We start from the raw sequence: 448,767 nt of genomic DNA, 5'->3' as shown, positions 1-448,767 counted from the left end.
TTTAACCTCCAATATTAATATTATTATATTTTGTGCTTTTTGGGGTAAATACAAAAAAATATCAAAAATACATATTTATTTTGTAAAAAAAACACTTTTTTGCAAAATTAAAATTGTGAATAACTTTTATTTAGTTGTGTATATCTCGCTTTTTATTTGGTTTAACACAAGTTTAATGGAAGAATATATTTCTTCATTTTTCTTTTTTTTCAAAGCATTCAAAATTGTAGTATGATCTTTATTTAAGTAGCGTCCAATTTCAGTTGAAGACATATTCAATATATCATCCATTAAAATAATAGCAATATGCCTGGCAATAACGATCTCTTTCTTTCTAGTTTTCCCCATAATTTCTTTAACACTGATCTTATAGTATGCTGAAACTTTCTTGATAATCACATCGGGTGTTAGTTCCGCTATTTCCTTAAACCTTTCTTTAAAGATTTTTTTAATAACGCTAAATACATAATCAGTTTTTATAAGATCATCATTGTAATATTTTATCTTTGTTATAGCGCCCAACAAAGATCTTATTGAACCCCCGAATTCTTTAACAACAAATAATTTAGACTCTTTGTCAATTATTTTTGGATCAATGTTGTTTTTTTCTAATAAAAAATTTAATATATTATCAATTTCATTTTCGGCGGGCTTGCTGATTTTACTTATAAAACCTGATTCAAGTCTAGTATACAAGCGATCTTCAAACTGAAGCTTCAATTCTTTTAATTCTTTTTCTGATGAAATAATTGTAGGAACATCTTTTTGCATACGGGCTTCGATTATTTGGTAAATAAAATTCTTGGTTTGTTTTTTTTGACCTTCGCCAAAGATATGAAAATCATCAAAAAGAACAATGTCAGCATTAGTTATATAGTTAATTAATTTAGTTATATTATTCGTTTTATTATCCTGGATAGCCGTAAGTATTTTTTTATTAAAAATTAAAGGAGTTATATATATTGATTTTTTACCACTTTCTTCTATTTTTTTGCCGATAGCTTGTAATAAATGGGTTTTTCCACCACCTGAAGGTCCAGATAAAAAAAAGATATTAAAATCTACACTAAGTTTTGATATGCTTGTTCCAATATCAACAGCTTCTTTATTAAATCCGCCCTTTAAATAATTCTCGAACGTTGATTTATCTGAATAATCATTTTGAAAATAGTTTTTAGTTTGCTTTGGTTGCTCAATTATTTGGTCTAATGATTGTTCAGTTTTTTTATGGTCTTTTTCTATAACAATTTTATATTTTATAAATTTGCCAAATACTTGCTCTACTGACTTATCAAGACTTTCTTTATAAAGATTCAAATAAATTTGCTCTGAATTTTTATTGTAATTTTTAAAACTTAGTAAAACTTCTTGCGATTGTATATCTAAAATTTCTACATCATTAAAAAAAGTTTTATAAATCATATTGTCTTTTACTTCGTTTGACAAAAATTCTCTTAATTGTTTCGTCCTAATATTTTTATCAACATCTCAGTTTGTTTCATTAACTCCTATCATATTTTTAAATTTTATAATATTTTTTATTTTATAAATAAAATATTTAAAAATAACTTGTTAATAAGTAATTTTAATTCACATCTTTACTAACAAGTTATTAAAATGTGGATAACTCTGTGAAATATTTGTGAATTTCTAATTATTAAAAATTATTTTATAATTTATTAAATATATGAGTAATTACCAACTAAAGACCAATGAAGAACACTATGTTGCTACACCTATTAAAGTATTAAAAAGTAGTCCTGGCCAATTATGAGCCCTGTTAATGTGTGAAACAGATAAAAAAGAAAAAATAGTCGTTTATGCTTCAAAAAATATACCAAAACTTTTTGAAAGTTACGATTTTATTGTTACAAAATCGATTAAAAGCCAAAATAATAATTATGTTTTGGTTAATTTTTATACTAGACCTAAAACAGTTGATCGCGAAACAGAGTTATACAGATACTTAAAACAAACCCCAAAAGTGGGGTTTGTTGCAATCGACAAAATTAAAACTTATATTGGTTTTATAGATTTTTATAGAAACGTAAAGAATGGTGATTTAACCAACGAAGATTTTGCTAGTTTTTTGTCAACTAAACAAAAAGAAATGATAAAAAATATTTATGAGGAACATAAAGATAAAATAAATCAATTAATTGATGTAAATAATGTCGTTGATGAAGAGTTGTTCTTTTTTGAATTAAATAAAATTCAAAATTTATATGAAAAAATTAAGTATTTAAATTCTAATGTTAAAGATTTATTAACTCATTACAAAGTTAATAATCCTTATAATTTGTTTTTAATTAATAAATTAAATTTACATGATGTAGATACTTTTGCTTTAGCATTAGGATATCAGACTAATTCATACGAAAGATTGGAAGCATATTTAAACTACTCAATGGCCTTTTTGGAAGAAAATAATTCAACTTTTTTATTTTCAAGCGAAGTTATTGAGTTATTACAAAAAACTTCTAATTTATATGATCATATAGTTATTGAAGAATTTTTAAAGGATATGATTAATAAAGGGGTAATTTTATCTGTTGATAATTTGATTTGCCGAAAAACTATTTATGATAAAGAGAATATGGTGACCTTCTGGATTAATAAAATAAAAGATGTAGAACCACTCAAATTAAAAATTTTGCCAAAAAAAGATTTAAATTATTTATCCGACAAACAAAAAGAAGCTTATTACGAATCTTTAAACAATAATATTAGTATCATAACAGGTGCCCCAGGTACCGGGAAAAGCAATATCATTAAACATTTGCATGATACTTTAAAAAAATCTAAATTTAAACTTGGAAAAGATTTTATGATACTTGGACCCACCGGGAGAGTTTGTGCTAATTTATCGAAAAAACATGGGTTTGTTACAAAAACAATACATAGTTTTTTAAGTATTCCAACTGATGATGAAAAAGTTACAAAAAGTATTGAAGATTTTAATGATATAAAATGTTTAATAATTGATGAATTTAGTATGGTTAACTTAAATATTTTTTATTTACTTTTATCAGTATGTCAAAACTTGCAAAAACTAATCTTACTTGGAGATGTTAACCAATTGCCTGCAATTGGTCCAGGCAACATACTACATGATTTAATTGATTCGCAGAAAATTTCAGCAACTTATTTAGAAGAGAATTTTAGGGCTGAAAGTCAAGAAATCATTGATTATACAAACTTTATTAATTCTCTTGGCGATTTTGAAAAGTTAAATTCTGATACTAGTTTTAAAGATTACTTAAAAAATAATTTGAGTGTAAAAATTACTGAATTAAATCAAAAAACAAAAGAAATTATATATACAGATTTTTGTAATTATCAAGGAACTAAATTAACTAAAAATAGTGTTTCATTAAATGTATATAACGATTACCTAAATGATTTAAGTGGTTTATTTGTAGAAAAAGTAAATAAATATGATTTAAATAATGTGATTATCATTTGTCCAATGTATAAAGGTTTTTTTGGTATTGATAAAATTAATGAACAAATTCAAAATGTGTATAATAGAGATTCAGAAGTAATATATAAATATAAAATAAATGAATTAGAATATAAATTTAAATTAAATGATAAAGTAATTCAATTAGTCAATAGATATGATGAAGGTATTTCAAATGGCGATATTGGATATATTGAAAAATTTATAAAAAATTCCGCAAACAACAAAGAAGAGATTCATGTTAGATATGATGAAAAAATAATTATTTATTCTAAAGATGAATTTAAAAATGAAGTTAAATTAGCTTATGCGGTTACTGCACACAAATTTCAAGGAAGTGAAATTAATTGCTGTATTTTTGTTGTGCACCCAGCTCACCAAAAAATGCTATATAAAAAACTTGTCTATACGGCTACTTCTAGGGCTATAAAAGAATTAGTTATCTTTGCACATACAAATAAAATTTATTCAACAATTTTTTTAAAAGAATTTTTAAAGCCAAGAAATATTATTACAAACTTAAGTTGGATGTTAAAGGAGTAAGATGAAATTAATAGTTGGATTAGGAAACCCCGGAATTGAATATAAATACACAAGACATAATGCTGGATTTTTAGCAATTGATCGAATATGTGAAAAATTAGGGATTACCTTAGATATAAATAGATTTAAAGGTGAATATAAAAAAGTTGAGGATTTAATTATCGCAAGGCCTTTAACTTACATGAATTTATCAGGAGAATTTGTTCGAGACCTGGCAAATTTCTACAAAATAAATTCTGATGATATTATGGTAATTCACGATGAAAAAGATATTGAAATTGGTAAAGCAACTATAAAAGTTGGAGGAAGTGGAGGAAGTCATAACGGTGTTAAAAATATCATTCAACATCTCAATAAAGAAGATTTCAAACGCCTTAAAATTGGAATAAGTTCACCTTTTGAAGGTGAACTAAAACATTTTGTTTTAGGAAAATTTACCGAGCATGAAATAAAGGAATTAAATATTGTTTTAGAAAAAAGTGCAGATGCTGCTATATTATTTGGTTTCAATGATATTTATACTGTAATGAATAAATTTAATGCTAAAAACAAAACTAAACCTAAAAAATAATAAAATTCTTATTGCTGTAAGCGGAGGCCCTGATAGTATGTTTTTATTAAATAAATTTAAAAATTATAAAAACATACTAGTAGCTTGTGTTAATTATAATCAACGTTTTGATAGCAATGTTGATTATAATATTGTTAATATTTTTTGTCAAAAATATGATATTCCTTTTTTTGGTTTATCACTAAATAAACTAGATTATAAAAAAGGAAATTTTCAAACTTGGGCACGGGACCAAAGATATGCATTTTTTGAAAAAATATATAAAGAAAAAAATTGTAATATTTTATTAACTGGGCACAATCTTGACGATTTTTTAGAAACTGCAATTTTTCAACTTTCTTCAAACCGTGATGTTGAATATTATGGAATTCGTAAGATTAACCATTATAAAGGTATGAATATCTTTAGGCCCTTGCTCTTTAAATATTTTAAAAACACTATTCTTAAAAAAGTAATTAAAAATAAGATACCATTTCAAAAAGATTATACAAATGATGTTCCAAAATACACCAGGAATAAAATAAGAATTGAAAATAACAAAAAAAGTAAGTTAAAAAAAATATGTTTTTTATCACAAATATTAATCAAAAACTTATTTTTGAGTTTTAAAAATAAAAAAATATTAAACGAATATAAATGTTGAGAAAATAAAAAATTCTCCCAAGATATATTTTTACATTTGAAAAACAAAAAAGACTTGGTTTATAAGTTTATAAATAGTAATTATGAAAATATAAAATTATCTAATGATAAAATAGAAAACATTGTTAGTTTTATTTTAAGTAAAAAAAGAACAAATTCATATAAATTGAATGATAATTTTTATCTGAAAAAACAAAAAGGGAATTTATTAAAAATAAAACAATAACTTTTAAATTTATTTTATAATATACTTAATATATTTGTTACAGAAAGGAAGGTATGAAAAATAAAAAAATAATAATCTGAATAACTATATTAATTTTATTAGTTCTAGGTATTGTTCTTTATTATGTATTAACTAGAAGAACAACTGGAAATGAATTAAGTATAAGTCAATTAATTCTTAGATTAGAAGCAGCTGCTAGCGACACTGAAGACAAGAACTATTTTGTATCAATTGTCTATGATCCATTTAAAAACACAATTAACACTGTTTTAACTAATGGTGATAAAACTGAAAGTGCTGTTACATATGGGAAAATAAATGAAGTTTATACTTTAATAAATAATTACCAAGATGTAATGAGAAAAGCAGTTTTATTCACTAATAATGCAAATAATTCAACGCAACTTGGGCAAGTTTGGTCAGTTAAAACTCCAGAACAAAGTATTTTTACATCAATACTTATATCATTAATTCCTACAGCATTATTTTTATTTGTTATTTACTTTGTTTACAGAGGACAAAGCAAAATGATGAATGGACAAGGCGGAATGTTTGGCGAAAAATCACCGGCACAAATCATTAAATCCGATAAGAAATTTAAAGATGTTGCTGGCAATAAGGAATCAATTGAAGAAATTAAAGAAATTGTTGATTATCTTAAAAATCCAAAAAGATATGAAGAAGCAGGAGCAAGGATGCCAAGAGGTATTTTGCTTGGTGGTCCTCCTGGAACTGGTAAAACTTTATTAGCTAAAGCTACTGCGGGTGAAGCTAATGTACCATTTTACTTTGTATCAGCATCTAACTTTGTTGAGTTGTTTGTTGGTATGGGTGCAAGAAGAGTTAGAAGTGTAATTTCTGAAGCTAGAAAGAATGCACCAGCAATTGTGTTTATTGATGAGCTTGATGCAATTGGTAGAACAAGAGGTAGCGGTATTGGAGGTGGGCATGATGAAAGAGAGCAAACTTTAAACCAACTATTGGTTGAAATGGATGGTATTAAAGAAAATTCAGGTCTTTTGTTCGTTGCTGCAACTAACCGTACAGATGTCTTAGACCCCGCTTTAACAAGACCAGGTCGTTTTGATCGTGTTATTACGGTTGGATTACCAGATGTTAAAGAAAGAGAAGAAATCTTAAAATTACATGCAAAAGGAAAAAGATTTTCAAGCGATGTTCAATTCTCTAATGTTGCAAAAAGAACACCTGGTTTCTCAGGTGCTCAATTAGAAAACGTTATTAATGAATCTGTTTTATTAGGTGTTCGTGAAAGATCTGATGTTATAACATTAGAAATTATTGATGAAGCGATTGACCGTGTAATGTCAGGTCCAGCTAAAAAATCAAGAACTATTACAAAACGTGAATTAACAATGGTTGCTTATCATGAAGCAGGTCATGCAGTAGTTGGAATTAGAATTCCAGGCGGAAACAAGGTTCAAAAAATTACTATTATCCCTCGTGGTCAAGCTGGTGGATACAACTTAATGATGCCTGAAGAAGAAAAGTACAACTATTCTAAGAAAGAATTGTTAGCATCTATTGCTAGTTTCATGGGTGGTAGAGCTGCTGAAGAAATTATTTATGGTGCCGATAATGTTTCTACTGGAGCATCTGACGACATAAATAAAGCTACCTCTATTGCACGCAGAATGGTTACTGAATTTGGTATGAGTGACTTAGGACCTATTAAATATCAAGAAGAATCTGGGTCTCCATTTTTAGGTAAAACTTTAGCTACTAGTTCATCAATTTCTAACCAAATTAGTCACGAAATTGAATTAGAAGTTCGTAAAATTATTTTAGAAGCTAAAGAAATTGCCCTTAAAGTAATTAACGAAAATAAAGAATTACTTGAATTAATTAAGACATTACTTTTAGAAAAAGAAACAATTATTTCTGAGGAAATCGAATACATTGCTAAAAACTTAAAACTTCCACCTAAACAAGAAGAAGTTAAAAAAGAAAATAAACCAATTGATTTAGATTCTTTAATTTCTCTAACTGAAGACAAACCAAAAGAAGAAATTCAAGCAGAATCGGTTGAAGAACCTAACACACAAGAACAATAAAATACTTGATAAAATCTTTTATAAACAAAAAAAACTAACATTTGTGTTAGTTTTTTTGTTTTTCTTTATTACTATTTCTAGCGGTATAAAGAGTACTCAATAACTATTAATTACGCAAGTGAACCCACAACTTTGCAAGATGTTTTATTTAGTTATTAAAAACTAAAAATCATTTCATTATCAAAAATTATAAATATTATTTTATTTTAATTATTTTATATAATATAAATAAAATTTTTATATTCAATTTATAAAGGAGGCAAGATATGCGAAATTTATTTAAAGAAGTATGAAGATCATTATTTAAAAATAAAATAATAGTTGGAGGACTGACTATTTTAATATTCCTTACATCTGGAATTTTCACATTTCTACATGGTAGTACAAAAACTATGCAGATCCAATATGAAAAATATCAAAATCAATCTAAAGCCCATGATATAACAGTAGATTTAAATTTACCTATTAATGGTAATACTTATAATAATGGATATTTTATTAATGGTTTAAGCAGGGAAGACGATTCTCCTGATTACAATAAACCAATTAAATATTTAACTAAAAATTACTTAGAAACAAGTAATATTTTAAACTTCAATAAAATAACCGAACAATACTTGCCCTTAAGTTATTTTATTGACCAACAGGAATATCAAAACAGATATATTAGTCGTTCAGATTTTCTTGATTTATATAATAGTTCAAATGGTGATAATCAACAAGGTGAATTGTTTGCACTTGATTATTCGCAAAATCAAAAATATTTTAAGTTAAAAAGACCAATTACTTTTCAAACATACGTAAAAGAAGGAGATAATTATAAACAAGAAATAGCTAAAACATCTGTTGCTAAAGAAAATCGTTTTAGATTTGATAAAGTATATAAATTTAAGGATATTGCATATATTTATAATAGTGAAAAGAATGATATTTATGTTTCACAATTAAGTACTTTATATATAAATCCTGAAAACAACTTAATGACTTTTGACATATTACAAGGTAGAGATTGGGAAGCTAACAAAGGTGTTGTTAAAATCTCAGGCGATCAATTAGCAAAATTATTAGGATTAACTCCATTAAATAATAATAACAATTATGTTTATGTAATTAATAAAGAAATTAAACCAGTCTTAATTAATTACACTGATGGTGATGATTTTACTGATTTATATTCAAAAGAATTATTAAGAAGTTTTGCATATGACAATTTATTTAATAATAAAGATATCGAAGTTGAATATAATGGGAAAATAACTTTTGAAAATGATAAGTTATATAATATTCCACTTAACTGGGCTTACCAAAGAAATAAAATAACTTATTTTGAACGTAAGTTATATGAAACAACTTATGTTGGGGAAACCAAAAACAAATGAAGCGGAACATATAAAAGCTTCATGGATAATTTGATTACGCAATTTGGAAATATACCCCAAGACTATGCAAAATTCTCATTTTGAGAAAAAACCATAGTTAACGAATATATTCCGTATATAAATCAAAATAACCTTTCTATTCTCGGAGAAATAGAAACTAAAAACGAAGAGAAAAATTTACTATCTTATGAAGAAGTTCAAAATACTTTGTTAAAATTAGGTGAAAATCAAATTCAACCAAGAGGCATTGATTATAGTAAATTTGCATATGATGGATATCAAGGTATAGCACAAATAGAAGGATATACCTTGATAGATAATAAAAATTATTTAAATTTAACTAACCGTAATATAGCTAGTGATACTTTGCTTAAAATCAGGTCTGGTGCACTTGAAATCACAAAACAAAATATTTACAGATATTTAGAAAGAAAAGTATCAAAAGAAAATATTGGTATTAGGCAATCTATAACTGTTGATTCATTTAATGATGGAGAGGGTAAAAAAGTTTATCATTTTGTTAATGTAGGTGATCAAAATAAAACAATTTACGGAATACAAAACAATATTAATAAATTGATTAATGAAGATTTATACCCAACTTTAAATAAAGAATCAAGTGATTTAACCAATTACTTTGTGGCTAAAGAACTTAACCCATATGTTTCTAGTGCTATATTAACCCAAGCCTTATCAAATATTATACCTTCAGAAGAATATATTAAATTAGATTATGAATATAATAGAGTTCAATTTACTGATTCACAATCAGGTCAGGTAACTGATATACCAAGGACAAAAATCTATAAGTTAACAAATTATAAAAATAATAAAACATTACCAGATAACGAATACAATGTTTTTGCTGATCTTGGTGTTATGTTACTATCAAACGATAGTAAATTTGTAATTTTAAAACCCTTTTATAATGAACAAAACCAAATAGTTTCATGAAAAAATGTTGAATTAAATATTGATCGGAACGGAATAGTACCAAATGGGCAAATGTATAATTGACTTAGTTCTAATAAATTAACATTAAAATCATATTTACCTAAAAATACTTTTGTTATGGAGGTTCCTGATTTTAATCATACAGTATTTGTTCCTTTTGAATTTAGAGGACCTGATGTTGAAGTAGTTAACCAGGCTTTAAATGAAAATTCCTTAGATTATGGTATTAATAAACTATGAAAAAGCATTATTAATACCGATTTATATAAAAAAGGGTTTATCAACGAAGAACAGTTATTGGTTTTAATGAGTTCATTAAAGAAATCATTTGATAAAAATAACTTTGCACAAATTTTTTCTTCAGGATCAATAAACTATAGCGTTTTACCTAAGATTATTTTAGATGGATTATATGAAGTTTCTAACCACCCGCAAGGTGATTATATAAAGATAATAATTAACAATGTTTTTAATAAAGTATTAGGTTTATTGTCTAATTTTAATACACAAGAAGAAAAGAACAATTATTTAGCAAAAAATATTGATAACTTATTTTCGTTTATTGCTTTATTATCTGGTGATAAGATTGTTAATTATGACACTTTAAGTTCGATGATGAAAGCATCTAAGAACTTAGATGAATTCTTAATTATTTTAAGAGATATATTTTCTGCAATAAACTTTAAAAAGATTTTCGGATATACAAATCATTTCTTTAATACTGATTATAATAAAGAACATAAATTAAATGGTCAAATTTATAAACGTGGTTTAAGTATTTATGATATTCTTTTAGCCGTTTTAAATGGAATTGAATATCCAATTTTAAAAGATGCTCTTATTAGGTTACTTGATAACCTGGATATAAATTATTTAACAGACTGAGATAATCCAAATAATCCATTACAAGGTATTTTAGATATTTTGCCATTTGGAGTTAAAGAATTATTGCCACAAATTAATGCTAAAGAAAATGACACCAATAAAAAATATCAAAACCTAATTAACGGCATTAAGTTTTTAATAAATAACTTTGATCATAAAATCTTTTTAAATACTTTAAAAGAGGAAATAGAATTAGAGGCTACAACAGTTACACAAGTTTTATTTAATAAACTTTTGGGTACTGATGTTGAATCAAAGAAAAATATTTTGATAACTAATTTAGATTCTAAAAAAATAACTTATGCAATAATTAAAAGCATGTTCAGTATCCCTGGATCAGATCGACGAGTCAAGGATGAAATTATTAAGATGCTTAATTTATCATCAAAAGGAACAAATATAAAAATTTCTGATGGTCAATATTTATCAATACCTGACAAAGATCCTGATAAATTGGATTTCTTTGATTTAATTGGGTTATTAGCACCCATTGATACAGCAAGTTCAAGACTTTCTTCAAATACAAATTCAAAGAATCAACTAAATGCTAGTTTGACCACTTTGCAATTGGTCAAACGCCTTGTAGATCAAATAACTGCGAATAAAGATTTATTAACAAAAGAACTTTTACAAAATGTACATAAAAATGTTTTAAAAGAATTTTTTGAATTAAATAACCTTAATGATTTAAATAATCAAAAAGAACAAGTTTTACAAAAAGCAAAAGAATGAAAAATAATCCTTGATTCAATGGAAATAACTAATGAACCAAGTGATAGCAAAGTGCGTGAATCATTTGGAAATTTAACATCATGGTTTATCAATTTACAACCTAAAAGTAGTTCAAATTTCTTTAATATTATCATTACTAGAATATTATCACAGCTAACACCTGCTAAATATAGTGAATTTAACTATCTTACAGATGTATTGCCTTTAATTAGACTATGGTTAGAAATTTTCAATAATACTGAAGATCATGCCCGTAATTTATCTTTTGCAAATGCATTATTAGAAATTGGAAATAAACAAGAAATAATTGATTCATTTAATTCATTTGATTTATTCCAATCAGGTGTATTAAATATTGCAGGATATCAAGAAACTGGTTTTGGTGTTACCAGATCATTAGCAAACACTACTTCCATGAACGAATATTTCTTTAGAAAAGAAAATTCAGGATATGCGAATACATATTTACGAAAATTAGTAAATGATTATCCTGATTTTGAAAAATTTATTGAACAAAACAGTTATTTAATAACACAAAACTTTTCATATATAGCAGCAACTAATAAAGATTTTGTGATACAAACTGGGGGAGTTTTCGAACATTCCAATCCTTTATCATCATATATTAGTATTTTTATAAATACATTTTTAAATAACCCAGCATTTAAAAATAACTTAAAAACATTAACTAAAACATTAATTACTGATTATAAAAGATTTTCATTAGATGCTTTAGGTATCTCAGATGTATTATTAAACAATATTTTAAGAAGAATGTTTCCACAATTACTAGTTTGAACATTTACTAATTCGGTTGCTTCAAATGAAGATGCAACTGTTGATTCAAATATTGCATCGTTTATTTATAATAAATTAGTTAACTTTGAAAACTTGGTTAAAAATCGTGATAATTTTATATCGTTTTTAAGTAAATTTGATTCATCGGGACGTATTTCACCATATTTAGAAAGTGACTATACTTTAAAAATAGCAATTGACAATAATATTTTCACTAAGTTATCTGATTTAGTTGCAGAGGATCCAGAAAAATATTCATTCTTTGGAATGGATTTAAGTAGTATTTTATTTGCGTCCATTAATTCAATTACTGGATTAACGCCAGTTAACAATGTACTAACTTTTAATAGGCCTGAATCGTACATTGCAAAAGTTAATTATGCTTTCTTAAATCAAAATAACAAAGAGATTTATAGCGGAAAAATTCCTGACGATGCTATAGAAGCAGAAGCTTTATTAAAAACTCTAGATGAAAGATATTTAATTAATATTAACGGAACTAAATTCATTATTATTGGAGAAGATATCACATTTGATTATTTTTATCCTGTTTTAGATGAAAATAATCTACAAGTTAACACAAAAGATCAAGCTGTTGTATATGTAAATAATAGTGGGTTTGATCGTATTAGACAGTCGTACCGCGGAACCGTTGTTAAAGAATATTTAACTTTAAAACAAAATCCGACCCTTAATTCATCATCATTAAATGAATTAAAATTAGAAATTGAAAAATATGTTCAAAACCAAATAAATGATGTTGCTAGTTTACAAAGAACTTTCTTATATAATGAACTAGATCCAATTAATCCTGAACGTAGTTTAAGAATTGGAACTATAGAAAAATTAATCAACTCAGTTTCGACCACTTCAAACTTTATTTTAATTATATTAATTACTCTAGTTTCAATATCAACCACATTTATTATTAAAAGGTATATTTCTAATAAAAATAAAGTTATTGGTATTTTAATTGCACAAGGATATACACCACTGCAAATCTCGCTTTCATTATGTATTTTTGCAATCTTTACAATATTTACAGGTGGGCTACTTGGATATATTACAGGATTTTTATTAACAGGATATGGATTGCAAATTTTAAGTAATTATTGAGTTATACCAATTGAAACACTGACCTTTGAACCTGTATCATTAATCACAAGTTTAGCTTTACCACTTTTTGGAATGAGTTTATTAATCGTTTTAGTTGCACTTCGTTCTTTAAGATATAAAGCTATTGATTTAATGTCAGGAATTACAAGCTTAAGTATTAGTGAGTTTTACAATAAACTATTGCATAAAACTCGAAATAAGAAAGTAACAACAAAATTTGGTATTTCTTTAATTTATAATAGTTTTTGAAAACTCTTTTCATTTGGTATTACAGTTGTTTTATCTAGTATTACCACAATAATTGGTATTTCAACATTTGGTACTTTTGAAACAGCAGTTGAGAAAACTTATAGTAACCGAAAATATAATTACAAACTTGATTTAGTTACCCCTACAACCCAAGGAGGGTTATATAACCCTGCTTTAGCAAAGGATTTAGAAAATACATTATATGTGCCTGTAGGTGATATAAGAGAACTAAACCAATATCAACCTGATTATTTTAAACCTGGTGCGTCCAGTGCGGTAAATTTAAATGATCCAGACACTGGAAAAGCAAAAAATGGAAATCCTAGTGACTTCCATCCTCATGTAATTACTCAATTTTCTGTTAATATAAAAATTGAGTCAAGTGTTTCAATTGATCCATTCCAAGTTATTTATAATTCCTTACCTGATAGTCAAAAATCACGTATTTTACAATTGAGAGATAATGTTGGATTTAATTTAATGAAACACCAAGAAGGTGTTGCGTTTGTAATGGAAACCGATAAAAACGGCAAACAAGTAAATACAAATACTATTGATATTAATAAAACCTTAGAAAATGGAGTAAGGGCATTCTTCCAATATATACCTAATAAAGACAATATTATTGATGGTAAGTTTTATTATGTTGCTTATAATGATGTTGAAAAACAATGAGAACATAAAAATATTACAACTACTGCATATAGAGATCAATACCGTCAATTTCTAGTTAATGGATATAAATGAATGGATATAAATACTGAAGTCAGAGATTACTTTGTGTTATTTAACGGAATAGTCTTTAATAACACAACAAATGAAACATACACATATTTAGAATCAAACTATAAAGAAAATGATATAAAGATTTATGGTTACCAAAGTAATTCAAATCAAATAAACATATATTCTGAAAGTGGAGAAAATTTGCTTAGCGCAATTGATAATCAATATAAATCTGAAGGATCAGATAGCTCAAAAGCAATACCTTTAATTATTAATAATGTGGTTAAAAGTAAATATAATTTAAGTAAGGGTGATATATTAGAATTAACTATTAAAAATAAGGTTAATCGACTAACTAAAAATATTGAAGAAAAATTGGGAAGAGATTCATATTTAAATACTGAGAAAGATCTAAATAAGACTTATAAGTTTTATGTTTATGGAATTAATCCAACTTTTATTAACAATGAATTTATAATTCCAAAAGCTGCTGCTGATCAAATTATAGGTTTTGATGCTTTATATAAAGATAAATTATCTAAAACAGAGGACTCACTGCCTGAAGGGCTTAATGAACATCACTACAAGTTTAATGGTATCTTATCTAAAGATCAACTACCAATTCAATTAATGTTATCAACTGGATTATACTCACCTTCTGGGTTTTTCGGTGCTATTGAAAGTTTTAATATTGATAACACTGGTATTAGAGAGAAAAAAGATTTCTTTGATGCTATATTTGGAAACTTTACCGTTAATCCTAATTTACCTGTTGAGGGAGTTATGAAACAACTTGGGGCAAGTAATGATGAAATAGTTAAATTTTTAAATCCTAATTACAACCCAGAAAGAGATAACTTTATAACTGTTTATAATGAAGCAAAAGAAGCACCAGATTTACATATTAAAGAATTTGCTAAATTATTCAATGAACAATTAGCAATACCAAGCTCATACACTGTTGAATCTAAAACAATTGAGATTAGTTTTGCTTTATCAATCGGAAAAACAGTTCAGATTATTCTAACGATTATTTCAGCATTTAGTTTTATATTATCAATCATTATCTTAATTATTGTTTCAACAATTTTAATTAATGAAAATGAACGAAATATAGCAATTTGAAGTATCTTAGGGTATTCTAATAAAGAAAAAATTAAAATGTTTTTTGGTATATATGTACCATTTATAATTATTTCATTAATTTTGGCCTTTCCAATTGCTTATGGTATTATTTCAATTTTTGGAATCTTTTTAGCAACTAGTGTATCCTTATCAATCCCGTTAACTATATCTTGATTTAATCTGCTTCTAACAATTACAGTTGTTTCTGGGGTATTTGGGTTAACTTCAGCTGCAGCATGAATTAATTTAAACAAAATTAAAGCTATAGATCTATTAAAGGAGAAGTAAAATGGCATTTTTTAAGAAAAAAGAACCACAAATTAATAACGATCAAACAAATGATGAACAAATTGCTATTTTAAGTAAAAACAGTGATGTAAAGATAACATATAAAAATATCTTTGATATTTTAGATGTAGATCAAGGTAGCAAAAGAGTTATTGTTGATCGTTATATAGCTAAAAAATTGTTTAAAGCAGCGAAAAATAAGCGTTTAACTGACGAAAACAAAGACCTAAAAAATAGTGAGAATGCAATAATTGAGGTTAAAGACGTAAGTAAATATTATTTATCAGGAAATATCGTTACCAGGGTTTTAAAGAATATTTCTTTAACAATTAATAGAGGTGACTTTGTTATGATTTATGGTAAATCAGGTAGTGGTAAAAGCACTTTGCTAAACTTAATTTCAGCTTTAGATAGGCCATCAAAAGGGAACGTTATCGTTTGTGATACAAACTTACCTTATTTAAGTGACCTTAAATTAACTTTATTTAGGCGCGAAAATGTTAGTTTTATCTTCCAAAACTACAATTTACTACAAAATTTATCTGGTTATGATAATGTTGAAACTGGTGGATATTTACAAAAAAATAAAGAAAAAAAACTTGATTTACATGCCTTATTCACTGAGTTTGATATGGATGATGTTAAATACAAATATCCAGCACAAATGTCAGGTGGACAGCAGCAAAGAATTTCTATTTTGAGAGCAATTGCAAAAAATTCTCCTATTATCTTTGCTGACGAACCAACAGGTGCCCTTGACGAAAAAACTACTCAATTAGTTTTAAGTTATTTATATGATATTAACAAAAAATATGGCACCACCATTGTTATGGTTACCCATAACCCAAAAATTGATAAAATAGCTTCTAAAATTATTACAGTCAAGGACGGAAAAATTCAAAACGAAAGAAATAACCCAAACCCAATTCATCCTAAAAACATAAACTGGGAAAATTAATTCAAAGCACCACAAAATATTTTGTGGTGCTTTTTACTGTAAATTATATTTTAATTTCCTTCTTTTAATTCTTTTAAAAACCATGGCATATCATAAGTGTTAGGATTATATAAATAAGCCTTGAAGAGTTGTGAGGCTAATGATCGATAATTTTGTAATGAAAGAGGATGCTCACGGTCATAATTAACACCAAAAAAATTGTAATCTCTTAAATCATAACTATAAGCTATAGAAAAAGTTGAATCACCATAATATTCACTACTTCCAGCAGTTAAAAGACCAAAATAATTAAAACTACCATTTTTAGAAATGTATAAAGCTGATCCTGAAGAACCTTGACCTCTATAAATATGTGAATAATAATTTCTTCATCCAACTGCAAATTGGTTGTCTTTAATTCACTTTGGTCTTCGCGTAATGGAAGCAGAAAATTTATTAAAAGGAAAACCAATATTCGCAGCATCCCAAATCATAGGCACAGAAGGAATTCTAAATTTAGAAGGAATATCAATTTCTAAATTTGCTTGTTTTATAAGTCTTTCAAATCGTAATACCTGGTCCATTAACCCTTTACTTCTAGCAATTTTTATTTTTTCTAATACATCTATTGAATAAACAATAATATCATGTGGTTGCCTAATGGTTTTACCATCTTTTGATGCTTGTTCGTCAGTTACTCATATTATAGATGGATTATTATAGGTAAACCCATGTGTTGCTCAAATATTTTGGCTACGTTCTAAGTCATTACCATTTAGTAAATAACTAAAATGATAATGACGATTTTTTGCTTCCTTTAGGAAGTTTTGATCGATAATATCACTTCATGACTTTGCAGCAGCAGCCTCAGGGATTATATTTTCAACATGTGAATTTGTGGCAAATAAAAAAGTAAAGTCATCAGGATCCTTATTGGCCTTAGCTAATAAGGAGACCCCCCCTGTTCTATTAAATACATTAACTTTTACTGACCTCAAATATGCATTTTCCACAACATCTCAGTTAAGCCACTCTTCAAGGCGCATGTATTCCGCATCCATTTTGTATCCTTCATGTAATTTGAAGGATACATTTTGGTTTGGTTGATAGACATCACGGTTGGCTAAATATTCTCAATCTGAGAAAATGGTAATAGGTTGGTTGAATTGATTATATTCCATATGATTATAATCAAAGCGGTTTTGATATGTTCCAAAATCTTCTAATTCTTCATCATTTGTATATTGAATGCTTGCGCTTACGGCAGCAGGTAATATTAAAAATGCCCGGTGTTTTTCAAATGTTTCTTTGAAATTAATTTGAGATTCAGGTTCATCAATAATGATTTTATATGAATTATCTTCGATATAGATTTTGAATTCAATGCCAGTTGTTTCATTTCAGGTGAGACTTACTATATATTTAAAGGTATCTTCTGTATTAGTTTTAGCTTCTTTAAGATATTTAATAGTTTTAGAAGCAATTAAATTATCTAAATTAATGTTAATGGCAATGGCATTTTCTGTATTACGAATCCGCTGATTTCTTTGATCATCATTAATTAAAGAATTAGCATGTATAATAAATTTAATATTTCTATTTCTAGCATTTAGTTTAAGTAGGGTTTGCTCGAGATACTTACGTTTAAAGGTTCATGATGCAATATTAGTACGAGTATTAATATCTCATAATAAATCATCTCACATTGGTTCAATTACTCGATCTCGAGTAATTGAAGTAAGTGAGTCTTGGATTTGTTTTAAGTTAGTATTTTTTCATGTAAAACTTTCGTATAAATTATTTGTTTGACTTAAAGCAAATCCTTTTATTTTGTATCACGTATTACCTTGAATTCATTTATTGCTTTTATCTTGCACTTTAAAACTAATGTATGCTTGGTCACCAGAAATACGTTTTATAGAATTTATTTTAAATATTGAAGCTGGTAAAGAGAAGTTTTTGTATTGAATTTCATTATTTTCATTAACTTTCAATTTGATTACTTGTTCAAGGCCATTTAAATCTCTTGCTCATTCATCTGCTGTTTTAGTTTTTAAGGTTTCATAGTTAATATCTAAATCACTTAATTTAATATTGTTAACCATGATTTCTGGGTAGTGGTGTTGTTGATAGTCATTTACTAAGTTTATTAAGGTATATTCTTGCTCGTTAGTGTATCTAATTGATTGATCAGTTTTCTTAATTCATCCAAGTTTAAATGACATACCACGCTTACCAACACGTTTTACATCATATCAAACTGGGAAATAATCCCCCCGCAATGTGCTTATATTTGTTGCATTAACCTCTATATCTTTATCATAATATTTGTTATCTAATGGAACATATGCTTTATCATCGTGATTTACGCCTTTATTATCTGTGCCTGTATTATTAATCAACATTAAATATTCCATGTGTACAAATGCTTTTTGGTCAATTAAATCTTGAACATTGATAAGTCTAAAATCAGGTTCCACTTTAGTTGATGAAGTAAGCCTTGGAGTAAAGTTCGATTCATTAACTGTGTTAATTAAATTAATAATATTTTGATCTGGTATTGTTGCATCTTTAAAGTCTTCTGCAGTAAAGATTTCACCTTTAGGTTTTAAGTCAAAGAAGTTAAGTAATTTGAAATTGTTAATTTTAATAGGGTTTTTATAAATATCTTGATTATCATCAATCGGCACTTCAACTCCATCTTTTTTGTATCAGAGAATTAATTGTGCTGTTCCGTTTCAATCATTAATATTAATAACATCTTTAATAAATAATTCATATTTACCAAATTTAGGCAAAATATATGAATCATTCAATGCTTTAATTGCATCAGAAGCAAGGTATATTTCATGAGTGGTTTTGATATTTGGTTTAAATTTTAATGAATTAAAAAATGTTGCTGAAGTTGCTTCAAGGATTTCAAAGATCTTTGCTTTATGTATTTCATCAAGATAATTTTGGTATGCTCCTTGATTATTTCAAAAGTCTACTTTATGCAGTGTTGGCCGTTTTATTTCTCTTATTATTTGGTTATTAAATAAAACTCTTAATGTTACATATAATTGTCCATTTCTATATTCAAAATCATCAAGAAATTGATAAGTAAAAAATTTTGAAATTCTTCTTGATTTAGGTTTAAAGTATGAAAGTTTATTTTGAAAACTTAAGCTTAGAAAATCACTTTCTTTTAATTCTTTTAAATTATCATAATTTACATTAAAATTCTCATCAATGTGTCAAAGGTTAATTTTGTCAATGTATTGAGTAACATCTCTAGCGAATGTTTTGGAGAACTTATAAGTGTAGTTTATGCCTGGATTAGGTTTTAATATTACTTTAACTTGCACATTTAAAGTATTTCAATTTCTTGGGTCTAATTCTAGGTTTGTAATTTGATAATCAATATATTCATTATCATGCACATCAAAGAATAACTTTGTATTTTCAAAAGTATATGATGCTGAATATGAATATTTTTCAAGGTCGTATTTTTTACCCAATTCATCATATTCAAATTTTAGTTTTTCACCTGCATCATCTTTGAAGTAGTCTAGTAGTGTTTTCGAATCTTGCTCCTCGTTTTGTTTTAGATTAGTATAAAGAGTTTGATAAGTTTGTAATAAAGTTTCAAAAGATTTAATATTTGATTGCATTGAAACTAGCGAGATTTTATCTAATAAGTCACCTATAAATAATTTATTATATTTTGCTTTTTCTTTGTAATAATCTAAAACTAGTTTTTGTGAACCTTGATATTCATTTTTAATATATGTTTCAATGCTCGTTAGTTTATTATTAACTTGTGCAAATATTTGGAGGAATTTAGTAAATTCTTTGTTAAAGGTATTTAATGATTTAAAACTATAAGTATTAAGTAAATCTTTTAAATTATCTTTATTGTTTTTTGTTAACTGCGTTTCTTCTATTGCTTGAATTAAAGAATTTCTTAGTTCAACAACTTGGTTTGTTTCAAGGTGATTTAGTTTTGCCTGGAATTGATAAATACCCTCTAAGTTATAAATATTTTGAATCTTATATATTAAGGATTGTTTATCCAGAGTTGAAATATTTGAAGATTCAACAGTTTTAAATAACTCATCTTTAGCATTCTTTACATCATGTGCTATTAGATTATTTTCAATAATGTAATTAGTTAATGAAGTAAAGTTATTTTCCAATCCTTTATTATAGGAAGATAGATTATTTATTGACAGGTTTTCCTCAAGAAATATTTTTGCTTTATTTAATTGTGTAATTAAAGGTTCGTTATTTAAACTAAATGCAAATGTAAATAACTTATTTAGTTTTGTAATATTATTATCAATTTGTTTAATCAACTCCAAAGGATTCTTAATTTCTTTATTTAAATTAAATAATTTATAAATTGCAGAATTTAAAAAGTCTTTAACAACTTTATTACTAAGATTAAGTTTCTTCGCTTCGTTTACGAACTTATCTAATTCTTTGTTTTTCTCAATCACTAATTCATTGTATGCTTGAATATCAGAATGAGTTTGTTTAATTTCTTCTAGTAATTCATGAGTTAAATTATTTAAGTTTAATGAGGTTGTATTAATAATCTTGTCATATTTTTGGAGTTTTGTTTTAATTGAATTAAAGTTTTCATTGTTAAGATCAATATCTGAATAAAGGCTTTCAATTTTAGTATCTCAGATATTGAGATACTCAGTTGCAAAATTTATTAGAATATCAGCTTTATTAGCTTAAATAGGTTCTTTTGTTTGTGTAATATTATTTTGTAATATATTTAACTGTTTTCTATTTTGATTATTGAAAAAACTAATTATCTTTTGATAATTAGGATCTTTTTCTTTATCTTCTTTTTCAAGTATTTGAGCACTACTACAACTCATTACTATAACTGGTAGCAATGTTACTAAAGGGCCCATTAAAACTAGCTGTTTCTTTTTATGCATAAAACCTCACATTTATTTATTGTAATTATTTTACAATAAATAAAGAAAAACCTGTATTTTATACAGGTAAGTAAAATATTATATGTAGTTTATTTTAAATAGTTTTCCTCTAAATACTTCGCTAACCCAGATTCAGCACAAGTTAGCGGTAATACTTGATCTGCTATTTCTTTTAATTCATCTGTTGAATTAGCCATAGCAATTAATTTACCAACTTTGTTTTTGGTTGAAGCATCATTTCCGCTATCACCAAAGTGGATGGCGTTTTGAGGATCTATTCCCTTTAGTTTGCAATATGCTACTTCTGCATCACCTTTTGAAACATTGATTTTGGTAATTTCTAAAATATTATTTGAACCACTAAGAGTAACTTCTAATTTTCCTTTATATTTTTGGCCTCATTCAAGAGCAAGTTTTCTGATTTTTGATTTTGAAATTGACCAAACGAGTGCCTTGAAGATCTCAAAATCATTTTTATATTCTGAATATTGTTTAGCTTGTTCCTTGCCAAAGCCCATTCAAAATTTATAAAAATTATTTTTAACAAATGCATGTTCTTTTGAAGAATTAAAAACAACAAAATATTTGTTCTTTTTAATATCATCAAAGAGTTCTTGGGCTACTTCTTGTTCGACCGGAAAACTAGCAATAACCTTACCATCTTCAACAATTTTTGCCCCATTTCAAGCTATATAACTATTATTACCAAGCAGTGATACAATGCTTTGTGTCTTTTGATTTACACCTCTTCCAGTTGAAACAACAACTGGGAGTTGTTTTTGCAATTTATTTATTACATTAATTGTATATTCAGTAGGCATTCGTTCTCAGAATTTAACACCTGGTCCGTCTAATGTTGTTCCGTCTAAATCAATAAAAATTATTTCAGGTTTGTTCATGTTAATATTATATATTAAAAAAGATCTTTAAAAGTTGTTTAAAGATCTTTTTGTAAATATTTTTTGATAAATTGTCCTATGGCACCGGTATTATGATCACCAATTACTTCTTTAGCGACTGCTTTAGCATCTAAAGTAGCATTACCCATTGCAAGCCCATAACCTACGTTTTGGATCATTGATACATCATTTCCGCTATCTCCAAATGCTACAATATTTTGAATATCCACATTTAATGAATTTGCTAAATATTTTAAGGTATTTCATTTTGACACATTAATTCCGTTGATATCTGAATAAATTGAATTTGTTAAATATACTTCACAACCACTTTCTTTTAAAGCGGCGGTTAATTGATTAGTAACATCTGCTGCTTTATGAATATCGTTACGCAAAGCAATTTGCGTAATTATTGTACCTGGTTTATAAATATTGTCTCAAACTTCTTGTTTTGTTGAAGGAGCATAATATGTATCACTTTGTACGTGAGTTTTTGTTGCTCATTCACTCATATATTCATCATGAATTAAAGTTTGATTTTTATCTATTGTATCAACACGCAATAAGATTGATTTAGTTTCAATAAAAATATTATAAATAATTTCCATAACTTCCGGTTTAATACTTTGAATTATTTCGTTTTTTCCGGTTTTTGGGTCATGAATCATCGCACCATTTGAGCAAATCAAAAAATCAATCGGAGACAAATCATTATTTTTAAAAAGTGGCATTATATTTGACAAGCCACGCCCAGTAGCCACAACATTATAGTGACCTTGTTCTTTAACTAACTTTAAAGCTTCAATAGTTTCTGGGTGAACATAATTTTGTTTTGTTAATAATGTCCCATCTAAATCAAATGCAAATATTTTTTTCATTATTTAATTACCTCTAAGCCATTCATATATGGTACTAAAACTTTAGGAATTGTAATAGAACCATCGTAGTTTTGATAGATTTCTAAAATAGCTGCAATAAGACGGTCAACAGCCATGGCTGAACCATTCATTGTGTGAGCATATTCATTTTGCCCCTGATTATTTTTAAAACGAATCATAGCACGGCGAGCCTGAAAATCTCCCATATAGCTCACACTCGAAACCTCACGGTATTTTTGTTCAGAAGGCAATCATAGTTCTAAATCAATTGTTTTTCTTGCTGAAAAACCAAGATCGCCAGTACATAATTGTAATAAACGGTGTGGTATTTCTAGTTTTGTTAATACATCTTGTGCATCTAAGACCATTTGCTCAAACTCACTAGTCGCAGTTTGTGAATTAGTTACTTTAACTAATTCAACTTTTTTAAATTGGTGTTGGCGTAAAATTCCTTTGGTATCTCGTCCTGAACTTCCTGCTTCTGATCTAAAACATTCAGTATAAGCTGTTGCTTTAAATGGTTTTGATAAATCTATTACCTCATTGTTATAAATGTTTGTTAAAGTTGCTTCTGCTGTTGGTATTAAATATTGTGAATTGTCTAATTTATATAAATCTTCTTCAAATTTGGGTAATTGACCAGTACCAAATAAAATATTATGATTAACTATAACGGGTGTTGTAAATTCTTGGTACCCTTTAGTTTCGTGTAAATCTAGCATAAAATTAATTAATGCGCGCACTAATTTAGCCCCTTGATTTTTGTAAATAACATACCTTGAACCTGATAATTTTACAGCTCTTTCAATATCAATGATATCAAGTTTTTTAGCAATTTCGTAGTGTGGCAATGTACCAGCAACTAATCCCCTCCCTAATGTTGAATATTCTTTTAAAACTATATTGTTTGTTTCGTCTTCACCAACAGGCACAGATTCCAAAGGGAGATTTGGAATCTGTGCTAAAAGAGATTGTATCTCATTATTTAAATCATCAGATTTTTTAGTTAAGGCTACTTCTTGAATTTTTACATCATCAATTTGCTTTTTTAATTCAGATAGTTTATCAGGTTGATTTTTATATTGTCCAAATAACTTTGATAATTTAGTTAATTCACTTTTTTTATTTTGCGCTTGGAACATAAGATTTCCACGGCCTTGTGCTTTATTTAGTAAATCATCAAATATTGCAAGGTCAAAGTTTCTGCTTTGCAAACTTGCTTTAACTTTCTCAGAATTTTTTAAAATATTTTTTAAATCTAGCATTTTTCTCGCTTTCTCTTTTAATTATAATAAATAATGTATAATTTAGTTACAAAATTTCAACGAAGGAGAAAAAATGCTAAAAATTTTATTATTAGATGGTGCACTTAATACAAGTGAAACATCATATTCAACTGCAACAATGAATCATATTGAATCATTATTTGCAAATGAAAAATATTCTGTCAAAAGAATTGATTTAAATCAAACTGAATTTGCTAAGACAATGTTAACTGAACAAAACTTTAAAACATATTGAAATGATATAGAAAGCGATAAATGGATTAAAGAACTTAAGGAAACTGACTTATTAGTTATCTCAATGTCTATGATTAATTTTGCACCAACTAACACAGTTAAAAACTTTATTGATGCTATTGCAGTTGCTGGTAAAACATTTACTTATGAAGGTGCAACATCAGCAATGCCAATTGGATTATTAAACAAACTTAATGTATTAGTAGTTGCTTCACAGGGCGCAGGCTATGGAACATATACATGAGGTGATCATATTAAATGATTAAAAGGAACTTTTGGATTTTTAGGAGCAAAAAGTGTTAATTCATTTGATATCTTAGGAACCAAAGTTACAAGTATTGCTAGTCAAAGTCCACAAGAATATGTTGAATCAGTTAAAGGACAACTTGAAGATTTAGTTACAGAAATTAAAAGTAAATTATAAAAATCAAAAAACAAACCACCAGGTTTGTTTTTTATCTAAAAAGGGTTAAAATGTCGTCTTTTATAGTCGTAAAAAATACTTGACATAAAAAATATTTTTATTGTATAATATAAACACGCTTATATTACGTATATATCAATTTATTTTAATTTATAAGGAGGCAAAATGAGCAAAAGAACTTACCAACCTAATAAACGTAAACATGCAAAAGTTCATGGATTTAGAGCTAGAATGAAGTCTGTTAATGGTAGAAAAGTATTAGCTAGTCGTAGAGCTAAAGGTAGAAAAAGACTTACAGTTTCAGATAACAAATAATATTGTTAAATTATGAAAAAGAAATTCCGACTCAGCAAAAATTGAGATTTTGAAAAAATAATTAATTCTAAAAAATATATTTCTAATGATACATTAATTATTTATTATCAAAAATCAACTGAATGTAAAATTGGTATTACCATCCCAAAAAAATTTGAGGGTTCTGTTGGTCGTAATTTTTATAAACGGCAATTAAAGTCGATCTTAAGAGAACTAAACGTTTTTGACCTTAAGTATCATATAATAATTATTGCTCGTAAAAAGTTTTGTGAAATTAGCTACAATGATAAAAAGTTAGCTACACAAATACTTTTTAAAAAATTAAGGAATTATGAAAAAAACACCGCAATTTAGTTATTTTTCTAATTTAGAAAATGATCCACAAAAAAGAAGAAGTGAATTAACAAAGAAAATTTGAAAAATTGTCAAAATCATTCTTTACTTATTTGCTTTTTCTATTACTATAACAGGCTGCGTGCAGTCCTTTGTTTTAAAAACTTCATCAAATGTAGGTAATAGTATCGAGTTTTACCGCCGTCCTGAAGATATTGCACCAAAACTTAATACTTTTAAACCTAAAAATGTAACTAACACTTCAACTTACATCGATGCTAATGGTGAAACTGTTAAAGATAAAAGTATAAACTTAAGTTTGGATGTCTTACAACAAGATGCTGATGTCAACGTATTGGTTGATAATAAAGATACTTTAAAAAACCTTAGTAAACAAACTACTGACAACAAAGGTGTTTATGGAAAACACGGAATTTTCATGACTAGTATTGGAGCTGAAGGTATTAAAAGTGAAGATTTAACAAAACTAGGTTATTTAAAAATAGATAATGAATCTAATATTATTCAGAAAGATAATAAGAGTTTATTCAGAAGTGAAAGCGAACTTAAATATCAATATTTACATGATCCTAGTTTAGATGAAAATCAAATTTTAATTTTTAGTTACCTTCCTGATCAAAATTCCCCATTTTTAGCCTTAAAGCAAAAAGAAATTAAAACTACAAATTCTGCTGGTTCTGAAATAACTAGAAGATATAATGAAGTAGATGAAAATGGGAAAGTTGCAGTTTCATTTATTTCAGGATTACAGAAAGTAGATTATGTTTCAAAAGAAGCATTAGACTCTATTACTGGCGCAACTGATCAAACAAGGAGTTTACTTAACCGTGCATTTGCAAGAGATGTTTTACAATTCTTCTATGCATATACATTTGGGAAAGATAGTAAATTATTACAAAGATTAAACACTGTAGCTCAACAAGAATATAAACAAACCTTTAATTCATTTAATGACTATTATAGATTCTTAGTATCTAGAATTGAAAATAAAGATACAAAAATACAAAATAATAATGAAGAGTTATTTAAAATAACCCAAGAAGAGTATGCAATTATAAATGCTTACCATGAAATAATTTATGCTTGATTAATGCAATTTGGTATTGTTCCAACACGTGTTTCAGGGAATGCATATAAAGCAAGAGTTTCTGAATTAATTACTTCATCTACTAATAAATATGACGAAAATAAATATACGATAGAAGAATTCATTGCAGAATATAATAAGAATGCTCCGCAAGGCGAAGCTAAATTGCAAACTAATATTTTATTAGGCGGTGATTATGCTGTTCAGCCGATTTATACATGAGGCCAAGCATGAACATATGGTCCATTTTATGGTTTATTAGTCTATCCTTTATCTGTTGTTGTTCAATCATTAAGACAAGCAATGCCGGATATGGATGGTTGGTCATCAATCATTGCTATTTTAATTGCAGTTATCTTTACTCGTTTACTTGTGCTAGCTCTTTCATTTAAATCCACAATTATGCAATCAGTACAAGAAGGGTTAAGAAATAAAAAAGCAGCTATTGAAGCTAAATACATGGGGTTTGAAAATAATAAGGCCATGAAGATGAAAAAAAGTCAAGAGCTTCAAGCTTTATATAGCAAATATAATATTAATCCACTTGATCAATTTGCTAACATCTTCCTGTCAATGCCAGTATTCCTCGCGATGTGGCGGGTAATTCAAGCTATTCCAGAACTTAAAGAAACATTCTGGCTTGGAATTAACTTCTCATCTGTATCATGACAAAAAGTAACTAGTGGTAACTTTGTATATATATGGATTTTAGTTGCTGCAATTGTGGTACAATTAATTTCACAACTTATACCTCAATGGTTGAACCGGAAGAAAAATAACATTTCTATGACTATTACGGAAAAACAAGCCTTGAAAAAATCAGAAAAAACCCAAAAGTATATGATGATTATTTTTACGGGTATTACAGTCTTGTTTAGTGCCGGAGTTCAAGTTTACTGATTATTTGGTGGTTTATGACAAATAGGACAAGCATTAACACTTCATAAACTAAAGCAAACCAAATGATTTAAACAAAAGTATAGCAAAAAATTAGCCAAGTAGCAACCAAAAATATAAACTAAAAGTATTCAGTTTTGAATACTTTTTTTGTTTTTCAATTAAAAACACAACAATATTTTTACTGGAAATAACAGTATAAAGGGCTCAAGGGTTAAATTATTTTTCTTGTATATTTAGTATAATTACTTTGGTAAAGCTTCAATTTAACTTTACCAAAAGGAGCTAAAATTATGAAAAAAAGTTTTAAAAAGGCTTTTGCTTTGTTATCTACTTCATTAGTAGCACTGCCTATTATTGGATTAAGTGCTAATACAAATAAAAGTAATGATACTGCATATTTTGATAAAACTGTTACAGAAAATGGTAAAAAATACCATGTAGTAAATGTTAGTTTTGCATTAAAAGATAATGAAATAAATGACCTTACATCAATGTATTCATTTATTAGTTTTACATTAGAGCACCCTAATATAAGTGGTGGAGATAATGTAATGTATTTAGGATACACAAATAAAGTTGAAGAAGTTACAACTAGTTTTAAAGCAACTGGTGCTAGGCTTGAAAATGGAAAATTTAATGAAGCTACAAAGACATATTCACTAGATGTTAAATTTTCTGGTGAATATGCTTGAACAGCAGCAAATTTTAAATTTGAAATTGGTCTTGGTGGTAGAGAAATTACCATTAAACCAACAAGCCGCAACGTTGTAAAACAAACTGCTTTAGACAAAATGAGCCACGAAGAATTATTAAAATTAGCAGCTAGTGTAGAAACTTATAAACCAAAAGTTAAAAAACCTTTTGAATCTGCCGTAAAAGATTTTGCTTTTATCCCATTAGATGAGAAAAAAGTAAATACTAGAAATGCTTCATCAAATATACATATTAATGCTGTAACTGGTAAACCTTTTGTAACATTACAAGCTACAAAAGAATACTTAGATATTCTTCCTCATTCACAACACTTAGGATTAGTTCCTAATTTACCTTTATACCAGGTAGTTATACCAAATAACCATAAGTTTTCAGAAAATCTAAGTAGAAAACTTTACTTAAATATGACAATTCAACAAGAAGGGCAAAGTACTGGAAATGTTTCATATGTAATTGAAAAAAATAAAGCAAGTCTTATTTCAAACCTTGGATCAAATAAGAGTGATATAAGTTTATATACTAGCACATATAAATCAGATGATGAATTAGGTTACATAACTTTCCAACTATTATTAGGAAAAAGATGAGACCCTTCAAAAACAAGAATTGTTATGTCATTTACAGGGTATAGAAATGGATCATATTTTGATGTTGCTGGTAAAAATAGAAAAACTGGTGATGTTACACTTACCAAATGACAAGAAAATGAAATTTGGAGAAGAGGAACTTGAAATAAATATGTTTCATTTGACAAAAGTGTTGTAAGTAGTACAGGTAGATCAACCAATCAAAATGATCATAATGGCAAAGAGGTAACAATCGAACTATCACACCCAGATACCCCAAAAACTACTATGAAATATAAAATCAATAATGATAAATTAGAACCAGTTAATGGAGTCGCAAACCAAGTTAAATTTAAGGCTTATGTTAAAAATGGTATGAAATTAGTTAATGGTGATAAACTAGGATTTTACGTTGAATTTAGTAGTCTATTTGATCCTACTAAAGCAATCATTAAAGTAACTTATAATAATAAAACACAAGAAGTTAAAATGCCAAATTTCTGGGGTTGATTTGGAGATGGCCCTAGGGACACTAAATAAATTAAAATATTCGCATTAATTGCGAATATTTTTGCTTTTATAATATCTTTTATTTCGGCTAAAAATCATAAAACAGCTTTCAAAAAATAATGTATAATATTTTGAGAAAACTGATATTCAACTATCAATAATTTAGGAATATTATTAATATTTATTTTACAAATTAGTTTTCTTAATAATTATAAATATAAGAAAGGATGTGTTATGAAACTAAAAAAATTAATTTTATCATCCATTTTATTAGTACCTTTATTAGTATTTTCTTGTTCACAGAAAAAAATTGATTACCCACCTAATTATATTTTAGATCCTAAAGAAGATGAAAAACCTTGGAACGAAAAACCTTGGACACTTAACGAGAATGATGTTGACAGTATAGTTACTAAAAAAATAAACGAAGAAGAACACAAAAAAATATCCAAAGAACTAGCCAAGGAAGAAGCAAACTATGTAACTGAAAGTGCTTTTCTGCCCCCAAAAACAACTAGAATTAATAGTAATAGTGAAAAATCTTCATCAGCACGTATTGAGAATAAAATAAATAGCAAATTTTTTATAGACAATGATTTTGTTAGCCCGTAATTTATAAAAATAAGCACGAAAGAAAATTTTAACAACTATATTATTAGCAATGCTAAAAAAGTACCAAGTTTTGAAAATTTCCAAGATGAACTTGAGATAAAAGAACTTTTTGAGAAACTTTATTTAAAAAACAAAGATGTTTTTAATATTCTTCAAAAATTTGATATTTATATTTTTCCATATACTGAAGAACATAACTTAATAAAAATGGAATTGAACAACATGTTTTTTGTATTTCAAATTCGTGATATTAATAAAGAACCAGTATGGACTAGTGGATGAGGTGGGCCTGTTGTTTGAAAAGTAATTTTACTACCAAAGGATATAACTGTAACAAAGCGAATATATAATAGCTTTGAGGATATAAAAAAGTGATACAATGATGTATATCTCCCTAATAAGAAAACATAATATTTTAAAACCTAATCTATTTAAATCAGATTAGGTTTTTTTGATTTTGTAGTTTGATTATTCCTCTACAGGTTTAAAAAATTTTTTTATTGTTTAGAATTATGATAAGCAGTTAAACTAGATAAAGTGGTGCTTCTCTTTTACTAGTTACAAAATGATTTACTATTTCCTGTTTAACACCATTTTCATTAACTAAAGTATTTTTTGAGTATTTGATATTTAATTATTGTGAAAAAGATAGGTTCGTATATTTACCAACATTAATTAACACTTTAAATTATGTTATAATTTATATATAGAATTTTTAATGTTATTTAAACAATTAAATATATTTTTAGATAAATTTAATAAGGAGATTTTTATGCTAAAGAATTTAAAATCATTCTTTCGACTTTTTATAAGTTTTTCTGGGTTATCTGCTTTCTTTGTTCCTAAAACTTTAAAACAAATTGTTATAAAAGGGATTATAGTGAACCCATAAAATTGGACTAAAATTAATTTAAGGATTGATGCCTATATCCTAAAGGTGTCAGTCCTTTTAATTTTGTAATAATTCGTTTTTTGTTGTAATAATTTATATACTTGCGCATTGCTTTTTCTAAGTCTTCTAGAGTTTTGAATTCTTTTTCATGACCATAAAACATTTCGTTTTTCATGGTTCCAAAAAATATTTCAATAACACAATTATCATAGCAATTTCCCTTTCGCGACATACTTTGTTTAATACCTCTTTTACTTAATTTGTCACGATATTGTTTCATTTGATATTGCCATCCCTGGTCAGAATGTAAAATTAATCCATTAAGATTTTTATACTTTTTAAAAGCTTTATTTAGCATTTGATTCACTTGTTGAAAATTAGGACTTTTTGAAATTGTGTATGAAACAACTTCGCGGTTATGTACATCTATAATTGGTGATAAATATAGTTTTCCACTTGCTATTTTGAATTCAGAAACATCAGTGCTTCAAGTTTGATTCAATTTTGTAGTTTTGAAATTTCGCTCATAATAAGTGTTATGATTCTTTTTGTCAACAATCCTTGTAAGGAGTAAGTTATTACAAATTTTTCCAATTTCACCTTTATATGATTTATATTTTGATTTTGGCTGTAAACCAAATAAATTAAGTAATTTCATCAATCTTTTAACCCTTTTATGGTTAATAATATAACCTCTATTTCTTAGTTCTAAACAAATTCTTCGATATCCATAACGGGATTTATTCTCATTAAAAATATTCGTTATTACTTGTTTTAAATCAAAATCTTTATCATTTTTTGAAAAACTTTGAACAATATAAAAGTATGTTGATTTTGCTAATTGGAAAAATTCTAGCATTAATCTTAATTTATATTTATGCCTTGATTCAAATATTACTTTTGCTTTTTCTTGTTTGGTTGCTCTGTCCTTTGTTGAACCAAGGCTCTCAATTTTTTTAAGAGGTCCACCTCCATTTCAAGCTGGGCATTTCTTTCTTCGAGTTCTTTAATTCTAGATAATGTTTTATCTTGTTTTGGATTATTATTCTTTGGCATGGTCATTGGTATTTTACCTTTCTTTTTATTTATAAGACCATTATACCCAAATAATTTAAATTTTTTCACTCATGAATTAATTATTCCAGTATTAATTAATAGTTCTGCTTCCAAAGAGCGGATGGGTTTACCATTTAATACTTGCTTAATAATTTGTAATTTAAAACTAGGACTGAAGTTTCGTCGTTTATTTCTTTCTGTAAATATTTCTAATCCGTTGAGGTTGTACAAACGCTTTATAAACTGAATTGTACGCATATTAACATTAAAAATTTCGGCAATTTGTTTGCTACTCTTACCAGTTTTATATAGTTTTATAATCTTTAGTTTATCTTCTAATTTTAACTTCATAATAAAAACCCCCTAAGTTTTACCAATTGATTTGGTCCAACTTGTGGGGTTCACTATAGATTGATATGATAATTTAAGTACTAATAAGTTTGAGATTCGTGGACAAGGTATAGCAGCTGCTTTATCTGAAAATAATCAAGTAGTAAATATACCAGTTAATAATGATTATGAACTTAAATTATTATTAAATCCTGGTTTTGAAACTCAAAATGAAGATTATTAAGAAAATTTTGTTATGTAGCTCAATTTTAACACCTTTATTCACCTTTGCATGTAATGCAAAGGAACAAGGTAGAACTAAAGAACCTACTAAACCAATAGAAATAAAGCAAGACAAAGATGAACCAGTAGCTACACAAGAACCAAATTTAAAGCAAAATATTGTGGCAGATAAAGAAAATAAAAATTCAAATCAAAATATTGCTAAACCAACATCAAATGATAAGATAGAAAAACTAAAACAATGAACTGAAGAAGAATTAATTAGTCAAATAAAAGAAATATACAAAATTATTTATCCAGTATATAAAAAGTTTACTAAAATTGCAGTCTTTGCCCCTAAAGAATGATTAAAAGAAGATCAATATACACTAAAAATAGAATATAAACAAAAAGATTTAGATACTTTCAATGAGAATTTTTTAGATAAATCATTGCAACCAAAAAATCCTGAAAATTATTTAGCTAAAGATTCATATATGATAACTTCAAAAGATGATTTTAATATGTATATAATAAATAGATTTAAAGAGTTAAACCAATTTAGTGATTATAATGATGCTGAAAAGATTAAAAAACTTTTTGAAGAATTATATTTAGATAATAAAGATGTTTATAATATTTTAGATAACTATAATGTAGTTATAACTACTGTACGTAGGGATAGGTTTTCTGATGGAGCTGGTTATATAATCCCAATATATGATAATAATAGAACTAACATAACATTAATAACAGGTCATCATGAAACTTTTATACATTATCACCAAACTGATGTATATGATCCTGCTCCTTCTGTAAAATGAGAAGTTTACTTAGTAAAAAAGAAACATGCTGTAAAATACAGCATAATATTACGAAAAGAAAATGAAACACTTCTTTCATTTAGAGATAAGTTTGTTAAATGATATAAAGAAGTATTTAAAAAGCAATATCAATAATTTATAATTTAAGGAAAAAATGTTTGGAACTACCCAAATATTTTTTATATGGATTATGCTCAGCGCTAGGACTAAAGAATTTAACTTCGACAAATGCATGGTCTAAATCACCTGTTACTTTTGATTTTTTCTCTTCTGGTGCATTTGATTTAAAGTATGATTGTCATTCAGTTGAACCAACTTGCAGATTATCATTATTTTTAAAATATCTACCATTTGCATGTCGATTTTGACTAACATTTTCTTTGGTTAATTCATTTCTTGCACTAACTCATTCAACTTTCATATATTTAGCTTTAACTGGTTTAAATTCAATGGCAAAAGCTGAAACATTGTTTGCAATATGAATAAAAAATTTATCTTTATCATTATTAGTAAAGGTTCTTGAACCACTTGGTATAGAATTATCTTCTATATTTAGATAACCGCTAGGTAAATCAAATGAATTAATTTGGACAAAGTCATAGTAATGTTGATGTGATTGATTTGATACTGGGGTTCATTGTTCTCCATCTTGAGAATAAAAAAGTTTAAATTGTTTAGGAATTGTATGATTATAATTTAATCCAAAATTCTTTTGTGACCCAGATGTTCTTAAATAAACTTCTACTTTTGATCATTCTGCTTCAACTGCTTCTGTGTTGTTGGTAGAATCACTTTGTGATTGTGTTGAATTATTAGTTTTATAAAAGACTAATTTATTATCAAGATCTAAGCCAACATGTTCTCATTGTTCGATTCTCTTAGCTTCACCTATATCACCATCTGTCAAATATGTTCCAAGTTTTTATTTATCAAAATTTTTACCTGATCTTTCTTTATCTACTTTAAGGTTTTGAATCGTTTCAGGATTTTGATCAACATGGTTTGAACCACTAGTGCTAGTAGAATCAGCATCAATTAAAGTCATTGTAGCAACAGCTTTAATGCGCGATTGTTCATAAGTAGCATTTGAAGCAGTTTCATTTGAATTTCTTTCAACTAAATGATAGGTAACAGTATTAGCGTTACTACTGTTATCATTCTTACTATTACCATTAATTTTAGTACTAGTACCAACTTTTCACCAATCTTGTTTAGAATTATCATAAGCAAGTAAACTAGATAAAGTGGTGCCCCCTTTTTTACCAGTTACAAAATGACGCACTATTTCTTGTTTAACATCATTTTCTTTAACTAAAGTATTTTTTGAGTATTTGGTGTTTATTTATTGTGAAAAAGATAGGTCATAATTTGACCACATTAATTAACACTTTTTTAAATTATGTTATAATTTATATATAGAATTTTTAATGCTATTTAAACAATTAAATATATTTTTAGATAAATTTAATAAGGAGATTTTTATGCTAAAGAATTTAAAATCATTCTTTTGACTTTTTATAAGTTTTTCTGGGTTATCTGCTTTTTTGTTCCTAAAACTTTAAAACAAATTGTTATAAAAGATTGATATGATAATTTAAGTACTAATAATTATGAGCTTAAATTATTATTAAATCCTGGTTTTGAAACAGAAAATGAAGATTATTAAGAAAATTTTGTTATTTAGCCTAATTTTAACACCTTTATTTACATATGCATGCAATACAAAGGAACAAGGTACAATTAAAGAAACTACTAAACCAATAGAAATAAAGGAAGACAAAGATGAACCAGTACCTAAACAAGATCCAAATTTAAATCAAAATCTTGTGGGAGATAAAAAAAAGAATAATACAAAGCGAAATATTGATAAACCAACATTAAATGATAAGATAGAAAAACCAAAAGAACCAACCGAAGAAGAACTCATTAACGAAATAAAAGAAATATACAAAGTTATTTATCCTACATATCAAAAGTTTACCAACATTGCAGTCTTTGCCCCTAAAGAATGATTACGAGAAGACGAATCATATTTAAAAAATGAATACCATTTAAAATATTTAGATACTTTTAATGAGAATTTTTTAGATAAATCATTGCAACCAAAAAGCCCTCAGAATTTTTTAGCTCAAGATTCATATATAATAACTTCGAAAGAGGAATTTGACACTTATATTATCAACAGATTTAAAGAATTAAATCCTTTTAATGAGTTTTTTGATGATCAAAAAATTAAAAAACTTTTTGAAGAATTATATTTAGAAAATAAAGATGCTTATAATATTTTAGATAACTATAATATAGTTATAACTACTGTAAGCCCTTATAAATATTTACAAGGTGCTGGCTATATAATACCAATATACCAAAATAATAAAACATATATAACTTCAATTAGTGGTCATGAACTAATCCCTGAATCAGTTTGACATATGGACGCACTTGAAATGGAACCGATAAAGTGGGAAGTTTTCTTAGTTAATAAAAATCATGTTATAGAATATAAAACAATATGAAGAAAAGAAGATGAAACACTTCTTTCATTTAAGGATAAATTTGTTAAATGATATAAAGAAGTATTTAAAAAACAACATCCATAATTTATATTTTAAGTAAAAATGCTTGGAACTACCCAAGCATTTTTTATATGAATTATTCTCTGCACTAGAGCTAAAGAATTTGACTTCGACAAAGGTATGGACTAAATTACCTGTTGCTTTTATTTTTTCTCTTTTTAGGCATCTGATTTAAAGTATGATTTTCATTAGACTGTTCCCGTTGTAAGAATATCATTTCCTTAAATGTAATATAAATTTTAGGGCTATTTGAGCTAACTTTATCCCTTGTTAACTCATCTAATTTTATATTTAGCTTCAACTGGTTTAAATTCAATGGAAAAGCTGTAATGCTGCTTGTGACCATAATTATATTTCGATCTTTTGAATTTTAAAATGTAATTAAAGTTTATAGTGAACCCCTAAGTTTTGCCAATTAATTTGGTCTAACTTACGGGGTTCACTATAAAAAAAACTGTCGCGTTTTCTGTTTTTTTCATATATTTTTTATGTAAAAATTATGTTAAAATTAAAAGACGTTTATTTTGTTAATATCTCGCATGTGACTTTTCCAAAAAACACATTCCAAAAAAAATAAAAAATATTTTGACTTTTATTTTTTTGTGTTATACTATTATCAGTGGTTAAAGCAAGAGGGATCACCTGATACCATTCCGAACTCAGTAGTTAAGCCTCTTTACGCCGACGATAGCCTAAAGGTGAAAATAGGAAGCCGCTGTTTTTTTTATATTTTTTTTCATTCTTCAATGTATGGAAATTGCTTTCCAGCAACTTCGATAACTGAATAATAATCTGGATTAACATTTATAACTTTTTTTATTTTTGTTAATCCTTCATTTGAATCAAAATATAAAAGAATTAATAAATCAGGATTTGGTGAATATAACTTATTAATTAATTTAAATAAGTTACATTCAATTTTTTTGTTATACTTTGTGTTAACAACCAAGTTATAATTAGATTTGGTTGTTTTTATTAATAAATTTAAATAAATTTTTTCATTATTTAAGGCAATATACGGCATGGTGTTTTCTGCCGCATAACTGCGGTTTCCAATTAAAACATTATTTTCTAGAAATAATAGTGTAGTTAAGGTTTCTAGATTTATGACTACTTCATATGGCTGTGAAGTATTTTGGTTTAAGGCCAAACTATTAATTGTTTTAGAAAAAAGCGAGTAAACAAATTTATGTTTTTTAGATAATAAATCAAAGGCACTAAGAGTGTCTAAAAAAATCCTTGTTTTCATGTTTATAATTATAATTATAAACGTGCACTTTTATAATTATTTTTTGTTATAATTTATAAAAAAAGTGGCTTAATAATAAAATGCCAAATTTTAAGATAGGAGAACAAATGGCAAAAAGACAAAGATCATTTTTTGAACGTTTATCAGAGTTAAATGATAATTTTGATGAAAAAAATAAAAAATTAAGCAGAAAGACAAAACGTAATTGAATCAATTATACAATTTTGGGTTCTTTAGCAACTATGATTATAACTGGTATTACAGTTCCCTTAGTTATCAATACTACAAAAGTAAATTATATTGAACCAAAAAAAGATAGCGAGAATGCTTTTGTTTTTAATAATAATTTAAATATTTCAATTGGTGATTTAACAAAAAAATTACAAACAAACGACACAGACTATTCAAAACAATTTGATGATACTTATAAAAAAGTTATTTTCTACATGTATGAAAAGGAAGTTTTAGCTTCAAAACAATACCAAGAAATTGTTAATAGTTCACTTAGCAATAATGAAAATGCAAATTTATCAATTGAACTTAGTTCACTAGACAAAATTAAAGAAAATCAGAAAAAGAAAATTAACGATCTTAAAAATAATTTAAAAACAACGTATGGATATTCAACATGAGAAAATGTTTATAAAGAAAGATTATTAACTGATGAGTATGGAAAGAGTACTAGTGAAGAAGATGCAATTGAATATTTAACATTTAAAGAAATTGAATCAACTGCGCTTAGATATTCCGAAGTAGAAGTAAAAACCGTAAGCTTAGATTTTATTAATAAAACAGCTAAGAAAACAATTTATAAAATTGATGCTAATGGAAATCCTGTAAAAGACGCAAATAACCAAGCAGTTGTTTTATTTAACCAAGGTGATAAAGTATTTCCACACTTTAAAGAAGGTGTAAATTACTTTATTCAACCCAGCAATCCAACTCAAGCGACACTTTTTCAAACTAAATCATATATTACTGATTTAATCCCTGCTGATAATGTAATTAGAAATTACTTTAATAATAACAATGTTTTAATTCCAACTTCAGTTTTATTACCTGGCGTTGTTAATTCTGATTCTAGATTTGGTTTTAGTTTAACAGATACAACTGCTCGTCAAAAATATATTAATAATCTGAAATATTCAGTTTTAAAGGACGGAAATTCTAATATAAAAGTAAGTCAAAATATTGATTTATTACTTAATTTTAAAAAACCAAGTGAATATGGACTTTATACCAATAAAGACCAAACATTAGATGCCTTTAAAGAAGAAACTTCAAGATATAAAACATATTTAAGTGCATTAACGCTAACTTCAGATAGTTCTTTAGGTTTCTTAGGAACTTCAAGTATGAGCGACTTAATCAATAATAATATTGATCTTTCATTTGGGACAATTGCAAATAATTTACTTAAAAACTCAAATAATTTTAAAGAAATTGATTTAAAACAAGTATTTAGTATGCCTAGTGGTTTTAACCCTAATGTTGAACAAGAAATTGCTAATTTGATTAAAGAAGCACAGGATTTAGCAACAAATGCAAGTGAAGGTAATCAAAATGATAGGTTCAACTTAATTTCTAATAAATTGGAAGAAGCAAACTTATTAATTGATCGTTACTTTGCACAATTAACTAGTGAACAATTTAATGATGTTATTAAAACAAAATATAGTGATGTTTTTGCTATTAAAGTTAATAGCAATACATATAATTCTTTAGTTTATAAAATTAAAGATAAACAAGAACAATCTTTAATTTTAACTCCTGGTGGAATAGCAATCTTTGCAAATGAGCATCTTGATAAAATTGGGAAGTTTAAAGAATATATTACTAATGATTTAGTTAATATTGCTGGTGGAAATGCTTCATACTTCAAATTTGATGAAAAATTAAATGCATACAAATCAAAAGAATTATTAGTATTGGATAAATTAAATGACCTTGAATTTGTAAGTTGGTTATTAACACAGAAAAATCATGATAATAACATATATACCAATGAATTGATTAGTAAATTGAAAGATGAAGTATCATCAGTTAGAAATGGTCTTAAATTAAAAAATGAATTAACTTTATATGAAAAAATTGATACATATATTAAAGACAAAGTTAATTCACTCACAAATCTTAACTTTAAAAATGTAGATGGAGTAGTTAGAGTTGCTTATTTAGGATCTGACAAAGCATCAGTAGAACTAAATAACTCTAAAAATGCTTTTGAGTTAGCTGAACAAGAATTTCAAAAGTATTTTGAGAAAGGAAATAACTAATGAAAGCACTTAAAAAATTATTAACTTTTTCAACTCTTGGATTTATTCCTGTTGTAGCTGTAGCTTGTGGGCGGGATGTTAATACTGATAAAAAAATAGCTCAAGATAAATTATTTTCAGGTCAGAATGTTAAAGATGTTGTGCAATCTTTATGGCTAGATAACACCTTAAAATCTTTATATAGTGTTTCAGAATCTGAAAATATTAATAATCCTAAATATAAAGAAGATGCCTTCCAAGCTTATAAAACATTTTTAAAAAATCAATTCCAAAAAGATACTAAATATCTTCCAAAACAAATTAGTGATTTATTATCTAAAGGTTTAATTAATCAAACTCAATATAATGATTTAAAAAGTTTGCTTAATTCATATTATCCAAATATAACAATGGAACAATTCTTGATTCTTTATAATATTAAAGAATCAAAGGTTAAATTAACTGTTGAACAAAATTTATTAGTTAATAAATATCTAACAATTTCTAAAAAAGAAGATTTAGAAAAAGTGTATGCAAGCCAGTATCAATCAAGAAAAGATGATTATGATCTAAATAACTTCATTTTAATTGATTATTTAGTAAATAAAAGACTTACCCAAACTTGAACACATTCAAGTACTAGTGAAAATGATTTATTTACTTCATCTGTAAAAACAATCAATAAAATTGCCGATTATACTGCTATATCTCTTAAATCATTTGATGCAAAAGAAGTAGCTAATGATGATGTTTTATTTTCTAATAGGGAATATGAACGTAAAATTGGCGGTTATAAAGGCTTAGAGGCTTCTTCATTAAATTTTAATTTTGAATTAAATGCATTAAAGAATAATACAACTGAAACACTAGCTAACGGATTTTATGATTATTCTAAAAAAACCTTAATTAAAGTTAATGACGATGAAACATTAGTTGAAGCTTTACCAATTACAAGTGGGAGCAACTCTATTTTAGTAACCTATGTTAGTTGGTTATTGCCTCTAGGCAAGGATTATGAAATTGAAAATCCTAAGCAAGAAGAACGTAGTGAAAAACCAACGATTAATGTTAAAAAATTAACCTTAGAAGGCACCTATTTAATTAAAGATTTAATTAAATTAACTACCGCATTATATGATTATGATAATAATTTATTTGAACAAGCTGTAGACGCTTTTGTTAAGCTTGGAAATAAAATTAAATTAACAGTTGAAGATGAAAATCTTAAAAAAGCTATTCAAGGATTAAAATATGCAGAATAAGAGTATTTTTACTCAAATTATCGAAAGAAAAATACCTGCGAATATTGTTTATGAGGATGAAAGAATAATTGCTTTTTATGATATTAATCCTGTGCAACCAGGTCACTTTCTAGTTGTTCCTAAAGTAACTGATGAGAATATTTTAAAAAATAATGAAGAAGATTATGTATATCTAATGTTAATGGCTCGTAAATTAGCTAATAACTATATTCAAGAATACAATTGTTCAGGCTTTAAATTACAAGTAAATACTGGAAAAAGTGCTGGGCAAGTAGTTTTCCATACCCATGTGCATATTATTCCCTATAAATAACAAAACCAGCTTTTAATAAGCTGGATTTGTTAAAAAGTATATTGTACTAAATTAAAGAAATAAGTTAATATTTTCATGTGAACTTTACTACTTTGCTAAAAATATTATTTATGTATTAAATATTCAAATTTAAATTAAAATAATTCAAACAAAATATAAGAATTAATTAAAATAGCAACAACAATTAGTTTGTTGCTATTTTGCTTCTTTAAAACCTAACAATCTATCTCTATAATATTCATATTGTTTTTGTCTTAAAGCTATTTCAGCTGGTAAGCCTTTAGTCAAATCATTTGTTAAGTCCGAGAAATTATCTAATATTTCAACTATTTTGTTTTGGAGTTGAAGGGGTGGGATAGGAATAATAAGATTATTGACAACTTCCATCGATAAGGATGGAATAGTTGTACCATATTTTGCTTCCATTAACTTATCTTGATTATTCTTAATTACATAATATAAATATTTATAATTAAGAATATCACTACATTCTTGGATTACGTATAAATGTGCACCTGCTCAAAACTTTGAGTTTTGTCATTGAACAAACCCTGCTGATCCACCTTGAGCTATAGTGATTTTATTTTTATTAAAATTATATTCATGTCAATAACCAGTAGGATTTACACCACCATTTATAACTGGATATCCGCTTGTACTTAATAAAGTTTTATTAAGCTGCTTTCCTTTTGATACTTTTGCAACATCACTAAGTTTTTGGTATTTAACCCCATACCCAAAACTAACGAGTTCAAAACCAAAGACATATTCAAATAATTTGGTTAATCCTGAATTATCTTCTCTCTCTCTCTCAATATCATTAATATTAAATGATAATAAGAGATCTCTATAATATTTATATTGTTTTTGTCTTAAAGATATTTCAGAAGGCAATCCAATTTTGAGATCATGACAAATTTGCTCAAAGTTGTCTAAGACTTCTGCAATGCGGTTTTGGACTGGAAGAGGCGGAAGGGGAATTTGAATACCGGCCATGACATTACTCATTAGTTTGGGATTACCCATTCCGATATTTACATGTTCTTTTGTACGGATGGATAATGCATAATATAGGTATTTTATATTATCATTTGTTTTAAGATCTAATAATCCACAAATATTAGTAATATTAAATTTCCCATTACGATAAAATACAGTTCCAGCATGTGCTCCGTCTGTAGTCCATGTAATATACTGCCCATCGTATTGGTACGTATTAATTTTACCAAGTTCACCATTATTTTCAGTTTGTGATGAATATACTGGATATTCTCCTGGGTTATCTCTAATATAATTCTTAGAGATAACAATTCCCCTGCTTAATTTGAATAATTCATCAATTCTTTTATACTCAACGTTAACTTTTGAATCATCAAAAGTTAATAATTTATCGCGATAATACTCATATTGTTGCTTACGGTATTTGAGTTCTGTGGTAAGTTCTGTGGTAAGTTCTGTGGTAAGTTCTGTGAAATTATCAAGAATTTTAACAATTTCATCTTGGATCGCGCGGGGCGGTGTTGGTATTTCAAAGTTTCATAATATAGGTAATGTTATATATGGTATTGCAGAATTTTTTATCTGTTTATTTGAAATGTATTGTTTAAAGTAAGTTAATAAGTAATACTTTATAAATTTAGGAGATATTTCATTAAAATTAAATAAAACATATGTTCTTTGTTCGGCGTTAAACTTACCGTCATAATATTTTATATTTCCAACATTTACACCATTACCACTAATGATAATTGCCTCAGTATCAAAAGCATATTTATCAATTTTAAACGTTTGCATGTTACATGTAAAAAATGGATATTGGCCATTTTCATTTTTCTGCCCAGTTTTCAATTTACCTGTTGTTATTGAACACAACTCTTTTAGCAGTCTATTTTCAACACCACCTGGACATAATTCTTTAATTAACTTCTCAATTTTATTCATAATGTTTCCTTTAATATATAATAAACCAATTTTAACAGAAAAATCTTTATATCTAATATACTTAAAAAGATTAAGAATATGCAAAAAACTTATATATTATAAATCTTCACTAATAATCTTATATATTTTAAATGCTTAATATTAGGGCTTAAAAACCCCAAACTAAAAATAAAGCTCATTCATATTTATGAGCTTTATTTTTTAGGCATTAAGCTGATGTTTCAGCGTTTCTTTGTTGTCTTCTTACGTCTCTAGCGTGTTCTTTAGCTAATTTTTGTCTTCTTTTTTCAAGACGTAATTTATTTTTTAATCTTACGATTTTACGCATAATATGCTCCTTGTTCTATCTACATTTTTTATTATTTTATAATATTTTTAAAATTTACTTAAAAATATTTTTTATTTATTCGATTCCATTCTTATTTTTGAAATTTAATTTAATTGGACAACCATCAAAATTAAATGATTGTCTAAGTTGATTTTCTAGAAATCTTTCATAAGAAAAATGAACAAACTTATTATTATTTACAAAAAAGGTAAAGGTTGGAATTTTGGCAAGTTCTTTACGGGCGTAATATATATTTAAGCGTCCACCATTAAAGGGCTGTGCTGGTTGAATGCTTTGGGTTTCTAAAATAAGAGTGGATAATAATGAAGGTTTAATATCTCTTTCTAGGTTTGCCCTAACTTCGGTTAGTTTATCAGCAAGCTTATTTATTCTTTGGTTGTATTTAGCGGAAATAAATATAATTGGTACTCAAGGGACGAAATGAAATTTTTCACGCAGTTTTTTTTCGTATTGAGCCATTGTATTAGTTTCTTTTTTAATTAAGTCTCATTTATTAATTACAATAATAATTGGTTTATTATGATCTAAAGCATAACCAATTATTCTTGAGTCAAAATGAGAGATTTCAGGCTGAGTTGCATCAATTGCTACAAGTGAAAGATCTGATTCCATTAAAGAGTTCATAGCCCTTAATAAAGCATAGTGATCAACACTTTCGACTAATTTAGATTTCTTTGTAATTCCAGCTGTATCAATAACCCTATAGCTTGTGCCATTGATATCTACAATTGATTTAACACTATCTCTTGTAGTTCCGGGTATTTCGGACACAATTGAACGGTTTTCATTTGTTAAATTATTAAGAAGTGAACTTTTGCCAGCATTTGGTTTACCAATAATTGCTAGACTAAATAATTCTTGATCATCAGGTTCAGAAAAATCTAAATACTTCATACAAGCATCTAAAACTGAACCGACACCTTCACCATGTAATGCAGAAATAGGAAAGATTTCATCAACACCTAGTGCATATCAACCATAATCAAAATCTTGATTTGCTTCTAATTTATTGGCAACGGCAATTATGGGTTTGTTACTTTTTCTTAAAGTATTCATGATGAAAAGTTCATCATTTGAAATTTCAGTTCTTCCATCAAAAATAAATAAAATTACATCAGCTTCTTCAATTGCAATTTTAGCTTGAATTTGAATTTGTTGTTGAAATGGTTTGTTTTCAATTTCAATTCCACCAGTATCAATTAATTTTATTTGTTCACCAGATCATGAAATTGTTTCGTATAAGCGATCCCTGGTTACACCTGGTTCATCGTAGACAATTGAAATCTTTTTACCTATAATACGGTTAAATAAAGTGCTTTTACCAACATTTGGTTTTCCAATTATTGCTACTGTATTTTTCATTAGTTAATTGTTTTACTTTCTACAATTTTTAAAATTACATTAAGTAATTCTTCGAGTGTTAAATTTGTACAATCTATAAAGGTAGAATCATGAGTTTTATGCAAAGGATCTATTTCACGATTCATATCTTGTTCATCACGTTTTTGAATATCTAACAAGATTTCATTAAAATTAACATTATACATGAGCTCTCGGTTTTGTTCTATGCGACGGTGAGCTCTTTCTTCGGCGGAAGCTCATAGAAAAATTTTAACTTCGGCATGAGGCATAATTTTAAAGGTAGTATCCCTACCATCAATAATATAACCTTTATTTTGATTTGTAATGGTTTTTATTTGATTCACTACATAATTACGAACTTCTGGTATTTTAGCTATATTTGGTGTTACTTGCGAAATATAATCTGCTCTTAGTTTAGTTGAAACATCAACTCCATATAGCTGTACTTTATCATTTTCTAGTAATTTAATCATTCCGTTTTCTAAGGTTTTGATTACATTTTGTGCATCACGAGTATCAATACCCTTATCAATAACATTTTTAGTAATTGCCCTATAGATGCTTCCGCTGTTTATAAAAGTATAGCCCAAGATTTTTGCTAATTCCTTTGCTACTGTGGATTTGCCTACACCACTAGGGCCATCAATTGCAATATTTACTTTCATCTATTCTCCTATTTCTTGTTTATATTATATATAACTTTTTTTAGTTTGGCAAAATATAAAAAATAAAAAGTTATAAATTATAACTTTTTTAAAATGTTAACCCCTTTAAATGATCAGCAAGATCCTTTACGGTTATTTGGATTTTATTGGTTTTATTAATTACTTTTACTGAAGAGATTAAATAAACCATAATTATGTTTTTAGGCGTTTGGGGCTGATCAAAGGTTGGTATTTTACTTGGTAATGATAAACCAAAATAAATTGTTCTTTTGATAAGGGTTTTGAAAAATAATTTCTTGCCAAAACTAAGCATAAATGTACTATTTGAAATATAATTGTCAAAATTAATGATTTTATCAGGTCCATATCGTCTAAGGGATTGCTTTAAGACATAATAACTTTTTTCGGCTTGATCAAAATCAATAACTGCTTGTTGTGCAAATTCTATTAATTCTTCTGGTCGAATTTCATCTTTTGCTTTAATTTGAGTTAAATAATAAATTATTAAACCAATTGTTATTAAACACGCAACAACTAGTATATAACTAGTAATCGATTCACTACTTGTTATTACCTTATATTCACTGCCGGAACTGTCAATTCTAATTCCTTTATCGTTTGTTAAATATTCGCCTACTGTAATTATTTCTAGTTGGATTAAAATAGTGTAAGCAAGAGCAATTAGCAGTAAAATAGTGGCAAAAGCCAATGTTTTTAACATATTTTTTTGGTTTGCTTTATAAACACTTTCGTTAAAAGTCCAAAGACGATATTTAGTAACTGAAATACCTAATGATGTTGTTAATGCTATAAAAAACATAGCGAAAGCTAAATGTCCTGTATTACTAAGATTCATAATACATTAATTATAACAAAAGAAACTAAGATATTTAAACATGTAATTTTTAAATTTTAAAAAACAAGTTAAAATATATAAAGTATTTTATATGGAGTATAAATGAGTATAACAAATGACAAAATAATAATTGCTGGTGCTAGAGAAAATAATTTAAAAAATATTTCTTTAGAAATTCCAAAAAACAAACTAGTGGTATTCACTGGTTTAAGTGGTAGTGGCAAAAGTTCATTAGCTTTTAACACAATTTATGAAGAAGGTAAGCGCAGATATGTTGATTCTCTAAGTTCGTATTCGAGAACTTTTTTAGGCGGAACCAAGAAACCAAATGTTGAAAAAATTGATGGATTAAATCCATCAATTGCTATCGAACAAAAAACTGTTCATAATAATCCTCGTTCAACAGTTGGTACTGTTACAGAAATTTATGATTACTTTAGACTTTTATATGCACGCATTGGGAAAGCATATTGCCCTAAACATAATTTAGAAATTACATCCCAGACTACTAAAGATATTTTAAATTCAATTTATAAATTAGGAGAAGGAACTAAGTTAATTATTTATGCTCCTTTAGTGGATCGCGATAAAGGAACTCATATTAATTTACTTGAAAAATTAAAAAATGAAGGTTATTTACGGGCAAAGATTAATGGAGAAATTTTAAGTTTACGGGATAAAATTGAACTTGATAAAAACCATAAACATACAATCGACTTAGTTATTGATCGGGTAGTTTTAAATGAAGCAAATTACAACCGTATTTCAGAAGCTATAAATATAGCAACTGAAAAAAGTGAGGGTATTATAAAAATTGAAAATGTTGAAACTAAAGAAATTTTCAATTTTTCTAAATTACATTCATGTATTCACAAAGATTTCTCAATTTCTAAAATTGATACAAGATTATTTTCATTTAATGCACCTTTTGGGATGTGTGATAATTGTAAGGGTCTTGGTTTTGAAACAAGAGCATCTGTTGATGCTTTAATTCCTGAATCATGAAAAACTATTGGCAATGGAGCTATTAAATATTTTGAAAACTTTATCAATACTCCTAATTTAGAATGACAAGAATTTAAAGCTTTATTAGACCATTATGAAATTTCACTAGATACACCAATTGATGAAATTCCACAAGGTAAACTAAGATATATTCTTTATGGTTCAGATGTAGAAATCGAATATATGTTAGTTTCTTCATCTAATAATAAATACCGTAAAAAGCAATTTATCGAAGGAATATTAACTAAAATTGAAAGATTGTATTTTGAAACTGCTTCTGAACACCGCCGTGACTATCTTAAAAAATATATGAGTTCAGTTACTTGCAATGTATGTAAAGGAGCAAGGTTAAATCAAGCTGCTTTAAGCGTTAAAGTTGATAATAAAAATATTTATCAAATGACTAAATTATCAATTTCAGATGCTTTAATTACTTTTGAAAATTTAGTTAATAATCTTGATGAATATAGTAAAACAATCTCAAATATCATTACAACTGAAATTATTAATCGTCTAACTTTTTTAAACAATGTTGGTTTGGATTATTTAAGTTTAAATCGAAGTGCTGAAACTTTATCAGGTGGAGAAGCACAACGCATTAGATTAGCAACCCAAATTGGTGCAAATTTAAGTGGTGTTTTATATGTGCTTGATGAACCTTCGATTGGCTTGCACCAGCGCGATAATTTGCGATTAATTGAAACTATGAAAAAGATGGTTGATTTAGGAAATACTTTAATTGTAGTTGAACATGATGAAGATACTATTTTTGCCGCAGATCATATTATTGATATAGGACCTCATGCTGGCGAATCAGGAGGTGAAGTAGTTGGTCAAGGAAGTATTGAAGATATTATTTCTAGCGAAAGATCAATTACAGGGAAATATTTATCTGGTGAATGAGAAATACCAATTCCTGTTTCAAGACGTTCTGGTAATGGTAAAACAATTACTATTAAAGGAGCTAAAGAAAATAATTTAAAAAACATTGATATTACAATACCTTTAGGAAAATTAGTTGGTGTAACTGGTGTGTCTGGAAGTGGCAAAAGCACATTAATTAATGATATTTTAGTTAATGGATATAAACAAATGCAAGGTATTGCTGAAGGATTAAGCCATAAAAAGGCTGATTTCAAAAACATTGATGGATTAATCAATGTTGATAAAATTGTGCAAGTAAACCAAAGCCCAATCGGAAGAACTCCGCGCAGTAATCCAGCAACATATACTGGTGTTTTTGATGATATTCGTGAAATTTTTGCTAATGTTGAAGAATCACGAATAAGAGGCTACACAAAAGGGAGATTTAGTTTCAATACTCCAGGTGGACGATGTGAAAAATGTAGTGGTGATGGTTTTTTAGTAATTGAAATGCATTTTTTACCTAACGTATATATTACATGTGATCAATGTGATAGTAAACGTTACGATAAAGAAACCTTAGAAATTAAATATCAAGAAAAGAATATTAATGATGTTTTAGAAATGAGCGTGGATGAAGCAATCGTTTTCTTTGATTCTAAAATTAAAATTATTGAAAAATTAATGTTTTTACAAAATGTTGGTTTAGGATATATTAAATTAGGGCAAATCTCAACAACATTATCTGGAGGCGAAGCGCAAAGGGTTAAATTAGCAACTCATTTACAACGTAAACCTACTGGAAAAACAATTTATGTTTTAGATGAACCAACTACTGGATTACATAGTCATGATATTAAAAAATTAATCGAAATTTTCAATCATATTGTGGATAACGGAGACACAGTAGTTGTTATTGAACATAATTTAGATGTGATTAAATCTTGCGATCATTTAATTGATTTAGGCCCCGGTGGTGGAATTCATGGTGGTAAAATAGTTGCTACAGGAACTCCTGAACAGGTGGCCAAAAATATTCATAGTTTTACCGGTCAATTCCTTGAAAAAATATTTTCACGAAATCAAAAATAAATATTAATAACTTGTATAATAATAACATATTGTAAAAATCGAGGTCATATGAATAAGAAAAAGAAAGTGAGCGTTGCTGAATTAATTAAATTTTTTGGTTGAAAGGTTTTAAATGATCCTGCAACTAAAATTAATTATAATTATATTTATCAACCAGCTATTAAACGTGTTGGTTTGGAATTAGCTGCATTTTTAGCTTATGATCGCTTGAAAAATAATGTTATTTCTTGGGGGACTAGCGAATCTTTATGATTTCAAAAAATAGGAAAAAATGCATCAATTAGAGCTATTGATCACGTTTTTAAATTACAACCACCTTTGGTAATTTTATCAAGAGGTGTGGCCAAACCAGCTTTAAATTGAATTATTGAATCTGCCAGTAGATATGGAGTACCAGTATGTCAAGTTAAAATGAGTTCTTCATTACTAACTTCAAATGTAGGGTCATATCTTAATAACCACTTTTTAGATGAAACACAAGTGCATGCTTGTTTAGTCTTAATTGGGGGAACTGGTGTTTTAATTATTGGTAATAGCGGGGTTGGTAAATCAGAAGCGGTATTAGAACTTATTCAACGAGGACATGTGTTTATTAGTGATGATTCTGTTTTAATTGGTGATGGAGGTAATATCTTTATAGGTCGCTCCCCCAGAATCACTGAACATTTACTTGAAGTACGCGGAATTGGGATGATTAATGTAAAACATATTTATGGAGTTAAATCTGTTGCCAAATCATCTGTAATTGATTTAGTTGTTGAATTAGTTAAAACTGATAAACAATACGAATTTGACCGCTTAGGTTTAGATTTTTTAAAATATCCAATCTTTGGAAGATATATCCATAAAATTCAAATTCCAATTAAAGAAGGCGGTTCAGCTGCATCTTTAATTGAAACTGCTGTTGGATTTTATCTTTCAAAGCGGGATGGTTTAAATGTAATTAAAGAAATAGAAAATAGGAGGTTAAAAGAAAATGAATAATTTAAATGGACCTAGTTATGTTCCTGAAGTAGCATTTCGGGAAGGGACCCCAAGTATCTTATTTACCATTGGTTCTTTTCAATTCTATACATATTCATTAATGATTATGTTAGGATATTTAACTGCTATCTTAACCATTTTTTACTTCTGAAGAAGGGAAAAAATGAATATTGAGGTTTTATACGGGCTTATCTTGATCACCATACCAATGGGGATTATTGGTTCACGTCTTGGGTTTGTATTTGAGGAACTTATATATGATAGTGAACCTTTTAAAGGGTCCGCTTGGTATGCCATATGAGATGGAGGTCTTAGTATCCAAGGTGGAGTTTTCTTCACCATTATAGCCGATATGACTTATGCTTATACTAAGAGGCATCTTGTTGATATACGTAAAGCAACTTCTATTATTATTCCAACTATTTTAGTTGGGCAGTTTGTTGGGCGGTTTGGGAACTATGGAAACCATGAGGTTTATGGAAAAATTGACTGAACTGGAGCTAGCTCTATAATTTTTGGTAAAAGTTTTGCGGATAATATGTATATTGCCGATGCTTATACCGATTCTTTAGGATTAGAAGGGGCTTATAGATATCCATTATTCTTATATGAAGGTTTAGCAAACTTAGTTGGGTATTTAATCATCGTATGAATTTTTAATTTATTTTGAACATTTAAACCAGGCGCAACAGCCGGATTATATTTATTATGATACGGTGTTGTGCGGCTTGCCTTAGAACCACTAAGACAAGAATCATATTTATTCTATTCTATTGTGGCACTATTATTCGCATTATCAGGAAGTTTTATCTTCATTTACTTTGCTTTCTGATCACGTGTAAAATACGTCACAAATGTTAAATATAAAATTTTTAAACATTATGAATATAAAAATCCTGAATATTACTATGCATATGTAAACATTAGTTCATTTAGTAATATTTTCAAAAAAGTATTAACATATACAGTATTTAAGTAGGTATTAATGGAAACAAAAACAACATTTGATTTAGTGATTATTGGTGGTGGACCTGCAGGTTTAAATGCGGCTTTATACGCTTCAAGAGCAAATTTAAAAGTAGCATTTATTGAAAAAGGTGCTCCAGGAGGTAAACTATCACAAACCAATAAAGTAGAAAATTGAATTGGTACAGAAATTATTGATGGTTGGGAATTAGCAACTCAATTTATGGATCATGCTACTAGTTTTGGTGCCCAATATAAATACGGGGAAGTTGTTGAAATTGTAAATCACGGTGATTTTGACAAGGAAGTTAAATTAGCGGATGGTTCTTCAGTATATGGAAAAACTATTTTAATTTCAACTGGAATGAAAAACAGAGAGCCAAGTTTTATAAATGGGTATCATGAATTTTTACACCGTGGAATTAGTTTTTGCGCAATTTGCGATGGTCCTTTATTTAAAGGTTCTCCGGCATTAGTTTTAGGTGGAGGAAATTCAGCTGTGGAAGAAGGAACCTATTTAACAAAAATAGCTTCACATGTTTATTTTGTAATACGTGAAAAAGATTTTACAGCTGAAAAAAAACTCGTTGAAGATCTATATAAAACTTCAAATATAACTATTTTTAAGGAATCACAAATTTCTTTATTAACTGGTACTAATTCCTTAGAAAAAGCAGTTATTAAAAGCTTGATTGACGGAGCTGAGCAAACTATTGAAATTGCATCATTTTTCCCTTATATTGGAATGGAAGCAACAACAACCTTTGTTAAAGATTTAGATATTTTAGATGAGCGTGGTTTTATTATTACAGATGAGAACATGCAAACTAAAGTTAAAGGAATTTTTGCAGCCGGAGACATTCGTCAAAAAGAAATTCGCCAAATTGTTACTGCCGCTTCTGACGGAGCAATTGCGGCTAAAAAAATCTCAGATTTACTTAATTCACTATAATCAAAAATATGCGAAATTTATCGCATATTTTTTTATAATCAGTTTGGTTCCAGTAAAAAAGTAACTAAAAAGATATTTATAAAGCCTTAGATGTTTGTAATTAAAAAACCAAAAATCTGTAATTTATAATATAATTATATTATATTTGATTTATAAATAAGTAATAAAGGAGAAATAATGTTAAAACGTAAACAAAAATTATTCTTATTGATTGGTTCAAGTGGACTTGTGTTTACTGGTGTTACCACAACACTTATTGCACAAACACAAACTACAACAGAGCCATTTAAATTTAGAATTGATACGGAGGCTACTCCAAATTTTCAAGCTGAAAAAGTTGATCAAACTAATTCAAAAACTAGTGCAACTGATTATAACTTACCTAAAGCCAAACAAGAAGAAAAAATAGTGGCCCCACCTGTCGAAGAGACACCACCACAAACTATTTTTAATCCAATTATTAAAGATCCAGAAAAAGAAAAAGAAAAGGAGCAAGAAGTTTTACCACCTTCAGCATCTGATCCAATTGAAGATGCACCAAAGAAAGATGTGGAAATACCTCCAACAGTAGTTCCTGAACCAGAACCTGAAAAACCTATTAGAGAAACTCGCAAAATCAAAATTGAAGATATTGAATTTGAAGCAGATATTCAAACAATTCCAAAACGTCAATATGAACAATCGGACGTAGAAAAAGGAATAACTAATCGGATTCCATATTATGCTGAAATTACTTTTGATGTTATTAATGTAAAAAATGCCTTAACTGCTGAAAATATTGCAAAGAGTACAGGTGCTGCACAAAGCAAGGCTACAAAAATAGGAGCATATACAACTCCATATATTAGTTCATTGCAAGACGATAGAGATATCGAAGCAAAACAAGCCCAAATTGCGAAGGATGGCAATGTATCTGAACACTTTGGTAATTTATGGTTTAGATACCATATGCTTTTAACTTCGAAAGAAAATGTTAAACAATATCTTTTAGATTCAGTTACAGATGAACAATTAGATAAGTGATGAAATATGAAAGAGACATTAACATGACCTAGAAGCATCGGCACTGAAACCAGAGAACTAGGTAAGATGTTAATCTTAATGCATATTGATCCTAAAAAAATTACTAAACTATCTCAAACTGAAAAAGATAGTTTAGCAAATGGTTATATTATTCCTGAATATGGTGGTGATGTTTATGTTAATGCAAATGGTGAATGAACATCATCAACTCATGAACCAGTTGTTAATACTGTTCAAGCTGAATATAAACGTAACAACCAAGTTTACCGTGTTATGGGTAATAACACATGGTATTGAAGAAGTTCTGAAGATGTGCTGTTAGGTAAATACCATAACTGAAACAAACGTGATATTACAGAACAATTTAAATCTGAAGGTTTAGATATTCCTGATCGTGGTATATCAATTAATGAATATACTAGAATTGAAAAAGTTGAAGGTTCTGACCGTGAAAAAACAGTTGTGGTTACAATTGATGTTGTACAACCAGATGCATACAAAAAAGCCGAAAAATTAATCGCTGATTTACAAGCCAAAGGTAAAGAAATCACCGGATATAGAATTATGAATATTGGTAAATCAGGGGCTGATCAAAACATGGATAAAATCTTTGCGGCCTTACCTAAAAAACTTCCATTATTAGAACTATTCTTTGAGTCTAAGAATACATCTGCTTTAAAATACCTTAAAGATAAGGAAATTGATGAACTTTCATTATTATCAAATAATAGATTAAATGTTAATGCTGACGATTGATCAATTAACCCATGAGCTTTAAATAAAGTTGCATGAGTTAATATGGCTGATTATAACACAACATTCTCAACTGATCCAAACCAACCTCCATTTTACTCACGGATTACCTTTGATAATTTAGCATTTGACGCAGAAGATTACAAAACACTTGGTGATTGAACAATTATCAATAATGGACTAAGAATGGCTTATTGAACAAGAAATAATGAAAGAATTTTCCAAGGAGCTTGAGGACCAGGATTAAAACCTGATCGTAGCAGTGATGGAAATTCATACCCTATGGGTGTTGATTTTTCACGGATTCCAACTATAAAAACTTTAAGAGGTATGGAATTTCATGATATTACTAACAAACAAAAATCGACACGTAAACTAAACAAAATTAAACTATTCAATGATGGTGCTGTATGAGAAGTTAATACAACTGATTTAAATGAAGCACAATTTGATGATATCTTAGCAAAACCAGTTGTACCTATGGAACCAAGACCTAAAATTACCTTTAGCAATGGTAAAAATACAAAAAGCATTAGAATTCGTCCAACACAAAACGTTCAAAACTTAAATAGTGACGGATTAAGACACTTAGCAACTTTAATTGAATATTCAGATGGTACATTTAACAGACAAACTCAAATCATTGTTACCGATGGGGCCGTTGCCCTTTACAACACCTTGAAAAATGCAGGTTATAACGTAAGATACACCAGCACTGAAGATGAATTTGAAATTGTATAATTAAAGGAGAAAAACAAATGAAAAAAAGATTGATACTAAGCTTAGCAAGTGGTGGAATTTTATTTCCAGTAGTTGCTATAAGTTGTGGGCAAGAATCAAAACCCACCCCTTCTGATCCAGTTGCTGCTTATAAACAAAGCCATGCTGACATTTTAAGCAAAACTCAAGAAACAGTTGTTGTGGCTGATGAACCAAAAGTTACAACAGCATTAACTGCTTATAATACTTTAGATGCAAATATTAAAACATCTTTAACAAGTGAAAAAACATTACTAGATCAACTTAATTCTAAAATTGTAGAACTAAAACAACAAAACCCTACCCCTCCTGTTCAACAACCTCCATTATCGAGAGAAGAAATTACCCAACAAGTAAATTCTAAATCATTAAATGATTTAGGAACACTATATTTTGAAGTTGAACAGCAAACTTCAAATGGGTTTACCTTTAGCCAACGAATAACAGATTTTTCTCAACTTTCTATGTCGCAAGCTTTAAATGCTCGTTCTGGGTTTGCTCCAAAAGATGAAAGAATTCTTTCAACTTTACTAAATGTTCGACTAGCTGATGATAGAAGTGGATTAATTGCTTTTATACAATTCGGCAATGGAGAAACTAAACAATATAAATTAACTGGATTTGCAGAAGAAAATGGTTATAATAGCCAAGGTAGATTAGAAACTGAAGAAGAGAAAAAAGCTCGTGAAACAACTCAAACTCAATATGCAGTTGAATATAATAATGTTCAAAAGTATGATTATGATTTAAATAATATTCAAAGAGCACTTGATTCTAATGCTTACCAAAGAAATTTTACAACTAATAATGAAGCAAAAGAAAAATATAATAAAGTAGCAAAAGAATTAAATATGCTTGATTATGATACTGCATCCAAATTTGGGTTTGTTATTCCTAAATATGATGCTTCAGGAAATGTATCTGGTCTAGATGTTCCGACCAGGGGACCACGAAGCACCATACATTGATATGACCACTATAAGACTTCTGCTCCAAGTCCACAAAGAAATACAGGTTTACCGAGAAAATTAGTTAATGATAATTATGCTGAAGCAGCACTACAGTCATATTTACTAAGTTTTAGAGCACCAATATTTACTAATGATGAAGCAATTCAAATTAAACTTGAACAAGCTCTAGAAGCAGTAGAATTTGATATTTATAAAATGGCAGATTTATTAGATGATAAAACTGCAGTTGCTGAAATTAAAAAGCGTTTAGATGATGATAAGGTTTCAAATAGAACAGGTAAGAATACTGAAGCTGTGATTGCTGCAGTATTTAAAGATATTATTACAAAGTTGGAAGCAGAAGGCGGGGGTGATCCTGCTAAAACTGAGGAAATGTATAAAACTAAATATACTCCATTTATTAAAGAACATTGGCAGAAACTTTATGATGCTGTAGATTCTAAAAAAACTTTTTCACAAGATATCTTAACTCGTTTAAAGAATGATATTAATGAAAGAACAGTTCGTGATTATGAATCATTTAAAAATTACAAAAATAGAGCTAAATCTAAAGTTGGTAATGCCGGAACAGCATGAATTTTAGACTATGAGAAAAAAGATGATAATTCATATCCAACTAAATGGTATTTTGCAACTAATTACCATGTTATAAATGGGTGAAATGAAAAAACACTTGATAGCATCCGTATGGATATACTTGGGCGAACTGACCAAAAACACATCTTTAATGCTATAAAAGTTTTAAGCATTGAAGATAAATTCAATAAAATAGATGTTAACAAAAAAGCCTTTAAAAATATCTTTGATGGCCGTAATGTTTTAAATACTAGTCCATATACTCTTTCAAAAGATGATACTGTTAAAGATAAAGAGGAGTTTATTGATTTTGCAGTTTTTGAAATCGACTTTACTAAATTTGAAGATAAGGATCGTAAAATTGGTGAAGAAATAAAATCCCCACAAGATTTTGCTAAATTCTTTACTAATGATTATGCTAATTTAGATGATAAATTAAAACTTAAAGTTCCTAAATACGATTACGTAAATGATTTTGATAAAATTAACCAACCATTACTTGCCAAACCTGGATCACCTGAAGCAACTAAAGCATATGATAATTTATACGTTGTTTCATATCCAAAGGCTCGTCAACAAGGTTTTGAAGACTTTTATTTAAATGAATATACTGATGCAGATCAAAAAGCCGTTTTAGCATCAACTCATACTATGTGAACTAATGCTTCATCTACTTGATATGATGTATCTTCACCTAATAAATCAGATGAAAGAACCGTTAAACGTCTTGAAAAAGGTGGAACGTTATCTCATATGCTTAACTTAAGACAATTCAAAGATAAACCTGGTGTATATGATAACTTCATCGTTGCTCCACGTTCATCGGGAGATAAATATTTAGAATCACATGATGATAAAAAAGAATATGTAAGCAGCGGTATTGGTATGCTACTTAAAAACTTTGAAGTTGGTGGTGGAGCCAGTGGTTCAGCAATTAGAAATCAAAATAATGAAATCATGGGTATTTTAACTACAGTATTCCAATTTTCAACTACTTCAGCAGGGGTTGCAATTCGTTCAAATGGATTTGACTATAAAGGTCTTTATGGAACCTACAACTTACCACAATATGATTTAGTTTATGGTGGCGGGAAAGATCAAAGTAATTCATACCGAGAAGCCTTAGTTAAACTATATCCAAATTCAAATATGAAAACAAACTTAATGCCTGAATCTATTAATAAAGTTCCAACAGGCTACGAATTTAATAAATAATATAAAAACTATATGCAATTTACATGCATATAGTTTTATTTTAAAAACTTTTATGATAGGTATTAGAATTTTGAATGTACATATAGAAATCATTATTAGGATTATGTGATTCATAGATATTCAATACTTATATGATATTAGTAGATATAAATAAATATTTAGCGGAAATAATTTTTGAATATCTTGTTATTTTCTGTATAGTATGAAACTGAAAATTATAAAACACAAGTAGTTTTACTTGTGTTTATGTATATTCACGATATTATTTAATAGAGTGTCTAATAATAATTATACTATATAAAAACTATTAGCAAAATTTAATTTTTTTGTATTAAATGGAAATGTCACATGCAAGTTTTTTGCATGTGACATTGTTTTTGTCTGCCTTGTAATAAAATAGTTGTATTAATAATTTTTCAAAAAATAAAGGAGACCTTAAAATTATATGAAAAATTTAGAAAAATATATTTGTGTTTTTGATAAATATCGAAAAGAAAATAAATATCAACATTTTAAAATTGAAGAGAATTACAACACTATCTTGAAAATGCAAGGAGCTCTTGGGGCACAACGAAAATTACGATCAGATCAAATCGATCTAGAACAACTTTATAATATTTTACAAGAACTTGCTGAAGGCTTCTCAATCCAAGAAGTAGCCAAGATTTTTGATAGAGACATTCGAAGTATAAAAAGCAAAATTAAAATTATTATAAATCGCAGACCACTTAGCTTAGATAAACAAAATCGCTATGTTTGCCCTAAGTGTTCAAAAAGAGTAATGCGGGTTAAAACCCTTAATTTTACTAAGCTATACGAACATTTATTAGGTTATTCATTTTCGCGACTCTTTTTTGTAAGTGATGCAATTAAAGAGAAATGAAAGGCCTACAGAAAATATTGGTATAGTGAGCTTAATACATACAATAAAAATAGAAATAAAAAGAATTTGCAGCAAAAAGAAGTTAAGAAATCAGTTACCTATCTTGTGAATTCTTTTAAAAAATTATCTCCTGATGAATTTGCTCCTTCGCCTAGTACAATTTATAAAATAATTAAAAAATACCCTTATTTCCTTGATTTTGACCATATTGTTAAAAAATCTGAAGGCAAATATGGCATAAGGAAGAAAAAACAAACCAAACCTAAAACATTAAAATATGCTACAGAAATTTCAAAACGTCCAGCTTATATTAATGATCGCTCTGAACACGGCCATTTTGAATTAGACACCGTTATTGGTAAAATCAATGATACATATTGTATTGTGACCATAATTGAACGGCAAACCAGAATGTCTTATGCTATGCTTTCAAAACGTAACTCCAAAGCTATCAAACAAACTCTTCTAAAACTAATCAAGAAACATAACTTAGACATTAAAACTTTAACAGTTGATAATGGTAGTGAAAATGTCTTATTGCACCAGGTAATTCCAACTGAAAGATTATTTAAATGCCAACCATATAGTTCATGACAAAAAGGTTCAATAGAAAATATGCACCGCTTAATTAGGTATTACATTCCCAAAGGAAAAAGCTTAGATAAATACTCTCAGCAAGAAATTGATTATATGATGGAAAAAATAAATAACTATCGACAAGTTGTCCGGCAATATAAGATAACCTAAAATTTTTTTTAATCCCCCGCCTTTGATTGCAATCAAAGGGGCCTTACTTTTGCCAAAAGTAAGCAAAACCGACGAGAAAACACTGCTGTGTTTTCTGTTTTCTCATACATTTTTTTATGTAAAATTTATGTTAAAATTAAATGACAATTATTTTGTTAATATCTCGCAAGTGACTTTTCCAAAAAACATTTAATTTTTTTGCTAACGTATAAATAAATTTATGTTAATATTATTACGGGAAGTAATTCCCAAATTATTATGTAAATTTATCGTATTAAAAATTAAGGAGGCTTATGAAGCCAAAAAAAATTAAATATTTATTCTTTTCTATTTTAGCCATGAGTTCTGCTACAACTATGGTTATTATGGGACAGAATAACAAAACTCTAATAAACAATTTAAATACTTATGAAAATTCAAAATTTTACGAAATTACCAATAGTTCAATAATTAGTAATTCTCAAGATGCAATGAGTATTCAAAAAGCTGTAGGAGTTAAGCGCTTTGATATTATTTATAAAGGTACTACAGATTCAGATCTCAAAGACAAGATTAAAATTATAGCAGAAAAATATTTAAAAACCAAGAAAGAAAATTTAGTTTATATTATTGGTGATTTTTTAAAAACTATTTCTATAGCTATAACTAGCTCGCAAGACTATGATAAGTTTAAAGAAGCAATAAATAAATATGGAACTGAAGACGAAGATGTCTCAAGTGTTTTTGGTTTTAAAACCAATTATACTCATCAAGATTTTATTAATAAACGTAAAAATGAAAGTGTAGTTACAACCACATCTATAAACACTGATAACAATCCAAGATTTAATTTAGGAGTTGCTTTTGATTACAGGGGTTCTGACAACTACCATTTGTATAATTTAGTCGGACTTTCAAAAGACACAATTTTTTCACATTTCAAAGAATACGTAAATAAGAACCCAATTAAAGTTGGTATTTTAGAGGCTGAAGGTGTAATTAATAATGATTTATCACCTTTTTACTGAAACAAAAAATATGGAAATGGAGCTCACTGGAGAAATGAATTTTTCTATACAGAATCATATAGCAATCATGCTAATAATGTGGGTGAAATTTTAGTTGGACAAAAGGGGATAAATCCCACTGCTACTTTATGGAGTGTTGAATTAAACACACGTTGAAATGGACTAGCTGGAGAAATGAATTTCTTCCTAGGACAAGGTGTAAAAATAGTAAACAACAGTTGAGGTGTATTTGATCCAAAAAATAATGAGGAAAGTCAAGTATATAATAATGATTCACATTATTTTGATGAATTAATTAAGTCAAACCCAGAACTTGTTAATTTCATATCAGCTGGTAATAATTTTGAAGATTGGAAAAAAGATGGAAAACTTATAGAGGCTTATGAACCATTAGCAGGCATTGCTTTATCTAAAAATAGTATAGTTATTGGTGCTATTAATAATGACTATTTACAAACTAAAACAAATTATAGTCAAATAGGTAGCGATAAAAACTATATAACCGCCGTTACATCTGGTGGATCTTATAATTTTTCAATTAGAACTGACGATCATTTCTTTTCTGGAAGCGGTACAAGTTTTTCAACTCCGGTCATTACTGCTTTAACATCAATGGTCATTCAAAGAAATCCATATTGATTTAACTTAGCACATGATTCAATAATTGCTAAATCTGCAATAATTTCAGGATCTGTAAAACCAAGATACACAAATGCTGTTTATACTAATGAAACAGGGTTTGGAATACCTCAGTTTGAATTTGTGGATCAAGCTGTTAAAAATCTTAAATACCATAAAAAAACTGGACCTAAATTCACTGCAAACCATAGCATTTATTTAAATAAAGGAGATACAATTAGAGCAAATATTTCATGATTAGCAGAAGTAAGGAATAAGCAAAATATAGTTGATTTTGATTTGAAAGTTTTCGATCCAAGTAACAATTTATTAACATCTTCTATTTTAGGTGAGAGAAACACAGAAACAGTAGAATTTACAGCTCAAAAAAGTGGATATTATAATTTCAATCTTTTAAGATATGATAACAATGATATAAAAAGGGATTTAGCATTTACTTATGCAATTAAAAGATCAAAAAACTAAATTTAAAAGATTATTTTATTCTTTAATTATTCCTTCTTTAACTCTCATTCCACTATCTGCTATTTCATGTTCTAATTTAACAAGTGATCCTTACTCCTCTGAATCCAAAACTGATGATGGACAAAGACTTGTGAGATTTCATTATCCTAACAGGTCTGTGCATATAGATAATGCTTTATGGTCTAGTGTTGATTATAATAGATTAATTCAAAGCTCTTCTTTTGATGATGCTTTTAAAAATGAACATGCCGAAGTTATAAAAAAGCATAATGATGCTTATAATGAATATCATAAACCTATAACGAATTATGATGAAAAAGATAGAGCTGAAAAGAGTGCAAAGCTATCAGACGCCAGAAAAGAGGTTATTGATAAATGACAAGAAAAAAATATAAAATTAAATAAAAATAAGATTTTTAGTTTAATTAATTCGAATGATGACTTAGCTTCCGATAAATACAAAGATATTAAAGATATTTTTAAAAATACAGATTTTAGTAAAAATACTATTTTAGTTGTTAACGGCTTGAACTATCACACTGGAAGCATTAATGAGGTTGTAAAAGGTTCTGGATATTGAATTAAAAAAGTTAATATCCTTGATAAAAACATAAACCTTGAATATAAATTAGTAGAAATTCAAGCAAAAGGGTCAGGTAGGGGTGTAGCTAGTCAAGCGTTAAGCACAACATCAACAATACATTATATAGTTATTAATAAGTTAGATTCTTTAGATAATTATAACTTTACTTTTAATATCCCCAAAGATAGCAATATCTAATATTTTATAATACTAAAAAGTTAACACTACTACATGTTAACTTTTTATTTGCATTTAAAAAAATGAATAATAAAATTTAATTTCCTAATATACTTTAGTAATAAATTTAATATTTATGTTAATTTTTGTTTAGTTTTAATGTAAAAATATTAACACTTAATAACTTTTATGTATATTATGCAGCCCTAAAAAAATTTTTTTATGATACACTAGGATCAGTTGTTATGGTATAATAAAATCATAATTTTATCTTTGTAAAATTATATTTATTTATATTGACAACATTAACAAATTAAAATATATAAAGAAAGGAATCACAATGTCAACGACAAATCAGTTAGTTAATCATGGCCGTGTTTCTAAAACTAAGAAGCAAAATGCGCCTGCCTTATCATTAACATATAACTCATTAATTAAAAAAGCTAAAAAAATGGCTTCACCATTTAAGCGTGGTGTATGTACCCGTGTTGCAACAATGACACCTAAAAAACCTAACTCAGCTTTACGTAAATATGCTCGTGTTAGATTATCAAACCAAATGGAAGTTACAGCTTACATTCCAGGAGAAGGACACAACTTACAAGAACACTCTGTTGTGCTTATTCGTGGTGGTCGTGTTAAAGACTTACCTGGGGTTAGATACCATATCGTACGTGGAACCCAAGATGCAGCTGGTGTTGCAAAACGTAACCAAGGTCGTAGTTTATACGGTACTAAAAAAGCAAAATAATATAAGTGTAATTATTAATTAATTTAATATAAAATTAAGGAGGACAAAATGTCAAGAAAAAAATCAGCACCAATCCGTGAAGTACTTGCAGATCCAGTTTTTAACTCAGTAGTAGTTACAAAATTAATTAACCAAATTATGCTTGACGGAAAAAAATCAATTGCTCAAGATATTTTATATTCAGCATTTGAATTAATTAAAGAAAAAACAAGTAGAGAACCAATGGAAGTGTTTTTAGAAGCAGTTGAAAACATTACTCCACAACTAGAAATTCGTACCAGAAGAATCGGTGGAACAAACTATCAAGTGCCTACCGAAGTTCCTGCTCGTAGAAAACAAACATTAGCACTTAGATGATTAGTGCAATATGCAAGATTAAGAAACGAAAAAACAATGGATATTCGTTTAGCAAATGAAATCATCGATGCATCAAAGAAAACTGGTGGAGCAATTAAAAAACGTGAAGACACCCATAAAATGGCTGAAGCTAACCGTGCATTTGCACACTTCAGATGATAGTCTTTTAGTTAATATTAATTTATATTATGGCTAGAGATTATGATTTAAAAGATTACCGTAATATCGGTATTATGGCCCACATTGATGCAGGTAAAACTACCACAACAGAAAGAATTTTATTTCATACAGGTAAAATACATAAAATTGGTGAAACACATGATGGTGTTTCACAAATGGACTGAATGGAACAAGAAAAAGAAAGAGGTATTACTATTACCTCAGCAGCAACCACTGCTTTTTGAAAAGGTAAAAGAATTAATATTATCGATACCCCTGGACACGTTGATTTCACAGTTGAAGTTGAACGTTCATTACGTGTTTTAGATGGGGCAGTTGCTGTTTTAGATGCTCAATCAGGTGTTGAGCCTCAAACTGAAACAGTTTGAAGACAAGCGACTAATTATAAAGTTCCACGTATAGTATACGTAAATAAAATGGATAAAGCAGGAGCTGATTTTGCTGCTTCTGTTGCATCCGTAAAACAAAGATTAGGTGGAAATGCAGTAGCAATTCAATGACCTATTGGAGCTGAATCAGACTTTAAAGGGGTTATTGATTTAGTTACAAGACAAGCTTATACATATAATGGGGAGCCTCAAGAAGAAGAATTCCCAACAGCAATTCCTGCTGACTTAGAAGAAATTGTTGAAATTAAACGTCAAGAATTATTAGAAGCAGTTGCCGCTTTTGATGAAGAATTAATGATGGCTGTTTTAGAAGGACAAGAAGTAGAACTTGATGCTTTTAAAGCTGCAATTAGAAAAGCAACTTTAACTTCTGAATTTTTCCCAGTAGTTTGTGGAACTTCATTTAAAAACAAAGGTGTTAAGAAAATGATCGATGCGGTTGTTGATTATTTACCTTCACCTTTAGATATTCCTGCTATTAAAGCACATGAAGGAGAAAATGAAGTCAGTGTTGAAGCTAGCGATGAAGGAAACTTTGCTGCTTTAGCATTTAAAGTTATGAACGACCCTTTTGTTGGTTCATTAACTTTCTTCCGTGTATACCGTGGGGTATTAAACAAAGGAAGCTACGTATTTAACTCAACTAAGGGTGAAAAAGAACGTATTGGACGTGTATTACAAATGCATGCTAACAGCCGTGTTGAAATTGATGAATGTCGTGCTGGAGATATTGCAGCAGCGGTTGGACTTAAATACACAACAACTGGTGATACTTTAATTGATGAAAAATCACCAAAACTTGTACTAGAAAAAATGGTTTTCCCGGAGCCAGTTATTTCACAAGCTTTAGAACCAGAATCAAAAGCTGCTACTGAAAAACTTTCATTAGGGTTACAAAAATTAGCAGCAGAAGATCCAACATTTAGAACTTATACAGACGATGAAACAGGTCAAACAATTATTGCGGGTATGGGCGAATTACACCTTTACATTATTGTCGACCGTCTAAAACGTGAATTTGGTGTTCAAGCTAAAGTTGGAGCTCCACAAGTTTCATATCGTGAGACTATCACCAAAACAGCTGATGTTGAAGGAAAACACATTAAACAATCTGGTGGTAAAGGTCAATATGGTCACGTATGAATTAAGTTTGAACCTAACCCAGATGGTGGGTTTGAATTCGTTGATAAAATTGTTGGTGGTAAAATTCCAAAAGAGTACATTAAATCAATTCAGAAAGGTCTTGAAGAAAAAATGGCTGTTGGTATTTTAGCTGGATATCAAATGATTGATATTAAAGCTACCTTATTTGATGGTTCATACCACGACGTTGACTCTTCAGAGATGGCTTATAAAATAGCAGCTTCTAAAGCTTTAACTAAAGCTAAAGACCAAATTGGAACAGTATTACTTGAACCAATTATGGATGTTTCAGTTGTTGTTCCATCAGATCACATGGGAGATGTAATTGGTGATTTATCACGTCGTAGAGGGCTTGTTAATGACCAAGAACAAAGAAATGATGGAGCCGTTGTTGTTAGAGCACAGGTTCCACTTTCAGAAATGTTTGGTTATTCAACAGAACTTAGATCAATGACTTCAGGTCGTGGAACATACCAAATGCAATTTGATCACTACGAAAAAACACCTAAAAACATTTCTGATGAAATTATTAAGAGAAGAAACTTACAATCTAAAGACGAGGATTAATTCTTTGAATCAAAATATCTTGCTTTGCAAGATATTTTTTATTAATTAGTTAGACAACATAAAGTTTTCTTAGAAAAATATATTAAATTCTAAACATGGACAGCAAAATTTAACATTTTAGTTATTTATAATTCCATAGCAAATTGCTGTGGAGTTTTTCAGTTTAAGTTTGATTGAATTCGGTCATTATTGTACCAAATTACATATTCTTGTATCATATCATTAAGTTCATTAAATGTTATTTTTGAATAATCTAAATCATTTAATAATTCAGTTTTAATGATTCCAAACCAATATTCAATTTCTCGATTATCAAGAGAATTTCCGACTCTTGATAACGAAATAATACCACCAAGATTTTTAACTTCTTTAATATATTGATGATGTGTATATTGAAATCCATGATCTGAGTGAATGATAAAATTTTTGAATTTGTATTGCTTTAATGAATTTAAATTGTCTAAAACTAGTTCTAGATTATTACTTTTTGATAATTTAAAACCAATAATTTGTTTAGTTTTATGAGACAAAATTGCAGACAAATAAACGTGTGATTCTAACACATCTTTTGGCGCTTTTATATATGAAACATCAGTTGCATAAATATTTCGATTGTTTTGATCGTTATAATCACGATTTACGAAGTTATCAATTTGTGAAGATACATTTTTAATTTCTTTTCGTTTTGATTTTTGTCTAAGCTTACATTTTAGGCCTAAAAGGTTCATATATCTCCCTAATGAACGTTCGTTTATATCTATTTTGTATTTTTGAGATATGTAAACACTTAGTTTTAACCTTCCATATCTTGACTTTGTTTCTGCGAACGATTTTTCGATTACATCACTATATTTAGGGAGTTTTTGTGCAATTTTAATATTTTGAGTTTTAGAAATTGTTTGTCTAGAAATGCCAAAAACTTCTGCAAGCTTAACATAACTTATACTAAAACTTTTAGATTCAATAACTTTCTTACTTTTTGGTAATTCGTTGGTAATTTCATAATATCTTTTAGCTATTTGTAACAAATCATCACGATCAAAAATATCTCAATTTGGTTCTCTTTTCGTCTTAGGTTTGCCGCTTCCTTTTTTGCGGCTTTCACCTTTCTTTGTCTGCAATAAGTCTTCCATACCTAAATTATAATACTTAATTATTTTATTAATTCTAACTTTTACACTATTTCTTTGTAAGTTTTTTGTTTCTGGTGATATTTGGTAAATAGCTTGGAAAGCACCTGGGAAACCTGATTTTTGATATTCTTCATATATTTTTGCAAATTCTTCTTTCTTTAAATGTCTTGACATAATTTATCCTTTCAAAAAAATTCTTCGTTGGTACCAACGAATGGTAACAGAAAAGCTAACATTTACATGTTAACTTTTCTGTCCGGCTTTATTCCTTTATTAATATCTATTTAATCTATATAATTAATATATAAAATTTAATAAAGGAATAATAAATGAAACGAAGTAAATTTTTACTTATATCTACAAATTTAGTAGCAATTTCATCATTTGCAATTGTATCATGTGCGAGTGTTGAAAAACCGCAAAAACCAGACCAACCAGCTCCACAGCCACAGCCTGATCCATCCGAAATTGCAGTAAATAATTTTAAAACCGCTTATGCAGTAGTTTTAAGCAAAAATAAAGATAATATTACCCTAGAAGATGAAAATAGCATAAATGTTGCTTTAAGTACTTTTGCCTCATTAGAGGATAATGTTAAACATTTACTTACTGCAGAAATAAGTTTATTAGATGATTTGCTTGCTAAAATAGCAGAAATTAAGCAATCTCAAGCTAATGAAACTAATTTACCAGGTGAAAATCTTGGAAGCCAAAAGCCGCCAGGCAACAAAGACACTAGTACAACTGATCCAGACTTGGGCAATGATAAAGATAAGCAAAATAATAGTGGCCAAATATCTGGCGGAAAAGACCAAGAAAAAACACCGGTTGAAGATCCAGGAACAACCCAACCAGAAAAACCACTTGAACAAGAAAAAGTAGTAATAAATAAATTTCTTCCAATAGGTGAAGGGGAAAGATATTTTTCTTCTTTAAACTCGCAAGAAAAGCAAAAAGAGTTAAATGAATTAAACTATATCTTATATGAAGATCTAAATAAAGTTGAACAAAAATCCTATAATGGTTTATCTTATTTAGAATATAAAGATAAAATAACCGGAATTATCTTTAAAGAATATAGTTATGGTTATAACCAAAGTGGCCCTTTATACTTACTTAATAAAGAAGGTCTTTTACTTATAGCCCACGAATTTAAGCGTAAAATACCATATGGTCAGGAAGTAAGGGATTTGGATTCTATTACTATTAATAACGTATCTGAAATAACTAGTCAATCTCTTGGTTTATATCGTCCACTTGAAAAAAGGATTTATGTTAACGGAACTAACCTAAATAATAAGGGCTTTTCATTATATGAAATAGTTGGCAGTTTAATGCAAACAATCTTCCATGAATATATGCACCATTGAACCATGTCTTATGCTGAAACAGGTTTAATTGAAGGCAATAAATTAAATGTTACAGACCAAGAAGCAAAAGATATTAACCAAATGAAAACTACTGAACTTTATTATAATCCTGCAGCTAATTTTGGTCATCAAGGTCATTCGCATGGCCAAAGGCAATTTTGAAATTCTTATTTTGTAAGTAATTTTTACAATTTATTAAATTATGATGTATCGCAAAAAGGGTATCTAAGTGATGAAGTTTTAGATAAATTAAATATTAAAAATAAAGAGAATTTATTGTACAACAACTTATCAATAAATGATATGTGACGTTTAGCCAATGAATTAAATACACCAGAACATTTAAAAAATAAATCTCAAAGTCAAACTTTAAGTGTATCACCTAGTGGGGTGTATACTACAAGTATTAACAGGTTAAAATATACTTTTAGCATGACTGAATTAGTTCCTAGAGAATATACTAAGTATGCTTATGAATCATACTTTTCAATTAATGATCTTAATAAATCAGAACAAAGGCACGATGCAAGGCAAAGCACGGTTAATTGATTTGGACTTAGATACTATACTCAAAATCAAAATAATCAATGAATGATGTTTTTTTATCCAAGTCATAATACGGAGGATTGGTCACATACATATTTAAATAATTTTGATTCTTTAACTGCGAGATATTGGTTTGATAAATTGGGTAATGGTTTAGATGATCCACCCAAACATAATGTTGCAATTATGCCTAATTCTGTATTTGAAATAAATGAATTTAGATTTAAAAAGGAAGGATCTGAAAGCGAAATAGGTGAATTAACACCAGAAAAAACTAGATCTCGATCAAAAGAATTTTATAAATTATTTTTAGATACTATGGGCTATGGTAAAACTATTAGCCAAGTATTTTATCGTTCAGATGTAACAGATGGTCAACCTGGATATGGTGCAGGTGTTGTAGGTTGACCAGATAGGCTTAAATTCTCTGGCTTTATCGATGCAAATCATAAAGTTGATGGTTTAGTTATAAAGGATGCAAATGGTGAATATAAACATAGTTTATTGGAATATTCTAATAGTTTTAACTTCTTTGGTCTTCAAAACTTTGATCAAGGTGCTAGTTTATATTCTGAAGATGATAAGGGTGAAAAATTAATTACTCAGGACCGTCAAAAACAAATTAGCAATAGATTATATCCAAATAATATCGGATATAATAATTATTTAAGTTATATTACTAAGGATTTTTTAGAAGTGAAAGAAAACTCAGAAGTATACCTTTGAACAGATCTAAATAAAGATGGCAAGGTTACAGAAAATGAGTTAAATTCATCACAAATAACCTTGCCAACTCAACGTCCTGTAACAAACCAAAGAAACACAAATCATAATGTTTCTAACTTTGATAAATTTATAATAAAAAATATTGATGGTAAAACAGTTATTAAAAAACTATAATTATATTTATCTTTAAAAGATATTTATATAGTATAATAAAGGAAATTTTCAATATCAAGAAAGGGAAATATGAATTTTTGACATTATCGTAGAAATATAGCAGATTTTAGCAGTTCAAGGCCATTATTTTTATCATTTTTTGTATTCAGTTTATTTGTAATCTTATTTTTATACATTTACCGCAAAAGGGTATATAACTATTTCAATCAAGAAGGCAAAAAATTTATTTTCAAAACACTATCACTTGAAAATTTATTTGTGGCAATTGGTATTTTTACCACAATATATAATTTAATTCGCTTAGGTTTTTTAATTGGAATCGATTATCCTTATAAATGAGAATTGTTCCCATTGCATTTATGTAGGTTTTTTAGTTTTACAATCCCTCTTTTATATATATTTAAAAAAGGTCCTAAAATTAATATGGTAAGTATTTTAGCTGTCTTTGGAGCGATATTTGGATTTTTATTTGCTGATTTAGGAGCAGATCCAGTTGCAACCCAAATTGACAGAGAATATAACAATCTTAAAGAAGGAACTAGAGAGTGAAATAATGCTGGTTTTAACTTAGGATATGACAACGTTCTATTTTGAGATTTTATTTTTGCTCACTCATTTGTTTTAATTATGCCAGTATTTACCCATATTGTATATGGTCCAAAAGCAAAAATAAAATTAAGAAATTTTGTACAAGGGTCAACCTTAATGCTTGGTATGTTAGTTTTAGTATTAATTGGTAATATCGTGTTGTTCCATGGAATTAAGAATTCTAATAATAGAGTTCAGATCCAATGAACATCTAATTGATTCTATTTAGGTGCTAAAGGAATTAATACTTTAGGTAAACTATCTAAATGACCATTTTCTCCAATCATCTTTGGGCTTGCTGGTGTATTAGTCAATATCCTTGGTTATATCTTTTATATGTTTATGTGAAGTATTGACTTTGAATTTAATAAATACTATATGCCTAATAAAACATCACGTAGAAGATTTAAGGATGTTTGAAATGAACTAAAAACTCCTTGGAAAGAAGTTTTAAATTTTAGAATTAAGGAATAGGCAACAAGAACAATAAATATGCAGGCAAAGAATATTCGGACATTTACGAATATTCTTTTTATATAATGAAAGAGGTTTATAACAAAAGTTAAGCTCAAAATGACCAAATATTAATTTAAAAAATTAACATATAAAAAATGAATGGATTAAATAATCCATTCATTTTTTATAGCCTTTAGGTTTAGTGTATTTAATTTGATTTTTATTTAAAATTAAAACTACTGCATAAAGTGTAGTGGACTTCTTGATAAGTAGCATGATCGTTTTGTTCAACTTATTATTGCACATAAAAATTATTATGAGAAGGTAAAGATTGATTATCCTTCTCAATGGTTAATTGGCAACCTAAAATCATTTTTACTTCCTATGGAATCAACAAAAATTAAAACAAATTATTTTGATTACATTGACATTGATGCAATAGACAATGTTAATAACGTTATCTCAAATCCAAAGCATCTTTCAAAAGAGAGTGCGCGAAGCAGAGCTAGTAGAAAACTTCATAATGGCGATGTTCTTTTTTCTATAGTTAGACCATATTTAAAAAATATTGCTCTGGTAACTAGTGAATATAAAAACTGTATTGCTTCAACAGGATTTTATGTTTGTACACCGATATCTGCTTTATGCTCGGAATATTTATTCTATCTATTAATTTCACCTTATTGCATAGAAAGTGTAATGCCTTATATGAAAGGTGATAATTCGCCATCAATAAGAGGAAACGATTTAGAAAATCTTATTATAGGAGTTCCTTCTTTAAATGAACAGAGAAGGATTGTAACTAAAATACATACTATTAATTTAATAATTGAATAATTAGGTTGTATTTATTACTAATTCTAATTTGCTCATTAAATGGTGGAAAAGGCAAAATAAAAGAATTAAAAGCTTTTTGTGTTAATTGATTTATTGTTGTAGTTCCGCTAGTTTCGGATAGTTGCTTAAAAAATAAAGGCGATTGCAAAAACACATAAATATACTTATAGTATAAAGTTTTACAAATAGCCATAAATGCACCAAAGGTCATATTCTCCTTTTTAATATCTATAAGTGCTGATTTCCCAACTAATTTTTTACTGCCATTTCTTGCACAAATAATGATATCATTTAAATTTACATATAATTTAGGATTAATATGACATGAAACTCTTACAATATCATCTAAATTTAATTTACCATTATTAATATTAGAGGATCTTAATACAATAGTTCCGTTACTTGAGACGTCTGATGGCTTATAAGTTAAACCTATATAAGAATCAGTAACAATACTAATTGATGTCCAACACCAATTTTGTGGTATTTCAAATGGTAAATTCTCATAATAATTTTTATCATCACCTTGATATATGTATGATTCTTTCTTATCACGCTTAATTTTACCTTCTTTAATAAGCTTTTCTTTTTCAGCTTTTATATGCTCTAAAAGAACAGAAGCCGGCTCATCATTAGGATCTTGTTTAACTAGTTTTCCTTCTATAGCATATTGAAGAATTGATTTCTTTAACTTCTCTGCAAAAGTAGATTCAAGCTCAGTCAATTTCTTTTCATAACGATCGTATTCTTGAAGTAATGGTTCAAATGAATTGATTTTATTTACTATACGTTGTTGTTCTGCAAGAGGAGGTAAAGGGATAATAAACTCTTTTAAAGTGTTTATGCTTACTCCTCCAATAATACCTGTTAAAGAAGATTTAAAAATAGATGTGAACTCAGTTGATTGAAATATATTAAATAAATAAAAATCATCCACAATGATAGAACCAAAACAAGCTAGTTTATTGCCAAAACATACCTCTCTATCAGTAATTGCAATCTTTCGACCGGCAGATCCACCTTCAATGCACATTAGTATTTTGTTTGCAGGAGCAATTTTAAATGTATCTAATTCATAGGGGATATTTACTCCATTATTATAGGCTATAGTTCTATCAAAACCAACATCCTTTGTCGCAATAAAATCTCTACCGATAACATTCGTGTATTTTTTCTTTTTTTCATCCTCGTTAATGCTGTTTCCATTATAAATATTTGCCAAAGATTTAAGTCTTATCCAAGTCCAATTATCTGGAATATCAAATGGCAAGTCCTCTAATTTGACGGGTTCGATTTTACCAATCTTCTCATAATAGCAATTATCGTCACCTTTAAAAATATAAGATTCATTCTTATCTTTCTTTATTTTGCCTTCTGCTATTAATTTCTTCTTTTCTTCATAAATCTTTTTAACAAGCTCACTGGCTGGCTCATCATTAGGATTTTGCTTTACAAGTTTTCCTTGTATTGCTAGTTGAAGAATAGATTTTCTTAATTCATCAGCAGTTAAATTTTTAATTGTCTTCATCTAATATCTCCAATATTTTAGCCAGTGTTCTTTCCATTTCAGCATTATAGGATTCTCTTTTTTCTCTAAATTGTTGAATCAACTCTTTTGGTTCTAAGATTTCATCTTCAATATGAGGATAACCACATAAATCTAAATTATAATGTAGTTCCTCGATTTCCTTCTTAGAATACTTTTTAGCTTTAGGGAATTCATTGATAGTAATTTCTTCCCTATTATTCCACCATTCAACAACTGGTTTGAAATGATCTAATAGAATAGGTTTTGTCTTTGAGAAGTTTTTATATCCATCAGGCATATCCATTCTGTAGACCCATGTTTCTTCAGTTGGATGAGTATTATCAAAGAATAAAATATTAGTTGTAATTGAAGTATATGGCGCAAAAACACTATGAGGCATTCTTACAATTGTATGTAAATTAAACTCATTCATTAATTTAGTTTTAATTGCAACTTTAGCATTATCCTCACCAAATAGGAAACCATCTGGAATAATTACAGCGCATCTTCCGTTTTTCTTTAATCTAAACATAATAACATCCATGAAAAGATCAGCTGTTTCACTACTTCTAAGTTCAGCCGGGAAGTTGTTTTTTACTGCATCTTTTTCAGAACCACCATATGGAGGATTCATTAAGATTACATCAAATTTATCATTTTCCTTATAATCTCTTACATTTTTTTCTAATGAATTGGCATGATAAATCTTAGGTTCATCAACATCATGTAATAGCATGTTTGTAATACACAATAGATAAGGCATTGGTTTCTTTTCAATACCATAAATAGTAGTATTATACTTATCTACATCTTCTTCATTTTTCTTTTGTGGTTCTAAATATTTAAGGGTTGATGTTAAAAATCCACCTGTACCACAAGCGAAGTCAGCTACCTTTTCACCAAGTTGTGGCTTAATCATTTGAACCATAAAATCAGTTACAGCACGTGGTGTATAGAACTCACCTGCATTACCTGCGCTTTGAAGACTCTTTAATATTGTTTCGTAGATTTCACCAAATTCATGTCTTTCTTTATATTCAGAAAAATCTATTTCATTAATAACATTAATTACTTGTCTTAAAAGAACGCCATCTTTCATGTAGTTTTGGGCGTCTTCAAAAACATATCTAACTATTCTTTGTTTTAAAGGAGTGTCCTCATTAATATCTAGATTCTTTAATGTTGGGAACACCTTATTATTAACTAAATCTAATAATTTTTCACCAGTGATAACATTATTACTTTTATCATCAATGGCCCAATTACGCCATTTTAATTCTTCAGGTATTAAACTCTTATAATTTTCATCAAAGAATTCCCATTCCTCTTCTTTTGCATCATACACCTTTAAAAAGAACATCCAAGTCATTTGGCTAATTCTTTGAGCATCACCGTCAACTCCGGCATCATTTCTCATAATATCTTGGATTCTTTTTACTAAATTACTTACCGCCATGATTTCACTCCTCTATAATATTACGCTGCATATAAAGCTGTTTGAACTGAATGGACCGCAGCTAAATATCCATTAAGTCCACCAAACAACTTAGCAATTTTAATAGGACTACCGTATTCATTAAATTCAGGTAGTTTTAAAACTCTTTGATCAGTTAAGTCATCAATTTCATCGTTAGAATATTTATCTAATAATATAGATAATACTTCTTTACATTTATCAGAATAACTACTCAATACATCATTGACCTTGCTGCTCTTAGCTCTTTCACTCTTTGTTAACGGTTTGATTCCATATGCAATATCACATATTAAATCAAAGTCATCTACATCAGCTGGATAGAACTTCCTTAATTCTTCAATAAAAATTCCTTTATCATATAATTCTTCGATAATTGCAGTTCTCTTTTCATCACTAGTCCAGAATTGAAGGAATTCATCAAGTGATGCGTAATCTTGTAATACATTTCTTCTTGTAAAGTCTTTTAAGCTTTCTGTTACAAGTTTTCCATCTTTATCATAATATTGAACTCTTTCAGATATTAATTCTACAGCAACGTCGTTGATATATATCTTTTTCTTTTTAGTGTTATCGCCATCATCTCCACCAGGTTTTACTGGATCAACTATAGGAGATACAGGTTGTTTACCTTTATAATGTTCTGGATCATAATCTTCACTTTGAACATCCGGTCCATTAAATTTTGGATCCGCAAATAATCTTGTTGCATTTCTAAAATCAAGAATTGTGAAATACATTTTTCCATAATCCTCAACAATTCTTGTACCACGACCTATTATTTGCTTAAATTCAGACATTCCATTTTCACCAAATATATTATCAAGAACTATATTCTTACATGTTTGGCAGTTTACACCTGTTGTCATAAGTTTAGATGTTGTGACAATTGTAGGATATACACTGTCTTTATCAATGAAGTTATCTAATTGTTTTTTGCCTTCATCATTATCACCTGTAATTCTCATAACATATTTATGATTATCAGCGCATAAGTCAGAATTTAAATTAACAAGAGCTTGTCTCATTCTTTCTGCATGGTCAATATCTACACAGAAAATAATAGTTTTAGCAAACCTATCAGTGCTTTTTAAATATTCTGTTACTTTTTCTGCAACTAGTTGTGTTCTTTCATCTATAACAAGATTCTTATCGAAATCCTTAACGCCGTATTCTCTATCTTCAACTAGCTCTCCTTCTTTATCAGTTTTACCTTTTGAAGGTCTATAGCCATAAACATCAGTATCAATGGCATATCTAACAACTTTATATGGAGCTAAGAATCCATCTTCAATTCCATCTTTTAATGAGTATGTATAGACAGGTTCACCAAAATAATCTATGTTAGAAATTTCCTTTGTTTCTTTTGGAGTAGCAGTCATACCAATCTTACTAGCAGAGCCAAAATAATCTAATATCTTACGCCAGTTAGAATCTTCTCTAGCACTTCCTCTGTGGCACTCATCAACAATAACTAAATCAAAGAAATCTGGTTTGAAACTTTCTTTTAATAAAGCCAAAGAATCATCAGAATCATTTTCAGATAATTGTTGATATAAAGATAAATAGATTTCATAAGAAGTATCCATTTTCTTATGATATATTTTTGTCATTGAATTTTTAAATGGTTTAAAATCACCTATTATAGTTTGATCCACTAAAATATTTCTATCAGCTAAATACAATATTTTTTTCTTTAGTCCAGATTTCCATAGTCTCCATATTATTTGAAATGCCATATATGTTTTTCCAGTACCTGTAGCCATAACTAAAAGAACTCTATCTTGTTTTTTAGCGATAGCTTCAACAGTTTTATTAATAGCAATTCGTTGATAATATCTTGGAGCAAAAGTTTCTTCACCAAAATAATAAGGAGTATTAATAATAGCTTCAAAATCTTTTGAATTATCAATATCTTCTTTATATTGCTCATCAAACAATTCTTGAGGAGTAGGAAATTGATCCAAATCTAGTTTAATTTCAGTTCCTTTCTTTCTATCGTGAAATAAAAAGCCATCACCATTTAGACAGGGAAAAAATATTCGGACAAAATCCGAATATTTTTAATATAAAGAAAAAGAGGTAGTTATGAGACATTTAAAGACTAAAGAATGAATCAAAATTTTTGACTTATACGATAAATATTTGAACCTGGGAATAACCAAGTCAGAATTTGAAAATTTATGTTTTGATATCAGAAAAGTATACTGAAATAAAGAATCAATGAGAAATATGTTAAAGAAAAGAAAACTGTATAATTTAAATATGAACATAGAATCACAAAGCGGTAAATCACCTAAGAAAGATAAAGGTGTTGGGAGAAAGAAAAAGAAAGTTCTCGATTATACATGAATTGATACTCTTAAAGATGATGAAAAAGATGCAGTTATAAAATACTACTATCGAATTTTTAATGAAAATAATATTGATGCAGATATCTCAAAGATAAAGAAAATCAAGAATCTTTCACATACTAAAAAATCTAAAATGATATGTGTTTCAAGATCTACATATTACGAGAAATTGAAAGATAACAACAAGACTAAAGAACTAAAGGTTAAACACAAAGAAATAATTTTTCAAAGTTTTGTCGAAAATAAAGAAAGGTATGGACGAAGGAGACTTGCTAAATATATTTTCCAAGAATATAATATTCAAATAAATCCTAGAACCCTAGGAAATTATATGAAAAAGCTTAATTTGAAAACATTTGTTAGACAAAAACGTAAAACCAAGGAATCTAAAAATACTAGTATTAAAATACCTGATTTAGTAAAAAGAGATTATAATTCAAGCAACAATAATATATATGCAACAGACGTGACCTATATACCAGCACCAAAAGATATTGAACAGAATCATATTTATTTATCTGCAATTATTGATCATAAAACTAAGTTTGTGACCTATGAATTATCACTTAGAAATGATACTGAACTAATTTTGAATAATATCACCAATACAAAATTCAAAAATAATTTTATTTTACATTCTGACCATGGATCTGCTTATTCTTCGCTTGAATATACTAAGAAAATAAAATCACTAAAAGGTAAAATATCAATGTCAAGAATTGGTAATAGTCTTGACAATCGTGAAATTGAGTATTTCTTCTCAATTCTTAAAAGTGAAATTTTCCCAAATTTTGATCAAACCTGTAAAAGACTTACTTTTATTGAATTATCACAAAAAATCAAAGAATTTATAAACTGATATAATTATAAAAGAATAAGATAAAAAAACCTTCCCAAAGCATTCCGTTTGGCTTAGCCAAATGGTATGGTTGGGGAAGGTAAAACCGTCCGAAAAAAATTTCCCAGTTTAATTTGAAGTAAATACAAATCTTAAATCAAGTTTTTCAGCATAATCAAGTGCTTGTTGCATTCCATCTCCAACTAAATGATTATTATCTTTAGCCTCCACAACAGCAAGAGGTAAATTATCTTTATAGAATAAAACATAATCAGCCTTCTTTTTAGGAAGACGTTTTGCAACATTTCCTCTTACTACAATTTTACCTGCAGTAATAGAGTACTCCATTCGTATTTGCTTTTTTGACCATCCTGCTTCTTCAATTGCGGGTGTTATATAATTAAGTTTAACTTCTTCTTCAGTCATTATTTATTCACCTCATTTTCTCATAATAATTTATTATTAGAACTTGAATCACAAAAAATTATTCAGACAGAATTCCATATTCTTTTATAGTGAACCCCACAAGTTGGACCAAATCAATTGGTAAAACTTAGGGGGTTTTTATTATGAAGTTAAAATTAGAAGATAAACTAAAGATTATAAAACTATATAAAGCTGGTAAGAGTAGCAAACAAATTGCAGAAATTTTTAATGTAAATATGCGTACAATTCAGTTTATAAAGCGTTTGTACAACCTCCACGGATTACACATATTTACAGAAAGAAATAAACGTCGAAACTTCAGTCCTAACTTTAAATTAGAAATTGTTAAGCAAGTATTAAATGGTAAACCTATCCGCTCTTTGGAAGCAGAACTATTAATTAATACTGGAATAATTAATTCATGAATGAAAAAATTTAAATTATTTGGGTATAATGGTCTTATAAATAAAAAGAAAGGTAAAATACCAATGACCATGCCAAAGAATAATAACCCAAAACAAGATAAAACATTATCTAGAATTAAAGAACTTGAAGAAAGAAATGCCCAGCTTGAAATGGAGGTAGACCTCTTAAAAAAATTGAGAGCCTTGGTTCAACAAAGGACAGAGCAACCAAACAAGAAAAAGCAAAAGTAATATTTGAATCAAGGCATAAATATAAATTAAGATTAATGCTAGAATTTTTCCAATTAGCAAAATCAACATACTTTTATATTGTTCAATGTTTTTCAAAAAATGATAAAGATTTTGATTTAAAACAAGTAATAACGAATATTTTTAATGAGAATAAATCCCGTTATGGATATCGAAGAATTTGTTTAGAACTAAGAAATAGAGGTTATATTATTAACCATAAAAGGGTTAAAAGATTGATGAAATTACTTAATTTATTTGGTTTACAGCCAAAATCAAAATATAAATCATATAAAGGTGAAATTGGGAAGATTTGTAATAACTTACTCCTTACAAGGATTGTTGACAAAAAGAATCATAATACTTATTACGAGCGAAATTTCAAAACTACAAAATTGAATCAAACTTGAAGTACTGATGTATCTGAATTCAAAATAGCAAGTGGAAAACTATATTTATCACCAATTATAGATGTGCATAACCGTGAAGTAGTTTCATACACAATTTCAAAAAGTCCTAATTTTGAACAAGTGAATCAAATGCTAAATAAAGCTTTTAAAAAGTATAAAAATCTTAATGGATTAATTTTACATTCTGACCAGGGATGGCAATATCAAATGAAACAATATCGTGACAAATTAAGCAAAAGAGGTATTAAACAAAGTATGTCGCGAAAGGGAAATTGCTATGATAATTGTGTTATTGAAATATTTTTTGGAACCATGAAAAACGAAATGTTTTATGGTCATGAAAAAGAATTCAAAACTCTAGAAGACTTAGAAAAAGCGATGCGCAAGTATATAAATTATTACAACAAAAAACGAATTATCACAAAATTAAAAGGACTGACACCTTTAGGATATAGGCATCAATCCTTAAATTAATTTTAGTCCAATTTTATGGGTTCACTATATTTAAAAAGGGCCTTTAATTTTCTCTTGATTTTAATTGTAGGTTCATGTTTGCCATTTTCCCATCTATTAATGGATGCAAACGACACACCTAAAACTTTCGCAAATTCCTCTTGCGATAAAAGCATTTTATCTCTTAGTTGTTTTATTGCAGTTGCATAATCTATCAACATAAAATCGTCCTCTTTTTTTCATAGTTACATAAATTATACACTAATATAACACTTTTTGCTATATTTTTGAGAAAAAACATGCTGTAATTGACTATAAAACGCTACTTTATTGATATTTCTAGAAAAACATATGAATCAATACACAAAATATTATAACTGTGTAGTTGTTTCTTAACTATTTACTTATTTATCTAAAAATCTTCTACTATTTCTTCAAAGAACCTAGTTTTCAATATATATTCTTTGAATCCTGATATAGAAAATTTCAGACTATCATTAGCGGTTGCTTTAATCAACTTAGGATATTCTGATGGATTTCTTTCCATTTCAGCAATAAAACTTGATGTATCTCCCATACCTTCAACTTTATGAGGAATTGGTCCACAAATAATATCTGAATATTCACAAGAATATCTTAGTCTTTCTGCACTCAAATGCTTAGCACCATCATAATCAACGAATTCTAAATTATCTTCCCTAACACCAAGCTTCTTTGCAGCCAATTGATAATCTTTTACTTTTCCAGATAATTGTCCTAAAACTAAAATCTTACTTCTTCTAGTAACACCTGATTGATATGATATTTCTTCTAGCTCAACACCATATTTTTCGAGTAATTCATCAATTGCGTCGTTTTTTACAGCCAGTGCAATTTCTGCATTAATTTTTCTGATTATTTTTGTTCTTAAATCAGTAATTTGACTTTGTGAATATACCACAGTATTAATCCTCCTCTTCTTCAAATAAATTCTTAAGAGAATTTTCAATACGTTCTATCTCTTTTTTATATGCCGCTAGAGTAGAAAGCTTTTCATTATACCTTTCTGCTTTTTCTTGTTGTTTATTAATATCAATCATAGAGATTTCAATCGTAGATAATCCACTTGCAGTTACAGTAACAATAACGGTACCTTTTTGAATACTCTTTAAAGCTGCTTGTCCTAAATCAGAATCCAAGAACATTTTTAAATATGTCGGATTTAATTTATCTAGCTGTGGTCTAACAATAAGCATTCCACCTGTCACCAATATTTTTTCTTTTGGTTCAATATTAACAACTACGGTTTTAACTTTAGAAGATTTGCTTGTGACAACAACATCGCCATATTGAACTGCAAACTTATCAAATTTATTATCTTTCATATCAATCGAACGTAGTGATTCCCAGCGAACCATTCCGTTTTCAATATCGCTTGAAGTTAAGATTCTATAGCCAGTCTTTTTATCGCTAATTAGTCCTTTGCTTTCAAATACACCTAAAGTATATTGGTTACCAATAAATACATCAGCTAATTCTTTTAATTCTACTCCATTTTCCAATTTCTTTACATCAAGCATAATTGTAGATGGGCATAAATTAGAAACATCAATTAATTCTTCAATCGGTTTAGTCTTAACGTCTTTAGAGTAATACATATCTTCAATCGTCTTAATTGGAAGTTCTAAATTGACATATCGTTTATTTTCAACACCAATAACATTTGACGCATCAACAAACTTTACTTTCTTGTTATTTTTACTAAATACAAGCATATATACTTTTACTCCTGTAAAGGATAATGAACCTGCAGGAAGTTCTATAATACCTTCTAACCAACCAGATGATACAAGCTTATTTCTGTATTCAATATCTGTATTGCTGAACAAAGCCTTTCCTGTAACTAAAGCTACCGCCCTATCGCCTAGAAGACCACTCAACATATTATCAATAAATAACCATTCCGCAGTATTTCTATTAGATAAATACATATCCTGGAATAGAAAGCTTCTTCTAAAATCATCATTTAATAGTTTTCTCATTCCTAAAGGAGGAAAAACATATGCTTTTGTATATGGATAATTAATTTTTTCTAAAGCATTTCCAATAACAATTTGAGGATTAACTGATCCATCACTCAAAATTGATAGAGCCATTTGAGATATATGTGCTTGTTCCACATTAATCTCAATACCAATTAAATCTTTTAGAACAAACTTATTATCATGTGCTTTTTTATAGACATTAGCTAAAAAATTACCAGTTCCTGAACCAAAGTCCATAACAATGTGACCTGCACCATCAACTTCAAGCAAATCATTTGCTAGTTCACTTATATAATTATTTGAGCTCTCAATAAATGTTCTAGGACCGTTGTTTTTTCCAGAAAGTAAATCATATAATAAAGTTCTTATACCTTCTATTCCCAATTCATCATATAAGTCATTTAATTTATCGACAACTTCTGAGATACATGTTCATTCATTTCACGAGCGATTTCTAATAATTCTTCATTCTTATAATAAATAAGATTATTATTACAAGCATATTGATAAGCATTGCTAATCACCATGTATGATGATCTTTCTCCTAAAGTTTCACCTCTGATAATTGATTCAATTTTGAATAAAATTTCATTTGTTTTAGCCACGATGAGCACCTCCATATTTTTATTACACTTTAAGTTTATCAAAACTCAAATAAATTGTCAATAGATATTTTTAAGTTTTTAAAAACTCAATAATTATCTTGAAATAAAAAAGAGCAACTTTTACATTGCTCCTTATGAAGTATATTTTGCCATTATTAATTTGTTTTTTCTCTTTTCCTCAATTGAAAATCTTTTTGTTTTCTTCTATTTCTATCTCTTTGACAATCATCTCTTTTACAGTATAGTTGTCTATTAGATTTCATTTCCATGTATCTACCACAACTTCTACAAACACCAATATGTGTTGACCTAAAATCTTCAGTATTAATACTTAAGTCTAAATCTAATGAACCTGAATTCGTTGCTATAAATCTAGATAACGTATACCAACAAATATCAAATACAGAATTAATGTTTGCTGTAAAGACTGCTTTTGAATTTTTATAAATCAAGCACATTTTTAAATCTGGAATCATAGATGATAAAAAAGTCAATATTTCATCTTTATCTTTTATAATTGCTTTTCTAAATTCATCAATTGAATTTTGTCTTGTATGCTCATGCTTATTAGCTTCTTGCATAGCTTTAACTATATCCCATGATGGATCTTCTTCATATTCATCATAAGTGGTTGTGGTTTTATACTTTTCAAAAATATCTAAAGTATCGAAATAAATACCTTCTTCATATAAATTATAAGCAGTTGCTGGATTACCATTAATAGCATCTATAAAAGCATAATAAGCAGTAAATACAGCATACACATAACTTAGTTCTTTCATAAAGTCTGATAACTTGAAAGTTCCATCATAGCCATCATTATAAATAATTGGTTTTTCTTCTTTCTTTTCAATATGATATTTTTCAAATAAATCTTCAATATCATAAGGATGCATATTGTTTTTGCACCAATCGATTATTGAATCAACACATCCTTTTCTTTGAGCATCTCTGATGCTTTTTTTATTTTCAGCAGGAAGTGTGTTATCAACATCATATTTATTAATATCTCTTGCTAGATTACATAATTCAACTAGCAATGCTTCGCCTTTTAAATCATAGTCTTCTTGTGGATTGATTACTGGTTCACTTTCAGTTGGACGAATGATTGCACCTTCATCAGTTAAGGCATACTCATAATTAGAATAAACAACTTTTTTATATGTAATATTACCAATTCCTCCAATGTCTGCCATTTGGAGTTTTTCTTTATAAATCTTAGGAAATTTGACTTTCCATTTGTTGTCCATGTACTTACCATCTCTTGCCAAAAGTAACACCTCCATTTATAACCAATCAACTAACCTTTAGAACGGATTTAGTTTGGTTATATTATATGCTAAAATGCAATCGAAAACAAGAGATTTAACGGATTTTAGTTTCATCTAATTGATAGCCGTTTAATCAGGTTTCACCCAATTGCTTGTTTAACGATTAGAAATTATTTTGATTCTAAATTGGGTAAGTCCTTAAGTCTCTTGAATTCAAATCTAAATTATGGAGGAAAACAAAATGGAAAAACAAACTATTAGTGTTCAAGAACTAGCAAGTGAACTTGGCATCTCAGTTCCTAAAGCATATGAGCTAACTAAGACTCCTGGATTCCCTTCAATAAGAATTGGGACAAGAATCATCATTCCAATTGAGGAGTTCAAGAGATGGTTAAAAGAAAATAGTTCTAATAAAGAAGGTGTGAAGTAATGAATATGCCATTTAAAATCTATTATTCTAACTGCATTCAACAATATAATAACTGTCTTTATCCTAATGAGGTTGTTGTTACTGATATCGAATCATTAAAGAAGGCTGTATCACATGATTACGTGTGCGCGAAATATAAGGATAATTATAGATCAATCGATAATTTCATTTCTTCTAACTGTGTTGGTGTTGATTTTGATAATGACCATTCAAATAATCCAGATGACTGGGTTACATCTACTTCTATTAAAGAAATGTTTAGTGGTGTTCCTTATTTAGTTCATTATTCTAAATCGCATATGAAACCTAAAATAGGAAAAGGTAAGACCGAATATGGTCCTCGTCCTAGATTTCATGTCATCTTCTTAATTGATGAAATAACTAATGCTGATGAATATAAAGCAATAAAGGAAAGATTATATGACTATTGTCCTTTAATTGATCCTAACGCCAAAGATTCAGCAAGATTTCTAGCAGGTACAACTGAGCCTCTAGTTGAATATCATGAAGGTACTATTACATTAAATCAGTTTTTAGATGATGTAATAAGTGAAAAAGCATTTAGTGAACTTGGTGAAGTTATACCAGAAGGCTCAAGAAATGCAACGATGCATAAGATTGCTTGTTCTTTACTAGTGAAATATGGAATTAGTGATGAATCTAAATCCAAATATAGAGAGGCAGCTAATAAATGTAATCCACCATTAGAGAAGGATGAACTAAATCTTATTTGGAAGAGTGCTGCTAAATTCTATAAGAATAAAGTTGTAACTAATCCAAGTTATACGAAGCCTGAAGAATATAATAAGCCCGTTGAAATCAAATGGGATACACCTATTCCTTTTGAAAAGCCTAGGCTACCTACATTTCCTGTAGATGCATTACCTAAAATCATAAAAGATTATGTAGTTGCCGTAGCAGAGACTACACAAACACCAGTCGATATGGCTGCTACTGCTTCTTTAGCTATTATGTCTTTATGTATGCAAGGTAGATATCGTATTGACGGTAAAGCAGACTGGAATGAGCCTGTTAATCTTTACACATTAATTATTGCTGAACCTAGTGAAAGAAAATCAGCAATTATTAGCTTTATGACAAGGCCAGTTAACGAATATGAGCTTAATTACAACAATACAAATGCAGGAAGATTTGAGGCATCTCGTATGCGTAAATCCGCTCTAGAAAGCAAAAAGAAAACTATTGAAACTCAATATGCTAAAGGCAAAGCATCAGAAACTGATCTAACTGAAATAGCCGAAAAGGTAGCTAACTTTAAAGAGGAAAAGCCTAAGAAGCTATATGTTGATGATATTACAACTGAAAAACTAACATCCATCCTATCTGATTCAGGTGGTAAGACTGCAATTATATCAACTGAAGGTGGTATCTTTGATGTTCCTGCTGGAATGTATAACAAGAGTGTCAATATTGATGTGTTCTTAAAAGGATATTCTGGAGACACTATTAGAGTTGATAGAATCGGACGTCCTTCAGAGCTAATTCAAAAGCCTGCACTAACCATACTTCTTTCAGTGCAACCTTCAGTATTATCTCAACTTATAAGTAATTCAACTTTTGAAGGTAAAGGCTTAACAACGAGATTCTTATATGCACTACCTGAATCCTTAATTGGAAAAAGAAAGTTTCATACTACTCCTATTCCACCAGAGGTTTCAAGACTCTATGATATGAAAATCAAAGATGTATTAAATGAGGAAGAAAATCTTATTGATAATCAAATCGTTAGATTAAGTAGTGAGGCAAGTACTCTCTTTGAAGCATTCCATGATGAGAACGAAAAAATCATGGGTGAAAACACCGAGATAAAGACTTGGAGAGGAAAACTTGTAGGTAATGTACTTCGTATATCTGCTCTACTAGCAAGATTCAATAAGGATCAATTTAATCCTTTCTTTGATATAACGCCACCGCTAGTTGTATCTAAAGAAGATATGGCTAACGCTATCTTAATCGGTAGATATTACATTGAGCACGCAAAAGCATCTTATTCACTTATGGGGATTGATCCAATCAATAAACAAGCTGAATATGTGCTTGCAAATATTAAAAAGAATGGTTTTTATGAATTCAGCAAAAGGGATATTCTTCGAGCAAGTAGATCCTATAAAACAGTTGATGCCATAACACCAGTTCTAAATCGATTAGTCGAATATGGATACATTCAAGTTAAACAAACTAACAAGAAAACCGAATCATATTTATCTAATCCAATAATCTTTAATCAAAATAACAAGGAGGAAAAATAAAATGAGTAAAAAGATTAAACCTATACAACGTTCAATTATGAATCAATTGGACAAACATAAACTTAATATAAAGGACCATTCTACTGACCTTTGGTACATAATTAATGAAAAATATGATATTGAAATTGACGGAATCAACACTTTAAGAACATCTAAAAAAGCAAAGATGTGGGTGTGGATTAATAAGCGATCTGTGATTCTAGAAATTTCTAATATCCCACATGGAGATGTGGTTAAGGCAATTCATATCATCGAGAAATTTACAATGAAATTAACTGATGGTGATTTTGAAGGAAATTCAATCGCAGCATTTGGCTTTGGTCCTACAAACATTAATTATGAAGTTGAAGGATTAAATAAACTAATTAATTATAATGGAGGACTAAAATAATGGATAAAATTGACGCTTTCTACGAATTAGAAAAAAGATATGATAATCTTCAATTAAACTACGATTTCTCAATTAAGATGTCCAATAACAACTATTTTAGTACCAATATAAATCCCTTTAAAACTGAACTAATTTTATTAAAAAAATGGTATAAATTATTTATGAAAATAATACATAACTTAGCAAACCACAAAAACTTGACAAAATACGAATTAAAAAACAGCAATCTTTAAAATTGATTGCTGAAAATATTGAAAAATCTTTATCTTATCTTAGTTTAATTACAAACCTTAGTGTGTCAACTGTGAAAAGATATAAAAAAGCTATAAAAAGTAATCAAGAAATTGTTATCTCTCATAAAAATAAAAATCAACAAAGAAACTGCAAAGTTACTGATTCAGAAATTGAATTAGAGTTTAAAAAATATTTAAAAACATGTGAATTTATTTTAAACAGTGCTTTAACAAATAACCAACTTACCTTTAAAACTTATTATTATTCTGAATATGGTTCTGATATAAGGGCAAAAATTTCTTACAAAACTTTAGTCAAAAGATTTAACCAATTAGGTTTATTTAATATACATACAACCAAAAGAGGAAGAAAAATTGCTAGATTATCCAAGAAAAAAACCTCACAAGAGATAACATTACTACTAAAAAATTATTATCAACAAATTAAACAAAATGAAAAACAAAGACAAGTTTTAAATCTAAAGAAAAATTTAAATTTTGGTGAAATTGTTGAGATTGATGCGCAACTTGAGCCATATTTAAAAAACAATAAACGATTATACCTTTATCATGCAATTGATGTGGCAACAGGAACATTGTTAGCAGTATGATTTGAAGAACAAGAAACAACTTTGGGATATCAAAGGCTCCTAGAAATAGTATTTAAAAAATATGGATTTCCGAAGAAAATTTATACTGATAAAAGAAGAAGTTTTTGAGGAAGCGAAAACACACAAACAATTTTTGAAAAAGTTTTAAATAAAAAAGGAATAGAAGTAATAAGTTCCTCTAATCCGAAGCATAAACCTCATGTGGAAAGATCTTTTAGAACATCATTAGACCAATATCCATTAGTAATTCATAAAAATGGATATAAAGATCTTGATGACTTAAAGAAAAATAACGAAGTATTTCAAAATTATTATAATATCAGGAATAAAAAATTAATTTCTAAACATAATGTCTTCCAAAAAGAAGGAATGAAAAACGGCAATTGAGCCGTTGATTTAGAGATTAACAGAAAAGTTTTAAATGGTGTTGTGAGATACCAAGGTAAAAACTTAGCTGCCTTTGATATGAATAACAAAAGAATTATGTTTCCATATAATTCTGATGTTGTGTTAGTACACTCTTCTGATGATAACTTGTATTTTAAATATAATGATAAAAAATATTTTGCTAAGGAACCAAACGGAAAATATTTAAGCTCTACAGAAATGTGGGCTCTTGAAAAAGGGTTAGATTATTCTATACCTGCCGTAGGAAAAATATAGTGAACCCCACAAGTTGGACCAAATCAATTGGTAAAACTTAGGGGGTTTTTATTATGAAGTTAAAATTAGAAGATAAACTAAAGATTATAAAACTATATAAAACTGGTAAGAGTAGCAAACAAATTGCCGAAATTTTTAATGTTAATATGCGTACAATTCAGTTTATAAAGCGTTTGTACAACCTCCACGGATTAGAAATATTTACAGAAAGAAATAAACGACGAAACTTCAGTCCTAGTTTTAAATTACAAATTATTAAGCAAGTATTAAATGGTAAACCCATCCGCTCTTTGGAAGCAAAACTATTAATTAATTCTGGAATAATTAATTCATGAGTGAAAAAATTTAAATTATTTGGGTATAATGGTCTTATAAATAAAAAGAAAGGTAAAATGCCAATGACCATGCCAAAGAATAATAACCCAAAACAAGATAAAACATTATCTAGAATTAAAGAACTCGAAGAAAGAAATGCCCAGCTTGAAATGGAGGGAGACCTCTTAAAAAAATTGAGAGCCTTGGTTCAACAAAGGACAGAGCAACCAAACAAGAAAAAGCAAAAGTAATATTTGAATCAAGGCATAAATATAAATTAAGATTAATGCTAGACTTTTTCCAATTAGCAAAGTCAACATACTTTTATATTGTTCAAAGTTTTTCAAAAAATGATAAAGATTTTGATTTAAAACAAGTAATAACGAATATTTTTAATGAGAATAAATCCCGTTATGGATATCGAAGAATTTGTTTAGAACTAAGAAATAGAGGTTATATTATTAACCATAAAGGGGTTAAAAGATTGATGAAATTACTTAATTTATTTGGTTTACAGCCAAAATCAAAATATAAATCATATAAAGGTGAAATTGGAAAAATTTGTAATAACTTACTCCTTACAAGGATTGTTGACAAAAAGAATCATAACACTTATTATGAGCGAAATTTCAAAACTACAAAATTGAATCAAACTTGAAGCACTGATGTTTCTGAATTCAAAATAGCAAGTGGAAAACTATATTTATCACCAATTATAGATGTACATAACCGCGAAGTTGTTTCATACACAATTTCAAAAAGTCCTAATTTTGAACAAGTGAATCAAATGCTAAATAAAGCTTTTAAAAAGTATAAAAATCTTAATGGATTAATTTTACATTCTGACCAGGGATGGCAATATCAAATGAAACAATATCGTGACAAATTAAGTAAAAGAGGTATTAAACAAAGTATGTCGCGAAAGGGAAATTGCTATGATAATTGTGTTATTGAAATATTTTTTGGAACCATGAAAAACGAAATGTTTTATGGTCATGAAAAAGAATTCAAAACTCTAGAAGACTTAGAAAAAGCAATGCGCAAGTATATAAATTATTACAACAAAAAACGAATTATTACAAAATTAAAAGGACTGACACCTTTAGGATATAGGCATCAATCCTTAAATTAATTTTAGTCCAATTTTATGGGTTCACTATAAATTGCTGTGGAGTTTTTCAGTTTAAGTTTGATTGAATCCGGTCATTGTTGTACCAAATTACATATTCTTGTATCATATCATTAAGTTCATTAAATGTTATTTTTGAATAATCTAAATCATTTAATAATTCCAAACCAATATTCAATTTCTCGATTATCAAGAGAATTTCCCACTCTTGATAACGAAATAGTCCCACCAAGATTTTTAACTTCTTTAATATATTGATGATGTGTATATTGAAATCCATGATCTGAGTGAATGATAAAGTTTTTGGATTTGTATTGCTTTAATGAATTTAAATTGTCTAAAACTAGTTCTAGATTATTACTTTTTGATAATTTAAAACCAATAATTTGTTTAGTTTTATGAGATAAAATTGCAGACAAATAAACGTGTGATTCTAACACATCTTTTGGCCCTTTTATATATGAAACATCAGTTGCATAAATATTTCGATTGTTTTGATCATTATAATCACGATTTACGAAGTTATCAATCTGAGTAGATAGATTTTTAATTTCTTTTCGTTTTGATTTTTGTCTAAGCTTACATTTTAGGCCTAAAAGGTTCATATATCTCCCTAATGAACGTTCGTTTATATCTATTTTGTATTTTTTAGATATGTAAACACTTAGTTTTAACCTTCCATATCTTGACTTTGTTTCTGCGAACGATTTTTCGATTACATCACTATATTTAGGGAGTTTTTGTGCAATTTTAATATTTTGAGTTTTAGAAATTGTTTGTCTAGAAATGCCAAAAACTTCTGCAAGCTTAACATAACTTATACTAAAACTTTTAGATTCAATAACTTTCTTACTTTTAGGTAATTCGTTGGTAATTTCATAATATCTTTTAGCTATTTGTAACAAATCATCACGATCAAAAATATCTCAATTTGGTTCTCTTTTCGTCTTAGGTTTGCCGCTTCCTTTTTTGCGGCTTTCACCTTTCTTTGTCTGCAATAAGTCTTCCATACCTAAATTATAATACTTAATTATTTTATTAATTCTAACTTTTACACTATTTCTTTGTAAGTTTTTTGTTTCTGGTGATATTTGGTAAATAGCTTGGAAAGCACCTGGGAAACCTGATTTTTGATATTCTTCATATATTTTTGCAAATTCTTCTTTCTTTAAATGTCTTGACATAATTTATCCTTTCAAAAAAATTCTTCGTTGGTACCAACGAATGGTAACAGAAAAGCTAACATTTAAATGTTAACTTTTCTGTCCGGCTTTACTATTACTTAATTTCAAGGCTAGCTATTATTTCATTAGCTAAATCTTTTGTTCTTTCAACTATATTAGATATATACCAAGCACTTTGTGCATATACATATTCATTCAAACTAAGGCCATTATTATATCCAATTTTTTCTCCTTTAGAATCATATCTGTCTTTTTTATCAAAAAACTTTTTATTTCCCAACGATGAGTTATATCCCGTCATTGTTAGATTGCCTATTTTATGTCTATAATCTTTTACCAATGTATAAACTTGTTCGTTCGAATAATCCTTATACTTTACATCACCTTGTTTTATCATTTCAATCCACTCATTAGGAGTATTTGTTGCATCCTTATTTCCTTCTGGGAGAATATGCTCTATTGTCCATATGTACTTTTCATCCTTTTTCTCCCACAAGTCTATAAACTTCTTCTCGTTTTTATCTTCAAACTTACACAAAGAACATAGCAAATATCTTGCCATATCCCTATTAGTGTCATATATATCACCATAAAGTATTTCTTTAACTGCTTCATTACTTGATGTTTTATTTTGATACTCATCTAATAGTATTTTACGAACATCCGCAAAATTCTTTTCATTTAATTGATTTATTCTTTCAATTATGTTCATCAATATTTGAGGTAAAGCACCAGTGGAAGGATTATTAGTTAGATTACGTCTAATAAAAAACTTTAATGTTAATTCAAACAAGTCAAGCAATTGAGTATCATCAAAGCCAAAGACAATTTGGTTTCTCAACAGATACAATAATAGCGTAAATGCTGATGTAGCATTGGCATTTCTAAAATTTTTAAAAGTTGTTTTAAATTCTTCAGAAACATCTATTTGAAGCTTTTCTTCACCGGTTAGTAATGAATTATACTTTGCATTTAAAGTTAAAAACTCCATAAAATCTTTTCTATCAACCAAAGAACCGTATATCTTTATAACATTTGATCTTGTTGCTTTGTTTGCAATATCGTACTTTGGATTAGTGGTAAGAGGAAGGCTTAAATTGTTATACTCACTTCTAAAAGCATTATAATTATTTCTTAAAAATTGTTCTTGATTACTCTCGTTTCCAAGAATTTCAATTAAGCTTTCCCAGTTTGAAATACTGTCTTCATCATCAGTTCTACTTAAATATGAGTTTTTAATTAGATCAATAGCTGATAATGCCATTCCTCTATTATTCATAGTTTCAAATAAAATAAAAGCCGTTTGTGCATTATCCACAGAAGCACTAATAAATGTCAATCCACATATTTTATCAAATAATTGAATCGTTTCGTTAACATCAAGCTTATCAACATATTCTTTAAACCAATTATAGTTTTTACTTATTCTTCTGTTACCGTAATTGCTTGGTTTTGCAGCAGGGACTTTTATAATTTCACTATTTAATAAATATTCAAAATCCTCTTTGTTCTTTCCTTGCTTTTGTGGGACTAGTCTGGTCTTTTTATCCGACACAATCATTCTTTTTAAACTTGATTTTTTAAAATTAATATCTTCATCATCAACAAAATCACACATTCTGTTATAAATTGCAACTAGCAGTAAATTAAGTGATGTTAACCTTTGTTGTCCATCAATTACTTCATTGGTATTTTCAACCCATATTATTGAACCAATAAAATAATTCGGGTCGTTTTCTTGTATATCATTTAGTAATGCTTCGCAATGTTCTTGTTTCCATGAATATTCTCTTTGATAAATAGGTATTGTATATATCTTGGTTTCATTTGGATTTAAAAACTGTGTAAATGTTGTATCAACTGCATGTATTGCCATATTTCATCACCTAACCCTCTTATACTAACTCCCCATTATGAATGAAAAGTTTTTTGTACTGCCCTGACTTTGTAAATTTTACAAGACCTAGATCTCTTAATTGTTGTAATATTTGTCTAATCTTAGGTTCGATATTATGATTATTTGGATGTTTTAAAGCTACTTCATCTTTATATTTATAGACATCTTTTAAAACAAAATCATTGTTAGGGAGCTTATCTATTATATAGAAAACATCTTTTTGCCAAGAAGACATATTATCAAGAAGTGCTCCAACATCTTCTATGACTAAAGTATTATCACCATTTATTTCTTTGATAACATATTTAGTTGATTCTACATTACTTATTGTCTTCTCGATGTCATCTAATTTTACATCATCAAACTCACCATACAACTTACTTTCAAACATTTCTAGAAAATCAGTTTCGATTTGATCCATAATTTCATCATTATTATCAATTAAAACCCCATATTCATAGTTATGATACATTCCGTAATAAGTAAGGTTTGCTGATGTAATTAATGCTTTCAATTTATCAAATAAATATATTTTAGCGTGTAAATCTTGATAATTTAAAACAGTAGCTTTATTATCAAGTAACTTTCTTATTGCCGATAAATCCGAGCTTCTTTGAATAAAATTAGAAATATTAGAAGATGTAATCACAGTTAATTTAGAACTACTCTTCTTTTTATTTAATATTTCATTAACAGTTTCACTCTTTATATATGGAGCACAGAGAATCATTTCATTATTACAGTTACTAACCAAATTGAAAAAAATATTAGATGTTGGTGTTTTTACTAATTCAATCATTCACTTGTCCTCCTATTTTTCCATAAGTGTTATAAATAATGTAAATCTATCTTCAATAAAAAGTGGGGTTGTTTTCTTAAACATCATAGGTGAAATATTATCTGATAAGGTCATTAAATCAGCAAAAGCCTTTAAAGTTTTATATGCATCTTCTTCTTTATTTAAGTTTTTAATAAATGTATATATTTCATGTTCTTCATGATGACTCAAAAAATTATATAATCTTGCAACAAATCCACAAACTACATCACATATCTGAATTTCTCTACTATTTGCTGAATCAATGAACTTTACATTCAATTTCTTTTCATATTCAGCGTCTAACTCTTCAAAATGATTAGTAATAGATAACTCATTGTCAAAATATTTAAAATCATTAACTTCCAATACTCTAGATAGGTAGTTATGAAATACACCTTCTGAGATAATAAAAGAATTATTATCTTCCAAGAATACAAGATTATTTTTATTTCTTTTAGCTTTTATAATTTGTCTTAATAATTCTTTTGTAAAATTATCAATATCATCAGGATCATAAGTTTCATAATTACAAGTGTATAAATCTAATACTTTATTAATAAAGTCATTAGATTTTTCTTTTGGAACATTGGGAAATTCAAACTCAACTAATATCTCGTGCAACGCATCATAATTTTGATAAAGAACTTCAGTCATATCACTTTGTAATTGTTTATAATAAACCATTGCCGCGAACTTATTAGCATCATTTTCTTCAATTAGTGAATCAAGAATGTCAGTAAGTGCGAAATGCATATAATGTAAAACATCAAAGTGTATAAGTATTTTATTATTTAATAAATATTCAAAAAACTTTCTTAATCGTGATTGGCTTATTGCTTCTTCAAACTTATTCTTTTTAAAAGCAAAAAATGAAAATTTAGCATCTGTTGGAACCTGTCGTGCTCCAACATATCTCAATAAATCATAAAAATCTATATTTTTATCAATAGCAATTCCACCTAGAGCAAAATATAAGTTTTCTAAATCTTCATTATTATCTTTATCTTTCCCAATAATACCTTTTTTTATGTTGTTACTTTCATCAAAATAAAAAATCTTGCTAGTCTTTATTGGTTCAACATTTAACATTTTTAGGTTTTCAGCAAACCAACTCATAATGTCATCAAGTTTAGTCATTAAAACCACCACCTTTGGATTCTAGGCCAAATAAAACATCACTTTCTATAAGTTCAATTACATCTATTCCTTTAGTTTTAGCTAATTGTAACAATTTATTATATTCTGCTGATTCTTTATCAACCTTACAACCTACATATATCTTTGTAATTTTAGTAGGCATTGTGTATAGACTCAGTTTTTCTAATTTAGAAACTCCATCACTATTTGGAGATAAGATACATCTAACCTCTTCTTCATATTGCCAATCTAATGACTTAACAATAAATGGTTTGGATATACATCTTATTAGTCCCTTATCATTAACATCAGCTTCTTCGTTTGATAGCATATAGCCTAATACTCTTCTTGTAGTATCTTCAAAATCGAATTTGCATCTTTTCTTAGAATACTTAACATCAAGAAAATCTTTATCAGGTCTATCAAATTCAACACAAATGCCTTTATGTTTGTCTCCATAATGTGACCACATTAGAATGGAATCATATCTTTTACTAAAGCATGATATTAAAGCGTTATTTCGCACTTCTTTAACTTTTTGAATAATTTCATTAGTGAACTTTTCTTTCAATTCATCAAAAGAATTTTCACCTTTTTGAGCAGCATATCTAACTATCCATCTAGTTAGTGCTTGAGCTCCAGGAATAGACTCATAATACTTATTCTTTTTTGATAATTTTAAATTTAGATTAATACCAAATCTATCCCATTTCATAATAAGCTTTGTAAAAAAGCCTACTTTAATATCTTTATTATTTAAATAAATGGATTCAAATAATTCCTTGATTTGAATATCATCATTAAAGTCATCATGATTATGCAATTCTTTAAATGGATTTATAATTAAGGAATTAAATAATTCTTTTGAAGATACCTCAATAAATCTTTCCTTTATTTTAGGAACATTTTCATCAAAATATACTGTGTTAAAACCGCCGCTTTGATTTTGGCTATAAGTTTGTCTTATCCTTCCTTTATTATCCAACCATATTGGTGGGATAAAAGTAGCTAACTTAACCAGATTTTTATATTTAGGAATAATAAGATTATATATTTTACTAATTTCTTTTGAAATTTTTAACCTTTGTTCCTCGTCTATATCATTAAAAGAATTTGGATTAACTAACTCGTCATTATTCACAGTGCAGGCAAAAGCTGTAAAAGGGATTAATATCGTGCTAAGACCAACTAATGTTTTCTTAATCATGTATTCCTTTTACCAAATGAGTTACAGCACATTTTTTACTGCTGGAGTAGCAAAAAATGTTGCAAATCCCATTAAACTGATTGAGTTTAAAAAGAAAAGATTTAATTTCTTTGCCATAAATATCTCCTTTTTTGTTAATTAATTGCTGTTAAATATTATTATTGGGGTTATTATACTATAAAAAATATAAATAATGTTTGAAAATATCTTCCTTTTATCTAAACACATCATAATTATATCAAAGAAAAACATTAATATAAGTACGAAACTTTTAGAAAATATATTTTTCCTTATCTGTTATAATAATGGAATGGAAATATACATACACAACACGAATTATAATTTAAAAAAAACAACATTAATACATGGATTTTTTAAAGCATTGTGTTTAACTTTATTAATATTAATTATATTAATATTGAATAAAACATACATTCCTTTTAATATCCATTTATCAACTAATCAATTAAATCAAAATATTATCTTCTGGGGATTATTAATCCCTTTATATCTTGGTGTTTTAGCTGCAAGAATTTATTATTTTAAAATTGAATGGCAAATGTGACAGCATATTAAAGATAAAATTAAATATGAAGGTAATGGAGTATTTAATTTTACTTTCTTAAAATTATCCTTATTCATTCCGTTATTAGATATATACCGTTACTTCTTTTTATTTGCATTATTTAAAGAAGGAGACTATTATATATGTAATTGAAAAGAAGGTTCAAAACGTAATAATTTGAAATTTTCAGTTTATGATATTGCCCTTGGTGCAATTTTAATGTCTTTATTCTTTATTATTACTGCTTTAAAGAATTTTACTCCACTAAAAATTATTTCTTTATCGACTGAATATATCTTTTATATTATATTCACCATTTTCTTTGGTAAATATAAAGGGGCTTTTTTCTCTTTTTTGGCTGACTTTTTTAGTTTACTACTTTCAGGGCAAATTGCTTTATATCATGAAGCTTATGCAATTGTGCCAATTGCAGTTTCGTTTCTAATTGGCTTTATCTTAGATATCTTTAAGAAAAACAAAAAACAAGTTTTTATTTTTATGGAAATCTTTATGCTTTTATCTTTTGGCTTATTAATTTATACATTCTTAGTAAATGTCAATGATCCAAAAGGACTAAGAATTTCATCTACTTTTGGAATTAGTAGGTTAAGTGTTGGAGTTTTTGGCACTTTACTAGCATTAACTTTAGGAATGTTTGCATTATTTAATTTATCAGTATATTGATATTTTAAAGCAAAAACACCAGGTAAAAAACAAACCTACTTATACTTATCTTTAACAATCTTTTTAGTTATCTTTACAATTGTATTAGCAAGGTGAATCTGAGGTCCAATTGCCTTTATTCAATATGCTAATAGATATTTAGGAAGAAGTTATAACTTACAAAATCGTTATGTAATTGTTATGACCCCGATTGTTCTTAGGTCAGTAATTGCCTTGCCAATTTATATTTTAGTTTTAAATATTATTATTCCAGTATTGTTTAAACTAAAGAAAACCATAGTTAGAAGTGATTATAAAATCACATATTAATTTTTATATTTTAAGTTTTGTTATATAATATATAGGATTTTTCAAACTAAAAGAAAAAGGGAGGTCTTATATGGCTAATATTAAATCTAAAATGAAAAGCATCGTTAAGATGGAACAAGCTCGTGTAAAAAATGCAGCTATGAAATCTAGAGTTAAAACAGCAATTCGTAAAGCTCGAGAAGCTGTTTTAGCTAACGACAAAAAAGCAGCTTTATTAGTAGCAAATGCACACCACGTAATTGCTAAAGCTGTTGCTAAAGGAGTTTTTCATGCTAATAAAGGCGCAAGAAAACACTCACGTTTAGATCAATTTGTTAACAAAACAAAAGCAAACAATGCTTACTAAAATATTTTATTAAATGCAGCTTATTGCTGCATTTTTTGTATTAATAACTAATGCTTATAAAAAAAACAATGTCTTAATAATCAAGACATTGTTTAATATTTATTTGCTAGTCTTCTTTTACTTCTTTTAAGAACCAAGGCATATCATATACATCGGGGCTGTGTAAGTGAGCCTTGAAAATTTGTGAAGCTGCAGATTTGTAATTTTGTAATGATAATGGGTGTTCATTATCTGGGTTAATACCTAAGAGGTTATATTCTCTAAGATCATAGCTATAAAATATACTGTATTCGTTTTTTCCAATTCCAAAGGTATGACTTGAAGCAGCAGTCATTAGACCAAAATAACTAAGTTTTCCGTCTTTTTCTACATATACTGGTGAACCAGAAGAGCCAGGTCCTCCGTAAATATGAGAGTAGTAATCTCTTCAACCGGTTTGGTATGAATTATCTTGAATATTTTTAGGTCTACGAGTAATTGAACCTGAAAGCTTCGTATGTGGGAAACCTAGTGTTGCTGCTTCCCAAATCATTGGAACTGATACTATTCTAAATTTAGAAGGAACATCCATACTAATATTTGGCATTTTCATTATTCTTTCAATTTTTGATACTATATCCATTTTTCCAGAATTTCTAGCATTTTTTAAGTGTTGATTTAAATTAATTGATAATAAGATCATATCATGGGGTTCACGTGTTTTTTTACCATCTTTTGATTCTTGAGAATGTGCTAACCACAATGCTTTAATAGGGATGCTGCCAGCAACGTAATGAGTTGAAAGATAATCTCTATTTCTTTCTAAATCATTTTTAATAAGTTGGTAAGCTAAAAAGTAATATTTAGCTACATAATCTTTTAAGAAACTATCACCAATAACATCATTAAAGTTTTTTGCTGCTTGAGTCTCCACGTGCATGTTAGTTATGTAGTAGAAAGTAGCATCATTAGGATTATCATTTGTTTTGGCCAAAAAACCACCTGTACCTGAAGTGGAAGCAGAGTATTGGAATGCACGAAGGTATGCATTATCAACAACATCTCAATCCCTTCATTCTTCAAGGCGCATGAATTCAGCATCTAATTTATAACCATTATGCAATTCATATGGTACATTTTGGTTAGGTTGATAAACGTCTCGATTTGCTAAATATTTTGCATCTGAAAAAATAGTAATAGGTTGATTAAATTGATTATAATCCATGTTGTTATAATCAAATCTGTTTTGGTTTACCTTAAAGTCTTCTTTTTCTTCATCATTAGTATATTTTACACTGATGCTTGCAGCAGCAGGTAAAATAATAAATGCTCTTTCTTTTTCAAACTCAGTTTTGAAATGATCTTGAACTTCTGGTTCATCAATAATAATTTTGTATGAATTATCTTCCATGAAGATTTTGAATTCAATACCAGTACTTTCATTTCATGTTAAACTTACAATATATTTAAAACTTTCTTGCTCTGAAGCTGTTGCACTGTAAATATACTTTTGTGACTTAGTTGCAATTAACTGATCAAAGTCAACATTTATATCAATACCATTACTTAAATCTCTAAGGCGATTAGTTTTATTAGTATCATTAATTAAAACATTAGCAAGGAGTTTGAATTTAATTGATCGATTTCTAGCATTTGGTTTTAATAAAGTTTGTCCTAAATATTTACGTTTAAAAGTCCATGAAGCTATGTTGGTTCTTTGATTTAAATTCCAAAGCAATTCATCTCACATAGGCTCAATTACTCTTTCGCGAGTAATTGAGGTTGGAGAATCTTGGATAGTTTTTAAATTGTTGTTAGTTCATGCAAAACTTTGATATATGTTATTTGTTTGACTTGGTGCAAAGCCTTGGATTTTGTATCAAATATTACCATTTATTCATTGATCATTACGATCTTGTACTTTAAAACTAATATAAGCTTGATCACCGGAAATACGTCTAATAGCATTTATTTTAAATAATGTAACTGGTAATGAATAATTTAAATAATTAATCTGCTTTTGTGAATCTGATTTTAATTTAATAACATTATTTAAATTTTCTAAATCAGCTGCTCACTGGTCCGCAGTTTTAGTTTTTAATGTTTCATAGTTAATTTCTAAATCACTTATTTTAATATTATTTACCATGATTTCAGGATAATGGTGTTGTTGATAATCATTAACTAAGTTAATTAAAGTATATTCTCTACCATTAGTATATCTTATGCTTTGGTTTTTCTTATTAATTCAACCTAGTTTAAATGTCATACCACGTTTACCAGTACGTTTAACATCATAATAAACAGCAAAGTACTCATTTGTTAAAGGTTTTGTATCAGTTGAGTTAACTGAAATGTTTTTATCATAATATTTTTTATCTAACGGAACATATGCTTTACTATCATGGTTTTCACCTTTATTGTCTGTACCGTTACTAAAAACCATTAAATATTCCATATTAACAAATGCTTTTTGATCAATCATATCTTGCACATTAAGCATTCTAAAATCTGGAGTTGGATTAGTTGATGAGGTTAATCTTGGCGTAAAGTTTGATTCATTAACTGAGTTGATGATACTAATAATATTTTGCGCTGGAGCTGTTGAGTTTTTAAAATCATCGGCAGTAAATACCTCACCTTTAGGTTTTAAATCAAAGAAGTTAAGTAATTTAAAATTATTAATTGAAACTGTTTTATTGTTGGTAGCAGCTGGTTTTTCAACTTCGACACCATCTTTTTTATATCATAAAACTAATTTTGCATTACCACCTCAATCATCAATATCTCTAACTTCTTTAATAAATAATTCATATTTACCAAATTTAGGCAAAATATATGATTCACTAAAGGCTTTAATTGCATCAGAAGCAAGGTAAACTTCATGAGAATTTTTACTCTTATGATTAATCTTTAAGGAATTAAAGAAATCAGAAGCATTACCATTAATTATTTTTAAGATTTTAGCTTCGTGAAGTTTATCAACGTATTCTTGATAATCACCTTCGTTATTTCAAAATTCTACTGGTTTATTAGTTGCTATTTTAGCTTCTTTAATTACTTGGTTATTAAACAATACTTTTAAAGTTACATATAGTTTATTATCTTTAAATTCAAAATCATCTGAAAAATCATAACGGAAGAATTTTGAAATAAATTTAGATTTAGCTTTAAAGTATTCTAATTTCTTATCTTTTTCATAAGATAAGAAATCTTGTGATTTTAGTTCTTTTAAGCCTTCATAATCTACATCAAAGTTTGTATCTAAGTCATTAATATTAATATCATTTACAAATTGTGTTACATCTTTTGCATATACTTTATTAAATTTGTATTTATAACTAATTTCAGGTTTTGATTTTAAAAACACTGTAACTTCAACTAGTAAATTATTCCAGTTAGTTTTATCCAATTCTAAATTAGTTATTTGATAATCAACATATTCATTGTCGTGGACATCAAAGAATAACTTAGTGTTTTCAAAGTTGTATGATGCAGAATATGAGTATTTCTCTAAATCATATTTAGCACCTATTTCATTAAATTCAAATTTAAGTTTTCCATCTGTTTCTGCTTTGAAGTAATCTAAAAGAGTTTTTGAATCTGTTTCAGTATTATTCTTAAGATTTGTTTCTTGTGTCTCAAATGTTTTTAATAATTCTTCAAACGTACTAATATTGTTAGACATTGAAACTAGAGAAATTTTCTCTAGTTTAGATTCCTTATCAAAAAGTTTTAAATATTTACCTTTTTCTTTGTAATATTCTAAAACTTGTTTTTGTGATTTTTGATATTCGCTAGTAATATAATTTTCAATTGAATTTAACTTATTCTTAAGATTGGTTCATGATTCAAGGAATTTAGTAAACTCAGTTTCAAAGGTAGTAAGTGCATTTTGTCCATAAGCATTTATTAAATCAGTTAAATCTTGTTTATTTTGATTACTTAAATCTGTTTCATTAACTTTACTAATTAATCTTTGTTTTGTATTTACTACAACATTTGTTTCTAAATAGTTAAGTTTTTCTTGTAGTTCGTAAATTCCTGCAAGTGAATATATTTGTTTAATGCTATTTCTTAGTTCTTCTTTAGTTGTAGTATCAATATCAGAACTTTCAACTAAAGCAGTGAAATCTTGCTTTTTACTATTAACATACTCAGAAGCTAAATTGTTCTCAATAATATAGTTTGTAATTGAAACAAAATGACTATCAAAACCTTGGTTAAAGGTTGTTAATTTATCAAAAGATAAGTTAGTATTAACATACTCTTTTGCTTGGTTAATTTTAGTTTGTAATTCTTGATTTGAATTTAGAGTTGCAAATTCAATTACATCTTCTAACTTAGTTAAATTTTTATCAATAGTTTTAACTAATTCTAGTGGTTTATTAATTGATGGTTTTAGGTTAAATAGCTTAGAAGTATTATTTTTTAATAAATCACTAACTTTTGAATTACTTAATTTAATTTTTTTAGCTTCTAAAAGAAAATCATCAAGTTCTTTATTTTTAGATAAAATGGCTTCGTTATATGAAGAAAGTTCTTGTTTAGTTGTTTTAATTTGAGTTAAAAACTCAGGAGTAAGTTTATCAAAGTTATTATTTGTAGTATTGATAAATTTATCATATTCATCTAGTTTAGTTTTAATTTTTTCAAAATTGTCTGGTTTGTAATCAATAGTTGAGTATAAACTTTCAATTTTGGTGTTTAAAATTGATAAATATTCAGTTACAAAATCAATTAATAAATTTGCTTTTGATTCATCAAAATCATTATTTTGATAATTTGTTACAGTTTGTTTCAAAACATCTACAGAACTATTATTAACAGAATTTAGAAAGTTATTAACTTTGGTAATATTAGCATTATCAGTAGGTTTTGGTGTTGGTTTTTCATCATTTGTACAAGATAATGCAACAAATGGAATGACAGTTAGTGATGATAAGGCCAATGAGAATTTTTTAATTTTTTGCATAAAACTCCAGTATTTTTATTTAATTTATTATTAGTAAATTTTTTGTAATTGTAATATCTTTAAAGTTATAAATAAAAATTTATATTAAATTTTTATTTATTAGAAGTAAGATATTTTATTTTTTTTAAATTAATAAAATTGTTTAAATGTGTTTTATTAAAATTCAATTATTAATTTTCTATAGTTTCTTTTAAGAATCAAGGCATATCATAGACATCAGGGCTGTGTAGGTGTGCTTTAAATATTTGAGAAGCTGCTGATCTATAGTTATGTAGTGAAAGAGGGTGTTCGTGATCTGTGTTAAGACCAAGCAAATTATATTCACGAATGTCATAACTATAGAATAAAGAGAATTCATCGCCACCCATATATCCACCTGATCCAGCTGTAAGAATCCCAAAGTAATTGTGTTTTCCATCTTTTTCAACATATACAGGACTACCTGAAGATCCACCACCTGAGTAAATATGTGAGTAGTAATTTCTTCAACCTGTCGCAAATGAATTATCTAAAACTCATTTTGGTCTTCTGGTAATTGACCCAGTGATTTTATCTTTTGGGAAACCTAATGTTGCTGCTTCTCAAATCATTGGAACTGATACTATTCTAAATTTAGATGGTACATCTAAACCGATATTTGGCATGCTCATTAGTTTTTCTGTTTTTCAAACTAAATCCATAAGACCACGATTGCGAGCATCTTTTAATTTATCATTTAAGTCAATTGATAATAAGATCATATCATGTGGCCCGCGAGTTTTGCTACCATCTCTAGAAACAGCGCTGTGTGCTAATCATATTCCTTTAACTGTTACATTGCCATATCTGTGAGTAGCAGTTTTATTTCTGTTTCGTTCTAGATTATTACCATTTAATTGGAAAGCCAAATTATAATTTCTACCTGTATTATCCTTTAGGAACGAATCATCAACAACATGGCTTCAATTAGTAGCAACACCAGTTTCAACGTGCATGTTTGTTATGTAATAGAAAGTAGCATCATTTGGATCATTATTAGTTTTCGCTAAGAAACCACCAGTACCAATTCCACCTCCTGCGGCGTCCTGGGTTGCTCTTAAATAAGCATTTTCCACAACGTCTCAGTTTCTTCATTCTTCAAGGCGCATGTGTTCGGCATCCATTTTGTATCCTTCATGTAATTTGAAGGATACATTTTGATTTGGTTGATATTCATTACGGTTAGCTAAATATTCACCATCAGAGTAAATTGTAATAGGTTGGTTGAATTGGTTGTATTCCATATGATTATAATCAAAACGGTTTTGATATATTCCAAAATCTTCTAATTCTTCATCATTTGTATATTGAATGCTTGCACTTACGGAAGCAGGTAATATTAAAAATGCCCGGTGTTTTTCAAATGTTTCTTTGAAATTAATTTGTGTGTCTGGTTCATCAATAATTATTTTATATGAGTTGTCCTCCATATAGATTTTAAACTCAATACCCGTAGTTTCATTTCAGGTTAGACTTACTATATATTTAAAAGTTTTGTCTGTATTGGTTTTAGCTTCTTTAAGATATTTAAGTGTTTTAGAAGCAATTAAATTATCTAAATCTACATTTAAAGCTATAGTATTATCGTTATTTCTAATGCGCTGAGTTTTTTGGTTATCATTAATTAAAGAATTAGCATGTATATTAAATTTAATATTTCTATTTCTAGCATTTGGTTTTAATAATGTTTGTTCAAGATATTTTCGTTTAAAGGTTCATGATGCAATATTAGTACGAGTATTGATATCTCATAATAAATCATCTCACATTGGTTCAATTACTCGATCACGAGTAATTGAACTTAGCGAATCTTGAATTGTTCTTAAATTTGAATTTCTTCATGTAAAACTTTCGTATAAATTATTTGTTTGACTTAAAGCAAATCCTTTTATTTTGTATCACGTATTACCTTGAATTCATTTATTGCTTTTATCTTGGACCTTAAAGCTGATGTATGCTTGGTCACCAGAAATACGTTTTATAGAATTTATTTTAAATATTGAAGCTGGTAAAGAGAAATTTTTGTATTGAATTTCATTATTTTCATTAACTTTCAATTTGATTACTTGTTCAAGGCCATTTAAATCTCTTGCTCATTCATCTGCTGTTTTAGTTTTTAAGACTTCATAATTAATATCTAAATCGCTTAGTTTTATATTATTAACCATGATTTCTGGGTAGTGGTGTTGTTGGTAGTCATTTACTAAGTTTATTAAGGTATATTCTTGCTCGTTGGTATATCTAATTGATTGATCAGTTTTCTTAATTCATCCAAGTTTAAATGACATACCACGCTTACCAACACGTTTTACATCATATCAAACTGGGAAATAATCTCCTCGTAATGTGCTTATATTTGTTGCATTAACCTCTATATCTTTATCATAATATTTGTTATCTAATGGAACATATGCTTTATTATCGTGGTTTTCGCCTTTGTTATTAGAACCTGTATTATTTATTAACATTAAATATTCCATGTTAATAAATGCTTTTTGGTCAATTAAATCTTGAACATTGATAAGTCTAAAATCAGGTTCTACTTTAGTTGATGAAGTGAGCCTTGGAGTAAAGTTTGATTCATTAACCGAGTTAATTAAATTAATAATATTTTGATCTGGTGTTGTTGCATCTTTAAAGTCTTCTGCAGTAAAGATTTCACCTTTAGGTTTTAAGTCAAAGAAGTTAAGTAATTTGAAATTTCCGACTCTAATTGTTTTATTAAAAACTTGAGCAGGGTTTTTAATTGGAATCTCAACACCATCTTTTTTATATCATAAAACTAAGTTTGCACTACCATCTCAATCATTAATGTTTTTAACTTCCTTAATAAACAATTCATATTTACCAAATTTAGGCATGATATATGAATCATTGAATGCTTTGATTGCATCAGAAGCAAGATAGATTTCATGAGTGGTTTTGGTTTCAGGTTTGAATTGCAATGAATTGAAAAATGTTGCAGCATCTCCATTAATGATCTTTAATATTTTTGCTTCATGAATTTGATCAAGATAGTCTTGATAATTTCCTTCATTATTTCAAAATTCTACAGGTTTAATAGTAGGTATTTTACCCTCTTTTATTATTTGATTATTGAAAAAGACTTTTATTGTTGCATATAATCTATTATTTTTATATTCAAAATCATCGCTGAATTCATAATTAAAGAATTTAGCAATTTTTGTCCCCTTGTGTTTGAAATATTTTAATTTTTCTGAATGAGGCAATGCTAAAAAATCAGTTGCTTTCATTTCTTTTAAATCATCATAAGCAACTTCAAAATTCTGGTCTAAAGTATCAACCTGAATTAAATTTACATACTCAGATACATTTTTATCAAATGTTTTTGAGAAATTATAAGAGTAATTTATTTCTGGGTTAGATTTTAAAGTTACTTTAACGTTTACTAACAAGTTATTTCAGTTTTTTTTGTCTAATTCTAGATTTGTGATTTGGTAATCTACATAATCATTATCATGTACATCAAAGAACAACTTAGTATTTTCAAAGGTATATGATGCAGAATATGAATATTTTTCTAGGTCATATTTTAAACCAAGTTCATTATATTCAAATTTTAATTTCTCACCAGCATCCTCTTTAAAGTAATCTAATAATGTTTTTGAATCTTGTTCTTTATTTTCTAGTAATTTGCGTTCTTGTTCTTCTAAAGCTTTTAAGTGTGCCTTAAAAGTTTCAATATTATTTTCCATTGAAACTAAAGAAATTTTTTCTAACAAGTCCTTATTAAATAATTTAATATACTTACTTTTTTCTTTGTAATATTCTAATACTTGTTTTTGAGAACCTGTATACTCATTATTTATATATTTTTCAATGCTTGTTAATCTACTATTAATTTGCTCTAAAAGTTGCTTGAATATATCAAATTGTTCTTTAAAACTAGTTAAAGAAGTTAGTGAATAACTATTAAGAAGATCTTTTAAATCATCTATATTATTTTTGGTTAATTTAGAATTTTCAATTTGAGTAACCAATGATTTTCTTAGATCCACTAATTCAATTGTTTCTATATGATTTAGCTTTTCTTGCAATTCATAGATTCCAGTAATGTTGTAAACATTCTTAATTTCATTACTTAATTGCTCTTTGATTTGACTATTAAGATTAGCATTTTCTACTAAAACAGTTAATTCTTGTTTAAGATTTTTAACATTATCTGAAGTCATGTTATTTTGGACAATATAATTTGTAAGCGATTTAAATTTATTTTCTAATTCGTTATTATATGAATTTATGTTATTAACTGATAAATTTTCATTTATATATGACTTTGTTTCGTTGATTTTGTTTGTTAATCCTGTGTTATTTAGTTCTGTTGCAAAATTAAAGAAATCATAAAGCTTTTTAATATTATCATCTATTTTTTTAATTAAATCAAAAGGTTTTTGAATTTGTGTTCTGACCTTAAATAATTTATATATTTCAGTATTTATGAAATTTTTTAAATTATTGTTGGATATTTTTATATTTATTGCTTCTTTGACAAATTCATCTAGTTCTTTATTTTTATTGCTTACTTCTGAATTATATGCTTGAATATCGCTACTTGTTTGCTTAATTTGAGCAAGTAATTCTGGTGTAAATTGGTCAAAGTTATTATTTGTTGTATTAATAACTTTATCATATTCTTGAAGTTTTGATTGAATTGCAGTTAGATTTTCTGGATTAAATTCAATTGTTGAATAAACACTTTCTATTTTTGTGTTAAGTATATTAAAATATTCAGTAACGAAGTTGATTAAAAGATCAGCTTTAGAAGCTGAAAAATCATTACTAGGGTAGTTTATTAAACTTTCTTTAAGTGTATCTACATTTGCATTATTAATAGATGCAAGGAAATTCTGGACTTTTTGAATATTAGGATTGGCGATATCTCGCACATCTTCCCCTGGTTTTTTGGGAACGTTTGGATTAGTGTCATTTGAACATCCAACTGCTATTGCTGGTAATAAAGAAAGTGCAGCAGATGCTAGTGATATTTTTTTAAATTTCTTCATAATGGCTCCTTTTTTAGTCAAAAGTATGATATATAAAATGTGATAATTTTGTATATATTATTATACTTGAAAATTGATCAAAAATAACCTAATATTTCTATAATATTTTGGCATTTTATTTAGTATAATTTATATACATTTTATAGTTAGATTCAATATTTTAAAATTAGGAGGAAAAATGGCAAAAATTATAAAAAAAATTATTTTATGTAGCACAGTTTTGGTAGGTCTTTCACCTGCTTTAATTTCATGTTCAAAGGAGCCAAAACCTGAAATTAATAACCCAAAACCAGGCGAATACAAAGAAAACACGGATTTTACAAATAAATTACAAGTAACTAAAAAAGAGAACCCACAATTTGAGTTGCAATCAACAGAGACTATTTCATTATACAATGTACCAATTTCACCGGTAATTAAGGTTTGAACCGGTGAAATAATTTCAAAAAACTCACTACCATCAGAAGTAAGAATAGTTGACCAAAATAACAATGCTGTATTTAGAAAAGTTAATTGACAACTAGAACAAGAAATAACAGTTTATAATGATATGAAAATTGAAGGCACTGTTTTACATGATGGTAAAAATATGCAAGTCAATGCTATTGTTTTACAACAACGTAAATCTTTAGCAAATGATAGTAATTATGTAATTCGTGAAGATGGTCTAAAAGTCGATCAAGACAAGAGCACTAAAGATGGGGACGCAAATATAAACGCGGCAAAACAAAATTTACTAAAACTAATTGATCGTTCAGGTCAATTTGGGGCTAGTGGTTCAAGATGAGACAATTGAAAAACATTTGGACAAGAACAAGATAATAACTTAGTTTTTCACTGAGACAAGCTTACTAAACTTTCCAGAGTTGAAATTTCATTTTGAATCGCGGCAAACAAAGAAGGATCTGCAGGGAAATTACCTAAAAATATTTACATATGGCATTCAAATGATGGTGTAAATTGAACAAAAGTTAGAAATCAAGATAGGACATCTGATGTAGATTTTGGACCAATGGAAAGAAATAACAATAGCGGTTGGTCAAATGCTGCATTACCTAAAAATATTCATTTTGATGAAGTTGAAACACAATGACTTCGTATTACTTGAGATCCTTCTCAAAATGATAAAGGGCAAAACTATATTTTGGGAATCACAAACATTTTCTTTAAAGGTGCTAAATCTGAAGAGTCTCTTATCTTTAATCAGTCTAAAAACATTTATAAACTAAAATACCAAGACAAAGAAATTGATCAACCAGAAAAAGATACTGTGCTGGAGGTTAATGATTTTTCTGGTGATATAGCAGTTTCTACTAACGGTGCGTCATATGATATTCATTTAGTTAAAGAAGAAACAAATTTAAAAAAATATCTTATTGTTGTTTATAATGATCTAGGAGATTATTCAACTTATAATTTAACACTTGAACAAAAGGGGAAATAATATGAATGTTAAAAAACAACTTAAAAAATCATTTTTATTAAGTCCCGCTTTTGTTATACCATTTACTATTTCTAATAACACAGAAGTAAACCATAGCGATATACAACAATCTTTTAAACAAAACGAGTTAATTAAATACCTTCCCGTTAAAGAATTTGTTTATAAAACAGAATATTTTACTGTTCTTAATGATATTAATATTGTTTCTAGTGAATTAGATCAAAATCCTTTTTTATTAGACTTTAAAGACTTTTTGGAAAAACAAGGGTTTAATGTTTCAATTTCTAATCGCTTAGATAAACAAGTTACTAATATTGTCTTAAATCTTAGTTCAAATAATGATTTATTTGCAGGCTATGATATAAATAATGAATTCAATGATTTATATAACGACGAATACTTTATCGAAGCGGAGAAAAATCACTTTTTTGTACAAACTAAAGATCAAAAGGCGACTGCTTATGCCTTGAATGATCTAAAAAGTATTTTTCTTAATTTAGATAACAAATCATTTAAAAATTTTAAACTACATAATTATTTTGATATTACTAACCGTATTGTTTATGATGCTAATAATTCTAGTTTAGAAGATTTAGAAGATAATTTAAAAAATGCTGCAAGTAACAAATTTAATAAATATGTTTATTTAAATCCTGATGAGACTAATTGACGTAAAGACTATACTAGTAATGAGTTAAATGAAATTAAAACTAAGGTTGAATTAGCAAACAAATATAATTTAGATTTTATTTATGCGCTTGATATTTTAAGCAACCAACCAATAACGGATGGTGAATATTATGAATTTGATTTTAATATTTTAAAAACTAAAATACAACAACTTACTGATTTAGGTGTTAGTGGTTTTGCCGTTGTTGTTAAAAATACTGCCGGAGTAAACTATACTTTATTAACTCGGATTATTAATGAACTTAGTGAATTTTTAGAACCAATACAAAAAGATTTGTATTACTTTACAAGTATAGCATCAAATAGTATTAATACATCATTTGCAACACTTAAGGATCATGTTACCTTAGTTAATTATGGCGCTACTAAATACGGTGATTTTGATAATGAATTTATTGAGAAATATTATGCAAATAATAATAAAAAAAGCGGGATGGTTTTAAATTGAGCAAGTGGTTATAATGAAGGTTTATTAAATTTAGATGTTCTGAATAATTTAAACATTACAAATAACTCTTTAGCACAATCCAATTCTTACACAGTAGCACTAGGTAAATCAACAGGATTAAACAAACTATATTTAAACCAGTTTGCAAGTTTATGATACTTAAACAGTGATAATAAAGAGCAATTTAAACTTAATGCAATTAAAAATGCCTTTACTTCTTCTAATGTAGTTCTTATAAATGCTTTTAATAATGTTTCAAAACATATTATTAATACTAAAATAAATAATAGTACAAAATCAGTCGACTGATCCGAAAGTTCTGATGTTGCGAATTTATTTGATGCCTTAAGTTCTAAATATAATGATAAAAGTTTTAGTAATTTAGAAATTAATGACTTTAAATATTATTTCGAAGTACTAAAACAAGATATAGGCTTGCTTTTAAATAACAAGAATTCATTAATTGTAGACCTTAAACCTTGATTAGAAAAACTTTTATTAATTTCACAACTTAATTTAAAAATAGCTGAGATTTTAGAATATTTTAAGGATAATTTAATCTCAAGAACACAATACTCTATAAATGAAGCAATTAATTTATATAAAAAATTAGATACTTTTAAGGTAAATGAGATGCCCATTAATGGAGCGACTAAAATGCTCTTACCAAAAACAATTGAATTATTAACAAAAGTATATGGAAAACCACTTCAAAATATTTCTATGCAAACTACACCTCCTGTTGTTTCTAATAATGGAAGTGGTGGAACTTGATTTACAGATGGTCAATTCACTCAAGCTGATACCGGTAATTTAAGCACAACAGGTGGCAGATGGCAAAATATTTTTGATACTGACCCTAATTCTGAATGAGTTATTAAGCCGGGAACAGATCCTAACTTCCCAGTAGATTGATTTTTTGCTGTGAAATATCCATCAAGGAGAAATATTACAACAGTATTAATTGAACAAGCTGTTAACCACCCAAATACAAGATTTACAGACTTTTCTATAGAATATTATGATTATTCAACAAGTTCATGAAAAGCATTTAGTTCACATCATTTAGGCAATGCAGCTCGTTATGTTGTAGGTGGTTGAGCACCTAATACTGATAAAATTAGAGTTCGTAACCATAAAGTTGCTGATCCAAGTTGGAGAATTGGTACTATTTTAGCGGCAGGAGAAAATTCAGTTTTTAATGATTTAGGTTTAACTGCTCATACTGCTAATTTAGATTTATCTACTGAACTTGAGGGTAATAATTTAGAAAATATTGTTGATAATAATAGTTCAACATATGCTCGTTTAACACATAAAGGCGGAGGAAATATACGTGCTAATGATTCATTAGATATATTATTTCCAATTTATAAAGAATATGCAAGATTGAGATTAGTTCAAGAACCTGGTTTATTATTAAAAAACTTTAAAATACAAAAGATTGTAAATGGCGAATATACTGATTTGGGAACTGAATTTAGTTCTGATAATGAGGTGATTAATATAAACATTCCTCAAAGCACAGGAAAACTTAATGGAATAAGGATTATAGCCACCCAAAATAGCGATAGTGAATGGGGTATAAAATCCGCATATTTATTTGATAAAATTGCTTCCGATATTAATTACACATATACTTCAAACCAAGTAAATCAAGATAATTTTATTGCTGAATTTGAAGCGGGAAAATTTACCTTAAATAACAAAAGTCAAACTACTTCTCGTATAACATTACAACCAAATGAAATAGTGGGTCTAGATTTCAAGAAGCCATTACTAATAACTAAAGTTAATTCAAAAATCAGCAACGAAAACATCAAATATTTCTATTCACATGATGGCTATCGTTGAATTGAAATTGCAGATATTAATAATTTAGATAACAATCTGCAAGCGAAATATTTTGGGTTTAAGAATTCTTCGGAACAACCAACTGAGTTTACCTTTAGCAATTTGGAAGTTGTTACAGAAGATCCGCAATCTATAGGTAAAGTAGATTCATCGACAGTACCAATGAAAAATAAAGCAAACGAAAAATTTGAGTTTGACAATGATTTTGATAAGGGAAATGTTTTTGTTAATCCTAAAAATGGTCAATATATTATTTATGATCTTGGGAAAGAAATAGATATTGAATCCTTAAGAATTTATGCTTCTAATAAAACAGAGCACTACCCAAGAAATTTATCAATACAATTATCAAATGATAAATTAGAATGGCGCCCAGCTTTTGCAATTAATGACAAAAATTGAACCACAAATACACAGGTTTTAGGTGATACAATATTTGGATTATTTGATGAAAAACACCCTGATTATAGATATTGAGGTAATGATAAATTAAATATTAAATCAGCTCGATTTGTTAGACTAAACATTCTTGCTAATTATCCGGCAAACAAGGATTTAGAAATTAGCGAAATTGTGATAAACAATCAAAAATACAACAACGTAAGAACAGATGTTTATGAATTTACCGGCTCAGAAGTCTTAGATATTGATAAAAATAAGAAAGTTGAAAATTTAACCCAATTATTCACAGATAAAAACGATGTTAAGAAAGTTGTTTTTAGTGTAAATAATGCAAACTTCACAAATAAGAATTTAGTAATTTTCACTGACAATCCAGTTGCCAATGCCTTTGTTAAATTAGAAGTAATTCATAAAACATCAGGTCAAATCAGTGAAATAATTCTTGGCGAATTAGTTTTAAATTTAATGAATTTTACATTACCTAATGATGCTGATTTAAGTATTCAGAAAGTTATTTTTACTTGGCAAGGTGAAAATCCACTTGTACAAAGCATTTATTTAACAGATTCGACTAATACTCAAAAATCAACTGATGAATTAAATCAACTGATGGCAAATATCCCTGGTTCATTTGAGAGTTGAAGCGATGAAAACAAAACTCAGTTCAATACATTAAGGACCAACATTGTCAGTTCACTTAAGTATGAATATCTTAGTCAAGAAACAATTGTGGAATTCAAAAAAGAGCTTTCATATTTATTGAACAAATATTCTGCTTCAGCACTTGATACATCTGAGTTGTCTTATCTAACATCGCAAGTTTATTCAAATAAGAATTCAATATATACTGAAGATTCTTATAATATTTATTTACATGCTTTAGAAAATGGACGTACGTTATTAGCTAATAAAACAAATCTAAATGAAGTAAATTATAACCAAGCTATTCAAGATATAACTAAGGCTCGCCTTTCTCTAACTCATTCATTTAATACTAAAGCAACATTTTTTACTTTAATTAATAAATATAATGATCTAGATCGCAGAAATTATACGAATGAAACATTAGCTCCACTCGATGAATTAGTTTCAATTAATGCTCATTTAGTTACTGCAAATAACATAGATGATCTGGATTTAGATACACTTTCTTTAGTTAATAACAATTTATTTGATGCTTTTAATAAACTAAAATATAATGAAGTTATTCAATCATATAAAACTTTAGAAGAACTTATCAAACAAGCCAAAAAACTTGAAGATTCTTACAAGGAAGGATGAAATGATCCGCTCAAAGAACTAAGAAAGCAAATTGAATCTTCCGAAACAGATTTAGTAAATTCAGGGCTCGGCGCATCTAACAATGCAAATGTTAAAAATTCAGTGACTTTATTAGAAAAAGCTATTGATGATTTTAAACTACTTGTTTCATCAAAACGTGAAAAATTGAAAAAGCACCTTGACGATCCATATATTAATATGTCTCACTTCTTTATTAAAAGTACTGCTGATGCATATGCGAGTCAATACTCTAAAGCAAAACTTGTTTATGAAAATGAAAAAGCTGGTGAGTTAGAAGTTGAGAATGCTACTGTGGCAATGAATAATGCTCGTTTAAATCTAGAGGTAAGCAAAGATTACTTTAATTATCTTATGAATTCAGTGGAAAACAAAGATGTTAAAAGTGCTTTTAAAGAAAAAATGACCGAAATTTCTAGTAAACCAGAAGTATTGCAATTCTTGCAATTAGTTAGCAATTATATAACACCAAGTTTCTACCGTCCTTTGGAGGCTGGGAAGTCTGCATTTATAAAACAACTAGCTAAGTATAAAAACCAAGACTTAGTAAAAGAATTAAGTTATAATGTTAACCGAACATATACTTATGAATCATTTGAGCAAGCTAAAAATCAAGCACTTGAAAAACTAGATAATAGCGAAAAAACTGCTTTTAATAAAACAACAATAACCCCTATTAACCGTAAAATTACTTTAGGATTTGTATTCGCCATGTTTGCAACATTAACATCTGGATTCCTTGCTCTATACTGATTTAAAATACGTAAAAAGAAACAATAAATAAAACTGGAGAGATTATTTCTCCAGTTTTTTAGATTAATAATTATAATAATTCAATTCCTTGTTCTTTCAGTTCATTACGGTAGTTTTCAGGTCAAAAACTAGCTTGAACTTCACCGATATGTTTTTTTTCTAATAAAAACATACTCACACGGCTTTGACCAATACCACCACCAATAGTTAAAGGTAGTGTATTTTTAATAATTGCTTTGTGATATGGTGAGAGGTTTTTAACTTCTTCTTGTGTTTTATTGCTTTGGCTTACAATAGAATTTTGATCTACTCTAATGCCCATTGATGAAATTTCAATAGCTTTATCATGTACTTTAGAATAAACAAGTAAATCACCATTTAAGTTTCAATCATCATAGTCAAAAGCTCTAAGAGAATGAATTAAACCTGATTTAAGTTTATAACCAATTTTAGATATAAAAACAGCACCTTTTTCACGAACAATAGCATCTTCTCTTTCTTCCAAGGTCATTGCAGGATATAAGTCTTCTAATTCCTGTGAACTAATGAAAAAAATTTCTTTTGGTAAATTATTTTCAAGAACCGAAAATTCTTTAACTAAGTTTTCCTTTGTCTGGTATAAAGCAGAATAGATTTTTTTTACTACATTATGTAAGAAGTCAATATTGCGATCACTTTTATTTATAATAACTTCTCAATCCCATTGATCAACATAATATGAATGAGTAAAATCAAGGTCTTCTTCCCGGCGCACTGCATTCATATCAGTATATATACCTTCTCCTGGTAAATAATTATATTGTTTTAAAGCATGTCTTTTTCATTTAGCGAGTGAATGAACAATTTCTAAATGAATATTAGGTTGCTCCTTAGGCGAGAAAGATACAGGAGCTTCACCGTTTAAACCATCATTTAATCCCGATTCTTTTAATAAGAATAGTGGAGCAGTTGCCCGTGTCAAATTCAACTTTTCCTGGATCAAAGCTTGGAAATTCTTTTTCAAGGATTGAATTGCTTTTTGTGTTTCTTTAATGTTTAATTTTGATTTATACATGGAGATATTATAGCAAATAATGTATCACACTAATTAAAAATAGTTATGTTTATAACATAACTATTTAAGTGTTTTATTAACCATTTGCATGAAATCTTGGTTTGAGGAATCTTCCATTGTTTGAAAAACTTTAAGCAATTCCTTAGTTTGTGAACGTGATAATTCAGGTTGCACTACTTTTAAGATTAATTTAAGGTCTCCCACACGGTATTTGCTTTGTACACCCTTACCACTAACTTTAATAACTTGTCCTGATTCATATGATTTTTTAAGAGAAATGGTTACTTCGCCATATGGAGTTGGCACTTTAACATTATTTTCAAGCATGATATCAATAATTGAAACTGGGAATTCTAAATATAGATCATTGCCACGACGTTCAAAATATTTATGTTTATCAACGGAAATATAAATATATAAATCTCCAGCAGGGCCTCCATTAGTTCCAGCTTCCCCGTATCCTTGGAGTTTTAAAACAGCTCCATCTTCAGTTCCTGGAGCAATTGGAATTTTAACATTTTTATTAGTTTTTATGTATTTATTACCTTTACAGTTACTACATTTTTTAGTAATTGTTTTACCTTCTCCTTGGCAAGTATTACATACAATTTGTTGTGTAGTAATTCCGAAAAATCCACGACTTTGTTTTGTTGTATAACCAGCTCCTTTACATGTTTGACATGTATGAATGTCGTTTTTTGATTCAGCTCCTGATCCATTGCAATGTAAACAAAGGCTATATTTAGGAATATTTTTTTGAATTTCAATTCCATTTATTGCTTCCATAAATGATATTTTTTGAACACTTTTAATATCTGCACCTCGTTCAGCATAGCTGGCACGTCTAGATGATGAGCCAGTAAAGCCACTAAAGATGTTTTCAAATATATCACTAAAGCCACCAAAACCTGAAGCATTAAAGCCTTGGGCTCCAGCTCCATTATAACCGTTGGCAGCTTCATGTCCGTAATTATCATATAAATTACGTTTTTCGCTGTTTGATAGTACTTCATATGCTTCATTAAGTTCTTGCATTTTTTTATCACTTGTTCCATCTTTTAATTTATCAGGGTGGTATTTCTTAGCAAGTGAACGGTAGGCTGTTTTTATTTCTTGGTCTGTTGCATTTTTATTGAGTCCTAAAACTTCATAATAATCTCTTTTATTATTCATGATATCTATTTTAGCACAAAACATATTTTATTGCTAATAAAAAATAAAAAAGAATATAAGAAAAATATTCGGATTGCTCCGAATATTTTGATTTACAAAATAACATGATTTTTCCTAGAATCAACCCCAAAAATTAGGCATTTTAACTTCTTGAGTTTTTCCGTCATATGTTACTTTTATAATAGCCTTAGTTGGATCAAATAAACTGCTAAATTCAACATAAAATCCAAATTTATTACCATTTATTAACTTTGAACCATTTTTAACATAAGCATTAAATTTAACTTGGTTTGTTGAACCATTAACAGGTACTAACTTATTGCCTTGTATAGTGTATTTCATAGTTGTTTTAGGAGTATCAGGGTGTGATAATTCAAATGTTACTTCTTTACCATTAAGAACATTATTTGTTAAAGACTTTCCTGTTCCATTTGAATTTAAGATATTACTATCAAAAGAAACATATTTATTTCAAGTTCCTCTTCTTCAAATTTCGTTTTGTTGTCAATTTGTTAATTGTACATCATTAGACTGTCTATCTTTACCCGCGACTCTGAAGTATGATCCATTTTTATAACCATTAAATGACATAACGATACGAGATTTAGATGGATCCCACCTTATTCCTAAACGCAATTGGAATGTTATATATCCTAATTCATCATCAGCTTTATAGGTATTTGCAACAATGCTAAGATCCGCTTTATTAGAACCTAGGTTAGAAATGACTTCAGCTTTATTAGCATCTACTACATATGAAACATTTCCGGTGCTTTGACCTTCTTGTTGAATTGTCATATTTAAGTACATTTTCATATTACCATTTTTTCCAAATTTATGATTATTTGGAATTACTACTTGGTAAATTGGAACTAATCATAGTTCATTATCATATGGATATACTTCAGTATATTCATTAGTTCCATAAATATGCAAATATGGCTTTCCAGTAACTGGATTAACATTAACTTTATATGAAGCGCTTCTTGTATTTACTTTTTTCTCATCTAATGGGATAAAAGCAAAATCTTTTACTGTGGATTCAAAAGGTTTTTTAACTTCTGGTTTATAAGTTTCTACACTTGCTGCTAATTTTAATAATTCTTTGTGGCTCATTTTGTCTAAAGCAGTTTGTTTTACAACGTGGCGGCTAGTTGGTTTAATGGTAATTTCTCTACCACCAAGACCAATTTCGAATTTAAAGTTTGTAGCTGTTCAAGTATAATCCCCCGCAAATTTAACATCTAGTGAATATGTCTTTGTAGCTTCATTAAATTTTCCATTTTCAAGCCTAGCTCCAGTTGCTTTAAAACTAGTTGTAACTTCTTCAACTTTATTTGTGTATCCTAAATACATTACATTATCTCCACCACTTATATTAGGATGCTCTAATGTAAAACTAATAAATGAATACATTGATTTAAGGTCATTTATTTCATTATCTTTTAATGCAAAACTAACATTTACTACATGGTATTTTTTACCATTTTCTGTAACAGTTTTATCAAAATATGCACTATCACTTATTTTATTTGTATTAGCACTTAATCCAATAACAGGAAGTGCTACTAATGAAGTAGATAACAAAGCAAAAGCCTTTTTAAAACTTTTTTTCATAATTTAGCTCCTTTTGGTAAAGTTAAATTGAAGCTTTACCAAAGTAATTATACTAAATATATAATTAAAACCCATTGTACTGTAATTTTCTAAATAAAAAACATATTACTCGTTGTTTGGATTAGAATATAAAAAGTGAGCAATATGTTTTTTGTTTGTTAAATAATTTGAATTATATTTATTTAAATAGTTTTTTTATATTTTAAATTTTATCAAAAAAAATATAAAAAAACAGCGGCTTCCTATTTTCACCTTTAGGCTATCGTCGGCGTAAAGAGGCTTAACTACTGAGTTCGGAATGGTATCAGGTGATCCCTCTTGCTTTAACCACTGATAATAGTATAACACAAAAAAAAGAAAAGTCAAAATATTTTTTTATTTTTTTGTTAAATGTTTTTTGGAAAAGTCACATGCAACTTTTTTGCATGTGACATTGTTCTTGTCTGCCTTGTAATAAAATAGTTGTATTAATAAATTTTAAAAAAATGAAAGGAGACCTTAAAATTATATAAAATTTAGAAAAATATATTTGTGTTTTTGACAAATATAAAAAATATAAATTGCCCATAAATCAACTTTCAAAAAATTATTTAATATTATGCTATAATATTAATGTATAAAAAATATATAAATATTTACTATATTTACTTATGTAGTAAATTAATTATGAAAGGAAATATGAATAAAAAATTAAAGAAATTACTAACTTTTTCATGATTACCAATATTATCTACTATATCCTATTCTGAAAATGTGGCTGTTAATAAAAATACAACTTATTGATATGATAACTTAAATGACTCTAAGTTTGAAATTCGGGATTGAGATTATCAACGTTCTGCAAATAATGGAAAGGGTGACGCTTATATTACAAATAACAACTATGAATTAAAATTGTTGTTGAATCCAAGAGTCATGCATCATGATGAAGGATTAATCAAAAACTTAAACATTAAATTTATTAATAAAATAAAAGAAATGAAGTTAAAGCATTTATCTTCTGATTTTAGCGAAATAATGCCATTTGTTTGGTTCTACTTTGAAAACGAGGCTGATAGGAAAGATTTTGTTTTTAGAACCAAAGATAATGAGGAAATTTTTAAATTTTTAATATATAAAAATGACAGTTATTCTAAACCTTCTAGTTTTACTAATCTTAGAATTCCAAAACCTAAAACTATAGTTAGTAAAGAGGTGCTTAATAAATGAGGGAGACAACTTCCTCATTTAGCTGAATTTAAAGACTCAATTGCGAAAAACTTATCATTTGTCAGAGCATATGATTTAAAAACTGAATTATATAATAATAAACCACGAACTAAAATTGGAGTTCTGGAAGTATGAACCAAAACATTTGATGATTCCTTAAAATCAATATTTAATAGTGAATTACAAATAAATGAATTGAATAATAATGGCAAGGCATTTACTGAAGAACATTCACATCCAACACTTGTTTCGATGGTGGTTGGCAGTGCCTATGGAGTTGATCCTAATTCACAACTTTTTGTATCAACTTTTTCAAATGATTCAGAATGGACAAAAGCAATTGAACAGATGGTTCTCATTGATGGGGTCCGCATTATTAACCATAGTTATTCTGGTAATCGGAACAAAGACACCAAGCTTTTTGAAAATAAATATGATGACAAAGCTTATTTTCTTGATTATTTAACACGAAAATATGGTGTAATTAACGTAATGTCTGCAGGTAATTTTGGCAAAATTGAGGACCACTTAATAAATAGAAAGAATTTATCATTTAATTCTTTGGTTGTAGGCGCTCTTGATGATGATATACCATTGTATGGTATTGTTCCTGATACTATTGCGCCATATTCAAGTTATAAATTGCCTAATGAGTTTGAAAACTTAGCTAAACCATTGGTTGTTGCTCCAGCGAGAATTTATAGTCCAGTTAATAATCGAAACGAATATGTTAATGGAACAAGTTTTTCGGCGCCACTTGTATCTGGTCTTATATCTCTATTATTAAAAGATAGACCAAATATTAATAGAAGTGATTATAGAGTTCCAATTATTAAAGCAATTTTATCTGCTGCAGCTCGCACACCAAAAGTGGAGGGACTTAAATATAAAACTAGTGGATTTGCACATAAATATGGATCTGGAATAATTGATTTCATTGAAATGTCTCAAGCTGCAGATAATTTTACTGCATTTACTAAGAAACCCAATAGTGATACTGGTACTGTTTTTGTTAGTAAGGATATAAAACTAAAAGCAAATCAAACTATAAAAGTTGCTAGTTCTTGGCTTTTTAATGCTGGAATTTTAGAAAATCTATATAAAAAACTATATTGGGATCAATCACCAAATTTATGAACTAATAAATATGCTGGCGCGGTTTCTTTATCATCACGTCCAAACATGGACAAAGTATGATTTGATGCAGAAAAAACAGCATTATGACTTAAAAAAGAAGAAACTTTAAATATCCAAGCCGGGAATTGATTTACTGATTATGGTTTAGTATTAGAAACTCTTGATCAAAACGGTAAGTGAAACGAGGTTAAAAGTATAACTTCATCCCTTAGTAATGATGAATTATTAGAATTTAATAGTTCAAGAGGAGGAATATATAGGTATAAAGTAGTTAAATATTCTATGAGTAATTTTAATACTTCTGTTGATGATATTGTTGCTGTAACACACGTGGTAAGAAATGCAAATAAATAAGAAATTATTGACTAGTTTTATAACTGTTTTTAGTCCTTTGGTAATTGTTTCGTGTTCCCCTCATTATATAAATTTTGAACCTTTAAAAAATGATACTTCCAAAAAACAAGAACTTACAAAACTTAATGAAAGTGATAACCGTATTACTAGTAGTGATTCAAAACGAAAAATACCTCAACGTAAAACTGCCGGAGAATTACTTAATTTAATACTTCCTCATTATCAGAAATTTACAACCATAAAAACATTTATACCTGACGAATGATTAAAACCTAATAATGGGTATGTTAAATATAAAAGAGTGCAAAAAAATTCAGATGGGTCGGCAGTTCCATTTAATGAATTTTTCTTCTCAGATGGCGTGCCAACGGTTGATAGTCATTTTATAAAAATATCTAATATAAGCGAATTTAAAGAAATAATTATTAATAGATTTAAAGAATTGCATAATTTTGATGATTTTAATCAAGACTCTCAAATAACAAAGTTATTTGAGAATTCATATTTAAATAAACAAGATCTAAATGAAGTTTTAAAAACCAGTGATATTTTTATTACAAAATATAATGAATATAAAACTCATGGCTGAAGCGGCATTTACATAATTCCATTTTATGAGAATAATAAAGTAACTTTAAATATAATAGATAGCCTACAACATGACTATCCTGCCTGAATATTAGATTCACATGCCTGAGAAGTATTTATAATTCCTAAAAATGTTGAGCTTGTATTAAAAAAATATTTCCAAAGTGGCGTAGGGGGTAAAGCTGAAGAAAATTTTGAGGTTATGCTAAATGATTGATACAGTAATGAATTTATCAAGCATTATCCAGAGGCGTAAACAAACAAGTAAAAAGCAATATGCAAAAATGCATATTACTTTTTTCATATCTTTATTTTATTCAATTATATTTCATTTGATTTTATTTTCAGGGTTTTTGTTGTTTCATTGTATGAGTAATCTTTTAATATCTCAACTATCTTATGGCGATCACCTTGTGTAGGCATGAATGCACTGTTTATAATTATTTAATAAAATTAGGTCTTGTGTTTAAAAATTAATTTTATTTAATAAATCATTAAAATTTTTAAGTATTAATTCTTCATTTGGGAACAAGTGAATTTAAGTGCTAATACGACTAAACAAGTTTATAAAATCTTCTTTTGTTTTAAAAATATATATAGTGTTTTTAAGGTTCTTAGATGAATATATTAAAGGAATAGATTCATTATTTTTATTTATTTTAATAGGTTTATTACTATATTTTTGTAGATGATAATAATCATATTCGTTTTGGTCATTTAATAATCTTGCCGGATCTTTTACAAATATCGGTGGGTACTACTTCCTTAGTTAAAAGCATTTTAGTTTCATTTCAATAGGCCTACCCCAATTTTATTATCTTTTGATCATTAATTATATTCAACTCTATATTATGTATACAAGTATACATTGATTATTAAAGACCAGATCCTAAAAATGTAAGTAGGACTTTATTATTTTTTCTCATTTTTGAAGGGATAGTTTAATTTTATTCCTTTTTATAAAATTGATTCTTCAATATTTTATTTATAGAGTTGAAGAATATTAATTTATTAATAAATTGTAGATATGCAAATATATCATAGTTTAGGTTTGTTATAATGTTTCTCAAAGACACTTATATAAAATACATTATATAAAACTAAAAAAATAGCGAGAAACTATATATAGATTATTGCTATTTTGCTTCTTTAAAACTCAATAATCTATCCCTATAATATTCATATTGTTTTTGTCTTAAGGATATTTCAGAAGGCAAGCCAATTTTGAGATCATGACAAATTTGCTCAAAGTTGTTTAAGACTTCTGCAATACGGTTTTGGACTGGAAGAGGAGGAAGGGGAATTGAAAAACCTTGCAAAATTGGCAAAGTTATATTAGGTATTACTGAATTAATTGTAAATTTATAAACATAATCTCTTAAATATGTTTTTAAATAATGCATTAAGAATAATGAATTAACGTCTTTAAATCCTTGTAAAACATATGTTCGTTGATTAGCATTAAATTTACCCTTATAGTAATGTACATGTGCAAGCTGGCTGCCACTACCAGCAATTATTATTGCTTCGGCATCAAAGGCAAATTTGTCTATTTTATATGGAGTAATATTACATGTATAAAATGGATATAATCCATCTTCAACTTTTTCTTTTGTATCTAATTTACCTGTTGTTATTGAACATAATTCTTTTAGTGGTTTATACTCAACATTAACTTTTGAATCATCAAAAGTTAATAATTTATCTCTGTAATACTCATATTGTTGCTTACGGTATTTAAGTTCTGTGGTAAGTTCTGTGGTAAGTTCTGTAAAATTATCAAGAATTTTCACAATTTCATCTTGGATCGCGCGGGGTGGGATTGGGATTTGAATACCGGCCATGACATTTGTCATGAGCTTTGCATTTGGATTCACTCCTTTTCTAACATATTTCTTTGCTATCATTTGAAGTACATAAGCTATAAACTTTAGGTTATTGTTATGAGATAGTGGAGTTAGTAAGCCACAAATATTTGTGATACTAAATTTACCAGTGCGATAAAATACAGTTCCAGCATACCCGTCAGTAGTCCATGTAATATACTGCCCATCGTATTGGTATGTATTAATTTTTCCGAGTTCACCATTATTTTCAGTTTGTGATGAATATACTGGATACTCTCCTGGGTTATCTCTAATATAATCTTTGGAGATAACAATTCCCCTACTTAATTTAAATAATTCATCAATTCTTTTATACTTAACACCACCAGGACATAATTCTTTAATTAAAGACTCTATTTTTTTCATAATACCCCTTTCTTTAATATATAATAAATTAATTTTAACATAAATTAAATCGCGATATATGGTTAACTATAATATTTAGCACCCAAAATAACATTTATATAATTTTTGTATTAAATATATAATATGTTTTATAATAATTTATATATAAAATTTTGGAGGAATAATAAAATGTCAAAAAAGAAAAAAACCTCATGATTCAAAAATAATAAAAAATCAATGTGAATTATAAACGGTTCAACAGCGATAGTTGGAGCAATCGGAGTTGCTGGATATTTTTTATACAATGAATTTGTTAATAAAGATAATAAAAAACCTGAACAACCACAAAAACCACTAAGTGGTTCACAGGAAAACCCAGGATCAAGCAATTCAAACTCTACCACAAATGTAAATACATTAAATGATGAATTAAAATTAACTTCTTGAAATATAGCTAATTTTGGGAAATCATCAAATAAATTAGGTTTTAGAGTTCAAGCAGTTGCAGAGTTAATTGCAAAAGAAAAAGTGGATTTTCTATCAGTACAAGAAGTAGGTTATGAAGATTGAGCTGCAGTTGAAAGAGTCATCGAAGTTTTAAAGGAAAAATACAATAAAACTTTAGCTTTAGCTAAAAGTCCATTAGGCCTTTATTCAACTGAAAGGCCTAATTCAAAAGAATCTTATGCTATTTTATATAATCCAGATTTGTATGAACCTTTAGACACTAAAGGTCATAATGCATTTTATGGTAAGGATGTTAAATATACTAGGCCATTATGATATTCGTATTGGAAGATAAAAAATATAGATACAAGGTTTTGAATTATTAATGGTCATTTAGATGCTCCTGGCAAATCTACTGCTAAAGGAGTTGAAGAAGAACTATCGCCGACAATTAAAGGAGTTAAATGATCTGGACAAGGTTCGCAAGAAGTAAATGAATTTTTAGACATTCATAATGCTTTTGAAAGTCTAAAAAACTTTTACCCAAGTAAACAATTAGAAGATCTAGTTATCTTTAATGGTGATACTAATATTAAAAAAGAAAATACTGTAAATAGTAATAATTATTACGTTAATTTAGGCTATAAAACTGGTTATAGTGATAATTCTCGCCCATTTGAATGACAAAATAGTTCAATGAGTGAAAAAGCGTATGCTAACCCATATGATAAGTTTATTGCATATGATCCTAAGAATGAATTTAAACAAGCTAGTGAACAAGATTTTAAATTTGACTTACTTAAAGCTTTCCAGAATCATTTAGATCGCCAAAAGTATCTTGAACTTTATAAAACAGACAAGAATTTAAGCACCACCCAAGGTATAACAGACGGGCAAATGTCATTCAGGATTTCTGACCATACATTTGTACACAGTTATATTAAATTGAATAAATCTGAACAGGGTTAATAATTTATAAAAAAGCTTGGAATGATTAATATCGGACAGAAAAGTTAATATGAAAATGTTAGCTTTCTGTCCGTTTTTAAATTACCAAAATGTTGTTTTAAATAATTTGTTTCATTAATTTCAAAATCTTTTTAGTTTTTCATTTAAAGCCCCTTTGTCGCAGTATTTTTACTTCTATTTTCTTAATTATGTTTATAACATTTTACACTACTCTATCCATTACCATTATCTAGCAATATTAAACTATATTATAAATATATAAATAGCGGTATTTTATATATTAAAGTATATAATTTAATAAATAAAATATGGAGGAAGTTTGGAGACACCAATTTTAAAAATTAAAGGCCCATACGAACGAGATAGCAGTGATAAAAGTAATAGTGTCTTTGAATTATTATTTAATGAATATTCAGATACAATCATTATCAGTGTAACAACTGTAATAATTATATTAGTAATTAGTCTTATTTTAATTAAATATTATTCTATTAAAAAAAGCAAATTACCATTTGCACATATTTTTAATATTTTGAACAAAAACACTATGCAATTTTTTGTTCAAAAAAGAATTAAACTTAATAAAAACTATTTTGATAATCTTGAGTTAGTACTAATTAAGTATAATAAATTTATTAATGAAGTTTATTTAGAGAAAAAAGAAAATGTTGCTTTTGTAAGTGTTTTAATTATATTATGTATAGTAATTTTAACTGCTTTTAGTGCACTTTTTTTCACAGAAATATCTACTCAGTTTTATATAGTAAGGTTAATTTCAATATTTACCATTGTTGGCATTTTGATAATAAATGCTTTTATTCAACTTAAAATGAGTGATAATAAGTTTTTTATTGAATCTAATTATTATAAGGAACTGATAACCTTGTGGAAAGAAGTTAATGATAGATTGCCTGGAGATAGAGAATTTGGCTTAATTTATAACCATTGCACAAATGACTTTAAAGACAAAAATATAAAGCTAGTAATGAACCAAGGCAACAAGAAATTAAAACTAAGGTTTAATACTAATTATCAAGCCTGTGATAAAAGCATCTTCAAAACAAAGGAAGATTGAAATTACTTTTTAAATATTCTTCCTTGGAATTTAATTAATGATAGAAAGGAATGAAATTATGAAATTTAAAAAAGTTTTTATTTCTAATTTAGATGTAGTTCAATTAGCTAATGTAGCATCTATTTCTCATTCTAATATTATGCCAAATAAAGAGCATTTTAATGATTTAGATCTAAATCAAGATCCAAAACAAATTAAGATATTTGAAGATATCATGAGAATAATTCTTGAAACGACACATAGTCAAAATAATGTTAAAAATCTATTATCAACAAAAATAGATAAAAAAACAAATAATTTAAAATTAAACTTTACAACTAAAGTTATTGATAATATTGAAGCAAAAAACGCTGATTTAAATTTAAAATCTTTTTCTAGCGACATTGATTTACTTAATAGATATAATTCAAAACTTGTAAAATATACTAAAAGTAGTACTATAAAGAATACTATCAAGAAACCTAAAGAAAATAAAACTCCAAAACAACTTTTGACTTCTTATAATACATATATAAATGAAGACCCAGGCACTTCAAAAGTTCTTAATCAATTATTTGAACAATTTCAAAAAACAAATCAAGAATCAAGTAAATTATATGACGAACTTTTAGAAGCTGAAGAAATTGCAAGCAAATACCAAATTGCAATAGTATCTTTAAATGCAGCATCTGTGCTTTTTGATATTATCGGGTTTGTCCATAAAGGAATAGGTTTGTTATCCATTCCAACAGGAATAATATCTAATATACTTAGTCATATAAAAGATGGGTTTAATACAAAAATTGAATTACTCAGAAAGTCTTTAAATTTAGCTGTGCATTTATATCAAACCAACCCAAATGGAAGTAATATTGACAAAATTAAAATAATTATAGATTTGATAAATACTTTTATACCGGAAATTAAGACAAACTCAATGTTTTGAAATAAGGCACTTGCCTCAGTAAGCAAAAAATGAAGTATATTTGGTTTTTTTTATGATTTACATAGTCTAATTGAATCAGGGGTTCAATTAGATAAAGAACTAAAATCCTTAGAACGAACTAGGGAATTAGTTACAAACCTTAAAAATATTTATGAACAAAACAAAAATAGATGAACTGAGTTTCAAAAATTAAATAAGATAGTTGTTATTTCTGAAACTAGGCAGACTGGTTCATATAGTAATGGTGGTACTGGTGGCACCAATATATTCTTTAAACGTTTAATTGATGGTAAAATCTTTAGCAGGAAAGAAATGTTAGAAATGAGCAAGTTTGAACTTGCTAGTTATAATCTCATTAAAGTTAAAAGAACAGTAACAAAAAATAATAAAACATATACATACGAATATCTAAGATCTAAAAATAGTAATAAAACACTCGAAGATAATTTAGGGTAAAATAATGATTTTTAATTTAATTTATATTACATCTGGATTATTATTTAGTATTTGAATTATACTAATGGTATTTACTTATCTTTATGAAAAAATAAAAACTAAAAACTTTATTTTTAGTGCATATTTATACTATGTTCAAAAATCGAAAATTAATTTCTTTTTAGAATGGCACTCACTAAAAGTTCATGATTGATACTTTGATGCCTTGGAAAGAATTTTCAAATCTTATAATTTTGAATATAAGAAAATTATAAGATCAACGTTATATTTAAAAATATGTTGCTTTATTTTAGGTGCTATTCTCTTAATTATAGCTAGAACCTTTATTAAAGCTTCAGTTTTAGATCATAGACCACACAAAACTATTTTTCTTATGTTATCAATTTCCACAGTAGTATTTATTAAATTTTTTTATGTTCTTAAAACTATTATACAAAAGAGTAAATATGATACTATTGCTGATTTAAACAATGAAAAAATTAATCAATGAAGAGAATCAAATAGCAAACTTGATAACCAATATTTAATTACTATCAACCAAACTCAACAACTTTATCACAGTTTAAATATTAAAAGAAATAAAATATTTATAACTGAAATAAAAAAACCTTGATACTTTTTTCAAGTTAATCTTAATTATTCAAATGTAGGTCAAGATTTTTTTTCAACTAAAGAAGAATTTATATATTTTATGATGCTCCTGCCTTATGATTTTATAAAAATCAATTTCAAAAATATTAATTTTAAAAAGTTAATAAATATTTAATAATTTAGTTCTGCGCTTAAGAAAAAGTTAACATGAAAATGTTAACTTTTCTTTTGACTTTATTTTCAGACTCGATACTTAATCTTATTTAAAATTATAAATAATTTTTTGCAAATTTTATTGTATACCACTGTGATACTTTATCCTTAAAGTTAGCAGCAGACTCTTCAATGTGTCTTTTGATGACATTATATTCTGCTGTATGGTTCTTCTTAATTAAGAATACTTCTCAAATATGAGATGGCTCGGGATCATAAGTTAAGGGAACAAATCACACTGGTTCAGGTTTTTTATATGAATATATTGTATTAATTGTTACTTGACCATTTTCATAAATTGGAATTATAAATCCACCGTTGGGAGTCTTAACATTATCTGATCGCGTTTTTATAAAAATGTCATTAGTTTTCAAAACTTCATATGCATCTTGGTTATTTAAATATAATTCTTCGAATAATTTTTTAATCTTACTACTATCACTATATTCTTCAGATTTATTAAGTTCTTTAAACCTTTCTATAATATAAGTGTCAAAATCTTCTTTAGTAGTTATTCCAGCAAAATCAGCTGCACGTCATTTTTGTTGTTTAATATCTTCTAAATAAGGTGGGTAAATACTAAAAAAAGTAATATTAAATGTGTCAATACCTTTTTGTCTATATTGCTCTTTAATTGTTTTTTGATCTTCTTCTAATCATTCTTTAGGTGCAAAAACTCCTGATTTTGTAAATGGTTCATATATTTGATAAATAACTTCGTACATTTCTTTAACTTGATTTTCGTAATATTCGTCTGGCTTATCTAGAACAATTTGTGGCGGAATAGGTTTGTTTCCAACAGGTTGGCTATCATTGCATGATGTTATAGTTATAGGGGTTGCTAAAGTCGCGAGACTAGTTAGCAATTTTCTAATTATTTTATTCATTTTTAACCACGTGAGTAGTTGCTATTAAATCATATACAGAATTACTAAAGTCATATTTCTCATACTTTTTAATGCGATATCTATATGTCCCTGAAGAAGTTGCTTTATATTCTAATAACTCATCATTGCTTACTGCAGACTGAATAATCTTTACAACAACTCATTTTCCATTTGATTCCTTTTTTTCTAAATATAAGTCATAATCAGAAAATCAATTGTTGTTTTGACGTTTTATTGCCTCAGATTGAGTCAAACGAATCTCAGATTTATGAGTTAAGTCTCACATTTTACCATCGGCAATAGTTTTTTGTTTTTCTAGTTCTTGGCTTCTTTTACGTGATGGAGAAAAGAAATTTAAAAATGAATTTCACCAACTTGTATTTTCTTTATACTCTGGCCTAACTTCAGATTGATTTAAAAGACCAGCATTAAACATTCAAGAAATAGATATTTTTATCGTTTGATTCTTTTTTAAATTTATTTCTTTACTTGAAAATACAAAACCACTATCATTAGTTGGATGAATTTTTAGTGTTGAATAATTATCTGCTGCTTCTAACATTGCTTTAAAATCCACTGTTCCGGCGCCATATTTGTGTTCATAACCACTTGACTTATAGGTTAAATTATCGTGCTTTGGACTAACTGCAGAAGCTGATAGAATAGACTTAACAACTGGAATCCTGAATTCACTGTTTTTAATATCTGATTTATATTTGAATAAATTTGAAATTAAACCAGTTACAACTGGTGCAGCATAACTAGTTCCATGTGAATAATTATTATTGTTATAAACTGGATCATAAAAATAAGCAGGTGCTACAACTAAAGGCTTTGAAATATTTTTAAATTCAGGCAACAATCTATAATTAGAGTAATCAGCAACTATATTTTTTCTTAGGTCTCTTTCAGAAGCAGAATCGTCCAGTGCTCCTACAACAACTGAATTAAATGATAATTTATTCTCACTAATTAAGTGGTAATCATGAGTCCCATCATTCCCAGCTGCAATTACATTTATTACTCCATATTTTCTAGATATATAGTCTAAGAAATATGTATTTTCATTATATCCATTAAAGTAATCTTCCACTTTCACTTGCTTGCCTTTTTCGTCTTCGTAGAACATTGCAAGTCCATAACTATGATTTATTAGTCTAATTCCATCTTCTTTCACCATTTTTTCAATGGTAGACATTCAATAGCTATCATTGCCGGTGACTGTATATAAATATACTTTAGAAGACCTGTCAATTCCGTATTGTCCGGCTGCAATCATAGATACCATGGTTGAATGAGTTTTCCACCTAGGCCTTGGTTCTCTATCTAATTCATTTATTTCAATTCCACTTTTAAAATATTGTTGATATTTAGTATGGAAAGGATAGGCTCAAGATTCCACTATACCTATTTTATTAATATTGGAATTATTTAAATGATTAGTAGCTTTAACAATATTTGCGTTTTTGTTAACACTTTGTTTATATTTTTCAAAATTATAATCATACTGTGAACTAGAGGGATTGTAGCTATAGCCCATTTTCTCAAAATTTTGCATGACACGCGCTTCGCTATTTAGATCTTTATTTTCAAAAACAATTAATTTATAAATTTCAGTTCAGTCTTTTATGTTATTAACAAAATTTTCTCTATCATTCTCATTTTTAAAATAAAACCATACAATAGGCATTGTTGTAAGTTTTTCAAAAGATTGATATTTTAAATCCTTTGCATTAACTTTTTTTATAAAATCGTTATTAAAGTTGTTTAAAAATTCTTCGTTTTCAGTTTCAAAACCCGGGTTTAATAATAATTTAAGTTCAAAATTATTATTAATTGGAATGTTTTTAAATTGACCACTATTGTTTAGTACAGTTGTCATAAATTGATTTCTAATTTCCAATTTATTATTATTTATATTTTCATATCATATTGAATTTTGTTTTGTATGTTTAAAGTGGAATGGCATAGCAAAATACGTTGCTAGAGTACCAGTACTCAATAAAGTTAAAAAGAGTGTTTTGAGTTTATTTTTCATATTCATTTCTTTCATTATATATATTTTGGATTTATTTGATGTATTTATTATATCAAATTGTTAGAAAGTTCATTGTAATTTTTATATATAAGCATTTACATATGCAGTATAGTATATTTAAAGCTTAGTATTGTGAAGTAAATTTAATGCATATTAGTAATAATAAAAATATTCATAAAAAGTTATTATATTTGTAACTGCAAGATTTTCTAGTTTTTGCTTCATATATATATATATATATATATAATTTGAATTATGAAGAAAAAATGATATTTAATGCTTACTTGTGTGTCCATTACATTACCAATTTCATTAGTAAGTTGTGGAAAAACTGACGAACCAGTTAAACCAAGTAAACCGTTCCCAATTATTAGTCCAAATCCTAGGGATGGTGTAGTAACTCATCCTGATAAATTAACAGAAGTTGGGCACGATGAGGAAATTCCAACCCAAGATAATAAAACCCAGCAAATACAACCTAAAAAATCTGCAAATTCTAATGAGTTAGAAAAAGAAATAAATATTTATAAACAAAATAATCGTGAGGTTTTAAACACAACATTTGAAAATATTTCACCACTGGATGAAATTAAAGTAAAAATAGCTATTAATGAGTATTATATGTTAAGCATTGAAGCCCAAACTCAGTTAGTGCAGGTAAAAACTTTGTTGGATGAATTACAAAAACAAATATATAAATTAGCAGGAGATGCAATTGAAAAAGAAATTACTAAATATAAAAATGATAATCAGAGTATTTTCACTGGTTTAATTAATAATGGGTGAAATAATGATTTTATTAATATATGGAACCTAACTGCTGTAAAATATGCTCTAAATGCATATAATAATTTGAGCATTAATGCAAAAACAAAATTAACTCAAGAAAAAATCCTGCTTAATCAACTTCTATTAAAAATAGAAAACTTAATACAAGACGAAATAAACAAGTATAAAAATAGATATGTTAATATTTTAAATAAAACCATAGAAAATATTAACTTAAACGATTCGTGGGAAGTATCCCAAGCAATAAGTAAACATAGAGGTCTTCATAGTGTTGTAAAAGAGAAACTGCAAACAGAATTTGAACATTTAGAGAAATTACAAAAAGAAATATGGAATTTAGAAACTGCAGAATACTACAAGGAACAACACAAAGTTATTTTATCCAAAGATATAAACAATATTACTTTAGATGACGAAACAAAATGAAAAGAAGCTTATGATGATTATGATCGTTCAAATGACAGTGTAAAAGCTAAATTGGAAACTGAAAATAATCATTTGCAAGACTTAAAAAGAAAAATGAACATTTTATTAGATGAGTTTGTTGAAACTGCATCAACTAGATATAAAAATGATTATAGTGCTATCTTAGTTAAAGATGTAAATGCTATCACCATTCATGATGAATCTGATCTTGTCAATACAATTAATGCATATTATAAATTACGTGAAGAAGTACAATTGAAATTAGAAACCGAGTTTAACAATTTAGAAAATTTATGAATTAAGATTTGAAGAATAAAAGATGGAAATAATTCAAATCAAGATACTGAATATAAAAAAGGCGATCACAAGAATATAGATGCTTTAAATGCTTATATTAATGGAGGATATTCATGAGAACTACTAAGTGCTACTTATGCTAAATACTCTAGATTGCTGGATAAACCAGAATTATTAAAAAAATATGTTGATTTAACAGCTTATAATAATTGAGATAAATTGTGGTATGATTTAAGAATGATTGCATTAAAAATTCCAAGGTCTACTTCAGAATTAAACATTCCTTTTGGTAAAATGATTCTTTTAATGCATATTGATGTTAATAGAATGATAAGAATTGGTGCTAATATAAAAAAATATTGATCCGAAGGTTACAAACCTAGCAATATTCCCTCAGCTCTATGAGTAAATGAAAAAGGTGAATTAGAATCATATGTTTTTACTCCCCCAATTAATAATAGTGACAAAGTAGAAGACAAAACATTATTTGATTTTATTCGAGAAATAAATGCTAGTGAGGCAAAAGCAAATTTTTATCAATTAAAAGAGCTAAAAGAGATTTTTTGAGATTTTCAATAACTTATTAGAAAATATCGAATTTATTTAGCTAAAACTAAAATATTTGGAAATCCAAATATTTTTTATTTTGCACAATGTTTAAAACTAATCATTATAAAAACTATTTACATTTTTGTGTATATAATGATTACAAAGAACCACCTAGGGGAAAATATCCCTAGGTGGTTTAATTATCTATAATCATTAATGCCTGGTGTAAAAACTTCAATTTCGTATCCATCTCATGAGGTTATTTTATCAATCATTACAATATGAGTAGTTGCATGGTGGTCAAAAGCATGTGCAACTGTTTTGTCGAGTGATTCATATTTATATTTAAAATGAAAACTTAACTTCTTATCATTGCCTTTAATAGCTTCAAGCCACATCCCAGATTCTTTTGCTACTCTAAAGGTATCAGTGGTAGTATGATCTAGACCATTAATGATTAAAATAGATTTTTGATTGAAATCTACGTCTTTGAATTTATCTTTTACTTCGTTATGTTCTTGAGGAAATTCATGGATATTATTTATTAATTGGAAGACTTTATCTCTATTTTTAACTATATTATATTCTCTCCAATTTTCAACTATTTTATCTAATGATCAACGTCTTTCTGTTGATCATAAAAGAGCTTCAAGCTCAGACATTTTTTCATGATTAGGGGATTGCAATACTTCTATACGTGCAAGGAGTTCTTTATTTTTTTCTTTAAATGTGTCATCCATTAGGTTGTATTGTATTAGATCAAAATATTTAATAGATTTTTTATCTCAAAGTCTCCCTTTAAAGCCTAGGAATGTATGGGGTTGATGTTTTCTAATAACTTTAGTTGAACCATCACCAAGTAAAGTTTCAGAATAATAGGATTCATATGCAGCATTGTCATCAGGCTCTTTGGGTTTATTATAATATTGATCATTAATAAGATTTCTAGAAGGATCATTATTGTCACTAATGCATGAAGTTGTTATTAAGGGTAAAATGGTTATTATAGGACAAGATAAGGTGTAAAATGCCTTTTTAAATTTACTTTTCATGTTGGTCATTCTCCTTAAAATATTATATAAAAATTAGTTGTAATACTTTTTGAATTTATTATTATATCAATCGATATACTCTTGTGCATTTTGTTCAAAGGATTTTTCTATTGTTGGATAAAAGGTCTTTTCTATTATTTCTTTATTTTTGGGAAGGCTAAACACGGCCCACTTCACAGATGTATCAGAAACCCCTGGCTTTGCAGGTGGACCGTGTGGGTCCATTACATAATTAATTGTAATGGTATTATCATCAATAAAAAATATTATTCCCACTTCCCACCAACCATCAAGCGAAGTATCAATATAAATATTTTTTGTATCTAAAACTTTGTATACATCTTGATTTTTTAGATAAAAACTTTCAAAGGATTCTTTTATATCTTCGTCTGTTATGTTGATTCCAGGATAATTATGTATTTCCTTAAATCTTTTGATTATAAGATTTTCAAAATCTTGTCTTGTAGAAATTTCTATAAGATCTAAACCTTTTTTATTTTTATAATCTTTGAAAAAACTTTCATTAAAAACTTTTTGGACTTGGGTGGTTTCCCTTACTTCTTTAAATGTTTTAGTATCTCATTTTTCCGGAATAAAGGACTTAAATGTTATGTGCTCCGTTGTAACTCTTTCAAGATGAAAACCTATTTCTCTAATTTTATCATCCAAGGCTTCCCTTTTTTCCTGTGGTGTTAATGGTCTTTCTGGCTCTTGTGGTTTTGTATTTTCAGAACATGAATATAGTGCTAGCGGAATTAAAGAACACGCAACCAAAGTTAAAAATCTTTTAATTTTCATTATCTCTCACAACGTGCGTAACAGCAATTAAATCATGAACTGAATTAGAGAATGAGTTTTTAGTATATTTATAAATTCTATATCTAAATGTTCCGGACTCAGGAGCTATATATTCTAACAATTCATCATTGCTGAATGAAGAGGTCACTTGTTGGACTTGCACTCACTTACCATTTTCATCCTTCCTTTCAAGATATAAATCATAATCTGTAAATCAACTGTTGTCTTGAATCCTTAACATCTCAGTTTTAGTTATATGTCTTTCATTCCTATGAGTTAAATCTCAAAGTGCTGCCTGGGCTAATATGTTTTTCTTTTCTTCTTCTTGTGCTTGTCTTCTAGCTGGAGAGAAGAAATTTGCTATTGAATTTCACCAACTTGTATCGGGTGTGTATACTGGTCTTTTTTCATTTGAATCTAAAACGCCAGCATTAAAAGTCCACGAACTAGATACTTTTATTATTTGACTTTTTTCTAGGTTTATTTCTTTACTTGAAAATACATAACCAGTATCTTGTGTTGGTTTAATTCTTACAATTCTATGGTTGTTTGCGGCTTCTAACATTTTTTGGAAATCTGCTGTACCAGCACCATATTTGACAGCATAACCACTTTTTTTGTATTCTAAATCCTTGACCTTTGGAGTTACTGCAGAAGCTGATAAAACGGATTTAACAATAGGTACAATTACATCGCTATACCTTATATTTTCTTTATATTTTAATAAATTAGATATAAGTCCAGTTATCAATGGTGCGGCAAAACTTGTACCTGCTGTATATTTATTTATATTATATACTGGATCGTATAATAACCCTGGTGCAACAACTAAAGGTTTAGCTAAATTTTTGTATTCTTCTCTTAATTTATAATTAGATGTAGCTCTAATAGTATTACTTGGTATGTTGTATTTAGATGATCATGTATTTAGTTCTCCCACAACTACTGAGTTAAATGATAGTTTTTCATTTGAAATTAAGTGCCTATTGTCTTCCCCTTCATTTCCAGCTGAAATAACATTAATTATGCCATATCTTCGTGATATATAATCAAGGAAGTAAGAGTCTTCATTATAACTGTAAAAATAATGAGGATTTATGTATTCTTTTTTGGTTTTTTTGTCTATTTTTTTTAGCCAAGGACCATAACTATGGTTTATAATTTTAACACCTCATATTGCTAATTTTTCGATCGTTTTAGTCCAATAACTATCATAGCTTTTAAATGTTTCCAGAAATATTTTAGAATGTTTGTCGACACCGTACATTCCTCCTATTACCATAGAAACTAATGTTGAATGTGAACTATTTTCCTTTTCGTCTTTTGGTTTTGAGCTAAAATCATTAACTCTTATATTGTTATTGAAATATTCAAGATACCTTTTATCAATTGGATTTTCTCATGATTCTATAACACCAATATTAATACTTATTACTGGGTGGTTATAGTATTCAAAATTAAATAAAGGCATGTTAACGATCTGTCTGTTATTATCTAAGGTTTTTCTAAATTCATCAAGTCCTCGAACATAATCAGATATTCCATACGGATTTGAATAAGGATTTTTACCACTTGTTGATTCAAGATCTGAAATATTATCATTTTTAAAAAGAATAAATTTATGAATTTCTTGCCAATTCCTTATAAAACTAACAAATTTTTCTCTATCATTTTCATTATCAAAATAAAATCATACAATAGGTATCATTTCACTTATTACAAATGATTTATATTTTAATTGATTACTTTCAACTTTTTTTACAAAATTATTATTATATACTTTAATTTCTTTTTCGTCCGTAACACCATTTCCTGGGTTTAACAATAATTTAAGTTCAAAATCATTGTTAAGAAATACTTCCTCATTTTCTGCATTGGCGCTTTGGATAAGAAAGGCTTTTTGCTCCCTAATTTCGAATTTTTTCCCTGAAAATTTATCATATCATGCATTAACTTTTTGGATAAAACCCAAATTATTCAAAGAAACTCAGGTTCCAAGACCTATAGCGACCCATCCTAATGTAAATATAATATTTTTAAATTTTTTCTTGTTCATATATGAAATCCTTTTTCTTTTGTATTTTTGTATAAATATATAAAAAGTGCAAAAATAACCACCATAATATTTGAATGTTTTGAGTATCTATTTTCAAAGAACTATGGTTTGTTAATTTTGCACATAATAATTATATCATATTTGAAAATTTGTTTCTGATTATTGTATTTAAAACTTAATTTTGGTTTACTTGTTTTAAAAATCAAGGTAGATCATAATTACCAGGATCATATAAATGAGCTTTGAGAATTTGGGATGATAAGGATCTATAGTTTTGCAAAGAAAGAGGATTCTTATTTTGATAATTAACACCAAAAAGATTATATTCACGAGTGTCATAACTATAAAATACTGCAAATTGACCGTCTCCCATATATCCGCCAGTACCTGCTGTATGAATACCAAAATAGTTAAGTTTTCCATTATTTATAATTCATACAGGACTTCCTGATGCACCTCCACCTGTAAAGATATGTGAATAGTAGTTACGCCATCCTGTAGCATAGCGGTTATCATCAATTCATAATGGTCTTCGAATAATAGAACCAGCAGTTTTCTTAGTAGGAAAACCTAGTGTTGTAGCCTCCCAAATCATTGGAACTGAAGGAATTCTAAATTTAGAAGGAACATCTAGACCAATATTAGATTGACTTATAAGTTTATTTGTTCTTAAAGCTAGGTCCATATGCCCATTACTTAGTGCTTCACTCATTTTTTCATTTAAATCCATTACTGAGATAAGCATATCATTATTTCCTTCTTTACTACCATCTTTAGATACTTGATTCGAGGAAAGTCATAAAGGTTTAACACTAACATTTGGATATTTGTGAGTTATAGAATAATGTTTTTGTCTTTCTAAGTCACTCCCAATTAATTGAAAAGGAAGGTAATATGTGTTTCCTGCATGTTTATGCAGGAATGAGTCATCAATAACATCATTTCAATTACTTGCTTCTTGTTTTGCGATATGCATGTTTGTCAAATAGTAAAATGTAGCATTGTTTGGATCATTATTTGTTTTGGATAAAAAGCCGCCAGTACCTAAATTACCCCCCCCTGTATCTACTATTGTTCTTAAATATGCATTTTCCACAACATCTCAGTTCCTTCATTCTTCAAGGCGCATGTGTTCGGCATCCATTTTGTATCCTTCATGTAATTTGAAGGATACATTTTGGTTTGGTTGATATACATTACGGTTAGCTAAATATTCTCAATCTGAGAAAATTGTAATAGGTTGGTTGAATTGATTATATTCCATATGATTATAATCAAAGCGGTTTTGGTTAACTTTAAAATCTTCTAACTCTTCATCATTTGTATATTGTATTGTTGCACTTACAGCAGCAGGTAATATTAAAAATGCCCGGTGTTTTTCAAAAGTTTCCTGAAAACCAATTTGAGATTCAGGTTCATCAATAATTATTTTATATGAATTATCTTCCATATAGATTTTGAATTCAATACCAGTTGTTTGATTTCAGGTTAGACTTAATATATATTTAAAAGTTTTGTCTGTATTCGTTTTAGCTTCTTTAATATATTTAAGAGTTTTAGAAGCAATTAAATTATCTAAATCTATATTTAAAGCTATAGTATTATCGTTATTTCTAATGCGTTGAGTTTTTTGGTTATCATTAATTAATGAATTAGCATGTATATTAAATTTAATATTTCTATTTTTAGCATTTGGCTTTAATAATGTTTGTTCAAGATATTTACGTTTAAAAGTTCATGATGCAATATTAGTACGAGTATTGATATTTCATAATAAATCATCTCACATTGGTTCAATTACACGATCACGAGTAATTGAATTTAGAGAATCTTGAATTGTTCTTAAATTTGAATTTCTTCATGTAAAACTTTCATATAAATTATTTGTTTGACTTAAAGCGAATCCTTTTATTTTGTATCACGTATTACCTTGAATTCATTTATTGCTTTTATCTTGCACTTTAAAACTAATGTATGCTTCATCAAAGGCAATACGTTTTATAGAATTTATTTTAAATATTGAAGCTGGTAAAGAGAAGTTTTTGTATTGAATTTCATTATTTTCATTAACTTTCAATTTGATTACTTGTTCAAGGCCATTTAAATCTCTTGCTCATTCATCTGCTGTTTTAGTTTTTAAGGTTTCATAGTTAATATCTAAATCACTTAATTTAATATTGTTAACCATGATTTCTGGGTAGTGGTGTTGTTGGTAATCGTTAACTAAATTAATTAAGGTATATTCTTGCTCGTTAGTGTATCTAATTGATTGATCAGTTTTCTTAATTCATCCAAGTTTAAATGACATACCACGCTTACCAACACTTTTTACATCATATCAAACTGGGAAATAATCTCATCGTAATGTGCTTATATTTGTTGCATTAACCTCTATATCTTTATCATAATATTTGTTATCTAATGGAACATATGCTTTATCATCATGATTTACACCTTTATTATCTGTGCCTGTGTTATTTATTAACATTAAATATTCTATATTAATAAATGCTTTTTGGTCAATTAAATCTTGAACATTGATAAGTCTAAAATCAGGTTCTACTTTAGCTGATGAAGTAAGCCTTGGAGTAAAGTTTGATTCATTAACTGAGTTAATTAAATTAATAATATTTTGATCTGGCATTATTGCATCTTTAAAGTCTTCTGCAGTAAAGATTTTACCTTTAGGCTTTAAGTCAAAGAAGTTAAGTAATTTGAAATTGTTAATTTTAATAGGGTTTTTATAAATATCTTGATTATTTTCAATTGGCACTTCAACTCCATCTTTTTTGTATCAGAGAATTAATTGTGCTGTTCCATTTCAATCATCAATATTAATAACATCTTTAATAAACAATTCATATTTACCAAATTTAGGCAAAATATATGAATCATTGAATGCTTTAATTGCATCAGATGCAAGGTAGATTTCATGAGTGGTTTTGGTATCAGGTTTAAATTGCAATGAATTGAAAAATGTAGTTGAAGTTCCTTCAAGAATTTCAAAGATTTTTGCTTTATGTATTTCATCAAGATAATTTTGGTATGATCCTTGATTATTTCAAAATTCTACTTTATGCAGTGTTGGCCTTTTTATTTCTCTTATTATTTGGTTATTAAATAAAACTCTTAATGTTACATATAATTGTCCATTTTTATATTCAAAATCATCAAGAAATTGATAGGCAAAAAATTTTGAAATTCTTCTTGATTTAGGTTTAAAGTATGAAAGTTTATCTTCAAAACTTAAGCTTAAAAAATCACTTTCTTTCAATTCTTTTAAAGTCTCATAATTTACATTAAAATTCACATCAATGTGTCAAAGGTTAATTTTGTCAATGTATTGAGTAACATCTCTAGCGAATGTTTTGGAGAAATTATAAGTGTAGTTTATGCCTGGATTAGGTTTCAATATTACTTTAACTTCTACATTTAAAGTATTTCAATTCCTTGGGTCTAATTCTAGGTTTGTAATTTGATAATTAATATATTCATTATCATGCACATCAAAGAATAACTTTGTATTTTCAAAAGTATATGATGCTGAATATGAATATTTTTCGAGGTCATATTTTTTACCTAATTCATCATATTCAAATTTTAGTTTTTCACCTGCATCATCTTTGAAGTGGTCTAGTAGTGTTTTGGAATCTTGCTCCTTGTTTTGTTTTAGATTAGTATCAAGAGTTTGATAAGTTTGCAATAAAGTTTCAAAAGATTCGATATTTGATTGCATTGAAACTAGCGAGATTTTATCTAATAAGCCACCTGTAAATAATTTATTATATTTTGCTTTTTCTTTGTAATAATTTAAAACTAGTTTTTGTGAACCTTGGTATTCATTTTTAATATATGTTTCAATGCTCGTTAGTTTATTATTAACTTGTGCAAATATTTGGAGGAATTTAGTAAATTCTTTGTTAAAGGTATTTAATGATTTAAAACTATAAGTATTAAGTAAATCTTTTAAATTATCTTTATTGTTTTTTGTTAACTGCGTTTCTTCTATTGCTTGAATTAAAGAATTTCTTAGTTCAACAACTTGGTTTGTTTCAAGGTGATTTAGTTTTGCCTGGAATTGATAAATACCCTCTAAGTTATAAATATTTTGAATCTTATATATTAAGGATTGTTTATCCAGAGTTGAAATATTTGAAGATTCAACAGTTTTAAATAACTCATCTTTAGCATTCTTTACATCATGTGCTATTAGATTATTTTCAATAATGTAATTAGTTAATGAAGTAAAGTTATTTTCCAATCCTTTATTATAGGAAGATAGATTATTTATTGACAGGTTTTCCTCAAGAAATATTTTTGCTTTATTTAATTGTGTAATTAAAGGTTCGTTATTTAAACTAAATGCAAATGTAAATAACTTATTTAGTTTTGTAATATTATTATCAATTTGTTTAATCAACTCCAAAGGATTCTTAATTTCTTTATTTAAATTAAATAATTTATAAATTGCAGAATTTAAAAAGTCTTTAACAACTTTATTACTAAGATTAAGTTTCTTCGCTTCGTTTACGAACTTATCTAATTCTTTGTTTTTCTCAATCACTAATTCATTGTATGCTTGAATATCAGAATGAGTTTGTTTAATTTCTTCTAGTAATTCATGAGTTAAATTATTTAAGTTTAATGAGGTTGTATTAATAATCTTGTCATATTTTTGGAGTTTTGTTTTAATTGAATTAAAGTTTTCATTGTTAAGATCAATATCTGAATAAAGGCTTTCAATTTTAGTATCTCAGATATTGAGATACTCAGTTGCAAAATTTATTAGAATATCAGCTTTATTAGCTGAAATAGGTTCTTTTGTTTGTGTAATATTATTTTGTAATATATTTAACTGTTTTCTATTTTGATTATTGAAAAAACTAATTATCTTTTGATAATTAGGATCTTTTTCTTTATCTTCTTTTTCAAGTCTTTGGCCGCTATTACAACTCATTACTGTAACTGGTAGCAATGTTACTAAAGGGATCATTAAAACTAGCTGTTTCTTTTTATGCATAAAACCTCACATTTATTTATTGTAATTATTTTACAATAAATAAAGAAAAACCTTGCTAGATAAGCAAGGCTTAGTTTATTTTTTAATTAAAAAATCAAGTGTTAATGCTTTAGTATTTAAAACATTGTCGAAGTTTTTGCTATTTGATAATATTGCCTTAATATTAAAGTTAATTCTTAAATAACTATTATCACCTAGTTTAACGGTTTCAACATTAATAATATTAAATGCATGTAATTCATTGGTAATAACTGGATTATATGCATTTTTAACAAAATATGTCAACCTTGTTAGTAATCTTTCTAGGTTTGTATATTTTAAAAGTTGGTTTCATCCTCCTGATGTAATTTTCTCTTTTAGGTCCTCTGGTGATAATCCTTTAGAAGAATCATTAAAGCCATATGTTTTATTAAATTCATCTCAATTGGTTTTTGAGTATTTAATTAAATGGGTTTCAAGGTATGTAAGATAATCAGTAACTTCTTTTTGACTATAGTTATTATATCCGGTAATTAATGCTGGCTCTGTAAATAATGCATATTTAATTTCTGGCTTTGCATTTTTATTATTCTTATTATAACTATCAAATCAAGCATTAATACGATAGTTTAACATTCCATACATTGCATAAGGCGAAGTTTTGTGAGGTTTATAAACATCTTTAACATCTGTAAATTTTGTAAAGTAAAGCATGAATTTACTATCATCATAGTTTTTAAATCTTTCACTTATTACAACAAATTGATTTAATTTAGGATCTTGCAGGTCAATTCACTTAGTTTTATTACCAAATGAATATGATAAATCGTTTTTATCATCGTATTCGGCACCAAATTTTTTATCAAAATCACCAGTTGATTTTGATAAACCTTGTTCAGAAATTCAGATTAAGTTATTTAAATCAATTGTAGAATTATTAGGGTTAAAATCGTTTTTTGTAAATAAGTTGCTTACTGTAAATGTTTTAAAATCACTTTGATAATCTTTATAACTTATCTTAATTTTAAGTTGTAAGTTTCCTTTAGCATCATCATATGAATTATAACTAGTTTCAATGATAAAATCAACTTCATCATCATAATTAATATTAATATCTTTCACTAATGACAATAATGTAGCTTTATCAATAATTTTTCTCTTAGCTGCTGATGCTCATCATTTTTGATTTAATTCAAGGGTTGTTTTTATATTAGTTCATTGATTTTGAATATCTAACTGACTTGTTGAAGTATATTTTTCACGTTTAAATGTTGTTTCAGTTTTTAAATATTGATTATTATAAAATAAATATTTAACCTTGTAATTAACGTTTGGTTTTAAATAAGTTTCAAAGCTCAATGAATTTTGGTTATTTGAAGCATTTTGTATATGTGCTTCAAATACATTATTTTCATTGCCTTCTTCATAATACACAAAGATTGGTTTAACATTACTTAGATAATGTTTTGGTAAATTTTGTGAGAAGTTAATTGTTACTGTTGATTTATTATTATTTGTTGTTGAAATCGAAGAAATAGCAAGGTTTTGTTGAGTTATATCTTGATTATTAGTAACTTCTTTGTTAGCGTCAGTTGAACTTTTTGGCCTAATGTCTTTATTATCAGCTTTAACTTTTGATAAGAAAATTTTACCGTTAAAATCTAAATTATCTATTTTAGCACTTCATTTATCATTTTCTTTAGTTGCTGGTAAGGTTCACGATGCACCGTAATCAGATGATAAAACAAATTGGACATTAGTAGGTTGGTTGCTACTTTGAACCATAGTAATATTTGAGGTTACTTTTAATAATTTTGTATTTTTATCATATGTAAGTTCGCTTTGATCGTAATTATCATAACTTGAATTAGTACTAAATTCATATGTCTTACCATTTGCGGGTTTAATTTGAATTCTAAGTTTTGAGTTAGCATCATCTGTATTTTCTTCATAATATTTTTTTGTGTCTATTCCAATACCAATAAGTTCAACATTTTTATTTTTGGGCAAGAATGTAAAGCCTTCTAAATCATTCCAATCGGAAACTTCAAATAATGTAAATTCAAAATTTTTAAAATCATGATATTTTTGTTTACTAATATTTAAATTAGCACTAAATTCTTTTTGTGATTCTTTATCTTTAAATGAAAATTGAACAACATATTCTTCATTTATTTCAAATTGATTATTAAGGCCTTCTAAAGAAAGATATGCCTTATCAGAAGTTCCGCTTGCTGTTTGTTCACTAGTAAAAGTTAGACCAATTGATTCATAAGTAATTGGTTTGCTATATGGTGATGTTTCAAAGGTTAAAGCACTTTCATTTTTTCATTTATCTCCTGCTTTTTGTGAATTATTTAGTTCATAATTTTTATTATTAATATATAAGTTTTTTAGTTGATAAAATGAACTAAATTGTAAATTAGATAATAAAAATTCAATGTAATTTCCTGATTCATCAGTAATTAGTTTATTTGTGGAAGATAGATTTGTTTTTTCAATATCACCATATAAATTAATAAATGTCAAATCATAGTTTTGATTATTTTGATCTTCTAAAATGCTTGTTGTAAAATTAACCCGTATTTTCGCCTCTGAATCTAATACTTCTTTTAGTTCAATATTTTTAACTTCAAATGATTCTTCATTTTTTGTTTTAAAACTTTGGTTAATATTATATTCAGAAGCTGTTGGTAAATTTACTGTCATTTTTTTAACTTGATAATTTAAACCTGGTGTTAAATTATCAAGTTTAAAAGTAATTAAGTTACCATCAATACTTAAAGATGAATATTGTTTTTCTTGATTGCTTGAATCGGTAACTACTAATTTATATATACTAGTTGGTTGAACTTGATCAAAAGTAACTATTACAGATGCAGATGTTTTAGTTATTCTATCAATTATTGTTGATAGTGATGAAGATTCTTTTGGATCATTTGTTTTTGTATTACCATCAGTATCTTTAGGATCTTGTGGTTGATTTACTTTATCATCATTCTTCTTATCTGAATCACTTGGATCTTGAGGTTTTGAATTATCTTTATCTTTATTAGGATCTGTAATTATTGGAGGAATTGGATTTTCTGGGGTTTTTATAATATTGCTATTTTCTGCTTTAAGTGTTCTAAAGTTTTGGTTTATAACCAAAACTTTATTGTTATTAACTTTTATTTCTTTAACATTATATTCTGTATCAGTGCTTAAATTATTAATTGTGATTTGGAATTGATTTTCCCCTGATAATTTAGTTAAATTGGAAACTAAAAAATCATAGTCATTATTATTAAGTGTAATTTTTAGTTGATCAGTTTGGCTTAGATTAGCAATTTGAATTGAAAATTCTAAAGATGTTTGGGTTTTATTTGTATTGTTAAATGAAGTCAATTGATAGTCAGGTTTAGGAGTAGGTTCAGGTTGGGGGTTTGGTGCTTGTGTACAAGCAATAAAACCTAAACTACCTGACACAATTGAACTTAATAAAATTGGTAATATAATAAACTTATTTTTTTTCATATTTATATTTTAACAGATTAGGATTAATGTAAAATATAATGAGTATAAATTATGTTAGAAAGGAATTATGTTTATTAAGAAAATTGATAATACAAAAAATGGTGATTTATTATTAAAAGCTATTTTTAAAGATAATGAATTACCTGAAAATTTAATTAAAAAAGCAAATGTAGTTACTGACTACTTTTCAAATAATGAATCTTTTGCATATTTAGGAGAATTAAAAGATTACACCTATAATTCAGTTCAAAGTTTTGCAAAAGGATTTTTTACAGCCCAAGCAAGAGCCTACCAAATTTGCCTAGATTCATTTGTTAAAGGAAATGTTACCTTGTCAGAAGTAGTTTCAGCATTTGTTCAAGCATATAACTATGTGCATGCTGATATTTATAATGCTAAAACAGGAAAAAAACCAGAAGTATTCCCAATGAGTTTTTATTCAAAAGAAGATAAATCTTTATATAAAGAAGCATTAAATAAAGCAGTTATTTTATCTGAATCTGTAAATTTTGCACGTAATTTACAAATCACACCACCAAATATTTTAAATTCTGAAAAATTAGCCGAAGTTGTTTATGAAGATCTTAAACAATATGATAATTTAAGCATCAGAGTTTTAAATAAACAACAAATTGAAGATTTAAAAATGGGATTATTACTTTCAGTTAACAAAGGAAGTATGTATGAGCCACGTGTTGTAGTTATTGAGTATAATGGAAATCCTGATTCAACCGACAAAACAGTTTATGTAGGAAAGGGTATTACATTTGACTCTGGTGGGTATTCATTAAAACCTGGTCGTTCAATGATTGGTATGAAATTTGATATGTCAGGTTCTGTATTTGTTGCTAGTGCAATGAAGGCAATTGCTCAACTAAAACCAAAAACAAATGTTGCAGCAGTTATGTGTATTACAGACAACAGAGTTAACGGGGATGCATCATTACCAGATACAGTTTGAACAAGTATGAATGGCAAAACAGTTGAAATTAATAATACTGATGCTGAAGGTCGTTTAGTAATGGCTGATGGTATTACTTATGCTGTTAGAAATTTAAAAGCTACTCAAATTGTGGATGTGGCTACTTTAACTGGTGCTATTTTGGTTGCGCTTGGAAGCACATATACCGGAGTTTGAGCAACTAGTGATAAAGCATGAAATGAACTAAAAGAAGCGGCTGATACACAAAAAGAACTAGTTTGAAGAATGCCTCTTGATGAAGCCTTTGTTAAGGAAATTAAAAATACCCCTGTTGCAGATCTTAAAAATACTGATTTAAGTGGAGCAGGTGGTGGAAGCTCTTCAGCAGCTATGTTCTTAAAAGAATTTACAGAAGGTGTTGAATATATTCACTTAGATGTTGCTGGTACTGCCGAACAAGGCGGACGTCCTACTGGTGTTATGGTTAAAACATTAACCCAACTTGCATTAAACAAAAAATAATTTTGTATTTAAAATATTCAGAGCAAATTGTTCTGAATATTTTCATATTAATTTATTATATTATATTTAAGAATTAATTAAGATCAAACCTCTTTACTAAAAAAGGTTTTTTATATTTATTTTATTAATTGGAAATGTCACATGCAAGTTTTTTGCATGTGACATTGTTTTTTGTCTGCCTTGTAATAAAATAATTGCATTAATAAAATTTTAAAAATTATAAGGAGACCTTAAAATTATATGAAAAATTTAGAAAAATATATTTGTGTTTTTGACAAATATCGAAAAGAAAATAAATATCAACATTTTAAAATTGAAGAGAATTACAATACTATCTTGAAAATGCAAGGAGCTCTTGGGACGCAACGAAAATTACGATCAGATCAAATTGATCTAGAACAACTTTATAATATTTTACAAGAACTTTCTGAAGGCTTCTCAATCCAAGAAGTAGCCAAAATTTTTGATAGAGACATTCGAAGTATAAAAAGCAAAATCCAAATTATTACAAATCGCAGACCACTTAGTTTAGATAAACAAAATCGCTATGCTTGTCCTAAGTGTTCAAAAAGAGTCATGCGTGTTAAAACCCTTAACTTTACTAAACTATACGAACATTTATTAGACTATTCATTTTCACGACTCTTTTTTGTAAGTGATGCAATTAAAGAGAAATGAAAGGCCTACAGAAAATATTGGCATAGTGAGCTTAATACATACAATAAAAATAGAAATAAAAAGAACTTAGTGCAAAAAGAAGTTAAGAAATCAGTTACCTATCTTGTGAATTCTTTTAAAGAATTATCACCTGATGAATTTGCTCCTTCACCTAGTACAATTTATAAAATAATTAAAAAATACCCTTATTTCCTTGATTTTAGCCACATTGTTAAAAAATCTGAAGGCAAATATGGCATAAGGAAGAAGAAACAAACCAAACCTAAAACATTAAAATATGCAACAGAAATTTCGAAACGTCCAGCTTATATCAATAATCGCTCAGAACATGGTCATTTTGAATTAGACACCGTTATTTGTAAAATCAATGATACATATTGTATTGTGACCATAATTGAACGGCAAACCAGAATGTCTTATGCTATGCTCTCAAAACGCAATTCCAAAGCTATCAAACAAACTCTTCTAAAACTAATCAAGAAACATAACTTAGACATTAAAACTTTAACAGTTGATAATGGTAGTGAGAATGTCTTATTGCACCAGGTCATTCCAACTGAAAGATTATTTAAATGCCAACTATATAGTTCATGACAAAAAGGCTCAATAGAAAATATGCACCGCTTAATTAGGTATTACATTCCCAAAGGAAAAAGCTTAGATAAATACTCTCAGCAAGAAATTGATTATATGATGGAAAAAATAAATAACTATCGGCAAGTTGTCCGGCAATATAAGATAACCTAAAAACTTTTTTAATCCCCCGCCTTTGATTGCAATCAAAGGGGCCTTACTTTTGGCAAAAGTAAGCAAAACCGACGAGAAAACACTGCCGTGTTTTCTGTTTTCGCATACATTTTTTTATATAAAAATTATGTTAAAATTAAAAGACAATTATTTTGTTAATATCTCGCGTGTGACTTTTCCAAAAAACATTTATATTTATTTTTAATAATTAATTGCTCCTTTTTTATTTTTAGTATATAATTAATAGTAATAAATTTACTAAAAATGTCACAAAGGAGAAAAATGTTACACGAAGTAAATAGCCAACAAGCCCAAGAATTAATTAAAGACGGAAAAAAACTACTTGTTTTCCACGCTTTATGATGTGGTCCTTGCAAAATGTTTAAAAACACCCTAGAAGAATTTTCAAAAAAATTCAATATTGGTGTTGTTAGAGTTAATATTGAAGAAAACAAAGAAATGGCAATCGCTCACAATGTTGCATCAATTCCATATACAGAATTGTATTCAAATGGAACCAAAGTAGGTAGCCTTTTAGGATACCGTAATGTTGCACAACTAAGTGCTGAATTAGACAACTTTTTAAAATCTTAATCTTAAAAAATACAAAAACCAAGACTAAAACTTGGTTTTTGTATTTTTTAAAAATTTTTTAAAAAAATAGTGGTGCCGACAACTGGACTTGAACCAGCGACCCCATCCTTACCATGGATGTGCTCTACCTGCTGAGCTATGACGGCATATGAATTAATTATAACAAATAAAATTAAAATGCAAATATTTTTTTAATTTTTGTATTTATATATTATAATAATTAAATATTTGATTTGATTTTTATATATAAACTTATAAATAATTTAACAAAATAAAAATTTTAATATTTTAATGTTTATGATATAATAACTAGGCAAATTTAAAAAAATCATACAACTATAATATTATAAGTTTACAAATTAACGTGGAGGAAGAATGAGACAAACAACAATAGTTAATTCACAAAAAGCAGATAAAAAATGGTATGTAATTGATGCAGAAGGACAAGTTGTAGGACGTCTATCAGCTTTTGTTGCTTCAGTACTTAGAGGAAAACACAAACCAACTTTTACTCCAAATGCAGATATGGGTGATAATGTTATCATAATAAATGCCGCAAAAGTAGTTTTAACTGGTAAAAAAGAAGAAAATAAAGTTTACTACTCACACTCAGGCTATCCTGGTGGACTTAAAAGCATTGTGGCTGCAAAATTAAGAGTAAAAAGACCTGCTGCTTTAATTGAAAAAGCTGTGTATGGTATGATACCACACACTAAACTTGGGAACAAACAGCGTCGTAATTTATTTATTTATCCAGGACCAGATCACAAGCATGAAGCACAACAACCAGAAAGATTAGAGGTTAAATAATTATGTCAGCAAATTTAGAATTTAAAGCCTTAGGTAGAAGAAAATCTTCAGTAGCCCGTGTTAAGTTAACAAAGGGTGCAGGAAAATTCATTGTTAACTCTAGAGACGCTCGTGAATACTTAACTTCAGATATTTACTTAAAAGATGCCAATCAACCATTTGTACTAACAGAAACAACAGGTCAATTCGATGTTTCAGTTAAAGTAAAAGGCGGTGGTTTAAGCGGGCAAGCTGGTGCTATTAGATTAGGTATTGCTCGTGCTTTGTTAGAAGCTAGTGCTGATTACCGCCCAGTTTTAAAAGCTGCTGGTATGCTTACTAGAGATGCTCGTGCTAAAGAACGTAAAAAACCTGGTTTACGAGCAGCCCGTCGTGCAAGACAATTTTCAAAACGTTAATTTTAATAATAAATATTTGACTATTATTCAAAAATATGGTATAATAGTCTTACTAATGCGAGCGTAGCTCAGCTGGTTAGAGCACACGACTGATAATCGTGAGGTCGATGGTTCAAGTCCATTCGTTCGCACCATTTCATAATTTGACCCAAAACGAGTTTGCAAAACTCGTTTTTTTTTTTTTTTTTTTTTTTTTTTCATTTATATTATTTTTTATTTTTTTAAGAAAATATTTGTGGATTATATTTTTACACAAAATAAAAAACAAGAAATTTATAAAGTTTTAGGATTAAATGCATGCTTTTTAGTACTTATGAGGTTTAAAAGTTAGAGAAATAAAACCACTTTAAATACTGTATTTATATGCTTTCAGAGCTTGACATATCAAAGAAAGATACAAGTTTTTTTTTTTTTAATATAATTTATATGTAAGTTTTAAAAATTTACAAAAAAAGATAGTTATGAATCTAACAATAGAATTATGCTTTAACTATTATTTATGTGCTTATTTTATTTATTTTCGTAATATAAGTTAAAATATTATTGCTTTTAAAAAGATTCATAACTCTAAATTTAAAGTTTATTATAATGAAAATACAAATAATATAAAGATGTCTTGAACAAAGATAATTATTAAAGCCAAGACCTTAAAATTAATTTAGTATTTTCATTTTTGCAACCTTTATAGAAGTTTATACTATATGCAATGGTGATATCACTAATTCAAAATATTCCCATATTAATTAAAATACTATTAGACCAAGTATAATACTAAAAATTTATAAAATAGCAATTTGTTTACACATAAACTTTAAATTAAATAAATATTTGAATGGAAAGGTATAAATATGAATGGTTATTTAGAGAAATTTAAAAAATCACTGCAAGGATTAACGTACAAACAAATTATAGCTTTAATTATTTTGGCGGCTGCTGATGTATTTGTTATTGCAGCCCCTTACTATATTAAAAATATTATTCCTAACTTACATACTTATTTAAATATAAGGGAAGATCAGGTAGCGAGGCTAACTGCTATTATTGGTTGAGTTACGTTAGCAACTCAACTACCAGGAGGATTTTTAGCTAATAAATTTAGTTCCAGATGATTACTTTGATCCGCTGTTTTTTCAACTGGGGCAATCACAGTTTGATTTGGAATTACCATTTTAAATGCTAAATCACAATCTCCAGATTCATTATTTGGACAATATGCAACTATTTGAGGGCTATGAGGGGTTTCATCTACTTTAGTCTTCTGGACACCACTTTGAAAACTTGTTTCACAACAAACAACTAAAGAAAACCAAGGTTTAGCTTATGGGATTCAAGGTACAGCAAATGGTGTAATCGGGTTATTTTTAGTATTCTTACTTGGACTATTAATTACCAATGTTTGATCACCTAAAGTTGTTGATACAGATAATGCACAACTTCCTTTCGCAGTTTATGCATTCTGTATCGCAGGATTTTTAATCCTTACCTCATTCTTAGTGTTATTCATGGTACCTGAATTACCAATGGAAAAAAACACTGAAAAAATGTCATGAGCAAGAGTAAAGAAAAGCATTATTCAAGTTTTCAAAGCAATGAAAAACTGAAAACTTTGAGCTTTATCTGTATTCTTAATGGGAATGTATACATTCCAAAGTGTCTTTGCTTACTACTTAGTACAACTTTTAAACAACGCATTCTTAGCACCAGCTATTTTAGCAGCAGTGCTAGGAGGAATTAGAACATACGGACTTAGAAGTATTGTATCAACCTTTATTGGTCGCTGAGCTGATAAATTTAGATCATACATCTTATTCTTATTAATTGCAACAGGAATTGGAATTATAGTTGTTGGCGCAATTATTCTTACAGGATATGGAGCCCCAGATCTCAAAGGTTTAACTGCGGCTACATATACAAAAACATCAACTGATATATTTATTATTGTTTTAACATCTGCCTTATTTATCTTTGCTGGTGTTTTATCATGAGCAATGGTAACTTTAAGATATGCTCAAATTGGTGAAATTGAAATTGAAAAAAATTCATATGCTTCAAGTGTAGGTGTATTATCATTTATTGGTTTCTCAATTGATGCATGATTATATGAAATAACTGGTGCTGTAGGGAAAGCCTATACACCAGCAGGTTTAACTAACACATCAGTTGTTGGTTATCAAATTATTTTAGTGATTTGTTTATCTATTGCATTACTAGGGGTATTAGCTGGTTTAGCTGTATACATATCAAATGTTAAAGAACTTAAAAAACTAGGTAAAACAAATCACAGATGGAGAACTCTTGAAAATGCCTAAAAAACAATTACTTTTAGCACACCGCGGATATTCAGCAATCGCACCAGAAAATACTGATTTAGCTTTTGAAATGGCTTATCAATATGACTTTGATGGAGTAGAAATTGATGTTCATTTAACTAAAGACAAAAAATTAGTTATTATTCATGATGAAAATACTAAACGCACTGCTTTAGTTGATAGAGAAATTGAACATAGCACATTAGATGAACTTAGAAAAGATGACCATAGTGAATTCTTTAAAGTAAAAACTAGAAAACAAACTATTCTAACTTTAGAAGAATTTTTAGACAAATATTTAGATCTATATAAATTAATCAATATTGAGATTAAAACTGACCAAAAACCATATTATGGAATTGAGTCTAAGATTAATAAATTAGCTGAAAAATATGGTGATAAATTCTTTGAAAAAATTATCTTCTCATCATTTAATTTCCAAACCTTACGTAACATGAGACTATTAAATGAGAGATTTTTACTAGGATTTTTATTCTGAACTGAATCACAATTGAAAAAGATTGAGTTAAAAGAAATCAAGGAAGTGTGTCAATTTCTTCACCCATGGACAGTTTTATACGATAAAGACAAAGCACGTTACAAAGAAATTGGCTTACCATTATTACTTTGAACTATAAAAAGTGACTTAAAATATTCTGAATATCGCAAAGACGATATGGTGTATGCTCAAATTAGCAATTACAAATTTGATAAAACTAGATAACAAAAAAAGGTAGTCTTAAGACTATCTTTTTCAATATTTTATAATAAAGAATTAATAATACAAAAAATAACACCTTAATAGGTGTTATAGGTCATTTCTGAAATGGTACGTCCTAGAGGATTCGAACCTCTGACCCAATGGTTAAAAGCCATTTGCTCTACCTGCTGAGCTAAGGACGCACATCATTTGGTGCCCAGGACTGGACTTGAACCAGCACGGTCTTGCGACCGAGGGATTTTAAGTCCCTTGCGTCTACCATTCCGCCACCTGGGCAATTAAATTCTTGCTTAATTGCTCTAATATTATAACATAAAATAAAAAAACAAAATACTTTTTTTAACTTTTTTGAACCAATTTTTTAAAAATATTATAAAATTATATTAGTACATAAAATAACTCGTAGTTATCTTATGTATCTTCTTTTTTTCTGCAAAGGAGGAACATGGATATAAAAAATGAAGAACATAATTCATTAGATAATAATGAAAATGCAAACAAACGTCATTCCTTTAAAAGTGCTAAGTCAATTGAAATTGAAAAAGCAATAATTGGTGAAGGAGTTGACAAAATTTTTAAAAAGAATACAGTTTATAAGAGAACCAAAATGTCTAACTTTGGTTTAAAATTATCAAAACTATATTCTTATATGCCAACATGGAAAATAGTTTTGATAACTGTTATCACTGCCATATTTTTTGGTGTAATTAGCGTTTTCTTTGTAAAGAATGTTGGAATTTATAATTTTGGTCTTGCGGCATTTGGACAAGCACTAGCAAGGCTTGTGGTTGTTTTATTTAAAGAAGGTCAAGTAACAGAAACAGTTCGTAATTTAATTGAACAATTTATTTTCTGAATTGCTTATATAATTTTAAGTATTCCCATTTTTATTTTTGGGTATAAAAAAATTGGAAAATTATTTAGTAATTTAACAGTATTATTTTTAGTTGTTTCGTCAATTGTATCTTTTTCAATTGGGTTGATTCCTGGAGCAAATGGAGTATATATTATCGGGGAATTTTCAAATCCAAAAGTTAAAGAAGTATTACCAGAATTTAAACAAAAGTTAAGTTCTATTATACCTCTTTTATGAAGCGATGGTGGAAATATCATAGCACTCTTTGCTTATGCTGTTATTTACGGTTATTTACTAGCTTGAATTTTTGCAATAATACAAATTATTGGTGGAACAGCTGGTGTAACTGGTGTAATAGGTGAATGATATGCTAATGCTAAACAAAAATCATTTGGAACAATTTCTGGTTATATGAACATTATTATTGTCTTAATTGGTGTTTTAGTTGGTTCTTGGTTACCTGGGTCATTATTACTTCAAGAAGCTGGCAAGAATATAACATCTGCTAATTCTGATAATACAGAATTATTGCAAATTACCAAAAAAGCTTGAAGTTTTGAATTATATTTATCGCCAAACTTTTTAGCTACTGTTTTAACTAACGTGGTTTATATAATGGCATTAAATAAACTATATCCTAAGTTTAAACTAGTACGTGTTGAAGTATTTTCACTCAATAAAGCTGATGAAATTTCAGAACTACTAACACACGAAAGAAAAATAGTTACAGGTATTACTGAGTTTCATGCCAACGGAGGATATTCTAAAGATCGATTTAATGTTATTACCACTATTACATTATTTAGACAAGTAGATCGAATTATTAAAGACGTTCGAAAAATTGATGAAGATGCATTTATTTCAGTTTCCGATGTCACAAGCATTAATGGACATATTTATTTACCAAAGAATAAATTTTAATAGAAAAAGAACATGTAATTGTTCTTTTTATTTATATTTTTTAATTAAAGCCTTTGTTCAGTTAAATGGTATTGGTACTTTCCAATTATTTTTATAAAGGTAATAAATTATTTCTAAGGTTATAAAAAATAGAATGCTCGGCAAAAGCAGCGGTATTGTTGTATTATAAATATTTCTTTCATGGTAATATTGAATTTTAGAAGTTAATGAAATGCTTGAAAAAATTCCATATGTCAAAGCATTTCTAAACGTACTTTCATATTCAAAGAAAATAAGTGAAAAAATATCTTTTTGAATACTTGGATAAATTTTTTGAAAATAGATTTGTAAATCTTTTAAACCTAAGGTTCTATATAGGTTTATTTCGTCATTTGAAAAACTATTTATTTTACTTACTAAATGTTTAACTAAGGTTCGAAATGCACTTATAAATAAAACAATGTTTAAAACCGTTAATGAATCTAAAAAAGAATTAAATAAAATAAAGAAAACTACTATTGGTATAGTTTTTAAAAATACTAAGAATCCCCTTAAAAATCAAGAAAGAAAAACTTTATCAGTCTTTTCACTCATAAAAAAGGAATATAGCACAGAAAGTCAATAAGCACTATAAACAGCAGCATAAACATTAATTATGATTAAAAAATAATCATAATAATCGTTGAAAGAATTATTTACTAAATCACTAAAATCTCAATTAAAAAAATCTTTTAAAAATAACCATAGGATATTTCATTGAATATGTTGATTACTAAATAATTCAACTAAGCTCCATACCAAGATAACTAAAAACAGCAGTTTTAAAATACCCCATATATATTTTGGTAAATTATAAGTGACTGTTTTATGATAGTTTGTATTAAAAGTAACTTTATATAAATAATCTTTCAAGTAATTATTATAAAGACTCATTAAGACTTCAAAGAAAACTGTAATTAAATATATATATAAAAGACTAATTCCTAAATAAATAAATTGGGTTTTATTGTTTTCGATTCAAAAACCAATTCCTACTATACCAATGCTTCCTAAAATTGAACTTCATCTTATATTTGTATCAAGTGATAACAACATATTCATTGTGTATCTATTTTTACTAGGCAGGTAAATATTTTTTTTAAAACTAGAATATTTACTTACCCCTAATGAGCGATCAATTCAATAATACTTACAATCATTATTTTCAATTATTTGAATTAAGAATTTATGCACTCATAATCATGTGCTTCAAAAGAATATAAAAAATGCTGATAAATAAGGACTAAAAATACCTTGGAATAAAAATAAATACATGATTAAAGGAAATGACCTTAAGAATATTACAAGCCACCTAATACAAAATGCTAGATATTTATTTTTGTTAATATTTTTAGCACCTGAATATGAGGTTAGAAAAGCTAGTAAATATCCAAAGATTGAACCACCAACAACTGATTTAAGAGTTATAAACAAATATTCAAAATTTAAAACTCATAAATTTTTATTAGATAACTCAGGATGCGAATTTTTAAATGTAAATAAATCTCTTAAATGGTTTATAAATCTTTTAAATCCAGAAGGATAAAAACTATTAAAAACACCAATTTGATACAAACAGTATATAAAAAATAATAGTGAAAGAATAATTAAGATATTGCGCTTTCATTCTTTCTTTTTTAAATTTGTTGTAAAAGTATTATTATGTTTCATAATATTTTTTTAAGTCTTCAAAATTTAAATTCTTAGGGTCAATTTCCAAGATATCGTTATTTTTTTTATCAAATACAAACAATTTATCAAAATATGATAATGCTGCATTTAAGTCATGTATTGCAACAATCACATGGTTATCTATTTTATATTGATTTAAAAGTTCAAAAATAACTTTTGTATTTTCAATGTCTAAATTGCTTGTTGGTTCATCGGCTAAAATAATCTTTGGTTTATTAAAGATCATTTTAGCAATACTTAAACGTTGTTTTTGCCCAGAAGATAGTTTTGATATTTTTTGAAATGCAAGATTTTGAACCTTTAAATTTGTTAAAATATCAAAGAGTTGTTCTTTTTGTGTTTTTGTGAGTATTTTAAAAAGCCTATAAAATCAATTTTTATATTGACTAAAATCACTTAGTAAATTTTGATAAAAATCCAAATCTTCAACTAAGTTATTTTCCGGTCTTAAGTAAAAAATGCTTTTTTTGAAATTTAAGAGCTCTTTTTTATTAAATTTTAAGACATCTTTGTCTTGATATGTTATTATTCCATTTTTTACTAATGAATGATTAAAAATTGATTTAAGTAATGTGCTTTTGCCACACCCACTTGGCCCAATTAAACCACAAAGTTCCCCAGTAGGAAATTTTGCATTAAAACCATTAATAATTATTGAATTATTGTAAGCAATTTGAACTTTTTTGAATAACAATTTTAATTTCCTATATTATCTAAAATTGACCAAATATTTTTTTCTGGATCATTTATATAATCATAACTATAAAATCCGTGGCTAGGACCTCATAAATCATTTTTAGTGGTTGCTAACGACTTTAATGCTTTTGCAAGAATTTGAATTTTTCCTTTATCAATACTTTTTTTATAAATTCCAATACTGTTAGGAAGTGGATCTGTTGTTGTTAAAAAAGTAAATTTTTGATTTGGTCTAGTTTCTTGGTTAATCGTGAAAGGATCATTGCTATCTTTGTATTTAGTGTAAGTATAAAGACCTTCAGCATCAAAAAAGATTTTTTGGTTATTTAGGGAGGTTTTATAAATATTTACTAAAGGTTTTGGGTCCAGTTTATAATTAGCATTTTTATTAATTAAATCAAGTAATGAGGTGAATTGATCACCAAAGTGTTTTTTAAGCAGTGCTTGTTGTAAGATGTATTTGCTTGCAGATTCTTTGTCATTGCTATGCACATAGCCAAAACCTAAAAATTTATTCAAATCTTTTTTATTTCATGCATCGATAATTTCTTGAGTTGTTTGTTGATCTGCAACTATATAAATTACCCCACGATAATATTTAGTTAAATTATCTGAGTAAAAATTGTTATATAAATAACTTGCATAATTATTACCGTTAACTGGATCATCTCATTTGGACCTAGGAAGTTTATCAAAAAGAACTTGCTGAGATTGAGCAAGTTTGCGAAGCGGATCATTTTCTAAACCATTTTGATATGTTTCATTATTTTCTGGACTTGATCCTATAAAAGCTTTGGTATAAGTCTGGATTCCAAGTTCAATATTACTATCTTGGATTTCCTTCTTTTTGTTGAGAACTTTACCTGGTGAGATAAACACTAAGTCTTGTTTATTTTTAATTAAATCATCAAAGTTTTTACTATATTCATTAAATGAACCTTCAGTCGAAATTTTGACTTGAAATTGTCCGCCTTGTTTTTTAATTTCTTCATTAAGAGTTGTTTGAAATTCGTTGACCTGAGCGGGATTTAAACCTACCCCGATATTTATCCTTAGGATATTTTTATTATTTTCTTGGTTTGTGCATGATAAAGCAATAACACCGATTAAAGGCAATTGCCCAAATGTAAATATTATTTTTTTAAATAGATGTTTCATATTTCTCCGATCTGGACAAAGTATGGAGAAAATAGACTCGCTACGCTAGTATTAACTAGATCAGCTTATAAGAGTATTTCTCAGCTATACGATTGTAATAGCACCCCTGTCCTTAAGTTTTATTTTACCATAAAATTATATTTTTATGCTATAGTGGTAAGTCAAAATATAAATTACCATCTTTAATTTGGTATCTACCATTGTTAACAAAACCATTTGTATTATCTAATTTATATTCAAAATCGCTAATATTGTTAAAAAAGGTTTGAGCTAAGTACATGATTAAGTCATAAACCATAATCATTGCTCTTACATCATTTTCGCAATATTTTTTTAATTCCGGAACTATATTATATTCTCACACTGAATCATTAGTGGCATCAAGAAATCTATTTATTGCTTCCTTCATAGCCATTGTTCCTTTTTGAATTTTTAATTCAGAATAGGGAAAAATCATATTTTTTAGTTGAATATTATTTTCAGTAATAAATTTTTCAATTTTTTTAATTGAATAAAATGACTTGAGATATGAAAGTTGAATATACGCAATTGGCAAAGAACTATTTGTTTCTCTTTCTAATTTTATTTGCTTAATGTTATTATCAGTTTGCTGGAAGTAAAAAATATTTTCTTCGAGTAGATTAACTTGTTTTTTAGGTGTAAAAACATCTGCTAAATCAATAGTATTTGAGTTGATGTGATGAATTTTATTAGCAAAAATATTAAATGCTTCGTCAATTGTTTTTGCATTGTATTTATGAATTAGTCACTGTATTAATTCAAGATCCTTGCCTTTATATAGTTTGTTTTTTACTAATTTTAAAATTTCTGAATTACGTGTGTTTTCGTATCCTTTATTATATACAACATAATAATCACAACCATCACGGTATATTGAATCAATAATATCAATAAAATCTTGGCACGATATGTTTTTGGGGTCTTTAACAATATTTTCACAACTTTGTTCTATGCCATTTTTGGTTGTAATAACCGAAACTTGGCACACTACTTGATTATAACTTGCAATTCCATTAACTGGGGGGAATATATCTGAAAAACCTTCATAATCATACCAAGAGACAATTGCATCTTTAATATGCAATTGTTTAATAATATTTAAGGTTTCTAGATTGAATGAATTAGGAATTGATTTAAAATCATCTATAGAGTTTTTTAAATCCTTTATCGATCTAAGATTTTTAGATTGTTTGAATTTACCAGAAAATTGAATATATTCTTGGTTATCCTTTTTTAATAAGTATTCTCTTAATAAGGCGATTAATTCCTTACTATCGTTGATAAAAAAATCATTAATTTCTAACCATTGATAATTTATTTGATAGTTAATATTGTGATTTTTTAATCAATAATTAATTTGTTGTTTTATTTTATAGTTTTGCTCCTCATTTAAATCATAATAAGATGCAAAAAATAAAAGAGCATTTAAATTTATATTTTCATTAAATTCTTCATATGCTTTTATTACAATACTTAAATATCAACTAAAATCTTCAAATTCATAAAATTCCTTTAGTGAACTTGCTTTAGATGCTGGTTTTAGATTTGGGATAACAATTTTTTTGTTGTGATTAGGATATATTTCAAAACCATAAAAGATATTTTTCCAACTTTGATCTCCAATGTATTTATCTGAATCTATTTCATATTTAATTAAATTATAAAAATTATTTAAAGATGAAAGCATTGATTCTTTATAACATGCTTTATTAATTACTCAGATATCTTGAACTATTTTTTTATTTTTGGCACAAGAAATAAAGCTATTATCAAATTGTTGGTTTTGGTAATTTATAGGATAATTATGAATTGAATCATTTTCATAATTTTTGTTTAAAAATTGAAGACCTAAACCAGATTTTTTAAAGAAAAATTCTAAATCATTTATATAATCTAAATAAGGATTATTTCGACTTTTAACAATTGAATTAGACATTCAAGCTGCCTGTGTGATTAAAAAATTAATTTTATTTTTTTGTGGGTGCCCAAAGATCTTGGTTCGTGGATCAATAATAATATTTTTAATGTCGTATATTTCTAAACCTAGCTCATTTGATAGCCAGTATAAATAATATGAAAGGTAATAAGTTTCAGGTTTAGATGTTGAAGTATAAGATAATAAATAAGCAATTATTTTTCCTTGCTTAATATGCAATGCAAAAGGGTTATATAAAAATGTAAATGTATTAAGGTTTGATACTTTATCAAAACCTATTACAGGGTTTATAATAAGTAATTCTTGGTTTAAACTAATAGAATTATTTATTGCCTCTATAGTTTGAAATATTTTTATATCTTTGCTAGATTGCAAGGATATAACTTTGATATTTTCTTTTGAAAGGTTGAGAGTTTTTATTAAAAACTCTTCAGCTTTTTGTTTATATTTTGGGTAATTAGAAGCCAATATTTCAATATATGAATCGGTATTGCTCTCATCATAATCAAGGATTAATTCGTGTAGTTGTTCAAATTGGTTTGACAAACTTACTTCATCTTCAGATTCATCAATATCTATTTTTGAATTGGCTTGATTATTTAGGTATTCAATAATTTTTTCGGTATTGAAAATTAATGTTGGGTTTAATGCAAAAACCCGTTTAAATGTGCTCCAGTTAATATAAATTTTTTCTTGCATATTACCTCTTTATTATTTCGTTAGTATCTAAATTAATTATTGTGCTTGGAACTCCTGATCCTGGGCCAAAATTGTAAACTTTTTCTATTTGTGGAAAAATTGCATTTGCTTCTTCTATTTTAATTGTAGGATATCCTGAAATATTTGCACTTGACATATATATTGGACCAATTTTAGTTATTAGATCCAATAACCCTTGATGATTAGGCATGCGAAAACCTTGGTTATTTACAATAATTGTAGTTGGCCCCGGTCAATATTTTTGGGCAATTTCTTGTGCTTTTTTGTTTCATTCAGGGAATGGTGTAAGTTGTTTATAATTGCTAACTAAAATTATTATTTTTTTATTTAAGTCTCGATTTTTCACAAGGTATATTTCATCCAATGTTTGCTGATTTACAACCCCACCAATGCCAACAACGGTATCTGTTGTAGAAATAAATAAGTTTTTAATTTTATACATGTTATTATTATAGTTATTTTTATAACCATTACTATAAATTTGTTATAATTATTTTACTAATATAAATATAAATAAAGGAGAACTTATATGAAAATAGTATCTGATTATATGCCTTTTGAAACTTATAAAGATAAAGTGGACGAAAAGGTAATACCATTATTTAATGCAGCTATTGAGAATGCCTTTGATAGTGAAGAATATAAACAAGCTAAGAAATGAGCTTTAGCCGGTTATACAACTGCTGGCATTGGGGTTTTATTAATTCTAATAGCTTTCATTGTTTTTGCAGCAGCACCTAAAGGGGAAAATCTATGAACTGTGATTATTTCTGGATTTGTCTTAATTATTCTTGGTGCAATATTATTTTTTGCAACTGTATTGATATATAGAAAATACAAAAGACTTAAAGATTTAATTTTTCAAAATATGGAAGATCGTATTAATGTTGAAAAACTTTACCGAGATTCATTTGCAATTTTAGACCCTAATTTTAATTTTATTGGTTATAAAACTGCAACTGCCAAAACTGCTATCAATCAATCTGCTTTTCAAAGCCATAGATATGAAGTGCCTGATGATGCTTATGTTTTAAGAATGGGTCCTGAGAAAATGTGAAACTTAGATAAGAAATATCCTGCTTATTTAAGAAATGCACAATGAGAAAGAGTAACAACTGATTTTAAGGGTAACCGAAAAACTGAGCATTATTATTCATGTCTTTTAATGATCGACACAACTAATTTAGGTGAAAAAGCATTTAACTTCAGTTTATTTAATAATCAAAATCATAAGAAACTATATAAAAAGTTATTTAACGACATAAAATTAGAAAATAAGGAATTTAATAAAGTTTTTGTACCAAGAAGTGATGATGATCTTAAAATTAGAATGATGTACACTCCTTTAGCTATGGAAACATCATTAAAAAGATTTAAAGATAACAAAAATTCAAAAGTTAGAAAACTGTCAATCACATCTTTAGGGAATTACATTTATTTTGAGTTTTCAAGTGATTTTTACTTTATGGATTTAGATTGAAAGCCGACACTTAATAAACAAAAATTATTTAAAAGTCTTTACAATGACTTCATTGTTGATACATATACCTTTTACTATCTAATATCATTAATTTATATACCATTATACTTAGCTTAATTTAAAAATATTATTTAGTATCTAAATAATATTTTTTTAAGGAGCATATGGCGAAAAAAGTAAATTTTTGGGTTGTATTTTGATTAATATTAAAAATTAGTTTTATTGCATTTGGTGGCGGCAATGCCTTAATGCCAATTATTAAAAGGGAAGTAGTTGATAAAAAACAGTGACTGGATAATGAAGAATTTAACCAAGTTGTAATAGTTACTAATATGTTGCCCGGGGCTTCAGTAATTCAAACTATTTCCTATATCGCAATTAAGAAGCTAGGCAGAATAAAAGGATCTTTAGTAACTTTGCTAGGTATTTTGCCCCATATCTTAGTTGCATTTGGAATTTTACTAATGTTTAATAAAATACCTTTTGAATATGTAAAAATTATTTCAGTTGGTGTGCTTGTTTCAATTATTGCTTTCTTGCTTGATTTTGGATATCGATTTTTAAAGCAAGCAAAGCAAGGAATGAAAAGTCCAATTTGAATTATTATTTTTATTTTTTCCTTGGCATTTTGTTTATTTATCCCAAGTCCATACAATACCCCGGTTCTTGCGATCATTTGTGTTATACTCGTTTACAGCATTGTTTATCTAATATGAAAGCGAAAGAGCAAATAATATGTTTATTGCATTATTATTTTCAATTCCTTTTTTAATATTGATATCGTTATCAGTATTTGGCGGGGGACAAGTGTTTATGCCTGTATTTGAATGATTTTGAAAATTTTTAAATAATCAATTTAATTTAGGTATTAGTGAAGAAAAGATTATTAATATTTTTACTGTTTCAAATACAACACCAGGAGTTGTATCTACTAAATTTGGGTTTATAACAGGATATTTAGTTGCTAATAATGAGTGATGAATGATTATCGCTGTTTTAATCACCTATGTTATGTTTTGCTTACCAGCAATTATCATTATGGTTTTAGCCATGAAATATGTTGATAAATTTAAGAAAAATACATATATGAAGAATTTATTAATTATAATGAAACCATTAGTGGCTGGCATTATGTTTGCACTTGCAATTCAATTATTTTTAGGTATTTTTGAACCTCAACTTTCGTTTAATAAAACTAGTGATAATTATATTTTGATACAAAAACCTACATCAGAAGTATTTTCAGGATACAAAAATATTTTATTAAAAATTTATGTTTTGCTAGGCATACCAGTATCATGATATTTAATAAAGAAGCTAAAATCATTATTTTTAATAATATTATTGAACATAATTATTTCACTAATATTATTTGCAATTCCATATGCATAATATTTAATTAAGGAGGAATTTTGAATAAAAATCCAAATCAAGAATATGTTAAAAAGCGTCTGGGTTTAACATCTGCACAAGCAAAAGACTTTTTAGAAAAATATGGCCCAAATACCATAAAAACTACTCAGAAAAAAAGCATCTTTAAAATCTTTTTGTCTCAATTTAAAGATTTTATGATTATCTTGCTTTTAATAGCCGCAATTTTTAGTTTATCAGTTGCATTTTATGAAACATTTGGTGCAAGTCATAAACCTGATACAACTGAAATTGTAATTAGTTTTGTTGAACCATTTATTATTTTAATTGTCATTATTTTAAATTCATGTCTTGGAACATATCAGGAAATAAAAAGTGATCAAGCCGTTAAGTCACTCGAAAAAAATAATCAATTAAATTCAAAGGTTATTCGTAATGGAGAAACAATTTCACTACCTGCTAGCGAAATTGTTCCAGGTGATTTAGTAATTGTTGAAGCGGGAGATTATGTAAGTGCTGATGGTATTTTGCTTGAATCTTATTCGCTTCAAGCAGTTGAATCAGCTTTAACTGGTGAATCTACTGGTGTAGATAAGCAAGTTAATTTTGAACTTGATGTTGCTCACCTTCCGCTTGGAGAAAGAAGCAATTATTTATTTTCTGGAACTTACATTACTACAGGTCGTGGAATTATATTAGTAACTGAAACAGGTTTAAAAACAGAAATAGGTAAAATTAATACTTTAATTGAAACTCAAGAAGTACAATTAACACCATTACAAATTAAATTAAATAAATTGAGCAAAATCTTTGGTATTAGTGGTGTTATTCTATTATTTATCACCACAATCACCCAATTACTTATTACTAATACTTTATTAATACCAAATGGTTGAAATCAGCCAGAAACTTATTCTAGTGCACTAATCGTAGGTATTTCGCTTGCTGTTGCAGCAATACCGGAAGGGTTAATTACTTTTACCACTGTATTGCTTGCTATTGGTGTTTCAAAAATGGCTAATGAAAATGTTATTATTAAAAGTTTCCCTTCAGTTGAAACATTAGGTGCTACAAATGTTATTTGTTCAGATAAAACTGGGACACTAACTGAAAATAAGATGACAGTGGTTGAATTTGAGGATGTTACTAACCCTAGTTCACTTGCTAATTCCAAAGCTTTATCTTATTTTGTGGCATGTTGTGATGCATCTGTTGTTTTAAATGAAAGAGGAGAATATGAAGAAGTTGGAGATCCTACTGAAACAGGAATCTTAATTTATGGAATGAAAAATAATATTTCAGCAGGTAATTTTTATTTAAAGCATAATAGATTAGATTCATTACCTTTTGATAGCGATCGTAAGGCAATGAGTATCTTAGTTAACAATGAAAATGATTTTAATACAATAATTGTTAAAGGTGCTCCTGATGTAATTTTAAGTAAATCTAGAAATGTAGATACAAAATATTATGAAAAAATTGAATCATGATCAAAGCAAGCTTATAGAGTAATTGCTTTAGCTTACAAAGATGTTTCTAAAGATAAAACTAAATTATCTTTAGAAGATGAACAAGATTTAACTTTTCTTGGTTTAGTTGGTATGATCGATCCACCTCGACAAGGTGTTAAAGAGAGCATCATTGAAGCTAGAGAAGGTGGAATTAAACCAGTTATGATTACTGGTGATCATTTAACTACTGCTTTAGCAATAGCAAAAGAATTAGGAATATTACAAGAAGGTGATAAATCAATTAATGGAACAACCCTGGCAAATATGTCTGATGAAGAATTAAAAAATGAAGTTAAACATATTTCAGTTTATGCAAGAGTAAGCCCAGCTGACAAATTAAGAATTGTAAAAGCATGGCAATCGCATGATAAAGTTGTCGCAATGACTGGAGACGGAGTTAATGATGCCCCAGCTTTAAAAGCAAGTGATGTAGGCCTTGCTATGGGAATTACTGGAACAGATGTTTCTAAGCAAGCTGCAGATGTTATTTTAACGGATGATAATTTTACTACGATTGTTAAAGGAATTAAAAGTGGCCGCGAAACTTTCGACCGTATTAAATCAGTTATATTAAATTTATTAGTATCTTCTCTTACTGAAATCATTGTAATGTTAATTGGACTATTTGTTTTATCATTTATCTTTAAAAATGATATTCAAGGTAAGGATTTAATTATTCTTTCTGCTTCGCAATTATTATGAATTAACTTATTAACCCATGGTTTACCAGCTATCGCATTAGGAATGAGTCCTAATGATGTTGATGTTATGAAACGTAAACCATTTAAAAAAACCGAAAGCATCTTTTCACGTGGTATGGGGAAGAACTTAGTAATTTATAGTTTAATTTTAAGTTTTTTCTCAATCTTATCATATGTAATCGTTGCATTTTATGCAAGAAGTGAAAATATTGCAGGTGATCAATTTATTAGGCTCACTTCCACAAGTATGTTTGTTACCTTAGGCATTGGGGCTAGTCTCAACTCTCTTAATCTAATGTCTAAAAAATCTATCTTTATGTTTAGTTGAACTAAATATAAATTAGTTTATTTAGCAACAATTTTTTCAACAATATGTGTTTTATTTGCCGCCTTTACTCCAGGAGTAAGAGATGTCTTTAAAATGGCTGAAATTTCACAAATTAAAAATTATAACGTTGTGTATTGGTTTATTCCAATTATTTTAGGACTTGGTTTAATAATCTTTGTTGAAATTGAAAAATTTATTAAATTATTTATCAATAAAAAATAATCTTAAAACAAACCTTTAGGATAATACCTAAAGGTTTTTGTTATTTAAAAAGATATTCATTATAATGAATATCTTTTAGTTTTATTCAATAATATCAGTAGAACTTATAAAATCTTTTATGATATCTCTTTTGAAGACTGCTTTTTCTAATGTGTAGTTGATTCATGGTAAAGCTATAAGAAATGCTAATGTTATTACATAAAGTAAAATAGGTACATAATTTTTAATTAAATCACTTTTCCCATTATCTCAGAAAACACCTCAACCTGAAGGGTTAGTTTTATCTGTGGCAAGGTTTGCAAATTGGAAATATAAGTATGAAGATTCAACAAATAAAATTCCAAGTACTGCCGATATTGCACTAATGTAAAATAGATAATCATTCATTTTCTTTGTTTCTGAATATGATTTTCTTTTTAGAGTATATTTTAGTATAACTAAACCATAAATAATGAAGAAGAATAGAGTAGTGAAGTTTGAAACTGCATCTAATATAATATCAGTATTTAATGATAGAGTTGGTACTAAAATTGTTAAAAAGTAAAATGCATGAACTAATACAATATAAATAATAGTAGTTTTTAATTCACCAAATTTCTTTAATAATGAGCTTGAGCCAAATAAAAATTTATTCCTTACACTTATACGCATTTCATTAACAAAGGCAGCTGAAATACCGTTAGTAACTCCTAAAGCTGATAAGAAGATAAAGAAGATTACAGCGGTAGTAATACCTGTTTTTCATTTATCTGGTAAAGAGTCATTTAATACACCATGTACTGAACCAGATGAGTGTAGTATCGATGAAACTGCAATTAATGAATAAAGATTAACAATAAATGTCATAGCAATTAAAATTGCTTTTGGTAGTGTTTTTGTAGGATTTTTAGTTTTCTCAGACATAGAGTTTGAAACTAAAAAAGCATCATAAGCAAATAATACAGCTGGCAATGCTGCCACAATACCTTTAATTGAGAATGCATTTTTTAAAAATGCATTTGTCCCATCATTATTATGAGTTGTTGGAAAAATAATTCCAATAAATAGCGCAGCAAATAAAGGTATAAATTTAATAATTGTAATTACAAATTGAAATTTAGCAGTTACTTGGTATGACCATATATTTAAAGAGATATAAATAATTGTTATGAACAATCCCACAAAGACGTGTGTTACTAACGTAACAGATTTTGCAAATTCAACATCAGCTAATATTAAGAAATAAAAGAATGCTTCAGATGCAAAAATTCCTAATACTGCACTTAGAATACCTCAATAAAATATTGAGTATCCTAGCGAATTATGGTAAGCTAATTTTTCATTCTTAGTTACTTTGTAAACTCAATTACTTAATCCAGATAACTTACCATTTTTAAATGAACCTATTTCAGCAAATGATACAGCAGCACACATTGAAATAAGTCCTCCAATGATTCATGCAAATAATCAGCTTAAACCATCTCCATCAGTAGCCCGCGAAATAGAGCCGTTTTTGAAAAAGATACCAATCCCGACTACTGATCCAACGATCATAGCTACAGATAAAAGTAAACCTATTTTTCTATCTTTTGTCATTTAAAAACCTCCTTATTTAATTTATGGGATAATTTTACCATAAATATTGATATATATATATATATATATATATATATAAACTAAAAAAAATTCCATATGTAATAAATTTATTACATATGGATTAAATTAATAAAGTAGATCATTTGTTGATCTTCTATATTGTATAAATGAGATTATTGCAAATATTATTATTGCTACAAATGAGAGTAAGATTCAGTTAGTGGTAAATGTTCAAAAATTATAAAAAGCATTTGTTTCAAGTGCTTTTATCCCTGTAATTAAGTTAATTACAGGATTTATAGTTGATAAAACTAACGGAATACCTACTATAAATACAGCTAAAAGAATAACAAATAAATGTAATGATTGGTAAAATATAATTCAACGGGGTTTTGTTCTTAAGGCTTTTAAAATTCCAATACTTTTACGTTTTGAATCTGAGAGAGACTTAAGATATGTAACTAAGAAACTGAAAAATAAGGCGATAAAAATTATAAATATACCAAATGTGATCAATTGAATTAGTTTACCATTTTGTAATAGTTCAAATATGATGGAATCAGGGCTATCATAAACATGATATTTTGTTGATAAAGCGTTTAAGAATTCAATATTTAAAGATTCACCATAACTATTAATAAATAGATTAATAAGTGAATTAGAATTCTCGAAATATTGATCAATTAGATCATGGTGATACCTTATTTCAGGTTCGTCACCCTCATAAATTCCAACTATTTTCATAGTTAATTCAGGCAAATCCGTTTTAAGTTTTGCTGTTATTTCCTCGTTTAACTTAAAACCAAAGTGTTGTTGAGAATCTTCAAGAAACGAATTTGAAACAATTATTTCATTATAATTATCAGGCATTTTCCCTTCAACTAATTTTACATTTAAATCTTGTCTTGATTTGGGTGCATAACGTGTTGAATTAGAAAATCAATTATTTGGTTGAACCTTTGATACTGTTTGAAAAAGTTCATTTGAATTACTTAGTATTGTTAAGGTTTTTTTACCTAATTCCTTAAGTAAGTCTTGGTGGATTCAAAAGTTAACCGCATTATTATATTCTGGTGTTTTAAAACTACCTACTATTTTAATTTCGTAATTAATGTTTTTAAGTTGTTGGTTAAGATATACATCTTGAAAGTTGGATGTAAAATAAGGTTGTAAAGTTATTGTTTGATTAATTGGATTTTTTAGACCTAATATATTGGCAAAATTTTCATTAATAACAATTTCATTTTTATTTTGAATAAAACTACCTTTTACTTCGTTTAATGTTTTGAATCTTTGCTCAAAAAACGCATCGTTAGTTACTTGGAGTTGTGAGAAACTAATTGCCGTGTTGTTATTATATTTAAGTCTTAGGTTTGCGGGTTTTGGAATTATTGTATAAGCTTTATTTATATTTGGTTCTTGTTTTAAATTTTTAATATCATCATCACTAAAGTTTGAATTATCTTTTTTACTTATTTTGAATAAATCTAGATTATTACCAGAAATAAATGTTTGGTTAAATCTTGTGGTACCTATATTAAGGTTAAATATGATTAGAGTTGAAAATAAGGCGATTATAAACGTAAGAATAATTAGCAAGACTTGTCAAGTTTTAGTTTTCAAATCATTTTTTATAAATTTTGTTGCAATTTTCAGTTTATTTTTAACACTTAGTTTATCATGATTTGTTTTTCGCAAAATATTGTCACTATTATTATTGAAGGGTTGGCTATCATCTTTCTCAATTACAAATTGGGAATCTTCAATTCTAACAATCTTATCTGCATATTCTTTTACTAATTCATAGTTGTGGCTTACTACAACAATAGTTTTTGTAGTTGATAATTCTTTTAATGTCTCAAAGATTAATTTGGAGGTATCTAAGTCTAAATTACCTGTAGGTTCATCAAGTAAAATAAAATCTGCTTGTCTGTTTATCGCTCTTAAAATTGCTACTCTTTGTTGTTCTCCGCCTGAGAGTTTTTTAATATCACTATTTAGTATTTCTTTTTTAATATTAATTGAGTTTGCTTGTTTTATTAGATTATCTTTGTCTAGATCATAACCTAACACACCATTTCCAATTTGAAGGTTCTCCATAACGTTTAAATTATTAAATAAGTTAAAGTCTTGGAATACTAAGTCAATTTTCGGGTCTAGGATTTCATTTCCTTTATGATCAAAATAGATTATGCTTTTTGAAAAAGAATTTTTAATTTTTGCTATTTGTCACAATAATGTTGTTTTACCTATACCTGAATCACCAACAAAAGCTGTTATTTTATTTTGAGGGATTTCTAAACTAACGTTATTCAAAAGAACTCTTTCGTTATTTTTACCAACTTTTGTTGTTAAATTACTAATTTTTATCATAATTCTCCAAGATTTTTAAAATTTGTTTAGTGTAAAAATATCCAATTATATTAACAAATTGATATTTTTCAAGATATGACTTTAATCAGTTAATAAGTCTTTCCTTATTTACTTTTGTCTCTGAATAAATTTTGTCAAAATTCTCACTAAAATATAGGTAAATGCCATATATTTCCCTAGGGTTTAATTGTATCTTTGGATCTTCGTTAATTAAATTATTTATTTTTTGATTTATTAAATTAATTGTAGTTGTATCTATGTTTTTGACTATTTTACTAAAAATAAGAATTTCAACGGAGTCCTTGATAGTTATGTTTTCTTTTTTTATTTCTTTTATTTGATCTGCGTAATTATATAAAATAAAATAAGGTATTTTAGCAGTATTATTATTTAGTTTTAATAAATATGATTGAGCTTTAAATAAATAAAGCCTGTCAGTGGAACTAAGATCTCTATTCTCTAATTCTGAGAGAATTTTTAATAATTCGCTTTTTTTATTATTAATTACAGAAGGGTCAAAATTTAAATAAAAAATAAGATATCAGTATAATTCTGTTGCATATAAATCTCAGAAATTTGTATTTTTTTCATAACTAATGTATACTTCATCATAAGTTTGATCTATTGTATTTTTAATTTTATTTAAATCTACCTTTAAATCAGGTTCATTTTTGAACATTAAATAAAAATGAGTAAGGTGCTGGATACTATTTTTAATTGTGTTAGCCGATATAACATCAGCTTGTAAACTTTTTAAATATTTATTCTTTAATTCTTTGTTAAAATCTATATCATAAGCGACGAAATCCTTCCCAAAAATTTCCATTAAAAGATTTAAATAATAATACCAATAAGGGCCATTTGTTAATATTTGATTTCTCCAGTTCTTTTTAATGAAATCATAATGTTCTTGGTCATTGATATCAAATAATTTCTTGAATATACTGTAAATCAAAATTTTATCAGATGTATATAAACCATCTTGATCCGGGACATTAGGAAAATAATGTTTTTTTAGGTTTTCGTTCCACTTTATTAGTTGATCTTTTTTGGGTAAAGCAATTTTTTTTGCATCCTCAATTGGCAAGGTGTTAATAAATGCTAAAGTTGCAAAACCATCTACAACATGATTCCTTACTTTTTTATCATCTGGCTCTAAATGATGGGGGTATGAAAAATTAAAATTATTAAAAATGTATTCGACGTGTGGAACCAAATTAAAATAATCACTTAGTTTATAACCTTTTAAAAGATATGCATTATTAATTTCCATTAATGAATATGAACTACTAATATATTTTGTCATGACGTCTGCTTTTTCATAAGTTTCAAGATTTAAAATATTTAGTTTATCATCTCAAAATGTTTTTAAATAATTATTAAAAGTTTTAATATCTATTTCATTGTCAAATGCGAATAGTATTTTTAAATATTCGCCAAGGGTGTCTGGCTTTATACTATAAAAAGAAGGTAATGCTTTCATTCTGCTTTTTATTTGTTCTAATATTTCGGTGTTATTAATTGCTCTATAATATTGCAAATAATCAACAATAATATAGTAATTTATAGAAGTTTTTTCTTCATACGTATAAACAATTTCATTTTTATTGTTTAAATAAACTTTATCTGCTAAGTGATTGATTAATTTTTTTTCTATTTCTAAATTATTTGTTTTATAGTTTTTAAATTCATAATCATCATCTTTGTGGTTAAAATATTTAAATCTAATTATATATTTATGAACAAAAGGGCTATAAATCACTGCAACAGTTATACCCGTTGCAAATATAGTAAAAAAAAGTAATAGAAAAAAAAGTCAACGCTTTTTTCTTTTTGTCATTTTTATTAGTTTCCATCTTTTGTTATATATGAAAAGATTTTATTTTTTATTCTAAATGATGCTTTTAAATTTTGCGAAAATCCTCAATATGCCCATATTCATGCTCTATCTTTTGATATAGAAGTTAACTCATTAGTATTATCTAATGTTAATCTTTCAGTAACTGAATTTCATCCAATACTTAAAGAGGATCCGAAATTTGCTCCGGCTGGTAATGATAAACCAAATTGTAATGATGGGGCACCTATACCATTTATATGCGTGCTGAGGTTTTGTTCCATATTATTCACCCAAACTTTTTCACCATTTGGGAGCAACACATAAGTTCTGGCAATAGTATGTCAATCAACATAGTCTTGTCTAAATAAATTTCTTTTTACTGGCACATAACTATAGTTTAATTCTAAATGAGCAGTAACTTGCACACTATCCACCTTATAACTGTTTTTCCTTAAATCTCAACCATTTACAAATATTGTTTCAACAGCTCCTCCCTTACCATATTTTTCACCTATTCTGCGTTCTGTATCAAGGAACCAGTTTAAAAAACTTAATTGACTGTATGGCTGCAATAACGTCATTGTAATTATTGGTGACAAAGCTTTTGTCCTTTGTGTATTAGTGTAAACTAAAGCACCCGCAATTCCTGTTGCTCCAATTATTCCACTACTTAATAAAAATATTCTTTTTAGATTCATTCTCATACGAATATTATACCAGATCAAATTGTTTTTTGTAAAAAAGCTCCAAAGTTTGGGCAAAACTAAAGCCGGACAGAAAAGTTAACATGTAAATGTTAGCTTTTCTGTTACCATTCGTTGGTACCAACGAAGAATTTTTTTTGAAAGGATAAATTATGTCAAGACATTTAAAGAAAGAAGAATTTGCAAAAATATATGAAGAATATCAAAAATCAGGTTTCCCAGGTGCTTTCCAAGCTATTTACCAAATATCACCAGAAACAAAAAACTTACAAAGAAATAGTGTAAAAGTTGGAATTAATAAAATAATTAAGTATTATAATTTAGGTATGGAAGACTTATTGCAGACAAAGAAAGGTGAAAGCCGCAAAAAAGGAAGCGGCAAACCTAAGACGAAAAGAGAACCAAATTGAGATATTTTTGATCGTGATGATTTGTTACAAATAGCTAAAAGATATTATGAAATTACCAACGAATTACCAAAAAGTAAGAAAGTTATTGAATCTAAAAGTTTTAGTATAAGTTATGTTAAGCTTGCAGAAGTTTTTGGCATTTCTAGACAAACAATTTCTAAAACTCAAAATATTAAAATTGCACAAAAACTCCCTAAATATAGTGATGTAATCGAAAAATCGTTCGCAGAAACAAAGTCAAGATATGGAAGGTTAAAACTAAGTGTTTACATATCTCAAAAATACAAAATAGATATAAACGAACGTTCATTAGGGAGATATATGAACCTTTTAGGCCTAAAATGTAAGCTTAGACAAAAATCAAAACGAAAAGAAATTAAAAATGTATCTTCACAAATTGATAACTTCGTAAATCGTGATTATAACGATCAAAACAATCGAAATATTTATGCAACTGATGTTTCATATATAAAAGCGCCAAAAGATGTGTTAGAATCACACGTTTATTTGTCTGCAATTTTGTCTCATAAAACTAAACAAATTATTGGTTTTAAATTATCAAAAAGTAATAATCTAGAACTAGTTTTAGACAATTTAAATTCATTAAAGCAATACAAATTCAAAAATTTTATCATTCACTCAGATCATGGATTTCAATATACACATCATCAATATATTAAAGAAGTTAAAAATCTTGGTGGTATTATTTCGTTATCAAGAGTCGGAAATTCTCTTGATAATCGAGAAATTGAATATTGGTTTGGAATCATTAAAACTGAATTATTAAATGATTTAGATTATTCAAAAATAACATTTAATGAACTTAATGATATGATACAAGAATATGTAATTTGGTACAATAATGACCGAATTCAATCAAACTTAAACTGAAAAACTCCACAGCAATTTGCTATGGAATTATAAATAACTAAAATGTTAAATTTTGCTGTCCATGTTTAAACACAATTTTGTTTTTTGGAAAAGTCGTTTGCCAGTTATTAACAAAATAATTATGGTTTAATTTTATCATAATTTTTTACTTAAAAAAGATATGGAAAAATAGAAAACACTTAGTGTTTTCTCGTTTGTTTTGCTTACTTTTTCAAAAAGTAAGGCACCCTTAATTGCAATTAAGGGCGGGGGGGGGGGATTAAAAATATTTTGGTTTGCTTTGGTATTTTTTAACAACTTGGCGGTATTCGTTAATCTTGTTCATCATATAGTCAATTTCAGCTTGTGTGTAATTGTCAAGACTTTTACCTTTAGGAATGTAATACCTAATCAAGCGGTGCATATTTTCAATTGTCCCTTTTTGCCATGAACTATAAGGCTGACATCTAAACAACCGTTCTTTTGGAATAAGTTCGTGCAGTAATGTGTTTTCCTTGCCATTGTCAACAGTTAAGGTTTTAATGTCTAAATTATGCGTTTTGATAAGCTTTTTAACAGCTTGTTTTACGGGCTTGGCCCCTCTTTTGCACAACATAGCATATGCCAGGCGTGATTTTCTTTCAATAAGTGTTACCATAAAAAATTTATCAAAAATTGTAGTGAGTGACCACAAAATCACCTTATTACAAAATAAAAGCACTGATATCTTTATTTAAAAAGTGTCAGTGCTTATATTTAGCCTAATTTATTGGCTACTATAAAAATATAATCAAATGATTAAATAATTCTATAAATGTTTAATTGATAAAATTTTTATTGTGTATTTAGTAGGAGCCTCTACTTCAATTTCATCACCAACACTTTTACCAAGCATTGCAGTTGCTAGTGGAGAACGTGTTGAAATTTTATTTTCAAAAGGATTAGCGTCGTGAGAACCAGTTATTTTAACTGAATGATTAGTATTTGTATCTAGATTATAAAACTCTACTTCAGTATTAATATCGACATTATCATTTTCACGATTGGTATTTGATTCAATAATAATGGCTCTATCGAGGATTACTTCTAATTCTTTAATTCTTCCTTCAACAATCCCTTGTCTTTCACGGGCTGCATCGTATTCAGCGTTTTCAGAAAGGTCCCCTTGTGCACGAGCTTCTTTTAAAGCTTCTTGCACAGCTGGACGTTCAACGTCAATTAATTTATTATATTCTTTAAGATATTCATCATATTTTTCTTGTGATAATTGTATTTTATTATTGTTTAATTCGCTCATTATATCTCCTGAGGTATGTAATATTATTTTTATTTTACTATATTTTCAAGATTTTTATTAGTAATAAATAAAAATCTTGATGAAAAGTAAGATATTTCATAGTTTATGTGTTTGTCTTTGAGAAAGTTAATAAAGTCATTAAGTTCTTTTCGTTTAATATTTTGTAATAAAATGCAAATCATGCCATTTGGTTTAAGATTAAAATAAAACTTGTTAAAAATTGTGTTTAAATCATATGAAGTGTGGAAAACACCGAGAAAATCAATTTGATTATCATCATAAATGTTAATTGGATTTTCGTATAAATCAGGATGATTTAAACGACCTTGGTTTAGTTTATTTAAATCAATATTATTAACATCATAATAGGTGGTTCCTTTGGTTTTTATTGCTAAACATGAAAACGCAAATTCATCATCTTTTGCCAAGATTAATTTATCTTGATAATTATTTAAAAAGATTGTATTAATCATGCCTTCAATATCATAAGGATTATTTTTTGATTTAAAATAATTTTCTAATTCAAAGGGCAAGATTCCAATATCATTGCGTAATGATTTAATTTGTTCCATTGATTCACGTTGCAACTTATCAACATACTTTTTGGTATATTTTTTTGTTCAAATTAAAATACCAATATAAACACCAAAACCTAAAAATAGTGCAACAGCTGCTGAAATTATTAAAATAGTTCTTCAAGTCATGGTTTATTTGCCCTATTCTTGTAGTATTCTAAGTAATCATCTAGGATTAATTGGGCGGCCATTTTATCTTTATGTTTCTTGCGTTTTTGGTTTTTTAACCCGGCACTAAGCATAATTTCATGTGCTTTTTTTGTGGAATATTGTTCATTGATTAACATAATTGGCAAATTTAAATTTGTTTTCAAATCATTAATTATTTTTTCAACATAAAAAGTTGTTGCACTTTTAGTTCCGTCTATTTTCAAAGGATAGCCAACTATCAAACCATCTATTTTGTGGTTTATTAACAATTGTTTAATATATTTTATTATTTCTTTGCTAGCTTGATTTTCATCGTAGCGAAGAGTATCTAAACTTGAAGAAATAATTTCTGATTCGTCGGTTATGGCAATTCCGCATGTTTTTGTGCCAATATCTAAGCCTAATTTTCTCATAGTAACTTTTCTTGGATGAATGTTTCTAATCCTTCTGCGCTCGCAATTTTACCCATAGATAAAATTGCATTGCCTCCGCCTTTGCCACCAAATTCCTTAAAGATTTGTTGAGCTAGGTAATTAGAATTTTGTGATTTTGAAGCAACTACTAACATTGGGGCTTCTAAATTATTAACAATAAAAAATGTTGCATTATGATATTTTTCTCTTAGTGTTGTTGCAATTACTTTAATATTATCATTTGTATCAACTTTAATAAATGCATATTGATGATTTGAGATGGTTTTAAACTCAATATCATCATATGAAAAATTAGAAGTTTGGTCTTTATCTTTTTGTAATTTAACATAATCATTTCGAATTAATGCAATTGCTTTATTTAAGAATTCAATTGATAATTCTAAATCTTTTGGTAAATCTAAATCAAATTTATAGTCTGGATTTAGATTTAAATTTCTATTAATAAGTTTATTAGCTTCTAAAAGTAATTGATCTTTTTGGGTTTCAAGATATTCATAAACTAGTTTATATGATGAAATAGCACGAATTCTAAATACCCCTGCAGATTTTTTCTCAACGCTAACTATTTTAAAGTTTTCTAATTTGCCAGAATTACTAAGGTGCGTCCCTCCACATAAATCCGCTGTAATATTATCAAATTTAACGATTCTTACAGAATTTGGATTCATATATTCAGCTTCTTCCAAGGTCATAATAGCACCCATTTCTTTAGCTTGGTTTGTGGTCATATTTAAATAATGTCTTTGAGCACCTAATTTAATATAACTTCTAACTAATTGTTCAACTTGGGTAATTTGCTCTGATGTTGGTTTTGAATCAGCTGGAAAGTCAAAAGTTAGCCTTTCTTCATTATTATCACTTCCAAGTTGTTTGATTTCTGGTCCTAAAACATTTCTAAGTGCAGCAAATAAAAAGTGTGTTCCTGAGTGGTTTCTTTCTAAACTAAGTCTAATTTGTGTATCAACAAAACATTCAACTGTATCACGAGAATTTATCAACCCTTCTACTTTATGAATGTGGTTACCGTATTTATCTTTAAAAACATCTAAGATTTGGATTTTTTTATTATTTTGTAATATGTAACCTTTATCATGTCTTTGCCCACCACTTGTGGCATAAAAAGGTGTATCTTTTAAGATTAAGTAACCTATTCCATCAATTGTATCTTGAAATGTATCAGTATCCATTAAATGTAGTATTTGCGTTTTATTTTCTGTAAATTCATAACCTATAAAGTTATCAATTTTTTGCTTAATTAAAGCTAGTGAATTGATAACTTTATCCATTCCAGAAATTTTAGCTCCGCGGCTTGAATCAGCATGAAGTTTTTTAGCTTCTAAATAAGCATCTTTGTCAATTTTAATTCCTTTAGAAGCGAGAATTTCTTCTGTTAGCTCAATAGGAAAGCCATAGGTTTCAAATAATTTAAATGCAAGAGCTCCATCAAAGATAGTTTGTCCACTTGAAATATGTTTATCTAATAATTGACGACCATTTTCAACTGTTTTTGAAAAAGCTTCTTCTTCATCAATAATGATGTTTATTATTGGCGTAGTATCATATTGATATGGTAATGTTTCTTTAATAGTATCTACTAATTTATGTAAGATAGGTTCTTGGATATTAAGTAAGATTGCAAAATATAAACTGCGACGAATTAAACGGCGAATTATGTAACCTCGACCCACGTTTGATGGCTTAGCTCCATCTGCAATTGCGTTAACAACAGATCTCATATGATCTGCAATAACTTTAAAGTAAGTGTTAATTTCACTTTGTTTAACATCTTTTGTAAAGTAGTTTTGGGTTTGATATCTGCAAGTAGTATATTTTTCAACTTCATGAATAATTGGTAAGAATAAATCTGTGTCAAAGTTAGTAGGGGCATCTTGCATAATTGAGACGATTCTTTCAAAGCCGGCACCTGTATCAATATTTTTTTGTTTTAATTCATTGTAATTGCCTTCACCATCTGAATTGTAAGTAGAAAATACAATATTTCAAATTTCAACATAACGATCATTTTCAACGTCATTTTTTAGAAGTTCCAAACCTCTTTTATCGTATTTTTCCCCTCGGTCATAGAAAATTTCTGTATTAGGGCCACATGGACCTGATCCGACTTCTCAAAAGTTAGTAGATTTATCACCAGGAATCATATGATCTTCACTAAAACCTTCCTTAATTCATAAGTTTTTAGTTTCTAGATCTTCATAATAATATGTAAAGTATAATTTTTCTTTATCAAGTTTTAATTCTTGCAGCAAAAACTTGGTTGCTAACTCAATTGCTTCTTTTTTGAAATAATCACCAATTGAAAAATTACCTAACATTTCAAAAAAGGTATGATGACGTGCAGTTAAACCCACATTTTCAATATCATTTGTTCTAATAACTTTTTGTGAATTAACTAATTTTGTTGAAGGTGGTATTTTTTTTCCTTCAAAATAATCTTTTAATGTGGCAACACCACTATTAATTCATAATAAAGATGGATCATTTTGAGGAATTAAACTTTTAGATGGAATGATTAAATGACCATTTTGCTTAAAAAAGTTAAGTCATTTTTCTCTAATTAATTTTGAATTCATATCTACTCCTATAAGTAATCAATTTTTTTATTATTAATAAATAATTCATCAATAGTAGCACCACCAATGCAATATTCTCCATCATAAAAGACAACTTGCTGACCAGGCGTGACTGCTGAAGAAGTATCTGGGTAAAATACTTTAACTTGATTATCGTTTAAAATTTCTATTTTTACTTTAATATCCTTTTGGCGATACCTAAATTTCGCGGTTAAATTTTCAGGATTATAATTTTGATTATTAAAAGTGTAATTAGATGCAATTAAGGAATCAGAAATTAAGTATTGAGGTTTTGAACTTGGAGCAACGTATAAAATATTTTGTGATACATCATGACCACAGACATAATATGGTTCTTTCATCCCCCCTAGATTCAATCCTTTGCGTTGTCCAATTGTGTAATAAAAAACACCAACATGTTTCCCGATAATTTGTTCTGTAGTTATATCGATAATATCTCCTTCTTGTGCAGGGATATAATTTTGGAGAAATTTCCCAAAACTACGCTCACCAATAAAACAAATTCCAGTGGAATCTTTTTTATTGGCTGTTATTAAATCTAAATTAGCAGCTATTTTACGAATTTCTGATTTTGTTAACTCAGAAAGTGGCATTAAAACTTTTTCTAACTGTTTTTTAGTCAATTGAGCTAAAAAATAAGTTTGATCTTTATCTTGGTCTTTTGCTCGTAGTAAATAACCATTTTCGACTTTAGCATAATGGCCCATTGCAATATAATCAGCTTTTAATTGTTCAAATGCATATTTCGCAAATGAATTGAATTTAATATATTTATTGCATAAAATATCCGGATTAGGGGTTCGTCCTTTTGCATATTCATCGATAAAATTTTGAAAAACATTATCCCAATACTCTTTTACAAAGTCAACACGGTGCAATGGAATATCAAGTTTTTTAGCAACAGACATTGCATCTTTATAATCAACTTCCTGTGGGCATGCTTCATTGTTTAAGGTATTATTTCCTAAAATATCATTGTTGGCAAGGCTATCTCAATTACGCATAAAAAGTCCAATTACTTCATAACCTTGCTCTTTTAACAAATAAGCGGCAACAGAGGAATCAACACCGCCGCTAAGTCCTACAACAACTCGTTTTTTTAAAATATCCATATTACTCCTTTAATTTAATATTAAAAAATTATAATGAATTTTTTTGATTTTTTTTAATTTATGTTAAAATTATAACATGTGGTCGCGTAGCTCAGCAGGACAGAGCACGAGCCTTCTAAGCTTGTGGTCAGAGGTTCGAATCCTCTCGTGATCGCCATTTTTTTTATAACTTTTTTAAATAATTTAATAAAATAATCATATTATAACAATTTTAGTTATAAGTAGAATAAGAGGTTTTTTTATGATAAAAACTTTAAAAATCTTACCAAGAAAAATCAAAATTCATTTTTTATTTGGTGTATTACTTTTATTCATTAATGTTGGGTTAACAATGTTAACTCCAATTTTCATATCGCAATTTTTACCACTATTAATCGATAAAAAAGAATTGTATGAAATTGAAGTTTTTAAAAATGTAATTTATAGTTCAAAAGACTTTGTTTCAGCATTTATATTTTTATTATTGAGCACAATAGGATTAATAATAGGCGGCGCTTTAACATCATTTGTCAGTCTATTTATAATAATATGAGCTGGCGAAAATGCTTCTGAATTTTACAGGAATATTTTATATGCCAAATATCAAAAACTTAGCTTAAAAGATATTTCACATTTTAGTGTTGAATCTTTGATAACCAGAATTACTGATGATGTTGCAGTTTTTTGAGAGTTTTTAGTTGGAGCTACAAGCGCTTTAATTAAAGCACCATTATTTATAGCATTTGGATTAACATTTGCAATTTTAACAGACTTAACGTTAACCTGAACGATTGTTGCAATTGTTCCTTTAATTGTTGGTTCAATTTTATATATTTTAGTAAAAGTTATGCCTTTAATTATTAAGGGTCGAACAATTATTGATAATAATACTAAATCAGTTAATGAGATAATCAGTGGAGCAAGACTCATTAAAGCATACAATTTGCAAGAACAACAATATCAAAAATTTAAACAAACAAATAAAGCATGGAAGAAAAACGGAATTAATATTTTTAATATTTTTTCCATTAGTATGCCGTTTTTCTTTTTTGCAGTTAATTTAGTTATTGTATTTATTTTTTATGGAGGATATCGATTACTTGCTGCTAATCCATCTCAAGATGTAAGTAAATTAATTGCTAAAATTAATACTTTTATTGAGTATGAGTTTATGATGGCGTTAGGTGTTTCAATGTTTGGGCAGTTTTTAGGGACATTTTTTAGGGCAAGGGTATCATCAAAAAGAATCATGGATGTAATTACTTGTGAATATGATGAATTACTAATATATAATGGTAAATCATTGCCAAATGATACAAGCGAATATTCAATTGAATTTAAAAACTTTAGTTATAAATATTCTAAAACTGCTGAAAAGTATGCTTTAAAAAATATTAATTTTAAATTAGAAGCTGGGCAAACCTTAGGAATTATTGGACCTACTGGTTCTGGTAAATCAACGCTGGCGAATATTTTAGTTAATAATATGAAATATTCTGAAGGTAGTGTAAAAATTGCTGGCAAGGAAGTAAATGAAATTAATTCATCACAATTACATAAGCAAGTTGGAATTGTATTTCAAGAAGCTATGCTTTATTCAGGGACCATTGAAAGTAATTTAAAATTTGCAAAAGAGGACGCTACACAAGAAGAACTTTATAAGGCAATTGAAAGTGCTTGTGCAACTGAATTTGTTAACTCATTCAGTGATACTTTTCAACATGTTGTTGAGCAAAGAGGGAAAAATTTATCTGGTGGACAAAAACAACGTTTATCAGTAGCTCGTACTTTATTAACTAATCCAAAAGTTTTAATCCTTGATGATACAACTAGCGCTCTTGATAATTTAACAGCCAGAAAAATGGTGCAAAATATTGCACAAAATTATATATGTACAACGATTATTATTTCTCAAAAAGTTAATTCAATTAAAGATGCTGATAAAATTTTAGTGTTGAACAATGGTGAAATTATTGATTGAGGTAGTCATAGTGAACTAATTGCTAGATGTGATTGATATAAAGATATTTATCACAATCAATTAGAACAATAAGATAAGGAGAAAGATATGAAACAAAAATATTCATCATGGCAAGCAATCAAACTATTATTTTCTTTCGCTAGAGATTTTAAAAAACAAACTATGCTCGGAGGTCTTTTTTCTTTTATCAATGCCGTTGCATATATCTTAGGTAGTTTATTAGTCGGGCTCGTTGTAAGTTCCTTTTTTGATCCTATCGCAAATGGGAAGAGTGCTTTTGAAAATTTTGACACAACTCGCTTTGCGCTAATTTTGGTGCTCCTAGCTTCTTGTTATATTATTTATGGAATTTTTAGATATTTAGAAAATAGATATTTTGTTAAAGTTAGTTTTGGAACTGCGACAAATATTAGAAAAAAAATTATAAAAAAAATGCTTAAATTAAATATTAGCTTTTATGATCGTAATAAAGCTGGTGATTTAATTTCAACAATTATAGGTGATGTGACAAATATTGCTTTTTCATTAAACCAAGTTTTATCAGCGGTTATTAATGCTTTTATTAACATTAGTTTATCTTTAATAATGATGTTATTAGTTTCTGCTAAATTAACATTAATTGTCATACCATTAACTTTACTAATGCTTTTTAGTGTTATGATGTTAATTAAAAAATCTCAACCTTACTTTGAAAAAGTACGTAATGCTTTTGGAAGGTTGAATGCATTTGTTGAAGAAACATTAACAAATACAAAAATTACTAATTCCTTTGAAAAACAAAAACCTATTTTAAAAGAACTTGAACAGTTAACCAGAGATATTAGAAATGTTAGTTTTAAAAGTGATTTAGTTTCTCGAAGTTTTGAAATTATTTATTCAATAATGTCAAATAGTATAATTTTAGTGATTGCCGGCATTTCAGCATTTTTCTTCTTTAGGCAAGAGCCAATTTGAGGTGTTCCAGGCATTATGGGACAAACAACTAATATTGCTACTTCTGGTTTAATAGTAACTTATATCTCGCTTAATTGAAATTTCTTAGGTCCATTTCAAAATGCACTAGGTACTATATTTGGGGCACAAAGTGCTGTGGCATCAGCAACACGGGTAGGAAATTTATTAAATGAGCCTGAGCCAGTTATAAAAGATCAAAAAATAAAAATAGTCAAAGTATCATTAAACCAAGAAACTAATAAATTTGAGGAAACTGATGCAAATGATCCATATGGATTTTATGCTTGAAAAACTTTTAATAATAATACTAATGAATTGGAATATAAATCAGTTAAAGGAACAGTAGAATTTAGAAATGTTTTTTTTAAATACCTTAATGATTCTCAAGAATATCAATTAAAACAAGCAAGCTTTTCTGCGAATCGGGGACAAAAAATTGCTATTGTTGGACCTACTGGAGCAGGAAAAACTACGATCGTTAATTTATTGTCTAAATACTATGATTATACATCTGGAAGCATTACAATTGATGGCCATGAACTTAAAGAAATTGATACAAATAATTTAAGGGATATTATGACAATTGTATTACAAGATTCATTTTTATTTAATGAAACAATTATTGATAATTTAAAGAAGGCAAATCCAAAAGCACCAAGGGAAGAAATTATCAATGCCGCCAAAATGACAAAAGCACATGACTTTATTTTATCTTTAGAAAATGGATATGATACCTTAATTGAAAATAATGGGTCAAATATTTCTCAAGGTCAAAAACAATTATTGTCTTTGACAAGGGCGATTTTAACCAATAGAAATATTTTAATTTTAGATGAAGCTACTTCAAACATTGATTCAAGCACTGAAAAAATAGTTCAAGAATCAATGTTAAGGTTAATGGAATATAAAACTTCTTTTGTAATTGCTCATCGGCTAAGTACAATTAAAAATTCTGATTTAATACTTGTAGTTAATGATGGAATGATTATCGAAAGAGGAACTCACGAATCATTATTACAAGAAAAAGGTTTTTACTACAATTTATATCAATCTCAGTTTAACTAACAAATCATATGCAAGAAATTGCATATGATTTTTTAATTTAAATAGCTAAATACATACAATAAAAATAGAAATAAAAAGAATTTGCAGCAAAAAGAAGTTAAGAAATCAGTTACGTATCTTGTGAATTCTTTTAAAAAATTCTCCCCTGATGAATTTGCTCCTTCACCTAGTACAATTTATAAAATAATCAAAAAATACCCTTATTTCCTTGATTTTGACCATATTGTTAAAAAATCTGAAGGCAAATATGGCATAAGAAAGAAAAAACAAACCAAACCTAAAACATTAAAATATGCTACAGAAATTTCAAAACGTCCAGCTTATATTAATGATCGCTTGGAACATGGCCATTTTGAATTAGACACCGTTATTGGTAAAATCAATGATACATATTGTATTGTGACCATAATTGAACGGCAAACCAGAATGTCTTATGCTATGCTCTCAAAACGCAACTCCAAAGCTATAAAACAAACTCTTCTAAAACTAATCAAGAAACATAACTTAGACATTAAAACTTTAACAGTTGATAATGGTAGTGAAAATGTCTTATTGCACCAGGTCATTCCAACTGAAAGATTGTTTAAATGCCAACCATATAGTTCATGACAAAAAGGTTCAATAGAAAATATGCACCGCTTAATTAGGTATTACATTCCCAAAGGAAAAAGCTTAGATAAATACTCTCAGCAAGAAATTGATTATATGATGGAAAAAATAAATAACTATCGGCAAGTTGTCCGGCAATATAATATAACCTAAGAAATTTTTAATCCCCCGCCTTTGATTGCAATCAAAGGGGCCTTACTTTTGACAAAAGTAAGCAAAACCGACGAGAAAACACTGCCGTGTTTTCTGTTTTCTCATACATTTTTTTATCTAAAAATTATGTTAAAATTGAAAAACAATTATTTTGTTAATATTTTGCAAGTGACTTTTCCAAAAAACAATTTTAAAAATACTAATTTTAAAATATTTTCTTGTTGTATTAATTGCATATTCTTATAGATGTTATATAATATAAATATACACATAAAATATATTAGGAGTTTATTTATGAAATACAAGAAATTACTATTTAAATTATCTACAATTTCTGCATTATCATCAGGTTTTGCAGTTGTTGTATCTTGTTCTGGAAGTAATAAACCTATTGCTGGTGATCCAGATATACCACGTGTTGAACCAGTTTATTCTGCAGAACACTGACGCGACTTATATAGAAAAAATAATGTAAGTTACAATGAAGCAATTGATACTTTTGCAAAAGAACTTGATAAATTAAAATCACAACTTTCATCTGAAAAAGATGAAACAAAAAAAACAGCTATTGAAGATAAAATCTTTGATTTATTTTTCAATGCTAAAGCAAAACTAACCCCATTAGTTCATAATTACAATTATTTCTTTACTCGTTTAAGAGAAGCAGAAAAATCTGAAAATTCAACTTTAAGAACAGTAAAGATTTTCCACTCTAATGACGAACATGGAAGAATTGAGTTTGATGACTCTAAATACAACAAATATGCTGGTATGGTGGAAACCAGTAAATACCTTGCTGATAAGAAACGTGATTTATTAATATCAGCAGGTGATATGATTCAAGGTTTACCTTTATCAGATTCGGATAAAGGAAAAACAATTTCACAAATTGCTAAATATATGCAATATGACTCAGTTACTGTTGGTAACCACGAGTTTGACTATGGTTTAGAGCATATTTTAGCATTAAATGAAAGCACTTCTCAAGATAAAGAGGGTATTAAAATGCCATTTATCTCAGCTAATGTATACTACAAAGATTATGCAAATGAAACCAACAAACCAGATCGTTATGATCAAAATTTAGTTGGTAAAAGAGTCTTTAAACCATACATTATCAAAGAATTAGAAAGCGGAATCAAAGTTGCAATCATTGGTTTAACAACCCCTGATACAGTTTATACTTCGCACCCTAAAAATTCGGCACTAGTTGAATTTAGATCACCAAGTGATGAACTAAAAAAAGCAGTTAATGAAATTAAACAAAACAATCCTGAAATTAAATTAATTATTGCTGCTACTCACCTTGGAACAGGTAGAAACGATGCAACTTGAACATCAGATTATCTTGCACAACAAGATGCTGGTGATGGTTTAGATTTAATTATCGATGGCCACAGCCATTCATTTGTTCCAATAAATAACAAGGATAAAGTAACTGATACTAAAAATATTTATATAACTCAAACTGAAGCATATACTAAATATTTAGGTGATATTGACATAACTTTTGATACTTCTACTGGAAAAATTACTCAAGTTTTCCAAGTTTTAAGAGATATTAGTCAAATTGAAATTTACAATGCTAATTTAAGTGATAAATTATTAGCACGTCTAAAAACAGTATTTGCTAAAGAAAACTCAGTTAAAGCTTTTGATTCTCCAGGAGTATTTGAACACGTGACCAGTGTAAACATTGATGGAACTTCATACTGGAAAGGTAGATTAATGCCTACAAGCCTCGGAACTTATGCTGCTGATGCGCTAGCTTGAGGATTTGTAACTCAAGAGCCTTGGGGTTCAAGACAAGGTTTTGAAGTTGGAACTTTAGATAATACTATTGGCCTTCTAAATGGTGGTGGATTACGTTCTGACCTAAAACAAGGTGAAATATCACGTGGAGATGCTTTAGCAGTCAGCCCATTTGGCAATAGAATCGCTGCTGTTAGAGTTAAAGGTTCGGTTGTTATTGAAGCTTTAAAACATGGTTTAGGTGCTGGTAAAGCTGGTGGTTTTGCCCAACTATCTACCAACATTTCTTACACTGTTAATGCAGTTAAAAAACTAAATACTAAAACACAATTAGAAGAATATGTTTGAGAAGCAGATACATCAAGCTTTAAGGTAAATAACAAAGCTATTGATCCAAATCAAAATTACTACATTGTTACAAATGACTTTATTTTGGCAGGTGGTGATGGATATGGTATGTTAAATGTTGATGCTAATGATGGAGTAGTTTTAGCATATGAAGGTGATAAATATATTGATACCTTAATTGAATATGCTAAGAAGGTCTCAGCATCCGGAGCATCACTAGACCAAAATAAATTTGAAAGTGCCTTATCTTCATATTTAAATGCAGATAAATACAAAACTCAAATAGTTAATATTCCGGAAGAGGCTAAAAAAACTTCTAAATAATTTCAATAAAAAAGTAATATTTAACTATTAAGTTATGTTTATTAAAATCAATAATTGTGTATAATATTATTAAGCACATAAATTAAATATATTTTCAATCAAACTATAAGAAAAGGAGCATTTATGCAATTTAAAAAATTATTATTAACAATTTCTGGAATTAGTACATTCCTAGTACCAGCTGTTGCGGTGTCTTGTGGGGGTTCTCAAACTCGAACATCTGGATACCACAGACGTGATAGTGACTATGTAAGATCTTCAGAAAGAGTTGCAGCACTTACAACAAACTCAACCTTAACTCATGACTTTGCTCAATCAGAAGCAATTAAAGCAAAAAATATTAAATTTACTTTAATTACTGATACAGGTAATGTTACTGACAAATCATTCAACCAATCAGCTTGAGAAGCGTTAAATGCTATTGGTGATCAAACCCAAAAATCAGATACAGAACAATCATTTGAGTTTTTTACAGTAAAACCAAGTAAAAACACATACCAACAATCATACAATACTGCTGTAGATACTGGTACTAATGTACTTGTTTTACCAGGATTTGCGCATGGCGAAGAAATTAGTAAATTCATTAAAGAAAATAAAGCAAAATTACAACAAAAGAAAGTTGTTATTATCGGAATTGACTTTACTGTAAATACTGACTATGAATACTTCTATGCACTTAATTTTGATGTTAACCAAGCTTCATGACAACTTGGATATGCACTTTCAAAATACTTATCAACAGAGTTTGCTAGTGCACCAGATTCAAGAAAGGTTGCTACATTAGGTGGAGGAGCATTCTTCGGGGTTACAGACTTTATTACCGGATATTTAAAAGGTATTAAAGCATGAAATGATGCCAACCCAACTTTAAAAACAAAACATGCTGATAGTATTAATTTAAATGCAGGATTTGAAGCTAATAACGCTCAAAACTCTGCAATTACCAATATGTTAGGTACAGGTGCTAAAATTGTTTACCCAGTTGCTGGACCTGCAACAACTCAAACAGTACAATCAGTTACAAGTAATGAATCATACCGTGATAAATTAGTTGTTGGAGTTGACGTTGACCAATCTAAATCAATTCCAGCTAGTTCAGGTTACTTTGCTACTTCAGTACTTAAGAATATTGCACAAGCAACATATGACATTATTTTAGCTAAAGTATTTGGAATTCAAGCACTTGAAACCAAAATTTCAGCCTTCAAACAAGGTGACAAAAATAACTACTATGGTGGATTTGGTGACGGTTGAGTAGGTCTAGCACCTTCAACAATTGCAGATACAGCTAAGAGAGAAAAAATGCAAGCTGCTATTGAGGAAGCTAAAACTAAATTCAATGCACTTTCAGCAGATGAGAAAGCATTTGTTAGTGCAGCAAAAGCTACTAAAGAATCACAAGCTGCCACAGACGAAAACTCAATTAAAACATTAGTTGATACACTTTTAGCTGCAGTAAATCAATAATTTATTCAAAAAGTTATTTTATTAAGCCGCCTGATGGCGGTTTAATTCTTCAAATGATACCTTTACTTTTTATTATATCTAGTGAAAGGAGGTTAAAATGGAAAAACTTAATGCTATTGAATTTAATAATATTTCTAAGTCCTTTGGAACTATTAAGGCTAACCAAGAAATAAGTTTTCAAGTTGAAAAAGGAACAATACATGCACTAATTGGTGAGAATGGTGCTGGGAAAAGTACCCTTATGTCAATTTTATTTGGGCTTTATTCACCTGATAATGGTGTTATTAAAGTTAATAATAACGAAGTATTAATCAAAGGGCCTAATGATGCTAATGCTTTAGGTATTGGTATGGTGCACCAACACTTTAAATTAGTTGATGTTTATACCAACTTGGAAAACATTGTCCTTGGTGCTGAAGATATCAATAAAAATACTCGTGTTATTGATTATGCACCAGCAATTAGAAAAATTAAAACAATTCAAAATAAGTTTGATTTACATTTTGACTTAAATAAACTAACTGGTACTGAAACAGTTGCCACCCAACAAAAAATTGAGATTATGAAAATGCTTTACCGTGATTCAGAAATCTTAATTTTTGATGAACCTACAGCTGTTTTGACAGACCAGGAAATCCAAGGTCTTTTAAATACTTTCAAATTATTTAAAGAACAAGGTAAAACAATTTTATTTATTTCACATAAATTAGGTGAAATAAAAGAAGTTGCTGACAATGCAACTGTTATTCGTCATGGAAGAGTTACAGGTAATTTTGCCGTTAAAGATGTTTCAATTGAAGAAATGGCTAACCGAATGGTTGGCGGTGAAGTTGAAAATGCCCGTAATGAATATACCGACACAACAAAAAATAAAATTATTTTAGATGTACAAAATGTTTCTACAGAAGGTGAAAAACCCCTTAAAAATGTTTCGTTACAAATTAGAAGCGGTGAAATTGTTGCTATTGCTGGAGTTGAAGGCAATGGTCAAACTGACTTAGAATATGTTATTAGTGGTATGAAAAAACCTTCTAATGGAACAATTAAGTTAACCAAAACACCTTTAATTAAAGAAAAATTAAAAATAATTGAAAAAGCCAATATAAGAAAAATTTACTTTAATGTTCTAATGTTCTTTTTAACATTTATTGTTGGTACGATTTTGATGGTGTTAACACCAGAAGCAAAAGATATAAACGTTATTTATAAAATAATTGGTGGATTTTTATATGCTATGACAATTGTATTTTTCTTCCAATCTGTTAATAGTGAAGTAAAAAACCGTAAGAAACTTGAAAATATTGTCTTTTATAATTTTTCAAGTAAAACGCGCCGGATTGTTTACTTAACAAAAATATCATATTTAGTTACAACATTAACTTTATTAATTTTATGGCTTTCAGGATTTATTTTAAATGAATCTCAAATCATACCATTAGTTTCTTTAGCTATTTTCTTAATTAATGGGCTACTAATGGCTTGAAACTTAGTTTTCATCTTTAAAGCCTTACATATTTCCAGACAAATCTTTGATAAAAACAATTTAATTCGCCATGTTGCTGTTATTCTGCTAAATTCAATTTTATACATTGTGTCATTTATTATTTTAGTGTTTATTGCTTTTACAAATATTAGAGCAACATTAAGTACAACAACTAATAATGTTATTTATGTAATAATGTATATATCTGTTTTAGTTTCTGCTGTAGCATTATTAATCCATTTTTATAGTTGAGAATTATTCTTCACTAAATCAAATGACAAAGAACAGCTGCAAGACCAAGATGAATACTTAGATTTAGAAAATCTTTCAGTTTACGAAATTTCAAAGCTTGGTCTTTCATTTATTCCAAGTGATAGACATAAACACGGTTTAGTACTGGACTACAACATTAAATACAATACTGTCTTGCGTAGGCTTTGAGATTCTTCTTATGTAAAATTTGGTATTTTTAATGAAAAAGCTATTAAACAAGAAACTAAAAATATTATTGAGAAATATGATGTTAGAGGAGCCCGCAATGGTATTTCCCAAGCTCGCCAACTTTCTGGTGGGAACCAACAAAAATTCATTGTTGGTCGTGAAATGAATTCTCCTCATGACTTTATTTTAATTGTGCAACCAACTCGTGGTTTAGACGTTGGAGCAATTAAAAACATTCACGAACAAATTTTAGAAGAAAAGAAGAATGGTAAAGCTATTTTATTAATTTCGTATGAACTTGATGAGGTTTTAGCTTTAGCTGATAAAATAGCGGTTATAAATACAGGTGAAATCTTAGCTGTTAAAGAAGCTAAAGATTTAACCAGAACTGAAATTGGTATTTATATGGCGCATAAAAACGAAGAGAAAGGAGCAAACTAATGAAAAAAGGTTTATATGCAGATAATCCTGTTGTAGATTTTGGGGAAAGAACTCGTAGATTCTTTATGTTTGAAGAAAAAGCAAGCAGTCGTAGAAAGATTTTTGCATCTATTTGAGCTGTTTTCTTTGGATTACTATTTGCTTCAATCATTTATTGAATTATTGGAAGTACTGGCGATAATCCCCAAGATACAACACTTTTCTCATTTGTAACATATATTTTTAGATTCTCAAGTACTGAATCTAATAGAAGTGTTTTCTTACTTTATTTCCTTTTCTTTGCCTTTTCTGGTTTAGCCATTTCGATTGGTTTTAAATCAGGGTTATTCAATATTGGGGTTTCAGGTCAAATGACCTTCCCTGCAATTATTTTCTTTGCAATTATTATTGGTTTAAAATTAGATATTGAAAAGATTTCATTAGAGTTCTTAGTTGGAATGTTCTTTGTCTTTATAATCATGGGAATGTTTATAGGACTTATTTCCGGATTCTTAAAAGCATTCTTTAATGTACACGAAGTTATTTCAACGATCTTTTTAAACTGAATTATTACATATATCGCAAAATATTTATTTACACAAGGTAATGAAGCTTTTGGGAAGGAAGCTTTTAGTTACTTTGACCCAGTTAGTGGAACAAAAAATATTTTTATTAGTGCCGAACATCAAAATTTATTTATTTATTTTGGAATTGGCTTAATTATCGCTTTAGTTGTTTTTGTGTGATTTATTTACAGTAAAACAGCTATTGGATATAAAATCAAAATGGTTGGTTTAAATAAAACTAATGCCAAATATGTTGGTATTAACGAAAAATTACTTATAGTAACCATTATGGGGATTTCAGGTGCTTTATCTGGTGTTGCTGGGTTTTTCTTAATTATTCTTAAGAACAATAAATTAGAAGCAGCATCTGCGCCTATGGGAATTGGATTTGAAGCAATTGCAATAGCCTTAATTGCTTTAAATAGTCCAATTGGTGTTTTATTTACGTCAATATTCTATTCTCTTATAAATACTTCTCAAATTGGATTTAGTTTCTTAAGAGGATCTGAAAAAGTTACTTTTGACTTTTTCCCAATTATTACTGGTATTATTATCTTTATGTCAGCTTTAGCAATTATTTTCTATAAATTTAGGGTAATGAGAACTATGGCTAAATATGGATATTTAAGTACAAATAAAACTTATTGATATAACTTTAAAACATACCACATTAGTAAATTTAAGTATATTTTACCTGAGAAAATTAACTTATTTAAACTATATACAACTGGTATTAAAACTCGTTTAAACTTTAGAAAACAAGAAATGCAATATCAAAAAGATGTTTACAATCAAATCAAAGCTTCAAAAAATATGAGCGAAGAAGAACTTTTAGATTTTTACACCAAATTATCTAAAGCTAAATTCGACCATATTGCAAAACGTAATGAGGCTGGTTTAAACCAATATCGTGATTCAAAGAATAAATTTAAAAACCAAGTTCAAAACCGTAAACAAAACTTTAATATATTAAAAGAATCATTATTTTTAGACTTTAATAAGAAAGTTTTAGCAAAATATAAACAAACTTTCAAAATTAAAGATTTAACTGTAGAAGGAGGAGTGTAATATGGAAATAATTCTTAGTTATACATTTTTCTTCTTTGTTATCCTTCTATTAGGTACTATTTCAGGTATTTTCTCTGAAAGATCTGGAACTGTTAATATTGCTATTAATGGATTTATGGTCTTTGGCGCAGCTGTTTATTCAATATTTAGTGTCATCTTTACTGATTCACTAAATATTACTAGTGCTTGGTCACAAATTCCACTTACTTTATTGGCTGGACTTGTTACTGTATTATTTGGTCTATTATTTGGTTTAGCAGCTGTTAAATTCAAATCAGACCAAACGATATCTGGTTTTGCTATTAACGTTTTAGCAACTGGTATTGCGGCAATGGTAGTTTTATACTTAACAACCAGAACTCAAAAAGCAGGATCAGTTATTGTATTTAGAGGACGTGAAGAATTAGCTTTATCTCCTGCAATTGGAACTTACCGTAACATTGTTTCATTTAAATTAGCAGTTGTTATTATAGTAGCTATAGCCTCATGGTTTGCACTTAGAAAAACAAGATGAGGTTTAAGATTTAGATCTGTTGGTGAAAACCCTCAAGCAGCTGATGTAGCCGGAGTAAATGTTAATCGTATTAAATGACAAGGTCTAGCGATATCTGGATTTATTGCGGGGATCGCTGGTGCGATCTATGCTCAAGTGCAAATTAATATTTTTTCACTTTCAAAAGATGTGCAAGGGTTTGGTTTCATCGCCCTAGCCATTATGATTACCTCAAGATGAAAAATTAGTTTTTCAGTAATTGTGTCATTATTCTTCTCGTTCTTACTTGCATTCTCATTCTATGGAATTAATACCCTTGGTGCTTCATTAAGTAAATTTGCAGATTTATTAGCAATGATCCCATACTTAATTACCTTAATTATTATGATTATTTCAAGTAAGAATTCATATGGACCTGCAGCTGCAGGTATACCTTATGATAAGTCCAAGAGGTAATAAAACACATTACTCACTTAACAATAAAATAATAACCAATATTTGGTTGTTATTTTATTTTTTTAAGTTATATATAATTTATTATCATTTTAGACAGGGAAGAAATATTCGGACAAAATCCGAATATTTTTAATATAAAGAAAAAGAGGTAGTTATGAGACATTTAAAGGCTAAAGAATGAATCAAAATTTTTGACTTATATGATAAATACTTGAACCTGGGAATAACCAAAGCAGAATTTGAAAATTTCTGTTTTGACATCAGAAAAGCATACTGCAATAAAGAATCAATGAAAAATATGTTAAAGAAAAGAAAACTGTATAATTTAAATATGAACATAGAATCACAAAGCGGTAAATCACCCAAGAAAGATAAAGGTGTTGGGAGAAAGAAAAAGAAAGTTCTCGATTATACATGAATTAATACTCTTAAAGATGATGAAAAAGATGCAGTTATAAAATACTACTATCGAATTTTTAATGAAAATAATATTGATGCAGATATTAAAAATATTAAAGAAATTGAAAATCTTTCATCAAAATACAAGGCAAAAATTTTTTTAATAGCAAGATCCACATATTATGAGAAATTGAAAGATAACAACAAGTCTAAAGAGATAAATGTCAAACACAAAGAAATAATTTTTAAAAGTTTTGCCGAAAATAAAGAAAGGTATGGACGAAGGAGACTTGCTAAATATATTTTCCAAGAATATAATATTCAAATAAATCCTAGAACCCTTGGGAATTATATGAAAAAACTTAATTTAAAAACATTTGTTAGACAAAAACGTAAAAACAAAGAATCTAAAAATACTTGAGTTAAAGTGCCTGATTTAGTAAAACGAGATTATAATTCAATCAACAATAATATATATGCAACAGACGTGACCTACATACCAGCACCAAAAGACATTGAGCAAAATCATATCTATTTATCCGCAATTATCGACCATAAAACTAAGTTTGTGACCTATGAATTATCACTTAGAAATGATACCGAACTAATTTTGAATAATATCAGTAATACAAAATTCAAAAATAATTTTATTTTACATTCTGACCATGGATCTGCTTATTCTTCGCTTGAATATACTAAGAAAATAAAATCACTAAAAGGTAAAATATCAATGTCAAGAATTGGTAATAGTCTTGACAATCGTGAAATTGAGTATTTCTTCTCAATTCTTAAAAGTGAAATTTTCCCAAATTTTGATCAAACCTGTAAAAGACTTACTTTTATTGAATTATCACAAAAAATCAAAGAATTTATAAACTGATATAATTATAAAAGAATAAGATAAAAAAACCTTCCCAAAGCATTCCGTTTGGCTTAGCCAAATGGTATGGTTGGGGAAGGTAAAACTGTCCGAAAAAAATTTCCCAGTTTATTTATATCATGAATTTTATTACATGTCAGCATGATTAATTTAAATGTAAAAAATCAACCTATTTAAATAGGTTGATTTTACTTATTATCTTTAATAGTTAAATAAATTTCATCTAATTGATCTTGTGCAACATTTGATGGTGCACCAGTAAAGATATCCTCACCTTTAGAATTTTTTGGGAAGGCGATAACATCTCTAATGCTACTATAACCTGCTAAAATCATGATGATTCGGTCAATTCCTAAACCAATACCACAATGAGGTGGAACACCATATTCTAATGCATTTAGGAAAAACCCAAATTTAGATTTTTGTGTTTCTTCATCCATTCCAATTAATTCAAAAACAGTTTTTTGAGTTTCCTGATCAAAGATTCTGGCAGATCCTGATCCAAGCTCAAAACCATTTAAAACCAAATCATAACTTTTAGCTTTGATTTGTGATTTATCTAATTCATTAATTTCTTCTAATGAATGATTAAATTGAGTAAATGGGTGATGTGCTGCAGCCCACGAGCTTGTTTCATGATCATATTCAAACATAGGAAAGTCAATAATTCATTTAAATGCATATTCATTTGATGCTCAATTGAATCATGTATTTAATTCTGTTCTTAAAGCACCTAAGGCCTGTGATGCCTTTTGGTAATTGTTTGCAACAATTAAATATGTACCATCTTGTTTTGTTTGGCTATTAATTAACTTTTGAACGGGCTCGAATACTTTTGATGCAAAGTTTGAATGGTCTATTTCTCCATTATTTACAACAAAGTAAAACAAGGCATTTGCTCCATTTTTCTTAGCAATTTCCTCTAATGATTTAAATTGTTTTTTACTTATTCGTTCAGAAATTTTTAATAATCTTTTGCTTGATGCTTCTTTAATAATGTTAAAATCCGATTCAGCACAAAAATCATTAATATCAATAATATGATTTTTAAAACGTAAATCAGGTTTATCACTTCCATATTTGGAAATAGACTCATCATAAGTAATTCTTTCAAAAGGAATTTTTATTTCAACATTCATTGTTTTTTTCATAACATATTGGAACATTTGTTCAATCAATGTTTGAAAGTCTTGAACATCAGTAAAACTGGTTTCAATGTCTAGTTGAGTAAACTCAGGTTGGCGATCTTTTCGTGAATCTTCGTCTCGAAAACATCTGGCAATTTGAAAATATTTTTCAAAACCTGAAATCATTAACAATTGTTTAAATAATTGAGGGCTTTGAGGTAATGCATAAAAACTATTTAAATTACGAGTAGGAACTAAGAAATCCCTGGCCCCTTCTGGTGTGGCTTTTGAAAGAATTGGGGTTTCAATTTCCATAAAGTCTTGGTTTTGCAAAAATTCTCTGAGAGCAAAAATAAATTTATTACGTAATGAAAGTGTTTTTTGCATTATTGGTCTTCTTAAGTCTAGAAAGCGATTTTGTAGCCTTAATTCTTCCTTAACTTCTATATCATCACGAATTTGGAATGGTAATTCATTTGCCGCTTTAGATAAAACTTTATATTCTTTTACTATAACTTCAATTTCACCAGTAGGCAGATCTTTATTAATATCTTTCCGTAGTTCTACTTTACCTGTTACTTCTAAAACACTTTCTTTAGTAAAGTTGATTGGTTGATTAAATATTAATTGAGTAATACCAAATTTATCACGTAGGTCAACGAAGTTTAATTCTCCAAATTTACGTTTGTTTGCTACCCAGCCATATAAAGTCACAATTTGACCAATATTTTCTTTTCTTAATTGATTATTATTAATTTTTTTTGTCATTTATTCCTCCTCTAAAAGTTCTTCCAGAGCACTTAAAGTATCTTCTTGTATTTGTTCAATATCATTAATTAGGAAATTAACAAGTGAAGTAATTCCATCGTCTTGCTTTGAGAATGTTATTCTTTCTTTAGTCTCTAAGTTTTTTATAATAAATAAATCTGGATATTTTAAATCAGTTGTAATAATGTAATTAGCATTATATTTGCTTGCTTTTTCAAGCACTTTCTTAGATTTAACTAAGCTAAATTCAAAAATAGCTTGGAAGTTTGGGATTTGACTTAAAGCAATATAAAATTTCATTAAGGCAGCAATATCTGCCTCTTTATTTGAAGCACACAAATAAAGCTTAGTGCTTTGGTCTGCTTCTTTTAGGTTTTCAATTGATAATGATTCACTATTAGCAAAAAAGTCAATTAAACGTTCAACCCCTAAAGCAAAACCAACACTAGACAAAGATGGGCCGCCTAGCTCACTAATTAAATTAGAATATCTTCCACCACCAATAATTGCAGCTTGTGATTTATCAGAGCGAGATGTTGCAATAAATTCAAAAACTATTTCATCGTAATAATCCAATCCTCTAACCAAATCCTCTGATACCTTATAATCAACACCTCAATCTTTTAAAGCTTTACATAAATTATCAAAATATGTTTTTGATTCACTTGATAAATATTTTGAAATTTTAGGAGCTTTTTTAACAAAACCAAGTTGTGAATCAATTTTATCATCTAAAATACGTAATACATTACCACTTTCAAGTCTTTCTTGGGAAATGCTTGAAAGTTGTGATTTATAAGGATGAAAATATTCTTTTAAGGCTTGTGAATATTTATCTCTTGTTTGTTTGTCGCCAATTGTATTAATTTTTAAGGTAAAGTCATCATTAGCAAAAACACTTAAAAGATTATTAGCTAATAAAATTACTTCTAAATCTTTTAAATAATTTTTTTCTCCTACGTGCTCAAAGCCAATTTGATAGAATTGGCGGTATCTACCTTTTTGAGGTTGCTCATAACGGAACATGGGACCTATATAGAAGAATTTTTGATTTGGGAGTGTGTTCCATTTATTTTCAACATAAGCTCTTACAAAACTTGCTGTTCCTTCTGGTCGCAATACAATATTTCTATTACCTTTATCAGTAAATTGAAACATTTCTTTTCGAACTAAATCGGAATCTCCAACACTTCTTGAAAATACTTCTTGGTTTTCAATAATAGGGGTATCAATTTCTTGGTATGCTTGCTGTTGTCCTAAAATACGAGCCACATCAAAAATATGATTTCTAATTTGTGTTTTTTCTGGGGAATAATCGATTGTTCCTTTAATTTTACTTATCATAAAACTCCTTAATTTTAATATTTATATAATTATAATATAACAGCAAAAAGTTTAAAAAACAAATTAAATAAAATTCTTTTTTTGTTAAAATATATAAGCAATATGTTTAATTGCAGAAAGTAGAATCACTTCTCACCTGATGGCCCTATAGCCTTGGGTTTAGCTACAATTAAATGCATCAATAATGGTGCTTTTGGTAGGTCGAGTGCGATTACTTTTTTAAGTTATTTTTAATAAGGAGAAATTATTAATCATTCAGATAAAAGAAAAAGGCCTGTTGCAGAGCATTTTGTAAATCATGATATCCCTTATCCAAAGGTTTTTGTTATCGATTCAAATGGTGAAAAAGTTGGTGTACGAACAAAGGGTGAAGCTCTGGAATTGGCAATAAGTCAAAAAATGGATCTAGTGTTAATTAGTGTTGATCCAAAACCTATTGTAAGAATTCTAGATTATGGTAAGTTTAAATACGACCGTAAGAAAAAACAAAAAGAAATCAAGGAAAAGCAAACGAATATTCAAAATAGAGAAATTCGTTTAACACCAATGATTGGTGAAAATGATTTATTAACTAAGAGTAGAAAAGCACGTGATTTTTTACTTGATGGTGATCGTATTAAAGTATCCGTAAAACTTAGAGGTCGCGAAATAGGGAGAAAAGACTTAGGTTTAGTGGTTTTAGATAGATTCTTTACTTCATTAGAAGATATAGCTGATAAAACTACCGAACCTAAATTAGTAAATGATCGTTTTTTAGATATGAATCTCCAACCCAATAAAAATAAAATCGCTAAATACTTAAAAGAAAAGAATCAGGGAGTTGCTAATGCCTCATCTGATTCTGAACAAGGAGAAAAAAATGCCAAAAATGAAAACTAAAAGTGCTTTAAAGAAAAGAATTAAAGTTACTGGAACTGGTAAAATCTTAAGAGAACAAGCTTACCGTTCACACTTAGCACAAAATAAATCAACCAAACAAAAACGTCATGCCCGTAAATCTGTTTTAATGTCTAAGAGTGACTTAAAGAGATTTAAAGCTTTAATCTAATCTTGCTACCAAGGTTTCAAGATATTTATAATTATTATTAAGAAAGGAAATAAAATATGGCAAGAGTTAAAGGCGGAACAGTTACAAGAGCTAGACGTAAAAAATGACTAAAATTAGCAAAAGGTTACTTTGGACATAAATCAATTGGTTATAAAGTAGCAAAGCAAGCTGTTGTTAAATCATGAACATATGCATTTAGAGACCGTAAACAAGTTAAAAGAAACTTCCGTAAATTATGAATCGCTCGTATTAATGCTGCAACTAGAGCAGAAGGAATTAGTTATTCAAAATTTATTAATGGTCTTAAAAAATCAAACATTTTAGTTAATCGAAAAATGTTATCTGAATTAGCAATTCATGAACCAAAAACCTTTTCAATGTTAGTTGAATTAGCAAAAAATGCTTAATAACTAATGTATATAATATAAAAGTATTGGAGTAATCCAATACTTTTTATTCATTATTATTTTTATGGTTGTTTACTACCTTGTCAAGTTTTCTAAGCCAATGATTAACGCCACTTTTAGTAATATTATTGTCATTTTGCTCATTTTGCATTAAAACTAATTCATTTAATGACAGTCACGGATTTTCAATTCTAAGCCTAAAAAACATTAGTTGATCATTTGAAAATAAGTTAATTAAGTTATTTTCGAACATATAGTTAATATTATCAATATGTTTAATTGAGCTATTAGCAACTTTTTGGAGATTTGAAAAATCAATATTATTAATTCTATTTAAAACATTATCTTTATCTCGCAATATTTTAACATTTTGAAGCTCAAACCATGCCTTTTTAGCAGCAATTGCTGATAAAAAATCTAGTAATTCATCTATTTTTTTAATATATAAAACATAGCGTCTACGTTTTTTAAGTAAGTGGAAATTAAAATTATATTTATTAAGTTTGGCTAAGATTTGACTACTTTTTTTTAAAGATAGGGTAGAGATTTCAAGATGGTATGAAGTAGAATTAATATCTGAAATATTACCAGATCCTAAAAATACTCCTGCAAAAAAAGATGTTAAATACTCCTCTTTGTTAAAAATGTTAGTGAAGTTTATTGAGTCCTTGTGTAGCATTATTTTCTGCTTTCATTCATCTTTAGAGAGGAAATTCAAATTCAGTTTTTTTATTTTATTTATAATTTTATCTTTAATATAAGTATTTTTAATAATTAAAGTATAGTAATCATTGTCTAATTTAGAGTTAGCAAAAAACAAACCTTTTAAAAGATATAAATCTTCAAGAGGTTTTTTTGAATTTATTAAGATTTCTTTTTTTATTTTTGATGTAAAGGATACTTTATTTTTCATATTTTTGCCCCCACTAATCTTATAGAATTTACTTATTATATCATAGTTATATATTTATGTTTTATTAGTAATTAATGATAATATTTATAAAAGTTGAAACCATATAAACAATTAACGCAAATTATTAGCTGCAATATAAAAGTTTAAAAATGTAACATTAATATATTGGTTTGGTAATTTTTATCTGAAAGTTTTGAATTATGATATTAGAATAATAAATTTTAAAAAAATTTGAACAATCATTAAAATCATGGAATTAGAGCATCTAATGAACATTCTGGTAAAAATTTCAAAAAAACAAAATATACAAAATAGTTTTTAAGCAGAATAAAAAATATTAAGAATTATATTTTTCCATTTTATATTTATACTTTTCTAAAATGCACATTGCAATTTTTTTCTTATTGTATATTATGTTATAATTATAATAGGTCAAGAGATATCAAAGACATATTTATAACTGTTTAGAATTAGGTTTTTTTGGCTTATTGTTATTTTTAGAAATTAACAAAGGAGAACAAATGAATAAATCAAGAATAAAAAAACTTATTTTATATCCTTCTGGTGCTTTTTTGGGCGCACTTACGATATTTATATCATCACCATATACTTATCGACAAAAAACAAATTTCTGGTATGAAAATCTTAATAATGAAAAATTTGAAGTTAGAGGTCAAGGAACAACTATTGCTTTAAACCAAAATAACGAGGCTATTTCTATTCCTGCTAACAATGACTTTGAACTAAAACTATTGTTAAACCCAGGTTTTGAAACCGAAAATGAAGAATTTTTAACTAAATTTAATAACGATTTTATAAATAAAGTTAATCAAAATAATTTAATTTATAAATCATTTGAAAAACTATCAATAATGCCTATTGTATGGTTTTATTTTGAAAACGAAACAGATAGGGAAAACTTTGTCAATAAAATTAAAGATTGGAATGAAATTTACAAATTTATTATTTTTGAAAACAAAAATACTAGTCCACAAAATTATACCTCTCAAAGTTATGGCAGTTCCTCTGCATATCTTTATAACCAAAGTATTAAAACAAACAATTATATGAGATATGGAATTGATTCAAATTTAGAAAAATACAAGCAAAGTGTCAATAAAAACATTGATATTACAAATGCATCAGGATATTTAGATAATTCATATGTTAATAAAGTAGGAGTACTTGAGGCTTGAGCTTACCCATTTGATAAAAATTATCAAAAGCACTTTAAAGGCGGAATTGAAATAAATGATCTTAACGATAAAAAAGATGATTATTACAAAAGCCATTCAACATTTGTTTCGATGATAGTTGGAAGCAAACACGGTATAGATAAAACTTCTAAAATACACTTACACACATTTAATAAATTTGATGGTCAATGAATGTCAATTATTGAAAAAATGGTTAAAGAAGAAGGCATAAGATTAATTAACCATAGTTATGGTTACACAATGCGCTATGACGTAAATGGTACTGAAAAAATTCATCCCAAATATTTAGAAGGTTACTCTGAAAATGCATATTTTCTAGACTATATAACACGCAAGTATGGGGTAATAAATGTCTTTTCCGCAAGTAATGAGGGGAAAGATGATCATCACCTTATTACAGGACCACAATTATCGTTTAATTCTGTTATTGTAGGAGCATTATCTGATTGATCAACAAAAACAAACTTAAAATATAACACTGTAGCGGATTATTCTAATTATAGGTTGCATAAAGAATACGAAAATATCTCAAAGCCATTAGTTGTTGCTCCCGCATATTTTTATGATCCAGTTTATAATGTTAATGAATATGAGCATGGAACAAGTTATGCTGCACCAGTCGTTACTGGTTTAATTTCTAATTTACTCAAATATAGATCAGATATTAGAAATAGTGATTATAAAATACCAATTGTAAAAGCAGTTTTATCGGCATCTGCTGTTAGTCCAAATCACGATAATTTAACCTATAAGTCAAGTGGTTATGAACAAAAATTTGGTGCTGGAACAGTAGATTTTAAAACAATGTTAGAAGCAGCTAACAACTATTCAACACTAAAAATTCATCCAACTAATGATAGTGGTTTTGTATTTTCAAGTAAAGAAATAAATTTAAAAAAGAATCAAACTATAAAAATATCTAGTTCCTGAATGTTTAATGCTGGTCTTTTAAATCAATCTGAAGTTAGGCCAGAGTATAAAGAAAATACAAGTTGGTGAAATTCATTTTTAAATTTCTTTTCTCCATCACGTAAAAGAAGCCAAGAACTAGAAAAACAAAAAACTATTGCCGAGGGTAAAATATGAGATTTATCTCATAAATCTGAGATTCGTTTGACTCAATCTGAGGCAATTAAACGTCAAAACAACAATTGATTTTCTGATTATGACTTATATTTAGAAAAAAAGGAATCAAATGGAAAATGGGTTGTTGTGAAGATGATTCAGTCTGCAGTGAGTAATGATGAATTACTTGAATATAAAGCAACTTCTTCAGGGACTTATAGATATCGCATTAAAAAGTATGAGAAATATGACTTTAGCAATTCTGTATATGATTTAATAGCAACTACTCACGTGGTTAAAAATGAATAAAATAATTAGAAAATTGCTAATTAGTCTCATGACTTTAGTAGTTCCTATAACTTTATTTTCATGCAATGATAGCCAACCTGTTAGAAACGAACCTCCTGTTATTATAGCAGATAAGCCAGATGAATATTACGAAAATCAACTTAAAGAAATGTATGAAGATATTTACCAAGTATATGAACCACTTACAAAAAAAGGGGTTTTTGCCCCTAAAGAATGATTAGAGGAAGATCAAAAAACAATTAAAGAACAATATAAGCAAAAAGACATCGACACATTTAATATAACATTTTTCAGTAATTTTCCTCCTTATTTAGATGATCTTAAAAATGAAAAATGGCTTCAAGCTACCTATGTTCAAATAACTACTAAAGAGCAGTTCGATACTTACATTATCAAAAGATTTAAAGAACTGAATCAATCTGATGAATATAACAATGACTTAAAGATAAAAAAACTATTTGAAGAATTATATTTAAATAAACAAGATGCCTATGAACTTTTAGAAAACAATGTCATTTTTATAAAAAGATTTTCTGGTAAGAATAAATCTCCGGTTGGTGGCTTTATAATTCCAATTTATGATAATAATGAAGTAATAATAACTTCATTTGGCACATACCCTAAACTGGATCCATCAGCTTTTGTAGTGCCAACTGTTTATCGACCAGATCCGTCCCGTATTTGAGAAGTTTTCTTAATTAAAAAAGGATTTAAATTTACATTTAAAGATATTGCAAGAGATTTTGAGACGACATCCCGTGATTTTAGGAATGAAGTCCATGATTGATATAAAAATGTATTTTTAAAACACTATTTAAAAGGTAAAACAGTCAATAAAACCTCTTAAGTTTTAACTTAAGTGGTTTTATATTGTTTTTGTTGATAAAAATTGTTATTAGATTTATTATTTAATATTTTCAATGCTTAAACTTTTTTAAACTATTTTTATATAAATTGTCAAATATAAGTTTTTCTTTAAAAAATTAATAGTTTATATGTTTGTAAACAGTATTTTACTCATGTTTACGAGATTTTTCTGAATAAGCTTCTTAAGGAAAAGTTAAAATGCAAGTTTTTTTGGTATTGCATAGTTTATATTTTTTATTTGGAAATTAATAGAATTAAAAACAAAGTATCCTTTCGAATACTTTGTGAATTAAGCAACAACTTTTTCAGTAAATTTATCGTTCTCAACAACGATGTATTTATCACCTGTTTGAATGCCGTATGGTCTTAATGCCTCTACACCTTTGCACGTGCTTTCCTTAATTAATGGGAATAATGTTTTTGAGTCAACAGAAACAAAAACACCTGAATAAGCCCCAAAACCACCTAATAATTTTTCGTCATTTAAAATACCAATAGTTAAGGTGTTAGGACGGAATTTTGCAACACGTTTTAATAATTCCCCAGTTCTTGAAAGTACAACAATATATTTATATTCGCCAGATTTAACTTTTTTAGCAATTTCGTATGCAATTCTAGTACGTTTGTCACTTTGGTCTGAATTTTGTCATACACTTTCTAATTGTCTTTCGTAGTAATTTCTTGAGTAGAATTCTTTTTCTGCACGTCTTGAAATTGCTGTCATTGTTTTAACTGCTTCAACTGGGAATGAACCATTAGCGCTTTCTCCTGAAAGCATAGTTGAGTCAGCTCCTAATTCTACAGCATAGTAAACATCTGTTACTTCTGCTCTAGTTGGGTGAGGTGAATTTTCCATTGAGTCAAGCATTTGAGTTGCTACGATAACCATTTTTCCAGCTTCACGACATTTACGAATCATTTTCTTTTGGTAGTATGGAACATCGTAATAAGGAATTTCTAACCCTAAATCGCCACGAGCAACCATAATACCATCAGATGCCTCAATAATTTCATCGATATTTGTACATCCTAAGTGAGATTCGATTTTTGAAATAATTTGAACGTGTTGTCCACCATTTTCATCAAGTAATTTTCTTAATTCATTAACATTTTTTGCTGAGTTAACGAATGATGCTGCAACATAGTTAATTCCTTGTGTAATACCAAATTTTACATCGTTAATATCTTTTTCAGCTAAAAATGGTAATGAGAAATCAACGCCAGGTAAATTAACACGTTTATTTGTTTTTAATTTATGTGTGTTTTCGGCTCTAACTTTTACATAACCTTGCCCAACCTCTGTAACAACAGTAGATAATTTACCATCATCAATTAACACTTGGTTACCAATTTGAAGGTCTTGAGCCATGTCATAAGCAACACTAATTTCGGTTGCAGTACCTTCTAGGTTTTTGTATTTATCTGCTGTTGTATGGATTAATAAGTAATTTCCGGCTTCAACAACTTGACCACCTTCTTTCATTTTTCCAATTCTAATTTCTGGACCTTTAGTATCTAACATTAAAGATACTGGAATTTGTAAGTCTTTACTTACTTGCTTTGCAAGCTTGAATTTATTAGATTGTTCTTCGTGAGAACCATGGCTAAAGTTAGCTCTAATAGTGGTTACACCATTTTCCACTAATGAACGCAATGTTTCATAGTTATCACTTGAAGGACCAATAGTCGCTACAAGCTTTGTTCTTTTGTCTGTAATTTTCATTTGTAATTAAACTCCCTATTCTTTTGATTTTGAAAATTTATACTATTCTAAGATTTACTGATATTTTAGATTAATATTAATATAATTGTAACAAAAAAAACAATTTTAATAACTTAATTATTATGTTTTATTAAAATTGTTTTTCTAAAATTTTGTTATATAGTAATAGACCATTTTAATGGGATATTGTTTTTATAATTAAACAAAAATTATTTTGTATTATAATATATAACTATGGAAAATAATTACACTGCGGAGAATATTAAACAATTAAAAGGTCTTGATGCTGTTCGTAAAAGACCAGGTATGTATATTGGTTCAACTGATGTATATGGTTTACATCATTTGCTTTGAGAAATAGTTGATAATTCTATTGATGAAGCATTAGCAGGATATGCTTCAAAAATAATTGTTAAATTACGAGGGGATGGATCAATTTATGTTTCAGATAATGGAAGAGGAATCCCAGTGGATAAAGCAAAAAATGAATCGAAAACGGCGGTAGAAATTGTTTTTACTGAATTACATGCTGGTGGAAAATTTGATTCTAATACTTATAAAGTTTCAGGTGGATTGCATGGTGTTGGATCAAGTGTAACTAATGCTTTTTCTACAAAATTAAGTGCGACAATTGCCCGGGGGGGAAAATTGTATTACACTGAATTTGCCCGAGATAAAATAATTCAAAGAACTCAAATTATTGGTAAAACAAAAGAAACTGGGACAATAGTTGAATTTTGACCTGAATATGCTTTATTCAAAAAAGCCAAATTTAGTTTTGAAAGAATTGCTGAAAGGTTGCAAGAAAGTGCTTTTTTAATTTCAGGGTTAGAAATTGAACTTTATGATGAAATTAATAATTTAGAACAAAAGTTTAGATATAACAATGGATTAGTTAAATTCCTTGAATTTTTAAATAATACCCGAACTCCACTAAATCCCCCTGTTTCTTATAAGGAAATAAATCGAGATATAGAGGTTCATTTTTCATTTCAATGAAATGATTCATATAATGATGGTTTAATACTTAGTTTTGTTAATAATGTTAAAACTAAAGATGGCGGAACACATGTTTTAGGCATTAAATCTGCTTTTAATAAAATTATTAATGAATATGCCCATAAAGATGGATATTTAAAAGGAAATAATATGTTTGATATTACCGATATTATGGAAGGTTTTACTTGCATAATATCGGTAAAAATACCCGAAAATATGCTTGAATTCGTTAGTCAAACTAAAGATAAATTAGGAACACCAGAGGCTAAAGCATGTGTTGATGAAGTTGCTTCTAGTTTCTTAGAATCATGACTTAGTCAAAACAAACCACTTGCTAAAATAATTATAGAAAAAATTCGTAAAGCATATGATGTAAGATTAGAAACTAAAAAGAAGCGTGAAGAAATTAGAACTTCTAAAAAAACTTTATCAGGTAAGAAAATTATTAGTGATAAATTAACCCCTGCTAGTTCAAAAAAAGCACACGAGCGTGAGTTATTTTTAGTTGAAGGAGATTCAGCTGGCGGCTCGGCAAAAAGTGGGCGAGATCGTAATTTTCAAGCTATTTTACCATTAAGAGGTAAAGTAATTAATGCTGAGAAAATTTCCCTATTAGAACTTTTAAAAAATGAAGAAATTGTAACAATTATCAATGCAGTAGGTGCTGGGATTGGCAAGAACTTTGACTTAACTAAATCAGAGTATGGCAAAATTATAATTATGACAGATGCCGATACTGATGGGGCCCATATTCAATGTTTATTGTTAACATTTTTTTACCGCTATATGAAACCATTAATTGAAAATGGTTATGTATATATAGCAATCCCGCCCCTGTATAAAATAACTAATAAAACAAGCAAAAAAAGTCAATATCTTTGAGACGAGCAAGAACTTAGGGATACTTTTGAATCAAAAGGTTCAAATTTTGAAATTCAACGCTATAAAGGTCTTGGAGAAATGAATGCAGATCAGCTATGGGAAACTACCATGGATCCTAAGTCTCGTACATTAATACGTGCTACAATTAATGATGCATATTTAGCAGAAAGGCGTATTAGCACACTTATGGGGAATGATTCAACTAAACGTAAGGATTGAATAGATAGCAATATCATATTTGATGACTACGATGATTATTTAGAAAAATTTGCGAAGGTATAAAAAAATATATTCAAGTTTAAAACTTGAATATATTTTTTATTAACAGGATTCCTTTGTACAAATTGAAATTTCCTTACGAAAATCTTTATAAACTGATGAAATACTGTTTTTTGTAAGAGTTGCATTTATTACTCTTGCTAAAAATGGACCAAGCGAAATAACTTTTAGTTTTTTAAATTTTTGAGACCATGCGCTATTGTCAATACTATTTGTAACTATAACTTGGTCAACATCAGGATGATTTTCAAAGATTTCAAAACCTCTTGTAAAAATACCATGTGAAGCAGCTACGATGATTTTTTTAGCACCTTTTTGCTTTAAGGTTTCAACAGCTTTTAAAATGGTTCCGCCGGTATCAATAATATCATCAATAATTACAGCATTTTGGTTTTCAATATTGCCTAAAATACCCATAACTTCTGTTTTGTTAACTTCAGTGCGTCGTTTATCTATAATGCAAATTTGCACTGTATCTGCAATTAATTCAGCAAGGGTTCTTGCACGAACTGTCCCACCATGATCTGGTGATACAACGGTAAATTTTTCTCCAGTTTGCTTTAGAGCATAAGCAATTGGATATTGGCCTTTTAATTCGTCAACTGGAATATCAAAGAAACCTTGAATTGAAGGATTGTGTAAATCAACACAAGTTACTTTACTTACTCCTGCTTTTTGCAATAAATCTGCAACTAACTTAGCACCAATTGATTGGCGCCCACTTGCTTTACGGTCTTGGCGTGCATATCCGTAATAACTTAAAATAACATTAATAGACTTTGCACTACCACGTTTTAATGAATCAACAAATAATAACAGTTCCATAATATTATCATTAACGGGGCGAGAAGTGCTGGCAATCAAAAAGACATCTTTGTCTCGCACGGTATGTTCAGATACAAGCATTACTTCTCCGTCAGCATAAACAGTTCGCTCAATTTTTGACATTGGTATATCTAAAAGTTGTGAAATTTCACATGCTAAATTTTCGGAATTTTTCATTCCGAATAAAACTATATTTTCTTTATGCATAATTATGTTTATATTATATTTAATTATTATTTATTTGCTAGTGAAAATTAATAAATCCTTGCTCTGTCCAATGACATAATAAAAGTTGATAGATGAGTATGCAAATGCTTTAAGTATTAGCATTACTTCAAAAAAGTTTTAAAAATTATAGTTTAATAGTATTGGTTAAAATGCCGCACTAGAATTTTGTTGGTGCATTTTTTTCTAAGTTCTTTAAGTAGGAATTGTTAATATTTTACTTTTGTTATGGATATTCCGGTTTGTTTGAATATCTATCTTATGCTTAAAAAATATTAATTTTGTTTTATTATTCGGAAATTTTCCAGATTTAACTCAATAACAATTCTATTTTCAAAATTAATCTTTGTAATATTTCTTAAATTCTTCTTTGTATCACTTGCTTAATTTATTGTAATATTCTTTTGATTTTTCAAGTGGGTAATAGAGATTAAATTTATTATCAGCAAAATAAGTATTAAGTTTAAAATTTTGCTTTTTAGGTAAACTTAATACTTTTCACTTTTGGTCTTTAACAATTCTATCATCACCAATTCGAGTATTATAATCATAGAAAACATTTAATTCAAGAGAATCATCAGTTATAAAAGGAATAACAAGATTATGAAATGATCCTTGTTTATTAGATTGTAAGATATAAAGATCATTATTTTCTAGTAGTTGATAAATATTTTGGTAATTTAAGAACTCTTTTTCAAATTGGTTTATAATATCATATACTTTAGGTTTATAATCATCTACTGAATTTAGCTCTTGATATCTTTTAATTATGATATTATCAAATTCCTGTTTAGTAGATATTTTGATAACCTTACTTTCATTTATTTCGCTATAAAGAGGATCTGTTACATGATCAAAAAACTTGTATTTTCAAAAATATCCATGCTTAGCTTGATTTTGTTGATTAATTTTTGTATAAACCTCTTGAGAAACCGGAACGTATAATTCACTTATTTTTGAAATTGAATTAAGTTTATTTTCTAGATCATAATGAATTTTTACAACATCTATTTCAATGTTTAAATTTTCTTTGTATGTTACTGAATCATTTTTTATACTTCTAGAAGTTTCTTTATCTGATTTAGGATCTTTAGTGGGAACATTTGTAGTTGAACAAGAAAAAGTTACGATAGGCATAAGTATTGCACTAAATAATAATATTTTTACTTTATTTTTCATTTCGTACCACATGTGTTACAGCAATTATATCGTCAACTGAATTTCCAAATGTACTTGAAGAAACCTTATTAATTCTATATCTATAAATTCCGGAGTTAAAAACATTATATTCGATTAGTTCATCGTTGCTTGTTTTTGTATACACTCCTTTAACTGTTATTCAATTTCCTCTTGAATCTTTTCTCTCGAGAATTAAGTTATAATCAGAAAATCAATTACCACCTTGCCGTTCAAATGTTTCTTTATCTTTTAATCATAATTCATCATTATGCGTCTTTTTTCATTTTGCTTCTTCATGAGCTTTTCTCGAATTAGAAAAGAAATTTAAAAATGATCCTCACCAATTTGATCTTGGTTCATTATTTTTCAAAATACCTGCATTAAATAATCATGAACTTGAAATTTTAATGCTCTGACCATTTCTTAGTCATAATTCATTACTTGTAATAATATCTTTGCCAGTATTTAAAGTTGGATTTACTTTTGCAGTTTTATAATTATTTGCAGCTTCTATCATTTTTATTGCATCAGGTGTTCCTGCACCATATTTTTGTTCAAACCCACTGGTTTTATATGTTAAATTAGAAAATTTAGGACTAACTGCTGATGCTGATAAAATAGTTTTAATAATTGGAACCCTAAATTCACTCGCATAAATAGTTGGATTTCTTTTTAAGAAATTAGAAACAAGCCCAGTAATTAAAGGAGCTGCATAACTTGTTCCTTCATCAAACTCATATTCTCTTTTCATTCATGATTCATAAAACATATTGTAAAATGTACCAGGCGCGACTACTAGAGGTTTAGCTAAGGTTGCATATTCAGGTGCTAAGTTATAGTTTGTATAATATGATGTTTCATTTTTTTTAATATTTTTGCTGTTAGCTTTTTCGCCCAATGCACCAACAACAATTGAATTAAATGATAATTTACTCTGAGTAATTTGGTGTATTGGATTATAACCATCATTTCCGGAAGAAATAACATTTATTACACCGTATTTACGAGATATATAATCTAAAAAGTAAGAATTTTCGTTATAACCTTCAAAGTATTGCGGGTTTATATATTTTTGACCTGTTTTACTATCTATATAATAAAGTTGTGGCCCATAGCTATGATTTATAATTTTAACACCATCGTCTAAAACCATTTTCTCTATTGCATCTTGCCATTGTGTGCCATTTGTAAATTTTGATAAATAAATTGTAGCAGATCTATCAACACCAAATTGACTACCTGCAATCATTGATACAAAAATACCATGTTTTTCAAGTGGTGACTGAGATTCAATAACGGATTCTTCGTTTACTTTTAAGCCACGTTTGAAAAATTCAGAGTATTTATAATCAAATTTTTCATTTCCTGCTTCTAAAATACCAATTTTAGTAGTTTTATTTTCTGTGAGCCCTGCGTCTCCTTTTAGTATTGATAGATTTTCCTCCACTGATTGTTTAAAATTATTTATACTTTTTGTGGGGGCATTGTTTAAATTTGAATATGTTTTGCGATAATATTCAAACCCTGAACTATTACCTCAATTCCATTCTTTTATATTTTCATTCTTATAAATAATTATTTGAAAAATTTCTTTTCAATCTTTGATTTTTGTGGTAAAATATTCTCTGTCGCTTTCTTTTTCAAAGTAGAAGTAAATAATTGGCATTATTCTACTTGGATTACCAGAAATAAATTTTAATTTATTATTTTTAACTTTATTAATAAAATCATTATTAAATTGTTGAATAAAATCAATGTTATCAGATTCAAACCCTGGATTCAATAATAATTTTAATTGATAATTATTATCAACGGGAACATTAATTATTTCTCCATTATCTGATAAATCTTTAACGAATGATTGTTCCCTAACTTGGAATTTATCGTTAGTTAAATTACTATATCAATAATTATTATTTGTTTTTTGGTTAATTGTTTTTGAATGGGGTATTAATACTGTACCAATTGTTGCTACTATTCCCAAAGGAATTAGTAGCCTTTTTTTAATGCTTTTTAACATAAGTATGTTTTTCCTTTCTAATATTTATTTGAGTTATAATGTGGTATATCTTTTTAATGACCACATTATAATTATATAATACATTTTATATTATTATATTCAATAAAAGATATATATATATATATATATATATATATCTTACTTTATAATTTATCATTTATAAATTTATTAAAATTTAAAAATATCAGTTTGTAAAAAACTATGTACGAAAACTTTTATGATACTTTTACTTATTCCCGATTTATTCTGTGCATCCTAAAATAAATATTGGATAAAGTTTACTCGCAGTTCTTTTAATTATATTACTTAATATATCCGTTGGGTTTAGTGATATTTTAGAAAATTTTTTATTTTATCTGCTTAAATCAAATTTTAAGAAATACTGCTTTTGATATTTAAAACGATTATTTTGGTGCTTTTCGTATGAACTGAAAGATAATTTTATGAATTTTTTGGGTTATTGTGCGGCATCTTATTAGACAAAATTTTATACATTTGTTAGTTTTGAAAGACTGATAGCAACACTTTTTTTTATAAAAAGTATTCGGAATTTGTCCGAATACTTTTTATATGTATTATTGTTTATCTTTTTTAGTATGATTATAGATTAAATAGGCTAATTCTTCTTTTGACATTTGTTCATAACCAAAGATGTTCAATGTTTCAGCCATGCGGTGCAATTGTTCTTTAGGTAATTCTATAATTTTTTCAATTGCTAAATCTTTTTCTGTTTTTTGAACTGGTTGATTTACTTCATCTTGGTTAGTTGTTTGGCTATTATCAGTTGTGCTAGTTTGATTTGTAAATTGGTCAGCATTCATTTCCCCAAAAGGATTATTTATATTACCATTTTTCATATTTTTATTTCATTGTTCCATAAATATAGCACTATCACGTTGAAGTTTTTGCATCATAAACAATTGTTTAATTTTAGTGACATTTTTAGAAATAAAGAAAAAATGGATAACGCTTAAAACTAAGATGGTAATATGCATTACCAAAGCAATTAAATTAAAATTATTTGATATATCGTAATTTCCCCTAAGCGTACTATTAATTAAATTAATAATTGAAAGAATTCCGTGAAATTTTGAAAGCAAGATTGCACCAGTAGATAAAATTGCAAAGCTTTTAAATTTATAAGATTTAATTGTTGATGAGATACCAAAAGTAAATACCAAAATTGGTAAAAAAGATGTTATAAAGAAATCAATAAGAATTTGTGTTCTTCACACTGCATCAAAATCTAAAGTTATGTTATTATTGTTAGTATTTGGTGTGTTTTGAGTTTGTTGTTTTAGCGCCTCAATATAAGCTGTTTTATTTACTAAAGCATTAAAAAGAGGTACAAGGGATAAAATTGTGATTAGTGCTCAAAAAGCGATAAATAATATTATCCAAATTCTGAAGTGGTTTTTTTCATTATTTCATAAGTTGTTTAAATCAAGGTCTTTTTCATTAATTCTAAATGTACTACTCATTATTCTCCTTTTATAAATTCCTCATAATTATACTCTGCTATATTAAATTCAGAAGGCGGAAGTGAAAAAAAATGCATTTGTTTTTTTGTAATTGGATGTTCAAATTCTAATTTATAGGCATGTAAGTATTGGCCAAAGTCATTTATCTTTTTATTGTACATTGGATCACCATAAATTGGGTTACCAATATATTTTAAGTGAACTCTTATTTGGTGTGTTCTTCCGGTTTCTAATTCACATTTAACAAGTGATTTAGGTTTTTTATCTAAATAAAAACTTTTTAGCACTGCTACATTTGTGATGGCATGTTTCGCATTTAAATTTGTAACTGTAAATTGTTGTCTGTTTTTTTGATCCCTTCCGATAGGTAAATTAAGTTTTAAAAGTGAATTTTCTAAAATACCATCACAAATTGCCAAATATTTACGATTTATTTCGTGATGAGCAAATTTATCTGCTAATAAATTATGAACTTCGTTATTTTTAGCAATTAATAATAATCCGCTTGTATCTTTATCAATCCGGTGCACGATGCCTGGACGTAATAATCCATTTTCATTTGATAAATTATTTTTAAAATGATACAAAAGTCCATTAACTAAAGTTCCTGATTCATGACCTGGTGAAGGATGGACTACAAGTCCACTGGGTTTTTCTAAGACTGAAAGGTATTCATCATCATAAATAATTTTTAAATCCATTTTTTCAGGTTTAATATCTAATATTTTATCAATTAATCGAATTATTAGTATTTTTTGTCCCTCACGTACTTCGAATTTTGGTTTAAGTATTTTGTTTTCGTTTACAAAAACTGCACCTTCTTCAATTAAAGTTCGTGCATCATTTCTTGAAATATTGGAATTATTTGAAATGTATTTATCAATACGTTCTTTATATTCTACATTTATTTCTATCATTTGTGTTATTATATCAAAATTTATTTAAATAGTTGTGGTAAAATTTAAATATGTTAGGTTTTTTAGAAAAAAGAATGCAAAAGACCCTCGAGAAATTATCAAAGAAAATACAATTAACAGAAGCAGATATTCTCGAGGTAACTAGAGATATTAAATTAGCATTGTTGGAAGCTGATGTTAATTTAAAAGTTGTAAAAGAATTTATAAATAATGTTAAAGAAAAGGCTTTAACTGACCCAAATTTAAAAAAGTTAAATCCTTCACAACATTTTATTAAAATATTGCATGGCGAGCTTGTAAAGATTTTAGGTCAAGAAGGGAGTGAATTTAAAATTACTAAAAAACCATACATCATTATGATGTGTGGTTTGCAAGGTTCAGGAAAAACAACCTCAAGTGCTAAACTTGCATATTATTTATGTAAAAAGAAATTTGTTGAAAATCCATTAGTTGTTGCAGCGGATATTTACCGGCCAGCAGCTGTTGAGCAATTAGTAACTTTGGCTAAGAGTATCCAAGTCGATTATTTTGAACAAGGGGTAAATTCACCAGTTGATAAAATTGTGGAAAATGCCCTTGCTCAAGCTAAAGTAAATAATAATGATTTAATTATTATTGATACCGCTGGTAGGTTATCAATTGACGAACCCTTAATGGATGAATTATTTAGGGTTAAAAAGATTGTTAACCCTAATGAAATTTTCTTTGTAGCTGATGCAATGTCAGGTCAAGACATAATTAATGTTGCTTCTACTTTTAATGAAAAATTAAAATTAACAGGAACTATTATTAATAAATTAGATTCAGATGCACGTGGTGGTGCTTCATTAAGCTTAAGGTATATTTTGAATATTCCAATTCGTTTTATTGGTACTGGCGAAAAGGTTTCTAATTTAGATTTATTCCATGCCGATCGGATGGCTGATCGTATTTTAGGTATGGGTGATGTAATGAGTTTAATTGAAAAAGCTCAAGATGTTATTGATCAAGATAAAGCTACTCAAATGGTATATAAAATGTTTTCTGGTGAATATACCTTAGATGATTTACTTGAGCAAATTCAACAATTCCAAAACCTTGGAAAATTTGGAAAAATATTAAAAATGTTACCAGGTAATTTATCTGATAAAATAAATAATGATCAAATTGATAAAGCAGAATCCAAAATGCATTATTTCAAAATATTAATGTCATCAATGACTAAAAAAGAACGTAAGAATCCAAAATTATTACGCCAAGCCTCCCGTAAAGAAAGAATATTAAAAGGAAGTGGTCGTAGCGCTCAAGAATTTAATAAGCTAATGTCTGATTATGATTCAATGGTAAAAAGAATGAGTGAGATGGGCAAAAAGATTAAGGCAAATGGTGGAGGATTTGATCCTAAAATGTTTGGTTTTTAGAATTTATGCAATAGAAAACAACAAAAGATTTACACTTTTGTATTAATTGGAAATGTCACATGCAAGTTTTTTGCATGTGACATTGTTTTGTCTGCCTTGTAATAAAATAGTTGTATTAATAAATTTTAAAAAAATGAAAGGTGACTTTAAAATTATATGAAAAATTTAGAAAAATATATTTGTGTTTTTGACAAATATCGAAAAGAAAATAAATATCAACATTTTAAAATTGAAGAGAATTACAACACTATCTTGAAAATGCAAGGAGCTCTTGGGACACAACGAAAATTACGATCAGATCAAATCGATCTAGAACAACTTTATAATATTTTACAAGAACTTTCTGAAGGTTTCTCAATCCAAGAAGTATCTAAGATTTTTGATAGAGACATCCGAAGTATAAAAAGTAAAATGCAAATTATTACAAATCGCAAACCACTTAGTTTAGATAAACAAAATCGTTATGTTTGTCCTAAGTGTTCAAAAAGAGTAATGCGGGTTAAAACCCTTAATTTTAGCAAACTATATGAACATTTATCAGGCTATTCGTTTTCGCGACTCTTTTTTGTAAGTGATACAATTAAAGAGAAATGAAAGGCCTACAGAAAATATTGGTATAGTGAGCTTAATACATACAATAAAAATAGAAATAAAAAGAATTTGCAGCAAAAAGAAGTTAAGAAATCAGTTACCTATCTTGTGAATTCTTTTAAAAAATTATCCCCTGATGAATTTGCTCCTTCGCCTAGTACAATTTATAAAATAATTAAAAAATACCCTTATTTCCTTGAATTTGACCACATTGTTAAAAAATCTGAAGGAAAATATGGCATAAGGAACAAGAAGCAAACCAAACCTAAAACATTAAAATATGCTACAGAAATTTCGAAACGTCCAGCTTATATTAATGATCGCTTGGAACATGGTCATTTTGAATTAGACACCGTTATTGGTAAAATCAATGATACATATTGTATTGTGACGATAATTGAACGGCAAACCAGAATGTCTTATGCTATGCTCTCAAAACGCAACTCCAAAGCTATCAAACAAACTCTTGTCAAACTAATCAAGAAACATAACTTAGACATTAAAACTTTAACAGTTGATAATGGTAGTGAAAATGTCTTATTGCACCAGGTAATTCCAACTGAAAGATTATTTAAATGCCAACCATATAGTTCATGACAAAAAGGTTCAATAGAAAATATGCACCGCTTAATTAGGTATTACATTCCCAAAGGAAAAAGTCTAGATAAATACTCTCAGCAAGAAATTGATTATATGATGGATAAAATAAATAACTATCGACAAGTTGTACGGCAATATAAGATAACCTAAAAATTTTTTTAATCCCCCGCCTTTGATTGCAATCAAAGGGGCCTTACTTTTGACAAAAGTAAGCAAAACCGACGAGAAAACACTGCTGTGTTTTCTGTTTTCGCATACATTTTTTATGTAAAATTTATGTTAAAATTAAAACGCAATTATTTTGTTAATATCTCGCAAGTGACTTTTCCAAAAAACATTCCAAAAAACAATTAATTTTTTGTTTGTATTTTTAAAATTTAGTGATATAATTTAGTTCTTAAATTTTTTAATCATAAATATCTTTAAAGTGAGATTGAAAGAATCTCACTTTTTCATAGCATTTTTTTTAGGTTTTTAAGACATATGCAAAAAAATCTCTAAACAGTACATTTTAACTATCATAATTTATTAAATTTAACAAAAAATCATATTCAAGTAAAAAGGTATAAAAAAAACAGAAAATACCTAATATAAACTTTAGAAGCAAAATAGTATTAAGTTGTTTTTATAATTTAAAAATATTAAAGTGTGAAGTTAGAACATTTGATTAAAAATCAAACTAAAATCATCTGGGTTATTTCAATCCAGATGATTTTTATAAAAATTTAATTAAATTTCTTTTCAAATTCTTTTTTAAACCATTTTTCTAATCTTTGACTGTATGATCCATAAGTTTCATAATCATTCCTATATATGTTGTGATATTTAACATTTTTATATTTTTTTATTATGTAAACTTCCCACCAAAGTGCTGGATCAGGGTTATATACCGCTGGTCTAATTAAATAACCTTTATCATATTTGCGGAAATCACGAATATAATTTATTGTAACTTCATTTTCATCATATGTTGGAATTAAATATCCATCATAAAGGTCATGCTTAGTTTTGCTTGTTTCATGTATATAAATATTATTGTCTTTTAACAGTTCGTAAACATCATTATTATCTAAATACAGCGCTTCAAATAATTTTTTTACTTGGGAATCTTGGTTAAAATCTTTATACGGATTTAGTTCTTTAAATCTATTAATTATATATTTATCAAATTCTTCTTGTGTTGTTATTTTAATTGGTCCAAAACGTCATGGTTTTGATTCGTTCATCTCAGAAAGTTGCTCATAACTTTCATTAAAGAATGTTACATTGAAGGTATCAATCCGTTTACCTTCTTCACCTTGCCAACGATAAATATTTACTTGTTTACCGTTTCGTCAAGTTCAAGATTGTGGAACAAAAATATTTATTTTTGTGAAATCTTTGTATTTATTATAAATATCTTGATACATATTTTGAACTTTCTCAAATACTATAGGTTCATGAGCAGGATCAACATCTAATATTTCATAGTCACGGCGAATTTCTCAAGGTTCTTTTTCTATTAATGATGGATTCTCTTGTTCATATAGGGGGACTGGTTTAGGAGTTGGTTCAGGTTTTGAAGGCTCAAGTGGGCTGGTATGTGTACACGAAAAAGTAATAAGTGGAGTTAATAAAGATCCAATCAATAATATTTTTTTATTCATTTTCATTCCTTACTACATGAGTTACAACTGGTCATATAACTAGTTTTTTAAATTTTAATTTTTTCATAATATCTCCCTAAATATTTTATTTATACAGTTTAGCGATTAATATAAAAATTTTAATTAAAAAGTTTTTTGATTCGCTTATAATAATTATACACTATATAATTTCTTGGATATATTAAATTCATAAAATCTACTGAATACAAGAATTATAAAAGTTAAATGATAATAAGTTGTCTCTTGTTAATTAAGGTTCTTTAATATTTGTTATATTTAGCTAATGGTAATATTTTTTAAAACTCTTTATTTAATAATTATTTATCAGTTTGTTTTTTATATAAGAGTGCTTATAGAGTTACAAAAGAACAAATTCATATGTTTAAATTTATAGACAACCGCATATTTTATAGTGAACCCATAAAATTGGACTAAAATTAATTTAAGGATTGATGCCTATATCCTAAAGGTGTCAGTCCTTTTAATTTTGTGATAATAAACATGGACAGCAAAATTTAACATTTTAGTTATTTATAATTCCATAGCAAATTGCTGTGGAGTTTTTCAGTTTAAGTTTGATTGAATTCGGTCATTGTTGTACCAAATTACATATTCTTGTATCATATCATTAAGTTCATTAAATGTTATTTTTGAGTAATCTAAATCATTTAATAATTCAGTTTTAATGATTCCAAACCAATATTCAATTTCTCGATTATCAAGAGAATTTCCCACTCTTGATAACGAAATAATCCCACCAAGATTTTTAACTTCTTTAATATATTGATGATGTGTATATTGAAAGCCATGATCTGAGTGAATGATAAAATTTTTGGATTTGTATTGCTTTAATGAATTTAAATTGTCTAAAACTAGTTCTAGATTATTACTTTTTGATAATTTAAAACCAATAATTTGTTTAGTTTTATGAGACAAAATTGCAGACAAATAAACGTGTGATTCTAACACATCTTTTGGCGCTTTTATATATGAAACATCAGTTGCATAAATATTTCGATTGTTTTGATCATTATAATCACGATTTACGAAGTTATCAATCTGAGTAGATAGGTTTTTAATTTCTTTTCGTTTTGATTTTTGTCTAAGCTTACATTTTAGGCCTAAAAGGTTCATATATCTCCCTAATGAACGTTCGTTTATATCTATTTTGTATTTTTTAGATATGTAAACACTTAGTTTTAACCTTCCATATCTTGACTTTGTTTCTGCGAACGATTTTTCGATTACATCACTATATTTAGGGAGTTTTTGTGCAATTTTAATATTTTGAGTTTTTGAAATTGTTTGTCTAGAAATGCCAAAAACTTCTGCAAGCTTAACATAACTTATACTAAAACTTTTAGATTCAATAACTTTCTTACTTTTAGGTAATTCGTTGGTAATTTCATAATATCTTTTAGCTATTTGCAACAAATCATCACGATCAAAAATATCTCAATTTGGTTCTCTTTTCGTCTTAGGTTTGCCGCATCCTTTTTTACGGCTTTCACCTTTCTTTGTCTGCAATAAGTCTTCCATACCTAAATTATAATACTTAATTATTTTATTAATTCTAACTTTTACACTATTTCTTTGTAAGTTTTTTGTTTCTGGTGATATTTGGTAAATAGCTTGGAAAGCACCTGGGAAACCTGATTTTTGATATTCTTCATATATTTTTGCAAATTCTTCTTTCTTTAAATGTCTTGACATAATTTATCCTTTCAAAAAATTCTTCGTTGGTACCAACGAATGGTAACAGAAAAGCTAACATTTACATGTTAACTTTTCTGTCCGGCTTTATAATTCGTTTTTTGTTGTAATAATTTATATACTTGCGCATCGCTTTTTCTAAGTCTTCTAGAGTTTTGAATTCTTTTTCATGACCATAAAACATTTCGTTTTTCATGGTTCCAAAAAATATTTCAATAACACAATTATCATAGCAATTACCCTTTCGCGACATACTTTGTTTAATACCTCTTTTACTTAATTTGTCACGATATTGTTTCATTTGATATTGCCATCCCTGGTCAGAATGTAAAATTAAACCATTAAGATTTTTATACTTTTTAAAAGCTTTATTTAGCATTTGATTCACTTGTTCAAAATTAGGACTTTTTGAAATTGTGTATGAAACTACTTCACGGTTATGCACATCTATAATTGGTGATAAATATAGTTTTCCACTTGCTATTTTGAATTCAGATACATCAGTACTTCAAGTTTGATTCAATTTTGTAGTTTTGAAATTTCGCTCGTAATAAGTATTATGATTCTTTTTGTCAACAATCCTTGTAAGGAGTAAGTTATTACAAATCTTCCCAATTTCACCTTTATATGATTTATATTTTGATTTTGGCTGTAAACCAAATAAATTAAGTAATTTCATCAATCTTTTAACCCTTTTATGGTTAATAATATAACCTCTATTTCTTAGTTCTAAACAAATTCTTCGATATCCATAACGGGATTTATTCTCATTAAAAATATTCGTTATTACTTGTTTTAAATCAAAATCTTTATCATTTTTTGAAAAACATTGAACAATATAAAAGTATGTTGATTTTGCTAATTGGAAAAATTCTAGCATTAATCTTAATTTATATTTATGCCTTGATTCAAATATTACTTTTGCTTTTTCTTGTTTGGTTGCTCTGTCCTTTGTTGAACCAAGGCTCTCAATTTTTTTAAGAGGTCTACCTCCATTTCAAGCTGGGCATTTCTTTCTTCAAGTTCTTTAATTCTAGATAATGTTTTATCTTGTTTTGGGTTATTATTCTTTGGCATGGTCATTGGTATTTTACCTTTCTTTCCTTATTTATAAGACCATTATACCCAAATAATTTAAATTTTTTCATTCATGAATTAATTATTCCAGTATTAATTAATAGTTCTGCTTCCAAAGAGCGGATAGGTTTACCATTTAATACTTGCTTAACAATTTCTAATTTAAAGTTAGGACTGAAGTTTCGACGTTTATTTCTTTCTGTAAATATGTGTAATCCGTAGAGGTTGTACAAACACTTTATAAACTGAATTGTACGCATATTTACATTAAAAATTTCTGCAATTTGTTTGCTACTCTTACCAGCTTTATATAGTTTTATAATCTTTAGTTTATCTTCTAATTTTAACTTCATAATAAAAACCCCCTAAGTTTTACCAATTGATTTGGTCCAACTTGTGGGGTTCACTATATTTTTAACCAAGTAACATAGTCCAATTTATGCGGTTGTCTATAAATTTTCTATATCATTATAATTACTAAAATGTTAAATTTTCTGTCCGTTTGGTTATTGGAAATATACACTATTTAATAATTTCTATCCATATTCTGTAAAAAATTAAGTTATAATTTTATTATAAATATGAAAGGATAATATGAGAAAATTTAAAAATATAATAAGTGTTTTTTGGAAAAGTCACTTGCGAGATATTAACAAAATAATTGCGTTTTAATTTTAACATAATTTTTATATAAAAAAATGTATGAGAAAACAGAAAACACAACAGTGTTTTCTCGTCGGTTTTGCTTACTTTTGTCAAAAGTAACGCCCCTTTGATTGAAATCAAAGGCGGGGGATTAAAAAAGTTTTTAGGTTATCTTATATTGTCTTACAACTTGCCGATAGTTATTTATTTTATCCATCATATAATCAATTTCTTGCTGAGAGTATTTATCTAGACTTTTTCCTTTGGGAATGTAATACCTAATTAAGCGGTGCATATTTTCTATTGAACCTTTTTGTCATGAACTATATGGTTGGCATTTAAATAGTCTTTCAGTTGGAATAACCTGGTGCAATAAGACATTTTCACTACCATTATCAACTGTTAAAGTTTTAATGTCTAAGTTGTGTTTCTTGATTAGTTTGACAAGAGTTTGTTTGATAGCTTTGGAGTTGCGTTTTGAGAGCATAGCATAAGACATTCTGGTTTGCCGTTCAATTATGGTCACAATACAATATGTATCATTGATTTTACCAATAACGGTGTCTAATTCAAAATGGCCGTGTTCAGAGCGATCATTAATATAAGCTGGACGTTTCGAAATTTCTGTTGCATATTTTAATGTTTTAGGTTTGGTTTGCTTCTTCTTCCTTATGCCATATTTGCCTTCAGATTTTTTAACAATATGGTCAAAATCAAGGAAATAAGGGTATTTTTTAATTATTTTATAAATTGTACTAGGTGAGGGAGCAAATTCATCAGGGGATAATTTTTTAAAAGAATTCACAAGATAGGTAACTGATTTCTTAACTTCTTTTTGCTGCAAATTCTTTTTATTTCTATTTTTATTGTATGTATTAAGCTCACTATACCAATATTTTCTGTAGGTCTTTCATTTCTCTTTAATTGCATCACTTACAAAAAAGAGTCTCGAAAATGAATAACCTAATAAATGTTCGTATAGCTTTGCAAAATTAAGGGTTTTAACCCACATTACTCTTTTTGAACACTTAGGACAAACATAACGATTTTGTTTATCTAAACTAAGTGGTCTGCGATTTGTAATAATTTTAATTTTGCTTTTTATACTTCGAATGTCTCTATCAAAAATCTTGGCTACTTCTTGGATTGAGAAGCCTTCAGAAAGTTCTTGTAAAATATTATAAAGTTGCTCTAGATCGATTTGATCTGATCGTAATTTTCGTTGTGTCCCAAGAACTCCTTGCATTTTCAAGATAGTGTTGTAATTCTCTTCGATTTTAAAATGTTGATATTTATTTTCTTTTCGATATTTGTCAAAAACACAAATATATTTTTCTAAATTTTTCATATAATTTTAAAGTCTCCTTTCATTTTTTTAAAATTTATTCATACAACTATTTTATTACAAGGCAGACAAAAACAATGTCACATGCAAAAAAACTTGCATGTGACATTTCCATTTAATACCATTATCAACTGTTAAAGTTTTAATCTCTAAGTTGTGTTTCTTGATTAGTTTGATAGGAGTTTGTTTGATAGCTTTGGAGTTACGTTTTGAAAGCATAGCATAAGATATTCGAGTTTGCCGTTCAATTATGGCCACAATACAATATGCATCATTGATTTTGCCAATAACAGTGTCTAATTCAAAATGACCATGTTCAGAGCGATCATTAATATAAGCTGGACGCTTTGAAATTTCTGTTGCATATTTTAATGTTTTAGGTTTGGTTTGTTTTTTCTTCCTAATGCCATATTTGCCTTCAGATTTTTTAACAATATGGTCAAAATCAAGGAAATAAGGGTATTTTTTAATTATTTTATAAATTGTACTAGGTGAAGGAGCAAATTCATCAGGGGATAATTTTTTAAAAGAATTCACAAGATAGGTAACTGATTTCTTAACTTCTTTTTGCTGCAAATTCTTTTTATTTCTATTTTTATTGTATGTATTAAGCTCACTATACCAATATTTTCTGTAGGCCTTTCATTTCTCTTTAATTGCATCACTTACAAAAAAGAGTCGAGAAAATGAATAGCCTAATAAATGTTCGTATAGTTTGGTAAAATTAAGGGTTTTAACACGCATTACTCTTTTTGAACACCTAGGACAAACATAGCGATTGTGTTTATCTAAACTAAGTGGTCTGCGATTTGTAATAATTTTAATTTTGCTTTTTATACTTCGAATGTCTCTATCAAAAATCTTGGCTACTTCTTGGATTGAGAAGCCTTCAGAAAGTTCTTGTAAAATATTATAAAGTTGCTCTAGATCGATTTGATCTGATCGTAATTTTCGTTGTGTCCCAAGTGCCCCTTGCATTTTCAAGATAGTATTATGATTCTCTTCGATTTTAAAATGTTGATATTTATTTTCTTTTTGATATTTGTCAAAAACACAAATATATTTTTCTAAATTTTTCATATAATTTTAAAGTCTCCTTTCATTTTTTAAAAATTATTAATACAACTATTTTATTACAAGGCAGACAAAAACAATGTCACATGCAAAAAATCTTGCATGTGACATTTCCATTTAATAGTTTTTGTAAGATGCCTTGAGTAGATGCGGCAGAATATGGACTTTTCCTATATAATGCAGCTTGCTTTAATGGACTTATGGCACTAACTTTTCGTTGTGATACATTAATATTTTCAACTAGTAAAGTTTTGGGAGCTGTTTCAAAATGTTTTTTAATTTCATTTATTTCACTTGATAAAATTCAACCTTTTCGATCAGATGGGTTATTTGGATTGTAATAATATGTTAAAAGCGGGTTATTTTCTAATTTAGCATTTAACATAAAGTATTCTTCAGGAATAAAATTTTGTATTTCACGTTCACGATCGACTACTAACTTAAGTGCAATTGATTGAACACGCCCAGCTGTAGGAATACCTGGCGAATTTTTAAATTTGGCTTTCATTAAATTTGATAGCCGAAAACCAATAATACGATCAAGCATTCTTCGAGATTTTTGAGCATCAATTAAACCTTGATTTAAATCAACAGGGTTTTGGATTGCTTTTATAATTGCATCTTTAGTAATTTCATTATATTTAATTCTTTTGAAGTTTTCAATTTTAAAATAGCTTACTAAATGGTTTCCAATCCCTTCTCCCTCGCGGTCTGGGTCAGTTGCAATATATACAAAATCGGAGTCCTTTAATTCTTTTTTAATTGCATTAACTATTTTAGTTTTAGTACGATCTAATGAATATTTTGGCTCTCATGATTCTAAATCAATTCCCAAACTATATTGACCGTCTGTTTTCATTTTTAAGAAATGACCAACAGAAGCTATAACTTTATAATTACTTCCGAGGTATTTTTGAATTGTGGAAACTTTATTTGGTGACTCCACTATAACTAAATTTTTCATATTATAAAATATACATTTTTTTTAATTATTTACAATAAAAAAACTAAAAAAGGTTTTGTTACTATTTTTTAGTTTAATATGTTTAGAAATATACAATTATAAAAGCAGCAAATATGGTATAATTTAATTATGAAAAAAATATATTACAAAAAATTGAAAAAATTAATTACTTTATCAGTATTACCTCTTGGTATCATGGTGCTGACTTTTACAGTTTCAACAGCAAAGAAACAAAAAAATCAATCAATAAATTGGTATGATAACTTAGATAACAAAAAGTTTGAAGTTAGGGGTCAGGGTGCAAGAATTTCTTTAAACCAAAACAATGAAGCAGTTTTAGTACCTCTTAACAATAATTTTGAACTTAAATTATTGTTAAACCCTGGTTTTGAAACAGAAAATGAAGAATTTATAAGCAAATTTAACAACGAGTTTATAAATAAAGTCAATAAAAATAATTTAATATACAAAACAATGGAAAAGTCTACAATGATGCCCATTGTTTGGTTTTATTTCGAAACTGAACAAGAACGTCAAGACTTTGTGCAAAAACTAAAGAGTTGAAAAGAAATTTATAAATTTATTATTTTTGAAAATAACGACAATATTGAATCAAACTATCGCGATCCACTCAAACCAATTGATGAACCACCTCTAGAGCTTGAGCCGCCATTAAAAGATAAAGGTCTCGTATATTATAATCTTAATATTGATCCATTCTTTCAAGAATATATTGATTCAGTAAATAAAAATGTAAATATTGTTAATGTCCAGGATTATTTGGGTAATTCTGAGGTAAACAAAATTGGAATATTAGAATCTTGAACACATCCATTTGACAAAAATTACCAAAAATATTTTAAAAATGGCATTGAAATTAATGATCTAAATGCAGAAAAATCCAACAAGAAAAAAACTCATTCAACCATGGTATCAATGATTGCAGGTGGAGAGTATGGAATAGATCGATCTTCAAAAATATATTTGCATACATTTAATAAATTAGATAGCAACTGAATCCCCGCAATCGAAAAAATGGTTAAAGATGATGGTATAAGATTAATAAACCATAGTTATGGATATACTATGTACTGAGAAAAAAATGGTAAAAGAGAAATTCGGCCTGGATATTTAGCTGGTTATGACGAAAACGCATATTTCTTAGACTATATATCGCGTAAATATGGAGTAATAAATGTTTTTGCAGCAAGTAATGATGGAAAAGATGATGAACACTTAATTACGGGTACGCAATTATCATTTAATTCAATTATCGTAGGTGCACTTGATGACAATGCTACAAAAAAGAATTTAAAATATAATGCAATAGCTGAATATTCTAATTATAGAATAACCGATGAATTCAAAGATATCTCTAAACCATTATTTGTTGCTCCTGCACAGTTTTATAACCCTGTTTATAATGTTAATAACTATTATAATGGCACTAGTTATGCCGCTCCTGTGGTAACTGGGTTAATTTCAAACTTATTTAAATATAACGAAGGGATAAAAAATAGTGATAATAGGGTTCCAATTGTAAAAGCTATTTTATCTGCTTCTGCAATTAGTCCAAAAGGTGAAGGTTTAAAATATAAATTTAGTGGTTATGAGCAAAAATATGGTGATGGTACTGTTGATTTTAAAGCAATGTTACAAGCTGCTAATAACCATAAAGCTGCACAAATTACTCCAACGACAAAATCAGGCACTTATGTATTAGCAAGTGAACGTCTTGAGCTTCGAAAGGGTCAAACTATTAAAATATCGAGTTCTTGAACTTTTAATGCAGGAATGTTAAAAGTTGACCCAATGCAATCATATTATTCTTTAACAAATAACAACTATTGGGAAGATAAAATAAGTAGATTTGCTTTATCTCGTTATATTGAATCAAGAGAGCCAATAGGTGCCTTTGATACAAGGTATGAATCTAACAACCCAAAGACTCACAATGCTTATTTGTGACTTAAAAAAGAAGAAGCAAAAAAACAACAAAATAATAGGTGATTTTCTGACTATGACTTAATTCTAGAAAAACAAGAACCAAATGGAATCTGGAAAACTGCCGAAAGCATAGTTACAATTGTGACTAATGATGAATTAATTGAATATAAAGTCCCTGAAAATGGAATTTATAGATATACAGTAAGAAAACTATCTGAAAGTTCATTCAAGCATTCAGTAGATGATATTGTCGCAGTAACGCATGTGGTACGTGATGAAGATTATTAAAAAATTATTATTATCTACATATATCTCAATACCATTGCTTGCTTTTGCGTGTAACTTAAAGGAACCACAAGTAATTAAAGAGCCTTTTAAACCAGATCCAAGTAAAGATAAAAAAACTCAAAATAAACCTTTAGAAGAAAAGATGCCAGAAATCCCAATTTTAAAAAATAATATTAATGATAAAAAAGATGTCCAAACATCACAAACTCATGAACCAAAAAAAGTAGAGGATAAAATAGGTGATCCCGCACCAAATAAAGAAGAAGAACTTATTAAAGAACTGCAAGAAATGTATGAAGTTATGTTCAGGATATATGAGCCCTTTACAAAAACTGGAGTTTTTTCACCAAAAGAATGATTGGAGGAGGACCAAGAAACAATTAAAGAACAATACAAACAAGAACGAAAGGGCACATTTAATATAACATTTTTTAATAACTATCCTCCTTATTTAGAGGACATTGAAAACGAAAGAAGATTAGAAGCACAATATATAAGAATAACTACAAAAGACCAGTTTGATACCTATATTGTACAAAGGTTTAAAGAACTGAATAAATCTAATGATTTTAATCAAAATTCACAGATTAAAAAATTATTTGAAGAATTATATTTAAATAATCAAGATGTCTATGAGATTTTAAACGAAAATGATATTTTTATTAAAAAAGTATCAGGGAACTATAAAAACACTGATGGTGGATTTATAATCCCTATTTATGATGACAAAGAAGTAACAATAACTTATTTAGGATTCTATCATGCACCTGATCCGTCAGAAATTGTAGCACCTACTGTTTACTTACCTGATCCATCTCGTATTTGAGAAGTATTCTTAATTAAAAAGGATTTTGCAGTAAAATATAGGTTTATGTTGCGCGACGTCAATACCACAACTCTTGAGTTCAGAAATGAAATCGCTGATTGATACAAAAATAAATTTTTAAATAAATTCTCATAAATTTTCCTTGTCGGAAAAAATTACATGTATAAAATGTATAATTAACCAGGCGTGTTGAATGAAAAATTAATACTAAAAATATAGTGAACCCCAAAAGTTGGACCAAACAAATTGGTAAAACTTGAGGGGGTTTTTATTATGAAATTAAGATTAGAAGATAAACTGAAGATTATAAAGCTATATCATTCTGGCGAAATCTATAGTAATATGGGTGAGATATTCCGCGATACTAAAACAACAATTAATACCACAATTCGCCAGTACCGCCAGCATGGATTAGAATCATTCAAAGAAAGAAAAAGCTGGACAAAATATAGTGCAGACTGTAAATTTGATATTGTAAACCAAATTTTAAAAGGGAGATCCTATCTAAGCATTGGATCTGAGCTACTAATTAATATTAGCATAATTCTTTCTTGAGTAAAAAAATATCAATTATTCGGGTATAATGATATTATAAACAAAACGAAAGGTAGATCCCCCATGACCATACAAAAGAATAACAAACCAAAACTAGATAAAACACAAGCCAAAATTAAAGCACTTGAAGAAGAAAGAGCAAAATTAAAAATGGAGTTAGATCTCCTTAAAAAATTGAGAGCCTTGGTTGAACAAAGAACAGAGCAAGAAAATAAGAAGAAGTAATACATAAGTATATAAATTATTACAAAATTAAAATGACTACACCTTTAGGATATAGGCATCGATCCTAAATTAATTTTTAGTCTAATTTTAGGGGTTTGCTATAATCCCTCCTGTAATTTTTTATTAATAATACTCACACAATTTTTACAAACATAAGTTACATTTTTGTTTAATATACTTAAGAAGAATGTATAAAAACATGTAGAATAACTAATTTTTTGCACTACTTTTTTTAATTTACTGCCCTAAACTGGGAATTTTTTTTCGGACAGTTTTACCTTCCCCAACCATACCATTTGGCTAAGCCAAATGGTATGGTTGGGGAAGGTTTTTTTATCTTATTCTTTTATAATTATATCAGTTTATAAATTCTTTGATTTTTTTTGATAATTCAATAAAAGTAAGCCTTTTACAGGTTTGATCAAAATTTGGAAAAATCTCGCTTTTAAGAATTGAAAAGAAATATTCAATTTCACGGTTGTCTAGACTATTGCCAATTCTTGACATTGATATTTTACCTTTTAGCAATTCTATTTTTTTAGTATATTCAACCGACGAATAAGCGGATCCATGGTCAGAATGTAAAATAAAATTTTTTTTGAATTTTGTATTACTGATATTATTCAAAATTAGTTCGGTATCATTTCTAAGTGATAATTCATAGGTCACAAACTTAGTTTTATGGTCGATAATTGCGGATAAATAAATATGATTTTGCTCAATGTCTTTTGGTGCTGGTATGTAGGTCACGTCTGTTGCATATATATTATTGTTGATTGAATTATAATCTCGTTTTACTAAATCAGGCACTTTAACACAAGTATTTTTAGATTCTTTGTTTTTACGTTTTTGTCTAACAAATGTTTTTAAATTAAGTTTTTTCATATAATTCCCAAGGGTTCTAGGATTTATTTGAATATTATATTCTTGGAAAATATATTTAGCAAGCCTCCTTCGTCCATACCTTTCTTTATTTTCGACAAAACTTTTAAAAATTATTTCTTTGTGTTTGACATTTATCTCTTTAGCCTTGTTGTTATCTTTCAATTTCTCATAATATGTGGATCTTGCTATTAAAAAAATTTTTGCCTTGTATTTTGATGAAAGATTTTCAATTTCTTTAATATTTTTAATATCTGCATCAATATTATTTTCATTAAAAATTCGATAGTAGTATTTTATAACTGCATCTTTTTCATCATCTTTAAGAGTATTAATTCATGTATAATCGAGAACTTTCTTTTTCTTTCTCCCAACACCTTTATCTTTCTTGGGTGATTTACCGCTTTGTGATTCTATGTTCATATTTAAATTATACAGTTTTCTTTTCTTTAACATATTTTTCATTGATTCTTTATTTCAGTATGCTTTTCTGATGTCAAAACAGAAATTTTCAAATTCTGCTTTGGTTATTCCCAGGTTCAAGTATTTATCGTATAAGTCAAAAATTTTGATTCATTCTTTAGTCTTTAAATGTCTCATAAGTACCTCTTTTTCTTTATATTAAAAATATTCGGATTTTGTCCGAATATTTCTTCCCTGTCTACCCAGACTGTTGGGGTTAATCTTTTTTTTATTTTTTGATTTATATTATGATGCTTTTGTTACAAAAAAAGATAATGAAAAAACAAACCAAAAAATTTTTTTCTTCTTTGGCAATTAAATTGGAAAATTTATATATTTTTTGATGTTTTTACTGTTTAAAAAACCAGAACATAATTATGTATATTGTTAAATTAACTACAAAATTTCAAAATGCAGCAAAAAGATTTTTAACCCCCCGCCCTTGATTGTAATCAAGGGGGGCCTTACTTTTGAAAAAGTAAGCAAAACTCCCAGAAAACACGGGCCCGTGTTTTCTATTTTTATTATTTTCTTTTTTAATAAAAAAATATTAAAATTAATATGCATCAATTTTTATTTCATCATTGATGCTCCTGTGTAATGTTCTAAGTATCTCTAAATACTCAGCCATAATCTTATTGGCTTCAAGGATATTTCCTTGTGCATTCACAGATACTCTATTAAACTTTGAGATATATAATTCAAGAGTTTTAAAAAATGAGTTTGTTTTCTTGTGGATAAATGCTAGTTTTCCAACGGCAGGGATAGAATAATCTAAACCTTTTTCAAGAGCTCACATTTCTGTAAAGCTTAGATATTTTCCAGTAGGTTCTTTGGCAAAGTATTTTTTTCCATTATATTTAAAATACAAATTATCATCAGAAGAATGTACTAACACAACATCAGAATTATAAGGAAATATAATCCTTTTGTCATGCATATCGAAGGCTGCAAGGTTTTGACCTTGATATCTAACAACGCCATTTAAAACTTTTCTATTAATCTCTAAATCAACGGCTCAATTGCCGTTTTTCTTTCCTTCTTTTTGAAAAACATTATGTTTAGAAATTATTTTTTTATTCCTCGTGTTGTAATAATTTTGAAATACTTCATTATTTTGCTTTAAATCATTAATATCTTTATATCCGTTTTCATGAATTAATAATGGGTATTGGTCTAATGATGTTCTAAAAGATCTCTCAACGTGTGGTTTATGTTTAGGATTAGAAGAACTGAGTACTTCTATTCCTTTTTTATTTAAATCTTTTTCAAAAATTGTTTGTGCGTTTTCGTTTCCCCAAAAAGTTCTTCTTTTATCAGTATAAATTTTCTTTGGAAATCCATATTTCTTAAATACTATTTCTAACACTCTTTGATATCCTAATGTTGTTTCTTGTTCTTCAAATCATGCTGCTAATAATGTTCCAGTGGCAACATCAATTGCATGATAAAGATAGAATGGTTTATTATTTTTTAAATATGGTTCAAGCTGAGCATCGATTTCAACAATTTCACCAAATTCTAAATTTTTCTTTAGACCCAAAACTTGTCTTTGTTTTTCATTTTGTTTAATTTGTTTATAATATTTTTTTAATAGCAATGTTGTCTCTTGTGAAGTTTTCTTCTTTGATAATTTTGCTATTTTTCTTCCTCTTTTGGTTGTATGTATATTAAATAATCCTAATTAGTTGAATCTTCTTACCAAAGTTTTGTAAGAAATTTTTTGCCTTATAAAAGAACCATATTCTGAATAATAATAACTTTTAAACGAAAGTTGGTTATTTGTTAGAGCACTATTTAAAATAACTTCACATGTTTTTAAATAATCTTTAAACACTAATTCAATTTCTGAATCGGTAACTTTGCAACTTCTTTGTTGATTTTTATTTTTATGACTGATGTTAATTTCTTGATTACTTTTTATTATTTTTTTATATCTTTTTACAGTTGATACACTGAGCTTTGTAATTAAACTAAGTTGAGATAAAGATTTTTCAATATTTGCAGCAATTAATATGAGAGATTGCTGTTTTTTTAGTTCGTAGTTTGTTAAGTTTTTGTACTTATCTATGTTATGTTTAAATATCATAAATAATTTATACCATATTTTAATTAAATTAGTTCACTTTCCAAGGGATTTATATATGGACCTAAATAGTTGTCATTGGACAGCCTGGGCTTAGTGATACTACTTTTTTTACTAATATATAAAGTTTAATATATAATATATATTATATATTTATAATAACAGGAGGAATATTGAAACGTACGAAACAAAAAAGTATGCGAGAGCAAAGAATTGAAGTTATTTCAGAAATTTATACTTGCGAACTTTTAGAACAAAATATAGATGCAAAGTTAATTGCCCAAAATAACCAAAAATTAACATTGCAGCAAATTACTAAATTGCATGAAATTCAAGAAAGATACCACTTTATCATTGATGTTTATAAAAAGTTAATTAATTTAGAGTGAGAGTGAGATAGAATTAGCCCGTTAGTTAAAGCTATTTTAATTAGCGGAGCAAATGAGTTTTGAAGTTTAGATCCAAAGATTGTGATTAGTGAAGCTGTTATTATTACAAAGTTGTTTTTTAGTATGCCTGAAAAAAATGGCAAAGAATTGCTTGAAAATAGAATTTATAAATTTGTTAATGGTTTATTAGAAAATTTTTATAAATTCTTAATTAAACTTGAATCTGTTTCTAAATAAATGAATTTAATTCAGTTGATTTATTTTCAAAGATTAAAAAAACGACTTTGTAATATCATCCAAGCCTTTATTGATTTAAAAATCTTTAACTCAGCTGTAAAAAATGTAACGTTTGATTTGCATCCTAAGGTGCATTTTAAACTTAATGGTTTTATCAATCATCTTTATTCGCTTTTTGAGAAATATATTACCCAAAATATGGATAAAGAGATTTTACATAATTTTTTATGTTTTTATATTTACCACCAAGTTGGTAATAATAACTTATTATGAGGTAGAATTGAAACTGAAGTTGATTTATCATCCAAACGAAATTTAATTGAGTTTAACCACCAAAAACGTAATTTTTACTATGCTTTTTTAAATCAAATTAAAGAATTAGATAATTATAATACACAGCTTAGAATCATTTTAAGGAATACTTTATAATGAATCAAGATATTCGTGATCAATTTCCTATCTTGAAAGAGTTAACATATTTTGATAGCGCAGCACTAGTTTTAAAACCACTTTGTGCTATTAAAGCTTTAAATGAATTTTATCTTTCTAAGTCAATTTCTTCAAGAACTGCGGACACTCCACTTGGCTCATTTATTAACCAAAAGATTAACGATGTCAGGGAAAAAATTGCCAAATTAGTTGATGCTAAAAAAACTGAAGTGATTTTTACAAGCGGAACTACTGAATCAGTTAATTTGTTTGCAAGAATGTTTGGTCGGTTATTAAAACCTCATGACATAATATTATTAAGCGCATACAACCATTCCTCAAACATTATTCCATGAATTGAAATTGCAAAGGAAACTAAATCAAAGATAATCATGAGCATTGATTTAGTTTCTGACTTAAAAAAATATAATAATATAAAATTAGTTTCATATAGCCAAGAAACCAATAATTTTGCAAAAGATTTTGATTTAAACTTAATTTATAAATTAGCAAAATCCAAAGATGCTTATGTTTTAAATGATGCAGCACAAGCTATTAGTCATTATCAAGTTAGCATTAAATTTTGTGACATAATTGTTTTTAGTACTAATAAATTTTATGGTCCTACTGGTCTTGGTCTTTTAATAATTAAAGATGATTTATTAAGTCAATTATCACCTGCTAAATATGGTGGTGGGAGTGTGGTTGAGGTAAAAGATGATTTAGAATGAAAATTAAAAAAGCATATCAGTGCTTTTGAACCAGGTACTCCCGATTTAGCTGGTATATATATGTTTGATCAATCGCTTGAGTTTTTTAAGAGTATTGGTTATCAAAAAACTCAAGAAATATTACTTAATTTATCAATGTATTTACATGATAAATTAAGTAAGTTAAGTAATATTGAAATTTTTTCAAAACCTGGGGATTACATTTGTCTAATTAATGTTAAGGGGATAACCCCCCAAGATGTTGCTACTTATTTAGGATCTAAAAATATCTATACTATTTCTGGAATTTTTTGTGCACAATACTTACGTAATTTGCATAGTGAATATTCATATTTAAGAATTTCATTAGGCATTTATAATACATATGAGGATATTGATAAATTAGTTTATGAATTAGAACATGGAGGTGATTTTTATGCTTTTTAATCCAAATAAAGCACGCGAAATAATTATGGAACATTATAAGAATCCTTTATTCAAATCTAAAGTTAGTGAAGGGACAAATACCTATTATTCAAATACTTGTTCTGATAAATTAGAGCTTGAACTAACTTGGAATAATGATGTTTTAATAAATGCAAAATTTGATGGCCATGGCTGTGCTATTTTTATAGCCTCAACAGATATATTATTAAAAACATTAATAAATAAATCTAAAGAAAAAATAATCAATGTGATAAACTTATATGAAAAATTTTTAAATGATCCTTCAAAATATTCTAATGAAGAATTAAAACCTTTAGAATCTTTATGAGTGTTTTTTAATGTTAAAAAACACCTTAGCAGATTATCATGTAGTTTATTAACAGCCAATGCCATTAAGGAAGAATTTGAAAAAACGTTATAGTTATATTTTTCATGTCGATTTTGACAGTTTTTTCGTTAGTGCGATTAGAACCATTTATCCTGAATTAAATAATAAACCTGTTGCCATAGCAAAAAATGCAGTTCACGCTGTGGCTGAATCAATTAGTTATGAATTGCGTGTGCTTGGTTGTAAATCTGGACAAAAAATTTACGAAATCAAAAATATTGAACCAAAGACTGCGGTAGTTGCTTCCCGCTATGATTTATATAATACTCTTTCAAGTGCTATTTTTGAATATTTACGTAATAAATACTTAGCTAAATTACAAATCGCATCTATTGATGAATGCTATATTTATTTTGAGGAAGATACAATTGCTAATGATGAAACCGCACTAAAAATTGCCAAAGAAATTCAAAAGGATGTTTTAGAAAAATTTAAAATACCTGTTACCGTTGGAATTTCTTTTAATAAATTTTATGCAAAAATGACAACAAATATTTCCAAACCCTTTGGAGTTGGTTTGACAAATAAAGACAATTATCAAGAAAAATTCTTTGATTTAGATATTATTAAATTCCATGGAATTGGGGCAAAACTTGCAACTAAATTAAATAAAATTGGAATTTATAAAATTAAAGATTTTTATGATTTTGATTTATCTAATCCGCTTTTAAAATCAGTTTTAGGAACAACCACTTTTAAATATTACGATGCTTTAAATATTGATTTACAAGATGATGTATCAATAGAAGAAACGTTAAAAGGAATTGGTAATGAAGTAACTTTTGGAAATTCTACTAGAGACGAATTGATTATTTACAATGCATTAAACAAAATGATTCAAAAAGTTAGTAACCGATTAAATCTATATGAAAAAGTGGGTAATTTAATTACATTAGTTGTGCGGATGCCAACAAAAAACTGAGTGTCAAAAAATAAACAATTAGACTTTAATATTTTTAAATACCAAGATATAAAAAAACAAGCATATTTTCTTTATCAAAAATACTTTTTAGATAAAGAAATTCTTGGTATTGGGGTTCGTATTTCTGGTCTTAGTGAAAGTTATAATAACTATGAAAAAATTTCATTATTCTCTAATGATGTTAAAGATCTTTCACAAATTGATTTCATTATTTCAAAATTAAAACATAAGAGTAAAACAAATAAAATTTATACTTTATCTGATTATCAAAAGATTAAAAATCGTAAGAATCGCTATGGTGATAATCCACTTGGCAGTGTAATTTTTAAAAAATAGGAGTAAACATGAAAATAGGAATTTATGGTGGTTCTTTTGATCCAATTCACAAAGGTCATATTGAAATTGCAAAGTATGTTATCAATGAGCTTAATTTAGATAAATTATTAATTGTGCCAACTTACAATTCACCTTTTAAGCAAAAAACAATTTCATCAAATGACAAACTTAATATGATTAACTTAGTTTTAGAAGATAAAATGGAGCTATGTGATTTTGAGATAAAGCGTAATACGGTAAGTTATACAATTGATACTGTAAAATATTTAAAAAATAAATATAAAAATGACGAATTATATTTAATTATTGGGTCAGATAACTTACCTAAATTAGATAAATGAAAAGATATTGAGTTAATTAGCAAATTAACTCAAATAGTTTGTGTCAAACGTACTAAAAAAATTAATAAAATAAATCTTAAAAAATACGGTGGTATTTTACTTAATAATCCACTTTATGAATATTCATCAACTGATTACAAAAAAGGTTATTTAAATATAGTGGATACCAAAGTAGCTAAATATATCCAAAGCAAAGGCCTATATTTAGAAAAAATTATTCATAATTCATTAAGTGCATTACGTGCTAAACATAGTATTGCATGTGGAACCTTTGCAGCTGAACTTGCTAAATCTCATAAATACGATGCTAAAAAAGCTTATTTAGCGGGTTTAATGCACGATATTGCTAAAGAATGAAGTGAAAATGAATCTCGATATTTTTTAAATGAATATGCACCTGAATATGCAAAAGTTCCCAAACATTTCTTGCACCAACATTGCTCTGCAATGTGAGCAAAACATGGTTATTTACTTGAAGATTCTGGAATTATTGAGGCTATAAATTGTCATACAGAAATGAAAATAGACATGAATATCTTAGATAAAATTTTGTTTATCGCCGATAAAATTTGTGCTGGGCGTAAATTTGCTGGTATTCAAAAAGTGCGTGAATTATGCTTTAAGGATTTAGATAAAGGATTTGCAAAAGTAGTTAAGATTACTTATGAATGAAATTTATCTAAAGCAATTCAATTTAACGAAAAATCATTAAAAATTTATCATAAATATATGGAGAAATAATGGAAAAACAAAGAATACAAAAAATTCTCTCTTTATCTGGAGTTGCTTCACGCCGAGAAGCTGAATCACTTATTTTACAAAAACGAATTAAAGTTAATGGAATGGTTGCAAACCTTGGTGATAAAGCATCATTTAATGATGAAATATTTGTTGATAATAAACTAATTAATCACCCCGAAGAAAAAGTTTATTATGTTTTAAATAAACCACCTAAAACTATTTGCTCATTAAAAGATAATTTTAATCGAACTTTAGTTACTGATTTAATTGATACCCCATATAAAGTTTTTCCAGTTGGACGCTTAGATTATGATACAACCGGAGTTTTATTAATTACTAATGATGGAGAATTATCAAATAAATTATTACACCCCAAATATCAAATCTTTAGGGTGTATCGAGCGAGGTTGAATGAATCGTTAACAAAGCACGAATTAAAAGAATTAAATAAAGAAGTTTTTATTAATAAAAAATATAGTAAACAAGATGTGCTAGCAATTCCAGATACTCCTAAATCCTATTTAGTAGTATTATCAGTTGGGACATATCACCACGTTAAAGAATTATTTAAATTAGTTAATAAAACTGTGCTCAATTTAAAACGTATTGAATATGCAGGCATAACAGTTGACAAAATGCCCATAGGTACATATCGTAAATTAACCTTAAAAGAAATTAAAGATTTAAAAAATTTAGTAAGATCGCAAGAAGCAAAGTTACTTAAAAAGGAGCAACATGATTAAAAAACATTTAACAAAAAAAACCTTTAAAAATGCAATGGATTATATTAAAAAAGGAAATATTTTCTTTTTAGCTGTTGCTTTTTTATCTGGGGTAGTATTTAATGCAGTAGTATCATCTTTAGCTAATGATATTATTATGAGTGCTATTTCAGAATTAATTGGAAAAAAAGAATTAGAAAACTGAAAAATTGGAGGAATGTTCATTGGTAAGTTTTTAGGAACAGTAATTAACTTCATTATTGTTACGGGCTTATTATTTGTTATTTTATTTTTATATTTTTATATAAAAAATTACCGTTTGTCTAAAAAGCCAAAAGAACCTGTAAAACCAAAAGTACATGTTCCCACAGTTGAAGAACAAATTTTAGCAGAATTAAAAGAATTAAATTCTAAATTAAGCAAACAAAATTTACTACCGAATGATGATACAAATAATGAAATTAAATAATACTTAGTAATTTTGCTAAGTATTATTTTATATTTTATAAAGTGTTATAATTAAAGCATTATAAACAAACCATATAACAATTTTAATTAGAAGGAAACATGAGAAGATTAGTTTTAAATTTAGAAAACGCAATTTGTCAAAACAAGATTTTAAAATACCAAGATAAAGTAAGTGAAATTAATGCTGCAATGAATAATTTCACTTCGCTTGGTTCAGATTTTTTAGGTTGAAAAGATTTACCTGAAAATATTAATTTAGCTGAAGTTAATGATATGAAACAAGCAGCTAAAAAGTTACATGAACAAGAAATTGAATTATTAGTAGTAATTGGAATTGGTGGTTCATACCTTGGTGCCAAAGCTGCTTTAGATTTTATCCAAGGTTTATACCCTGGAAAAGAGCGCAAAATGGAAGTTATCTTTGCGGGGACTTCGATTAGTTCTAGTTCCTTGGATCAACTCTTAAAATATGCGGCTGGTAAGAAATTTGCAATTAATGTTATTTCAAAATCAGGAACTACAACTGAACCAGCTATTGCGTTTAGATTCTTTAAAAATTTATTAGAAGAAAAAGTTGGAACACAAAAAGCATCAGAATTAATTTTTGCGACAACTGATTTTAAAAAAGGAACGTTGTTTGAATTAGCAACACAAAAGAATTATCAAAAATTTGTAATTTTAGATTCAATTGGTGGGCGCTTTAGTGTGCTTTCACCGGTAGGATTATTCCCACTGGCATGTGCTGGAATAAATATTGATGAATTATTAGCTGGCGCTAAAGAAGCAAACTTAGTTTACAAAGAAGATTCATTGGAAACAAATGATGCATATAAATATGCCGTTGCTCGTTATCTTTTAGGTAAAGAGTTCCAAGCCGAAATGCTTGTGTCATATGAACCAAATTTTGCATACTTTAATGAATGATGAAAACAATTATTTGGCGAAAGTGAAGGGAAGCAAGGTAAAGGATTATTACCTACTTCAGCAGTTTTTTCAACAGATTTACATTCACTTGGGCAATTTATTCAAGAAGGTTCAAAAGTTTTATTTGAAACAATTGTTACATTACAAAAACCAGAATATGATTTAATAATTCCACATGATCAAGAAAATTTAGATAAATTGAATTATCTTGAAGGAAAAACAGTTCATTTTGTTAATAATGCAGCCTTTCAAGCGACTATGGATGCACACGTGCAAGTTGGAAATGTGCCAAATATTCATATTTTATTAGAAAATTCTGCCGAACGTAGTTTTGGTTGATTGGTAATGTTCTTTGAAAGAGCTTGTGCAATTTCAGCTTATTTATTAGGAGTTAATCCTTTTGATCAACCTGGTGTTGAAGTTTACAAAGCAAATATGTTTAAGATTTTAGGTAAAAAATAATTAATAATAAACTCCAGTTTGATATGGAGTTTATTATTAAACTTAGTATAATAGGAGCTAATTATGAAAAGAGTTAGAACAAGATATGCACCAAGCCCTACAGGTTATTTACATATAGGAGGAGCAAGAACTGCATTATTTGCTTATTTATTTGCAAAACATTATAATGGTGATTTTATCTTTAGGTTAGAAGATACTGATATTAAGCGTAATGTTGAAGGTGGCGAAAAATCACAAATTAATAATCTTGCCTGGCTTGGAATTATTCCTGATGAATCACCCCTTGTTCCTAATCCAAAATATGGACCATATCGCCAAAGTGAAAAACTAGATCGGTATAAAGAAATATCAAGCCTTTTGTTAGCAAAAGGTTATGCTTATAAAGCATATGATACAAGTGAAGAATTACAAGCTCAAAAAGATGAAAGTTCTGCTAAAGGAATTCCAAGTTTTAGATATAACCGAAATTGGTTAAAAATTTCTGAAGCTGAAAAAGAAGCAAGGGATGCAAAAGGAGAATATTCAATTAGGTTTAAAATGCCTGAAAATGTTGAGTATGTTTGAAATGATATTGTGCGTGGTGAAATTTCATTTAATTCATCAGATATTGGTGATTGAGTCATTATGAAATCTGATGGGTACCCAACATATAATTTTGCAGTAGTTGTTGACGATTATGATATGGAAATTACCCATATTTTAAGAGGTGAAGAACATATTGGCAATACACCAAAACAAATAGCAATTTATAATGCTCTTGGGTGAGAAGTGCCACAATTTGGACATTTAACAATTATAACTAATATGGAAGGTAAAAAACTTTCAAAACGGGATACATCTCTAAAACAATTTATAGAAGATTATAAAAATGAAGGTTATGTACCTGAAGCTATCTTTAACTTTTTAACCTTGTTAGGATGAACTTCTAGTGATAGTCAAGAACTTCTTAGCAAAGGGCAAATTATATCCAAATTTGATGAAACAAGGTTAAGCAAAAGCCCTAGCAAATTTGATATTAATAAAATGATTTGATTTTCAAAACAATATTTTAAAAATCAATGTAATTATGAATTATGATCAAACTTAAAATTAGGTGATATTAAAAAAAGTCAAGCTTGAATTGAGTTATTTTTAGAGACATATAAATCAAGCTGTGCTACTTTAAATGAATTAAAAGATAATTTAAATATTTTATTACAAAATAAGATTACAAAATTTGAATTTGATCAAAATGAATTAAAAGTAGTTATGAAATTTAAAAACTTGTTATTAAATAAAGAATTTACAATTGAAAATATCCAAAGTTGTATTAATCAAACATCTGAGCTATTAGGCATTAAAGGTAAAAAATTATTTATGCCTCTTCGCATGGCAACTACTTCTAGGGAACATGGTCCTGAACTTGCTAAAGCTATTTATCTATTTGGACAACAAACAGTAACTAAGTCACTAAACCAATACTAATGAAAATACATTTTAAATCATTAATTAATCAAAATGATGAATTAAAAACAATTGAATTTACTGTACCAGTAGAAACTTACCATAATGATGCTTTTAAAGTATTTGTCTTTGATGAACCAAACACAAATACCAAAAGCATGATTGAAATTTCAGAGGATCTAATCAACATTCATACCAGTAATTCATCAATTTATTTAAAATATCAGCAAGAATTTGAATTTAATTATGTTGTTAACGATAAAGGTAAAGAATTTATGCTTCCATGTATAACAGCGTGAACTTTTAAAGATTTCCATGAAAACACTTATATCTTTCAATATACTTTAAAGACTAAAAACACCCACATTGGTGAATTTAAAATAACCTTAAATTTAGAATAAAAACGTAAATTTCTTTAAATATTTACGTTTTTTTTTTTTTTGGTTTGGAGTATAATTTTTTTGCATCAAAATAAAACTTATTTTAATGCAAATTTAAATACACAAAGGAATATTTATGAAAACGAAATTACTTTTAATAACTGTTGGTTCGATATTTGCAACTAGTACAGTTATTGCTGGAGTTACGTTAGGTATTTTAAATAAACCTACTAAAGATACTCCAGAGCAACAAAGAGAAAAAGAAAGAATTGTTTCATTAACTAATGAATATGACTCTTTATTGAGTACAGCAAATGAGAAATTAGGTTCTCAAAACTCAGAAATTCAAGTTATTAAAAATGAATTACCAGAAAATCCAAATGCAATTGATTTACAAACAGCTATAAATAAAATCAATAACCTAATTCTCGCTAAAGCTCAAGAGGAATATAATATTGCTAAGACATCTTATGATAAAGCATTTGAAAATGCTATAAATGTTTTAGGTGAAAATAATTATGAATTTCAAACTATTAAAAATCTGCTTCCTACCAATCCAACATCAGCTGAGTTAGCAAATGCTACTCAAAAGATTAATAGAATTGTTAATGCAAAATCAGAATATGACAAAATTTTAAAACAAGCACTTGAAGTTTTAGATGAAGTTGATAAGAAAAAAGTTAATGAAATTAAAGATGGTTTACCTGAAAATCCAACCTCAAATGATTGAATTCAGGCTGAGGGTAAAATTAAAAATATTTTATTAAATTCTGAATATAATAAATTAGTTAAGCAAGCTAGTGAAAATACCAATTTAATCCAAGAAGATAAAACCAAAATTGAAGAAATTAAAGCACAAGTTCCAACAACTAATCCAAGTTCATCAGAATTACAAAATGCAATTAATAAACTTAAAGATATTTTAGTAAAAGATGATTATAATAAACAAAAACAAAAAGCACAAGATTATTATGGTTTAAATCATCCTGAACTTAAATCAATTATCGATTCATTACCTACAAATCCCACAACTGCTGATTTTGAATCAGTATTAGACAAAATTAAGGCTTTAGTTAATATAAAAGAAGATTATAATAAATCTCTAAATGATTCTGAAACTTTAGATGAAGAAGATAAAGCTAAAGTTGTGCAAATTAAAAATCTGCTTCCTACCAATCCAACATCAGCTGAGTTAGCAAATGCTACTCAAAAGATTAATGTAATTGTTAATGCAAAATCAGAATATGACAAAATTTTAAAACAAGCACTTGAAGTTTTAGATGAAGCTGATACGCAAAAAGTTAATGAAATTAAAGATGGTTTACCTGAAAATCCAACCTCAAATGATTGAATTCAGGCTGAGGGCAAAATCAAAAACATTTTATTAAATTCTGAATATAATAAATTAGTTAAGCAAGCTAGTGAAAATACCAATTTAATCCAAGAAGATAAAACCAAAATTGAAGAAATTAAAGCACAAGTTCCAACAACTAATCCAAGTTCATCAGAATTACAAAATGCAATTAATAAACTTAAAGATATTTTAGTAAAAGATGATTATAATAAACAAAAACAAAAAGCACAAGATTATTATGGTTTAAATCATCCTGAGCTTAAATCAATTATCGATTCATTACCTACTAATCCCACAACTGCTGATTTTGAATCAGTATTAGACAAAATTAAGGCTTTAGTTAATATAAAAGAAGATTATAATAAATCCCTAAATGATTCTGAAACCTTAGATGAAGAAGATAAAGCTAAAGTTGTGCAAATTAAAAATCTGCTTCCTACCAATCCAACATCAGCTGAGTTAGCAAATGCTACTCAAAAGATTAATAGAATTATTCTTGATTCTAATTACAATAAGACTTTAGAAGAAGCAAAAGCTACTTATGGTGAAAATAATGCACAAATTAAAACAATTACTGCTAAAATTTCAGATAATTCTTCTAGTTCTGAAGTAATTCAAGCAATTAATGAACTAAAAGAATTATTAAAGAAAAAAGAAACAGAGCTAAATTCTGAATTTAGCAGAATTGCTAAAATAGTTGATGACAATTTTGCTAATAATACAGAATTAGCACAATTAAAATCTGAATTAAGTGAAAATGCTAATTTAGCTAAGTTACAGGAAGTTAACAAAAAACTAAAAGAACTTTGGGATAAACTAAGACTTGAAGAAGGTAAGAAAGAAGAAAATAAACTAAATATTGCTGGTAATGATAATAAATTAGAACTATTTGTGCAACCAGGGGGCAGTGGTAGAGATTTTAATATTGTATTTAGTGGTCAAAACTTTATGAGCCGCTTTCATAATAGACCTGATGCTAACATAAGAGTTATGAATACAAAAGACAATATTACTTATTTCACTTTAAATTTTAATAGACACAATTCTAATTTTATAAATAATGATACTAAAATAAACTTTTCAACTGACCTTAATGGACCAAATAAACGTAATTACAACCGTGATTTTTATATAGATAAAGTGATTATACAAACAAATAAAGAAACTATAGAACTTCCATTAGAAGGTAAAGTACTTAAATTTAATGCTTCAAAAGAAACACAAACAGTTAATTTACGTACTATACAGGAAATTGAAGAAAGTGAAAAACAAAAGCAAACAACTTAAAATTAATTTTCAAAATAACGAGGTTGCACTCGTTATTTTTCGTTAAATAAAATTACTAATACTTGATTTATGTTTCAATATAAAAACTATTTAAATATTCATCAGTTTACTCAAAGGTTTTGTTGCATGAATTATTGAACATATGTTATAATAAAAAATAATAAATATTTACATTTATTTAGACATTTAATTTAAATTATTTAATAATAATAAAAAAAGGAGCAAACATGGAGAATGTGAGAATCTTTGCCCTTGGGGGGCAAGATGAAAATGGTAAAAACAGCTATGTTTTTGCTTATAATGAAGATTTATATTTAGTTAATAGTGGTGTGAAAATACCTGTTAATGCAGAGAATGGTATTGATACAATTATCCCTAATTTTGAATATTTAGAAAAAAACAAAAAATATATCAAAGGTGTTTTTATCACTGATGTTAGAAATGAAAGTTTTTCGGCACTTCCTTGATTATTAATGAAAGTGCCAGGTTTAAAAATTTATACTTCAGAATTTAGTAAAGATATTATTATTGATCGCCTTGAAAAATACAATATCAAACCAAGTAGTTATAAAATTATTATAATCACTAAAAAAACTAAAATAGGTAGAATTTATGTACAGCCAATTGCATTATCTGGAAGTGTGCCAGGCAACCTTGGTTTTAGTTTTATCACAAAAACTGGAGATTATGTCTTTATGTTTAATTATTTAGAAGGAGATTTAGGTCTTTTTGGTAAATCATGATTTTTACATTTACCAAAACTATTTTCAGGTCGTAAAGTGAGGGCATTAGTATCAGATGCTGGTAAAACAAATTATGCTGGTAAAGCATATGAGCGTTTTAGTTTACCTGAAAGTATTACAAATACTTTCAGAAGAGCTCGCAAAGACCAAAGAATTATTTTTGGAGCTTTTAGTGAGGATATGGTTAGTTTACATAATATTTTAAACCTAGCTTTAAAATATAAAAGGCCTGTTGCTGTATATGGTAAAAATTATTGGACATTACTTGAAACAATGCAAAGGCTAACTGTCAATCAACAAGATGCTATGAAATTACCAACAATTATTGATTATCGTGAGATTGAAAAATACAACAATGTGGTAATTTTAGTAACTGGTTCACCAGAAAGGTTATATAACAGACTTTTAAAAACTGTTGCTGGCGAGGATTTATATTTAAGTTTCAAAAAAAATGATCATTTTATTATGAATACTCCAATGGTCAATGGTTTAGAATCAAAGGTTAGTTATATTCTTGATGAAATAGCCAGAATTACACCACACGTAATTGAAATTCCTGATCAAAATTATTTTTATTGTCGTCCATTTCGCGAAGACATTGTTAGTTTAGTAAAATATTTACAACCTGATTATTTTTTGCCATCCCAAGGTCTATTTAGATATTTAACTGATTGTGCTGATGTAGTTGATGGTATTGAAAATAGCAAAACTAAATCAATTGTACTTTTAAATGGAAAAGTATTACATTTTCAAGGCGGGATTAAATTTTCGCAAAATGCAAAAATTAAAGAAGTAAAAGACGTTATTGTTGATGGATTTGGAGTTGGTGATATCTCCTCTGAAGTTATCGCTGAGCGAGAAGTATTAGGACGAGAAGGAGTGATTATTATTAATGCTCAATATAATCCTAAAACTCGACAAATTGTCAGCTATTTAAATATAAAAAGCATTGGTGTAATTGATGAAAATAAAGTGAATTGGTTAAATGATTTAATTAAGCAGGTTTTTATTGATTTACTATCTAATCGGGTTTACACCTCAATGTACGAAGTAAATGAGAAAATTCGTAAAACGATTCGTAAGAAAATTTTTAAATTAACTGATAAAGATCCGCTTGTTGCCTTAACACTAGTTCCGGTATAAAATGAAATTAAGCAAATTTTATAAATTATTAAAGATAAGTTTTGTTGAGAAAGAACTAAACTTTACACGAAAAGCTCCTAAAAAAGAACTTTTATACCTGTTTTTAAGTTTATTGTTATGAACTTTTAGTTTTTTATGCTCAATTTCTTTTGTGTTTTTATCACCAAGTTATGAATTTAAAGTTTTTTATATTTTTAGTTACGGACTATTGTTTGGTGGTTCTATATGGTTTGTTTTAATTTTATGGCTTATAATTTTGTTTGTAAAACTATTTAATAAACGACTTGAAAATAAATGTTTTGCTTGGTTAAATAAACGTTTTAAAGTTTCATGGTGAAATTTTAAAAAACAATTATTTAAACTTATCTTTGTAAGTTTTGTTTTAATTTTGTTAATTTATCATTTGGTTTTACATTTTGTTAATGTAAATCTTAAAGAATTTGATTTTAATTATGATAAGTTTCAAAATATTTATTTATACGGATGATGGGATAAATTTTATAATGTGGGGTTTATTAATTCAAATTCAACAATTATTGAAAATTTAACTAATCATTATTTAATAAGTAATAATATTGGGTTTTTATTTGATTCAATTTTGAACTTACTATATGTAATTTCATTTTCGTATATTTTAGCTTTAGTTTGTATTATTTTGATTACTCTATATTTAATCAAGCTCTTATTTTTTCCAATTTTACGAATTAAAACAAAAAATAAAGTTATTTTTGCTTTTAATTTATCATTATTAAATGAAAGAATAATGTTAACAAATTCTAAAAAGTTTTATACTTATTCAAAACAAACCAAAATGTTTTATGAGTTTTTAATTTTCTTAGAATCCAAAATCATTAATTTTAGATTAAAGGATGGTAAACTAAAAACACTTTTAAAGGAATTAGATTCTCATCCATTACAAGACTATTTAAAAGAGTTTTTAGATAATGAAAATACTGAAAACTTAGAACTTATACAAATACAAACAAATAACAATGTACATGATGAATTAAGTTTAGAACTTGATTTATCTGATTCAATTTTTCAAACTAATCCATTTGAAAAAGGTGAAATTTTAGAAGAAAAAACACCAAAAATTAATGTTATTGAAAATTCTGAAAGTAGTATAATTAAACCAAAGCAAGGTGAAATTCATTGATTAGATGAAATATCACCAATTAACAAAGGAGAATAAGATGTTTAAGAAAATGCTTTGAAAAGATGCTGAAAATTACATTAATAATACAGCAAAACATGATTTAACTTTCCTTACATTTACTGCTGAATGATGTGGTGATTGTAAAATGATGAAAAGAACCTTTGACAATTTAGCTGAAAAATTTAGTGATCGCAGTGAAATTACCTTTATTAATGTTGATGCTGAAGAAGCTCAATTATTAAGAGATCCAACCACCAAATGAAGAGTTTTAAAGGTTCCAACTATGATTCTATTAAAAGGACAAGAAATCATTGAAAAAGGCTTTGAATATGTTCCAGAACAAGTCTTAACGTACTGAATTGAGAAGCAATTCTAGGCCCCGATACACCAAAAACAGTTATCAAAAAATAAAATAGGAAAAAAATTTATTTTTTCTTTTTTTTTATTATAATAGATAGGCAACTATAACAGTGAACTATAAGGTTGTTAACATAACATAAGTTGTTGAGGTTGTGTTAAGTTTTTATAGGGAGTTATGTTCATTAACATATAGAACGGAGGAAACAACACATGAGCAAATTAAATATTAAAATCAAAGGATTTGACCACGTTACTGTAGACCAAGCTGCTAAAAAAGTTTACTTAGCTGCTAAAGAAGAAGGTGCTAAAGTTAGCGGGCCAATTCCATTGCCTACAAAATACCAAGAAATCACAATTTTAAGATCAGTGCACGTTAATAAAAAATCACGTGAACAATTTGAAAGCAGAACACACCAAAGATTAATTGTTATTAGCGATGCTAATGCTAAAACAGTTGATAAACTTCAAAGATTAGAATTGCCTGTTGGTGTAGGAATTCATGTTAAAGAAACAAAATAAACAAAAATAAGGAGAATTAAATGAAAGGAATCTTAGGACGTAAGATTGGTATGACTCAAATCTTCAGTGAACAAGGAACTAGAATACCTGTTACTGTGATAGAAGTACAACCAAATGTTGTATCTAAAGTGTTAACAAATGACAAAAATGGTTATGTTGCAACTCAATTAGCATCATTTGATAAAAAAGACAGCAGATCAAATAAACCTGAAAAAGGTCATTTTTCAAAAGCAAATACAACACCTAAGCGCTACGTAAAAGAAGTTCGTGAAATGTCAGGATACGAACTTGGACAATTAATAAAAGCTGATATTTTTGCAGCTGGTGAATTAGTAGACGTGACAGGTGTTTCAAAAGGAAAGGGCTTTGCTGGAACAATTAAAAGACATAATCAACACATTGGACCTAAATCACACGGTGGTGGTGGTGGTTCACAACCAGTAAGACAAACAGGATCTCTTGGAGATATATCTGGAAACAGAGTTTTCAAGGGCATGACAATGCCTGGACACCTTGGACATGTTAAAACCACAGTTCAAAACTTAGAAGTAATTAAAGTAGATGTTGAAAACAATTTACTTTTAATTAAAGGTTCAATCCCTGGACCAAAAAAATCATTTGTAGTAGTAAAACAAGCTGTTAAAGGATTGCCAAACCGTGAACAAGTTAAACTTGTTGATGTTGCCGAAGTTGTTAAAATGAATGAATTAGTTGAACAAGCTAAAAAGTTTGGTATTGAAGTTAAAGTTGGAATGCATTCAGATGAACTTGAAGCATTAATTAAAGAAGCGGCTGAAAAAGGAGACAAATAATGGCTGAAACTAAAAAAACGCAAACCAAACCAAAAACAAGTGCAAAACCTGCAGTTAAAAAACCAGCTGTTAAAACTTCAACAGCTAAAACAGTTAAACCTGCTGCAAAACCAGTTGTTAAAAATGAATCTCCAAAACCAAAAACAACTAAAGTTTCAATTCAAAAAGACCTTAATGTTAAAAAAGTTGAATTTTCGGCTAAATTACCATTAAACTTATTTGGAAGTGAAAAAATTTATGAACAAGCGATTTTCGATTCTATTTTATCTGAAAGAGCTTCAAGAAGACAAGGTACTCATCAAGTTAAAAACCGTGCTGAAGTATCTGGTAGTGGTAAAAAACCATGAAGACAAAAAGGAACTGGCCGTGCTCGTCACAGCTCAAGACGTTCACCAATTTGAGTTGGTGGAGGGAGAGCCTTTGGTCCTCAAGCAAACAAAAATTACTCATTGAAAGTTAATAAGAAAGTTAAATATGCAGCATTTGTATCTGCTTTAACATTATTAGCTCAAGATAAAGCTGTATTGGTAGATGATTTAGCATTAGAAAGAATTAAAACACAAGATTTAGTTAAAAAGTTAGAAGGTTTTAAAGTAAATCACCTAAAACACATTTTAGTAGTTAATGAAAATAGACTTGTTTACAAATCAGCACAAAACTTACAAAATGTTAATGTTGTTAAGGCTAACTCAATAACAGTTGAAAACTTAATTGGTGCAGATATTATGATTGTTTCAAACGAAAGTTTAGAAATCTTAAAACAAAGAGGTAGATAATTATGGAATTAACGAGAATTATTAAATCACCTATTCTTACTGAAAAAACAGATAGATTAAGATCAAACGATAAAAAACCTGTTTATGTTTTTAAAGTAGATTATGCTGCTAATAAGTTCCAAATTAAAGAAGCTGTTGAAACAATTTTCCAAGTAAAAGTTGAATCAGTAAACACTATTAAAGTTGACAAAAAACCTAAAAAAGTTGGTCGTTTCAGTGGATTTACAACTCGCTACAAAAAAGCATTAGTAACTTTATCTGAAGGAACATTAAATTACTTACCTTCAAGCAATGATGCTGCTAAAGTTGTAAGCGAAGAAGAAACTGCTAGAAAAGAACAAAAAGCTAAAAAAGCTTCAGACGTTGAAGCAAAAGTTGCTAAAAAATTAGCTGCTAAAAAAACAGTAGCTACAAAACAACCAACAACTAAAGCTAAACCAGTACAAAAACGTAAAGTGGGTGGAGAATAAGATTTTGCCCAAATATTGTTAGAATACAATATTATAAATATTAGATTAAAGTTAAGCGGAATTTAATGCTTAAAAGAAAGATCCGCAACTATTTTTAAGCAAAGGAGAACATAAATATGGCAATGAAATATCATAAGCCAACTACTAACGGTCGTAGAAATATGTCTTCTCTAGATTTTAGACAAAATTTATCAGGTCATGCACCAGAAAAATCATTATTAGTTAATTTAAAAAATAATGCTGGTCGTAATAACCAAGGTAAAATTACTGTTAGACATCATGGAGGACGTGTTAAAAGATTCTACAGATTAGTAGATTTCAAACGTAATAAAGATAATATTCCTGCTATTGTTAAAACAATTGAATATGATCCAAATAGATCAGCAAACATTTGTTTATTAGCATATGCAGATGGAGAAAAAAGATACATCTTAGCTCCAAAAGGCATTAAAGTAGGACAAGTTGTATATTCAGGTGAAAAAGCAGATATTATGGTAGGTAATGCATTACCATTAACATTTATCCCTGAAGGAACATTTGTGCACAACATTGAAATGCAACCTGGAGGTGGAGGAATTATTGCGCGTAGTGCTGGAGTTTCTGCACAAATCCTAGGTAAAGATGATGACGGAAAATACGTTGTCTTAAAATTAAAATCAGGAGAAACTCGTCGTGTATTAGCACGTTGCCGTGCAACAATAGGTGTTGTTGGAAATGAAGAACACTTGCTTGTTAATGTTGGTAAAGCTGGAATTAACAGACATAAAGGAATTAGACCTACAGTTCGTGGTTCAGTTATGAACCCTGTAGACCACCCACACGGAGGAGGGGAAGGAAAACAACCAGTTGGTCGTAAAGCTCCTCTTACTCCATGAGGTAAAAAAGCTCTTGGTGTTAAAACTAGAAAAACTAAGAAATCTTCAAATAAACTTATCGTAAGAAGAAGAAAGGATGCTAAATAATGGCTCGTAGTTTGAAAAAAGGCCCATTTGCCGATGACCACTTATTAAAAAAAGTTGATGCTATTGTTGAAGGCAAGGCACCTAAAAAGCCAATTAAAACATGATCAAGACGTTCAACAATTTTCCCAAGTTTTGTTGGTTTAACTTTTGCAGTTCACAATGGAAAACAATTTAATGAAGTATATGTTACAGATGATATGGTTGGACATAAATTAGGTGAATTTTCACCAACTAGAACTTTCTCTGGACATGGTGCAGATAAAGGTAAGAAAAAATAATGGCAAGACAACAAGCAAAAGCACACGTTAAGCTACAAAGAGTTAGTGTTTCAAAAGCTAAATTAGTTGCTAACTTATTTAGAGGAAAAAACGTTGATTTAGCTCTTGGTATCTTATACAACACAGCTAAAAAATCTTCTAAAATATTCATTAAATTATTAAACTCAGCAATTGCAAATGCAACAAACAACCACGGAATGGATGCATCAAAACTATACGTAAAAGAAGTTTATGTAAATGAAGGTCCAACCTTAAAAAGATTTCAACCAAGAAGTCGCGGGAATGCTTATTCAATTTTTAAACGTACATCTAATTTATCAATTGTACTAGAGGAGAGAAACTAATGGGACAAAAAGTTAATCCTAATGGATTCCGTTACGGAGTTACTAAAAAACATAATTCTACTTGATTTGCTGATAAAGCAAACTTTGGAAACTTATTAGTAGAAGATGCTAAAATTTATAAATTCTTTGATAAATTAGTACGTCAATACCAATTAGGTAAGGTTCAAGTTAGAAGAAGCAAAGATAATAAAATTACAGTTTTATTACACACCACAAAACCAGCAGCTATTTTAGGTCAAGAAGGTAAAAATATTCAAGAATTAACCTTACAATTACAAAAATTCCTTAAAAACAGACAAGCTAAATTTAACTTACAAGTTATTGAATTAAAACAACCTGATTTAAATGCAAGATTATTAGCAGAAATGATTGCTACTAAGTTAGAAAATCGTGAAAGCTTCCGTTCAGCTCAAAAGATTGCTATTAGATTAGCAATGAAGTCAGGAGCTAAAGGTATCAAAACCATGGTAAGCGGTCGTTTAAATGGTGTTGATATGGCACGTTCAGAAGGTTATTCTGAAGGAGAAATGAAATTACATACTTTAAGACAAGATGTTGATTATGCAACAGCAACAGCACGTACAACATATGGTGCTATTGGTGTTAAGGTATGAATTTCACTTGGAGAAATTTTAGGAGGTGATAAATAATGTTACAACCTAAAAGAACTAAATATAGAAAACCATTTTTAGTGAAACATGATAAAAGAAAAGCAACTAAAGGCAATACTGTGGTTTTCGGTGAATTTGGGCTTCAAGCTGTAACATCAGCTTGAGTAACAGCTCGTCAAATTGAGTCAGCACGTATTGCTGCAACTCGTAGAATGGGACGTGAAGGAGATGTTATCATTAGAATTTTCCCACACTTCTCAAAAACTTCTAAGCCAATTGGTGTACGTATGGGATCAGGTAAAGGTGCACCAGAATTATGATATACAGCAGTTAAAGTAAACACAATGATGTTTGAAGTAAGTGGAGTTTCTGAAGAAGTTGCTCGTGATGCATTGCGTCTAGCAGGACACAAATTACCAGTTAAATGAAAAATAGTACAAAAAGGAGATAATTAAAATATGTCTTACGCAGATTTAAAAAAGAAATCAGTTGAAGAATTAGAAACTTTAGTTTTAGAACTTAAAGCAGAATTATTCTCCTTAAAATACAAAAATTCAATTGGTGATTTAAAAGAAACCCACAAAATTAAAGAATTAAGAACCAACATAGCAAAAGCCCTTACTGCTTTAAATGAAATTAAAGGAGCTAAATAATGATTAGAAACGCAAGAAAAACATTAACAGGAACTGTTGTTTCAGCTGGTAAATCAGCTAAAACAATTATTGTAGCAGTCGATACATACAAAAAACACCCATTATATTCAAAACGTTTTAAATCAACTAAAAGATTTGCTGTACACGATGAGAATCAAAGTGCTAAATTAAATGATATTGTTGTCATCATGGAAACTAGACCACTTTCTAAAACTAAACGATTTAGATTAGTATCAATCTCAAAAGCAGGTAATGAATAGTGTTACACGAACTATCAAGAGCTAAAGTTGCTGATAATTCAGGCGCAAAAGAAATTGGTATTATTCGTGTTTTAGGTGGATCTAAAAAGAAAACAGCTAACATTGGTGATATTATTGTATGTTCAGTTAAAAAAGCTATTCCTACTGGAATGGTAAAAGAAGGGCAAGTTGTTAAAGCAGTTGTTGTGCGTTCATCATACGGAATTCACCGTAACAATGGTACATACATTCGTTTTGATGACAATGCAGTTGTAATACTTAAAGAAGATTTAACACCACGTGGAACACGTGTGTTTGGTCCCGTGGCACGTGAATTACGTGAAAAATTCCCAAAAATTGTTTCATTAGCACCAGAAGTTTTATAGGAGGAAATTATGGCTAAAATTAAATTTAAGAAAAATGATGAAGTTATAGTTATTGCCGGTAAAGAAAAAGGAAAAATCGGAACAATTGAAAAAGTATTACATGAATCACAAAGAGTTGTGGTTAAAGATGTTAACATTGTTAAAAAACACAACAAGCCAACGCAACAAAACCAAGATGGTTCAATTACAGAAATAGCTGCTCCAATTCATGCTTCAAATGTTGCATACTTAGTTAAAAAAGCTTCAAAATCAAAAGGTAATCAATTCTCAAAACTTGGATACAGAGTAAATGCAGATGGTAAAAAAGTGAGAGTTGTAAGAAAAACTCAGAAGGAAATTTAGTAAATTATGTTAAAACAAAAATATTTAGAAAAAGCTGTTCCTGCTCTTAAAGAAAAATACAACTACTCATCATTAATGCAAGTTCCAAGAATTGAAAAAGTTGTCTTAAATATGACTGCTGGTAAAGAAGTATCAAATTCAAAGGCTATTGAAGAAGTATTAAATGAATTAACTTTAATTTCAAGTCAAAAACCATTTGAAACTAAAGCCAAAAAATCAAACGCTTCATGAAAATTACGTGAAGGTATGCCTATGGGAGGGAAAGTTACCCTACGTAGAGAAAGAATGTGAGAGTTCTTAGAAAAATTAATTAACATTGCATTGCCACGTGTGCGTGATTTTCGTGGTGTTAACCCTAAAGCATTTGATGGTAGAGGAAACTTTGCTTTAGGTATTAAAGAACAAATTATTTTCCCTGAAATCGAATTTGACAAAATTCGTCGTATTAAGGGATTAGATGTATTAATTGTTACAAGTGCAAATACTGATGATGAAGCAAGAAGCTTATTAGAACTTCTTGGTGTACCATTCGAGAAAAAAGGAGCTAAATAATGGCAAGAAAAGCATTAATCGAAAAAGCAAAACGTCATCCAAAATTTTCTACCCGTGCTTACACACGTTGCGAATTATGTGGTCGTCCACATGCGGTTTTAAGAAAATTTAAAATTTGCCGTGTATGTTTTAGAAATTTAGCACACGAAGGTAAAATTCCTGGTGTGAAGAAAGCGAGTTGATAATTATGTTTATAACAGATCCGATTTCAGATTTAGTTGTTCGTGTTAAAAACGCAAATGCTAGAAAACATAAATCACTTTCAGTTCCTTATTCAGTTAAAAAAGAAGCTATCGTTAAATTAATCGAAAGAGAAGGGTACATTTCTTCATATTCTGTTGAAGGTGAAGGAGTTAATAAATCATTAGTAATAACTTTAAAATACAAGAAAAATCAATCAGCCATCGTTGGTATTAAAAGAGTATCAAAACCTGGTTTAAGAGTTTATGTTAAATCAGACGAAATTCCAGCTATTTTATCAGGTTATGGTACCGTAATTATCTCAACATCAAAAGGATTAATGACTGGAGCAGAAGCCAGAAAGGAAAATGTAGGTGGTGAAATCATTGCTTACATTTGATAGGTAATTAAATGTCTCGTGTTGGAAATCGTGTTCTAGCAATTCCTGCTGGAACAACAGTTACTGTTGAAGGTTCTAAAGTTACTGTAAAAGGAACATTAGGAACACTAACCAGAGAATTTAGTCCATTAATCTCAGTTATTGTTGAAAATAATGAAGTTAGAACAGTTCGTGCTAACGAGCAAAAAACTACCAAACAATTACATGGTACAACAAACTCTCATATCTCAAACATGATCTTAGGAGTTTCAAAAGGATTTCGTAAAGATTTAGAAATTAAAGGGGTTGGATATAAGGCAGTTTTAACTGGATCTCAGTTAGTAATTTCTGCTGGTTACAGCCACAACGTTACTTTAAATGTTCCATCAGATGTTAAAGTTACAGTTGCGAAACCAACTGAAGTAGCAGTTGAAGGAATTAATAAACAAAGTGTTGGCCACTTTGCTTCATTAGTTCGTAATGTTAGAAGACCAAGTGTTTATTCAGGTAAAGGTATTTCTTATAAAGGTGAACAAATCAGACGTAAAGAAGGGAAAACAGCTTCTAAAAAATAAGAAGCTTAATAGGTTAAAATTATGGCAAAATTATCAAGAAATCAAGCTAGAAAACAAAAACATAACCGTAGCCGTTACTACATTAAAGGAACAGCTGCTAAACCTCGTCTTAACGTTTTCAAATCACACCAAAACTTATATGCTCAATTAATCGATGATATTCAGGGAGTTACCTTAGCAAGCGCTTCAACTTTAGTTTTCCCTGAATATGGCGGGAATGTTGCAGCAGCAGCAAAATTAGGCGCTTTAATGGGTGAAAAAATTAACAAATTAAAAATTTCTGAAGTTGTGTTTGACCGTGGAGGATATATTTTCCATGGACGTGTTAAAGCATTTGCAGATGCAGTTAGAGAAAAAGGAGTTAATTTCTAATTATGAACGCAGAAAAAGAAACCAAAGTAAATAACACACAACCTAAAACAGGAACTAAAGAGGTTTTTGCTAAAAGAGCACCTAGAGCTCCATTTAACCGTGATCAAAAACCTGGACCTAAAAAAGACGGTGAAAACCAAAACCAAAAAAGAGAATTTAGTCCAAGAAGAAAAACATTTTCAAAGAACCGTGCACCAAGAGTCGAATCTGAATACAGTGAAAAATTAATTGATGTTGCTCGTGTTACTAAAGTTGTTAAAGGTGGAAGAAGATTTAGTTTTTCAGCATTTGTAGTTATCGGAAATAAAAAAGGTAGTGTTGGATTTGGACATGGTAAAGCAAACGAAGTTCCAGATGCAATCAAAAAAGCTATTAAAGATGCTAGAAACCATTTGGTGGCAGTTCCATTAAATGAAAAAACTGGAACAATTCCTCATGAAGTAAATGCTAAATTCTTATCTTCAAGAGTTATCTTAAAACCTGCGTCTAAAGGGAAAGGGCTTATTGCTTCAGGGACAGTTCGTGCTGTTGTTGAACTTGCTGGGTATACTGACATCGTTACTAAAACATATGGTTCACGTTCAAAAGCTAATGTTGTTAAAGCAACTGTTAAAGCTCTTTTAACCTTAAGAACACCTGAACAAATTGCAGAGATTAGAGATAAAGATGTAAAGGAACTTAAAAAATAATTATGGCAGTTAAATTACATAATCTAAAATTCACTGAAGGTTCAAGACCTGAAAAACACCGTAAAGGTCGTGGGCATGCAGCTGGTAAAGGGAAACAAGCTGGTAAAGGGCAATCAGGACAAAACAAGCGTAAAGGTCATAGATTAGGATTTGAAGGTGGGCAAACTCCATGATTCCGTCGTATTGGAAAACGTGGGTTTACCAACGTAAATCACGTAGAATACCAAGTGGTTAATTTAAAAGATATTGAAGAAAGATTTGAAAATAATGCAACAATTACCGTTGAATCATTATTTGAAGTTGGTCTTGTAAAAAGATGTTTACCAATTAAATTATTAGGAAATGGTCAACTAACTAAAAAAGTAACTATAACAGTACAAAAAGCTAGCAATTCAGCTCGCGCAGCTGTGGAAAAAGCTGGCGGGACAGTTATTGAAGAATAATTTATACAAAAACTTTAAACTGGGAAATTTTTTTCGGACGGTTTTACCTTCCCCAACCATACCATTTGGCTAAGCCAAACGGAATGCTTTGGGAAGGTTTTTTTATCTTATTCTTTTATAATTATATCAGTTTATAAATTCTTTGATTTTTTGTGATAATTCAATAAAAGTAAGTCTTTTACAGGTTTGATCAAAATTTGGGAAAATTTCACTTTTAAGAATTGAGAAGAAATACTCAATTTCACGATTGTCAAGACTATTACCAATTCTTGACATTGATATTTTACCTTTTAGTGATTTTATTTTCTTAGTATATTCAAGCGAAGAATAAGCAGATCCATGGTCAGAATGTAAAATAAAATTATTTTTGAATTTTGTATTGGTGATATTATTCAAAATTAGTTCAGTATCATTTCTAAGTGATAATTCATAGGTCACAAACTTAGTTTTATGATCAATAATTGCAGATAAATAAATATGATTCTGTTCAATATCTTTTGGTGCTGGTATATAGGTCACGTCTGTTGCATATATATTATTGTTGCTTGAATTATAATCTCTTTTTACTAAATCAGGTATTTTAATACTAGTATTTTTAGATTCCTTGGTTTTACGTTTTTGTCTAACAAATGTTTTCAAATTAAGCTTTTTCATATAATTTCCTAGGGTTCTAGGATTTATTTGAATATTATATTCTTGGAAAATATATTTAGCAAGTCTCCTTCGTCCATACCTTTCTTTATTTTCGACAAAACTTTGAAAAATTATTTCTTTGTGTTTAACCTTTAGTTCTTTAGTCTTGTTGTTATCTTTCAATTTCTCGTAATATGTAGATCTTGAAACACATATCATTTTAGATTTTTTAGTATGTGAAAGATTCTTGATTTTCTTTATCTTTGAGATATCTGCATCAATATTATTTTCATTAAAAATTCGATAGTAGTATTTTATAACTGCATCTTTTTCATCATCTTTAAGAGTATCAATTCATGTATAATCGAGAACTTTCTTTTTCTTTCTCCCAACACCTTTATCTTTCTTAGGTGATTTACCGCTTTGTGATTCTATGTTCATATTTAAATTATACAGTTTTCTTTTCTTTAACATATTTCTCATTGATTCTTTATTTCAGTATACTTTTCTGATATCAAAACATAAATTTTCAAATTCTGACTTGGTTATTCCCAGGTTCAAATATTTATCGTATAAGTCAAAAATTTTGATTCATTCTTTAGTCTTTAAATGTCTCATAACTACCTCTTTTTCTTTATATTAAAAATATTCGGATTTTGTCCGAATATTTTTTCCCTGTCTACTTCCTTGTAAAAGGAAGTTTTTTAATACTGGCATATTCGTGGCTTAGTATCATTACCATTTTAAGAAAAATACTGTTATATTAAAATAATTGCATAAAAAATTTTTTTGTGGTAATATTGTAATGGGTATATATTAAATACCTTTATATTGTTTTTTAGAAACATCTATTATGTTATTTATAGTGTAAAACAAAAAAATATTGAAAACTTTTAAATAATAAATAAAGAGATATTTATGACAAAGAAAATGAAAATTTTTTCTTTAACTTTAATAAGTATAGCTAGCTTAACACCTTTCTTTGTTACACCAACTGTAAAAAAAGCGGTTTCAAATACGATTTGATACGAAAATTTAGAAAGTAATAAATTTAAAGTAAGGAATCAGTCAGTTATTAGAGTTGAGAATAATGGCGATTTAGAAATAAAACCAATTAATAATAATTTTGAACTAAAACTACTTTTAAACCCTGGATTTGAAACCGATAATGAGTATTTTATAAATAAATTTAATAATGAGTTTATTGAGAAGGTTAACAAAAATAAATTAAGATATAAATCTTTTAACTCTTTGACAATGATGCCAGTAGTGTGATTCTTTTTTGAGTCAGAAAATGATAGGGAAAATTTTGTCAGCATCATAAAGGACTGAAATCAGATTTTTAAATTTATAGTTTTTAAAAATAATATTCAAAATAATGAAGCTCGTGTTATTCATGATTTTGAAAGAATGGTTTCTAGTTCTACTTCCCCAAAAAGAAATGTATATGTTTATGGTGGATATGGAATTGATGCTAATTTTGAACAATACAAGTTGGATGTGTTGAAGAATGCAGATATTGTGAATGCTAAAGACCATCTAAACAATTCCTATGTTAACAAAATAGGAATTGTTGAATCATGGGCCTATCCCTTTGATAGTAAATATAAAGAATATTTTAGAAATGGTATTGAATTAAATGAGTTTACTAATAATTATGATCCCGAATCAAAAACACATTCAACAATGGTATCTATGATTGCTGCAGGGCAGTATGGAATTGACAGGTCTTCTAAAGTATATTTATACTCAATGATAGATGACAACCAATGAATGTCCACTATAGAAAAAATGGTCAAAAATGATTGTATAAAGTTAATTAACCATAGTTATGGACCTTGAATGTCGTATGTTAACAAAACCGGCAATACAATAGAAAACGAAAAATATTTTAATGGTTACAATGAAAATGCCTATTTTTTAGATTATATATCACGTAAGTATGGTGTAATAAATGTTTTTTCCGCAGGAAATAACGGAACAAATGGTAAACATTTAATAGCTGATAAGAAATTATCACTTAATAGTGTAGTCGTTGGAGCACTATCAAATTATGCAACTAAGAAATATGTAAAATATAACTCGGTTGCTTATTATTCAAACTATAAATTAAGGGAGGATTTACTCAATCTTTCTAAACCCTTAGTGGTAGCACCCGCATTATTTTATAATCCTGTTTATAATACTAATGCTTACTATGATGGAACAAGTTATGCAGCTCCGGTCGTAACAGGTCTTATTTCTAATTTAATGAAATATAGGCATGATATTAGAAATAGTAATTTTAGGGTTCCGATTGTTAAAGCTATTTTATCAGCATCAGGCGTTACTCCGCAAAGATCAGATTTAAAATATAAAACAAGTGGTTATGAACAAAAATTTGGATCTGGCATAGTTTATTTTAAAGCAATGCTAGACGCTGCCAATAATTATTCTGTTGTTACTTCTAATTTATCAAAATATAAAGACCATGTCTTTACAAGCAAACAAATACAGTTAGAAAAAGGTCAAAAGATTAAAATATCAAGTTCTTGAATGTTTAATGCTGGAATTTTGAACCAAAAAGAATCTAGACCATGAGCAAGAAATTGATGAAATTCATTTTTATCTTGATTTTCTCCTACTTGATCTGCTGCCGAACAAAAGTGAGATAGTGAACACAAAAATGAAAATCAACTAAGTTTAGTTGGTGTTAAGAATCGAAGTTATAATAATTTAGTTACTAACTATGATTTAAGACTTGAAAAACTTGCAAGCGATGGTACTTGGCATATTATCAGAGAAGTAAAAGAAAGACTGACAAACGATGAATTAATTGAATATAAAGTGATTGATTCAGGGATTTATAGATATAGCATTACTAAACCTGGTTACTATCCAGATTCTAATTCTATAGATGATTTAATTGCAGTAACTCATGTGGCGAGAAATGAAAATGATTAAAAAATTTCTGGTTGTTTTAGCATCTTGTTTAACCCCACTAACGACATTTTCATGTACATCATTATTTTCTGAAGAATATTATAAAAACCAAATTCAGGAAATGTACGACGAGATTTTCCCAAAATATAATGATTTCACAAGAGTTGCTGTTTTTGCTCCTAAAGAATGATTAGAAGAAGATCAAAAAACAATTAAAGAGCAATATAGACAAAAAGGTATTGACACATTTAATATTACTTTTTTTAGTATTTACCCACCTTATTTAGAAGATATTAAACAACAAAAATGACGTGCAGCTGATTTTGCTCGGATAACTACTAAAGAAGATTTTGACACTTATATTATAGAAAGGTTTAAAGAACTTAATAAATCTCAAGAATATAATGATAGTAGTAAGATTAAAAAATTATTCGAAGAATTATATTTAAATAACCAAGATGCTTATGAAGTTTTGAAAACTAATGACATTTATATAAAAATGCAATCTAATAATATTAAAACCCCGAGAGGTGGATTTATAATCCCAATATATAATAATAATCAAGTAACAATTAATACGATCTTTTCATATGCTGTACCTAATTTCAACTACAATGAACCTGACCAATACCGACCAGATCCTTCATGAATTTGAGAAGTATTTTTAATTAAAAAGAATTATAATGTTCAATTTCACGCAATTACAAATGAAAGTGGTGAAACGGCAAAAGATTTTAGGGATAAAGTATTAAGGTGATTTATTCAAGAGTTTGCTAAGCATTATTTATAGGAAAATAATAAGGTTGAATTTATAATTTAAAAGATTCCTAAGTTAAATTAGGAATCTTTTAAATTATAATTCTATTTCTTAACTAAAAATATTTATTTTTAGTTATTTATCATTTTAATATTTTTGTTTTGATCTATAGCAAATTTATACTCTTTATTAAGAAGATTATAGCCAGGTTCATTTGTGTCACTTAGTTGTGTTATTATCCAATTTCCTGGGGTTAACAAACTACCTTCTCTTAACCCAGGGTAGTCGAGAAAAATTCTAAAAGTTACGTTTCCACCATTTTCATTTAACTTTTCTTTTGGATTTAGACTTGTTGTATCATCATATACTTTGGATCTGTTAGACTCAGGTTCTATTGCAATCTTAAAATTACTTTTTTCTAGTTTGAGCCATAAGTCTTTTGTTACAGTTAGTACAAAAAATAAATAATCTCTATAATAAGTATCCCTATACACTACTAAATTAGTTATTTTCATTTGTTGTTCTTGCAATTCTTTTTTTGGTTCTGTTGGTGGAATTTGAGATTCATCTGTATCGCTTTTAACAGGGTTTTGAGTTGTTTCATTATTTTGTGTATCTGTAGTATTTTTCTCCTCTTTGTTCTTTGAATCTTTAGTTTCTTCTATATTAGAATTTTCTTGAGGTGTTTCACTGTTAGGAGTTTTTTGTTCAGCACTATCCCTTGGTTGTTCAGATCCATTACCTGTTCCAGTATTTTGGCTGTTTTCACTGTCGCCTGGAACGGCCTCATCGGATGGTGGATTTGGTTTATCTGATGGTGTTTGGTTTTGATTTTGTTCTTTATTATCGCCTGGTTGTGAATTATTTGGATCTTTAGGATCTTCTAAATTAGATCCGTTATCAGCACCATTGTTTGGATTTTCTTCATTTGGTTGTTTTCCGCCGTTTCCGGGTTCTTCTGTTACTGGATCTTTTGGGGTAGGTGTAGGGTTGGGTTCGGTCTTAGGAGATTCTTGGTTACCATTAGTTGGTTCCTTAGTTGGGTCTGTTGGTGCAGGATCACTAGTTCCTGGATTAGAAGGTACATTTTCTTCTTTTGGGTCTTCTTGAGTATTATTTGGATCTTTTGGTTTTATATCAGGACCAGTTTGTTCTGTGCCATTACCTGTTCCAGTATTTTGGTTGTGGTTTCCATTGTCTCTTGCAGGATCTTGTACTGGTGGATTTGGTTCAGTATTATTTCTGCCAGAATTTTCCGCTTTTAATTGCTTAATTTTAGCATCTAATTTATCTAATAATTCTTTTTTGCTACTTAATTTAGTTTTAGCATTTGTGTCTAAATTATTATATGTACTTAAAGCTTGGGTTACTTGTGCTTCATCATCTAAAGTTACATTGTCTTCAGTTTTGTTTAAAACTGAAGCATAGGTTGTTTTGAATGCTTTTGCAACAGTTTCAGCAGGATCAATTGGTTTTTCAACTTGCTTACCGCATGAAACAGTAGAAAAAGTTGTTATGGCTACTAAGTTTGTAGTTATCAGTATAAAATTACGTAATTTCATTATATTTACCTCCATAATGAATTTCTTTTTAATAAATTTAATTTTAAAAAAGATTAAGTTTATGTATATAACTACAATTATATATATATATATATATATACCAAGAAAAATGTTAAAAATCTTGTTAGTGTAAAAAATACTGTAATATATGGTATATTGTTTAGAAAATTGGAAAAATTAAAATTATTAAACAGTAATTTATAAGTTACTATATTTCTTCTGCTGATTTTTCTTTTTATTAGAATTTGTTTAATACTAAAAAAAGGTGAATAGAAATAGACAGGGAACAAATATATAGTTAAAACTTTAATATTTGTTCCCTGTCTGATGTAAAGTGGCTCAAATTTTATATGGAATATTGGTAAAAGCATGCAAAATATAATGAAAGAATATAAAGTGCTTTACGGAATAATTTAAAAAGTAATCCTTTAATTCATTATATATAATTGGTGCAGATAATATATATCCCTACGTTTTATATAGTTTTATTAAAATAGAGTCAAAAGAACTCATAAACCAACAAAACACGCTAGCTTATTATTAGACATAAAATTAACCTTTTTTTGTAATGCTGTATAATTAGATAGCAATTTAATTTTAAAAGTTTTTTTCAGGTGGTTTTATTGATTAACTATGTTTTAATTGTTGTAAACTAAATAAGTTTTATAACCTATTTTTAGCTTTGTTATATTAAAAAATTAAATTCTAGTTTATTTCAAATATAAGTATAAATTATTAAAAATACTTGGCAGTTTAAAATAGGATAGAAAAATTTATATTACAGGCCTAAATTAACAAGCTTTAAAAATTAAAATAACAAAATATAATCATTAAGGAGAATTATGAAAACTAAGAAGATAATCATAGAAGCAGATGAATGAACATTAGTTGATGACTTTACACCAAGTACAAGTAAAAAAACATCATTTCAAAGTGAAGCACAATTAGAAAGTGAATTAATTAAACAATTACAAGACCAAAAATATGAATATTTAAATATACATAATAATGAAGATTTAGTGAAAAATTTAAGAATTCAAATTGAAAATTTGAATAATTGCAAATTTAATGATAGTGAATGAAAAACTTTTTTTCAACAAGAAATCATAAAGAAAACCGATTACAATTATAATTATTATGAGACAAAAACTATTCAAGAAGATTATATAAAAACTTTTAGTTTTGAAAATGGTCACCAAGCAAATATTAAATTAATTGATAAAGAGGATATACACAATAATAAACTACAAGTTATTAACCAGTATGAAACTAAGGGAAAGTATGAAAATAGGTATGATGTAACTATCTTAGTTAATGGATTTCCTTTAGTTCATATTGAATTAAAACGTAGAGGGATTCCAATTAGAGAAGCTTTTAACCAAATTAATAGATATCACCGTGAATCATTTTGGAGTGATGAAAGTTCTTTATTTCGTTATATCCAAATTTTTGTAATTTCAAATGGAACAAATACAAAATATTATTCTAATACAACCCGATATAATTTCCTTGAATCACAAACAATTAAAAACCCAAAAGCAACATCAAGTAATTCCTTTGAGTTTACTTCATTTTGAGCTGATAAGAAAAATAAAACAATCACAGATTTATTTGATTTTACCAAAACATTCTTTGCAAAGCATACCATTTTAAATATCTTAACTAAATATTGTGTTTTTACTGTTAATAATAAATTATTAATCATGCGACCATACCAAATTGCGGCAACTGAAGCAATTATTAATAAAATTAAGTTGGCTAAAAATTATAAAGAATATGGCACTGATAAATCAGGTGGTTTTATCTGACATTCAACCGGAAGTGGTAAAACCTTAACTTCATTTAAAACCGCAATATTAGCTACTAAATTAAAAGATAATAACGGAAATAAAAGTATTAAAAAAGTTTTGTTTGTGGTTGATCGTAAAGACCTTGATTATCAAACAATGCTTGAATATGATAAATTTCAAAAAGGTGCCGCTAACTCTAATTCATCTACAAAAATTTTAAAAACTCAACTTGAAGATGATGGTGCACAGATTGTTATTACAACAATCCAAAAATTGTCCAACTTTATCAAAAAATATCCTAGACATAAAGTTTATAATGACGAAGTAGTGATTATCTTTGATGAATGCCATCGTTCTCAATTTGGAGATATGCATAAAGCAATTAAAAGTAATTTTAAAAAATACTATATGTTTGGTTTTACAGGTACGCCAATTTTAGAAGCTAATGCTGCAGGTAGTGGTGGTATTAAAATTTGAACAACTCAAAAGCTCTTTGGTCCAAAATTACATAGCTATACAGTTTTGAATGCAATTGAAGATAAAAATGTTTTACCATTTAAAGTTGAATATGTCAATACTGTTAAAGAAAAAAGTGAGATTGATGAAAAATATGTGCAAGATATTGACAAAGAAGCAGTTTTATTAAATCCTGTTCGTATATCAAATATAGTGAGTTACATTATTGAACACTTTGATCAAAAAACATATCGAAGCAAAAGCTATAAATATTCAATTACAACAAAAGCTCAAACAAAGCAAGAACAATATGTTAAAGGATTTAACTCTATTTTTGCTGTTGCTTCTATTGAAGCGGCCAAAAAATACTATGAGGAATTTAAAAAACAACAAAAAGACCTTCCGCAAGAAAAGCAACTAAAAGTTGGCTTGATTTATTCTTATGCTCCAAATGAAGAAGTTAATAATCAAGTTTTATCAGAAGAAAATAGCGAGAGTACTAATGATTTAGATATATCATCTCGCGATTTTCTTAGCAATGCAATTCTGGATTATAATAAGATGTTTAATTGTAACTTCGACACAACAGGAGATAAATTTCAAAATTACTATAAAGATATCTCATTAAGAATGAAAAATAAGGAATTAGATCTCCTTATTGTAGTTAATATGTTTTTAACTGGTTTTGATGCTACAACGTTAAATACTTTGTGGCTTGATAAAAATCTTTGAATGCATGGCTTGATACAAGCATTTTCACGTACCAACCGGATTTTAAATAGTATTAAAACATATGGTAATATTATTTCCTTTAGACGTATTGAAAAACGAGTTAAGGATGCTATTGCTTTATTTAGCGATGAAAAAGCTTTAGGTCTAGCTCTTATAAAAACGTTTGAAGAATATTACAATGGATATACAGATGAGGAGGGAAATTACAAAGAAGGTTATTTAGATATTATTAATACATTACAAGAAAAATTTTCATTAGATAAATGACCAATTGTTTCTGAGCAAGAGCAAAAAGATTTCATAAAATGGTTTAATGCATATTTAAACATGAAAAACCTACTTGCAACTTTTGATAAGTTCCAAGGAAAAGAAATTTTGAGTGAACGAGACCATCAAGATTATTTAAGTTATTACCAAGACATTAAAGATGAATGAAAGAAAAAACTAGACTCAAACCCTAAAGAAAGTATTCTTGATGATATTATCTTTGAAATGGAATTAGTGAAAGAACATGATATTGATGTTGATTTTATTATGAACAACCTTGCCGAGTACTATGAAAAAGCCAAAGATCCAAAAGAAATTGATGTAAGTGATATTTTTAAATCAATTGAAAGGTTGTTAAATGCTAGCACAGAATTAAGAAATAAAAAAGATTTAATTAAAGAATTTATTGCAGAACTAAATTCAAATAAATATGAAGAAAGCTTAGATTACAAACAAATCTTAGAACTATGAAATGAATATATTTCAAGAAACCTAGAAAAAGAATTAGATACAATAACAAAAGAAGAAAATTTGAATTATGAAAAAACATATAGTCTAGTTAAAGATTGTTTTGAGTTAGGTCCTTCAAAACTATTATATGGTGATGATGTAAATCAAATATTTAATAATAGATCTAGGTTTAGTAAACAAATTGTTAATATCAAAACAAGGAAAGAATTAGTTATCCCTAAGTTGCTTGATTTAATTGAAAAGTATAAAGATACTATGTAATAATTAAATATAGCATGCAAAATTTTATTAAACACCCAATACTTAAAATTGTGCATTTTATAAATTGAAAAATACCACAAATAGTATAGTGAACCCATAAAATTGGACTAAAATTAATTTAAGGATTGATGCCTATATCCTAAAGGTGTCAGTCCTTTTAATTTTGTGATAATTCGTTTTTTGTTGTAATAATTTATATACTTGCGCATCGCTTTTTCTAAGTCTTCTAGAGTTTTGAATTCTTTTTCATGACCATAAAACATTTCGTTTTTCATGGTTCCAAAAAATATTTCAATAACACAATTATCATAGCAATTTCCCTTTCGCGACATACTTTGTTTAATACCTCTTTTGCTTAATTTGTCACGATATTGTTTCATTTGATATTGCCATCCCTGGTCAGAATGTAAAATTAATCCATTAAGATTTTTATACTTTTTAAAAGCTTTATTTAGCATTTGATTCACTTGTTCAAAATTAGGACTTTTTGAAATTGTGTATGAAACTACTTCACGGTTATGCACATCTATAATTGGTGATAAATATAGTTTTCCACTTGCTATTTTGAATTCAGATACATCAGTACTTCAAGTTTGATTCAATTTTGTAGTTTTGAAATTTCGCTCGTAATAAGTATTATGATTCTTTTTGTCAACAATCCTTGTAAGGAGTAAGTTATTACAAATCTTCCCAATTTCACCTTTATATGATTTATATTTTGATTTTGGCTGTAAACCAAATAAATTAAGTAATTTCATCAATCTTTTAACCCTTTTATGGTTAATAATATAACCTCTATTTCTTAGTTCTAAACAAATTCTTCGATATCCATAACGGGATTTATTCTCATTAAAAATATTCGTTATTACTTGTTTTAAATCAAAATCTTTATCATTTTTTGAAAAACATTGAACAATATAAAAGTATGTTGATTTTGCTAATTGGAAAAATTCTAGCATTAATCTTAATTTATATTTATGCCTTGATTCAAATATTACTTTTGCTTTTTCTTGTTTGGTTGCTCTGTCCTTTGTTGAACCAAGGCTCTCAATTTTTTTAAGAGGTCTACCTCCATTTCAAGCTGGGCATTTCTTTCTTCAAGTTCTTTAATTCTAGATAATGTTTTATCTTGTTTTGGGTTATTATTCTTTGGCATGGTCATTGGTATTTTACCTTTCTTTTTATTTATAAGACCATTATACCCAAATAATTTAAATTTTTTCATTCATGAATTAATTATTCCAGTATTAATTAATAGTTCTGCTTCCAAAGAGCGGATAGGTTTACCATTTAATACTTGCTTAACAATTTCTAATTTAAAGTTAGGACTGAAGTTTCGACGTTTATTTCTTTCTGTAAATATGTGTAATCCGTGGAGGTTGTACAAACGCTTTATAAACTGAATTGTACGCATATTTACATTAAAAATTTCTGCAATTTGTTTGCTACTCTTACCAGCTTTATATAGTTTTATAATCTTTAGTTTATCTTCTAATTTTAACTTCATAATAAAAACCCCCTAAGTTTTACCAATTGATTTGGTCCAACTTGTGGGGTTCACTATATAGTATAGTGGTATTTTTCAATTTAGTTTTAGTAGATTTTTTAATTGTTGAACTAATCTAATTATTGTTTGATTTTTAAAATATCTAACTAGTTTTCAAACTTTCAAGATCTTTAATAATTTGATCTATAGCTATTCTTAAGTCATTTGCCTTTTTAACTGTTTGATCAATTTGCATATTTAAAGTTTTAATATCAATTTTTTCTCTTGTATCTTCTTTTTGTACATAACTTGAAACTGATAAGTTATAGTTATTTTCTTTAATTTCTGTATTTGAAACTACTTTGGCAAAATAGTCAATATCTTCACGTTTGACAAAAGCATTAAGAATATTTTGAATATTTTCTGGGGTTAACTTATTACTATTAGTTACCTTTACAAACTCATTACTTGCATCAATAAATAAAATATTATTATCGGCTTTGGATTTCTTTATGACCATGATTGTAGTAGCAATTGATGTTCCAAAGAATAAATTGCTTGGCAATTGGATTAAGGTATCAATATAATTATTATCAATTAAATATTGACGAATTTTTTGTTCAGCTCCGCCGCGATACATAATACCAGGGAAACAAACAATAGATGCTACACCTGTTACATCCAAGTATGCTAATGAATGCATAATAAAAGCAAAATCACCTTTAGATCTTGGAGCTAATACACCAGCTGGAGAAAAACGTTCATCATTAATTAAAAGTGGGTTTTTGTCACCGTCTCAATTAACAGAATATGGAGGATTAGAAACAATTACATCAAATAAAATTTGGTTACCGTTATCATTTGCAAAATATTGAGGATTTATTAAAGTATCTCCAAGAGCAATATGAAATTTATCATAACCTACATTGTGTAAGAACATATTCATTCTACATAAGTTGTATGTTGTATAGTTTAATTCTTGGCCATAAAATCCTTGTATATTATTATTGCCAAGTATTTTAATAGCTTGTAATAGTAATGAACCTGAGCCACAAGCTGGATCATAAATATTTTTAATTTCAGTTTTGCCAACACTAGACAATTTAGTTAATAATTCAGAAACTTCTTGTGGTGTATAAAACTCACCACTTTTTTTACCACTATTTGCAGCAAACATACCAATTAAATATTCATATGCATCACCGAAAACATCAATACTAATATCATTATAATCGCCAAATTTTATATTTTTAATATTATTTAAAAACTTAACTATAGATTGATTTCTATGTTCTACAGTTTGGCCAAGTTTTACATCATTTAAGTCTATATTATTAAATAACCCATTGAAATTACTACTTGCTTTTTCATTACTACTTGCTGATTTAGAAATGTTCTTAAAGATATCCCCTAATTCAATATTTAAATCTGGATTGTTTGTTGCTCTTTTAACTACATTTGCAAATAATTCAGAAGGTAAGATAAAGAAACCTTTATCTTTAACTATTTCTTCTTTTATTTCTTTTGCTTGCTCGTCAGTTAAATTTTCATAATTAAAATCTATATCACCTATATCATGTTCATCTTTATTTATGTAATTTGTTAAGTTTTCAGAAATATATCTATAGAACATGAAACCTAAAATATATGGCATTAATTCGATACCTGTTAATTGACCACGATGATCATTTGCTGCTTTTCATAAATTTCTATGTAATTCATCTCTGTGCATTAAATTTTCTTTATCATTATTCATATTAACTTTCCTTTTCTATAATTTAAATATTATTAAGTTGTTTTATTATAACATATTTTAGTCTTTTAATCCTCAAGCATTATATATTCTGCTTGCTTAATTACATCTGTAATAGCTAACTTTTGATATTGTGGAGGATAATTATATTTCTTTAAACATTCTTTAATTTTAACCCTCATTTGTGAGCGGGTGGATTCTTTTGACGCTCAATCAGTTAGTGCATATTCTTCAACAACTTCTTTGAGCTCTCTAGCAATGAGGATTAATGTCTCATCACCAAGTAATTCTTGAGCATCTTTATCCCGTGCTAGTGCATCATAAAAAGCCCTTTCACGCCCGAAGACTCCGAGTTTTTGTGCCTCATATTCATCAGCAACCATTTCACTAGCAAAATCGGTCAGTTGCAAAATTGTTAAAGCAGGTGTAAAGCTGGCATCACGCCCATGGTATTCTTCTAGAATTCTTCTGAGCCTTTTTGAATATTCTTGTGATTTAAAGTAATTGTGTCTACGAGATTCAGCAATTGCTCTTTGTAGTAACTTTTGCACTATTTCGACAAAGATATGGGGAGGGTTACTTTTACGTAGTTGATCGATTTTTTCTTTTGTCAATAATTCAATTGCATTAAAATCCGATTTTTGCTCCGCTGTTAATGATCTTACTTCATCACCTTTTATAGCTTCCGCTAGTAACTGCGATACATATTCATTCATCTCTTTGGTGGATACAATACCAGGTTTGTTACGAAGTTTTAAAATATAACTACGTATAGCTAGATAATAAAGAATGTCTTTTCTTTCTTGTTTACTAACAATTCCGGCACAAACCACAAATGCTTGTTTTAAAGAAAGTGATAAATCAAACATAAAGGGATCTTCGCGCTTTGTTTTATCTTCTAAGATAAATTGTGCACCTTCTTGAATTGCACGAAATCTAGTTAAAGAATCATTAGCTCAGAATTTATCTTTTGGTATTTTGTAAAACCATTCATTAAGGATACTTAATTTTTCTTTGATAACGTCATATATTTCATTTTTAATATCTTGGATGTTGTTTTCTTTATCACGAATAGTATATTGATCTAAGGCTTCTTCTAATGCACTATTTAAGCCAATATAATCAACAATTAAACCAGAAGATTTTCCAGGGTAAACTCTGTTTACCCTGGAAATTGCTTGCATTAGGTTATATGATTTTAAACGTTTAATAAAATACATAACTTCTAGGTCTGGTACATCAAAGCCAGTTAATCACATATCACAAACAATTGCAATTTTATATTTAGAAGTATCTTTTTTAAATTCATCACCCAATTCTTTGCGTAATACATTATTACCAAATAATTTACGTAGCTCTTCTGTGTCTTTGTTTGATTCAGTAACAACTAAGATAGTGCTATCTTTGTATGCTGGATATTCAGATATTATTTCTTTATATAGTTTAGCTGCAGCAATTCTTGTTTGACAAATAATCATTGCTTTGCCATTAATGATTCCCTTACGGTTTTCATAATGTTCAATAATATCATTTGCAAAAACTTTAATCATGTCATGGTCTTCAAGAATTTGTTTGATCTTAGACATTTCATTTTTTGAACGTTCGATGGATTTTGCATCAGCTTGCTGTGTATTTTCTAAATCTTTGTAATATTGGTCAATTTCTTTGAGCACCTCATCATTAGTTCAAACTTTAGCTAGCCGCGATTCATAATACAATTTAACTGTTGAACCATCAATTATTGATTGGGTCATATCATATGCATCAATTATTTCTCCAAAAATATCTGTTGTTTGTTTTGTTTTAGTTGATACAGGAGTTCCTGTAAAACCAATAAACGTTGCATTAGGAAGAGCATCTCTAATATATTTCTCAACACCATATTTAAAAATTGCTTCCATTTCTTCTGTTTCTGCATTTTTTTCATATGAAACAGTTTCATAAATTCCGTAGTGGCCTCGGTGAGCTTCATCAGCCATAACAATAATATTATTACGCTCATTTTTTGGTAAGTGTTCTTTATCAAATTTAGCAATGGTACTTAAAATGATCCCACCCTGTTTAATATTTGAGAGTTTTTTAACTAAATCTTCACGTGAACTTGCAATTACAGGCTCGCACTTTAAATAATCTTTAGCACTAAAAAATGTTTTATATAATTGAATATCTAAGTCAATTCGATCAGTTAGTAAAACAATTGTAGGAACATTAAGTTCTTTTTCAATTAGTAATTTATGTGCAAGCATTACCATTGAAAAAGATTTTCCACTGCCTTGTGTATGTCAGATAATACCAGCTTTACCATTACCGTTTGGTTTAACTGTTTTTATAATTGAATTGAGTGCTTTATTAACACCAAAATATTGGTGGTATTGAGCCATAATTTTAATTGGCTTATCATTTTTATCAATTATGTAAAAAATGTTATTTTTGATAATGTCGATAAGCCTGTTTTTATCAAATAAACCATTGATAAAAACATCGAGTTTATTAATATAATCATCATTATAACCTTTTTCACCCAAGACACTCTTTCATTCATTGTATCGATCTATTTTTGATGTTAAAGTACCCACTTTTGTATCAATACCGTCTGAAATAACTAAAAAAGAATTGTAATTGAATAAAGTTGGAATATCATACCTATAACCATCATGTTCTGAATTAGAACCAAGCTGAGCATAAGCATGTTCTAAAGTTGCTTCTTGAGCATCTTCATTAAATGATTTTAATTCCATAACAACTAAAGGTATTCCATTAATATAAATGATAACATCGGGTATTCTGATACTTCTTCCCTCTTGGAATTTAACTTGGTTTGCAACTTGAAAAGTATTATTCTCTGGGTTAACAAAATCAATAAATCTAATCAAAGGATTTACAAAAAAATCCTTTGATTCAATTGTAATACCATCAACCAATATTTTATGAAAAGCATAGTTCCTTTCAAATAATGAAGGATTATCAAGGTTTTTAATAGTATTTATAGCTTCCTGAATTACATTATCATCATTAATTTTATTAATCTTTATTAATGAATCTCTTAATAAAGATTCATTAATAAAATCATCCAAATTGCGAGTTTGGATTCAATGATCATTATCAATAGTTATCCATTGATAGCCTTTTTGTTCAAGTAAAGATATAATGCTTATTTCAATGTCTTTTTCTTTTAGCATAAATGTAACTTTCTATATTATTTAGTGTAAGTAAAATTATATTTTTTAATGTTATAGGATTAGGTTATTTTTGTATTAAATAGTTCTTATGTATTATATCAAAAAGAAGAGTAATTTTATGCAATGTAAGTGTACATATCATATATGTAACAATATCTAGTTAATTAACACTATCGGCAGTATTGATGATTTGATTGAGAATTTAACTAAACAAAATGAAATATTATTAAATATAGGGAAAACTAAAATTGATAATTTAAATAGCAGCAAGACATTACATCCCCTAACTAATATAGTTCAATTTCAAAAAGGTTTTGAGGTTGGTTCATCTAAATATAGTGAAACTAAAAACCCTGGACAAAGCAATTACATTAGAGTTGGTGATTTAAAAGCTTTGGGAAATACATTTGTTGATACTTTGGATAATTACACATATGCAGATTTTGAAGATATACTTGTAGCTTTTGATGGAGCACCAGGGCGAAACAATATAGGTCTAGTTGGAGCCTATTCTTCTGGTATATATAAACTTATTTGTCTTAATGAGGATAAAGGCTTAGTCTTTTTTGAAATAAATAGCAAAATTAATAAACAAATAATTAACATTCACACATACGGCACAACTATTAAACATGCTTCAAAATCAATAAATTTCTTAGTTTATGCTAATGTATCCTATAAAGAAAAACAAATATTAAACTGATATTTCAAGCAAATAATTCAAAACAAAAAGAAGATTAACATTTTAAAGCAAATAAAAGCTAATCTTCTAAATAAATACTTTTAAATTTACCAGTCAACAATTTTATCAACAATTGTTTGTTGTTCTTCACTAGTTTTTCTCAGATATATCCTTGTTGTTTCTATCGATTCATGTCCCATGAGATCAGCAAGCAAAGATATATCTTTTCTTTTTTCTAAAAAGTTTTTAGCAAATCTATGGCGAAATGAATGAGGATAAACAACATTTAAATTCATTTTGTATTTTTTAGCTAAAACTTTTAGTTGATGTGATAAACCTCTGGTGGTTATTTGTTTCTTTGTTTTATTAAGAAACAAATAACCAGTATTCCTATCAACTGAATCATAATACTCAATGGCTTTTATGCGTAATTTCTTAGGTATAAAAATTCTCCTTATTTTTCCTGATTTAGTATATAAATCTATATAACCTCGTTTTAAATGTTCGTATTTAAATTGAATAAGTTCTGAAACTCTAGCCCCTGTTGCTCCTAAAAATCTTACAATAAAATATCATTCATAATTTTGATCTTTAAGTAATTTGTTTTTTAAAAATTCATAATCAGCATCACTAATAACATTCTCAAGATAACTTGTTTGTTGCAATTTAATAAATTTTAGTTTTAGTTTTTCTTTGTTAATATATTCAAGGTATTTGTTAATACCTTGAATTCTTAAATTTACTGTTTTTCCTTTATAGTTATCAACTAAAAGTGCTTTAAAAGCTAATAGGTTTTGTTTAGTAATTTCATCAAAATGTTTAAAGTATAAATCTAATGCAAATTGATATGAATCAATTGTATTTTTTGATAAATTTTGATGAAGTAAAAACGTTTTAAAATCTTTCATTTGGTACCTCCACTATTGAAGGTACCAAATTTTAAAAATATTTATTTAATAATTGTTGTTTTATTTGTTTGAGAATTCGAATTTTCTCTTCTAGTTTAAGTAACTTATTTAGAAGTAGATTTAATTGCTGGATTTTTCTAGTTTTCGGAATGTAAATTTTCCCACCTTCAAGCATTTGTTTGTTTAATAGTTGTTGTGCAGAACCAGAAGCATAACCTTTTATTTCGTCGATTAACTTGCGAGAAGCAAAGAAAATTAATCCATAATGGGAAGTATTTTTTGCCCTTACACAGAACACTGCTTCATTAAAATATGTACTGTCATCTAATATAACAGAAACTTTATTAATCTTTGGTTCAATCCTTGACAACACAGTATATCCCTTGTTTGCTTCTTTTGTTGAACTCTTTAAAACCCCTAATTCCGTTATGCATTCTGTTGTATTTGTTACAACAGGTTGATCAGTAAGTGTACCAGAATTAATTCATTTAATATTTCCGTTTCAAAACTCGGGTTTAGATCTAGAAGGTGTACCTCCTGGAAAAATATCAGCGTACTTTGTTAAGTTATCCTTGTTAAAAGATTGAGAGATATATAAATCCCCAACTTTTAAAATCTCTTTAACCTGGTTTTGATAATTCTCAATCAAATCATCAACACTGCCGATAGTGTTAATTATGTGTTGTTGGGTATTTAGGGGTGGTAAATAAATATTAATATTACGTATCAAATCTATAGTAATAGCAGACTGAACAGTACCAAAAGAGGCATTTTGAATATTTTTTATAGATTTTATCGTGGATAAATAATATGATAAAAATTTTGAATTACAAAATTGCTTAAAATTCCTTAACCAAATTAAATTCCCGTCCTTAAAATAAATTGGAAAGTGATCAACATACCATGGATACCCACGATTAGCTCCTCCAATTGCTGTTATAAGGATATCACCCACTTTTGGCACATCCTGTCCAGATTCAACTATTTTATTGTATCTATTTTCGCTAATAAAAATAGAAGGTACAACTTTTCTTTTTAAAGATAATTGAATAACTTCTTTGCTTCTGTAAAAAGGTATTCCAAAAGTTCTATATTCTTTTGCAAATATCCTATTACTAGAAGTTGTTTCACATAATTCTTTTAATTTATAGTTCATTACAAAATATGGAACAGTTTAAATTTAAAAAAATATCAGCTACTAATTATTGTGAATCTATTTTCGACGGTAGCCACGATTCTCATAAATATTATAGTTATGGGCATCCTTTGGTGACAGTTAAACATTTAAATGGTCGAAAAATTAATATTAGTAACGCTTTTTTAATATCTGCTGAAGATTTTGAAAAGTTAAATAAAAGATGTTTAGTTAAAAAAAACGATGTTTTAATTTCAATGATTGGCACAGTAGGTAAAATATCCATTGTTTTAAACAAACCCAATTTTGCAATTAAAAACATTGGAGTACTAAGAGCAAAAAATGAATTGGATGCAAAATATTTATATTATTATTTAACATCTATATTAGGACAATTGTTTATACAAAAAAGAATAACAGGATCAACACAACCAACTTTAAATCTCGATAATTTACGAAAATTAACTATATTTACTTTCTCTGAAGAAATTTTAAAACAACACATAGTTAACATTCGAGGTATATAATGATTTATCAATTAAAAGATTTAGCAATAATTAGCAGAGGATCTCAACCATTCCCTGTTAGTAAATATCTTTCTAATACTGGATACCCGTGGTTAAAAATCGCTGACTTTAAACTTGGAGATAGAGTAGTTAATAATACACATGAATTTATAAAACATGAGGGTATTAATAAAACTAAACTTGTCCCTAAGGGTACTTTAGTTGTTTCAAGTTCTGGGACCCTAGGAATACCAATTTTTACTGGATCACAAATGTGTCTATATTCTGGTTTTATATATTTTGAAAAACTTTCAGATAAAATAATACCCTTATATCTTTTTTATTATTTACTAAAACTAAGGCAAACACTCCAAACAAAAGGTACTGGTGCTGCTATTAAGCACTTGCAAATTAAAACATTTGAAAACTTAAAAATAGACCTACCATCTATTGATAATCAAATTCACATAGTTAACACTATCTTATTTAATCTCTTCTTCTAAAATCTCTTTAACTTTTTCTTCTAGTTCCATGCCCTCCTTCATTAGTTTTAACAATTCAGCAGATGCAACTTTTAGTTGTTCTTTAATCTCTTCTGGAGATAATTTATTTGATTCATCTGCTCCAACATATCGCCCAGGATTTAAACTATAATCCTGAGCGATTATTTCATCCAGTGTTGCTTTTTTACAAAAACCTGGAAGATCTATTAAAGTATTAGACTTAAAGTCTTTATAGACTTTAAGGATTTTATTTATATCATCATCTTCTAATACTCTAATTTTACGAGAAATTAGTTTACCCATTGAATCAGCATTAACAAATAAAATATCTTTATTTGTTTTATCTTTGTTTAAGATTCAACATTGCACTGAAATGCTGACATTGGCAAATAATTTATTAGGTAAAGCTAAGATTGCATCAATTTTACCAGATTCAATCATAGCTTTACGAATTTTATAATCATCTTGAGTATTAGACGTTGTTGCTCCATTAGGCATTAAGATTGCTGCTTTTCCTTTAGGTGAGAGTTTTGCATACATTAATGATAATCAAGCATAATTACCATTTTTTTCTGACGGTTTACCAAAGACTCAACGCGGATCTCCTTGCAGTGAAGGTTTTCAAAACTCTTTTAAGTTATATGGTGGATTAGCAATTATATAATCTGCTCGCAATGATTTATGTAAATCGTCGGTAAATGTATCACCATTACGATCACCAAGGTTTCCTTCAAGTCCTCTAATGGCTAAATTCATTTTAGCCATTTTTCAGGTTCCAGGATTTGATTCTTGGCCGAAGATTGAAATGTTATCAATTTTACCTTGATGTTCTTTAACAAACTTAGAACATTGTACAAACATTCCGCCAGAACCACAACAAGGATCGTAAACTCTACCTTTATAAGGTTCTAAAATATCAACCATTAGTTGAACAACTGATTTAGGGGTAAAAAATTCACCACCTTTAGTTGGAATATATTTAGCAAAAGCTCCAACATAATATTCGTATACTTGACCAAAAAAGTCCCCATCAGCATCTTCCATATTTAAATTATTAGTAAAAAAATCAACTAATTCACCTAAAGCAGTTTTATCTAAATCGCTTTTTGAATATGTTTTTGGCAAAATACCTTTTAATTGGTTATTATTTTTCTCAAGTAAGACAAATGCATTATCAATTACTTGACCTAAATTATCTTGTTTGGAATGTGATGCTACATAACTTCACAATGATTCTTTAGGTACTATAAAAACGTGCTCAGCTGTATAATAATCTTCATCTTCTTCGCGTCCATCATTATACTTAATTAATTCATTATATTTAGCGATATATTTATCGCTAACATATTTTAAAAATACTAGCCCTAAAACAATATTCTTATAATCGGCAGGATCAACTTTATCTCTTAGTTTTTCAGCTGCTTTCCATAAGATATCTTCATTTATTATTTGTGACATATCAAATTACCTCCTTTTAATAATAATTTATATATTATACATTAACAATTATACTATATAAATATTAAATAACTTAAGTGTTAATGTTAAATAAGCAAGCATTTTGCTTGCTTGAATTAAATTTTATTTGGTGGAGATAAGGGCAGTCTGTCCCCTAAAATAGATAAAAATTTTAACTTTTTAGTGAATTATAAACAATTGTAAATTAGACATGAAAAAATCAACCTAAAGTACCTGAATGATTTTTCCATGTCTAATTTCATGTTAACTTTCTGAAAGGTTTTAAACACTTGTTTTAATTTTTTAAATAAATAACTACACTTGAAGGATCAATGTTGAATTCTTTTAATATATTTTTAGCTAATTTTACTATTCTATCGGCGCTAAAACATGTTTCAATAAATACCTTATTTTGAATTTCGTATGGAACATGCATTCCAAAACTAGAATGGCGAATATATGGTTTGGATGTCTTTGTAAGTGTATAATCCCTATCAGCTAATTCATTAAATTTTCCTGGAACTATATCCTTAATTTCATCCATTAGACTTATGAAAAATTCTCTGAAACTTTTAATTGATATTGTTTTACCGTTGAATGTATACATTTTAATTTTTGCAAATGCTAGGTTTGGCTTTTCACTAAGGTTATATGTGAGACTGTTATTTTCCCCTATTTCCTGTTTTTGAAAATCTATGTTCTTGCCTTTATGCCTATTACAAATTTTGTGAACAAGCTGTGCATTTTCAAATTTTGTTTGCCCGCCATGTGAATAAGGAACGATGTGGTCTATTTCGCCTTCATTCACATAAAGGATTTCATTTTGACAAATAGCACATAAAGATTTTTGGTTTTCGGCAAGTTGTGGTTTTAAATACGTATCAAAAGTTCTTGAATCTTTTTTAAAGGGGTCTTCTCCAACTATTGATGATATTAAATGTATTATAGTTAAAATTCTTTTTAGTACCCTATCCTTTGAACCAGTAGAAGCGTAACAAGCATTATGATACTCATCATCATAAAGTTTTTTATAATTAATCTCTTTACGGATGATATCAGATTTTGCAATAAGCTTATTTCTATCAAATAAAGAAAATGCTACCATTATTGAGTCATAAAAAGTTGCACTAAATGTATTTAATATTTTTTTATTATCATAATCAACTGCAGCAAATGCATCATTGCCAAGCACTTCTTTTACAATACTTAATGTTTTGCTAAATATTTCTTTGTCTTGTTGGATTTGCTTTTCATCATCATATTGGTGTGCCTTCATGTAATTATTTAGGTGAATTTTCATACTTTGTTTATATGAGCCATAATCAATTAAAGCAAAGAATCTTAAAATTTTCTCTTGGTAAGACATTCTCTTATTTTCTGACTTAAACATAACAGCTACATTTTGATTTTTAGCAAGTTGGTTAATCATTGAATTATAATTTCCATGATATACACAGTTTCTTATTTCTTGTTCTTTTAATGTAACAGCACCTTGATTTAGTCTTTCAAAGATCTCATATTTAGCATCATTTGAATCTTCATCAATAACTATGGTTCTAATATAAGTCTCTTCTACAACATTTTGAAGCTTGTCATCTAAATCTTTAAAATATTTCCCTTCTAATTTGCTAAAAACTGCCATTCCTTTTAATTTATATTTATTTCTAATAAAATTTAAGAATGACATAATTCTTTGTTGTCCATCTACAACTAATAATTTTCCACTTTTTTCTTCGCTACAATAAATTGTTGGAAGTGGAATTTTCATTAACGCAGACTCAATCAATCTTGATGATTTTTCTATCGAATAGACAAATTCCCTTTGAAATTCTGGGTTTGTTTGAATTCTGCCTTTTTGTTCCATTATATTAAACTCGCGAATAGTTAAATCTTTTGATTGAAAGTGTAGTTCTTTTTCCATATTTTACTTCCTTATTTAATTGGGGGGGTAAATACCTTTTGGTCTAAAATTAAAACTTTTTTACTTTTGTAATTTTGGTGGAGATAAGGGGAGTTGAACCCCTGTCCACATATGAACACTTAGTTACTTCTACAGTTTAGGTCATTTTAATAATAATATAAGCAAAAACAACCAAAACAACTTATATTATTTTGCTAATCTCATTATTAAGTCGCAACTTTAATAACTATCCTTAAAAGACCTGTTTAACTAACTTAAGGAGCATTAATTAAACAACTTGCATGCTATTTATTAAGCGAATGCAAGATTTGCTTGTTGTTGGTACATACTTAATGTAGCAACTTTATCTTCAGATTTTCCGTTTAAGAAAGCCTAGTAGGAATTATAGTCTCCCACACTACTGCAATAACTAAGAACCCATACATGTCGAAACCATTATATCCCCAGATCTAATAGTTTTTTAAGGTTTTGAGAATCTTTTTATTAACTTCTTCTTTAGCGAGTTTTGCCCGTTTGTCGTATTTTTTTAAACCTCTTGCTAAGGCTAACTCTATTTTAACAAGTGAATTCTTGTTAAAATACATTTTTAAAGGAATTAATGTTAAGGGTTGAGTTTCTAATTTAAATTTTAACTTACGAATCTCATTTTTATGCATTAGTAATTTTCGATCTTGAGTTTCATTACATTTTACTTGCATATATTGTTTAAAAAATGATTCTTTAAGTCATAATTCATTTTTATATATTGAACAAAATGAATTAGTTAAAGCAACTTCAGATGCCCTGGCACTCTTAACTTCTCAACCATCTAAGGACATTCCAGCCTCAAATGTTTCTAAAATCTCATAATCACGTTTTGCATTTTTATTTGTTGTAATGATTTTCATAAGTTATTAATATTTTACTATATTTTTTAAAGTTTATATTTATCTTAATTAAATTGTTTTTGTTTTGTTTTTTGGAAAAGTCACTTGCGAGATATTAACAAAATAATTGCGTTTTAATTTTAACATAAATTTTACATAAAAAATGTATGAGAAAACAGAAAACACGGCAGTGTTTTCTCGTCGGTTTTGCTTACTTTTGTCAAAAGTAAGGCCCCTTTGATTGCAATCAAAGGCGGGGGATTAAAAAAATTTTAGGTTATCTTATATTTCCGGACAACTTGCCGATAGTTATTTATTTTTTCCATCATATAATCAATTTCTTGCTGAGAGTATTTATCTAGACTTTTTCCTTTGGGAATGTAATACCTAATTAAGCGGTGCATATTTTCTATTGAACCTTTTTGTCATGAACTATATGGTTGGCATTTAAATAATCTTTCAGTTGGAATGACCTGGTGCAATAAGACATTTTCACTACCATTATCAACTGTTAAAGTTTTAATGTCTAAGCTATGTTTCTTGATTAGTTTTAGAAGAGTTTGTTTGATAGCTTTGGAGTTGCGTTTTGAGAGCATAGCATAAGACATTCTGGTTTGCCGTTCAATTATGGTTACAATACAATATGCGTCATTGATTTTACCAATAACGGTGTCTAATTCAAAATGGCCGTGTTCAGAGCGATCATTAATATAAGCTGGACGTTTTGAAATTTCTGTAGCATATTTTAATGTTTTAGGTTTGGTTTGTTTCTTGTTCCTTATGCCATATTTGCCTTCAGATTTTTTAACAATATGGTCAAAATCAAGGAAATAAGGATATTTTTTAATTATTTTATAAATTGTACTAGGCCAAGGAGCAAATTCATCAGGGGAGAATTTTTTTAAAAGAATTAACAAGATAGGTAACTGATTTCTTAACTTCTTTTTGCTGCAAATTCTTTTTATTTCTATTTTTATTGTATGTATTAAGTTCACTATACCAATATTTTCTGTAGGCCTTTCATTTCTCTTTAATTGCATCACTTACAAAAAAGAGTCGCGAAAATGAATAGCCTAATAAATGTTCGTATAACTTGGTAAAATTAAGGGTTTTAACACGCATTACTCTTTTTGAACACTTAGGACAAACATAGCGATTTTGTTTATCTAAACTAAGTGGTCTGCGATTTGTAATAATTTGGATTTTACTTTTTATACTTCGAATGTCTCTATCAAAAATCTTGGCTACTTCTTGGATTGAGAAGCCTTCAGAAAGTTCTTGTAAAATATTATAAAGTTGTTCTAGATCGATTTGATCTGATCGTAATTTTCGTTGCGACTCAAGAGCACCTTGCATTTTCAAGATAGTATTATGATTCTCTTCGATTTTAAAGTGTTGATATTTATTTTCTTTTCGATATTTGTCAAAAACACAAATATATTTTTCTAAATTTTTCATATAATTTTAAGGTCTCCTTTATTTTTTGAAAAATTATCAATACAACTATTTTATTACAAGGCAGACAAAAAACAATGTCACATGCAAAAAACTTGCATGTGACATTTCCAATTAATAATGGCTGTAATATTTAAAAAAACGTTTTACAATCATAAAAAAAACTTTATAATATTATTAATTAAAATTTAATTCACTTTAAGAAATTATTAATACTTAATTATTATAATAAAACAAAGGAGCAATATATGAAACGTATATTATGCGAATACAAACCAACTCAAAATAAGCAATTTCCTTGAGTTTTAAGACACCCAAAGGTTAAAACTGCATTAGGAGTTTTTAAAACTCGTAAGGATGCTTTAAACTGATTCTTATCATTAAGATATGAATCATGAGCACAATTCCATACACCTAAAAAAATCTGAGGAGGGCACGTATATGGTGTCTTTAACAAAGACGGTGTATTAGAATACGAACTAGAAGTTGACAAATACGATGGTAAATTATCTTATGGCGAAACATCTAAAGAAATTAATTTAACTGAATTTAATACAATTAATTTCTTTGAAGTTGAAAATCATTTAGCAACTTTAGAACCAAATGTTGATTATAAAATTTTAGATGATCATACTACTTATTTCCCTGCAGTTGACGACTTTATTCCACCTGTAAGAAAAAATTCTAAAGATGTTAAAATTGAAGAATTAACTAAAGAATTAAATTCATTAGATGAATTATTAAAAAACCTTGATGGTAAATCTGCCAAAGAAATTGAAGAACTTAAAAATAAACTACAAGATACTAACCAAGATAAAGAAGCTTTACTTAAAGAAATTCACGAACTAAGAAATAGATCAATGGTAACTAAAACAGTTGTTGAACAAAAAGTTCACGAAGTAGTAAAAGAAGTACCAGTTTACATCGAAAAAGAAGTTTTAAAAGAAATACCTGTTGAAATTATTCGTGAAGTTTTAGTTGATCGCCCGGTTGAGGTAGTGAAAGAAGTTGTTGTTGAAAAAGTAGTAGAAAAACCAGTTGAAGTTATTAAGGAAGTGGTGATTGAAAAACCAGTTTCATCTGGACAAGTAGTTAAAGAAGTACCAGTTTACATCGAAAAAGAAGTTTTAAAAGAAATACCTGTTGAGGTAGTTAAAGAAGTTATCGTTGAAAAAGTAGTAGAAAAACCAGTTGAAGTTATTAAGGAAGTAATTGTCAACAAAGAAGTACCTTCACAAGGTGCATGTCCAATTAAAGATTGTGATAAAGTTAGATATGTATATTTCTATGAAGGATGCAAAGCAACTAAACTTCGTTCATTAGCTTTATATGCTAAAAACCTTGAAGCTATCGCACTTTCATACCCACAAGACTTAGTTACATCTGTTAGAGACTTCAGAGAAATTGAAGAACAACTGAGAAATGTTTTAAATGCTGAAAAATCATTAGCATCAGAATTAGAATTACCAGAAGATAAAAGATTACTAAAATTAGTTGCTAAATCATTAGCAGCCTCAACAAAATTACTTTCAAGTAAGATTAAAGGATCTGAAGATCTTACTTACGTTCCTGAAACCTTTATTTATTACAAACAACAAACACCAGAGTCACGTTTAGCTCGTGTGCTATCATTTGTATTATATGGTAATAAGCATGTTGCATTTGTACTGGAACAAGACTATAAATACACTCTTTCACCTAATTCATGTAAAAAATCACACTTTGTGGTATTCGAATCATTTGAAACTGTTGAAAAATTAGTTCCAAGTGTCCAAGAAGTAGTGCAAGAAGTGGTCGTTGAAAAAGTTATCGACCGCCCAGTTGAAGTTATTAAAGAAGTAATTGTTGAAAAACCAATTGAAATTGTAAAAGAAGTACCAGTTCAAGTTATTAAAGAAGTGGTAGTAGAAAAACCTGTTGAAGTTGTAAAAGAAGTAGTAAAGGAAGTAATTGTTGAAAAACCAGTTGACGCTCCAGCTACAAAAGAAGGATGACCAGTTGGATTCTGAGCACTTATCCTATATGCCTTAGGATATGTAATCTTATTAGCTGTTGTTGTTATTTTAGCAGTCTGATATTACAATGGGGTATAATTAACTTAAAATGCAAACATTTGTTTGCGTTTTTTATATAATTTAAAATAAGAAAAAATACATTCAATTATCTTTGAATGTATTTTTGAATTATAAGTCAATATTTTGCACGTATTTTGCATTTTGTGAGATAAAATCACGACGAGGTTCCACATTCTCACTCATTAAGGTCTCAAAGATGCGATCAGCACGATATGCATCTTCAATTTGTACTTGAAGCATTTTACGTTTTTCTGGAAGCATGGTTGTTTCACGTAGCTGTTGAGCATCCATTTCACCTAGTCCTTTATAACGTTGAATTGTAATTTTGATGTTAGGGTTTAAAGTCGCGATAATTTCACTACGTTCTTTTTCATTAAATGCATAGTAAATATTTTTATTTTGTTGAATTTTGAATAAAGGAGGTTGTGCTATATATATAAATCCATATTCAATAAGGGGTTTAAAATATCTATAAAAGAAGGTTAGTAGCAAGGTGCGGATATGAGCTCCATCTACATCAGCATCAGTCATAATAATAATTTTATGATATCTTAATTTATTGATATTAAAATTGCTGTCGAGTCCAGCGCCCATAGCAGTAATTAAAGACATAATTTCTTCGTTTTTAAGGATGCTTTCGAGTCTTGCTCTTTCGGTATTAAGGATTTTACCTTTAAGGGGTAAAATAGCTTGAAAAACTTTGTCGCGTCCCATTTTAGCTGAACCACCAGCAGATTGCCCCTCCACAATGAAAAGTTCGCAAATTTCAGCATTTTTTGATGAACACGGGGCTAATTTACCAGGCATTGAACCAGTTTCAAATGGAAGTTTTTTACGTTCTTTATCTCTAGCAGCAGTTGATGCAATTCTTGCTCTACGTGCTGAACTTGCTTTTTCAAGAATTTTTTTAGCTAAATCAGGATTTTCATTTAAAAAACGTTCAAAGACTTGTGAAAAAACTTCATTCACAGCTTTACGAGCATCTTTTGAACCAAGTTTTCCTTTTGTTTGCCCTTCAAATTGTGGTTCAGGGTGTTTTATTGAAATAACAGCAACAATACCTTCAACTAAATCCTCACGGGTAAAGCGATCATTTTCGTTTTTAATGAAGTTTTTTTCTAAAGCATAGTTATTAACTAGCCTCATAATTGCATCATAAAATCCAGTTAAATGTGATCCGCCTTCATGGGTAGAAATATTATTAGTATAGGAAATTAAATTAGATCGATACAGATCATTTAAATATTGCATAGCAACTTCAACTTCAATATTAATTTCCCTTGAATTTATTTCGTGGCGATATTTATATGAATTACTTGCATAAATAATATTTGTTAATGGTAATGAACGTTTCGTTAATTCGCTAACATAGTCAATAATACCATTATTATATTGGTATTCAACATAGCTTTCATCTCTTTCATCAGCAACTGATACAAATAAACCTTTATTTAGGTATGCAATTTGACGTGCATGATCAATAATTAAACTTTTATCAAATGGCATTTGTTCCATTATTGTATAATCAGGAGTAAATTGAATAGTAGTACCTGATTCATCGTCTTCATATTCACCAATAACATTTGTTGGATGCACAGTATTTCCACCATTTTCAAATTTAGCATAGTAAATCTTACCATCACGCTTAACCCATGCTTCTAATTTTGAACTTAAGGCATTAACAACACTAGCTCCTACTCCATGCAATCCACCACTAACTTTGTAAGCTCCTGATTCAAATTTTCCACCAGCATTTAATTTAGTTAAAACAACTTCTAAGGCACTAATATTAAATTGTGGGTGGATTCCAACAGGAATTCCCCGTCCATTATCTTGAACTTTTATTTCGTTATCTTTTGTAATTGTAATATTAATTTTGTTGGCAAAACCAGCCATTGCTTCATCAACTGAGTTATCTACTATTTCTCATACTAAATGGTGTAATCCTGCTTTTGATGTTGAACCAATGTACATTCCAGGACGTTTGCGAACATGTTCTAAACCTTCTAAATGCGCAATAGCACTTGCATCGTATTTTTGCTTCTTATCTTCCATTTAAACCTCCATTTTGATTAATTTTATGAATGTTATAATATATAAATATATTATAACATAAACCATAGATTACTGTAATTTTTTATAAAATACATCGTTAATAGACTCTTTTCAAAAACCTTTTTTAGTAGTTTTAGAGATATTTTCCAATTCTATAATTGTTTTATAATATTCAAATTGCTCTTTTGTTTGTGTATAGTAAGGTTTTTTAGGATTTTCTGCCTGAATAAAAGCAACTCTGGCTAAACCTTCGGAAATTAACCATGAGTTTATTAATGAATTACTGGAATAATTAAAATTATTATTATAATAAACTAGGGCAACGGTGCGCTTATAAGAATCAGTAGTAACTCTTTGAATAAAAATATTTGCATTGCTATTAATTTTACTAATAAGCATTCGCTTAGCAAGTTTAGCATATTGATCTTCATATTTAGCTAATTGATCATCATTATAACGTGGTTTTAGTGTTTCAGGAGTATCAACACCGTAGAGGCGTATAATTTCTTTTTGCCTACTTTGGTTTAAAACTTCAATAGTATCTCCATCGGTTATTTCTAACACTTTAATTTGTTCATAGTTTTTATTTATAGGATTAAGCGCGCAAGATACTAAACTAAAGTTAAGTAATATAAGAAGAAAACTAAAAAAACTTTTCATATTTATATAATAATATTAAAACCCTACATAACTAAAAATTGACTAAAAAATACCTTTAAACCCCTTACAAATTTATTTTGGGGTTTAAAGGTATTACTTATAATATGATTTATAGACTCTATAGTATCATTTTTCTAAACTATACAGGTAATTTAAACCTGATTCATCTTTCTCGAATTCAAGGTATTTTATTTTAATTTCATAATTTTTAGGGAGCACGAAGACCTCCCATGGATAAACTCCAGGTATAATTGAATTACTTGTTAGTGGTACATGATATCTTAAAAAAAATAGAGTAACTTTATTTTTATCATATAATGGAATAACAAAAGTTTGTTCGTTTCATTTTGCATTACTTAATGAAAAATGTTGTCAAATATAAATATCATTGTTTTCGAGGAGTTTGTATACATCTTGATTATCTAAGTATAATTCTTCAAATAATTTTTTAATTTGAAAATTATTATTAAAATCTTTAAAGTTATGCAATTCCTTAAATCTTTCGATAATATATTTATCGAATTGATTTTTACTGGATATTTTTATGGCATTATTGAATTTATTAGATGGATCTTTGGGAAAATTATCAAAGAATTCTGAGTTGAAATTAATTGAATCTTGAGTCCCATCATCTTTTATGTATTTTTGTTGTCTATGTTCTTTAACATCAAGATACTGATTCTCCAATCAATCTAAGGGAATAAATGGACTTTTTTTTATAAAAGATTTATGAATTGGAAGAAGTTCCTTTTTTATTTTGTTAATTTCTGCTTCAGGGTTTGAAATTCTTGTGCAAGCTAATGTAATTAGTGGTGTAATTGTTGAAATAATTCCAAGAAGGATTTTTTTAATCGTTTTCATTTCTAACCACGTGAGTAACCGCAATTAAGTCATCTATAGAGTTAGCATCAGGATAATAATGATTTTTAATAATTTTATACCTATAAATTCCAGAATTTAATACTTTATATTCAATTAATTCATCACTTGTCATTTGTTCCGTTATTTCTCTAACAATATGCCAACTACCATCGTTAGCTAGTTTTTCAAGTCTTAAATCATAGTTAGTAACTAAGTTATTATAAGTACGATTCTTAACACCAACTAAACTTAGTTGATTTTCATTTTTGTGTTCACTATCTCATTTTTGCTCCGTAGAAGATCAAGCCGGAGAAAATCAAGATCAAAAACTATTTCACCAATTCTTAGCTCATGGTCTAGGCTCTTTTTGATTTAAAATCCCAGCATTAAACGTCCAAGAACTAGATATTTTAATCTTTTGTCCTTTTTGGAGTTGTATTTGTTGGCTTGTAAATATATCTCTTTTGGCAACGGAAGGGTTAGAACTAATAACTGAATAATTATTTGCTGCTTGCAACATTGCTTGAAAGTCTGGGGTACCAGATCCAAATTTTTGTTCATAACCACTAGTTTTATATTTTAAATTTAATTTTTGTGGACTTACAGCAGAGGCGGACAAAATTGCTTTAACGATTGGAACTCTAAAACTACTATTTCTAATATCTGATTTATATTTCATTAAATTGGAAATAAGACCAGTTACAATTGGTGCTGCATAACTTGTGCCACTTACAGTTTGATTCTTCTCATATACTGGATTATAAGTGTAACCAGGAGCTACAACTAAAGGTTTAGCTATTTGATCAAATCCAGATGGTAGTTTATAGTTTGAATAATTTGCAATTTTGCTACTTTTTAAGTTATATTTTGTAGTATCTTTTTCTAATGCACCAACCGCAATCGAGTTTAAAGATAAATTGCCACTATTTATTATATGCTGAGAATATCTAGCATCGTTACCAGTTGAAAATACATTAATAACTCCATATTTTCTACTTATATAGTCTAAATGGTATGAATTTTCATCATAACCTTTATTATATTCGTGTATGTTATCTTCTTTTTCCAGATATTTCATGCTGTAGCTGTGGTTTATTATCCTTATGCCGTAATCTTTAACCATTTTTTCAATTGTACGAATCCAATTACTATCAAATCTAAAGGTAGAAGCAAGAAAAATTTTAGATGATTTATCGACCCCTAACTCTCCACCTAAAATACTTGTAACTAAAGTGGCATGTGTTGTATTATCAAGTGCAAAATTCATATATGTTTCATCAATATATATTCCATTTTTGAAATATTTTATAAAATTTCTATCAATTGGATAGGCATTAGATTCAATAACCCCTACATTATTTACATATTTATTGGTTAGGTGATTTTGTGCATTAACTACTTTTAAATTTTCATCCATATAGTTTTTAAAAATATTTATATTTTTTTGTACATCGTTAAATGTAAATGAATATTGATTCTGGTATGAATAAAAGGTATTTGGCTGTGTTTCATTATATGTGTATGAATTAACAGTTGCGTCTTCATTTTTAAATATAATGAATTTAAAAATTTCTTCTCAATTCGATATTTTTTTAACGAATTCTTGTCTGTTTTTTTCGTTTTCAAAATAGAACCAAACAATTGGCATCATTCTACTATATGTTACAGATTTGTATTTTAATTTTTCGTTGATAATTTTAGTTATAAAATTAGTGTTAAATTGGTTGATAAATTCTTCATATTCAGTTTGAAAACCAGGATTTAATAAAATTTTAAGTTCAAAATCATTATTAAGAGGTACTGGGGTGATTTCGTTATTACTGTTAAAAACATTAAAAGATTTTTGATCTCTAATTTCGAACTTATCACCTTTTAAATTAGCATATCACTGGCTTTTATTTTTTTGCATTGTATTATTAATTGTCGGGAAGGTTAGAAGACATCCAAAACCTGCCAAACTTGCAGATATTAAAAACATATGTTTTAAATTCTTTTTCATAAAAATTTCCTTTATTAAATATATTTTACTATTATAATTGCTGTATTTCTTTAATTTTGTATTAGTAAATATAATACATAATAATTATAATATTTTTTATAAAAGTCTTCCTTAATTTATTAATGTTTTTTGGAATATTAATTGGAAATGTCACATGCAAAAAACTTGCATGTGACATTTCCATTTAATACTTAATTTATTAACAAAACATTGTGCTTGAATTAAAAATTTTATTTTTGATTGCCTTGCAATGTATAATTTTTACTTTATATTTCATAATAAAAACCCCACAAGCTTAGCAATTTTTTAGGTTTAGCTGTGGGGTTTGCTATAAAATAAGCATGATGTATGTTTTGAAATTTAAATAAATTTCATTCGAATTAAATATTTTCTTTTTATATAAACAATTATTAAGCTTTATTTTTTGAACCAAATTCATGAATTTTTTGTTTTACTGTTTCACACATTGCTTCAAAACCAGGTTTGTATAATTTACGTGGATCAAAGTTTTTACCTTCAAGGTCTTTGCCACTTTCAATATAAGCTCTAAGGGCTTTGTGGTTTGCTTGTTGTAATTCAGTATTAACATTAATTTTGGTTACACCTAAACTAATTGCTTTTTGAATTTGATCTAAAGGAATACCGCTTCCGCCATGAAGTACAATTCCAATTCCAGCAGCTGCTGAAATTTCTTGTAATTTTTCAAAATTAAGTGATTTTCATGAAGCGGGGTATGGACCATGTATATTACCTATTCCCGCTGCTAAAACATCAATTCCTAATTGAGCGATTTTGTTTGCTTCAGTTGGATCTGCAAATTCACCATTACCAACGATTCCATCTTCTTCCCCACCTATTGTTCCAACTTCAGCTTCAAAAGACATATTTCTTTCATTTGCTAATTCAACTAATTCTTTAGTTTTTGCATAGTTATGTTCAAATGGGTAGTGTGAACCATCAAACATTAATGATGTATATCCATCAGTTTTAATAGCTTGTTTTGCTCCCTCATATGATCCATGGTCTAAATGAAGTGCAACTGGTACTGTAATGTTTAAATCATTGATTAAACCAAGCACCATCCCACTTACTACATTAAACCCCCCCATGTATTTAATTGCACCTTCACTAGTTGCTACAATAATTGGTGAGTTTTCTTGTTGTGCTGTAATTAAAGCTGCTTTTGCTCATTCTAAGTTGTTGATGTTAATATGAGGAATTGCATACTTTCCTGCTTTAGCCTTTTTTAACATTTCTTTTGCGTTTACTAATGCCATCTTATCTCCTAATAAATTTTATGTTTAGAACATCAAGTTCCATCATCATTTCTTAAAAAGTTTTTGTCTACAGTTAATAGACGGTATAATTCTCCCATTTTGCGTTCTCTAATTTCTTCATATGAAATTTCTGAATTATTGATTAAGAATTTATTGATTCAATTTTCCTTAAGTTCTTGTTCAACTATTTCAAAAATTTCATTGAAGGTAAAGTTTTGTTCTGAATTATTTAAAACAAATTGGCTCGCTACCTCGAGCATAGTTGTGTTTTTCATTTTGAGCCTTTCCATTTTGAATTTTTAATTTTGTTTTAACTTGCTTATTAAGTTGATTATTATTATATATTAAAAAAGTATAATTATTATTAATTAATGATAAAAATTTATATAATGGATTTTGGTTATATAAATTTATTTAGATATTTAAATTTTTGATTGTTTTTTAGTTGTGCATTTGCCTATATAACCTGTATTGTTTATATAAAGCAATTATATAAAATCTAAGTATGATACAAAAACACTGATACTTATCGAAAGGATAACCACTTTTTCTAAATTTTAATAAGGAATTGAAGCCTCATATCGTTTTTATTAAATTTTTTCAAATGAACCAAAAAATAAAGTTTTAATCGATAAAATTGCGTTTAACCTTTCTTATTTATTTTCAATATTTTAATAAAACTGGCATTATGATTTGGACACAGTTATTATAAAAAAACTCATAAAATTATTTTATTTGAAAAGTGAGATTTTGAAAATCCCACTTTATTTTTGATACATATTTATGATTAAACAATTTAAGAACTTAACTATATCACTAAATTTTAAAAATACAAACAAAAAATTAATTCTCTTGAATATTTTTAAACTGTCAAGTTTTTTAACTTTCTTCATATATATATATATATATTAAAATTAAAGTAGATTAACAAATCTATTAATTTGATTTTAGACAAATTAATTATTATATAAATATATTTATATGAAAGGAAGATACGTTATGAAATTACGTAAATTTTTATTAGTAACAACTAACTTAGTCTCAATTACCGCTGTCACAGCTGTTTCGTGCAATGCAAAGCAACCAGACAAAAGAGTATTTAGAATTCAAAATGTTAGTGAAATTACAGTAACTCAAACTAGTGCTCAATTCACCACTAAAATTACTGGTCTACAAGGAACAGACCAACTTAATGTAAAAGTTAATGACACTGTTCATAATTTTACAGTTTCAAGTTTAAACAAACCAGCTGATAATGAATATAAAATTACTATTACTGGTTTAACTAAAGGAACTACATATTTATTAGATACCATTAAGGTAAATAATGACACGTTGTTTAATGTCAAACGTTCATTTACAACATTAAACGATGTGTCAACCCAAAATCCAACTATTGAAAATAGGGAACAAGAAGAGCCATTAAATCCTAATCCACCAAGAGAAGAAAATGAACCATCGAATCCAGGAACTAGTGACCCTGCTCCAAAAGACCCAAGCAAAGATCCTGTCAATGATAATGGAGCCCAAGAACCACCTAAGGTTGAACCAAGCCCTGCCCCTGCTCCAAAAGAACCAGCAACAGAAGAACCTGGAACTGGTGTAAACCAAAAGGATGAAGAAAAAACAAACAATGGTACTGATAATGGATCAACTGGTGCAGATAATCCGGAAAAACCTGCTCTTCCTGAACCGACACCACCTACTAATGATGGAACTAACAATCAAGATAGTAGTCCAACAAAACGGGATGAATCAGAAACTGAAAAAAATAATAGTAGTGAGAATTCTGGGACAACTAGTACTGAACAAGACAAACAACAAGAAACACAAAAACAAGATAATGTAGACTCCTCTGGAGACACAAGTAATACTGATGTTTCAAATGGCAGTGGACAAGCAAACTCTGAAACTGACCAAACTTCCTCAGGTAATTCCGGAAATGGATCTACAAAGGATACAGAATCAGGTTCTACAGGAACTAGCACTCGCGACTCTGCTTCACAACCTGACAGTACCACTTTAAATGGGGAAACTAACTCATCAGATTCAAATAGTACACCTACTAACCAACCTCCAAAAGAACCCGAACAAAAAAATACAAATAACGGTACAAACACTGGCAATACTGATCAACAAACATCAGATTCAACACCTACTGAAGAAAAACCTTTAAAATTTGATAGTGTAACTGTTGAAGTTGACTCTCAAAAAAAAATTACATTATTTTCAAAATTGTTGCAGATAAAGATATTTACCAAAGAGTAAAAGATAAATTATTTAAATATGAATTACGTGCAGAAAATAATACTTATGCAGATGATACTACAAACGGATCTAATAGAAAAACTTGGATAGATAGCCAAACTGCAGATAAAGTTACTTTCAAAGTTGCACCATTTTATCCATGAAATACAGGTACTTACACTCTGACTAGTCTATGAGATAATTCAGATCCTAAGAAACAAAACCTTCTAACAGGAACATATAAGTTTAAATTTACTAAAGGCGAAAAAGTTGAAATGATAAACTCTTAATTTAACTATACTAAAACTACCTAACTTTAATAATGAAGTTAGGTAGTTTTCAATATTTTTTATAAAATCCATTTATTAGGAAAGTAAGATCATATGCATTTTCTTATGCACATGATTATGTTATTTTACATTAAATTAGGGGCACTAATTCCCAGTAAGTTTAAACCAATTTTAAATACCATTTGAACAGCATATACTAAAGCACTATAATAAGCTTCTTGTGGGTGATTTATTAAACGTGTTTGTGAATAAAAACTATTAAATAAATTAGTTAAATTTATTAAATATTGAGTTAATAAATTTACTTTTGTTGTTTTAACAATAGTTTGCAATAAATCTGTGAATTGATCTAATTCAATAATTAATTTTCTGGCTTTATTAGTAATTTGATTGTTTGGATCAAGTAAAAAAGGTTTTAAATTATTACGTAATGATACGGTTCTAGCATGAGCATATTGTAAATTATAAACTGGGTTAGAGGCATCCATTAAGTTAGCTTGATCAATATTAAAATCATATTTTGTGCCAATTTCTCTAGTCAGCATACCAAACCTAATTGCATCAGAAGAGGCGACATCTAATAAATCATTTAATGTTACACTTGTTCCAGCACGCTTAGACATTTTAAACTCTTGTCCATTTTTTAATAATCTGACTAATTGGATTATTAAAATATTAATATTATCAGGGTCATAACCTAATGCCTGGAGTGAAATTTTCATTCTTGCAACATATCCAGAATGATCAGCACCCCAGATATTAATTAATTTATCTGCTTTTTGTAATTTAGTTTCATGATAAGCAATATCAGGTGTTAAATAAGTATATGATCCATCGCTTTTAATTAATACACGATCTTTATCATCGCCGAATTTAGTGGTATTTAAGAATAAAGCTCCATCTTTTTGGTATGTATTTGGATTTAATTTAATTAAAACAGGTTTAATTAAATTCTTGGTTGTTAATGCTTTTTCGCTTGAAAAAGTATCAAAATAAATGTTAATTTTTGCTAAATCCACTTTGATTTTATCAAGTAAAATTTGGGTTGCGAATGATTTTAGCTCACTTTCTTTAGTAGCAAAATTATTTAAAAAATAATCATTAACTTTGTCTTTTATTTGTTTTGCAACTCAAATAATATCATCACCTTTATAAGACTCTTCTGGCATTTGCTCGTAAATTCCAAAGAGCTCTTGGTAACGAATATATACTGATTTAGCTAAATTATCAATTTGATTTCCAGCATCATTAACATAATATTCAGCTTCAACATGGTGCCCGGCATGTCTTAAAATTCTTATTAGTGAATCTCCAAAAACAGCCCCCCGCACATGACCAACATGTAAAAAACCTGTTGGGTTTGCAGATACAAATTCAACATTAATTTTTTCAGGTTTAACAAAGTTGGATCCATAATTTTTGTTTTGTAAAATAATGTTGCTTAAAACTTTGTTTAAAATGGAATTTTTTAAAACAAAGTTTAAAAATCCAGGTGTTGTTACTTCGACAAGTTCAAACATATCTAGATTATCTAATTTTTCTTTTAAAACATTTGCAACTGCTAAAGGGTTATTTTTTGTGTATTTTTTTAAAATAAAAGCAAGGTTTGAAGAAAAATCAAATTCAATTTCAGATGTTTTTTTATTTTCAGGAATATTGGGCTCAGATAAGGTGAAAACTAAATGATCTGCATCAAAATTTGAATCAAAATATTTTTCGTTTTGTAATTTTAAGACAACTTTCTTTAAAGAATCTTTAATTTGGTTTGTTAAGTTCATTATGCTCCTTAATTTCTTTTTTTTAATTATATAAATTGTATTAAATTTAAAAATATTTATAATATAAATATGTTAAAAGTTTATTTATGTGGGCCAACAGTGTATAACTACGTACATATTGGTAATATGCGCCCGATTATCACTTATGATTTAATGCTTAAAGCAGCAAGAGCATTAAAAGTTAATTTTAAGTTTGTGCATAATATTACTGATATTGATGATAAGATTATTAATAAAGCCATTCAAGAAGGTGTGAGCGAAACCGAAATTGCTAAAAAATACTCTGATGATTATTTAAATATTTTAAAATTATTTAATGTTAATACTATTACAAACTTAGAATATGTAACAACTAATTTAACTGAAATTAATAATTTTATTAGCTGCTTAGTTAAAAAGGATAGTGCATATGTTTTAGATAATAATGTTTGGTTTGATACTCATAAATATCAAGATTATTATGGGGAAGTATCGGGACAAAATTTAAAACATATGGTTTTTGAAAAAACTAGTTTTCAAAAACATAATCAAGCTGATTTTGCACTTTGAAAAAAAACAAATTTAGGTATTAAATATGATTCTAGTTTTGGATTAGGTCGTCCCGGATGACATACTGAATGTGTTGCATTAATTAATAAGCATTTTGGATCAAGTGGAGTTGATTTACATGGGGGTGGTGTGGATTTGACATTTCCACACCACGAAAATGAAAATATTCAATTTTATGCATTATATCAAAAAGACTTAGCTAGAAAATGATTTAGAACTGGACAAATTAATTTAAATAATGAAAAAATGTCTAAATCTTTAAATAATATTATATTGGCTAATGAGTTTATTAGCAAATATTCTCCTGATCATTTTAAATTTATTTTATTGTTAAATTCATATACATCCATAATAAATATTGATGATAATTTAGTTAATAATGTTGAAACAATATTAACTAAAATAACTAAAATATATTTTATGGGTATATTGCATAATCTTAATTTTAATATTTATAATCAAGAAATATATCAAAAATTAATGCAAAATATTTTTGAGTTAAATTTTGCTGCTTTTATGAAAACCTTAAATGACATAATAAAATCAATAAATTTAAATAAAGATCCATTATTAATTAGCACAATTATTAAAGTTTTTGATGATTTAGGCTTTGATTTTCAGAAAATAAATTTTGAAAAATATAAAAATATTTACAAAAAATGGCAGGAATTTTTAAAAGATAAAAACTATTTTGAAGCTGATAAATTAAGATCAGTGTTAATAAAAGAAAAATTATTATAAAAAAGTACTAAAAATAGGAAAAAAAGGGGGTTGATATATGAGAGAATTATTAGTGTGTGGGAAAAATTCAGTTATTGATGCGATAAAGAGCAATATGAAAATTTCAAAAATTATAATTAGTAAAAAAGATAATTTAAAATTATTTAACAATAAAAATTTTCATGTTGAAGTAAAAGAACTTAGTTATCTTAATAAATTGACCAAAGATAATCACCAAGGATTTATTGCTTACTTAGAATCCTTAAACTATCGTGATCTTGAGTTTTTAATCAAACATAAACCTAAAATTGTTTTAGTCTTAGATAAAATACAAGATCCTCATAATCTAGGAGCAATTATTCGTAGTGCAAATGCAGCTGGGGTAAAAGATGTTATTTTACCAAAGGAAAATGCTGCTTCAATTAATTCTACAGCACTAAAGGTAGCTTCTGGTGGTTTTGTAGGTTTAAATTTTTATCGCGTTAATAGTTTATCGGCAACAATTACAAAACTGAAGAAAACTGGCTATTGAAGTTATGCAAGTGCATTAGACAAAAGCGCAACCTCGCACACAAAAATTAAGTATAATAGCCCAACTATTATTGTAGTTGGTAATGAAGGTGAAGGAGTTTCAAAAAGTGTTTTATCAGTTTGTGACTCTAAAGTTTATATTGATCAAAAGGGAACTGTTCAATCATTAAATGTATCAGTAGCAACTGCTATTTTGCTTTTTGATTATTTAGCTAAAAATGAATAAGATATTTATTAATAAGTTAAGTCCTGAATTTATAACGCTTTTAAAGTTACACGACAAAAAACTTATTACAACGAATAATTTGATTAATCGTTTTGATAATTTATATTATGAGAGAATTCGTAATTTAGTTTGAAGAATTTACTGATTATACCGTAAATATAATATTGAACTAGATGAAATTAGAAATCAATTATTCATGGTATTTTTAGACATGCTATCACAAGATATGCTTCAAAATATTGATAATTACGAAGCTTGGTTTTGAAATACTTTAAAATTAAAAACCCAAAATTATTTTAATAAATTTTATAATTCACAATATAAATTTGAATCAAACGTTAGTTATAACCAATTGAATTTAAATGAATTAAATTCTAAATTAAAACGTGAATACGATATTTGAAATGGTTCGTGTCAAACGATTGATGACATGAAAAAATATATTTCAGCAGATGAATACGAGTTTTTAAAGAATAAGATAAATTTTAAAAACACAAGACTTTCAACTTGAAAGCAAAAGGAAATGATACAAGCAATAAAAAACAAATTAAACAATAATTCATTTTTCTAATCATGGGAAAAATATAATAAAGGCTTAATAATGATTAAGCCTTTTTCATTATCTTTCTTTATTATTTATCAATAAAATTTGAATAAAATAGTATAATATTAACAAATATCAAATGTGATATTTTTTATTAATCTAATATAGGAGATTTTATGGCAAAATTTAAAAGAATTTTTATGATAGTCACAGACGGACTAGGTATTGGACCAGACCGTGACCAAAAGAGTTTTGGTGATCATGGAGCAAACACAATTAGATCTGCTTCTATGGTTGAAGAATTTAAAATAGATACATGGAGAAAATTAGGAATTGGTAATATTACTGATTTAAATGGGAATTACCATGTATCAAAACCTTTAGCATATATGGCTAAAGTACAAGAAGTATCTAATGCAAAAGATACCTTAGCTGGACACTGGGAAATGATGGGAATTAAAACTTTAGTACCATTTCCAACTTTTACTGAAACAGGTTTCCCAGAAGATTTAATTGAAGCTTTATCAAAAGCTTGAGATAACCGTCCAATTGTGGGAAATAAATCTGCATCGGGAACTGATATTATTAACGAGTTAGCTCATGAAGAAAAGGAACGTGGTGCTATAATTGTGTATACTTCAAATGATTCAGTATTACAAATTTGTGCACATGAAGAGTGAACTGGTTTAGATAATTTATATAAATACGCTAAAGCAGCGCGTGAAATTTGTTCTTCTCGTCCTGAGTGGAATGTTGGGCGGATTATTGCTCGCCCATATGTTGGTGATTTTGGTAATTTCACCCGCACTTTTAATCGTCATGATTATGCAAATAAACCACAAGAAATGATTTTAAACCGTTTACAAGAAAAAGGTGTTGAGGTTATTTCAATTGGTAAAATTAATGACATTTTTGTGGGGCAAGGAATTAGCACACACTATCCAAGTGAAGGTGATGCTAATGGAATGGACATTACGATTGATTTAGCAACAAAAGGCGGTGAAAATAAATTTATTTTCACAAACTTAGTACAATTTGATTCACATTATGGTCATCGAAGAAATGTTCGTGGCTTTGCATCAAATATTGCATCATTAGATGATAAACTAGGTAAATTAATTAATGCGATGAATGAAGATGATTTATTAATTATGACTTCAGATCATGGTAATGATCCGCTTTATCCAGGTTTCAACCACACTAGGGAATTTTTACCAGCAACTATTTTTTCAAAATCATTTACTAAACCAAAAGTACTACCTAACTTTGAAGGGTTAGGAACCTTAGGGAATATTGTTGCCAGAAACTTTGGTGTTGATATTGTAAGTGAAACAGGTGATGATATTTTTGATCAATTAATATAAAATAAATTCAGAATATTGATAAAACATGCAGTGATCATAAACTGGGAAATTTTTTTCGGACGGTTTTACCTTCCCCAACCATACCATTTGGCTAAGCCAAACGGAATGCTTTGGGAAGGTTTTTTTATCTTATTCTTTTATAATTATATCAGTTTATAAATTCTTTGATTTTTTGTGATAATTCAATAAAAGTAAGTCTTTTACAGGTTTGATCAAAATTTGGGAAAATTTCACTTTTAAGAATTGAGAAGAAATACTCAATTTCACGATTGTCAAGACTATTACCAATTCTTGACATTGATATTTTACCTTTTAGTGATTTTATTTTCTTAGTATATTCAAGCGAAGAATAAGCAGATCCATGGTCAGAATGTAAAATAAAATTATTTTTGAATTTTGTATTGGTGATATTATTCAAAATTAGTTCAGTATCATTTCTAAGTGATAATTCATAGGTCACAAACTTAGTTTTATGATCAATAATTGCAGATAAATAAATATGATTCTGTTCAATATCTTTTGGTGCTGGTATATAGGTCACGTCTGTTGCATATATATTATTGTTGCTTGAATTATAATCTCTTTTTACTAAATCAGGTACTTTAACACTAGTATTTTTAGATTCTTTAGTTTTACGTTTTTGTCTAACAAATGTTTTCAAATTCAGTTTTTTCATATAATTTCCTAGGGTTCTAGGATTTATTTGAATATTATATTCTTGGAAAATATATTTAGCAAGTCTCCTTCGTCCATACCTTTCTTTATTTTCGACAAAACTTTGAAAAATTATTTCTTTGTGTTTAACCTTTAGTTCTTTAGTCTTGTTGTTATCTTTCAATTTCTCGTAATATGTAGATCTTGAAACACATATCATTTTAGATTTTTTAGTATGTGACAGATTCTTGATTTTCTTTATCTTTGAGATATCTGCATCAATATTATTTTCATTAAAAATTCGATAGTAGTATTTTATAACTGCATCTTTTTCATCATCTTTAAGAGTATCAATTCATGTATAATCGAGAACTTTCTTTTTCTTTCTCCCAACACCTTTATCTTTCTTAGGTGATTTACCGCTTTGTGATTCTATGTTCATATTTAAATTATACAGTTTTCTTTTCTTTAACATATTTCTCATTGATTCTTTATTTCAGTATACTTTTCTGATATCAAAACATAAATTTTCAAATTCTGACTTGGTTATTCCCAGGTTCAAATATTTATCGTATAAGTCAAAAATTTTGATTCATTCTTTAGTCTTTAAATGTCTCATAACTACCTCTTTTTCTTTATATTAAAAATATTCGGATTTTGTCCGAATATTTTTTCCCTGTCTATCATAACTGCATGTTTTTAATATTTATTTAATTCTAAAAACTTTGTTTGTTTGTAATAAACAGTATGCTAAATACTAGCAATTGATTAATAAAAACAATATATGAGTCATTTTGGCAACCATTTAATGAAAATGAGGTTTAGAAAAGAAATCAATGATAAACAGAAATATAACAAATTTCTTTTATGTTTTGCTTATACCTAAGGTAAATGTTTTTTAAATTCAATATCATATCATTTTTTTAATCTATCTCTGAAACTAGTAGGTCTTTCACTTTCCTTTGGAGTAATAATGTTTCAATTAAGGTTATAATTTTTTTTAACTAAAAAAACTCTAAAGGAAGGATCAGGTTCATAGTATTGATGTGTTACACCTGGAGCTAAAGAGTCGAATGGGAATATTATATTTAAGGTTGCAATGGTATTTTCATAAGTAACTATAATTGATCTATCATCGGGGCTATCCTCATGATAATTAGAACTGTCTATAAAAATATCACTTTCTTTTAAAATAACATATACATCTTGATTATCTAAATATAATTCTTCGAATAATTTTTTAATTTGAACATCTTGATTAAAATTATGAAATTTATTTAATTCTTTGAAGCGATTTATTATGTACTTATCAAATTCTTCATTGGTAGTTATTTTAATAAAATCTTTTTTTATTCATTTGAGGTTACTTTCAAAATGTGGATTTTTATTAAAAAATGTTTTGTTAAATACATCTTGGTCTTTTTGCATGTATTCTTTTTTAATAGTAAAATTAGATTGATTTACCCATTCCCGTGGTGCAAATATGGCTTTTTTGGTAAATTTTTTATGTTTTTTATTGATGATACTATATATTTGGTTAACTTCAGCATGGGCTGCTTTTTCATCTATTGTATCATAAAATGGTCAGTGCTCATGACTAGGTTTTTTTTTAGTGTCTTGTGTATTATTTATTGATTTATCTGGTTTTTTTTGTTCATTTTTTTTACCATTAACATCACTAATCTTATCGATAAAAACTGGAGGTTGTTCTATTGTTATTACTATAGGTAGTTTATTTTCAGTTTTTTTATCTTTGGTATCGTCATCAACCAAAGGTTTTTTAATAATTAGTTGTGGTTCTTTTGTACTACATGAAAAATTTATCAAAGGAAGAAAAAATGACCCTGATAATAATAATTTTTTAATAATTTTCATCTCTTACCACATGGGTTACAGCAACAATATCATCAACAGAGTTTTCAAATGAACTTTCTGATAGTTTTCTAACTGTATATCTATAAAGGCCACTTTCAGGAACTTTATATTCTATTAATTCATCGTTAGTTACAATTGTAACAATACTTTCAACTGTTTTTCAGATTCCATCATTTTCTAATTTTTCAAGAATTAAATCATAGTCTGAAAATCATCTATTCTTTTGTCTCTTTTTAGCTTCTTCTTTTTTAAGTCAGTAGGCATCTTTATGTGTACTTACATCATAAGAATTAGAAATTAATAACGATTGATTGGCATTATATTCCCTTGCTATAGCAAATCTATTTAACCTATTTTCTCAATAGTTATTGTTATTTAAAGAATAATATGAAAACATTGGTGAACTTTTTAATATACCGGCATTAAAAGTTCAGGAACTAGATATTTTAATTGTTTGGCCTTTGCTAAGGTTTAAAACATCACTTGCAAGCACATAAGTACCTGAAGCTACAGTTGGGTTAATTTCCTTAACTTTATAGTTTTGTGCTGCTAAAAGCATTGCTTGAAAATCTACAGTTCCTGCTCCATACTTTTCTGCATAACCACTAAATTTATATTTTAAACCTTCTATTTTTGGGCTTACAGCTGAAGCTGATAAAATCGCTTTTACAATTGAAACCCTATTATCACTATTTCTTATTTTTTCATTATATTTCATTAGGTTTGAAATTAAACCTGTTACAACAGGGGCAGCGTAACTAGTTCCGTTATAGTAATTATTTACGTTATATACAGGATTATAAAACTGAGCTGGTGCAACAACTAAAGGTTTTGAAATATCTTTGAATTCTTCAATTATCTTATAATTTGAGTATTTTGCAACTTTATTATATTTTAGGTTTTGTTTTGTTGCATTATCATCAAGAGCGCCAACAACTATTGAATTAAATGATAATGTCTCCCCTGCAAATGAATGTTCGTTGTCTGCTCCATCATTACCTGCAGAATAAACATTTATAACTCCATATTTTCTAGAGATAAAATCTAGAAAATATGCATTTTCTGCATAATCTTTTATATATGACAGTTGTATTTCTCTATTATGTCTCATTTTACGACCATAACTATGGTTAATTAATTTTATGCCATCTTTTTTAACCATTTTTTCAATTGATGACATCCATATGCTATCGAAGTTATTGATTGTATGCAAGTATATTTTAGAAGATCGATCAATTCCATATTGACCTCCAGCAATCAGAGACACCATAGTTGAATGAGTTTTGGACTTGGGATTTTTTTCAGCATTAAGGTCGTTTATTTCAATACCATTTTTAAAATATTTTTGGTAGTTTGTATCAAATGGATATGATCACCATTCTAAAACGCCTATTTTGTTAACATAGGTGTTATTTAAATGATTTGAAGCATTAACAATATTTGCGTTTTTATTTACTGAATCAATGAATTTTTTTAAGTTAAGATCAATATTTCTATCATCATCTAAAAGTCTAACAACGGATTTTAGCGACTCTACTTCTTCAGGTTCTTTATCAAAGGGTTTGAGTGGATCAATATTGGTGGAATTAATATTATTGAATTTGTTTTCAAAAATTATAAATTTATAAATTATATTTCATTTATATACCTCTGTAACAAAATGTTTCCTATCCTGTTCGGTATCAAAGTAAAACCATACTATTGGTAAAATACTAATAGTATTAAAATTTTTATATATTAAATTATTTTTATTTACTTTGTTTATAAAGTCATTATTTAATTTAGTTATAAATTCCTCATTTTCAGTTTCAAAACCTGGATTTAATAATAATTTCAGTTCAAAGTAGTTATTGACTTGTATATCAACAATATGATTATTTGAATTTTGTGCAACCGTGATAGGTTGTTTTCTAATTTCAAATATTTTACTTTTTAAATTATCATATCATTTTCATTAACAATCACAGACTTCTTAGCAACTGAAGGTGTAAAAATCGCTGGTAATCCTGAAAAACTGATTAAACATGAAAATAATAATTTTGACTTCTTTTTCATAATTTGCTCCCTAAATATTTATATTAAACATAAGTTTTATTATTTGTTTTATTTTGTATATATTAAATTATACCAAAAGTTTGTAGAATAACTATTGTGTTAGACTGGGTATTTTCGGATGTTAATGACAAATATTTAGATATATATAAATAATATTGAAGAAAGCAAATTTATTTAAAAAAATAGTATAAATTATTTATGAGAATAATACACAAGTTAGTTAAGTATAAAATTTAAACAATTACGAATAAAAAATATTCGGATTTTGTCCAAATATCTTTTACATGTCTACAAAGTTAGAATGTTATTTAATAAATTTACTAAAAAAGATTAAATTGCAGTTATTAAATAATAAAACATAATTATACATAAAATTATTTGCCATAATGTGCATAACTTATAAGTTAAAAACTTTCTTTTTTGGAAAAGTCACTTGCGAGATGTTAACAAAATAATTGTCTTTTAATTTTAACATAAATTTTACATAAAAAATGTATGCGAAAACAGAAAACGCGGCAGTGTTTTCACGTCGGTTTTGCTTACTTTTGCCAAAAGTAAGGCCCCTTTGATTGCAATCAAAGGCGGGGGATTAAAAAAAGTTTTTAGGTTATCTTATATTGCCTTACAACTTGCCGATAGTTATTTATTTTATCCATCATATAATCAATTTCTTGCTGAGAGTATTTATCTAAACTTTTTCCTTTGGAATGTAATACCTAATTAAGCGGTGCATATTTTCTATTAAACCTTTTTGTCATGAACTATATGGTTGGCATTTAAATAATCTTTCAGTTGGAATTACCTGGTGCAATAAGACATTTTCACTACCATTATCAACTGTTAAAGTTTTAATGTCTAAGTTATGTTTCTTGATTAGTTTGACAAGAGTTTGTTTGATAGCTTTGGAGTTGCGTTTTGAGAGCATAGCATAAGACATTCTTGTTTGCCGTTCAATTATGGTCACAATACAATATGTATCATTGATTTTACCAATAACGGTGTCTAATTCAAAATGACCGTGTTCAGAGCGATCATTAATATAAGCTGGACGTTTTGAAATTTCTGTAGCATATTTTAATGTTTTAGGTTTGGTTTGCTTCTTCTTCCTTATGCCATATTTGCCTTCAGATTTTTTAACAATATGGTCAAAATCAAGGAAATAAGGGTATTTTTTGATTATTTTATAAATTGTACTAGGCGAAGGAGCAAATTCATCAGGGGAGAATTTTTTAAAAGAATTAACAAGGTAAGCAACTGATTTCTTAACTTCTTTTTGCTGCAAATTCTTTTTATTTCTATTTTTATTGTATGTATTAAGTTCACTATACCAATATTTTCTGTAGGCCTTTCATTTCTCTTTAATTGCATCACTTACAAAAAAGAGTCGCGAAAATGAATAGCCTAATAAATGTTCGTATAGCTTGGTAAAATTAAGGGTTTTAACCCGCATTACTCTTTTTGAACACTTAGGACAAACATAACGATTTTGTTTATCTAAACTAAGTGGTTTGCGATTTGTAATAATTTGGATTTTACTTTTTATACTTCGAATGTATCTATCAAAAATCTTGGCTACTTCTTGGATTGAGAAGCCTTCAGAAAGTTCTTGTAAAATATTATAAAGTTGTTCTAGATCGATTTGATCTGATCGTAATTTTCGATGCGACTCAAGAGCTCCTTGCATTTTCAAGATAGTGTTGTAATTCTCTTCAATTTTAAAATGTTGATATTTATTTTCTTTTCGATATTTGTCAAAAACACAAATATATTTTTCTAAATTTTTCATATAATTTTAAAGTCTCCTTCCATTTTTTAAAATTTATTAATACAACTATTTTATTACAAGGCAGACAAAAACAATGTCACACGCTAAAAAACTTGCATGTGACATTTCCATTTAATATTTCACCAAATTCTAAATTTTTCTTTAGACCCAAAACTTGTCTTTGTTTTTCATTTTGTTTAATTTGTTTATAATATTTTTTTAATAGCAATGTTGTCTCTTGTGAAGTTTTCTTCTTTGATAATTTTGCTATTTTTCTTCCTCTTTTGGTTGTATGTATATTAAATAATCCTAATTGGTTGAATCTTCTTACTAAAGTTTTGTAAGAAATTTTTTGCCTTATAAAATAACCATATTCTGAATAATAATAACTTTTAAACGAAAGTTGGTTATTTGTTAGAATGCTATTTAAAATAATTTCACATGTTTTTAAATAATCTTTAAACACTAATTGAATTTCTGAATCTGTAACTTTGCAACTTCTTTGTTGATTTTTATTTTTATGACTGATGTAAATTTCTTGATTACTTTTTATTATTTTTTTATATCTTTTTACAGTTGACACACTAAGGTTTGTAATTAAACTAAGTTGAGATAAAGATTTTTCAATATTAGCAGCAATTAATATGAGAGATTGCTGTTTTTTTAGTTCGTAGTTTGTTAAGTTTTTGTACTTATCTATGTTATGTTTGATTCTCATAAATAATTTATACCATATTTTAATTAAATTAGTTCATTTTCCAAGGGATTTATATATGGACCTAAATAGTTGTCATTGGACAAGTTATAAATTATTATGTAATAATAATTTACATTCTACTTATTTAAGTATATAATTTTAATTACAAAATAGTAATTAACGTATAACAAAGTTAGGAGTTTAAATGAAAAAAGTAAATATTAAAATTAAAGATATTGCAAAAATGGAATTTGAAATATTAGAATATGCAAATCCAGGTGATTATATTAGTTTAAAAGGTTTAACAGACGAGCAAAGCCAAATAATTTCATCACATATAGCAAGTGCAATTAACAATATTGATAAAGTGGCTAAAGAAAAAATTTACCAGCAAGCTATTTCGGAAAATACTAAATCCATATTAGAATCACAAGAATATAATGATCTTAAATTAAGTAATGAAAAAAAATTATCAGCCCAAAAAGATGATTTTTATAACAAAATAATACCAAACAAAATTGAATTAGCGAAAAAAGAATGAGCAGATAAACAAGAAAATAACCTTAAATTAAAAGAGCAAGAAATAAAACTTAAATTACAAGAAGAATTGAATAATGCAAAAAATAACTCTATTAATTTACAAACTAAACTAACAGAAAAAGATCAACAAATTAAAACATTAAATAAGCTATTAGAAGAATTAAAACAATCTAAAAGAGATGAAATAAATGATGTAAAGAAACATCTCGAACTACAAGCTGTTGATAAACTTAAAAATAAAGAAATGCAAGTAAGGCACGAATTATCGCAACAACTAAATGACCAAGAAAAAGAAATAGTAGTTTTAAAAAATACTAACCAAAACTTAGATAAAAATCTACATGAAAAAAACAAAGAAATAGAAGCGTTAAAAAATCAAATTAATGGGTTAACTATTAAACGTAGCTCTTTAGGTCACATTCAAGCAGCCGGTGAAGATTATGAAACTTATATTCACTCTTTATTGCAAAATAACTTTAATTTTGACGAACATATCAATTTTTATAAAGCAACACAAACCAAAAACGGAATAAAACCAGATATTATTATTGAGTTTTATGATAAAAAATCTTATGATCGTATTTTAATTGGAAAAATAGTTGTAGAAATAAAAGCCAAAGTTAGTGAAAAAGGTTCCAAGAAAAACGAAGAATTTTACTCAAAATTATCAAAAGATACCTACAATAATGATGCAGATTATGGTATTTTAATTACGGAACTAAATCCAGATGAAGATATTTTTATTGAAATGGTTCAAGGTCATAACAATATTTATGTAGTAAGGGATCGTTCTTTTATCACTCTAGTTAGAATGCTTAGATTGTTATTTGAAACAAAGGCTAAAGTAAATGTTGATTTGAAAGATTTTAAGGATAAAGAAACAATTAAACTTGAATTTAAAAAATTCTTTGAAGAAGAAGTTGAGAAGAACTTTGAAAGATTAAAAGATCGTTTAAAGGTTATTGGTGTAGCTGCTGAAGACATCATTAAATCAGCTCGTAAAATTGAAGAAAAAATGGACGAAATTGAACGTACTTCAATTAAGAAAATGGAAGCTGCTTTTGAAAAGAAATTCCAAAAACAAGATTTCTTAGAAAAATTAGATTCGCTTAACCGCCGTAAATTAGAAAATATCAAAGAAATTGACCCTATCGAAGACTAACAAAAAATGTTTAAGGTTTATAACCCTAAACATTTTTTAATATTGTTTGTGCTCTTCGTAACTTGCTGTATATTTACATTTAGGAAATCCAGTGCAGCCAATAAATTGTTGTCCTTTTTTGTTATTACGCACTAATAGTTCTTGTTGGCACTGTGGACATGTTTGATTAATAGATGGTGTTTCAAATGTATAAACATTCATTTTTTGTGAAGCATATGCAAATTCTTCTTGGAATTTATCTCAAAAATCTTGCAAAACCTCGTTTTTAGATAATTGCTTATCAGCAATTTTATCTAATTCTTCTTCAACTTTTGCTGTATAACTTTCGTTAATAATATTTGAAAATACATCAGTTAATGAATCACAAATTGCAAAACCAAATTCGGTTGGAACTAGTTGTGATGATTCGTTATTAACAAACTTACGTTCTTTAATTAAATTAACAGTAGTAGCAAAAGTTGATGGCCTGCCTACTTTAATATAATCAAGCATTTCGATAAGGGAACCTTCATTATATCTTGGAGCAGGTTTTGTAGCGTGTTCTTCAAAATTAAATTTTTCTACATTTACAATTTGACCTTTTGTATAATTTGGATCAATATGTTCTTGTTCTTTTTGTGTAACTACATAATACCCATCAAATATAATTTTAGAATATGATTGTCTAAAATTATATTTATCATTAGAGAATTCATATAACTTAGATTCCCTAATAGGTTGAGTTATTAAAGCCATGAGTGTTGTATCATAAATTAGTTTATAAATTTTTAAATCATACTCAGTTAATTCAGGGTGCATTTTTGCTGCTTTTTCAGGTGTTAAGAAAACATCAGTAGGTCTGATTGCTTCATGAGCGTCTTGATCACCACTGAAACCTTTAATTTCTTTAGCAACATATTTATCGCCTCATTTTTGCTTAATATACTTTTGGGCTGCATTTATAAAATCATTTGATAAACGTGTACTATCGGTTCTGGGATAGGTAATTAATCCACCATTTCCAAAACCTTCATATAGTTTTTGTAAAATCCCTTGGGTTGATGCTGCAGAATACGGGCTTTTCTTGTATAATGCAGCTTGTTTCAGTGGACTTATTGCACTAACTTTACGTTGGGATACGGCAAGGTTTTCAACGAGCAATGTTTTAGGTGCAGTTTCAAAATGCTTCTTAATTTTATCTATTTCATTTGATAAAATTCAACCCTTACGATCAGATGGATTATTAGGATTATAATAATATGTTAAAAGCGGATTATTTTCTAATTTAGCATTTAACATAAAGTATTCTTCAGGTATAAAATTTTGTATTTCACGCTCACGATCAACAACTAATTTAAGGGCAATAGATTGTACGCGCCCTGCTGTTGGGATACCAGGGGAATTTTTAAATTTAGCTTTCATTAAATTAGACAGCCTGAAACCAATAATGCGATCAAGCATGCGGCGCGATTTTTGTGCATCAATTAAACCTTGGTTTAGATCAACTGGATTTAGTATTGCTTTTAAAATTGCATCTTTAGTAATTTCATTATATTTTATTCTTTTGAAGTTTTCAATTTTAAAATAACTTACTAAATGGTTTCCAATACCTTCCCCCTCGCGGTCAGGATCTGTTGCAATATAAACAAAATCAGTATCTTTTAATTCCTTTTTAATTGCATTAACTATTTTGGTCTTAGTGCGGTCTAATGAATATTTTGGTTCTCATGCCTCTAAATCAATCCCCAAACTATATTGACCGTCTGTTTTCATTTTTAAAAAATGACCAACAGATGCTATAACTTTATAATCGTTTCCAAGATATTTTTGAATTGTAGAAACTTTGTTGGGTGACTCTACTATAACTAGATTTTTCATATTATAAAATATACAGTTTTTTTAATTATTTACAACAAAAAAACAAAAAAAGGTTTTATTTTTGCATTTTGTCTATTTCTATATTGTTAAAATAAATATTAGGAAACAGGTATAATATTAATTATGAAGAGAAATTATTACCAAAAAATAAAAAAAATAATTACTTTTCCAATTATTGAAATTAGTATAGTTGGTCTGGCTTTTAGTGTTTCATCATTTAACAAAAATAAAAATCAATCATTAGATTGGTATGATTCATTAGTTAATAAGAAATTTGAAATTAGAAACCAAGGAATTAAAATGGAGTTAAATAATGATAATGAACAAGTTTCGGTCTTTGTGAACAATGATTTTGAACTGAAATTATTATTAAATCCAGGTTTTGAAACTGAAAACGAGGAATTTATAAGTAAATTTAATAATGACTTTGTAAACAAAGTAAATAAAAATAATTTAATTTATAAATGATTTGAAAAGTCAATAATGATGCCTATTGTATGATTTTATTTCGATGATGAAAGTGATAGACAAAGTTTTGTTAAAGTTATTAAAGATTGAAAAGAAATTCATAAGTTTATAATCTTCGAAAACAAGTTCAATAATATTAATTCCAACAATCTTGATACACTTAAGCCCTTTGATAAAGAACCTAAAGAAGTAGAGTTGCCAAAATCAGTTGTCAGACTTTTAGATGATGATAGGAATATTGATCCTAACCTAAAAAAATTTATTGATTCAGTAAATAAAAATGCAAATATTGTCAATGCTTCAAATCATTTAAATAATTCATATGTTAATAAATTTGGTGTTGTAGAAGTTTGGAACCATCGTTTTGATACAAAATATCAAAAATATTTTAAAAATGGTATTGAAATAAACGACCTTAAAACTGAAAAAAATCCAAATTCTAAAACTCATGCAACTATGGTGTCTTTGATAGCAGGAGGTCAATATGGAATTGATCAATCTTCTAAAATATATTTACATAGATTTAATAATTTTGATAGTCACTGAACCTCATTAATTGAGAAAATGGTTAAAAAAGATGGCATAAAATTAATTAACCATAGTTATGGATATCGTATGTACAAGGAAATAGGTGTGCACAAAGAAATTTACCCGAGTTATTTACAAGGTTATAACGAAAATGCATATTTTCTTGATTATATATCTCGTAAGTATGGAGTAATAAACGTTTTTTCAGCAGGTAACGATGGCAAAGATAATATGCACCTTATTACAGGTCCTCAATTATCGTTTAATTCTGTTATTGTCGGAGCACTTGATGATAAAGCAACAAGAGAAAATTTAAAATATAATATTATAGCCGATTACTCTAACTATAGATTAACAAATGAATTCAAGGATATTTCTAAACCATTAGTGGTTGCACCAGCTCAATTTTATAATCCTGTATATAACGTAAATAATTACTATAACGGAACTAGTTACGCTGCTCCTATTGTAACAGGTTTAATTTCAAACCTAATGAAATATAATAAAAAAATAAGAAATAGTGATAATCGGGTCCCAATTGTAAAAGCGATTTTATCAGCTTCAGCTGTAAGCCCAAAAATAGAAGGTTTAAAATATAAATTTAGTGGTTATGCAGAAAAGTATGGGGCAGGAACTGTAGATTTCCAAGCAATGCTTTTAGCAGCACAAAACTATAAAGTTAAGGAAATTAACCCAACTGTAGCTTCAGGTACTTATGTGCTTGCAAGTGATACATTAGAACTCAAAAAAGGCCAAACAATTAAAATATCTAGTTCCTGAACTTTTAATGCGGGTATATTAAAAAGTTCACCAATGTTTTCATATTATTCTTTAAATAACAATAACTATTGAGAAAATAGGTTAAATAGATTTGCTATAGCAAGGGAATATAATGCCAATCAATCGTTATTAATTTCTAATTCTTATGATGTAAGTACACATAAAGATGCCCACTGACTTAAAAAAGAAGAAGCTAAAAAGAGGCAAAAAAATAGATGATTTTCAGACTATGATTTAATTCTTGAAAAATTAGAAAATAATGGAATCTGAAGAACAGTTGAAAGTGTTGTTACAATTGTAACTAACGATGAATTAATAGAATATAAAGTTCCTGAAAGTGGCCTTTATAGATATACAGTTAGAAAACTATCAGAAAGTTCATTTGAAAACTCTGTTGATGATATTGTTGCTGTAACCCATGTGGTAAGAGATGAAAATTATTAAAAAATTATTATTGTCAGTGTCATTTTTTCTTCCTTTGATAAGTTTTTCATGTAGCACAAAAGAACCTCAACTAATTACTAAAGAACCTTTGGTTGATGACGATGACAAAGATAAAAAAACTGAAAATAAACTTCCTGTAGTAATAACAATAGAACAACCTCCAGTTTTTGTCGATAAAATTAAGGATATTAACGGTAAAAAAGATACTACTAAAGAAGGAAAAGACTTACAAAATAATACAAAAGAACCTACTATTTTAAGTGAAGAAAAAATCATTGGAGAACTGGAAGAAATATATCAAGATATTTACCGTGTATATGAACCATTTACAAAATCAGGAGTTTTCGCACCTAAAGAATGATTAGAAGAAGATCAAGAAACAATTAAAGAGCAATATAGACAAAAAGATATTGACACATTTAATATTACGTTTTTCAGTAATTACTATCCTTATCTAGAAGATATTAAACAAGAAAAATGACTTGCAGCACGCTATGCACGAATAACTACTAAAGATGATTTTGACACTTATATTATAGAAAAATTTAAAGAACTCAATAAATCAAATGAATATAATGAGAGCACAAAGATAAAAAAACTATTTGAAGAATTATATTTAAATAACAAAGATGCATATGATCTTTTGAAAAGTAATGATATTTTCATAAAAACGGTATCAGGTAATTCTACAGAACCACGAGGCTCATCTATAATACCGATTTATGATAATCAAAGTGTAACGATAACTTCTATTGAACCACATGATAGCGATCTAGGCCCTGCTCCAATCCCTGATGTTTATAATCCTGATCCATCCCGTGTTTGAAGGGTTTTCTTAATCAAAAAAAAATTTACAGTGCAATATCGTGATATAAAGAGGGATAAAGACACTTCAGTGATCGCTTTTGGAAGAGAACTTATTAATTGATACAAAAATTTATTTTTAAAACAATATCCCCAAACCTAGTTTAGTCATAAAAGTTATTAGTTGCTTATGCTACCCCTACTTTTTCAAAAAACAACATATAAATTTATTTATTTAGTATTTTGATTTTTTACGTTTAATAATATAATAGATACGAGTATAAGAGCAAACTATATAAATAATTTAGAATTAAGCTAAATACTCCTTGACTATTATATAAATAAATAGTCCAGTAAGACCATAAGGAGAACAATGAACAAATACGAAATTATGATGATTGTTGATCCAAAAGCTGATGCAACTGTTGCATTTAAATTATTAACAAATGTTTTTGGAGCAGGTGTTACAAAATCTGAAAAATTGGAAAACAATCGTTTAGCTTACAAAATTAATAAATCTGCATTTGGACAATATGTTTTGGCAAATGTTGAAACAGAAGGTTCTAAAATTGCAGAATTTACACGTCGTACAAATATTATTAAAGAAATTTGGAGAGTACTTGTTATTAACTTGGATACCGAAAAAGGATTCCAACCTAACACTAAACTAGGTGTTGCTGGACAAAAACAAAATAGACAACCAAGAAAAAGAGTTTATACAAAAGATTTAAAAGAAAAACAACAAGAGCAATAATAAGAATTATTAATTTCAAAATATCATTTATTAGAAAATTAGGAGGGAGTTAAAGTGTTAAACAGAGTTATATTAATTGGGCGCACAACACAAGAACCTGAATTATCTTACACAAAGCAAGGTGTTGCATATTCAAGGCTTACTTTAGCCGTAGATCGTAAAAGATTTAATAATGAGCGTCAAACCGATTTTATTCCATTTGTATTATGGAGAAATCAAGCTGAGTTTGCTAAGAATTATATTCGCAAAGGGACAATGCTATGCATTGAAGGTGAGATTCATATTAGCCAATATACTAATCTAACTACTAATCAATTGCAAAGATCTTTTGATGTAGTTGTATCAGATATTAAGATCTTACAATCTAGAACGCAAGGTTTTGGTAATGAGCAAAAAACTATAAGTTCTAACACAAACCAAGTGAATATAAATAAATCACAATCAAATAATTTTGAAAATCATAACAACTTCCCAGGGTCAGACTTTAGTAATATTGTTGATGATTCAACCCAAACAATTGATCCTAAAACTAACGAACAATTACACGAATTAGATGAAATTATTTTTAATGATGATACTTCCGGATTAACATTTCAATTTGATGAAGAAAATTAGGAGTTTTACATGGTATTTAACAAAAACAAAAAAACTTTTTTAAATAGAAGAAAAGTTTGTCTATTTTGCGAAAGCAAACAAACCTATATTGATTACAAAGATACTGAGGTTTTAACTAAATATATTTCAGCAACTGGACAAATCAAATCTAAATCACTAACAGGTACATGTGCTAAGCACCAAAGAAAATTAGCAACTGCTATTAAAAGAGCAAGATTCATTGCTTTATTACCATTTACAATTGTACGTACGCGTTCAAATTCAAGATAAATTTGCAATCTTAAAAACTGAAAAGAAGAACTGAAAATTTCATTAACAGTTTTTCTTTTTTTTATTATAATATCTACCAATATGAAAAGGAGATTGATTTTATTTAGAATTTTAGAAAATAAAAAAATTTTAAATCTTTTTACAGATATTTCATACCCCTGTGTACCTTGCAATAGAGAAGAATATTGCGAGAATCTTTTTGATACCGTCTCCCCACTGACTAATTGCATATTTTAATAGTTAGAAAGGAGCAAATTGAAAACAAATAATAAAAAGAATATTAAACATATTATCGAATTAAAAAATATTGTTAAAACATTTGATAATAAAACAGTTTTAAACAATATTGACTTAAAAATAAATCGCGGTGAATTTGTCACCTTACTTGGGCCTTCTGGGTCTGGAAAAACAACTATCTTAAGATTAATTGGTGGTTTTGAATGAGCCACCCGTGGTGAAATTAAATTTAATGGTCGTGATATAAAGGACCTTTCGCCTCATAAAAGAAATGTTTCAACTATTTTCCAAGACTATGCTTTATTTACCCATTTAAATGTCTATGGAAATATATTATATGGATTAAAACTAAAACGTGTACCACGTCATACTGTAAGTAGTTTTCGATTAAATGAATTAGAAAAGAAAAAAGTATTATGAGAAGCCAAAGCAAAAGCTAAAATGGATGAATTAGATAAAATCCAAGATAAATATTTAGAAGAATTACAAACCTTAAAACAAGGAACATACAAATTCAACAAACGTCAAACTTGGCTTGATGACTCTGATTTTAAATATTCATATTGAGAAAATTTTGTGGATTTAAAAGTTCAAGATTATGAAAATAAACACTTTAAGCGCCGTATGACTAAAGAAGAGCTTAATGAAAAAACCAAACGTATTATTGAAATAGTTGGTTTATCCGGTAATGAAACAAAAGCTATTTCTGAATTATCTGGAGGGATGAAGCAAAGAGTTGCTTTGGCCCGTAGCCTTGTTATTGAACCCGAAATTTTATTACTAGATGAGCCCTTAAGTGCCTTAGATGCTAAAATTCGTCAAAGAATGCAAGTTTTACTTAGAAGTGTACAACAAGAACTTGGTTTAACGTTTATTTTTGTTACCCACGATCAAGATGAAGCTTTAGAATTATCAGATCGTATTGCTATTATGCGTGATGGAGTTATTGAACAATATGATACTCCTAAGAATATTTATGATTATCCTGTTAATATTTGGGTTGCTAAATTTATTGGTGATTCAAATGTTTTCCAAGCTAAAATGGCTGATGATGGGAATGTTAAGTTATTTGGTCGTGAATATAAAACTATTCATGAGGAAGATGAGTTTCCAAAAAATACTGAAGTTGATGTCTTGATACGCCCTGAGGATATCGATATAACTAGTGGCCAACAAGTTAAAAAAGAAGGCAAGATTATTGGTGAAGTTGTGGATGTGTCATACCGTGGCTCTTACTACTACCTTAAAATTGAAGCAAATGATGGTAATATTTTTAATGTTGAAACTGCAAAGAAATTTGACCTAAATGAAAAAGTATACTTAAGTTGAACAATTGATTCGATTCATTTAATGAAAAAAGATCCAAAGTGAGATTATAATCATAATGAATTCAAAAATTAAATCCCTCTTCACCTTTGATAAAAAAGCTTATTTATTCCTACCATATTTATTTATTGCAATCTTTTTAATTTTATTACCTATTTTGATGATTGTTATTAGTGCCTTTTCAACTGAAGATTTTGATGCATATGTCTTAATTAAAGATTCAAATACTTGAAATATTATTTTTAGATCTTTATGAATTGGAGTTGTATCCTCAATTTTATGCTTATTAATTGGTTTCCCATATGCATATTTTGTATCAACTTCAAAATCAAAATTATTCAAAATTTTCGCACTGAGTTTAATTATCAGTCCTTTAGCTATTTTCACTGTTGCAAGGATTTATTCAATTAAAGGATTAGCCCTTGCCGTTTTTGCTTCAAATCCAAAATCATTAAATAATGAATTATTTATTATTTTTGGTTTAACATATCTTAATATTCCTTTAATGGTTATGCCTTTATATACAGTTTTTAAAGATATGCCAAAGAATATTATTGAAGCAAGTCATGATTTAGGATATGGTTTAACTGGAACAATTTTTAAAGTGGTAATTCCTTATGGAACTAAAGCCATCTTAAGTGGGCTAGGAATCATCTTTTTATCTAGTGCTACAACATTTATCGTTAGTGCTAAATTATTACCAGATGGTTCACAAAAGCAATTAATTGGAATTGTAATTAACTCAAAAATAAATCCTGGTAATAAATATGATTTAAGCAGTGGATCAATGTTAGTTATTGTTGTATCGGCCATTTTTATTGGTTTATATTCATTATTACAACTAGCACCAAAACTAATTTTTAAACTTAAAAAAGGGGCTCACTATGAATAAAATTACTAGTTTTTTAAGAAACAGTTATATTTATTTAATTTTAGCTTTTATTTATGTGCCATTAGTTTTTGGGGTTATCTTTAGTTTTAATAAACCAACTCCAAAAGGTGAATTTAACCCAACTTGAGTTGGCAGCACCCTTGATAATTGAAAAGGTTTATTTGATGCTGGACGTGATTTAAGTTTAATTAATACAATGCTATTAGGTTTTATTGTTAGTGCTTTAGTTATTAGCCTTAGTCTAATAACTGTTTATGCAATATACCGCAGAAAAAATCGTTTAATAGGTACTACACTTTCAGTTACCTCAAATATTCCATTAATCAACCCTGATAATATCACTGCAATTGGACTAGTTTTAGTTTTTAGTTCTTTTTTTGGAATTGTTGCAGTAGATAGCGAAGGATTTGGAAGGGTTATTATTGGTCATACAGTTATGACTTTACCATATGGAATTTTATTAATGTTACCAAGAAGTGAAAAATTTAACAATAACTTATACGAAGCCTCACAAGACTTAGGTTACTCTAAATTTAGATCATGAGTTAAAACATATTTGGCTTATATGGTTCCTTCAATTATTAGTGTTTTAGTTGTTAGTTTAGTTTTTAGTTTTGATGATTTTATTATCACAAGAACTGTATCTAATACCTCAACACTGGGTACAAAACTTTATGAAGGTGCTTTTGAACCATGAGGTTTAGTTCTTGGTTCGATTGTGCTATTTATCGTTTTAATTTCAAACATTGCTTATGCAGTTTATAAATCTAAAAAGTAATTAAAATGAAATTATGAAAAAAATATAAAACAAAAATATTGCTATCTGGAGGAATTGTTGCAATTGCCTCTGCTTTTGGAGCAGTTTTAGGTAGAAAATTAACCACAAACTTCAAACCAAGTTTTTATAACTATAAATCATATATGTCAAGTGACAATATTGACAAATTAAATGAAACATTTGATTACAAAGAATTTGACGAAATTAACCAATTCAGCACTGCTTTAATTAATAATAAAGCAGTCGCTGGTATTGGATCTGATTTTTTAGCTGCTGAGTTAGTTAAAAAGAAACTAATTGGCAAAATTGACTATGCTGCATTACTAAATTTGCCTGAATTAAATGGGTTTTTAGAATCTGATAATTTGAAAACTTTTGTTAATTCTAACGCTTTTTCTAATCTATCAGTAAGTGAGCAAAATTTATATAAGGATAAACTTAATGCCGCTTTAAAACAAAAACAATTAATTAAAGCATATGTAAAATTAACACTTCGACCAGAAATATGGGACCATCTTCAAAAATATCAACTTGAAAATGGTGCTGAAATGTGAGAATATTTCTATCCATATTTTTCTCAAGATATGGTTGTTGCTTATAATATTAAGAAAAACCCAGTTGCTCAAGAAATTTCTGATGAAGAAGGATCAATTGATATTACAAAGTATGAGGATAGTTTTAAAAATACTGATTTTAAAGATCCTTTATCATTTATAAATGTTCTCAAGATTCTTGCTTTGAATAATTTTAATAAATGATATATTACTGATGCAATTAGGGATAATATGATGTATGGCTCTGCATATTGGCCATTACCTCAAGGTAGAACCGAAAATAATTTTACTGGGCAAGTTTTAGATAATGAAACTGACGGTAACGAAACGTATAAAATTTTAATTGATGCATTTGCTGATTTAATTAAGGATGGTACCGGATACCATGTAAAAGATGCAAACCACATTGCGTTTAATGGTGATGGTTTGGAGATTGTTAATAATTTAATTAATCCGAATCGTAATGATGTCAATGTTGCTATTATGTATAATGGTGATGCAATTGACGCTTATTATGGATCAGATAATTTTCCTAATTTAGTTGAAGATGGGCATATCAGAGCCATCAAACCTAAAAACAATATTTTATTACTTGATGGCTTAGTTGTTTCATCTGGTGTATCTAAAGAAAATTCAAAATTATATGCACAAAAGGCATCTGAAAGTTTTTTCCAAGGAACCATAGAAATCATTAATTCATATAAAGAATTACTAGAAAATAATAATGTTAAAGCATTAACAAATGATATTAATCAAGATGAATTTATTGATATTCAACATAAAACAATGTTTAAACGTTTAGTAACTAATTGGAAAGAACTTAAATTTACTGAATTAACTGAACTAAATGATTCTTATAAAAGTTCTGATATTGAAAACTTTATCGATAAATTTAGCAATTTAATTGATTTAAGTTTAGATGAAAATAGTGAAAATTATCAAGAATACTTATCAATACAAAAAAAATACCAAAATGGCCAAGATGTAGAATTTGAGGACCGTATAAATCTCTTTATCAAGATTATTAAAAAACATCTTGATACTTATGCAAATGATTTTTATACAAAGATTGTCGAAATTGTCAATAGTAATGAACAAATTCCGCAAGAATTTACCATTTCACAAGATACATTAAACAACGAATTTGAAATTGATTTATTTACTGGTTTTGTTAGAGATAGTTTTAACGATCTAAAGGAAACTTTAAATGAGATAAATGATATCAATGAGAAAAAAACTTTTATTGGATTATTTATAGCAAGAAAAATAGCAATATTAGATTTCAGTAATGTTAAAGATAAATATAATTTTACTAATTTTGATTATGTAAATTATGTGCCAACTAATATCGCTGATTATGAACAAGTTTTACAAAATTACTTTTTAGATCCAGTTAGTGGTCAAGATGCAATTGCGATAAATCTTTATGAAATTAATAATAATGGTAGTTTAATTCACGAAAATATCCACCCTGTTTCAGATGAATTACAGTCTAAAATTACAACTTATTATTTTAATAAAACAAAATCATAAATAAAAACCCTCATTAGGGTTTTTTTCTCTTATTTTAAAAGATTAATAATTTCGTTAATTGCTGCAATAACTGTGGTTCGTAATGTTTCTAAGTTATTATAAGAATATTCATAATTAATACGATATTCATACCTAGTATATGTATAAGTACTGGTGGTATTTGCCTGGTGTGTTTTTGTTGGTGTATAAGAATTAAGTTGTTCTAATATTTTATTTAATTTACTAAGAGTGTTACTAATTTTGCTCTTTAATGTGGAATTTTCATAATCTAAATTCCTAATGTTATTTTTTAAAATTTCAATTTGACTTTGAAGATTTTTAATCATGTTATTTGCTTGATTAAGTGCACTAATTTTATTTAGATTTTCAGCTATTAATTCATTATTTTTAGATATTTCCCTGTCTAATTCTTGTGTTAATTCATCAATACGGTTGTTATTATTTTGGTTTTGTTGGTTTAAATTATTTATAACTTGATTTTGGTGAAGAATACGCTTAGTTAAATCTTGGTTTTCATTTCTTAATTGGGCAATTAAGGTATTCTTATCGGATATTTGGGCTTTTAATGCATTATTTTCGCTTGTTAAGTCATCATTATGAGTTGATAATTGTGCATTAGTAGCCATTTGAGTATTCAATTCATTATTTAAATGATTATTTTGAGTTTGTAATTGAGCATTTTTTTCTCTTTGAGATGCTAAATTGCTGTCTAATTCCGCTTTTTGGGTATTTAATTCTGTGATTATGTTATTTTTATTTGCTATTTGAGCAGTTAAAGAATTATTTTCATTTACTAATGTATTGTTCTGATTTGATAATTCAGAATTATTATTCCTTTGGGCATTTAATTCATTTTGTAAATTACTATTTTCTTTTTCTAATTGTTTGATTCACTCATCTCTTTGAGCTAGGACTATGTTTATTTCGTTAATTTGATTTTGTAATAATAAAACTTGGTTTTCCAGATTTAAAACTTGGTTGTTTTTTTCGTTTATTGATCTTTGTAATGCAAGGTTATCATTTTGTGCATTATTTAATTCAATATTTAACCTTACGATTTCTTTGTTTAATACATCAATATCATTTAGTTTAAGTAAAATATCGTTCTTTAAATCTTGGGCCTGTTTTTTCAAATCTTTTATATCCTCATCACGTTTTTGAAGCAGGTTTTGCAGTTCTATATTTTTATTTTGGTTAAACTCATTTTTTAAAGCTAGTATTTTTATTTCATTTGTTAAATTATCTATTTGTGATAATTTACTATTTAAAACATTTTGAAAATAAGTGTGACTCACAACTAATTTATTATTTTCATTTATTGTGGTGTTAATTTCACTAGTAGATGCTTGTATATTTGTTTTAAGAGAATTCACATCTTCTTTATTTTGTAATATTTGGTTTTCTAAGTCTTGTAATTGGGTTTTACGGTTTTGAATTTTTTCATTTAAGTTTTTCAAATTTGCATCAGAAATAACTTTATTGACATCGCTTTCATCATTAAAGTTTTTAAATTCTAATTCTAAATTTGTCAATTTAGTTTTTAAAATTTTATGCTCATTTTCTAAATTTTGTATATGTACCAATTTTTTTTGTAAATTAAGATAATCTTCCTTAAGATTAGAATGAATATTTTCCAAGTTTTGAAATTCTCCAGATATTTTTTGTGGTAATTCTTTTAATAAATCAGAAAAAGAAGTGCTGATGAACTTAGTAATTTCTTGAATATTTTGAGACGAAATTCTGAGTTGTTTTTCAATTTGTGCATCTTTTAAGGTTTTATCTAGTTTATTAATTAATTGTTCAAACTCTATTTCAAATTTATCTACATTTGAAATTAAATCCTGATCATTTGAAAAGGTTAATTTTAATGCATTAATTACCTTTTTGTAATCCGAAACAATTTGATTTTGATAAGTTTTAAGGTTTTGCAATGCTTCAGTATATATCTTGTTAATTTGTGTTTTTTCAAGATTATTAACAATTGCGTTATTAACTTTCTCAATATTTTCACTTAAAAAACTATTTATTACATTGTTGTAATTAACAAGAATTTGATATAAAGATATTGTTTGATTTATAAGTTTGTTTTCTATAGTTGCATTATCAACTGATTTTTCAGCTATATTAGATTCTAGTGTCAATAATTCAGGATTAAATTCTTCAATAATTTGATAATTTTTGATAGATATCAAAAATTTATCATAAAAATCTAAAAAATCTTTTGTAGCTACAATAGTGTATTTATCATTTTTAATTGCTCCGATAGCTTCATTCATACTAGTTAATAAATTCATATTTTCTTGTTGAATTGCAAGGTTATGATCTGAATTTATAAATTTATCTTTATTATTGGCGATTAACTCATTTAATGAGTTGTTTTTTTCTTTAATGCTTGTTAAAAATGCATTTCAATTATTTGCTGCATTTTTAACAAGTTCATATAGTTTTTCATTTGATTCATTTGTGTTTTGAGTGTCATAAAGATATTTAACTAAATTTTGCCTGTATAAATCATTATTAATTATTTCAATTAGAGAATTGATATTGTTATTGATTGATTCAATTAATTGATCATGTTTTATTAATAAATCGCGCTTAGTGTTAATCGTAGCTAAAATTTCTTTGTTTTGGTTAATTTTAGTGTCATTTTCACTAATATTTTGCTTATATGATTCTATTTCAGGACTGTAATTATTAGTTTCAAATTTTAATTGACTTTCTAATGCAATCAATTCACTTTGTAATAATTTTGTATCAATTGTAATATTAACAGTTTTTGCATCTTTTGGGCCTTGGCTTTGCTTATTAACCAGCATTAATGTCAAGGGTATTGAACCAGCAATTGTTCCTAAAGCACCTATAACTATTAAATATTTTAATTTATTTTTTAATTTTAGTGTCATTTTTCCTCCTAATATTTTAATAACTAATTTTAAGGCACGAACTAAAACAAAAATTAATGCGATATTTTCAGTTTTATGGTAAAATATAAACAAATTTAAAAATTTTAATATTTATTAAAAAAATATAGAAAACGAGGTAAAAATGAAAAAGAAATTAAGTTTAAAAACAAAAGCTCTTTTATCTGTTGCATTAATTACTCTTGTTTCCGCTTCAACAGTTGGTGGAATGTTTTTATATGCAAAAAATTCAGATGAGCTAAATGGAACATATTCAGGATTTACTAGAGAACAACTAAGGAATGATTTCTCTCAAATTCGTGATGTAGATAATAATCTTAAACCAGAAATTGCTATTTTAGATCCTTCTAAATCTAGAACTGTTGCCACTATTAATGAAACATATGATAAATTCACATTTGTTTTTGATAAGGAAAATTCATATGATTTTGATGAATTTTTCCAAAAATATTTCGCAATTTTTTCTGAAAGTTTTATATTGCAAGTTAAGTATGGATCATTTAGTTTTTACAATGAATATGTTACTGCAGTAAAGCCAAAACAATTCATTGACTTTACTCTATGATTCTTTAATAATATTTCATGAGGTCCAGATTTATTAACGCTGAATAGTTTTAGGATTGTCCCTGGAGTGGAACAAAATGGTAATGCTATTACGCTTGGTTCGCACTCTTCATTACATAAAGAAAGTAGTGAAATTAAATTTTTCCCTGATGCATTTTTTGGATCAATGCCAATTTATTCTTCAATAACAGGAAATGGTAATGCTCGTGATGCATTAAGTTATTCATTATTTAGAGATAAAAGTTCAAAAGCTACTCTTGACAATTTCTTAAAGACTATTCCGTATGCTACTGCATTAAAAAATAATGCTTCACAGCAATTCCTTTCGCTTCTTAATCCAGATACCTTATTAAATAAAGAGTTTTTAGTGTTGCTAGCTCCAAACCAAGAAAAACCTGGACCAGCAGGCGAAGATGGAAAAAAACCGGCTACATTATTAAATGAAGAAACATTAATTATCCCAGTTAATAGCACTGAAGCAAGTTTAAAAGAATTTCTTCAAGACAATTTTTCTGATCAAAATGTAATTAATGAATTTTTAGAAATTTTTAAAAATTCTTCAAATGCTAATGCCAGTCGTAAATTTGAAAAATCAAAGATTGTTAATGTTAATTTAACTGAGAATTCTTTAGGTTTCACTCTTTTAATAAATGGTGATGAATATGTACATACATTAGAACAAGAAAAACCAACAACGTTAACTCCTTATTGATATTCAACATACACTTCATTTAAAGAAACTTTAGATACTAATATTGAAAGTTTCTTAGATTTTTATGGATATAAGGCATATGAATTTAATAAAGATAAATCTAAACGCAAGTTCTGAATTTTCAAAGATGGTAATGTGCAAAAAATTTATCAAACTAAAACTGAGGCTTTAGATAAAAATAAATCTGCTATAAAAATTAAAAACCTCAGTGAATCATTAGCTAATTATATTTTTGAGATTGAACTTCAATCTTTATCTGTTAGTGATGGTGTATTTAAAGCGCAATTTGACAAAAATATTAGTATCGAATTTGATGCTAAAAACTTGACAAGCGATATGCTTAATGCATTTGATGAATTTAAGCGTAGCCTAGGCTATGGCGGAGCTATTAATCCGGTTGCCTTGCAATATGGACCTGAAGATATTTCAATGTTAGATAATGATGGAAAACCATTGCCAGGTTTAGAAACTCGCAAATACCAAGTATACGTGGAAACTTATGATGGTTTAGTTGAGCGTGTTTTAAGAAAATACCCACACCTCAGAGTTAAAAGAACTGGTCCGCACATTGTTAAGACTTTAAATTCAAATTATGTTTATGAATATTCAGTAGCTGAAGGTGATTTTTATGGAATTATTGATTCAGACCGTATTGGAGTTCCCTTACTTTTAGCAGCTAGTTTAGATGACTTTGATGGTTTATCTACAGATTTCCTAAAATACGTTGGAGCTCATGAATATGGACATCACTTTACTTTAGATCAAAGCCAGTCATTAAATGATAATGGTAAGGCTGTAGTAGTTGGTGGATTATCAACTCGCGGAGGTATTAGTGAATCTTCGTATTATTCAATTGATGCTTTAAAGAATTATTTAGATGCTCGCACTAATTTAGAAGTCACTAGAGTTAATTCACTAGGCAAAGAATCAGACAAGGGAACATTTTTAAAGTTTAACTTCATTAAAAATGATGGAACAAAATACATTGAAACAAAGTCAGATATTTGAGGATCAGATGATAACGATCGTCAAGATATTTCAAAAATTATCGCAAATCCTAAACGTAGATTTTTACAATCATTTGCCGGATTACAAGAAGCTGCAAAATTGCGTGATGTTAAATTAGGTGATTTATTTATTGCCAACTCATTTGATGAAGAGTCTGGAACTTTAAATCCATATATAAGTGGAATTTTAAAATCTTTCTCAGGAACTAAAGATAATTATAAATTTGAAGAAGTTGTCATTGGTACTTTACTTTCAGGTTTAAAAGACGGAATGGCTACAAACCTAACAGAAAAAGCATTAAGAATTAATCCTGATAATCCAAACGAATATACTTTAGATCCTGTTACTTTTGAAGTAACAGAAAATGGAAGAATGGTTAGGTCAGTTAACATGTATGATAATCAAGGCAACCCTGTAATTAACGTACCATTAAATACTATTTTAAGTTCTCAAGAATTAAAATATGTTGATGATAAAGTGAAAATTATTCGTGATACATTTAACGCTTTAATTACTCGTTTAGTTTCAGACAGTGGTTGAAATACAACTAATACTATTATTGGCGGGAAGCCGCAGTTAAGTATTGGCTCATTGTATGGCCAACCCTTAAGTCCATTTTTATCAAATAATTTATTATATCGTAATGACAATGCAGAGCTTAATCCTCTAAACAACAACATGTTTTCAGAAGCGAATCCAAGAAAGGCATTTGAATATACGGCAGTTGAAAATAATCTTTCTTTAATAGAGCAACTTAAAGAGTTTTTACTTGCTTCTGAGCCTGATAAAATTAGCGACAATAGTGGATACTACTATTACTTTATTTCACAAACAAATAATGTTTATGCCTTTGTAAATAAAGATAACAATGAATTTAAGATTAATACAGCCTATACAATGCCGCGGACACAATACAATGATGCTCATGTTGCTTCATACTTCCAACATACTAATGCGCTTGCAGCTTTACGAAATCAAGGTATTAATGCTACTTCACGAATTCAAAGAGCCTTTCATTCATTATTTGCAAGAACCTTTACTGGAATTAGGGATGCAAGGGCAAGATATATCTTTTTATTCATAAATGATCAAAATCAGTTACAAGATCCTGAATTATTGGACAACTTTAACCAAAATGCCGAAAAAATTAATAGTAGTTTTAAAAGAATTGTTTTAAATAACATTCGCTCAAGATTAACTGGCAAAGATCAAAAAACACTTTATGAAGCATACCCTGAAGGAAAATATTCAGAAATAACTGATGATGGACAAACTAACAAATCACCAAGCTTTAGTTCGCTACGGGATTTATTTGAATATGTTTCAGTTGATTATTCAAAAGCTAGATTAGTTGATGCTGTTACTGAATCATATAATTGAGATATAAATTACGTTAAAACTAAAATAGATTTTGATAAATTTAAAGAAGCAGCAACAAATGAAGCTGAAATCCAAGGCATCTTAAATGATGACCAATTACTTGCTAACGAAATTATGGAGCGATTTATTAAATCAGGACACTTTATCTTTGTTAAGGATTTCAACCCCGCAAAAGAATTAGTTAATAATACTGCTTTATTTAGCAAAAAATATGGTGTGATTTTTGACGAACCTAATTTTGTAAATGGTTTTGTGTTAGATAAAAATGTCACTCCAAATAAAGAAGGAACGACAAATGTATTTGACGTTAAAGATATTCAAAATGCTTTTTCTGAATATATCCACAGGATATTTTCTGATGAAAGCGAGAGCAAAATTAACCTAATTATTAATAAGTTAAACACACAAGATTTGTGAAGATTAGTTGGGAACACAATGTGATTTGATGCACATGGTAGCGAATCCCCAGTTGACCTTGATTTACTTTATTCTGTTTTTAGCGGTGGAACTCCATCTAGTGATGTATTAAATTACAATTTAACTAGAGTTGAACCACTGCTTAGTGATAAATTTACCGATTATGTTTACAATATTTCAGAAACTTTAACCAGAGATTATGTGCAAACTACTTATATTCCAAATTGAGATGATTTTGGTGGCTTACCTAAATATGTTACAGGGGTTAATGAGGCTAAAACAGGCCTTGATTACGTAGTTGATGCTACTGGCCTTGACTTTTGGTTAGATAGAAGAAATGTTCAAAGTGATCTTAATGCTTCAGTATACAAAGCAGTTAATGCAGCTAAATATGATTTATACTTAAAGAATGTAAAAAATGTATATTATGAATATCAAAAACAGAGCAAACCTTATTTAGAAAAAATAGCTGAGTATAAAGATGCACTCGAGAATAACGGTAGAATGGTAAATGGTCAAAGAGTTGCTTTTGCTAGTGAAGAAGATAAAAGAAATTATGAATTAGAATATGCAGCTGTACAAGGCACATTTGGTGGTATTACTGCTGTGTTTACTGCAAAAATATTAGCAGAAAAAACCAAAATATATGATGAATTTGCAAATAATGAATCTAGCGCTATGTCTCGGAGCGAAAGTAGATCCTCTTCATACTTTGGGAAATTATTATCTAAAAATAACGGTTACTTTAAAGACCGTTTCCAAAAAGCGCAAATTGGCATGGAATTATATGATGATAATGGCGCTGAAATATTTGACGAATCAATTCGGCTTAAAGATTTTGATGGAAACAAAATTACATCACGACCAAAAGCATTCTTTGTTTCGCAATTACTTAACTATGGTGTAGGGTCTCGCAATGTTGCTGGAATTTTCCGCCACAAAGGTTTAGATGCTGTTGCAATGTATGGTTATATTAAAAATGACCTTGCTCAAAAAATTAAATTTATTAAATTTACAGATTTAGAAACTAAAGAAGTTAAATATTTATCTGTAAATATCAATAAGACAAACAATATTTTTTACTTACAAAAACAAGGTGATGCAAATTCAAAAGTACATATTGAAGATTTAGGATATACTTCGTGAGTTTCTGACTACGGAATCATGGGTAAATATCGTGATGCATTATTATTACCTAAACATTCATATTTATTAGAATTTGTTGATGAAAATCAACACTTTGTTGCCAACTTTAATTTAGGTGATTTAGAAACTATTGCTGAAAATGGTAAAACTTCTTCTCAAGCACCTATTAAAATTACAAATGAAATTAATAATAATCAAAAAACAGGAAAAGCAATCATATCAATTGATTACCAATTTAATATTACAGGATAGGAGGTAGTGTGAAAAAATTTAAATTAAAAACTTTTTTGCTTTTAAATACATCAATTGCTCCTTTTGTGGCTCTTGCATCTTGTACTACTAACCAAGATCCAAGATATGAACAACGACAAAACTCAGCAATTGATTATGATTTGGGTTTAGCAACAGAACCAATCAATAACTTAAATTATGTTAAATATAAATCTGTTGACAAAATTTTACCTTCTTTAGTAGACTCATTCATTAAAGACGGGCCAGATGAAAACTTAAAAAGATTGATTAAAACAAATGATTATGCACTTGTCTTAACCGATACTTCTGGATCAGTAAATGATAAAGGTGAACTTTCATCATCCTTTGATGATTTTTGAAAACTAAAAGATTCATTAAAAGGTCCTAATGAAAATGGCTATGGGTTAGTTTCTTCATCTTATTACCAATTAAATAATTTCAATGTTATTGGTGGTTTAGGCAAAGCTTCATCAACATCAGATATTACCAAAACAGGAACATATTATGGTTTTAGAAATCCAAAAAACTCAGGTAACTTTATGGCAGTTACGGGCTTTGTAAATGATAAACTTAATCGTTGGAGTAATGGAGATTATATTGATGCACAGCACATTCGTGATTATTTTGAATACATCCTTGATTTAAATACTGGATCTCAAAAATTAGATGAAATTCTTAAATTTGGAATTCGAGGAGCAGAAAAAATTGTTAATGCTCAAAAAGAATATTTAGCTAAACATAATAAAAACTATTTAAATCCATTTGGACGTCGTAGGTATGTTTTAAATGAATTTAACGAATATATTCAGGACCCAGATCAAAAAGTATGGGAACCACAAATTCAAGATGCTTCAGGTAACTTTGTTGATACTGAAGAAGTTGAAAAAATAAAAAAAGCAGCTTTAGAATTTGGATTTTATACGGGACAATTGTTCTTAGATTATAGCAATCAAACAATTAGTGAAAACATGGTTCTTAATCCAGAGTTCAAACTAGATGCTCAAGTTCAGAATTTCAATATTGCTAAAAATGGTGTAGTAAAAACAATCAAACTTGTTAAAAATCCATACATGAACCCATATCAGGAATTTAAATTACTGGATGGAAAATTAGCTAACGTATATAACCAATTAGCAAACTCAGAAAATTCATTTACTATGATTTTTGATCAAAATAAAACACCAACTTTAACCTTTTTGGCCTTCCAAATCATGAAAGAGTTATACCCAATTAACCGCCGCTATGTGGAAACTGTCGCTGGTGGAATTGATAAATATGGATCAGATCCTAAGACATTTTTAACAAGTGGACCATTTTTAATGGATAGTAAAGATGTTGTTTTAGGTCCGCAAGGGCAAATTATCTTGACGAAAAATAATGAATACTTTGATGCTAAAAATACAATATCAAACAAAATTAAAATTTATTTTTCATCTGATCGTAACATAAATACAACATTTTTTGAAGATGGATATATTTCGCAAACCTATATTCCCGCTACAAAAATTAGTAGTTATTGATCTGATGCTCAATATAAAAACTTTTTAAATAAAAATACAGGTTATGGAACAATTGCTTATGGATTTAACTTAGATTCTGAAACAAACGGTGCAAGTTATTTACAAGATACTGATTTAAGAAATGCAATTTATTATTCAATTAACCGCGAAAATATCATTAAGTTTGTTGGTTGGGATTTTTCATTCCCAGTAAATACCTTTACATCATATGGTCAATACCGTACTGAGAATGGTAAAAATATTGAAACTTACTTTAGTGATTTAAGTTCTAAAACTAAAGATAATGTTGAATATCCATTGCAAAACTACGATTTTGTTGTGCACTTAGCTAAAAGCTTCTTATTTGAAAAAACAGATCGTAAAGATTTTGCCTATAACTTAGATACCGCACGCTTTTACATGAACAGATTTAAAGCTAAATATCCTAATTTATCTAAATTATCTTTAAGATATTTAAACAATTCATCTGATGAACAAAAAAACGCAGGACTTTTCTTAAAAGAAGCCTTGCAAATTGCTTTTAATGGATTTATTGAGTTAGATATTAAAAGTTTACCAGAAAACACATTTGCTTCATATATCGAAGAAGGAAAATATGATATTATCTATCAAAATTACGATAAACTAGGTGGTAATGGAGCTGAAGATTATGTTTCTGCCTTCTTTAAAGATGACGGAATCAATACCTTATCACAAAAATCAATTGGTTTTAAAACTAATCCTGTAGGTTCATTTGGTTATACTGACTATATTATTGATTTAATATTAGAAGCAAATAACCTAAAGAGTAATTTAACAACTTTCCAAAGTTTATTGCAAGCTGAAGTAACAAAAGTTGAAAATGCTGCTAATGCTGCTTTTGGGCAAGACTTTAATAATTTAAAAAATCAACCAGAAGGTACTTCAAAAAATACTCAAATTAATAATTTTGTTAACAAGAATGCTGCAAAATTAGCTAGTGATCTAGGGACAAACTTTAAAACTGAATTTGTTACTTATATTTTAGAATACCTATTATTAAATAATGATAATATGAAATATGCTCGCCTTAAAAAAGTATATAAAAACTTTTTGATTAATACAATGTCAGTCGATGATATTGTTAAATTAACAAAAACAACTAAAGAAAGATTGAATATTCAACAGTCTATTAATAACCAAGAAGTAACATTTGATTTTTGAAAGAAATTTATTGAACTTTCATTTAGCAAAGATGGTGAATCACTGGTAGATTATAGCGATCGTTTAAGCGCCTTTTTCTCAGCTAACTTCACAAATGAAGAAATAGCTCAGGGTTGAACCCAAGAATATGTATTTGTCTTTATTGGAGAACTTGAAAAAATTGTGCGCGATGCTTCCTTTATCGTGCCATTAATGGAAGTTGATACAAACTGGGAAATTACAAGAGTTGCGGGAGTTTCATCATTATATAAATTTTCATTACAATATGCATATGACTATACAAGACCACCAAGATCAGGATTACCAAGAGGGAGAAATAATTAATAATGTTTAATAAAGTTGTACACGATCTTAATCCAATTTATTTTGCAGGAAAACGAACTAATGATTATTCATTATTTGAAAAATTATTTTCATTTAATTCTACTTTTGCAAAATCATTAATTAGATTAACTAAAATAATTTTAGAATTCTTTATTATTGGAATAATTGTTATTACTATAACATTTTTCCTAATTAATGCAGTTCCTGGATCTAACTCTTTAACAGCCGGACTTGACGAAGGTGCTAGAAGAGCAATCGAAACTAAATACGGACTTAATTTGCCAATATTCCAAAGGTATTTAAATTATCTTGGTGGACTATTCAAAGGTGAATTTGGTATTTCTATTTCATTATTTCCAGGTCGGGAAATTCAAGATTTTATTTGAATTAGATTTTACAAATCATTTTTAGTTGGAATTTGTTCAGTTATTTTAACTGTGACAATAGGTATTTCAGTAGGAATTTGAGTTGGTAAAAATCCGGGTGGATGAGTTGATAATATTTCAACTGTACTTGTAAGTATTTTTTCAAGTGTTCCGTCAATTATCTTTGCTTTAGTCTTGGTCTTTATTGGCCGTTTAGTAGGTCTGCCATATATTTTTAATGAAAATAACTTAGTTACTTATATCTTACCAGCTTTTGCCTTATCGCTTGGAAGCATTATTGTTTATATTAAATATATAAGAACTGAATTAAATCGCGAACTAAACTCTGTGCATGCAAAATTTGCATATTTAAAAGGTCTTTCAAAAAATCGTTTTGTATGAAAACACGCCTTAAAACCAGCATTATTCCCAATTGCGACATTTTTCCCAGCGGTAATTTTTGGTTCATTTATTGGAAGTATTTTTATTGAACAAATCTTCTTTATTCCTGGATCAGGGGCAACATTGCTGCAAGCTATTCAAACTAAAGATTACAACATCATTTTATTCTTAATTATGATGTTTACATTATTAACAATTTTATCTTATGCTACAAGGGATATTTTATATGAAGTAATCGACCCAAGGGTCAGAAGAAGGGGGTCAGGTGCCTAATAGCAAAAAAAGCATTAGCGAAAAATTTAATAATTATTTAACCAAACTGAAAAATCGTAATGATTTAGGAGAAACAAATTTAAATAATTTAGCGACTGCTCCGAACTCATTAATTTCACCTTTTCAATACCAAGCTTGGAAAATCATTGGCAAAACAATTGATTATTCAGCTAACCAACACATGAATGCTGAGGCAAAACCATTCAAGGAATTTGTTTACAGATATTCAAAAAGCTTTACTGGTGTTTTTGGCTTTATTTTATTAGTAAGTCTAATTTTATTATCATTTATAATCCCATTTACTACCCAAGCACCATTAGCAACTGATGTTAACAATCGTTATTTAACTTTTAATACCACAGATTCAAATGGTATTCATCATATTTTTGGAACTGATCATTTAGGAAGAGACTTATGAGCAAGACTTTGACATGGGCTAAGGTATTCGCTGCTTTTATCCATTGTTGTAACGACAATTGAAGTTATTATTGGCTTAACAATAGGTATAATGATGGGGCAATTTGAAAAAGTTGATAAGTTTTTTACCTTTATTATTAAAATTATTTCAGTTGTCCCAACGATTTTAATCTTAATTTTAATTACTATTGTTGTTAGTCCTACGTTTTGGGTCATTGCCTTAGCTTTATCATTAACTTCATGAACGGGTATGGCCAACCAAATTAGAGCCCAAGTTAAACGTGCAAAACACTTTGAATGAGTATCTGCCTCACGTGTATTGGGGACTCCAATGACAAAAATTTTACTTAATTATATTCCGGTAATTTTACCAATTTTAATAACCCAATTGGTATTCACAATTCCTGGAGTAGTACTATCAGAAACATCATTAGCCTTTATTGGTCTTGCAATTGATGATGCTTCAACATTAGGGAATTTAATTTCTGAAGGCCAAAAACAATTCCCAGCATATTTAAGATATGTATTTGTGCCTTCGACTATATTAATTTTAATCACAACTAGTGTCCAACTTATTGGATCTAGTGTGCAAGATGCACTTAGAAGACAAAGATAAAAGGAGAATCATGAAAAAATACTCAAAAAAATATCGTTTCCAAAAACCTAAAAAAGCCAAAAAAAGTACTGAATTTAATAATGATATTTTAGAAATTATTGTTGAAGAACCAATTCTTGAAGTAGAACAAGAAGTAGAAGAGCAGCTAATTATTGAACCAGAACCAGAACCAGAACCAGAACCAGAACCAGAACCAGAACCAGAACCAGAACCAGAACCAGAAGTAATCCAAGCAGTGGAGGACCCGAAACCAGAAATTATTGAAGAACCTGTAGTTGTTGAAGAAGAAACTTACACTGGTCCTATTAACGAAGAAACTGAAGAACCAGTTCAATTTCCTTTAGTTATGAAACAACCAGAAGAAGAAACAGACTACTTGTACACTGGTCCAATTAATGAAGAAACCATTGAAGAGGAACAACCAATTGCTGAACCAGAACCAGAACCAGTTCCAGTATTTGAAGAACCTAAGGTTCATGATTGCCTGGAAGAATATGGACCAGCTGTAGAATTTGTTCCATCACTAAGCTTCAGAGAAACTGAGGCCGAGGTTTTTAACCAGGGAGTAGAGGTCGCTACAGCCAAAGCTCCCGTAACTAGACAAATTGTAGTTTTCAAACACGAAGAATATAAATATGAAGCAAAACAACCAGAAATAATTAGACTTGAACGAGTTGTTCAAAAATATATAACTTCTCCACCTAATCAAATTATTGATAAACTAGTTCAAAAAGAAATTATAGAAGATACTAAATTTATCAATGAAGAATCGCCGGCGGATAAAAACCCCCAAGATACTGTTTTAGCTCATAAAAATGATAGTGAAGCTGAAACTGATGAATATTTTGGTCCCAAAGGTTTTTATCACAAACCAGAAGTTTTACAGGTAGAAAAGCAACAAACTTTTGTACATAATACTAAAAACAACAAAATCTGCAAGATTGAAAAATATTTTGGAAGATTTTATGCTTGCCAATGTGATAGGCAACATACCCATAAAGAAACATACTTTAAAGTTTTTTCTAAATTATTTAATAAAAATAAAACGAGTCAATTTGATTTTGAACAATTTTCAAAAAATGTTCAATATAAAACTTTTTCAAATGGAACTAAATTAAAAATTGCTGCTGAGATTAACGACTTGTATTTATCATTTACTAACCCTGCTGTCCCTGGACAAAAAAATAAAGTTTTAAGAGGGACTTCTCTTAAAGTATATGAAGGGAAAGTTCATGCAATTATCGGAGAGTCAGGATCAGGTAAATCAGTTATTACATCATTATTATATGGATTAACTGGAGACAATGCTGTGATTGATTCAGGTGAAATTAAACTTTATAATAACCATGTTGAAAACTTTAGTTTTAATGATTGGGAGAAATCAAACTACCGTGGTAGAGTTGTTTCTGCGGTTTTCCAAAACCCAATGTCAACATTAAATCCAACAATGAAAGTTGGAGCTCAAATTATGGAGGGGATGTTACTTAATAAGGTTGTTAAAACTAAAAAAGAAGCTTATGAAAGAGCTCTAGAATTTTTAAGATTAACTAAAATTAATGACCCTGAAGCAGTTATGAAACTTTACCCTCATGAAATGAGTGGTGGAATGATCCAAAGGGTTGTAATTGCTGCTATTGTTGCACTTGAGCCAAAAATTTTAGTTATGGATGAACCAACTACAGCCCTTGATCCAACAGTACAAGCCCTAGTGTTAGAAGTTATTAGAGAATTACAAGAAAAGCTAAAATTAGCTATTGTATTCATTACTCACGATTTAGGAGTTGTTGCTTCTATAGCTGATTATATTTCTATTATGTATGCAGGGCAAATCATTGAAGAAGGAACTGCAACTGAAATTTTAAATTACCCTCAACACCCTTATACATGAGGATTAATTTCAAGTATGCCTGATGTTAACAAAGGCAACCGCCTAGCAACAATCCGAGGAAGTGTTCCGTCTAACTTAAATAAAATTGTTGGAGATGCCTTTGCCGTTAGAAATGACTATGCAATAGGTAAGGATTTAAGTAACGAACCAGATTTTTACTGAATTTCAGACACACACCGTGTTAAATCTGCTTTATTAGATGATAAAACACAAAAATATTATGCACCTTATTTAATTCAAGATATATGGAAGGAGTATCTCAATAAAAATGAAACCAGAAAGAACTAAAGTTGAATATACTCACAATAAATTTTTATTCCAAAAAGTAACTACAGTTCGTTACCAAACACCTGGTGTTGAAGATATGCTTACTCCTAAACATAACGAGAAGATTCTTGCAACATTGCGCAATGTTGACATTACTTATGGGGAAGGGCATAAATCATTTAAAGCAGTTTCAGATTTAAATTTAAATATTTACCATGGTGAAGTGCTAGGTTTAGTTGGAGAATCAGGCTCTGGGAAAAGTACAATTGGAAAAACTTTAGTTGGGTTAGTTCCATACAGTTTTGGTGAAATTAAACTTTTTGATAAGGTTTTACCTAAAAAACTTACCAGAGGCTTAAAAATTGGAAAAGCACTAAAAGAATATAAAGCAATTGAAAACTTTTTAACTAATAAAGTTCAAATGATCTTCCAAGATCCTGCAAACTCTTTAAATCCGCATGCAAATGTTGAAACCATTGTTTCAGAAGGTTTATTAAATACTAAAAACTCACGTGAAATTTTATTCTATAATTTTGATCAAAATACTTTGAAAGAAGTTTATGAGAAAATTGAGAATAATGACCAAAATAAAGATTTATTTGGTAAATATTTAGATGAATTAAATCAAAATATTTACCAAGATGAATTTGCTGCCTATGAAGCTTTATATAATAAATTTTTACATAAATTACAAGTTAAAAGACTTCCAGCAGCTTTATCAGTTTTAGAAAAATATAAACTTGAACGAGATCAAATGAGTAACCTTACTGAAAAAGAAGCTCGGAGACTTTTAGTTCGTGATATCCTAATTTCTGTTGGGCTTGATGAATCAGTTTTACGTAGATATCCACTTGAATTTTCAGGAGGTCAACAGCAACGGATTGGTATTTCGCGTGCCGTTGTCTTAAGACCGCAACTTCTTGTCGCAGATGAGCCAATTTCCGCGCTAGACGTTTCAATCCAAGCGCAAGTTGTTAATATTTTTAACGAACTGAAAGAAAAATATAACTTAACAATCCTATTTATAGCCCATGATTTACGTATGGTTGAATATATTTCTGATCGAATTGCAGTTATGAATAAAGGGCGCTTATTAGAAGTTGGTAAAACTGAAGAAATTATGAATAATTCACTTCATCCTTATACCAAAAGTTTATTAGATGCAGTTCCATCAATTAAAGCTAAAAAAGGTAGTTTAATTGGTTATGTATATGATATAAATATGCATGATTATAATGAAGATAATCAGCCTGAATGAATTAAGATAAACGATGATCATTATGTTTTAGGCACACCCCGTGAAATCAATGAGTGAAAGAATGGACACTATTAATAATTAAAAATTAGCAATAAAATAATTATGTTGCTAATTTTTTTATTTCTTATGGTATAATACGTCTATGCATCAAAAAATTAGTAAGAAAAAAGAACCGATCTTACAGTATACTGTTTTACTATATATTGAAGAAGGGAATCCAATTAGTAGTGGATATTTAATTGAAAAATACGGTGAGAAATTAAATTGTTCTAGTGCTAAAGTACGCTATATTATGAATGAATTAGAAAAAGATGGATATCTTAAAAAATCACATAATTCTAGCGGGCGTACCCCAACTGTTGAAGGATTGGATTATTATGCTAAATATTTATCACGATCTTGAGATCAAAAGATGAAAGATAAAGTTGATAAGATTTTAATGCAAAAACATATTAGTATTGATCAAACTGTAGAGGAAGCCGCAAGTATCATAACTGATATGGCTGGAATTACTTTAGTAACTAACGAAATTATTAAAGATTCATTGCTTAAAAGCATTGATATAGTCCCAATTGCTTTAAACAAAGCAACAGTTGTATTAGTTATTTCAACAGGTGAAGTATTTTCTAAAATAATTACATTTGACAGACAAGTTTTAGTTAGTGATCTAAAAATTGCGGTTCGGATTTTTAAAGAACGCTTAATTGATTCTAAGTTGCAAGAATTACCAGGCAAAGTTGCTTTGCTTAAAGATTTGTTATCTGAATCAGTAAATAATTATCAATCAATTATTGATTCAATTGTAAACCAAGTTTTTAATACGTATTTAAAACAACAAGAAACACAAAAACGCATTTACGGAAAAAATAATATTATTTTAAGTAAACAAATTCAGCGCCAGGATTTAACTAAAATGATCGATTTAATTGAGCATAGTTCAGTATGGGAAAAAATTCAAGATGCTAGTGAGGTTGATCAAAATATTAAAATTTCAGTTGGGCCATCTGGTACATTTATGTCGAAACGTATTGAAAATAATTCTAAAATAACTGAAATATCAGCCGTTGGTGCTACTAACACTGATTTTGATGTCATGAAAACTGCAATAAATGTACTTGATTCATTTTTCAAAGAATCAAATAAAAATAAAGAGGTAAATAATAATGAATTTAAAAATTAAACATAATGATTTATTAACAGCAAGATTTAAATTATTAATTGATGGAAATGAAATTAAAGAATATTCAATTGAAAAGCAAATTACTATTGGTAAAAATGAATTTTTACCAAACTTTGATGATTATTTAAAAGGTCGCAAAGTTAAAGATGCTTTAGAAATTAAACTAACTTTTCCAAGAAATTATGAAATTAGTAATTTTGCTGGCAAAAAAGCATTAATATTAGTTGAACAAATAAAAGTTAGCGAAGGGCAAAATGCTCAAATTCTTGAATTAAAAGCAAAAATTGAAGAATTAGAAAAAAAATTAATGCTTAAAGATGTTGAATTATTTAATTTAAATCAAACATATAAAAATAAGGCACAAGAATTTAGTCAAAAAGCACAAGAAAAAATTGATCAAGCTACTTTAGAATACAAAAATAAATTAGATCAAGAAAAGCTTGAAGTAAAAAAATATGCAATTCAAAGTTTTGCACAAGACTTTGCAATTCCATTTAGTAATTTTATGGCAGCTATAAGAGCTGGGGAAGTTTCACAATCAACAGAAGTTAAAAACTATATTTATGGTTTCAATATTGTATCAAAGCAATTTGAAGAATTATTAAATAATCATGGAATAGAATTAATTATTCCAGCTTTAAATGAGGAATTTGATCCTCAAAGCCAAGAAGCAGTTGATTTTAAGGAATCAAATGGTTTAGAAAATAAAATTTTAAGAGTAGTTCGTTATGGACTATATTTAAATGGCAGAGTTATTGTTCCTGCCTCTGTAGTACTTTCTAAAAAAATTAGCAATTAATTACTTCATTTGCTAATTTATGTGCTATAATATTCTTAGTTGGATTAGACAACTATTTTAGAAAAACAAATAAATATAAATATTATTAGGAGAGTTAATGGCAAAAGAAATTGTATTAGGAATAGATTTAGGTACAACTAACTCAGTTGTATCAATTACAGAAGGGAAAAACCCAATTGTATTAGAAAATCCAAACGGAAAACGTACAACCCCTTCAGTAGTAAGTTTTAAAAATTCAGAAGTAATTGTTGGGGATGTTGCAAAACGTCAAGTAGAAACAAACCCAAACACAATTACATCAATTAAAAGATTAATGGGTACTGATAAAACAGTACGTGCAAATAACAAAGATTATAAACCAGAAGAAATTTCAGCAATGATCCTTTCATATATGAAAGAATACGCAGAATCAAAATTAGGACAAAAAGTAACTAAAGCAGTTATTACAGTTCCAGCATATTTTGATAATGCTGAACGTGAAGCAACAAAAATTGCCGGTAAAATTGCTGGTTTAGATGTTTTAAGAATTATTAACGAACCAACTGCTGCGGCACTTGCATTTGGTTTAGAAAAAACTGATAAATCAATGAAAGTATTAGTTTATGACCTTGGTGGAGGAACATTTGACGTTTCGGTTTTAGAATTAGAAGACGGAACTTTTGAAGTTCTTTCAACTAGTGGAGATAACCACCTTGGTGGAGATGATTGAGATAACGAAATTGTTAAATGATTAGTTGCAAAAATTAAATCAGAATATAACTTTGATGCAGCTAATGACAAAATGGCTAAAGCTAGATTGAAGGAAGCTGCTGAAAAAGCTAAAATTGATCTTTCAAGTCAAGCTGTTGCTACCATTAATTTACCGTTTTTAGCTGTAACGGAAAATGGACCGGTTAATGTTGAATTAGAATTAAAACGTAGTGAATTTGAAACAATGACTGCACACTTATTAGATAGAACTCGTAAACCAATTGAAGATGCTTTAAAAGAAGCAGGAGTTACTGCAAGAGATTTACATGAAGTATTATTAGTTGGTGGATCAACTAGAATGCCAGCTGTGCAAGATATGGTTAAAAGAACTTTAGGTAAAGAACCAAACCGTTCAATTAATCCTGATGAAGTTGTGTCAATTGGTGCTGCTATTCAAGGAGCTGTTTTAGCTGGAGATATTGATGATATTTTATTATTAGATGTTACACCTTTAACTTTAGGAATTGAAACAATGGGTGGAGTTTCAACACCTTTAATTGCAAGAAATACCACAATTCCAGCAACTAAATCTCAAGTATTTTCAACAGCTGCTGATAATCAATCAGAAGTTACCATTAGAGTTGTACAAGGGGAACGTCCAATGGCTTCAGATAATAAATTACTTGGGCAATTTAACCTTGGTGGCATTGAGCCAGCCCCTAGAGGAGTTCCTCAAATTGAGGTTAGCTTTTCAATTGACGTTAACGGTATTACAACCGTAACTGCAAAAGATTTAAAAACTAATAAAGATGCAACAATAACCATATCTAATTCATCAAAACTTTCTGAGGAAGAAATTCAAAGAATGATTAAAGAAGCTGAAGCTAATAAAGAAGCTGATGAAAAACGTAAAGAAGAAGCTGAAACAGTTGTACGTGCTGAATCTTTAATTTCTCAAATTAAAAAAGCAAATGAAGAGCAAGGTGATAAACTTGATGCTAAATCAAAAGAAGAATCAGAAAAACTTATTAAAGAGTTACAAGATTTATTAGATAAAAAAGACATCCAGGCTCTTAAAACTAAACTTGATGAAGTTGAAAATATGATGCGTAACTTTGCAAACTATGCCGCACAACAAAACGCAACAAATCAAGGCAACCAACCTGAAAGTGATGAGGATACTGCAACAGTTGTTGAAGAATAATTAAAAATTGAAAATATTCGTCTTAAAACGAATATTTTTTTATAAAACACATCAATAAATTATTTTAATATCTGATAAAATTATATTATATAGTTGCATATATTAAAATAATCACTATTGCTAAATAAATAATTTTAGAAATTTTTATTTGTAAACTAATTAAGGGACAATATTATGAAAAAAATAAAGTGAACAATTCTAATTCCTATTATTACAGCGGGATTCGCGGCATCAATTTTTTTTAATTTCGCCGACTAATTCAAATGATAAAAAATTAGAAAAATGATACGATAATCTTAAAAAGAATAATTTTGAAGTGAGAGGTCAAGAAGTTACAACTAACACAATACGGATGATGGAGTAATTGTGACAAAAATTAATAATGATTATGAGTTAAAACTATTACTAAACCCAAATTTAAATATAGATGAAGAAACTTATATAAGGAAATTTAATAATAGTTTTATTAATAACGTAAATAACTTAAATTTAAAGTATAAAACTGTAGAAACTAGTCAAATGTTACCAGTTGTTTGATTTTATTTTCACACAGAACAAGAAAGAAAAGACTTTGCACTAGCTTTAATGAACAGGAAAGAAATTTATAAATTTATTGTCTTTGAGAATAATGGTGCTAATCAAGAAACAACTGATGGTACTTGGGAACAGGTAAAAAGCATTGATTCTGTGGTTAGTAATGATGAATTATTAGAATATAAGGTGCAGGCACCTGGAAATTATAGATATAGAATATATAAAAATACTAATTTTACATATTCAAACTCATCGATTGATCTAATTGCATTTACACACAACGTATGGAGAGATAATGATTAAGAAATTATTTTTTTTTATTGGTTTTTTGCCAATAGTATCTTATTCATGTTCTGAAGAAAAAAATCCGCAGAGAATAATTACAAAAGATCCAGTTACATCAAATTCTACAATCCTGAGTATGCCCACGAAAAAAGCAACAATTTTAAGCCATGACAGAATTTATCAGGATATTTTACCTAAGTATAAAGAATTTGCAAAAGTTGATGTTTTTATACCTGGTAATTGGGTAGTTGATGGTTGGTTTATAAAGGATTATAGAACACAAAAAGATGAAAGTGGATTTAGAATACCTTTTAACAGTAATTTTTTCCATAATACTGAAGATATAAAACAAAGTAAACATATAAAAATTACAACAAAAGATAAACTGGGAAATTTTTTTCGGACGGTTTTACCTTCCCCAACCATACCATTTGGCTAAGCCAAACGGAATGCTTTGGGAAGGTTTTTTTATCTTATTCTTTTATAATTATATCAGTTTATAAATTCTTTGATTTTTTGTGATAATTCAATAAAAGTAAGTCTTTTACAGGTTTGATCAAAATTTGGGAAAATTTCACTTTTAAGAATTGAGAAGAAATACTCAATTTCACGATTGTCAAGACTATTACCAATTCTTGACATTGATATTTTACCTTTTAGTGATTTTATTTTCTTAGTATATTCAAGCGAAGAATAAGCAGATCCATGGTCAGAATGTAAAATAAAATTATTTTTGAATTTTGTATTGGTGATATTATTCAAAATTAGTTCAGTATCATTTCTAAGTGATAATTCATAGGTCACAAACTTAGTTTTATGATCAATAATTGCAGATAAATAAATATGATTCTGTTCAATATCTTTTGGTGCTGGTATATAGGTCACGTCTGTTGCATATATATTATTGTTGCTTGAATTATAATCTCTTTTTACTAAATCAGGTACTTTAACACTAGTATTTTTAGATTCTTTAGTTTTACGTTTTTGTCTAACAAATGTTTTCAAATTCAGTTTTTTCATATAATTTCCTAGGGTTCTAGGATTTATTTGAATATTATATTCTTGGAAAATATATTTAGCAAGTCTCCTTCGTCCATACCTTTCTTTATTTTCGACAAAACTTTGAAAAATTATTTCTTTGTGTTTAACCTTTAGTTCTTTAGTCTTGTTGTTATCTTTCAATTTCTCGTAATATGTAGATCTTGAAACACATATCATTTTAGATTTTTTAGTATGTGACAGATTCTTGATTTTCTTTATCTTTGAGATATCTGCATCAATATTATTTTCATTAAAAATTCGATAGTAGTATTTTATAACTGCATCTTTTTCATCATCTTTAAGAGTATCAATTCATGTATAATCGAGAACTTTCTTTTTCTTTCTCCCAACACCTTTATCTTTCTTAGGTGATTTACCGCTTTGTGATTCTATGTTCATATTTAAATTATACAGTTTTCTTTTCTTTAACATATTTCTCATTGATTCTTTATTTCAGTATACTTTTCTGATATCAAAACATAAATTTTCAAATTCTGACTTGGTTATTCCCAGGTTCAAATATTTATCGTATAAGTCAAAAATTTTGATTCATTCTTTAGTCTTTAAATGTCTCATAACTACCTCTTTTTCTTTATATTAAAAATATTCGGATTTTGTCCGAATATTTTTTCCCTGTCTAAAGAAGACTTTAATAAGTTAATAATAAACCGTTTTAGTGAACTACATAATTTTAATGAAGATAGACAAATAAAAGAATTATTCGAATTAATATTTTTAAACAATAAAGATGTATACCAAGAATTAGAAAGCAAAAATATTTTTATCTTTCCTCATAACTACTGGGCAACTCAAAATGAGAATAATGATTTTTTAATTCCGCTTTATAAAGATGGAAAGATAATAATAAGTTATATAAGAAACATATATAGCATGTACCATACAGATGGTATACCCGAAGCTTTAAGTTGGTTAGTATTTTCCTTACCGAAGGATCATGAGTTAAATATTCACAATCCATTAAACGAAATTTCACCAGATTCAGAATTATATAAAGTGGAGTTATATAACTGGTATATAAATGAATTTTTAAAATACTCAAAATAGTACACAAAAGTACTAATTATGATATTCTAAGGTTTTATATGTATGTAATAACACCATTAAAATCCCCCTAATATACAAAGTGTTTAGTTTAGTAATCTAAATATTTATGATATAATAAAACTATTAAATTTAATAAAATTCAAAGGATGCATAATATGAAGAAAAAAATATTATTTAGAGCTTTAACTCTTTCGATGTTAACTCCTATTATTACTTTTTCATGTACTAGTTCACCAGAACCAAGAGAGTCTAAAACACCTTTAATAGAAGTACAAACTACAATAGAATTAACAACTGAAGACAAAGAAAATTTTGCGATCACTAGTGTGAACTATTTACCAAGAGTTGCGAAAGTTACTAAGAATATACTTGATAAGGCGCAAGACTTAATTAAATCCAAAGACTTTGTTCCGCCTACAGCTAAGAAAAATTTAAATAAATTAGCACCTTCAGGAATTACACTGAATAAAGGTTTTTTTGATACTGTACCTCAAGGCAATAAATTACATGATTCAATTGGTTGAATCAGAATTACAAATAAGAATGAATTTAACCAAATAATTATCAATAGGTTTAAAGAATTAAACAACAAAGATGATGTTATAACAAGCAATTCTGAAATTAAACAAGAATTTGAAAAAAACTATTTAAATAATCAGGATGTTTATCGTTATTTAGAAAACAATGATATTTTCATTGCTGATATTGGTTTAGGGACTAATTTTGCAAGTGGAGCTTTTTCTAATTTTGTAATACCATTTGATTCTGGAGATTCAATTGTTCTAAATGTGTTCCCACGTGCTGATGAAAACGAAGAGAAAAGTAAATTAGAAGATTTACTTAAGTTGCAAAGTACTACTTGAGCTGTTTTTGGTATTTCTAAAGGTAAAAATATTACTATTAAAATTCTTGATTTTTTCAAATCAGGTGACCAACTTACTGGTATTTTAGAATTTTTCCCTAAACTTTTTAAATGATATAACACTGAGTATGTAAACTTTTATACAGACGAAACTATTGAATAATTTTAAACTACTTATTTTAATTTTCAATAAATAGTGTTTATTTACATTAATACTTTAATTTAAACTTTTTATTATTATACAAATATAGCAATATTATTATTAATTTGAAATTAATTTTTATATTATTTAACAAATAAGAAATTTAGTTATTAAACAATTATTAGTACATAATTAAAATAATTTATTATTATAAAAGGGAGTTATATGAAAAAAACAAAGAAACTATTTTTGAGTATTTTATCATCTATTTTACCACTTTTTACTTTTGCTACTGCATCATGTACTAATGTTGAAATCCCTAAAGAACCAAGCGATCCTAACCCGCCGCATGGTGACCCTTATCAAAAAATTAGATTTAGTACTGGTCAAGAGACAAAGTGAAAAGTCCAAGAAGAAATTCAAGAAATTTATGATAAAATTCACCCTAAATTTAAAGAATTAGCCACTATCAATGACTTTAATACCCCTACATCTAGTTTTAATTGAAATAAAATTAGAAGAGATGATTATTATATTTTAAATCAAAATTTCTTTAAATCAGTTGATGCTAGCAAAAAACTGGCTAATTGGACCAAAATACAAACCAAAGAAGACTTTGACAAAATTATTATTAAAAGGTTCCAGGAATTAAATAACCGTGAAGATTTGGTAATAAGTGAGACAGAAATAAGAGAAGAATTTCAAAAAATGTTTCTTAAAAATCAAGATGTATATGAAGTTTTAAAAAATAATGATATTTATATTGACGATGATGATGCTCACACATCTTTTGAGTATTATTATATGGTTCCATTTGAATCAGATGATTCAATAGAATTAAATATTATTGACGAAGTAATCACAAGATATATAACAACTGATATAATCCCATATACTACTTGAGCTGTTTTTAGTTTGCCTAAAAACAAAACTGTTAAAGTTAAAGAAGTTAGTTCAGAATATAAAAACACTGAACTTGAATTTCTTATAAATTTTAAAAAAGTTTTAATTGAATGATATAACACCAAATTTAAGCAACATATTAATCAATAATATAAATATTTTATAACATATAAAAACCAACAACAAATTTTTGGTTTTTATATATAAATATTAACTGGTTTATAAACAAATATAAGATAAAAATATTTAAAAAATAGTATAATAACATAGCTTATGAATTTAATTCAATTATTTGAAATGCAAAAAAAATTAGATGAAAAGATTGAGAAAAAGCAAGAATCTTTGACACCTAATTTAAATAAAAAAGAAATCATCTTGCAACGCACCCTTGCTTTAATGGTTGAAGCTGGAGAATTTGTTAATGAAGTACAATCTTTTAAATATTGAAAACAAAATAAAAATATTTCAAAACATAAAATTTTGGAAGAATTTGTTGATTTACTTCATTTTTTCATTAGTTTATCATATCAACATAATGTTCCTTGCACTTTAACACCCAAGATTAATGAATATAATGATCTTAATTTGCAGTTTAAAAATTTGTTTATAAATATTAGTGATATTTTAAAAAGTCCAAGTCAAGAAAATATTCAAATTTCTTTTGAAATAGCATTAGGTTGTTTTGAAATGTTAGGGTATAATTATAATGAGTTATTTGAAGCTTACTTTTTTAAGAATCAAAAAAACTATAAAAGATTATATAGCAATTACTAATTTGCTTTAATTTTGCCTTAGTGGTGGAATGGTAGACGCTGCGGACTCAAAATCCGCTGGAGCAATCCGTGCAGGTTCAAGTCCTGTCTAAGGCACCAAATAAATTATATATAGCTGATTATAAATCAGCTTTTTAATTATTTTTACAAATAGGAGGTAAAATGGATAATAAATATCAAACATTATTCGATCGTTTAAAACATTATATGGAACTTTCAGCAATTTCCCGTTTCGAAGAAACTATTGTTGATAGCTTAAAATCAGGAATTAAACCTGGAACGTTTGAAATTTCACGAGACAAACTTGGTTCAGTGATTTTTTATAAAAAATCAAACAAACCAAATGCACCTAAAATAATGATTGCAGCCCATATGGATGAGGTTGGATATATGGTGCGCAGTATTAAAGATAATGGAAATTTAATGGTAACACCAATTGGAGGAATTTGACCTTCCACAGTGATTGGAACAAAAGCTATTGTTATATCATCAGAAACTAACCAAAGATTTACTGGAGTCTTTGGGCATACAAGCATTCACATTATTACTAATGAAAAGTATAAATCAGCCATGACTAATGATGAATTATATGTTGATCTAGGTTTTAAAACTAAACAAGAAGTTCAAGACAATAACATTAATATTGGTGATCAAATTTTAATGACTGGTGAGACAATTAACTTAGCTAATAATTTAGTAGGTGGTAAAGCAATGGATAACCGCGCTGGTGTTACAGCACTAGAATTTATTGCTAATAATATTGTAGATTTAGAATTAGAATGCGATGTATATTTAGTAGGTACAGTTCAAGAAGAAGTTGGAACTAGAGGAGCAAGGACTGCTGTACAACTTATTAACCCTGATATTGCCTTTGCCTTAGACACTGGGGCCGCACATGATACAACTGGCGCCAAAGAAGGTACACCAGTATTAGGAAAAGGTGTAAGTGTTTTAGTTAAAGATGGAGGAACGTTACCAGATCCAAAATTAATTAAATATTTATTTGAAATTTCTAAAGAGAAAAATATTCCAGCTTATAAATATGTTGCTGGTGGCGGTGGAACTGATGCTGCTGAATTACAATTTGCACCAGGTGGAGCGGCTGTAATGACTATTTCAATTCCTCAAAGATATCTTCATAGCCCTATTGGTGTTTCATCTTTAGTTGATATTCAAGCAACAATTGATTTATTAACTGAATTTATCAAAGATCTTACAAAAGACACATATAAACAAAAATTGCAATACAATTAAGAACCTTGACACTTGTCAAGGTATTTTTAAAAACTTTCAATTATAATCTAGATAGGTTTGTTTTCCAAATAAATAATAAAATTAATATGGTATATTCTGGAAAATTGCCATAATCCTGAACAAATATTTTTTATTCCATTTTTTCTAAGTTTTTATTTCTTTTGTTTTAAGTTTGAAACTATACTTATTTAAACGGGAGGATTGAAGCAATGAAAAAATACTTTTTAAAATTAACCTTAGCACTTGCACCAATTGGTTTTGTTGTAAGTTGTAATAGCATAACAAATATAGATAGAAAACTTAAAGATGATCAAAAGGATTCTGAAAATACTACTCAAAACATCCAAAACGAGTTGGATAAATATGGGTGAGACAATCGTAATTTATTTACCTTAAGTGATAATAATCTTTTATCACAAGTGGTATCAAACCAACAAAAATTATTTTATAGTACATACCAAAAATCTATCATTGCATGAGATAAAGATCAAGAGTTTGATTGGGCTGATGTAGATTACGAAACCACAACCGTTTTTAGAGCTAATAATCTAAATAACAACTATTTTATTGTAAATCATAGCAATCAGACTGAACCCAATTATTTAATTAGTTATGAAATTAAGGATGATAAATTAATAATTTACTATAAATATGCAACAAAAGATGGAGACAAATTTATTTATTCAAAAGAAGTTTTTAGTCAAATTTTCGAATTTAAAACAACCCAAACTAAACACGAAAATACAACACCTAAAAATAATAGTAGCGAAAATTCTAGTGATAAATCACCAGAACCAAAAAATAATCAAGACAATCAAACAGAAAACAAAAACGCAGTTGAATCAGAAGATTCAACTGCACATGAATTACTAGTTCTAAATGATATGGATGGAAATGTTGGTGATGTATTTGATAATATGATCGAAGGATATATAAAAAACACTAAAAACAAAGAAAAAAACCAAAATAAAAAAGAAATTCAATTAAAATGATACGGAAAAAACCAAAGCCGTTCTAAACCTTATTTATCATTTGATAATTCAAATGAGAAATATGCCTTATTTTATGTTAAAGATGGTAAGACAACAGGCTGAGAAAACGGTTATATTGTAAATGCAACTTTTAATGAAGAAACAAGATCATTAATATTAACATACCAAATGGGTGATAAAAACTATACAAGAGAATTTATTATTCCAAAACGTCAAAAACCTAAGCAACCTAAGGATCAAAATAAAGATAATCAATTGAATAATAAAACACCTGCACCAAAAGATGATAACAAAAATAATAGTAAAGGAAAAACAGAACCACCAATTCAAAAAGAAGATGAAGCTACTGATTCTAGAGAAACTAAAGAAAACCGTGAAAATACTGGTCAAGGTTTAGACAGCAAAAATAAAGATACCATTGATTCAAAGAATAGCCAGGAAACTAACCAAGGAATATTGCTTTTAAACAACAAGGATCAAAACTTTGGTAAAATTTTTGATGATATGTTAACTCAATATAAGTCAAAAAGTTCAAACAAAACAAAATTTGAGCAAGATAAAATTATTACCTTGCAATGGTATACTATTACAACAAAAAGGCCAGTACCATTCCTTTCTATTACTGCTTCAAGAGGTAAAAATGGTGTTTTATATGTAAAAGAAGGAGTTGTAGCACCTTGGCAAAAAGATCAAAAAATTCCATCAATATATGATGAAACAACTAGAATTTTAACAATAACATATGGCATTGGTGAGCAAGAAATCACACAAAATTTTGAAATTCCAAATAATACAGAATTTTCTGATAATGCATTAACTAGTGAAAACAAATCTAAAAAAGCCGATGAAACACAACTTACACCACCCATTAGTGGAGAATCTGATATAAAAGAAGATGGTTCGACAAAAACAAATGAAAGAGAAACTCAAAAGAATAAATTAAGTGAGAATTCTGAAACAACTGATAATAAAGAGAAAAGTAATGCACAACAAGAAGTCCAAACTCCCGGCACTCAAGACTCAACTGGAAGCACCGACAATTCTGATGCATCAAATAGTAGTGAACAAGCAAACTCTGAAACTAGCAAAACTACTCAAGGCAATTTTGGTTCTGGATCTACAAGTGAAGCTGCACCGGATACATCAACACAAACAGAACAAGATTCTGTAGGATCTAGCACAGGCGGATCAGCTTCACAATCTGACAGCACAAGCACAAACAATCAAACTAATTCAACCCGTTCAGATAGTGCAACAACTAGTGAATCTACGGAAAAACAAGACGGGGAATCATCAGGTGATACACAAAATATAAAAAACGAGGAAACGAATAAAGAATCAATCCCAGAAGACAACTCTTCTGATTCAAATACTAACCAAATAAATAATTTGGATTTATTAATTTTAAATACTGAAGAGAATTTTGGGAAAACATTTGATGATATGTTAAATACATATAAAGTAAAAAAACAGTATAAACCGAAATATGAAAAAAACAAAGAGGTGCAATTACAATGATATAAAGGTAAAAAAAGCACTAAAAAATTCTTTTCAATTGCAAGCTCTGGAGGAACTAATGCTGTTTTTTATGTAAAAGATGGTAGCGAAGGAGAATTTGAAAAGAAATATACTAAAAATAGTAAAAAACTAATCGCTATTTATGATGAAATAAACAGAACATTAACAGTTACTTATGAACATAATGGTCAAAGTCATACTCAAACAGTTACTATTCCTCATGCCAAGACAAATTAAAATATTTATTTCAATTCAATAAGAGAAAAGTTAACATTAAATGTTAACTTTTCTTATTTTTTATTTTCTTTTTTTAGTTCTTGTAATATTTTATCAATTTCACTACCAGTTTTAGAAACCGTATCTAAATAAAACCTTACCTCTGGCACTTTTCTTCAGTCTAATGTTTGAGATAACAATTTGCGAACGTAACCAGAAGCATTATTTAGGGCAATAATTCCTTTTTGCTCGCTTTTTGCTAAAGTTACAAATACTTTAACAAGACCTAGATCTGAGGATAATTTTGCTTCCATAACTACTGGATCATAAATATTTACATTATCTAAATCATATGCAAGAATACTTGCAATTAGTTGTTGTATTTGATTTTCTTTTTTTCTTAAATTAACTAGATTCATAAAAATATTATACATGTATTTAAGATTATAGTATTAAAATAGTAACAGGGAATTAACTTACTTATAAAAATTACATATTTTAAAAACAATTTTTAGTGTTAAATTATCAATCAATTTTATTATTAAAAAAATATAAATTTGTTATTATGTAATTATTAAAAAGTATTAAAATTATAGGAGCAAAGCACATTATGAGTAAAAGCACGATTCAATTTTGAAATAAATTTGAATTCACCTTTTGAATTCTATTTCTATTTCTTGGTTTTGTATTTAGTATCTTAGAATTTTTTAAAATTAACCTTACATTAGGGTTTATCCTCGGATCATTAGTATCTTATTTATTATTTAAGATAACAGCTTTAATTTATACATCATTATTTTTACAGAGAAGAAAGATTTACTATTTTCTTTTACCCTTAAAAATGTTGTTTTTTTTTAGTTTATTATTTTTAATAATTTATTTGATGAAATTGATAAACCAAATTCATTTAGGAGATACAAACATGCATTGAGCTCATGGACGTATTAATTTATTTAGTTTTATATCATGTTTATCATTAAGTGCAATTGCTATTATAGTGCATGTAATTTTAATTAAAAGAAAGGTGACGAATGGAAAACATCAAAAATTCATTATTTAATTGACGTCAACCGCAGTTAGTTTCATTGTTTGCAACTGTCATAATTGTTCTAATTTTGTCAGTTTGAATCTATATAAAAGTTAAAAAGACAAATCCACAAAAAGCTTCTAAAGGCATAGTTTTAATTGCTGAAGCTTACGTGGGTTCAATTGAAAAAACTTATGAGGCTGTTGCTGGCCCTGGAGATAATTTAAAAATTGCAAGATTTTACATCTTAAGTTTAGGAACTTTTTTATTAATCGGAAATGGTGTTGTTGTCTTTGGACTTGAACAAATTGTTACCTCATTTTCTGTTCCATTTTCTTTAGCTATTTTAACATGGTTTGGGGTTCTTATTATTGGAACTATTTATAGTAAATGAAAATTTTATGCAAAATTATTAATTCCAACTGAATTAATTGGTAGGTTATCTATCTTAGTTTCATTAAGTTTTCGGATCTATGGAAATATTATTGGTGGTGCTGCTATTTTAGCCATGTCCTATGTTTCTGGCGGAATTATGTGACAAAAAGTTTTTTCAGTTGGATATGGTCAGGAATTATATTTCTTTTCACTTATTATTACACCATTCTTTCATTTTTATTTTGATATTTTTGGTTCTACGCTACAGGCATTTATTTTTGCTTTATTAACCTCAGTTTATTGAGTGTCTGAAGCAAGTGATATTAAACCAAAAAAACAAACTACAAGTAGAAAATTATCTTTTAGGGATTGAACTAGAAGAAAAACAGAAGCAATTTATTAGGAGATTATTATGTTAGAAGTAACAACTTTATTACAAGAGGCAACTCAAAGTGCAACACAAGTTGCAAATAATAATGCATCAACCTCAAGTGTTAGTGCTGGATTATTAGGTGTTGGTGCAGGTATTGCTGCAATTGGTTGCTTAGGTGCTGGAATTGGCCAAGGATATGCAGCAGGAAAAGCTTGTGAAGCTGTTGGTCGTAACCCTGAGGCTGAATCTAAAATTAGATTGATGCTTATTATTGGTGCAGGTATTGCCGAGACAACTGCAATTTATTCTTTATTAATTGCCTTAATTATTTTATTTACTAAATAGTTGGTTAAATAATGGTTTATTATAGTGAAGCACAACAATCAGCAAGTGTAAACGAACAATTTGGAACTAGATTTAAAGACCTTTTTGCAGGTCTCTTTCCAAGTATACCCTTAATGATTGCGACAATTCTTGCTTTTATAATTGTATGTAGTTTACTTTTTTATTTAGTTTATAAACCAATTAAGAAATTAATGAAAGAACGTGAACAATTTATTCAAAGTAATATTGATGATTCAATACAACAAAAACAAGAAAGCATTTTAAAACTTAATGAAGCCAATCAAAGTTTAAAAAATGCACATATTCAAGCAGAACAAATCATTTCTAAAGCAAAAATTAAAGCTGAAAAAACAGCTGAAGTATATTTAAATAGTGCTAAGACTGAGTCAAAACGATTATTAGAGGAAACAAATATTGATATTGAAAACCAAAAGAAACAATTCGACTTTAATTCACGTAGGTATGTTGTAGAAATTGCAACTGAGTTAGCCGAAAAAATTCTCAAAAGAGAAATCACACAAACTACACAAGATCAAATTATTAATCAATATTTAAATACTGATAAAGATGTTGAGGAACTATAATGTTTCGTAAAACTCATACATCTGCATATGCTATTGCCATTTTTGATTTAGTTTTAGAAGATGATAGATTTGTAGAACTAGAACCATATTTTGAATTACTTAAAGAATTCTTAAATCAAAATCCTGAATTTATTGATTATTTAAAAAATGATGGTGTTCCAGAAACTGAACGTTTAAAAACAATTGATTTAGCTTTTGCTGGTTTTGATTGAATAATTCTTAATTCTCTAAAAGTAATCGTACAACGGAAAGCTGTCAATATTTTAAAAAATATTATTATAGAATATTTAAAACTATCAAACCATCATTTAAAAATAAGGTATATTGATGTTATTTCGGCCTTTCCTTTAAATAATGAACAATTACAAGAAATTAAGGAAAAATTACAAAAAACCACGAGGCGTGCAATAAAAATTACAAACCATATTGATAAAACTTTAATCAGTGGTTTTAAAATTGTATCGCGCACTGAGGTTTTAGAACTTAACTATAAAAGGGAATTACAAAAACTAAAAAATCAAATTATTTGAAATAGAGAGGAGGTATAATGCCTCTTAAATTAGATGAAATTTCACAAATTATTAAAGAGCGTATTAAAAACTTAGGATCAAAAGTTGATCGTTCTGAAGTTGGACGTGTTGTTTCAGTTGGCGATGGAATTGCAATAGTTTCTGGACTAGAAAAAGTCAGGTATTCTGAATTAGTACGTTTTGGCAATGGTATTTATGGTCTGGCTTTAAATTTAGAAGATGAAACTGTGGGGATTGCTTTATTAGGTGATGCTTATTCTGTATCTGAAGGTGATGTTGTATCCCGTACAGGTCAAGTCATTTCTGTTCCAGTTGGGGACCAAATGCTGGGCCGTGTTATTGATGCATTAGGTATGCCTTTAGATGGTAAAGCACCAATTAACAACAACCACACTTCTGAAATATTTAAAACTGCTTCAGGAGTTATGACGCGTAAAGAAGTAAATCAACCTTTAGAAACTGGTATTTTAGCAATTGATGCTATGATTCCAATTGGGAAAGGACAACGTGAATTAATTATTGGCGATCGCCAAACAGGTAAAACCTCAATTTCAATTGACACAATTATTAATCAAAAAGGTAAAAATGTAAAATGTGTATATGTTGCAATTGGACAAAAGAATTCGACTGTTGCACAAATTGTACAGAAACTTTCTGATGCTGGTGCCTTAGAATATACAACAATAGTTGTTGCTGGTGCTAGCGAATTAGCTCCAAAACAATATATTGCACCATATACGGGAGCAACCATTGCTGAAGAATGAATGAAGCAAGGGCAAGACGTTTTAATCGTGTATGATGATTTATCTAAACATGCGATTGCTTATCGTACTTTATCATTATTATTACGCCGCCCACCTGGACGCGAGGCCTACCCTGGGGATGTTTTTTACTTGCATTCACAACTTTTAGAAAGAGCCGCTCGCTTAAACTCACAATATGGCGGAGGTTCAATAACTGCATTGCCAATTATAGAAACTCAGCAAGGGGATATAAGTGCATATATACCTACAAATGTTATTTCGATTACTGATGGACAAATTTTTACTAAAGAATCGTTATTCAATGCAGGTCAGCGCCCTGCTGTTGATATTGGATTTTCAGTCTCTAGGGTTGGATCTGCTGCTCAAACTAAGGCTATGAAACAAGTTGTTGGTTCTTTAAAACTAGAACTAGCTCAATATACTGAAATGCAAGCATTTGCTCAATTTGGTTCTGGTTTAGATAATTCAACTAAATCAATTTTAGATCATGGTGCAAAAGTATACCGCCTTTTAAAACAAGATCAATACTTTTTGTTGCCCTCTTATATTCAAGTAATATTATTAATTGGTGTTAAAGAACGTATCATTAACCCTCTACCTTTTGATAAAATAACATCATATCGTGATAATGTAATTGATTGAGTTACTCATGATCAAAGCGGAATTGATATTGCTAATGATATTTTAACAACTGGCATCTTATCACAGGAAACATATACAGCTATTGAACAAAATTTAGTTCGTATTGTGAAAGCAATTATTTCAATTATTCCAAACTATGATGAAAAACAATTTGAATCATTGCCCAAAAAATATATAGGTACAAATAATGCCTAATTTAAATGGATTAAAAAACCGTATTAATGTTATAAAAAGTACAGAAAAAATCACTAATGCTATGGAGCTAGTGTCAACTTCAAAATTACGTCGCCTTAGAAATGAATTTTTTAGTATAAATTCATACCAAACTACTTTAAAAAATATCTTTAATGATTTGATTAACAATGTTGATCCTCGTAAGCTATATTCAATTTTTCCTAAAAATAGTGCACAAGGCAAATTATATATTGTTATTACAAGCGATTTAGGACTTTGTGGATCATATAATTACAATATTATTAATTTGCTTAAAGAACAAATTAAACCCGAAGATAAAATTATTGTGCTCGGAGATAAGGGGGTAGTTTTATTAAAAAATTCTAAATTAAAGGATCAAGTGATTAAGTTTATTGGTAATGTTGGGGATTCATTAAGTTATGATATAAGTTCAACAATTATTAAAGTTTCACTTGATTTGTATTTAGAAAATAAAGTTTCGGCTATAAATCTTTTATATACAGAATTTATCAATAATTTAGTACAAGAAGCACGAAATTTACAATTATTTCCATTTGTTATTGATAAAAAGAAGATTGGTTCAAAAATATCACAATTAATTGAGTTTGAACCAAATGCCGAAACTGTGCTTGTTAAGTCAGTTCCACTGTTTTTAACTAGTACATTATATAATCATGGGTTTAGTTCAAAAATTTCTGAAATTGCATCGAGGCGTAATGCAATGGAAAATGCCACTAATAATGCTGGAGAATTAATTCAAAATCTGCAACTGGAATTCAATAGACAGCGTCAAAGTTTAATTACACAAGAAATCACTGAAATTGTTTCAGGAGCAGATGCTACTTAAAAAAAGGAGTTTTTATGGTTAGAAACGAAGGTACAATAGTTCAAATTTTAGGCCCTGTTGTTGATGTGAGATTCCAAGAAGGAAAGTTGCCAAAACTACTAAATGCACTTAAAACTGAATTTGAAGGAAAAGTATATACCTTTGAAGTAGCTCAGCATATTGGTGATGAAACTGCTCGTACTATCGCAATGTGTGATATTAATGGATTACAAAGAGGTTTAACTGTTTTAGATACTGGAATGCCAATTCAAGTACCAGTTGGTGAAAAAGTTTTAGGAAGAATGTTTGACGTACTTGGAAATCCAATTGATGATTTACCACTTGATAATGATGTTCCAAAATCATCAATCCATGCAACTCCACCAAGTTACGAAGAACAAAAAACATCTTCGGAAATTTTGGAAACTGGTATTAAAGTTATTGACTTATTAATTCCGTATGTAAAAGGTGGAAAAATTGGTCTTTTTGGAGGAGCAGGAGTTGGAAAAACTGTTTTAGTACAAGAACTTATTAATAATATATCTACACAACATAATGGACTTTCTGTTTTCGCGGGTGTTGGCGAAAGAACCCGTGAAGGTAATGATTTATACCACGAAATGAAACATGCCGAGGTTTTAGATAAAACTGCTTTAGTTTTTGGACAAATGAATGAATCGCCTGGCGCTAGAATGCGTGTTGCACTTAGTGGTTTAACTATGGCAGAATATTTTAGAGATAAACGAAATCAAGATGTTTTATTATTTATTGATAATATTTTTAGATTTACCCAAGCCGGTTCGGAAGTATCAGCTTTACTTGGAAGAATGCCTTCTGCTGTTGGTTACCAACCTACTTTAGCAACTGAAATGGGTGCTTTGCAAGAAAGAATTACTTCAACACATCGTGGTTCAATTACATCTGTACAAGCCGTTTATGTTCCAGCAGATGATTTAACTGACCCAGCACCTGCTACGACCTTTACTCACTTAGATGCCAAAACAGTTTTAGATCGTACGATTGCATCATTAGGGATTTATCCTGCCATTGACCCACTAAATTCTTCATCTCGTTTACTGAATCCTTTAATTGTTGGATTAGAACACTATGAAGTATCACAAGGTGTTGTTTCAATCTTACAAAGATTTAAAGAGTTACAAGATATTATTGCTATTTTAGGAATGGGTGAACTTAGCGAAGAAGATAAAGCAATAGTTGCTAGAGCACGTAGAATTCGTAATTTCTTATCTCAACCTTTTACAGTTGCTGAAAAATTCTCTGGTATTAAAGGTGTTTACGTTCCTTTATCAGATACCATTAGAAGTTTTAAAATGATCTTATCGGGTGATTTTGATGATTATCCTGAAGAATTATTTAGATATGCTGGTAGCATTGATGATGTAATCTCTAGATATCAAAAAACACTAGAGACAAAATAAATGGCTCAAACATATTTAAAAATTACTGTTCCAAGTGGTATATATTATGAGGGTTGGACAGATATAGTGACATTAAAAACTTCATCAGGTTATATTGGACTGCAAGCAAATAAATCACCTTTATTTTCAAATATAGAAATAGGCACTTTAACAATTGGTTGAGAATCTAATGAAAATTCAGAAAAATATTATATTGGTGGCGGGTTAGTTTATGCTAATGGTTCGAAAATTGATATTATAACTGACGATATTTTAAAATTATCAGAAATTGACCTTGAAAAGCAATTAGCTGAAAAAGAAGCTTTAGAAAAGCGTATTGCGCAAGGCAACCAAGATACTTCTGATATTAGTAAATTAGAAACAAAATTAAAACGTACATTATTTAAAATAAAAAGTTTGACAAACAATTAATTTATGTATAATATATATTAATTATGGCAAATTTATATAATAATAGAGAAAACAAAAACCAAGAAGGTTTTAACCCATATGTAGATAATAGTGAGAAAGTTGCTCAATCTAGCACAGCTGCTAAAATTGCATTTTGAGTTTTAGGTTTATTAATTTTTTCAGCAATATATTTTTTAGTTAAAAGAAATGCATATTTAAAACAACAAAATTACATTAATGAATCAGCATCAACAATTGATGTTCAACTTGCTAAAAGATCTGATACATTAGTTAAGTTATATGATGTAGTACAATCACACAAACAATTTGAAAAAGATACTTTTTCAGAAATTGCTCGTTTAAGAACTTTCAGATCATCAAGTAATCTAACAAGTGCACAAAGAACTGAATTAGAAGGTCTAAATAACTCAGTATTTGGTAGATTAATGGCTGTCTCTGAAAACTACCCAGAACTTAAGGCTTCTGAATCTTACAAAACATTAACAGAACAAATTATTTACCTTGAAAGAGAAGTTGCTGCTGCTCGTAGATTATACAATACTAATGTTACACAATTTAATGCATCAATTTTTGCATGACCTGGTAGTGTTGTTGCTGCTACACTAGGACTTTCTACATTTGGACTATTTGCTGCATCTACTCAACAAAGACAAGATGTTTCAATGAAAGGATTATAATGTAAAACCAAACCATTTTAATGGTTTGGTTTTTTATTTGTCTTTTTTACTAATATTTTTATTAGTAAATATATGTTTAAAGATAAAAAACAAATTTCGCCATGGGATTGCTCTTTATATGTATTTCGTGAGTATTTAAGTTATAAAAAATATGAAGATATTCCCCTTGACGAATTAAAATTTAAAGCAAAATATAATCAAGAAGGAATTAGTTTAAACAATTATAATATGTTGCTTAATGAATTTGGTTATAGCATTAATGCTTATAAAGCAAGCATCGAAGAAATTAGTAAACTTTCCAGCAATGAATTACCATTTGGTGCAATTATAAGTTCTGGAAATTATAACCATATGATTTTGATTATTAAAATAGATCCAAAATATATAACTTATTATGATCCAGGACTTGGAACTAAAACTAAAATTTCCACTGCAGAATTTGCTGAGCTAACAAAAGGTATATATATTGAATTTCTTAAAGATACTACTTTGGTTAATCATACAAGTGTAACTATAAAAGAACAAGGTAATAATAAAGATACCAATTATAGTTTGTTTTTACTTTCCAAGACAAAAATTATATTACTATTTGTATTATTATTTGAATTGGGGATTTACATCATCATTCCTTGAATTAATAAACGGATTTTAAATATTATTATTCCATATAAGTTAAAAGATGAAATTATAATTATTGCATTATTAATTTTTATAAGTTTTTTATTTATTTATTTAATCCAAACTTTAAGTTACCAAATTAGGCGTAACTATTTTTATAACTATTCATATCAGAAACTTTTTGCTACTTTAGAAAAATTTTCTAAAGAAAATTATGGCATGCTCAATATTATGCCTAATGTTGAGATTAAAACAAGGCTTGGCAACCTTTTTTATATTCTAAATATTCAAGAAGTTTTCTTGCCTAATTTTATCGTCAATTGTGTTGGTTTTTGTGTGTCATTGCTAATATTACGAAATATCAATTTAGTTTTATTATTAATTTTATGTTGTTTTGGTATTTTAATTTTAGTTATTAGCTATTTAAAAAAAATAATTTATGAAAAAAATTATTTAAAAATTCAAGGTAATTCATATCATTTAGAAACCAAATTAGATAATTATTTAAAATCATTAAAAGAAGCACAAGAAGATTATTTAACTAAGAGAATTTTATTCGATTGACAAACAAATTCAAAAACTTTTAAAGATAAATCACTTAGTTTTGAAATTCACAACAACAATCTTAATAGTTTTCAAAATACCATTGAAATGTCCTTGCATCTTTTTATAAGTATAATAGGGGTTTATGAAATTTGGAACCAAAGAATGGAATACTCTAACTTTATTTATTTTTTAACATCAATTAATTTATTTATCCGACCGATTAAAGGGTTTTTTCAAAGTTTTGATTCTTATATTGAATATTCTCAAAAAATTAAAACAATTGATATTTTTGATAAAAATACTAAAAATCAATTAACTATTCCAAAATTTAATGAAACAATTAAGTCATTACAACTTTCATATGCTGAATTTAAGTATCAAGATTTATTACCTACAATTGTGAATATTGATCGTTTAATCTTGCAAGATAAAGTTAAAATTATTGGAAAAAATGGTAAGGGTAAAAGCACCATTGCAAAACTTCTAGCAGGACTATTACCCCTTAATAAAGGGGAAATATTTGTGAATGAGAAAATTTCATACTTGTTTTTTAATGAACGTTTAAAAGAGCAAATTTTATATTTAAATTCTGAGCGTAGTGATCTTCATTTAGCCGTGAAAGATTATTTAATAATTAATGATAAAAACTCATTTATTGATTTGCTTAAAAATAGTAATTTAGATGTTATTCTAAAAAGTGTTAATTTGGATTTAAGCTGTTTTTTAGACAAGCAGGTTAACAGTTTGTCAAAAGGACAATTGGCATTTATTAAGTTGCTTAAATTATTTTTACGCGATTATGATGTAATTATTTTTGATGAAGCTTTTGAAAATTTAAGTATTAATACTTATAATGACTTAAAAAATCGTTTAAATAGTTTACTATCAAACAAATTAGTTATTGAAATTAGTCATAGTAGTCGGTATATTTTTGATGGAAATAGTAATGAGGTAAATTTAGATGAACTTGTTTAAGAAATATTCTTTAAGTATTTTCCTGCTTTGCTTAATTTTTGCTATTTTTATATTTTTACTTTATAAAATTAGTTTTTTAAAAACTTATGAATATTATAACGTGCATATTCATAAGTTAAAAAACGAATTATATATTCAAAATATTTCGTATGAAAAACTAAGTGAAAATAATTTTTTATTTAATGCTAATATAAATAATTCAATTCAAAAATTTGATCTAATTGTACAAGATAAATTAACTGATGAAGGTATTTTAATAGATAGTGAAGAATTAAAGAAATTTTTAGAATCAAATAATATTTATACAATTCAAGGTTATATTTCAATTGAGAAAGAAACGATAAGCCAAGTTATTATTGTTTATTTGAGAAACATTTTGCCAATCTAATGATAATAATGTATAATACATTATTATAAGAATTGGAGGCAATTATGTTTGAAATATTTGCAACAAAAAATGATGAAGGAAGAACCTTATACAAACTCTTGGCGAAATATTTAAATAATTTAAATAAATCTCGCCTTGAAAAATTATTTCGTAAAAAAGATATCAAGATTAATAATTTAAGAACAAATGATAAAACCATAAATATAAAAGAAGGTGATCATATTATCGTTTATGGTGTTTTTGATGTTATTAAGAAAGAAACTGTAATTAAAACTAAAGTTAATTTAAATATTATTTATGAAGATGAAAACATTTTATTAATTAATAAAGAGCCAGGAGTTGTGGTTCATGGTGAAGAAGATTCTTTAGACAATCAAGTTTTAACTTATTTAAATTTTCAACATTTAGATAGTTTTAAACCATCACATGTTGGTCGCTTAGATAAAAGCACAAGCGGCTTGATGCTTTATGCAAAAAATTATCCTACATTAGTTGAATTAAATGATAAGCATCAGTTTTTTGTAAAGAAATACTTATTTAAATCAAACTTAGAATTAATTCCAGGTCAAAAACTTGAATTATCATTATATTTAACTAAAGATGAATTACACCACCGTATGAAAGCACACAAAAATAAATTGCCAAATTCTCAAATAGCACAAACACTATTTTACCTTGAAAATAATGACAAAATTGCCCAATTAATTACAGGCCGCAAACATCAAATAAGAGCTAGTTTAAAATATTTACAAAAACCCATTTTTGGTGATCGAAAATATGGCGGCAAACCAGATGATCGATTAATGTTGCATTCATTTTGCTTACAATTTCAGAATTTAACGGGTAATTTAAAATATTTAAATAAAAAAGAATTTTTTACAAATAAACCAAAATGATAGGAGTAATATGAAAACAATAGATAACGAAAAGATTAAACAAATTGTTGAATCATTGCTTTTTGAGCCAAATAATGAAGTTATCAATAATATTTTAGATAATTGAAATGAATTAACCAGAAGCATTAAACTCTTTGACCAATTTGATTTGTCTAATATCAAACCAATGACCCATATTAATGAAACTTATTTAATTGATTTTTTACGTGATGATATTCCCAATACCACAAATTCTATTACTAAGGAAGATATTTTAAAAAATGCCAAAAACAAGGATCAAGATTACATTTTATTAACAAAGGTGGTAGACTAATGCGAAAGTTATTTGTTAAAGGGGATTATAATAATGCAATTGAATCTCTAAAGAATGATACAAATAATGCAGTTGCATCACTCTTAAAAATTGAGCAAAAGAAAAATTTAGATTCTCCTTTAAATGGCGCCGTTGCAACTATTAAAGATAATTATGCAATTAAAGGATATGAAACAAAAGCTTCTAGCATGATTTTGGAAGGTTTTGATCCCAATTATAATGCAACAGTTGTTACTAAATTAAAAGATGCTGGAGTTATATTTGTTGCCAAAACGCACCAAGATGAATTATCTCTTGGAGGAACTGGAACATACAGTGCTTATGGACTTATAAAAAATCCATATGATTCTAATAGATATGCTGGTGGATCATCTTCTGGATCTGCCGCTACTTTAACAACTAATATTTCTTTTTCAATCGGAAGTGACACAGGTGATAGTGCTCGCTTACCGGCATCTTTCGTTAAAAAAGTTGGTTTTAAACCTTCATATGGTTCTATTAGCCGCTATGGACTATTTGCATATGCTTCATCTTTAGACACCGTTGCATATTTCACTCATAATGTAAATGATTCAATATTAGTTTCTCAAACTTTGTTTGGTAAGGATGCAAATGATATGACATCAGTTGATGTTGAAATTGATAATGTTGTAAAAACTAAACCAGCTAAGGTTGTTTTGCTTGATCTTACGGATCAAGTAAAAGATTATTATATAAATTCATGAAATTCATTAATTAGAAAATTAGAGGAAGATGGAGTTGCTGTTCAGGTAGTTAAACCAAATTACAAAATTTTAGAATTGATCCAACCAGTTTATCGAATTATTTCATTTTCTGAAGCTAGTTCGAATTTAGCTAATTTAACTGGTGTTAGTTTTGGCAATAGAGTTGAAGGGAGAACTTGAGAAGACACATTTAAAAATACCCGTTCATCAAAATTTGGTCATATGGTTCAAGAAAGATTAGCATTAGGCAGTTACTTTTTATATAACGAAAACCAACAAGAAATTTTTGTTAAAGCTCAAAAAGTTCGTCGTTTAATATCTAATTATTATGCAAGTTTATTCCAGCAAGGTGATGTATTGATTTATCCTGCAACTGCTGGCATTGCACCTAAATTCACAGATACTTCAAGCAATAATGTTATCAACTTTATTTTAACTGGATCTAATTTACTAGGAAACCCATCGATTACCTTGCCATTAGGTGTAAAAGACAATCTTGGTTATAGCATTGCATTAGATTGTTCATTATATCAAGATAAAAAACTACTTGGAATTGCTGAATATATTGAAGAATTAATCAAAGGAGGATTATAATGCATGATAATTTTGAAGTAATTATTGGAATTGAGATTCACGTTGAATTAAAAACTAAAACTAAAATGTTTTCGTCAACTCCAATTGATTATTTTGCTAGACCAAATACAAAAGCAAATCAAGTAGATCTAGGTTACCCCGGTACTTTGCCATTAGTTAATAAAGAAGCTGTAAAATACGCTTTAACTTTAGCTAAAGCATTAAATATGGAAATTGATGATGAAATGCATTTTGATCGCAAACATTACTTTTATCCAGATTTACCAAAAGGTTATCAAATTACCCAATTTTACCGCCCAATTGGGAAAAATGGTGAGCTAGAAATTAAGGTTAACAATTCTAATAAAAAAGTGAAAATTGAACGTATTCACCTTGAAGAAGATACAGCAAGGCAACATCATAGCGAGCAAGGCACTAAAATGGATTATAATAGAGCAGGTATACCCTTAATTGAAATAGTTACATATCCGGTCATTAGAAGCGCAAAAGAAGCTTCTGCTTATGTTGATATGATTAAGAGAATTGTGCTTGCTCTTGAAATATCTGAAGGTAAACTTGAACAAGGAAGTTTGCGTGCTGATATCAATATTTCGCTTCGCCCGTTTGGGTCTAATGTATTTGGTCAAAAAGTAGAAATCAAAAATCTTAATTCACTTTCAAATATTGAAAAAGCTATCGAATATGAAATTAACTTGCAAACAAAACAAATATTAACTAATGATCCAATTTTACAAGCAACTAAACGTTTTGATGCTGATAAAAATGAAAATATAATAATGCGGGTTAAAACTGGTGCTGTAGATTATAAATACTTTCCAGAATCAAATATTCCACTAATTAAACTTTCCAAAAAATTTATTGATTCAGCAGTAGTTCCAGAACTACCAAACCAAAAAGAACAACGATATACAGATGTAAAGATACAAAATCTTTATATTCAAAGCTTGTTAGATGATATTAAATTATCAAAGTATTTTGATAGTATTGAATATGATGACAAAGAAAAATTATCTAAGCTATTCTTTGCTGAAATAGTTTCGCTTGCTAATGCTAAGGGTCTTAAAGCTTATGATTTAAATATTTCTGCATCAATTTTTAAAGATGCAATTATATTACTTGACCAAGGGATTATCTCAGGAAAATCTTTTAAAAAACTTGTGCCGTTGCTAGTTAATTTTAATGGTGATTTGACTTCTTTAATAAAAGAGCACAATTTGCAACAAATTTCAGACCCTATTTTAATAAATTCCTTAATATCCAAAATTGTTGATGAAAATCATGAAATTGTTGCCGAATATGAGCAAAGACCAGAAAAAGTTACTAAGTTTATTCTTGGTGCCTTAATGAAAGAAACTGGTGGTCAAGTAAACCCCATTTTAGCAAGTGAAATAACTACAAAGGTTTTAAATGATCTTTTTAAGAACAACTAAAAATCATTATAAAAAATATTTACGATTAAAGAATAAAAAAACACATTTAAGAAGATTTTATACTAATTTGATTTATCCAGATAGGTTTGAATTTTTAAATGTTATTTATAGTACAATTTTAAAATATATTATTTTATTTTTTACATCAACTTTAATTTGAAAAAAAAATGATGATAATAATAAAATTAAACGCAATAAATTGGTTAATTTAGTTTACTCTCACTATAACTCAAAAGAGACAAGTTTTGTATGAATTTCAACAATTTTTTATGTATTAATTTCATTTATTCCAGTCATTTATATTGTTGGTTTTTTAAATCTTATGATTAATAATGCAATAACACCATTAAAAGAATATGTTGAACCATTAGCAAAATCTCGAAGTGATTCAGTGCCAAACAACATTTTTCAATACTTATTTAATTCAATTGTGTTCCAAAAATTTATTCCAGGAGGAGAACATTATTTTATATTAGATAATCAAAATCCAGATGCCGGATTTAATTCATTTTTAGCTTTAATTCCAGGTTCTTTTATTGCCTTGCCTTCTTTATATATTGCAAGCGGCGGATATGGTAAGGTAATTTCTGCTTATAATTTTATTTTTTCACATAGTAGAACTGGAACTTTTTTAGGAAATCGTGTCAAAGGTTTTTTCTTGGTTTTAGTTATTTCAGTTTTACTTTGATTTTTTAGTAATCTTTTCATATTAACTGAAGTAAAAATTTGAAAAACTTATGGGGATATCAGTTATTGATTATCAGATTTTATTTATTTACTTTATGCACTTGTTTTTTTAAATGTATTATTTTTAGTTTTATTTAAATTGATACCATCATTTAAAATTAGATTTAAAGACATATTTAAGGGTACTATTGTTGCTAGCCTCCCCTCATATATTTTAATTGTAATATATATTTATTTAAATGAATTTGTATCTTATAGTAAATTTGGGTCTGCAGCAGGGTTTTTCTTTTCGATAAGTTTTTTTATTAACTGATTTATTTATTTTATGTTTTTAGGAATTATTTTTAACAATGCTTATTATAAAAGTTTTGTTAGTGCTCGGACTATTCCTAAAAGAATTTATGCATTCCTTTAGGCAGGCTTGTAAGCCTGTTTTAAACTGGGAAATTTTTTTCGGACGGTTTAACCTTCCCCAACCATACCATTTGGCTAAGCCAAACGGAATGCTTTGGGAAGGTTTTTTTATCTTATTCTTTTATAATTATATCAGTTTATAAATTCTTTGATTTTTTGTGATAATTCAATAAAAGTAAGTTTTTTACAGGTTTGATCAAAATTTGGGAAAATTTCACTTTTAAGAATTGAAAAGAAATACTCAATTTCACGATTGTCAAGACTATTACCAATTCTTGACATTGATATTTTACCTTTTAGTGATTTTATTTTTTTAGTATATTCGACCGACGAATAAGCAGTTCCATGGTCAGAATGTAAAATAAAATTATTTTTGAATTTTGTATTACTGATATTATTCAAAATTAGTTCAGTATCATTTCTAAGTGATAATTCATAGGTCACAAACTTAGTTTTATGATCAATAATTGCAGATAAATAAATATGATTTTGTTCAATATCTTTTGGTGCTGGTATGTAGGTCACGTCTGTTGCATATATATTATTGTTACGTGAATTATAATCTCTTTTTACTAAATCAGGTATTTTAATACTAGTATTTTTAGATTCCTTGGTTTTACGTTTTTGTCTAACAAATGTTTTCAAATTAAGCTTTTTCATATAATTTCCTAGGGTTCTAGGATTTATTTGAATATTATATTCTTGGAAAATATATTTAGCAAGTCTCCTTCGTCCATACCTTTCTTTATTTTCGACAAAACTTTGAAAAATTATTTCTTTGTGTTTAACCTTTAGTTCTTTAGTCTTGTTGTTATCTTTCAATTTCTCGTAATATGTAGATCTTGAAACACATATCATTTTAGATTTTTTAGTATGTGAAAGATTCTTGATTTTCTTTATCTTTGAGATATCTGCATCAATATTATTTTCATTAAAAATTCGATAGTAGTATTTTATAACTGCATCTTTTTCATCATCTTTAAGAGTATCAATTCATGTATAATCGAGAACTTTCTTTTTCTTTCTCCCAACACCTTTATCTTTCTTAGGTGATTTACCGCTTTGTGATTCTATGTTCATATTTAAATTATACAGTTTTCTTTTCTTTAACATATTTCTCATTGATTCTTTATTTCAGTATACTTTTCTGATATCAAAACAGAAATTATCAAATTCTGCCTTCGTTATTCCCAGGTTCAAATATTTATCGTATAAGTCAAAAATTTTGATTCATTCTTTAGTCTTTAAATGCCTCATAACTACCTCTCTTTCTTTATATTAAAAATATTCGGATTTTGTCCGAATATTTTTTCCCTGTCTAGTTTTTTTTTGTTTTTTGTGTTTTTTGCTATACTCCTTTATTTTTAAATATATGAAGCGTAAAACATTTGGACAAATTTTATTAATATTATTATTTTTATTTTCGGTTGCTGGAACAATTGTTATCTTGCAAGTTTATGTTAATAAACCAAGCAAAGAAGAATATAAAAATGAGGAAAAAGTTTATATTTATTATGTAACTGGAGCAGTATTGCACGATGGCATCCATAAATCAACGAAAAAACTCACGTACCGAGAGCTGTTATTTCAAGCATCCGCACAAGGTTTTGCGGATCTTTCAAGTTTTAAAATGAATAATTTTGTCCCTGATAATGGCAAGATCCATGTTCCTTATTTAGATCTGAAGCTAAATTGGGATGATTTTGATAATATTAAACAATTAAGTACTTTAAAATTATCAAATAAGATAGCTCAGGCTTTGTTAGACCATAGAAAGGAGAATAAACAAACAACATGAAAAGCTATTGGTGAGATAAGTGGAATTGGGCAAAAGACGCTTGAAAAGTTAATGAATTATTTAGTCCTAAATTAAAGAATTTAATCATATTTTTTTTAATATCGTTTGGTATCTTATTTCTACAAGAAAACAACACTTTACGAATTTTGTTATTTTTAACTTGCTTCTTGCTTTTTTTTATTTTAATGCCATGAGAATTCAAATTCTTGATTATTAGTTTAGTAATAATTTTTATCTCATATTTTATTAAGCAAATATTAAATAATATTATGCTTAATTATTTTAATAATATTTACTGAGTCGAGTTAGTAGATACAAATAGTTATAAACTAATTAATATTAATAATCAAGCTTTTTATCTTAATATTAATAGCATCAATACAAAATTGAATTTATGGGATAAAATATATATTGAAGGTAATACTAAAGGTAATTATTTTGAAAATATTCAAAATGTTAAGTTTTTAAAATCATATGATTTTCGCATACATATCTTTAAATTTTTTAATTCTCATAATTCAGTATATTCTGAATTTGTAATACCGTTATTATTTGGTCATAGTGTTAATTACAAAAATAGTCCGTTTTCTTATGCAAGTGAATTAGGTTTAGTACATATTCTAATTATTAGTGGTATGCATTTTCAGTTGCTTGCAATGTTTTTGAATAAAGTTTTCAAAGGGAAAACAAAAAATATAACTTATATTATCTGCTTTGTATACTGAATTATTTGTCTTAAGTCCATCTCAGTAAATCGCGCCTTCTTTTCGATTCTTTTAAATAGTGCCTTAAACAAAAAAACATACAAAGAATATAAATTTAGTTTAATAGTGGTTTTAACTATATTTTTTACTTCAAACCTAAGGGTAAATTCACAAGGGTATTGACTAAGCTTTATTTTGTCAATATTTATAAGTAATATGAAAAAACAGAATAACAATAAATGGTTATTGTCTTATGTTGCAAATTATTTTCAAATATGGATAATTTCGGCGAGTTTAATTGTGATATGAAAACAAGATATAAATATCACATCTTGATTTTTGAGTTTGGTTATATCTCCGATATTCGAAATATTGTATATTTGCCTCCTTTTACTAATATGACTTCCGCCAGCACTTGTATTTATTAGATTTATACTTGATAATTCTTTATCATTATTATTATTTTGAAAAATCAACCTTAATGTTAATTGAATAATTATGTCTATTTTATTTACAGGATGCTTTATATCCTTTTTAACTGTTTTTATAAATAAAAAAGAAAATAAAATATAATAAGAGTATGAAATTTATTTTTGGTGATGAATCTTATTTTATAAATAAAAATCTTAATGAAATTAAGTCTATGTATAGCCTTGATCAAATAATTGTCTTAGACGAGAATTATGAATTTTCAGAATTAATTGAGTTAATCGCAATGGAAACTTTGTTTGTAGATAAAAAGTTAATTATAGTAAAAAATTTAGATCTTATTGAAACTACTAAATATAATAAAAAACAACAACAAAATGCAGAATTATTAATTAAAACTTTGGTTAGATTTTCTGACAGTAATGAAGTAGTATTTGTTTACATTTCTGCAAAAATGGCAAATAATATGCTTACCAGTTTTTTAAATCAAAATGCAACATTATATGAATGTAAAAAAATACCTAAAAAAGAAATAGCAGCACAATTATTATTACTTTGTAAAGAAAAAAATATAAAATTCTCATATACTGATATAAATTTATTTTTAGATAAAATGCCAGATAATCTTGAAATAATTATGAACGAATTTAATAATTTAACACAAACTTACCAAACTATAAATTTTGAAGTTATTAATTTAGTAATTGCAAAATATGCCAAAAATGAAGTTTTTTCGTTCCTTAATTCAATAGACACATTTAACCTTGCTACTATTTACCAAAAGTATTTAGAGCGTATTTCTGAGGGCGAAGAAATCACATCATTAATTGCCCAACTTAGCACTATACTAAGCAATTGTGTTAATTATTATTATTTAATTGCATCTGGTCTTAACAATATGCAAATTACTGAAAAACTAAAGCAACCCTTATGAAAAATTAGGAAATTATCAACTATTTTGAATAATTTTGGTTTTAAAAAACTTAAAAATGTGATTTATGAATTAGGAAAACTAGATATTTTATCAAAAACAAGCGGGGTGAATGTAAATGAATTATTTGAAATCTTTCTCGTTAAAAACTTTTAAAATAAATTCTAACAATGAATACTTTATTTTTTTATTTAATAAATGCCAGGAAAAACTAGCACCAGAAAGTTTTAAAGAATATTTAAAGAATATTTATAAAAAAATTGAAATCATAAGAAATAATAATCTCAAGATTGTTTTAATTTTGCCTCATTGATATTATTTATCAGAGTTTGAAAATGAAGAATTAGCTAATAATATTGATGAAAATTATAAATTTTTGAGTTCTTGGTTAAAAGAATTAGTTTTATTACAAAATATAACAATCCTGCAATTGATTAATTTTAAAGAACTTGGCTTTTTATCATACACTATATCAAAAAAGTCAAGTTCTATCAATGATTCGGTGAATACAGAAGATTCAATTGAACGAGTTGTTAATTTTGAATCGATGGGAGCGAAATTCGACCATAATAATGAATTTTATTATGGTATTGATGAACACCAAACAAAACTTTATTGAAATTTATTTTTAATCAAATCATATTTTGAAAAAGAATATAATGTAACTGGTTTTGTATTTGAAGGCTTTGAATCGCACATGAGGAAATTCTCAAAAAATATAGTAATGAAAGAAGTAGATTATTTAAATCGAGTTTTTACTGTTTTTAAAAAGGAAAATAGTTCAAGAATTTACAGTTATACAAGCATCATAAAGAATAATAAACACCTAGATTTATTAAGTTTTTTAGATAATAAAATTTATGAGTTTAATTTTGGAAGTAATCTTTCAGTAAATATTTTGCGGACAATGTTGTTAAATAAAGGAATTTATAATATTAATTTTGATAATTATTTAAACTCAAAAAATCATGAATATCTTTTCTTAGTTCAAAGACTAAAAACTATTATTCATGAACTTGTATTTAATAACCCGCAAATATCTTTTACATATTTAAGCAATTTATCTTTAAGAAACTGAATAAATAAAGGTTTTTTATATAATTTTAATTTCTTGGATTACTTATACGATTATTTAATTGAACAAGTCAAAAACTTAAATATACAATTTGTAATAAAGCGAGAAGGCGAAATAAATACAAAGTACTTATATCATAATATTCATAAAGGAATAATTGAAAAACAATTAATTTATGATAATGAAGTTTATATTCGTAAAATTAACATAACAAATAAGATATATCGTGAACGGAACTTCATATTAATGCCTTATGAATCAAAAGAAAAAATTCAAAGAAAGAATTTTTAACTCTAAACATGGACAGCAAAATTTAACATTTTAGTTATTTATAATTCCATAGCAAATTGCTGTGGAGTTTTTCAGTTTAAGTTTGATTGAATTCGGTCATTGTTGTACCAAATTACATATTCTTGTATCATATCATTAAGTTCATTAAATGTTATTTTTGAGTAATCTAAATCATTTAATAATTCAGTTTTAATGATTCCAAACCAATATTCAATTTCTCGATTATCAAGAGAATTTCCCACTCTTGATAACGAAATAATCCCACCAAGATTTTTAACTTCTTTAATATATTGATGATGTGTATATTGAAAGCCATGATCTGAGTGAATGATAAAATTTTTGGATTTGTATTGCTTTAATGAATTTAAATTGTCTAAAACTAGTTCTAGATTATTACTTTTTGATAATTTAAAACCAATAATTTGTTTAGTTTTATGAGACAAAATTGCAGACAAATAAACGTGTGATTCTAACACATCTTTTGGCGCTTTTATATATGAAACATCAGTTGCATAAATATTTCGATTGTTTTGATCATTATAATCACGATTTACGAAGTTATCAATCTGAGTAGATAGGTTTTTAATTTCTTTTCGTTTTGATTTTTGTCTAAGCTTACATTTTAGGCCTAAAAGGTTCATATATCTCCCTAATGAACGTTCGTTTATATCTATTTTGTATTTTTTAGATATGTAAACACTTAGTTTTAACCTTCCATATCTTGACTTTGTTTCTGCGAACGATTTTTCGATTACATCACTATATTTAGGGAGTTTTTGTGCAATTTTAATATTTTGAGTTTTTGAAATTGTTTGTCTAGAAATGCCAAAAACTTCTGCAAGCTTAACATAACTTATACTAAAACTTTTAGATTCAATAACTTTCTTACTTTTAGGTAATTCGTTGGTAATTTCATAATATCTTTTAGCTATTTGCAACAAATCATCACGATCAAAAATATCTCAATTTGGTTCTCTTTTCGTCTTAGGTTTGCCGCATCCTTTTTTACGGCTTTCACCTTTCTTTGTCTGCAATAAGTCTTCCATACCTAAATTATAATGCTTAATTATTTTATTAATTCTAACTTTTACACTATTTCTTTGTAAGTTTTTTGTTTCTGGTGATATTTGGTAAATAGCTTGGAAAGCACCTGGGAAACCTGATTTTTGATATTCTTCATATATTTTTGCAAATTCTTCTTTCTTTAAATGTCTTGACATAATTTATCCTTTCAAAAAATTCTTCGTTGGTACCAACGAATGGTTACAGAAAAGCTAACATTTACATGTTAACTTTTCTGTCCGGCTTTACTCTTTGAATTTTTTTTAGTTTTTAAATAAATTGAGAGATATGTTCTTTTGATTCTGCTTCTTGTGTATCTTTTGCTAATGCATGCTTCAATAAATTCCTCATACGTTTTATGGTATATATTTTTTTTAAATAAATTTTCGATTCCTTCATCGACCATTTTATATGATCGTAAAGTTTTTAAACTACTTTTGTTAATTATTTTTTGAAACTTCAGGTAAGTTTCGTTGATTTGTTTAAATTTTTTAATATCCATTGGTGTGTATTTACTAATATCCTGGTTATGTAAAACCATTTTACGTATATGAGTTGCAGAGGCAAAATTATCTTGGGTTTGGTCAGAATGAAATCCTATTGTTCGTTTAATACAAAGTGGCCTTATATTAAAATTATTTTCTACAATCGTTTTAACATACTCAATTCCCAAAATGTCATTTGGAGTATTTAATGAGTAATTTGCTAAATCTTGCATTGCTAAAGATGAAGATTTTGGGAAGCTATTACCACAAGTTTTTAAATATTTTTTTAAAAGTGCATTATATTCTGTTTTTTTATATTTTAAAATATAAGCGACTTTTAAAAATTGTGTTATATCAGCTGTTTCCGAGCCAAAAACTAAATAATTAATTTTATGTTTATTTAGTTTCTTGACAGCTTCACTAGCAAATATATGTGCAGCTTGGTTTGAAATATTATTTTTAAGTTTTATAAATTTGTTAACACCGTATTTTTTGGCAATTTTTTTGCGTACTTTTCAAGATACGCATATGTATTCAGCCCGCTGTGAAAATTTATAACTCATAGCGACATAAATTTTTGAATTAGGGAATTTTTGTTTAATTCATTTTAATTGAAAAATATGGCCATTATGAAAAGGGTTATACTCAGCTACAATTCCAACTTTTACTGGTTTTGTTTTGTTATTCATATTGTTTTATTATAAATTAATAACTAATTTTTTTGTTAATTTTTCCATTTTTAAATTTTGATTTTTATATTATAATAGTAATGCTATTTGATAACATAGTTAGAAAATAAATTTATATTAATTGCAAGGAGGAAAATATGGCTATAGTACCAAAACGCAAGACATCAAAACAACGTAAACACAAAAGACAAACACATAGTGCTTTAGAAACACCTAATTTAATTAAATGTTCAAATTGCACAAAATTAATTGAACAACATACTTTATGTCAACATTGTGGTTTTTACAAAGGTAAAAAACATCCTGCTTATCTTGCATTAAATGATCGTATTAAAAATAGTTAAATTTAATAAATAAATAGACAGCACAAAATTTGCCTGTCTTTTTTTATTTTTTGTTCACTTAATCATTTTTTATATCATCTTTTTGGAGGAAAAAATGATTTTATACAAAATTGGAGAAATTGTTTTCAAAAACAAATCAAGTATTATATTCGAAAATAAAGGTGATGGATATATGGTGAATGTTGCAAATATCCAACGTTTTGAGGTTGGTACAAAGTGCAAAATTTATTTATATGAGCACAATACCGAGTTTTACAAAAATATTTATGGATTTAAAGATTTTAAAGAAAGATTATTATTCACTGATTTAATTTCAGTTGAAAAGGTCGGCCCAAAAATTGCCATGATGATTTTAGATAAGGGTTGAGAAGTAGTTGCTCAATATATAGCAACGGATAATTGAGCAGAATTATCTAAAATTAACTTTGTTTCAGAAAAAACAGCTAAGTATATTTGTGTTGAATTAAAAGCCAAATGATCTAAATTAGTTGATTTAAGCGAGGACAAACGTGCTGAAGTTAATAATTTAACTGACTTAACAAATACACTTAGCTCATTAGGATTTAAGCGTAATCAAATTGAATATGCTATAGCTAATATTACTGAAAAAATTGATCTTGATAAAATGGTGGAAGAAAGCATAAGCATAATAACCACAAACAGTGATTCACAACTTAGAACTTAGGCCTTCTACATTTGATGGTTTTATTGGCCAAAAAAATTTAGTTAAAACATTAAAAACAGTCATAAATAGTTCTAAAATTCAACAAAAAACTCTCCCGCATATTTTGTTTTATGGCAGCCCAGGTATGGGAAAAACAACATTAGTATCAATAATAGCAAATGAAATTGGTGCTAAAATCCATTATATTCAAGGGGCAAACATTGAAAAAAAGAGTGATTTAATAAATGTTTTATCAGTTATAAATGAAGGTGATATTGTTTTTATTGATGAAATCCACAGTATTAATAAAACAGTTGTTGAGTTTTTATATAATGCAATGGAGGATTTTGTCTTTGATTTAATAATTGGAGTAGATGGTAATTCGCGCTCGATGCGAATGAAGATTAAAAAATTTACCCTAATAGGAGCAACTACCCGTATTAATGATTTGCAACAACCACTTAAAGACCGCTTTGGATATATAGGGCGGTTAGTGAATTACGAACAAGATGAAATTTGCAAAATTTTAAATAATTCTGCTATGAAAATTAATGTTAATATTTCAAGTGATTGTGTTAAAAAAATAGCAGAATATTCGCGAAAAACTCCACGTATTGCTAACCACTTATTACAAAGAGTAAATGACTTTGCAATATCCTTAAATAATGGTTTAATAGATTTGTCAGTTATTAAAAAAACATTTAAATCCCTTGATTTATATCGTTATGGTTTAACAAAGGATCATGTTGAATATTTAGAACTATTAAAAGAAAATTTTTATGAAAAATATGTTTCACTTCTGACTTTATCAAGTTTAATAAAATTTAATAAAGAAAATATTGTAAGTGATATTGAACCAATTTTATTATTCTATAATTTAATTGAAAAAAACTCTCGCGGTAGACGAATTACAAGCGAAGGCATTGATTATTTATACCATAGTAAACGCAATTAAAGATTTTCAAACTCAAAAATTATAGAATTTTATCCCAGACAAACATTAGAATGCAATCTTTATCTGGGATTTTTTTCTTAAATTTAGCTACCAAAAAATATCACTAATAATAGCATATAAAAACCAGGTTTTATGGTATAGTATAATATATGAAATTTTTAAATAAAATATTTAAATTAACATCATGAAAAAGGCTTTTAATTAGTGCTTTGCTTTTAATAGCAGGTCTACTTTCAATTATCTTTGGTAGTCTTTTTTATTTTAACTCCAACGTTAATAAAACCTATGAGTATAATCCAGGAACTCAAATAGTTGTTAAGATAAAAAGTGACAAACCCGATTCTATTGATAATTTAAAGATTTCAAAGTCTATTAATGACCGTTTAGTTGATAGTTTTGGTTATAGCGGAATTAAGGTAGAGCCTTATTCTAGTGATAAAATATCAATTTCTAAAAGTGGTAAACTTTCACAACTGGAGTTAAGTAATTTTATTAACAAAGTTATACAAAAACCTTCAATTATCGCAACGTCAACTGATATGAAGCCATTATTTTATTTAGGTAAGTTTAATAATTCCCAAGCACTTGATTATAAAAACGTTTATGATTATAATATTCCGTTTAAACCTGGAAGTGCTGAATATGTTGAACAAAATGGAAACAACAGTGTTAAAATAGCCTTAAATGGAAATACTGGTGAAACAGAATATTCTAAAGCCACTGAATCACTAGTTGGCAAAGAAATTTTGATTTGACTTAACATTCAAAACCTATATGAAAAAGCAGTTAATGAATATCAAAGTGATTGACAAAGTGCAAATCAAAATTTATATAATTTTATTCATGTTAACAACTCAGTTAAATCAAAAAAAACTGATTCAAATGAAGAGACTAACAATACACTTAAAGAAAGTGAATTAAATGTTTCAAAAGAATATTTAATTCATAATGCACAAGTGTATTATGTTCATAATGGTGAACATCTTTATTTATCAAATAAAGCAACTTTATCTAATTCTGAGTCTAAATCGTTAGTTGAAAAAATTAATTTTGCTTTAGGCGATTATAGCTTAGAACTTTTTTCAACACATAATTCTCAAGATCATTCAGGTTCACAAAATACTTATTTATATGCCATAATTGGATCATTAGTTGCTTTCGCAATTTTAGCTTTTATTCAAATTATTAATTATGGACTATTAGGTGTAATTGCTGCTATTTCAAGTGCTTTATATGCAGCCCTTACTTTAGCAATGTTTACAGTGGTTAGAGGAGAGTATTCTCCTGCAAGTTTAAGTGCCTTTTTACTAGGTATGCTAATTTTATTTGAATCTTCATCTGGCTGGTTTGAAAAATTCAAAGATAGGCATCTAGGAGGAGATTCTATCAAGAAAGCTATTATTAATACTGCACGATTTAATTCATTAAGAATTATTGACAGCAATGTAATAATTTTTGTGTCCAGTTTAATTATCTTCTTTTTAGGAACCAACGAAATTAAGCAGTTTAGTTCGTTTACAGTTTTTGGTACAATAATATCACTTATAATCTCATTGATTTTTTTAAAGTTTATTATTATTTCGATCAGTACTTCTGATTACTTTATTGAAAAAATTAGATTATTTGGTATTACAAAATTAAGCCACAAAGCATATATTTTTAAAAATAAAATAAGTGTAAATTATTTTAAACACTTCAAATTCATCTTAATTTTATTTACTGCCTTAATTTTAATTTCAACCATTATTTTTGGTGCACTATCTGGAACTCGTGGTGGTGCTTTAAATGGGTTTAATATTTCAAATAGTTTTAATGGATATTACACAATTAATATCACTTCACTTGATAAATCTAAATATTTCTTTGATTCAGAATTAGCTAATAATTTTATCAATTATATTAATGATTCGGCAGTTTTAAATAAATCATTAATTACCCAATCATCAATATATTCAATTACTGGTCTTGATGGACTAACCGGTGTATCAATACAACTATCTCATCAAGATCAAAATATTTTAAAACAAATACAAGAACTAGCAAATTCATATAGTAATAATTTATTAAGTGTCAATAGTGTTAATATAACAAATATTTCATCACTTAACGCCTTGCAATGAGTTGTTATTGGTATTGTTATTTCATCTGCAGTTATCTTACTTTATGTTGCATTTAGACTTGGTTTAGTCTTTAGCATTGTTTGAGTTCTGTCAAGTGTTTTTGATTTCTTAATTATTTTTGGACTACTAATATTAACTAGAATTCAGATCAATAACTATAGTTTAATCATCTTTTTAATCATCTTTATTTGATCTAATAATGAAAAGATGCATATTTTTACTGACTTAAAGGAAAATATAAAATTAAAATATCATAAACAAGTGCTAATAACACCAGAAATTTTAAATGTTGCTAATTATACAATTACACAAAACCTCAAACGTTTTATAGTTTCGTTCCTTGGGATTTTAGTATTAGGTATTGGTTTAATATTTATCGGTACAAGTACCAATAATTTACCTACTATTTTAATCTTTATTTCATTACCGTTAATTCTTGTTTTCTCTTCTTATTTATCTGTTTATGTTTGAGTGAAAATATTCAGTTATAGTGAAGGAATCAAACAAAAACGAATTAATACAGGTTATTGAAAAGTTAATAAACTTGAAGAACAAACTTTTAATGGAATTAATGATTATTTATAATTTAAACTTAGTTTATAACACTCTTATTTATAAGGGTGTTATTTTTGTACAAATAGAAAATAAAAAATTTGGTATAATAATCTTGTTATGGATAAAACAAGAAATAGATTTATAGAATATCAAGATAATTTTTTAGACTTAATAAAATCTAATTCTACATATAATCTAATTAAGCTTACTTCTGAAATAATTGCATTTACATTTGAATGAATGAAACGCAATCATATTGAGATTGTTAGCCTTCCAGTGAATACTCAAAGCATATCAAGTCCTATGGGGTTAGGCAGTGATTCATTACCATATAAAGTTTTTTCATCTTCAAAACCAAATTACTCTTTTTATCTTGCAGATAGTATGCAATTTTATTTAGAATTGTTATTAAGAACTAAGGGGATTGAAAGAGTTGGTTATATCTCTCCGTCTTTTAGAGGTGAAGATGTTAATCAAAGACACCTACATCAGTTTTACCATTTTGAAATTGAAATTATAGGAAACAAAAATCAAGCAAAAGAATTAGTTATTAACTATTTAAAGAAGCTTATAACAAGATTAGTTAATAAAAAACCCGGGTTACTTAATTCTTATAATGCAAGCAATGTTTCCAGATTGAAAAAATGGATAAAACAAGAAGTTTATGACCTTGACTTTTCAGATGCGGCAAGCATTTTAGAAAATGAGCATAACATAGGGATAGACAATAAAAATGGATTTATTAATATAAATAGTCATGGTGAAAAATATTTAATACAGAAATTTTCGGACAAAATTTTGTGATTAAATAATTTTGCTTGAATAAACACCCCTTTTTACCAAAAAAGATTTGGTGAATATTCTTTAAACTCAGATCTTTTAATTGGTATTGGTGAAACTGTGGGACTCGGCCAAAGATGTTTTGACTATGATGAAACTATTGCCTCTATTAATGATCACCAAAATAAACCTAATGAATATAACTGGTATCTCCAAATGAAAAAAGAAGAACCCTTACAAACTTCAGGTTTTGGAATTGGTATTGAAAGATTAATTTTATTTATAACTGGATTAGAGGATATACGTGATGTACAAGTAATTCCGAGACTTACGGATCTGGAGGTCTTACCATAATGATAATTAAAATATTAAATAAACTAAACAGTCATATAAACCAATTTAACAAAGAAACTAATTCTAACCTTAAAATAATATTAAAAGGTAGCGCTGTTTTTTGATTAGAACAGCAAGCAAAAGATAATATGCCCGCTGATTTGGATGTTGTTTTATGATCAACTAGTTATGAAACAAAACTTGCATTCTTAAAATTTATACAAACTTACGAAAAAATAGAAGTTGCAAAAAATGATGGTAATTTATTTATTTTTAATTTAGATTCTTTAACAATAGAAATAATTTTGCTAGAACAACTTAATCTAAAATTTACAACTAGTTCACAATGGGATGGTATTTTACTTTTAAAAGGTAAATGGTTATTTACGCAGAAGTTACTTGCTCTACCATATATAATGAGTGATTATTTTCCACATGATAGGGATAAAAAAATCCGCCGCACAATTGAACAATTAACAAATTGAAAAATTTTGGTAAATACTAGTGAATTATTTAATAGTGAAACAATAGACTTTTTGAAGCATTGTCTTTGAAATAGTTTTTTTATTTTTTACAAATATAACTATACAGAAATGTTAATTTTTGATTATGGTAAGAAAGACTTTTATAAAAAGTTAACTAAAGACAATGATATAGTTGACATTATTGTAAAATTTTATGAATTTTTCGCTAAAGATCAAAAGATTCAACTAATTGTAAAAATTGGTGAAAGAATCTTACAAAATAAAGAGTTTATTACTAACTTTTTATTAAATAATTATAATATTCCCTCATTGCCTGGCTCTGAAATAAATTTCTTAAGTAAAGTTTTTGAAATACAAAAGAACAACTTCAAAGGGTTTTATTTAAAAGAAAATAACAAAAAAGAAAAAAAATTATTTATAAGTCATAGTGATGAAGCTGGAGGTTTGTTAGTTGGGAATAATGTTTACAACTTAGGTACATGCAATTGAATTTCAGGAGATTATGATTTATATAATCTTGATGGGGAATATATTAAACGAGTAAACGGAACTGCAATAACTCGCGAAGTATATTCAAAAGAATATCAATCAAAGATCGCAAGAAAACAATTAGAAATTGATTATGTGAATTATGATAATAAAATTTTACAAGTGATTTCAAGTCAAAAACCTGAGTTTAATGATTCTTATTTTATCACTAGAAACCATGACAATCGCATTAATACCCTTGCATTAAGAATGATAGAAAAAACAAGGATTGCAAATCTTAATTATCTAATAACAACACGCGAGGAAGTTCAGTTACAAAGTTCAAAACTAAAAGAAGTTAAAGATATTATAGGTTCAAAGGATTATATTTATAATTTAGAAGTATCTAAATATCAAAATTGGGATAATGAAAATTTATTAATCCGTGTTGCTAATTTTTATACGGGTATTAATCCAAAAATGTTAGAACATATTTCCGAAATTTTTAATGATTATGCTCTACCTTTTCAATATTATTTTGGTGCTGGATCTACAGACCAAACAGAGTTTCAATTTGAAAATTCAATAACAATTGTTATACCAGCTAATGAAATTCATTCATATTCATCTAAAATTTTCCATAAAAATATATTTTATATGCTATTTGCGATAGGTATTTTAAATGAAGAGTTTTCTAAATAACCTTTATAAATATACTGGTTCTTTAGCAATTTCCTTAATTGGATCCGAAGCATTTAAATTTGCTTCGTCATTATATATATACCGTATTACTGGAGATTTTTGGCTAGTATCAATTTTATATTTACTTATTCAACTGCCAACAATTATTGTTTATATTTTTAGTTCTAAAATAGTTTATTTTTTTAAAAGATTATCTGGTAAATCTATTTTATTTATTTGCGACGTCATAAGCGTTTTATTTTTAGTATCTTTAATTGCCATGTTTTTTGCAATCAAAGATAGTTATACATTTTCAATTTTATTAATTATAGTATCTGCTATATTAGGTTTTGTACATTCTTTTAGATTTATTTATATAAAAAATATAGTTTACTATATAGCAAGGAATGAAAAACAAATGTGAAAGATGAATATTGGATCATCATTTGCAACTTCAGTTGGTTTTATGGCTTCACCAATTTTATCTTTTTTTATTTATCAAAATCTTAGTTTTTATTATTTGATTATTTTTAACTGTATTACGTATTTATTATCTGGATTCTTATACTTATGACTTCAGACAAACACTGAGAAATCAGTATTTACAACAACAAAGCTAAATAAAGCTAACCATACGACTATAATAGAACCAAAGCCATACAAAAAGTGGATTTATGTGCTTTCTGCCTCGACCATAATTGGTATTTTTACATATCCACGGGGGAGTGGCTTGCCGCAATATTTTAAGTTAATGTCAGATTTTTCAATAGATATTTGAAGTTTTTATATAAATATTATTTTTTCAGCTAGTGCATTGCTATCATCTATTATTCAGTTTTGGCTTAAGAAAATTAAGGCAATTAAAATATCTTGAGTTTTATCAATCATATCTTTAGCTGGATTTGTATGATTACTAGGTTTAATATTTATCAAAGATCAATTTACAAATCTAATTTTATTTATAATCTTTAGTTCAATACAACAATTCTTATTCTCGCTATTTTTAAGTCAATACTATAGTTTAACTTATGAATTATTTGATGCCAAAACCTTTCATAAACAAAATGGTATTTCATTAAGTTTTAGAATTATATTAAGTTCGTTGCTTATTATTTTATTAACCTACTTAGCTACAATTTGAGTTACATATACATTTATTGCATATTTTGTTGTAATCTTAGTTTCAACAATACTAATTTGAATTTATCAACCAAAAATTAAAAAAGTGGATACTAGACTACAAAAAGATTAAATTTATATAAAACATTTAGCGTTTTCACGCTAAATGTTTTATGTTAGTTTCTTTGTTTTCAAATCATCAAATAACTGATTTACTTCATTTTGTGAAATATTTCAATTCGATTCATAAGAATTATTACTATAAATATCGTTTGTATATTGGACTCATAATGAATATGATCCATCATTAAGTGCCTGATACTTAAGTTTTAAATTACTATTATGATTATGTTTTTTCACAAAGTTTTCAAAGGTTGTTTTTAATATACCACTACCTTTGCCTGTTATTATAGTTAAGTCAGAAATTATTCCTTCTTCAAGGTCAAAGATATGGTTTTGTAAAACAATTAAAGCATCTTGAGACTCTAGTCCATGCAAATCTATTGTTTGCGTCATACTTTGATAATAATACCAGCTTTTTGCATGATGCTAAGTGCCATACTGTGAAATAAATCAGCATCATGTTCAAGCGATTCATAAGTTTGAACACAATTTCGATAAATAACAACTTGTTTATCTTGTTTTGATTTATTTAGTCATGTTTTTAAATTTAATGCAAATTGCATCACACAAATATCGGTGCATGCACCTGTTATGATAAATTCATCATAGTTATTTAGAATATTTTTATCTAATTCTCAAAAACCATTTGTTGTGTTTTTGTAAAGTACATTAGATTCATCATCTAAAATAAATTCTTGTAATTCATCAATGATTTGAGCCTCGCTACTACCAGCAATACAATGCTCAGGATAGGTTTTCATTTCTAAATCATGTTCACTATGTGCATCGCAAACAAACATGACATCATTTTCTTTATTACTAGATAAAAGATCGACCATATCAGGCACAATTGCAGCAATACGTTTATCACTTAAATCACCAAAACGTACAAAACCATTTAGCATATCGATAACAAAGAATAATTTTTTATTTTTGACAGTTTTCACAATAACTTGTCCCCCTTCCATTTTCCTTAAAATCAAGTTTTACTTTTTTAATTAAGTGTGCTTTACATCTTAAACATTCTAAACCTGCTCTACCATAAACCTTCAATTCATTTTGAAATTTACCATTAATACCATTTACTGAGCTATAATCTTTTACACTGCTTCCCCCATATAATATACTTTTATCCATAATATCTTGCGCATTTTTTAATATTTCACATAATTTTGGATAAGAAATATCTTTTGCTTTTGTCATTGGATAAATTTGTGATTCAAACAAGGCTTCATCAGCATAAATATTACCAATTCCGAGCACTAAAGATTGATCTAAGAGAATTTTTTTAATACTAATATTACGGTTCTTAATCTTTTGATATAAATCATTAGCATCTACATCTCCAGGTAATTTTGCTAATTTTTTAATTTGGTAAATTGAATCTATGTTGTTTGATTCAATTATTTCAAAAGAACCAAACATACGTGTGTCATTATAAACCATTACTTTCTGATTATCTAAAAAGAAATAAATACAATCATGTTTATAATTATATAAGTACGGATCATTAATATCACGTATATAATATTTTCCGGCCATTCTTAAGTGTGAAATTAATCTTGAATTATCACTAAAATTAAAAACTAAGTATTTGCCAAAGTTTTCAATATCATTTATTAATTTATTTTTGCAAAAATTAATAAATGAATTTGGATCAGTATTTTTAATTATTTTTTCAATTTTAACTTCTGTTTTAAGAATTGTTTTTCCTTTGACGTGGTCATTTAATGATCTTTGTACAATTGTTACTTCTGGATATTCTGGCATTAACTTATTATAATATATTTTTATAAATTACACTAAGCTTTTGCCATGTTTTTGGAATAACGAAATTGTGGTAAAATAGTATTACGATTATATGTTTTATCACATAATAATCAATTTTTAAAATTTAATAAATAATAATATTTTTGGAGGAATTATGACACCACATATAAGTGCAAAAAAGGGAGAAATTGCTAAAACAGTAATTATGCCTGGGGACCCACTCAGAGCTAAAAATATTGCTGAAACATTTTTAGACCCTGGATATAAACTTGTTAACTCAGTACGTAACATGTTTATGTATACTGGAACATACAAAGGAAAGCAAATTACCATTGCAGGTAGCGGAATGGGATGTCCATCAATTGGAATTTATTCATATGAATTATTTAATTTTTATGATGTAGATCGTATTATTAGAATTGGATCTGCTGGTTCATATATTGAAGAATTAGGACTGTATGAAGTTGTACTGGCAACTGAAGCTTATGCTGATTCAGATTCATTTAGAAAACTTGCTTTAGGTAAGGATGGAAATATTGCATACCCTGCGGAAGCTTTAAATAAAGAAATTGAATCAATAGCTAGTGATTTAGGTCACAAACTTACTAAGGGTCGTGTACACTCTTCTGATGTGTTTTACTCTGTAGTACCGTTAGAAGAAAGAATTAAAGAAACACAAGCTGTTTGTGTTGAAATGGAATCATATGCATTATTTACAAATGCTGAAAAAGCTGGTAAAGAAGCAGCATGTTTATTAACAATTAGTGATAATTTAATTACTAAAGAAGAAACTAGTTCACAAGAGCGTCAAACTGCTTTTGTTAAAATGGTGGAGATTGCTTTAAACTTAGCAAAATAAACTTATGCGTATAGTTGATATTATTGACAAAAAGAAACGCAACCAAGAATTATCCGAAACTGAAATTGAATTTTTAATTAATTCATATGTAGCAGGAAATACACCAGATTACCAAATGAGTGCATTTTTAATGGCTGTTGTCTTCAATTCGATGACATCACGTGAAATTGCCTGAATGACTAAATATATGATGAATTCAGGTGAAATTATTGATTTATCCGAGATACCTGGCATTAAAGTTGATAAACACTCAACTGGTGGGATTGGAGACAAAACCACACTGGCGATTGCTCCAATTATCGCTGCATGCGGAGGATATGTAGCCAAAATGAGTGGTAGAGGACTAGCTCAAACTGGCGGAACGATCGACAAATTAGAATCAATTCCAGGTTTTAATACAGAAGTAAGCCAAAATGATTTTATCAAACAAGTGAAAGATCATAAAATTGCGGTAATTGGACAAAGTGCTAAATTAGTACCTGCTGATAAAAAATTATATGCACTTCGTGATGTGACTGCTACAGTTGATTCAATTCCATTAATTGCGTCATCTATTATGTCTAAAAAGCTTGCCACAGGATCTAATGCTATTTTATTAGATGTTAAATGTGGTAATGGAGCTTTTATGAAAGATGAAGCAAGCGCAAAAGAACTAGCACAAACTATGATTAACATCGGAAAAGAATTAAACGTTGATGTACGAGCCGAAATTACTAATATGAATCGCCCATTAGGTCGTGAAATTGGTAATAAAAACGAAGTATTAGAAGCAATTTGAACGTTGCAAGGAAATGGACCAGAAGACTTTAATGAACTTATTTATTCTTCTTGTTCAACTATTTTATTGCAAGCTAAACTTGCAACAAGTTCTGAGCACGCAAAGCAAATGGTGCAAGAAGTTATTCAAAATGGAATGGCACTTAAAAAATTCTATGAATTTGTTAAATTACAAGGCGGAAATTTGGATAAATTACTCGCCCCAGATTTTTGAAATCCTAAATATAAATTAGAGATTAAAGCAAAACAAGAAGGTTATCTCGAAATTTTTGATAGCTTAGCTTTTGGGCTTGTTTCTATGAAATTAGGAGCAGGGCGCCAAACTAAAGAAGATTCTTTAGATTTTGAAGCTGGGATTACGTTAAATAAGAAGACCAACGAGTATGTTAAGGTTGGGGAAACATTATTTAGTTTATTTTCATCAAACCCAATTGATGAAAAATTAGCAGTTGAATTAGAAAATGCTTATAAATTTAATATGACTAAAATAGATAACAAAGTAATTCTTGATAAATTACAATAAAAGAGGTATTATGGATTATAATAAATTAATCGATCATACACTTTTAAAACCAGAGGCAACTGAAAAAGATATTAATAAGCTTATTTCAGAAGCTCTTAAATATAATTTTAAAACTGTATGTGTAAATTCTTCATGAGTGAGATATGTACATGATAAACTAGCTAAAACAAGCATTGGTATTACTAGCGTGGTTGGATTTCCGCTCGGGTCAATGATTACACAAGTTAAAGCTCAAGAAGCAAAACTTGCTATTGATCATGGGGCCCGTGAAATTGACATGGTAATGAATATCGGACGCTTTAAATCAGGTGATTATGAATATGTTTTAAATGATATTAAGAAAGTAAAAGAAGCGTGCGGTAACCGCATTTTAAAAGTTATTATTGAAACAGCCTTACTTTCTGCTAATGAGATTAAAAAAGCAACTGAAATTGTTATGAAATCAGGTGCTGAATTTATAAAAACATCTACTGGATTTAGTTTTAGAGGTGCATCTTTAGATGACATTAAAATTATGAAAGAAACTTGTGGAAATAAACTATTAATTAAAGCGGCAGGTGGAGTAAGTAACCTAGAAGATTTAATCAAAATGTATGAAGCTGGTGCAACACGCTTTGGAACATCACGAGCTGTTGCAATAATGGAAGGTTTAAGCTCAAAAGAAGGATATTAATTTTATACATTCTATAACCCATAAGGTTTTGCTTATGGGTATTTTTTAATAAAAATAAGACATTTTACAAATGCCTTATTTAATTTCAAAGATGATTTCTTGGAATAATTTATGTTTTTCTGCAACTAAGTCAAGTTCTGGTTTAGTTTTAGCTAATTCTTCAAGTTGTTTATATCTTGGCGCAAATAATTCATTATAAATTTCATCACTAAGACCAATATATAAATCATAATTTAAGTTAGCTTCAAGCGGTTCAGCATTACCCAAATGCCCGTTTGGGTTAGATATATATGGAGTGACAAAACTGTGTTTAGGTACAAAATTTGCAATACGTGCATTATAATCAATATATTGATTAATATTAGTTTTGTTACTGTTAATACCTAACTCAATATTTATTTTATTTGCTTCACGAGTAAGATTTGAAACAGTTAAATTATTATATCTATATAAAAATAATGGAATTCTCTTGTTATCTAAATTAGGTATTCAATCTGGGATATAGTTTAATTGAAGTTTGTTAAGAATGCTTAAACTATTTTCACTGATATTCAACGAAACTGGCAGCACAATTTTAATAATGTGGTTAATATTTGCTGGTATTAAGCTTGATACTTTGGTTTGTTTTCTATCTTCTTCAAATTCATTATCAATTAATGGAAATGAATTTGAAGTTTGATCACGAGAGTATAAGGTTAATGGCAAAATATGGTTTGCGCTATTATCAGAATACGTAATTTGTAAAAAGTCTTTAGCGACTAAATCATTATCATATTGAGTTGCAATAGAATTTTTAGATTTTTCAAAGGCTTCATTAATTTTTTGTTTATCTGCATCGTTATAAACAATATCGTCTCAGGTTTGTGGATTTCCTTTTTCGCTTTCAATTTTGGCAATTGCTCTACCGCGTATATTTTCATTGTCAATTGTTTCAAAAAATTTATTTGGCGAATCATAACCATGAGGACGATTAAAGATATTATTAACTAGCAAGCTAAAATGTGGTGAAGTTTTTTGAATTATTGCTAAATATTCGGTTTGTAAGTCATTATTTAATAAGGTTAGCAATTCATCAGATTTTTTAAAGTATTTATTACTTTTTTCAAAGATACTTTGTTTTAAAACTTTATAAGTGGTAAAATCTCAATTTTTAAATAATTCTTGTGTATCTTTTTTGTAATTATTAATTAACAATTTGATATCTTCTTTAAATTGCGTAATTTTTGAACTAGTAGTTTTATTTTCTAAAGAATTATAGATTTCTAGCAATGTATTAATGTTTAATTGTGTAAAGATTGTTTCGCGGTAAAAATCAAAGAATTCCCTCATACTTTGCAATTTAGTTTCTTCAGTTTTCAATGACGAAATCAATCCTGTTAATATATTACTGGTATAACGGGCTGCATAGCCATTTAGGTTTGCGATCATCTCGCCAATATTTAGTTGATCTAAAACTTGCCTTGCATTTTTAAGTAAACCACTGAGAAATTCTGTAAACTTTTTATCTTGAATAAAAGTTAACCAAAGTTCATATAATTGAGAGTTTTGAGTCTTAATATTTTCTAAGAAGTTTTTATTTTCTTCAATGGCTGTAAATTCAACCAATAATTCTTTTGCATAATCCCTGGTTTGATTCAACATAATTTCTAATAAATTAATAAAACCTTCTTTTTGAGTTGTTTCTGAGATATACTCAAATTTATCAGAGTTTAATTGCAATTGTTGCTTTTGGTCCTTTTTATCATCATCTCCACTTTGTATAGGCTTATTTGGTTTTGTTGGTTCTGGATTGCTCGTACAACCTACTAAAGGAAATAAAGTTGGTAGCAATGCTGTTGAAATTAATAATTTTTTAATTTTTTTCATGCCTTAATTATATAATATTATGGTAATATATAATTAATATTTATATATATTTATAAATTAGCATGAATATTTTAAAAAAGTAGCTTAAAAAATGGAGTTTTATGGCAGCATTAACAATTATCTTAATAATCATAAGTTTTTTAATTATTATCATTTCTTTTATTATGTCACCAGATTCAAATGGATTTTCTGGAGCTTTAGTTGGAAGTGGTGATTTAGATTTATTTAAAGTATCAAAAGAAAGAGGGATTAAGAAAATTCTTAAATATTCAATGATGACTTTTGGGTTTTTATTACTAATTTTATCATTACTTTTGAGGATTTTTATATAGTATATGAACGAAGCAAAAATAGTTAAATATATTTCATCTGCAAAATCACGAACATTTTTAGAAATTGCTAAGTATTTTAGAATACCACCATCAAATAACAGGGAAATAACTTCACTCTTATCGGTTTTACAAAAAGATAACAAGATTTTTAAAAATAATAATGATGAATATTACGCTGTTAAGTTTCTTGAAAGCGTTGAAGGTGTTTTATCTGTTAATGCAAAAGGAATGTTTGGATTTGTTGACTATGATATTGATTTAGAAAATAACACAAAAAAAAGTGTCTTTGTGAAAAAGTTTAACTTTAATACAGCTATGCATAATGATACTGTAAGAGTTAATATATATCAAAACGTGTTTGATGATCAAATGCCTTGTGATGGAGTGATTACGGAAGTTATTTCTCGAAATACTCAAGAAATTCAAGGATTTATTAAACTTAAAAATGACTTAACTTATTTTGTACCAGTAGATACAAAATACCGTATTTTTACTTGAAAAATTGAAACATGCATTGTTCAAATTAAATTAAATGATTTAGTAAAAGCAAAGATAACTAAAATAGAAGGCAGTTGCATTTCTATTGAAATTATCAAGGTTATTACTAATGAAGCTGATCCAATGGTTTATGTTAAATATTACTTAGAAGAAGTAAAAATTCCAAGCAGTTTTCCTTCTTCGCTTGAACAAGAAATTTCTTTAATACCAAAAAATATTGACCAAGAAGATCGAACAAACCGCAGAGATTTAACTAATAAAATGATTGTTACAATTGATGGCGATGATACCAAGGATTTTGATGATGCAATTTATGTTGATAAGTTACCAAATGGTAATTATCTTTTAGGTGTTTATATTGCTGATGTTTCATATTATGTTAAAGAAAATACTGAAATTGACAATGAAGCATTAAAGCGCGGTACAAGTATTTATTTAGTTGATCAAGTTGTGCCAATGCTTCCAGTCGAATTATCGAATGGTATTTGTTCGCTTAATCCAAATCAAAAACGATTTGTTATGGCGTGCGAAATGGAAATTGATCAAAATGGTAAAAATATCAATTTTGAAATTTTTGAAGGGATTATCGAAAGTAAATTTAGATTAACCTATAAACAAGTTGATAAATATTTTAAGGAAGGTGATATCTGTCTTGATCAATCGTTGGACGATGTTAAAACCTTAACAAAAATGCTAGATAAAGCAAGAGCATTATCGCAAATTATTCATAAGTTTAAAATCAATGAAGGATATGTTGATTTTGAAATTAATGAGCCCAAGATTAAACTTGATGAAAATGGTTCGGTTAAAGAAATTATAATTTGTGAACGTGGTGAATCAGAGGTGTTAATTGAAGATTTCATGGTAAGAGCTAATGAAACAATTGCAACATTTTTATTTGATAACAAACTTCCAGCTTTATACAGAATTCATGATGCACCAGATGAATTAAAGATTACTTCATTAAAAAATTCACTGAGCGCAATAGGCATTAAAGATATTAAATTAGATTCAAATACAATATCTCCACTCAATTTTGCAAATTTTGTGAATTCAATTAAAACTGTGAGAGATGACGATTTTGTTAAATTAATGTTTTTAAGGACAATGCAAAAGGCTATTTATTCAAATGAAAATGTCGGACATTTTGGACTTGCATCACAAAACTATTGTCATTTTACTAGTCCTATACGAAGATACCCAGATTTAGTTATTCACCGTGTCATTCGTGATTTAGTCTTTAATAAACAAACATATTTAATCGATCATTTTAAAGAAAAATTATTAGTATATGGTGATTTAAATACCAAAGCTGAGCAAAAGGCTGTGCAAACTGAAAGATACGTTAATGACCTTAAATTTGCTGAGTATTTGAAAAATCAAACCGGTAAAGTGTATAAGGGACAAATTTTAAGTATTTTACCATTTGGATTTTTCATCGAGTTTGATTTTAAAGCTAGTGGTTTAGTTCATAGATCAACTTTAATTGATGATGAGTATGAAGCTAATGAAAACTTAACTAAATTAGTAGGTAAAAAACGTAGCTTTACTCTTGGAGATTATGTTAATGTGGTAATTACAAATACTGATCTAGTCCAAGGGAAAGTTGATTGTGTTTTAGAAGATTTATATCCACAATATTTAAAACTTAAAGAAAAGAAATTACAAGATTCAAAAACTAAAAAACATGATCAAAAACCAAAGAGAAAATCATAATGCCCAAAATTGTTAAAAACTCCTTAGGTTTTGATTCGAATTTATATATTTACCAAGATAAAGAAATGTTTAACTATTCAGTTGACACAATTTTATTAGGCAATTTTGTTTTTTTAAATGAAAAAATAACTCATACTTTAGAAATTGGTGCAAATAATGGGGCTTTATCAATATTTATAGCCGCTCGCAATCCAAAACTTAAAATTGATGCTCTTGAAATACAAACTAGGGCTGCTGACCTAGCTAATGAAAATATTAAATTTAATAAAATGGAAAATCAAATAAATATAATTAATACAGATTTTAATGATTTTTGAAAAATGCATGCTAAACAATCGTTAAAAAAATATCAAAGTATTTTTTGTAATCCGCCATTTTATGAAATTTCTAAAACAAAAATAAAAAACGATGTACCTAATGAAATTTTAATTGCTACCCATGATATTGCCTTGACATTAGAAGGATTAGTTTTAGGATGCTCGAAAATAATTGAACAAAAAGGATTTTTAAACATTGTTTTACCAGTTGAACGGTCTATTGATTTATTTGTAATTTTACGCAAATATAATTTTGAACCCAAACGAATCCAATATGTTTATACAAGGGTGCAAGATAAACCAAAATTTGTTTTAGTTGAAGCAAGATATCAAACGGGCAGTGGACCGCATTTTTTACATAATTTATACTTACATGATTCAAGTGATAAATTGAATCATGATTATTTGCCGCAAATAAAAGAATTATATAAACCTATTAAAGTAATAAAGGAGCTTAAATAATGAAGAAATTTTATATCACCACCCCGATTTATTATGCTAGTGGCAATTTACATATTGGACATTTATATACAACTACCTTAGCTTGAACAATTGCAAATTATAAAAAAATGCAAGGCTATGATGTAAAGATGTTAACCGGAAGCGATGAACATGGTTTAAAAATTCAACAAAAAGCTAAAGAATTAAATCTTGATCCACAAACTTTAGTCGATGAATTATCTGGTAAATATATTCAAATGTGAAAAGATTTTAAAATTGATTATCAATATTTTTGGAGAACTAGCAATTCGGAACATAAACGAATTGTTCAAAAAATATTTAGTTATTTTTTGAAGAAAAAATATGTATATAAAGGTAAATATAAAGGTTTATATTCTGTTAGTGATGAAGAATTTTTAACTGAGGATCAAGCAATTAAAAAAGATGGTAAACTTTACCACCCTGTTAGCCAAAAAGAATTAGAGTGAGTTGAAGAAGAAACATATTTTTTCGATATGCAAAGGTTCTTGCCTTGGCTCCAAGAATATATTAATCAAAACTCAGAATGATTAATGCCTTTAAAAACAAAAAAAGAATTAATATCTAATTTCATAGATGTAGGGTTGCAAGATTTGTCAGTAACACGAACAAATTTAAAATGAGGTATTTCTGTCTTAGAGCATCCTGAGCATACTTTATATGTTTGATTAGATGCGCTTTGTAATTATATTAGTGCTCTTGGATTTGATTTTGAAAATAGTAAATTAGAATTTCAAGAATTTTGAGCTTCAAAAGCTGCTGAAGTTGTTCATGTAGTTGGCAAGGAAATTACAAGATTTCATATGATTTATTGACCTATTTTCTTAAAAGCATTAAATATTAAGCAACCAACTAGAATTCAATCTCATGGTTGAATACTAGATAAAAATGGTTATAAAATGTCTAAATCACTTAACAACATTATTGATCCTTATGATTTATTATCAAAATATCACCCCGAAGCAATTAAGTATTTTTTAGCTTCGCAGATTAATTTTGGGGAAGATGGGCATTTTGATGAAGATAGGTTTGTTGATATTATTAATGCGGATTTAATTAATAATTTTGGTAACTTAGTTTCACGTACCTTAAAAATGAAGGATTTATCATTTGTCAGTCAATCCTTAAAATACCAAAAAACAACTAACGAATATGATTTAGAAATTGAAACTCAAATTTTAAAATCCAAAAATGAATATATTAATTTATTTAATGATTACAAAGTTGATAAGGCATTAAAAGTGGCAATCAACTTAGGTAATGCATTAAATAAATATATCGATTTAACAAAACCTTGAACCTTAAAAGATGATTTAGAAAACTTAGAACAAATTTTAGTTCGTTTGTTAAATGGAATTTATACAATCGCTACATTATTGCAAGTTGTTATGCCGTTGAAAATGATGCAAGTGCAACAAGTTTTAGGGGCTGATGAATTAAGTTTAAATAAAATTGAAGATTTTAATAAATTTATAAGGTTTAAACAAGCCCCCCATTATATATTATTTGAAAGAATTAAGAGGTAATTATGATTTACGCAAAAGCAACTAGATATATAATTAATCCTGAAAAAACCAAAATGTTTGTTGATTATTTATACATCTTAACACAAAAAGTTCGTAAACTTGAAAAGAATTTATCCTTTGAATATGGGTTAGAATCTCGTGATAAGATTTTAATTATTCAAAGGTGATCAACAGAAACAGATTATGAAAATTTTGAATCACAAGAAGAATTCAAAAAAGAATTAGCAACTTTAAATAAGATGTCACTGAAAGTTTTTGAAATTTTTGACTTAAATATTGCTCGCTAAAAAGGACAAGAAAATCTTGTCCTTTTCTATATAAAAATTTTTGGAATTAATAAAAAAGTGTATAATTTATGTAGGAATTTCAGGATTGTGTTACTAAGTATCACTAAAATTTAATTCCTTTTTTTAAAATATTAAACACTTATTTAACTTATTTATAAATTAAATTTCAATAAAACTGGAGATTTTATTATGTCAAGCAAATTTAGAAAATATGTTCTTACCTTAGGAACAGGATTAATTTCTTTAACCCCAATGGCAGTCTTAGTGTCATGTGGATCAAACTCAAAACCAGAAACATCACCTGCAGATAAATTTAAACAAGATCATGCAGATGTTTTAGGTAAAACTGAAACAAGCGTTACAGTAGCAGATGAAACTAAAGTAACAGCAGCTTTAACTGCATATAACGCTTTAGCCGCAGATGTTAAAACATCTTTAACAAATCAAAAAACACTTTTAGATAAATTAAAAGTTAAAATTGATACTTTAAAAGCTGGCCCAGGCTCAGGCACACCAGCTGTCGATTCTGAAGAAATAAGAGCTCGTAAAGAGGAGCTAAATGTTTATGTTAACTTCGCACCAGAAGATAAACGTGAAGCATTAAAACAAAGTATTACATCAGGTACAAATGATGAAGCTTTAGATACTGTTGAAGATAATATTAAAGCAGAAATCAACAAAGCCAACCCTGGTTACTTTGAAAGATTAAAAGCATCTACGTCTAAAAATAGATTGTTCCAACAAAATACAAAGAGTGAAATTGTCTTAGCAACAACTTTCTCTGAAACTGGAGCACAATTTAAATCAATTAATACAATTATTAGTGAATACAATAAATTAGTTGATGAAATGATAAAAGTTAAAAACAATGCTTCTTTAACTCAAGATCAAAAAGATGCTGAGTACAAAAAACTTGGTATTTCACCAAAAGCTAAAAAAGTTGTTCAAAAGAACATTGGTTCAGGATACCCTGCGGGAGCTGAAAAAGTTAACTTATCACTTTCATCACGTGATAGAGACAACTTCTTTAACTTAATTTTAAACTATTCTACTGTTGCAGCTAAATTAGCAGCAAAAGAAGGAAATAGCGGAGATATGCTCTTGAGTTTTAACTCATTAGATGAAGGTTTAAACACTGACTTATCTCAATTTGATTCAGGATTTTCAAATGTTAACTCTGAAATCGAAAATGTTACTTCAAAATCAACATATGTATTACCTTTACTAAAATCGACTCAAGTATTATCAATTAATGCTTCAGTCTTAGGATATTTCTTAAGCACTATGAAAGAAGCTGGTGTTACATTTGAAACAAGTGATGAATCAGATAAATTCTTTGATGATATTATTAAAAAAGGTGAAGGTGATAAAGAAGCTGTTAAAACCTTATGAGGAGAAAAAGTTTCAACTGCAGATACAGTATTACAACCTTATAAAAAAGAAGGATTTAAATTATCAAAAAACATCTTTGAATCATATACTAAATTATTAGAATTTGCAACTATTGCGCAAAGTTTATTTGTTAATTCAGCAAAAGGAGTGGATGCTAGTGTCAAAGTATTCGGTGTTGATGATATGACTGGAGTTTATGAACAAGCATTATTCTCAGCTTTAGATGGTGAAAAAGCTAATATGCTACAAACTGTTTCAGTCAGTGGCGGAAGAACTAAAGTTGAGTTTAATGCAATTAAAAACAACAATAGTGCTTCATACATTAAATCACAAGAAATCTTTACTAAATTTAGTGAAGCGATGGAAAAAGGTGCAATTTATGCTTATCCATCAGGACAATATGCATCAAATGATCAAACTAAGCACCAAGTTGCCTTCTCAATTGGTTCAACTGCTGGATATTCATATAATTTTAAAAAAGCAGGAACCGCAATTACTAATTTAAAACATACTGCGACTGGTTATACAACTGAATTATCGTCAAATACTGCTTTTGAATTTAATGATCAAAATACTAAATACCCTGATGGTATTGCATACTTTTCAAGTTACAAAAACGTAATTTACCCTTCAACTTTACAAGATACTTCAAAAGCTCAGCGTTATGATTATAAAGCTAAAACAGCTAATGATGATACTATAATTAGGGATCTATACTCAAAAGCTAAAACAACTTTAAACTTATTCTTCAAAGTTTCTGATACCCAAAGTGGTAAAGTAAAAGATTATACTGATAAATTAAATGAACTTGCAACTTCGCAAACTGATAAAGTGAAAAAATACATGATGACCAAACTAGATGGTACTAACACTGAATATGTAGTATATGCATTTTTAGATGTTTTAAATGATAAAAAATTAACACTTAAAGCGAGTCCATCTATTGAAGGACACACTGTTGAATCATTATCAGATACTAATTTATTAAATGAAACTGAACTAGTTTCATTACCAACTCCTTCAAAATGAAATGAAGATAATGCAAAGAAAGTATTATATGTACAAGGTCCAAGCTTAATTGGTATTAAATCAAATGATGAAGATGAAGCAGCTACCAGAGCATTTGTTAAATGGTTAATGACTTCAGCTCAAACAATCGGAACAACTAATAATACTGCTTTAGTTGAATTACAAAAATCAGCTGGATACATTTCTGCTGTTAAAGACTTAGAAAGTAATGCAACAAATGCATCAAAAATTTATGGTACTAACCAATATCTAAAAATCGCTTACAATGAATTTGTTAAATCTTCTAAAGAAGCAGATTATGTAATTTTTGAAGAACCTGCTGGTTCACAATCTGATGCCTTTAGAAAGAATATTGCAACAGCTTGAGAAACAACTCAATCAACAATTTCAAACAAAGCACAAACTAAGAAAACATTCCAAGATTTCGTTACTGATGTTACAAAAGGAATTGAGGGTTAATTAAAACTTATAAATATAATTTGGTAACAAATTATATTTATTATTACCTTTATAGACTATGAACAAAAAGAGATATAAAACATTTTTGAGTACATTTGGTACTTTAGGAGTATTAACTATGATACCTTTATCATGTACTGCTAAGGATCCTCAGCCAGTCCCTGCGCCTTTGCCACCAAATAATGAACCAAATCCAGGTAATGGCAACACAGAAAACCCAAGTGTCCAAAAAACAGAAAATGAGCAGCAAATAGGTTCTTTTACCCTCAAATCGGTCATTGAATCAACAAACGATACTTCAAAGCTATCTTTAAACGTTGAAAAAATAAGCTTTAAACGTAACCGTGATGAAAATACTTACGAACTGTGAACATCTGGTACTTTATCTGATTCTACAATTCAAAATGAGTTTAATCAAGTTTTAAATGCTATTAATAAAACAATTAATAGTTATTTAACAGATACATATAAAGCAAAAATTGTAGTGCCTCAAAAACAGGGTAATAAGATTTTTACAAATATTCAAAATATTGCAGGTTTTCCTCAAGAAGTTAAACTAAGTATTAATAATCGTGAAATTACCTTAACGAAAACTCAAACTTCTAAAAATATTGAACTAGGCGAATTAGGTGTTAAAGGTAAAACTCGTGATGAGCAAAATGCTGCTGAAAGTATTGGAAATATTAGTGTTACTTATGCAATTAATTATGAACCTAAAATTGAATCTAGCGCTTTATTAGGACTTGGTGTTTTAGAAGTTAAAATAACTGAGCAAGCTCAATTAAATCCGCTTTTAAACCAACTTAGTATTAACTCTGATGAAAGTAATTTTAAACCAACTGGTATTTCATTTGAATCTGAAACTCCAAAAGGCTTATCATTTAGAGCTAAAGTGGAATCAGTGTCAGATGGAGATACACTTTCAGTTATAGCACTTGAGTCTAAGAATATCCGCGGCGGTGTTATTATTAAAGAAGGTGAATCATATAAAATTCGCCTTTCTGGAATCGATACACCTGAAAAAGGTGTCGGTAGTGGCTCAAACTATGTTTCAGCGGCTCCTTTTGAATATTCATTTGCAATGCATGCAACTAATTTTGCTGAACAAGTTTTAAACAATCCTAAATTCAAAAATGACATCATGGTAGGATTTGTTTCTGGAAAAGATTCATATGATCGGATTACCGCAGATATCTTCTTTGGTCAAAATTACCAATATTCTTACATTACTGAAATAGTACGCTCTGGTCATACCTTGCCTTATAGTAATGATGTATGAGAAAACTACTTGCGTAATAAAGATACAAGTAGTTATGAATATAATCTTTACCCACAAATTGCACAGGCTTTTGAGGAAGCTATCAAAAATAACAAAGGAATCTTTAACTATTTTGATAATCCCGCTGATGCTTCATTGTTCATTTATTTAATTAAAAATAATAATAGATGACATCCATTTTACTGAGAAAAAAATGGTAATAATGCAATTGTAAAAGATTATGTCACAAAATAAACGAAAGGATTAGAAATGATAATCTTTAAAAAATTATTAAATAAATTTAAAGAAACTGCTGTTAAAGTAGATGAAGAATCATTAACTAAAATTGATAAATATTTTAACGAATTTAATTCTAAAAGCACTGAAGAAGTTCCTGCTATTGAATTAAAAAATTTAAATATCGACTTTGGTGAAACTTTAGCAGTTGATAATGTTAGTTTTCAAATTCCTGAAGGTAAATTAGTTACACTCCTAGGGCCTTCTGGATCAGGAAAAACAACAACTTTAAATGCAATTGCTGGTTTACTAACAGTTACATCTGGAAAAATCCTTTTTAAAGGGAAAGATGTTACTGACTTTACACCACAAAAAAGAAAAATAGGGTTTGTATTCCAAAACTATGCCCTATATCCACATTTAAGTGTTTATGCCAATATTGCCTTTCCACTTAAAAACGACTTTAACTGGCAGTTCAAAACCTTTTTAAAACGGGAAAAAGCACGTAACGAAATTAGAATCTTATATTTAGAAAAGCTTGGCGCTTCTGAAACAGAAATACAACAATTACGCGATGCTTTTAATAAATGAGAATTAATTTCTGAAGATTTACCATATAAATTAAATAAAGAATATGCTTATTTAGTTGAAGATTATGAAAAAGCACACACTGAATATAAATTAGCTAGTGTACACGAAACTTCAAAAATTTCACTTTTAACTAAAAATGTTTTAAAAACTAACGATAAATTACGTAGAGATTCAAAAGAAAAATTAGAACGTATCACTGAAAAATATAATTCAGATTTTAGTAATAATTTATTGCAACCAAATCTAAAAGAAGCCGAAATTTTAAAAAATGTTGCTCCTGAGTACGTTAAATATCAAACTTTACCTTATGAGCAAATTTTAGATCATACGAATAAATTAAATAATTTTTCAGCTGAATTAATGAGTGTGAATTTAGACGAATTAACCTTAAAAGATCGTAAAGAAGTTGTTAAATTAGAAGAAAAAGTTTTAAAACTTTTAACTCGCTATAAATTCGTTCAAAAACAAAAAGAAATTGTTGACGAATATGCAATTGTTAAAAAACAAAAACAAGAAGCATATTTAAAAGCTAAAAATGAATTTAAACAAACTTTAAAAACTAATGCACAATATTTAGAACTTAAAAAAGATGCCTTAAACTTACCAGTAGTTGCTAAAAAACATTTTTATGAATTAGTTGCAGCATTTGAAACTAAATATGATCTAAAAAATAAATTAGCAAAAGATCGTAAAGGAGAAGGGCCATCAATTTTAAATGATGAAGAAAAACAAACTTTAAAACAACTTGCTAAAAATGATATTCCACTTAAAAAAGCAATTCACAATGAAGTTATGGAAGTTGCTAACCGCGTTGAAATTGTTAAAATCTTACAAAAGAAACCAACCAGGTTATCTGGAGGGCAACAACAACGTGTATCAATTGCACGGGCAATTGTTAAAAAACCAGAAATTTTACTAATGGATGAGCCTTTATCAAACTTAGATGCAAAACTTCGTATTTCGACTCGTCAATGAATTAGAGAAATTCAACAATCTCTAGGTATTACTACTGTATTTGTTACCCATGACCAAGAAGAAGCAATGTCAATTTCAGATATTATTGTATGTATGTCAACCGCAAAAGTACAACAATTAGGTTCACCACTTGAACTTTACAATAAACCTAAAAACCAGTTTGTGGCACGTTTCTTAGGAATGCCTGAAATGGGGCTTTTACCTTCTGAACTTAAGGACGGCAAGTTATTTGTTGCTGGTAAAGAATTTGCAGGAATTAGTTTACCAGATAAAAGCAACTTATCTTTAAATGTTGGTGTACGTAGCGAAGACTATATTATTAAAAAAGCTCACGAGGATTATATGTTTAAAGGCGAAGTTGTTGTGCAAGAAAACTTTGGAAAAGAAAGTAAACTTGTCGTTAATATTAAAGATGTTGGGCGCATTAACTTCTTATTAGATAACTCAGAAAATTATGCAATTGGTGATGTAATTTACTTTGATTTACCAATGAATAAATTACATATCTTTGATGCTGCTTCTGAAGAAAGAGTTGCATATGAATACTCTCAACAATAAACTACATTTATTTATTTCAAGAAATTTACCTTTTTTACTTAATTGGTCCTTAAAGACTCAAGCGAGAAAAAAAGCCGCATTATCACATTCTATTTTAGACCGTAGAACACAGTTGTGACTGCCATTATTATTCTTATTACCTGGTTTTGCATTAATTATGATGTTCACCGTTGTTCCGCTTATTTTAAACCTTAAAGTATCATTATTTAATTCTGATGGTGAACTTACTTTAAGAAACTATGTTAACACCTTTACAGATCCACGTTTTGCAGTAGGGGTTAGAAACTCATTTATTTATGGACTAGCTGTTTTACCTTTTGTAATGGCAATATCACTAACAATTTCTAGTGTTATTGCTAAATTACATCGTAAATGAGCTAAAGGATTTTGGCAAACCGTCTTTTTCTTGCCATATATAACTAATGCCGTAGCTGTTTCAACTGCATTTATCCAACTTTTTAGTTCTAATGGTCTTTTAAACCTGGTTTTAGGTTCAAAAACCCCATGGCTAGAAACAGCTGATCAATTTACCTTTAATGCTTTATTAGCGATGTTTATTAATGGTATTTGAAGTGGACTAGCATTTAATATCTTAATTTTCACAACCGCGATGCTAGGTGTTGATAAAAACCTTTATAAATCAGCATCAATAGATGGCTGTGGTGAAGTAAAACAATTTTTCAAAATCACCTTGCCGTCTATTAAAGGAACAATCAATTTCCTAATTACCTTAGGAATTATTGGTGGGTTAAAAGTATTCCCATTAGCATTATTTAGTAATAAACCAGAAAATGCCTTTGCATATGGTGGTGGTACCTTAATGCTATATGTATACTTAGTAACAAAAAATGGTAATTTTGCTCTTGCAGGTGCTTCAGCTATTTCACTATTCATAATTGGAGTCAGTTATTCATCTGTAATTCGTGGTGGTTTCTTTATGGTGCAATTAACCTTAAATAATTTAGGAGAAAGAAATGTTTGAGTTAAAGTTAAAGCTACAAAAACTATTAATAGCTAAAAAGCTTAGAAAAAACCAAGAAATTGTTTCTTCTCAAGTACTTGAAAAAAATCTAGTTAATGTTGTAATCAGTGTTTTATTAAAACTGTTGTTACTATCTTTCTTTGGGTTAGTAATTATCTTCCCATTTATCTTTATGATTAATATTTCCTTAATGGCTGATGACGAAGCTGAAGGGTTAAAAAGCACTTTTAAATTTGCATCAGACTTTACTTTAGGAAGAACTTACTTCATTCAGTCTGATCCAAATGCAAGCGGAGGGTTTGAAATCAGGCCTTGATCAGAAGTTGTGCAAAATACTTATGATCGTGCAATTAGTTCGGGATATTGGCAATCATTAATGGTTACTTCTGTTAATGTTTTACTATCAGTATTCTTTAAAATCTTTACAACATTCTTAATGGGATATGCCTTTTCATTAAGAAATTGACGTTTTAAAGGTATGATTTGGTTTTTTGCTTTAGCTCTTTTAGTTTTACCTGAAGTAGCCTTATTATCAGGACAATATACAGTTGTAGTTCAAACAAACCTTCGTTCATCATTATTTACAATTTTATTAGCAATGGTATTACCATTTTCTGCAAGTATTTTTAATACTGTTATGTACAAAAATGCTTTTGAAGCAATACCTGCACGTATTAAAGAAGTTTCATTAGTTGATGGAGCTGGAGGATTGAAATACTTATTTAAAGTTGCTTTTCCAATGGTTGTGCCAACAACTTTAACCATTGTTATTTTAACTTCTTTAGCTTCATGAAACTCATATTTATGACCTTCTATTGTTAATAGTGATAATAAAGATTGACAATTGATCTCAATTTGATTATTTAAAGCTGGTTTAGATGAAAGAGATTCTTCTTCCGGAGCTAACGTGCAGCTTAATATTAGAATGGCAGCAGCTATTATTGTTATCTTACCAATGTTTGTAGTTTACTTACTATTTAGAAAAAGAATTATGAATGCAATTAGTAGACAAGGTTCTACAATTAAAGGATAAATATGCAAGGATACAAAAGAAAAGTTATTACATGATCAATAGTTACAGTTTTAGCATTTATTGCAATCATTGCATTAGCAATCTTTTTAGCAAGTTTAAGCAATGTGCTTGAATTACATGAAACAGTAACACTTGATCAAAAAATTATCGATACATATAATTTTGCTCGTTCATACACTATAGGAGGTTTGGCATTTGCATGCATTATTTTCCTAATGGGACTTGTAATTTCATATGCTGGGATTAAGTCTTGAAAATATGTTGAAATGTTTAGTTAATTATCATGAAATTCAATAAGAAATTTAAATTTATTTTTTCTAGCACCTTATTAAGTTCATTAATTCCGTTGACTGCAGTATCTTGTTTATATGACGATGATAATACCGTTATTTTTGCCAAAACTTTTGCTAGGGATAATGGATTCTTAGATAAAACTCGCTTTGCAGATCCAAACAATAAAACCTTAGCCAAATTTGAAGAAAGCCTTTATAAAGCTAATTACTTAACCTATAATTTTTCAAGTATTAATTTAAGATTTAAACAAACAAGGTGAGAAGTTAATAATAATCATTTACAAACTAAAGTTAATAATTTAATTATTCTAAATGGCAAAACCGCTGCTAAAAACGTAACTAAATATGATAAATTAAAAGCCATAATTACCCAAACAGAACAAAATTACAAAACTTACTTAGCAAATAATTCTGATAAAACTGAAGAAAATACTAAAGATATTCAAATTTTACTTAATCAAAATAAATTAGTTTTAAACAGCTTTGACGAAAGATTTGAAGCATTAACTAATTTAATTAATGAATATTATAATGTTAATAATGGAACTCGTTCTTTAGGTGAAATACTTAAAGTTGATCATGCTGGCGGAGTTGAAACACCAGCAACAAAAAATGAGCAAGCTATTAAAAGTAGTTTGTCATCAATTTTATCAGCCACAGTTTATAATATTCCACTTGGTGATTTTGATCAAGTCATTACATATCAAGACGTTGAAAAAGTTTTAGAAAATTATGTGAGTGATACACCATGAGCAGTATATTACTACTGGTTTAAACATGAACAAAATGCTAGCTCTAAATCTAGTTTTAATCCAGCGCCGAATATGTTACGTTATGATAATGTTTCATTAAACTATATTGTTGAATTTTCTCCAGCAATTATTAACAACGGACTTTCTACTCCTATATTCCAAAAAGTATGGGAAAAAGTTAACAATGTTCATGGTAAACAAGCTAAGAAAACAGAAACAACAAAAGTCGTTAAAACTATTTGAGATGAATTTTGAAATGTTTCAAGTTTTTATGCTGTTAAAGACGATTTAATTGAAAGTTCAAGCCAAGGAATGGGTTCTGGGTTTGGTCCAATTCATTTAGCAAAAGGGCTTAATCCATCAACTGGAAAAGAAGATGATGCATATAAAATCTTTGCAGAACCTTTAGACGATACTGATGCTTCACAATTCTTGCTTAATCCAACAGAATTTGTTAATGATAACCTTGATAAAATCTTTTTAGCAGAAAAAGAACATAATCTTAAAATTGAAATAGATCTTAAAGAAGAAAATATTAAATCATTAGAAGCTCAAATTGAAAAATCTAGTGATACAGCACAAAATAACCAATGGCGCAACGATATTCGTAGGGAACAAAGAGATATAAATCGTTTAAAGCCACAAGTAACAGAAGCTGAAAACTTTAGAGTCAATTTAGCAAGTTTATTAAGTGATCTTAAAGCAAATCCAAACGATGAAACCTTAAAAACACAAATTGAAGAACTTAAAAAACCTTTCGCAAACGATATTGAATTAGTAATGTCAAGATTAAATACAGGTATAAAAAATTCAGCAACTTCACATTTTGGATTAGCCGAATTATTTAGTAATTTATTATTCTTAAATGGTGTTTATAAAGTTCAAGCAATAAAAGGATATAAAACTAGCGACCCTGCAAATATTTCAAAAAATAATGCTAGTTACTGAATTGAATTTGAAGATCATGGCAAATGATATATCTTAGATATTTTTTCACTATTAATGGATCAACAAAAAGATCGTAACACACTATTAGATGTAAATTCATACATACGTGACAATGCTACCGGATACATTATTGACGAACACTTTGTTAATAATGCACATATTAAACCTTAAAAAATAAAACATAACTATTAAAAATAGTTATGTTTTTAGACAAGTTAGTAAAAATATAGTAAAATTAAAAGGTATGAAAATAAAACGTAGGTTTACATTATTATTTAGTTGTTTATTATTATTTAGCCCTTTTTCTTTAACAATTTCCTGCACCTCCCAGTCTCGAGCTGAATCAACCATCAATGAATTGAATGACTATCTTAAAAAAGTTGAAAGCCAAAATAATCCGAGATATCAATATTATTTACCCATTTTAAAATATAAAGTAAGTTCTTTAAATGGATTTTTAGAAGCTCAAAGATCACAAGGATATTATTTTAGCGAAGCACAATGAAATAACTTAAATGCTCAAATAAAAGCAAACCGTACATTTTATAATCAAATTCAAGAAACTTTGGATAAAATTCCTGAAAATGAGATTAATGATCTAAATAAAGGCATAAAATCTGAACAATTATTAGATTTATATTATATTATGCATGGCTTAACTGAGGCGGAATTTTCATCCTTTAAAGAATTAGTGAAACAACATGGTATTTTAAACTGATGATTAAAATATGCAAAGTCTAAAATAATTAGTGATTATTTAGAAACTGTCCCTTTAGCAGTTGATAAATTAGGTAGTTCAGAGGTTTATAAATATTTTGAAACTACACAAAAGATTTATTCTTCGTATCATAGTTTTGGATTAGAAGAGCCAACGAAAGAACTTAGGCAAATCGAAAAGTTTGTTAGCGATTATGAAAAATTAGCAAAAGAACGTTTGAAATCTTTAACAAATGTTAATTCTAATGAATATAACACTGTTTTAAAAGATTTTGACAATTTAATTAATACACTTAATCAATGAGATGTTTATTTTAATAATGAATATAATAAATATTTAAATTTAATCAACCTAGTTAAAAGAAGTTATTTTGAAACATTAACGATTAATCCAATTTTAAAAAGTGAAATTTATGAAACCTTAATCAAAAGATTAGAAAACCAAATTCCAGTAATAATTACTTGAATGGATCAATTAACTAAGTATAATCTTAACCACAATTCATATAATCAAACAACTTTTAAAGGCTCATTTAAAAATCTTTTAAAAGAAGTAGAATTTAATAATTTAACTTCTGAACAAAACACAAAAGAAGCAAATTATCAAAAAATGTATCAAGCACTTAATGGTATAGTGAATGTTAAAGACAATTTCGAGATATATAAAACACAAATTAATGAATATATAAAAAGTAGTAAGGAACAATAGTGAAATTAGGAAACACACAACTTGTAATAGATGCAATTGAAAAATATGATAATATAATTATTTTTCACCATATTAATCCCGACGGTGATTGTTTAGGTTCGCAAGCAGGGCTTGCGGAATTAATTAAAACAAATTATCTAGACAAAAAAGTTTATAAGGTAGGTGATAATAAAAATAACCTTTTATTTATGAATTTTGAATTTGATAATTTTAATAAAATTGATTTTAACAATTCTTTAGCAATTGTTGTTGATGCTTCAAGTGGAGATCGTATCGAACATGCTGAACTTTTATATCAAAAAAGAACCACTGCACGTTTAAGAATTGACCACCACCCCAATGAAGCTGATATTGATTATGAATATAACTATGTTGATGAACATTTTGTGGCAGCAGCTGAAATGATTGCACAAATTGCATATGATGCAAAATGAAAAGTTACCCAAAAAGCTTCTGAATATATTTATCTAGGAATTAACACAGATTCAATCAGATTTTTAAATCCAGATACGAGCAAAAGGACTTATCAATTAGTAGCATTTTTAATGGAAAATGGATTTCATCCCACTAAAATTTTAAGTAATTTATATAAACGTAGTTTGGCAGAAATACAAATTGCAGGGCATATTTTATCTAATTTTAGAAAAATTGGGCGAGTTCTATATTTTTATGCTGATAATCAATTTCTAGAACAATACTCACTAACTCCATATCAAGCCTCACAATTTGTAAATGTTTTATCAAATATTGAAGATAATAATTGTTGAGCTTTATTTATTTTACAAGAAGATGGAACTATAAGAGCAAGAATTCGATCAAACGGACCATCAATGATTCCGGTAGCTAAATCTTATGGAGGCGGAGGTCATGTTGACCGGGGAGGCTTCATATTACAAAATACCAGTCAAATCACTAATGTTATTAACACATTAAACCAAGTAATACAAGATTGAGAAGGAGAAACCAAATAATGAAAATAGGAAATACAAAAGTTGCCATTGATGCAATTGAAAAATATGATAATATAATTATTTTTCACCACATTCGCCCTGATGGTGATTGTTTAGGTTCACAAGCGGGACTTGCTGAATTAATTAAAACAAATTACCCAAATAAAAAAGTTTACACAATAGGTGACAATAAACATAATTTTGATTTTATGAATTATCACTATGACCCACTTGATTCTCTTGATTTTAACAATTCTTTAGCAATTGTTGTTGATGCTTCAAGTGGGGATCGTATCGAACATGCTGAACTTTTATATCAAAAAAGAACCACAGCACGTTTAAGAATTGACCACCATCCCAATGAAGCTGATATTGATTATGAATATAACTATGTTGATGAACATTTTGTTGCTGCTGCTGAAATGATTGCACAAATTGCATATGATGCAAAATGAAAAGTAACCCAAAAAGCTTCAGGGCATATTTATCTAGGAATTAACACAGATTCAGGACGCTTTTTATACCCAGATACAAGTGCTCGAACTTATCAACTAGTTGCTTTTTTAATGGAAAATGGTTTTCATCCAAATGAAATTTTACATAACTTATACAAACGTAATTTATTAGATATTAAAATTTCCGGTGAAATGCTTTCTAAGTTTAAGCAAGAGGGACGTGTATTGTATTACGAAATGAGACAAGATTTTTTAGATAAATATCAAATTGATTCATTAAAAGCAGCATTATATGTCAATGAATTAGCAAACATTGAAGATAATTCATGTTGAGCTTTATTTATCCAAATGGAAAATGGACAAATTAGAGGTCGTTTAAGATCTAATGGACCACTAGTTAATGAGGTGGCTTCTCACTTTAATGGTGGTGGTCATGATAATGCAGCTGGTATTACATTAAGTAGTTTTGATCAAGTTCCTGAAGTATTAAAATTACTTAATGAAGCTATTATAAAATGGGAAGGTAAATAATATGAAAATAGGTAATTTAGAATTAGTTACTAAAGAATTATATAAATATAATAGTATTGTGATCTTTCATCATATTCGCCCTGATGGTGATTGTTTAGGCTCTCAATTTGGACTTAAAGAATTAATTAAAACCAATTTTCCTGATAAAAAAGTTTATGCAATTGGTGATAGTAAAAACTCGTTTAGTTTTTTAGATTTTAAAATGGATGAAATTCCTAGTGATGAAGTTTTAAAACAATCATTAGGAGTCATTGTTGATGCTAATTTCAAGGAAAGGATTGAAAAAAGAGAAGTTTTAGATAAAAATTTATTTGCTAAGGTGATTAGAATTGATCATCATCCAAATGATGATGATTTAGGTGATACTACCACTAGATGAGTAGATAGTTCATATTGTGCAGCGGATGAAATGATTACTGAAATTGCAGTAGTTAATGGATGGAAAATTACTCCTAAAGCTGCAAACTATTTATATTTAGGAATTAATACTGATTCAGGACGCTTTTTATTTAGCAGTGTGTCAGCTCGTACTTTAAGGCTTGCCTCTAAATTATATGAATCTGGTTTAGAAGCAGACTTTGTCCATAAAAACCTATCGCTAAGTTCATTAGAAGATTTAAAATTCAACTCGTGGCTTTTATCAACTTTAAAAACACGTGATGGCGTGGCCTATATCCAAAACTCACTTGCAGAAACAAAAAAATATGGAAAAACCTCAAATGAGTCAATGCGGGTTAATGCAATAGCCAATATTAAAGGGTTCCCAATTTGAGTGCAATTTTTAGAAGAAGAAGATGGTAAAATTAGGGTTGAATTTAGGTCCAATGGTCCAATTGTTCGCAATGTTGCTGTTAAATGAGGTGGTGGAGGACACGAAAGAGCCTCAGGGGCAATTATTAAATCGTTTGACTTCGTTGAACAAGTTATTGATGACTGTGTTTTAGAAGTTAAAAACTATTTAGCAAAAAATTCTTAAATAAAAATTATAAGAAGTTGCAATAAACAAAAAGTTAACATTTTAATGTTAACTTTTTCCTTTAAAAAAATCAAATTAATGAACCATTATAAATAATAAATAATCATATATAATTTATATATAGATCAAATACATTAACATAATAATAAAATTTATAACATGATTAAAGGAGAAATATATGATCCCGAATAAAATTAAAAAATTATTTGTATGTTCATTACCTTTATCTTTACCATTTATAACATTTTCATGCATGCCTTCTCTATCTTCAAGCCCAGGCAATGTGAATAATTTTAAACAAAAAGATATTGTGAAAATAAAAGCTTTTATACCCCCTACAGTAAGTAAAAATTTAACCAAGATTAAAAATGATAACTATTATACACTTAATGCTGGATTTTTTGAAAATGTTGACCAAAGCAAAAAATTGTTTAATTGAGTTAAAATTCAAAATAAAGAAGATTTTAACCAAATTATTATTAAGAGGTTCCAACATTTAAATAGTTGTGAAGGTGTCAACATACGCGATACCGAAATAAAATCTCAATTTGAAAAAAATTACATAAATGATCAAGATGTTTATGAGTTTTTAGAAAACAATGATATTTATATTAGTGATGATAATTCCTATAGTGCATTTGATACATTTTATAATATTGAATTTGTGGATAGTGATTCAATAAAACTAAATATATTAATTAACGAAATGATCAAACCAGAAGCAGATGTAGTACCTGGATATAGAATTTGAAGTGTTTTTAGTTTACCAAAAAACAAAAATGTAATAATCAATATTAATGGAAAAGATATTACACAATAATAATATGATATAATTTATTCATGTAATAAACAAGAATAAATTTATTTTATATAAGTGTACAAAAATAGAAAACTATTATAAATATTTATTTTTTTTATTTTATAAATAATTTAATGGAGGATATTTTATGAGAAAAAAAATTAAAAAATTAATAACTTTTTCTACGATAGGTGTAGGATTTAGTGGAACAGCATTTTTAGTTACTACATCGACCGTTCATAATAAACAACTAATAAATTGATATGATTTCTACGCAAGTGATAAATTTGAGGTCAGAGCACAAAATTCTGCAAAAGTTATAAATATTAATAACGAAGAACTTTCTGTTCCGATCAACAATAATTTTGAACTTAAATTATTGTTAAATCCAGGTATAAAAATTCAAAACGATGAATTTATAATCAAGTTTAATAACGATTTTATAAATAAAATTAATAAGAAAAATTTAATTTATAAATCATTTGAAAAGCTATCGACGATGCCTATTGTTTGGTTTTATTTTGAAAACGAAAGAGATAGACAAAACTTTGTTGCAGAAATTAAAGATTGAAATGAGATTTTTAAATTAATAATTTTTGAAAATAAAAAAAACTTACAATTTCCACATCAAATAGGTAACTTATCCGATTCTGATTCCGGAGCAGGTGCATTACCAATAAGTAGCCATTACCCTGGTGCTAAAATAGACTTAAACCATTACCTTTTCAAGAGTAGTTTTTCACATAATTCTTCAATTGTTAATGCTGAAGATTATTTAGATAATCCATATGTCAATAAAATTGGTATTCTTGAAGTTTGGGCACATAAGTTTGACGAAAAATTTAAACATTATTTTAAAAATGGTATTGAAATAAATAATTTGGATATTCCCGAAACAAAAGCATGAAAAACTCACTCAACTAATGTTTCCTTAATTGCAGGCGGACAATATGGAATTGATAAATCATCAAAAATATATTTACATACTTTTACACAGCTTGACAGTGAGTGAATGAGGATAATTGAGAAAATGGTAAAAGATGAGGGAATAAGAGTAATTAATCATAGTTATGGATTAAGTCTATATCTTACTGATAAAAATGGTAAAAAATATATTTCACCGGAATATTTAAAAGGGTATTCTGAAAATTCGTACTTTTTAGATTATATATCACGAAAATATGGTGTAATAAACGTATTTGGTGCAAGTAATGACGGAAAAGATGAAAATCATTTAATAACAGGCACACAATTATCATTTAATTCGGTTGTTGTTGGTGCTTTATCTAATTCTGCGTCATACTCAGGTTTAAAATCAAATAAAGTTGCTGAATACTCTAACTATAGATTATCTAAAGAATTCGAAAATATTTCTAAACCGCTTGTTGTTGCACCCGGAAAAATTTATACCACTGTTTATGGAGAATATAGATATGCGGCTGGAACCAGTTATGCTGCACCAATAGTTACAGGTTTAATTTCTAATTTAATGAAGTATAAAGAAGATATAAGAAATAGTAACAATAGAGTTCCAATTGTAAAAGCAATATTATCAGCTTCAGCAGTGAGTCCAAAACTGCAAAATCTAACTTATAAAACAAGTGGTTATGAACAAAAATATGGATCTGGAACGGTAGATTTTAAGGCAATGCTACAAGCTGCAAACAATTATAAAGTTAAGACACTTAACTCAAATAGTTCTAATAATACAATACTTACCAGTGATGAAATAAAATTAACCAAAGGTCAAACCATTAAAATATCTAGTTCATGAACTTTTAATGCTGGCTTATTAAAAGAACGGGTAATTAATCCATTATTGATTGATGATCGTAATTGGTGAAACGATGTTTATAACACAACACCAAAATATAGGCCAAAGGATTTAGTTGCAGAAGCAAGAAAATGAGGTAACCAGCATGAGAATGAGTTATGACTTAAAAAAGAAGAAATGTTAAATCGCCAATCTAATAAATGATTTACTGATTATGATTTATTTTTAGAACAGAAAAATTCTAATGGTGATTGAATAACTGTAAAACGTGTTTCGACTATTTTAACAAATGATGAATTAATCGAACATAAGGCAGATGTGACTGGTACTTATCGATATAAAATTTTAAAATTCTCATCAAACTCTTTTGATAATTCAGTTGATGATATTGTGGCTGTAACACATGTAGTAAGGAATGAAAATGAATAAAAAAATATTATTGATTGGATCTTTATTAACTCCACTTATTGCTTTTTCGTGTACACATACCAGACCACATGAGCCTTCAAAACCCGGTCCTGTTCCGCCACTAAAAAAACCTAACATATCTGATTTAGATAAAGGAATATGAGAAAGAGCAAGAGACAATAAGATATTATTAGAGGTAGACCCAACTAAAGAGGCAAATGCTTTTGAGCAAGCTTATGATATGTATAATGCCGTTTATTCTAAATATAAACAATTCACAAAAATAGACATTTTTGCGCCTAAAGATTGGATCAAATCAAACGGCAGCGAAATAAAAGAAGAACGAAAACAAAAACAATCTATTTATCCATTTAACTTAACATTTTTCCATAATAGTTTTGATTATTTACGAGATAAAAATGTCTTAGAATATCTACCAATTGCAAGTGCAGTTAAAATAACAAATAAAGATCAATTTGATAAATATATAATTAACAGATTTAAAGAACTAAACCCACACGAAGATTTTAATCAAGATTCACAAATTAAAAAATTATTTGAGGAACTTTATTTAGACAATCAAGATGTTTATCAAGTATTGGAAGAAAATAATATTTATATACACGATACCGGACGGCCAACACACTATCGTTATGACGAAATGATAATTCCTACTTATGATGAAAATCAAGTTACTATTAATATTGTCTATGATTTTTTATTAAGTGGTTCTAGCTATATGGTGGTCCCTACCTCTGCAGAAGTTAATACAAACCCGCCAACATATTGAATAGTTTACTTAATAAAAAAGAGTAATAATATAAAGTATCACCAAATTTTTAGAGAATATGGTGAAAAATACGAATCTTACAAACAAAGATTTGAGAAATGGTTCAAAGAAGAATTTGAAAAAAAATTTCCATAAGTATAATAAAAACATTTGGATAATTGATCCAAATGTTTTTAAATAATTAAAGTATAAATCTTTTTATTAACTCAATATTTGACAAGTTGTTGCTTTATATTTAGTATTACCATAAAATTTTGCTTTTAGATGATTTTAAATATTACAAAAGTAAAAATTTTATTATATAAAATGATTCTAATTTAATTAATTTAATAATATTGCTAGACATAAAGTAAATTTTAAAAACTTATATATGCTTTATGATTATCTGATTTATATTATGTTAAAATATAAATATGACGAAAATTACAAAAAAAATAACCAAAGCACTAACTTTAGCTTCTTTAAGTATTGGTGCGATACCTTTTATTGCACTTAGTTGCTCTAAAGAACCTGAACAAAAACCAAAACCAGCACCATTACCTAAGCCTCAACCAGACCCTAATCCCCCTTCTGTATCAAACCCTGAGCCATCTAACCCGCAAAAAAATGATCCAGGTACTGGAAAAACTCCTGACCAAGAAAAACCGGTCAAAGGTTCAACTCAATATCAAGAACCCAAAACTCCTAATACAACAACAAATGAGGAATCTTTAAACATGTATGAACTTTGGGATCATGCTGACATTGGGGCAACATTTGATAAATTATTAGATGAATATAAAGCAAAGAAAAATGTTGATAAATTCCTAAAGGAAATGCAAAACTATGGTCCAAATTCAAATACTGAAAATAATTATTATCTTTCAGTTCGTGGGTCTGGCGGAAAACCTGAAACCGCTATTTTAAAATTAAAAGAAGGATTTGATCACACAAAACATAAAGGGACTGTTCCCGATAAAAAGGAAAGATGATTTGCAGCAGAATTTAATGAAACTACAAGAGAACTAAAAATAACTTATAAATATGATCAAAAAGAGTATACTGATACAATAGTTATTCCTGTTGCTAAAAATCCATCAACAACAGATAAGCAAGAAGATACACAGCAAGGGTCTAACTCAGTTAATAATAAAGACGCCAACACAACAGGATCTAAGAATTTAAATAAGGAACAATTATTATCTAAGCATAATGAAAACATAAATAAATATAATTTAATTTATGATAATTCTAATAATTACTATGCTTCATTAGATGGAAAAACTGGGCAAGATTTACTCAATGCTCTTATTAGTTTGCAAGCTTCTCATTTAACAAATTTAAATACTAAAAGTTATGACGGTTTAAAATCATTTTATGATCAATATAATGCCTTTAAAGATACTTATTTTGAAAATAATAATTCAATTCTAGATGTTTATTCAGAAAATCCAAATGGTAATGATCCTTATGAGTACTTGACATATAGAGATAATGCTAATGCAAGTGCAAGCAATGAGGGAGGAGGCTTAAATCGTGAACACTTAATTCCGCAATCATGGTTTAATAAAGTTGCTCCAACAGTTCATGATGCACATTTTGTATGACCTTCTGATATTAAGGTAAATGCATTAAGAGCTAATTATCCACATGGAAATGTAAGTACTACTAGAACCACCACACAAAATGGTTCAAAATTAGGAACTGATGCTAATTCTAAGACTGTTTTTGAACCAGTAGATGCATTTAAAGGAGATATTGCAAGGGCTTACTTTTACTTTATGATAACACACAAAGATAAATTAGTAGCAAGCCAATCACATATCTTTACAAACTCATATTCATCTGATGCTCCATACATACAAAAAGATTATTTTAATTATTATTTAGAATGAGATATTACCGATTATGTAACAAAGTGAGATATTATCCGTAATAACGAAACATATAAATATCAACAAAACCGTAATCCATTTATTGATTATCCTGATTTAATTCTTAAGATAATTGGAGATGATAAAACACCATTTACTAATAGAGGAATATTAACAGATATTCAAGATAAATAATTTACATAAAATTAACGACAACTTTTAGAAGTTGTCGTTAATTATTTGTTTTATTTAAAGTACTTATAAAATTGTTGCGAAATACTTCAATAGCGGGCTGTTCAAAAGGATTAAGGCCTAATAAATAAGCGTGCATAACTAAAGAATTATGAAAAAAAGTGAATAAAGCCCCTAAGGTTTGTTCATTATATGAATCAAATTTTAATAAAAATGTGGGTGTATTATTTTTTGTATCGTAAATATCATATTTTAAGATATCATATGTTGGTTCTAACACGATTTTTTGTTCAAGATTATTTAAATAATTTAATAAATCATATTTTTTATGGCTCGTGTTGATTATTAACGAATTAAGTGGATTATTACATATTAACATAGTTTGAAAAAATATTTTATTTTTTTGGTTTTTGTCTTTTTGCGAATTTTCGTTATTATAATAATTAACATTGGGCCAAGTGCCTTTGCCTTCTTTACCTAATGAATTGGCTATTAGTTGCTGAATTCAAGAGGTAAATGATTTAAGTCTTGGTTCTGGATATATAATTTTTTCAATTAAATAATTTTGTTCTGTATTTAAAAAATGACGCGAAGCAGCATATAAATATGCCTGGTTTTGGGTAAGTTTAGGATTATCTAATTCTTCTTGCATATGTGCTGCAGATTTAAGCATTAAAGCGACATCAACTCCTGCACACATTAATGGGAAAATACCAACAGTAGTAAAGATAGAATAAAATGTTGGTGTTTTATCTGGTATTTTAAAGCTTGTATAATTATTTTTTACGGAATATTTAAATAACTGCCCTTGTTCATTTTCAGAAATTGTTACTACATAAGAAGAAGCATTAGTTTCTTCTTTTTTTGTTAAGATATTATGGACTTCTTTAAAGTTAAATAATGTTTCAATAGTATTTCCTGAATGAGAGATTACAATAATGGCAAATTTTGTTTCATTTACCAAAGACAACTTATGAATTAATTCATCTGTTGATAAATCACTTGATAGGAACAATAACTTTATATCTGGTTCATTATATGTATAATCTTGAAACATAAAATCATAGGCTGCTTTAATTCCAAGAGTTAATTCATTTGCACCAATAACTATAACAGTTTTAACACCATTTCTTTTTCATTCTTGAGCCTTACCGTGCATTTTTAAAAAAGGGTCTTTATCATAATTACTTGGGTAATTTAATCATTTTAAAGACTCTATTTTTGCGTTATTTTGTTTTTTTATTTCATAATGGATTTGTGAAATCTTATATTCAAGATATTCTAAATCTTTTAAGGGTCTTAAATGAGAATTTGTAACATCTAATTCAAGTTTTTCCATATTTCCTCACTATAATGTTTAATTTAATATATTATAATGAAATTCAAATAGATATTTATAAATTTTTAGCTTTTTCACCTAAAATGTGGCATTTACGGCAACGAGCTTCATATTCGCTATCTCCAAGCATATTTAATTCTTGGTTATTTTCCTTGCGGAAACTAAAGGCTGCATCTGATTTACATACTATGCAAACAGCTTTAAGTTTTTTAACTTCGTCTGCAATTGCTAAAAGGCCAGGAGTTACACCAAATGGACGGCGCAAAAAATCCATATCCAAACCACTTGCTGTTACTCTAACTCCATTTAAAACTAAATGGTCAATAACTTCAAAAATGCCCTCATCTAAGAAGTTAATTTCATCAATTGCAACACTTTTATATTTCGTATTTCAATGATCCAAGATTTCTTTAGATTTTTTAATTACGATAGCTGGGGTTTGTGCTCCAGTTCGGCTTACTACTTTTTGGGCATCAAAACGTGTGTCAAAAGACGGTTTAAAAACTAAGGTTTTAATTTCGACTATTTCAAGGATTTTAATTCGTTTTAATAATTCTTCTGTTTTTCCTGAAAACATTGGTCCAGTAATTAATTCTAAAGTTCCTTCTGGTTTTTTTAATCTCATTATGTTTTCCTCCATATTTTTAAGTTAGGCATATATCTTACCACCAAATTAAAAATAGAGTACAAAATAATGAAAAAACTTATAACGTCAATATGACTAAGTAGGAAATAACTTAATTTATTTGTTTTCTTATTTTTTTTGCTAAAATAAACACCTAATAAATACAGAATAGGCAGGTAATAATTATGTTAATTGGAATCAGCGGAATGATTAGTAGTGGCAAAAGCACTTTAACTACTAAATTGCACAAGCATTATAAATCTTCATTAATGCTTGAAGAATATGACCAAGATAATGTGGTATTTAATCAGTTTTTAGAATGGTTATACCAAAAACAACCAAATTTAACAATGTCATTTCAAACATATGTTGTTGAAAATCATACAACTAAATTAAATGAGTTAATTGCTAAATTTAAAGAACTTGGTAAAAATTACAAAAACGATCATATATTTTTAGATCGTTTTAGCATTGAACATTACATTTTTGCAAATGTAAATTTAAGGCCAAAAGGAGAATTATATTTAAAAGGGTACGACGCCTTATTTGAAAACTTAATTACAGATCAAGAAACTCCTCATTTAGCTATTTATTTAGATGTGAGTTATGAAACTTTTGAAAAGAGGCTTTTTGAACGTGGGCGAGCAGTTGAAATAGATAATTATCACTCTAATAAAAGTTACTTTGAAACTTTATATAACTTTTATAAAGAATCATTTGAAAACCAAGCTAAAAAATATAATTTAAATTATGTAATAATTGATACAAATAACTTAACTGAACAAGAAGTTTTTGAAAGAGCAATTCAAATAATTGATAATTTTGATCAAAGCAAGGTGGTTATTTAATTATGGTTATTGCAATTAGTGGCATGATTGGTTCAGGTAAAAGCACCCTAGCAACTAAATTAAGTAAACATTATCAAAACTCTCACTTAGTTGAAGAATTTGCTAATGATGATCCTGTTTTTAATTGTTTTTTAAAATGATTATATGAAAAAGAGCCCAATATTGATATTGCTTTTCAATCGTATATTATTGAGTCATTAACGGATACATTTTTAAAAGAGGAAGCAACATTTTTAGATAAATTCAAAGATCATAAAAATGGTTTTATGATTTTAGACCGCTTTAACATTGAACATTATATTTTTGCTGTTATCACTTTAGAGAAAAAAGATCCGAAATATCTTAAGGCTTTTGATGCAATGTTTAAATATATTGTAGATAGTAATTTAAACCCAGATCTAGCAATTTATTTAGATGCAAATTATGATACTATCAAGGATCGAATTTTAAGAAGAGGACGCAGCGTTGAAATAGATAATTATGATGCAAATGAAACATATTTTCAAAGACTTCACGAGTTATATAAACCATTATTTATTAAGTTATGTGAGTTTTATAAAATCCCATATAAAATTGTAAATACGAATAATAAAAGTGATTGAACTGTTTTAGATGAGGTTACTCAAATAATTGATGAATGGGGAACTACAGAACTAAAACAAAAACCTAGTTGCTTAGGCAATTAGGTTTTTAATGTTTGATTTTTAAGTAATAATATGTATTAAGTAGTGAGTTAAGTTTTTCGCTAACGCCAGAAACACGTTTATGGGTTATAATTCCTTCTTGGTCTTTTACTTCGTAGATATTAATAGCTTTTTGGTTATAGGTATTATCATCATTAATGAAATAGTTCCGTTTGACTAGTTGATAATCAGCGATGTTACTTGGTGTATAGTTGACAAACCCAAAGTTTTCTAAATTTTGGTATTTTTCTAATAATAATTTGTTAAAAGCTTCATTATCAAAATCAATATGTGAGAATAAATAGGCTATTTTATTGATAAATTCTTCAGCTTTAAGAGTAGCAGAATCATCTAGAAATGATTCAAAGATCACCTTATAAATTTGGTTTTCCCTTAGCTTATTAGATACAAAATCATTGAATTTTGCCAAATCACTATCTTCAAGTTCCTTATCTAAAGTTTGGGCATAAAGTTCTACTAATTCGGTTTTAAAATTGTTAAATGCAGTTTCGCTATAATTGTTAGGTAAATCTAATGAGTTAAAACTTTGAATAAATTTATCTCTAAAAGCAACATTTAAATATTCATCATATAAGTTACGCATGACTGTTGTTGAATTGTTTGCAGTGTAAGGAGCTTCGATATTAGCATAGATTGTTTCTCTTAGTGTTTTATATAAAGTATTTTCTGTGCTTACTGATAAATTATTTGCAACAACTAATCCATCTACTAAAAGTATGTTTTCACGAAACTTATGCACTTGAACAGTTCCATCTGGAATTGGTATTTGATTACCTCGTTCATCAGTAGTTAATAATTCATTATCTTCTGAATAGTAAGCGTCCAATGCATCGCCATTATACATTAAAGCGGCATTTACATCTTTTCGTGTAACATCTAATAACGTTCTCAAAACTTCGAGACCATCCCCATTAAATGAAAAGATATCACTTTCGATAGGTTTACCAGTTGAATGCTTAATTAAATTTAAAAAACTATTTACTAAATCTTGATAATTTTCACTAGTAGTTATTTGTCCATATTTTGACTTAAGTTCATTATTTTCAATATGATATGGTGATCCATAAAGCATGTTGACACGTACCGCATCAGTAATTAAAAGATTTTCATAACCATTTTTAGTTGTTGTATTTAAGATATTAAAAAGGGAATTATATGCTGTTTGCATTTCTAAATTATTTAAATCACTATTTTTAATTAACTCAGAATAATTATCTTTTAATTTTTGTTCAAAATCTTCAATTGGTTTTTTAGTGTTTTTTAAAGGATTAATTGCAATTACACCATCTTGTTGATAATAAGGCACAAAATATTCTCAAAGGTGTTTTGGTTCAGCATATGGGTTATTATTTGCATCATGAGTTAATTCAACATCATAGCTTTCTAAATGTTTAAAGACAGTAGGTGTATATATTTTTTGTAAGATATTTTTTAATTCTTGTTTTGACTTAATTGGTTCTTTAAGATCTAACAGTTTTTCAAAATTAATTTTTTGAATAAATCCACGTTTAATTAAATCAATAACTTGAAAATCACTTCCTATACCCGCAATTGCTTTGTTATTGTTTAATGCAATCGTAAATTCATCTACTTCGTTAAATTCTTTATAATCAAAATCTTTATTAATGCGATCTTCGTTTGGCTTACTAATGTATGATTTATAATTAAAAAATGCAGGCCTAAATGGATAATTAATTTTAAGTCCAACAAATAAAGCAATAATTATCCCGAAAATAATACTTAAGGTTATAATAAAAATTTTTTTTATATTTTTATATTGAAAAAAATTTTGTGTGTGTTCCATCATTCTCCATATTTAATATTTATCTTAAGTTACTCTAAAATTTTTACAATATTTTAATATATTTTTATATTTCTAAAAATAAAAAAAGAAAATGTTTTTTGGAAAAGTCACATGCGAGATATTAACAAAATAATTGTCTTTTAATTTTAACATAAATTTTACATAAAAAATGTATGCGAAAACAGAAAACACGCGAGTGTTTTCTCGTCGGTTTTGCTTACTTTTGCCAAAAGTAAGGCCTCTTTGATTGCAATCAAAGGCGGGGGATTAAAAAAGTTTTTAGGTTATCTTATATTGCCTTACAACTTGCCGATAGTTATTTATTTTATCCATAATATAATCAATTTCTTGCTGAGAGTATTTATCTAGACTTTTTCCTTTGGGAATGTAATACCTAATTAAGCGGTGCATATTTTCTATTGAACCTTTTTGTCATGAACTATATGGTTGGCATTTAAATAGTCTTTCAGTTGGAATAACCTGGTGCAATAAGACATTTTCACTACCATTATCAACTGTTAAAGTTTTAATGTCTAAGTTGTGTTTCTTGATTAGTTTGACAAGAGTTTGTTTTATAGCTTTGGAGTTGCGTTTTGAAAGCATAGCATAAGACATTCTGGTTTGCCGTTCAATTATGGTTACAATACAATATGTATCATTGATTTTACCAATAACGGTGTCTAATTCAAAATGGCCGTGTTCAGAGCGATCATTAATATAAGCTGGAGGTTTTGAAATTTCTGTTGCATATTTTAATGTTTTAGGTTTGGTTTGCTTATTCTTCCTTATGCCATATTTTCCTTCAGATTTTTTAACAATATGGTCAAATTCAAGGAAATAAGGGTATTTTTTGATTATTTTATAAATTGTACTAGGTGAAGGAGCAAATTCATCAGGGGATATTTTTTTTAAAAGAATTCACAAGATAGGTAACTGATTTCTTAACTTCTTTTTGCTGCAAATTCTTTTTATTTCTATTTTTATTGTATGTATTAAGCTCACTATACCAATATTTTCTGTAGGCCTTTCATTTCTCTTTAATTGCATCACTTACAAAAAAGAGTCGCGAAAATGAATAACCTAATAAATGTTCGTATAGCTTTGAAAAATTAAGGGTTTTAACACGCATTACTCTTTTTGAGCACTTAGGACAAACATAGCGATTTTGTTTATCTAAACTAAGTGGTCTGCGATTTGTAATAATTCGGATTTTACTTTTTATACTTCGAATGTCTCTATCAAAAATCTTGGCTACTTCTTGGATTGAGAAGCCTTCAGAAAATTCTTGTAAAATATTATAAAGTTGTTCTAGATCGATTTGATCTGATCGTAATTTTCGATGCGACTCAAGAGCTCCTTGCATTTTCAAGATAGTGTTGTAATTCTCTTCAATTTTAAAATGTTGATATTTATTTTCTTTTCGATATTTGTCAAAAACATAAATATATTTTTCTAAATTTTTCATATAATTTTAAAGTCTCCTTTATTTTTTGAAAAATTATTAATACAACTATTTTATTACAAGGCAGACAAAAACAATGTCACATGCAAAAAATCTTGCATGTGACATTTCCAATTAATATAAAAAAAAGAAAATATTTTTTAAATATTTTCTTTGGTATCGATAAGCCGTGTTCTGTACATTATAAATGCGCTGATAATTTATCTAATATGCATTAAATGCATATTCTTCGAAATTGTTCATTTTCTATTCGAAGTTCCCCTACCAAATTTGGGTTTCTAGCTCATGGAGTTTACCCGTTTCACAATTCTCGTCTCTGTGGCACTAGTCGTTTGAACTTAAGCTTCTTAGGCTTAACATGAACACTACCAACATCGCAGCTGGTGCTAGCACGGACTTTCCTCTACTATTTTTGGTTAAATAGCAGCTATCAGCTGATACTTTAATAATAATACCATAAATAATTTGTTTTGTAAACAATGTTATATAATTAATTTATGAATAAAAATATTGTATTTTCGATTAAAAAACATTATCAAAAGATTTTTTCAATTATATTTATATTAATTTTGATAATTAATACTTTATATTCTTTTGATTATAAAACATGAATATGAACAGGGGAAATTTCAACTTGAAAAAAAATAATTGGTATCAGTGTTTCGTTATCGGCTATTTTAGGAGTTTTATCAGTTATCTTTTTTGCTTTGCATAAAAATATTGCCTATTTATTAGGAATTTCAAATGCAATTTTATATGCATTGTTTGCTTTTTCATGAGGTTTAGCAATAGATGGTTTTATTAATTTTATAATTTATATTCCAATTATGTTGGCAACATGATATAAAACAACCCGTATTAAAAATCAAAATAAATTATTTGAATCATTTCGCTCTAATATATATTCAACATCATTTTTTATTATTTTAACAATTTGTTTAACAGTAATTTTTTATTATTCAAATCCCGAAGTAAACAAACTAGTAGTTAAGTTGTTGGGTGAAGAAAAGGTCGAAAGATACGGTAGCAATTTTAATTATTTTATTGCAGGCAATATTTTAATATCATTAATTAATGCTTTATCAGTAGTTGCCTTAACAATGATGGTTATGGGCTTTAGAGATTCATGAATAATTTGAATTATTAAAAATATTTTCTCATTCATCTTTTTTGGTGGAATTGGATTTATTAACATTACAACTTTATTAATAAATATTATTTACATGATTCTTTCAATACATTTATTTTTCATTACAACTAATAAAAAAACAATTTCTGTAGCTTTTAGTGGTTGGTATGGTATAAATGATTTTAAAGATTTTTTTGATAAGAATGGTTTTACAGTATTTAAACCTGAACTTGTTAATACAAACATAAACAATCTTAGAATATATCGCAACCTCCTTAGCGAACTACTTAAAATTGTAAAAAAATCGCAATTTAATGATAGAATTATTTTTAATTATTACTTGCTTGATGCAATTTTATTGCTTGACAAAATTGAAATTAATAATTTCAGTGATAAAATAAAAGTAATATTTTTAAAAAACAAATACAAAATTTCGCTTGCTATGCAGAAAAAGTTAGATATTATGTTTGTTTGGTCTTCTTCAAAAAATTATTTATCTTACAAAAATAAAAGATTTTGAAATTCTTTTTTCAAAGAAGTTTTATATCTTGATGAAACAGATATTAACAATATTATTATAAATAAACTCAGTGAATTATTGCAAGAGGAACAATTAACAAATTTTAAAAAAATATTTTCAAGAAATAAACAATAAAAATAGCGGTAATCTACAATACAGATTGCCGCTATTTAAAATCTTTAAAATTCAATAACCAATCTCTATAATATTTATATTGTTTTTGTCTAAGATTTATTTCAGCTGGTAAACCATTAGTTAAATCGTTTGTTAAGTCAGAGAAATTATCTAGTATTTGAACAATTTTGTTTTGGAGTGCAAGGGGAGGGATAGGAATATCTAAATTATAAATATCATTAGTTCTTAAGTTTGGTATAGCACCAATAGCTTGTTTTTGTAGTTTTAATTCACTATTTTTTAAAACATAGTAAAGATATTTATGATTAATATTATTGCTAATATCAGTTATAACAAATAAACAATCACCTGCTCAGAAGTTTTGATGTTGTCAAGAAACAAACCCAGCGGATCCTACTCTTGCAATAGTTATTTTATTTTCATTATAGTTGTATGAGTCTCAAAAACCAACCGGAGAAGTTCCTCCATTTATTACTGGATAACCATTATTTTTTAATTTGCTTTTTAATAGTTGTTTTCCTTGTGTGCATTTTGCAATATCACCAAGTTTTTTGAAGATTATAAAAGTATTTATAGAACTATTTTTATCAAACCCAAAGACATATTCAAATAATTTGGCTAATCCTGAATTATCTTCTCTCTCTCTCTCTCTCTCTCTCTCTCAATATCATTAATATTAAATGATAATAAGAGATCTCTATAATATTCATATTGTTTTTGTCTTAAAAATATTTCAGAAGGCAGTCCAATTTTGAGATCATGACAAATTTGCTCAAAGTTGTCTAAGACTTCTGCAATGCGGTTTTGGACTGGAAGGGGTGGAAGGGGAATTTTAATACCAGCCATAACATTACTCATAAGTTTGGCATTACCCATTCCGATATTTACGTGTTCTTTTGTACGAATGGATAATGCATAATATAGGTATTTTATATTATCATTTGTTTTAAGATCTAATAATCCACAAATATTAGTAATATTAAATTTACCATTACGATAAAATACAGTTCCAGCATGTGCTCCGTCTGTGGTCCAAGTAATATATTCTCCATCGTATTGATATTTATTAATTTTACCAAGTTCCCCATTATTTTCAGTTTGTGATGAATATACTGGATATTCTCCTGGGTTATCTCTAATATAATCTTTAGAGATAACGATTCCTCTACTTAGTTTAAATAATTGATCAATTCTTTTATACTCAATATTAACTTTTGAATCATCAAAAGTTAATAATTTATCCCGGTAATATTCATATTGTTGCTTACGGTATTTAAGTTCTGTGGTAAGTTCTGTGGTAAGTTCTGTGGTAAGTTCTGTGGTAAGTTCTGTGGTAAGTTCTGTGGTAAGTTCTGTGGTAAGTTCTGTGGTAAGTTCTGTGAAATTATCAAGAATTTTAACAATTTCATCCTGGATCGCGCGAGGAGGGAGAGGTATTAAGATTTCCAAGATCTTTGTCATCTCAGGGTGTTTAATACCAGCACCCCGATAATAAGAACTTATTAAGTCAAGTTTATTAAGAAGAACATAGTATACATACTTAATATTTATTTTATCTGGATCATTTGATTTTCCAATTAAATTACCACCAGTTATGAATTTGCCATTGTAATATTGTACAATTGCATTTCCTGCTGTAGGTATGCAAATGATCTCTGCTTCGCTTATATACTGTTTTATATCATCTTCATTAGCATATAAATCACTTTGGTTAGTAGTTAATATTTTAATTGTTCCTTCATTACTTGCTAAATCTTTTAGTTCATTAGCACTAAAATATTTTTTGTATTTATAAATATGTTTTTGTTTATATGATTCAACATCTTGAAACTTTTTGTTTCAAGATGTTATTTCTCATAACGGTTTATACTCAACACCACCTGGACATAATTCTTTAATTAAGTTTTCTAATCTATTCATAATCTTTCCTTTAATATTATAATAATTTAATTTTAGCAGAAAATAGTCATATTTATACTGCATATTATTGTTTATAACTGCCACATAGTTTTTTTAATTTGTAAAAACCGAAACCACAAAAACAAAATATTTGCAAAAACAAGGACCAAGTTTTTTTTTTTGATATAATTTTTATGCTATTAAATGAATAGCAACAGAAAATTTTATTTTTATACATTTATGATAGTAAATTTTGTATTAAATATTAAATGCATAATTTACATTGAAAGGAATTTATGACAAAAACAACTATTTCAAAATTTTTTTTCTTAAAAAAGCAACTCATAGTGGGGTGTTTTTCTGCCGCGTTAGTGGGTACTCCCTTAGTTTTTGCTTCTGCTTTTAGCATTAACCAAAAGCAAATACAAGACGAAATTAACATACCAAAATCAAGCATTAATATATCTCAAAAGTTAAAAGATATATTAACTGAATTTGTGTTTACCAATAATTCTAATTCTGAATTATCTCCAGAAATAGAAAATTTAGTAAAAGATTTAATGGAACAATCAATGGATGTGAATGTTTCTAAAGAAGAGTCAAGAAAGGCTTCCCTTTCTTTAATTCGTGAAACAAAAGAAAACTTTAAAGATAAGGAAGTCTTAGAAGAAGCATGATACCACTGATTTCCAATGGCCTTCTGAAAAAGTGCATACTATGCTTTAAATAGTATTGATGCGTTTTTAGGTTTAATAGGATCGCTATTTTCGCATCTACCATTATCGCTAGATGCCTTAGAAGCTTATGGTTATTATGCTATGGGAAATCTTCCTGCTGCGACCAAGAAAACAGCTTGAATATCAGCTAAATTAATTGTTTCGATGAATGCAAACAATACAAAAGTCGATTCAACAATATCTAACAGTGCACTACTTGATACAATTGAAAAGATGTCAGATGCAACATCATTTTTAGAAATAATAACAACTTATTTAAAATCGTTGGCTTCTAACACTGCATTTTATTATTTAAATAATCAATTCCAAAGTGTTATAAATAGTCTAAGAAGTAGTTTAAACATTTCAAAGTTAAAAGCTTGGGCTAATTATCTGTACTACAGTAGATTATATTGAGGTAATTAATGAAATTACTTAAATCTAAAAGAATTGGAAAAATTATTGTTAGTTTATCGGCAACTAGTATTCTTCCAGTTGTTGTATCTTGCTCAAATAACAGTTCTGATATTAATGCTTTTATAAAATCATACAATGATAATGAAGCAAAACATTCATCAGTTTTTGAAACAATTATTAAAGTTCCAGGTCGGGGAGATGTTTTAAGTTCATATTTGAGTTTTACATCTACTTTTCTTACAAAAGAAAATAATATGGCATACTTTATAGCAAGTAGGCCAAATATAGATACTATTAATCAAAAAGAGGTAGAAATAACTCTAGTGAATACAAATCTGTTACCCACTCATTCTCCAACGTATTATTTTGGTGGTAAAGTGAAATTTAATGTTATACACTCTGCAGATAATTATTTTATTTATTCATTGGATGAAAAACAATTATCAACAGATATTTCGAAAAAACCAATTGATGTACGTTGAACCTTATCGCAACCCTTATTAAAAGAACTGCAGCCACAACATAACCTAATTGGTGGTTTTGATGCTATTGACGGAACGGCGCTTCAAAATGACAAGATTATTTCATATACACCAATTCATAGCAATTCACTTTTATATAGACAGCCCTTATTTAGTGTATTTAATATCTTAAAATCAATTGTTAGTCCTACTTCTGAGGTAAAATCAAAGAAAGCTAATGAGTTAGTGTATACAAATCCTGCTTTTATTAACAATCAATTTTTTGGTAGTCCACTATTTTATGACAAGAAAATAGTTGGTATATTAACTAAATATAAAAATAATGAAACTAATCAAAATCAAACCCATTCAGTAACATTCCATCTCTTTACACAAAATGAAATTTCAAATATCAAAAAAGCAATAAACGATGCAAAACTAAAAGGAGGCAATGGTGCTTAATAAGATAAAATTTAAGAATTATATTTTGACAGACACAAAGTACAAATTTGTTTTCTTACTAGCTGCCTTAACAATTCTAAAGATTATTCTTGGAATTATTATATTCACAAGTCTAAATCCTACAAGCCTAGAACCAGATTATTTTGCTGGTGATAGAGTTCTAAGGTACCCAGAAGGATATATTGAGCTAGTAAACACAAATGAAAATTGGCTGCAAGCAGCTAATTTGCCTACTGATAACCCAACTTTATTATTCTTATTTGCTATAATTATAGGTATATCATCTTTAATTATAAGAATTACATTAGCTGTTAAATTAAGAAATGATGCAAGGTTTACTGTTTCTGGGTTTAGTTTAAGTCTTTACAGAACTCTACTTATTTGTTGGCCAACGTTAGGTATTGTTAAATTAATATCTAAATCTTACTCATTAGGTACAGGATGAACTGTTGAACAACTAATTAAAAAATGGAAAATACTCAATATTACTCGTGATACAATGGCTGTTTTACTTGGTATGGGTGTAGTTATATTGGGAATTTGAATAATAAAAACAACTTATGCACTTACCGGAGGAAATCCTGGTATTAGTGGTGCTTCGTTTGCGTTGTTTGTAATTATCTTAATTATTGCATTAGTTTTATTTATAGTATTTGTTGCACTACTTCCTGTAGTTTTAATTAGTGCTTATTCTGCTGAAGTTTATAACGAAATTAGAATTAAAACACAAAGTAGTTGAACTGTGGCTGGTTTTGTATTTTTCATGCCATTTCCTTTCATAAAAGCATATTATAATATTGAAAAACTTAAAAAACAATTAAAAGATGAAGAACAAGAAATTGAAAATACTGAAATTACAAACAAGTTATTTTACAGTGATTCAATTTTCAAAACTTCATGACATATTTTTTCTTTTGTTTCATTAATATTTGCCATTATTATAGCAATTTCAAAAATTTCAGGTTTAAATCATTCAGTTTTAGACATGCTAATAATTTGATGAATCTTTGCATCATTTGGTTTCTATCTTGTATATACAGTTCCAAGATATATCTCAAGTTTTGTATTAATTAAAAAACAAAAAAATAGCATAAAAGCTTTATATATTTTAGATATTTTTATACCTATTGTATCTATATATAATATAATTAAATACCGGAAAGAGCATAAATTCTTAGTATAAAATAAACAACTTCCTTATTTTAATGGGGAAGTTGTTTTTAACTAATAGTCATTTTGAAAATCATCTAAAGATTTCTATATCAGATATATTTCATTAAATAAAAAATATAATAATATATTTTTTTGTAATTACTACTTTTTTGGTTATCAGACAACTTAAAAATTTATTCCAATAAATAACACAAGCATATAATTTTAAACAACAATGATAAATTATATTTGTCATGATATTGTTTAGTTAGTTATTTATTTTTAATGAATTAGTAATTGCTGAAACAATTGTATTACTAAATAGTTTAAAGAATGGGGTTAGTTTACCATTATTAATTTTTTTACCCAAGTAAATTCCTATAATATTGTCTTTATATATTAGTGGTGAGCCAGAAGCTCCACTATTGTATTCAATGTCTTTGACAAATAACAAATTTGGTTCTAAAAATTCACTTTCTTTTTCCTTAAGGTAAAAAAATAAATTATGTGAACTTTGATTAAAATTATCATCTAACAATGTTACAAAACCAAGGCTATACAAAAAGTTTATTTGAGTTATTTTATTTTCAAAATAATTAAAATTTAAATTTTTAGTTATCGTTATATTATCAAATTCATATGTTTTATTTATTGTGAATATAGCAATATCTTCATCTTTATTATCATAAATAATAGTTATTTTAGAATTTAAATTTATTTCTTTTTTTATGTCATAAAACTGTATTAATTTAACTGATAAGTTGTACTCTTTAGATTCATTTATATTTAATGCTTTAAATGAATGTGATGTGGTTAAGAAAATCAATTCATCTGCATCTTCTTTAATTAATGTACTTGTAAATGTAGTTTTGATTTGATTATTATTGTAAATATTTACGTTAAATACGTTTTTCTTGACATCATTAATTTGATTTGCAGTAATTATATTTGAGGAACAAGATATTGTGGTAGTGAAGCAAAAAACACTAGTGGTAAAAAACATAAAAATATTTCTAATTTTTACTTTTTTCATACTTATATATTATATATGTAATTGAGAAATTATAGTAAGAATTTCTCGCTGTGTTAATAAACTTATTTCTGTTCTAATTTCTAATCTATATCAAAATGAAAAGAAGCCGATAATAATGATTTTGGAGATAAAATATAAGAATTATAATTTTATATTTAAATATAGTTTCCAACTGGAATATCTATTTATAATATTCTTCAGCATTGATAATAATAAGCATTTTTGGTTTAAAATGTACCAATCTTCTAATATTTTAGAGCGGATTCACTTGTGTTGTCTTTAAGGATCTTTAAAACTCTGTTATAATAAATATATAAAAAATTATTCAATTATCTAGAAGAAAGTTATTAATCATATTTATGGGATTTACAAAAAGAAAATTTTATTATTTAAGTATTTTATGTAGTCTTGGAATTTCTTTTCCAATAATTTTTACTGCCACAAAACCAATAACTCAAAATCAGGTTCAATCTGAAATTAAGCTAGATTCGGGTTCTATTGATGAAGCACAAAAACTAAAGGATTATTTAATTACTATTGTTTTTGAAAATAACGATAATAATAAAGAGGTGTTTAATATAATTGAAGATATTGTCAAATCGTTGATAGAAGCAAAAACTAAGAGTATGATATCAAATGAAGTAGCACACTTAGCTACATTAACCCTTATACAGGAAACCAAAAGAACGTTTAAAGATAAGATTGTTCTTGAAGAAGCTTGATACCACTGATTCCCATTGGCTTTTTGAAAGGGGGTTTATACTGCTGCTCTTTTAATTCATTTAATTAATTGAAATGTTTACGTAGGTGGTGAAATTGTCAAACATGCTGCACCATTATCTATAGACTTTGCTGAAATGTATATGAAATATAAAACTGGGGATATGAAGAGCCTGTCATTAAAAGTTGCACTTGTAATAGTTAAATTATTGGTGGCACTAAATAAAGGTGAATCAAGACTTGTTGATGATATTGCATCAAGTGTTATTTTTGACACAATTCAAAACAGTATAAATAAAGGTGATGCAAGTAGTCTTGTTTTCTCAATTTTAAAATCTCTTAATTTAATATTGTTCCTTGATCAAGTAAAGTTAAATAAAAATGTTGATATAGTTGTAAATACTATTACACAACAACTTACTACTGCATATGACACCTTGAAATTTAAATCTTTTATGAAATATATGTATTACAAAGCTTTATATGAAGGAAAATAAAATATGTATATAAAAAGATTTATAAAAAAAATATCACTAGTAGCAATGCCTGCCATTTCTTTCCTTTCTGTTAGCACAGCATGCACTAAGAGTGATATTGTTGGACTACGAGAAAATGAGAGAGTTTACAAAGAAAATAAGGAAAAGCATGATTCAATTTTTGAAACTATTTTACAATTGCCTAATTCAAATCCAAAAGATATTAATTCATATAAAACATTTACGCAACTTTTTTAACAAGAAATGATGATAATTATTACTTTTTAACTAGTAGAAATGATTTAAATGATATTAATCAAAATGAACTAAATATAAGTCTTGCAACTTTGAAGACAAATAATCCAAAACCTTTTTACTTCTTAAGTGGTAAAACTCAATTTAATATAGTTTTAAGTGCCGATCATTATTTGGTTTATTCAATCCAAAAAACAAACTTATCAAGCAATTGAAATAATAGAGTTATTAAGGCTCCAAACCATGGTAGTTCACCTTTTTTATACGAAATAAGTCAAAATAATGCTCAATTAGAAATAAATCCGGACAGAAAAGTTAACATGTAAATGTTAGCTTTTCTGTTACCATTCGTTGGTACCAACGAAGAATTTTTTTGAAAGGATAAATTATGTCAAGACATTTAAAGAAAGAAGAATTTGCAAAAATATATGAAGAATATCAAAAATCAGGTTTCCCAGGTGCTTTCCAAGCTATTTACCAAATATCACCAGAAACAAAAAACTTACAAAGAAATAGTGTAAAAGTTAGAATTAATAAAATAATTAAGTATTATAATTTAGGTATGGAAGACTTATTGCAGACAAAGAAAGGTGAAAGCCGCAAAAAAGGAAGCGGCAAACCTAAGACGAAAAGAGAACCAAATTGAGATATTTTTGATCGTGATGATTTGTTACAAATAGCTAAAAGATATTATGAAATTACCAACGAATTACCTAAAAGTAAGAAAGTTATTGAATCTAAAAGTTTTAGTATAAGTTATGTTAAGCTTGCAGAAGTTTTTGGCATTTCTAGACAAACAATTTCTAAAACTCAAAATATTAAAATTGCACAAAAACTCCCTAAATATAGTGATGTAATCGAAAAATCGTTCGCAGAAACAAAGTCAAGATATGGAAGGTTAAAACTAAGTGTTTACATATCTAAAAAATACAAAATAGATATAAACGAACGTTCATTAGGGAGATATATGAACCTTTTAGGCCTAAAATGTAAGCTTAGACAAAAATCAAAACGAAAAGAAATTAAAAACCTATCTACTCAGATTGATAACTTCGTAAATCGTGATTATAATGATCAAAACAATCGAAATATTTATGCAACTGATGTTTCATATATAAAAGCGCCAAAAGATGTGTTAGAATCACACGTTTATTTGTCTGCAATTTTGTCTCATAAAACTAAACAAATTATTGGTTTTAAATTATCAAAAAGTAATAATCTAGAACTAGTTTTAGACAATTTAAATTCATTAAAGCAATACAAATCCAAAAATTTTATCATTCACTCAGATCATGGCTTTCAATATACACATCATCAATATATTAAAGAAGTTAAAAATCTTGTTGGTATTATTTCGTTATCAAGAGTGGGAAATTCTCTAGATAATCGAGAAATTGAATATTGGTTTGGAATCATTAAAACTGAATTATTAAATGATTTAGATTATTCAAAAATAACATTTAATGAACTTAATGATATGATACAAGAATATGTAATTTGGTACAACAATGACCGAATTCAATCAAACTTAAACTGAAAAACTCCACAGCAATTTGCTATGGAATTATAAATAACTAAAATGTTAAATTTTGCTGTCCATGTTTAAAACCTTAAATTTTGCTAATACTTCCAAGATATCTAAAAATGATATTTTATCATATACACCAATAGATAATCATATGCTTGTAACTTCCCAGGCTTCTTTTGTAAATTCTAAAACTTTTAATTCGTTTAAATCAATTATTTCATCTTTATCAGAAGAGGTTGCTAGAACTGCAGATAAACTATCATATAAAAACCTTTCTTATATTAGTAATCAATTCTTAGGTAGTCCATTATTCTATAATAAAAATATTATTGGTGTTTTGAGTTCATATAAAAATACTAAAAATAACCATGTAACAATGAATATAGTTGATTTTTATATATTTACAGAGCAGGATATTAAAAATATAAAAAATGCAATAAATATGGATGGGTATAATGTTCGCGAAATTTAAATTTAAGAATAATGTATTGTCTGAGCAAAACTATAAACTCCTTTATAAAATTGCTTATATTATATTATTTCAAATTTTAGTGTTTATTATTATGCTTATAGTTTTTGGTTTTAGTGATATTTTATCATCTTTAGATACTGATTCTGTAGTGCTTGAACACCCTGAGGGTTATGCATCGTTTTGAGAAGGAGAAAGCCATTCTAGCGGTTCAATTTTCACAAGCATATGATTTTATCTTTTGTTAATTTCTGCACCGTATTCTTTTTCTGTAATATTAAGAAAGAGTTTAGTGCCTAAGTTGCAAAAAGATGAATATTTTATCGCCTCAAAATTATCATTTAAATTATATAAGTTTTTGATTTTTTTCTGGCCCTCTATAGCAGTTGCTAAATTGTTAATAAAATCATATTTTCCACCTAAAACATTGACTACCAAGCAATTGATAAAGAAATGAAAAATTATAAATGGAATAAGAGATGTCGTTTTAATTCTTAATTTAATAATTTTAATAACATTAATTATTCACTCATTTAGTTCAGTTTGGGGCACTTTTCTTGAATTTTCTTCTGATTGGAAAAGTTTTCTTTTAAGTATTCGCAACCATAATTTATTTATATCATTATGTATTTTTGCATCAATTCATCTTCCTTTTATTTTTATTTCATCTTATTCAGCGGATTTGTATAATGAAATATTACATAAAGAAAATAAGCAATGGACTCAGGTCGCTGGTGTCTTTTTTACCTTTTTTATATATATTAAAGGTTGAAAAAATATATTTCAATTATCAAAAGAATTAAAGAAAATTGAAGATGAATTAATTAACAAAGAAATTACATTTAAAGCATTTTATATAGAAACAATATATAAATTAATATGACAAGTTATCGGAATTTTATTAATTGCTTTAGCTTTTATATTTTATAAAGACTCTGCTTGGATTTTTGCGAATTTTTCAATGAAATCCGTTATGTTCTATATTTTGTTTTGTTTATTTCTAACATATCTAGTATATTTTTCGGCGCGTTATATATCGAACTTTATTGTATCAACTAGCGAAGATTTAAAACCAATATACAAATTACTTTATTTCATTGATTTATTAATTCCTATTATGTCTGTATACAATATATTAAAATATAGAAAAGCAAAACAATTATTTTTAGGTTAACTTACATTAACTTATTTATTTAAAATTCCTTCTAAAACTTAAAATTTTAGAAGGAATTTTATTATATTTCAACGGATTAAAGTTCTTTATTATAAAATAATAAATATATATATCAAAATTAAAGTATAATTTATTAATAATTAAGCAAAATTATTGAATTTTAATTAACTTTACATAACCATAAGTAAATTTGATTCAATGCAATAATTACGATAACAATTATTTAAAGGAGCATATTAATGACTAAAACAAAAATAAAAACGTTAATATATAAATCTTTTGCACTTATTGGAGCAATAACTCCAGTAATGACCTTTTCTGCCTCTTGTTCTTATATTACTTTTAATGAAAGAAAACTTAATGAGCGCCATTATGAAGAAAATAGAAACAAAAATAATTCAGTTTTCGAAACCATTATAAGAGCAAAAAATGGTAATGAGGAATCATATAAAACATTCACATCTACATATTTAAATAATAATAACGGAAAACTTTATTTTATAACAAGTAGAAGTGACTTAAAAGATTTAAATCAAAAAGAAGTGGATATAAGCCTCTCGACATTAATAGATCTTCTCGCTCGACCTGCATTTTTCTTTTATGCAACAACTAAGTTTGACGTAGTTTTAAGCACTGATGATTATCTTGTTTTTTCACTTTATAGCTTTAGTTTATCTAATGATTGAGATAATAGGACTATCAAGGCCCCAGGGCATGGTAACAACCCAATTTTTGAACAATTAAATCAACGTAATGAACTACTGGACTCGCTTTCTTCAATGGGTGCTGCAAACATTGAGAAAAAACATGCAATATCATATACCCCAATCCAAAGCACTTCTATTTTACACGACCAAAGACTTTTTATTGACTTTATTAAACATAATTCAATTGTTAATTTTGGATCAGAGGAAATTTCAAAATCAAGCAATAATATTACATACAAAAATATCTCATATATAAACAATCAATTTTTAGGATCACCCTTATATTATGATAAAAAAATTGTTGGAATTTTATCTTCATATAAAAATTATGAAAGTGACAAAAAGCCCACCCATACTGTAAATTTTTATATTTTTAATGATCAAGATATTAAAAATATAAAAAAGGCAACAAATAACTAGGAGAATTATGAAAGAAAAACTTAAATTCAAAAATTTACTTTTAACAAGTAATAATTATAAATTACTTTATATTATTAGTTTCTTTATCATAATAAAGATAATAGCATATTTAGTATTATTTATCCACTTAGGATTTCTCGATGCTTTCTTTTCTTCATCAGGGGCTGAAACAAAAGTTTTAATTAATCCTGAAGGTTATTTAACCTTTAGTGAAAGTGAATTACCAGTTAAGGAAACTGGATTAGATTTAAAAACCTTAATTTATGGTGGGATATTACTTTTATCAATGTTTCTATCACTAATATTTAGAAGCCAATTATCAAAGGGTTTAAACAAGGATGTTTATTTTCATGCTTCAAACTTAAATTTAAAAATATATCGTATTTTATTTCTATTTCATCCAATTTTAGCAATTGTTAAATTAATCTCAAAATCTTATAATATTAATCGTACTTTTACAACTAAAGAATTAATTAAAAAATGAAGAATTATTAATTCTTTCCGTGACACCTTTGGAATTTTATTTGCATTAATGCTGGTTGGGATATTTGTAATAGTGGGTACAAATTCTATATATGTAATATCAGATCATTACTCCACAAACATAATATATAATATAATGTTATCTATATTAGTTCCTACTATATTAGTTGGTGGGTCAATTATAGTAATTATCTCTTATCCTTTTATGTATATTTCAGCTTGTTCTGCAGAACTATATAACGAAATAATTGTTAAAGAAAACAAGCAGTGGAAAAAATCTCCCTACTTATTTTTTGCAAGCTTCCCCTACATTGTAGCTTGATCAAATGTAAATAATTTAGCAAAGGAAATAAAAGATAGAGAACAAGAATCAAATGATATCAATATTACAAAACATATGCTTTATTTAGAAACTATTTATAAATTAATTTGGCATGTATTTGGATTTTTATCTTTTATATTAGCTTTTGGTGTGTTTTATAATCAAATAGTTTTATTTCAATATTTTGATTTAAACCATCTTTTCTTTATCATTCTTATAGTTTTCTTTAGTATTTATTTAATTAGATTTATTCCTAATTATATTTCTGTTTTTTTCTTGCTAGATTTTAAAGAACCTAAAATAAAACTTCTTTATTTCATTGATTTGGTTATCCCGATAGTTTCAATTCGTAATATTTTAAATTATCGTAAGAATAAAGTAATTTTTGGAGTAAAGGAAGTTTAAAAAGTTTTCAATTATTTTAAAATAAGATAACAACATTTGCATTAATAGCAAATTATTAATTGGAAATGTCACATGCAAGTTTTTTTGCATGTGACATTGTTTTTGTCTGCCTTGTAATAAAATAGTTGTATTAATAATTTTTAAAAAATGAAAGGAGACTTTAAAATTATATGAAAAATTTAGAAAAATATATTTGTGTTTTTGACAAATATCGAAAAGAAAATAAATATCAACATTTTAAAATCGAAGAGAATTACAACACTATCTTGAAAATGCAAGGAGCTCTTGGGACACAACGAAAATTACGATCAGATCAAATCGATCTAGAACAACTTTATAATATTTTACAAGAACTTTCTGATGGCTTCTCAATCCAAGAAGTAGCCAAGATTTTTGATAGAGACATTCGAAGTATAAAAAGCAAAATCGAAATTATTACAAATCGCAGACCACTTAGTTTAGATAAACAAAATCGCTATGTTTGTCCTAAGTGTTCAAAAAGAGTAATGCGTGTTAAAACCCTTAATTTTACCAAGTTATACGAACATTTATTAGGCTATTCATTTTCGCGACTCTTTTTTGTAAGTGATGCAATTAAAGAGAAATGAAAGGCCTACAGAAAATATTGGTATAGTGAACTTAATACATACAATAAAAATAGAAATAAAAAGAATTTGCAGCAAAAAGAAGTTAAGAAATCAGTTACCTATCTTGTGAATTCTTTTAAAAAATTATCACCTGATGAATTTGCTCCTTCGCCTAGTACAATTTATAAAATAATTAAAAAATACCCTTATTTCCTTGATTTTGACCATATTGTTAAAAAATCTGAAGGCAAATATGGCATAAGGAAGCAAAAGCAAACCAAACCTAAAACATTAAAATATGCTACAGAAATTTCAAAACGTCCAGCTTATATTAATGATCGCTTGGAACATGGCCATTTTGAATTAGACACCGTTATTGGTAAAATCAATGATACATATTGTATTGTGACCATAATTGAACGGCAAACCAGAATGTCTTATGCTATGCTCTCAAAATGCAACTCCAAAGCTATAAAACAAACTCTTCTAAAACTAATCAAGAAACATAACTTAGAGATTAAAACTTTAACAGTTGATAATGGTAGTGAAAATGTCTTATTGCACCAGGTAATTCCAACTGAAAGATTATTTAAATGCCAACCATATAGTTCATGACAAAAAGGTTCAATAGAAAATATGCACCGCTTAATTAGGTATTACATTCCCAAAGGAAAAAGCTTAGATAAATACTCTCAGCAAGAAATTGATTATATGATGGAAAAAATAAATAACTATCGGCAAGTTGTCCGGCAATATAAGATAACCTAAAATTTTTTTAATCCCCCGCCTTTGATTGCAATCAAAGGGGCCTTACTTTTGACAAAAGTAAGCAAAACCGACGAGAAAACACTGCCGTGTTTTCTGTTTTCTCATACATTTTTTTATCTAAAAATTATGTTAAAATTGAAAAACAATTATTTTGTTAATATTTTGCAAGTGACTTTTCCAAAAAACAATTAATAGCAAATGTTGTTTTTTAGATAAAATATGTTAAAATTAAAACATAATTATTTTGTTAATATTTCGCGCGTGACTTTTCAAAAAAACATAAAAATTAAAAAATCTTTTAATATTTAAAAAATATAGTATAATAATAAAGCATTTTTGCAAATGGCACTATAGCCAAATGGCCAAGGCATGGGTCTGCAAAACCTTGAGTACGGGTTCGAATCCCGTTAGTGCCTCCATTTAAGTTTATATGCGTCCGTAGCTCAATTGGACAGAGTGTTAGGTTACGGCCCTAAAGGTTGCGGGTTCGACTCCTGCCGGGCGCGCCAATTTATAATATAAGATATGACGGGTTATCGCCTGTCTTTTTTATAAAATAAACATTTAGTAAATATATTATAATATTTGTTAATTTATTTACTAAATGTTTAAAAAAATATGTTAATCTTATATAACATGAGGAGTTAATATGGAAAAAATTAAACTTGGTTTTACAAATGATAGTTTTAAAGATAATGGCAGTTTTTACCAAATAAAAAAACTTAATAAATTCAATCATAAATTAGATTATAACTTATTAAAAGATTTTGAATTTGTACCAAAATTACTAGAAAACAGTGAAAAATTTATAAGATGACAATGAATTGAATCACAAGAAATTGAATTTGACGAGTTGCAGTTAAAAGAAATTGCACAAAATTTTTTAAAGTTGCATAATTCGCAGTTAAAATTTCCAAAATCAAACCATGCCCAAAGAGTTAAAGAATACAGAAATATCTTAAAACAAAAAAATATAAATATTGCAATATTAAATAAATATTACAGACGGATAAATAATATTTTAGCTCATAGTGAGAATAATAGACCGCTACATAACGATTTATATAAAGGTAACTTATTGTTAGATAAAAAAACCAATAAAATATTATTTATTGATTGAGAATATGCTTCAATGGGTGATAAGCATTTTGATCTAGCTTATTTTATTTGTGGATCATTTTTAACTAAAGAACAAGAAAAAATCTTTTTAGATGAATATGATATGTATTGAGAAGAATATTTGGTTCAACAAAAGATTTTAGTATATTATTTAACAATTTTATGGATTCATGCTCAAGATATTATGCCTTTCAGTGATGAATACTGTATTGCAAAACTAGAAGAAACGGTTCAAGAATATGATTATTTAAAAAAGAATAATTTATTTAGAAATTAAATAATTATTGGATAAAAGCAAGGATATTTGCCCTTGCTTTTATTTTAATGATTTTTTAATTTCTTTCCATGGATATGGAAATTGGTTTGGGGTTGATCTATTTTTAGTTATTGTAACAATTTTATTTTCCCGTGTATCATTCGTTAATATCAAATCTTCTATTTTTAAACTATAATTAAGTTTTTGTAAAATATCTTGAGCATCATTTATCTCTTCTTGGTATTTTTTACTTTTTAGCAAAATCATTTGTCCTTTAACTTTTACTAAGTGAAATGAAGACATTAATAAACCCCTTATACTTGAAACGGCCCTTGCAGTAACTATATCGAATAAATTCTTCTCTTTAACATCTTCAACTCTTGTTAGTTTTATTTCTACATAACTTCTTAAATTTAATTCATCGATTACGAAATTTAAGAAGTTAACTCTTTTTTGCAATGGTTCATAAATATAAACTTTGTTTTGAGGTTTAGTTAAAACATAAGGAATTGAAGGAAAACCTGCTCCTGCCCCAATATCTAAAATTGTGGTATTTTGTTTATCCTTTGTAATTTGCAGCATAAAAATCAAGGATTCTCAAATACCTTCTTCTCACAGTTTTTCACCGCTAAAACCAGTTAAATTCATAACTTTATTTTTTTCTTCAATTAACTGTACATATCTTTCAAATAAACCAAAGTCTCAAGTATTTACTAAACATAAATCTTTTATTTTTTCTTTGTATGTTTTTACTTGCATAATGAATATTATAAATGCATTTTATTTTTTATTTACGTAATTTTATTTTTTTTGTATAATACATAAGTTACTTTTAATAGTAACCGTTCCAAAAAGGTTTAAGCAGTATATAACTCACCTTAAGGACGAGCCACTTATTGGAGGTATTGCATGTTAGCAATTATCGAAACCGGTGGGAAACAACTTCTAGTTAAAGAAGGTCAAACAATTTTTGTTGAAAAACTTGAAGGTCAAGAAGGATCAGAAGTAAAATTTGATAAAGTTCTTCTTGTTGTTACTGAAAAAAGTTCAAAAGTTGGATCTCCTTTAGTTAAAAACGCTTTTGTAACAGGTGTTATTGAAAAACAAGGTAAAGCAAAGAAAATTGTTGTATATCGTCACAACGCAAAATCAACTCACAAAAGAAAACTTGGTCACCGTCAACCCTACACACGTATTAAAATAACTTCAATCGAAGGATAATTAGAAAATGGCAAAGACAAAAGCCGGTGGTTCTACTAAGAACGGTCGTGATTCGCATTCTAAACGTTTAGGTGCTAAGTTAGGTGATGGACAATTCGCTACAGCTGGATCAATTATTTACCGTCAAAGGGGTACTAAAATTCATGCTGGTGAGAATGTTGGTCGTGGTTCAGATGATACCCTTTACACTTTAATTACAGGTTACATTAAATACGAAAGCAAAAGAAATAGAAAGTATGTTTCAGTATACACCGAAAGACATACAAAATAAATATAAATAAAATGCAAGTTATTTCTAGCTTGTTTTTTATTTATATTTGAATAGTTTCAGCTATATAAGTAATTAATTTAACTCCAGATTTAATTAATTCATTATTTCCATCACTAATCCCATAACCTGGGAAACAAAAGACCTCTTTTCCAATGTCTAGAAAATAATTAACTAAATTATGGGTTTTAGATTTTTCTTTTGATGAGAAATAAATTAATTGATCTGAAAGTAAAGCTGCAAAATAATTATCACTTTTAAAATTTTCATACTGTACAGTATAGTTTATCGGATATTTACTAATAACTAATTCTTTATTTAGATCAATATTCTCAAAGTTGAACTTATCAAGTCCGCATTTTGCAATATGGATGATTGTTCCACCATATTTTTTGTATTGTTTAATGAATTCAAGTTCAGTATATTTATAACCATTTGTTACTAAGGTTGTTGTTTTCACTAGTTGTTCAATATTATCTTGAATATATTTTTGTGTAAAAGTATTATGTGTTTCATTAACTAGATAAACTTTTTGATGATTTGTTAAAATTTCTTTATTGCCTTTATAAAAGATAATGAATGGTGGGTGATTCCCTAATAATACATTATTTGGATATATATTATCCATAAGTGTTAAATATTTAATATTATGCTCTTTATATTTATTTTTTAGTTCTTGTAATTTAGTTTCATCTATTTTTTCTGTGTTTTTAATTGCTTGATAAATTCTGGCATTATCGCCTGCATATACGTCCGTAAAATAAAATAATATATCACTCATGATTCTCCATATTATTGTTATTAAGTTTAACTAAAAGAAACTAAAAATAAACAAAATATATTTATAAAGTCTAACAAATTCTTATACTAAATATTATTTAATAATAACTATATTTAAGTTTAACAACTTTTAACAAATAAGTATCAGGTTAATAGATATTTGAAAATAAGATAATTAATATATATTGAAAAATAATCTAATACAGATAAATCCCGACAGAAAAAGTTAACACGGAAATAAAGCCGGACAGAAAAGTTAACATGTAAATGTTAGCTTTTTTGTTACCATTCGTTGGTACCAACGAAAAAATTTTTTGAAAGGAAAATTATGTCAAGACATTTAAAGAAAGAAGGATTTGCAAAAATATATGAAGAATATCAAAAGTCAGGTTTCCCAGGTGCTTTTCGGGCTATTTACCAAATATCACCAGGAACAAAAAACTTACAAAGAAATAGTGTAAAAGTTAGAATTAATAAAATAATTAAGTATTATAATTTAGGTATGGAAGACTTATTGCAGACAAAGAAAGGCGAAAACCGCAAAAAAGGAAGTGGCAGTCCTAAGAAGAAAAGAGAACCAAATTGAGATATTTTTGATCGTGATGATTTGTTACAAATAGCTAAAAGATATTATGAAATTACCAATGAATTACCCAAAAGTAAGAAAGTTATTGAATTAAAAAGTTTTAGCATAAGTTATGTGAAGCTTTCAGAAGTTTTTGGCATTTCTAGGCAAACAATTTCTAAAACTCATAAGATTAAAATTTCACAAAAACTCCCTAAACATAGTGATGTAATTGAAAAATCGTTCATAGAAACAAAGTCAAGATATGGAAGGCTAAAGCTAAGTGTTTACATATCTCAAAAATACAAAATAGATATAAACGAACGTTCTTTAGGGAGATATATGAACCTTTTAGGCCTAAAATGTAAGCTTAGACAAAAATCAAAACGAAAAGAAATTAAAAATGTATCTTCACAAATTGATAACTTCGTAAATCGTGATTATAACGATCAAAACAATCGAAATATTTATGCAACTGATGTTTCATATATAAAAGCACCAAAAGACGTGTTAGAATCACACGTTTATTTGTCTGCAATTTTGTCTCATAAAACTAAACAAATTGTTGGTTTTAAATTATCAAGAAGTAATAATCTAGAACTAGTTTTAGACAATTTAAATTCATTAAAACAATACAAACCCAAAAATTTTATCATTCACTCAGATCATGGCTTTCAATATACACATCATCAATATATTAAAGAAGTTCAAAATATTGGTGGTGTTGTTTCGTTATCAAGAGTGGGAAATTCACTTGATAATCGAGAAATTGAATATTGGTTTGGGATCATTAAAACCGAATTATTAAATGATTTAGATTATTCCAAAATTGTTTTTTGGAAAAGTCACTTGCGAGATATTAACAAAATAATTGTCTTTTAATTTTAACATAAATTTTACATAAAAAATGTATGCGAAAACAGAAAACACGGCAGTGTTTTCTCGTCGGTTTTGCTTACTTTTGCCAAAAGTAAGGCCCCTTTGATTGCAATCAAAGGCGGGGGATTAAAAATTTCTTAGGTTATATTATATTGCCTTACAACTTGCCGATAGTTATTTATTTTATCCATCATATAATCAATTTCTTGCTGAGAGTATTTATCTAAGCTTTTTCCTTTGGGAATGTAATACCTAATTAAGCGGTGCATATTTTCTATTGAACCTTTTTGTCATGAACTATATGGTTGGCATTTAAATAATCTTTCAGTTGGAATTACCTGGTGCAATAAGACATTCTCACTACCATTATCAACAGTTAAAGTTTTAATGTCTAAGTTATGTTTCTTGATTAGTTTTAGAAGAGTTTGTTTTATAGCTTTGGAGTTGCGTTTTGAGAGCATAGCATAAGACATTCTGGTTTGCCGTTCAATTATCGTCACAATACAATATGTATCATTGATTTTACCAATAACGGTGTCTAATTCAAAATGGCCGTGTTCAGAGCGATCATTAATATAAGCTGGACGTTTCGAAATTTCTGTTGCATATTTTAATGTTTTAGGTTTGGTTTGTTTTTTCTTCCTTATGCCATATTTTCCTTCAGATTTTTTAACAATGTGGTCAAATTCAAGGAAATAAGGGTATTTTTTAATTATTTTATAAATTGTACTAGGTGAGGGAGCAAATTCATCAGGGGATAATTTTTTAAAACAATTAACAAGATAGGTAACTGATTTCTTAACTTCTTTTTGCTGCAAATTCTTTTTATTTCTATTTTTATTGTATGTATTAAGTTCACTATACCAATATTTTCTGTAGGCCTTTCATTTCTCTTTAATTGCATCACTTACAAAAAAGAGTCGCGAAAATGAATAGCCTAATAAATGTTCGTATAACTTGGTAAAATTAAGGGTTTTAACACGCATTACTCTTTTTGAACACTTAGGACAAACATAGCGATTTTGTTTATCTAAACTAAGTGGTCTGCGATTTGTAATAATTTCGATTTTGCTTTTTATACTTCGAATGTCTCTATCAAAAATCTTGGCTACTTCTTGGATTGAGAAGCCATCAGAAAGTTCTTGTAAAATATTATAAAGTTGTTCTAGATCGATTTGGTTTGCTCGTAATTTTCGTTGCGACTCAAGAGCTCCTTGCATTTTCAAAATAGTATTATAATTCTCTTCGATTTTAAAATGTTGATATTTATTTTCTTTTCGATATTTGTCAAAAACACAAATATATTTTTCTAAATTTTTCATATAATTTTAAGGTCTCCTTTATTTTTTGAAAAATTATTAATACAACTATTTTATTACAAGGCAGACAAAAACAATGTCACATGCAAAAAACTTGCATGTGACATTTCCAATTAATAATTATTCCAAAATAACATTCAATGAACTCAATGATATGATACAAGAATATGTAGTTTGGTATAATAACGATCGAATTCAATCAAACTTAAACTGAAAAACGCCAAAGCAATTTGCAATGGCATTATAAGTTACTAAAATGTTAAATTTTGCTGTCCATGTTTAAAATGTTAGTTTTTTCTGTCGGGCTTTAAAAATTAATCAAGAAATTATTATCAATCATAAAAATAAAAATTAACAAAGAAAAATAGTGAACCCCTAAGCTCGATCAAATTAATTGGTAAAACTTAGGGGGTTCACTATATTATCTTATATATGATTTTATTTGTGAAATTGTAATTTCTATATCTATTATTTTAATTATCTTCTCTTTGGCTTGAGAATAAATCGAAATTATTATTTTCACTTTCACTAGCATCAATATAATTAAAATCATCCATTTTAGGTAAATCTCTTAAAGAAGTTAAACGAAAGTGATCGTAAAATTTACTAGTTACACCATATAAAATTGGTTTTCCTGGAGTTGGTGAAACCCCAACTTCTTCTACTACTCCTTTTTGGACTAAATTATTAATAATTTGGTCTGATGAAGCACCGCCACGTATTTTTGTAATTTGAGATTTAGTAATTGGCTGCTTATACGCAATAATTCCAGCAACTTCAATTGCTGCATTTGATAATTTATTAGGGCGTACGATAGTAACTAATTTTGAAACATAATCTTTGACTGATTCACGCGTTGCTAATTTGTAAATTTCATCATAAACAACAACCTTTAGTCCACGATCTTCTGAATTATAAGCTTTATGAAAATCTTGCATAACTTTTTTAGCTTCTATTACGTTATTAAGATTAAAAACTAATTTCACTTGTTCTAAAGTTAAGCCAGCATCTCCTTGAATATACAAAAGCGATTCTAAAATTTTATTTTTCATTGTAATATTCTCCCCGTGTTATGTATATAATATCAAATTGTTTGTCTTGGTGAATTACTAAGTATTGTCTTCTGGCTAAATCTAATAGAGCGATTAAGGTAATTACAAAGTGTTGGATTGAGGGTTGTTTAAATATTTCTTCGAATTCAACACGTTCTTTTTGATCTAACAATCCCCTAATAAAAGGAAACATTTCAGCTGGTGTAACATTAACTTTTTCTAATTTTGTTTTTCTTAATTCTTTTGCATAAACTCTTTCAAACATACGCCGCAATGTTGTGATTAGTGTCATTGGACTAGAATGTCCATCAAGTTTACTTTGGTCATTATCTAAAATAAAGTTAACAATATCACTTGGTGGTTTAATATAAATATTATTCCGATTTTCTTGAAAAGTTTTTAAGGCTAATTGAATATCTTTAAATTGTTGATATTCAATTAATTCTTGTAAAAAGACCTTCTTTTCTTCTTCAACTTCTAAAATAACTTCAGGATCTTGAAGCAACATTTTTGCTTTTAGATTAATCATTGTTGAAGCCATTAATAAATAATCGGCAGCTATATCAATTTCTTGCTCTTTGATTTGATTAATAATATCGATATATTGAGTTGCTAATTCAATTAAATCGATATTCATAATATCAATTTTTTTATCTTTAATTAGATCTAAAAGTAAATCTAAAGGACCATCGAACACTTCCTTAATTTTAAAGCGGTAGTCTGAAGAATAATCTATAGTTTTAATTTTTTTCATTTTGCTTGTTTATTTCAGCTGTAATAAGGTTTTTAACACGTTGTGCAATAGCTTGTGGTTCTTGACCAATAATATCTCTTGCTTTAATTAATGGTAAAAATGTTAGTGTAACTTTACTTCTTGAAGTCTTTGAACTATTAAAAGAATCTAATGCTCCGTTAATTGCAACAGGGACAATCGGCAAGAATTTTTGAACTGCAATTTTAAAAGCACCTGCCTTAAAGTTGCCTAGCTCAGGAGTCTTGATACGGTGTGCTTCAGGGAAAATAATTCCAAAAGTTTTCTTTTCACGGATATAATCACCAAAAGCATTTAAGGTCTTAAGGCTGTTACGAAAATCATTAGGATCTAACAAGAATGTATCTAATAGTTTTAAAGCATGTTTAGTAGTAAGAGATTTATCTAATTCATTTTTAGCAACAAATGTGGGTATACGCTGGTCAATATTTTCAAGGTGGGCCTCTTTTTCTAAAGCCACCAGCAATGCTAAAACATCAGTATATGATTTATGATTTGGCACAATCAA

358 protein-coding genes, 8 tRNA genes, 2 rRNA genes, 2 other RNA genes, 1 pseudogene and 1 riboswitch (1 of these 372 only partly in view) are annotated in these 448,767 nt (G+C 27.7%); of the genes and pseudogenes, 236 read left to right on the top strand and 135 right to left on the bottom strand.

The genetic code is table 4. The features are described 5' to 3' along the window. Nucleotides 1–126: 126 nt before the first annotated feature. A complete protein-coding gene (locus tag AC0B4T_RS04270; protein WP_465102603.1) occupies nt 127–1,515 on the bottom strand; it encodes a DnaA ATPase domain-containing protein in 1,389 nt (462 codons plus the stop codon). 172 nt (nt 1,516–1,687) lie between these two features. Between AC0B4T_RS04270 and AC0B4T_RS04265 the strand changes: the two genes are divergently transcribed. From AC0B4T_RS04265 to AC0B4T_RS04240, 6 genes are all read left to right on the top strand, one after another. After that, nucleotides 1,688–4,006: an AAA family ATPase gene (locus AC0B4T_RS04265; protein ID WP_465103273.1), complete on the top strand. Its 2,319-nt coding sequence runs from the start codon at nt 1,688–1,690 to the stop codon at nt 4,004–4,006. 1 nt (nt 4,007) lies between these two features. Next, complete coding sequence (pth, locus tag AC0B4T_RS04260) at nt 4,008–4,577, top strand: aminoacyl-tRNA hydrolase (protein ID WP_465103272.1); 570 nt, start codon at nt 4,008–4,010, stop codon at nt 4,575–4,577. Then, nucleotides 4,546–5,445, top strand: coding sequence for a tRNA lysidine(34) synthetase TilS (gene tilS / locus AC0B4T_RS04255; protein WP_465103271.1), 900 nt, complete (start codon nt 4,546–4,548; stop codon nt 5,443–5,445). Before pth ends, tilS begins: the two co-directional genes overlap by 32 nt. Nucleotides 5,446–5,498: 53 nt before the next feature. Continuing rightward, nucleotides 5,499–7,517, top strand: coding sequence for an ATP-dependent zinc metalloprotease FtsH (gene ftsH / locus AC0B4T_RS04250; protein ID WP_465103270.1), 2,019 nt, complete (start codon nt 5,499–5,501; stop codon nt 7,515–7,517). 266 nt (nt 7,518–7,783) lie between these two features. Then, on the top strand, nt 7,784–15,769 hold the full coding sequence (locus tag AC0B4T_RS04245) for an FtsX-like permease family protein (protein WP_465103269.1): 7,986 nt from the start codon (nt 7,784–7,786) through the stop codon (nt 15,767–15,769). A gap of 1 nt (nt 15,770) precedes the next feature. Then, complete coding sequence (locus tag AC0B4T_RS04240; RefSeq protein ID WP_465103268.1) at nt 15,771–16,727, top strand: ABC transporter ATP-binding protein; 957 nt, start codon at nt 15,771–15,773, stop codon at nt 16,725–16,727. 50 nt (nt 16,728–16,777) lie between these two features. On the opposite strand, the gene AC0B4T_RS04235 is transcribed toward AC0B4T_RS04240, so the two are convergent. The 5 genes from AC0B4T_RS04235 to serS form a co-directional block, all read right to left on the bottom strand. Beyond that, a complete protein-coding gene (locus AC0B4T_RS04235) occupies nt 16,778–21,187 on the bottom strand; it encodes an MGA_1079 family surface serine endopeptidase (protein ID WP_465103267.1) in 4,410 nt (1,469 codons plus the stop codon). A 243-nt stretch (nt 21,188–21,430) separates the two neighbouring features. After that, entirely contained in the window at nt 21,431–21,643 is a 213-nt protein-coding gene (locus tag AC0B4T_RS04230) for a hypothetical protein (RefSeq protein ID WP_465103266.1), read from the bottom strand. 89 nt (nt 21,644–21,732) lie between these two features. Then, complete coding sequence (locus AC0B4T_RS04225) at nt 21,733–22,542, bottom strand: HAD-IIB family hydrolase (RefSeq protein ID WP_465103265.1); 810 nt, start codon at nt 22,540–22,542, stop codon at nt 21,733–21,735. 38 nt (nt 22,543–22,580) lie between these two features. Then, on the bottom strand, nt 22,581–23,420 hold the full coding sequence (locus AC0B4T_RS04220) for a Cof-type HAD-IIB family hydrolase (protein WP_465103264.1): 840 nt from the start codon (nt 23,418–23,420) through the stop codon (nt 22,581–22,583). Next, a complete protein-coding gene (serS, locus tag AC0B4T_RS04215; RefSeq protein ID WP_465103263.1) occupies nt 23,420–24,685 on the bottom strand; it encodes a serine--tRNA ligase in 1,266 nt (421 codons plus the stop codon). The genes AC0B4T_RS04220 and serS overlap by 1 nt, the downstream gene beginning before the upstream one ends. Before the next feature lie 73 nt (nt 24,686–24,758). Here serS and AC0B4T_RS04210 point away from each other — a divergent pair, with 73 nt between their 5' ends. The 6 genes from AC0B4T_RS04210 to AC0B4T_RS04185 all read left to right on the top strand — a co-directional run bounded on the left by AC0B4T_RS04210 (nt 24,759) and on the right by AC0B4T_RS04185 (nt 30,422). Beyond that, the gene (locus AC0B4T_RS04210) at nt 24,759–25,364 is read left to right on the top strand and encodes an FMN-dependent NADH-azoreductase (protein ID WP_465103262.1); all 606 of its coding nucleotides are present in this window, start codon (nt 24,759–24,761) and stop codon (nt 25,362–25,364) included. Nucleotides 25,365–25,529: 165 nt separating this feature from the next. Further along, nucleotides 25,530–25,679, top strand: a complete 150-nt coding sequence (rpmH, locus tag AC0B4T_RS04205; protein ID WP_465101868.1) for a 50S ribosomal protein L34 — start codon at nt 25,530–25,532, stop codon at nt 25,677–25,679. A gap of 12 nt (nt 25,680–25,691) precedes the next feature. Continuing rightward, entirely contained in the window at nt 25,692–26,033 is a 342-nt protein-coding gene (gene rnpA / locus AC0B4T_RS04200; protein ID WP_465103261.1) for a ribonuclease P protein component, read from the top strand. Next, nucleotides 26,011–28,122: a membrane protein insertase YidC gene (yidC, locus tag AC0B4T_RS04195; RefSeq protein ID WP_465103260.1), complete on the top strand. Its 2,112-nt coding sequence runs from the start codon at nt 26,011–26,013 to the stop codon at nt 28,120–28,122. Before rnpA ends, yidC begins: the two co-directional genes overlap by 23 nt. Nucleotides 28,123–28,310: 188 nt before the next feature. Next, nucleotides 28,311–29,840, top strand: coding sequence for a hypothetical protein (locus AC0B4T_RS04190; protein WP_465103259.1), 1,530 nt, complete (start codon nt 28,311–28,313; stop codon nt 29,838–29,840). Nucleotides 29,841–30,044: 204 nt separating this feature from the next. Next, nucleotides 30,045–30,422 (top strand): hypothetical protein, encoded by a 378-nt coding sequence (locus AC0B4T_RS04185; RefSeq protein ID WP_465103258.1) that lies wholly within the window; start codon nt 30,045–30,047, stop codon nt 30,420–30,422. Between the two features lie 905 nt (nt 30,423–31,327). On the opposite strand, the gene AC0B4T_RS04180 is transcribed toward AC0B4T_RS04185, so the two are convergent. Both AC0B4T_RS04180 and AC0B4T_RS04175 read right to left on the bottom strand, forming a co-directional pair. Beyond that, the gene (locus tag AC0B4T_RS04180) at nt 31,328–32,266 is read right to left on the bottom strand and encodes an IS3 family transposase (RefSeq protein WP_465103275.1); all 939 of its coding nucleotides are present in this window, start codon (nt 32,264–32,266) and stop codon (nt 31,328–31,330) included. Beyond that, complete coding sequence (locus AC0B4T_RS04175) at nt 32,209–32,721, bottom strand: transposase (protein ID WP_465103257.1); 513 nt, start codon at nt 32,719–32,721, stop codon at nt 32,209–32,211. The genes AC0B4T_RS04180 and AC0B4T_RS04175 overlap by 58 nt, the downstream gene beginning before the upstream one ends. Before the next feature lie 43 nt (nt 32,722–32,764). Between AC0B4T_RS04175 and AC0B4T_RS04170 the strand changes: the two genes are divergently transcribed. Both AC0B4T_RS04170 and AC0B4T_RS04165 read left to right on the top strand, forming a co-directional pair. Beyond that, entirely contained in the window at nt 32,765–32,944 is a 180-nt protein-coding gene (locus AC0B4T_RS04170) for a hypothetical protein (protein ID WP_465103256.1), read from the top strand. Next, nucleotides 32,931–33,881 (top strand): hypothetical protein, encoded by a 951-nt coding sequence (locus AC0B4T_RS04165; RefSeq protein WP_465103255.1) that lies wholly within the window; start codon nt 32,931–32,933, stop codon nt 33,879–33,881. Before AC0B4T_RS04170 ends, AC0B4T_RS04165 begins: the two co-directional genes overlap by 14 nt. 1 nt (nt 33,882) lies before the next feature. Here the strand turns inward: AC0B4T_RS04165 and AC0B4T_RS04160 are convergent, their stop codons facing one another. Both AC0B4T_RS04160 and AC0B4T_RS04155 read right to left on the bottom strand, forming a co-directional pair. Next, nucleotides 33,883–34,653 (bottom strand): hypothetical protein, encoded by a 771-nt coding sequence (locus AC0B4T_RS04160; protein WP_465103254.1) that lies wholly within the window; start codon nt 34,651–34,653, stop codon nt 33,883–33,885. 15 nt (nt 34,654–34,668) lie between these two features. Next, nucleotides 34,669–35,028: a hypothetical protein gene (locus AC0B4T_RS04155; RefSeq protein ID WP_465103253.1), complete on the bottom strand. Its 360-nt coding sequence runs from the start codon at nt 35,026–35,028 to the stop codon at nt 34,669–34,671. 370 nt (nt 35,029–35,398) lie between these two features. Between AC0B4T_RS04155 and AC0B4T_RS04150 the strand changes: the two genes are divergently transcribed. Both AC0B4T_RS04150 and rrf (AC0B4T_RS04145) read left to right on the top strand, forming a co-directional pair. Further along, complete coding sequence (locus AC0B4T_RS04150) at nt 35,399–36,346, top strand: hypothetical protein (RefSeq protein WP_465103252.1); 948 nt, start codon at nt 35,399–35,401, stop codon at nt 36,344–36,346. 591 nt (nt 36,347–36,937) lie between these two features. After that, a 5S ribosomal RNA gene (rrf, locus tag AC0B4T_RS04145) occupies nt 36,938–37,043 on the top strand. A 3-nt stretch (nt 37,044–37,046) separates the two neighbouring features. On the opposite strand, the gene AC0B4T_RS04140 is transcribed toward rrf (AC0B4T_RS04145), so the two are convergent. Continuing rightward, complete coding sequence (locus AC0B4T_RS04140; RefSeq protein ID WP_465103251.1) at nt 37,047–37,571, bottom strand: hypothetical protein; 525 nt, start codon at nt 37,569–37,571, stop codon at nt 37,047–37,049. 107 nt (nt 37,572–37,678) lie between these two features. Here AC0B4T_RS04140 and AC0B4T_RS04135 point away from each other — a divergent pair, with 107 nt between their 5' ends. From AC0B4T_RS04135 to hinT, 3 genes are read left to right on the top strand one after another with little or no spacing between them, the layout of a single operon-like run. Continuing rightward, complete coding sequence (locus AC0B4T_RS04135; RefSeq protein ID WP_465103250.1) at nt 37,679–39,847, top strand: HinT-interacting membrane complex protein P80; 2,169 nt, start codon at nt 37,679–37,681, stop codon at nt 39,845–39,847. Beyond that, nucleotides 39,847–41,088: a HinT-interacting membrane complex lipoprotein P60 gene (locus AC0B4T_RS04130; protein ID WP_465103249.1), complete on the top strand. Its 1,242-nt coding sequence runs from the start codon at nt 39,847–39,849 to the stop codon at nt 41,086–41,088. The genes AC0B4T_RS04135 and AC0B4T_RS04130 overlap by 1 nt, the downstream gene beginning before the upstream one ends. After that, entirely contained in the window at nt 41,078–41,401 is a 324-nt protein-coding gene (hinT, locus tag AC0B4T_RS04125; RefSeq protein ID WP_465101857.1) for a histidine triad protein HinT, read from the top strand. The genes AC0B4T_RS04130 and hinT overlap by 11 nt, the downstream gene beginning before the upstream one ends. 195 nt (nt 41,402–41,596) lie before the next feature. Here hinT and AC0B4T_RS04120 read toward each other — a convergent pair whose 3' ends face one another. The 4 genes from AC0B4T_RS04120 to AC0B4T_RS04105 form a co-directional block, all read right to left on the bottom strand. Beyond that, nucleotides 41,597–43,342: a restriction endonuclease subunit S gene (locus AC0B4T_RS04120; RefSeq protein WP_465103248.1), complete on the bottom strand. Its 1,746-nt coding sequence runs from the start codon at nt 43,340–43,342 to the stop codon at nt 41,597–41,599. A 403-nt stretch (nt 43,343–43,745) separates the two neighbouring features. Next, entirely contained in the window at nt 43,746–45,053 is a 1,308-nt protein-coding gene (gene der, locus AC0B4T_RS04115; protein WP_465103247.1) for a ribosome biogenesis GTPase Der, read from the bottom strand. Beyond that, the gene (gene cmk / locus AC0B4T_RS04110) at nt 45,053–45,718 is read right to left on the bottom strand and encodes a (d)CMP kinase (protein ID WP_465103246.1); all 666 of its coding nucleotides are present in this window, start codon (nt 45,716–45,718) and stop codon (nt 45,053–45,055) included. Before cmk ends, der begins: the two co-directional genes overlap by 1 nt. Nucleotides 45,719–45,806: 88 nt before the next feature. Further along, nucleotides 45,807–46,574 carry a hypothetical protein gene (locus AC0B4T_RS04105; protein WP_465102032.1) on the bottom strand — a complete coding sequence of 256 codons (768 nt, stop codon included), beginning with the start codon at nt 46,572–46,574 and terminating at the stop codon, nt 45,807–45,809. Between the two features lie 102 nt (nt 46,575–46,676). Here AC0B4T_RS04105 and uvrA point away from each other — a divergent pair, with 102 nt between their 5' ends. From uvrA to fusA, 12 genes are all read left to right on the top strand, one after another. Continuing rightward, nucleotides 46,677–49,535, top strand: coding sequence for an excinuclease ABC subunit UvrA (uvrA, locus tag AC0B4T_RS04100; protein ID WP_465103245.1), 2,859 nt, complete (start codon nt 46,677–46,679; stop codon nt 49,533–49,535). A 48-nt stretch (nt 49,536–49,583) separates the two neighbouring features. Continuing rightward, nucleotides 49,584–50,519, top strand: coding sequence for an HPr(Ser) kinase/phosphatase (hprK, locus tag AC0B4T_RS04095; protein WP_465103244.1), 936 nt, complete (start codon nt 49,584–49,586; stop codon nt 50,517–50,519). Beyond that, nucleotides 50,512–51,498: a prolipoprotein diacylglyceryl transferase gene (lgt, locus tag AC0B4T_RS04090; protein ID WP_465101148.1), complete on the top strand. Its 987-nt coding sequence runs from the start codon at nt 50,512–50,514 to the stop codon at nt 51,496–51,498. Before hprK ends, lgt begins: the two co-directional genes overlap by 8 nt. Before the next feature lie 6 nt (nt 51,499–51,504). Beyond that, nucleotides 51,505–52,437 (top strand): NAD(P)/FAD-dependent oxidoreductase, encoded by a 933-nt coding sequence (locus AC0B4T_RS04085; protein WP_465103243.1) that lies wholly within the window; start codon nt 51,505–51,507, stop codon nt 52,435–52,437. Nucleotides 52,438–52,614: 177 nt separating this feature from the next. After that, nucleotides 52,615–54,954, top strand: coding sequence for a putative immunoglobulin-blocking virulence protein (locus AC0B4T_RS04080; RefSeq protein ID WP_465103242.1), 2,340 nt, complete (start codon nt 52,615–52,617; stop codon nt 54,952–54,954). Between the two features lie 17 nt (nt 54,955–54,971). Then, the gene (gene mip / locus AC0B4T_RS04075) at nt 54,972–57,734 is read left to right on the top strand and encodes an Ig-specific serine endopeptidase MIP (protein ID WP_465103241.1); all 2,763 of its coding nucleotides are present in this window, start codon (nt 54,972–54,974) and stop codon (nt 57,732–57,734) included. Between the two features lie 445 nt (nt 57,735–58,179). Next, nucleotides 58,180–59,364 (top strand): IS30 family transposase, encoded by a 1,185-nt coding sequence (locus tag AC0B4T_RS04070; RefSeq protein ID WP_465103240.1) that lies wholly within the window; start codon nt 58,180–58,182, stop codon nt 59,362–59,364. Between the two features lie 293 nt (nt 59,365–59,657). Further along, a complete protein-coding gene (locus tag AC0B4T_RS04065; protein ID WP_465103239.1) occupies nt 59,658–61,475 on the top strand; it encodes a S8 family serine peptidase in 1,818 nt (605 codons plus the stop codon). Next, a complete protein-coding gene (locus AC0B4T_RS04060) occupies nt 61,450–62,256 on the top strand; it encodes a hypothetical protein (RefSeq protein WP_465103238.1) in 807 nt (268 codons plus the stop codon). The genes AC0B4T_RS04065 and AC0B4T_RS04060 overlap by 26 nt, the downstream gene beginning before the upstream one ends. 319 nt (nt 62,257–62,575) lie before the next feature. Beyond that, nucleotides 62,576–62,986 (top strand): 30S ribosomal protein S12, encoded by a 411-nt coding sequence (gene rpsL / locus AC0B4T_RS04055; RefSeq protein ID WP_099309117.1) that lies wholly within the window; start codon nt 62,576–62,578, stop codon nt 62,984–62,986. A gap of 48 nt (nt 62,987–63,034) precedes the next feature. Further along, nucleotides 63,035–63,505 (top strand): 30S ribosomal protein S7, encoded by a 471-nt coding sequence (gene rpsG / locus AC0B4T_RS04050; protein WP_465103237.1) that lies wholly within the window; start codon nt 63,035–63,037, stop codon nt 63,503–63,505. A 26-nt stretch (nt 63,506–63,531) separates the two neighbouring features. Then, nucleotides 63,532–65,622, top strand: a complete 2,091-nt coding sequence (fusA, locus tag AC0B4T_RS04045; RefSeq protein ID WP_465103236.1) for an elongation factor G — start codon at nt 63,532–63,534, stop codon at nt 65,620–65,622. Nucleotides 65,623–65,747: 125 nt separating this feature from the next. Here fusA and AC0B4T_RS04040 read toward each other — a convergent pair whose 3' ends face one another. Continuing rightward, complete coding sequence (locus tag AC0B4T_RS04040; RefSeq protein WP_465102846.1) at nt 65,748–66,929, bottom strand: IS3 family transposase; 1,182 nt, start codon at nt 66,927–66,929, stop codon at nt 65,748–65,750. A gap of 155 nt (nt 66,930–67,084) precedes the next feature. Between AC0B4T_RS04040 and AC0B4T_RS04035 the strand changes: the two genes are divergently transcribed. From AC0B4T_RS04035 to AC0B4T_RS04025, 3 genes are all read left to right on the top strand, one after another. Further along, complete coding sequence (locus tag AC0B4T_RS04035) at nt 67,085–69,571, top strand: MYPU_1760 family metalloprotease (RefSeq protein WP_465103235.1); 2,487 nt, start codon at nt 67,085–67,087, stop codon at nt 69,569–69,571. A gap of 69 nt (nt 69,572–69,640) precedes the next feature. After that, nucleotides 69,641–70,633: a TMEM164 family acyltransferase gene (locus tag AC0B4T_RS04030; protein ID WP_465103234.1), complete on the top strand. Its 993-nt coding sequence runs from the start codon at nt 69,641–69,643 to the stop codon at nt 70,631–70,633. A gap of 366 nt (nt 70,634–70,999) precedes the next feature. Further along, nucleotides 71,000–71,452, top strand: a complete 453-nt coding sequence (locus tag AC0B4T_RS04025; protein ID WP_465103233.1) for a restriction endonuclease subunit S — start codon at nt 71,000–71,002, stop codon at nt 71,450–71,452. On the opposite strand, the gene AC0B4T_RS04020 is transcribed toward AC0B4T_RS04025, so the two are convergent. The 3 genes from AC0B4T_RS04020 to hsdR are packed head-to-tail and all read right to left on the bottom strand — an operon-like array spanning nt 71,433 to nt 76,496. Further along, nucleotides 71,433–72,980 (bottom strand): restriction endonuclease subunit S, encoded by a 1,548-nt coding sequence (locus AC0B4T_RS04020; RefSeq protein ID WP_465103232.1) that lies wholly within the window; start codon nt 72,978–72,980, stop codon nt 71,433–71,435. The two genes, AC0B4T_RS04025 and AC0B4T_RS04020, sit on opposite strands and share 20 nt — an antisense overlap. Then, complete coding sequence (locus tag AC0B4T_RS04015; RefSeq protein ID WP_465103231.1) at nt 72,967–74,436, bottom strand: class I SAM-dependent DNA methyltransferase; 1,470 nt, start codon at nt 74,434–74,436, stop codon at nt 72,967–72,969. The genes AC0B4T_RS04020 and AC0B4T_RS04015 overlap by 14 nt, the downstream gene beginning before the upstream one ends. Nucleotides 74,437–74,456: 20 nt before the next feature. Further along, nucleotides 74,457–76,496 (bottom strand): EcoAI/FtnUII family type I restriction enzme subunit R, encoded by a 2,040-nt coding sequence (gene hsdR, locus AC0B4T_RS04010; protein WP_465103284.1) that lies wholly within the window; start codon nt 76,494–76,496, stop codon nt 74,457–74,459. A 46-nt stretch (nt 76,497–76,542) separates the two neighbouring features. Here hsdR and AC0B4T_RS04005 point away from each other — a divergent pair, with 46 nt between their 5' ends. Continuing rightward, nucleotides 76,543–77,691 carry an IS3 family transposase gene (locus AC0B4T_RS04005; RefSeq protein WP_465102979.1) on the top strand — a complete coding sequence of 383 codons (1,149 nt, stop codon included), beginning with the start codon at nt 76,543–76,545 and terminating at the stop codon, nt 77,689–77,691. A gap of 84 nt (nt 77,692–77,775) precedes the next feature. On the opposite strand, the gene AC0B4T_RS04000 is transcribed toward AC0B4T_RS04005, so the two are convergent. After that, the gene (locus AC0B4T_RS04000; RefSeq protein WP_465103230.1) at nt 77,776–78,072 is read right to left on the bottom strand and encodes a type I restriction enzyme HsdR N-terminal domain-containing protein; all 297 of its coding nucleotides are present in this window, start codon (nt 78,070–78,072) and stop codon (nt 77,776–77,778) included. A gap of 143 nt (nt 78,073–78,215) precedes the next feature. Between AC0B4T_RS04000 and AC0B4T_RS03995 the strand changes: the two genes are divergently transcribed. Both AC0B4T_RS03995 and AC0B4T_RS03990 read left to right on the top strand, forming a co-directional pair. Then, the gene (locus tag AC0B4T_RS03995) at nt 78,216–78,728 is read left to right on the top strand and encodes a transposase (protein ID WP_465103110.1); all 513 of its coding nucleotides are present in this window, start codon (nt 78,216–78,218) and stop codon (nt 78,726–78,728) included. Next, on the top strand, nt 78,671–79,609 hold the full coding sequence (locus AC0B4T_RS03990) for an IS3 family transposase (RefSeq protein ID WP_465103280.1): 939 nt from the start codon (nt 78,671–78,673) through the stop codon (nt 79,607–79,609). The genes AC0B4T_RS03995 and AC0B4T_RS03990 overlap by 58 nt, the downstream gene beginning before the upstream one ends. A gap of 2 nt (nt 79,610–79,611) precedes the next feature. Here AC0B4T_RS03990 and AC0B4T_RS03985 read toward each other — a convergent pair whose 3' ends face one another. The 5 genes from AC0B4T_RS03985 to AC0B4T_RS03965 form a co-directional block, all read right to left on the bottom strand. Next, nucleotides 79,612–79,809 (bottom strand): helix-turn-helix domain-containing protein, encoded by a 198-nt coding sequence (locus AC0B4T_RS03985; protein ID WP_465103229.1) that lies wholly within the window; start codon nt 79,807–79,809, stop codon nt 79,612–79,614. 191 nt (nt 79,810–80,000) lie between these two features. Next, on the bottom strand, nt 80,001–80,528 hold the full coding sequence (locus tag AC0B4T_RS03980) for a hypothetical protein (RefSeq protein WP_465103228.1): 528 nt from the start codon (nt 80,526–80,528) through the stop codon (nt 80,001–80,003). Nucleotides 80,529–80,532: 4 nt separating this feature from the next. Continuing rightward, the gene (locus AC0B4T_RS03975) at nt 80,533–81,996 is read right to left on the bottom strand and encodes an N-6 DNA methylase (protein ID WP_465103227.1); all 1,464 of its coding nucleotides are present in this window, start codon (nt 81,994–81,996) and stop codon (nt 80,533–80,535) included. A gap of 17 nt (nt 81,997–82,013) precedes the next feature. Continuing rightward, the gene (locus tag AC0B4T_RS03970) at nt 82,014–82,217 is read right to left on the bottom strand and encodes a hypothetical protein (RefSeq protein ID WP_465103226.1); all 204 of its coding nucleotides are present in this window, start codon (nt 82,215–82,217) and stop codon (nt 82,014–82,016) included. A 155-nt stretch (nt 82,218–82,372) separates the two neighbouring features. Then, nucleotides 82,373–83,413 (bottom strand): hypothetical protein, encoded by a 1,041-nt coding sequence (locus AC0B4T_RS03965; RefSeq protein WP_465103225.1) that lies wholly within the window; start codon nt 83,411–83,413, stop codon nt 82,373–82,375. Between the two features lie 316 nt (nt 83,414–83,729). Between AC0B4T_RS03965 and AC0B4T_RS03960 the strand changes: the two genes are divergently transcribed. The 7 genes from AC0B4T_RS03960 to AC0B4T_RS03930 all read left to right on the top strand — a co-directional run bounded on the left by AC0B4T_RS03960 (nt 83,730) and on the right by AC0B4T_RS03930 (nt 89,533). After that, entirely contained in the window at nt 83,730–83,918 is a 189-nt protein-coding gene (locus AC0B4T_RS03960) for a helix-turn-helix domain-containing protein (RefSeq protein ID WP_465103224.1), read from the top strand. 122 nt (nt 83,919–84,040) lie between these two features. Next, nucleotides 84,041–86,188 carry a DUF3987 domain-containing protein gene (locus AC0B4T_RS03955; RefSeq protein ID WP_465103223.1) on the top strand — a complete coding sequence of 716 codons (2,148 nt, stop codon included), beginning with the start codon at nt 84,041–84,043 and terminating at the stop codon, nt 86,186–86,188. 1 nt (nt 86,189) lies between these two features. Next, nucleotides 86,190–86,579 (top strand): hypothetical protein, encoded by a 390-nt coding sequence (locus AC0B4T_RS03950; protein WP_465103222.1) that lies wholly within the window; start codon nt 86,190–86,192, stop codon nt 86,577–86,579. After that, on the top strand, nt 86,579–86,812 hold the full coding sequence (locus tag AC0B4T_RS03945) for a hypothetical protein (protein WP_465103221.1): 234 nt from the start codon (nt 86,579–86,581) through the stop codon (nt 86,810–86,812). Before AC0B4T_RS03950 ends, AC0B4T_RS03945 begins: the two co-directional genes overlap by 1 nt. Before the next feature lie 2 nt (nt 86,813–86,814). Continuing rightward, the gene (locus AC0B4T_RS03940; protein ID WP_465103220.1) at nt 86,815–88,086 is read left to right on the top strand and encodes a hypothetical protein; all 1,272 of its coding nucleotides are present in this window, start codon (nt 86,815–86,817) and stop codon (nt 88,084–88,086) included. Between the two features lie 53 nt (nt 88,087–88,139). Beyond that, nucleotides 88,140–88,652, top strand: a complete 513-nt coding sequence (locus AC0B4T_RS03935) for a transposase (RefSeq protein WP_465103219.1) — start codon at nt 88,140–88,142, stop codon at nt 88,650–88,652. Further along, nucleotides 88,595–89,533, top strand: coding sequence for an IS3 family transposase (locus tag AC0B4T_RS03930; RefSeq protein ID WP_465103283.1), 939 nt, complete (start codon nt 88,595–88,597; stop codon nt 89,531–89,533). Before AC0B4T_RS03935 ends, AC0B4T_RS03930 begins: the two co-directional genes overlap by 58 nt. A gap of 13 nt (nt 89,534–89,546) precedes the next feature. Here the strand turns inward: AC0B4T_RS03930 and AC0B4T_RS03925 are convergent, their stop codons facing one another. The 6 genes from AC0B4T_RS03925 to AC0B4T_RS03900 all read right to left on the bottom strand — a co-directional run bounded on the left by AC0B4T_RS03925 (nt 89,547) and on the right by AC0B4T_RS03900 (nt 95,775). Further along, nucleotides 89,547–89,696 (bottom strand): IS3 family transposase, encoded by a 150-nt coding sequence (locus tag AC0B4T_RS03925; RefSeq protein WP_465103218.1) that lies wholly within the window; start codon nt 89,694–89,696, stop codon nt 89,547–89,549. Then, complete coding sequence (locus AC0B4T_RS03920; protein ID WP_465103217.1) at nt 89,653–90,714, bottom strand: IS3 family transposase; 1,062 nt, start codon at nt 90,712–90,714, stop codon at nt 89,653–89,655. Before AC0B4T_RS03920 ends, AC0B4T_RS03925 begins: the two co-directional genes overlap by 44 nt. 94 nt (nt 90,715–90,808) lie before the next feature. Continuing rightward, nucleotides 90,809–92,590: a DUF262 domain-containing protein gene (locus AC0B4T_RS03915; protein WP_465103216.1), complete on the bottom strand. Its 1,782-nt coding sequence runs from the start codon at nt 92,588–92,590 to the stop codon at nt 90,809–90,811. A gap of 19 nt (nt 92,591–92,609) precedes the next feature. Then, nucleotides 92,610–93,410: a phospholipase D-like domain-containing protein gene (locus AC0B4T_RS03910; RefSeq protein ID WP_465103215.1), complete on the bottom strand. Its 801-nt coding sequence runs from the start codon at nt 93,408–93,410 to the stop codon at nt 92,610–92,612. Between the two features lie 12 nt (nt 93,411–93,422). After that, the gene (locus AC0B4T_RS03905; protein WP_465103214.1) at nt 93,423–94,568 is read right to left on the bottom strand and encodes a DUF3800 domain-containing protein; all 1,146 of its coding nucleotides are present in this window, start codon (nt 94,566–94,568) and stop codon (nt 93,423–93,425) included. Beyond that, nucleotides 94,561–95,775, bottom strand: coding sequence for a DUF2971 domain-containing protein (locus AC0B4T_RS03900; protein ID WP_465103213.1), 1,215 nt, complete (start codon nt 95,773–95,775; stop codon nt 94,561–94,563). Before AC0B4T_RS03900 ends, AC0B4T_RS03905 begins: the two co-directional genes overlap by 8 nt. A 418-nt stretch (nt 95,776–96,193) precedes the next feature. Here AC0B4T_RS03900 and AC0B4T_RS03895 point away from each other — a divergent pair, with 418 nt between their 5' ends. Both AC0B4T_RS03895 and rpsT read left to right on the top strand, forming a co-directional pair. Further along, nucleotides 96,194–97,333, top strand: coding sequence for a hypothetical protein (locus AC0B4T_RS03895; protein WP_465103212.1), 1,140 nt, complete (start codon nt 96,194–96,196; stop codon nt 97,331–97,333). A gap of 70 nt (nt 97,334–97,403) precedes the next feature. Next, nucleotides 97,404–97,679 (top strand): 30S ribosomal protein S20, encoded by a 276-nt coding sequence (rpsT, locus tag AC0B4T_RS03890; RefSeq protein WP_465103211.1) that lies wholly within the window; start codon nt 97,404–97,406, stop codon nt 97,677–97,679. A 106-nt stretch (nt 97,680–97,785) separates the two neighbouring features. On the opposite strand, the gene AC0B4T_RS03885 is transcribed toward rpsT, so the two are convergent. After that, the gene (locus tag AC0B4T_RS03885) at nt 97,786–102,633 is read right to left on the bottom strand and encodes an MGA_1079 family surface serine endopeptidase (protein WP_465103210.1); all 4,848 of its coding nucleotides are present in this window, start codon (nt 102,631–102,633) and stop codon (nt 97,786–97,788) included. A 170-nt stretch (nt 102,634–102,803) separates the two neighbouring features. Next, entirely contained in the window at nt 102,804–107,675 is a 4,872-nt protein-coding gene (locus tag AC0B4T_RS03880) for an MGA_1079 family surface serine endopeptidase (protein ID WP_465103209.1), read from the bottom strand. 178 nt (nt 107,676–107,853) lie between these two features. On the opposite strand from AC0B4T_RS03880, the gene AC0B4T_RS03875 reads away from it, so the two are divergent. Together AC0B4T_RS03875 and AC0B4T_RS03870 are read left to right on the top strand one after the other, a co-directional pair. Next, nucleotides 107,854–109,119 (top strand): fibronectin type III domain-containing protein, encoded by a 1,266-nt coding sequence (locus tag AC0B4T_RS03875; RefSeq protein WP_465103208.1) that lies wholly within the window; start codon nt 107,854–107,856, stop codon nt 109,117–109,119. Between the two features lies 1 nt (nt 109,120). Continuing rightward, entirely contained in the window at nt 109,121–114,592 is a 5,472-nt protein-coding gene (locus tag AC0B4T_RS03870; RefSeq protein WP_465103207.1) for a beta-N-acetylglucosaminidase domain-containing protein, read from the top strand. Between the two features lie 43 nt (nt 114,593–114,635). On the opposite strand, the gene asnA is transcribed toward AC0B4T_RS03870, so the two are convergent. From asnA to rrf (AC0B4T_RS03850), 4 genes are all read right to left on the bottom strand, one after another. Then, entirely contained in the window at nt 114,636–115,619 is a 984-nt protein-coding gene (gene asnA, locus AC0B4T_RS03865) for an aspartate--ammonia ligase (protein WP_465103206.1), read from the bottom strand. A gap of 60 nt (nt 115,620–115,679) precedes the next feature. Beyond that, nucleotides 115,680–116,792, bottom strand: coding sequence for a molecular chaperone DnaJ (gene dnaJ / locus AC0B4T_RS03860; RefSeq protein WP_465102090.1), 1,113 nt, complete (start codon nt 116,790–116,792; stop codon nt 115,680–115,682). 114 nt (nt 116,793–116,906) lie between these two features. Then, on the bottom strand, nt 116,907–118,409 hold the full coding sequence (locus AC0B4T_RS03855; RefSeq protein ID WP_465103205.1) for a hypothetical protein: 1,503 nt from the start codon (nt 118,407–118,409) through the stop codon (nt 116,907–116,909). A gap of 229 nt (nt 118,410–118,638) precedes the next feature. After that, nucleotides 118,639–118,744: ribosomal RNA gene (rrf, locus tag AC0B4T_RS03850) — 5S ribosomal RNA — on the bottom strand. Nucleotides 118,745–119,087: 343 nt separating this feature from the next. Between rrf (AC0B4T_RS03850) and AC0B4T_RS03845 the strand changes: the two genes are divergently transcribed. Together AC0B4T_RS03845 and AC0B4T_RS03840 are read left to right on the top strand one after the other, a co-directional pair. After that, entirely contained in the window at nt 119,088–121,109 is a 2,022-nt protein-coding gene (locus AC0B4T_RS03845; RefSeq protein WP_465103204.1) for a S8 family serine peptidase, read from the top strand. Continuing rightward, nucleotides 121,096–121,953: a hypothetical protein gene (locus tag AC0B4T_RS03840; protein ID WP_465103203.1), complete on the top strand. Its 858-nt coding sequence runs from the start codon at nt 121,096–121,098 to the stop codon at nt 121,951–121,953. Before AC0B4T_RS03845 ends, AC0B4T_RS03840 begins: the two co-directional genes overlap by 14 nt. 880 nt (nt 121,954–122,833) lie before the next feature. Here AC0B4T_RS03840 and AC0B4T_RS03835 read toward each other — a convergent pair. Beyond that, nucleotides 122,834–123,949, bottom strand: a complete 1,116-nt coding sequence (locus tag AC0B4T_RS03835; RefSeq protein ID WP_465103202.1) for a restriction endonuclease subunit S — start codon at nt 123,947–123,949, stop codon at nt 122,834–122,836. Between the two features lie 168 nt (nt 123,950–124,117). On the opposite strand from AC0B4T_RS03835, the gene AC0B4T_RS03830 reads away from it, so the two are divergent. The 4 genes from AC0B4T_RS03830 to AC0B4T_RS03815 all read left to right on the top strand — a co-directional run bounded on the left by AC0B4T_RS03830 (nt 124,118) and on the right by AC0B4T_RS03815 (nt 128,566). Then, nucleotides 124,118–125,344 (top strand): MnuA family membrane nuclease, encoded by a 1,227-nt coding sequence (locus AC0B4T_RS03830; RefSeq protein ID WP_465103201.1) that lies wholly within the window; start codon nt 124,118–124,120, stop codon nt 125,342–125,344. Between the two features lie 319 nt (nt 125,345–125,663). Beyond that, nucleotides 125,664–126,488 carry a hypothetical protein gene (locus AC0B4T_RS03825; protein WP_465103200.1) on the top strand — a complete coding sequence of 275 codons (825 nt, stop codon included), beginning with the start codon at nt 125,664–125,666 and terminating at the stop codon, nt 126,486–126,488. Continuing rightward, nucleotides 126,478–127,800 carry a hypothetical protein gene (locus AC0B4T_RS03820; protein WP_465103199.1) on the top strand — a complete coding sequence of 441 codons (1,323 nt, stop codon included), beginning with the start codon at nt 126,478–126,480 and terminating at the stop codon, nt 127,798–127,800. The genes AC0B4T_RS03825 and AC0B4T_RS03820 overlap by 11 nt, the downstream gene beginning before the upstream one ends. Nucleotides 127,801–127,804: 4 nt before the next feature. After that, nucleotides 127,805–128,566 (top strand): hypothetical protein, encoded by a 762-nt coding sequence (locus AC0B4T_RS03815; RefSeq protein WP_465103198.1) that lies wholly within the window; start codon nt 127,805–127,807, stop codon nt 128,564–128,566. A gap of 94 nt (nt 128,567–128,660) precedes the next feature. Here the strand turns inward: AC0B4T_RS03815 and AC0B4T_RS03810 are convergent, their stop codons facing one another. Together AC0B4T_RS03810 and AC0B4T_RS03805 are read right to left on the bottom strand one after the other, a co-directional pair. Then, entirely contained in the window at nt 128,661–129,491 is an 831-nt protein-coding gene (locus tag AC0B4T_RS03810) for a hypothetical protein (RefSeq protein ID WP_465103197.1), read from the bottom strand. Next, nucleotides 129,484–131,529, bottom strand: a complete 2,046-nt coding sequence (locus AC0B4T_RS03805; RefSeq protein ID WP_465103196.1) for a S8 family serine peptidase — start codon at nt 131,527–131,529, stop codon at nt 129,484–129,486. The genes AC0B4T_RS03810 and AC0B4T_RS03805 overlap by 8 nt, the downstream gene beginning before the upstream one ends. A gap of 255 nt (nt 131,530–131,784) precedes the next feature. Here AC0B4T_RS03805 and AC0B4T_RS03800 point away from each other — a divergent pair, with 255 nt between their 5' ends. Continuing rightward, nucleotides 131,785–133,620, top strand: a complete 1,836-nt coding sequence (locus tag AC0B4T_RS03800; protein WP_465103195.1) for a hypothetical protein — start codon at nt 131,785–131,787, stop codon at nt 133,618–133,620. 170 nt (nt 133,621–133,790) lie between these two features. Here AC0B4T_RS03800 and AC0B4T_RS03795 read toward each other — a convergent pair whose 3' ends face one another. The 5 genes from AC0B4T_RS03795 to AC0B4T_RS03775 form a co-directional block, all read right to left on the bottom strand. Then, nucleotides 133,791–134,642 (bottom strand): hypothetical protein, encoded by an 852-nt coding sequence (locus tag AC0B4T_RS03795; RefSeq protein ID WP_465103194.1) that lies wholly within the window; start codon nt 134,640–134,642, stop codon nt 133,791–133,793. A 33-nt stretch (nt 134,643–134,675) separates the two neighbouring features. Beyond that, a complete protein-coding gene (locus AC0B4T_RS03790) occupies nt 134,676–135,440 on the bottom strand; it encodes a hypothetical protein (RefSeq protein ID WP_465103193.1) in 765 nt (254 codons plus the stop codon). Next, nucleotides 135,430–137,496, bottom strand: coding sequence for a S8 family serine peptidase (locus tag AC0B4T_RS03785; RefSeq protein ID WP_465103192.1), 2,067 nt, complete (start codon nt 137,494–137,496; stop codon nt 135,430–135,432). The genes AC0B4T_RS03790 and AC0B4T_RS03785 overlap by 11 nt, the downstream gene beginning before the upstream one ends. Before the next feature lie 175 nt (nt 137,497–137,671). Further along, entirely contained in the window at nt 137,672–142,516 is a 4,845-nt protein-coding gene (locus AC0B4T_RS03780) for an MGA_1079 family surface serine endopeptidase (protein ID WP_465103191.1), read from the bottom strand. A 75-nt stretch (nt 142,517–142,591) separates the two neighbouring features. After that, on the bottom strand, nt 142,592–146,011 hold the full coding sequence (locus AC0B4T_RS03775; protein WP_465103190.1) for a DUF1410 domain-containing protein: 3,420 nt from the start codon (nt 146,009–146,011) through the stop codon (nt 142,592–142,594). 67 nt (nt 146,012–146,078) lie between these two features. Between AC0B4T_RS03775 and AC0B4T_RS03770 the strand changes: the two genes are divergently transcribed. The 3 genes from AC0B4T_RS03770 (at nt 146,079) to AC0B4T_RS03760 (ending at nt 149,474) form a co-directional block, all read left to right on the top strand. Beyond that, the gene (locus AC0B4T_RS03770; protein WP_465103189.1) at nt 146,079–147,455 is read left to right on the top strand and encodes a M17 family metallopeptidase; all 1,377 of its coding nucleotides are present in this window, start codon (nt 146,079–146,081) and stop codon (nt 147,453–147,455) included. A 240-nt stretch (nt 147,456–147,695) separates the two neighbouring features. Then, on the top strand, nt 147,696–148,880 hold the full coding sequence (locus AC0B4T_RS03765) for an IS30 family transposase (RefSeq protein ID WP_465103188.1): 1,185 nt from the start codon (nt 147,696–147,698) through the stop codon (nt 148,878–148,880). A 282-nt stretch (nt 148,881–149,162) separates the two neighbouring features. Continuing rightward, entirely contained in the window at nt 149,163–149,474 is a 312-nt protein-coding gene (locus AC0B4T_RS03760; protein WP_465103187.1) for a thioredoxin family protein, read from the top strand. A gap of 70 nt (nt 149,475–149,544) precedes the next feature. Here the strand turns inward: AC0B4T_RS03760 and AC0B4T_RS03755 are convergent. Next, nucleotides 149,545–149,620: transfer RNA gene (locus AC0B4T_RS03755), tRNA-Thr, on the bottom strand. Nucleotides 149,621–149,849: 229 nt separating this feature from the next. Between AC0B4T_RS03755 and rplM the strand changes: the two genes are divergently transcribed. From rplM to AC0B4T_RS03730, 5 genes are all read left to right on the top strand, one after another. Further along, complete coding sequence (gene rplM, locus AC0B4T_RS03750; RefSeq protein WP_465103186.1) at nt 149,850–150,284, top strand: 50S ribosomal protein L13; 435 nt, start codon at nt 149,850–149,852, stop codon at nt 150,282–150,284. A 2-nt stretch (nt 150,285–150,286) separates the two neighbouring features. After that, nucleotides 150,287–150,682: a 30S ribosomal protein S9 gene (gene rpsI / locus AC0B4T_RS03745; RefSeq protein ID WP_465101189.1), complete on the top strand. Its 396-nt coding sequence runs from the start codon at nt 150,287–150,289 to the stop codon at nt 150,680–150,682. A 57-nt stretch (nt 150,683–150,739) separates the two neighbouring features. Next, a tRNA-Ile gene (locus tag AC0B4T_RS03740) sits at nt 150,740–150,816 on the top strand. A gap of 714 nt (nt 150,817–151,530) precedes the next feature. After that, on the top strand, nt 151,531–152,991 hold the full coding sequence (locus AC0B4T_RS03735; protein WP_465103185.1) for an MFS transporter: 1,461 nt from the start codon (nt 151,531–151,533) through the stop codon (nt 152,989–152,991). Beyond that, on the top strand, nt 152,984–153,715 hold the full coding sequence (locus AC0B4T_RS03730; RefSeq protein ID WP_465102007.1) for a glycerophosphodiester phosphodiesterase family protein: 732 nt from the start codon (nt 152,984–152,986) through the stop codon (nt 153,713–153,715). The genes AC0B4T_RS03735 and AC0B4T_RS03730 overlap by 8 nt, the downstream gene beginning before the upstream one ends. 103 nt (nt 153,716–153,818) lie before the next feature. Here AC0B4T_RS03730 and AC0B4T_RS03725 read toward each other — a convergent pair. Both AC0B4T_RS03725 and AC0B4T_RS03720 read right to left on the bottom strand, forming a co-directional pair. Beyond that, nucleotides 153,819–153,894: transfer RNA gene (locus AC0B4T_RS03725), tRNA-Lys, on the bottom strand. An 8-nt stretch (nt 153,895–153,902) separates the two neighbouring features. Then, nucleotides 153,903–153,988 (bottom strand) — tRNA-Leu (locus AC0B4T_RS03720). A 169-nt stretch (nt 153,989–154,157) separates the two neighbouring features. On the opposite strand from AC0B4T_RS03720, the gene AC0B4T_RS03715 reads away from it, so the two are divergent. Beyond that, nucleotides 154,158–155,489: a DUF2179 domain-containing protein gene (locus tag AC0B4T_RS03715; RefSeq protein WP_465103184.1), complete on the top strand. Its 1,332-nt coding sequence runs from the start codon at nt 154,158–154,160 to the stop codon at nt 155,487–155,489. 27 nt (nt 155,490–155,516) lie between these two features. Here the strand turns inward: AC0B4T_RS03715 and AC0B4T_RS03710 are convergent, their stop codons facing one another. From AC0B4T_RS03710 to AC0B4T_RS03690, 5 genes are all read right to left on the bottom strand, one after another. Next, the gene (locus AC0B4T_RS03710; protein ID WP_465103183.1) at nt 155,517–157,178 is read right to left on the bottom strand and encodes an ABC transporter permease subunit; all 1,662 of its coding nucleotides are present in this window, start codon (nt 157,176–157,178) and stop codon (nt 155,517–155,519) included. Beyond that, nucleotides 157,168–157,893, bottom strand: coding sequence for an ATP-binding cassette domain-containing protein (locus tag AC0B4T_RS03705; protein WP_465103182.1), 726 nt, complete (start codon nt 157,891–157,893; stop codon nt 157,168–157,170). The genes AC0B4T_RS03710 and AC0B4T_RS03705 overlap by 11 nt, the downstream gene beginning before the upstream one ends. Before the next feature lie 2 nt (nt 157,894–157,895). After that, nucleotides 157,896–159,053, bottom strand: coding sequence for an ABC transporter thiamine pyrophosphate-binding lipoprotein p37/Cypl (gene cypl, locus AC0B4T_RS03700; RefSeq protein WP_465103181.1), 1,158 nt, complete (start codon nt 159,051–159,053; stop codon nt 157,896–157,898). Between the two features lie 20 nt (nt 159,054–159,073). Continuing rightward, nucleotides 159,074–159,171, bottom strand: a riboswitch (TPP riboswitch). Between the two features lie 30 nt (nt 159,172–159,201). After that, nucleotides 159,202–161,709, bottom strand: a complete 2,508-nt coding sequence (locus AC0B4T_RS03695; RefSeq protein WP_465103180.1) for a UU173 family protein — start codon at nt 161,707–161,709, stop codon at nt 159,202–159,204. 1 nt (nt 161,710) lies between these two features. Further along, nucleotides 161,711–162,172: an L-threonylcarbamoyladenylate synthase gene (locus AC0B4T_RS03690; protein WP_465103179.1), complete on the bottom strand. Its 462-nt coding sequence runs from the start codon at nt 162,170–162,172 to the stop codon at nt 161,711–161,713. Nucleotides 162,173–162,259: 87 nt separating this feature from the next. Between AC0B4T_RS03690 and AC0B4T_RS03685 the strand changes: the two genes are divergently transcribed. The 4 genes from AC0B4T_RS03685 to AC0B4T_RS03670 are packed head-to-tail and all read left to right on the top strand — an operon-like array spanning nt 162,260 to nt 167,343. After that, a complete protein-coding gene (locus tag AC0B4T_RS03685) occupies nt 162,260–163,327 on the top strand; it encodes a hypothetical protein (protein WP_465103178.1) in 1,068 nt (355 codons plus the stop codon). 47 nt (nt 163,328–163,374) lie between these two features. Further along, nucleotides 163,375–163,944, top strand: a complete 570-nt coding sequence (locus tag AC0B4T_RS03680) for a chromate transporter (RefSeq protein ID WP_465103177.1) — start codon at nt 163,375–163,377, stop codon at nt 163,942–163,944. Nucleotide 163,945: 1 nt separating this feature from the next. Then, complete coding sequence (locus tag AC0B4T_RS03675) at nt 163,946–164,602, top strand: chromate transporter (RefSeq protein WP_465103176.1); 657 nt, start codon at nt 163,946–163,948, stop codon at nt 164,600–164,602. Between the two features lie 20 nt (nt 164,603–164,622). Next, nucleotides 164,623–167,343 carry a cation-translocating P-type ATPase gene (locus AC0B4T_RS03670; protein WP_465103175.1) on the top strand — a complete coding sequence of 907 codons (2,721 nt, stop codon included), beginning with the start codon at nt 164,623–164,625 and terminating at the stop codon, nt 167,341–167,343. 81 nt (nt 167,344–167,424) lie between these two features. Here AC0B4T_RS03670 and AC0B4T_RS03665 read toward each other — a convergent pair whose 3' ends face one another. The 4 genes from AC0B4T_RS03665 to AC0B4T_RS03650 form a co-directional block, all read right to left on the bottom strand. After that, nucleotides 167,425–168,918, bottom strand: a complete 1,494-nt coding sequence (locus tag AC0B4T_RS03665; RefSeq protein WP_465103174.1) for an APC family permease — start codon at nt 168,916–168,918, stop codon at nt 167,425–167,427. 126 nt (nt 168,919–169,044) lie between these two features. Beyond that, the gene (locus tag AC0B4T_RS03660; RefSeq protein WP_465103173.1) at nt 169,045–171,291 is read right to left on the bottom strand and encodes an ATP-binding cassette domain-containing protein; all 2,247 of its coding nucleotides are present in this window, start codon (nt 171,289–171,291) and stop codon (nt 169,045–169,047) included. Further along, nucleotides 171,278–173,053 (bottom strand): hypothetical protein, encoded by a 1,776-nt coding sequence (locus tag AC0B4T_RS03655; protein ID WP_465103172.1) that lies wholly within the window; start codon nt 173,051–173,053, stop codon nt 171,278–171,280. Before AC0B4T_RS03655 ends, AC0B4T_RS03660 begins: the two co-directional genes overlap by 14 nt. Nucleotides 173,054–173,136: 83 nt before the next feature. Next, on the bottom strand, nt 173,137–173,835 hold the full coding sequence (locus AC0B4T_RS03650) for a hypothetical protein (protein ID WP_465103171.1): 699 nt from the start codon (nt 173,833–173,835) through the stop codon (nt 173,137–173,139). 152 nt (nt 173,836–173,987) lie between these two features. On the opposite strand from AC0B4T_RS03650, the gene AC0B4T_RS03645 reads away from it, so the two are divergent. Beyond that, nucleotides 173,988–175,169: an IS3 family transposase gene (locus tag AC0B4T_RS03645; RefSeq protein ID WP_465102832.1), complete on the top strand. Its 1,182-nt coding sequence runs from the start codon at nt 173,988–173,990 to the stop codon at nt 175,167–175,169. 226 nt (nt 175,170–175,395) lie between these two features. On the opposite strand, the gene AC0B4T_RS03640 is transcribed toward AC0B4T_RS03645, so the two are convergent. The 6 genes from AC0B4T_RS03640 to mnmA form a co-directional block, all read right to left on the bottom strand. Continuing rightward, the gene (locus AC0B4T_RS03640) at nt 175,396–175,773 is read right to left on the bottom strand and encodes an IS30 family transposase (protein ID WP_465103170.1); all 378 of its coding nucleotides are present in this window, start codon (nt 175,771–175,773) and stop codon (nt 175,396–175,398) included. A gap of 150 nt (nt 175,774–175,923) precedes the next feature. Further along, nucleotides 175,924–176,412, bottom strand: coding sequence for a transcription elongation factor GreA (gene greA, locus AC0B4T_RS03635; protein ID WP_465103169.1), 489 nt, complete (start codon nt 176,410–176,412; stop codon nt 175,924–175,926). Nucleotides 176,413–176,441: 29 nt separating this feature from the next. Then, nucleotides 176,442–177,116, bottom strand: coding sequence for a BC85_0335 family putative methyltransferase (locus tag AC0B4T_RS03630; protein WP_465101236.1), 675 nt, complete (start codon nt 177,114–177,116; stop codon nt 176,442–176,444). Further along, nucleotides 177,095–177,550 carry a Holliday junction resolvase RuvX gene (gene ruvX, locus AC0B4T_RS03625; RefSeq protein ID WP_465103168.1) on the bottom strand — a complete coding sequence of 152 codons (456 nt, stop codon included), beginning with the start codon at nt 177,548–177,550 and terminating at the stop codon, nt 177,095–177,097. Before ruvX ends, AC0B4T_RS03630 begins: the two co-directional genes overlap by 22 nt. Then, nucleotides 177,538–180,162: an alanine--tRNA ligase gene (alaS, locus tag AC0B4T_RS03620; RefSeq protein WP_465103167.1), complete on the bottom strand. Its 2,625-nt coding sequence runs from the start codon at nt 180,160–180,162 to the stop codon at nt 177,538–177,540. Before alaS ends, ruvX begins: the two co-directional genes overlap by 13 nt. A gap of 8 nt (nt 180,163–180,170) precedes the next feature. Beyond that, nucleotides 180,171–181,286 (bottom strand): tRNA 2-thiouridine(34) synthase MnmA, encoded by a 1,116-nt coding sequence (mnmA, locus tag AC0B4T_RS03615; protein WP_465103282.1) that lies wholly within the window; start codon nt 181,284–181,286, stop codon nt 180,171–180,173. An 89-nt stretch (nt 181,287–181,375) separates the two neighbouring features. Here mnmA and AC0B4T_RS03610 point away from each other — a divergent pair. From AC0B4T_RS03610 to AC0B4T_RS03565, 10 genes are all read left to right on the top strand, one after another. Further along, a tRNA-Arg gene (locus AC0B4T_RS03610) sits at nt 181,376–181,452 on the top strand. A gap of 84 nt (nt 181,453–181,536) precedes the next feature. Then, complete coding sequence (locus tag AC0B4T_RS03605) at nt 181,537–183,327, top strand: ABC transporter ATP-binding protein (protein WP_465103166.1); 1,791 nt, start codon at nt 181,537–181,539, stop codon at nt 183,325–183,327. Between the two features lie 15 nt (nt 183,328–183,342). Further along, a complete protein-coding gene (locus AC0B4T_RS03600) occupies nt 183,343–185,274 on the top strand; it encodes an ABC transporter ATP-binding protein (RefSeq protein ID WP_465103165.1) in 1,932 nt (643 codons plus the stop codon). Nucleotides 185,275–185,355: 81 nt separating this feature from the next. Continuing rightward, entirely contained in the window at nt 185,356–186,036 is a 681-nt protein-coding gene (locus AC0B4T_RS03595; RefSeq protein ID WP_465103164.1) for an IS30 family transposase, read from the top strand. A gap of 294 nt (nt 186,037–186,330) precedes the next feature. Then, nucleotides 186,331–188,460 carry a bifunctional metallophosphatase/5'-nucleotidase gene (locus tag AC0B4T_RS03590; RefSeq protein ID WP_465103163.1) on the top strand — a complete coding sequence of 710 codons (2,130 nt, stop codon included), beginning with the start codon at nt 186,331–186,333 and terminating at the stop codon, nt 188,458–188,460. A 123-nt stretch (nt 188,461–188,583) separates the two neighbouring features. Next, nucleotides 188,584–189,930, top strand: coding sequence for a BMP family ABC transporter substrate-binding protein (locus AC0B4T_RS03585; RefSeq protein WP_465103162.1), 1,347 nt, complete (start codon nt 188,584–188,586; stop codon nt 189,928–189,930). Nucleotides 189,931–190,027: 97 nt separating this feature from the next. Then, the gene (locus AC0B4T_RS03580; protein ID WP_465103161.1) at nt 190,028–192,295 is read left to right on the top strand and encodes an ATP-binding cassette domain-containing protein; all 2,268 of its coding nucleotides are present in this window, start codon (nt 190,028–190,030) and stop codon (nt 192,293–192,295) included. Continuing rightward, entirely contained in the window at nt 192,295–193,908 is a 1,614-nt protein-coding gene (locus tag AC0B4T_RS03575) for an ABC transporter permease subunit (protein ID WP_465101244.1), read from the top strand. Before AC0B4T_RS03580 ends, AC0B4T_RS03575 begins: the two co-directional genes overlap by 1 nt. A gap of 1 nt (nt 193,909) precedes the next feature. After that, complete coding sequence (locus tag AC0B4T_RS03570; protein ID WP_465101245.1) at nt 193,910–194,857, top strand: ABC transporter permease; 948 nt, start codon at nt 193,910–193,912, stop codon at nt 194,855–194,857. A 154-nt stretch (nt 194,858–195,011) separates the two neighbouring features. Further along, nucleotides 195,012–196,160, top strand: a complete 1,149-nt coding sequence (locus AC0B4T_RS03565) for an IS3 family transposase (RefSeq protein ID WP_465103160.1) — start codon at nt 195,012–195,014, stop codon at nt 196,158–196,160. Between the two features lie 164 nt (nt 196,161–196,324). On the opposite strand, the gene aspS is transcribed toward AC0B4T_RS03565, so the two are convergent. Together aspS and hisS are read right to left on the bottom strand one after the other, a co-directional pair. Continuing rightward, nucleotides 196,325–198,031, bottom strand: a complete 1,707-nt coding sequence (gene aspS, locus AC0B4T_RS03560) for an aspartate--tRNA ligase (protein WP_465103159.1) — start codon at nt 198,029–198,031, stop codon at nt 196,325–196,327. Then, entirely contained in the window at nt 198,032–199,375 is a 1,344-nt protein-coding gene (gene hisS, locus AC0B4T_RS03555) for a histidine--tRNA ligase (RefSeq protein WP_465103158.1), read from the bottom strand. A 243-nt stretch (nt 199,376–199,618) separates the two neighbouring features. Between hisS and infC the strand changes: the two genes are divergently transcribed. Genes infC through rplT form a run of 3 tightly spaced genes read left to right on the top strand, consistent with a single transcriptional unit; the run spans nt 199,619 to nt 200,830 of the window. Then, nucleotides 199,619–200,254 carry a translation initiation factor IF-3 gene (gene infC / locus AC0B4T_RS03550; RefSeq protein WP_465102564.1) on the top strand — a complete coding sequence of 212 codons (636 nt, stop codon included), beginning with the start codon at nt 199,619–199,621 and terminating at the stop codon, nt 200,252–200,254. Next, nucleotides 200,244–200,423, top strand: a complete 180-nt coding sequence (gene rpmI / locus AC0B4T_RS03545; RefSeq protein ID WP_465103157.1) for a 50S ribosomal protein L35 — start codon at nt 200,244–200,246, stop codon at nt 200,421–200,423. The genes infC and rpmI overlap by 11 nt, the downstream gene beginning before the upstream one ends. A 56-nt stretch (nt 200,424–200,479) precedes the next feature. Next, nucleotides 200,480–200,830, top strand: coding sequence for a 50S ribosomal protein L20 (gene rplT / locus AC0B4T_RS03540; RefSeq protein ID WP_465101249.1), 351 nt, complete (start codon nt 200,480–200,482; stop codon nt 200,828–200,830). Nucleotides 200,831–200,876: 46 nt separating this feature from the next. Here rplT and whiA read toward each other — a convergent pair whose 3' ends face one another. Next, nucleotides 200,877–201,743 (bottom strand): DNA-binding protein WhiA, encoded by an 867-nt coding sequence (gene whiA, locus AC0B4T_RS03535; protein WP_465103156.1) that lies wholly within the window; start codon nt 201,741–201,743, stop codon nt 200,877–200,879. A 521-nt stretch (nt 201,744–202,264) separates the two neighbouring features. On the opposite strand from whiA, the gene AC0B4T_RS03530 reads away from it, so the two are divergent. Together AC0B4T_RS03530 and AC0B4T_RS03525 are read left to right on the top strand one after the other, a co-directional pair. Further along, nucleotides 202,265–204,334, top strand: a complete 2,070-nt coding sequence (locus AC0B4T_RS03530; RefSeq protein WP_465103155.1) for a S8 family serine peptidase — start codon at nt 202,265–202,267, stop codon at nt 204,332–204,334. Next, entirely contained in the window at nt 204,327–205,181 is an 855-nt protein-coding gene (locus tag AC0B4T_RS03525; RefSeq protein WP_465103154.1) for a hypothetical protein, read from the top strand. The genes AC0B4T_RS03530 and AC0B4T_RS03525 overlap by 8 nt, the downstream gene beginning before the upstream one ends. A 309-nt stretch (nt 205,182–205,490) precedes the next feature. Here AC0B4T_RS03525 and pyk read toward each other — a convergent pair whose 3' ends face one another. Continuing rightward, nucleotides 205,491–206,924 carry a pyruvate kinase gene (pyk, locus tag AC0B4T_RS03520; protein WP_465103153.1) on the bottom strand — a complete coding sequence of 478 codons (1,434 nt, stop codon included), beginning with the start codon at nt 206,922–206,924 and terminating at the stop codon, nt 205,491–205,493. 234 nt (nt 206,925–207,158) lie between these two features. Between pyk and AC0B4T_RS03515 the strand changes: the two genes are divergently transcribed. Continuing rightward, entirely contained in the window at nt 207,159–209,087 is a 1,929-nt protein-coding gene (locus AC0B4T_RS03515; protein WP_465103152.1) for a DNA gyrase/topoisomerase IV subunit B, read from the top strand. Nucleotides 209,088–209,126: 39 nt separating this feature from the next. Here AC0B4T_RS03515 and AC0B4T_RS03510 read toward each other — a convergent pair whose 3' ends face one another. From AC0B4T_RS03510 to AC0B4T_RS03490, 5 genes are all read right to left on the bottom strand, one after another. Further along, the gene (locus AC0B4T_RS03510) at nt 209,127–210,116 is read right to left on the bottom strand and encodes a ribose-phosphate pyrophosphokinase (RefSeq protein ID WP_465102128.1); all 990 of its coding nucleotides are present in this window, start codon (nt 210,114–210,116) and stop codon (nt 209,127–209,129) included. Between the two features lie 357 nt (nt 210,117–210,473). Further along, nucleotides 210,474–211,313: a hypothetical protein gene (locus AC0B4T_RS03505; RefSeq protein ID WP_465103151.1), complete on the bottom strand. Its 840-nt coding sequence runs from the start codon at nt 211,311–211,313 to the stop codon at nt 210,474–210,476. Continuing rightward, nucleotides 211,303–213,333, bottom strand: a complete 2,031-nt coding sequence (locus AC0B4T_RS03500; RefSeq protein WP_465103150.1) for a S8 family serine peptidase — start codon at nt 213,331–213,333, stop codon at nt 211,303–211,305. Before AC0B4T_RS03500 ends, AC0B4T_RS03505 begins: the two co-directional genes overlap by 11 nt. Before the next feature lie 575 nt (nt 213,334–213,908). Beyond that, the gene (locus tag AC0B4T_RS03495; protein ID WP_465103149.1) at nt 213,909–214,814 is read right to left on the bottom strand and encodes a hypothetical protein; all 906 of its coding nucleotides are present in this window, start codon (nt 214,812–214,814) and stop codon (nt 213,909–213,911) included. Next, nucleotides 214,814–215,731, bottom strand: coding sequence for an RluA family pseudouridine synthase (locus AC0B4T_RS03490; protein ID WP_465101259.1), 918 nt, complete (start codon nt 215,729–215,731; stop codon nt 214,814–214,816). Before AC0B4T_RS03490 ends, AC0B4T_RS03495 begins: the two co-directional genes overlap by 1 nt. Before the next feature lie 50 nt (nt 215,732–215,781). On the opposite strand from AC0B4T_RS03490, the gene ffh reads away from it, so the two are divergent. Further along, nucleotides 215,782–217,131, top strand: coding sequence for a signal recognition particle protein (gene ffh, locus AC0B4T_RS03485; protein ID WP_465103148.1), 1,350 nt, complete (start codon nt 215,782–215,784; stop codon nt 217,129–217,131). 156 nt (nt 217,132–217,287) lie between these two features. Further along, complete coding sequence (locus tag AC0B4T_RS03480) at nt 217,288–218,472, top strand: IS30 family transposase (protein ID WP_465103147.1); 1,185 nt, start codon at nt 217,288–217,290, stop codon at nt 218,470–218,472. A gap of 575 nt (nt 218,473–219,047) precedes the next feature. Here the strand turns inward: AC0B4T_RS03480 and AC0B4T_RS03475 are convergent. The 7 genes from AC0B4T_RS03475 to AC0B4T_RS03445 all read right to left on the bottom strand — a co-directional run bounded on the left by AC0B4T_RS03475 (nt 219,048) and on the right by AC0B4T_RS03445 (nt 226,786). Then, complete coding sequence (locus AC0B4T_RS03475) at nt 219,048–219,968, bottom strand: hypothetical protein (RefSeq protein WP_465103146.1); 921 nt, start codon at nt 219,966–219,968, stop codon at nt 219,048–219,050. Between the two features lie 531 nt (nt 219,969–220,499). Further along, the gene (locus tag AC0B4T_RS03470) at nt 220,500–221,681 is read right to left on the bottom strand and encodes an IS3 family transposase (RefSeq protein ID WP_465103145.1); all 1,182 of its coding nucleotides are present in this window, start codon (nt 221,679–221,681) and stop codon (nt 220,500–220,502) included. A gap of 61 nt (nt 221,682–221,742) precedes the next feature. Next, nucleotides 221,743–222,654, bottom strand: a complete 912-nt coding sequence (locus AC0B4T_RS03465) for an IS3 family transposase (protein ID WP_465103281.1) — start codon at nt 222,652–222,654, stop codon at nt 221,743–221,745. 13 nt (nt 222,655–222,667) lie between these two features. Further along, nucleotides 222,668–223,111 carry a transposase gene (locus AC0B4T_RS03460; protein ID WP_465103144.1) on the bottom strand — a complete coding sequence of 148 codons (444 nt, stop codon included), beginning with the start codon at nt 223,109–223,111 and terminating at the stop codon, nt 222,668–222,670. 455 nt (nt 223,112–223,566) lie between these two features. Continuing rightward, complete coding sequence (locus AC0B4T_RS03455) at nt 223,567–224,751, bottom strand: IS30 family transposase (protein WP_465103143.1); 1,185 nt, start codon at nt 224,749–224,751, stop codon at nt 223,567–223,569. A 54-nt stretch (nt 224,752–224,805) separates the two neighbouring features. Then, nucleotides 224,806–225,828, bottom strand: coding sequence for an IS30 family transposase (locus AC0B4T_RS03450; RefSeq protein WP_465103142.1), 1,023 nt, complete (start codon nt 225,826–225,828; stop codon nt 224,806–224,808). After that, nucleotides 225,773–226,786, bottom strand: coding sequence for a DNA topoisomerase (locus AC0B4T_RS03445; protein WP_465103141.1), 1,014 nt, complete (start codon nt 226,784–226,786; stop codon nt 225,773–225,775). The genes AC0B4T_RS03450 and AC0B4T_RS03445 overlap by 56 nt, the downstream gene beginning before the upstream one ends. A 129-nt stretch (nt 226,787–226,915) precedes the next feature. Here AC0B4T_RS03445 and AC0B4T_RS03440 point away from each other — a divergent pair, with 129 nt between their 5' ends. The 3 genes from AC0B4T_RS03440 to AC0B4T_RS03430 all read left to right on the top strand — a co-directional run bounded on the left by AC0B4T_RS03440 (nt 226,916) and on the right by AC0B4T_RS03430 (nt 230,627). Next, nucleotides 226,916–229,021, top strand: a complete 2,106-nt coding sequence (locus AC0B4T_RS03440) for a S8 family serine peptidase (RefSeq protein WP_465103140.1) — start codon at nt 226,916–226,918, stop codon at nt 229,019–229,021. Further along, nucleotides 229,008–229,982: a hypothetical protein gene (locus tag AC0B4T_RS03435; RefSeq protein ID WP_465103139.1), complete on the top strand. Its 975-nt coding sequence runs from the start codon at nt 229,008–229,010 to the stop codon at nt 229,980–229,982. The genes AC0B4T_RS03440 and AC0B4T_RS03435 overlap by 14 nt, the downstream gene beginning before the upstream one ends. A 138-nt stretch (nt 229,983–230,120) precedes the next feature. Then, nucleotides 230,121–230,627: a transposase gene (locus tag AC0B4T_RS03430; protein WP_465103138.1), complete on the top strand. Its 507-nt coding sequence runs from the start codon at nt 230,121–230,123 to the stop codon at nt 230,625–230,627. Between the two features lie 333 nt (nt 230,628–230,960). Here the strand turns inward: AC0B4T_RS03430 and AC0B4T_RS03425 are convergent, their stop codons facing one another. The 3 genes from AC0B4T_RS03425 to AC0B4T_RS03415 form a co-directional block, all read right to left on the bottom strand. Then, nucleotides 230,961–232,109, bottom strand: a complete 1,149-nt coding sequence (locus AC0B4T_RS03425; RefSeq protein WP_465103137.1) for an IS3 family transposase — start codon at nt 232,107–232,109, stop codon at nt 230,961–230,963. A 418-nt stretch (nt 232,110–232,527) separates the two neighbouring features. Beyond that, a complete protein-coding gene (locus tag AC0B4T_RS03420) occupies nt 232,528–233,571 on the bottom strand; it encodes a transposase family protein (protein ID WP_465103136.1) in 1,044 nt (347 codons plus the stop codon). An 84-nt stretch (nt 233,572–233,655) separates the two neighbouring features. Next, a complete protein-coding gene (locus AC0B4T_RS03415) occupies nt 233,656–234,060 on the bottom strand; it encodes a hypothetical protein (RefSeq protein WP_465103135.1) in 405 nt (134 codons plus the stop codon). Between the two features lie 170 nt (nt 234,061–234,230). Between AC0B4T_RS03415 and AC0B4T_RS03410 the strand changes: the two genes are divergently transcribed. The 35 genes and pseudogenes from AC0B4T_RS03410 (at nt 234,231) to rplO (ending at nt 259,021) form a co-directional block, all read left to right on the top strand. Then, nucleotides 234,231–234,683 carry a transcription antitermination factor NusB gene (locus AC0B4T_RS03410; protein WP_465101275.1) on the top strand — a complete coding sequence of 151 codons (453 nt, stop codon included), beginning with the start codon at nt 234,231–234,233 and terminating at the stop codon, nt 234,681–234,683. Further along, entirely contained in the window at nt 234,684–235,112 is a 429-nt protein-coding gene (locus AC0B4T_RS03405; RefSeq protein WP_465103134.1) for a hypothetical protein, read from the top strand. It abuts the gene before it with no gap. Next, a complete protein-coding gene (locus AC0B4T_RS03400; protein ID WP_465103133.1) occupies nt 235,112–236,269 on the top strand; it encodes an aminotransferase class V-fold PLP-dependent enzyme in 1,158 nt (385 codons plus the stop codon). The genes AC0B4T_RS03405 and AC0B4T_RS03400 overlap by 1 nt, the downstream gene beginning before the upstream one ends. Continuing rightward, entirely contained in the window at nt 236,259–236,690 is a 432-nt protein-coding gene (locus AC0B4T_RS03395) for an iron-sulfur cluster assembly scaffold protein (protein WP_465103132.1), read from the top strand. The genes AC0B4T_RS03400 and AC0B4T_RS03395 overlap by 11 nt, the downstream gene beginning before the upstream one ends. Then, on the top strand, nt 236,674–237,915 hold the full coding sequence (locus tag AC0B4T_RS03390; RefSeq protein WP_465103131.1) for a Y-family DNA polymerase: 1,242 nt from the start codon (nt 236,674–236,676) through the stop codon (nt 237,913–237,915). Before AC0B4T_RS03395 ends, AC0B4T_RS03390 begins: the two co-directional genes overlap by 17 nt. Nucleotides 237,916–237,923: 8 nt before the next feature. Next, nucleotides 237,924–238,997 carry a nicotinate-nucleotide adenylyltransferase gene (locus AC0B4T_RS03385; protein WP_465103130.1) on the top strand — a complete coding sequence of 358 codons (1,074 nt, stop codon included), beginning with the start codon at nt 237,924–237,926 and terminating at the stop codon, nt 238,995–238,997. After that, on the top strand, nt 238,997–239,740 hold the full coding sequence (locus AC0B4T_RS03380) for a pseudouridine synthase (RefSeq protein WP_465103129.1): 744 nt from the start codon (nt 238,997–238,999) through the stop codon (nt 239,738–239,740). The genes AC0B4T_RS03385 and AC0B4T_RS03380 overlap by 1 nt, the downstream gene beginning before the upstream one ends. After that, complete coding sequence (locus AC0B4T_RS03375; protein ID WP_465103128.1) at nt 239,733–240,188, top strand: MscL family protein; 456 nt, start codon at nt 239,733–239,735, stop codon at nt 240,186–240,188. Before AC0B4T_RS03380 ends, AC0B4T_RS03375 begins: the two co-directional genes overlap by 8 nt. Before the next feature lie 98 nt (nt 240,189–240,286). Continuing rightward, on the top strand, nt 240,287–241,573 hold the full coding sequence (locus AC0B4T_RS03370; protein ID WP_465103127.1) for a glucose-6-phosphate isomerase: 1,287 nt from the start codon (nt 240,287–240,289) through the stop codon (nt 241,571–241,573). Nucleotides 241,574–241,636: 63 nt separating this feature from the next. Further along, nucleotides 241,637–243,037, top strand: coding sequence for a glutamate--tRNA ligase (gene gltX, locus AC0B4T_RS03365; protein ID WP_465103126.1), 1,401 nt, complete (start codon nt 241,637–241,639; stop codon nt 243,035–243,037). Beyond that, nucleotides 243,037–243,417, top strand: coding sequence for a DUF1934 family protein (locus AC0B4T_RS03360; RefSeq protein ID WP_465103125.1), 381 nt, complete (start codon nt 243,037–243,039; stop codon nt 243,415–243,417). Before gltX ends, AC0B4T_RS03360 begins: the two co-directional genes overlap by 1 nt. A 115-nt stretch (nt 243,418–243,532) precedes the next feature. After that, nucleotides 243,533–246,037, top strand: a complete 2,505-nt coding sequence (locus tag AC0B4T_RS03355; protein ID WP_465103124.1) for a hypothetical protein — start codon at nt 243,533–243,535, stop codon at nt 246,035–246,037. A gap of 227 nt (nt 246,038–246,264) precedes the next feature. Further along, nucleotides 246,265–247,923, top strand: coding sequence for a ribonuclease J (locus AC0B4T_RS03350; RefSeq protein ID WP_465103123.1), 1,659 nt, complete (start codon nt 246,265–246,267; stop codon nt 247,921–247,923). Between the two features lies 1 nt (nt 247,924). Continuing rightward, complete coding sequence (locus tag AC0B4T_RS03345; RefSeq protein ID WP_465103122.1) at nt 247,925–249,115, top strand: hypothetical protein; 1,191 nt, start codon at nt 247,925–247,927, stop codon at nt 249,113–249,115. 1 nt (nt 249,116) lies between these two features. Continuing rightward, on the top strand, nt 249,117–249,455 hold the full coding sequence (locus AC0B4T_RS03340) for a thioredoxin family protein (protein ID WP_465101289.1): 339 nt from the start codon (nt 249,117–249,119) through the stop codon (nt 249,453–249,455). 194 nt (nt 249,456–249,649) lie between these two features. Then, a complete protein-coding gene (gene rpsJ, locus AC0B4T_RS03335; RefSeq protein WP_465101290.1) occupies nt 249,650–249,958 on the top strand; it encodes a 30S ribosomal protein S10 in 309 nt (102 codons plus the stop codon). A 20-nt stretch (nt 249,959–249,978) separates the two neighbouring features. Continuing rightward, nucleotides 249,979–250,638 (top strand): annotated as a pseudogene (rplC, locus tag AC0B4T_RS03330) (50S ribosomal protein L3); the annotation flags it as partial. A gap of 131 nt (nt 250,639–250,769) precedes the next feature. After that, nucleotides 250,770–251,546, top strand: a complete 777-nt coding sequence (gene rplD / locus AC0B4T_RS03325; RefSeq protein WP_465103121.1) for a 50S ribosomal protein L4 — start codon at nt 250,770–250,772, stop codon at nt 251,544–251,546. A 2-nt stretch (nt 251,547–251,548) separates the two neighbouring features. After that, nucleotides 251,549–252,016, top strand: a complete 468-nt coding sequence (gene rplW, locus AC0B4T_RS03320) for a 50S ribosomal protein L23 (RefSeq protein ID WP_465103120.1) — start codon at nt 251,549–251,551, stop codon at nt 252,014–252,016. A 116-nt stretch (nt 252,017–252,132) separates the two neighbouring features. Next, a complete protein-coding gene (rplB, locus tag AC0B4T_RS03315; protein ID WP_465101293.1) occupies nt 252,133–252,978 on the top strand; it encodes a 50S ribosomal protein L2 in 846 nt (281 codons plus the stop codon). Next, on the top strand, nt 252,978–253,256 hold the full coding sequence (gene rpsS, locus AC0B4T_RS03310; RefSeq protein ID WP_099309244.1) for a 30S ribosomal protein S19: 279 nt from the start codon (nt 252,978–252,980) through the stop codon (nt 253,254–253,256). The genes rplB and rpsS overlap by 1 nt, the downstream gene beginning before the upstream one ends. Next, nucleotides 253,256–253,600 carry a 50S ribosomal protein L22 gene (gene rplV / locus AC0B4T_RS03305; protein WP_465101294.1) on the top strand — a complete coding sequence of 115 codons (345 nt, stop codon included), beginning with the start codon at nt 253,256–253,258 and terminating at the stop codon, nt 253,598–253,600. The genes rpsS and rplV overlap by 1 nt, the downstream gene beginning before the upstream one ends. Beyond that, the gene (gene rpsC / locus AC0B4T_RS03300) at nt 253,600–254,250 is read left to right on the top strand and encodes a 30S ribosomal protein S3 (protein ID WP_465101295.1); all 651 of its coding nucleotides are present in this window, start codon (nt 253,600–253,602) and stop codon (nt 254,248–254,250) included. The genes rplV and rpsC overlap by 1 nt, the downstream gene beginning before the upstream one ends. Beyond that, nucleotides 254,250–254,666, top strand: a complete 417-nt coding sequence (gene rplP / locus AC0B4T_RS03295; protein WP_099309247.1) for a 50S ribosomal protein L16 — start codon at nt 254,250–254,252, stop codon at nt 254,664–254,666. The genes rpsC and rplP overlap by 1 nt, the downstream gene beginning before the upstream one ends. Nucleotides 254,667–254,669: 3 nt before the next feature. Then, complete coding sequence (rpmC, locus tag AC0B4T_RS03290) at nt 254,670–254,864, top strand: 50S ribosomal protein L29 (RefSeq protein ID WP_465101297.1); 195 nt, start codon at nt 254,670–254,672, stop codon at nt 254,862–254,864. Beyond that, the gene (gene rpsQ, locus AC0B4T_RS03285) at nt 254,864–255,124 is read left to right on the top strand and encodes a 30S ribosomal protein S17 (RefSeq protein ID WP_465101298.1); all 261 of its coding nucleotides are present in this window, start codon (nt 254,864–254,866) and stop codon (nt 255,122–255,124) included. Before rpmC ends, rpsQ begins: the two co-directional genes overlap by 1 nt. After that, a complete protein-coding gene (gene rplN / locus AC0B4T_RS03280; protein ID WP_465103119.1) occupies nt 255,124–255,489 on the top strand; it encodes a 50S ribosomal protein L14 in 366 nt (121 codons plus the stop codon). The genes rpsQ and rplN overlap by 1 nt, the downstream gene beginning before the upstream one ends. Before the next feature lie 9 nt (nt 255,490–255,498). Further along, complete coding sequence (rplX, locus tag AC0B4T_RS03275; RefSeq protein WP_465101300.1) at nt 255,499–255,831, top strand: 50S ribosomal protein L24; 333 nt, start codon at nt 255,499–255,501, stop codon at nt 255,829–255,831. A 6-nt stretch (nt 255,832–255,837) separates the two neighbouring features. Further along, nucleotides 255,838–256,383 (top strand): 50S ribosomal protein L5, encoded by a 546-nt coding sequence (rplE, locus tag AC0B4T_RS03270; RefSeq protein WP_465102162.1) that lies wholly within the window; start codon nt 255,838–255,840, stop codon nt 256,381–256,383. After that, the gene (locus tag AC0B4T_RS03265) at nt 256,383–256,568 is read left to right on the top strand and encodes a type Z 30S ribosomal protein S14 (RefSeq protein ID WP_465101302.1); all 186 of its coding nucleotides are present in this window, start codon (nt 256,383–256,385) and stop codon (nt 256,566–256,568) included. The genes rplE and AC0B4T_RS03265 overlap by 1 nt, the downstream gene beginning before the upstream one ends. 2 nt (nt 256,569–256,570) lie before the next feature. After that, a complete protein-coding gene (gene rpsH, locus AC0B4T_RS03260; protein ID WP_465101303.1) occupies nt 256,571–256,966 on the top strand; it encodes a 30S ribosomal protein S8 in 396 nt (131 codons plus the stop codon). Nucleotides 256,967–256,974: 8 nt separating this feature from the next. Next, complete coding sequence (gene rplF / locus AC0B4T_RS03255) at nt 256,975–257,517, top strand: 50S ribosomal protein L6 (protein ID WP_465103118.1); 543 nt, start codon at nt 256,975–256,977, stop codon at nt 257,515–257,517. A gap of 21 nt (nt 257,518–257,538) precedes the next feature. Further along, nucleotides 257,539–257,889 carry a 50S ribosomal protein L18 gene (gene rplR / locus AC0B4T_RS03250; protein ID WP_465103117.1) on the top strand — a complete coding sequence of 117 codons (351 nt, stop codon included), beginning with the start codon at nt 257,539–257,541 and terminating at the stop codon, nt 257,887–257,889. Nucleotides 257,890–257,891: 2 nt separating this feature from the next. Then, nucleotides 257,892–258,578: a 30S ribosomal protein S5 gene (gene rpsE, locus AC0B4T_RS03245; RefSeq protein WP_465103116.1), complete on the top strand. Its 687-nt coding sequence runs from the start codon at nt 257,892–257,894 to the stop codon at nt 258,576–258,578. A 2-nt stretch (nt 258,579–258,580) separates the two neighbouring features. Continuing rightward, nucleotides 258,581–259,021, top strand: coding sequence for a 50S ribosomal protein L15 (gene rplO, locus AC0B4T_RS03240; protein WP_465103115.1), 441 nt, complete (start codon nt 258,581–258,583; stop codon nt 259,019–259,021). 102 nt (nt 259,022–259,123) lie between these two features. On the opposite strand, the gene AC0B4T_RS03235 is transcribed toward rplO, so the two are convergent. Then, the gene (locus AC0B4T_RS03235) at nt 259,124–260,272 is read right to left on the bottom strand and encodes an IS3 family transposase (RefSeq protein ID WP_465102979.1); all 1,149 of its coding nucleotides are present in this window, start codon (nt 260,270–260,272) and stop codon (nt 259,124–259,126) included. A 300-nt stretch (nt 260,273–260,572) separates the two neighbouring features. Between AC0B4T_RS03235 and AC0B4T_RS03230 the strand changes: the two genes are divergently transcribed. Both AC0B4T_RS03230 and AC0B4T_RS03225 read left to right on the top strand, forming a co-directional pair. After that, nucleotides 260,573–262,597, top strand: a complete 2,025-nt coding sequence (locus AC0B4T_RS03230; RefSeq protein WP_465103114.1) for a S8 family serine peptidase — start codon at nt 260,573–260,575, stop codon at nt 262,595–262,597. Continuing rightward, entirely contained in the window at nt 262,584–263,366 is a 783-nt protein-coding gene (locus tag AC0B4T_RS03225; protein ID WP_465103113.1) for a hypothetical protein, read from the top strand. Before AC0B4T_RS03230 ends, AC0B4T_RS03225 begins: the two co-directional genes overlap by 14 nt. Before the next feature lie 98 nt (nt 263,367–263,464). On the opposite strand, the gene AC0B4T_RS03220 is transcribed toward AC0B4T_RS03225, so the two are convergent. Then, nucleotides 263,465–264,895 (bottom strand): hypothetical protein, encoded by a 1,431-nt coding sequence (locus tag AC0B4T_RS03220; RefSeq protein ID WP_465103112.1) that lies wholly within the window; start codon nt 264,893–264,895, stop codon nt 263,465–263,467. Between the two features lie 842 nt (nt 264,896–265,737). Between AC0B4T_RS03220 and AC0B4T_RS03215 the strand changes: the two genes are divergently transcribed. Next, a complete protein-coding gene (locus AC0B4T_RS03215) occupies nt 265,738–268,872 on the top strand; it encodes a type I restriction endonuclease subunit R (protein ID WP_465103111.1) in 3,135 nt (1,044 codons plus the stop codon). Nucleotides 268,873–268,985: 113 nt separating this feature from the next. Here AC0B4T_RS03215 and AC0B4T_RS03210 read toward each other — a convergent pair whose 3' ends face one another. The 4 genes from AC0B4T_RS03210 to AC0B4T_RS03195 form a co-directional block, all read right to left on the bottom strand. Then, nucleotides 268,986–269,924 (bottom strand): IS3 family transposase, encoded by a 939-nt coding sequence (locus tag AC0B4T_RS03210; RefSeq protein ID WP_465103280.1) that lies wholly within the window; start codon nt 269,922–269,924, stop codon nt 268,986–268,988. Next, on the bottom strand, nt 269,867–270,379 hold the full coding sequence (locus tag AC0B4T_RS03205; RefSeq protein WP_465103110.1) for a transposase: 513 nt from the start codon (nt 270,377–270,379) through the stop codon (nt 269,867–269,869). The genes AC0B4T_RS03210 and AC0B4T_RS03205 overlap by 58 nt, the downstream gene beginning before the upstream one ends. A gap of 142 nt (nt 270,380–270,521) precedes the next feature. Beyond that, nucleotides 270,522–272,114, bottom strand: a complete 1,593-nt coding sequence (locus tag AC0B4T_RS03200; RefSeq protein ID WP_465103109.1) for a type I restriction-modification system subunit M — start codon at nt 272,112–272,114, stop codon at nt 270,522–270,524. A 65-nt stretch (nt 272,115–272,179) separates the two neighbouring features. After that, the gene (locus AC0B4T_RS03195; RefSeq protein WP_465103108.1) at nt 272,180–275,290 is read right to left on the bottom strand and encodes a type I restriction endonuclease subunit R; all 3,111 of its coding nucleotides are present in this window, start codon (nt 275,288–275,290) and stop codon (nt 272,180–272,182) included. Nucleotides 275,291–275,480: 190 nt separating this feature from the next. Between AC0B4T_RS03195 and AC0B4T_RS03190 the strand changes: the two genes are divergently transcribed. Then, complete coding sequence (locus AC0B4T_RS03190; protein ID WP_465103107.1) at nt 275,481–276,077, top strand: restriction endonuclease subunit S domain-containing protein; 597 nt, start codon at nt 275,481–275,483, stop codon at nt 276,075–276,077. A gap of 2 nt (nt 276,078–276,079) precedes the next feature. On the opposite strand, the gene AC0B4T_RS03185 is transcribed toward AC0B4T_RS03190, so the two are convergent. After that, complete coding sequence (locus AC0B4T_RS03185) at nt 276,080–276,880, bottom strand: tyrosine-type recombinase/integrase (protein ID WP_465103106.1); 801 nt, start codon at nt 276,878–276,880, stop codon at nt 276,080–276,082. Between the two features lie 31 nt (nt 276,881–276,911). Continuing rightward, nucleotides 276,912–278,036, bottom strand: coding sequence for a restriction endonuclease subunit S (locus tag AC0B4T_RS03180; protein ID WP_465103105.1), 1,125 nt, complete (start codon nt 278,034–278,036; stop codon nt 276,912–276,914). A gap of 8 nt (nt 278,037–278,044) precedes the next feature. Between AC0B4T_RS03180 and AC0B4T_RS03175 the strand changes: the two genes are divergently transcribed. Further along, nucleotides 278,045–278,542: a restriction endonuclease subunit S gene (locus AC0B4T_RS03175; RefSeq protein ID WP_465103104.1), complete on the top strand. Its 498-nt coding sequence runs from the start codon at nt 278,045–278,047 to the stop codon at nt 278,540–278,542. Beyond that, nucleotides 278,542–279,024: a restriction endonuclease subunit S gene (locus tag AC0B4T_RS03170; RefSeq protein WP_465103103.1), complete on the top strand. Its 483-nt coding sequence runs from the start codon at nt 278,542–278,544 to the stop codon at nt 279,022–279,024. The genes AC0B4T_RS03175 and AC0B4T_RS03170 overlap by 1 nt, the downstream gene beginning before the upstream one ends. Here AC0B4T_RS03170 and AC0B4T_RS03165 read toward each other — a convergent pair. The 6 genes from AC0B4T_RS03165 to AC0B4T_RS03140 all read right to left on the bottom strand — a co-directional run bounded on the left by AC0B4T_RS03165 (nt 279,004) and on the right by AC0B4T_RS03140 (nt 284,727). Beyond that, nucleotides 279,004–280,482, bottom strand: a complete 1,479-nt coding sequence (locus tag AC0B4T_RS03165; protein ID WP_465103102.1) for a type I restriction-modification system subunit M — start codon at nt 280,480–280,482, stop codon at nt 279,004–279,006. The two genes, AC0B4T_RS03170 and AC0B4T_RS03165, sit on opposite strands and share 21 nt — an antisense overlap. 295 nt (nt 280,483–280,777) lie before the next feature. Next, nucleotides 280,778–282,403 (bottom strand): GmrSD restriction endonuclease domain-containing protein, encoded by a 1,626-nt coding sequence (locus tag AC0B4T_RS03160; protein ID WP_465103101.1) that lies wholly within the window; start codon nt 282,401–282,403, stop codon nt 280,778–280,780. A 75-nt stretch (nt 282,404–282,478) separates the two neighbouring features. After that, nucleotides 282,479–282,848, bottom strand: a transfer-messenger RNA (tmRNA) gene (gene ssrA / locus AC0B4T_RS03155). A gap of 4 nt (nt 282,849–282,852) precedes the next feature. Then, nucleotides 282,853–283,290, bottom strand: coding sequence for an SsrA-binding protein (smpB, locus tag AC0B4T_RS03150; RefSeq protein WP_465103100.1), 438 nt, complete (start codon nt 283,288–283,290; stop codon nt 282,853–282,855). Nucleotides 283,291–283,541: 251 nt separating this feature from the next. Further along, nucleotides 283,542–284,186, bottom strand: a complete 645-nt coding sequence (locus AC0B4T_RS03145; RefSeq protein WP_465103099.1) for an IS30 family transposase — start codon at nt 284,184–284,186, stop codon at nt 283,542–283,544. Then, a complete protein-coding gene (locus AC0B4T_RS03140) occupies nt 284,134–284,727 on the bottom strand; it encodes a hypothetical protein (RefSeq protein ID WP_465103098.1) in 594 nt (197 codons plus the stop codon). Before AC0B4T_RS03140 ends, AC0B4T_RS03145 begins: the two co-directional genes overlap by 53 nt. A 245-nt stretch (nt 284,728–284,972) precedes the next feature. Between AC0B4T_RS03140 and AC0B4T_RS03135 the strand changes: the two genes are divergently transcribed. After that, entirely contained in the window at nt 284,973–286,817 is a 1,845-nt protein-coding gene (locus tag AC0B4T_RS03135; protein ID WP_465103097.1) for an MAG3090 family protein, read from the top strand. Nucleotides 286,818–286,907: 90 nt separating this feature from the next. Here the strand turns inward: AC0B4T_RS03135 and AC0B4T_RS03130 are convergent, their stop codons facing one another. The 6 genes from AC0B4T_RS03130 to rpoE form a co-directional block, all read right to left on the bottom strand. Continuing rightward, nucleotides 286,908–288,854, bottom strand: a complete 1,947-nt coding sequence (locus AC0B4T_RS03130) for a DNA topoisomerase subunit B (RefSeq protein WP_465103096.1) — start codon at nt 288,852–288,854, stop codon at nt 286,908–286,910. Nucleotides 288,855–288,923: 69 nt separating this feature from the next. After that, nucleotides 288,924–289,514, bottom strand: coding sequence for a thermonuclease family protein (locus AC0B4T_RS03125; protein WP_465103095.1), 591 nt, complete (start codon nt 289,512–289,514; stop codon nt 288,924–288,926). 93 nt (nt 289,515–289,607) lie between these two features. Beyond that, complete coding sequence (locus tag AC0B4T_RS03120) at nt 289,608–290,375, bottom strand: hypothetical protein (protein WP_465103094.1); 768 nt, start codon at nt 290,373–290,375, stop codon at nt 289,608–289,610. Further along, a complete protein-coding gene (locus tag AC0B4T_RS03115) occupies nt 290,362–292,374 on the bottom strand; it encodes a S8 family serine peptidase (protein ID WP_465103093.1) in 2,013 nt (670 codons plus the stop codon). The genes AC0B4T_RS03120 and AC0B4T_RS03115 overlap by 14 nt, the downstream gene beginning before the upstream one ends. A 410-nt stretch (nt 292,375–292,784) precedes the next feature. Further along, nucleotides 292,785–293,651, bottom strand: a complete 867-nt coding sequence (gene fba / locus AC0B4T_RS03110; RefSeq protein WP_465103092.1) for a class II fructose-1,6-bisphosphate aldolase — start codon at nt 293,649–293,651, stop codon at nt 292,785–292,787. 8 nt (nt 293,652–293,659) lie between these two features. Continuing rightward, entirely contained in the window at nt 293,660–293,941 is a 282-nt protein-coding gene (gene rpoE, locus AC0B4T_RS03105; protein ID WP_465102186.1) for a DNA-directed RNA polymerase subunit delta, read from the bottom strand. A 709-nt stretch (nt 293,942–294,650) separates the two neighbouring features. On the opposite strand from rpoE, the gene AC0B4T_RS03100 reads away from it, so the two are divergent. Continuing rightward, nucleotides 294,651–295,919, top strand: a complete 1,269-nt coding sequence (locus tag AC0B4T_RS03100; RefSeq protein WP_465103091.1) for a hypothetical protein — start codon at nt 294,651–294,653, stop codon at nt 295,917–295,919. Nucleotides 295,920–296,313: 394 nt separating this feature from the next. On the opposite strand, the gene argS is transcribed toward AC0B4T_RS03100, so the two are convergent. Continuing rightward, the gene (gene argS / locus AC0B4T_RS03095) at nt 296,314–297,966 is read right to left on the bottom strand and encodes an arginine--tRNA ligase (RefSeq protein ID WP_465103090.1); all 1,653 of its coding nucleotides are present in this window, start codon (nt 297,964–297,966) and stop codon (nt 296,314–296,316) included. A gap of 69 nt (nt 297,967–298,035) precedes the next feature. Here argS and AC0B4T_RS03090 point away from each other — a divergent pair, with 69 nt between their 5' ends. From AC0B4T_RS03090 to AC0B4T_RS03075, 4 genes are all read left to right on the top strand, one after another. Further along, on the top strand, nt 298,036–299,256 hold the full coding sequence (locus AC0B4T_RS03090) for a class I tRNA ligase family protein (protein ID WP_465103089.1): 1,221 nt from the start codon (nt 298,036–298,038) through the stop codon (nt 299,254–299,256). 37 nt (nt 299,257–299,293) lie between these two features. Continuing rightward, nucleotides 299,294–299,992 (top strand): 23S rRNA (guanosine(2251)-2'-O)-methyltransferase RlmB, encoded by a 699-nt coding sequence (rlmB, locus tag AC0B4T_RS03085; protein WP_465103088.1) that lies wholly within the window; start codon nt 299,294–299,296, stop codon nt 299,990–299,992. Further along, nucleotides 299,985–300,563: a hypothetical protein gene (locus tag AC0B4T_RS03080; RefSeq protein ID WP_465103087.1), complete on the top strand. Its 579-nt coding sequence runs from the start codon at nt 299,985–299,987 to the stop codon at nt 300,561–300,563. Before rlmB ends, AC0B4T_RS03080 begins: the two co-directional genes overlap by 8 nt. 149 nt (nt 300,564–300,712) lie before the next feature. Continuing rightward, nucleotides 300,713–301,900, top strand: coding sequence for a phosphopentomutase (locus AC0B4T_RS03075; protein ID WP_465103086.1), 1,188 nt, complete (start codon nt 300,713–300,715; stop codon nt 301,898–301,900). A 124-nt stretch (nt 301,901–302,024) separates the two neighbouring features. Here the strand turns inward: AC0B4T_RS03075 and AC0B4T_RS03070 are convergent, their stop codons facing one another. The 6 genes from AC0B4T_RS03070 to AC0B4T_RS03045 all read right to left on the bottom strand — a co-directional run bounded on the left by AC0B4T_RS03070 (nt 302,025) and on the right by AC0B4T_RS03045 (nt 308,967). Next, complete coding sequence (locus tag AC0B4T_RS03070; protein ID WP_465102743.1) at nt 302,025–303,173, bottom strand: IS3 family transposase; 1,149 nt, start codon at nt 303,171–303,173, stop codon at nt 302,025–302,027. Between the two features lie 263 nt (nt 303,174–303,436). Next, the gene (locus AC0B4T_RS03065) at nt 303,437–304,429 is read right to left on the bottom strand and encodes a hypothetical protein (RefSeq protein WP_465103085.1); all 993 of its coding nucleotides are present in this window, start codon (nt 304,427–304,429) and stop codon (nt 303,437–303,439) included. Next, nucleotides 304,416–305,846, bottom strand: a complete 1,431-nt coding sequence (locus tag AC0B4T_RS03060; RefSeq protein ID WP_465103279.1) for a S8 family serine peptidase — start codon at nt 305,844–305,846, stop codon at nt 304,416–304,418. The genes AC0B4T_RS03065 and AC0B4T_RS03060 overlap by 14 nt, the downstream gene beginning before the upstream one ends. A 515-nt stretch (nt 305,847–306,361) precedes the next feature. Continuing rightward, nucleotides 306,362–306,484: a hypothetical protein gene (locus tag AC0B4T_RS03055; RefSeq protein ID WP_465103084.1), complete on the bottom strand. Its 123-nt coding sequence runs from the start codon at nt 306,482–306,484 to the stop codon at nt 306,362–306,364. Between the two features lie 688 nt (nt 306,485–307,172). Then, nucleotides 307,173–308,270, bottom strand: a complete 1,098-nt coding sequence (locus AC0B4T_RS03050; protein ID WP_465103083.1) for an IS30 family transposase — start codon at nt 308,268–308,270, stop codon at nt 307,173–307,175. Further along, nucleotides 308,215–308,967 (bottom strand): hypothetical protein, encoded by a 753-nt coding sequence (locus AC0B4T_RS03045; protein WP_465103082.1) that lies wholly within the window; start codon nt 308,965–308,967, stop codon nt 308,215–308,217. Before AC0B4T_RS03045 ends, AC0B4T_RS03050 begins: the two co-directional genes overlap by 56 nt. 184 nt (nt 308,968–309,151) lie before the next feature. On the opposite strand from AC0B4T_RS03045, the gene AC0B4T_RS03040 reads away from it, so the two are divergent. Continuing rightward, nucleotides 309,152–310,648 carry a DUF2130 domain-containing protein gene (locus AC0B4T_RS03040; RefSeq protein ID WP_465103081.1) on the top strand — a complete coding sequence of 499 codons (1,497 nt, stop codon included), beginning with the start codon at nt 309,152–309,154 and terminating at the stop codon, nt 310,646–310,648. Nucleotides 310,649–310,684: 36 nt separating this feature from the next. Here AC0B4T_RS03040 and topA read toward each other — a convergent pair whose 3' ends face one another. Continuing rightward, complete coding sequence (topA, locus tag AC0B4T_RS03035; protein WP_465103080.1) at nt 310,685–312,505, bottom strand: type I DNA topoisomerase; 1,821 nt, start codon at nt 312,503–312,505, stop codon at nt 310,685–310,687. Between the two features lie 123 nt (nt 312,506–312,628). Between topA and AC0B4T_RS03030 the strand changes: the two genes are divergently transcribed. The 9 genes from AC0B4T_RS03030 to AC0B4T_RS02990 all read left to right on the top strand — a co-directional run bounded on the left by AC0B4T_RS03030 (nt 312,629) and on the right by AC0B4T_RS02990 (nt 322,488). Beyond that, nucleotides 312,629–314,725 (top strand): S8 family serine peptidase, encoded by a 2,097-nt coding sequence (locus tag AC0B4T_RS03030; RefSeq protein WP_465103079.1) that lies wholly within the window; start codon nt 312,629–312,631, stop codon nt 314,723–314,725. Then, nucleotides 314,712–315,692 (top strand): hypothetical protein, encoded by a 981-nt coding sequence (locus AC0B4T_RS03025; protein WP_465103078.1) that lies wholly within the window; start codon nt 314,712–314,714, stop codon nt 315,690–315,692. The genes AC0B4T_RS03030 and AC0B4T_RS03025 overlap by 14 nt, the downstream gene beginning before the upstream one ends. Before the next feature lie 210 nt (nt 315,693–315,902). Continuing rightward, nucleotides 315,903–316,283, top strand: a complete 381-nt coding sequence (gene rpsF / locus AC0B4T_RS03020; RefSeq protein WP_465103077.1) for a 30S ribosomal protein S6 — start codon at nt 315,903–315,905, stop codon at nt 316,281–316,283. Between the two features lie 54 nt (nt 316,284–316,337). Further along, nucleotides 316,338–316,898: a single-stranded DNA-binding protein gene (locus AC0B4T_RS03015; protein WP_465103076.1), complete on the top strand. Its 561-nt coding sequence runs from the start codon at nt 316,338–316,340 to the stop codon at nt 316,896–316,898. A 9-nt stretch (nt 316,899–316,907) separates the two neighbouring features. Beyond that, the gene (rpsR, locus tag AC0B4T_RS03010; RefSeq protein WP_465101366.1) at nt 316,908–317,168 is read left to right on the top strand and encodes a 30S ribosomal protein S18; all 261 of its coding nucleotides are present in this window, start codon (nt 316,908–316,910) and stop codon (nt 317,166–317,168) included. Nucleotides 317,169–317,423: 255 nt separating this feature from the next. Beyond that, nucleotides 317,424–318,806 (top strand): ABC transporter ATP-binding protein, encoded by a 1,383-nt coding sequence (locus tag AC0B4T_RS03005; RefSeq protein ID WP_465103075.1) that lies wholly within the window; start codon nt 317,424–317,426, stop codon nt 318,804–318,806. After that, nucleotides 318,790–319,623, top strand: coding sequence for an ABC transporter permease (locus AC0B4T_RS03000; RefSeq protein WP_465103074.1), 834 nt, complete (start codon nt 318,790–318,792; stop codon nt 319,621–319,623). The genes AC0B4T_RS03005 and AC0B4T_RS03000 overlap by 17 nt, the downstream gene beginning before the upstream one ends. Continuing rightward, complete coding sequence (locus tag AC0B4T_RS02995) at nt 319,616–320,401, top strand: ABC transporter permease (protein ID WP_465103073.1); 786 nt, start codon at nt 319,616–319,618, stop codon at nt 320,399–320,401. The genes AC0B4T_RS03000 and AC0B4T_RS02995 overlap by 8 nt, the downstream gene beginning before the upstream one ends. 5 nt (nt 320,402–320,406) lie before the next feature. Next, nucleotides 320,407–322,488 carry a type 2 periplasmic-binding domain-containing protein gene (locus AC0B4T_RS02990; RefSeq protein WP_465103072.1) on the top strand — a complete coding sequence of 694 codons (2,082 nt, stop codon included), beginning with the start codon at nt 320,407–320,409 and terminating at the stop codon, nt 322,486–322,488. Nucleotides 322,489–322,517: 29 nt separating this feature from the next. Here AC0B4T_RS02990 and AC0B4T_RS02985 read toward each other — a convergent pair whose 3' ends face one another. Continuing rightward, nucleotides 322,518–325,391: a hypothetical protein gene (locus tag AC0B4T_RS02985; RefSeq protein ID WP_465103071.1), complete on the bottom strand. Its 2,874-nt coding sequence runs from the start codon at nt 325,389–325,391 to the stop codon at nt 322,518–322,520. 142 nt (nt 325,392–325,533) lie between these two features. Between AC0B4T_RS02985 and AC0B4T_RS02980 the strand changes: the two genes are divergently transcribed. The 11 genes from AC0B4T_RS02980 to AC0B4T_RS02930 all read left to right on the top strand — a co-directional run bounded on the left by AC0B4T_RS02980 (nt 325,534) and on the right by AC0B4T_RS02930 (nt 344,531). Then, entirely contained in the window at nt 325,534–330,888 is a 5,355-nt protein-coding gene (locus tag AC0B4T_RS02980; RefSeq protein ID WP_465103070.1) for a PDxFFG protein, read from the top strand. 8 nt (nt 330,889–330,896) lie between these two features. After that, on the top strand, nt 330,897–333,914 hold the full coding sequence (locus AC0B4T_RS02975) for an ABC transporter substrate-binding protein (RefSeq protein WP_465103069.1): 3,018 nt from the start codon (nt 330,897–330,899) through the stop codon (nt 333,912–333,914). Between the two features lie 2 nt (nt 333,915–333,916). Next, nucleotides 333,917–334,954: an ABC transporter permease gene (locus AC0B4T_RS02970; protein ID WP_465102210.1), complete on the top strand. Its 1,038-nt coding sequence runs from the start codon at nt 333,917–333,919 to the stop codon at nt 334,952–334,954. Beyond that, nucleotides 334,947–335,987, top strand: coding sequence for an ABC transporter permease (locus AC0B4T_RS02965; RefSeq protein WP_465103068.1), 1,041 nt, complete (start codon nt 334,947–334,949; stop codon nt 335,985–335,987). The genes AC0B4T_RS02970 and AC0B4T_RS02965 overlap by 8 nt, the downstream gene beginning before the upstream one ends. Nucleotides 335,988–335,997: 10 nt before the next feature. Next, on the top strand, nt 335,998–338,163 hold the full coding sequence (locus AC0B4T_RS02960) for an oligopeptide/dipeptide ABC transporter ATP-binding protein (RefSeq protein ID WP_465103067.1): 2,166 nt from the start codon (nt 335,998–336,000) through the stop codon (nt 338,161–338,163). Continuing rightward, on the top strand, nt 338,144–339,475 hold the full coding sequence (locus AC0B4T_RS02955; protein ID WP_465103066.1) for an ABC transporter ATP-binding protein: 1,332 nt from the start codon (nt 338,144–338,146) through the stop codon (nt 339,473–339,475). The genes AC0B4T_RS02960 and AC0B4T_RS02955 overlap by 20 nt, the downstream gene beginning before the upstream one ends. Before the next feature lie 67 nt (nt 339,476–339,542). Next, nucleotides 339,543–340,580 (top strand): heat-inducible transcriptional repressor HrcA, encoded by a 1,038-nt coding sequence (locus AC0B4T_RS02950; RefSeq protein ID WP_465103065.1) that lies wholly within the window; start codon nt 339,543–339,545, stop codon nt 340,578–340,580. Beyond that, complete coding sequence (gene grpE / locus AC0B4T_RS02945; protein ID WP_465103064.1) at nt 340,564–341,379, top strand: nucleotide exchange factor GrpE; 816 nt, start codon at nt 340,564–340,566, stop codon at nt 341,377–341,379. The genes AC0B4T_RS02950 and grpE overlap by 17 nt, the downstream gene beginning before the upstream one ends. Before the next feature lie 97 nt (nt 341,380–341,476). Further along, nucleotides 341,477–343,273 carry a molecular chaperone DnaK gene (dnaK, locus tag AC0B4T_RS02940; protein ID WP_465103063.1) on the top strand — a complete coding sequence of 599 codons (1,797 nt, stop codon included), beginning with the start codon at nt 341,477–341,479 and terminating at the stop codon, nt 343,271–343,273. Nucleotides 343,274–343,639: 366 nt separating this feature from the next. Further along, nucleotides 343,640–344,110, top strand: a complete 471-nt coding sequence (locus AC0B4T_RS02935) for a hypothetical protein (protein ID WP_465103062.1) — start codon at nt 343,640–343,642, stop codon at nt 344,108–344,110. Next, nucleotides 344,103–344,531 (top strand): hypothetical protein, encoded by a 429-nt coding sequence (locus AC0B4T_RS02930; protein WP_465103061.1) that lies wholly within the window; start codon nt 344,103–344,105, stop codon nt 344,529–344,531. The genes AC0B4T_RS02935 and AC0B4T_RS02930 overlap by 8 nt, the downstream gene beginning before the upstream one ends. 29 nt (nt 344,532–344,560) lie before the next feature. On the opposite strand, the gene AC0B4T_RS02925 is transcribed toward AC0B4T_RS02930, so the two are convergent. Further along, nucleotides 344,561–345,709: an IS3 family transposase gene (locus tag AC0B4T_RS02925; protein WP_465102743.1), complete on the bottom strand. Its 1,149-nt coding sequence runs from the start codon at nt 345,707–345,709 to the stop codon at nt 344,561–344,563. Here AC0B4T_RS02925 and AC0B4T_RS02920 point away from each other — a divergent pair. The 7 genes from AC0B4T_RS02920 to AC0B4T_RS02890 all read left to right on the top strand — a co-directional run bounded on the left by AC0B4T_RS02920 (nt 345,701) and on the right by AC0B4T_RS02890 (nt 352,879). Beyond that, the gene (locus AC0B4T_RS02920; RefSeq protein WP_465103060.1) at nt 345,701–346,198 is read left to right on the top strand and encodes a hypothetical protein; all 498 of its coding nucleotides are present in this window, start codon (nt 345,701–345,703) and stop codon (nt 346,196–346,198) included. The genes AC0B4T_RS02925 and AC0B4T_RS02920 overlap by 9 nt on opposite strands. A 155-nt stretch (nt 346,199–346,353) precedes the next feature. Next, nucleotides 346,354–347,223, top strand: a complete 870-nt coding sequence (locus tag AC0B4T_RS02915; protein WP_465103059.1) for a hypothetical protein — start codon at nt 346,354–346,356, stop codon at nt 347,221–347,223. A 204-nt stretch (nt 347,224–347,427) separates the two neighbouring features. Beyond that, a complete protein-coding gene (locus AC0B4T_RS02910) occupies nt 347,428–348,255 on the top strand; it encodes a hypothetical protein (RefSeq protein ID WP_465103058.1) in 828 nt (275 codons plus the stop codon). A 123-nt stretch (nt 348,256–348,378) separates the two neighbouring features. Beyond that, nucleotides 348,379–348,879: a dUTP diphosphatase gene (locus tag AC0B4T_RS02905; RefSeq protein ID WP_465103057.1), complete on the top strand. Its 501-nt coding sequence runs from the start codon at nt 348,379–348,381 to the stop codon at nt 348,877–348,879. A 14-nt stretch (nt 348,880–348,893) separates the two neighbouring features. Continuing rightward, nucleotides 348,894–348,977, top strand: a tRNA-Leu gene (locus AC0B4T_RS02900). A 63-nt stretch (nt 348,978–349,040) separates the two neighbouring features. Beyond that, on the top strand, nt 349,041–350,132 hold the full coding sequence (locus AC0B4T_RS02895; protein WP_465103056.1) for a M42 family metallopeptidase: 1,092 nt from the start codon (nt 349,041–349,043) through the stop codon (nt 350,130–350,132). 209 nt (nt 350,133–350,341) lie between these two features. Beyond that, complete coding sequence (locus AC0B4T_RS02890) at nt 350,342–352,879, top strand: hypothetical protein (protein WP_465103055.1); 2,538 nt, start codon at nt 350,342–350,344, stop codon at nt 352,877–352,879. Between the two features lie 53 nt (nt 352,880–352,932). On the opposite strand, the gene rbfA is transcribed toward AC0B4T_RS02890, so the two are convergent. Continuing rightward, entirely contained in the window at nt 352,933–353,277 is a 345-nt protein-coding gene (gene rbfA, locus AC0B4T_RS02885; protein ID WP_465103054.1) for a 30S ribosome-binding factor RbfA, read from the bottom strand. A gap of 612 nt (nt 353,278–353,889) precedes the next feature. On the opposite strand from rbfA, the gene AC0B4T_RS02880 reads away from it, so the two are divergent. The 16 genes from AC0B4T_RS02880 (at nt 353,890) to AC0B4T_RS02805 (ending at nt 368,633) form a co-directional block, all read left to right on the top strand. Further along, a complete protein-coding gene (locus AC0B4T_RS02880; protein WP_465103053.1) occupies nt 353,890–354,663 on the top strand; it encodes a F0F1 ATP synthase subunit A in 774 nt (257 codons plus the stop codon). 9 nt (nt 354,664–354,672) lie between these two features. After that, on the top strand, nt 354,673–354,978 hold the full coding sequence (gene atpE, locus AC0B4T_RS02875; RefSeq protein ID WP_465102228.1) for an ATP synthase F0 subunit C: 306 nt from the start codon (nt 354,673–354,675) through the stop codon (nt 354,976–354,978). Between the two features lie 11 nt (nt 354,979–354,989). Further along, nucleotides 354,990–355,562, top strand: coding sequence for a F0F1 ATP synthase subunit B (atpF, locus tag AC0B4T_RS02870; RefSeq protein ID WP_465102229.1), 573 nt, complete (start codon nt 354,990–354,992; stop codon nt 355,560–355,562). Continuing rightward, entirely contained in the window at nt 355,562–356,110 is a 549-nt protein-coding gene (gene atpH, locus AC0B4T_RS02865; protein WP_465103052.1) for an ATP synthase F1 subunit delta, read from the top strand. The genes atpF and atpH overlap by 1 nt, the downstream gene beginning before the upstream one ends. Beyond that, a complete protein-coding gene (gene atpA / locus AC0B4T_RS02860) occupies nt 356,110–357,693 on the top strand; it encodes a F0F1 ATP synthase subunit alpha (protein ID WP_465103051.1) in 1,584 nt (527 codons plus the stop codon). Before atpH ends, atpA begins: the two co-directional genes overlap by 1 nt. Beyond that, entirely contained in the window at nt 357,686–358,540 is an 855-nt protein-coding gene (gene atpG / locus AC0B4T_RS02855) for an ATP synthase F1 subunit gamma (RefSeq protein WP_465102232.1), read from the top strand. The genes atpA and atpG overlap by 8 nt, the downstream gene beginning before the upstream one ends. Before the next feature lie 14 nt (nt 358,541–358,554). Next, nucleotides 358,555–359,958 carry a F0F1 ATP synthase subunit beta gene (gene atpD, locus AC0B4T_RS02850; RefSeq protein ID WP_465103050.1) on the top strand — a complete coding sequence of 468 codons (1,404 nt, stop codon included), beginning with the start codon at nt 358,555–358,557 and terminating at the stop codon, nt 359,956–359,958. Continuing rightward, nucleotides 359,959–360,369, top strand: coding sequence for a F0F1 ATP synthase subunit delta/epsilon (locus AC0B4T_RS02845; protein WP_465101401.1), 411 nt, complete (start codon nt 359,959–359,961; stop codon nt 360,367–360,369). A gap of 23 nt (nt 360,370–360,392) precedes the next feature. Next, a complete protein-coding gene (locus tag AC0B4T_RS02840; protein ID WP_465103049.1) occupies nt 360,393–361,046 on the top strand; it encodes a LemA family protein in 654 nt (217 codons plus the stop codon). A 72-nt stretch (nt 361,047–361,118) separates the two neighbouring features. Then, complete coding sequence (locus AC0B4T_RS02835; protein WP_465103048.1) at nt 361,119–363,185, top strand: Mbov_0121 family peptidase domain-containing ABC transporter; 2,067 nt, start codon at nt 361,119–361,121, stop codon at nt 363,183–363,185. Further along, nucleotides 363,178–363,573: an MAG1140 family protein gene (locus AC0B4T_RS02830; protein ID WP_465103047.1), complete on the top strand. Its 396-nt coding sequence runs from the start codon at nt 363,178–363,180 to the stop codon at nt 363,571–363,573. Before AC0B4T_RS02835 ends, AC0B4T_RS02830 begins: the two co-directional genes overlap by 8 nt. Nucleotides 363,574–363,617: 44 nt before the next feature. Continuing rightward, a complete protein-coding gene (locus AC0B4T_RS02825; protein ID WP_465103046.1) occupies nt 363,618–364,472 on the top strand; it encodes a pseudouridine synthase in 855 nt (284 codons plus the stop codon). A gap of 7 nt (nt 364,473–364,479) precedes the next feature. Beyond that, nucleotides 364,480–364,782: an Asp-tRNA(Asn)/Glu-tRNA(Gln) amidotransferase subunit GatC gene (locus AC0B4T_RS02820; RefSeq protein ID WP_465102238.1), complete on the top strand. Its 303-nt coding sequence runs from the start codon at nt 364,480–364,482 to the stop codon at nt 364,780–364,782. Beyond that, nucleotides 364,782–366,101, top strand: coding sequence for an amidase family protein (locus AC0B4T_RS02815; RefSeq protein ID WP_465103045.1), 1,320 nt, complete (start codon nt 364,782–364,784; stop codon nt 366,099–366,101). The genes AC0B4T_RS02820 and AC0B4T_RS02815 overlap by 1 nt, the downstream gene beginning before the upstream one ends. Continuing rightward, nucleotides 366,101–367,531 (top strand): Asp-tRNA(Asn)/Glu-tRNA(Gln) amidotransferase subunit GatB, encoded by a 1,431-nt coding sequence (gene gatB / locus AC0B4T_RS02810; RefSeq protein WP_465103044.1) that lies wholly within the window; start codon nt 366,101–366,103, stop codon nt 367,529–367,531. Before AC0B4T_RS02815 ends, gatB begins: the two co-directional genes overlap by 1 nt. Beyond that, nucleotides 367,509–368,633: a YhjD/YihY/BrkB family envelope integrity protein gene (locus AC0B4T_RS02805; RefSeq protein ID WP_465102241.1), complete on the top strand. Its 1,125-nt coding sequence runs from the start codon at nt 367,509–367,511 to the stop codon at nt 368,631–368,633. Before gatB ends, AC0B4T_RS02805 begins: the two co-directional genes overlap by 23 nt. Before the next feature lie 107 nt (nt 368,634–368,740). On the opposite strand, the gene AC0B4T_RS02800 is transcribed toward AC0B4T_RS02805, so the two are convergent. Next, nucleotides 368,741–369,889 carry an IS3 family transposase gene (locus tag AC0B4T_RS02800; protein WP_465102614.1) on the bottom strand — a complete coding sequence of 383 codons (1,149 nt, stop codon included), beginning with the start codon at nt 369,887–369,889 and terminating at the stop codon, nt 368,741–368,743. Nucleotides 369,890–370,004: 115 nt separating this feature from the next. On the opposite strand from AC0B4T_RS02800, the gene AC0B4T_RS02795 reads away from it, so the two are divergent. The 3 genes from AC0B4T_RS02795 to AC0B4T_RS02785 all read left to right on the top strand — a co-directional run bounded on the left by AC0B4T_RS02795 (nt 370,005) and on the right by AC0B4T_RS02785 (nt 373,860). Beyond that, entirely contained in the window at nt 370,005–370,505 is a 501-nt protein-coding gene (locus tag AC0B4T_RS02795) for an MAG0490 family ComEA-like DNA-binding protein (protein WP_465101410.1), read from the top strand. 1,209 nt (nt 370,506–371,714) lie between these two features. Then, nucleotides 371,715–372,650: a DNA polymerase III subunit delta gene (gene holA / locus AC0B4T_RS02790; RefSeq protein WP_465103043.1), complete on the top strand. Its 936-nt coding sequence runs from the start codon at nt 371,715–371,717 to the stop codon at nt 372,648–372,650. Continuing rightward, nucleotides 372,613–373,860 (top strand): hypothetical protein, encoded by a 1,248-nt coding sequence (locus AC0B4T_RS02785; RefSeq protein WP_465103042.1) that lies wholly within the window; start codon nt 372,613–372,615, stop codon nt 373,858–373,860. The genes holA and AC0B4T_RS02785 overlap by 38 nt, the downstream gene beginning before the upstream one ends. Nucleotides 373,861–373,898: 38 nt before the next feature. Here the strand turns inward: AC0B4T_RS02785 and AC0B4T_RS02780 are convergent, their stop codons facing one another. Continuing rightward, nucleotides 373,899–375,080, bottom strand: coding sequence for an IS3 family transposase (locus AC0B4T_RS02780; RefSeq protein WP_465102648.1), 1,182 nt, complete (start codon nt 375,078–375,080; stop codon nt 373,899–373,901). 68 nt (nt 375,081–375,148) lie between these two features. Continuing rightward, nucleotides 375,149–376,096, bottom strand: a complete 948-nt coding sequence (locus AC0B4T_RS02775; protein WP_465103041.1) for a nucleotidyltransferase — start codon at nt 376,094–376,096, stop codon at nt 375,149–375,151. 137 nt (nt 376,097–376,233) lie between these two features. Between AC0B4T_RS02775 and rpmF the strand changes: the two genes are divergently transcribed. From rpmF to AC0B4T_RS02740, 7 genes are all read left to right on the top strand, one after another. Next, complete coding sequence (gene rpmF, locus AC0B4T_RS02770; protein WP_465101414.1) at nt 376,234–376,440, top strand: 50S ribosomal protein L32; 207 nt, start codon at nt 376,234–376,236, stop codon at nt 376,438–376,440. Between the two features lie 94 nt (nt 376,441–376,534). Continuing rightward, nucleotides 376,535–377,125, top strand: coding sequence for a Holliday junction branch migration protein RuvA (gene ruvA / locus AC0B4T_RS02765; RefSeq protein ID WP_465102245.1), 591 nt, complete (start codon nt 376,535–376,537; stop codon nt 377,123–377,125). Continuing rightward, the gene (gene ruvB, locus AC0B4T_RS02760) at nt 377,103–378,059 is read left to right on the top strand and encodes a Holliday junction branch migration DNA helicase RuvB (protein WP_465103040.1); all 957 of its coding nucleotides are present in this window, start codon (nt 377,103–377,105) and stop codon (nt 378,057–378,059) included. The genes ruvA and ruvB overlap by 23 nt, the downstream gene beginning before the upstream one ends. A gap of 149 nt (nt 378,060–378,208) precedes the next feature. Then, the gene (gene secDF, locus AC0B4T_RS02755) at nt 378,209–380,764 is read left to right on the top strand and encodes a protein translocase subunit SecDF (protein WP_465103039.1); all 2,556 of its coding nucleotides are present in this window, start codon (nt 378,209–378,211) and stop codon (nt 380,762–380,764) included. An 87-nt stretch (nt 380,765–380,851) separates the two neighbouring features. Continuing rightward, nucleotides 380,852–381,868: an asparagine synthetase A gene (locus AC0B4T_RS02750; RefSeq protein WP_465103038.1), complete on the top strand. Its 1,017-nt coding sequence runs from the start codon at nt 380,852–380,854 to the stop codon at nt 381,866–381,868. Further along, nucleotides 381,868–383,502, top strand: coding sequence for a zinc-binding metallopeptidase family protein (locus AC0B4T_RS02745; protein WP_465103037.1), 1,635 nt, complete (start codon nt 381,868–381,870; stop codon nt 383,500–383,502). The genes AC0B4T_RS02750 and AC0B4T_RS02745 overlap by 1 nt, the downstream gene beginning before the upstream one ends. Further along, entirely contained in the window at nt 383,483–384,733 is a 1,251-nt protein-coding gene (locus tag AC0B4T_RS02740; RefSeq protein WP_465103036.1) for an MFS transporter, read from the top strand. The genes AC0B4T_RS02745 and AC0B4T_RS02740 overlap by 20 nt, the downstream gene beginning before the upstream one ends. Before the next feature lie 38 nt (nt 384,734–384,771). Here the strand turns inward: AC0B4T_RS02740 and AC0B4T_RS02735 are convergent, their stop codons facing one another. Genes AC0B4T_RS02735 through mutM form a run of 3 tightly spaced genes read right to left on the bottom strand, consistent with a single transcriptional unit; the run spans nt 384,772 to nt 386,493 of the window. Further along, nucleotides 384,772–385,116 (bottom strand): Smr/MutS family protein, encoded by a 345-nt coding sequence (locus AC0B4T_RS02735; protein WP_465102253.1) that lies wholly within the window; start codon nt 385,114–385,116, stop codon nt 384,772–384,774. Further along, nucleotides 385,101–385,670 carry a cysteine hydrolase family protein gene (locus AC0B4T_RS02730; protein WP_465103035.1) on the bottom strand — a complete coding sequence of 190 codons (570 nt, stop codon included), beginning with the start codon at nt 385,668–385,670 and terminating at the stop codon, nt 385,101–385,103. The genes AC0B4T_RS02735 and AC0B4T_RS02730 overlap by 16 nt, the downstream gene beginning before the upstream one ends. Continuing rightward, entirely contained in the window at nt 385,651–386,493 is an 843-nt protein-coding gene (gene mutM, locus AC0B4T_RS02725; RefSeq protein ID WP_465103034.1) for a bifunctional DNA-formamidopyrimidine glycosylase/DNA-(apurinic or apyrimidinic site) lyase, read from the bottom strand. Before mutM ends, AC0B4T_RS02730 begins: the two co-directional genes overlap by 20 nt. 154 nt (nt 386,494–386,647) lie before the next feature. On the opposite strand from mutM, the gene deoD reads away from it, so the two are divergent. The 3 genes from deoD to deoC are packed head-to-tail and all read left to right on the top strand — an operon-like array spanning nt 386,648 to nt 389,325. Further along, entirely contained in the window at nt 386,648–387,352 is a 705-nt protein-coding gene (gene deoD / locus AC0B4T_RS02720) for a purine-nucleoside phosphorylase (protein ID WP_465101425.1), read from the top strand. Nucleotides 387,353–387,356: 4 nt separating this feature from the next. Beyond that, the gene (locus AC0B4T_RS02715; RefSeq protein ID WP_465103033.1) at nt 387,357–388,652 is read left to right on the top strand and encodes a thymidine phosphorylase; all 1,296 of its coding nucleotides are present in this window, start codon (nt 387,357–387,359) and stop codon (nt 388,650–388,652) included. Between the two features lie 10 nt (nt 388,653–388,662). Further along, nucleotides 388,663–389,325, top strand: coding sequence for a deoxyribose-phosphate aldolase (deoC, locus tag AC0B4T_RS02710; protein ID WP_465103032.1), 663 nt, complete (start codon nt 388,663–388,665; stop codon nt 389,323–389,325). Between the two features lie 75 nt (nt 389,326–389,400). Here the strand turns inward: deoC and AC0B4T_RS02705 are convergent, their stop codons facing one another. Continuing rightward, a complete protein-coding gene (locus tag AC0B4T_RS02705) occupies nt 389,401–391,191 on the bottom strand; it encodes a hypothetical protein (RefSeq protein ID WP_465103031.1) in 1,791 nt (596 codons plus the stop codon). A 101-nt stretch (nt 391,192–391,292) separates the two neighbouring features. Between AC0B4T_RS02705 and secG the strand changes: the two genes are divergently transcribed. The 20 genes from secG to AC0B4T_RS02605 all read left to right on the top strand — a co-directional run bounded on the left by secG (nt 391,293) and on the right by AC0B4T_RS02605 (nt 417,011). Then, on the top strand, nt 391,293–391,523 hold the full coding sequence (secG, locus tag AC0B4T_RS02700) for a preprotein translocase subunit SecG (RefSeq protein ID WP_465101429.1): 231 nt from the start codon (nt 391,293–391,295) through the stop codon (nt 391,521–391,523). 3 nt (nt 391,524–391,526) lie between these two features. Next, the gene (rnr, locus tag AC0B4T_RS02695) at nt 391,527–393,737 is read left to right on the top strand and encodes a ribonuclease R (protein ID WP_465103030.1); all 2,211 of its coding nucleotides are present in this window, start codon (nt 391,527–391,529) and stop codon (nt 393,735–393,737) included. After that, nucleotides 393,737–394,516, top strand: coding sequence for a tRNA1(Val) (adenine(37)-N6)-methyltransferase (locus tag AC0B4T_RS02690; RefSeq protein ID WP_465103029.1), 780 nt, complete (start codon nt 393,737–393,739; stop codon nt 394,514–394,516). Before rnr ends, AC0B4T_RS02690 begins: the two co-directional genes overlap by 1 nt. Beyond that, on the top strand, nt 394,516–396,060 hold the full coding sequence (metG, locus tag AC0B4T_RS02685) for a methionine--tRNA ligase (protein WP_465103028.1): 1,545 nt from the start codon (nt 394,516–394,518) through the stop codon (nt 396,058–396,060). Before AC0B4T_RS02690 ends, metG begins: the two co-directional genes overlap by 1 nt. 2 nt (nt 396,061–396,062) lie before the next feature. Then, entirely contained in the window at nt 396,063–396,347 is a 285-nt protein-coding gene (locus tag AC0B4T_RS02680; RefSeq protein ID WP_465101433.1) for an antibiotic biosynthesis monooxygenase, read from the top strand. Nucleotides 396,348–396,536: 189 nt separating this feature from the next. Further along, nucleotides 396,537–399,227: a P68 family surface lipoprotein gene (locus tag AC0B4T_RS02675; protein ID WP_465103027.1), complete on the top strand. Its 2,691-nt coding sequence runs from the start codon at nt 396,537–396,539 to the stop codon at nt 399,225–399,227. 58 nt (nt 399,228–399,285) lie between these two features. After that, nucleotides 399,286–400,740: a thermonuclease family protein gene (locus AC0B4T_RS02670; protein ID WP_465103026.1), complete on the top strand. Its 1,455-nt coding sequence runs from the start codon at nt 399,286–399,288 to the stop codon at nt 400,738–400,740. A 15-nt stretch (nt 400,741–400,755) separates the two neighbouring features. Then, complete coding sequence (locus AC0B4T_RS02665; RefSeq protein WP_465103025.1) at nt 400,756–402,846, top strand: ATP-binding cassette domain-containing protein; 2,091 nt, start codon at nt 400,756–400,758, stop codon at nt 402,844–402,846. Beyond that, nucleotides 402,827–403,864, top strand: a complete 1,038-nt coding sequence (locus AC0B4T_RS02660) for a carbohydrate ABC transporter permease (RefSeq protein ID WP_465103024.1) — start codon at nt 402,827–402,829, stop codon at nt 403,862–403,864. Before AC0B4T_RS02665 ends, AC0B4T_RS02660 begins: the two co-directional genes overlap by 20 nt. Beyond that, a complete protein-coding gene (locus tag AC0B4T_RS02655; protein WP_465103023.1) occupies nt 403,821–404,861 on the top strand; it encodes a carbohydrate ABC transporter permease in 1,041 nt (346 codons plus the stop codon). Before AC0B4T_RS02660 ends, AC0B4T_RS02655 begins: the two co-directional genes overlap by 44 nt. Before the next feature lie 2 nt (nt 404,862–404,863). Then, nucleotides 404,864–405,139 carry a hypothetical protein gene (locus AC0B4T_RS02650; protein WP_465101439.1) on the top strand — a complete coding sequence of 92 codons (276 nt, stop codon included), beginning with the start codon at nt 404,864–404,866 and terminating at the stop codon, nt 405,137–405,139. 5 nt (nt 405,140–405,144) lie between these two features. Further along, the gene (locus tag AC0B4T_RS02645) at nt 405,145–407,025 is read left to right on the top strand and encodes a hypothetical protein (protein ID WP_465103022.1); all 1,881 of its coding nucleotides are present in this window, start codon (nt 405,145–405,147) and stop codon (nt 407,023–407,025) included. A 73-nt stretch (nt 407,026–407,098) separates the two neighbouring features. Further along, nucleotides 407,099–408,280 (top strand): hypothetical protein, encoded by a 1,182-nt coding sequence (locus tag AC0B4T_RS02640; RefSeq protein ID WP_465103021.1) that lies wholly within the window; start codon nt 407,099–407,101, stop codon nt 408,278–408,280. Then, nucleotides 408,280–409,251, top strand: a complete 972-nt coding sequence (locus tag AC0B4T_RS02635; RefSeq protein ID WP_465103020.1) for a DHH family phosphoesterase — start codon at nt 408,280–408,282, stop codon at nt 409,249–409,251. The genes AC0B4T_RS02640 and AC0B4T_RS02635 overlap by 1 nt, the downstream gene beginning before the upstream one ends. After that, entirely contained in the window at nt 409,251–410,216 is a 966-nt protein-coding gene (locus tag AC0B4T_RS02630) for a DHH family phosphoesterase (protein ID WP_465103019.1), read from the top strand. The genes AC0B4T_RS02635 and AC0B4T_RS02630 overlap by 1 nt, the downstream gene beginning before the upstream one ends. A gap of 1 nt (nt 410,217) precedes the next feature. Continuing rightward, nucleotides 410,218–411,192 (top strand): DHH family phosphoesterase, encoded by a 975-nt coding sequence (locus AC0B4T_RS02625; protein ID WP_465103018.1) that lies wholly within the window; start codon nt 410,218–410,220, stop codon nt 411,190–411,192. A gap of 178 nt (nt 411,193–411,370) precedes the next feature. Then, entirely contained in the window at nt 411,371–412,012 is a 642-nt protein-coding gene (locus tag AC0B4T_RS02620) for a hypothetical protein (RefSeq protein WP_465103017.1), read from the top strand. A gap of 127 nt (nt 412,013–412,139) precedes the next feature. Then, nucleotides 412,140–414,194, top strand: coding sequence for a S8 family serine peptidase (locus tag AC0B4T_RS02615; RefSeq protein WP_465103016.1), 2,055 nt, complete (start codon nt 412,140–412,142; stop codon nt 414,192–414,194). Next, complete coding sequence (locus tag AC0B4T_RS02610; RefSeq protein WP_465103015.1) at nt 414,187–415,098, top strand: hypothetical protein; 912 nt, start codon at nt 414,187–414,189, stop codon at nt 415,096–415,098. The genes AC0B4T_RS02615 and AC0B4T_RS02610 overlap by 8 nt, the downstream gene beginning before the upstream one ends. 278 nt (nt 415,099–415,376) lie before the next feature. Further along, the gene (locus AC0B4T_RS02605; RefSeq protein WP_465103014.1) at nt 415,377–417,011 is read left to right on the top strand and encodes an endonuclease; all 1,635 of its coding nucleotides are present in this window, start codon (nt 415,377–415,379) and stop codon (nt 417,009–417,011) included. A 37-nt stretch (nt 417,012–417,048) separates the two neighbouring features. Here the strand turns inward: AC0B4T_RS02605 and AC0B4T_RS02600 are convergent, their stop codons facing one another. Then, a complete protein-coding gene (locus AC0B4T_RS02600) occupies nt 417,049–418,347 on the bottom strand; it encodes a glucose-6-phosphate isomerase (RefSeq protein WP_465103013.1) in 1,299 nt (432 codons plus the stop codon). 55 nt (nt 418,348–418,402) lie between these two features. After that, entirely contained in the window at nt 418,403–418,972 is a 570-nt protein-coding gene (locus AC0B4T_RS02595) for a thymidine kinase (protein ID WP_465103012.1), read from the bottom strand. 185 nt (nt 418,973–419,157) lie between these two features. Here AC0B4T_RS02595 and AC0B4T_RS02590 point away from each other — a divergent pair, with 185 nt between their 5' ends. Both AC0B4T_RS02590 and AC0B4T_RS02585 read left to right on the top strand, forming a co-directional pair. Further along, complete coding sequence (locus AC0B4T_RS02590; protein WP_465103011.1) at nt 419,158–419,820, top strand: deoxynucleoside kinase; 663 nt, start codon at nt 419,158–419,160, stop codon at nt 419,818–419,820. A gap of 2 nt (nt 419,821–419,822) precedes the next feature. After that, on the top strand, nt 419,823–420,506 hold the full coding sequence (locus AC0B4T_RS02585) for a deoxynucleoside kinase (RefSeq protein WP_465103010.1): 684 nt from the start codon (nt 419,823–419,825) through the stop codon (nt 420,504–420,506). Between the two features lie 4 nt (nt 420,507–420,510). Here AC0B4T_RS02585 and AC0B4T_RS02580 read toward each other — a convergent pair whose 3' ends face one another. The 4 genes from AC0B4T_RS02580 to rnpB all read right to left on the bottom strand — a co-directional run bounded on the left by AC0B4T_RS02580 (nt 420,511) and on the right by rnpB (nt 424,232). Beyond that, nucleotides 420,511–422,328 (bottom strand): hypothetical protein, encoded by a 1,818-nt coding sequence (locus tag AC0B4T_RS02580; protein ID WP_465103009.1) that lies wholly within the window; start codon nt 422,326–422,328, stop codon nt 420,511–420,513. Nucleotides 422,329–422,607: 279 nt separating this feature from the next. Continuing rightward, complete coding sequence (locus AC0B4T_RS02575; protein WP_465103008.1) at nt 422,608–423,252, bottom strand: IS30 family transposase; 645 nt, start codon at nt 423,250–423,252, stop codon at nt 422,608–422,610. Then, nucleotides 423,200–423,793, bottom strand: a complete 594-nt coding sequence (locus AC0B4T_RS02570; RefSeq protein WP_465103007.1) for a hypothetical protein — start codon at nt 423,791–423,793, stop codon at nt 423,200–423,202. The genes AC0B4T_RS02575 and AC0B4T_RS02570 overlap by 53 nt, the downstream gene beginning before the upstream one ends. A gap of 155 nt (nt 423,794–423,948) precedes the next feature. Then, nucleotides 423,949–424,232, bottom strand: an RNA gene (gene rnpB, locus AC0B4T_RS02565) — RNase P RNA component class B. 55 nt (nt 424,233–424,287) lie between these two features. Here rnpB and pnuC point away from each other — a divergent pair. Beyond that, nucleotides 424,288–425,574 carry a nicotinamide riboside transporter PnuC gene (gene pnuC / locus AC0B4T_RS02560; RefSeq protein ID WP_465103006.1) on the top strand — a complete coding sequence of 429 codons (1,287 nt, stop codon included), beginning with the start codon at nt 424,288–424,290 and terminating at the stop codon, nt 425,572–425,574. Between the two features lie 31 nt (nt 425,575–425,605). On the opposite strand, the gene AC0B4T_RS02555 is transcribed toward pnuC, so the two are convergent. Together AC0B4T_RS02555 and AC0B4T_RS02550 are read right to left on the bottom strand one after the other, a co-directional pair. Next, nucleotides 425,606–425,905, bottom strand: a complete 300-nt coding sequence (locus AC0B4T_RS02555) for a restriction endonuclease subunit S (RefSeq protein WP_465103278.1) — start codon at nt 425,903–425,905, stop codon at nt 425,606–425,608. A gap of 287 nt (nt 425,906–426,192) precedes the next feature. Beyond that, complete coding sequence (locus AC0B4T_RS02550) at nt 426,193–427,494, bottom strand: restriction endonuclease subunit S (protein WP_465103005.1); 1,302 nt, start codon at nt 427,492–427,494, stop codon at nt 426,193–426,195. A gap of 350 nt (nt 427,495–427,844) precedes the next feature. Here AC0B4T_RS02550 and AC0B4T_RS02545 point away from each other — a divergent pair, with 350 nt between their 5' ends. From AC0B4T_RS02545 to AC0B4T_RS02535, 3 genes are read left to right on the top strand one after another with little or no spacing between them, the layout of a single operon-like run. Next, on the top strand, nt 427,845–428,615 hold the full coding sequence (locus AC0B4T_RS02545) for a hypothetical protein (protein WP_465103004.1): 771 nt from the start codon (nt 427,845–427,847) through the stop codon (nt 428,613–428,615). Next, complete coding sequence (locus tag AC0B4T_RS02540) at nt 428,615–429,529, top strand: hypothetical protein (protein WP_465103003.1); 915 nt, start codon at nt 428,615–428,617, stop codon at nt 429,527–429,529. Before AC0B4T_RS02545 ends, AC0B4T_RS02540 begins: the two co-directional genes overlap by 1 nt. Beyond that, nucleotides 429,519–430,712: a hypothetical protein gene (locus AC0B4T_RS02535; RefSeq protein WP_465103002.1), complete on the top strand. Its 1,194-nt coding sequence runs from the start codon at nt 429,519–429,521 to the stop codon at nt 430,710–430,712. The genes AC0B4T_RS02540 and AC0B4T_RS02535 overlap by 11 nt, the downstream gene beginning before the upstream one ends. 237 nt (nt 430,713–430,949) lie before the next feature. Here the strand turns inward: AC0B4T_RS02535 and AC0B4T_RS02530 are convergent, their stop codons facing one another. Further along, entirely contained in the window at nt 430,950–431,714 is a 765-nt protein-coding gene (locus AC0B4T_RS02530; RefSeq protein ID WP_465103001.1) for a hypothetical protein, read from the bottom strand. Between the two features lie 359 nt (nt 431,715–432,073). On the opposite strand from AC0B4T_RS02530, the gene AC0B4T_RS02525 reads away from it, so the two are divergent. From AC0B4T_RS02525 to AC0B4T_RS02470, 12 genes are all read left to right on the top strand, one after another. Further along, a complete protein-coding gene (locus AC0B4T_RS02525) occupies nt 432,074–432,931 on the top strand; it encodes a hypothetical protein (protein ID WP_465103000.1) in 858 nt (285 codons plus the stop codon). A 3-nt stretch (nt 432,932–432,934) separates the two neighbouring features. After that, nucleotides 432,935–433,168, top strand: a complete 234-nt coding sequence (locus tag AC0B4T_RS02520; RefSeq protein ID WP_465102999.1) for a hypothetical protein — start codon at nt 432,935–432,937, stop codon at nt 433,166–433,168. An 89-nt stretch (nt 433,169–433,257) separates the two neighbouring features. After that, entirely contained in the window at nt 433,258–433,491 is a 234-nt protein-coding gene (locus AC0B4T_RS02515; RefSeq protein ID WP_465102998.1) for a hypothetical protein, read from the top strand. 62 nt (nt 433,492–433,553) lie between these two features. After that, on the top strand, nt 433,554–434,735 hold the full coding sequence (locus tag AC0B4T_RS02510; protein ID WP_465102997.1) for an IS3 family transposase: 1,182 nt from the start codon (nt 433,554–433,556) through the stop codon (nt 434,733–434,735). Between the two features lie 28 nt (nt 434,736–434,763). Beyond that, nucleotides 434,764–435,165, top strand: coding sequence for a hypothetical protein (locus tag AC0B4T_RS02505; protein WP_465102996.1), 402 nt, complete (start codon nt 434,764–434,766; stop codon nt 435,163–435,165). A 91-nt stretch (nt 435,166–435,256) separates the two neighbouring features. Then, nucleotides 435,257–436,336, top strand: coding sequence for a hypothetical protein (locus AC0B4T_RS02500; RefSeq protein ID WP_465102995.1), 1,080 nt, complete (start codon nt 435,257–435,259; stop codon nt 436,334–436,336). 239 nt (nt 436,337–436,575) lie between these two features. Further along, complete coding sequence (locus AC0B4T_RS02495; protein ID WP_465102994.1) at nt 436,576–437,463, top strand: hypothetical protein; 888 nt, start codon at nt 436,576–436,578, stop codon at nt 437,461–437,463. 7 nt (nt 437,464–437,470) lie between these two features. Next, nucleotides 437,471–438,673, top strand: a complete 1,203-nt coding sequence (locus AC0B4T_RS02490; protein WP_465102993.1) for a hypothetical protein — start codon at nt 437,471–437,473, stop codon at nt 438,671–438,673. A gap of 170 nt (nt 438,674–438,843) precedes the next feature. Further along, a complete protein-coding gene (locus tag AC0B4T_RS02485) occupies nt 438,844–440,028 on the top strand; it encodes an IS30 family transposase (RefSeq protein WP_465102992.1) in 1,185 nt (394 codons plus the stop codon). 344 nt (nt 440,029–440,372) lie between these two features. Continuing rightward, nucleotides 440,373–440,447: transfer RNA gene (locus AC0B4T_RS02480), tRNA-Cys, on the top strand. Between the two features lie 13 nt (nt 440,448–440,460). Further along, nucleotides 440,461–440,537 (top strand) — tRNA-Arg (locus AC0B4T_RS02475). A 140-nt stretch (nt 440,538–440,677) separates the two neighbouring features. After that, entirely contained in the window at nt 440,678–441,424 is a 747-nt protein-coding gene (locus AC0B4T_RS02470; protein ID WP_465102991.1) for a phosphotransferase family protein, read from the top strand. Between the two features lie 39 nt (nt 441,425–441,463). On the opposite strand, the gene rsmG is transcribed toward AC0B4T_RS02470, so the two are convergent. Beyond that, nucleotides 441,464–442,162 (bottom strand): 16S rRNA (guanine(527)-N(7))-methyltransferase RsmG, encoded by a 699-nt coding sequence (rsmG, locus tag AC0B4T_RS02465; protein ID WP_465102990.1) that lies wholly within the window; start codon nt 442,160–442,162, stop codon nt 441,464–441,466. 150 nt (nt 442,163–442,312) lie between these two features. Here rsmG and rplU point away from each other — a divergent pair, with 150 nt between their 5' ends. Next, entirely contained in the window at nt 442,313–442,624 is a 312-nt protein-coding gene (gene rplU, locus AC0B4T_RS02460) for a 50S ribosomal protein L21 (RefSeq protein ID WP_465102989.1), read from the top strand. A gap of 7 nt (nt 442,625–442,631) precedes the next feature. Next, a complete protein-coding gene (gene rpmA, locus AC0B4T_RS02455) occupies nt 442,632–442,895 on the top strand; it encodes a 50S ribosomal protein L27 (RefSeq protein WP_465102289.1) in 264 nt (87 codons plus the stop codon). Nucleotides 442,896–442,935: 40 nt separating this feature from the next. Here rpmA and AC0B4T_RS02450 read toward each other — a convergent pair whose 3' ends face one another. Further along, nucleotides 442,936–443,673, bottom strand: a complete 738-nt coding sequence (locus AC0B4T_RS02450; RefSeq protein WP_465102988.1) for a DNA-processing protein DprA — start codon at nt 443,671–443,673, stop codon at nt 442,936–442,938. A gap of 327 nt (nt 443,674–444,000) precedes the next feature. Here AC0B4T_RS02450 and AC0B4T_RS02445 point away from each other — a divergent pair, with 327 nt between their 5' ends. Then, nucleotides 444,001–445,119: a transposase family protein gene (locus AC0B4T_RS02445; RefSeq protein ID WP_465102987.1), complete on the top strand. Its 1,119-nt coding sequence runs from the start codon at nt 444,001–444,003 to the stop codon at nt 445,117–445,119. Between the two features lie 134 nt (nt 445,120–445,253). Here the strand turns inward: AC0B4T_RS02445 and AC0B4T_RS02440 are convergent, their stop codons facing one another. After that, the gene (locus AC0B4T_RS02440) at nt 445,254–446,438 is read right to left on the bottom strand and encodes an IS30 family transposase (RefSeq protein ID WP_465102841.1); all 1,185 of its coding nucleotides are present in this window, start codon (nt 446,436–446,438) and stop codon (nt 445,254–445,256) included. 73 nt (nt 446,439–446,511) lie between these two features. Here AC0B4T_RS02440 and AC0B4T_RS02435 point away from each other — a divergent pair, with 73 nt between their 5' ends. Continuing rightward, the gene (locus AC0B4T_RS02435) at nt 446,512–446,682 is read left to right on the top strand and encodes an IS3 family transposase (protein ID WP_465102986.1); all 171 of its coding nucleotides are present in this window, start codon (nt 446,512–446,514) and stop codon (nt 446,680–446,682) included. Between the two features lie 226 nt (nt 446,683–446,908). Here the strand turns inward: AC0B4T_RS02435 and scpB are convergent, their stop codons facing one another. The 3 genes in view from scpB to AC0B4T_RS02420 are tightly spaced (each overlapping or abutting the next) and all read right to left on the bottom strand, a layout consistent with a single transcriptional unit that may run on beyond the window. Beyond that, nucleotides 446,909–447,487, bottom strand: coding sequence for an SMC-Scp complex subunit ScpB (gene scpB, locus AC0B4T_RS02430; protein ID WP_465101472.1), 579 nt, complete (start codon nt 447,485–447,487; stop codon nt 446,909–446,911). After that, on the bottom strand, nt 447,477–448,241 hold the full coding sequence (locus AC0B4T_RS02425; protein WP_465102985.1) for a segregation/condensation protein A: 765 nt from the start codon (nt 448,239–448,241) through the stop codon (nt 447,477–447,479). Before AC0B4T_RS02425 ends, scpB begins: the two co-directional genes overlap by 11 nt. Then, on the bottom strand, nt 448,228–448,767 hold the 3' portion of the coding sequence (locus AC0B4T_RS02420; RefSeq protein ID WP_465102984.1) for a lysophospholipid acyltransferase family protein. The gene runs 225 nt beyond the window's last position; 540 of the gene's 765 nt are visible here — the last part of the coding sequence; its start codon lies off the right edge, out of view; the stop codon is at nt 448,228–448,230. Before AC0B4T_RS02420 ends, AC0B4T_RS02425 begins: the two co-directional genes overlap by 14 nt.

It is taken from the genome of Mycoplasma sp. 10961, assembly GCF_055523525.1.
Note: the sequence above shows the minus strand (reverse complement) of the source record. Positions and strands in the feature narration are given on the sequence as shown.